Raw genomic sequence first — 456,560 nt, 5'->3', positions numbered from 1 at the left:
ACCGCCAGACCGGCGGCACTGCAGTTGCTGCAGGAAGTGGGACTGGCTGAACAGGCGGGCGCCTGGCCTGCGACGCTGTCGGGCGGGCAGAAGCAGCGCGCCGCCCTGGCCCGTTCGCTGTTGCGCACACCGCATATCCTGCTGGCCGATGAACCCTTCGGCGCCCTTGATGCCCTGACCCGCCTGCGCATGCAGGGCTTGCTGCGCCGCCTGGTGGAGCGCACCCGCCCGACCGTGATCCTGGTCACCCACGATGTGGATGAAGCGCTGCTGCTGGCCGACCGCATCCTGGTGCTGGAACAGGGCCGCATCGCCCAGGACCACGCGGTGAACCTGTCCCATCCCCGGCACGCCGACGATCCCGGTTTCGCCGCCCTGCGCCAGGTGCTGCTGCAGCGCCTGGGTGTCGAGTCCCTCGCCTGAAGACCACTACAAGGAGCCGCCATGTCGCGCCCACGCCAATTGCACCTGAACCTCTTTCTCATGAGCCGCGGTCACCATGAAGGCGCGTGGCGCCATCCCGGTGCCAATCCCAAGGCGCTGACCGATCTGGAACTCTATGCAGACGCAGCGCGCCTGGCCGAAGCCGCCAGGTTCGATGCCGTGTTTCTGGCCGATACCCTGGTCGGCCCGGAAGGCGGGCAGCAAGCCACCTCCGGCCTGCTTGATCCGTTGCTGCTGTTGACGGCGCTGGCTCTGCGCACCGAACGCATCGGTCTCATCGGCACGGCCTCCACCACCTACAACCACGCCTACACGCTGGCGCGCCAGTTTGCCTCGCTGGACCATATTTCGCGCGGCCGTGCCGGCTGGAACATCGTCACCTCCTGGGCCCCGCGCGCGGGCCAGAACTATGGCCTGCCCGAGAACGTGGACCATGGCAGCCGCTATGAAATCGCCGAAGAATTCGTGGCCGCCGTCGATGCGCTGTGGCGCAGCTTTCCGGCGGCGGCCGTGCTGGATGACCGCGCTGGTGGCCGCTTCCTCGATCACGCGGCAGTGCAGCCGGTGCACTTCGAGGGCAAGCATGTACGCACACGGGGGCCGCTCAATGTGCCGGGCAGTCCGCAAGGGCGGCCGGTCTACGTGCAGGCTGGCCAGTCCGAAGCGGGCCGTGCGTTTGCGGCGCGCTGGGCCGAAGCCATCTTTACCGCGCACGGCCATCGCGCCTCTGCGCAGGCGTTCTACCAGGACATCAAGGGCCAGGCAGCACGCCTGGGACGCGCCGCCCAGGACATCGTGATCCTGCCCGGCATCAGCGCCGCCATCGGCAGTACCGAAACCGAGGCACAGCAGGTCTGGGAAGAACTGGATGCGCTCACCAGCATCGAGACTGGCCTGGCGCGTCTGTCGGCGCGCTTTGGCGGCCACGATTTTTCTGCCTTGCCGCTGGACCGCAAGCTGACCGCCGATGACTTTCCCGACCCAAGTCTGGTGCAGGCCTCGCGCAGTCGCGCCGTCGGTTATGTCGAGACCACGCTGCGCGAAGGACTGACCCTGCGCCAGCTGCTCAAGCGCCTGGCCGGTGCGCGTGGCCACCTGGCCGTGGCCGGTACGCCCGAACAGGTGGCGGACCTGATCGAGGACTGGTTCAACGCGGGTGCGGCCGATGGCTTCAACGTCATGCCGCCCATCATCGGCCAGCAATTCGAATTGTTCACCCGCGAAGTGGTGCCGCTGCTGCGCCAGCGCGGACTGTTCCGCGAAGACTACGAGACCCATACCTTGCGTGGCCACTTCGGCCTGCAAGAGGTGGCGGCCCAGCCCGGCTGGCAGGCCGGCGCGAACAAGGTTGCGGCCTGATGCCCGCAGTATCCGATCCCGAATTCCTTACTGAAGAGAGTCCAACATGAGCGTCAATTTCATCGGCATGGTCACCACCCACAAGAACTCCGAGATCCATCCCTCGGTCGGGCCGGCCATCGATACCGACTACCTGCTGCGCTTTGCGCGCGCCCACGAAGAGGCCGGCTTTGACCGGGTGCTGGTGCCGTATCATTCCAACGGCCCGGATGCCATCCTTACCATCGCGCAAGTAGCTGCCGCCACCCGGCGCATCCAGCTGATGCTGGCGCATCGCCCCGGTTTCGTCGCGCCCACGCTGGCGGCACGCCAACTGGCGACACTGGACCATTTCAGCGGCGGACGGCTGGGCGTGCACATCATCTCGGGCGGCTCCGACATCGAACAGCGCCGTGACGGCGACTACCTCGATCATGACCAACGCTATGCCCGTACCGATGAATACCTGCAGATCCTGCGCCAGGTGTGGACTGCCGACAAGCCCTTCGATCACCAGGGTGCGCACTATCGTTTCGAGCAGGCGTTCTCTGAAGTCAAGCCGCTGCAGCAGCCGCAACTCCCGATCTTCTTCGGCGGGGCCTCCGAGGCCGCCATTCCGGTGGCCGGCCGCCATGCCGATGTCTATGCACTGTGGGGCGAATCGCTGGAGCAGGTGCGCGACCTGACCGGACGCGTGCGCGCAGAAGCAGCACGGCATGGACGCGAGATCAGTTTCTCGGTGTCCTTCCGCCCCATCCTGGCGGCTACCGAAGAGCAGGCCTGGGCACGTGCCGAACGCATCCTCGATGAGACGCGCCGGCTGCGCTCGGGCAATGGCACGCGCCATCCGGCCTACACCGGACCGCAAGAGAGCGAAGGCGCGCGCCGTTTGCTGGCTGCCGCCGAGAAGGGCGACCGGGTCGACAAGCGCCTGTGGACGGCCATTGCCAGGGAGACCGGTGCGCGCTACAACTCCACAGCACTGGTCGGCACGCCCGAGCAGGTGGCCGAGGCGCTGCTGGATTACTACGATCTGGGCGTGACCACGTTCCTCATCCGTGGCTTCGACCCGCTGGAAGATGCCATCGACTATGGCCGTGAACTGATCCCGCGTACGCGTGAGCTGGTGGCACAGCGTCTGCAGCAACGGGCAGCGGAGAAGCAGGCCGCCTGATTTATCCACTGCCTGAAACGAAAATGGCTCCGCATGCGGAGCCATTTTTTGTTGAAGGACCGATCAGATCACGCCGACTGCAAGGCCTGTTCCAGGTCAGCCAGCAGATCGTCGATATGCTCGATGCCGATGGACAGGCGCACCGTGTCTTCGGTGACGCCCGCCTTCTCCAGTTCGGCGGGCGACAGCTGGCGGTGGGTGGTGGAAGCGGGATGTGTAGCCAGTGACTTGGCGTCACCGATGTTGACCAGCCGCGTGAACAGTTGCAGCGCATCCTGGAAGCGCGCGCCGCCGTCGCGGCCATTGGCCACGCCGAAGGTCAGCACGCCCGAGGCGCGGCCCTTGAAATACTTCTGCGCCAGCGCATGGTCGGGATGATCTTCCAGCCCGGCATAGTTGACCCAGCGTACCTTCGGGTGACGCTTGAGGTATTGCGCCACGGCCAGCGCATTGGAGGTGATGCGGTCCAGCCGCAGGGACAAGGTTTCGATGCCCTGCAGGATCTGGAAGGCGTTGAAGGGGGAGAGCGCGGCGCCAGTATTGCGCAACGGGACCACGCGCGCACGGCCGATGTAGGCAGCCTCGCCCAGCGCTTCGGTATAGACCACGCCGTGATAGCTGACGTCCGGTTCGTTGAGGCGCTTGAAGCGTTCCTTGTGCTTGGCCCACGGGAACTTGCCCGAGTCCACGATGGCGCCGCCCAGCGTAGTGCCGTGCCCGCCGAGATATTTGGTCAATGAGTGGACCACGATGTCGGCCCCATGCTCGAAGGGACGCAGCAGATAGGGCGTGGCCACGGTGTTGTCCACGATCAGCGGGACGCCATGGCGATGCGCGATCTCGGCCACGGCAGCGATGTCGGTGACGTTGCCCAGCGGGTTGCCGATGGATTCGATGAAGATGGCCTTGGTGCGCTCATCGATCAGCGGGGCAAAGGACTCCGGCTGGCGCGGATCGGCGAAGCGCGTCTGGATGCCGAACTGCGGCAGCGTGTGGGCGAAGAGGTTGTAGGTACCGCCATACAGGGTGGAGGCCGAGACGATATTGTCGCCTGCTTCGGCAATGGTCTGGATCGCGTAGGTCACGGCGGCCTGCCCGGAGGCCAGGGCCAGGGCGGCGATGCCGCCTTCGAGTGCGGCCAGGCGTTTTTCCAGCACGTCCTGGGTCGGGTTCATGATGCGCGAATAGATGTTGCCCTGGACCTTCAGGTCGAACAGGGCGGCACCGTGCTGGGTATCGTCGAAGGCGAAGGCCACGGTCTGGTAGATCGGCACGGCCACGGCGCGCGTGGTCGGGTCAGGATCGTAGCCGCCGTGGACGGAGAGGGTTTCGAATTTCCATTGTGGGTTGTCTGGCATGTTGTCTCTCTTTGTCTTGGATGGAATGCGCAAAGCAGGGGGAAGCCCAAGCGCCACGCTAGCGCGAGCCTGCATCCGGTGCCAAGAAATGTTTTCTCATAAGCATATGCAGCCGAGGCCAATGCCGATGCTGGTGACGATGTACTGATTCGCAGGCAGCAAGGCAGTTGTGCTGGATGTCATGCGACCTATGGTGCGCTTGTCATTGGCATCGAATAGTTTCGGCAGTCACTGCAAAGATCGCGGCGATCCGTGTCGGCCAATGACGACACGCCGATACTGGCGCGCTCGTTCATCTCGCTGGTGCTGCCTGCTCATGAGCCTCTTCGATTCGCTGCTGCGGCAGCCGCAGTCCCGTCGCCTGCTGCGACTTTCCTTTCCGCATGACGATGCGCCTGCCTGTGCGCTGGTGATCAACCGCTTCGAGGGCAGCGAGGCGATGTCGCGCGATTTTCGTTTCGTGCTGGAGCTGCTCAGCGACGAGGCCGCGATTCCGTTGACCTGTCTGCTGGGCAAGCTGCTGTGCGTGTCCTTGGTGACGGCCGACGGGAGCCTGCGTCCTTTCACCGGGCATGTCATGTCGTTTCGCTTCGTGAGGACCGATGGCGGGATTGCCTTCTATGAAGCGGTGCTGGTGCCATGGTTGCATTACGCGCATCTGCGGCGGAACTGCCGGCTGTTCCATGACCAGACCATTGAACAGCAGACCGGATCGATCTTGCGGGACTATGCCGGCTTGGCGCACTGGCGCTGGCAGGTAAGCGAGGAGGAGGTTCCGAGCTCACTCTGCACGCAGTGGGAAGAGACTGACCACAACTACCTCGCCCGGCGCTGGGAGGCCGAAGGCTATTGCTACTGGTACGAGCATACGGCGCAGGGCCATACGCTGGTGATCTGCGATGACAGTACCCGCGCGGAGGCGATCGAGGGGTCTTCTGCGGATATCCGTTTCCATAGCGCGGGAGGAGCCGAGGACGAAGATGCCATCGCGCAATGGCAGGTCGTGCAGCAGGGGGCGACAGCGCAGGTAGCGGTGAGCGGGTTCGATTTCAAGCAGCCATCGCCGCGTCATGTGGAGATCATGACGGTGGTGGAACAGGGCGAGATCGCACGCAAGGAGATCCACCAGTACAGCGGTCATGATGGCTTTCGTACCTTCCTGGAGGGCGACCGGCTGGCCCGCCGGCGCATGGAAGAGATCGAGGCCGGCAGCCTGCTTTTCGAGGCGCAGGGCAATCACCGGCAAGTGGCACCGGGGCGGCGATTTCGGCTGCTGGAGCATTTTCACGCGAAGGCTGGCGATCCGCAGTTCGTGATCCTGGAGGTGGTCCATGAGGCCAGCAACAATTACCTGCAGGATGCGGATGTGCCGGCCAGCTACGCGAACCGTCTGCGTTGCCTGCCGTGGGACACGCCCTGGCGGCCGGGCCCGGGCTTTGACAGCCAATCCACTACGCTGCTGGCATTGCAGACGGCGACCGTGGTCGGGCCGGAAGGGCAGGGGAGTCTGCACGTCGATGCGTATGGACGCATCCAGGTGCGCTTCCATTGGGATCGCGCACGCAGTGGCAGTTGCTGGATCCGTGTGGCCACCCATTGGGCGGGTGCGCACAGCGGCTGGAGTTCGCATCCGCGTGTGGGCTCGGAGGTGGTGGTGCAGTGGCTGGATGGCAATCCGGATCATCCACTGGTCACCGGCTGTGTCCACAACCAGGACAACATGCCGCCATGGGAATTGCCGCAGCAGCGGGCCTTGAGCGGATTGCGCAGCCGTGAGCTGACGCCGGAGGGCGGCAATGCGGCCGGTGGCCGCAGCAATCACGTGATTCTCGATGACAGCTGCGAGCGCATGCAGGTCCAGATCCGCAGTGATCATCTGGCCAGCCAGCTCAGCTTGGGTCATCTGACGCGCATCGAGGGACAGGCGGGACGCAAGGAGGCGCGTGGCGAGGGCTTTGAATTGCGCAGCGATGGCCACGGCGCGCTGCGGGCGCAACGCGGTCTGTTGCTCACGACGCATGCGTGCGCAGAAGCGGAAGGGCAGCTCACCGCGATGGAAGAGACGACGGCCGATCTGCAACGAGGCGGCCAATGGCAGGCCGAACTGGCGCAGGCGGCCGTGCAGGCTGGCGCACAAATGGCGGGCGAGCAGGAGAACGTCGCACAAATCCTGCAGCAGCAGTGCGCTGCGATTGCGGGCCAGACCAAGGGAGCGGTGCTGGAAGAAGGCGTTCCGGCATTTCTGGCTCCACATCTGGTACTGGCCAGTCCGGCGGGCATCGAGACCGCCACCGCAGGGTCGACGCATCTGTTGAGCCAGCAGCACACGGCCATCAGCAGTGGTGGCCATGCCAGTCTGAGTGCCGGAAAGAGCCTGCTGGTCAGCGTGCGCGAGGCGGTGCGCCTGTTCGCTTGCAAGGCGGGCATGAAGCTGGTCGCCGCAGCCGGTGACATCGACGTTTCCGCGCTTGCCGCGAGCGTGAACATTCTTGCGCGTCTGAACATTACGCAGACGGCCAATCGCATCAGCATCGAGGCCAAGGAAGAGGTCGTCATCAATGGCGGCGGCAGCGTCATGCGCTGGCACGCAGGCGGTATCGAACAGAGTACGTCGGGCCAGTGGCGAGCCCATGCCGCCGGGTATGCGCATGACGGTCCGGTCAACGGGCCGGTCCCGGTCTTGCCGGATCCTCCCGCCCTGGACGAATTGAAGCAGCAGCGGCGTCTGGCCTTGGTGCTGACCTCGCACGCCGTGCAGGGCAAGGTCTTTGCGCATGAGCCCTATCAGCTCTTCAAAGCTGGCAACCGGGTCGCCGAGGGTGTGACCGATGCCTACGGCCAGGTGCTGATTACGGTGACGGACGAGGAGACGGCCAGCTATGAGGTCAGGCTCAGCAACGGCCATGTCTTTGAGCTGCCGGTCAGGGCGCGGCTGGACGATATGGACGCACAACTGGCAGCACGAGGTTATCGCGCCCGCGAGGGCGATGCCCGGGACCGCGAGCGTAACCGCGAGTTGCGTGAGGGGTGAGCGGCGCGTTTTCTCTTTCCCGATCTTGATGCACTTCACCAGAGAGAGTTCATGAGTACTACTCAATATGCCAGCACCGTCCCGCTCAGCCGGGCGCATCCTCGCAGCCGTGGCAGCGCGCAATGGTTGCTGGAAAGCGCACAGGACAAGGACTGTCCCATCCATCGCTGCAACCGGCTGCAGATGCTGTATTGCGGGGAGCAGGCGTTTGCACGGATTTGCGACGACATCCGCCGCGCAAAAGATAGCGTCGAGATCATCTGCTGGGGCTTCGATCCGGCCATGGAATTGGAACGGGGCACAGGAGCATGGCCGCGTGGCGAAACCTGGGGTGATCTGTTGCGCGATGTGGCAGCGGGCCGCTACAACGAGGGCAAGCCGGTGCAGGTGCGCTTGCTGTCGTGGTATGGCGTGATCGGCAGCGCACTGGCGCACAACATGCCGGGCTACCAGCGGCCGAGTGATTATGAATTGAGGCAGGGGCCGATGCGTGGCGAGGCCAGCGTGATACGGCCGGATGCGGGCGGCATGCCGGATCCTGTGGCCGTGCGTGATCGGCGTGAAGTGTTCAACGCAAGCTGGTATCGCGCAGCAGAAGCGTGTGCCATTCCGAATCTGAGTCTGCGGGTGCGTGATGGCGACATGCGTGCGGTATGGGGCAGCCTGGAGAAGGAGGCTGGCAAGCGCAGCTTTCTGGAAACAGCGGGGATGGTGCTGGTGGCCACCGATCATCAGAAGAGCATCCTGATCGACTATGAATATGAGGGAGGAGCGCAGGCTGTGGGATATGTGATGGGCCTCAATGCCGTTACCGATTATTGGGATAACCGCACGATCGCGCGCAGGATGCTGGAATGCGGGCTGAATCAAGGGAACGCCGAGGCTGCTTTCAATCTTGGTGGCGCGAGTGTTGGCGACAACGTTGAATTTGATCAGGATAATGATCGAGCCCGCATTGTTCTTCAGGAGGGTTTAAGACTCGGTAGCTACCTGTCAGCAATATTTTTGGCTAGCGCTTTCCGACACGGCGACCCTTTATCCGTTATCGGTATCGACAAGGCCCGTGAAGACCGCTACAGGATTTTCTCCGATGCACTCCAGCGCAACCCCGACCTGCGTTTCCCCAATCTCGACAAGGTACTTCCCCTTCCTCCGGCCAAGCTGCCCATGTGGAATGGTGATCGCAAGACTTTGCTTGAGGCTGCCAGGGCAATCTTGCAGAAGCCTGCAGGGCTTACACCCCCTATACCCGATCCAGCTTGGCTGCGCACCGGCCGTGCACGGATCCCGGATGGCCAGCAATTGCCGACGCACCCACAGAGACAGATTGCACCGCAATTCGAAACTACCGCAGCTCCGGAAACAGGGTACTGGCAGGCCCGCCTGATGCGCCCCATCACGGAGCGCCACCGCACATGGAACGCCGAACAACTGCCCTTGCGTTATGAACAGGGAGAACTGTTTGATCGCAGCCGCGCCGGTTTGCAGGATGAGGACGGCCGCATCCAGTTTCATTACCTTGGCATGCCGGTCGATCTTCTCGCGCCGCCGCAGGTGGTCGAAGATCCCCGAGTACGAAGACGTGTTGCGCGTTACGCAGAGATTCCCCAGACCGAGCGCCGCTACCGCAGCCATTCGCCTTGTCCGCACAGCGGCATCTGGCGACCCTATCTACCGGAAGATCATCCCAAACATCAAAGTTTCAACCGCTGGGATCGTCAGGTGTATCTGAGAAAGGGCATGCCCTTCCCGGATGTCATCCGTCAGCGTCCCGGCATCAGCGAGAAAGATCTCCTGTGGCAGTGGCTGGGCAATGCCAATGAAGAACGCGAGGGACTCGAACACATCAGCCTTGATCAGAAAAGCGGCCCGGCCAGTCCGGAGGGGCAGCATTGAGTCCATCCCAGATCGTCTCCTTGCCCTCTTTACTGCACCTTGACGATCACATAGGCGGTTGCAAAAACCCGTCCCGCTGCCACGGCTTGCCCTGGCAGCCTTTGCAGCGTAGCGGTCAGCCGCTTTTCCACCGTGAACTGATACGCCGGGGCAGCAGGTTCCGGCGGCAGGCAGCGTGATGCATTGCTGGCGTCGAGCCGATACCACCCGGCGTTGCGACCCGCTGGCAGCGGTCTGGATAGTCCTTGTCCGGCCAGCGGCGAGCTGAGGAATTGCATCGGCTGCTGGCTGTCGCTGTCGCTCAGGCTGATGCCCACACCCTTGGCCAGAGAAGGATCCAGGCCGTAGTAGTCCGAGAGCAGATACCGCACGCCCTGATCCTGATTGACATACCCCAGCTGCCGCGCTGCCGCCAGTGCGCCCGGTGAGACCTGAATGCCAAAGGCAGTCTGGTTGTCGTCAGTGCCGGCGGTGTTCGGCGGTCGGGTATTGACTCCCTCGTCACAGCGAAAGGCCAGCGTGAATTCCACCTGCCGTGTCTCGCCCTGGTTGAGTTCCTCTTCCGAGATCGTCGGAAAAACCACTTCCGGCGTCACGTTCTGCACCACGCACGAGGGCAGCACGCTCAGGGTGGCCGCCTGGCGCATGCCGAAGGCAATGCCGTTGGCGGCACCGAAGAAGAGGAAGCGCGTCGCGTGATCTTCACCATCATCATCCATGTCGCCGCTGGCGCGGTTGTACCCCGGACCCCGCAACATCAGGTATCCATTGGGCTGCAGACAGCGGTAGGGAACGGCCGTCTGCAGCCGGTTGTTCGGGCGATCGCCGCACCAGTTGCTGGTGCCGGTGCCGGGGCTGAGATCGGAGACACGGGCGATCTCTGCCTTGACCGGACTGAGATGCCTGGCGCGGATCAGGATCTTCTTGCTGGCTTCATCGACGTCGTAGTTCTCAAGACGGGCCGATTGGTAATAGCGCGAAAACACCTTCCCTGAGCGCAGATGCGTGAGCCGGATCGCCACACCGGGAAACCAGGTGCGGTAGAAGCCCGGCAAGCCATCCTGCGTGCCGATCTCGGCAAATCCGCCCACGCGGTCATCGCCATTGGTGGAAAACACTTCGGATATCTGTCCGGCATCGGCCAGATCACAGGTCCACAGCAGCGTATCGCCGCTGATGCCGGAGGCCTCAGCGGCCGTCGCCACCGCACTTCCCAGCAGTGTGCCGGCCGGCTGCAGGACGGTGCTGGCGAGATTGATGCGGCCGAACCAGAACTGGGCCGAGCCGCCATCGCTCAAGGGCGTAAAGGGATAGGCGATGCGATTGTTGCGCTTGCAGATGGCCTCTGCCGGGACCGACAGCAGGCATAGCGCCAGCAAGGCAAGCAGCAGGTGCAAAGGGCAGGGCAGGACCCGGGGGGAAGGTACGCCGGGCCTGGCGTGATCGGGCGGGCGAGCAGACAAGGGAAAACTCCGGCAAGGATGGGAAGCCCTGCATGTTCGCGCAAGCGCACCTGTGCGCGACATGGGCCAGCTCTGCAATGTGCATGGGCCAAATCCCATTGTGCGGCGATGCCCGCGTTTGGGATTTTGCCCATTGCTGAATCAGCGATTGCCAAGGGCTGCTTGGGGAAGCGCCGATTCTGCTGCGCCACCTGCCTGCCTATGATTCGTCTGGTGCAGGACGCATCGGTTGGCGTCGGCATTCTTCGTGGATCGACCGAATTCTCCTTGGGGGTAAAAATGAAAAAGCATCTCGCAATTCTGTTGCTGGTCTCGCCGTCGGTGGTGCTGGCGGCAGGCAGTACCATCAATTTCCGTGGCCAGGTCAACAGCCAGACCTGCCAGGTGATGGTTGACGGCGCGGCCAATCCAGTGGTGCTGCTGCCCACGGTGGCCACCGGCGACCTCGCGGCGGCAGGCACTTCGGCGGGCGAGACGCCCTTCGTGGTCAGTGTCAGTGGCTGCACGGCATCGGCCACCGATAAACTGAAGATCAAGACGCAATTCCTGGCCAGCGCCGCCACCAGCGGCAACAACATTCCCAACCTGGGCAGCGCCAAGAACGTGGCGCTGCAATTGCGCAAGAGCGTCGGCGGCGATCCGATCAGCCTGGTGGGGGGCAGCGGCGTGTCGGTCGAGGGGCTGGAGATCGCCGCCGGCGGTACCAGTGCTTCTCATACCTTTGCCGTACGCTACGTCGCCGAAGGCGGTGCGGCCGAAGCCGGCTCCGTGATTGGCTCGGTGCAGTACGCCCTCGACTACTTCTGATGCGCCTGTCCGGGCGCGGACTTCCGTTTCCCCGTTGGTCTCACCCCTGTCGCTGCCGGGATAGCTCCCGGCGGCGCATCCCCGTTTTTGCCATGAACAGAACAAGCTTGCGCGCAGGTCTCCTCATGTTGCTGGTCTTCCTGCTGAGTGCGCACGCCAGCGCCAGCGTGACCATGCTCGGTACGCGCGTCATCTATCCGGCCGACGCCGGCGAGCAGGTGCTGCGCTTCAGCAACCCTGATGATCATCCCAATCTGGTCCAGTTGTGGCTGGATGATGGACACGCCGGCCGGCCCGATGGGCAGGCCTCGCCCTTCCTGGTCATTCCGCCGGTGTTCCGCATCGAGCCGCATGGCGGCCAGGTGGTGCGGCTCTCCTACATCGGCGCAGCGCTGCCGCAGGACCGCGAGTCGCTGTTCTTTCTCAATTTCCTGCAGGTGCCGGCCCTCAAGGCCGATTCGGTCAACGACAATCAGCTGGTGCTGACCGTGCGCAGCCGCATGAAAGTCTTCTATCGTCCCCCCGCCCTGGCCAGCGAGGCCGATGCGGCGCGCGCACCCGCGGCGCTTTCCTTCGCCATCGACAGCAGCGACGGGATGGCCAGCATGGTGGTGCGCAACGGTAGTGGCTATCACCTGATGGTGCAACAGGCCGATCTGGTCTTGGGTGACCAGGCGCAAGCGCTGGCCAGGACCACGGTGATCCAGCCTTTCCAGGAACTGCGCTGGCCGCTGGACCATGTGCCGGCCGACCGTGCAGGCATGCGCATGCGTCTGCGTCTGCTCAACGATGTGGGTGTGGAAGTGCCGCGCGACTATCCCGTGCAGTGAGGTGATCACGGTGAGTGTGCATCCCTCGCCTCTGCGGCGTGTGGCCCGGTCTGTCCTGTCGCTCGGAGCCGGGCTGCTGGCCTGGCCGGTGGCCGTGGCCGGCCCGGCGGAGAACAGCTATCGATTTCTGGAATCGCTGGAGATGGCCTCGCCCATCAACAAGGGCAGCCTGTCACGTTTCAATCGCGTGGGCAATGTCGAGCCCGGCATCTACAGTGTGGATGTGTTTGTCAATGGCAGCTACAGCCACCGTCGTGCATTGCGCTTCGACCTGGTCGAAGGGATGGGCGCGGCGGCCTGCTTCAAGGCCGAGGACGCCGTCTTGCTCGACCTGCGGCAGGATCTGGTCGCGCAGCTGGGCCAGCGCGAGTGCGCCCGCATCGACGAGCTGGCGCCCGGGGCGCAGGCCGTGTTCGATCTCTCACGCCTGCGGCTGGACGTCAGCCTGCCGCAGGCGCAACGCAACCATGTCGCGCGGGGCTACATCGATCCCGCGCTCTACGATGCCGGTGACAGCATGGGTTTCCTCAACTACAGCATCAGCCAGTATTACGCCCATACCGCCCAGGCCAGCAGCAGTTCGGTCTACGGTTTTACCAACAGCGGCGTGAACCTGGGCCTGTGGCGTTTGCGCCAGCAAGGCAGCCTGGGCTATGACAGCCGCAGCGGACTGCGCTGGAATCCGGTGCGCACCTATGCCCGCCGCGCCTTGCCCGACTGGACCAGCGAACTGACCGTGGGCCAGAGCTATACCTCCGGCAAGCTGCTGTCGGGATTGGCCTACCAGGGACTGGAACTGAGTTCGGACGAGCGCATGCTGCCCGATTCGCAGCGCGGCTATGCACCGGTCATTCGTGGCACTGCGCGCAGCAACGCTCAGGTCATCGTCAGCCAGAAGGGGCGCGATATCTACCGCACCACCGTCGCTCCGGGCAGTTTCGTGATCGACGATCTGTATCCGACCAGCTACAACGGCGATCTTGATGTGACCGTCATCGAGGCCGATGGCACCCGATCCCGCTTCAGCGTGCCTTACTCGGCGCTGCCGGAATCGATGCGGCCTGGCAGTGAGCGTTACAGCGTCACACTGGGCCGGACCCGCGATACCGACAGCAGCTTGCCGTTCGTGGATGCGCTCTACCAGCGCGGGCTGAACAACAGCATGACCGGCAGCCTCGGACTACGCCTGGCGCCGGCATACCAGTCGGCGGTGCTGGGCACCACTCTGGCCGGGCCGGCCGGTTCGCTGGGCCTGTCGCTGAACTATTCGCATGCCGACACGGGGGGCGGTGCGCGTGGTGGCTGGATGATGGGCGTATCTTATTCACGGGCCTTCGATGTCACCGGCACGCAGTTCTCCATCGCCAGCTATCGCTACTCCACGTCCGGTTACCGCGAACTGGCCGACGTGATCAGCGAGCGCCAGGTGCGGCGTACCGGATTCTCTTCGCTGGCCAGTTCCACCAGCTATCAGCAGCACTCGCGCATCGATCTCTCGCTCAGCCAGCAACTGGGGAGCCTGGGCTCGCTCTATCTCTCCGGCCTGACCCAGACCTTCCACCATGACCGCAGCCGCATCACGCAATTGCAGTTCGGGTATTCGACCTTGTGGCGCAACGGCGTGAGCCTGAACCTCGCCTTCCAGCGGCAGCAGGTCAGCAGTGTGGCCCGGACCGCCAATGATCTGGACGGGCGGCTGGCAGCGGTGGCGCAACCGGGCTCCTCGTTGATGCTGTCGCTGTCGATCCCGCTGGGGCGCGAGGGCGGTGAGCGGCCTGTCGCCAGTACGTCGGTGGTCCGGGCGGCGGACCAGGACCTCTATCAGACCCAGGTGTCCGGCATGCTGGCGGGCGAGCGCCAGCTCAGCTACAGCGTGGGGGCCAGCCATGTGCCGGGCGGCCAGCAGGACAGCGTCAACGGCAACCTCGGCGCGCGTTTGCCCAAGGCCAACCTCAATCTCAATCTCACGCACGGGCGCGACTACTGGCAGGTGGCCGGCAACGTGCGCGGTGCGCTCGCCGTGCATGCCGGCGGTATCACCCTCGGTCCCTATCTGGGCGATACCTTTGCCCTGATCGAAGCCAAGGGGGCGGAAGGTGCGCGCCTTTTCAACGGCCAGGGGGCGGTAATCGACAGCCACGGCTACGCCTTGCTGCCCTCGCTCTCGCCCTATCATCGCAACGTGGTCGAACTGGCGGCCAGCGGCAAGCGCCACAAGACCGAATTGCTGGAAAGCCAGCGCACCGTCATCCCGTATGCCGGTGCCACGCTCAAGCTGAGTTTCAGGACGCGCACCGGCCATGCCCTGCTGATTCGCCTGCAACGCGACGGCGCCTCGCCCTTGCCGATGGGAGCCGATGTGCTCGATGCGCAAGGCGGCGTGATCGGCATGGTCGGGCAGGGCAGCCAGGCTTATCTGCGCACCGACCAGCTGCAGGGCGAGCTGCTGGTGCGCTGGGGCGACGGCCAGCAGGAGCGTTGTTCCGCGCGCTACGATCTGCAGGGGCAGGATCTGGCGCAGGAGCTGATCCGGCTGGAAGCGGCCTGTGTGGCCGCACCCCGCCGTGCCGAGTTCCTGCCGGCAGAGGCCGCACAACCGCGCCTACCGGGAGCGCCGCAATGAGCCGCTGCCGGATCGGTTGGCTGGCACGCTGGCTGCTGCTGTCCATGCTGCTCTGCTGCATGCGTGCCGAGGCCGGGGTCATGCCCGAGCGCACGCGCCTGGTCTTCAGCCAGGGAGCGCGCGAACTCAGCCTGCGCCTGGCCAATACCAATCCGCATGCGGTGGTGCTGCAGAGCTGGGTGGACCAGGGCGAGGGCAGCCAGGCACCGGACACGGTCCAGTCTGCGCTGTTCGTCCTGCCTGCCGTACAGCGGCTGTCGCCCCAGGCCATCGGCCAGGTCCGGGTGCTGACCACCGGCGAGCCGCTGCCGACCGATCGCGAATCGGTGTTCTGGCTCAATCTCTACGAGATCCCCCTGCTGGCGGATGCGCCGCAGGCAAGCGCGCCGCGCTTGCTGCTCGGGCTCAACACCCAGATCAAGGTGTTCCATCGTCCCCCCGGCCTTGCCGATCCGGGGCCGCAGTGGAGCGATGCGCTGCACTTCCGGCTGCAATGGCAAGCCGGGCAATGGGTCCTGGTCTGCCGCAATGACAGCCCTTATTTTGCTTCCCTTGCCAGCCTGCGGGTCAGCGACGGTCGCCGCGAACTGGTGCCGCGCGCGGCTCCCGACCAGATGGCACCGCCCTATGGCGAACAGGTCTTCGTGCTGCCCGTGGACGATGCCACCCTGCCGTGGCAGCAGCCGCGCCTGAGCTTCCAGCTCATCGATGACGACGGGCGATCCAGCGAGCACGCAAGGTCCCTGATGCCGCCCAACCTGCCATGAAGGAAATTCCCATGCATGCCGCCGCTCATTGCGCCCACTCTGCCGCCGTCCCGCCCATGGATCGCAGGCACTTGCTGCTGGCCTTGCGTCGCCGTCAGTTCCAGCCCTTCCTGCAGCCTATCGTCGGCGAGGACGGCGACTGGCAGGGGGCCGAGATCCTGATGCGCTGGCAGCATCCGCACGCCGGTGTGCTGGCACCATCGGTTTTTCTGGAGCGCTTGTCCGAGGAGGGCCTGCTGGCCGCCACCACGCGCCAGATGCTGCAGCAGGTGCGCACATCGTGGGGCAGCGCACCCGCCTGCCTGCGGCAGCCCTTCGTGCTGTCCTTCAATGCCTGTGGTGAGCAGTTGCGGGGCGAGTCGCTGGTGGCCCAGTGCCAGGCCCTGCTGCGCCGCCTGCCGTGGCCGCAGTTGCAGCTGATGATCGAGATGCCCGAGCGCGGTGCCGACCTCGGACCGGAGCGCTGCCGCCGCCTGTTCGCCCAGTGCGAGCGGGCCGATATCGCCATCGCCCTGGATGATTTCGGCATCGGCGACGCGCGCCTGCACCAGCTGGCCTGTGGCCGCGTCAGTTGCCTCAAGCTCGATCGATCGTTTGTTGCTGCCATGCAGGGCAATTCCCTGTACAGTCGCCTCATCGAAACCATCGTCAGCCTGGCCGCCGAGTTCGATGCGACCGTCACCGCCGAAGGCATCGAGACCCGGGGGCAGTGGCAGCGCTTGCGCCGGATGGGGGTGCGGCGCTTCCAGGGATATTATTTCGCCAGGCCGCTGGCGATGCCGGAGTTCTTCCGGCAGATGCAGCGCCGCCGGGGCCAGGCGGCCACCAACTGAGCAGCGCGGAAAGGGAATGCCAACATGGCGACCAAGGGGACATTGATACGGGTCGGGATCGCAGATGATTATCCGGTCGTGTTGCGGGGCATCGAAGCCATCCTGGCCACCTGCGCCGACCTGGCGCTGGCCTTCTCGGCCGAGAGCATCGCGCAGCTGATGAGCTGCCTGGAGCGCGATCCGGTGGACGTACTGCTGTGCGACTATGCCTTTGATGATGACCCCCAGGCCGACGGGCTGGACCTGCTCAAGCGCCTGCGCCGCCAGCATCCGGCGATGAAGGTGATCTTCCTCAGTGCCCATGCCCAGCCGCAGATCATTTCCAGCGCCCTGGAGCTGGGGGCAGCCGGCTTCATCGGCAAGAACCGCAGTGATTTCGTCAACCTGCCGCAAGCCGTCTGCAGCGTCCATCACGGCCAGGTCTATCTGCCGCAGTCGCTGTCGTCGGCCTTGCTGGGCAGTCTGTTCAATGTCAACGCACGCCAGACCGGGCTGGCCCAGTTGTCCGAGCGCGAGCTGGTGGTGGCGCGCATGATCTGCCAGGGCATGTCCATCAGCGACATCGCCGAGCGCCTCAACCGCAGTCCGAAGACCATCAGCAACCAGAAGGTGGCGGCCATGAAGAAGCTGGGGGTGAGCAATGACGTCGAACTGAGCCGGATCTTCCAGAACCTGGGCCACTGAGAGCCGCGATGCCGCGCCAGATCCTTGCCCTGTCGGAGCGCTACTATCGCCGGCTCCTGTATGGCTGCGCCACGCTGTTGTCGGTGGCCATCGTCTGCGCGGTGATGTTTCTGGGCTACAGCGCCTTCACGCAATTCCGCGAACGGCAGATCGGCAGCTTCACCAGCAAGCGCGAGCAGATCAAGTCCGAGGTCGATCGCCTCACCGCGCGGGTGGTCCAGTTCGCCGAGATGTATGCCCGCCTGCAGCATCTCTACAAGAAGGAACTGATGGTGCTCGATACCTACAGCGAGCGCGTGGATCCCGGCGAGATCACCCGCAGTCCCGAGAGTCTGACGGTGGTGCCTTTTTCCCTCGTGATACGCGGTGACACCGCCGCCGACCGCCTGCGCCTGGCCACGCTGCTGCTCCTGCTGCGGCAGGCCTCGGGCTTGCCGATGTTCAATCCGGCCGAGCCCGGTGTCACGCTGGACGGCTTCATCTATACCGCCGAGGCCGGCTTCCTGGCGGTCTCGCCGCCGCTATCCGGCGCGGAAGAGCAAGAGGTACGCCGGCTCGGCATCTCGCCCTACATCAGCGCCATCAGCGCGCCGGTCGATGCGGCCTTCGCCGCCGAGCGCGAACGGGCGGCGCGCGCCCAGGGCAGCACCGGGCAGCGCGTGCTGTGGATGAGTCCGGCCTTGAGCGCACCGCTGCAGCGCTCGGCCGTGACCCGGCTGGCCGTGCGCATTGCGCTGGACAAGGGCGATCAGGCAACGGCCGTGTTCTCGGTGCCGGCCAGCCAGTTTCGCCAGTTCTTCATGAAGAACGAAGAGATGCCCGGCCTGATGGTGTTTGAAGGGAAGGGCAGCACACGTTTGCTGAGCAGCCCCGATCCGCACGTCAATCCGCTGCTGATGCGCCACATCCAGGAGCATGTGCGGCATGCCACCGATCCGCACGATCACGTCGGCCACTTCCACGATGACGGCAGTTTCTTCATTGCCCAGACCATCGAGGGGCCGGAGTGGGTGGTGGTGCTCACCTTCACCTGGCGCGACGTGCTGGCCGGCTTGCAGGGCGACTTCACGACGGGGGCCGTCTGGGGTTTGTTTGCGTTGCTCTTCGTCTGGGTCGCTACCCTGTATTTCGACCGCTGCGTGATCGGGCCGCTGCAGAAGAAGGCGCTGGCCATGGTGGAGAGCCGCCAGTTCAGCCAGACCATCATCGATACCCTGCCGGTCGGCATCGCCGTCTATGCGCCCGGCTCCGGCGAAGTGGTACTGCGCAATGCGGTGGCCTCGCGCATGCTGGAGCAGTCGGCGCTGCCCTGCGCGGCCTTCTACGCGCAGATCCTCACCGCAGTGCGGGTCGGCGACAATCTGCGCCAGGCCATGATCGAAGCCGAACTGCCGCTGCGCGATGGCGGCATCAGCCATCTGGGCGCGGTCTGGTCGCGCACCCGCTTCTCGGGCCAGGATGTGCTGCTGCTGGGCATGATCGATCTCAACATGCAGAAGGCGCACGAAGCCCTCATGCGCGAAGCCAAGAGCATGGCCGACCGCGCCAACCAGGCCAAGTCCATGTTCCTGGCCCAGGTCAGCCACGAGATCCGCACGCCCCTGCATGGGGCCATCGGGCATATGGAGCTGCTGGCGCGGGAAGAGCTGTCGTTGCCGCAGCGGCAACGCATTGAGCTGATCCGTCATGCCTTCGACATGCTCATGGGGCTGGTCAACGACATCCTCGACATCACCAAGATCGAATCGCAATCCATCACGCTGGCCTCGGAAACGCTGCAGCTCAACGACTTGCTGGAAGAGTGCGCGCAGCTGTTCGCACCGCTGGCATTGGACAAGGGACTGGCCTTCTCCTGCCTGCCCGCCGTGGCACTGGAAGCACCGGTGCTGGGCGATCCGCGGCGGCTGATGCAGATCCTGCACAACCTGGTCGGCAATGCCGTCAAGTTCACGGCGCAGGGGCGTATCCGCTTGTCGGTGCGGCTCCTGCGCCGCGAACCGGCGCGCATGGTGGTGCGCTTCGACGTCAGCGATACCGGCATTGGCGTCTCGCCCAGTGCCCGGCAACGCATCTTCAAGTCGCTGCAACAGGCCGATGACAGCATCAGCCAGCGCTTCGGCGGCACCGGTCTCGGTTTGTCGCTGTGCCGCCGCCTGGCCGAGCTGATGGGAGGCGATATCACCCTCGACAGCGAGCCGGGCCGGGGCAGCGTCTTCGGTGCGGAAATCACGCTGGCGCTGGTGGAGGGAGGCGGCACGCTGCCGGTCTCGCGCCCCTTGGCAGGCAAGACGGTGGCATTGCATTGTCACGATGCGGACATGGCAGCCACGCTCCGCGACTATCTCGCCGCGTGGGGTGCAGCGCGGCGTGACAGCGCCAGTGCGCCCGGCGCTGTGATCCATCTGGTCGCACCGGATTGCGTGGATGATTTCATCGCCTGCACGCAACACCAGTCCGTGCCGGCCGTGCTGATCTGTCCTGACGTGGCCATGCGCGCCAGTCTTGCGCCTGGCTGGCAACAGGTCAGCGCCTTCGACCGGCACGACTGGCTGCGCGCGCTGGCCAGCCAGCCTGCTGCTGTGGAGCCGCATCCGGTGGCAGAACTCGTCAGTGTGGCCGCCGGACTCGACGTGCTGGTGGTCGAGGATGACTATGTGAACCTGACCTTGATGCAGCAACAATTGCAGGCGCTGGGCTGCGCCTCTCCGCGGCTGGCCCGCGATGGTCTGGATGCACTGGCGCAATGGCAGGCGCACCCGGCCGATGTGCTCATCACCGATCTCGGCATGCCCGGTCTGGATGGCGTGGCGCTGGCCACGCGCGTGCGCGAGCAGCAGCCGCACGCCCGCATCATCGCCACCACGGCGGCGGGGCCGGGCAGTCTGGGGCAATGGCCGCAGGCGCTCTTCGATGCCCTGCTGACCAAGCCGGCCTCGCTGCAGCAGATGCAGGAGATCCTGGCGCGCCTGGTGCGCACGGTGCCTGCGCCATCGGTGCAGTCAGTGCCGTCAGTGCAGACGGTGCCGGTTGATCCGTTTGAACGGGTAGTGCGGGAGGCTTTCCGGCAGAGCTGGCCGGCGGAAAAAGAGAAGCTGCAGCAGGCCATCGAGCGCGGCGAGCATGAACGCGTGCTGCGCATCCTGCATCGCCTGCAGGGCGGGCTGCAAGCCATGGGACTGGATGACCTGGCAGCGCGCAGCGTCGAACTCCAGCACGCCATCGCGGCGGGCGAGCCCTCGGCGCTGGCGGCCTGCAGGGAATGGATGCAGGCCATGGAGTCTGCCAGCTGAGTGCGAACAAGTTCTTCATGTTCATCCCCCATTTGCTGTCGATTGTGTGTTCGGGGCTGTACACGCCGCAATGGCGGCTGCGCAGATCCTGAAGCGTGCCGGTAACAAGCGCGAATGAATTTCTCGACAGGCGATGTACGTGTCTACGCGCATGCCAGTGTTTGTTGCGACGATCTTGCTGAAGGAATTGACCAAAAAATAGCTACCGCTTGCCTCCTGCAGCCGCAGGCTTGTCCGCTTTTTTCACAGGAGAGGCAGGCGCTGTGAGCCTTGCTGCGCGCTGGTGCAAGCGCGCGCGAGAATGCCGTGGCGTGGTGCAGGAACGAAAAAACGACACCGTGTCGATGCCATGGTCGAGGGGGCCGGTGCATAGTCCGGCGCGCCCCGAAATCAGCGCGTGACGCTGCGCGTCTGCTTGGGCAATTCGCCAAAGCGCTCGCGATAGTAAGCCGAGAACCGTCCCAGATGCCCGAAGCCGAACTCGAAGGCGGTATCGGTGATGTTGGCACCGGGATGCGTGAGCAGGCGCTCGCGCACGGCATCGAGCCGGATGTTGCGCAGCAGGTCCATCGGCGCCACGCCATATTGCTGGTGGCACAGCGCATTGAGCGCGCGCACGCTCACGCCGGCCGCACCGGCCAGGTCGGCCAGCGCCAGCGGCGCGCACAGGCGGCTGCGGATGTAGCGCTCCAGCATGTCCAGGCGCTGCAGCTTGCCGGCACCGACCAGGCTGTCGGCCGATTCGCTGGCCGCACGCTGACCGCTGCTGGCGGCATGCACGGGCTCCACCGTGGACGTCAGTTGCGAGAGCAGGAATTGCGCAGCGCTGCGTTCGAAGTGCTGCACCCATTCTCCCTGTCCTGCGCCCTGGCCGGGCAGGGCCAGCACGCGCAGCAGCGACTGGATCAGCAAGTCCCAATAAGGCGCGGCCTGCTGCGGCAGCAGGAACACCGAGGGAACCTCCATCGGCCCGCGCTGGCCGACCGCACGCAATTCCTCGAACAGGGCCAGCGGCACTTTCAGGATCAGTTGCTCGGAGCCCGCCTGCCACCACAGGCGCAGATTCTTCTTTGGTGCAATCAGCGCAGTATGGCCTTGCGGGATGCACACCTTGCGGCCATCGGATTCGATCTCGGCGCTGCCCGAGAGCGTCATGTGGACCAGCGCAAAACCATTGAACAGGCGCGGCCGCACGACGACCTCGGCACCATACTTGAGCATGAAGATCTGCAACTGCTGGATTGCCGCCTTGAAGAGCACGGTATCGACATCGTCGCCCTTCCAGAACAGGTCATGTTCCGCGAGTTCGTTGGCGACCTGGGCGTGACAGTCGACCTTGCGGGTGGAGTGAAAAACGCGGCGACGATACAAGGGCTCCAGACTGAGCGCATGGACAGTGTTGAGCATGTTAACCTCTTAACGCTGCCCTTCCGCACGGGCCGGTGGCGGAAGAGCGGTGGTACCGGGTTGGGGTGCTGCTGCGTGCAGACGGCGCGGGAGCCGGTCTGCCATGCACCTTCATGGACGATGCGAACGGAGTGCGCGCTGTCTGCTTTCCCTCAGCCAGCGGCGGCTGCGTTCAGCGTCATGCAAGTGCAAGTTTCATGCCCGGGATGGAAGCTCGTCGGCGGTGCGCAGAACAAAGCGCGCCAGCATGGGCGGGGTGGATCATGTCGGTCTCCTCTACGGTCTTCTGGTCGGACCCTGCTGCCGTGGACGCGGGCCTCGTTGCTGTGGGGCACGGCTCTGCGGCCGGCTGATCGCCGATTCTATGCGTTTGGCGGGTGAACGTACAATATCAAATCAGCATCATGGTATGCCTCGGAGGTATAGTGGAACTGCGTCATCTCAAGTATTTCAATGCCGTCGCCAGCACGCTCAGTTTCAGCCGTGCGGCCGAATTGCTGCACATCGCCCAGCCGCCCCTGAGCCGGCAGATCCGCCAGCTCGAGGAAATGCTCGGGGCCGAGCTGATCGACCGCGCCTCGCGTCCGATTGCGCTCACCATGGCAGGCAAGTTTTTCTATGAACAGACCTTGCAGGTATTGTCCCGGCTGGAACAGATCGAGGAAGGAACGCGCGTCATCGCACACGGACAGCAGCACTGGTTCAACATCGGTTTCGTGCCCTCGGCGCTGTATGGTTTGCTGCCGGAGATGATCAAGCGTTTCCGCGCCGACATGCCGGACATTGAAATCGGATTTTCCGAGATCGTGACCATGGAACAGATCGAGGCACTCAAGTCCGGACGCATCGATGTAGGCTTCGGACGCCTGCCCATCAGCGACCCTGACATCCTCTGCGAGACCATCGTGGAAGAACCGCTGGTGGCGGTGTTCCCGCTGGGCCATCCGCTGCTGGCGCGCAGCAAAGTGACGCTGGCGCAGCTGGCCGAGGAACGTTTCATTCTCTATCCGGCCAAGCCTCGTCCCAGCTATGCGGACCAGGTGCTGGACATTTTTTCCAGCCGCGCCCTGCGGCCGGCCATCGTCAAGGAAGCCAACGAGATGCAGACCGCCATCGGGCTGGTCGCCGCCGGCGTGGGCGTGACCCTGGTGCCGCGTTCGGTGCAGGGGCTGCATCGCTCAGATGTGGTGTACCGGCCGCTGTCCAACAAGGGCGTGCATTCGCCGGTGATCATGAATTTCCGCGCCAATGACCGCTCGCTGTTGCTGCAAACATTACGGTCGACAGCGGCCTCGATTGCGCGCATGCATGCCGAGGAGTACGTCTGATCGCAGGCCTCCGAAGGGCGAGATGCAATGCACACGGGCCATGCAATCGCATGGCCCGTGGTCGTTCAGTTCAGCGCAGGATCACGCGGCCAGACGCGGACGATTGATATCGGCCTTGGGCAGGTCCTTCTGTTCCGGCAGCAGGTTGAAGTTGAACTCGATGGCATAGAAGGGCGCATCGACTTCATGCTTGCGGATCTCGGCAGGATCGGTGACGTGCTTCAGTTCCGGCACCAGCCCTTCGCGGGTGGCGAAGGCGAAGTCATCCCACAGGTACGGATCGCCGGCGATGTTGATCTGCGTGGTCAGCTTGCGATAGCCCGGCACGGTGACGAAGAAGTGGATGTGCGCAGGACGGCTGCCATGACGGCCCAGCTTGTTGAGCAGGCGGTCGGTGGCGCCACCCGGCGGCACGCTGTAGCCGACCGGCACGCGGCTGCGGAAGCGATAGCGGCCTTGGTCATCGGTACGGATGGAGCAGCGCAGGTTGAACGGGCTCTGGTCCGGATCGAAGAAGGAATAGCGGCCCAGGTGATTGGCGTGCCAGACTTCCACCAGCGCATTGGCCAGCGGCTTGCCGTGCTCGTCGAAAACCTGGCCTTGCATGAATAGGGTGTCGCCCGGCTGCGGGTCCTTGTCCATGCGCGCAAAGCCCTTCTGCTCGGGCGCACCCGAGACGTACAGCGGTCCTTCGATGGTGCGCGGGGTGCCGCCCTGCACGCCACGGCGCGCTTCGGCTTCATCCATGCGCAGGTCGAGGAAGTGCTCGAAGCCCAGGCCGGCGGCGATCAGGCCGAACTCGCCCGACTTGCCCGCCGAGGTCAGATAATCCACGGCAGCCCAAAATTCTTCCGGCTGCACATCCAGCTCTTCAATCGTATAAAACATGTCGCGCACGAGGCGGTTGACGATGGTCTTGACACGCTGGTTGCCCTCCGCGAGTTCGGTGCTTTCGATTTTTTGCAGTACGGCGTCGATGGCTTTCTTGTCCACGTTGTCTCTCCTGTCTCTGGTTGGATATGTGTGGGGGTGAGTGCGGTTGGTCCGGGCCGATGGTTCAGGCCACGGAGACCAGCGGGGTCTTGCGGTCGCGGCGCAGCGCGTTGACGCGATCTTCATCCAGGGTGATGCCGAGGCCGGGGCCGCTCGGCAGTTCCAGGGCGAAGTCGCGGTAACGCAGCGGCGTGGCCAGGATTTCTTCGGTCAGCAGCAGCGGGCCGAACAGTTCAGTGCCCCAGGCCAGCGTGCCAAAGGTGGCAAACAACTGGGCCGAAGCCATGGTGCCGATGGCGCCTTCCAGCATGGTGCCGCCATACAGTTCGACCTGGGCGGCAGCGGCGATGGCCGCGACTTGTTGCGCACCGGCCAGTCCGCCGGATTGGTTGATCTTCACGGCGAACACATCGGCAGCACCGACGCGGGCCAGTTGATAGGCATCCTGCGGACCATGCAGGCTTTCATCGGCCATGATGGCGATGCGGTTCTTCTGGCGCAGGCGGCCCAGGCCATCGTGATGGCTGGCGGCGATGGGCTGCTCCACCAGGTCCACGCCGGCATCGGCCAGCAGCTGCATGCCCAGCATGGCCTCGGTCTCGGTCCAGGCCTGGTTCACATCCACCCGCACGCTGCCGCGCTCGCCGAGGGCGCGCTTGATGGCGGCCACGTGGGCGCAATCCTGCTGCACGGTGCGCGCGCCGATCTTGAGCTTGAAGATGTTGTGGCGGCGCTGGGCCAGCATCTTCTCGGCTTCCTCGATGTCGCGCGCCGTGTCGCCGCTGGCCAGGGTCCAGGCAATCGGCAGGCTCTCGCGCACCCGGCCACCGAAGAGCGTGGACAGGGGCACGCCGAGGCGGCGCGCCAGTGCATCCGACAGCGCGGTCTCGATGGCGCATTTGGCGAAGCGGTTGCCCTGCACATGTTCGCCAATGTGATGCATGCGCGCGGCGACCTGGTTGGCATCGGCGCCCAACAGCAGCGGCGTGATGTAGGTGTCGATGTTGACCTTGATGCTTTCCGGACTTTCTTCGCCATAGGCGAGGCCACCGATGGTGGTGGCCTCGCCCCAGCCGGCCACGCCATCGTTGCCGGTGATGCGCACCAGCACCAGGGTCTGGCGGTGCATGGTGGTCATCGACAGGCGGTGCGGGCGGATGGTGGGAACGTCCAGCAGCAGGACCTCGACGGTTTCGATGGAGGTGGCGGGCAGGGTGGAATTCAAGATGCAGTCCGTAGAAAAGAAGAAGGCGAATGCTGACGATGTCTGACTTGGAATGGATGATAGGAACAAAGCCGCCCGGGTGTCCAAGACCGATTCGGGCATGCTGCATACCTTTTGGGTATAACGTGAAAGGTATGCAAAAAACGGACAAGACTGCCCCGCAACTATGCAAATGGCGGATATTCGTCCTTGCGCACTCTGCCTAAGATGGCTCATCGTCCAGGCCCCGCCTGGCATCCAACGATGAGGACCGTCGCATGAGCACATCCACCGAACTCGAACAGCAAGGCTATGCACCGCTGGTGCAATTCCCCCGCACCGATGGTGCACGCACTCCTTACAAGGTATTCAGCTCCAAAGAGGTCTATGACCTGGAGCAGGAACGCATCTACCGTGGCGAGACCTGGAGCTTCCTGGCACTGGAAGCCGAGATTCCCAATAACGGCGATTACAAAAGTACCTTCGTCGGCGACACCCCGGTGGTAGTCACCCGCACCGAAGATGGCAGCCTGGCCGCCTGGGTCAACAAGTGTTCGCACCGTGGCGCCATCGTCTGCCGCACGCCGCGCGGCAATGCCAGTTCGCACAGCTGTGCTTATCACCAGTGGAGTTTCGATGCGCGCGGCAACCTGCTGGGCGTACCCTTCCGCCGTGGCCAGAAGGGCGCCACCGGCATGGCCAAGGATTTCGATCCCAAGTGCCACGGCCTGCGCCAGTTGCGCGTGGACAGCTACAAGGGCCTGGTCTTCGCCACCTTCAGCGAGACCGTGGAATCGCTGCCGGACTACATCGGCGCCGAGATGCGTCCGTGGATCGACCGCATCTTCCACAAGCCCATCGTCTACCTCGGCTGCACGCGCCAGTATTCCAAGTCGAACTGGAAGCTCTACCTGGAAAACGTCAAGGACCCGTATCACGCCAGCCTGCTGCACCTGTTCCACACCACCTTCAACATCTTCCGCGTGGGCATGAAGGCGCGCTCGCTGGCTGACAAGCACCATGGCCTGCACAGCATCATCACCGCCACCAAGAATGAAGTGGAGACGGCGGACGCCTACAAGCAGCAGGAGATCCGTTCCTTCGATGAGGGCTTCTCGCTGCAGGATCCGTCGGTGCTGGGCCAGATCAAGGAATTCGAGGAACTGACCACCAACCACATCCAGCCCATCTTCCCGCAGCTGGTGGTGCAGCAGATCCATAACACCCTGGTGGCGCGCCAGTTGCTGCCCAAGGGACCGAGCAACTTCGAACTGGTCTTCCACTTCTTCGGCTACGAGGACGACACCCCCGAGCTGCGCGCGCTGCGCATCAAGCAGGCCAACCTGGTGGGGCCGGCCGGCTACATCTCGATGGAAGACACCGAGGCCACCGAACTGGTGCAGCGTGGCACCGCCCGCGATCCTGACCACTGCTCGGTCATCGACATGGCGCGCGACAATCCCGACCAGGAAGACACATTGATTACCGAAAGCCTGATCCGCAAGTTCTGGATGGGCTACCAGAAACTGATGGGCTTCCCGTCCATCGAGAAGGCATGAGCGAGGCAAAGCAGATGCAAAACATGGAACAGATGAGCTTGTGGTTCGAGCTGCACCAACTGCAGGAGCGCTACGTGCATGCGCTCGACAACGACCGCCTGGAACAGTGGCCGGAGTTTTTCACCGACGACTGCCTGTATGAAATCGTGCCGCGCGAGAACGCCGATGCCGGCCTGCCCATCGGCATCATCCATTGCGACAGCAAGAAGATGCTGCAGGATCGCGTGCTCTCGCTGCGCCACGCCAACATCTACGAGGCGCACACCTATCGCCACATGACTTCCGGGCTGGTGTTCACGCAGAATGCCGACGGCTCGGTGGATGCGCAATCGAGCTACGTGGTGGTGCAGACCTTGCAGAACGGCGAATCCTTCGTCTACCAGGCCGGCCGTTATGAGGACCGCGTGGTCAGGACCGAGGCCGGCTGGCGCTATGCCCGCCGCCGCGTGATCTACGACACGCTGCGCGTGGCGACCCTGTTGGCCACTCCGATCTGAGGCGGCCATGAGCGAGTGGTTCGATGTCGGCCATGCCGATGATTTCGCCGAGGGCGAAGTGGCTGCGGCCCGCGCGGGCAGCCAGGCGGTGGCGGTGTTCCGCCTGGGCGAGGAAATCTTTGCGCTCAAGGACTTGTGCACCCACGGCAATGCCAAGCTCTCCGATGGCTATGTCGAAGATGGCTGTGTCGAGTGTCCGCTGCACCAGGGGCTGTTCGACATACGCAGTGGTGCGCCGCGGTGTGCGCCGGTGACCGAGGCGGTGCGCAGCTTCCCGGTGCGCGTGGTCGCGGGCCGGGTGGAGATTGGTGTAGGCGGGGAGGGGGATGCAGCCCCTGCAGAGAGTACCGCACCGGCATTGCAGCAGGTGCAGGCCACGCTGGAAAGCATCACGCGCGCCGCTCCGGACGTGGCCATCCTGCGCCTGCGCTGTGCAGCGCCGCTGTCCTATCGCGCCGGCCAGTACATCGACCTGCTGCTGGAAGACGGCCAGCGCCGCAGCTATTCCATGGCGACCTATGCGAGGGACGGTAGTGATGTGCTGGAGCTGCATGTACGCCACCTGCCCGGCGGACTGTTTACGGACCGCCTCTTCAACGGCATGCAGCCGGGGCAGCAGTTTTCGCTCGAAGGACCGGCCGGCAGCTTCTTCATGCGCGAGGGCAGCGAGCCGGTGATCCTGCTGGCCAGTGGCACAGGATTTGCTCCGGTCAAGGCACTGGTGGAAGAGGCCATCGCCACCGGCAGCACGCGTGCGATGCGCCTGTACTGGGGCGGTCGCCGTGCCGCCGACCTGTATCTCGATGCACTGTGCCGCGACTGGGCGGCGAGCCTGCCCTGGTTTGAATACGTGCCGGTGCTGTCCGAGGCCGATGCCGCCAGTGGCTGGAGCGGACGCACCGGATTCGTCCACCAGGCCGTGATGCAGGATGTACCGGCGATGCAGTCGTATCAGGTCTATGCCTGTGGCGCGCCGGTCGTGGTAGAGTCAGCGCGGCGCGATTTCACGGCCACCTGCGGCCTGCCGGGGACGGCTTTCTTTGCGGATGCCTTTGTCTCGAAAGCCGACCTGCGTAAATAGTTTTTCCAGGCCGGGCTTGCGGTGAAATCCAGGTTTCACGCGCCGCTGCGCTTCCAGCTTCACACCGAATTCAAACCAAAGAATCTAGAGGGGAATCCAGGCATGAATCGACTCACTAAAGTGGCAGGTGCGGTAATGATGGCGATGGCGGCGGGCGCAAGCCTGTCCGTGCAGGCGGCCGATGTGGTGAAGGTGGGTTTCCTGACCACCCTGAGCGGCCCGGCCAGTGCGCCCGGCGTGGATGAGCGCGAAGGCTTCATGCTGGCCATGAAGATGCTGGGCAACAAGCTCGGCGGCGTGCCCGCCGAAGTCATCGTGGTCGATGACCAGTTCAGCCCCGATGCCGCCAAGCAGGGCGCGGACCGCCTCATCAAGCGCGAGAAGGTCGATATCCTGAGCGGCTTCGTCTATTCCAACATCCTGCTGGCCGTGGCTCCGGCGGCCTTCGCCAGCAAGACCGTGGTGGTCAGCGCCAATGCCGGTCCGGCGCAACTGGCCGGTGCAGGCTGTAATCCGTATTTCTTCAGCGCCAGCTACCAGAACGACGCCACCCATGAAGCGGCCGGCAAGCTGATGGCCGACAAGGGCTACCAGCGCGTGGCCATCATCGCCCCCAACTATCCGGCGGGCAAGGATGCCTCGGCGGGCTTCAAGCGTTTCCTCAAGAAAGACCCTGCGGTCGAACTTTTCCCCAAGCTGGGCCAGCTCGATTTCGCGACTGAGATCGCGCAGTTGCGTGCAGCCAATATCGATGCCCTGTATTTCTTCCTGCCGGGCGGCATGGGCGTGAACTTCGTCAAGCAATACGCGGCCGCCGGCATGGACCCCAAGATCGTGCGCGTGATGCCCGCCTATGACGCGGACCAGCAGATGCTCTCCAATGGAGACCTGATCGCCGGCGTGGCCAACACCGGCCAGTGGTCGGCCGATCTGCCCAATGAACAGAACCGCGCTTTCGTGGCGGCCTACGTCAAGGAATACGGCCATCAGCCTTCGATGTTCGCCTCCCAGGCGTATGACGCAGCCATGCTCATCGACAGCGCCGTCAAGGCCATCGGCGGCAAGGTCGAGAATCGCGAGGCGCTCATTGCAGCCATCAAGGCGGCCAACTTCAAGTCGGTGCGCGGGGGCTTCAAGTTCGCGGCCAATCACTTCCCGATCCAGAATCAGTATGCACGCGTGGTGACCAAGGGTGCCGACGGCAAGTACGTCAACAACATGACGCAGACACTGCTGCCCGATCACGTCGACGCCTATGTCGGTCAATGCAAGATGCCTTGAGGACGGTGCACCTTGGGTAATCTGATCTTCGAGCAGGTGCTCAACAGCCTGCAGTTCGGCGTCATGCTGTTCCTGATCGCCTCGGGATTGACGCTGATCTTTGGCGTGATGAACTTCGTGAACCTGGCGCACGGCAGCTTCTTCATGATCGGCGCCTACGTGGCGGCGGTGGTGGCCGGGGCCAGCGGTTCCTTCTGGCTGGGCCTGCTGGTGGCCCTGCCGGCCACGGCAGCGTTGGGCTTCCTGCTGGAGTGGCTGGTGTTCCGGCGGCTCTACAAGAAGGACCACATGGTGCACGTGCTGGCCACCTTCGCCTTCATCCTGATCTTCAACGATGGCGTGCGCATGATCTGGGGACCGCAGCCCCTGCCGCTGAACATGCCGCCGGCCTTCGCCGGGCCGGTCAATCTGTTCGGGCTGCCGTATTCCAGTTATCGCCTGCTGGTCATGGCGGTGGGCGTGGTGGTGGCCGTGGCGCTGTACTTCCTCATCAACCGCACGCGCATCGGCATGTGGGTGCGTGCCGGCGCCAACAACCTGGAAATGGTCACGGCCATGGGCATCAACATCCGCCTGCTGTTCCGGCTGGTGTTCAGCTTCGGGCTGCTGCTGGCGGCGCTGGCGGGCATCATGCTCGGCCCGCTGGTGGCGGTGCAGGCCGGCATGGGCGACGACGTGCTGATCCTGGCCTTCGTGGTGGTGGTCATCGGCGGCATCGGCTCGGTGCCGGGCGCGGCCATCGGTGCGCTCATCGTGGGCGTGGTCGATACGCTGGGGCGCAGTTTGCTGCCGCAGCTCTTCGCGCTCTTCCTCAGTGCCGATGCGGCCGCCTCGGTCGGTCCGGCGCTGGGCTCGATGATGATCTACCTGGTGATGATCGCGGTGCTGTTCTGGCGCCCCAGCGGTCTGTTCCCTGCCCGTACCTGAGGAATCCCATGCAACGTCTGTTCGTTCCCCTGCTGCTCGTCCTGGCGGTGCTGCTGCCGCTGCTGGCGCAGGCCAGCGGGATGGAGTACTACATCGGCGTGGTCACCCGCATCCTGATCTTTGCGATGGTGGCGGCCAGCCTCAATTTCATTCTTGGTTACGGCGGCATGGTCAGTTTTGGTCATGCGGTGTTCTTCGGGCTGGGCGCGTATGTCACGGCCATCGCCAGTTTCCATGGCGTGACCAGTGCCTGGCTGATCTGGCTGCTGGCTGCGCTGGTGACGGGACTGGTCGGCCTGGTGATCGGGGTGATCGCACTGCGCACGCGGGCGGTGTATTTCATCATGATCACCATGGCGCTGGCGCAATTGTTCTACTACTTCTTCGTCGGCTTCCGGTATTACGGCGGCGACGATGGCCTGCAGGTGACGGCGCGTCCGCTGCTGGGCTTCGGTCTCGACATGAGCGGCGACAACGCCTTCTACTGGGTCGTGCTGGCCTGGCTGGTGGCCAGCTTCGTGCTGCTGCAGCGGCTGCTGGCCTCGCGCTTCGGGCTGGCCTTGAATGCCATCCGGCAGAACGAGCGCCGCGCCCAGGCCATCGGCTATCCGGCGCTGCGCTACAAGCTGGCGGCCTTCGTGATCGCCGCCGTCATCGCGGGACTGGCTGGCAGCCTCATCGGCATGAGCAATCTCTTTGCCAGCCCCAAGCTGCTGCACTGGTCGCAGTCCGGCATCCTGCTGGTGATGGTGGCGCTGGGCGGGGTCGGGTATTTCTACGGCGGCCTGCTCGGCGCAGCGGCCTTCCTGTTGCTGGAGGAAGTGCTGTCCACCCATTTCGAATACTGGCAGATCTATGTCGGCCTGATCCTCTTGCTGGTGGTGATGGTGGCGCCGCGCGGCGTGAGCTCGTTGGCCACCATCGGCAAGACACTCAAGCAGGGAGAGCAGCATGGGGCGTGAACAGGCAGCGGTGGCCCTCTCGGTCAAGGGCCTGAAGAAAAACTACGGCGGCCTGGCGGCCACGCGCGACGTCGACCTGGAGATTGCAGCGGGCCACGTGCACGCCATCATCGGTCCCAATGGCGCGGGCAAGACGACCTTGCTGTCCTTGCTCTCCGGGGCGCTGGCAGCCGATGCGGGCGAGGTCCACCTGTTCGGCCAGCCCATGCATGGCCACGCGGAACAGGCGCGGGTGGCGGCCGGGCTGGTGCGTTCGTTCCAGATCACCAGCGTCTTCGATGAACTGAGCGTGCTGGAGAACCTGCAGGTGGCCGTGCAGCGCGGGCAGCATCGCAGCTATGGCTTCTTCCATGCCAGCGCGAGTGATCGCGCCGCACGCGAAGCGGCCATGACGGTGGCGCGCCGGGTCGGATTGGAGAAGGTCGTGCATCAGTTGTCGTCGCAGCTTTCACATGGTGCGCGGCGCCGGCTGGATGTGGGCCTGGCCATCGCCTGCGGTCCGCGCGTGCTGTTGATGGATGAACCGATGGCCGGCATGGGCCATGAGGAATCCGGCGACATGATCGCGCTGATCCAGTCCCTCAAGGAGGAGCTGACGGTGGTGCTGGTGGAACATGACATGGAGGCCGTCTTCGCCCTCGCCGACCGCATGACGGTGCTGGTACAGGGGGCGGTGCTGGCCACCGGCAGCGTGGACGAGATCCGCGCCAATGCCGAGGTCAAGCTGGCCTACCTGGGCGAGGAGGAAACGCAATGAGTGCTTTGCTGGAAGTGGAAGGCCTGACCGGCGGCTATGGTGCGAGCCAGGTGCTGTTCGGGATCGACATGCAGGTCAGGGAAGGCGAAGTGGTAACCCTGCTGGGCCGCAATGGCATGGGCAAGACCACCACGCTGCGCACCATCCTCGGATTGAATCGCCCGACCGGCGGCGTGGTGCGCTTTCGTGGCGAAGCCATCCACAGCGCCAGTGCCGATGCGATTGCCCGGCGCGGCATCGCCATCGTGCCGGAGGGGCGGCAGATTTTCAAAAACCTGAGCGTGGAAGAAAATCTGTCTGCCTTCGCGGCGCGCCGCAACGGCCGCGACAATCCGTGGACGCTGGAAAAGATTTATCAACAGTTCCCGCGCCTCAAGGAGCGCCGCCACAATGGCGGCGGCCAGCTCTCCGGCGGCGAGCAGCAGATGCTGGCCATCGGCCGGGCGCTGATGACCAATCCGCATCTGCTGATCCTGGATGAAGCCACCGAAGGGCTGGCGCCGCTGGTGCGGGAAGAAATCTGGACTTGCCTGAAAGCCTTGCGCGAATATGGGCTGACCATCATCGTCATCGACAAGTACATCAAGCGTCTGATCGGCTTTGCCGACCAGCACACCATCCTCGAAAAGGGCAAGGTGGTCTGGCAGGGTGATTCGGCACAGCTGTCGGTGCAGACGGAATTGTGGGATCAGTATCTGAGCGTGTGAGGTGCTTGTTGCGCGGATATTGATCATTAACGCAGGTTTAATGCTGTGGCAAACAGCATTAAGGAAAACTGAATGCTCCCCAATCAAGTCAAGACGGACGCTCGCCGCGTTCTTTGCCCCATCGCCGAGTGCGAAGCGGGCTACAACCTCAAGGCCGCCTTTCCGGATTTTCCGCAGGTGCTGCAGCAGTGGCAGCAGGCGACGGCCGCCATTGCCACTACCTTGCTGACCGAGTCCGACATCGCCTATGGTGATGCACCGCTTCAGCGCTTCGATTTCTATCGTGCGCAAGGGGCGCAGCGGCCTTTGCTGGTGTTCATCCACGGTGGTTACTGGCAGGGCGGCGACAAGCGTGACATCGGCTTCATCGCCGCGCCTTACGTCAAGGCGGGCATCAGCGTGGCGGTGATCAATTATTCGCTGGCCCCGCAGGCAGGCATCGAGTACATGGTGGCAGAGGTACAGGCGTTGCTTGCCACCATTGCGCAGCAGGCGGATCGCCTGGGCATCGATGTGAATCGTGTCTCGCTGATGGGGCATTCGGCGGGCGGCCATCTGGCGGCCTTCGTGGCCGCGCAGGCGAGTGCCTTGCCGGTGCAGGCCGTCTTTGCCATCAGTGGCGTGTTCGATCTGGTGCCGTTGATCCCGACTTCGCTCAACAAGGCACTGACGCTGGACGAGCAGCGTGCGGATGCGCTCTCACCGGTGCTGCAGGCCGGGCCCACTGGCACGCGCATGCATACCATCATCGGCGAATTGGAGACCGCGCAATTCCATCTGCAGGCGGCCGTGATGGCCAACTGCTGGCCGCAGGTGGTGGCGCATCATGTGGTGCCGCAGACGCATCACTACACGGTGCTGTTCCCGCTGGCTGATGGAGACACTCCGGTGTGCCGTGCGGTGATTGCGGAGATCGGTGATGCAGGCCGCCGCTGAGGACGACCTGCAGGGAGGCGTGGGGCTCAGGAAACGGCCGAGGAAGACAGCATGCGCTCCACATAGCGCGCAATCAGGTCAATCTCCAGATTGACCTTGCTGCCCGCCTTCAGATGCTTGAGCGTGGTCACTTCCACCGTATGCGGAATCAGGTTGATCGAGAAGCGGCAGGCATCGGCCAGGTCTTCCACGCGGTTGACCGTCAGCGACACGCCATTGACCACGATCGATCCCTTGTAAGCCAGGTACTTGCCCAGCGCCTTGGGGGCATCGACGATCAGCTCGCGCGATTCACCCACGGGCTCGAAGGAATGCACCTGTCCCAGGCCATCGACGTGGCCGGAGACCAGGTGGCCGCCCAGGCGCTCGGCCAGGGTCAGGGCCTTTTCCAGATTGACTTCGCCAGGGGCGTCCAGCCCGGCCGTCAGGCGCAGGCTTTCCCGCGAGACATCGACGGTGAAGCCGCTGGCGGTCTTCTCCACTACGGTCATGCAGGCACCATTGAGCGCAATCGAATCGCCCAGGCCGACATCGGCCATGGGCAGGCTGCCCGCATCGATGGTCAGGCGCACACCGGCGTCAGGGCCGGCTGCCAGGGGGGTGACGGAGGTGATGGTGCCGACGGCGGCAACGATTCCTGTAAACATGATTCAGTCCTGATACAAAAAATCTGAAAGAAAAAGCAAAAACGCTTACGCGAAACGGGCAAGGATACGCAAATCCGGCCCGACCTGCTTGACCTCGTGGAAGTGGATGCCGATCTTGCCCGACAGGTCTTCCAGCGGCGGCAGTTCGAACATGTTGCGGCCATCGCCGATCAGGGCCGGGGCCAGGTAGACCAGCAGTTCATCCACGCAGCCTGCGCGGATCAGCGCGCCATTGAGCTTGGCGCCGGCTTCCACGTGCAATTCATTGATCTGGCGCTGGCCCAGTTCACGCACCAGGCCCGGCAGGTCCACCTTGCCTTCGGCGTTGTCCAGCAGGATGACTTCGGCCCCCTCGGCTTCCAGCGCGGCGCGCTTTTCGCGGTCATCGGTGGCGGTGAAGACCCAGGTATTGCCGCCCTGGATCACGCGCGCTTCGGGCGAGACGATCAGCTTGCTGTCGACCACGATGCGGCGCGGCTGGCGCGGGGTGTCGATGGCACGCACGGTGAGTTGCGCATCGTCCTTCTGGATGGTGCCGATGCCGGCCATGATGGCGCAGGCGCGGGCGCGCCAGATGTGGCCGTCGTCGCGCGCGGCCTGGCTGGTGATCCACTGGCTCACGCCATTGTGCAGGGCGGTTTTGCCATCCAGGCTGGCGGCGCTCTTCATGCGTACCCACGGACGTCCGGTGCGCATGCGATGCAGGAAGCCGATGTTGATCTCGCGCGCCTCTTCCTCCAGCAGTCCGCAGGCGACCTCGATGCCGGCTGCCTGCAGGCGGGCCAGTCCCTGTCCGGCCACCAGCGGGTTGGGGTCGGCGATGGCGGCGACCACGCGCGCCACGCCGGCGCGCACCAGCGCATCGGCACAGGGCGGGGTGCGGCCGAAATGGCTGCAGGGTTCCAGCGTGACGTAGACGGTGGCACCGCGCACCTCGTGTCCGCGCGCGGCGGCATCGGCCATGGCCTGGATTTCGGCGTGGTTGCCGCCGGGCGGCTGGGTGAAGCCGGCACCGATGATGCGCCGGTCCTTGACGATGACGCAGCCCACGCGCGGATTGGGGGTGGTGTCGAGCATGCCGAAGCCGGCTTGCAGCAAGGCCAGGGCCATGGCTTGCTGGTCATTCTCGATGTCGAACAGGTAGAGCGGATCTGCAGTGGAAGTCATGGTGTGCTAACACGAAATAGGCGGCAAGGCCTGCCAGGGGCGAGGCCGGATGCCCGTCAATATACACGGCTTTGCCGGATCGCCCGCAAGGCCGGCGGCACCGGCGATCTACTCGGGCGCGGCCAGGCTGCACTGGCTATCGAGGATGGGATTGCAGATCCGTACCCGCCCCAGGAAGTTGATCACCACCGCACGCGAATTCACGCCGCTGCTGAAGTACCAGCTGCCGCGCGTGACCGGCTGGCCGTCCGGCTGGTAGGCCACCAGTTCGCCGCCGGTGGTGTAGGCCACGGCGATGCCGACCTCCAGAGCGCGATGATGGGCGACCACTTGTTGTCCGACCCGGATCTCCCAGCCGCTCTGCCAGTCGCGGCCATCGCGCGGACGCATCTCGGCGCGGCGGCCGGCGCGCAGGGCTTCGGAGCGGGTCAGTTGCACGCCGTGGAAGAAATCGCTGCCGGCCGCCGCCAGCTGGTGTTCGGTGGAGAGCTGTTGCAGCGCCGGGATGCCGGCGGCCAGCACCAGGGCCGCGATCAGCAACACCACCATGAGTTCGATGAGCGAGAATCCGGTTGCGCGCATGAGGTCACCAGCACTCCTTGCCGTCGGCGCGGCGATTGCCCCGGTTGTCGGCTTGCAGCACGCCGCATTGGGCATCTTCATGGGCGGTGTTGACGCCGCTGCCGCCCGGCGTGGCGATGACCAGCACGCAGCTGGCCAGATCCTCATCCTCGCAGGCGCGTGCCGACAGGGCATAGGCGCTGGTTTGCGGTGTGGCCCCGGAATACCACTTGAACCCCTGGGCCGCGCTGCCCGGCTGGAAGGGCCGGTAGCGATGCTGGTAGGCGTAGTGCCGTTCCTGTTGCAGCAGCACGTGGAGGATGGCCGCGCGTCCTTCGGCGCGGCTGGCTTTCTTGACGATGTGAAGGTAACCGTTCCAGCCGAGCCCGGCCAGCAGGATCACGATGGCCAGGCTGACCAGGATTTCCAGCAGTGTGAAGCCATTTGCCGGAGCGGGAGAGGAGCGCAAGGGAGGGTACATGGTCATTCCGTCAAGGGAAGATAGAGAGGACGCCAGGCCCGCAGCGGGCAACTGGCGGGCACGCTGGCGGGCCGGGCGGGCAACTGCACCAGCGCCTGCAGCGCCACGATGGCACCCTGCCGGCCGTAGCCGACGGCGCTGAGGCGATAGAGGGTGGGAGCCTCTTCGTCGCCGGGGAGCTTGCCTGTGCTCTTGTCGGACTTCGGCGCCAGACGTTCGATCAGATAACGCGGCGTCGCCACGCCGGGCAGGGCGCGATAGCGCCGTCCGGTGAACTGGCCGTAGGTGGCCGAGAGGGCGTCGGGCCCATGCAGTTGTGCAGGCTCCCAGCCGGCGCGGTCGTGTTGGCCCACGCACAGGCCGGCACCGGCGGCATCGCTGCGGCAGGCGCGCCTGGCAGTGAATTGCCCGGGATCGATCTGGCGGTGGTAGCGCAGGTCGTCGCAGGCATCTTCCAGCGCGGCCTGGGCGGCCAGCCTGGCCTGGGCACGTTCGCGATGGTTGCGCGCGCCGCGTTCCTCCAGCAGGAGCAGTGAGGTGGTGGCCGCACCCAGCAACAGGATCACGCTCAGCAGCATGAGCGTGATCATCAGCGTGGCACCGCCCTGGCGCGGGTGACATGGTGGCCTCTTCATTTCCCGGCCTCCGCCATGGACAGGTTGCGCAGCATGACGCTGCCTTGAAAGACCGCACGCCGCCGCTGCTCCTGCCCGGTCTCGGTGACGCGCCACGCCGGATCGCTGGGTCGGCCGGGGAGGAACAGGTCGTAGCTGCGGGTTTCACTGCCCGGCGCGGCCGGCCGTCGCTGTACGCCGCGCACCAGCAGCGCGATGCGCACCAGGATCACCCGGCCCCAGGCCTCGCCCGGCATGGCCGAGGCATCCAGCCAGCGATCTGGACGGCCATCGCCATCGCTGTCGATGGCATAGCGCAATTGCATGGCTTCCACGCCACGGGCGATGGCGTCCGAGGTCCAGTTGCCGTTTTTGCCCTGGTAGCGGCAGCGCAGCTCGGGCTCGTCGCCGGTGCCGGGTGCGATGTAGTAGATGACCCAGTGGCGCGCGGCTTCTTCCGGCTTGCCCACCGGAGCTTGCGCGCCGCTGCAGTGGCTGATTTCGGCATGGCTGCCGCGCGGGGCACCGAAGAAACCGAGCATGAGGAGATCGCTGTGGTTGACGCCGTCACCGGTACTGCTGCCGAACAGTCCGGCGGCGGGATCGAGGGCGTCGGCCTGGCGGCTGTCATCCAGCCCGCGCAGGCCCGGCAGCAGGGCGGGCGAGCTGCCGTCGGGCAGGCTTTCCAGCGGCAGATGGCCGGCTTGGCGCAACACTTGTTGCAGGTGATCCAGGGCCACGCGGCCGGTTTCCTCGACGCGGCCGGCATCGTCCATCTCCTGGTACGCCTCACGCGCCTGCTGCAGCAGCGTACCAGCCACCAGCACCACCAGGAGGCCGATGGCCAGCGCAATCATCAGTTCGACCAGGGTCAGTCCGGTCTCATGCAGACGCATCGCGCGCGCCGGGAAGAGGGGCCGGGCCGGCATCGTCAGCGGCCCAGGTTCAGGCTCACCAGCGGCGCGGCGGCAACGGCCATCCCCTTGGCCGCGCCGGGGCGATGCCAGGCCATCTTCAGGACGGCAGGGCTGCTTTCGAGGCCGTCGCAGCGCCAGTCTTCGGGGGGCGGGCGCGGGCCGTCACGGCAGACGGTGACGCGCGCTTGCGGGAAATCGCGGACCAGCCGGCCGCTCCAGTCCGCCAGGCTGGCCCGGGCGAAATCGGCCGGGCTGCAGGCACTCTGTTCGCAATCGGCATGGGCCGTGAACGGCTTGCCCGCCGCGAGGGAAAACAACAGGGGATCGGCGACGCCAGCGCTGGCCGGCAAGGCTGCGCGCAATTCGGCCAGTTCCTGCGCCAGCAGGGTGGCACGGGCGTGCAGGCTGCTGTCCTGGCTGCTGCGCAGCGCGTGCAGTTGCAGCATGGCGATGGCCAGCGCACCGGTGCCGATGACCAGCATGGCCACCAGCACCTCCATCATCGAGAAACCTGGGGAGCGACCGCGCATGGGAAATCCTGGAAAGGAAAGCCCGCGAGTCTAGGGAAAAAGAAAATGCCGCTCCAGCAAAACCCCGAATCAGTGCGCTGCTATCGAAAACTTCAGAAGGAAGAGCCCGGTTGCTTGAGGAAGTCGACTTCTTCCGGCGTGCTCTCGCGCGCCAGGATGCGGTTGCGGTGGGGGAAGCGTCCGAAGCGCGCGATCACGGCATGGTGTCGTCGCGCATAGTCGGCATAGCCGTCAAAGGTCGCCTTGTCTTCCGCGCTGGCCGCCTTGGCCAGTGCGCCCATGAGCTGCACCACGTACTCCTGGTCGTCGAGGTCTTCGGCGTGTTCCAGCGGCAGGTAGAGGAACACCCGGGCCAGCGGCGGCAACTCTGCATCCAGGCCCATGGCCAGCGCCAGATGGCTGCACTGGCGTGCCAGTTCATCGTGGGCGAAGGCCTGGGCGGTGTCGCGGTAGATGTTGCGCGGCATCTGGTCCAGCAACAGGATCAGGGCCAGCATGCTGCGCGGGGATTCGGTCCAGTCATCGAGCTGGTTGGCGGCCGCCTGCTGCACCAGAGGGGCGAAGCGGGTGCGGCATTCGGCGTCGATGTCGGGGTTCTTGCTCCACCAGAGTTTCTTCTGGCGTTCGGCCACCTGATGCGCGGGGAGCTGCTCCCAATCGGGGCCGAACCAGAAGTCCAGTATCGCGTCGACGCCGGCGTGCGGGCTCATTCGGCCAGCACCGTGATCTGCACGTCGCCCAGGGTGACTTTCTGGCCGACGGTGATCTTGCAGGTCTTGCGGGTTTCCAGCTTGCCGTCGACCTTGACCTGGCCGTCGGCCACCAGTTGCTTGCCGGCACCGCCGCTGTCGCACAGGCCGCAGAGTTTGAGCAGCTGGTTCAGTTCGACGTAGGGATGGCCCTGCAGCGGGAAGGTGATCTTTTGCATGTGCTTTCTTTCGGAAACCCCGGCCGCAACAGGCGGCACGGGGGACCGGTACGGTACGCCCGGCGCGGCCATTTGTCCAGCCGCCCCGACGTTCAGGTGGCGCTTGCCAGCGTCTGCTGCGCCTTGTCCAGCCAGGTGGAGAGGCTGTCGGTCAGGTCCTTCTGGCTGAAGGAACAGCTTTCTTCGGTGAAGAGGCTGCCCGCTTCCAGCCGGCCCAGGAGGTCTTCGGCGACCTGGCGATAGCGCGGCGGCAGGGCGGTCATGACCTCTTCCTGGGCCCGCCAGGTACTGCACAGGCTGGCGATATTGCCTTGGCCGGTGCGCAGGGCATTCAATGATGCACGCATGAAATGCAGTCGGGAAGCGGCAGGATGGCTCATCGAAGCTTCCCGTCTCAGGCGCGCGCAGCGATGACGAACAGCGCAATCACGCTCAGGTAGCCGATGATCCACACCGCCGAACGGGCCGAGGGCTTGTCCGTCAGGTACAGCACCGTGTAGAGGATGCGGGCGGCGATGAAGACCAGCGCGGCGCTATCGATCTGTCCCTGCGCTGCGCCCACTTGCTGCGCCACCAGCACGGCGGCAGCGAAGAAGGGGAAGGCTTCGAAGTGGTTGCGGTGCGCATAGTCGGCGCGGCGGCGCACGCCGGTCTGCTTGTCCAGCCAGGCGCGCGGTTCGGCATTGTCGAAGTCGCGCCGGCCATACTTGGCCACGGCGATGGTGAACACCGGCATCAGGCCGGCAATCAGGATGCACCAGTAGGATAGGGTCATGCAGGAGGTCTCCTCGTTGTGATGTCAGTTGTCAGTGAATCAAAGTTCCTTGGCAGCGAAGGTGTTGCAGGCGCTGACCTTGCCTTCGGAAATGCCGCGCTTGAACCAGGTCACGCGCTGCGCCGAGCTGCCATGGGTGAAGGAATCCGGTACGACCACGCCGCGCGCCTGGCGTTGCAGGGCATCGTCGCCGATGGCCGAGGCGGCATTCAAGGCATCCTCGATATCGCCTTCTTCGAGGATGTGACGCGCCTGGTTGGCGTGATAGGCCCAGACTCCGGCGAAGCAGTCCGCCTGCAGTTCCAGCCGCACCGACATGGCATTGGCCTGCTTTTCGGTGGCATTGCGGCGGGCAGCATCGACCTTGTCGGAGATGCCCATCAAGTGTTGCACGTGGTGTCCGACTTCATGCGCGATCACATAGGCCTGCGCGAAATTGCCGGACACCTTGAAGCGCTGCTTCATCAGTTCATAAAACGACAGGTCGATATACACCTTCTGGTCGCCGGGGCAGTAGAAGGGGCCGGTGGCGGTCTGGCCGGTACCGCAGGCGGTCGGCGTGCTGCCGGAAAACAGCACCAGCTTGGGCCGCACATATTGCTTGCCGTTGTTGGCGAAGATCTGGCCCCAGGTATCTTCGGTATCGGCCAGGACGGTCGAGACGAAGCGCGCCATCTGGTCATTGGGCGAAGGCTTGTGGGCCGGTGCCTGCTGTTGCACCGGCGCAGGCGAGCCGCCGCCGGAGAGCAGGTTGAGCATGGTCAGCGGGTTGATGCCCAGGAAGTAGGAGGCCACCAGCGCCACCGCGACCGTGCCCAGCCCGATGGAGCGCCCGCCGAAGCCAAAACCGCCACCCCCGCCGCCACCCTCGCCACGGCGGTCTTCCACGTTGTCGCTTTCGCGATTGCCTTCCCATTTCATGATGTGTTCTCCGGTGCTGCAGTCTGCAATGGCGCGATTGTAATGGATGGCATGGGCCGCGGCATGTCGGGCGTTGTCTGACCGTGTGAGGTTGCTCTGTCCGATTCCGCCGGATGAGCTGGCGGTGTAGGTTGAGGCAGCAGGAGGGTGACAAAGCGGGGAGCGGCTTGGCGCTGTCGGCAATCGATGCCACACTGTTCCCGGCAGCCTGCATTCCTAACGCTCACAACGACAACAGTACAGGAGACGACATGATCATCTGGCTCATTCTTCTCATCGCCGGCGCGCTGGCCCTCATGATGATGCGCGCCAGCGCCTGGGTCTGGCTGGTCGCTGAAGCGGTCCTGATCTGGCTGGGCGCGCGCCTGGCCGATATCGAATTGCCGGTGCTGGTGCTGCTGGCCATCCTTTTCTTCACGCCCACGCTGCTGGTGGCGATCAAGTCCGTCCGACAGTCGCTGATGACACGCCCGGCGCTGGACCTGTTCCGCAAGATCGCCCCGCGCATGTCCGCCACCGAACGCGATGCCATCGAGGCCGGTACCGTCTGGTGGGATGCCGAACTGTTCTCCGGCAAGCCGGACTGGAAGCGCCTCTTCGACCTGCCCGCGCCGCGCCTGACGCCGGAAGAGCAGAGCTTCCTCGACAACGAGGTCGAGCAATTGTGCGCCATGGTCAGCGACTGGGACACCAGCGTGAAGACCCAGGACCTGCCGCCCGACGCCTGGCAGTTCATCAAGGACAAGGGTTTCCTGGGCATGATCATTCCGCGTCAATACGGCGGCAAGCAGTTCTCGGCCTACATGCATTCGCAGGTGGTGATGAAACTGGGCTCGCGCAGTTCGGCCGCCGCCATCGCGGTGATGGTGCCCAATTCGCTGGGCCCGGCCGAATTGCTGCTGCATTACGGCACCGACGCCCAGAAAAATCATTACCTGCCGCGCCTGGCGCAGGGGCTGGAGATTCCCTGCTTTGCGCTGACCAGTCCCTATGCGGGTTCGGATGCGGCCGCCATTCCCGATGTGGGCATCGTCTGCAAGGGCGAGCATGAGGGCCGCGAGACGCTGGGCTTTCGCGTCACCTGGAGCAAGCGCTACATCACCCTGGCACCGATTGCCACCGTGCTGGGCCTGGCCTTCCGCGTGCGCGATCCGGATGGCCTGCTGGGCAGCGATGCCGAACCCGGCATCACCTGCGCCCTGATCCCGACCGACCATCCGGGCGTGATCACCGGACGCCGTCACTGGCCGCTCAATGCCGTCTTCCAGAACGGGCCGACCGAGGGGCGCGATGTCTTCATTCCGATGGAATGGGTGATCGGCGGTGCCGGGCAGGTCGGACGCGGCTGGCGCATGCTCATGGAATGTTTGGCGGCAGGGCGGGCGATTTCGCTGCCGTCCTCCAGCGTCGGTTTTTCCAAGCTGGCCGTGCGTGGCACCAGCGCCTACACGGCCATGCGACGCCAGTTCAAGATCGAGATCGGCAAGTTCGAAGGCGTGCAGGAGGCCCTGGCGCGCATGGGCGGGCATCTCTACATGATGGATGCCACGCGCCGCTTGTCGGCGCTGGCGGTGGATGCCGGCGAGAAGCCTTCGGTCATCTCGGCCATCTCCAAGTATCACGTCACCGAGCGCGGGCGCATGGTGGTCAATGACGGCATGGACGTCATCGGCGGCAAAGGCATCTGCATGGGGCCGGGCAACTTCCTGGCGCGCGCGTATCAGCAGGTGCCTATCGCCATTACGGTGGAAGGGGCCAATATCCTGACGCGCTGCCTCATCATCTTTGGCCAGGGCGCGATCCGCTGCCATCCCTACGTCCTGCAGGAACTGGCCACCGCCGCCGACGAGGACCGCGAGCGCGCCGTGCAGGAATTCGACCGCCTGCTCTTCGGGCATCTCTCCTTCGTGGCTGCCAATGCCGCGCGCAGCTTCGTGGGCGGCATCAGCCGGGGCTGGCTGCTGCCCTCGTCCAGCCATGCCGCACGTGCCACGCGGGGCTATTTCCGTGCGGTGGTGCATCTGTCGTCGGCCTTTGCGCTGCTCACCGATGTGAGCATGGGCGTGCTGGGCGGAACGCTCAAATTCCGCGAACGGATATCGGCACGGCTGGGGGATGTGGTTTCGCAGCTTTATCTGGTGTCGGCGGTACTGAAGCGGTTCGAGGATGACGGCCGGCAGGAAGAAGACCTGCCCTATGTGGACTGGTCGGTGCAGGATGCCTTGCATCGCGCCCAGGAAGCCATCATCGATGTCTTGCACAACTTCCCCAATCCGTTCATCGCGGTACTGCTGCGGGTGCTGATCTTCCCGCTGGGCCTGCCGTATCGCAAGCCTTCCGATGTGCTCGGCACGAGCGTGGCCCAGGCCATGCAGACCCCGGGTGAGAGCCGCAACCGCCTGGTGGCCGGTGCCTACCTGCCGCGCGAGGGCGATCCGCTGGCCTGCGGCGAGAAAGCCTTCGTGCTCGCGCCGGTGGTGCAGCAACTGGAGCATCGCCTCAAGTCCGACATCAAGGAAGGCAAGCTGCCGCCGATGCCGCAGAGCCTGCTGGAAGTTCCGGCCTGGAGTGCGCTGGCGCTGGAACGCCAGCTGATCTCGCAGCAGGAGAAGGAAGCGGTCGATGCCTTTGCCCACTATGGCGACCAGAGCGTGCAGGTCGATGACTTCGGCGCAGATTTCGACCGTGCGGAGATCGTGGCGCAGCAGCGTTCATAAGGAGATGAAGGTTTGCGTTATCCTGCCGGTTCCCGCGTATTCCACAGGATGAACCATGACCCCGCAGCCCCGCATCTACATGGCCGGCCCCGACGTCTTCCAGCGCGACTATGCGCAGCACAAACTTCAGATCAAGCAGTGGTGCGCCGACCTCGGGCTGGTCGCCCTGTGCCCGGGTGATGACGAGGTCAGCGGCGACAGCAAGTCCGAGGTGGCGCGCCGCATCTACGAGATCAACGTGGCCCTGATCGACTCCGCCGATTATGTGGTGGCCAATGTGTGCGATTTCCGTGGCCATGAGCCGGACTCGGGCACGGTCTTCGAGATCGGCTATGCCGTCGGGCGCGGCAAGAAGGTGTGGTGCTACAACACGCCTGCGCAAGACTTGCTGCAACAGGTGCCGCAGGCTGAACCGGGCGTCTGCCATGACGGCATGTTCATCGAGGACTTCGGCCTGCCGCGCAACCTCATGCTGGCGCATGCCGCCGAGCTGGTACAAGGCGACGTGCATGACTGCCTGCAAAGGGTGGCGCGCTGGCACGCGGACCAGCGCTGATCGCCACCGCTTTCCTGCTTCACTGCTGGGGCAGGCGCCCCAGCAGGTAGAACTCTTCATTGGGCCGCATGCCGGTCACGTTGGCCAGCCGGTTCGACATGCCGAAGAAGGCCGCGATGGCGGCCATGTCCCAGGCATCTTCCTCATTCCAGCCATGCGCCTTGAGCGTGGCGAAATCCTCTTCATTGACAGCCCAGGCGCTGGCCGAGACCTTCATGGCGAAGTCCAGCATGGCCTTCTGCCGCGCGCTGATATCGGCCTTGCGGTAATTGATGGCGACCTGGTCGGCCAGCAGCGGGTCCTTGGCGCGGATGCGCAGGATGGCACCATGCGCCACCACACAGTACTGGCACTGGTTGGCATTGCTGGTGGCCACCACGATCATCTCGCGCTCGGCCTTGGTGAGGCCGCCGGGTTTGTCCATCAGCGCATCGTGATAAGCGAAGAAGGCGCGGAATTCATCCGGACGATGCGCCAGCACCAGGAACACGTTGGGGATGAATCCGGACTTTTCCTGCACGGCCAGGATGCGGCTGCGGATGTCCTCCGGCAGGGTATGAAGATCGGGGATGGGAAAGCGGCCGATGGGCGCATCGGGAGCGGTGGCTGGGGTCATGCTTGTCTCCTTGTTCATTTGTTGTGGATGCTGCATCAAGAACTTAGCACTTCTGGCCCACAGGTAATGTCGCCGGACTGACGGTGAAGCTTTTTGCTTCAGATTTCCTTTTTGGAAACCTTTCTGAAATATTATTAAGATATATCTTGAAATGCGGCGAATTAAGATATATCTTGGCTATATCGATCGACCCGCAGCGTGCGTCAGTCGCTGCCTCAGCCACCTGACAAGAAGGAAATACCATGTTCAAGCATTTATTCAATCAACCCGGCGAACCCGGCCACGGCCCCAAGCACCAGCGTCACGACCGCCCGCATCATGGCGGCGGCCTGTTTGAAGATGACGAGCCGCGCGGTCCGCGTGGCCATCATGGCCCCGGCGGCCGTGAAGGCGGCGGCGGACGCGGCGCGCGCATGTTCGAGCAGGGCGCGTTGCGCATCGTGATGCTGCATCTGCTGCAGGAAAAGCCGCGCCACGGCTACGACATGATCAAGGCCATCGAGCAACTGGTCGGCGGCGGCTACAGCCCCAGCCCCGGCGTGATCTACCCGACCCTGACGCTGCTGGAAGAAATGGGCCATGCCTCGGTGCAGGGCGAGGATGGCGGCAAGAAGCTTTACACCCTCAGCGCCGAGGGCAAGGCCTATCTGGAAGAAAAGGAAAACGCCGAGCTGCTGCAGCAGGTGCTGCGCAAGTTCGAATTGCGCCGCCAGGAGCGTCCCGACGCCGATTCGCCCGAACTGCGCCGCGCCGTGCAGAATTTCCGCATGGCCCTGCATACGCGCCTGGCCAAGGGCAAGCTGGCCAAGGAAGAACTGCACGCCATCATCGACATCATCGATCGCGCCGCCGTGGCGGTGGAACGCGCCTGATCCGGCGATCCGGGATTTTGGAAAGGAACTTCACATGAGAGAACATCGCTACCGCATCACTCTGGAGCATCTGGCCCCCGCCTCGGAGGGACAGCCTTTGCACGCGCCCCTGAGTTTCGAGGCCGGCAACCATGACGATATCTTCAGTATCGTCGCCCGCCTGCGTGGCAACGGGCAGTTCGACAGCGACACCAGCGCGCAGCTGGCGCTGGGGTTGAAACTGTTCTCGGAGGTGATGCTCAAGAATCGCAAGCATCCGCTGTTCGAAGATATTCAGCCGGCCTTGCGCGACTTCATCATGAAGCTGAAGTCGCAGGGCAAGGCCGCTGCCGCAGCGCAGGACGAAGCCGCCTCCGAATAAGATGCGCGCCGGACCTTACTGATTGGCCGGCGCAATCATCTCCGCATAGTCATACAACGCACCGAGGATGTCTTGGGTGCGTTCGTCATCCGCCTCCTCCTGCAACTGGTCGATCTGCTCGAACAGTTGCGCGACGGTACGCGCGCCGCCAGCGCCTTCAAACAGGCGCGCGGCGCGGTGTTCTTCCCAGTGCTGTGCTTCCTCGGGGCTCAAGGTCTCGGGGAAGTTGCGTGCGCGATAGCGGAACAGGATTTCATTCAAGCGCCTATCGTCAAAGGCCACGCTGGCCCCGGCCAGCGCCTGTGGCGGCAGGGCACGCAGCTGCGTCAGCTGGCGGCGGTCGCCGTTGCCGATGAAGCCGCCGTACAGATCTTCATCCACGTCCGGCGACGCCTCGTGTTCGCGCTGGTAGACATCGCGCCACAGCGGGCCCAGGTCGGGCAGGGCGGCGGCCTTTTCCGCGTGGCGCAGGGCCAGGTCGACATCGATGTTCAGCTGCGCGGCGCGCTCGGCAGACAGCGTCTTGAGGCTGCCGACCACCATCGGCGACTTGTTCAGGTGAATGCTCTTGACCGGCAGGCGGACCATGCCTTCAGGCATCTCGTCGCGCTTGGTGAACATGCGTTCACGTACGGTGGCCGCATCCATGCCCGCCAGTTCGCTCGGGTCATTGCCGAGATCCCAGGCGATCACTTCATTCTTGTTGGTCGGATGCATGCCCAGCGGCCACATCAGCGCCAGGCAGCCATTGGCTACCGGGAACATGCCGGAGACGTGCAGGAAGGGTTTGGCGGCCGGCAGGCCGATTTCCGCTGCGGCCTTGTCCTTCTTGTGCAAGGCCAGCGCGAAGTCGAACAGGCGCGGATTGTTCTGGCGGATTAGGCGTGCCAGGGCGATGGTGGCGCGCACATCCGACAGCGCATCGTGCGCCGCTTCATGCACCAGGCCATTGGCCTTGGACAGATGCTCCAGCTTGAAGCTGACGCTGCCGTCTTCCTTGGTCGGCCACTGTATGCCCTCGGGGCGCAGCGCATAGGTCAGGCGCACCACGTCGAGCAGGTCCCAGCGGCCACAGCCGTTGGCCCATTCGCGGGCATAGGGATCGATCAGGTTGCGCCAGAACATGAAGCGCGTGACTTCATCATCGAAGCGGATGGTGTTGTAGCCCACGCCGATGGTGCCGGGCTCGCCCAGCGCCTGCTCGATGCGGGCGGCGAACTCATGTTCGGGGACGCCGTGCGCCAGGCAGTGCTGCGGGGTGATGCCGGTGATCAGGCAGGACACCGGGTCGGGCAGGTAGTCCGGTGCCGGCTTGCAATACAGCATGATGGGCTCGCCGATCTCGTTGAGTTCGGCATCGGTGCGCACGGCGGCGAACTGCGAGGGACGGTCGCGGCGCGGTACGGCGCCAAAGGTTTCGTAGTCGTGCCAGAGGAAGGTGTGATTGGACATCGCGGACGGCTTCTAAGGGAATCGCGCGATTATAGAGCCTTGCGCCGCCCTTGCCGTCACGCAAAGGGCAGGCGGCGTGATGAAGCCGTTCTTTTTTGAAGGCCTGCGGCCCGGGGAGGGGCCGTGACCGGCCTGAACTCACTTCGCTGGCGCAGGCGCAGCGGCGGGGGCCAGCGGCGCCATGGGGGCCGCGTCGCGCTTGAGGACCTTGCGCATCGCATCCTGCAGCGTGCCGCTGCGCATGGGGGCGTTGCCGCCGGCGTACTGGATGTTGTCGATCACCCAGCCGCGCGCATCGCGGGCCAGCGTGACCTTGTCGGTCCATTTGGCGGGCGACTGCAGCTTGGCGTCACTGAAGATCAGTTCCACGGCGCAACTGGCTTCGCGTTCCTGGGCCTCGCACTGGACCACGCGGAAGGTGGAAGCGCCATTCGGGTTGCCGGTGAAGACATCGCCCTGCACCAGCGGCGGCACGGGATCTGCATCAGGATCGGCTGCTACTTCGGCCGCAGACTGCGTCGCACGGGCTTCGTCAGCCACCGAGACATCCTTCAACAGATCGAACAGCGGCACCGACAGGAAGCGGCGGAAGGTAATCAGTTCCTTCAGCGTCAGGGCGCCCGAGGGACGGTTCGAGGCATGGGTCTGGTAGAACTCCGTCACCAGTTCCTTGGCCTTGCCCTCTTCATTGGCCGAGCATGCTGCAAGCAACAGGCTGGCGGCGACGACGAGTGTCTTACCGATCCGCTTCAATCCGATTCTCCCTGGTCCAGCCGCGCGTGCGCACTGGCGTGTTGTTTCATGATGCCATTGTCATTTTGATATTTCCTGTCTGCCGGTGCGCAGCGGGACCCGAGGGGCGCAACACGACCAGCCTGACAGAGCGGCATCTTACGCGCTGCGGCTCAGCAGGAAGACCGGGAACACACCGCCAAAAAGCCGCCAATTCCGCAGCGCACCGGCCCCGGCGAGCCGGGCCGGCTCATTCGGCCTGCTGGATGGCGTCGGTGAGGTTGTCGCTGAGGTATTCGCGCTGGGAGGACTGGTCGTTGCCGATGAATTCGATATCGTCGATGCGCCACTGGCGTTCTTCGCGCACCAGCAGGATCTTGTCGTTCCAGGATTCATCCGCGCCATCCTTCTGGTAGCGGAAGCTGACCTGGCAGGAAGCCCGGTCGGCCTCGCTGTCGCAGGATTGCACGGCAAAGGAGGTGGCCCCTTCATACAGCGAGGTGAACAGGTCGCCCTCGATGATGGGGGCGGCCTGCGCACCGGCCACGGTGTGGTAGCGCACGTCGGCGGCTTCGGCGCGGGTCAGCAGGGCGTACAGCGCACGGCTGACCAGTGGCTCGAACTGCTTGAGTTCGTCTGCCGACGGCAGGCCGGGAGCGTGGTTCTTGAGATGGATGCGGTAGAAATTGCCGATCACCTCGGCCTGCTGCTGTTCGTCACCACTGAAGTTGTTGCAGCCGGACAGGGCCAGCAGCAGGCCCACCGCACAGGCGGTGGCGCGCAGAGGGCGAGCGGAGGGGGAGGCTAAACGGAGCAGTGTGGTCATTCTGGTGTTCCTGCGCGCGGTGCGGACCGGCGCTGTTGTCATGGCGGCACATCATCGTCGTGAGGCCGGCAGGGGCGGCCGGTTCGGCCAGCCCCCCGGGCCTGCCCTTTAGTCAGGGGAAGGCCGCAAACGTTCCGCTGCGCCAGGTCGGGTAGCGCGGCGGGTCTCCGTTGTTCGGCGGGCGCGGTCAGCGCACATCGGTCTTACGCGGATTCGGTCAGCAGCGCGAAGTGTTCCACCACCGGCGCACCGGCGAAGAAGGGGCCGACGATGCCGCGCCATTCGGTGAAGGCGGGCGATTCACGGAAATCCACGGTATGGTTTTCCAGGGTGGCCCAGTACACCATGAGCAGGTAGCGCTCGGGCGATTCGATGCCTTTCTGGACCTTGTGGCCGAGATAGCCGCGCGCCTTGCTGATGGTCTGCGCCAGGCCGCGCTGGATGGCTTCGTCGAATTCTGCTTGCTTGCCGGGTTGGATGCGGATGTCCGCCAGTTCCAGGATCATGTAGGTCTCCAGTGCATAGTCGAGGGGTGCCCGGCACAAACCGGGCGGCTCGATTATCACATGTTCGTCCGAAGCGGGCGTTCAACGGAATTGAACCCTGCCTGAAAAGCTTTCACTCGACCAGGATGTCGCGCTTCTCCAGTTTCTGCGCCATGTCTTCCAGCGTGATCTCGATGGCGCGCGTACTGATCATGATTTCCCACAGCGACACCAGCAGCGATGCCACCAGCAGCATCAGGCTGATGCCGAAGAACACTTCGGCCCAGCGATTGAAGTCGACGAAGATCAGGTACATCGAGACGGCGCACATGATGAAGCTGGAGACCCCCAGCGCCTGCATGTAGCGGGTCAGCACGATGCGTTTCCTGAGATTGAGGATCTGCCGGATCACCAGCCCGCGTTCATCGTTCTGGCCCTGGTTCTGCAGGTTGCGGATCAGCTGCGCCAGCACCAGGAAGCGGTTGGTATAGGCCAGCAGCAACAGCGAGGTCGCGGGAAACAGCAGGGCAGGGGTGGTGAGGTTGATCATCGACATGGCAAGGAGCAATCGGGGACGTGATTCTAACCTCTCCCGAGGCGCAAGAAACATGCCCGGGAACGGTCGCCGGCGTTTGCGCAAACGGGCGGTCTGTTTTGGGGCGCCAGCCTGGTGCAGTCGCGCTTTTTGCACCGCCGGGCAGCAGCGCGCCGGGCGGCCGAAATCTTTTACGGATTTTTTTTGCGGGGCAGCGCCGCAGCAATTGTTATTTGTGCGGTCGCTCAATACACTAGCCCCCGTTCCACATCCACGTACAAATCAAAACAAATCCACAACGAAAGGGATCTCCATGTCGGGTTCGTATTTCCCCCAATGGCGGCTGCGCCAAAGCACCAACGACGGCCAGGGGGCCGTGATCGCCGCCGATGAGCGGCTGCCTGCGCCGCAGACGCTGGCCATGGGCGTGCAGCACGTGGTGGCCATGTTCGGCTCGACCGTGCTGGCCCCGCTGCTCATGGGCTTCGATCCCAACCTGGCGATCCTGATGTCGGGCGTCGGTACCCTGCTGTTCTTCCTGCTGGTGGGCGGGCGCGTGCCGAGCTACCTGGGGTCGAGCTTTTCCTTCATCGGCCTGGTCATTGCCGTGACCGGTTATGCCGGCTCCGGCCCCAACGCCAACCTCGGCGTGGCACTGGGCGGCATCATCGCCTGTGGTGCCGTGTATGCGGTGATCGGCCTGATCGTCTCCGGCGTGGGCACGCGCTGGATCGAATCCCTGATGCCGCCGGTGGTGACCGGCGCGGTGGTGGCGGTGATCGGCCTGAACCTGGCACCGATCGCGGTCAAGGGCGTCTCCGGCAGCAGCTTCGACAGCTGGATGGCGCTGGCCACCATCTTGTGCGTGGGCTTCGTGGCGGTGTTCACGCGCGGCATGCTGCAGCGCCTGCTGATCCTCATCGGCCTGTTGCTGGCCTATGTGCTCTACGCGGTGCTGACCAATGGCATGGGCCTGGGCAAGCCGATCGACTTTTCCACCGTGGCCAATGCCGCCTGGTTCGGCCTGCCGCACTTCGCGGCTCCCGTGTTCCAGGGCAGCGCCATGGCACTGCTGGCTCCGGTCGCGATCATCCTGGTGGCCGAGAACCTGGGCCACATCAAGGCCGTCTCGGCCATGACCGGCCAGAACCTGGACCGCTACATCGGCCGCGCCTTCATCGGCGATGGCCTGGCCACCATGCTCTCGGGCAGCGTCGGCGGCACCGGCGTGACCACCTACGCCGAGAATATCGGCGTGATGGCCGTCACCAAGATCTACTCCACCCTGGTCTTCGTGGTGGCGGCTGTCATTGCCATCCTGCTGGGCTTTTCGCCCAAGTTCGGCGCGGTCATCCTGACCATTCCGGGCGCGGTGCTGGGCGGCGTGTCGATCGTGGTGTTCGGTCTCATCACCGTCTCGGGTGCCCGCATCTGGGTCGAGAACAAGGTCGATTTCTCCAACAATACCAACCTGATCGTGGCTGCCGTCACGCTGGTGCTGGGCGCAGGCGACTTCACCCTCAAGATGGGCGGCTTCGCCCTGGGGGGCATCGGGACCGCCACCTTCGGTGCCATCATCCTGCATGCCCTGCTGAAACGTCGCGGATGATTTCATCCTGACAAGACACCGATGCAACAGCGGCAAGGCCGGTCCTGGTGACCGGCCTTTTTTGTTCTACCATGATGTGAGGAGAGTGAAGATTTCCGTTGAGCAATCCTCAGTGGCTGTCTATACTCTGTCGCGTTGCAGCGCAGCGTCGCCGCTACGGCCCCGGGGAAGGGCCGGCCGGAGGCGCATTCCGGCCGCTGCCTGTCGCGGGCCTGGCCCGCCTTTCAGGGGAATCACCGCATGAACTCCGCCCTCCGCCTGCCAGCGCTGCTGTGCATCGCCCTGCCTTTGCTGTCGGCCTGTGACGCCGTGGCCGGCAAGAAGGATTACGCCTATTTCCGCAAGAACATCGAGGAGGCCAAATCGGTCTCCGACCAGTGCCAGCTCAACGGCACTTCGGGCATGAACGAGGAACAGATCCGTGTCTGCGGTGCGGCCCGCGAAGCCTGGGGCAACCGCAACTTCAATTACTGAGTCGGCGCGGCTGTGGGCAGCGGCCGTCACGGCGCTGTCACAAATTTGTCAAAAGCGGTGGTTAGAATGCGGGGTCGTTCATTGCCCCTGGCCCATTCCCGACCCGCCCGCCCATGCACAATCCGCCGGACACCCCGCAAGCCCTGCACCTGCTCTATGAGCCGGCCGGATTCATCTGCGCCTTCCGCTTCGAAGACGGCCATGCGCGCCAGATGAACTGGAATGAAGTTGTTGACTATCATCCGAGTGCGCCGGATTTCACCTGGCTGCACGTCAAGACGGCCGATGTGAAGATCCAGCAATGGCTGGCCCATCACAGCGACATTCCCGAGTACATCACTGAATTCTTGTTGAGCAGCGACACCCATCCGGGCCTGCATGCCACCCCCGAGGGGGTCTACGGCACGCTGACCGATATGAAGATGGAGATCGGCGACACCGGCACCGAGAAGGGTGCGCTGCACTTCTACCTGGATCGCACGCGCCTGTTGACGCTGCGCACCCAGCCGCTGATCTCGACCAACATGCTGCGCCAGAAGGTGCTCGACGGCGGCGACTTCGACAATCCCATGGATCTCTTCGCCGAGCTGCTGCGCTGCCTGGCTGATGGCTTCAATGCGCGTCTGGACAAGCTCAACGACAAGGTCGACGACATCGAATTCTCGGTGCTCTCGGACCGCCGTGCCGAAGACCGTGCCGAGCTCTCCGGCATCCGCCGCCAGCTGGCCGAACTGCGCCGCTTCATCGCGCCGGAACGCCGTATCCTGGCCCAGTTCCAGCGGCTGCGCCCGGCCTGGGTGCCACGCGAGGCGCTGGAAGACCTGACCCATGCGCTGGATGAACTCAATGAACTGCATTCCACCGTGGAAGCCGTCTATGAACGTGCCAAGCTGCTGCAGGAAGAGATCGCCTCGCAGATGTCGGAGCAGATGAACCGCAACCTGATGGCACTCTCTGTCCTGACCGCGCTGCTGATGCCGGCCACGTTGGTGTCAGGGATTTTCGGGATGAACGTGGCAGGTCTGCCGGGCCTGCATGACGAGACCTCGTTCTGGATCGTGATGGGATTGATGGGCGGCCTCGGTGTCGCCACCGTGGCCTTCCTGAAGTGGATGAAGATCTTCTGATGCCCTGATCTTCTGAACCGCAGCCGGGCGGCGGCGGTGGCGGCCCGGCGCGAGGCTGCTCAGTCGCGCGTGGCCATGGCCTCTTCGCTCTCGCGAATGAGCTTGTCGATGTCCAGGTTGTCGACCGGCTCCACCTTCAGCGACAGCGGACGCCACAGGGAATACAGCCACAGGCCGATGCAGCACATGGTGCCCAGGAAGAGGGTGATGAAGGCCGACAGGAACAGGCCGATGAAAGGCGAGGCGATCAGGCCGTCATAGCCGATCAGGTGCTTGCCATCCCAGGTGATGGTCTGTGCGCCGAACAGCGAGAGCACGCCCATCAGCGTCGAAAACGGTACCAGCGAAAACGTGGTCCCCACGGCCAGCAGCTTGTAGATGGATGACATCGACAGGCGCTGGATCTTGATCTGCTCGAACATGCGTTCCCCTTGCTCCGCTTGTGGCCTGTGCCATCAAGCTGCGCCATCCCGTTGGCACGGGCGGCTGGCGCACTGCCGCCCGCGTGGCCTTGCGGCCGTATTCCCCTGCCGGGCCCCTTCCGGGTCCGGTCTTGTCCTGCCTGCGCTGAGGCTTACTTGCCCCAGCTGTCCTTGAGCGTCACGGCCCGGTTGAAGATCGGCTGGCCCTCGGTCGAATCGACGCGGTCGGCCACGAAGTAGCCGTGGCGTTCGAACTGGTAGATCTCGCCGGGCTTGGCGGTCTTCAGGGTCGGCTCCAGGTAGGCGGTGATGACTTCCTTGGAGTTCGGATTCAAGGCGGCCAGGAAGTCCTTGCCGCCGGCGTCCGGATGCGGGTCCGAGAACAGGCGGTCGTACAGGCGCACTTCAGTGGCAAGTGCGTGCTCGGCGCTGACCCAGTGCAGGTTGCCCTTGACCTTGTAGTTGGAGCTGCCTTCGGTGCCGCTCTTGCTGTCTTCGAAGTAGTTGCAGTGCACGGCGATGACGTTGCCGTGTTCATCCTTGTCGCAGCCGGTGCATTCGACCACGTAGCCGTAGCGCAGGCGCACCTTGTTGCCGGGGAAGAGACGGAAGTAGCCCTTGGTCGGTTCTTCCATGAAGTCTTCGCGCTCGATCCACAGTTCCTTGGTAATCGGGAAGTGGCGGTGCGCGGTGTCATGTTCCGGATGCGCCGGCGGATAGACCGGGCCGCTGCAATCGATGGACACGCCTTCCGGGAAGTTGTCGATGATCAGCTTCAGGGGACGCAGCACGGCCACGGCACGCGGGGCCTTGGGATCGAGGTCTTCACGCAGCGCGCCTTCGAGCACGCTGAAGTCGATCCAGCTGTTGTTCTTGGAAGCGCCGGTGCGGTCGCACATCAGGCGGATCGCCTCGGGCGTGTAGCCACGGCGGCGCAGGCCGACGATGGTGGGCATGCGCGGGTCATCCCAGCCGGAGACGATCTTTTCATCCACCAGCTGGCGCAGCTTGCGCTTGCTGGTGATGATGTAGGTCAGATTGAGGCGGGCAAATTCATATTGATGCGGCAGCGGCTTCTTGAAGAAGCCTTCCTCGGCCAGCTGTTCCAGCAGCCAGTCGTAGAACGGGCGCTGGTCTTCGAATTCCAGGGTGCAGATGGAGTGCGAGATATTTTCCAGCGCGTCTTCGATCGGATGCGCAAAGGTGTACATCGGGTACACGCGCCACTTGTCGCCGGTGTTGTGGTGGGTGGCGTGGCGGATGCGGTAGATGGCCGGATCGCGCAGGTTCATGTTGGGGCTGGCCATGTCGATCCTGGCGCGCAGGATCATGGAGCCGTCCGGATGCTTGCCGTCGCGCATTTCCTCGAACAGGCGCAGCGACTCCTCCGCCGGGCGGTCGCGCCATGGCGAATCCTTGCCGGGTTCGGTCAGGGTGCCGCGGTTTTCGCGCATCTGTTCGGCGTTCTGCTCGTCCACATAGGCCAGGCCCTTGCGGATCAGGGCCTGGGCACAGGCGTACATGACGTCGAAATAGTTGCTGGCGTAGTACAGGTGCGACTTGCCTTCATGCTCCCAGGAGAAGCCCAGCCACTTGACCGAGTCCAGGATGGTGTCGACGTATTCCTGCTCTTCCTTCTCCGGGTTGGTGTCGTCGAAACGCATGTGGCAGCGGCCGGCGTAGTCAGCGGCCAGGCCGAAGTTCAGGCAGATCGACTTGGCGTGCCCGATGTGCAGGTAGCCGTTCGGCTCGGGCGGAAAACGGGTGACCACCTGCGGCAGGGCCTCGCCATCCTGGCTGCTGCGTTCGGCATAAGTACCCGAGACCAGGTCGGATTCGATGATGCCGCGCAGGAAATTGGTGGAGGGGGCAGGGGTGTGACCGTTTTTCAGTTCGTTGCTCATGGGATGAATCGGGAGGAATGCCTGTTTATTCAGATGGCAAGCATTTTACCGCAGCTGCCCGGTTCCACGGGCGTTGCGGCCGTTCCTGCGGGAATTTTTGCTCGTTGGCAAGGCGGCTGGAGCCGATATGAAGCTTTTTTACCGGGTCTTGTTACAGAAGATACGCCCATGCATTACCTGTCAGGCATGGCGGCTGGCACTCTGCGAGCGTGGCCTGGCATCCCGCCGGGCGCAGTGAACAAAAACGCCAAAACACAAGGAGTGCATCATGAGCCGTTGGATCAAGCTGATCGTCGCCGCTGCGGTGGCTGCTGCCACGCTGTCGGCCTGCGTGGTGGTGCCGGTGGGCCCGCCGCAGCCGCATTACTACCGTCCTTATTACGGACCCGGTTATTACTATGGCCGCTGATGGCTGACGAGGGATGGCCTACATCTGCCTGAACAGATGGGCGAACAGGCGGCTGACCGCCAGTTTTTCCGGGCGGTCGCGCAGGGTCACGAAGAGCTTGCCGCTCTCTTCCCGCAGCGCCGCCTGGATCTGCCGCACCTGGACCACGGTGCCGCGATGGATCTGCCAGAACTGGCGGCCATCGAGCTGGGGGATCAATTCCCGCAGGCTGGTCCGGATCAGCGCGCTGCCCTCGGCGCTGACCACATTCACATACTTGTCGGTGGCTTCGAAATAGATCACCTCGTCCACCGGAATCAACTTCACCTTGTTGCCGACCGCCGCGCGGATGTAGTCCAGCCGGGGCGGCGTGTCGTCCACAGCGGGCGCGGACAGCGCTCGCAGCTGCGCCAGCGCGCGTTCCAGGTGGCTGTCCTGGTCGCTGGCGGCGCGCTGGGCCAGCAGCCCTTGCAGGCGCGCCACCGTCACCGCCAGCCGGTCCTGGCTGACCGGCTTGAGCAGGTAATCGATGGCTGCCCGCTCGAAGGCTTGCAGGGCGTAGTCGTCATAGGCCGTCACGAAGACGATGAGCGGGAAGGCCCGCCCGGCAGGCCACTCCTCGGCCAGGTCGCCGGCCACCTCCAGCCCGCTGCGGCCGGGCATCTTGATATCCAGGAACAGCACATCCGGCAGCAGGGCCAGCGCCTGCTCCAGCGCTTCATCGCCATTGGCGGCCAGGTGCGGCGCGGGCAGATCCGGCCAGCAGCGCGCCAGGGCCTGGCGCAGGGCATTGGCCAGCAGGGGTTCGTCTTCGGCGATCAGGGCAGTGGGCGCGGCCATGGTGGACTCCGGACAAAGCGGCAGGGGACTCAATGATGATCCAGCAGGCGGGTGTTCTTGCTGCTGCGGTGCGCCGCCTTGAGGGCCTTGAGCGGGATGGTGATCTGCGCCATCGCGCCGGCCGGTACGTTGTGGGTGATGATGAGTTCGGCCAGCGGGCCGTAGAGTGTCACCAGGCGCTCGCGGATGTTGTCCAGCCCGAAGTGCATGCCGATCACCGGTTCCTTCTGGGCGGGCGGCTGGTTCAGGCTCACGCTGGTGGGCAGGCCGACGCCCGTATCGAGCACGCTCAAGACCAGCATGTCATTGTGCACCGCGGCCCGCACGGTGCAGTTGCCGCCGGCCACCTTGGGTTCCAGGCCGTGCTTGATGGCGTTTTCCACCAGCGGCTGCAGCAGCATCGGGGCCAGGCGCAGCTTGCCCAGGTGTTCCGGCAGTTGCAGGGTGTAGGAAAGGCGCAGCCCCATGCGCAGCGACATCAGTCCCAGGTAGGCCTTGATGAGGTCGAATTCCTTTTGCAGCGAGGTGCTGTCAGCCCGCGAGGCCGACAGGGTCGTGCGCAGGTAGTGCACCAGCTGGTTCAGCATCAGCTCGGCCTGCAGCGGATCGGTGCTGATCAGCGACTGCAGCGTGGCCAGCGTGTTGAAGAGCATGTGCGGCTCGATCTGGGCCTGCAGCATCTGCAGTTGTGCCTGCACCGCCTGCTTCTCGACCTGGCTGGCGTGGGCTTGCAGGGCGGCCATCTTCTGGCGGTTCCAGAAGAAGACGGTAGCGCCGAAGCACACCAGGAAGGTCAGCACGATCACCGCAATGATGTTGTCGCTCTGCTCGGGGACCATGTTGAGGATGGGCTGGTCCATCAGCAGGCTGGCCAGGATGCGCCCCAGCAGCACCGCCAGCGGGGCCATCACCGCGATGATGGCGAGGAAACCCAGCTTGTTGGGCTCGCCATCGCCCCAGATCGCCAGCCGCGTGCCGTTGATGAGCAGCATGGCCAGCAGGCCGATGCACATCGAGACCTGCAGGTTTTCATAGAACGTGCCGCCGATGCGCATCAGGTAAGTCACGGCCAGCGCGCACAGCAGGTTGATGACCAGCGTGGGCAGCAAGGCCAGCGCCAGCTGGCGCAGCAGGACGATCAGGCGGGGCGGAAGGGCGGTGTCGTGTTGGGTCATGCGTTTCCAGGGATGAAGCAAGCAAGCGGCCCGGCGTACCGGGCTCTCTTTAGCGGCGGCGCAGTTCACGGGCGATCAGCGCCTGCTTCCAGCCGGCGGGAAAACGCCCGAATACGCTCAAGGCGTGGAATAGTACCCCGATTCCCCAGCCAAGGAGAGGCCCCAGGCTCCACCAGTGGCGGTGCTGGCCCATCAGGTTCAACAGGATCAGGCCGGTGTTGACCGCCAGGTAAATGCCGAAATGATGGAAAAAGCCGACCTGGCGCGCTACCCGCCGCTCGGCATGGGCCAGCTCCTCGGGCGAGGCAGCGGTGATATGAAGATTCTGGTCAGAAAGGGAGGAGGGGGCAGTGTCGCGCATGATGGCCTCGCAGTGGTGGGGTGAATGATGGCGCAAGCATGCGCCGCCGCGCCGGCTCCGGCGAGCCACTTGCGACGGGCGGCATTCTGGCGGGCGCCAACGGCTTGTGGCGCGGCGTGATCTGCTCTACCTTATGCGCCGATCGCCTTGATCCTTCTGCAAGGCCTACCCTCGGAGAGAACATCATGTGGCCCTATCCCCGCATCCTCGCCCATCGCGGCGGCGGCACCCTGGCACCGGAAAATACCCTGGCCGGCTTTCGCTGCGGCCTGGAACACGGCTATCGCGCCGCCGAATTCGACGTCATGCTCACCCGCGACGAAGTCCCCATCCTGATGCACGACCCGCAGCGCGGCCGCACCCTGCCCGGGGCCGGCAAGATCGCCGAGACCGACTGGGCCGATCTGCGCGACCTGGAAGCCGGTGCCTGGCTGGATGCGCGCTTCGCCGGGGAACGCCTCTGCACGCTGGAGCAGGGGCTGGATTTCTGCCTGGCCGAAGGGATCTGGATGAACGTCGAGATCAAGCCAGCCGCTGCAGAATTCGCGCGCCGTACCGGGGAGCTGACCGCCCAGGCCGTGGCGCGGCGCTTCGCCGGCAAGAGCGGGGCGGCGCTGCCGGTCTTGTCCTCGTTCTCCTTCGACGCGCTGCTGGCGGCCAAGGAAGCAGCCCCAGCCCTGCCGCGCGGCTACCTGGTGGATGTGATTCCCGAGGACTGGCAGGCGCGTCTGGAGCAACTGCAGGCCGTGGCCCTGCACACCAATCACAAGCACATCACCCCGTCCCTGGCGGCGGCCGTGAAGGCGGCGGGGTATGGCCTCTTCTGCTACACCGTCAACGACATGGCGCGTGCCGAGGAAATCCGCCAGTGGGGCGTGGATGCCTTCTGCACCGATCGCATCGATCTCATCGCGGCCGACGCCTGGTAAGCCACGACACCCCCACGCTGCCCGCATTGTTCATATCGCGCAGCGTGGAAATGAATGGCAAATTACGCTCTTACCGGCGGACTGAATCCTCATACGCTAGCTATGATTTGCATGCGGACAACAATAACTGGAGGGCAGTCGACAGTTGTTGTCAACGCGTCGCGAAAATCTTGCGTTAAGGAAGCACAAGGCCGGCGCCCGTGAGCACGCCGGTGGACTTGTGGAAGCACACAACACTGAGAGATAGAGGAAAACGATGAAGATCAACAAACTGCTGGCTGCCGTACTCGTCGCCGCCTTCGCCATGCCGGTCCTGGCCCAGCCCGCACCGGCTCCGGCTGGCGCTCCCGCCGCTGAAGCCCCGGCTGCCAAGCCTGCTCACAAGAAGCACAAGAAGCATGCGAAGAAGGCCAAGAAGCACAAGCACAAGAAGGCCAAGAAGAACAATCCGGTGCCGGCCAACAAGGGCGCCTGATCGTCCGGTCTTCTGGTGGCGGACCGCACAGCGTGGCCCGCACTTGTTTTTACCGGAAGGTTCGGCTGACGCAGTTAAGGTCCGGCGGCGCAGGTTAGCGCGCCATGCCGGGTCAGCCGGGCCTGTAACCCGCGGGGATTTTCCCGGCGGGTTTTTTTTCGCCTGCAGCGCCCTGCTGCCGGCCGGGCTGGCAAGGCGTTGCGGCGGGGCGGGCAAGCCTGCGTATCCGGGCCGGGATCACGTATAATCATCGGTTCGCAATCGTTTTTTGCACCGACTCCCATCCGGGCCGGATCTGCGCGTTAGCGGCGGCATCAGGCCCATTTATCCGTCTTCGAACATGAACTCAGCCGAAATTCGCGACAAGTTTCTGAAATTCTTTGAATCCAAAGAACACACCATCGTCCGTTCCTCCAGCCTGGTGCCGGGCAATGACCCGACCCTGCTGTTCACCAATTCCGGCATGGTTCAGTTCAAGGACGTGTTCCTGGGTACCGACAAGCGCAACTACGTGCGCGCGGCCTCCGTGCAGCGCTGCCTGCGCGCCGGCGGCAAGCACAACGACCTGGAAAACGTCGGCTACACCGCGCGCCACCATACCTTCTTCGAGATGCTGGGCAACTGGTCCTTCGGCGACTACTTCAAGCGTGAATCGCTGAAGTGGGCCTGGGAACTGCTGACCCAGGTCTATGGCCTGCCGGCCGACAAGCTGTGGGCCACCGTCTACCAGACCGACGATGAAGCCTACGACATCTGGACCAAGGAAATCGGCCTGCCGCCGGAGCGCGTGGTGCGCATCGGCGACAACAAGGGCGCACCCTACGCCTCCGACAACTTCTGGCAGATGGCCGAGACCGGCCCTTGCGGTCCTTGCTCGGAAATCTTCTACGACCACGGTCCGGACATCTGGGGCGGCCCCCCGGGCAGCCCCGACGCCGACGGCGACCGCTACATCGAGATCTGGAACAACGTGTTCATGCAGTTCGACCGCCAGCTCGATCCGGCCACCGGCGAATACACCCTGACCCCGCTGCCGGCCCCGTGCGTGGATACCGGCATGGGCCTGGAGCGCCTGGCCGCCATCCTGCAGCACGTGCACAGCAACTACGAGATCGACCTGTTCCAGGCACTGATCAAGGCCGCTGCCCGCGAAACCGGCATCAGCGACCTGTCCAACGCCTCGCTGCGCGTGATCGCCGACCACATTCGTGCGACCTCCTTCCTGATCGTTGACGGCGTCATCCCCGGTAATGAAGGCCGTGGCTACGTCCTGCGCCGCATCATCCGCCGCGCGCTGCGTCATGGCCACAAGCTGGGCCAGACCAAGCCCTTCTTCCACAAGCTGGTCAAGGACCTGGTGGTGCAGATGGGCGCGGCCTATCCGGAACTGCCGGAAGCCGCCGAGCGCGTCGAGATGGTCCTGAAGCAGGAAGAAGAACGTTTCGGCGAAACGCTGGAACACGGCATGAAGATCCTGGAAGCCGCGCTGGCTGCCAACAGCAGCAAGCTCGATGGCGAAACCGCCTTCACCCTGTACGACACCTACGGCTTCCCGCTGGACCTGACCGCCGACATCTGCCGCGAACGCAATGTCGAGCTGGATGAAGCCGGCTTCACCGCCGCCATGGAACGCCAGAAGAGCGCCGCCCGCGCCGCCGGCAAGTTCAAGATGGCCGCCGCCATCGAATACACCGGCGACAAGACCCGCTTCGTCGGTTACGAATCGCTGGCGCAGTCGGCCAAGGTGGTGGCCCTGTATGTGGCCGGCAGCCCGGTGCAGAAGATCGAGGCCGGCCAGGACGCCATCGTGGTGCTGGATACCACCCCGTTCTACGCCGAATCCGGCGGCCAGTCGGGTGACGCCGGTGCCCTGGAAGCAGCCAATGGCCTGTTCGCCGTGGCCGATACGCAAAAGATCCAGGCCGAGGTGTTCGGCCATCACGGTCAACTGATCAAGGGCAGCCTGGCCATCGGCGACGCCGTCGAAGCCAAGGTCGATGCCGATCAGCGTGCCCGCACCATGCGCAACCACTCGGCCACCCACCTGATGCACAAGGCCCTGCGCGAAGTGCTGGGTTCGCACGTGTCGCAGAAGGGTTCGCTGGTCGATGCCGACAAGACCCGTTTCGACTTCAGCCACAACGCCCCGATGACCGCCGACGAAATCCGCCGCGTGGAAGACATCGTCAACCGCGAAGTGCTGGCCAACGTCGCCACCGGCGCCCAGCTGATGGGTTACGACGATGCGATTGCCGCAGGTGCCATGGCGCTGTTCGGCGAGAAGTACGGCGACCAGGTGCGCGTGCTCTCCATCGGTACCTCCACCGAACTGTGCGGCGGGACCCACGTCACCCGTACCGGTGACATCGGCCTGTTCAAGATCGTCTCCGAAGGCGGTGTCGCCGCCGGCATTCGCCGTGTCGAAGCCGTCACCGGTGAAGGCGCTCTGGCGCTGGTGCATTCGCTGTCGACCCGCGTGGCCGAAGCCGCTGCAGCCCTGAAGACCCAGCCGGAAGAACTGCTGCCGCGCATCGGCCAGGTGCAGGACCAGGTCAAGGCGCTGGAAAAGGAACTGGCTTCGCTGAAGTCCAAGCTGGCCTCCAGCCAGGGCGACGAGCTGGTCAACCAGGCGGTCGACATCAACGGCATCAAGGTGCTGGCGGCCACGCTGGAAGGCGCTGACGTCGCCACCCTGCGCGAGACCATGGACAAGCTGAAGGACAAGCTCAAGACCGCCGCCATCGTGCTGGGCAGCGTCAAGGATGGCAAGGTCAGCCTGATCGCGGGCGTCACTGCCGATGCCACCTCCAAGGTCAAGGCCGGTGAACTGGTCAACTTCGTCGCCCAGCAGGTGGGCGGCAAGGGTGGCGGCCGTCCGGACATGGCCCAGGCCGGCGGCACCGAGCCGGCAGCCCTGCCGGGCGCGCTGCAAGGCGTGGCGGGCTGGGTCCAGGCCAAGCTGTGATTTCCACAGGCCCTGGCCCGGAGCGCCCATGAGCGAATTCAAGTTTTGCCCGGTCTGCGCAGCATCGCTGGTGCTGCGCGCCGATGAAGGCGAAGCCGGCAAGGTCCGGCTGGCCTGTCCCGAGGGTCACTGGACGCATTGGGACAACCCTCTGCCGGTGCTGGCCGCACTGGTGGAGATCGACGGCAAGATGCTCACTGCGCGCAACGCCGCCTGGGCCGAAGGGCGCTTTGCGCTCATCACCGGTTTCATGGAACGCGACGAGACCCCGGAACAGGGAATCGCCCGCGAACTGAAGGAAGAGACCGACCTGGACGCCGAGCAGATCGAGCTGATCGGCGTCTATGAATTCATGCGCAAGAACGAGCTGATCATCGCCTATTACGTGAAGGCGAGCGGCACGATCAAGCTGTCGCCGGAGCTGCTGGAATACCGCCTGAGCGAACCCGCCGACCTGCGCCCCTGGCCGGCGGGTACCGGCCATGCGGTGGCGGACTGGATGCGCCAGCGTGGACTGCCGGTGCAATATGTCGAGTTTGCCGGTTCGTCTACGCCGATTGAAACCCCGCAGGTCCTGAAATAAGCGTGCGGTCAAGACGCAGCGTTCCATCTTGGACCGTGATTTTCTTGCTTTTGCACAAGCCTAGTGCGGCGAAAACAACAGAACTTGTGCAATGCATCAAGTCGGCGCGTTTTGCAGTAAAATCGTTTTCGTCGTGATCCATTTTGAGTCGAAGTAATGGCCATTCAATTTCACCGGGAACTTGATGCGCGCGGTCTGAACTGTCCGCTGCCCATCCTCAAGACCAAGAAAGCCCTGGCCGACATGGCCAGCGGGCAGGTGCTCAGGGTGACCGCCACCGATACCGGTTCGGTGCGCGATTTCCAGGCCTTTGCCAAACAGACCGGCAACGATCTGCTGGAGCAATCGCAGAATGATGAACACGAGTTCATCTTCTTCATGAAGCGCAAATAAGCAGCATCCCTGTCCATCCCGGAAAGATCAGGCTGGCAGCATTGAAAAACCCGCAGCTCGGATGAACTGCGGGTTTTTTGTTGTCTTTCGATTAATGAAGTTGTCGTTACAGCTCCGGATGGAAGCTCTCGGCACGTGCAATCGGCCAGAACTTTTCATAGACCCGATAGCGGTAATTGCCTTCCAGTAAATCGTTGGGCTGCAGATATTTCAGCACGTTGGACATGAGTTGAATCTCGTGGTCGTTGATGCGCCGCACGATGTGATGCGGGCGCAGCGCCGACGTATGCGGCAGCCCGGCCGCCTGTACCAGCTCCTGCAGCGCATGCAGGGTGCTCTGGTGGAAGCGGTAGACGCGCTCGGCCTTGTCCGGTACCACCAGGGCGCGGGCGCGCTGGGCGTTCTGGGTGGCCACGCCCGTGGGGCAGCGGTCGGTATGGCAGCTCTGCGACTGGATGCAGCCCAGCGCAAACATGAAGCCGCGCGCCGAATTGCACCAGTCCGCGCCCAGCGCCAGCGTGCGCGCCACGTCGAAGGCGGTGATGATCTTGCCGCTGGCACCGATCCTGACCTTGTCGCGCAGGCCGATGCCGGTAAGCGTGTTGTGCACCATCACCAGGCCTTCCTGCAGCGGCATGCCCACGTGGTCGACGAATTCCAGCGGGGCCGCGCCGGTGCCGCCTTCGGAGCCATCCACCGTGATGAAGTCCGGCACGATGCCGGTCTTGAGCATGGCCTTGGCGATGCTGAAGAATTCCCAGGGATGGCCCACGCACAGCTTGATGCCGACCGGTTTGCCGCCGGAGAGGCCGCGCAGCTTCTCGATGAATTCCAGCAGCCCGACCGGTGTGGAGAAGGACGAGTGCACGGCCGGCGAGATGCAATCCACCCCCATCGGGATGCCGCGCGTAGCGGCGATCTCCGGCGTGATCTTGGCCGCCGGAAGCACGCCGCCGTGGCCGGGCTTGGCGCCTTGCGACAACTTCACCTCGATCATCTTGATCTGTGGCGACTGCGCCTGGGCCGTGAATTTTTCTTCATTGAAGCTGCCGTCCGCGTTGCGGCAGCCGAAGTAACCGGAGGCGATCTGCCACACCAGGTCACCGCCGAATTCGCGGTGGTATTCCGAGACCGAACCCTCGCCGGTGTCGTGGGCAAAATTGCCTTTTTTCGCCCCCTGGTTGAGTGCGCGGATGGCATTGGCCGAGAGCGAGCCGAAGCTCATGGCCGAGACGTTGAAGACCGACATCGAATACGGCTGTGCCCGGTCGCCGCCGACCACCACGCGGAAATCGTGGCTGGCGATCTTGGTCGGGGAGAGCGAATGGCCTATCCATTCATGGCCGGCCTGCTGCATGTCCAGCTCGGTGCCGAAGGGGCGGCTGTCGACATCGGCCTTGGCACGCTGGTAGACGACGCTGCGCTTCTTGCGGGAGAAGGGACGGCCATCCATTTCGTCTTCAAAGAAGTACTGGCGCAGTTCCGGCCGGATGGCCTCGAACATGAAGCGGAAGTGGCCGATCAGCGGATAGTTGCGCAACACGGCGTGCCGCCGCTGCACCAGATCGTGGACGCCGACCACGCTCAAGACCAGGGGAATGAGCGGCCACCCCCAGCCGATATCAAGGGTCGCCGCCAGGACCACCAAGGCCAGGGTCAGCGCGATCACCGCCCAGAACACGAAATACCGATTTGCCCACATAGAAGAGTCCGCTAGTTGTCAGGATGGAACCGGCACCGGCCGAAGGCCATGGTCGGGTTTGCAAGGATTCTACCGCCCGGGCTCAACAGTCGTGCGCGACGAAGTGAAGGGTTTTTCCTGCCGATATGGCGGGACTGGCCGCGATACTGCCCGGCAAGCCCGCTGCTTGCGCAGTGGCATCCTTATTGCTTTGACGTATCTTCCTGCCAGGCAGCGTGGGGAACCGCTGCCCTGTGCATCAATGAACTCCACTATCACAGCGCGCCTGCTTGTCCGAGGCCGGAGACACGATGTCGTTATGAAAACAGTTGCTTCACGAGGCGCATCGGCGGCCTCTTCCTCCTCTTCCCGCCCTGCGGCGCGGGCGCTGTGCCGCCAGGATGCCGCGCAGAGCCAGGCGGTGCTGGCCATGGCGCGCCCGCCGCGCCTGCTGGAGACGCTGCTGGCCAATCTCGACGGCATGGTCTACCGCTGCCGCGATGATGCCCACTGGACGCTGGAATTCGTCAGCGAAGGCTGTCATGCCTTGACCGGCTATGCCCCCGAGGACCTGTTGCTCAACAGCCGCATCTCCTTCCTGCAACTGACCCATCCGGAAGACCGCGCGTTGGTGCGCAGCCATATCGACACCTGCATGCGCGAGCGGCGTCGCATCGACATCGAATACCGCATCGTCCACGCCGATGGCAGCCTGCGCTGGGTGTGGGAGCGTGGCGTCGGGCTGTATAACGCGGCCGGCAAGGTGGAGGCGATGGAAGGCTTCCTGCAGGACGTGACCGAGCGCAAGGAAGCGGCCCAGGCGCTGCAGGAGGCCGAGCGCCGTTATCGCAGCATCTTCGAGAACGCCATCGAAGGCGTGTTCCAGACCACGCCCGATGGCACCTACATCGCGGTCAACCCGGCGCTGGCGCGCATCTACGGCTATCACTCGCCGGAAGACCTGATCGTCGGCCTGCGCGACATCAGCCACCAGCTGTATGTCGAACCGGAGCGCCGTACGGAATTCATGCGCCTGATGGAGCAGCATGGCTCGGTCTCCAATTTTGAGTCTCGCGTGTACCGGCGCGACGGCGACATCATCTGGATCTCCGAGAACGCCCGCGCCGTCTATGACGACAGCGGCGCGCTGGTCTGTTACGAGGGTACCGTGGAGGCCATCACCGAGCGCAAGCTTTATGAAGCCGAAATGCGCCATCAGGCCACCCACGATGCGCTGACCGGATTGCCCAATCGCAACATGCTGCATGAGCACCTGCAGCGCGCCATTCAGGTGGCGCGGCAGAAGGGTGGACTGACGGCGGTGGTATTCGTGGATCTTGACCAGTTCAAGTTCATCAATGACAGCCTGGGTCACCAGGTCGGCGACGAATTGCTCAAGACCGTGGCGCAGCGTCTGCAAGCCTGCCTGCGGGATACCGACATGGTGGCGCGCCAGGGGGGCGACGAATTCGTGCTGGTGCTGCAGAACCAGACCGGTGGCGAACTGGGCATCGCCGAGGTGATGCAGCGCATCCTGGCCGCCGTGGCGCGGCCCTGGCAGGCGGGCGACCGCGAGTTTCAGGTCACGGCCAGCATCGGCGTGAGCCGCTATCCGGTCGATGGCAAGGATGTCGAGACCTTGCTGAAACAAGCCGATTCGGCCATGTACCGGGCCAAGGAGCAGGGGCGCAACAACTTCCAGTTCTTCGCGCCGTGGATGGACACACAGGTCAGCAATCGCCTGGAGATGCTCATCAATCTGCGCCGCGCGCTGGATCAGGAAGAATTCAAGCTCTATTACCAGCCCAAGCTGAGTTTGAAAGATGGCAGCGTGATCGGTGCCGAGGCGCTGATCCGCTGGCAGTCGCCAGAGCAGGGCATGGTGCCGCCCGACCGCTTCATCCCCTTCGCCGAAGAAGCCGGCCTGATCGTGCCGATCGGAGAATGGGTGCTGCGTACCGCCTGCCACCAGAACAAGCGCTGGCAAGAGGCCGGATTGCCGCCTATCCCTGTGGCGGTGAACCTGTCGCCACGGCAGCTGAACCAGAGCCTGCCGGAATTCGTTTCCGGCGTGCTGGAGCAGAGCGGCCTGGCGGCCTCCTGCCTGGAGCTGGAAATCACCGAGAACGTGGTCATGAAGGATGCCGAGAAGAGCGTGGCTACCCTGCATGCCCTGAAGCGCCTGGGTCTGCAGATTTCTGTCGATGATTTCGGAACTGGCTATTCCAGCCTCTCGTACCTGCGCCGCTTCCCGGTGGATGCCCTGAAGATCGACAAGTCCTTCGTGCGCGACATTGCGCGCGATGCCGACAGTGCAGCCATCGTCAAAGCCGTCATCTCGCTGGCCCATATCCTGAACTTGCGTGTCATTGCCGAGGGCGTGGAGGATGAGCAGCAACATGCTTTCCTGAAGGAAAATGCATGTGACGAAGTGCAGGGTTATTTCTTCGGCAAGCCCATGGCGGCAGAGGATTTCACCGCCTGGATGAGCCGGCAGGCGCAAAGCGGTCAGGCATGCAAATAATTGTCCGCAGGCTGCAACAGGCTGCATCCCCGCAAATCTTTGTGCTACACTCCGCGCAGTACTTTTGATGCCTTGCGCCCCGACCGCCGCAGCCTGTGCGGCCAACAAAGGCTCCATGACGCAAGGCCGGTAGTTGAAAAGGTGCAGGTCGGCCGTCCGCAACCCCGCGACATGACGGCTTTGCGAAAGCGCGAGTCCTCCGCGACGCCGATTTGCCCGGGTCTTAGATTCCAGCTCATTCAATCTCCAAACACCGGAAGGCAGCGCCGCCGCATCCAGCACTGCGCAAGACTTGCCGTACCTGGCCCGTTTCAGCTTTCGCTGCAGGCCGGACTGGCTGCAGCCGTAGCGCCGGAGACCAGCTGCAAGCCGAACTTTGTTAACAACAAGACGCACAAGAGTGGTACATGAATATTGCTGAGGCCAAGAAAGTCCTCGAAACTGCATTGCTTTGCACGCATGAGCCCCTGTCGATCAATGATCTGAAGAAGCTGTACGTCGATCCCGAGAGCGAAGAGAGCAGCGACATCAATGCCGAGATGATCCGGCAGATGCTCGATGAACTGCGCACCGAATGGGCCGACAAGGGGGTGGAAGTGGTCAGCCTGTCGACCGGCTGGCGCTTCCAGAGCCGCAAGGAGATGAAGGTCTACCTGGAGCGCCTGAATCCGGAAAAGCCGCCGAAATACACCCGGGCCACGCTGGAAACGCTGGCCATCATCGCCTACCGCCAGCCGGTCACGCGCGGTGACATCGAGGAGATTCGCGGTGTGGCGGTCAATACCCAGACCATTCGCATGCTGGAAGACCGGGGCTGGATCGAATCGATCGGCCATCGCGACGTACCGGGCCGGCCGGCGCTGTTTGCCACGACCCGCAAGTTCCTGGATGACCTGGGCCTGAGTTCGCTGGAAGAATTGCCGCCGCTGCAGCAGGTCAGCGGCGAAGCTGCCGCCCAGGGCGCGCTGCTGGAATTGCAGGCGCTGGAAGGCGGCGTGGCGGCCCTGGCCGAAGCGGAGCAGGAAGAGGGCGTGGGCGAAGATCTGATCGGCGGCGACGCTGAGGAAGCAGGCGAGGCCGCAGCGGCCGAATCTGCCGCCACGGCAGAAGCAACTGACGCAATTGCAACAACTGAAGCCGCCGAGGCAGAGGTGCCGGCACAGGGTAATCCTGCTGACGACCTTGAAACGCCCGTGGCCCGAGAGCTTGCCACAGAGGAGCTCCAGCAGACCGATATCGAAGCAGCCGCCGCCGGGGAAGAGCGTGCTGCAGGCAGTGAAGACGCTTCCCCAGAAGCGCAAGAACCTTTTGAGCAAGACGTTGCCGTAACTGGCACGGACGCCACCGAAGCCGCCGGCGAAGCGGCAGGCGAGCACAACGACACCACCGAGCGGGCCGATCAGCGGGAAGATGACGCGCGTCCGCCACATCCAGATTCGAAGAATGAAGCCAACTAGTTCCAAAGACGAGACCCAGGTCGACCTGGCCGCGGCCGATGCCGCCGCATCCGACAAGCCGGTGAAAAAGCGCACCCGCAAGCCTGCGGCCAGCGCCGCGCCGGCCGAGGCAGTCGCATCCGCGCCGCAAGCGGCCGCTGACGAGGCTGCGCCGAAGAAGCGCGCGCCGCGTGCCAAGAAGGCCGCCGCCGATGAAGCTGCCCCGGCCCCGGCCCCGGCCGCCGCCGTCGCCGAGTCCGCACCCGCTCCCGAAAAGAAGCCGCGCGCCACCAAGCCGCGTGCCAAGAAGGCCGATGCGGCAGACGCCCCGGCCTCCGACGCACCCGCCCAGATGAGCCTGGCCATGGAGCCTGCACCGGCCGCTCCGGCCAAGCCCAAGCGCGCTGCCAAGCCCAAGGCTGCAGCACCCGAGGCGGCTGCGCCTGCACCGGTTGCGCCTGAGCTGCCCAAGGTCATTGTCACCGTTGGTGAAGAAGTGGTTGCGCCGCCGGTCCTGCTGGATGCGCCCGTTGATCCGAATCGCGCCAAGCCCGCCCGCCGTGGCGTGCGCGGTCCGCGTGCCCTGCGCAACAACCGCGCTGCCCAGCGCGCTGCGGCCGGAGGCGGTGATGCAGCCCCTGCACATGGCAAGCACGAGGGCGATGCCGCTCCTGTTGCCGCCGTTGAGCGCCAGCCGCGCGGCCAGTTCGGCAAGAACAATGGCCAGCCCGGGCAGCAAGGCAAAAAGAATTTCGAGAAGAACGGCAAGAAGCCCAAGGCCCCGCAACTGGGTCTGCGCTCGGCCGAACCGGTCGATGACATCTTCTCCTACGTGACCTCCGAAGCGTACGACCGCGACGAAGGCGCCAAGGCCGGTGGCCGCCAGCCGCACCAGATGCGCGGCAAGAACGGCCGCCGCGACCTGACCGCCGAGGACGATGCCCCCAAGCTGCACAAGGTGCTGGCTGACGCCGGCCTGGGTTCGCGCCGCGACATGGAAGAGCTGATCGTCGCTGGCCGCGTTTCGGTCAACGGCGAGCCGGCCCACATCGGTCAGCGCATCCTGCCTACCGATGCCGTGCGCATCAACGGCAAGCTGATCCAGCGCAAGGTGAGCAAGCGCCCGCCGCGCGTGCTGGTCTATCACAAGCCTTCGGGCGAGATCGTCAGCCATGCCGACCCGGAAGGCCGCAGCTCGGTGTTCGACCGCCTGCCGACCATGAAGGCCGGCAAGTGGCTGGCCGTGGGCCGCCTGGACTTCAATACCGAAGGCCTGCTGCTGTTCACCACCTCCGGTGACCTGGCCAACCGCCTGATGCACCCGCGCTACAACATCGAGCGTGAATATGCCGTGCGTACCCTGGGCGAGCTGGAAGAAGGCATGCGCCAGAAGCTGCTGTCGGGCGTGGAGCTTGATGACGGTCCGGCCCAGTTCTCGCGCATTGCCGATGGCGGTGGCGAAGGTGTGAACAAGTGGTATCGCGTGACCATCGGCGAAGGCCGCAACCGTGAAGTGCGCCGCATGTTTGAAGCGGTCGGCCTGACCGTGTCGCGCCTGATCCGTACCCGCTACGGTGCCATGACCCTGCCGCAGACCTTGAAGCGTGGCCGCTGGGAAGAGCTGGAAGAAAACGCCGTGCGCAACCTGATGGCCGCCTGTGGGCTGGAAAAGCAGGCCGGGGAAGCCAAGTCCGGCAACGGCGGCAACGCCGGCCAGGCCAGCCGTGGCCAGGGCAATGGTCCGCGCGGCAACGGCATGCAGAACAAGGGGCCGCAGAAGGGGCGCCAAGGTGGCAACTTCGGCCAGGGCGGCAACGGGGGGAACGGCGGCAACTACGGTAATGGTGGTGGCTATGGCGGTGGCAACAAGGGTGGCCAGCCCAAGAGCCGCCAGCCGGATCCGCTGCAGACCGCACTGGGCTTCCCGGATGCCGGCAACCAGCGGCGCGGCAATCGCCCGCAACGCGGTGGCAACACCGCTGCGAACTATATGCTGGGCGGCCTGCCGGGCATGAATCGCCGTCGCGGCGGTCGCTGAGGCTTTTCCTTGCTCGTCAGCAATGCTGCTGATGAGCAAGGTCTCCCTCGCAAGGCCAGCGGCGCGTGAAATGCACCAATGACGTTTTTTATGAACGTTTTTGTCGCTGCGATCACAATTGACATCATTCCGGATTTGCTGTGAATAGCTGAATCGGTTATAATGTGTTAGTTAAACGCAACCCGCCGCGAATCGCATATGTGATAAATCATTGATAGATCCGCCTGCGCCATGATGGATGGAAGGTCGGTGGTTCGCGTGATGTGTGATCTCGCGTTGCGTGGGATAACAAAAGATGGGCAGATGCCCATTTTTTTTTTTGCTGATCAATTTTAGATGTCCGTCTACCCTCGCTGGCCAGGCGGCATCCTGATGGAGAAATAGTCTTGCAATTGCTGGAACTGATCGAATCCACCCTCGCGGGCCTGGGCTACGAACTGGTTGAGTTCGAGAAGGCGCCGCGCGGTCTGGTGCGCGTCTTCATCGATTTCCCGTTCGACCCTGAAGCAGAAGAAGCGCGTTCGATCACTGTCGAGGATTGCGAGAAGGCGACGCATCAGTTGCTGCACGTCTTCACCGTGGAAAACGTGCTGTATGAACGCCTGGAAGTCTCCTCGCCCGGGCTGGACCGCCCCCTGAAGAAGTTCACTGACTTCGTGCGTTTCGTGGATTGCGAAGCCGTAGTCAAGTTGCGCGTGCCGCTGCCCGGCACGTCCAACCGCAAGACCTATGAAGGCGTGCTGCGCGAGCCGGAAGGCGAGGAACTGGTATTGGAATTTGAAGCAAACGATGGGTCGGCTGCCGTGTTGAATTTCACGCTGGCCGATGTGGATAAGGCACACCTGGTGCCGCAGGTCGATTTTAGGAGTCGCAAAGGATGAGTCGCGAAATTTTGTTGTTGGTCGATGCGCTGGCGCGCGAAAAGAACGTCGATAAGGAAGTCGTCTTCGGCGCATTGGAGCATGCGCTTGCGCAGGCTACCAAGAAGCGCTATGAAGGCGAGGTCGACATTCGCGTCTCGATCGATCGCGAAAGCGGCGAGTTCGAATCCTTCCGCCGCTGGCACGTGGTGCCCGACGAAGCGGGTCTGCAATTGCCTGACCAGGAAGTGCTGCTGTTCGAAGCCAAGGATCAATTCCCCGATATCGAAGTCGACGAATACATCGAAGATCCGATCGAGTCCGTCGAATTCGGCCGCCGTTTCGCGCAAGACACCAAGCAGGTCGTCCTGCAGCGCATCCGCGACGCCGAGCGCGAACAGATCCTGGCCGACTTCCTGGCCCGAGGCGATGCCCTGGTGACCGGCACCATCAAGCGCATGGAGCGCGGTGACGCCATCATCGAATCCGGCAAGATCGAAGCCCGCCTGCCGCGCGACCAGATGATCCCCAAGGAAAACCTGCGTATCGGCGACCGCGTGCGTGCCTACATCCTGCGCGTGGACCGCGGTGCCCGTGGCCCGCAGGTGATCCTGTCGCGCACCGCGCCGGAATTCATCATGAAGCTGTTCGAGCTGGAAGTGCCGGAAATCGAACAAGGCTCGCTGGAAATCAAGTCGGCTGCCCGTGACCCGGGCGTGCGCGCCAAGATCGCGGTCTACACCGCCGACAAGCGCATCGACCCCATCGGTACCTGCGTGGGCATGCGCGGTTCGCGCGTCCAGGCCGTCACCGGTGAGCTGGGCGGCGAGCGCGTGGACATCGTGCTGTGGTCGGAAGACCCGGCGCAGTTCGTCATCGGCGCGCTGGCCCCTGCCAATGTGACCTCCATCGTGGTCGATGAAGAAAAGCACGCCATGGATGTGGTGGTGGATGAAGAAAACCTCGCCATCGCCATCGGCCGCGGCGGCCAGAACGTGCGTCTGGCAGCCGAGCTGACCCGCTGGCAGATCAATATCATGACGGCCGAGGAATCGGCCGACAAGTCGGCGGCCGAGACCGCGCTGATCCGTACGCTGTTCATGGAAAAGCTCGATGTTGACCAGGAAGTGGCCGACATCCTGGTCGAGGAAGGTTTCTCGACCCTGGAAGAAATCGCCTACGTGCCGATCACCGAGATGCTGGAGATCGAATCGTTCGACGAAGAGACCGTCAATGAGCTGCGCAACCGCGCCCGCGACGCCCTGGTGACCGAAGCGATCGCCTCCGAAGAAGGCCTGGAAGGCATGGAAGAGGAGCTGATCAACTTCGAAGGCCTGGACCGTGTGCTGGCCGGCAAGCTGGGCCTGGCAGGCGTGAAGACGCTGCCGGCCTTCGCCGGCCTGGCTTATGACGAATTCGGCGCGATCCTGGCCCTGCCTTCCGAGCGCGCGCGCCAACTGATTGAAAATGCATTTGAAGATGTGACCGACGATGAAATGAAGCTCATCGATTCCAAATACGATGAGCGCGCCAAGGCCCTGCAGGCCAAGGCATGGAGCGCAGTCGAAGGCCGCTGAGAAGCGGAGCGTCTCCACATCATCTGCCGAGCCACATAGAAAAGAGGACTGAATGGCGAGTAACAACGTTGCCCAATTTGCCACCGAGCTTAAGATGCCCGCTGACCTGCTGCTGACCCAGCTGCGTTCGGCCGGTGTCGAGAAGAGCTCTGCATCCGACTCCCTGTCGAAGGAAGACAAGGACCGCCTGCTTGAACACCTGCGCCGTTCGCGCGGAGCCGCGCCGGAAGGCGAGAAGAAGAAGATCACGCTGACCCGCAAGGAAACCACCGAGATCAAGCAGGCCGATGCAACCGGCAAATCGCGCACGATCCAGGTGGAAGTGCGCAAGAAGCGCACCTTCATCAAGCGTGACGAGCCCGGTGCCGACGAGTCCGCAGCGCGTGCTGCGGCCCCTCAGCGCGACCCGGCCATCGAAGCGCAGGAACGTGAGCAGGAAGAGGCTCGCCGTCAGGCTGAACTGAAGGCCCAGCAAGAACGTCTGGCCCAGCTGGAGGCCGAACGCGCCGCCCAGGCCAAGGCTGCCGAGCTGGAACAGCAACGTGCCCGCGAAGAAGCCGAAGCCGAAGCCAAGCGCCAGGCTGCTGAAGCCGCCGCTGCGGCGGCCGAAGCCGAGAAGGCCAAGGCTGCTGCTGCGGCCAGCGCGAAGGCGCCCGCTGCGGCTGCCGCACCGGCCCCCGCCGTGGATCCGGCTGCGGAAGAAAAGAAGCGCGCTGCTGCTGAAGAAGCGAAGAAAAAGGCAGAAGCTGCCGCCAAGGAAGCCGCTGACCGTGCCGCCGCCGCTGACCGTGCGCGCAAGGCCGTGGAAGACGAAGTGGCCCAGATCAAGGCCATGATGAATGCGCCGCGTCGCGTCATCAAGGCACCGGAACCTGCACCGGCCCCGGCCAAGACCTCGGAAGGCACGCTGCACAAGCCGGCCACCGCGGCCAAGCCGGGCGAAAAGAAGGATGACAAGAAGCCCGCCGTGGCCGCAGACAAGAAGTCGATCAAGTCGGCCAATGTCTCCTCCACCTGGCAGGATGATGCCAAGAAGCGTGGTGCCGGCGGCATGAAGTCGCGTGGCGCCACCGGTGGTGGCGGCCGTGACGGCTGGCGTGCCGGCCCCAAGGGCCGTCGTCACTCGCATGGCGATGACCAGCGTGAAAGCAACTTCCAGGTGCCCACCGAAGCGGTGGTGCACGATGTCTACGTGCCCGAAACCATCACCGTGGCCGAAGTGGCCCACAAGATGGCGGTCAAGGCCTCCGAAGTCATCAAGCACCTGATGAAGCTGGGCCAGATGGTCACCATCAACCAGGTGCTGGACCAGGAAACCGCGATGATCGTGGTGGAAGAAATGGGCCACCGCGCCCACGCCGCCAAGCTGGACGATCCGGAAGCGCTGCTGGTCGAAGGCGAAGAACACGCCGACGCCGAAGCCACCCCGCGCGCACCGGTGGTCACCGTCATGGGTCACGTCGACCACGGCAAGACCTCGCTGCTGGATTACATCCGCCGCACCAAGGTGGCCTCGGGTGAAGCCGGTGGCATTACCCAGCACATCGGTGCCTACCACGTGGAAACCCCGCGCGGCATGATCACCTTCCTGGATACCCCGGGCCACGAGGCGTTCACCGCCATGCGTGCCCGTGGTGCCAAGGCCACCGACATCGTGATTCTGGTGGTGGCTGCCGACGACGGCGTCATGCCCCAGACCAAGGAAGCGATTGCCCACGCCAAGGCCGGCGGTGTACCGCTGGTGGTGGCCATCAACAAGATCGACAAGCCGGGTGCCAATCCCGACCGCGTCAAGCAGGAACTGATCGCCGAAGAAGTGGTGCCGGAAGAATACGGTGGCGATGCCCCGTTCATCCCCGTCTCCGCCAAGACCGGCGAAGGCATCGACTCGCTGCTGGAAAACGTCCTGCTGCAAGCCGAAGTGCTGGAACTGAAGGCGCCGGTGGATGTGCCGGCTCGTGGTCTGGTGATTGAAGCCAAGCTGGACAAGGGCCGCGGCCCGGTCGCCACGATTCTGGTGCAGTCCGGTACCCTGAAGCGCGGCGACGTCGTGCTGGCAGGTTCGGCCTATGGCCGTGTGCGTGCGATGCTGGACGAAAACGGCAAGAACATCGCCGAGGCAGGCCCGTCCCTGCCGGTGGAAATCCAGGGCCTGACCGAAGTGCCCTCCGCCGGTGAAGAAGTGGTGGTCATGACCGACGAGCGCAAGGCGCGCGAAATCGGCCTGTTCCGCCAGGGCAAGTTCCGCGACGTGAAGCTGGCCAAGCAACAGGCCGCCAAGCTGGAAAACATGTTCGACCAGATGACCGAAGGCGAGGTCAAGAACCTGCCGATGATCATCAAGACCGACGTGCAAGGTTCCCAGGAAGCCCTGGTGCAGTCGCTGCAGAAGCTGTCGACCGCCGAAGTGCGCGTCCAGGTGGTGCACGCTGCAGTGGGTGGCATCAGCGAAAACGACGTCAACCTGGCCGTCGCTTCGAAGGCCGTCATCATCGGCTTCAACACCCGTGCCGATGCCTCGGCGCGCAAGCTGGCCGAAGCCGCTGGCGTGGACATCCGTTACTACAACATCATCTATGATGCGGTGGACGAGGTGAAGGCCGCGATGTCGGGCATGCTGTCCCCGGAAAAGCGCGAACAGGCGCTGGGCCTGGTGGAAATCCGCCAGGTGTTCGTGGTCAGCAAGGTCGGCTCGATCGCCGGCTGCTACGTGCTCGAAGGCCTGGTCAAGCGTGGCTCGCAAGTGCGCCTGCTGCGCAACAACGTGGTGGTGTGGACCGGCGAACTGGATTCGCTCAAGCGCTTCAAGGACGACGTCAAGGAAGTCAAGTCGGGCTTCGAGTGCGGTCTCTCGCTCAAGGGCTACAACGACATCGAAGTGGGCGATCAGCTCGAAATCTTCGAAGTCCAGGAAGTCGCCCGTACCCTGTAATGCACTACGCCGGCGTATCGTTCGCGATGCGCCGGCTTCACTGGCAAGATCCGTCGCAGCAACGCGGGAATCCTCCCGCCACGCCCTCGGCGGATTGTTTTTTTAAAGCATGGCAAAACACAGCAAATCCATTCCCGGACGCGGCTTGCGCGTCGCCGACCAGATCCAGCGGGACCTGTCGGAGTTGATCGCCTTCGAGCTGAAGGATCCGCGGGTGGGCATGATCACCATTACCGAAGTGCAGGTCACCCCGGACTACGCGCATGCCAAGGTCTTCTTCACCACGCTGGTGGATAACCCTGAGGCGATCAAGAACACCCTGGCCGGCCTGCGCAAGGCGGGCGGTTATCTGCGCACCCAGCTGGGCCGCAGGCTGACCATCCACACCCTGCCGGAACTGCATTTCGTGCACGACAACTCGACCGCACGCGGCATTGAAATGTCGCGCCTGATCGACGAAGCCAACGCCACCCGCGCCAAGGATTCGGACGACGAGGCTTGATGACGGGCGGTTCTTTTCCCGTTGCATTGCAGTTTTCTTCACACTTTTCACGCCGGTCTGCGTTTCCCTTCAGCGGGGCGTGGGCCGGTCTTGCATTTCATGGCCGACGATACGACGGCGGACATTGGTTCCGCTTCCCCTGAACCGCCGCAGCCGCGCGCCAAGCGTGGCCAGCAGGCGCGCACGCCGCGTGCGCCGCGCGTGCCGGTGCATGGCGTGCTGTTGCTGGACAAGCCGGTCGGCTTGTCCTCCAACGACGCCCTGATCCGCGCCAAGCGCATGCTCAATGCGCCCAAGGCGGGACACACCGGCACCCTGGATCCGTTCGCCACCGGCCTGTTGCCGCTGTGCTTCGGCGAAGCCACCAAGTTCTCGCAGGATTTGCTGGAAGCCGACAAGACTTACGAGGCCCTGGTCCACCTGGGCGTGCGCACCGATACCGGCGACACCGAAGGCCAGGTCATCAGCGAGCGCGCCGTTGAGGTCAGCTTGTCGCAGATCGAAGCGGCGCTGGCGCAGTTCCGTGGCCCCATCAGCCAGGTGCCGCCCATGCACTCCGCCTTGAAGCGCGACGGCAAGCCCTTGTACGAATATGCGCGCGCCGGCATCACGCTGGAGCGCGAAGCCCGTAACGTCACCATCCACGCCCTGGAACTGCTGGACTATCAAGCCCCCATGCTGCGCATCCGCGTCACTTGCAGCAAAGGGACATATATCCGCGTGCTGGGTGAAGATATTGGCGAAGTACTGGGCTGTGGGGCGCACCTCAATGCCCTGAGACGCACTGGAGTCGGCGCTCTCACGCTCGATGGCGCAGTCACGCTGGAGACCTTCGACGCCGCCGCTGAGCTGGAGGCCCGCAAGGCCTTGCTGCTGCCGGTGGACGGCCTCTTGCGCAGCTTCCCGGCGGTGCAGCTCAGCGATGAACTGGCGCGCCGCTTCCTGCACGGCCAGCGCTTGCCGCTGGGCAAGGAAGGCGTGGCGGTGCCGGAGCAGACCGGCCGCGTCCGCGTCTATCGCAGTTCGGACGCCGCCTTGCTGGGCACCGGACTGTTGCAGGAATACGCCATCCTGGCCCCCGAAAGGCTGGTGTCCACCGCCTGAGGACAGATAGCGTCAAACGGCTCGCAGCCGAGCCTTGCGGGGTAGCCCGCAAGGCTCGGCAAGCCGTTGATAACACAGGTTTTTCCAAAGTTCATGCGTCGCAACATGCTATAATGCGCGCCTCCCGAGATTCGGCATTCCCAACCACATTCACCATGTCAAACAATATCCGCGCAATTCGCAACATCGCCATCATCGCCCACGTTGACCACGGCAAGACCACCCTGGTGGACCAGCTGCTGCGTCAGTCCGGCACCTTCCGCGACAACCAGCAAGTGGACAACCGCGTGATGGACTCCAACGACATCGAAAAGGAACGCGGCATCACCATCCTGTCGAAGAACTGCGCGGTGGAATACAAGGGCACCCACATCAACATCGTCGACACCCCGGGCCACGCCGACTTCGGCGGTGAGGTCGAGCGCGTGCTGTCGATGGTGGACTCGGTGCTGCTGCTGGTGGATGCGCAGGAAGGCCCGATGCCGCAGACCCGTTTCGTGACCCGCAAGGCACTGGCCCTGGGCCTGAAGCCCATCGTCGTCCTGAACAAGATCGACCGTCCGGGCGCACGCGCCGAGTGGGCCATCAACGCCACCTTCGAACTGTTCGACAAGCTGGGCGCCACCGAAGAGCAGCTGGACTTCCCCGTGATCTACGCCTCGGGCCTGAACGGCTACGCCAGCCTGGATCCGGAAACGCGCGAAGGCAACATGGAGCCGCTGTTCGACGCCATCCTGAAGTACGTCCCGGCCCGCAAGGATGACCCGGACGCGCCGCTGCAACTGCAGATCACCTCGCTGGAATATTCTTCCTACGTCGGCAAGATCGGCGTCGGCCGTATCCTGGCTGGCCGCGTCAAGGGCGGTCAGGACGTGGTGTGGATGAATGGTCCGGAAGACAAGCCGACCAAGGCCCGCATCAACCAGGTGCTGACCTTCAAGGGCCTGGAGCGCGTGCTGGTCGATGAAGCCCTGGCTGGCGACATCGTGCTGATCAACGGTATCGAAGAAATCGGCATCGGCTCCACCATCTGTGCGCCGGATGCCCCCAACGGCCTGCCGATGCTGAAGGTGGATGAACCGACCCTGACCATGAACTTCATGGTCAACACCTCGCCGCTGGCTGGCCGCGAAGGCAAGTTCGTCACCACCCGCCAGATCCGCGACCGCCTGGAAAAGGAACTGAAGTCCAACATGGCCCTGCGCGTGGTGCAGGCCGAGAACGACGACTCGACCTACGAAGTGTCGGGCCGTGGCGAATTGCACCTGACCATCCTGATCGAAAACATGCGCCGTGAAGGCTTCGAGCTGGCCGTCTCGCGTCCGCGCGTGGTGTTCCGCATGGTTGACGGCGTGCGCGAAGAGCCGTACGAAAACCTGACCGTCGACGTCGAAGAAACCCACCAGGGCGGCGTCATGGAAGAACTGGGCCGCCGCCGTGGCGACCTGCAGAACATGGAACCGGACGGCAAGGGCCGTGTGCGCCTGGAATACCACATTCCGGCGCGTGGCCTGATCGGCTTCCAGGGTGAATTCATGACCCTGACCCGCGGCACCGGCCTGATGAGCCACGTCTTCGACGACTACAAGCCGGTCGATACCACCAAGGGTGAACTGGCCGGTCGTCGCAACGGCGTGCTGATCTCCCAGGACGACGGCGCTGCCGTGGCCTACGCCCTGTGGAAGCTGCAGGATCGCGGCCGCATGTTCGTCAGCCACAACGACCCGGTGTATGAAGGCATGATCATCGGTATCCACTCGCGTGACAACGACCTGGTCGTGAACCCGATCAAGGGCAAGCAGCTGACCAACGTGCGCGCTTCCGGTACCGATGAAGCGGTGCGCCTGGTGCCGCCGATCGAACTGTCGCTGGAATACGCGGTGGAATTCATCGAAGACGACGAACTGGTCGAAGTGACCCCGAAGAGCATCCGCCTGCGCAAGCGTCACCTGAAGGAACACGAGCGCAAGAAGGCGTCGCGCGAAGAATCCATTTGATTCGGTAGCAGGGAAGGGCAGTCCGTGAATGGACTGCCAGTAGTGGAGAGCGGGAAATGGCAGGCTGGGCTGGTGGTGATATCTGGTTGGTGAATAACTGATATCAGCATAAAAAAGCAGACAGCCATGATGCACTGCCATATAGTTACACCTGTCTCCTCCAATTTCCTCCTAAAGAATTGGATTCAAGCCCGCAACTTCGGTTGTGGGCTTTTTTTTTGCCGCTCGGCGCGAAGGCTTGCTGCTGTGGGTGTCAGGCCTGCCGGGCGGGGGGAAATGAAGCTGTTTGCTTCCGTTCACCGGTGTGTGAGATGAACGTTTGTCCAAGATCGTTTGCGATGCGCTGTTTTTGTGCATTGCGAAATGACGGCTGCCGGATTGTGGTGCAGAATCGTGTCCGTTGTACGAAAAATCCTATCTCGAAGAGGATAGAGGGGACACCAGCCCGCAATGCGCAAGCCTTGCGGGCTTTCTATTTGCCGCTGCGGCTGATCCCGGGCGCCAGGAGGGGGATGTGAACCTTCCTTCGTCTCCTGCGCCGCATAGCCACCTGCCATCCGCTTTCCGGTGCGCATCCCAGAACCTTGAATGAAGCATTTCGTCAGTTTATGAAGAAAGCCCTGCCTCCGCGTACGCTGTCGGTCGCTCCGATGATGGACTGGACCGACCGCCACTGCCGCGTCTTCCATCGCCAGATCACCCGCCACACCTGGCTGTATACCGAGATGGTCACCACCGGTGCGCTGCTGCATGGGGATGTGCCGCGCCATCTGGATTTCGACGAGCAGGAACATCCGGTCGCCCTGCAGCTGGGCGGCAGCGAGCCGTCCGACCTGGCGCACAGCGCCAAACTGGGCGAGCAATGGGGCTATGACGAGATCAACCTGAACTGCGGCTGCCCGTCCGAGCGCGTCCAGAAGGGGGCTTTCGGCGCCTGCCTGATGGGCGAGCCCACGCTGGTGGCCGATTGCGTCAAAGCCATGAAGGATGCGGTCTCCATCGACGTGACCGTGAAGCACCGCATCGGCATCGATGACGTGCAATCCTATGACTTCGTGCGCGATTTCGTCGGCCAGATCGCCGAGGCCGGCTGCAAGACCTTCATCGTGCATGCCCGCAATGCCATCCTGAAGGGCCTGAGTCCCAAGGAAAATCGCGAGATCCCGCCGCTGAAGTATCACTACGCCTATCAGCTGAAGCAGGATTTCCCGGAGCTGGAAATCCTCATCAACGGCGGTATCAAGACCCTGCCCGAGATCGATGAGCATTTGAAGCATGTGGACGGCGTCATGCTGGGCCGCGAGGCGTATCACAACCCCTATCTGATGGCGACCTTCGATGCCCGCTACTACGGTGATCTGGACGGCGGCCGCCAGCCCAGCCGGGCCGAGGTGATCGAGGCCATGTTGCCCTACATCAAGCGCCAGCTGCAATTGCACGGTGACAATGGCCGCGGCCTGCGTTTGAACAGCATCACCCGGCACATGCTGGGCCTGCTGGCGGGCATGCCCGGTGCGCGTGCTTTCCGCCAGACCTTGTCGGATTCCAAGCGCCTGGCCCTGGGCGACCCGGCTCTGTTGCTGGAAGCGCTGCAACGCACGCAGGCGGCCCAGGCGGCGCAAATCGGTTGAATGGCCTGAATCGCCGGATTGGCGTAATTGGCCAGCGGAAGAGGCCCGCAATCCTTTAAAATAGCGGGTTCCAATTGGGAAAAGAGCGCGAACATGCCACTTGCTACAACCGAAGAAATCGTCGCCGAACTCCGTGCCGGCCGCATGGTGATTCTGGTCGATGAAGAAGACCGCGAAAACGAAGGAGACCTGGTGCTGGCCACCGACTTCGTCACGCCCGAAGCCATCAATTTCATGGTCACGCATGCGCGTGGCCTGGTCTGCCTGACGCTGACCGAAGAACACGTGGACCAGCTCGACCTGCCGCTGATGGCCACTCGCAACGGCACGCCCTACGGTACCAATTTCACCGTCTCCATCGAGGCCGCCGAAGGCGTGACCACCGGCATCTCCGCCGCCGACCGCGCGCGCACCATCCAGGTAGCCGCCTCCAAGGGCGCCAAGCCGTCTGATCTGGTGCAGCCGGGCCACATCTTCCCGCTGCGCGCGCAAAAGGGCGGGGTGCTGATGCGCGCCGGCCACACCGAAGCTGGTTGCGACCTCACTGCCATGGCCGGCCTGACGCCTGCTTCCGTGATCTGCGAGATTCTGAAGGATGACGGCACCATGGCGCGCCTGCCGGACCTGCTGGAGTTCGCCGAAAAACACAATCTGAAGATCGGTACCATCGCCGACCTGATCCATTACCGCAGCCGCAACGAAAGCATCATCGAACGCCTGGCCGAGCGCGAGATGCAGACGGCCCACGGCAGCTTCAAGGCCATCGCCTATCGCGACACCCCCTCGGGCGGTGCGCATCTGGCGCTGGTGCGTGGCGACATCCAGCCGGGCCGCGAAACCCTGGTGCGCGTGCACCAGCCGGTCTCCATCCTGGATCTGCTGGAGGCCGGCGTGACCACCCACTCGTGGAACCTGGCCGCCGCCATGCAGGCGGTGCAGGAAGCCGAGTCCGGCGTGATCGTGCTGCTCAACTGTGAAGAATCGGCGCAGCAGATGTTCGACCAGTTCGGCGCACTCAACAAGGTCGGCACGCCCGAGGCCGCCAAGCCCAGCCGCGCCGACCGCATGGACCTGCGCACCTATGGTATCGGCGCGCAGATCCTGAGGGATCTCGGCGTGTGCAAGATGAAGCTGCTGGCCAGCCCGCGCAAGATGCCGTCGATGACCGGCTTCCAGCTGGAAGTGACTGGTTACCAGGCGCGCGAAGGCGCGTGAGCGTCCAGCCCCAGATATTAAGAATTACGCAAGTCAACCTATCAAGAAGGAACAGCCATGACCATCGGAACCTATGAACCAGACTTCAATGGCGAGAGCTTGCGCATCGGTATTGTCCAGGCGCGCTTCAACGAAGACGTCTGCCACGGCCTGCTGGCCGCCTGCCTGGCTGAGCTGAAGCACCTCGGCGTGGCCGACGAGGACATCCTGCACGTGACCGTGCCGGGGGCCCTGGAAATCCCGCTGGCGCTGCAGAAGATGGCCGAGACCGAACAGTTTGACGCCCTGATCGCCCTGGGTGCCGTCATTCGCGGTGAGACCTATCACTTCGAGCTGGTCTCCAACGAATCCGGTGCCGGCATCACCCGCATCGGACTGGATTTCGGCCTGCCCATCGCCAACGCCGTGCTGACCACCGAGAACGACGAGCAAGCCGAAGTCCGCATGGCCGAGAAGGGCGCTGACGCGGCCCGCGTGGCGGTGGAGATGGCCAACCTGTCCATCGTGCTGGAAGAACTCGGCCAGGCCACCGAAGAAGAATAATTCACGGGCAGTGGCGGGATGCACATCCCGCTGCCGCCCCCGCCGGCACTCGCATTCATTTGTTTCAGTTATCCAAGGCTCAGGCCGCATTCATCATGTCGAACAAAACTCCACACGCCAATTCGAACAAGAACCGCACCCCGCGCCACCGCGCGCGCGAGTTCGCGTTGCAGGGCTTGTACCAGTGGCTGCTCAACCACGAGGACGCGGGTGCCATCGAAGCCCACATCCGCGAAGCCCACGGTTTCGACAAGGCCGACGCCGAACACTTCGATACTCTGCTCACCGGTGCCATCCGTGACGCCGAAAAGCTGCGTGCAGCGCTGGAGCCACTGATCGACCGTCCCATCAAGGAGCTGTCGCCGGTGGAACACGCCGCGCTGCTGATCGGTGCTTACGAGCTGCAGAACCACATCGAGATCCCCTACAAGGTGGTCATCAACGAAGCCGTTGAACTGACCAAGTCCTTCGGCGGCATCGATGGCCACAAGTACGTCAACGGCGTGCTGGACCGTTTCGCGGCTCAGGCTCGCGCCACCGAAGTGGAAGCGGCCGGTCGCCGCTGACCGGCTCCGTGCCGGCGCTTTGCTCGTTTTTTGGACGGCATCGCAGAGGCGGTCGCCGTCTTGTCTTTTTTGCCCATGTTGTCTGGAATTAGCGCATGAACCTGAACCAGCTTGCTTCACGTTTGCAGCACATCGCTCCCTTCCACGTGATGGAATTGTCCAAGAAGGCCGATATCCTGGCCCAGCAGGGACGTGACCTGATCCACATGGGCATCGGCGAGCCCGATTTCACCGCCCCGCCCGCCGTGGTCGAGGCCGCTACCCGCGCCATGGCCGAAGGCAAGATGCAGTACACCTCGGCCACCGGCCTGCCGGCCCTGCGTACGGCCATCTCGCAGCACTATCGCAGCGTCTACGGCCTGGAGATCGCGCCGGAACGCATCGTCATCACCGCCGGGGCCTCGGCCGCGCTGTTGCTGGCCTGCGCCGCCCTGGTGGAGCGCGACAGCGAAGTCCTGATGCCCGACCCCAGCTATCCCTGCAACCGCCATTTCGTGGCGGCCTTCGAGGGACGCGCCAAGCTCATCGCCAGCGGGCCGGAACATCGCTTCCAGCTGTCGGCGCAGATGGTGCGCGAGCACTGGGGTGACAAGACGCGCGGCGTGCTGCTGGCTTCGCCTTCCAATCCCACCGGCACGTCCATCGAACCTGATGAGTTGCGCGCAATCCTGGGCGAAGTACGCCAGCGCGGCGGCTTTACCATCGTCGATGAGATCTACCAGGGCTTGTCCTATGAAGGTGCGCCGTTCTCGGCGCTGTCGCTGGGCGAGGACGTGGTGGTCATCAACAGCTTCTCCAAGTATTTCAACATGACCGGCTGGCGCCTGGGTTGGCTGGTGCTGCCGCCGGCCCTGGTGCCGCAGGTCGAGAAGCTGGCGCAGAACCTGCTGATCTGTGCATCCTCGATTGCCCAGCATGCCGCCGTGGCCTGCTTTACGCCCGAGACCCTGGCCATCTACGAAGAACGCAAGGCCGAGTTCAAGCGCCGCCGCGACTACATCGTGCCGGCGCTGGAAAGCCTGGGCTTCACGGTACCGGTCGTTCCCGACGGTGCCTTCTATGTTTATGCTGATTGCAGCGCGCTGTCCGACGATGCCGACCAGCTCAGCCTGGACATGCTCAACGAGGCCGGTGTGGTGCTGGTGCCGGGGCTGGATTTCGGGCCCTTCACGGCGCGCCGCTACATCCGCCTGTCCTATGCGACCTCGATGGAAAAGCTGCAGGAAGCCGTAGCGCGTCTGCGTGTGTTCTTCGACGGACGTCGCAAGGCGGCCTGAAGCACGGAACGAGAAGACGCAAAAAAAGGAGCCCGAGGGCTCCTTTTTTCATGCGTTCTGAATACCGGTAATATTCACATCGCAACACGCCGATCTGCATAAACCATATTACTTACAGGGCAGCGAGTTGTTCTTCCGTCTTGGGCTTGGCCGCCGAGGCTACGTTGTTGGCCGTTGGCTTCGGCTGATCGGCGCTGGCCGACACACCCGAGGCCGGCGGCAGCTTGACGGTGGCCGTGGTGTAGATGGAGACGTTCTTGCCCATCGCCACTTGCTTCAGGTTCTGGTATTCGGACAGCACCTTGATGCCATAGCCGCCATCATTGGCCATGTCAGCCGCACCCACGTAGCTCTTCAGGCCGGCTTCCACCGAACCGCCACGGGTGACATATTCCTTCAGGATCTGCGAACCGACACGGATGTTGGCCACCGGATTGAGGGCCGCCTTGATGCCGCCCAGTTCCTGGAATTTGTCGTGGTGCACCTTGGACATCACCTGCATCAGGCCCTGCGCACCCATCGGGCTTTCGGCGAAGGGATTGAAGCGCGATTCGATGGCGATCACCGACAGGATCAGCAGCGGATCGAGCTTGATGTCGCGCGCCGTCAGGTAAGCCGCCGACACCAGCATGTCAGCAGCATCGCTGGCTACGCGATAGCGCTTGGCCAGCCAGTTGGTCACCAGCTTCTGCTGGCGCGGATTGCCGATCAACTGGCGTTCCTCAGGCGACAGGGCCTGGGCGGGTGCGGGTGCCGTCGCCTGCTGCACCGAGCTGGCAGCTGCTGCGCCCGCCAGGGCGCTCACGGTAGCGACCGGTGCGGTGGGTGCCATCAGGTCAGCCAGCGCCGGAGCGGCGGGAGCGTCGGCTTCCGCGACCTCTTCAGCAGCATCCGAGAAGGGCGACATGCTGATCAGCTTGTCGGCCAGGTCGGGGTTGAAGAACATCAGGCCCAGTACGAACAGCGCGGCGATACCCAGAATCGTCAGCAGACGATGGGCGATGCCGAAAAATTGAGCAATGCGCGGGTTCCCGGAGAGATTCCGGAAATCCACGCGGCGAACCATCTGCGAGGTGCCCGCTAAAGGCGCCTCGGAAGCTTGGTTGGACATTGAACCTCCTGCGTTATTGCGGCAAAAACAGGGCGCGCCTGGCCAAGAAGTGAAGACCAAACGGCTGAACTGTCGTCGCTGCAATCTATTACGTTACCGTCGCAAGGCGTTACGGCAAGGCCATCCGCGAGGCCTGCTGGCCCTGCCGTCGGATGGCATGTTTCGGGGGGTAGGGCTGACGCCCTGGACACACTTCTTGAGTTGCTGGGACCCCGGATCCCTGGATACCTTGCTTGGCTCGACTGTTTTCGATCAAGCCTCTACGAGCCCACGGCTCACCTCTTCGGTTTAGAGTGGGCGCATTGTAGAAGCCACTTTATATCGAGTCAATACTATGAAAATAGTTCTTTATAACTTTTGTGTATCATATTGCGCGTGGCCTTCCTTCAAAAATCAATAGAATCAAGCGTTTGCCGGGGTTACTTGAGCCGGCTGTGATGCAAAAAGAAATTTGTTAAAAAGTATGAAATACACTGATTTACGCGATTTTATTTCTCAGTTGCAACAAAAAGGTGAGCTCAAGCGTGTCTCGCACCCGGTGTCGTCGCATCTTGAGATGACCGAAATCGCCGACCGCACCCTCCGTGCGGAAGGTCCGGCGCTCCTTTTTGAGCAGGTCGACAAGAAAAATATCCCGGTGTTAGCGAATCTTTTCGGTACACCTCATCGTGTGGCCCTGGGAATGGGGGCCGACAGCATCAGCGAACTGCGCCGCATCGGCCATCTGCTGGCGCGCCTGAAGGAGCCGGAGCCGCCCAAGGGCATCAAGGATGTGCTGGATCTGGGCGGGCTGGTGAAGTCGCTGTGGGACATGGCCCCCAAGGAACGCGGTTCCGCTCCTTGCCAGGATGTGGTGTGGGAAGGCAAGGAGGTGGACCTGTCGCGCCTGCCGATCCAGCACTGCTGGCCGGGCGACGTCGCACCGCTCATCACCTGGGGCCTGGTCATCACCAAGGGCCCGAACAAGAAGCGCCAGAACCTAGGCATCTATCGCCAGCAGGTGCTGGGGCCGAACAAGGTCATCATGCGCTGGCTGGCCCATCGCGGCGGTGCGCTGGACTTCCGTGAGCACTGCATTGCCAACCCCGGCAAGCCCTATCCGATCGCCGTGGCCTTGGGTGCCGATCCCGCCACTATATTAGGTGCAGTCACGCCGGTGCCGGACAGCCTCTCCGAATACCAGTTCGCCGGCCTGCTGCGCGGCAGCCGTACCGAGCTGGTCAAGGCCATGGGCAGCGATTTGCGCGTGCCGGCCTCGGCGGAGATCGTGCTGGAAGGGCATATCTATCCGGATGAAAAACACGCGTCGGGATTCGAGCATGCGCTTGAAGGTCCGTATGGCGATCACACCGGTTACTACAATGAGCAGGACTGGTTCCCGGTCTTCACCATCGACCGCATCACCATGCGGCGCGATGCCATCTATCACTCCACCTATACCGGCAAACCGCCCGATGAGCCGGCCGTGCTGGGTGTGGCGTTGAATGAAGTTTTCGTCCCGCTGCTGCAGAAGCAGTTCGCCGAAATCACCGATTTCTACTTGCCGCCGGAGGGATGCAGCTATCGCATGGCGGTGGTGCAGATGAAGAAATCTTACGCAGGCCACGCCAAGCGGGTCATGTTCGGAGTGTGGAGCTTCCTGCGCCAGTTCATGTACACCAAGTTCATCGTGGTGGTCGATGAGGATGTCGACATCCGCGACTGGAAGGAAGTGATCTGGGCCATCACCACCCGCGTGGACCCGGTGCGCGATACCGTCATGGTGGACAACACCCCCATCGATTACCTGGACTTCGCCTCGCCCATCAGCGGCCTGGGCAGCAAGATGGGCATCGATGCCACCAACAAGTGGCCGGGTGAAACCAGCCGGGAATGGGGTACACCCATCGTGATGAGCGACGATGTGAAGAAACGTGTCGATGCCATCTGGCAGGACCTGGGTATCTGAGTGGGCAGGGCGCACACGCCGTTGGATGCGCCCATCGCCGAAGTGAAGCTTCAGGCAAAAAGCCGCGTAAATTGTTCAATCAATTGGCGCGGCTTTTCACTTTCTGATGCACTGCAATGATTTCTCTGGCGGCCAGTGTGTGATCTGGGATACAATGCACCCCGGCGGGCCCCTGCGCATTGTGGCATGGTCAACCTGGTCAGGTCGGGAACGAAGCAGCCACAGCCATTTCCCGCAAGTGCCGCAGACAAGGCTCGCCTCTTATCTCTCTTCTGTTTCTTCTTCGGTTGTTCCGACAGGTCTTCCCTCTCGTTTTACCTCTTCCGATGTTGTCCCTGCCGTATCGTCATTGCGCGATGCCATGAAAAAAGGCTGACGCGAACTTGCCGCATCAGCCTCCCGCAAAACCTCCCGGCCTTGCCTTTGATTACTCGTGCGGATCCAGCCGGTCAGCCAGGATCGCCGACACACCCGTGAAGGCCGGATATTCCGCCGTGATCACATAGGTCGGAATGGCCTTGGTCAGCACCGACATGCGGCCCTTGTTCTCGAAGCGTGCGCGGAAGGGCGAGCGGGCGAAGTACTCGCCCAGGTGCGGTACCACCCCGCCACCAATATAGATGCCGCCAAGCGCGCCCAGCGTCAGCGCCAGGTCGGCCGCGACGGTACCGAGCATGCTGCAGAACAGGTCCAGCGTTTCCATGCACACTGCATCGCCTTGTTTGAGTGCGCCGTCCACGATCTCGGCGGCCTTCAGTTCGGCGGCGGGATGGCCATTGATGGCCAGCAGGGCGCGATGGATGAATTCGAGGCCGGGGCCCGAGACCAGGCGTTCAGCCGAGACGTGTTCATGGAATTGCCAGGCGTAGGCCAGCACGGCCGCTTCACGCGCATTGGCCGGAGCGAAGGCAACGTGGCCACCTTCGCTGGCCAGCGGCAGCCAGTGGCCATCGCCGCGCACCAGCCCGCCCACGCCTAATCCCGTGCCGGCACCAACCAGGCCGACCGGCTGGCCCGCCCTGGGTGTGCCGCCACCGATCTGCTGCAATTCATCGGCGCGCAATTGCGGCACGGCCATCGACAGCGCCGTGAAGTCATTGACCACCAGCAGCAGGTCAAAGCCCAGCAACTGGCGTGCCGCTTCAATGGAGAAGGCCCAGTCGTGGTTGGTCATCTTGATCTGGTCGCCTTGCACCGGATTGGCGATGGCCACCACCGCGTGTTTCACGGCGGGTTGGCCAGCCAGCTGGAGGTAGGCCTGCACGGCATCGGTGAATTGCGGATAGTCGGCACCGCGCAGGACCTGCACTTGCTCTATATGGCCCGGTGAAGTTTCCAGCGCGAAACGGGCATTGGTGCCGCCGATGTCGGCCAGCAGGCGCGGACCGCCGGCGTGGGGCGGCTTGCTCGAAGAGGGAGTGGGGGCGTGCATCGTCTTGTCCTTGTTTTCTTCATACCAACAGGCGGCAGGGCGCGTGGCCGTGCCGCCTGTCGAATTGCAATGGAGTTCGGGCGGATCCTGGTGCGGATGCGTTACAGGGTATGAGGCGAAGCGGCGCGCCAGGTTCCGGCGGATGAGCTGCTCATCCGCATCGGCGCGCATGGTAACAGCATCAGGCCAACTGTTGTAGCAGCGCGTTGCGCACTTCGGCGACGACCTCGCTCCAGTCGCCGGTCTGCTTCTGGCGGAACAGGTGCATGCCCGGATACCAGGGCGTATCGCTGCGTTCCAGCTGCCAGCGCCAGCAGGTGTTGGCGCGATTGAGCAGCCACACCGGCTTGCCCAGGGCTCCGGCCAGATGGCAGACCGAGGTGTCGACGCTGATGAGCAGGTCGAGATTGGCGATCAGCCCGGAGGTGTCGGCAAAGTCCTGCAATTCCGCAGAACAATCGCGCACATGGCTGGCCAGCGGATGGTTGCGCAGCTGGGCCACCGCGGTCTCGCCAACCTGGACGGAATAGAATTCCAGCTGTGCGTGCTCCTGCGCCAGTTCCACCACGGGAGCCAGCGCCTCGAAGGGCAGGGAGCGCTCGCCGTCGATGCGTACTGCATCCGGATGCGTCTGGGCCGAGCTGCCGGCCCAGACCAGGCCGACGCGCATGGCGCGGTTGCGCGGCAGGCGCTGCAGCCAGGTGGCCCAGGCGTCGGCATCGGGCAGCAGATAGGGGGCGCGCGGAATGTCGGCTTCGCTGAAGGACTTGCAGGCCAGCGGCAGGCTCATCAGCGGGCAGTGATAGTCGAAACCGGGACGCATGAACTGGTCGCTGCTGATGACCTGGGCCGCGCCCGGCACTTTGGCCAGCAGGCGGACCAGCGCCGGTGGCACTTCCAGGATCACGCGTGCCCCGAGAGCGGCCACCTGGGGCAGGTAGCGCACGAATTGCAGGGTGTCGCCAAAGCCTTGTTCGGCGTGGATCAGGATGGTCTTGTCCTGCAGGGATTGCTGCCCCAGCCACAGCGGCTGCAGGAATTGGCGGACCTGCGTGCGCATCTGTTCGGTCGCCCAGCGCGACTCGTAGGCGGGCCAGCCATTGGCGAAGTCGCCCTGGCGCAGTTTCAGCAGGGCATCGTTCCAGGCGGCGGAGCTGGCATCGGGCTTGAGCTCGCGGGCGCGGCGGTAGCACTCGGTGGCTTCGCTGAAGCGATACAGCTGTTCCAGCGTCGAGCCGCGGTTGAACCACAGGTCCGGCGAGCTGTCGTCCAGCGCCATGGCGCGGTCGTAGGCTTCCAGTGCTTCCATCGGGCGTTGCATCTTGAACAGCACGAAGCCGCGGTTGGACTGAGCCTCGAAGAAGTCCGGCTGCACCTCCAGCGCGTGGTCGTAGGCGCGCAGGGCCTCGTCGAACTGGTAGCTGTCCTTGCAGGTATTGCCCAGGTTGAACCAGGCTTCGATGAAATCGGGGCGCAGGGCGACGGCGCGCTCATAGCTGGCGCGTGCATCGCGATAGCCGTAGAACTCGTGCTGGAGGTTGCCCAGCTGGAACCAGGCATCGGGGTTGTCCGGCGTCAATGCGGCTGCGCGTTCGATGTCGGCCAGGGCATCGCGGCTTCGTTTGAGGCGGCGCAGGGCAGTGCCGCGTGCCAGCAGCGCGTCGGCGAAGTCCGGCGTCTGCGCCAGGATCTCGTCGTAGCGCTGTACGGCTTCGGCATCGCGGCCCAGGTGGACCAGCGCACCGGCATGGTCGAAATAGGTGTCGCGGTGATCGGGATTGAGTTCGATGGCATGCGCCAGCTGGGCTTCGGCCGCCTCCCAGTCCTCCTGATGGAGCTTGAGCATGCCGTAGAGGTAATTGGCCTCAAAATGATCAGGAAGCTTGACCAGGACCTTCTTGTAGAGCTCTTCGGCGGGGGCCAGATCGCCCTTTTGATGCAGGGCCAGGGCTTTTTGCAGCAGGATGAGGGAGGCGTTTGCTTGCTGGTGCATGATCTTGTTCTGGACAGAGAAAGGGGCCGGCGCAATACCAGCCAGTTGACCTGCAAGTGTCCCCAAATCCGCGCAGTTTTATTCAGCAGATTACAGCCCGAAATCTCACCTATATCTCTCGCTGGGGGCCGCAAGCGGAGTCGCGGCTTTTCTTTTACACTAGCCGGACATCAGACAACTGATGCGCAACCCAAGCCGGCATTGACCGGTTCCTCATCCACCGCATGCAGTTGCATGCACGTCGCCACCACGGAGTCTTCCCGATGAGTTTCGCCATTCCCGCCCCCGCCCAGGCCACCGTCCCGGTGGTCGGCGGTGCGCCGTTCCCGGTTCGCCGCATCTATTGCGTGGGCCGCAACTATGCCGCCCACGCCCGCGAAATGGGCCATGATCCCGACCGCGAGCCGCCGTTCTTCTTCATGAAGCCGGCCGACGCCGTGGTACCCACCGATTCCGTGGTGCCGTACCCGGCCGCGACCGCTGACTATCATCACGAAATCGAACTGGTGGTGGCACTTTCCGGCGGTGGCCGCGATATTCCGGTGGAAAAGGCGCTGGAACTGGTCTACGGCTACGCCGTCGGGCTTGACATGACCCGCCGTGACCTGCAGGCCCAGGCCAAGAAGCTGGGCCGTCCCTGGGACATGGCCAAGGGCTTCGACCAGTCCGCCCCCTGCGCGCCCATCGTGCCCGTGGCCCAGTCCGGACATCCCGACAAGGGGGCCGTCTGGCTCAAGGTCAATGGCGAAGTACGCCAGCAGGGCGACCTTTCGGACCTGATCTGGAACGTGGCCGAAACCATTTCCTATCTGTCCGGCCTGGTGGAGCTGTTCCCCGGCGACCTGATCTATACCGGGACCCCCGAAGGCGTGGGCGCGGTGGTCAAGGGTGACCAGTTGCAAGGCCATGTGGACGGCTTGCCGGACATCAACATCACCATCGGCTGAAGCGCTCGCAGGCCGGGTGCAGCCGGTTTCTGGCGGTCCCGGCCAGGCTCCCGCAGCCAGTTCCTGCACCGGTCCCGGACCGGGCGCAGGGGGCTGAAACCAAACTGTCATGAAGCCGGCGGCGATGCGGCGTATAATACGGAGTTCCGCAAGGAATGCCGGGCATTGCAAGTCGTCCGTCCGGTCAGCATCGTTGTTAGCGTTTGCATCATCCGAAGCGCCCGGCCGAGCAGGTTTGGCCGGTTCGCCCGTAACACATCAACACAGAAAGCAATCAGAACCCGTGCGCATGCACCCCATGCACCGGAGCCGCCTGGCGGCTGCCGCGGCGCTGTCGCACCGTTCGCAATAAACCATGTCCGACACCACGTCCGCGTCCGCAGCACCGGCTGCCCCTGCCGTCCGTTTTGAAGATTTCGGCCTTTCGCCCGATATCCTGCGAGCCTTGTCCGAACAAGGCTACGTCCATCCGACCCCGATCCAGGCCCAGGCCATTCCTGTGGTGCTGCAAGGCCGTGACGTGATGGGCGCCGCCCAGACCGGCACCGGCAAGACCGCCGGTTTCTCGCTGCCGATCATCCAGCGCCTGCTGGCCCATGCCAGCCACAGTGCCTCGCCCGCCCGCCACCCGGTGCGCGCCCTGATCCTGACCCCGACCCGCGAGCTGGCCGACCAGGTGGCCGACAATGTGAAGGCGTATTCACGCTTCACCCCGCTGCGCTCCACCGTCGTCTTCGGCGGCGTGGACATGGCACCGCAAACGGCCACCCTGCGTGCTGGCGTTGAAATCGTCATCGCCACCCCGGGCCGTCTGCTGGACCACGTGCAGCAAAAGACGGTGAACCTGTCACAGACCCAGATCCTGGTCATGGACGAAGCCGACCGCATGCTCGACATGGGCTTCCTGCCAGACCTGCAGCGCATCATCAACCTGCTGCCCAAGCAGCGCCAGAACCTGCTGTTCTCGGCCACCTTCTCGCCCGAGATCAAGAAGCTGGCCGCCAGCTTCCAGAACAACCCGGTGACCATCGAGGTCGCGCGCAGCAATGCCACGGCAGAAAACGTCAGCCAGACCATCTACAAGGTGGAGGAAGCTGCCAAGGCGGATGCGGTCAGCTTCATCATTCGCCAGCGCGAACTGAAGCAAGTGATCGTCTTCTCCAATACCAAGATCGGCGCGTCGCGCCTGGCGCGCACTTTGCTGGCCGAAGGTGTGAAGGCTTCTGCCATCCACGGCGACAAGACCCAGTCCGAGCGCATGGCCGCCCTGGAGGCCTTCAAGCAAGGCCAGATCGAAGTGCTGGTGGCCACCGACGTGGCCGCACGCGGGCTGGACATCGCCGAACTGCCCTGCGTCATCAATTACGACCTGCCCTACAACGCCGAAGACTACGTGCACCGCATCGGCCGTACCGGCCGTGCGGGTGCCTCGGGCGACGCCATCTCGCTGTTCTGCGACAAGGATGAGCGCCTGCTGGTCGATATCGAAAAGCTGATCAAGAAGAAATTCGAGCGCGCAGAGCTGACTGGCTTTGCGCCGCGCATGCGCGCTGACCGGGGTGAGCGCGGTGAACGTTCGGAACGTGGCGAGCGCGGTGAGCGTAGCGAACGCGGCGAACGCGCCGAGCGTGGCGAACGCAGTGACCGTGGCGAGCGCAGCCGCAGCAGCCGCGACGGCGCAGCCCCGTCGGGACGCCGTGAGAAGGTCGATCCCTGGTTCCTCAAGCCCTATGAGCCCAGCGCCACCGAGACCGTCTCCACCAAGCCGGAACTGCCCAAGAACAACCGTCCCAAGCCCAAGGTCGCCGCCTTGCTGGGCGGCATGCCCAAGCGCTGATCCGGCAAGCGCTGATCCGTTTTCTCAGCGCGGACCGAAACGCGCTCGCCAGCCGGTGAGCGCCAATGTCCAGAATCCTTCCCTGTCGCGGGCCGCGCCCGTGTCCAGTCCAAGAAAGGCCGCCGCCTGCTGCAAGGCTTGCAGCGGCTGGCCCAGGTCCAGTGCCTGGGCGCCGTTCTGCTTGGAAAACTTTTCCCCCGACGCATTCATCAACAGCGGCACGTGCAGGTAGCGCGGCGTCGCATAGCCCAGCAGGCCCTGCAGGTAGATCTGCCGCGCCGTCGAGTCCAGCAGGTCGGCCCCGCGCACGATGTCGGTGACGCCCTGTTCTGCATCATCCACCACCACCGCCAGCTGATAGGCCCAAAAGCCATCGGCCCGCTGCAGCACGAAATCCCCGGCTTCCGAGGCCAGATGCTGGGCCTGCGGACCCAGCCAGCGGTCCGTGAATTGCACCAGTTCGCCCGGCTGGCCGGCATCGGGCACGCGCAGCCGCAGCGTGCGCGGCGTCTTGCCGGGGGCCAGTCCGTGGCGGCAGGTGCCGGGATAGAGCGCAGCACCATCGCTGGCCGTGCCGACCCTGGAATCGGCGATTTCCTTGCGGCTGCAGCCGCAGGGATAGGCCAGTCCGCCCAGGCGCTCGCGCGCAAGCTGATAGCGTGCCTTGCGCTGGCTCTGCACCAGAATCGGTCCGTCAGAGTGCATATCCAGTGCCGCCAGGGTGGCGATGATGTCGTCTGCTGCGCCGGGCACGGTGCGGGTCTCGTCGATGTCTTCGATGCGTAGTAGCCAGCGGCCATGGTGCACGCGGGCATCCAGATAGCTGGCCAGTGCCGCCACCAGCGAGCCCGCATGCAGCGGACCGGAAGGCGAGGGCGCGAAGCGGCCTACATAAGCTTTGCCGCTCATGCCGGATCCCGCATGGGTATCGGTCCGATCAGCGATTGCCGCACGTGCGGCTGTGCCAGGTGCTGAATGAACCATTTCAGTGACTTGCCCTGCTCGGCCTTGGGCCAGGCCACCATGAAATTGTCGTTGGGTTTGGCGGCCAGCGTCTGTTTTTCCACCAGCGCACCGGTGGCGAGATAGGGCTCGGCCCATATGCGCGGCAGATGGCCGCAACCGAGACCGGCCAACTGGGCTTGCAACTTGTCGGCCACGGTGGCCACCGTCAGCGTTTCCTGGCCGGACAGCAGGCCCATGGTCAGTGTGGGCAGGGACTGGCTGTTGTCACCCACGGCAATGGCGCGGTGGCTGCGCACCAGCTCTGCCGACAGCGGTTCGGTGGCCGAGGCCAGCGGGTGCGTCGGGGCCACCGCAAACACCCAGTCCACCGCCCCCAGCTCCTGCATCTGGAAGCGCCCGCTGGTGCGCACCACTTCCGGCCCGTCCAGGGTCACCCCGATGACCAGGTTGGCGCGGCCCTCGATGAGCTTTTCCCAGGCCCCGGTCAGTACACCGGGCGTGAAGCGCAGGCGGGTGCCGGACTCTTCACGGTCAAAGGCTTCGATCACCGGCAGCATCTTGTCGAAAGGAATCAGGCTGTTGAGCACGATGTGCAGTTCCGTTTCGCGCCCGGTGGCGGTGCGCTTGACGCGCTGCTCCAGGTCGCTGGCAGCCAGCAGCAGATGACGGCCTTCCTGCAACAATTGCAGGCCCGCCGGTGTCAACTGGGCCCGGTGACCGCGGCGGTCGAAGAGCAGCACATCCAGGTCATCCTCCAGCTTGCGCACGCTGTAGGTCAGGGCCGAGGGCACCCGGTCCAAGGCCACGGCGGCCGCGGCAAAACTGCCCTTGCGGTCGATCATGTCAAGGATCAGCAGGGATTCCAGGGTCAGGTTCACGTCTTGCTCCGCTTGTTTAAATTTTTTGAACGAACACTACGGATTTTAGACCTTATCTGCATAAAAGTTAGCCACTATAGTGACGCCATCGACAAACATTTTGACCAAATCAATTCCGGTTTGGTCCCACTCAAGAAAGAGGTGTTGACATGATGGAACTTCGCAAAGCGAACGATCGTGGCCACGCCAACCACGGTTGGCTGGATTCGTATCACAGCTTTTCCTTCGCGGACTACTATGATCCCAAGCACATGGGCTTCGGTCCGCTGCGGGTGATCAACGAAGACCGCGTGGCCGCAGGCCAGGGCTTTGGTACCCATGGCCACCGTGACATGGAGATCATTTCCTATGTGCTCGAGGGTGAACTTGCGCACAAGGACAGCATGGGTAACGGCAGCGTGATCCGTCCCGGTGACGTGCAGCGCATGAGTGCCGGTACCGGCGTGCGCCATTCGGAGTACAACCACTCCAAGGACGGCACCACGCACTTCCTGCAGATCTGGATCATGCCCGACCGCGCCGGTGCCGAGCCGGGTTATCAGGAAGCGCACTTCTCGGCCGCGGACAAGGACGGCAAGCTGCGCCTGGTGGCCTCGGCTGATGGCCGTGAAGGTTCGGTCAGCATGAACCAAGATGCCCGGCTCTACGCCGGTCTGTTCGACGGTGCACAAGCGGCCGAGTACACCCTGCCGCAAGGCCGCCTGGGCTATGTACATGTAGCGCGCGGCAAGATCAGCGTCAATGGCCAGGCGCTGCAGGCGGGCGATGCCGTCAAACTCAGTGCGGTCGACCGCATCGAGATCAGCGGCGGCGAGAAGGCTGAAGTCCTGTTGTTCGACCTGCCGCGCTGAGCTCGAGCGCGCCGCACGCAGTAATGCAATAGGCAGTTTGTAGTAGCAACCCGCCGGTACCGATCACACCGGCGGCTTTCCCCGCGTCACTTCACTCTCTAGAGAAGGAATTTCGTCATGACCAAAGTTGCCATCGTTTACCACTCCGGCTACGGCCACACCAAGAAGCAGGCCGAAGCCGTGCAGGCTGGCGCGGCCGGCGTTGCCGGTGCCGATGTCGAGCTGATCGCCATCAGCGCCGAAGGCACCATCACCGATGCACAATGGGCCAGTCTGGATGCGGCCGATGCCATCATCTTCGGTTCGCCGACCTACATGGGTACCGTGTCCTGGCAGTTCAAGAAGTTCGCCGACGCCTCTTCCAAGCCCTGGTTCAGCCAGAAGTGGAAGGACAAGGTCGGTGCCGCCTTCACCAACTCTGCCACCATGAACGGCGACAAGCTGTCGACCCTGCACTACCTGTTCACGCTGGGCATGCAGCACAGCATGATCTGGGTCGGTACCGGCCTGATGCCTGCCAACAGCAAGGCGGCCCAGCGCAATGACATCAACTTCGTCGGTTCCTTCTCGGGCCTGATGGCGCAAAGCCCGTCGGACTCCTCGCCGGAAGAAGGCCCGCTGCCGGGCGACCTGGAAACGGCCAAGCTGTTCGGTGCACGCGTGGTGGAAACGGCTGCCAAGTTCAAGAAATAATCTTCATCTCATCGACGCAAGTCGTGAAGATGTAAAAAAGCCGACCTCGCAAGGGGTCGGCTTTTTCGTTGCCAGAGCGCGCTGCAATCAGGCTGCTGCAGAGCTGGCTTCCTGCGCTGCCCGCTGTTTGGGCGCGCAATGCGGACAGGACTTGCCCGGCACGTAATCCGGCGACAGCTGTTCACGCGGGGTGACCACGGCGCGGCAGGCGAAGCATTGGGCGGTCTGGGTTTCCTTCAGCTCCGGGCTGAGGGCGGTGCGATAGTCGAAGACGAAGCAGTCGCCGTTGTAATGGGCACCGCCGACATCCTCGAAATACTTCAGGATGCCGCCTTCGAGCTGGTAGACATGGTCATAGCCGATGTTCTGCATATGAATCGCGGCCTTTTCGCAACGAATGCCGCCGGTGCAGAAGGTGACCACCGTCTTGCCCTCGAAATCGGCCTTGTGCTCCTCGATCACCTGCGGGAATTCCGTGAACTTGCTGATGCGGTAGTCCACCGTGTTGTCAAACGTACCCACATCGACCTCGAAGCCATTGCGGGTATCCACCATCACCACCGGACGGCCTTCGTCGTCATGGCCCTGGTCCAGCCAGCGCTTGAGTTCCTTCGGCTCCACGAAAGGCGCACGGCCCAGCTCCGGCTTGATCAGCGGATGCTTCATGGTGATGATCTCGGCCTTCAGTTTCACCAGCATGCGGGTGAAGGGTTGCTTCTCGGAATAGCTCTCCTTGACCGTGAGATCGGCAAAGCGCGCATCGGCGCGCAGCCAGGCCAGGAAGGCGTCGATTTCATGGCGCAGGCCGGCCAGGAAGAGGTTGATGCCTTCCGGGCTCAGGATCACGGTGCCACGAAGATTGTTCTTCTGGCAAATTTCGAGGAAGGCCGGACGCTTTTCAGCGGTGTCATCGAAGCTGATGAACTTGTAGGCGGCGATGTTGACGTAGGGGGTCTGCGGGGACTGCATGATGGCGTACTCAACTGTAAGTCTTTGAATCGTCAGCATTATAACCGTGCACCCCGGCTCGCCGCAGTTATTTGGCCGGAGCCTGCGGCTTCTCTGATGCAGATCAAGGCACGCCGGGAGGATCTGGCAGAAAGGGCAGGTGTAAAGTCTTCATATTTCTCACAAATCGGGAGCAATCGGAATCGGTCAGGGGCACAAGCTCCGGTAAAATGGCTACCCTATGACTACCCCGCAATTTGTACACCTCCGTATGCACTCGGAGTACTCCATCGTGGACGGCCTGGTGCGTATCGACGACATCGTCAAGGCCGCCGCCAAGGATGGACAGGCCGCCCTGGCGGTGACCGACCTCGCCAACCTGTTCTGCATGGTGCGTTTCTACAAGGAAGCGCGCGGCAAGGGCGTCAAGCCCATCGCCGGCTGCGACCTCTGGATCACCAACGACGCCGACCGCGAAAAGCCCTTCCGCCTGCTGGTGCTGATCAAAAGCCGTCATGGCTACCTGCAGCTATGTGAAGTATTGTCCCAAGCCTGGCTCACCAACCAGTACAAGGGCCGTGCTGAAGTCCGCATGGAATGGCTGGACGCGCTGCGCCACCAGGAAGGCGGCAATGGATTGATCGCCCTGTCGGGTGCCGCCATGGGCGACATCGGCCAGGCCATCGACAACGGCAACCTGGCCCAGGCCGAAGCCTGCGCGCGCCGCTGGTCCGAGATCTTCCCCGGTGCCTTCTACCTGGAACTGCAACGCGCCGGCCAGGCCAACATGGAACTGCAGGTGCGCCAGAGCGTGGCCCTGGGCGCCAAACTGGGCTTGCCGTGCGTGGCTACGCATCCGATCCAGTTCCAGAGCCCGGAAGAATTCATCGCGCACGAAGCCCGCACCTGCATCGCCGAAGGCGAGATCATGGCCAATGCGCGCCGCGTGCGCCGCTTCAACGAGCAGCAATATTTCAAGTCGCAGGCCGAGATGGCCGAGCTGTTCGCCGACCTGCCCGGTGCGATTGCCAATACCGTGGAAATCGCCAAACGCTGCAACCTGGTGCTGCAGCTGGGCAAGCCGCAACTGCCCGACTTCCCCACGCCGGACGGCATGACCATTGACGACTTCCTGGTGGCCCAGACCAAGGCCGGGCTGGAAGTGCGCCTGAAGGAACTGTTCGCCAACGAAGCCGAACGCGAGAAGCAGCGCCCGCGCTATGAAGCGCGCCTGGAGTTCGAGAACAACACCATCATCAAGATGAAGTTCCCGGGCTACTTCCTGATCGTGGCGGACTTCATCCAATGGGCCAAGAACAATGGCGTGCCAGTCGGCCCCGGCCGGGGTTCCGGTGCCGGCTCGCTGGTGGCTTACTGCCTGTTGATTACGGACCTGGACCCGCTGCGCTACAACCTGCTGTTCGAACGCTTCCTGAATCCCGAACGCGTCTCGATGCCCGACTTCGACATCGACTTCTGCCAGGAAGGCCGCGACCGCGTCATCCAGTATGTGAAGGATCGTTACGGCAAGGAGGCGGTCTCGCAGATCGCCACCTTCGGTACCATGGCCGCCAAGGGCGCGGTGCGCGACGTGGGCCGCGTACTCGACCTGGGTTACAACTTCTGTGACGGCATCTCCAAGCTGATTCCCTTCAAGCCGGGCAAGCTGGTCACGCTGGCCGACGCCATCGAGGAAGAGCCTCTCCTGAAGGAGCGGCTGGAGAACGAGGAAGAGGTCAAGCAGCTGATGGGCCTGGCCCAGCAGGTCGAAGGCATCGCCCGCAACATCGGCATGCACGCCGGTGGCGTGCTGATCGCACCCGGCAAGCTGACCGATTTCTGCCCGCTCTACACCCAGGGTGGCGACTCCGGCGTGGTCTCGCAATACGACAAGGACGACGTGGAAGCCGTCGGCCTGGTGAAGTTCGACTTTCTGGGCCTGACCACGCTGACCATCCTCGACCGGGCAGTGCGCTACATCCGCATGCTCGATCCGGCCATGGCCGATTTCGACCTGGCCAAGCTGCCGCTGGACGACCGGCCCTCCTACGAACTGCTGACCAAGGCCAAGACGGTCGCCGTGTTCCAGCTGGAAAGCCGCGGCATGCAAGGCATGTTGAAGGATGCGCGTCCTGACCGCTTCGAGGACATCATCGCCCTGGTGGCGCTGTACCGTCCCGGCCCGATGGACCTGATCCCCGACTTCTGCAAGCGCAAGCACGGCGAAGCCTTCGACTATCCTGACCCGCGTACCGAGGGCATCCTCTCCGAGACCTACGGCATCATGGTCTATCAGGAGCAGGTGATGCAGATGGCGCAGGTGATCGGTGGCTACTCGCTGGGCGGCGCCGACTTGCTGCGCCGGGCGATGGGCAAGAAGAAGGCCGAGGAAATGGCCAAGCACCGTGAACTGTTCCGCGAAGGCGCGGCCAAGAACGGGCTGGACCAAGCCAAGGCCGATGAAATCTTCGACTTGATGGAAAAGTTCGCCGGCTACGGCTTCAACAAGTCGCACGCCGCGGCCTATGCGCTGCTGTCCTATTACACCGCCTACCTGAAGGCGCATCACCCCGCCGCGTTCATGGCCGCCAACTTGTCGCTGGCCATGGAAGACACGGACAAGGTCAAGATCCTGATCGAAGACTCGATCGACATCTGCAAGCTGGCCATCCTGCCGCCGGACATCAACAAGTCCGACTACCGCTTCATGCCGGTGGGCGAGCCGGGCAAGAAGGCCACCCAGATCCGCTATGGCCTGGGCGCCGTCAAGGGGGCCGGGCAGAACGCCATCGAAGCCATCCTGGAGGCGCGCAAGAACGGTCCCTTCAAGGATCTGTTCGACTTTGCCAAGCGGGTGGACAAGAAGCAAATCAACCGCCGCACCATCGATTCGCTGATCCGCGCCGGTGCCTTCGACTGCTTCAAGGTCGATCGTGCCATCCTGCAGGCCTCGGTCAACCTGGCCTGGGAAAGTGCCGAGCAGGCCGAGAAATCGGCCAACCAGGTCAGCCTCTTCGGTGGCGACGACAGCGACCTGGAAGCGCCGCTGGAATACGTGCAGGTGCCGGCCTGGAGCGACAAGCAGCGCCTGACGGAAGAAAAGGGCGCCTTGGGCTTCTATCTCTCCGGCCACCTGTTCTCGGCTTACGAAAAGGAAGTGCGCCGCTTCGTGCGCACCAAGATCGCCAGCCTCGAACCCTCGTGGGAACCGCGCAGCCTGGCCGGCATCATCACCGGCGTGCGGGTGCAGATGACCCAGCGCGGCAAGCTGGTGATCTGCACGCTGGACGATGGCACGGGCGTGATCGAGGCAACGATCTACAACGAATTGTTCGAGCCCTTCAAGCACCTCATCAAGGAAGATGAACTGCTGGTGGTCTCGGGCAAGGTGTCGGAAGACCGTTTCAACGGCGGCCTGCGGGTGGCTGCCGACAAGGTCATGGACCTGGGCGCGGCGCGTATCCAGTACGGGGTACGCATGGTGGTGTCGATCAACAAGGCGGTTGACCCCAACCAACTGCGTGACACGCTGGCCGCGCATCGCCAGGAGCAGGGCCTGCCCTTCGTGATGAAATACCGCCAGTCCGATGCCGCCTGCGAAGTGGTGCTGGGCGATGCCTGGCGCGTCAATCCCAGCGATAGCCTGCAGTCGACGCTGGTGGCCTCGTTTGGCAAGGAAGCGGTGGTGGTCGAGTATTGAACCTGAACCAAAGCCGGCCGCAGGGGGCAGTCCCTTCCGCTGGCGATGCAGGCCCTGCGCGCAGGGCCGCAAGGCGGAACTGCCGGCTGTCTGGGGGGATAGCCGGTGATCCGCTTGATGTGCAGGCGGGCTTCAGCGCGTGAGCCGTTTCATGCAGTCTCGCGATGCAGTCCGCAGGCCGATGCAAGAAAAATCGATCTTGGATAACTCATAATTACACTTGTATGAAATTCGGTCTCAGCTTGTTCGATGCATTTGTCACACTGTTGCTGTTGCTGGTCTTTCCTGCCCTGTTGATGATGACGCGGGGTGGCAACGCCGGTTTTTATCTGTTGCTGGTCTGTGCGCTGGTTCACGTATTCCTGGTCCGCCGCCATCGTGTCCCGTTCAAGGAACTGATGAGGCGCTACTGGTACGTGCATCTCGGCATGGCTGCACTGTTCATCGCCACCGTGATCGGCGCGGGCTTCAATGGCTTCAATTCGCCCAAGGTCTTCGATGAACCTTCGCGGCTGGCGGTCTTTCCGCTGATGCTGTGGATGTTGCTCTCCCTGTCCCCGCGCCAGGTGAAGGTGGCCCAGGCGGGCTATGTGCTGGGGGCCATTGTGGGAGCTGTCCTGATCTTCGTGGCGACCAAGGGGGGCGAGAACCGCAACAACATCCACGGTGCGCCCATCATCGTCTTTTCCAATATCGTGCTGCTGCTGGGCATGCTCTCGGTGGCTACGTCAACGTCATCGCAGTCCGAATCATGGCCCTGGCGCGTGCTGCGGATCGTGGCGGCACTGGCGGGCATGTATGCCTCCTATCTGTCGCAGGCGCGCGGCAGCTGGATCGCCATTCCTTTCCTCGGACTGTTTGCCAGCTACTTGTGGCAGCCCAACAAGCGCTACGTGACGACGGTGGTGGCGGCAGTGCTGCTGACCGGTGCCCTGGTGCTGGCCTGGTCCAGCCCCATGGTGAAATCCAGATTCCTGCAGGTTGAAACTGAGACCGCGAGTTTTCGCAGCGGAACCGATCTGGATACCTCGCTGGGCACCCGTTTCCAGCTGTGGCACGGTTCGATGGTGCTGTTCACGGAGCACCCGCTGCTGGGCGTGGGTCCCGGCAAATTCACCGCCGGCCTGAGGGAATTGAAGGAGCGCAAGATCATCACCCCGGCCGCCGCGAGCGGCTTCTATCATTCGCACAATGACGTGCTGTTCAACATGTCCACCATGGGCCTGCTCGGGCTGCTGGCGATCCTGATGACCTATCTGGCACCGGCCGTGCTGTTCTGGCGCTACCTCCGGCATGAGGATGCCTGCTTGCGCCGTTATGCCGGCGGGGGCGTGATGCTGATCATGGGCTACGTCATCTTCGGGCTCACCGATTGCTTCTTCTGGGGCCTGAGCTATACCTTCTACTGCATCGCATTGGCGACATTGGCTGCGCCTCTGATACAGTCCACGCTGCAGCAGCGTGCCGCCACCCGCCAGGGTAGCGCTCGCGATGCCGCTGATTCCCGTCCATCCGGTGCTTTGGCCAACACATGAATACCTCCAATACGCCTGCCGTCCACTGCTTCGTCATCAATCTCGCCACCGACATGGCGCGGCGCGAGACCATCTCGGCCCAGCTGGATCGCTTGCAGATCCCGCATACCATCTTCCCGGCGGTCGATGGCCGCCTGTTGTCGGAGGAAGAGTTGAGCGTGCGCTACGACCGTGCACGGGCCATCGAGGAATCGCACGACCTGACCCGGGGCGAGATCGGATGTGCGCTCAGTCATCATGGCGTGTATTGCGAGATGGTGCGCCAGGGCATTACCCACGCGCTGGTGCTGGAAGATGACGCCCGTCTCAATGACCAGGTACCCGGCCTGCTGCCGCGGCTGGCGCAGATGTATCCGGCCGAGGTATCACAGGTGGTGATGCTGAACTACGTGGAAAAGTATTCGCGCAATCGCATGATCCAGCTCGATGACAGCCACAAGCTGGTCAGCACCTATGGCGGCAACAAGAATGCGCATGGTTACTTCCTCACGCTGGGGGCGGCGCGCAAGCTCTCGGAGAACCTGTTCCCGATCTGGCTCGTAGCCGATCGCTGGGAGCGGTTCAAGGAAAAGAAATTCATCCGTCTCAAGGCCTTGCTGCCTTATTGCATCGGCCTCACCACGCTGGCCCAGGATTCCAACCTGAACACTGACCGCGTGGCCCGGATGGAACTGTATCCACGCGGCGGACTGATGTATTACCTGCATCGCTACCTCTACAAGAAGTTCATCTATCAGCTGTTCGTCCGACCCTTCCTGCGCGTGGCCACGCAAAAGGAAACCTGGTAACCAGCCTTTTCCCGGCCGCTGCGGGAATTCATGCAACAAGAGCCTATGAGCACTATCGACCAGATGCCGGTGTCGCCCGCGCAGTCCGGGGACGCACCGTTCCACATCGCCTTCGGCATCGACGGGCGTTACTTTCGCTATGCCGGTGTCACGATCACGTCCATCCTGGAAAACAACCGCGACCAAGCCTTCGTCTTCCATGTCCTCGCGCCCGATGTGCCGGAGGCCGTCAGGCAGAAGTACCAGGCGCTGGAGCAGCGCTATGGAACGCAAATCGTCTTCCACCTGATCGATGAAGACCGCTTCGCCGAGTATTACCAGTTCTCGCGCCACTCCCAGTATTCGCCGGCCGTCTTCACGCGCCTGCTGATTCCGGAAGTGCTCAAGGACACGGCGCGCGAAGTGCTGTACCTGGATGCCGACATCCTCTGCACGGGCAGCATCGCCGGCCTGCGGGCTCTGGACTTGCGCGACGATGTGGTAGCCGTGGTCAGCGACCATCTGGAGACCACCGTGCGCAACCGCTGCGCCGCGCTGCAGCTTCCGGCCGATCAATACTTCAACTCCGGCGTGCTTTACATCAACGTCGCCAACTGGATCGCCAATGACATCACCGCACAGGTGATGCAGGCCATCGTGCAGCATGGCCAGAAGCTGGTATTCCCCGATCAGGATGCACTCAACATCGTGCTGGCCGGGCGTGCGCGTTACATCGAGCCGTGCTGGAATTTCCGCTACAACCTGGAGTTCATGCTCAATGGCGGCCAGTTCGATACCTGGCTGCCCGGTCCTGCCGTGTTCCTGCATTTCACCGGACGCGTGAAGCCCTGGCATGCCTGGAACCTGCATCCCTCGCGCGAACTGTTCTCCAAGTATCTGGCGCTGTCGCCCTGGGCCGGCACGCCGCTGGACGCGCCGCGCCATTACAAGGAGATGCGCATGTATGCCGGCTTCCTGAGGAAGAAGAAGCAATGGGGTGGCTGGCTCGCATGGTACGCGACCTACCTGGCCCACAAGTTCGGCCTTGCCGGCCGGGCGGGCAAATGATGACGCCTCTGCGCCGGCGGCTTCCGGCCCTCCCTCTCCGGTTCCGGTGCGCGTGCCGGCCGTCGTGATCCCCTGTGATCCCTCGCGAACCCTTTTGAGCAAGCCTATGCCACAGACTCACATTCCGCCGCAGTTGCTGCAGCAGAGCGACAAGATCCTCATCATTGCGCATCTGGCGCTGGGCGATTTCACCTACCTGCAGAATTCGCTGCGCGCCCTCGCGCAGGCCTATCCGCATCTGCGCATCCATGTCTGGGTGGACGAGCTGCGCCGCACCGACGATGCTTCGCAATGGCCCCACCTGAAACGCTATGCGATCTATGACTGGCTGCGCGAGTGCAGCTTCATCGAGCGCATCTACGACGAGACCTACAGTCCCGCGCTGCTGGAACAGTCAATCGGGCGTGCGCAGGCCGAAGCCTATCCGCTGGTGGTCTCGCTGGGCTTGCTGCGGCGTCCGGCCTATGCGCGCCTGGCGCGCAAGCTTTCGCCGCACGGCTTCGTGGCCGGCCAGACCAAGCCCGTGCATTTCATGGATGTGCGGACCTATCTCGCCTACCGCAAGCTGGATGCCGTGATCCCGGCCTATCCCAAGAAAGAGAAGGGCGCACGCCACATCAGCGATATCTATGCCGGCTGGTTCGAGACCCTGTTCGGGATCACCATTGCGCCGGCGGAGCGTTTTCCGTTCGTCGACATTCCGCCGCAGTGGCACGCGTGGAGCAGCGAACAACTGCAGCAGTGGGGTGTCGGCCCGCAGCAGAAGCTGATCTTCGTCAACGGTTTTTCGAAGGCCCCCGAGCGCAGCTGGTCACTGGACCGCATCCTCGATCTGGCCCGCCGCCTGCAATCCAGGCCGGGATGGGAGGAGGTTCACTTCGTCGTCAATGTGGTACCGGAAGCGCTGGCCGACGCCGAACGCCGCCTCGCCGCCGTGCAGTCGCCGCGCCTGCATCTGTTCAGCGCCGACCAGAATTTTTTCCAGCTGCCGGCCATGCTGGCGCGCTGCCAGCTGGTCATTTCGGTGGAGACCGCCGTCATGCACCTGGCCAACGCGGTGCACGTGCCGGTACTGGCGTTGATGCGCCGGACCAGTCCCGAGTGGACGCCCATCGATCAGGACAACAGCACGGTGATCTGGGTTGCCACGCCCAAAGGCGGGGTGGAGGAAATCACCACCGAGCAGGTCATCGACCATCTCGCCGCCTGGCCACCGGTGCAGCAGCTGTTCGCGGCCTGATACGGTGTCATGCAGGCAGTTACGCTGCATCACGCCAGCATCAAGCCGGCATTAAGCCCGCATTAATGCTGTTCAAGACAGCGTTAATGCGGGCTTAATGTTGTGTTGAGGGGTGTTTGATGTGGCGTTGAGGCGGCGGTGACGGGATGACCGGTCTGCCGACGCGGCCCCGCCGCTCAGCGCTTGCGCGAATGCTTGCGCAGGTAGCGGACGAACCAGACCAGACTTTGCAGATACTTGCCCTGACGGTAAAGGAAGCGTGAATGCATGCGCCTTTCCGTGCTGTTGGTGGGCGCTTCGTCAGCGGGCATCTGCCGCCACGGCGAGAGCTGGTGGTACTGCGCGAACAGGCGCGTGGCTTCGTGCCCGGTCCAGGCCGACCAGGGCTTGATCGGTCCGGCGAAGTGGATGATGACAGCCTTGCCCACCGGCCGCATGCGCGTCTCGTTGCTCTTGAGATCGTGCACCATGTCGTAGAGATAGTTGTAGTTGCGGCTGATGTAGCGGGCGCGTCCGTTGAGCACGATATTGAGCACGTCCTGATCAATGAAGCGCAGCGTTTGCGTATTGTCCAGCAACACCTGCATCACCTGCTCGGTGATCTTCGCTTCCTGCCAGCGCGGGATATTGATGTAGAGCATGCCGCTGTTGAAGTAGCGCGGATCGGCCAGCTGCAGCGCGGCACAGCGCTTCTCGGTGGTGGCCGGGTGATCGGGGGCCACCGCGACGATGTCGCCCTGCATGTCCAGCTGGGCCAGCCCGTCGAGACTGCCCACGCACAGCATGTCGGCGTCCAGGTAGAGCACGCGGTCGGTGACGTCCTGCAGCACCGTGGGGATGACCAGGCGGGTGAAGATCGACAGCGAATAATAGGACGACTTCAGGAAGTGTTCGAACTGCGCAAAGTCGCTGGTCTCCAGAAGATGCAGGCGGGTCTGCACCAGCGGGTTCTGCTCCAGTTCCTGCAGGCGCTGGCGATGCTGCTCGGAGGCGGCAAAGGTCAGCACGTGGAAGGTGAAGCGCCGCTGCGGATTGTTGGCGATGATGGAGGCGATCGTCGCGCCCATCGCGCGGAAATAATTGTTGTCCACACAGAAGGCGATGTGGAACGACGGGCCCGCGTCGGCGTGCTCGGACTGGCTCATGCGATGGCTTTCAGGACTTGTTCAACGGAGATGCGCTCGACCCAGTCGCGCCGCGCCTGCGTGGTGACCACGGTGCTGTGGGCCGCATCATAGGGCACCCACTCCGGATTCTTCTGGCGCATCAGGGCGATCACCGGCACGTGGACCGCATTGGCCAGGTGCATCACGGCGGTCTCTACCGAGATGATCAGATCGGCCTGCTCCAGCAGTGCCGGCAGCTGGAAGAAATTCTCTTCGGCACTGAACAGGACGGTGCGCTCCAGTTGCTGGCGCGCGATCTCCTGCCGTGCGTGCGGCAATTCCTGCGGCACGGCGTTGATGACGAAATCGCTTTGCGCCCATTGCGGCAGCGCCTGCATGGCCTTGATCAGTTGGCCGACCTGGGCCAGGCTCCAGCAGCGCTTTTTGGTCTTGGCATAGGGATTGATGACTACCAGCTTGCGCTGCCCGTCGTCAAAGCCCCAGCTCGCCAGGCGTTGCTGTGTTTCCTCGCGCCACTGCTGCGGAATCTCCACGAAGGGCATGCGCGCAGCGGCATCCACTTCCAGACCGCTCAGTTGGCGGAACCAGTGCGCATACACGTCGGTGATGTGATGCTGCCCGTCCGCCGCGCGGTAGCGGGGGATCGCCGCATCCAGCTTGCGGTAGGCGAGGACGTGATGCGGCTGGTAGAAACGGATGCGGTCCTGCATGCCGATCACCATGCCCTGCGGCGACAGACGGCGCGCCAGCGCAGCGTACTGGTGCGGCCGCAGGGTGGCCAGCGAGACCACGATCGGATAGTGTGCCGCCTGCGCTTCGGCCACCGACTCCTCCAGCAGGGCCGGGCTGTAGGTGCGGGTGTAGACCTTGTTGAAGAAGGGGCAAGCCGCCAGCCAGTCGTAGAGCGAATACTTGCGCAGGAACTCCCATTTGGACGCATCGCCGGTGCGCCTGACTTCATCGACCCACAGGTCGATCTTGAGCTGCGGGTTCTGCGCGGCGAAGGCCTTGAAGAAATTCTGCAGATAGGTGAAGTCGCCGATGGCAAGGTGGGCGACGAAGAGAATCCTGTCCGATGAGCGAAGCAGGTCCTGGGGAATCAGTTGAGTGGGCATGGCCGTCGGCACGGATCAGGCTTGTTGGGAAAACTGCAGGCGGTACAGGTTGGCATACACGCCATCGCGTTGCAGCAGCTCCTGGTGATTGCCGATCTCGGCAATCTGTCCGTGCACCAGCACCACGATGCGATCGGCCCGCTCGATGGTCGACAGGCGGTGCGCGATGACGAAGGTGGTGCGCCCTTGCATCAGGCGTTCCAGCGCGGCCTGGACCGCGCGTTCGGATTCGGTGTCGAGGGCCGAGGTGGCCTCGTCGAGGATCAGGATGGGAGCATCCTTGTAGATCGCGCGGGCGATCGCCACGCGCTGGCGCTGGCCGCCTGACAGGCGCGAGCCATTGTCGCCGATGCGGGTCTCCATGCCTTGCGGCAGGCCTTGCACCACGTCGGTCAGGTGCGCGGCTTCCACGGCAGCGAGGATGCGCGCCGGATCGGGCGACTGGTCGCCATAGGAGATGTTGGCCGCCAGGGTGTCGTCGAACAGCACGGTGTTCTGGTTGACCATGGCGATCTGCTGGCGCAGGCTCAGCAGCGAGATCGATTCGATGTCGCGGCCGTCCAGCAGGATCTTGCCGGCGGTCACCGAATGGAAGCCGGGAAGCAGGCTCACCAGCGTCGATTTGCCGCCACCGGACATGCCGACGAAGGCCACGGTCTCGCCGGCGCGTACGCGCAGGTTGATGTTCTTCAGTGCCTGCTGCTCGTGGCCGGGATAGGAGAAGCTCACATCGACCAGCTCCACCTCGCCCTGCGCACGCTGCTGCAGGGCCTCGCCGGTGACGCGCTCGGGAGTCTTGTCGATCAGCTTGTAGACTTCTTCGGCAGCGGCCATGCCGCGCTGCAGGGGGCCATTGATTTCGGCCAGCTGCTTCAGCGGGGCCAGCAGCATGAGCATGGCGGTGATGAAGGAGACGAAGCCGCCGACGGTGATCTGGCCATTGCCGGACTGGATCAGCGCCATCACGATCACGATGGCCACGGCACAGGCCGTCATCAGCTGCGTGATCGGCACGGTCGAGGAAAATGCCGCAGTCATGCGCATGGTATAGCGGCGCAGGTTTTCGGCACGGTCGTGGAAACGCTTCTTTTCGTATTCGTGGCCACCGAAGATCTTGATCACTTGCTGGGCGCGCGTGGTTTCCTCGATCAGTTGGGTCAGTTCGGCGTTCACGGCGAGGGAATCACGGTTGAGCTTCTTGAGCCGCTTGCCGGTGGCGCGTACCACGATCGAGACCAGCGGCAGCAGGACCAGGGTCACGATGGTCAGGGTCCAGTTCAGGTACAGCAGCCATCCCAGCAGGCCCAGCACGGTCAGGGCGGAACGCAGGATGGAAGTGAAGACCTTGGTCACCATGTCGATGATCTGCTGCACTTCAAACATCATCGAGTTGATGACCTTGCCGACCGTGTTGGTGGCATAGAAGTGAATGGGCAGGTCCAGCATGCGCGCAAACATCTGGCGGCGCAGCTCGTTGAGGATGCGGGTGGAGACCCAGGTCATCATGTAAGTACTGGTAAAGGTGGCCATGCCGCGGATCAGGAAGATGCCGATCACCGCTGCCGGCACCAGCCACAGCGAGAACGTGGGTTTGCCCACGAAGCCCTTGTCCAGCAGCACCTGGAAAATATACGGCACCACCGGTTCGGTGGCGGCGGTCACGATCATGCCGAGGAAAGCCAGCGCCAGGCGCTTCTTGTAGGGCCAGTGCAGCGCGGCCAGACGCTTTATGTTGTTGGACAGCATGGGGTATTCCTTGCTTGCAGGTGATGCAGAGTTCGAAAAACAGAGATTATGCCGTGTTCACCGGCCTCAGGGGCGTCTTGAAATGCACTGGCGCGTTATCTGGCGTTAAGGAAGAGGATCTGTGACTGCTGAGGAGACAAAGTCTGGTACATCTGGCCTGACCTGGTGTTCTTTCAAGTTTGTACGATCAGCAATACGCTTTCACCCTTGTTCCGTGCATTCATGCATAGCTGGCGCAGGGAATGCAGAAACGAGTAGAGACAATGTGAGCCTTCGCCGTCCTCTCCATACCGCACACGTGGATCGCTCGCCGGAGCGCTGGTCAGGATTGGTTGGTGGATGTCGTCGGCCAATTCATCGGCAGAACATAAATCGCTGAAAGTGTCTTCCGCCAGTTCGTCCACATGTGCGCTGGACCAGTCGAACAAGCGCGTAATGGCCTCGGCCAGAGTGGGAAGGGCCTGATCCTGCAGCTTTATCGCTTTCCAGCGGGACCACTCGGTGATCTCGCCTGCATCGTTTTCCCACGTATCAGGAGCTTCCCACGCATACGCGATGTCCTCGGCACCGTATAGCACCCTGAGGTCATTGATTGCGCTGGCTCGGGCCAACTCTTCGATGATTGCCGCCATCCATCCGTTACGGCTGCCGTTGGTGACCTGTGCCAGCATCTCCGGCGTGTCCGCTGTCACCTGAACGGGAGCATCGCCTGGTTCGGCCTGGCTGAGCCATTGGTCAATGCTGGTACCGTGCAGCGCAAAATCGCGCGGTTTCAGATAAGCAAAGTGGAAAAGATCGTTGGACATCGCTGGGTACTGTCTATGAACGCCTGTGCTGATTACATCAGGATGATGTCGTACTGCTCCTGCTGATAATCGCTCTGAACCTGCAGCGACACCGGCTTGCCGATGAAATCGCCCAGCATGGCCAGGTGTTGCGATTCCTCTTCCAGGAACATGTCCACCACCACCTGCGACGCCAGGATGCGGAATTCGCGCGGATTGAACTGCTTGGCCTCGCGCATGACCTCGCGCAGGATCTCGTAGCACACCGTGCGCGGCGTCTTGACCTGGCCGCGTCCCTTGCAGGCCGGGCAGGTCTCGCAGAGGATGTGGGCCAGCGATTCGCGGGTACGCTTGCGGGTCATCTCCACCAGCCCCAGCGTGGAGAAGCCCGAGACCGAGATCTTGGTGCGGTCGCGCTGCAGCGCCTTGCCCAGTTCGGCCAGTACGGCGTGGCGGTGCTCCGTGCTCTCCATGTCGATGAAGTCGAGGATGATGATGCCGCCCAGGTTGCGCAGCCGCAGCTGGCGCGCAATCGCGTGCGCCGCTTCCAGGTTGGTCTTGAAGATGGTGTCGTCGAAGTTGCGGCCGTTGACGAAGCTGCCGGTGTTGACGTCGATCGTGGTCATCGCTTCGGTCTGGTCGACGATCAGGTAGCCGCCCGACTTCAGGTCCACGCGGCGGCCCAGGGCGCGCTCGATTTCCTCTTCCACGCCATACAGGTCGAACAGCGGACGCTCGCCCCGGTAGTGCATCAGCTTGGGCAGCACCGAGGGCGTATAGATGGCACCGAACTCCTGCAGCATGTGGAAGTTCTCGCGCGAATCGACCTGGATGGTGGCGGTCTGGTCCGAGACGAAGTCCCGCAGCACGCGCTGCGCCAGCGACAGGTCCTGGTGCAGCAGGGTGGGTGCCGGCTTGGTCTTGGCCTGCTTGATGATGGTGGCCCAGGTGGTGCGCAGGTATTCCACGTCCATCTGCAGGTCGCTGTCGGAAGCATCCTCGGCCATGGTGCGGATGATGAAGCCGCCTTTTTCTTCCGGCGGCAGCAGCGCCTGCACCTTGCTGCGCAAAAGTTCGCGCTCGGCTTCGTTCTCGATGCGCTGGGAGATGCCGATGTGCTTGTCCTGCGGCAGGTAGACCAGCATGCGCCCGGCAATCGAGATCTGCGTGGACAGCCGCGCCCCCTTTGTGCCGATGGGGTCCTTGATGACCTGCACCGTGATGGTCTGGCCATCGTGCAGCAGTTTCTCGATGGGAATGGCCGGCGCGTTCTGGCCGTCGTGCGGACGGGCTTCCCAGATGTCGGCCACGTGCAGGAAGGCGGCGCGCTCCAGGCCGATGTCGATGAAGGCCGATTGCATGCCCGGCAGCACCCGCACCACCTTGCCGAGGTAGATGTTGCCGGCCAGGCCGCGCGAGAGGGTGCGCTCGATGTGCAGTTCCTGCACGGCGCCTTGCAGGATCAGCGCCACGCGCGTCTCCTGCGGCGTGATGTTGATGAGGATGTCTTCGCTCATAGGATGCGAACGCCCGCTTGTTGTAATAGTTGAGCCGTCTCGAAGAGCGGCAGCCCCATGATACCGGAATGGCTGCCCACGATATGGCTGATGAAGACCGAGGCCAGCCCCTGGATGCCATACGCGCCGGCCTTGTCGTAGGGTTCGACGGTATTGCAATAGGCGGCAATGGCTTCTTCGGTCAAGGGCGCAAAGCTGACGTCGGACTGCTGCACGATCTGCCAGACCTCGGTTTCCACACCGTGAGTCACGCCCACGGCCACGCTGGTCAGGACCTGATGGGTGCGGCCGGAGAGCAGGGTGATCATGCGCACGGCTTCATCGTGATCGGCCGGTTTGCCCAGGATCAGGTCGTCCACCACCACGGTGGTATCGGCCGCGAGTAGCGGACGATGCGGCAGCTGGCGCAGGATCATGGTCTGCTGGGCGCTGTCGAGCTTGGCGCGGGTGACGCGGGCGACATAGTCCAGCGGGGCTTCGCCGGGCAGGACGCTCTCGTCGACTTCCTTGTCCGAGAGCATGAGTTCGAAATCGATGCCGATCTGGCGCAGCAGTTCGCGGCGGCGCGGGCTTTTCGAGGCGAGGTAGATTTTGTGGTCCGCTTGTTTCATTGAGCCAGGGATGTCAAGAGCCGGTACCGGAAGGCAGGAAGCCGGCGGTGGACGCCGTCAGGCGCGGTGATACGGATGGTTCTGCGTGATCGACCAGGCGCGATAGAGCTGTTCGGCCAGCATCACCCGCACCATGCCATGCGGCAAGGTCATGCTGGAGATGCGGATGAGCGTATCGGCCCCGGCCTTGAAGCCGGGATCGAGCCCGTCAGCCCCGCCGATGACGAAGGCCACGTCGCGTCCATCCTGCTGCCATTGCTCCAACTGCTGCGACAACTGCACTGAAGTCCAGTCGCGCCCGCGTTCGTCCAGGGCAATCACGCGCGCGCCCTTGGGCAGCGCCGCTTCGATCTTCTCGCGCTCCTGCGCCATCACGGTTTCGGCCGTGCGGCTGCCGGAGCGTTCGACGGGTTTGATTTCCTTGAGGATGATCCGGCATTCCGGTGGCATGCGCTTGGCATACTCCTGGAAGCCGGTTTCTATCCACGCCGGCATCTTGTGGCCGACGGCCGCGATGACCAGCTGCATCAAGCCTTGCTGGTGCGCTTGGCGGCCGGCTTCTTGGCGGTCTCGCTCTTGGCGGGCGCCACGCGCACGGTCTTGCCGGTCGGGGTCTTGGGCGCAGCGGCCTTGCGGGTGGTGCCGGCCTTGGTGGTGGTGGTCTTGCTGCCGGCTGCCGTGCCACGGGTGGTGGTGGTCTTGGCCGCCGTGGTCTTGGTGCCGGTAGTCCGGGTGGTGCGGGTCGTGCCGGCAGCAGCGCGGGTACCGGTGGTGCTGGTGGTCGTCGCGCGCGGCTTGCGGGCCGGCTTCTTCGGTGCGTCCTCGTCGTCGTCCAGGGCCTGGCTGGCTTCGACGGCTTCCGCCTGGGCGCGGGTGCGGCGGGTCTTGGGGGCCGGGGCTTCGTCGACGGCGGCGCGCTTGGCGGCAGCCGAAGTGCCGGTGCGCTTGGCCGCGCCCAGCTTGACTTCCTTGTCGCCCCAGATTTCTTCCAGACGGTAGTAGGTACGGATGGCTGGCTGCATGATGTGCACGATCATGTCGCCCAGATCGACCAGCACCCATTCGCCAGTGTCTTCGCCTTCGACGCTGACGACGTTGCCGCCCTTGGCCTTGACCTTGTCTCGCACCGAGGCGGCCAGCGCCTTGGTCTGGCGGTTCGAGGTGCCGGAGGCGATGGCCACGCGGTCGAACAGGGAGGTCAGGTGCGAGGTGTCATAGATGCGGATTTCTTGCGCCTTGACGTCTTCCAGAGCGTCCACGACCAGGGCTTGCAGTTTTTTGATGTCCATTATGAATTTCGGTACAGATGTTGTTGTTCGATATAGTCTAGCACCCTGCCCGGGATCAGCGAATCGGGTCGGGTGCCGCGTTGCAGCTGGGCACGGATTTCAGTCGACGAGATATCGACCGCCAGCCCGAGGGCCAGGTAGCCGTATCCGTGCGTGGTGCTGCGGATCTCTTGCGGCGCAGCGCTGCGCCGCTTGAATTCGTGGCGCACGGCCGGCGGCACGTGCGCATCGGCCAGCGCGAAGCCGGGCCGGGAGGCCGCGCACAAATGCGCGTACTCGAATAATTCCTGCCAGTGCTGCCAGGTGTCCAGGTGCTGCAACTGATCAGCGCCCATCAGGAACACTATCGACACCTCCGGCCCCAGCTCCGCGCGCAGTGCGCGCAGGGTATCGATGGTATAGGTCGCGCTGGAGCGGCGGATTTCCTGCTCATCGATGACCACCGGTACCTGCTGCTGGCCGAATGCGCGCCTGACCATCTCCACCCGGTCCGCCGCTTCGGCCTGCAGGCCGTGCTTCTGCCACGGATTGCCGGTGGGGATGACGCGCAGCTCATCGGGCTGCAGCAATTGCACGAAATGCTCGGCCAGCAGGACATGGCCATTGTGCACCGGATCGAAGCTGCCGCCGAGCACGGCAATGCAGCGCTGCGCCGCAGGCGGCACCATTACAGCCATTCCTTGTGCACCAGGAAGTCCGAATACAGCGCCGCTTCCGGGCTACCCGGTTCCGGATGCCAGTCATAGCGCCACTTCACCAGCGGCGGCATGGACATCAGGATGGATTCGGTGCGTCCGCCGGATTGCAGCCCGAACAGCGTGCCCCGGTCGAAGACCAGGTTGAATTCCACATAGCGCCCCCGGCGATAGGCCTGGAAGTCGCGTTCACGTTCGCCATAAGGCGTTTCCCGGCGCGCCGCCACGATGGGCAGATAGGCGTCGAGGAAGGCATCGCCCACGCTGCGTTGCAGGGCGAAGGCCTGCTCGAAGGGCAGGGCGTTGAAGTCATCGAAGAAGATGCCGCCGACGCCGCGCGGCTCCTTGCGATGCTTCAGGTAAAAATAGTCATCGCACCATTTCTTGAAGCGCGGATACAAGTCCTCGCCATAGGGCTGCAGCGCATCGCGGCAGGTGCGGTGGAAGTGCACTGCATCTTCCTTCACGCCGTAGTAGGGCGTGAGGTCCATGCCGCCGCCGAACCACCAGACGGCCTCTTCGCCTTCCGCATGGGTGGTGAAGAAGCGCACGTTCATGTGCACCGTCGGCACGTAGGGATTGCGCGGATGCAGCACCAGCGACACGCCCATCGCTTCCCACGCGCGGCCCGCCAGTTGCGGGCGGTTGGCCGCAGCCGAGGGCGGCAGGTTCTTGCCCATCACGTGCGAGAAGCCGACACCGCCGCGCTCCAGCAGGTTGCCTTCTTCCAGCAAGCGCGAGGTGCCGCCACCGCCTTCAGGGCGTTCCCAGGAATCAGACAGGAAAGTCTTGCCATCAGCGGCTTCCAGCGCGGCGACGATGCGCTGTTGCAGGTCCTGCAGGTAAGCCTTGACGGCAGCGGTGTTGGTGGCGGCGTTGGAATGGGTGGTCACGGCGGGTCGCTCTGGTACACGGTTACTGGACGGAAATGCGTTCCAACCCGCCATTGTACCTTGACCGCCCCCGGCTGGGGCGTCAAAAGCCGGTCCGCAGGCGATGCCGGACCGGCGTTGTGGGGCAAAGGCCTCAGTTTTGCGGCGGCTGGGCCAGCGGTACGGCCACCTGATAAGTCGCCGGCGCCGGCCAGCCTTCCTTCAGGCAGACCTCGGCGATGGCGTTCTGCACGTCGTTGTAGACCTGGCCGAAATTGGGCGTGGGCGCATGCACGCGCAGGGCGATCAGGGTGCCGGTGGCATTGAACTCCTGGATCACGATGCCCGGTGCCGGCGTCTGCAAGACGTTGGGAATGGCCTTGATGCGCTCGGAAAGCTTGGCGATGGCCTGCTGCGGATCGACGCTGTAGGCAATCTGGCAACGCAGGTCGGTGCGGCGGGTGGCGTTGACGTTGTAGTTGATGATGTTTTCCGAGAACAGCTTGTTGTTGCCGATGATCACGCGCAGGTTGTTGTCGGTAGTGATGATGGTGGTCACCAGGCCAATGTCGGAGACCGTGCCGGTCTGGCCGGCGGCGGTGATGTAGTCGCCCACCTTGAAGGGACGCAACACCACCAGGAAGATGCCGGCCGCAAAATTGGACAGCAGGCCCGACCAGGCCACACCCAGGGCCACGCCGACTGCGCCGATCATGGCCGCAAAGGATGTGGTCGGGATGCCGCACACTTCCAGGATGCCCATCACCAGCAGGATGCGCAGGATGACGTGCATGGCCGAGCTGGCATAGTTGATGAGCGTGGTCTCGAACTGGCGCGCGGTCAGCACGCGGCGCACGATCTTGGAGAGCGTGTTGATGAACATGCCGCCGACGATCCAGATGACGATGGCGGCAATCACCTTGAGCCCGAAAGGCACCAGGTAGAGGTTGATCAAAGTTTCAAAATTGAGCAGGTGGTCTGGCATCGATATGTCCTTTTCTTCTGGGAATGCGGGTGGTGGCGGGGGCATGCTGCCCGGAAACGCCCGTCGTGCTTAGGCTGCGGAGGCGTCATTTTGTTGCAGTGGCACGGCAAGTGCCGCGCATGCCCTCCAAATGAAATCCCCCGCAACACACACGGCGTTGCGGGGGATGGAGACGGCATGCGGCCCGGCTTAGCGCTTCAGGGCGCGCCAGCCGATGTCGCGGCGCATCTGCGAACCGGCGAAGTGGATCAGGTCGGCAGCATCATAGGCATGCTTCTGCGCGACCTTGGCGCTGTCGCCCAGGCCCACCACACACAGCACGCGGCCACCGTTGGTGGTCAGCTTGTCGCCGTTGAGGGTGGTACCGGCGTGGAAGGTGACGCAATCGGCGGTCTCGGCCGGGATGTCGGTGATGAGGTCACCCTTGCGCGGTTCTTCCGGATAGCCATGGGCGGCCATGACCACGCCCAGCGCGGTACGGCGGTCCCATTCCAGTTCGATCTTGTCCAGGGTGCCGGTGACCGCATGTTCGAACACGGTCAGCAGGTCCGTCTTCAGGCGCGCCATGATGGGCTGGGTTTCGGGGTCGCCCATGCGGCAGTTGAATTCCAGCGTCTTGGGGTTGCCCTCGGCGTCGATCATCAGGCCCGCATACAGGAAGCCGGAGAAAGGGATGCCATCCTTGGCCATGCCCTGCACGGTCGGCACGATGATCTCGCGCATCACGCGCGCATGCAGCGCCGGGGTGACGATGGGAGCGGGCGAGTAGGCGCCCATGCCGCCGGTGTTGGGGCCCTGGTCGTGATCCTGCAGGCGCTTGTGGTCCTGGCTGGTGGCCAGCGGCAGGATGTTCTTGCCGTCGACCATGACGATGAAGGAAGCTTCTTCACCGGCCAGGAATTCCTCGATCACCACACGCGCACCGGCGTCGCCCAGCTTGTTGTCGGAGAGCATCATGTCCACGGCCGTATGCGCTTCTTCCAGCGTCATGGCGACCACCACGCCCTTGCCGGCGGCCAGGCCGTCGGCCTTGATGACGATGGGCGCGCCCTTTTTGGCGATGTAGTCATGCGCGGCCGCCACGTCCGAGAAGGTCTGGTACTCGGCGGTCGGGATCGCATGGCGCTGCATGAAGGCCTTGGCGAAGTCCTTGGAGCTTTCCAGCTGCGCCGCTTCCCTGGTGGGGCCGAAGATCTTCAGGCCACGGGCGCGGAAGACGTTGACGATGCCGGCCGCCAGCGGGCCTTCCGGGCCGACCACGGTCAGCGCCACGTGTTCCTGCTCGACGAAGTCGGCCAGGGCCACGGGATCGGTGATGGCGATGTTCTGCAGGCGCTCGTCGAGCGCGGTGCCGCCATTGCCGGGAGCAACATAGACCGTCTGGATGCGCGGCGACTTGGCAATGGCCCAGGCCAGCGCATGTTCACGGCCACCGGAGCCAACAACTAGGATTTTCATGGGATAGGAAGATAAAAGTGGCGAATGGGGCGGAAAGGGTCGTCTTGTCCGTATCTTTGTAAACCGGCTGGGTGATCGGGTGAATTATTCTTCGATCACGGCGTTGGTATAGAGCTCCTGGGTATCGTCCAGGTTCTCCAGCGCATCCAGCAGCTTCTGCATCCTGACGCCGTCCTCGCCCGCAAACACGGTCTCGGTGGAGGGCTTCATGGTGATCTCGGCGACTTCGGCCTTGAAGCCGGCGGCTTCCATGGCGGACTTCACGGCCGAGAAATCATTGGGAGCGGTCAGCACTTCGATGCCGCCTTCGTCGTCGGTGAGGACGTCTTCGGCACCAGCTTCGAGCGCGGCTTCCATGACGGCATTCTCATCGGTTCCGGGCGCGTACATCAGCTGGCCACAGTGCTTGAAGAGGAAGGCCACCGAACCTTCGGTACCCATGTTGCCGCCGAATTTTGAGAAGGCATGGCGCACTTCGGCCACGGTGCGCACGCGGTTGTCGGTCATGCAATCGACGATGATGGCTGCGCCGTTGATGCCGTAGCCTTCATAGCGCACTTCTTCATAGTTCACGCCGTCCAGGGCACCGGTGCCGCGCTGGATGGCGCGGGTGACGTTGTCCTTGGGCATGTTGGCGTCGGAGGCACGGTCCACGGCCAGGCGCAGGCGCGGGTTGGTGTCCGGATCGCCCCCGCCCATGCGGGCGGCGACGGTGATTTCCTTGATCAGGCGGGTCCAGACGCGACCACGCTTTTCATCCTGACGGCCTTTACGGTGCTGAATATTGGCCCATTTGCTGTGTCCAGCCATGTTGAATCTTTCCTGCGAGAGGGTGAGGCCAGAACCGTCCCGCCTGCGCAAGCCGCTCCTGGAGGCGCCTCGGCAAGACCGGCGGGCGCGGGCAAGGCATCGCTGCAGCAGGGGGACCCGGCGCCCAGGGTTCGATAATGCATTTCCTGACGCCATGTTCTGACTATAATCGGGCGGGCATTTTACCATACCGCCACCCCGTCATTTTTGCCTTGAAGGCCCAGTCGAGATGATTAATCCGCTTCCCATCGCTACCCATTCCGGCGGGCAACTGTGCCTGCTGCCGCAACTGGCCAACCGTCACGGCTGCATCACCGGTGCCACCGGCACCGGCAAGACGGTCACCCTGCAGGTGCTGGCCCAGGCCCTCTCCGACATCGGCGTGCCGGTCTTCATGGCCGACGTAAAAGGCGATCTCTCCGGCCTGGGCAAGGCCGGCAGCGCCTCCCCCAAGACCAGCGCGCGCCTGACCCAGCTGGGCCTGCCCGAACCGGCCTGGGCCGCGGCACCGGTGGCGTTCTGGGACGTCTACGGCGAACTGGGCCATCCGGTGCGCGCCACCGTCTCCGACATGGGCCCGCTGATGCTGGCCCGCATGCTCAACCTGAACGATACCCAGCAGGGCGTGCTGCAGCTGGTGTTCAAGATTGCCGATGACCACGGCCTGCTGCTGCTCGATACCAAGGACCTGCGCGCCATGCTGCAGCACGTGGGCGAGAACGCGGCCCAGTTCAAGACCGAATACGGCAACATTTCGGCCGCCAGCGTGGGCGCCATCCAGCGCGGGCTGATCGCCATCGACGAGCAGGGCGGCGACCGTTTCTTCGGCGAGCCCATGCTCAACATCGAGGACTGGATGCAGACCGATGCCCAGGGCCGCGGCATCATCAACATCCTCGCCGCCGACAAGCTCATGAATGCGCCGCGCCTGTATTCCACCTTCCTGCTGTGGATGCTGTCGGAACTGTTTGAGCACCTGCCCGAAGTGGGCGACCTGGACAAGCCCAAGATGGCCTTCTTCTTCGACGAAGCGCACCTGCTCTTCGATGAGGCCCCCAAGCCGCTCCTGCAGAAGATCGAGCAGGTGGTGCGCCTGATCCGCTCCAAGGGCGTGGGCATCTACTTCGTCACGCAAAATCCGCTGGACATCCCCGACACCGTGCTGGGCCAGCTCGGCAATCGCGTACAGCACGCCCTGCGTGCCTACACCCCGCGTGACCAGAAGGCCGTGCAGGCCGCCGCCGAAACCTTCCGTCCCAATCCCATGGTCAATACCGCCCAGGCCATCACCGAACTGGGCGTGGGCGAGGCGCTGGTGTCCTTCCTCGATGAGAAGGGGCGGCCCAACATGGTCGAGCGCGGCTACGTGCTGACCCCGGCGTCGCAGATCGGCCCGATCAGCGTGGAGGAACGGCGCGCCCTGATCGCGTCTTCGCTGGTGGCCGGTGTCTACGAACAGGCCATCGACCGTGAGTCGGCCTATGAACGCCTGAAGGGACGCGCGGTGCAGCAGCCGCAGGCAGCGCCTGCTCCGGCGCCGCAACCAGCCCCCGCTCCGGCTGATGACAATGCCTGGGGCGCATCGGCAGGCCGTAGCGCACCGGCCCCTGCCAGCACCTCGCGTCCCATTGGGGGTGCGCGCATGCCGCAGCCGCAACCCGCTCCACAGCCACAGTCACAGTCACAGCAGGATCAGGGCGGCGGCCTGGGCGACCTGCTCAAGGATGCCGCCGGTGGCATCTTCGGCAGCGGCAGCGGCAATCGCCGCAGCGATTCTCCCCTGCAGGCCATGGTCAAGTCGGCCGCGCGCAGCATCGGTTCGCAGGTCGGGCGCGAGCTTATTCGCGGCGTGCTCGGTTCGCTGATGAAGAAACGCTGATGTGGTGCTGCGCGCGCCCGCGCGGCGCGTGCGCAGCCCAGGGTTTACAATCGCGGCCATGACTGCCGCCCACACCCCCGTTCATTCCACCCCGCGCCAGGCCTTCCTGGGCGGGCTGCTGCTCGCCATCATTGGTGCCATCTTCTTTTCCGCCAAGGCCATCGTGGCCAAGCTGATGTACCGCTACCAGGTCGATGCGGTCATGGTGATCACGCTGCGCATGCTGTTTTCTTTCCCCATGTTTGCCGCCGTGGCGCTCTGGAAAGCGCGCACCCAGCCGCCCCTGGCGCGCGCCGATGTGCTGCGCATCGTGGTGCTGGGATTGATGGGCTATTACCTGTCGAGCTTCCTCGATTTCCTCGGGCTGCAATACATCTCGGCCGGGCTGGAACGCCTGATCCTGTTCCTCACGCCTTCCTTCGTGATGCTGATCGCGTTTTTCTTCTTCAAGCGCAAGGTCGGCTGGATCGAATGGGCGGCCTTGCTGGTGTCCTACTTCGGTACCGTGCTGGTGCTCCAGCATGACCTGCAGTCCGGCGGCAGCAACGTCATCCTCGGCAGTGCTCTGGTGCTGGGATCGGCCCTGAGCTATTCGATCTACCTGATCTCTTCCGGCGAACTGGTGCGCCGGGTCGGCGCGGTGCGGCTGGTGGCCTATGCCATGTGCGTCTCCAGCGTGGCCTGCCTGATCCAGTTCTTCATCTTGCGCGCGCCCGCCGACCTGGTCACGCAGGTGGCCCCCGTGTACCAGCTGTCACTTTTCAATGCGGTGTTCTGCACGGTGCTGCCGGTGTTCCTGACCATGGTGGCGGTGGCCCGCATCGGCGCTCCCACGGCCGCCCAGGCGGGGCTGGTGGGGCCGGTCTCGACGCTCTTCATGGGCGCCGTGCTGCTGGATGAACCGATTACCGGCATCCAGCTGGCCGGCACCGCCCTGGTGCTGACGGGCATGTGGCTGCTGTCGCGCAAGAAGCGCTGAGGCGTTCTATACTGCCTCTCGATATATGAATGTTCAGGCTAGAAATCCACTCACTACAAGGAGACCCAGATGGCAAAAGCAATCCGCATGAGCAAGACCGGCGGCCCCGAAGTCATGGAATACGTGGACGTGGAAGTGGGCGAACCGGGTCCCGGTGAAGTCCGCATCCGCCACGCTGCCGTCGGCCTGAACTTCATCGATTGCTATTTCCGTTCCGGTCTCTATCCGCAGCCGCTGCCAGCCGGCCTGGGCCAGGAAGCGGCCGGCACCATCGAAGCCGTTGGTGCGGGCGTGGCCGGTTTCCAGGTCGGTGACCGCGTGGCCTATGCCGGCCGTCCCAATGGCGCTTATGCCGAAGCGCGCGTGATGCCGGCCGATATCCTGGTCAAGCTGCCGGATGCCATCAGTTTCGATACCGCAGCGGCCATGATGCTGCAGGGCATGACCGTGCAATACCTGCTGCGCCAGACTTATGCCGTGCAGCCGGGCGAGACCATCCTGTTCCATGCGGCCGCCGGCGGCATCGGCCTGATCGCCTGCCAGTGGGCGCGCGCCCTGGGCGTGAACCTGATCGGCACCGTCAGCAGCGACGAGAAGGCGGCCCTGGCCAAGCAGCATGGCGCGGCCCACGTCATCAACTACACCACCGAAAACTTCGTCGAACGCGTCAAGGAAATCACCGGTGGCAAAGGCGTGCCGGTGGTCTATGACGCCATCGGCAAGGACACCTTCACCGGCTCGCTGGATTGCCTGCGCCCGCGCGGCATGATGGTCAGCTTCGGCAATGCCTCCGGTCCGGTGCCGCCGTTCGGCGTGTCCGAACTGGCCTCGCGCGGTTCGCTGTTCCTGACCCGCCCCTCGCTGGGCAACTACATCGCCACCCGCCCCGAACTCGATGCCACCGCCGGCGACCTGTTCGACATGGTCGAGAGCGGCAAGATCAGCATCGAGATCAACCAGCGCTATGCCTTGAAGGATGTCGGCCAGGCCCACGCCGACCTGGAAGGCCGCAAGACCACCGGTTCGACCATCCTGATCCCTTGATGGCCGCGTAATCGCCTGATGACCCTGATACAAGAGGAATGCCTATGGACCAGCCCCCGCGCGACCCCGGCCTCGACAATCCCATGGGCCATCCCCCCGAGCAGGCGGCCGGCGCCGACGGCTCGCCCAAGTTCGGGCGGCTGTTGGCAGTGCTGATCTGTGCGGTGCTCATGATCGTGGTCATCACCTTCGCCAGCGAAGCCTACTTCTCCTGATTTTTCACTGGATATCGAAATTCTTCGGTACGGATCTCGCAAGTTATCGGGGTTTACCCAAGACTATGCGTGGATCACGCATTTTTCTCCGTCTTGATCGTCAAATGCTGCCTTCGGCGTTCGGGTGAATTCCTTCACCTGAACGCCTCCAGGGAGAACATTTTTGGCGGGAGAGGGAGATGGGAAGGAACTGGCACGCGGTCGTTGTCTGGTGCGGCCGTCTGGCCTTGGGCGTGGCGTGCGGCCTGCACGCTGCGCAGGCGGCCGAGAACGGGGTGAGCCCGCAGGAAATCGTGCTGGGCCAGTCGGCCCCCTTTACCGGCCCGGCCGCCGAGGTCGGGCGCGACTTCCAGGAAGGGGCACGCAGCTATTTCGCCCAGGTCAATGCCCGTGGCGGCGTGCATGGGCGGCGCGTGCGGCTGCTGAGCCTGGATGACGGCTACCAGCCCGAACGCACCCTGGCCAATACCCAGCAACTGATCTGGCGCGACAAGGTATTCGCGCTGTTCGGTTTTTCCGGCACGCCCACGGTGCTGGCGGCGCTGCCGGCCATCCGCGAGGCCGGCATTCCGCTGATCGCCCCGCACACCGGGGCCGCCGCCCTGCGCGACCCCTTCAATCGCCTGATCTTCCACGTGCGCGCCAGCTACGAGCAGGAAACCGGTTTCCTGCTGCGCCAGCTGCAGGGCACCGGGCGCAAGCGCGTGGCGGTGTTCTACCAGAACGATGAGCTCGGCAAGGGCCTGCTGGACAACCTGCGCCAGCGCGCAGCGCAATACGGACTGACCCTGGTCGGCAGCATGCCCATCGAGCGCAACAGCGATGCCGTGGGGCCGGCCGCAGAACAGTTCATGAAGATGCGCCCCGATGTGGTGATCCAGGCCGTGTCCTACGAGCCGGCCGCGGCGCTCATCACGCGCATGCGGGCGGCGGGCTACCTCGGCGGCTTTTCCCATTATTCCTTCGTCGGCAGCCTGTCGCTGGCCGCACGCCTCAAGCAGACCGGGGTCGGTACCGAGATCACCCAGGTGGTGCCATTTCCCAACAAGGCCAGGCTGCCCATCGTCTACGAATACCAGAAGGCCATGGAAAGCAGTCCCGGCGCACGCTGCAATTTCATCGGGCTGGAAGGCTACATCGCCGCCCGCGTCCTGGTCGAGGGCTTGCGCCGCGCCGGCCCGCAACTCACGCGTGCCGGCCTGATCCGGGCGCTGGAGAGCATCACCCCGGCCAACTACGATGGCGGCGGCTTCAGCCTGCAGTTCGGTCCTGCCGATCACAGCGGATCGGATTTCGTCGACCTCACCGCCATCGGCATGGGTGGACGCTTCATCAATTGAGGGCAGGGCAGCGGAGCAGCCGCCCGGCGCGGTCCTGTCCTGATCGGCTACACTGTGACGCGGCGCCCGGCGACCGGCCGTACGCCATCGCCTCCCTTGCCACGCTCATCAAGGATCCGCCGTGTCTGGTTCCCGTTCCTCTTCGCTGGCTGCGCCCGCCTACTCCGGCGTGGCCCTGATGGCCGCCTGCAGCGCCGGTTTCCTGTGGGGCACCGGAGCCCTGGTGGTCAACATCCTGATCGCGCAATACGGCTTCGCGCCGGGCGACATCTCCTTCTGGCGCTTTGCGGTCGGTGCGGTGTTCCTGTGTCTGGTATTCGGCGCACGCATCCACCTGCCGACCCTGCGCGCACTGCTGCTGTCCGTGGTGCTGGCCGGGACCACCATGGCCGGCTACGTGCTGTTCTGGTTCCTCGGGATCGAGCGCATCGGCGCGGCCATTCCCACGCTGATCGCCCTGTGTCTGCCACCGGTGTTTTCCACCGTCATCGCTCTGTTGCGCGGGCAGGAAAAGCTGGACTGGACGCTGGCAGCGGTGCTCGCCGCCGCACTGGGCGGCACCGTGCTGATCGTGGCGCGGCATGAGGCCAATGGCAGTGCCGCATCAGGCCAGACGGACCTGCTCATCGGACTGGCCTGTTCGGTCGCCTCGGCCTTGCTCTATACCGGATTCACGCTGGTCAGCGGACGGCTTTCGACGGCGCTGGGGGCCGGCCCCTCCGCAACCTGCCTGACCGTGGTGGCGGCGCTGGTGATGGGAATGGCCAGCCTGGCGCGGCCGCTGCACTGGCCCAGCGGCTTGCCGCCGCAAGCCTGGTATCTGTACCTGGGGGTGGTCACGGCGGCGCTGGCGCTGCTGGTGTTCAGCTGGGGCGCCGCACGCCTGACGCCCACGGCGCTGACCGTGGCGACCCTGATCGAACCGCTCACGGCGGTCCTGCTGGCCGCCGTATTGCTGGGCCAGACCCTGAGCGCTACCCAGTGGCTGGGCGGCGCGCTGTTGTTGCTGAGCATCTGGGGCCTGGGCAAGCGGCTCGGGCGGCCGCCGCACGGGTGAGCGGGATCAGTTCTCCGGCTGGCCGTTCTTGTCCACCTTGATGCGGATGTGGCGCGTCACGCCGCTGGGACCGGGGAAATCCTCGAAGGCCGCGCGCACCATGGCCGGCATGGCGGCCGTCAGTCCGGCACGCTGGCCTTCGCTGTCGACCACGACGTCGAACAGCTTCTTGCCGTCGCTGGCCTGGCTGATGCCGATCTGCAGCCGGCGCAGGAAGACCGGATAGCTGGTGGTCTGCATCGGACCACCATACCAGAAGGGATCATAGAACGGTCCGTAAGGGCCGTAGAAGCCGAACGGGCGCGGACCAAAGCGTCCCCAGCCCGGCCCCGGTCCGTAGAAGAAGGGATCATAGGCCGGCCGGCTCACTACCACCTGCTCGGTATTCATCCCGTAGCCGAAGCTGACCTGCAATTGCGCCGACTTCAGATCGCGCGCCTCGGTGAAGCCGAGGAATTGCAGCTCCTGGCGGATCAGCCCGGCGTAGTTCTGGTATTGCAGGTCATTCTCCTGTTCCTTGGCGGGCGCAAAGGTATAGGCGCGCTGGTTGTAGTCGGGCGACCAGGCGTGGAAAGAGGTGACGTTGCTCTCGATCACCGAGGCGCAACCGGACAGCAGCAGGCTGGCCGCTGCAAGAAGGGGATAAAGCCAGCGTTTCATGAACGAACTCCATCAGAAAAAAGCCGGGCACCGGGCAGAAGGCTGGGATGCCGTGGGAAGGGCGCTTGCGGGGCGATATGAAGCAAAAGGCAAAAAACCTTGCCTCGTCAGACCCAGCAAGCGGCCATTTTGATCCCGCGTGGAAAGCGACAGCCGGAAAACCCCGCTGCGCCTGCCTGCTTCGCCCCAATCTGGGGCAAGGGCCGGTTCCGCCATTGTGCCGGCCGTAGGCCGATATGAACCATGCTTCCCGCCAACAGTCCCTGATGGAGACGAGCGCGGCAAAACCGGCCGATTCCATTCGCGCAGTGCGGGATGATTGGTAAAATCGGGTTTTTGCTGCACCTGAATTGGCTTTGTACTGTCTTAGCCTTCACCTTAGCCCTCACTTTCTGACCTCCATTTCCCTTCCCGGACAGGCCTCCATGCGCACCGATACGCCCCAGACGATCTACCGTAAAGACTACGCCGCTCCCAATTACCTGGCGGACACCGTCGAGATGGGTTTCGACCTCGATCCCGCTGACACCCGTGTGGCCACCCGCATCACCCTGACCCGCAACCCGGACGCCAAGGGCCGCGACCTGATCCTCTTCGGCGAAGAGCTGGAACTGGTGGCTCTGCGCCTGAACGGCAAGACGCTCTCGCAGGCCAAGGGCGATTTCCGCATCGCCGGTGGCGTGCTGACCATCCCTGCCGCCCCGGCCAAGGTGACGCTGGAGATCGAGACCCTGGTCCATCCGGACCGCAACACCTCGCTCATGGGCCTGTACGTGTCCAATGGCAATTTCTTCACCCAGTGCGAGGCCGAAGGCTTCCGCAAGATCACCTATTTCCCGGATCGTCCGGATGTGATGGCCAAATTCACCGTCATGCTGCGCGCCGACAAGGCGCGCTATCCGGTGCTGCTGTCCAACGGCAACCTGATCGAAGAGGGTGAGCTGCCCGATGGCCGCCACTATGCGAAGTGGGAAGATCCGTTCAAGAAGCCTTCTTACCTGTTTGCCCTGGTGGCCGGCCAGCTGGTCTGCCAGGAAGAAACCGTGCGCCTGCACTCGGGCCGCGATGCGCTGCTGCAGGTGTGGGTGGAAGAGGGCAACCTCGACAAGACCCAGCACGCCATGGAGTCCTTGAAGAACAGCATCACCTGGGACGTGGAACGCTTCGGCCTGGACCTCGACCTGGACCGCTTCATGATCGTGGCGGTGGGCGACTTCAACATGGGCGCCATGGAAAACAAGGGCCTGAACATCTTCAACACCAAGTACGTGCTGGCCAATCCGCGCATCGCCACCGATGTCGACTTCGCCAACATCGAAGCGGTGGTCGGCCACGAATATTTCCACAACTGGACCGGCAACCGCGTCACCTGCCGCGACTGGTTCCAGCTGTCGCTGAAGGAAGGCCTGACCGTCTTCCGCGACCAGGAATTCTCGGCCGACATGATCGGCAGCGACAGCGGCCGTGCCGTCAAGCGCATCGATGACGTGCGCGTGCTGCGCCAGGCGCAGTTCCCGGAGGATGCCGGTCCGATGGCCCACCCGGTGCGTCCCGATTCGTTTGTCGAGATCAACAATTTCTACACCGTCACCGTCTACGAAAAGGGCGCTGAAGTGGTGCGCATGTACCAGACCCTGCTGGGCCGTGACGGCTTCCGCAAGGGCATGGACCTGTACTTCAAGCGCCACGATGGCCAGGCCGTGACCTGCGACGATTTCCGCGCCGCCATGGCCGACGCCAATGGCCGCGACCTGTCGCAATTCGAACGCTGGTACAGCCAGGCCGGCACGCCGCTGGTGCAAGCCAGCGCGGACTACGACGCCAAGCGCAAGACCCTGACCCTGACGCTGGAACAGAGCTGCCCGGCCACGCCCGGCCAGAAGAAGAAACAGCCCTTCCACATTCCGGTAGCCGTGGGCCTGCTGGATGCGCAGGGCCGTGACCTGGCGCTGACCCTGCAAGGCGAGAAGAAGGCCGGTGCCACCACCCGCGTGCTGGAACTGACCAAGGCCAAGCAGAGCTTCACCTTCATCAACGTCGATGAAAAGCCGGTGCCGTCGCTGCTGCGCGGTTTCTCCGCGCCGGTGGTCCTGCAATACGACTACAGCGATGCCGAACTGGCCTTCCTGATGGCCCACGACAGCGATGCCTTCAACCGCTGGGAAGCCGGCCAGCGCCTGGCCACGCGCCGTCTGCTGAACCTGACGGTGGCCGTGCAGGCCGCGCGCCAGTCCGGCCATGTGGTGGCGGTCGACACCGTGCTCAACAACATCGAGCACGATGGTGCCCTGGCCGAAGCGCTGCGCGCCACCCTCAAGGACGAGTCGCTGGATCCTGCCTTCCGCGAACTGGTGCTGACCCTGCCGTCGGAAACCATGATCGCCGAACAGATGGAAGTCATCGATCCGCACGCCATCCACGTGGCGCGCCAGTTCCTGCGCCGCTCGCTGGCGCGCGAACTGCGCGATGATCTGCTGGCCGTGTATCGCGCCCACCAGACCCCGGGTGCCTACAGCCCCGACGCCGCTTCGGCCGGTCACCGTGCCTTGAAGAACGTGGCCCTGTCCTACCTGGCCGAGCTGGATGATGAAGAAGCCATGGCTCTGGCCCAGCAGCAGGACCAGGACGCCAACAACATGACCGACCGCCTGGCCGCACTCTCGGCGGTCCTCAACAGCGCCGCCCCCGGCAAGAGCGAAGCCCTGCAGCGCTTCTACGCCGAGTTCGAACAGGAAGCCCTGGTCATCGACAAGTGGTTCACCCTGCAGGCCACGGCCCGCAATGCCGACGTGAACACCGTGCGCACCCTGACCGAGCATCCGGCTTTCACGCTCAAGAATCCGAATCGCGCACGCAGCCTGATCTTCAGCTTCTGCAACGGCAACCCCTCGGCCTTCCATGCGCTGGACGGCAACGGCTATGCCTTCTGGGCCGAACAGGTGATCGCCCTGAACGGCAGCAATCCGCAAGTGGCCGCCCGCCTGGCGCGCAGCCTGGACCGCTGGCGCAAGTACACCCCGGCGCTGCAGGAAAAGATGCGCCTGGCCCTGCAACAGGTTGCGGCCACCCCCAAACTCTCGCGCGACGTGGCCGAAGTCATCACCAAGGCCCTGGCCGATTGATCTGTCAGACAGATAATTGACCCCTCACTCATTCATCCGATTCATTAAATAAAAACCACTGCAAGGAAGACCACCATGAAACGTATCAGCCTCACGCAACACCTGATCGAGCAGCAGCGTCTGCACAACAAGATCCCGTCCGAACTGCGCCTGCTGATCGAAGTCGTCGGCCGTGCCTGCAAGTCGATCTCGCATGCGGTCGGCAAGGGTGCGCTGGGCGAAGTGCTGGGCAGCGCCGGCAGCGAGAACGTGCAGGGCGAAGTGCAGAAGAAGCTGGACGTGATCTCCAACGAGATCCTGCTGGAAGCCAATGAATGGGGCGGCCACCTGGCGGCCATGGCCTCCGAAGAAATGGAGACCATCCACCGCATCCCCAACCGCTATCCCAAGGGCGAATACCTGCTGATGTTCGATCCGCTGGATGGCTCCTCCAACATCGACGTCAACGTCTCCATCGGCACCATCTTCTCGGTGCTGAAGGCCCCGGAAGGCATGACCGAACCCAGCGAGCAGGACTTCATGCAGCCCGGCACCAAGCAGGTCGCCGCCGGCTATGCCGTCTATGGCCCGCAGACCGTGCTGGTGCTGACCACCGGCGACGGCGTGCACTGCTTCACGCTGGACCGCGAAATGGGCGCCTGGGTGCTGACCCAGAAGGACATCAAGATTCCCGAAGACACCAAGGAATTCGCCATCAACGCCTCCAATCAGCGTCACTGGTTCCCGCCGGTCACCCGCTACGTCGATGAAATGCTGGCCGGCTCCACCGGTCCGCGCGGCAAGGATTTCAACATGCGCTGGATCGCCTCCATGGTGGCCGACGTGCATCGCATCCTGAACCGCGGCGGCATCTTCATGTACCCGGCCGATGCGCGTGAGCCGGGCAAGCCGGGCAAGCTGCGCCTGATGTACGAAGCCAACCCGATGGCCTTCATCGTCGAGCAGGCCGGTGGCGCCGCCACCGATGGCCAGCAGCGCATCCTCGACATCCAGCCGGAAAAGCTGCACCAGCGCGTGGCCGTGTTCCTGGGCTCGAAGAATGAAGTGGAGCGCGTGACCTCCTATCACAAGGAATAAGCGTCCGGCGAATCACTCGCCTGCTGCAGAAAATGCCGCCCGGTTTTCACCGGGCGGCATTTTTTATGCCCGCTTTTCTGTGCGGTTTACCGCAGGTTTTTCTGTGCTTGATTCTGCTGCGCGCGTGTCAGCTCTGTGCCGACGGCGCTCCCGCCTCCGCCAGCCGCACCTGATTGCGCCCGCCATGCTTGGCTTCATAGAGGGCCGCATCGGCGCGCCCCAGCAAGTCTTCCACGGTGCGCTCGCCCGCTGGCAGCAATTCCATGGCACACACGCCCGCGCTGGCCGTGACCACGCCGCGCGGATTGCCGCGATGGGGCAGGTCCAGCGCCTGGATGCCGGCGCGGATCTTTTCCGCCACCTGCACCGCACCGTCGGCATCGGTATCGGGCAGCAGCATGAGCATTTCCTCGCCGCCATAGCGCGCGGCCAGATCGCCCGGCCGGCGCTGGCGCTCGCGCAGGACGGCGGCAATGCGGCGCAGACATTCGTCGCCCGCCTGATGGCCGTAGAGGTCGTTGTACTGCTTGAAGAAATCCACATCGATCATGATCAGCGAGAGAGCCGACTTGCTGCGTGCGGCACGCCGGAATTCCGCCGCCAGTACGGTATCGAGATGGCGACGGTTGGCCAGGCCGGTCAGGCCATCCTGATGCGCCAGCTGCTCCAGCCGCTGGTTGGCCTGGTGCAGCTCGCCCATCACCTGCAGCGCGCGATCCTCGGCCACCAGGCGCAGCTCGATCTGCCCGATCAGCCGCCACCCGAACAGCCCGATGATGATCAGCAACAGCAGCACCGCCGCACCATACACGATGGTCTGCTGCTGCCACGGCGCCAGCGCTTCATCCCTCGACGTGGTCACGGTGACGATCAGCGGGAAGCCCTGCACCGGCTGGTACGACACGTAGCGGTCGATGTCGTCCAGCGGCGAATGCAACAGTACATGGCCGCTGGTTGGACTGGCCAGCGCTTCGCCGATGACCGGGTCCAGGCTCAGGTCGTGATTGATGTAGGCGGGATCGAAAGGCTGCCGCGTCAGGACCTTGCCGGGCCGCAGGAGCAGCAGGATGGAACTGTCGCGGCCGATCTCCACGGTCTGGTACAGGGCGTTGAAGTGATCCAGCCGCAAGGTCGCCAGCAGCAGCCCGGCGAAGCGGCCATCCGGATGATTCAGGCGGCGCGACATCGGAATGATCCACTGGTCGGTACTGCGGCTGAGCAGGGTCGGATGGATGTGCGGTTGGGGATCGTCGTGATCGCGGTGATAGATGAAATACGCGCGGTCGCTGTTGTTGGCATCGCTGGGGCGCGGCGGCGAAGAACTGGCCACGCGATTGCCGTGCTCGTCGAAGATGTAGAGCCCGTCGAGCTGCGGCATTTCGCTGGCCAGGCGGCGCAGGACCGGGCTCATGGCGTGCAGCTGCGCATGGGTGGTGCCGGCATCGTCGATACGGTCGCTGATGTTGATCAGCGCGCCGTGGGTGGCCTGGAACACGTCATAGGCATGGCGCGCCAGGGCGCGCGCGATGTTGCCGGAATAGATGCGGGTGTTGTCCAGCTGCACCGTGCGCGCGGCCAAGCTTTGCCAGACGTGGCCAGCCGCGATGGCCACGCAGATCAGCGCGACGAAAAGCCGTGCCCGCCGCGCCACGGAATGGCGCGCTACCCGCCCTGCCTTTGCCAGCATTGGCCGCATCGTCCGTGTCTCCCCTCCCGGCCGGTCTGTTCCCTCCCCAGGGTGGACCGTTTGAACCAGTATAAGGAGATGGCTCAGCCGTACTGGCCGCGATCAGTCCGTGAAAAAGTCCTCAATTCGTGGGCTGCGCCGCCGGCCGGCGCATCAGCTTGACGCTGTGCAGTGCGGTCAGCAGCACCGACAGCCAGATCGGCACATAGGTGCCCAGCTGCGCCAGCTGCAGGCTTTCGCCCAGCACCGCCATGGCCACCAGCACCAGCAGCACCGGTTCCACATAGCCGAGGATGCCGAACAGGCCCATCGGCAGCAGCTTGCCGGCGCGCAGGTAGCTGGTCAGGGCGATCATGCTGAGAATGCCCAGGCCCGGCAGCAACAGCCACATGGCGGGTGTGCGCAGCGTAGGGCCGGTGGCCGGGCTGAGCCCCAGGGCCAGCAGCGAGGGCAGCGCCAGCACCATCAGTTCCACCGCGAAGATGAGCATGGAGTCGAGGCGGATGCGCCGGCGCAACATGAAGTAGGGGGGATAGCCCAGCGCCACTGCCAGCGTTGGCCACGAGAAGGCGCGCGTCATCCACAGTTCATGCGCCACGCCGACGCAGGCGCACAGCACCGCCAGGCGCTGCAGCAGGTCCATCTTCTCGCCATAGTGGAAGCGGCCTACGAGCACCATCGACAGCGGCAGCATGAAGTAGCCCAGCGAGACTTCCAGCGCCCGGCCATTGACCGAGCCCCACAGGAACAGCCATTGCTGCAGGGCCAGCAGGGCCGCCATCAGCACCAGCAGTGCGATGCGCGCGGGGCTGGCCAGCAGTTCGGCCATGGCCGCGCGCAGCCGGGGCAGTTCGCCGCGCCAGGCCAGCAGGCCGAGCACGCAGAGCAGGGTGATGAGGATGCGCCAGGCAAAGATGTCCGTGCCATCCAGCGGGGCCAGCAGGCGGGTGTATCCGGACAGAAAGGCGAACAGGGAAGAGGCCAGCACGGACAAGCCGATGCCGCGGCCGACAAGTTGAGGATTCATCGCAGGACCAGGTGCGTCCGGCGCGAGGAAGAGGCACCGGCAAAAGCGCGATTCTACGGCAAGCCGGGGCTGCGGGTCGCGCGCATGCAAAAAGCCCCGGCCGGAGCCGGGGCTTTGAGGTCGACGCGAGGGAGGAAATTATGCGCCCGGGGAAGTGCCCAGCGGGCCATCCTTCTGTTCACGCGCATAGTTGTTGGGCTGGCCGTTCGGGACTTCATAGCTCTTGCGGTCCACGTACTGGCCATTCTGGCCGCTTTCCTGCATGGCCGCCGGCGAGGCGGTCTGCTGGCCCTGGTAGTTGTAGTACTGCGACTGCGAGGACGAATCGTATTGCTGCTGCTGCGCGCCCTGCATCGAGCTGCCGCCCTGATCATAGGACTGGGCATAGGCACCGGTGGCGAAAGTGGCAGCGGCCAGTACGGCGGCGGTGAGGAAGGTCTTGGTCATGGCTGTTCTCCTTTATCCTTGGTTGTGCATTCGATGGCGCTGAATGCAATCGGGACTTCAGTTGCAGTGGCGGATACGATCATGCATGCATCCACAGGTTGGCCTTCGTTTCCCAAAAGCAGGCACGGCACGATAAGACTTGAAAAAATGTGTCGGGTGGCCTGCATTGCCTGAAAACTTGGGTTCATCATAGGAAGACCGGAGCGCCGCGACAGTCGGAAAGCCCAGCATGTTCTTGTCGGACATTTCGCGCGCGTCTGACAGTCGGCTTGATCGGCGTCCGAGCGCAAATCCAGGATTTTCGATTGATGCAGAATTGAGTGCAATCCAGCTCATCCATGCACAGGCCGTATCGATCCAGCCTGTGCAAATGATCAAAGTGCGAGTCATCTTCGCGGTGACAGGCGCCGGACGTGTCAGTCTGCAAGCTGACACATCGCCCTGGTTTCGTTACAAAACGTATCACTGCCTCATTCTGGCGCAGTGGCAAAACGCTAAGTAAATGTCCTTTGTAAATGTCCTTTGCGAGCTTGTGTGAGAATGTGGGCAAATGCGTTCAGACGGACAGAGGGTCGGACCAATGTGCGCCCATCCCGCCTCATTCGGCCCCACGCCCGCTTGATCTGCGACAGGGAAGTGCAACTCGCTGTGGCAAAAATGCGTATCTCTCCCAAGCGGCGCGAATTGCGTTTTGGCAGGTGGCACAACCGGGTTATTCTCAGTCGCATGGGGTTGCTCATGCCGCCTGTCCAAGGGGGCTGATGAAGCAGAACAAGGGGGACATCATGAACAAGGCAACAAGCACTGCGATGCTGGCCGTGCTGGCAGCAGTGACTGCGCTCAGCGCACCGCTGACGGTCCGCGCTGCCGAATGCAGCAAGGTCGTCATCTCGGCCGATTCCGATTACGCGCCCCTGCACTGGTACGACGGCAAGCGCCTCACCGGTGCCAGCATCGAGATCGCAACGCGTGCCCTGAGTGCGCTCAATATCCCTTATGAGGTACGCTACGTCGGTCCTTTCCACCGCGTGCTCAAGGAGGCCGAGAGCGGGCAAGTGGCGATGGTGTCCTCGCTCAAGAACACGCCGGAACGCCAGTCCTACCTCGCTTTTGCCTCGGTGCCGCTGTTTTCCAATCCGATTGCGGTCTTCGTGGCGCGCGACAAGCGCTTCGCCTACGCCGGCTGGAAGGATCTGATCGGCAAGCGCGGTGCCATCACGCTGGGCAATCAGTTCGGGGGCGGCTTCGATGAATTCCTGCGTGACAATCTCATCATCGAGACCGCGCAAAAGTTTTACATGAATTTCTCCAAGCTCGATTCGGGCCGTATCGACTACCTCATCACCGGTTACTACAACGGCGTGATCTACCTGAACCAGAACGGCCTGGCCGATCGCTTCATGCCGCTGCGCCCCTTCGTCAGCGAGAGTGACAACTACCTCGCCATGAGCCGCGCCAGTCCCTGCGTGAAGCTGCTGCCCCGTATCAACGCGCAGCTGGAAGCGATGCAGAAGAGTGGTGAGCTGCGGGCGGTGCTGCAGAGTTTTGAAACCGATCTGCGCATCGACACCGCCAACCCCGACCAAAGCGGCCGTGCCAAATGAAATCCGGCCCATTCTCACGAGCCGGCGCTTGCCCCTGCAACAGCGGGAAAGAAGCGTAAAACCCTCGCTGTTCCTCACCAGCCGCATGTCATGCGCGGGATAGAGTGACAGACTGGGGAGCAGTGCGTCGCCCGGACGCGCTGCCGCATTACACACATCACATCGTGCCGCACGCGAAGACCATGCCCATCCGAGAAGGCAGGCGCGCGCGCCGGCCTTCATTCAAAAGACGGAGAGGACAATTTGAAGCTGCGAACCAAGATCATCTGGCTGTGCGCCACCACGCTGGTGGGCATCCTGATCATTGCCATGGTGTCGCTGACCACGCTCAGGCGCACCATGATGGAAGAGCGCGAAGCCCAGCTCTCGCTGCTGGTCACGCTGGCCAAGGCCGCGGCCGAGAAGGCGCAGGCGCTGGAGCAGTCCGGCAAGCTCACGCGCGAACAGGCGCAGGCCCAGGCCAAGCTGGTCATCGGCAGCTTCGTCAAGGAGCAGAATTACTACTTCGTGCGCGGCTATACGGACGACTTCAACTACGTGCATCCCAATCCCAAGCGCGTGGGCATTCAGGACAAGACCGCCAAGGAGGATGGCGACCGCTATCGTGCCGCCCTGCAGGGCAAGGAGATCGGCCTGCTGATCGCCGAAGGCACGCGGCCCAATACCACCGAGAAGGTGCAGAAGCTCTATGCCGTGACGCGCTTCGCCCCGTGGGACTGGACCATCGGTTTCGGCGCCTACATCGACGACATCAATCAGGCCTTCTATCGCAATGCCCTGGTGCTGCTGCTGCTGGGCGGCGTGCTGATGGGCGCGATCGCCACCATGGCCGCCTTCATCCTGCGCTCCATCCTGCGCCAGCTGGGTGGCGAGCCGGCGCGTGCCGTGCAGATCGTGGAGCAGATCGCGCAAGGCGACCTGTCCACGGCCGTCGCGCTCAAGGCCAATGACCGCCACAGCCTGCTGCATTCCATCGAGACCATGCGCCGCAGCCTCTCTGGCATCGTGCAGGGCGTGCGCCAGGGCACGGACACCATCGCCACCGCCTCCGGCGAAATCGCTGCGGGCAATCTTGATCTGTCCTCGCGCACCGAGCAGCAGGCCAGTGCGCTCGAAGAGACCGCGTCTTCGATGGAAGAGCTGACGTCCATCGTGCGCCAGAATGCCGACAACGCCAGCCAGGCCAATCAATTGGCGATCACCGCCTCGGGCGTGGCGACCAATGGCGGCAAGGTGATCGAACAGGTGGTCGGTACCATGGCCGACATCAACAGCGCTTCCACCAAGATCGCCGACATCATCGGCGTGATCGACGGCATCGCCTTCCAGACCAACATCCTGGCCCTCAACGCTGCCGTGGAAGCGGCGCGCGCCGGCGAGCAGGGACGCGGCTTTGCGGTGGTGGCCTCGGAAGTGCGCTCGCTGGCGCAGCGCAGTGCGCAGGCAGCGCGGGAGATCAAGGGACTGATCGAGGATTCGGTCAGCAAGGTGGACAACGGCTCGCAGCTGGTGGAGCAGGCAGGCCGCACCATGCAGGAGATTGTCACCAGCGTGCGCCACGTGACCGACGTGGTGGCCGAGATCAGCGCCGCCAGCCGCGAACAGAGTGCGGGGATCGAAGAGGTCAATCGCGCCATCACGCAGATGGACCAGGTGACGCAGCAGAATGCGGCGCTGGTGGAAGAGGCGGCCGCCGCTGCCGCTTCGATGCAGGACCAGGCCGCGCAACTGGCACAACTGGTGTCCGTGTTCCGGCTGCAGGACGCTGCCCAGGGCCTGCGCTAAGTCCCACGGCTTGCCCGGGCTGCGGCGTTCTCGATTTCCATTCCTTCATTCTCACATCCGCCGTCTCCGGCGCTGCACATCGCAGCGCGCAGAAGCGGCGGATTTTCTTTTGTCGCGCGCACGGGAAAATCGCGTGAGTTTCAATGAGACGCGGTGAGTTCCGGTGACACATGCAGGTTTGCATGCCAATTTTTCTTTCCGTACGGAACTCTGTCAGCACGGCCATAGTCTAGTCAGCACTCGTGTTTGCATCGGGAACAGCGATGTGAGGCGAGACGGTCGGAATTGCACAACAAAACCGGACGCCACTGTTGAAATCCATAGGGAAAACAGGGTGGCATCCGTAGAATTGCCCGACTGCAAAAAGCCGCAATGACGCGGCTTGATGGCGCAACGGAGCGTCTCGCGCAACAGCGCAAGCGGCCAACGATGGCCCTTCCTACACTCCAACACCAACAACATCATGCGCTCCTGGATCAATCATCTCAATTACTCACGCAAGTTCGTCCTCATCGGCGCACTCGCTTTTATGCTATTCATCGTGCCGACCACCATCCTGGTCCGCACCAACCTCGACGACCTGGCCACTGCCCAGCGTGAATCGCTGGCCCTGGCTCCCGGACGGGAACTGCTGCTGCTGCTCAAGCAGATGCAACAGCATCGCGGCCTGTCGGCCCTGTATCTGGCCGATGGTGATCGCGCAGCCGCCAGCCGCGCAGAACGCCAGAAGGAAGTCGATGCCACCTTCGACCGTGTGCGCAGCGGCCTCCAGCCGCTGGAAGACAAGGCCCTCACCGATGCGCTCGATGGCCTCAATGCGGACTGGCGCGCACTCACGCAAAGCATCGCCAGCAAGTCCATCAATGGCGCGCAGAGCAATGTGCAACATGCGCAACTGATCAAGCGCGAGCTCGATCTGCTGGACGACGTGGCCAACAGTTCCGGCCTGGCGCTGGAAGCGGAGGCTGCGCTGTTCTACGTGCAGCGCGCGGTCATGTCCGAACTGCCGCAACTGACCGAAGCACTGGGCCAGGCCCGTGCGCGCGGTGCCGTGATGCTGGGACGCGGCCAGGCCGATGCGGAAGAACGTGCCCGCCTGGAAAACCTGTCCGACCGTGCCCGCCGCAGCTATGAAAGCGCGCGCCGTTCGCTGACGTTGGCTGCGGGCCGCCACCCGCTGCCGGCCGAGGTGGAAAGCGCCCGTGCAGCAGCCGTCACCGCTGCCGACGAAGCCTTCAAAATGGCCGACAGCGCCATCGTGCGCGCCGATCAGCTGACCATGCCGGCCCCGCAATGGGTGTCCACCATGACGCGCATCATCGATACGCAATTCGTACTGGTGACGACGTCCTTCGACATGATGCGTGACGAGCTGCAAGCCAAGATTCCGCGCCTGCGCAATGAACTGATCGTGCTGTGTGCTTCGCTGGCGGTGCTGGCCATGGCTGCGCTGTGGCTGATGGTCGCCATCACCCGTGCCACCACCAGTTCGCTGTCGGAAGCAGTGCGCCTGACCGAGGCGGTATCGGCCGGAGACCTGACCCAGCATGTCGAGGTCAAGGGCAGTGATGAAGTGGCGCGTCTGCTCATGGCGATGCAGGCCATGACGGCGCAACTGAGCATGGTAGTCGGCAGCGTGCGCAGCAATTCGGAGAGCGTGGCCACGGCCAGCGCCCAGATTGCCCAGGGCAATGCGGACCTGAGCAAGCGGACTGAGGAGCAAGCCAGCGCCCTGCAGCAGACTGCCGCTTCCATGGAAGAACTGGGATCGACCGTGCAGCAGAATGCCGACGGTGCCCGCCAGGCCGGCCAGCTGGCGCGTGATGCCGCCGAGGTGGCCAGCCAGGGCGGCGCGGTGGTGCAGCAGGTGGTGCAGACCATGCAGGCTATCCACGCCGGCTCGGACCGCATCAGCGACATCATCGGCGTGATCGATGGCATTGCTTTCCAGACCAACATCCTGGCGCTCAACGCGGCGGTGGAAGCTGCCCGTGCCGGCGAGCAGGGACGCGGCTTTGCGGTGGTGGCCACCGAAGTGCGCAGCCTGGCCCAGCGTTCGGCCACGGCGGCGCGCGAGATCAAGGAACTGATCACCGCCAGCGTCGACCAGGTCGGGCAGGGTACGCAGCTGGCCGATCAGGCCGGCAAGACGATGGAAGAGATCGTGACCTCGATTCGCCGTGTCAGCGACATCATGGTCGGCATCAACGCCGCCACGGCCGAGCAGAACACCGGCATCGCCCAGGTCGGCCAGGCCGTGACCCAGATGGACAGCACCACCCAGCAGAATGCAGCGCTGGTGGAAGAAAGCGCCGCTGCGGCCATCAGCCTCTCGGGCCAGGCCCGCGAGCTGGTGCAGGCGGTGGCCGTGTTCCGTGTCGGAAGGGCGGCACTGACGGCATGATCGGTTTGGCTGATGGCAGTACCGGTCTGATATCGGCTGGACGGATCATCTGCCCGATCGATCAATCAAGGCAGATTGAGCGATGCCGTCGATGAATCCCGACGGCGTGTTTTTCGATCTGCCAAGTAAAAAGAAAAGGTCCGCAGCATCTTGCTGCGGACCTTTTTTGCATGCGGGAAAGAAATGTGATGGCGCTGACTGTGGCGCGCGGCTCAGCGATAGAACGGTTCAACCCGCCCCTTGAGCTTGGTCAGCATGGGATTGCCCTTGCGGTCGAGTGCACGGCCGGCGGGAATCTTGATCCAGCCTTCGCTGATGCAATACTCGCTGACGTTGTTGAATTCCTTGTCGTTGAGCTTGATGCCGATGTCATGCTCGAAGATGGCGGCAACGTAGTGCGGGCTGCGGGGATCGACGCTGAGGCGGTCGGGGAGGGCTGGGCGTTGTGCGGTATCGTTCATGGGCGCGATTATCGGACATAAGAACCGCCAAGACAATGGGCCTCCGACGCCGCCCTGCTGCATCCTCCTACCGCCCGCCGGGCATTTTCCGACACCAAGGCTGGCCGCCCGCTGATAGCGCTGGCCTGTGCCGGCGCGCATGCTCCATGCATCTGACTTTGCGCGAGGATGTATGCGATCTACCGTCGAGGAAATGCAGGCCGCCCGCTCGGCCGCCCAAGCCTACCGCCACCAGCCCGGCAGCCTGCAGGCCGCGCACGTGTATGCGCAGCTGTTCGTCGCAACGCCCGACGAGGCCGCCCTGGCCATGGGCCGCGACTACCTTGTGCAACAGATGCAGGAAGCGCAAGAACTGCCCTGCGACCTGCCGCAGGAGCCCGCCGCATTGGCCAGCTGGATGGAAGCGCGCGCCGCTGAAGTCGGCGTTGCCTATGAAAGCTATCTCAAGGAACGCCAGCAAGGCGCGCCGCGCCGCTACTTCAGTGGCCGCGCCCATGCGCTCAATTTCCTGCGCTGCGTGGGCCCGACCAAGATGGTCGATGGCGCCTGGCTCTACAGCGCCATCCGGCGCTGGCGTGATCCGCTGTTCCGTCCGCTGATCCTCACCTATCTGGAAGAGCTGGGCGATGGCGATGCCGCCATGAATCACGTCACCCTCTATCGCAGCCTGCTGGCCGCCAACGGCTGCGAGCACGGACCGGCGTTGTCCGAAGAACATTATGTGCAAGGAGCCATCCAGCTGGGGCTGGCCCATCACGGGGCGGAATTCGAGGCCGAGGTGTTCGGCTTCAACCTCGGCTATGAGCAGTTGCCGCTGCACTTGCTCATCACCGCCTACGAACTCAATGAACTGGGCATCGACCCGTATTACTTCACCCTGCACGTCACCATCGACAATGCCGCCAGCGGGCACGCCCGCAAGGCCGCCGAGGCGGTCGCGCAGGCGGCCGCCCAGGCTGCGGATCCGCAAGCCTTCATGCAGGGCGTGCGGCGCGGTTATCTGCTCAATGAGCTGGGCGCGAGCACGCTGGGCGTGATCGGCTCCTTTGTCCTGCAGGATGAGGTGGTCAGGGTGCTGGCCGAGAAAGCGCCCTTCGGCCGCATGATGCACTCGGACTATTGCCGCATCGGCGGCAAGACGGTCAACCAGTGGCTGGAACAGCCTGACGGCATGGCCAGCTTCCTGGCCGAGATGGAAAAGGCCAAGTGGATCACGCGAGGCAAGCCAGCCGAGGAGAGCCGCTTCTGGCGGCTGATCGATGCCGCCGGCGGGCAGATGTTCGGGGTCTTCGAGGGCTACGAAAAGCAGGTCATCCGTGAGTGGATCGAGGACGGTTGGAACGATGGCCGCCGTCAGCCGAGCTTCCGCGCACTGGCGCGCGGCCGTGAGAACGCCGCTGCCGAGGCCCCTGCCGTGCCGGCCGTGGCCTTGGGCGAGGTCGATCTCGATGCGCTGGTGGCCGAGCTGGCACCGGGGCGGCATCATTTCGTGCCCGGTTTGGAGGCGACGCGGCGCTACAGCGAGCGTTACCGGCGTGCATGTGTGGCGTAAGCGCCGCGCCACGCAGCCGGTGACGGGAGCGCAGCGGCAGTCGGCTATAATGTCGGGCCTTGGCCGCTGGCCGCCCCGCAGGATGCACGCTCGCAGCCGATGTGAAGTTGCAGGCGCGGAGGCGGCGGCCCGACCCGTCAACCCGCCGGCACTCCGCCGGCTGCTGGAGAAACCATGAACATTCGCGCAAGAAAACGCCTGATCTATCGCCGTCACCGCATCGGCATGCTGATCGCCGCCATCGAATCCCTGATCGCCCTGGAAGAATCCATCCTCGAAGGCAAGCAAGCTGCCTGAGGTAGCAGGAGGATTACTCCAGTCCGCTGCGCGCAGCGGGTATGGCACCGAAGAACCGACCTTGCCGGTCGGTTTTTTATTGCGCGCAAGATTTCAATTGCAATATGGAATGGCTTTGCTGACATCGGAGTGCAACGGTCCCGGCGCAAGCTGTCTCCATGCCGAAACGCCAAGGCCAGCCACAGCTCCGAGGCCAACCGGTCCACGCAACCTGCTTTCACTGGAGACCATCATGCGCATTCTCACCACCACCTGCACCGCCCTGTTCCTGAGCCTGGCCGCCACCGCCGTGCGTGCCGAGAGTCTGTTCCACGGCACCACTGACTACGAATCGCCGCTTCCCATGCTGCTGCACATCAGTGCCCGCCTGATCGGACGCCTCTTCAGCTGAAACGGGCGGAGGCGGCAGCCGGCGCTTGCGTCACGGCTGCCGCGCTGTGGCACAATCGCGGCTCCTTGCTGCGACCTGGATCCGTCCTGCCATGTGCGTCAACTACAAGCCCACTCCCAAATCCATCATCACCGCGCTGACCGGCGCCGACACCTCCGCTACGCCAGACTGGCCCGAGGAGACCTGGCAGGACTACGCCGCCCCCGTGGTACGGGCCGGGCTGGAGGGCGAGCCGGAACTCATCGTCGGCACCTACGGCATGATGCCCCGGCGCAAGCTGCAGGGCGGATTGCAGATCTCCACCATGAATGCTCGCGCCGAGACCATCGGCGAGAAGCGCAGCTACGCCGGCCCTTGGCGGGCCATGCAAACCTGCCTGTTGCCCATGCACTGGTTTTATGAGCCCAATTACGAAGCCGGACGCCCGCAGCGCTGGGCCATCGGCATGGCCGACGACCAGCCGTTCTGCGTGGCCGGCCTGTGGCGCGCCTGGGAGGAGCCTGAAGGAGGGTATGCATTTTCGTTTACCCAGATCACCATCAATGCCGATGCGCATCCCCTGATGAATCGTTTTCACAAGCCGGGCGAGGAAAAACGCAACCTCGTCATCATCCCGCCCGCCGACTATGCGGACTGGCTCAACGTCGGTGATACAGAAAACGCGCGCAGGATGCTGGTCAACTATCCCGCCAGCGCCATGAAGGCCTGGCCTGCGCCCAAGAGCGAAGCGCGGAGCAGCTCAGGGCAGGGTTCGTTGCTCTTTTAAGGGCCAGCCGCTGCCATTTCGCACGCCAGATGTAAAGAATTGTTGACCTTCCCCATGATTTTCTGTGAAATTGCGCGGTGGCATCATGGCCGCGCCTCCGGTGCGGCACACGCAGGACTCACGTCATCATCACAACATCAGGGGAACGCGGCATGCGGATCAAGAGGGCGGGGCCGATGTGGAGTGCATCCGGGTGGGCTGGCCTGCTGCTGGCCAGCGCTTCGCTGCTGGGCCAGGGCAGTGCAGCTGCGCAGGAAGCCACGGCCAGCCAGGCCGGCATCGTCAAGGTCCTGCAAGGCGACGTACGCGCCGAGCGCAGCGGCAAGACCCGCCCGCTGGCCACCGGCGAACGGCTTTATGCGGGTGACCGGGTACTGACCGGTGCCGCCAGTGCGGTCGGGTTTACCTTGCGCGACGATACGCTCATTTCGCTCGGCTCCAACAGCCAGTTCCTGCTCGAACAATTTGCTTACAACGACAAGACCGACGAGGGCAGCGTTGCCGTGCGGCTGACCAAGGGCACGCTGCGCTACGTCTCGGGGCTGATCGGCAAGCGCTCGCCGGAGAGCCAGCGGTTGTCGACCCCGACGGCCACCATCGGCATCCGTGGTACCGACTTCATCGTGGAGGTGGCCGGTGAATAAGCCATCGCTCCATTCACTGTACCGGCCGCTGATGCGCTGCGCCTTGCTGGCCGTGGTGACGCTGCTGGCTGCATGTGCCGGGCCGGCGGAACGTTTCGTGTTGCTGCCGCAGGCCGATGGTTCGGCCAGCAGCATCGTGGTCAGGACGGCCAGTGGCGAGATGGCACTGACTTCGCCCTATGCAGCGGTCGAGACGCGCGGCGGCAAGCCCGCGCCGACCCAGACCCTGTCCGCTGCCGAGGTGGACCGGCGATATGCCGAGGTCATGCGCAGCCTGCCGGCGCGTCCGCGCAGCTACGATCTGCTGTTCGAGCTGGGGACTGACCGTCTGACGCCGGCCTCGCAGGAATTGCTCAAGAAGGCCATCGCTGAAATCAAGGAATTCCCCGCCGGGGAATTCATCCTCACCGGCCATGCCGACAGCATCGGCAGCGATGCCACCAACGACGCCTTGTCGCTGCGGCGCGCGCGCCTGATCGAGCGTGAATTGCAACGGGCGGAGGTCAAGGCCCTGAGCATCGAGGTCATCGGCAAGGGGGCGCGTGATCCGCGCGTGCCGCAGAAACGCGGCGTGGCGGAGCCGCGCAATCGTTTCGTCGAAATCAAGATCAGGTGAGCCGGGCGGCACGCTGCCGATGCAGCGCCGCCTGTCGTCCTGCCATTCTCAGGGGAATCACATGGGCAATCGCGTCTATCTCTACTGCACCGACTTCGAGGGTATGCCTACGGAGGAACAGGCCGACGAATTCTTTACCATGATCGGTACCGAATACGAGGCCACCGCGCGCCTTCCCTTGTTCTGGATGTGCCTGTTTTCCGGGGACGATATTCACGTCTCGTCCGGCCCTGCCACCGAGGGCGAGCACAGTGGCAAGCAAGGCCCTGAAGGTCCGGGGGACGATGATGAGTACGATGATGATGAGTACGAGGAGGTCGATGAGGATGCGCCGCGTCCGTTTGCCTACCTGGGGTGCGAACGTCTGGCGGGCATCGCCCGTCTGCGCCAGCGCTCGGCGATGCTGCGTCCGGTGCTGGGCGAGGAGCGCCACGCCTTGTATGAGGACTGGATCGCGCGCCTGGAAGCCGAACCCCGGCGCAACATCGTGGTGAACACGGAAGAGCTGGACGTCATGTCCGATGGGGGCCAGCTTGAGCAGCAGCTGCGCGCCGCGTATCAGGAACTGGCCGTGATGGATGAGCGGCAGGCGTGGCAGATGAGCCCCTTGCTGCATGACCTGGCCGGCCTGTACGAAGAGCTGGCAATCAGCGAGGTGGCCAGCTGGACATTGGCCGGTTCGGCCAACGGGGCCACGCGCTGGCCGCCCGAACTGGCGCAGCCACCGCACCCGGAACAGCCCGCCGGGGCGATTGCTGCGTTGCCCGCGCCATCGCCGTGGTGGATGTTCTGGAAGCGTTGAACTCCGCAGACGGGTGGAGCTGAACGAAGGTATGCGCCGTCTTTCGGAGATTGCTTATTGTCGAGTTTGATCGTGGACTATCGAATAGCTCATCAATGGCGTGCGCGCGACACAACTAGGAAATTTCCTGATATTCGCGAAATGATATAAAACATAAGATCACGCCATTGCATCGACCTTTCCATCTCAAGGAAGCATGGCCATGATCCAGTCCCTTCTGCACTACGGCAGCTATCTCGCTGCGTTCTATGCGGCTTATGTCGTGGTCGGCATGGCGTTGACCGGAGTATTTCTGTGGCGTGTGCTTTCGCGCAAGCCGGCGATGCAGAGCCTGCCGGCGAGGGTCGAGTCGACAGCGGGCGACGAATCCCACGCTGCCTTGCATTGAAACCGTAATGAAAAAGGCCCGGACGCGCGCTCCATCTCCTGGAGAGCGTGTCCGGGCCTGCCCGGGAAGGCAGCGTGATCAGCGTTGCTGTCAGCTGTTCTTGTGACTCTGCTGTCCCGCCTTCACGTGCTGTTCATGTGAACCGCCGCGGCTCGAATCGCCTTGTTGCTGGCCGGAGCCACTGCTGCTCTGGTTCTGCTGGTCGTTCTTGTGGCTCTGCTGGCCGGCTTGTACGTGCTGTTCATGCGAGCCGCCCCGGGTGTTGCCACCTTGCTGCTGGCCGGAGCCGCTGCTGCTCTGGTTCTGCTGGTCATTCTTGTGGCTTTGCTGGCCTGCCTGGACGTGCTGTTCGTGGGAACCACCGCGGCTGTTGCCTTGATTCTGATTCGACATGATGTCACTCCTTGATGAATGCCCTGCGCTTGTGCGCAGTAACTACATCATCGTCCCCTGGCTCCGCCGCAGACATCGGCCAAGCTCCCTTGATCCTGTCGGCTGTGACTGTCGGACGCGTCTCCAATGCAATACATCAGCTTGGCCGACGGGCGCCTGTCATCACTCTGCGGGTGCAGAGCATGGGCGTTCTGCACGGACTTACTGCACGGATTCGATGGTGGACAGCAGGTGTTCGAAGGAACAGGGTTTGGTGAGCAGGGCGGAGAACACTTCGAGTGCCTGCCAGGAATTGCTCATGGGAGTGGCACTGAGCAGTACCACCGGAATGGACGAGAAGCGTTCATCGCCCTTGATGCGGGTCGCCAGTTCCAGGCCATCCATCACCGGCATGCGCAGGTCAGTGAGGACCACGCTGACTGCGGTGTGCTCATGGGCCATCAGTGCCAGCGCCTCTTCCCCGTTGCCGGCTTCGAGCACGTGATAGCCGACGCCTTGAAAGACTTCTGCAAAAATGTTTCTGACATCCTTGTTGTCTTCAACGATCAGCAGGGTACGAGCGTGACTGCTCGGATTCATGAAGCGATCTCCGGGTGGATGGGCTGCGTCCTGAGATCAGAACGAACGGCTCCGCGATTATGTGACCGAAATGATCATGGTTGCATCAGTCAATTCCTGTATCGCGGGAAAATCGCGCTGACATCCTCGTAAGAATATGCGCGTCACCTGCGCGTCAGGTGGCGTGCCGCTAGAATACAGGCTCCGGTGACGCGACGCGTCGCCCTCATCTGCCAAGGAGCCGCGATGTCTCTGGAAAGCCTGCTGCTGTTCATTCCCTCGTGTTTTGCACTGAACATGGCCTTCGGCCCCAACAATCTGCTCTCCATTACCATCGGCGCCCATCACGGTCTGCGCCCGGCCTTGCTGGCAGCGGCCGGCCGGCTGGTGGCCTTCGCGCTGATGATAGGGGTGGCAGCGGTGGGCATGGGCGCACTGCTGATGGCCTCGCAGATGGCCTTTACGGTGGTCAAGGTGCTGGGGGCGGCCTATCTGATCTGGCTGGGCTGCAAACTGTTTTTCGCCAGGGTGGAGCTGGGCGGCCAGCCGCTTGAGCCGCAGCAGCGCAGTATTGCCGGTTATGTGCGCAAGGAGTTTCTGGTCGCCATCGGCAATCCCAAGGCCATCCTGGTCTTTACGGCATTCTTCCCGCAGTTCGTGGTACCGGAAAATTATTTATCCAGTTTCCTGACCCTGGGCGCGATTTTCCTGGCGCTGGAGGTGGTCGCCATCGCCGCCTATGCCTACGCCGGCACGCGCCTCTCCGGACTGATGCAGAATGCGCGCGGTCTGCGCTGGATGAACCGCATCAGCGGCGGCATGATGATCTTCTTCGGGACCTTGCTGGCATTGGCCAAGCGGCCGGCAGCCTGAGGGACTGCGGGGCGTCAGGAGAAGCTCAGCTCCAGCCCCATCATCCTGGAGATGAAAAAGGTTGCCACTCCCAGCACCAGCAGCGAGATCACGAACAGCGCTGCCACTTTCCCGCTGGCGCGCAGCACCGCGTTGCGCTCGGCCTGCTTGCCCTTCTTGCCCTGATCGTAATGCCACTTGATGGCGTAGAACATGCCGATGCCGAGCACGGCAACCTTGAAGATGATGAAGACGATTGGGACCCAATCCATGATGTCGACCATTTGAATCGCTGGAAGAAAAATCCGGTGCCAGCTTTGCGAATCTGAAAGTAGCAGAGGCGAGTCACTGTTTCCGTAACAGTGTCCTGTGCATTCTAACCAAGGCGACGCAGGCGGGTCCAGCAGACATGATCCATACAAGCTGCGGCACTGCACGAGTGCGCGTGTGGCGGCGGGCGCTGCCGTAGCCGGGTGGCACTTATTTCATCAGCACCTGCAGCTGGCTCACCGCTTCGTTGACCTGCCCGATCTCATTGATCTGGTCGTTCGCGGAGGTGCTGATGGTCTCGATGATGCCGGTGATGTCGTTGATGGAGTTGACCATGGTGCTCATGGTCTTGCCGGCATTCATGACCAGCTCGGTACCTTGTCTTGCTTCATTGACCGAGCCGCTGATGAGCGTCTTGATTTCGCTGGCCGAGGCCGCCGTGCGCTGCGCCAGGCTGCGCACCTCGCCGGCCACCACGGCAAAACCGCGGCCATGTTCGCCGGCCCGGGCCGCTTCGACGGCCGCGTTCAGGGCCAGCAGATTGGTACGGAAGGTGATTTCGTCGATCACGCCGATGATCTCGGTGATCTTGGCGGCACTGGCGTTGATGGCGGCCATCTTGTTGACGACCTCCTGCATGACCACGCCGCCTTGTTCCGCGATGGAGGAGGTGGCCTTGACCAGATCGTTGGCCTGCTGCGCGCTGGCCGAGCCCGTGCTCAGCGCTTCGGACAGCCCGCCCACGGCGGCCTGCAGGGTCTGCGTGGCCTGGGTCTGGATGCTCACGTCGGTGGCGTACTTGACCACCTTGAAGACCCGCCCGTCCATGTCGAAGATGGGGTTGTAGTTGGCCTGCAGCCAGAGCGCATCGCCATTCTTTTTCACGCGGCGATACAAGCCGGCATCGTATTGGCCGGCCGCCAGCCGCTTCCAGAATTCCTGGTAGTGCGCCGAGGCGCGCTCGGCGGGCTCGACGAAGATGGCGTGATGCTTGCCCACGATTTCGGACAGGGAATAACCGACCGCGCGCAGGAAGTTGTTGTTGGCGTGCAGGATGTTGCCATTCACATCAAACTCGATCACCGCGCGCACCTTGTTGATGGCGGTGATCTGTCCGGAGAAATCGGCGGCCTGCAGCTGCTGCTGCGTGACGTCGCGCGCGTACTTGACGATCTTGAAGGGGCGTCCCATGGCATCGATGATGGGATTGTAGGTCGCCTGGATCCAGACCTCGTGTCCGGATTTTGTGATGCGGCGGTAGAGGCGCTGGTCGTATTCACCGCGCCCCAGTTTCTGCCAGAACTGCGCATAGGCAGGCGCGTTGCGCTCTTCCTCGGCGACGAAGATGCGATGGTGCCGGCCTTTGATCTCTTCCAGCGTGTAGCCCATGAGATCGAGAAAATTCTTGTTGGCCTTGATGATCTTGCCATCCAGCGTGAATTCGATGACTGCCAGCGCCTTGTCGATGGCGGCCAGTTGACCCAGCATGTCGGCCTTGCGTTTGCTGAGACGTGAGAAAAACGAGAGCGAGTCGAAGAAAGCCATGATGGGCGCCTGATCCTGGAAATGTTCTTGAAACGCATCTCATCGCCGTCGACGAGATGCGTCCGGTTTTATTGTTGGGGACGTCAGCCGAGGCAGGACTATCGTTATCTCATGCCACGCGGGACCTGCCCCGATTTCGCTTCCCATTCTATGAGTCGCGAGGGAGAAATCCATCGGGGATTTCCTGATGAACTGGCAACAAATAGTCGACTCGGGTTAACATGCGGCCAGCATGGTAACAAGACAGAAAAAGGCAGCACCCCGCAAGCGGGCCACCTCCAAAAAAAGCAGGCAGAAGGGACTGGGATCATTCAGTCGCTTTCTGATTTCCTTCACCAGCACGACGATCCTTGTCTTCGGCATCGCCAGTTGCGTCATCAACCCGCACCTGACGGATGGCCTGCGCGAGCGCTTCAGTCTGCCGCACCTCGAATTGCCGGCCGAGAGCGCGCCTGCCCCGGTGCGGCAGGCCGAGCCGGGGCACACGGTTGCGCGTTTTGCGCAATGTCCGCAGTTCTTCCCCGGCGCGCAGCCGCCGCAATTGCCTGCGGGTGCGCATTTGCGGGAATTGTGTTTCAGCGCGTTTGCGGTGCTCTACAACAGTCAGACCAAGACGCCCTTCGTGGTAGCCGAGCGGCTGAACCGGACCGCTCTTCTGCATGCGCGCGAGCAGCATCGCACGGACCGCTTCTACCCGGAGGCGCGGCTGCCGCGCGCCGAGCGCGCGGAACTGGACGACTACCGGGGATCGGGGTATGCGCGCGGCCACATGGCGCCGGCCGGCGACATGTCCACACCGGAGGCGATGGCCCAGAGTTTTTCGCTGGCCAACATGGTCCCGCAGAATCCGAGGAACAATTCCGGGCCCTGGTCCAAGATCGAACGGGATACGCGCAAGTACGTGATGCGGGCAAGCGGGGATGTTTTCGTGTTCACCGGGCCGCTCTTCGATGCGGCACCGGCCACGATCGGGCGGGGCCAGATTGCCGTCCCGGCCCGCTTGTTCAAGCTGGTGGTTGACGCCAGCACGGGCAGGTCATGGGCGTATATACAGGCCAATCGCGCTGATACCGAGGTGGGAGCGCCGATCACTTATGAGGACTTCGTGCGGAAGACCGGGTTGCGCTTGCTGGGGCAGGGGGCGGGACGGGGTTGAGCACGTCGGTCCCATCTCCTGCTAAAGTTGCGGGTGGCCGCGAGCGGGTGATGCAGGCCGGACGTCTTTCCAACGAGACCGACGGTATTGCCACCATCCGCGCATTTTCAATGAGCTTCAAGGATAAAAATGAAAAGCAGCTTGAAACGGACCCTCCTCGCAGCCTTTCTGGTTAACGTGCCGTTCGTGTCGATGGCGCACGCATCGGCTTCATGCGATGCCTGCAAGGGCGATGCAGGTGAGCCGCAACTGTGTGCACCCGCTGCCGTCGACGGTCTTCAGCGGGTGTCGTTTCCCGACGCCGTGATCGCCCAACATCGTGCACACCGCAACACTTTGCTGGCCGGCTACAACAAGGACGAGAATCGTCTGGCCGTCACTTTTTTTCTGTATGACAGAGTGGCCGACGGTGACGAGGAAGACGTCAAGGAAGCCATCGAGGCGGCCAGGGAAATTCTGTCTGTGCATCCTGGCAGCAAACTCCAGATGGGAGGTCCGGCCTCCCTGCCGCTCGGCGGTGAGAACAAGCGTGGCAACGGTGCCATGATGATCTGGCATGAAGGCAGCGACGATTACGCCTCCTTCTTGTGGGTTCTGCCGATGGAGAAGCGGTTCATGAAGGTGCGGGCGACCTACGTGCGACCGCGCGGCGGCGAGGTTGAAGCCATGAGATCCGCGATGGATACCGTGAAATCCTTGTCAGACCAGGTCTGTCGCTGAGTTGCTGGTGAGCGCGATCATCCGATGAAGAATGACGAAAAGAGAGAGAAGAACTGGAAGGTCCTGTACACCAGGTCGACCAAGCTTGCCCGGGCGAAGCAGCTTGGGATGGAGTACCCGAGAGTTTCCGATGCGGAACTGAGAAAAAGTGCCGCGTCGGAGACGGGTGAGCGGATCAATGTGCTTTTCGTGTGCAGCAGGAATCAGTGGCGAAGTCCCACTGCGGAAACCGTCTGGCGCAATCATCCGCAACTGAACGTGCGCTCTGGCGGAACCAGCCCGAATGCACGACACCACGTGTCCGAGAGTGATCTGCGCTGGGCTGACGTGATTCTGGTGATGGAAGAAAAGCATCGCTCACGGCTCAAGGCCGAATACACTCGTTTGCTTGAGTTCAAACCGGTCCATGTGCTCGATATTCCGGACGATTACAAGTACATGGATCCGGAACTGATCACGCTGCTGCAGCAGGCGGTGCCGGCAATTCTGATGCTGGAGCAGGACCGCTGACTGACCGGCGACGGCACGTTCGGCGTGACGTTCACCATCTGCCAATGGCAGTGATGCAAGCACATGGCAAAATCCTGCCTGCACCATCACGACATGTTTGCCATGTTCGGGGACCTTGCCTGTCCGCGGTCGGCCATGACCAGTAGTACTGACTGGGCCAGGTCAGTGATTTGTCAGAGCAATGTGCGACGATCCGTAGGTACGCATCGTCAAGAGGGCAAGAGGTCCAGTCCACGGACTGATGCGTGCGATGAGGGATTGGCTTCCGGCATGTCTGGTCGGGAGTGCATTCCTGTGATTTGCGAGCACGCACCTACCCATTTCTCAATATTCCGTATGCGCAGAGGACTACCCGGTCTGGTCAGGCAGATGATCGCTTCTCTGTTCCGTTATCCGTTGCCTGTCTTTCATTGCACGGCGCGCGCTGGCAACAACGATGAAATCCGTATGCAGGGACGCAATGGAAACCATATAAATGGTATTAAAAATATTAGCTTCCTGCGACGGGCCGCCGTGATGCTGTGCAAGCTGGCGCTTGTCGCCGGGCTGTTCCATGCGGCTCAAGTGCGTGCCGAACCGGTGGTCATCGAGCTCCGTGGAGACTCTACCGGCCTGGGCATTGATGGAGGGTTGCTGGCCAAAAATGCTTCCGACATCCGCGTGGTATCGCAACCTCCTCAGGCATTCATTCATCTCGCCGGGGTGGTCATTCGCAATGTCTCGGTCAGCGGCGAGTCCACGGCTACGATGCTCAATGGCCATTTTTCCGGCCATCCGTGGGAGCAGGCTGCGCAAGGCGACTGCGCCGACATCGTGATTTTCAATTACGGAATCAACGACAGCCTGACCTTGGACGAGAAGACCTATGCAGACAATCTGGAAACCCTGATTCGTATTTCAAGGGACAACAACCTGGAAGTCTTCCTGCAGACACCGAACCCATCCAGGCTCACGAAGGTTGCGGACTATGCGCAAATCATGCGTGATATCGCCCGCAAAAACGGCATCAGCCTCATCGATGTTCAGCAGTATCTTTCTGCGCGCATTCCTTCCGGTCAGCTCAGGAACTTCATGCCTGACGGCATCCATCCCAACCAGGAAGGCTATGCGCTGATCGGAAAATTCATGCAGGGCAGGCTCAGGGATCTGCTGTTGAGGCGCAATCTCATCGCGCTGGCGCGGGGCGATGCTCATGCGGTGCTGCGCGATGGCGTCTGGCATGGCCTCTTCTCGTACGGACGCAGGCCTGCATTGGGGCAGGCGGCAAACTCCTGTCAGAAAAGGCGGACCTGATGCTCGCTGCTTGATGGCAAATCTCTCTTCACACAACCAATGGAGGCAGACTGCGATCTTGCAGCGTTGCATGCGGCGCAGCCAATGAACACCGGCGGACCACCTCTGCAGGTCGCCACAGCGAGATGCCCAAGAAAAAAGCTCCTGATCAAGGAGCTTTTTTCATGTACTGAAGTTTCCGACGGGGCGACTGTCAGTTCTTGTGCAGATCGCTGTTCAGGATGTCTTCGCCATCTTCCAGCTTTTTCGCGAAGTCGATATTGCGGCCGGTACGCAGCACTTCGAGGGCGCCGGTGACGTCGTTGCGGCGGAACGTCGCTGCATTGATGCCGGCCAGCTCTGCGGCCTTGACCACCTTGCCGTTCAGCGGGTGGCCTTCAATCTGCACCGAGACGCGGGACGACGCCATGACCGCGGTTTCGGCCGCGACGATGACGGCATCACCGACCGGAATGCCCAGCGCGGAATTGACTTCCAGCAGGCAGTTGCGGCCCAGGGAGATGAACACGTTGTTGCCGCCGGAGAGCACACCCAGCGTGGACGCGCCGCCGCCGATGTCGGTACCGGCACCGACCAGCACGGAGGAGCTGATGCGGCCTTCCACCATGGAAGCGCCTTCGGTCCCTGCATTGAAATTGATGTAGCTGGCACCCGGCATCAGCGTGGTGCCCTCACCGAGGTAGGCACCCAGGCGAACCTTGTGCTGATCGGTGATGCGCACGCCCATTTTCAGGGAATTGATGCGGTGGACATACAGTGGGAACTTGTCGACCATGTGCGGTGCGAAGCTGCCATCGCCGAAAGCGGCCGACATCAGGGACTGCTCGACTTCCTCGGCGTCCATCGGGGTATCGCCAATCCAGGCCACATTGGGCAGCTTGGTGAACACCTTGGTCAGGTTCAGCTGGTTGGGCTTGAAGCAGCGATGGCTCAGGCCATACAGCTTGAGGGTACTGTCTTCCACGCCCTGGGGATCGATGTCATCGAAGATGAAGGTGATGACCACGCGATTGGCCGGGCCGGACTTGGTGGCTTCCAGCGCTTGTTCCAGCGCGATGACGTTGCCGTGATACTTGCCGTCGTTCTTGAACGGGGCAAAATAGGCCAGGATCTCGGTCAATTGGGCGGCGGACACCGTGATATTCTGCACGCCGGCCGGGGTCACCCCCAGCACTTTCATCCAGATCGCTGCGCTTGCCGTATTCTGGCCAGGGCCATTGACGACCGGATAGCGCACGGAGGCCAGGGTGCCATTGCCGGTAAAGACGCGGCTGCCGACGGCGAACAGCAGCGGCTCCTTGTAGCCGGCGCTGGCCTTGAAGTCTTCGACGACCTGTTTGAAAGCGTCTACGGTGGCGGGATAGGTGGATTGTGGTTGGTTCATGGGTTTCTGCTGAGAAATGCTTCTTGAGTGTTATAGCGCGTTGGGAGCGCTATTTTAGCGTCGGTTCGGGTTGTGGAGGGCGTTGTTGAAGTAGGGTGGCCCGGTATTGCTTCCCATGGCCGCATCCTTGCTGCCCTTTACCCTTTGTATCTGGAGCCAGAACTGCGGTCGGAGCGGGGGAGGGGCGCGCCGTGATGGCCGGGATCGGTTTGAAGTCAGTCCAACAGGAGAAGGCCTCGCATGATACGGCTGCAGAAATTGCCTGCACTAGCGAAGTGGGCCATCGTCAATCTCATTGGTATCGGGTTCTACTTGTACCTGGCTTCGACGCTTTGGCCTGCCAAGGGAGAAGAGAATACACCCGGAGGTCCCGGCGACGCCTTCTTCATTGTTTTTGCCATTTGGCCAATCCTGCTGGTGTTTGCGGTGGCGAACTTTGCGACGCTTTATCTGATCATCCGGCATGTCCATGAGAAGCGGACGGCGTTCGCTGTCTGGAGCGTTATCATATTGCTCTGGATTGCCGCGGTATTGATCGACCATGGTCAGAGTGTGCATATGATCGCAATTGAGTACTCCTGATCTGATCCGTCCCAAGACAGTTGGCCTTCATCGATTCGCCCGGAAAATCACAATGTGGCGAAACATCCATTCGACCAACCATGAAGATCATATTCATCTTTTTAGTTTTTTCGCTGACCACAGCATCTGCACAGGCGGGGTTGGATATCACCGCTTATGAAAACCTGACCATGGTAAAATCTCCCGTACTGAGCGCTGATGGCGTTCCCGTTGCGCAGAATCAAATAATATTGTTTCCGAGCGACTTCCCGGAGCGTTTTGAAGGACTGGAAGCGGGCAAAGTTTATGCATTCAAATCAGACTTCGAATTCCGGGCAGGTACTTACTCGGGGTATAACCATTGGCGCAATGAGTTGGCAAAACTGGCAGGCTACCAACAGAGTTCTCATGTGTTCAACGGGAAAACAGAGCTTCGCTACGATGCGACTGCATGGAATCTGAAGAGCGGACCGTTTTGGGAACTCATCAATTTTTCTGATGCTGAGGGAGTCATTGGTCCGGTCGTCTGCAAGAAGATTTATAAAGATTTCATGCGCTACGCCGATCAAGCCAGGGAACATGCGGAAAATTATTTCCGGGAATCGTATGACAACTGGAAGAAAGCGTTTTCCATGTGTGCGCACGATGGGGCCATTGTTTTCCATTGATGAACACATTCAGACATTACGCGTGAAACGTGCGGGGTGCGGTTTTGGATCTCTCGATCTCGTTTGCTGATGGATCAAGGTGGCTGGGTGATCGTATTGAAGGCAATTCTCGGCGCTACCTCAAGATCTATCTGGGAGGTCTCTTCGTGACCGCCCCTATGGGGCGTTCAAATTGGTGTTGTTTCTTTGAGTGAAGATTGTCTCCACTTTGCACTGTCGAAGGTTTCACGCTGGTGTCTTCCTGGGGCGGGAGGCCGGGATCCTCTGGCTCAGGAACGGCGGGCGGCTGCCGTGCAGGGTTCGGGAAAACGCAAGAAGGCTGGAAAATGAATTATTTTGTGGCAGGCGACTGATTGTTGAGCTTGCGCCCCAATGATTGGTGTCTACAACGTGCTGGACTTCGCTGCTTGCAATGTTGAAGAGCGCATACGCTCTGCCCCTTGGATTGCCTCTGCGAAGATGTCGTGAAGGCTTCGCGCCGTGAAGGGCGAAAGCATTGTGTCAGGTGCTCCCGGGCCACCCCAGCCTCCCAGGCCTGGCACAAAATCGGCATACCTGACTTCTACTTTTCCCTTGCCTTTCAAGGCTTGGGCTATCTCTTCAACGCGCTCCCGCGGACTCAAAGGTGAGTCACTGAGCCGGGGAATGGCATTTTGTATCGACCCATAGCCGCCAGCATCATTCACTTCGGCGAATAATTTCCCGTCCACCAGAACCTGCCCGATAGTTTGGTATTGGTGTTCGTTTGCGTACTGTGCGCTCATTGCGTTGCGGACAGCTTCCTCTTTGCCCCGCACCTCCATTTCCCTTATGAGGGCTTCCGGCATCTTATAAACAACGGGATTGAGGGCACTGACAAGAGTGGCGGGACCACTCAAACGATACTGACTTGCAAGCTCATCAGTCTGTGTTTCGCTTTGCGTGGCTTTCTCCAAGGCGGCAGAAGAAATAGTGACTTTGCTTGACTCTGTCTCCTGTTCCTTCTTTGGCTCCGGCGTTGTCTGATAGCCGGACGAGGGTTGCGGAGCGGCTATGGCCGCTGAAGCCTGGTTGCCGGAAATCATCATGGTATTGATTCCTTGATAGGTAGTGCGTGGCTGAACCCACGTAGAAGACATTTGTTCAAGCAGTATGAAAAAAGACCGAGTCTTCAATCGCGTGAGCAAGCGTGATTTTTGCCCGCATTTCTCAGAAACGGCCTGAGTGTCCGTTGTATCGTGCCGGATCCGGTTAGCTGTTGTATTCGGTTGGACCGGATGCTGCTTATTCCCACGTTTCACAAACAGAGCCAGCGAGTATAGGCACATCGTCAATGAAATCGGGTTACTACTCGCTTTATTTTGTGTATCAAACCACAACGCGACCTTCTAAGGAAAATCCCTAAATCTAATAATTTCGGTCTACTTTATATTTCGAGGCGGTACAGATTAATTCCCGTTTGGATTGATCAATTAAAAATGCTCGTATTTAACCCAAAGGGGAAACAATGACCGCGCTCAGAAATATGAAGATTGGAACCAAGCTGGCGTTAGCGTTCGCAGCGCTTTTGATGCTGACGTTTTTGCTCGCTGGAATAGCACTGAGCAGCATCAATTCGCTGACTGTGTCCATCAAGGCGGCGGACGCAGTTCAGGATGAGCGATTGCTGCCGCTGTACCTTGCACGGGAGGCTCTCGATCAGACAGGCCTTGCCGCGCGCAACGCCTATGTCTTCAGAACCGATGCGGATGCGCAGAAGGAGCTGGCCATCGTTGATGAGCAAAAACAGCTCTATCTGAAGGCGCTCAAAGACATGGAGCCGCATTTTGCGGGCAACAAAGGTTTTGAAAAGGTGCGTGCCGGTCTGTTGCAGATGGCCGAGGAGTTGAAGCGGCCGCGTATCTATCGTGAAGGTGGAAAGTCGGAAGAATTTCGTGACTTCCTGGTCAACGAATGTAGTCCGCTGCGCCGCCAGATCGTACTCGATATCAACAAGCTCATCGCTGAGGTGGACGCCGAGAACGACAAGGCACATGAGGACACTATCGCCATGGCGTCCAAGGCGTCTGTAGTGGTTGCGGTCTTGACCATCATCGTGGCACTCATCTCGGCCCTTGTCGCATTCGCGATTACACGCGGCCTGTTGAGGCAGCTGGGGGGAGAGCCTGCCTATGCAGCAGATATTGCACAGCAGATCGCGGCCGGTGATCTGACTTCTGAGGTGAACGTGAAGGCGGGCGACACCACCAGCTTGCTGTTTGCTATCAAGAAGATGCGCGACAGCCTGGTTGGCATCGTGGGCAGGGTGAGAGAGGGCACCCACGCCATCGAGCAGGCATCCACCGAGATCGCGACTGGCAATCTGGATTTGTCTGCGCGTACTGAGCAACAGGCAGGTGCCTTGGAAGAGACCGCTTCGGCGATGGAAGAACTGATGTCCACCGTGAAGCAAAATGCTGATAACGCCAAGCAGGCAAGCGAGCTGGCGGTATCGGCTTCGGACGTCGCCACCCAAGGGGGCGAGGTGGTCGGCAAGGTGGTCAGCACAATGGAAGGTATCAATGCTTCCTCACGAAAGATCGTGGACATCATCAGCGTGATTGACGGAATTGCGTTCCAGACGAATATCCTGGCATTGAATGCTGCCGTCGAGGCAGCAAGGGCCGGTGAGCAGGGGCGCGGCTTTGCTGTCGTTGCATCGGAGGTCCGTAGCCTGGCACAAAGGAGCGCTACGGCGGCAAAAGAGATCACCGAACTGATCAATGATTCCGTAGCGCAGATTGCCCAGGGAAGCAGCCTGGTCGAACAAGCCGGGATGACCATGGAAAATGTGGTCACCAGTGTCAAGCGAGTGACCGATGTGGTGGCGGAAATTTCCCATGCGAGCCAGGAGCAGAGTCACGGAATCACTCAAGTCAATCTCGCCATCACCCACATGGACGAAGCGACTCAACAGAATTCTGCGTTGGTCGAAGAGGCCGCTGCTGCTGCGAATGCGATGATGGAGCAGGCGGGAGAATTGGCTGGATTGGTGTCCACATTCAAGCTCGATGATGCAAAAGGTTTCGCTACGGTCACCGGCATTGGAAGAAACAAGGTAGCGGCTGTCAGAGCCGTGGCACTGCGCTGACAAGACCGAAAACATGGCAGATCGCCCGCTTGGCGCGGGCAGAACAAAAAGCGGCCTGCATTACTGCAGGCCGCTTTTTGTTCTGGTGCTGATGGGCGGAATCAAACCGTCGATCTACTGATCGCGAATCTGCCAGCGGAATTATATAAATCAATAGATCAGGTTGGAGAGATTTCGCTCCGCAATTCAAAAAGCCGACGGCCCACAACGCCAATAAGTACGCCCTCGATCTCGAATTGCGTGGCGAATTTTTCGTGTTGGAATGCGAATGTCATCGCCGATCCTGATAAAGTTTGCCATGTCCGCAATCGGGCAGAAGCGGACCATAAAAATTATCATGGGGAAAAAATTGAAAATTCGCACACTCTGCATGGCTTGTGCCGCTGTTCTGCTTTTGGCGTCGTGCGCTGCTGCGTTGGTGCCGAAGGTTGATGATCCCGCAAGCAAATTAAAAATTGCTCAAGATCTCTTTGAGAATCACAACCGTCCACTTGCGGCTGAACCGATGATCATCGATGCCATCGCCATTTATAAGGAAAAGCATGATGTCGCGGGACTGGTCGAGGGGCAACGTGTTTATGGACTGTTCTTGAGGTCAGCGGCCGTGAGCGGATCAAAGCAACACTATCTGCAATACGGATTCAGGGACAAAGAGGTCAGCTTCGACAATCGTTTGAGCGCGGCATTACTTTATTTTGAACGGGCAACAGCCTTGGCGAGAGAAGCTGGACTGGTCGACATTATTCCCAATCTTTACGTGAACATTGCACTTACACATTATGCACAAGGCAATAAGGACGCAACTTGTACGGCGTTCGATGAAAGCCTTCATGCTGATGATGTCCGAATTCAGCACGATCCCCAGCGGAAGATCATCTTGCCGCGTGAATATGCAAGTTTCAGGGAGGGTGTGAAGGATTTGAAGATGAAGGCTGGATGCTCGAGCTGAGCGTCCGCAATCGGTCGACAGGAGACTTCAAGGAACCGACCGCAAGATGAGCAAGCTGGATGAGGTCAGGCTGATTTTCTGCTACAGTTCCCCGACAAAAATCCAAGGGGGAAAAGTATCATGTCTCACAAAAGCATCTTTATATGCCTGCTGGCCATATTCCTGACTGCTTGTGCCGTATCGAACGTGGATCGCGATTTTTCGCTGGAGAACAATCCGGATGAAGGCATCGTTATCGTCTCGGTTTCATTTGATCGCGCCGGATCCCGAAATTTTCAGGCCATGTTTTACCTTGACGAAGGCATGCCCGGCGCACCTGTTCCGCCCAGGCGTCTGGAGGCGCTTCCTGAGTACGCGACGATTCGCATGGGAAGTCAGTTCAAGGATAGTTATGGGCAGGTCCTTGCCATTTCATTACCCGCTGGCAGGCATACCATTTCGTCATGGCGCCTGGTTCGGAACGCCGGATATATCCTTTCGCCATCAGCGAAGATGGTCCCGCTGGAATTTCATGTGGCAGCCGGCAAGGTTCAATACATTGGCAATCTGCACCTGAACCTCGCCGAGGGGAAAAACATCATTGGCCTTACGATAGTGGCAGACGCCTCTCCTGAGATCAGGGATCGCCAGGATCGGGACTTGCCCATCATCAAGAAGAAGTATCCACAATTTGCCGACCGCACGGAGATCAGGCTGCTGCCTCTCGGAACATGGGGAGGTGGTGGAGAGGCAATTAGAGAGATCCAGCCCATCGTCATCGTGCCGGTCAAATGAATCAATGGATGCGCGCGCTTCCTTTCATGATTGCTCTCAATGGCCTGCTTCCCGCCAGTAACGGACGTCAGCAATCTTTGGAAAGGGCAGTATGGAATATCGGTTTCAAATAGCGTCGGACGTTATCCGCGATGGCCTGGGTTTGGAACTGGTAGATCCCATCGGCAAAGTCCTTGCCGAAGTCTTCCGATGTGACGCTGATCATTCGCTGAAAGTCTCTCTTTTTACAGACGAGCTGCCATTTCCGCTGATGGAGAAACTGGTTCTCATGGCACGTACTGAACCAGGTGTTTTTGAAGATGGTAGTCCGTTGCCGAAACCAGCATGACGACAATTGGTTGGAAGCTGACAATGTCGGAACGAAAGCAGTCCAATTCAACTTGAGTAATAAATAATAATTCGGGGAATTTGAATCAAATGAGATATGCCGTCATTGGCTTTATCCTCACATTGATTGCTGGTTCGGCTGCGGCGCAATCAACGTCCGTATGTACAAAGGCAGACGAAATACGCTGGGAAGCAGCGACGATCCGTGAAGGGATGCCTGCGATCATATATCCACCGCAGGCGCGTCAAGAGGAGCGAGAGGGAAGCGTGCGCATCCAGTTCACCATCGACGGCGATGGCAAAGTTTCCGCAATGACGATTTTATCGACGTCGGGATATCAGGATCTTGATGCCGAAGCCGCACGCGCAATTGGCTCGAGAATTTATCCGCAGATGATGTGTGGAGGGATCGCTCAGGAACATACAACGGCGCAGACCATCAATTTTCGTCTGGACCATGAGCCCGCACCACCGGCGGCGCCACTCACTAAATTCAAAAGAGGACAGCAAGCCCCAGAAGGCTTGCTGCCGCCGCGCCGGCTCCTTCAGCAGCCTATACGGTAGGAACAGTACCACCGTCTATCCGAACCTCGGTCCCGGCGATCGACGCGGATCTCGGGGATGCCAGGAAAGCGATCAGATCAGCGACCTCATCGGGTTTCGCTGGCCGTCCTGCGGGAATACCTCCCAGCCACTCCATGATGATTTTTTTGCCGCCCTCGTAGTCTGTGCCGGCATGCGCAGCCGTACGCTGCGCAAATGCTACCGAAGCCTCGGTTTCGATCCAGCCAGGTGCAACGCTGAGCACGCGAACTCCCTTGGGGGTTACCTCTCTGGCCAGTGCCTTGCTATAGGTCGAGAGGGCCGCTTTTGCGGCGGCATAGGCGGTCGTTGATTCGGGCAAAGGCAGCACGCGCTGGATGGAGCTGACGTGAATGATGACCCCCGACCCTTGGTCCAGCATGCCCGGCAACAGCGCACGGTCCATGCGCACGGCCGGCATCAGGTTCAGGTTGAGTTCGGCGAACCAGTGCTCATCACTGATTGCGGCGAAACCGCCCCCGGGTGTCTTCGATCCGCCGAGCACGTTGATCAGGATATCCACGCTCCCCCATTGCTTCAACACCGTCTCGGAAAAATGCCGCGTGCCCTCTGCCGTGGACAGGTCGGCCGCGACGTAGGTGACGCCCTCGGCCGGATGCCGGGGCAAGCTACGGGCCGATGTGGCCACCCGTGCGCCAGCCTGCGCGAGGGTTCTGACAACTGCGGCGCCGAGACCCAGGGTGCCGCCGGTCACCACGGCGCGCAGGCCGCTCAGGTAAAGGTCAAATCTCATGCCGTGATCTCCAGCGATGCGATCAGGCCTCGTTCGAGGCCAAAGCGGTAGGACAGCACAATCGGGCTCCGGGGGAAGTTGCCGGCGACGTTGGCGCGAACGCGTTGGAAGCCGTCCTCCTGCTGGATGTCCAGTGGCACGCTGGTCGCACCGTACTGGGCCGATGCCTTGGCCAGGAAGGCCGTGATCGCCGCGACTCCGGTGTAGGTGTGGCCGTCATCTTTCATGACGGCCTGCGCCGTGAAGCAGCGCGCCAGCGCTTCAGGGTTGTGTTCGGCCGCGAAGTACGCAGCGATGGGTGGGGGCAGGATCAGGGTGTTCACGTTGGTTGGCTCCATACGGTCAGTAAGGCCACAGGATGCGCGTCAAAGTGAATTTAGTTAATATCCCTTAATCTTGATGAACTATGTAGTAAAAAATACATAATGCGCGGATCCGATTTTAACGAACTGAAGGCATTCGTGGCCGTGGTGGAGCGCCAGAGTTTTGTGCGCGCGGCGGAGCATCTGGGCCTGTCGCCGTCGGCACTGAGCCAGACCATCCGGCAGCTCGAAGAACGCATCGGCGCCCGTCTTCTGAATCGCACCACGCGCAGCGTCGCGCCCTCGGCCAGTGGAGAGCTGCTCTACAGTCGCGTGGCTCCCCTGTTTCGGGAAATGGCTGCCGCCGTCGCAGAGGCAAGCGAGGCGACAGGAAAAATGAGCGGGACGCTGCGCATCAACACGTTGGGGATTGCCGCGAGAACCGTCATTGCGCCTCGGCTGGCGCGCTTTCATCAGGCGAACCCTGGCGTGGTCCTCGACATCGTGGTTGACGATACGCTGGCCGACATCGTGGCGGGCCGCTTCGATGCGGGGATCCGCGTGGGTAACCGGGTCGAGAAGGACATGGTGGCCATCCGCCTGACTTCTGACCTGAAGATGGTTGCCGTGGCTTCTCCGGACTACCTCGCGCGCCGGGGGACACCCAGGTCCCCTGCGGATCTGCATGCGCATACGTGCATCAACTGGCGCCTGCAGACGGACGGCAGGCACTATCGCTGGGAGTTCAAGAAACGAGGCCGGCAAGTCGAGGTCCCGGTGGAGGGGCCCGTCGTGACCAATCATGCTGACATCGGCATTGCGGCAGCGCTGGACGGACTTGGCATTGCTTATCACTTTGAGCGAGATGGCGTGGATGAACTGCTGGCCCAGGGACGGTTGGTCCAGGTGCTGGCGGATTGGTCGATATCGCGGCCAGGATTGTTTCTCTATTATCCGAACAGGCGGCATCGGCCGGCGCTGCTTGGGGCGTTCATTGATTGTTTGCTGGATCGTCATACAGACGATTGATAGCGAGCTCGCGGGTCGATGGCTGGCGCAGACAAGCGACCGAACTGGTTGGGCATGAAGTACTCTGACTGTCGTATTCCGCCTTGCCTGTACGACCAAAAGTGCCGCATGAAAAATATTCTGTTGCTCGGGTCCATACCAAGACAGTAAAGGTAGGTGCTCTGCTAATGTTATGGGCTCAATCAATGCATGGGGGAAAAATGAATTTGCGCAGATCGCTGGTACTAGGTTTGTTTATCGCGCTCGCCGGCTGCACGGCCACGGCCGACAAGTCGCAGAAGTTCGCACAACCGGATGAGGTCATTGATACCGTCACGCTCAGGCTGCTGTTGGGAGACATCGGGCAAGCCAGGTTTGCAGCGCCCAAAGACGTCGATGCATATCGCTACAAATACGTGCCGGCGATGTTGGCGCGCGTGCCGAATACGTTGAAGATCAACGGGATCAAGGTCGCCAAGGTCGAGACCAACAACGCTCGCAGAACGGATACCAGGTATGAGATTCGTATTGAAGCCAGCGAATTCTCCCAGTCGCAATCCGGAAGATGTTGGGTGCATTACGATTTGACGTTGTTCGACTTCCAGAAACAGGCCAAGATTTGGGGAGGGCGTACGCAAGTCAGTATCAACAGCGACCAACCGCTGCTGCGCTCGGAGAAGCTGGCCGGTGATATCCTCAACAGCCTATATCGTGAAGGAATTATCAAGCTCGCGCAGGGACATGCCGTTAATCCTCAAGGCGAACGGATTACTGATGTGTCCGTCTTCTCGACGGATAAGTAAGTAGTCCAGACACATCAGAAAATTTAACTTTGGGCTAGAGCTGCTCTTGCCAACTGTTTCGCTTCTGGATTGATCTTTCGGGAGGCGGATGGTGAATGTCGTCCCCTCGTCCGCGGAAGAGCGGACGGCAACTGATCCGCCATGCGCACTGGCCACCTCGCGAACGATATAGAGCCCAAGCCCCATGCTCCCACCTTGCTTGGAGGCCAATAAGGATGCCCCTCGATTTGCAATTGCGGAGCGGATTTTTCGGTGTTGAATGCGTCGTCGCCGACCCTGATAACGTTTGCCCTGTCCGCTATCGGCCTGATACAGGCACGAAAAAATATCCGCGTAATACTGAGGATGAGTTCAAGTGGGTATTCAGCGTACGTCGCGTCCACTGGCGGCTCTCGCAATTGCAGACCTGTTGGTCGCCAGGTGAACTGCTCGAGATCACGCGTGCCAGCTATCGTACGGTGATGCTAAACACGACAGGAATCACACAATAAATTCTCGCAATTAAAGAAAATTTACAAAAATCACCGAGCATCAATTAACATCTTGCCACTCGGCAAGATGATCAGTATCTGCACGGTCGCTTGTCGCATTTCAATTAACCAAGCCACAGATCGTGAAGAACGTCTATCCAGTTTCCCTCATTACCGCCACCACACTCCTGGTATCCGCATGTGGTAGCGTCCAGCCGTACAAGGAACCCTTGCCGGACCAGGCTAGCGCAACGCTCACCATCGCCTTGGGCAATGAATATGGCGAATCCAGTCTCTCCTATGGCCGTGCCGACGAGGATGGATGCCTGGAATTTCCGACGCTGTACGCGAGCGGCAACGTGCGCGATCTGCCGCAAACGCCGCCTGCGCCCAAGACCTTGAAGATCCCGGCGGGGAGCCCGCAACTCCTGCGGTATTACCGCCAGATCGGCCGCAACGCTTCCGCGCGCGCCTGCACGATCAACCTCCGATTCGAACCCAGGAAGGATGCGCATTATCTGGTGACAAGCGACAAGCGCTACGAAACGGGCAAGAGCAAATCCTGGTGGTCCGGTGAGAAAACGACCAGTACGGAAGTATGCATGGTCTACGTCCTGGAGCTGGACGAGACGGAAGGCCTGAAGCCGGTACCCATCAAGCAGGTTGGCGTGAACCCGACGCGTTTTGGCGTTCCGGGCTGCCCGAAGTAGTAACAAGGTGAAATACAGTCTCTTGCTGCATTGGGGGCAATGCACTCGAAACGAGACGCCGATGTAGAAATAAAGACAGGGGAAAGATTAGATGAAACGCAGAAACCTCATGCAGGCGGCACGCGCAGCCATGCTTGCAAGTATCGCCATGATGGCCTTGCCGGCCACGGCGCAAATGGCAGAACAGACCATGCGCGAGTTCACCGCCTGCAACAGCAGCTTCTTCCGCGTACTCGCGAAGGATGCTGCGGCGAGCCAGGTGTTGCCCGCGCTGGAACGAAAGGACGAACTCGCTTGTATCAAAGTCAAGGATCGCAAGAACGCCCCCGACAATCAGGTCAACTTCGCCGCCCCAGTCACTGTGGGTGACATCAAGCTGCTGGGTTATTTCGATGAGATAACCGACCTTCAGGAATTGGGACGCTATTACTACTGGGGATTCATCGTCGACGGCACCGTTGCAGAGGTCATCGGCAAGTTGCGGCCGATGGTGAGTAACGCTGATCGCCTCCACCCCGACGGAACAGACTACGCCCGCACGGAGGTGAAGATCGGTAGCTCTGACTGGATCGCCATCAAAACGGGTTCAAGCAGCGTGCCGCAGAAAAACACCATCGAACGCGCATTCATCATCGAAAGAATGGAGAACAACAAGCATGCCACGCGCGTTTCATGTTCGCTGCAAGGTGCAGTGACTGCCGCCGTTCTCAAGACCGAACGGCCCGACGTTGGCTCGGATGATCTGCCACCGCTTTCATCACAAGAGCCAGAGGAGTCGGACCCGCCCTCGAATGTGCTGGCCGCTATTGATGCTGCGGCACCTCAAGCCTCGATATGGCGTCCACGTTTCAGCAAGATATCCATGCAACTCTCCTATCACGGGAAAAAGCCCTTCACGATGCTCAAGGAGGTTGAAAACGTGAATGGTCTGCTGCATATCCGCGAACACTACTCCGGCACTTTCTACGTAGACCGAGTCTCCTTTGCCGGCCTGCAGCAGCTGCGCGCCGAGATCTATATCAACAGGGTCGCTGCATCGGGCCGACCAGCTCTGACAACCGACCTGACGCTCACCCTTCCTGCCACCCTGGCTGCGGGCGAGACCTTGACGTTCGAGAGTGCGATGCAAAGTGGCAGCCCCCCCAAGCGCGCCTCTGAGGCCAGCAAGCAAACCTGCAAGATCGCACAAACAATATCCGCCTCAGACATCAACGCGACCTTGACTGGATCGGCCGTGCTGCTCGACTGCACGTTCGCCAACGGTAGACGCACTGAATTCGCCTTCCTGCAAGACCTTGGCCTGGCTATTCAGACCAAGGAGGGAAATGATTCCATGACCTATCCGGAATTCACCATCAGCAAGTAAGCGAAAATTCATGCATCGGACGCGACCGTTACATAGAGCGAGTACGGGCGCGAATTCACTTACGGTGGCACCTCAACCTTTTTTGTTCTATCGAAAGCAAATCGAGTGATGGGCATAGCGCAAGCGGGAATCGTATTTAGACCGTTAGAACCTTTGGTTGATATCGAATCATTTGTTTCAGGTTTGTTCGGCACCAAGGTCGTACAGATTGAGCATCCCGATATTGGCCAGTTCGACATTCGACATCCAGGTGATGTCATGGTCCAACGCTTTGAAGACGCATATTTTGTCTGCAATAACGACCTCGTCTGGGATCTCCTCGAATTCCCTCAGACTGACGTTACTCAAACGTATCGTAGACTCGGCTCTCCTCATCTGTTCATGGCCTTCTGTCATTATGATTCCGGTGGCAGCTATGGATACGCCTTCTTTGAAGGCGGTAAAAGAACGCGCTCTCGACTGCAAACCGTTGGTAGTGCAAATCGACAGGCACTCATTGAGTACGGCACAGCAAAAGACTTTGAACGTAACTGGCTATCGGCAAACTTCTATCTAGAAGAGGACGACTGTCCAAGGGAAGAGTGGCAGAAAATATATTTTCAAGGTAATCGAGAGATTGAAGTGCCCGAATACTTCCTTACCAAACGCATTCTGGAAGAAGGTATGGTTGGAAACTTCGGCGTCTGTCCCTGGGACACTAATCTTGAACCAAGCTGCTACTTCTTCAAAGCCATGGAAAAGAAGAGGCATTGGTGGCAGTTTTGGAAAGACTAGTACCGGGCGTAATAGCTAGTCTTGTCTAAGTCGGCAATCGGCCAGAAGTAGACTGGACTAGATTTCCTCGTGGAATTCAACTTTCGTCCAAGTCGTCTTAATTTTTTCTGACTAAATTCCTCTGCAATGAGTATCAGTATTCAGACATTCTTAGGGCCAGAAACGGATGACCTCAATCTTCGCTTCGTTCAGGCTTTTGCGGACCTGGGCTTCGGTGTCGAACTTCATCCGGAATTTGTTTTAACAGAGTCTCCTCCAGTCGGTGCTCTATATTTGAAAATCACCGGTACCCCCTCACGCATATGCAGACTGGAGCCGGACGTCCCCTTGCTGGTCGCGTTTGGTTACGGTGTCTCCCCCCTCGGTGGGCGCGGGAAAAAACGGCGCACGCGGCTTGGGGTTGGAAGTCCCTGTAGCTATGTGGCCGGATCCAGGACATCTGCAGGCCGAAGTCCGGCGGCGGGGGTGATGCAGATGTTGGCGATGGCAATCCTTGCAAAAGAAACCGGCGGATATCTTCGTGCGGATGGTGATGCAGTAAGCGTCAATGGGGATGCTGCCGTTGAAGTGGCCATGCAAGAGCTTGCTCATTTTGAAGAATTCAATTTTGACGCTTACGCTCATCGTTTTGAATCGTGGCCTCCCTTGGACAACGATTTGCCATTCACATGGCCATCTGAGATCGTGCCGCCTGTCAAGCCGGCTCAGATTCCCGCAGAGGCGAAAAAGAAGAAAATTTCAATTCTGTTCGGATACAAATTTTCATGGTTTCATCTGCCTGGAATACTTCTCTTCATCTATTTTGGCGTGGTGACAATTATTTACTCCTGATGAAGGCTTGATACTATCTCGTGCGTATTGATCTGTTGACTGCTCTTGGTTGAAGCCGCTGTCAGAAGCAGACTCTTTCATATTCCAAGAAGCATGAAAAAAATCATTCTGGACTGCGCCGCGGTAGAAACAGATGACGACTTCTGGAGCCTTTATTGCAAAGCGGTTCAGCCTGAAGGTTCAAATATCTTTGGGCGGAATTTGGAAGCGTATGGGATGCGGTGTCTGCTGGCGGCCCAGGCTGGCCTGGACCGTGTCAAATTGAATTCATGAATGTAGATGAGTTCGCAAAGCCAAATCCTCGGCTATATGCAGGGTTGCAACGTATCGCGAAGGACTTGCCGGAAAGTTCTTGTGTACAGATCGTTCTCACCAAATCATTGATGTGATTTGGTCCGCAGCATTTTATTGTTCGTAATCGGCCAGAAGCGGTCGTTCAACAAGTCAACGCAATAAGGGCGAAAAGCGAGACGTACATCCCTATGGTCAGCGGCAGCGATGATAAAGTGCGATGCGTTGCATCCGCAATCGGACAATATCTGTGATGGAAAGCACTCAAGTCTGGGAGGATATTGCGATGAAAAATACTGATACCTGTCCAAAATGCTGCTCAAACACGCATGTCCGTAAGAAAACAGTCCTCATTGGTCGAGCGAGTCCAAAGGCCCTATTTTTAGAGGAGCGCGCTGGGTATAAGCGCAAGGATCAACTCGCAGTGGATGAATGCAATCCAGAGAAAATCAGCGATGCACCTCTGGAGCAATTTGTTGAGGGTTATTATTGTTCCGTCTGCGACCTCGGCTTCGTCTCCGACGAGATACGGGCCAAGTAGGATTGCCCGGACCAACTTCGCATTTATTCCGCTATCGGCCAGGAGTTGACATGCAGGCCGCTGGTGAATGTCCGCAAATGAACAACCTCTAAATGTTCGACAGTGCTCTAACCTTTAGAGGCTGGTCGCGTCACAGGCCCGTATTGGGCTTTGTTCGATTGGAAACGCAACTGGAATTCTCTTTCCTTGATGAGCATATTTACTTTAGCGTCCCTCTGCCGCAATCGATGGAAGTGGACAATCTTGCGAGCAAATTAAGTCCTTCCGGCCAAGCGCCTAGGTTGCTTTCCGCATTTAGGTGTCCCTTCGCTCCAACCTCGACGAACTCGCTGCCCCAGGCATTGGCGCATTCTCGGCCGTGTTCCACGCTACCGTAGGGATCGTCGGCGCTGCAGACGACGACTGACGGAAACCTTAAGGGAACCAGAGGTAAAGGTGAGAATCCATGCGCCGAGCCACGTGGAAATGAAGGTGCCGCTGGATCGGGAACTGCGACCAGCAAGGCTCCACCAATCTTCTTCCCCGATTGTTCGGCCCAATGTGCCACCGCTAGACATCCAAGGCTATGTGCAACCAGCAGGGTGTTTGCAGGAGCATTGACAAGTTGTCGTTCCAGGGCAGATACCCAGTCGTCGCATTCTACTTTGTCCCAATTTCCGACTATGAGGCGCCGCCAATTCGGATGCGAGGACTGCCATAAGCTCTGCCAGTGAGAAGGGCCAGAATTGCCAATACCGGGAACCACAAGGACGGAATGATGCATTTGCGCAATCTCCATTGATGAAACAGCGCTCATTGTATTGAGGCCGGAACTAGGGCAACATCGACATTCGAATGAATTGGTGGCATTGAATCAATGAATTAACGAAAGATGATGAACTCGGCAAATGAAATTAAAGCGGAGGCATTAGACCGCCTGGACTGGCGCATCTTAGAGGCGCTTCAACACAATGCGCGCATTAGTAATACTGAGCTGGGAAAGCAGATTGGTTTATCTCAACCGGCCATCACGGCACGCATAAAAAAATTAGAAGACCGAGGTGTTATTGAAGGCTACACGACAAGAATAAATTCCCGCCTGGTGGGCCACAATATCTCCGCAATGGTGCGGATTCGTACCACTCACGCGGAGATCAAACGCTGCTTGGCTGCCTTTGAGGCGATGCCAGAGATTATTGATGCGCACCGCATAACTGGGGAAGATTGCTTCATTGTGCGTGTCGTGGTTCAAGAGATGGCACAGCTGGAAGCTGCTATCGATGTGCTGGCACGGTTTGGGCCAGTTACCACTTCAGTAATTCTGGCAAGTTACCCGTCGAAAGTTATCGTTTCAAGGGCTTGAATCATCTTTGCGATTGAGGTCTGTGGTGAATATGATCCCAGTCAGCAGTAAGTCGTCGCCCATGCCCTTGAGATATCTGATTCTTGGATAGAAATGGGTTTCCGGCATAAGCGGGAAACTCTTGTGTGCTGGTGCTATGGGCGGAATCGAACCATCACGTACAAGCTGCATGCAGATTTTTCCGGACCGGCGCTGACTACACCGCCGATTCGCCAGACCTGAATCAATACCATGTGGATTGCGTCGCCTGTTCCCTCCTCATCGACGTGGCCGGCTGGAGCATGAGTGGTGCACACATCGAGGGCCGCAAAGTGGCGGTGGACTGCATCTCTGGGCGGCGCGCGTCGAGCACGAGACGCCGCATTACACAACCGACTGAAAGCCGCTGCCGCGCGTGAGGTGAGCATGCAAGTGATCGTTTATCAGATGCGCCTTAATGGCGTAGAGATTGCCCGCGAGCTGCTGGGCGATGAGGCGCGCAATATCGGCGATTTACGCGTGGGAGTCTTCGAGGATGGTGACCGTCGCCGGCCGACCAAAGGTGCCCGGCTGCAGCGGGACAGCGGCGAGGTCATCATGGAGCTGGTGGATGTCCAGGTGGATGCCATCAAGGCGTCTCGCATGGTCATCAAGCGGATCGAGCGACGCCAGACCGAGCGTGGGGTGGTTGAGTTCGCGCAGGCCAGGCTTTGCGTGCAGGCGGGAATGCCGTTGTTGGAGACCTCATGCGAAAGATTTTTCAAGAGCAGCGGTGGTGCTCAACATTAGCGGTTCTATGGCTTAGCTTGTCTCATTTCTTGGGACGCATATAATTCACGTCTGAAGCAGAAGACCGAAAAGTATTCACCTGGCATCCATCAGTTCCACACAGCCACCGCGCAGTGAGCGATTTAACGAATACTTATGTCCACCTCTCAAACTTTTAGCTTCAAGTACCGTGGCTACGACGTTACCGTCATTGGCTATGAAATTGATGGGGGCTGGCGAATGGCGGTTGAGCTGCGTAATGGCTCAGATATTGAACTCATCCGCGATACCGCGACCGTATATCCTGACTTTCAGAGCATGCGAAGTATTGCCATCTGGACGGCACATTTGAAAATCTCACGCATACCAAGTGAGTGATGGCTGCGCTAGTTTAATGAAAGCCGAAGCCCTCGCCATTTTTCTTAATCGAAGAAGAATTCAAATTCTGCTGCTCTTCTATAAAGAGCAAAAAGTCAACGTGCAGCTTCATCGCCGTCAGGAGTCTAGAAACCCTTGGTTCCATTGAGGTGAAGACCTCCGATGAAGGATGTTCTAGATCGTCAAAAGCCGCGCGGATATCGTCAGGCTGTGCGCCCACCGCCTGCATCTCATTTAAGCAGCTTCTTACCTGTCTTCGTATCAAATCACCGACGACTTCCCCTCGTGAAGCTTTTTTTTCTATCTCCTCTATCGACCGCGTATATCGTCCCAGTATTTCCTTTAACAACACCTCAAACATTTGTTCCCCTGTTTATTTTGGCTTGTAATCGCACGACATTCCTATGTCACGTGCGGCTGCGCGAAAGAGGCGATTTTGCGTTCGCGTTGAACGCTTTTTCCAGTTCCTCGACTAAGACACCATGTTCCTATTCAAAAGAAGCCACTATACGAAAGCATAGAGAAGTAGGCGACGAGCCCTGACCATCCGATTAGCAGTGCGCATTTCGTCCTTCTCGTCTTCGTGCAGAGCTTCACGCCGTGAAACTGAACGAGAAAAACTAGGGGATAGCTGAGGCTTACTGCGAATAGCCTTGCTTGAAGAGAGTGCGCGAAAATCGATGGAAGCTCGATGATGTTCTCAACGTGGAAAAACGATGCAGCGCTAGGGCCGGAAAGAAATGCACAAAAAATAATCGGCACCCCTGAGGCGACAAGCCCCGCTTTGGTACAACGGTCGAGCGTCTTTGTGTTATTCAATTTCTGTCCACGCCAAGGAAATAGTTCAGCTGCTAAGAAATCGAACCTATTCTCGACAAGCGAACGGCCCCTAGCACCAAACTAAGCCATCGGATGATGCAGGCATAGGAGTAGGGCGGCTATCGGGTTTTTCCTTACACTCGGGCATAAACTATTTTAGTTCTCATATCCCGGGATCTTCCGTGCCGTTAGCCTCGCGCAGCTTGTCCACGTCGTTGACGTTGCTGGCGGTGTCGGTCATGTAGGGGATGAAGCCCGCATATGAGCCGTTGAGGTAGTAGCGTCGGCCGAAGAGCGTGGCCGACTCATTGAGCTAGGCCGATTGTAGCGCGCTCACGTAACTGCGGCACCCCATACTCCTCCGGGTTGATTCTGAGGCCTGCAGGTGCAAGAGACCGTCCTGTTGACGGACCAGTGGAGGACACATGCCACAAATTCCATTCAAGGAGACCACGATGAGAGCGATGAGAAGTTCAGGTGAACGGCTGGGCCATATACTTGGAAAACAGGGGATGCATCTGGTAACAGTGGAATCTTGCACCGCAGGTCTTATTGCCGCCGGACTCGGTGACGTCGAAGGTTGTGCAGCGTGGTTGGAGGGAGCCTTTGTCACCTATACGGTAGAGGCCAAACACTGCATGCTCGGTGTTACACAGGATGAGATCGACACCCATGGCTTGACGAGCGAATACGTCGCGGAACGCATGGCGCGCGGTGGTCTGGCAGGTTGCAATGCAAGTTTGGCGATAGCTAATACTGGAGTGGCCGGGCCGGACGATGCGCCCGATGGCACTAAAGCCGGAACAGTGTGCTTTGCTTGGCTGTGGCAGCGCGGTGCCCAGCAGCAGCTCCGAACTTCCACCTGCTTCTTCGACGGCGATCGTCAAGCGGTGCGCCATGCAGCGGCGCTTCACGCGATCAACGAAGCCATTCGCCTTTTGGGGAACGAAGACGAGCGACGCTTGTAAGAGGCTCATCTTCAGATGATCTGGCGAATCCGTCAGCAATTTCGTTCACAGGGTTGCGCCCATCGCCGATAGAGTCTATGGCGTGGACCTCATATGCTTGAACCACGTCGCGCCCTAATCGGTTCGACGGCATGTTCTGAAAACTTCGATTAACCCAAAGGAGCTCATGATGGCAAATCAGCAAAATCAAGGTTCGACTAGCAACCGTGGCTTCGCCTCGATGGACGAGAACAAACAACGCGAGATCGCCAGCCAAGGTGGTAAGGCCGCTCACGAAAAGGGAACGGCACACGAGTTCAGCTCGGAAGAAGCCCGCGAAGCAGGTCGCAAGGGCGGCCAGAACAGCCATGGCGGCAACAGCGGCGACAACCGCTGACATGCACGAAACAAATAAGGGTCCTGCGGGACCCTTATTTGATTACCGTCGACATAGCTGTGCGGTGGCGCGGCTCAGTCAGCATGGAACAACTTTACTAAATAATTTACCCACCCCAGCCGACGATTTTTCATTCGTGATGCATCACCCGACCTCAAGGCCAAGAATTAATGAGGGGCAGGAGCAATAATGCAAATTCAATGGGATGACTTGATCAGCTTTAGCGTCTCGCCACTTGAAATCATTATTCGTGGCACGCTTATCTATCTCTTCCTTTTTGTCTTCTTCCGCTTTGTGCTGAGGAGGGACGCTGGCAACGTTGGAGTAGGTGACTTTCTGCTGGTGGTAATTATTGCCGACGCTTCTCAAAACGGTATGAGTGGGGATTCCGATACTGTGCCCGATGCCTTATTGCTGGTGGTCACGCTAATGGCGTGGAACTACCTCATCGATATCGCCAGTTACCACTCCGCAGCGCTTCGAAAAGTCCTTGAGCCTCGTCCGCTCATATTGGTGAAAAACGGGAAGCTAATGCGCCGGAATATGCGCAAAGAGTTCGTGACTACTGAAGAGATAGAAGCTAAGGTGCGCGAAAGTAATGCCACGTCCCTAAATGAGATAGAACTAATGACGATGGAAAGCGACGGCGAAATCAGTGTACTCAAGAGGCGTTAGACACGGATAAGGTGTATGAACCACGGCTATTCGAGAAACCGCATATGCTAGACATGTAACGTGAGTTGCATATGTGGTTGGGACTCAGTGTGGCAAAGATTTATGGAACGCGTCATGACAGAGACCAAAGTAAAGAAATCTTTTACGGATCATGATCTGCGAGCTAAGTGCGCAAGTGATGCTGAGACGCTAGAACAAGCGAGGGGACTGTTAGCTCACGCGCACAGTCGTACGACCCAGCGGGTATCCCGCCAGCGGGCGGAGGTCGTCCAGCCGCTTAGAGCACAGGGCAGCGCATATAGCACAAAAGGGCTCCAAGCAATCGCTTGGAACCCTTGTGTAATGGTGCTGATGGGCGGAATCGAACCGTCGACCTACTGATTACGAATCAGTTGCTCTACCAACTGAGCTACATCAGCAAAAGTCCGCGATTATAACGGGTTCTTTCCGCTTCTTCCACACCCCGGCCAGAAATTTTCAGCTTTCTACCCCCTCGGGCAGGCCCGCCAAGCCTGCGCTAGCCTCACAACATAGCGTTCAGCCATCAATTTTCTTGTCCTCTTCCTTGGCCTCTTCCATCGCATCCGGTTCCAATTCCTCAGCAGAACGGTTGCAATAAATGAAATATCCCCACGCCGCCAGCAAGACACCGGTCCCGACCAGCAGAGCGGCAGCATAGATCATGTCCGCCGCTTCCTCATGCGCGGCACGGAAGGTCATCACCAGTCCCTCGATAGCCAGTGCCACGATCACCACCACGAAAAACCGTGACAGGAAGCGCCGCACCCGCGTCGGCGCGCTGATGTTGGCGTCGCGCACCACCTCTTCCTCCGTAATGGTCTCGGCAATCTGGAATGCCACCACCGCAGCCGCCAGGATGCCGATGGCCTCGATCAGCGCCTGGGCCTGCGGCAGCCCCAGGCCTTCGCTGACCGCCTCGTAACCCATGCTCGCCGCAATGGCGATCAACGCCAGGGCGCCCAGTGCAAACAACAGCGCGATCACCGCATGCACTACACCAAAGACCGCCGTGATCTGTTTCATTGATTCCTCCCGTCCGTTTTGTGATGAGCGATTGGACTGATGAGCCGCATAAAGGTTGTCGCCACGGATCATCGTTGTTTGTTGCCGCGAGGAATCAATATCGGCTGCGGCCCCGCGCTGCGGGCATCGGCGAGCAGGAAGCTGACCCGGACCTCCATCAGTCTTACAGCGTTTTCAGACGAAGCGGGATGCAAGGGCGCCATAGGTGAGCGCAACATCGATGCATCAGCACTGATCGTATCCCTAGCCAGTCCGTGCAGAATGTCACCGGCTGGCGCAACCGCAGAGGAGGCCATCATGCCGCAGACCGCATGGAGCAAGAAACGTGAACGTCAGTATGAACACATCAAGTCCGGTGCCGTCAAACGCGGCACCAGCACCCGGCGCGCCGAGGAGATCGCGGCCCGGACCGTCAACAAGGAACGGGCCCAGCACGGTGAATCCAAGACGGCCAGCAAGACGTCCACCCAAGATATGTCACCCTCTCGACGGGGCGGCCTGCGCTCTCATGCCGGATCTGGCGGCCGCACGTTCAAGCAGTTGTATGCGGAAGCGGCAGCGCGCGGTATCAAGGGGCGTTCGTCGATGAACAAGGCTGCACTGGAAAAGGCGCTTTCCCGATAAGTGGAAATGGCAACGTCACGCAAAAACTAAAGAACCGTCCGCAATACCCTGTTCCAAAACTAAGTAAACGGGCGTAAAGCGTAAACAATTAAAAAAATATGCGCGAGTAGGCCGCCAAACGACAGCGCCCCCGATCTGCATCGGGGGCGCTGCTTTGTTTCATGCCCTGAAGTCCAGCCCGCAAGCCAGCCCGCAGGGCAGGGCGACCGACCTTACTTGGTCACCGCCAGCACGGTACGCTGTCCACCCTTGTACGTGTACAGGGTCAGCGAACCATCCTTGACATCGCCCTTGGCATCAAAGGCGATCACACCGGTCACGCCCTTGTGGCTGATCTTGGCCAGTTCGGGCAGGTACTTCTTGGGATCGGCGGAGCCGGCCTTGGCCATGGCGTCCGCCACGGTCATGGTGGCATCGTAGGCATAGGCCGCGTTGTAGACCACATCGATGCCGAACTTCTTCTTGTAAGCTGCGCGGAAGTCATCCATGCCCTTCTTGCCCGAGGCGTCCACGCCACCGGCTTCGGCACAGATCACCTGGTCTTCGCCCAGGCCATCACCGGCCAGGCCCGGCAGGGAGCCGGTACAGATGCCGTCGCCGCCCATGAACTTGGCGCCGATGCCCAGCTGCTTCATCTGGCGCAGCATCGGGCCGCCCACGGCGTCCATGCCGCCGAAGAAGATCACGTCCGGCTTCTTGCCCTTGAGCGAGGTCAGGATGGCGTTGAAGTCGGTGGCCTTGTCATTGGTGAACTGGGTGCCGACGATGGTACCGCCGGCGGCCTTGGCGCCCTTGGCGAATTCTTCTGCCACGCCTTGACCATAGGCGGTACGGTCATCGATCACGGCGATCTGCTTGGTGCCCAGCTTCTGCACGGCATACTTGCCCAGTGCGGCGCCCAGCTGCGCATCGTTGGCGACCACGCGGAAGGTGGTCTTGAAGCCTTGCTGGGTGTACTTCGCATTGGTGGCCGAGGGGGCTACTTGCTGGGTGCCGGCATCGCTGTAGATCTTGTACCTAGAACACTTAAGGAAACAGAGAAAGAATGGCCTTTTCGGCGAGTTTGAAAAGTGGTTTTGATGGACGTAAAAATGCCCGGATCAACGCGCCAACGCTGCCGGGCTCACACAACTAATCTTTAGGGGAAATTGTGCTTACGACGAGTATAGACAAGGCTGCGGCCAATGCAAATCTTAAGGCGTCACTTGGCTCCTATTTCGCTGGTACGGATGCAAGGCGTTGGAAAACGCTGACAGTAACGGAATTCCCGAAGGGCGTAGAAATGTTCCTGGACGAGGGGTACGAAACCCATAGTGATGGTCAGATATTCGACTACGCGACAGAGGTTGAGGAGCCGACGAAACGCGGCGAAGGCGATCACGAGAAGGCCCGGATTGCTGCGGCTCGTCGCGCAAAGACAAAGGTGCGCAGGCTGGCGAAAATGCTGGAGGCTGATTGCCTGCTTACTCTGACTTACCGAGAATGCATGACCGACTATGCACGAGTCGAGGCTGACTTTAAGGCCTTCAGGGAGCGTCTGCGCAGTCTGGGTGAGTTTCACTATGTCGCCACCTTGGAAGTGCAGAAGCGAGGCGCATTACACGTGCATATAGCCTGTCAGCAGTTTCCGGCGTGGCTGAAGAATGAGCATGGAATGCGTGTGAGAAGCTGGAACCTGATTCGCTCAATGTGGCGTCGTGTCGTTGGAAAGAACAATGGCAATGTTGATTTCACTAGGCCGCGCGGGCGTATTGGAATATTGAGTTACTTCAGCACAGTTCTTGAGGAAAAATATCCGGGAAATGATGCTAGGGTTCGAATCGAACAAGATGGGTTGAGTGTTCGACTCATAGTCGAGAGCGATAACGGCAACAGAGAAGTGATTGAGCGAGCGTTACAAGAATATGAAATGGTTGTGCGAGGGGATGCACCGGTTGATTCCCTGTTTCAGAACAAGGTAAAGATTGTTGAGCTCCAAACTGAGCTACGAATTGCACAGCTCCGAGTTGAAAACCAACGCGACATAATTTCGCTGCAGGGGGAGGAAATTAAAAGCTTAAGGCAGCTGATCGGACATTCGTTATCGCAGAGTCACCCAATAGCTGTGAATGTAAGTCCAGTTATTTGCGTCTCTAATGCTGTGCAGATTCGAAACGATGTTCCGGAGATCCTACTTCAATTGCAACGCCTTTCAGAGTTGACTACTGATAATTCGCAGATGCAACTTCGGCTTCTCGATATGCAGGATGCCTTCGCTGCTCTCGGCGAAAAGAGCACCCCGGATGATGCGAAGGCGTCCAGCGCAATGAAAAAATTGAAAGCTTGGCTCGATGACGCGGCGGCCGTAGGCTCGTCTACGAACAGTTTTCTTCAAAAAGTGGGTGATGGGCTGGAGGTTGTTCAGAAGCTCGCTAAGCATTACAACGCCGTAGCGGAGTGGTGTGGAGCACCACAGGTGCCCAGGATTTTTCTCGGCGAGGATTAATTTTAATCTATATCGACAACAAAAAAGCCCGCTTGAGCGGGCTCTTCAATCATTGAAGCTTTGACGTCGTAGTTGCTTCATGCGATGTCGGACTGTTCTGAAGCCTATTCCGTGATTACGAATCAGTTGCTCTACCAACTGAGCTGCATCAGCAAGAGTCCGCCATTGTAATGACCCAGTGAAACCTGCTCAACTCAAGAAGCCAACGCAAACGCCTCAGCTGGCGTCTTTATCCTTAAATAATTAAAACAATTTGCGATATCGCTGCGGCCGATCTTGGACAATATGCACGGCATACAAGCGCCTTCAAACGACAACGCCCCCGACAACCATCGGGGGCGCTGCATTTTTTAACCGACCCTGAAAACCAGCCCGCAAGCCAGCCAGCAGGGCAGGGCGACCAAATTTACTTGGTCACCGCCAGCACGGTACGCTGTCCACCCTTGTAGGTGTACAGGGTCAGCGAACCATCCTTGACATCGCCCTTTGCATCGAAGGCGATCACGCCGGTCACGCCCTTGTGGCTGATCTTGGCCAGTTCGGGCAGGTACTTCTTGGGATCGGCGGAGCCGGCCTTGGCCATGGCGTCAGCCACGGTCATGGTGGCATCGTAGGCATAGGCCGCGTTGTAGACCACATCGATGCCGAACTTCTTCTTGTAGGCTGCGCGGAAGTCATCCATGCCCTTCTTGCCGGAAGCATCCACGCCACCGGCTTCGGCGCAGATCACCTGGTCTTCGCCCAGGCCATCACCGGCCAGGCCCGGCAGGGAGCCGGTACAGATGCCGTCGCCGCCCATGAACTTGGCGCCGATGCCCAGCTGCTTCATCTGGCGCAGCATCGGGCCGCCCACGGCGTCCATGCCGCCGAAGAAGATCACGTCCGGCTTCTTGCCCTTGAGCGAGGTCAGGATGGCGTTGAAGTCGGTGGCCTTGTCATTGGTGAACTGGGTGCCGACGATGGTGCCGCCGGCCGCCTTGGCGCCCTTGGCGAATTCTTCTGCCACGCCTTGACCATAGGCGGTACGGTCATCGATCACGGCGATCTGCTTGGTGCCCAGCTTCTGCACGGCATACTTGCCCAGTGCGGCGCCCAGCTGCGCATCGTTGGCAACCACGCGGAAGGTGGTCTTGAAGCCTTGCTGGGTATACTTAGGATTGGTGGCCGAGGGGGACACTTGCGGGATGCCGGCATCGCTGTAGATCTTGGAGGCCGGAATGGTGGTGCCGGAGTTCAGGTGGCCGATCACCGCGGCGACCTTCTGGTCGACCAGCTTGGTAGCGACCGCAGTGGCTTGCTTGGGATCGGAAGCATCGTCTTCACCCAGCAGTTCGAACTTGACCTTCTTCCCGCCAATGGTGAAACCCTTGGCGTTCAGTTCTTCGACGGCCATGCGCGCGCCGTTCTCGTTGTCCTTGCCCATGTGAGCATTGGGACCGGAGAGCGGGCCCACGTGGGCGATCTTGACGACTTCCTGGGCATGCGCGGCGCCTGCGAATGCCAGACCGATGGCGGCAGTTAATGGAATAATGGCGCTCTTGAATTTCATAACACTCCTCTGTAGATTGGATTGACCACTTTTAATGTTTTGTCTCACAACACAGTTATTCAGATCCTTGTTGCGGTGACCAGGCGTGCTACTTTGCTTTCGTCCCCGACTTTCTGAATAATGCGACGGTACAACATAAGAATCGGCCAAGCCAAGCAATTTTTGAATGGCCGGCCTGAACCATCATCCTCGACTCTGTCCCATGGCTGCCAAACTTCACACCCTCGACAAGGTGGATCGCAAACTGCTCAACATGCTGCAGAAGGACAACCAGATCTCCACGCGCGTTCTGGCTGAAAAACTGCACATCTCGCAACCGACCTGCCTGCGCCGCATCCGCGAACTGCGCGAGGCCGGCATCATCAGCGCCGAGGTGGCCATGGTCGATCCCTTCGCACTCGGCTACGGCATGCTGGCCTTCCTGGAGATCTCGCTGAACAACCAGTCCGACCAGCACATGCAGGACTTCGAGCAGCGCATGGCCAAGGAGGCCGAGGTGATGCAGTGCTACTTCGTCTCCGGCGAATACGATTACTTCCTGGCGGTCCATGTCATCGACATGGATGCCTACTACCAGTTCGTCAGACGTGTGATCTCGGGATCAGGCAATGTGCGCCACTTCCAGTCGCGCTTCCCGATGAAGCGGGCCAAGTTCACCACCCGCATCGCTTTCGATGAAAAGGCGGTCGAAGTACAGGTGCGCGTGCCCGGCTGAACGCTTGCCGCCTGCCCGCGCGGGATTGGCGGCCAAGCTCATCCATTGCGTTTTGTTAGATTTCGGTGCGTCCATCCCTCAGGATGTACCCGGATTTACTAACTTTTTCATTTTGCTGGCCTGCGATCCCGTTGTGCAGGAGTGTCCGCACGGCAGGGCAGGCACGTACTTTGCATTGCAGTGCGGTTGTCAGTTGTGTTATTTTCGGGGGCATCCCGCAGTGTGCGATGAAGAGGTCTCCCGCCGCTGCGTCTTCGCTGAAGCAGTACCGTGGTCATCAGCAACAAGAGCGGACACAGATCAGCACCCAGCGCCGGGCCCGTGTGGCCGGCCCGCCAGCAGTACCCGCAATCCCTATCATCCACCGTTCGCGGCCCATGCCGCAGGGCGCAGCCTTGCCCGGTGCCGCAGGTTCTGCGAAGCCATCCAGCCACTCCTGCAGCACGCTGCAGAACACAGAAAGGAAATCCCGCACGATGCACGAAGTCGAGTTATTCATCCAGGACATGGCCATCATCATGCTCATTGCCGGCATTGTCACCGTCGTCTTCAACAAGCTGAAGCAGCCGGTGGTGCTGGGCTACATCGTGGCCGGCGTGATCATCGGTCCGCACACGCCGCCCTATGACCTGATCCAGGATGAGAAGACCGTGCACATTCTGTCGGAGCTCGGGGTGATCTTCCTGTTGTTCTCGCTGGGGCTGGAATTCAGTCTGAAGAAACTGGCCAAGGTCGGTGCCACCGCCTTCATCGCGGCAGCGGCCGAGATCCTGCTGATGATCTGGATCGGCTACGAAATCGGCCTCTACTTTGGCTGGAAGCGCATGGACGCCATCTTCCTGGGCGCGATGCTGGCCGTGTCCTCCACGACCATCATCGTCAAGGCCTTGAATGAACTCGGGATGAAGAACGAGAAGTTCGCGCAGATCATCTTCGGCATCCTGATCGTCGAGGACATCCTCGCCATCGGCATGATCGCGCTGCTTTCCGGTGTGGCCACCAGCGGCTCGGTGGATTCCACAGAAGTCTTTACGACGGTGGGCAAGCTGGTGCTGTTCATGACGGTCTCGCTGGTGGTCGGTATTCTCGCGGTGCCGCGCCTGCTCAGTTTCATCGCCCGTTTCAAGAGCAACGAGATGCTGCTGGTGGCCGTGCTGGGCGTGCTGTTCGGCTTCTGCCTGCTGGTGATGAAGCTGCAATACAGCGTGGCCCTGGGCGCCTTCCTGGTCGGTGCGGTCATGGCCGAATCGCGCCAGCTGCACCGCATCGAGCGCCTGGTGGAACCGATCCGCGACATGTTCTCGGCCATCTTTTTCGTGGCCATCGGCCTGCTGTTCGATCCCAATGTGCTGGTCAAGTACTGGATGCCGATCACCATCATCACGCTGGCCGTGGTCTTCGGCAAACTCATCAGCTGCGGCCTGGGAACCTTCGTGGCCGGGCAGGGCGGGCGCACGCCGATGCGCGTGGGCATGGGCCTGGCGCAGATCGGCGAGTTCTCCTTCATCATCGCCGCACTTGGCCAGAGTCTGAAGGTCACCAGCGATTTCCTCTATCCCATCGTGGTGGCGGTCTCGGCGGTGACGGCGCTGCTCACCCCTTACCTCATCAAGGCCGCCGACCCGCTCTCGGCCAAGGCGGTCACGCTGGTGCCGGCGCGCGTCTCGGGCCTGCTGGGCATGTACTCGCGCTGGCTGGAAAGCCTGCAGCCAACGGGCGACCGCGCCGAACTCACGCGCATCATCCGCCGCATCCTCATGCAGGTGATGGTGAACCTGGCGCTGGTGATTGCAGTGTTCCTGGCGGGCGCCTTCTTTGTGGACGGCTTGTCGCGCCAGCTCTCGGCATGGACGCCGGATCCGGAGGTGCAGAAGGCCATCATCTGGGGCTGCGCGTTGGTCATTTCCTTGCCCTTCCTGATCGCCACTTACCGCAAGCTGCAGGCGCTGTCGATGCTGCTGGCGGAGGTCAGTGTCAAGCCGGAGTTCGCGGGAGCGTATACTTCCGGGGTGCGCAAGGTGGTCTCGGAGGTCTTGCCCATCATGTCCATCGTGGGCATCATGCTGCTCATCTTCGTGCTCAGCGCCAGCATCCTGCCCCCGCTGAACCTGCTGGCCTTCGTGCTGGCCGCCGCTGCCGGGCTGCTGTGGTTGCTGTGGAGCAAGCTGGTCAAGCTGCATTCACGCCTGCAGATCGCGCTCTTCGAGACCCTGGACGAACAGCCGGACGACGTGCATTGAGCATTGTCGATCCCGCAATCTGAGAATTTTTTGCGTTGCCAAAAAGGGAACGCTCCCGGTTTTATTTACGTTGAACTGAACCATCATGACTCAAGACGAACTCAAGCAAGCCGTGGCCAAGGCCGCCATCGACTACGTGGTCGACGGCGAAATCATCGGCGTGGGCACCGGCTCCACGGCCAATTTCTTCATCGACGAACTGGGCAAGATCAAGCACCGCATCAAGGGCGCCGTGGCGTCCTCCGAAGCGACTGCCGAGCGCCTGCGTTCGCACGGCATCACCGTGTTCGATCTCAACGAGGTCGAGACCATGCCGGTCTATATCGACGGTGCCGATGAAATCAATGGCAGCGGCGCCATGATCAAGGGCGGCGGCGCTGCACTCACGCGCGAGAAGATCGTGGCATCCGTGGCGCAGAAGTTCGTCTGCATCGCAGATGGTTCCAAGCTGGTTGATGTGCTCGGTACTTTCCCGCTGCCGGTGGAAGTGATCCCGATGTCGCACGCCGTGGTGGCCCGCAAGCTGGCCGCACTGGGCGGTGAGCCGCGCCTGCGCCTGAACAAGAATGGCGACGGCAAGCCGCTGGTTACCGACAACGGCTGCTACATCATCGACGTGCTGGGCCTGGCCATCACCGATCCGGCCGACATCGAAGACAAGATCAACAACATCGTCGGCGTGGTCACCAATGGCCTCTTCGCGCGCCAAGGGGCCAATGTTTGCCTGCTGGGGACGGCCGAAGGCGTCAAGAAACTGGAGTTCTGAGAACCTCCATTTTCTTGGTCGCAAACAAAAATGCCCGTGTCGCAGGACACGGGCATTTTTTTCATCTCGATGATTTCAGGCGGATGCCTCAGGGCTGGCTGGCCTTGGCCTCATCCCGAGCAATCACCACGGTCATGCGCGCCGGATCGATGTACTTGCGCACGGCCGCATTCAATTGCGCCAGCGTCAGGTCGGCCAGCTTCAGGTCCAGCTGCTGCTGCCACAGGAAGCTGCGGTTCAGGTTCATCAGCGCGCTCCAGCTGGTGGCGATGCCGCCATCACTGGCGCGCTGCTGGTTGCGTTGCTGCAGGATGCCGGACTTGGCGCGCAGCAGTTCCTCCTCGGTGAAGCCATCCTTGATGAGAAGGGCGATTTCTTCGCGCACGGCGGCATCGACCTTGTCCAGGTTCTGCGGGGCAGCGATTGCGCGCACGCTGAAGTAGCCTGCATCGCTGATGGCACCGACCTGCAAGCCGCTGTTGATGCCATAGGACAAACCATCCTTCTGGCGGATGCGATCCGCCAGGCGCGACTTCAGGCTGGAGCCGCCGAGCAGGTAATTGGCCACGGCCAGGGCCGGATAGTCGGGATCATCATCGCGCAGGCGGATGTTCTGGCGGGCCAGGTAGACACCGTTTTCCTTGTCCGGCGTATCGATGAGGATGCGCTTGGGCGGGATGTCGGCCCAGGTCTGCAGCACGCGCGCATAGGGGGCGGCACTGGTCCAGCCGCCGAAGGCTGCATCGATGGCCTTGCGTGCAGCCTCCGCATCGAAGTCTCCGACTACCGCGACTTCACCATGCGAGGCCCCGTAGAAGCGGCGATGGAAGGCCTGCACCTGTTCCAGCGTCACCGCCTGCACGGCAGCGATGCGTTGTTCCAGCGTCTGCGCAGCGCGCCAGTCGCCGTCCGGGTAATGGTTGAAATGCAGTTGCAGCGCTTCGCCGGCACGCGCGTCCGGCTCCTTGCGCGTGGCTTCCAGCGCCGCCACGGTCTCATTCTTCAACTGCGCGAATTCAGCCGGATCCATGCGCGGATGGCGCAGTACTTCGCCTACCAGCGCAAACGCCGGGACCAGATTCTCGCGCGTGGTCTGGAAGCGATAGACGTTGCCGTTGATCTTCAGGCGCGTGAATTCATCGGCCAGCTGGCGGCGATCCAGATCGCGCGTGCCGCGCATGAGCATGGCCGCCGTCAGCGAGGCGACCGCACGCTGGCCGAACAGGCTATCGGCATCGCCAAACTCCAGGTTCATGCTCACCGAGACCGTCTGCCCACGCGATTGCTTGGGCAGCAGGGCCAGCTTCAGTGCGGTGTGGGGCGGCTGGCCTGGCGCTACGCGTGTGGTGCGCTGTTCGATGTTGCCCGGTGCCGGATCAAAGGCTTCGCCCGAGGCGATGGCCGGGCGCGGCTGGTATTGCGCCAGCAGCGATTCCACGCTCGGTGCGGGCGGGACCTCGGCACGCTGTGGATGATCTTCCGGCAGGTAGAGACCGACCGTACGGTTATCGCGGCGGAAGTAGCGGCCAGCCGCCGCAGCGATGTCAGCGCTGGTCAGCCGCTGCTCCAGATCGCGTTCGATGAAGACCAGACGCCAGTCACCACGTGCAATCGCATTGGACATCGCCACTGCCATCTGCTGTGGATTGTTCTGCAGCGTCTCGAAGTTGTTGGCACTCTCGCGGCGCAGGCGTGCCAGTTCCTCGGCGGTCGGCGGTGCGGTGCTGAAGGATTCGACGGCGCTGATCATGGCCTGCTTGACCGGTTCGATGTCAGCGCCTGCCTTGACCTGCGCCACGATCATCTGCAGCCCCGGCGCGTAGCCGCTCAGCGGCATCGCATAGACCTGCGTGGCCAGTCCCTTTTCCACCAGCAGCTTGTGCAGGCGGCCATTGGGCGTGTCGGTCAGGATGTCGCTGGCAAACGAGAGGGCGGTGGCATCCGGATGCAGCGCGGAGGGCATCTTGTAGCCCAGCGCCACCAGTTGCAGGTCGCCACGGCGGCGAATGGCGAACTGGCGTTCGCCGTCCTGAGTCGGCTCCACGGTCCAGAATTCAGGCAGCTTGCGCTTGGGCTTGGGCAGGCGGCCGAAGCTCTGGTTGACCCATTGCAGTACCTGTGCCGGATCGAACTTGCCGGCAATGAGCAGCACCGCATTGTCGGGCTGGTAGTAGGTGCGGTAGAAGGCTTGCAGGTTCTCGATGCGCACGTTCTCGATGTCGCTGCGCGCGCCGATGGTGTTGCGGCCATAGCTGTGCCAGTCGTAGGCCACGCTCTGCATGCGCTTCAACATCACGCGCGAGGGCGAGGTCTCGCCGGATTCAAACTCGTTGCGCACCACCGTCATCTCGCTGTCGAGATCCTTGCGCGCGATACGGGAATTGACCATGCGGTCGGCTTCCATGGCAATCGCCCATTGCAGGTTGTCCTTGCCCGCCTCGAAGGTCTCGTAGTAGTTGGTGCGGTCCAGCCAGGTGGTGCCGTTGAAGTTCATGCCGCGCTTGCTGAATTCTTGCGGGATCGCCGGGTTGTGCGGCGAGCCCTTGAACATCAGGTGTTCAAGCAGGTGCGCCATGCCGGTTTCGCCATAGTTCTCGTGGCGCGATCCGACCAGGTAGGTGATGTTGACCGTGACCGTGGGTTTGGAATCGTCGGGCAGCAGGAGCAGCTTGAAGCCATTGGCAAAGCGGTATTCGCTGATGCCCTCGGCGCTGGGGCCTTGCGTGACGCCGGCTGGCAGCGTCGGCGCAGCGCTGGCCGTGGCCGCGTGGGCCCAGGGGGAAACAAAGGTAAAGCCGAGACTGACGGCAAGCACGGCAAGGCGCAGATGACGCAGGGACAAGATGAGCTCCAGCGGGAAGTCGGTAGGGAATCAGGGTTCGGAGTCGGCATTGTAGACGAGCCGGCCGCCGCGATGCGTCAGCCAAAACAAACGCCGCCGTGGCGAACCAGGGCGGCGTTGCGGCCTTGCTCAAGCGACCAGGGCAGCTTATTCGCTCGGCGGCACGTAACCGGCGGCGGCATCGGCGCCTTCGCCGAAGAAGTGCTTCTCCATCTGCGCGGCCAGATACTTGCGGGCGCGGGCGTCGGCCAGCATCAGGCGGTTTTCGTTGACCAGCATGGTCTGGTGCTTGAGCCAGGCGGCCCAGGCTTCCTTGGAGACACTTTCATAAATGCGCTTGCCCAGCTCGCCCGGATAGGGCGGGAAGTCCAGGCCTTCGGCTTCCTTGTTCAGTTTGATGCAATGGACCATGCGTGCCATGTCGATTCCTTGGTTCGTTAAGTTGAAATGCCTGGGACGGGCGGGCCAGCGATGGGGGTCAGCGGTTGAGCCTGCTCACGTCCTGACGGAAAAATGATTAATACAAATTCTTGATCAATACCTGCGACTTGCGCTGCCAGTTGTAGATCTGCTGGCGATCTTGCGGCAGGTCGTTGACACCGGCCAGCACGAAGCCGCGCTTCAGGAACCAGTGCGAGGTACGGGTGGTGAGCACGAAGAGCTTGGTCAGCCCGGCTTCGCGGGCACGGGTTTCGATGTGCTTCAGGATACGGTCGCCGTCGCCCTGGCCTTGCACTTCCGGGTTGACGGTGAGGCAGGCCATCTCGCCCATGCGTTCCTTGGGGAAGGGATACAGCGCAGCACAGCCGAAGATGACATTGTCGTGCTCGATCACGGAGAAGTAATGGATTTCCCGTTCGATCAGTTCGCGGCCGCGCTTGACCAGGGTGCCATCGGCTTCCAGCGGTTCGATCAGCTTCAGGATGCCGCCGACGTCCTCGATGGTGGCCTGGCGCAGGCTTTCCAGGTTCTCGTAGGTGACCATGGTGCCCACGCCATCGTGGGTGAACAGTTCCAGCAAGGCCGAGCCATCGGTGGAGAAGGGCACGATGTGGGCGCGCGAGACGCCGGCGTTGCAGGCCTTGACCACGCTGGCCAGATAGAAGGCCGCATCCGAAGGCAGGAAGCCGGCCGATAGCACGGCCTCAGCCTGGTGAGAAGACAGCTCGCGGATTTCGGCGCCGCCGGCATCCTTCATCAGCGGGGTTTCAGACAGGAAGATCAGTTTTTCGGCGCGCAGCGCGATGGCGGCGGACACGGCCACGTCTTCCATGGTCAGGTTGAAGGCTTCGCCGGTGGGCGAGAAACCCAGCGGCGAAAGCAGCACGATGCCGCCTGCGTTCATGATGGGCTGGATGACGTCGGCGGCGATCTTGCGCACCACGCCGGTCAGTTGCAGGTCCACGCCATCAATCACGCCCATCGGGCGAGCGGTGACGAAGTTGCCGGAGATCACGCGGATGGCCGAATGCGCCATGGGGGTATTGGGCAAGCCCTGGCTGAAGGCGGCCTCGATGTCCAGGCGCAGTTCGCCGGCGGCTTCCTTGGCGCATTCGAGGGCGGCGCTGTCGGTCACGCGCAGGCCGTTCTGGAAGCGCGCCTCGACATTGCGCAGGGCCAGCTGTTCGGCCACCTGCGGACGCGAGCCATGCACCACCACTACGCGGATGCCCAGCGCATGCAGCAGCGAGAGATCTTGGGCCAGCACCTGCAAGCCGCCGGCCGTGACCAGCTCACCCGGGAAGGCGACCACGAAGGTCTTGCCGCGGAAGGCGTGGACATAGGGCGCGACGGAACGCAGCCAGTTGACGAATTCGGTCTGTTTTTCCATGACGCGCATTATAACCAGCGTCGCGGCGGGCCGTAGGCTTGCGGGCCGCTTCGGGGCAGATTTCTTGTGCGGATGTTGCAAAGCGGAGCCAACCGGCCCGCAAGCCGCCCCAAACCTGCACCATCGGCCGTCCAGCCGCACGCAGCCTGACCGGGCGGGCGGTGGCAGGTATAATGTCGGCCTCATGTCCGTTACCAAAGCACCCAACACTCCCCCCGGCGGCCAGGCGCAGCAGAACCCGCAACAAGATCGTCCGCGCGAGCAGCGCGGTCCGCGTCGCGCCGCCGCCGAGCCAGCCGTCCATGCCGCGTCGCCCGTGCGCAATCCGCTGCCGCCGGTCACTTTCCCCGAAGAGCTGCCGGTCTCCGGCCGCCGCCTCGAGATCGCCGAGGCCCTGCAGGCCCATCAGGTCATCATCGTCAGTGGCGAGACCGGGTCCGGCAAGACCACCCAGCTGCCCAAGATCTGCCTGGAGCTGGGCCGTGGCGAAAAGGGCCTGATCGGCCACACCCAGCCGCGCCGTATCGCGGCCTCTTCCACCGCCAAGCGCATCGCCCAGGAACTCAATTCCCCGCCGGGCGAGCTGGTCGGCTACAAGGTCCGCTTCAACGACACGCTGTCCAAGGGCGCGTGGATCAAGCTGATGACCGACGGCATCCTGCTGGCCGAGACGCAGACCGATCCGCTGCTGCGCCAGTACGACACCATCATCATCGACGAGGCGCATGAACGCAGCCTCAACATCGATTTCCTGCTGGGCTACCTGAAGCAGTTGCTGCCCAAGCGCCCCGACCTGAAGATCATCATCACCTCGGCCACCATCGATGCCGACCGCTTCGCCCGCCATTTCGGTCGCGAGCTCAAGGGCGAGCTCGTGCCGGCCCCGGTGATCGAGGTCTCGGGCCGCCTGTATCCGGTGGAGATCCGCTACCGTCCCATCGACAATGCTGACCGCAGCGGCGTATCGACCGAAGTCGCGCAGGCCCGTGCGCGTGCCGAAGGCCGCGCCAGCCAGGCCCAGAAGGACCGCGAACAGCGTGACCTGATGGATGCCGTGGTCGATGCCGTGGACGAACTGGCGCGTATCGGTTCCGGTGATGTGCTTGTGTTTCTGCCGGGTGAGCGCGAGATTCGCGACGCCGCCGAAGCGCTGCGCAAGCATCATCCGCCGCATGTGGAGATCCTGCCGCTGTTTGCGCGCCTCTCCGCCCAGGAGCAGGAGCGCGTCTTCAAGACCAGCAATGCCCGTCGCATCGTGCTGGCGACCAATGTGGCCGAAACTTCACTGACCGTGCCGGGCATCCGCTATGTGGTCGATGCCGGTCTGGCCCGTGTGAAGCGTTACAGCTATCGCAACAAGGTCGAGCAGTTGCAGATCGAACCGGTGGCGCAATCGGCCGCGAACCAGCGCGCCGGCCGTTGCGGCCGTGTGGCGGCGGGCGTGTGCATCCGCCTGTATGACGAGCAGGATTTCCTGCAGCGCCCCAAGTTCACCGACCCCGAGATCCTGCGCTCTTCGCTGGCCTCGGTCATCCTGCGCATGAAGTCGCTGCATCTGACGGATGTGGAGAGCTTCCCCTTCATCGAACCGCCGCTGGGCCGCGCCATTGCCGACGGCTACCAGCTGCTGCAGGAACTGGGCGCGGTGGAAGAGCAGGGCGGCGTCAATCGCCTGACGGCGCTGGGCAAGCAGTTGGCCCGCCTGCCGCTGGATCCGCGCGTGGGCCGCATGATCCTGGCCGGCCGCGACAATGCCTGCCTGACCGAATTGCTCATCATCGCCGCAGCGGTCTCCGTACAGGACCCGCGCGACCGGCCCATGGATGCGCAGAATGCCGCCGACAACGCCCACAGGAAATTCGCCGACGAGAAGTCGGAATTTGCCAGCTATCTCAAGATCTGGAAGTGGTTCGAAGAGGCCATCGCCCACAAGAAATCGAATCGCCAGTTGCAGGAACATTGCCGCGAGAATTTCCTCTCGCAACTGCGCCTGCGTGAATGGCGCGATGTCCATTCGCAGCTGCTGACCATCGTCAAGGAACAGGGTTGGCGCCTGAACGAGGCCCCGGCCACCTACGATCAACTGCACCTGGCCTTGCTGACCGGCTTGCTGGGCAACGTCGGTTTCAAGAGCGAGGACGATGCGCAATACCTGGGCGCGCGCGGCATCAAGTTCAACATCTGGCCCGGTGCGCACCTGACCAAGAAGCCCGGCCGCTGGGTGATGGCGGCCGAGCTGGTCGACACTGCGCGCCTGTACGCGCGCTGCGTGGCCAACATCCAGCCCGAGTGGCTGGAAAAACTCGGCGGCCATCTGCTCAAGAAATCCTGGGGCGAGCCGCGCTGGGAAAAGCGCGCCGCCCAGGTCACCGCCTCCGAGCGCGCCACGCTCTATGGGCTGGTGGTGTACAGCCAGCGCCGCATCAACTACGGCAAGATCAACCCGACTGAAGCGCGTGAGATCTTCATCCGCGACGCGCTGGTCGGTGGCGACTTCGAGACGCGCGCGCCGTTCTTTGCGCACAACCAGAAGCTGGTGCGCGAGATCGAGAACCTGGAACACAAATCGCGCCGCCTCGATGTGCTGGTGGACGATGAACTGATCATCGGTTTCTACGACAAGCTGATCCCGCACGACATCTGCAATGGGGGCGATTTCGAGAAGTGGCACAAGGAGGCGACTGCCGCCGATCCCAAGCTGCTGTACCTGAGCCGTGACGACCTGATGCGTCACGAAGCCGCGGGCGTGACCACCGAACTCTTCCCCAAGACCATGAACGTGGCCGGCATCGCCATGGCCTTGAGCTATCACTTCGAGCCCGGTGCGGCGCGCGATGGCGTGACGCTTACCGTGCCGCTGTATGCGCTCAACCAGGTCTCGTCGGACCGCTGTGACTGGCTGGTGCCGGGCATGCTCAAGGAGAAGGTGCACCTGCTGCTCAAATCCCTGCCGCAGAAGCTGCGCCGCCATTGCGTGCCGCTGCCTGATTACGCTGCGCGTTTCTGCGAGCGTATGGAAGAGCGCAAGACCTTCGGCCGGGGCAACCTGATCGACGCCATCATTGCCGACATCCGCGAGCAGATCACGATTCTGGTCAAGCCCAGCGACTTCAAGCAGGAGACGCTGTCGGCGCACCATGCGATGAACTTCAAGATCGTCGACGAGCATGGGCGCCAGCTGGAGATGGGCCGCAATCTCGCTGCCCTGCAGGCCGAATTCGGCGGGCAGGCGCGCCAGCAGTTCCAGAAGCTGGCCGAGCAGGTGGCCATTGCCCCGCGCGAGGATGAGGACAGCGCCGCACCCGCGCCCGCTGCCGCACCCGGCAAGCCCGGTCCGAGCGCAGCCCCGGCGGCTCCCGCTTCGGTGGGCGAGTACAGCAATCTCACCAGCTGGAGTTTCGGTGAATTGCCGGAGCTGCTGGAGATCACGCGTGGCAGTGGCAAGCAGGCACAGACACTGATTGGATTCCCGGCGCTGGTGGATCGCAAGATGCATTGCGATCTGGAAGTTTTCGATGATCCGGCCGAGGCGGCGCGTTTCCATTACGCCGGTTTGCGCCGGCTGTTTGCCTTGCAGATGAAGGAGCAGCTGAAGTATCTGGAGAAGAACATTCCGGGACTGCAGCAGATGGGCATGCAATTCATGGCGCTGGGTTCGCAGGAAGAGTTGCGTGAACAGATCCTCAACGCCGGTCTGGAAAGGGCTTTCCTGCAGGACCCGCTGCCGCGCAACGCGGATGAATTCAATCGCCGCCGTGATGAGGGCAAGGCGCGGCTGGGTTTGCTGGTCAACGAGATCGCGCGCCTGTGCGGCCAGGTGCTGGCCGAGTATCACGCCCTGCCCAAGAAGCTGCAGGGCATCAAGGCCCATGCGGCTGCGGCGGCTGACATGCAGGCGCAGTTGGCGCAACTGGTGGGCAAGCGATTCGTGGCGGAAACGGATTACGGAAATCTCAGCCACTATCCGCGTTACCTCAAGGCCATCAACGTGCGGCTGGACAAGCTGCGCGCCGATCCCGCCCGCGATACGCGCCTGCTGGCGGAGTGGAATTCGGTGGCCTTGCCCTACCAGCGCGCCCTGAAGGACCGCGCCGGCCGGGTCGATCCCAAGATGACCGAGTTCCGCTGGATGCTGGAGGAACTGCGCGTGTCGCTTTATGCGCAGGAACTGAAGACGCCGATGCCGGTGTCGGTGAAGCGTTTGCAGAAGGTGTGGGAGAGCATGCAGCGGTGAGGAAGAGCCAGACGGAGGCTTGCTCTTCGTCCTGGCGGATGTTGTGCGAAAGAGGAAAGTGCAGAAGTAATGTGAGCCATAAAGTCGCTGGTGCCCGCAACACCCTCGCTGGCGAAGCAGTGTCAACACAGCGTCACACCAGAAACTTGCATCGGCCCTTCAGTCCATCACCGCTCCATCAACCCGCTCAGCAACGCATCCAACTCCGCATCCCAACCCGGCGACATGATCCGCCGCAGCCTCCGCACACCATCCCGCTCCTGCATCAACGCGACATGCCAAGGCTGCGGACTGGTCCATCCAGCCTCCGCATTGCCCAGCCACGGTACCAGCGCGGCGCGCAGGCGTTCATCCTGGCAGGGCTGACGCTCTCCGAGGCTGTCAATGAAAACGACACAAGCCACCATATCCCAGGGATGGCGCGCGCAGAGCGATAGCGCCGCCGTCTGATGTCCATGCTCACGCAGCATGGTGGCGATATCCTCAAAGCGGACGTAAGCGCCATCCCGGCACAGCTGCACCGCCAGCTTGCGCACCGAGCCCGCCGCGTCCAGCAGAGCCCGCGAGGCCACGGCATCGCGTTCTTGCGGCAACACCCTGGCCCACAGGAACAAGGCCTGTCTCCGCACCCGTTCGCGCGCATCGTCCGCATGGTGGCGCAACAAATTCTCCACATCCGGCTGCCGCCACTGCACCAGCAGCGCCAGTGCCGCGCACAGCGGGCGCGCGGCCAGCAGTCCATCCTCGATGGCCTGATGCACGTGGCGCATCACATCCTCTCCCAACGCGGCCAGTTGCGCTGCCGCCGTCTGCCGGATGCGCGGCATCGGATCGAACAGGAGCGTCAGCAGCGCTTCCCGGGACAACGGCGCAGGCGCATGGTCGACCGCGAATTGCCGCACCTGTCCGAACGGCGAGCGCAGGCCCAACGGTGTATGCGCGCGACGCCTCTCGTCATCAAGCCGGGGCAGGGCGAGCAGCGCCCGGTGCGCCTGCATCAGATCGCGCGAGCCCAGGCCGAAGGCCACCAGTTCGTCCAGTCGCTGCGGCAGGTAATCCATTGCCAGCGCATACGCTGCGCGCCGCAGGGGCGCATCGCGTGACGCAAGCGCGGGCTTCAGCCAATCCGCAGTGTCATCCGCATCAAGCCCTTGCACGAATGCGGCGATCCACGCGCGGTCCGAGCGCTGCCCGCGTGCCGCGCCATGCAACGCGGCCAGGGCGGGGACGAAATCGGCCGCAGGATGCGTGCTGCGGTAATGCGCCAGTGCCTGCTGCGCTGCCTGCCGTACCGGAGCGCTCCAATCGTTGAGGCGAGCCGCCAGCAGCGGCAGGTAGCGCGTGTCATTCAACACCATCGCGCGTTCGATGCCGGCCTGGCGCAGATAGCCCGAATGCTGCGTGATGCACTCGCAGACCAGTTCCGGCTTCTCCATGGCGGCGACTCTGGGCAAGGCGCGGCGCAATGAAATGTCTCCGTGGCCCGGCAGGTAAACACGCGGCCCCCAGTCGGCAGGCTCGCCACCGTCGGCGTGCGGCAGGTGGTCCCGGCTGCCTTCGCCGGTCGGGCCGGGAATGGGGCGGGTCCAGGCCTTGAGCAAACGCGCAATCAGGAAGAACATATTGTTTCCTTTTGGAAATATCGGTTCATTGTCGCCGATATCCCACAAGATGGGAACCTTCGATTTGCAGCCTGCTCAAAAGTGCGCCTTGTGCCGTTCGCCGGAACGGTACGGCATGGACCCCAACAACCAGAAGGAGAGCGCCATGCAAGCCGAATCCTCCCCTGCCGTCACCCCCCTCGAAGAAGCCCTGCACCGGGCCCACGAAGACCCGGAAGCGCGTCCCGCCTTCTATCGCATGCTGCTGGAGTCCACCGTGTTCGTGCGCGGCAACCTGCCGCCCGACGGCAACCGCGAGCAGGTCCAGATCATGCGCTGGCCCGGTGAAGACGGCGAGATGATGCTGCCCATGTTCAGTTCCATGGAGGAAATCGGGCAAGCCTTCGAGGAAGGCGCTTCCTGTCTGGGCATGACGGTGCGCGAGCTCTTCCGCATGTGTGGCGATGGCCGGACGATTTTCATCCTCTATCCTGACAGCCCCCTCCCCAAGTACTTCGTCCCCGGCGAAGTGGCCCATGTGCTGCAGCAAGACAACGGCGGCGTGCCGCCCTCGCGCGACATGGGCGGTGCCAATGTGCAGCTGGGTGTGCCGGACCAGCCGCCGCAGGCGATGCTGGACGCGCTGTCGGCGTTCTTTACCCGCCACGACAAGGTCAAGGCCGCCTATCTCGCCCTCATGCACAACCCTGGTCACGATCCACAGCCCACCTTGGTGATAGGCGTCGATCTTCCCGCGAGCCACATGGAACGCCTGATGCGCGAGATCACGCCCGTGATCGCCGAGCACGGACCGGCCAATGCACCGGTGGACATGCTGCGCGTGGAGGCCGGCAACAGCATCGCCGACTTCATGCTGACCGAGACCAAGCCCTTCTATGAACGCCGCCAACCCGAACGCGTGGGCTTCTTCAAGTCCCTGTTCGGCGGAGGACGCTAGTCCGGGCAACCGGCCTGCCGGGCAAGAGCGGCAGGCCCGGGCGTGCCAGGATGGCCCGCGATGGCCCAACTTGGGCCGGTTTTCGCGTAAAATGCCGGATTCTTTGAATACGTTGAATACCATGGCCATCAAGTCAGACAAGTGGATCCGCCGCATGGCGGAGCAGGAAGGAATGATCGAACCCTACGAGCCCGGGCAGGTACGTCTGGCGGCCGACGGGAGCAAGATCGTTTCCTACGGCACCTCGTCCTATGGCTACGATATCCGCTGCGCCAACGAATTCAAGATCTTCACCAACATCAATTCCACCATCGTCGATCCCAAGAACTTCGACGAAAAATCCTTCGTGGATTTCAAGGGCGATGTCTGCATCATCCCCCCCAACTCCTTCGCCCTGGCGCGTACCGTCGAATACTTCCGCATCCCGCGCAGCGTGCTGACCATCTGCCTGGGCAAGTCCACCTACGCGCGCTGCGGCATCATCGTCAACGTCACCCCCTTCGAACCGGAATGGGAAGGCTACGTGACCCTGGAGTTCTCCAACACCACGCCGCTGCCGGCCAAGATCTATGCCGGTGAAGGCTGCGCCCAGGTGCTCTTCTTCGAAAGCGATGAAGTCTGCGAGACCTCCTACAAGGATCGCGGCGGCAAGTACCAGGGACAGCATGGTGTGACCTTGCCCAAAACCTGAAAACGATATAAACCATATCGGCAGTACAAAAAAATGGCTTCCTGCGGGAAGCCATTTTTGTATCGATCAACGGATTGCCATATCTCGGCAATATGTCTGCTGACATCAGCGCCGCTTGCGCCCCGCACTCAGTTTCAGCGCCTCTTCACGCATCAGCCGTGCCGCGCTGCTGATGCTGCCGGTGCGGTAAGCCAGGTGCAGCGGCGCTTTCAGCTCGGCTGCGCCGGTCAGTTTGAGGTACACCACCCCCTCCGCATTGACCCGCGTCATCGACGCCGGGATGACGGCCACCCCTACGCCCGCCGCCACCAGCGAGAGCGTGGAGAGATTCTTGCGCGCCTCCTGTATCACCTGTGGCGAGAAGCCCGCCGCATGGCAGGCCGCGATGATGGTGTCGTACAGGCCGGGGCCATTGGGCCGGCGCGTCATGATGAAGGACTCCTCGGCCAGCGCCTGCAGGGCGATGCTCTTGCGCTTGCCTTGCTCGGCCAGCGGATGGTCGATCGGCAACGCGGCCACCATGTCTTCCACCAGCATGGTCTCGATGGTCAGGCCGCCGGAATCCCCCACGGGAGAACGCACGAAGGCCAGGTCCAGGCGCTTGGCGCGCAGTGCTTCGATCAGTTCATTCGTATTGCTTTCTTCCACCGTCATCGCCACGTCCGGCGCATCGGCACGGAAGGCGCGAATGACCGAATGCACGAAGGGATGCAGCGAGGCCGATTCGGTGAAGCCCACGGCGATGCGTCCCATCTTGCCCTGGGCGATGCGGCGCACGCTGGCCACCGTCGTATCGAGTTGCGCCAGCAGGGCGCGGGCATCGTTGAACAGGGCGGTGCCGCTGTCGGTGAGTTCCATGCCGCGCGGCAGGCGGTTGAACAGCGTCACGCCCAGTTCGCGCTCCAGCAGGCGGATCTGTTGCGACAGCGGCGGCTGCTGGATGCCGATGCGCTCGGCGGCCTTGGTCAGGTGGCCCTCTTCAGCCACGGCGATGAAGTAGCGCAACAGGCGCAGGTCGATGGAAGGTGACATATCGGTAGAATATGGATAGGGTGTCTGACATATATTAGACAAAAACCCTCCTCAAGCGTAGCCTTTCATGCATGCGGCAATCACGCCGCGCTTGCATGAGATGATGATGAGCACTCCTGACCTCCTGGCCGAGCAACGGCCTATCCCCACTACCAGGGAATTGTTCCTGGGCTTTCTCGGCCTGGGCATGACTGCCTTCGGCGGCGCGCTGCCGCTGGCACACCGCATGATCGTCGAACGCCGAAAATGGCTGACCGATCCTGAATTCGTCGAGCTGCTGGGGCTGTGCCAGTTCCTGCCCGGGGGCAACATCATCAACCTGTCGGTGGCGCTGGGCATGAAGTTCCGGGGCTGGAAGGGGGCCGTGGCGGGCATCACCGGTTTGATCGCCGTGCCCTCCATGGTGGTGATCCTGCTGGGGATGATCTACCAGCATTTCCAGCATGATCCCAACGTCAAGCATCTGTTCGCCGGGCTGGCAGCGGCGGCGGCGGGCCTGCTGATTCAAATGGCCGTGAAGATCGCGCTGCCGCTGCGCAAGAACCTGGTGCTGGCGGCCGTGGCGGTGATCTGCTTCATTGCCATCGCCTTCCTGCGCATTCCCTTGCTGTGGGTGATGCTGGTGATGACACCCATCAGCGTGGTCCTCACCGCACGTTACGGTGATCGCTTTGCCGCCAAGCCGCAGGCTGTGCCGGCACAGCGTGAGGGCAAGCAGGAGGGCGCGCAATGAGCCAGACCCTGATCGCATTGGCCATCATCTTCACGCAGTTGTCGGTGCTGGCATTCGGTGGCGGCAACACCATCCTGCCGGAGATGCAGCGCCAGGTAGTGGAAGTGCATCACTGGATGAGCGCCGAGGATTTCAGTGCGCTGTTCGCCCTGGGGCAGGCGGCACCCGGTCCCAACCTGATGGTGGTCACGCTGGTGGGCTGGCATGTGGCCGGCTTCTGGGGGATGCTGGTGACCAGCCTGGCCAAGTTCGGGCCGTCCTCCATCATCACCGTCATCATGTTGCACGTCTGGGAGAGGTTCAAGGACAAGCCCTGGCGGCGGCACGTACAGGCCGGGCTGCTGCCGGTTACGGGCGGGCTGGTCGCGGCGTCGGCGCTGTTGATCACGCAGGCGTCGATCACCCACGGCTTCCTGGCGGCGATCACGGCGGCCACGGCCATCATCGCGCTCAAGACCAAGATCCATCCGCTGTGGTTGTTGTTTGGCGGGGCTTTGGCGGGCTTCTTTTATCTCGGCACGTTCTGACGGCGCGTCTGCCGGCGTGAAAACAAAACAGCCGATGCCCTCGCAGGCATCGGCTGTTTTTTTACGTGCAGCGCAGAGGCTTACTGCTTGACGCAATCCACGAAGTAATCGCGGCGGCCGTTGACTTCACGCTTGACCAGGCCATGCACGTCGGTTTCGAAGCCCGGGAATTTCTCGTTGAAATCACGCGCAAACTTCAGGTAATCGACGATGGTCTTGTTGAAGATCTCGCCCGGGATCAGCAGGGGAATGCCCGGCGGATACGGAGTCAGCAGGATCGAGGTGACGCGGCCTTCGAGTTCGTCCAGGGGGACGCGCTCGATCTCGCGGTGCGCCATCTTGGAGAAGGCGTCCGAAGGCTTCATGGCCGGCTGCATGTCCGACAGATACATCTCGGTAGTCAGGCGGGCCACATCGTAGGCGCGGTAGGTCTCGTGGATCTGCTGGCACAGGTCGCGCAGGCCCAGGCGCTCGTAGCGCGGGTTGCGCTGCGCGAACTCGGGCAGGATGCGCCAGATCGGCTGGTTCTTGTCGTAGTCGTCCTTGAACTGCTGCAGCGCCGTCACCAGGGTGTTCCAGCGGCCCTTGGTGATGCCGATGGTGAACATGATGAAGAAGGAATACAGGCCGCACTTCTCCACGATCACGCCGTGCTCGGCCAGGTACTTGGTCACGATGGAGGCCGGGATGCCGTTCTCGCCGAACTGGCCGTTCAGGGCCAGGCCCGGGGTGACGATGGTGGCCTTGATCGGGTCCAGCATGTTGAAGCCCGGTGCCAGGTTGCCGAAACCGTGCCAGTCGTCCTCGGCCTTGATGACCCAGTCCTCGCGCTCGCCGATGCCGTCGGCGGCGAAGCTGTTGGGGCCCCAGACCTGGAACCACCATTCATCGCCGAATTCCTGGTCGATCTTCTTCATGGCGCGGCGGAAGTCCAACGCTTCCAGGATGCTTTCTTCCACCAGCGCCGTGCCGCCCGGCGCTTCCATCATGGCCGCTGCGACGTCACAGGAGGCGATGATGGAGTATTGCGGCGAGGTCGAGGTGTGCATCAGGAAGGCTTCGTTGAAGGCATCCTCATCGAGCTTCACGGTTTCCGACTCGCGCACCAGGATCTGCGAGGCCTGCGACAGGCCGGCCAGCAGCTTGTGGGTCGACTGGGTCGAGAAGATCAGCGACTTCTTGGCGCGCGGACGGTCCTTGCCGATGGCGTGCATGTCCTTGTAGAAGTCGTGGAAGGTCGCGTGCGGCAGCCAGGCTTCGTCGAAGTGCAGGGTTTCGATCTCGCCGTCGAGCATGTCCTTCAAGGTCTCGACGTTGTAGACCACGCCGTCGTAGGTCGACTGGGTGATGGTCAGGATGCGCGGCTTCTTGTTCTTGGCTTCGCGGGCGAAGGGGTTGGCTTCGATCTTGCGCTGGATGCTTTCCAGGGTGAACTCTTCCAGCGGGATCGGTCCGATGATGCCCAGGTGGTTGCGGGTCGGCATCAGGAACACGGGAATCGCGCCGGTCATGATGATGGAGTGCAGGATGGACTTGTGGCAGTTGCGGTCCACCACGACGATGTCGCCGGGCGCCACCGTCGAGTGCCAGACCATCTTGTTGGAGGTCGAGGTACCGTTGGTGACGAAGTAGCAGTGGTCGGCATTGAAGATGCGCGCTGCATTGCGTTCCGAGTTGGCGACCGGGCCGGTGTGGTCCAGCAGCTGGCCCAGTTCTTCCACGGCATTGCAGACGTCGGCGCGCAGCATGCGTTCGCCGAAGAACTGGTGGAACATCTGGCCCACGGGCGACTTCAGGAACGCCACGCCGCCGGAGTGGCCGGGGCAGTGCCAGGAGTAGGAACCATCCTGGGCGTAATCGACCAGGGCGCGGAAGAACGGCGGGGCCAGGCCGTCCAGGTAGGACTTGGCTTCGCGGATGATGTGGCGCGCCACGAACTCCGGCGTATCTTCGAACATGTGAATGAAACCGTGCAGTTCGCGCAGCACATCGTTGGGAATGTGGCGCGAGGTGCGGGTTTCACCGTAGAGGTAGATGGGGATGTCGGCGTTCTTGTGACGAATTTCGCTCACGAAGGCACGCAGGGCCTTGAGGGCGTGGTCGGTTTCTTCGTCAGAGCCGGCACCCATTTCTTCATCGTCGATGGACAGGATGAAGGCCGAGGCGCGCGACTGCTGCTGGGCGAACTGGGCCAGGTCGCCGTAGCTGGTCACGCCCAGCACTTCCATGCCTTCGGCTTCGATGGCGTCGGCCAGGGCGCGGATGCCCAGGCCCGAGGTGTTTTCGGAGCGGAAGTCTTCGTCGATGATGACGATCGGGAATCGGAATTTCATGGATTTCTCCAGGCTTTGCGCGCGTGGGACCGGGTAGGCGGGCGCGCGCAGGGGGTGAAAAGAAAAGCGCCTGGGCTGGCAGTGCTTGCGCGCCGGAAAAATGAAAGCGGGATTGTCGCAGATATGCGCGCAACGTGCGCGCCAACTGCGCTAAAGAGGTGCGCAGTTTAAGCAAAAAAGGGAAAAAACAACAGCCTCGCGCCGACGTGGTTCAACGTCTTTCGTATGTCACAAAAGCGTAGTCCAATCCGGAAGTTTCGGACCGGTGGTCCTCACGTGCGGTCTCCTGCCACAACAGCGGGTCCAGGGCCGGGAAGAAGGCGTCGCAATCAAAAGCCTGGTTGATGCGGGTGATGATGAGCCGGTCCACCAGCGGCAGGGCTTCCGCGTAGATCTGCGCACCGCCGATGATGAAGGCCGGTGCACCTTGCGCCAGCGCGGCGGCGTCCTGCAGCGAAGCCGCCGTCTCCACCCCCGCGTGTTGCCATTCGGCATTGCGGGTGATGACGATGTTGCGCCGGTTGGGCAGCGGCCGGCCGATCGATTCAAAGGTCTTGCGGCCCATCAGGATGGCATGCCCCGAGGTGGTGCGCTTGAAATGGGCCAGGTCTTCCGGCAGATGCCAGGGCAGGGTGTTGCGAATGCCGATGCCGTTGTTGAGGTCGGTAGCGACGACGATGGTGAGGGAGCCGGAAGCTGTGGTCATGCGGGAATCTGGGTTCGGACGGAAGGCCTGCAGCCCGGCGCACGGCCGGATGCAAGGGCGACAGAAGCATAATGTTACAGCAGCCATGCTGCGGCACGGAACTTTATGCGCCGCCACCTGCCCTTATACCTGAACCGGCTGGCCGCTTGCGCGCGCCGGGGCCGGGTTTGCAGGCGAATGAAGTTTCATTCAGGAAATACTGTCCCTCAGGGCGATTCCCTCTGCAAGCATGCCATCTTCATATGAACTAGCGAACAATCCCCGCCACATTTGGGTAAACTAGCGCCTGCTTTCCGGTGCGGCGCTGCTTCCAGTGTCTGCCGGGGCAATCAACCAGAAAATTGCATGTCAGACAAAACAATAATGCTGCTTCACACCACCTCCTGGCCGCACGAGGGACTCGTTTCCCGGCGCAGTGCCGCACGATCGACCTGGTGGCGTCGCCTTGCCGCTCCGGCGACCCTGGCGGGTCTGCTGGCGTTGGCCTTGCCGCAAGCTGCCCTGGCCTTTGATTTCAATACGGTGGCCGCCCGCGCCAAGGCGCTGGCCGGCAAGTCGTACAAGAAGCCCGCCGATGATCTGCCCAAGTCGCTCAAGGACTTGAGCTACGAGCAGGCCAGCCAGATCTACTTCCGCGATGACAAGTCGTACTGGCGCGCCCAGAAGCTGCCTTTCGAACTGTCCTTCATCCATCTGGGCGCGAGCTATACCGAGCCGGTCAAGATCAATGAAGTGGTCGGCGACGCCGTGCGCGAGATTCATTTCAATCCGGCGCTCTTCGATTACAGCGCCAACCGCAGCGTCGATCCGCGCACCCTGCGCAACATCGGCTTTGCCGGGTTCCGCATCCGCTTCCCGCTCAATTCGGCCAAGGTCAAGGATGACGTGCTGACCTTCCACGGTGCCAGCTACTTCCGCGCCATGGGCAAGGGGCAGAGCTATGGCCTCTCCGCGCGCGGGCTGGCCATCGATACCGCACTCTATTCGGGCGAGGAATTCCCGCGCTTCACCGAATTCTGGCTGGAGCGTCCCTCGGGCGAGGCCAAGGAACTGGTGATCTATGCGCTGCTGGATTCGCCGCGCGCCACCGGTGCCTATCGCTTCGTCCTCAAGCCTGGCGTGGATACCGCCATGGACGTCAAGGCCCAGCTCTACCTGCGCAGCAATGTCACCAAGCTGGGCATCGCCCCGCTGACCAGCATGTTCCTCTTCGGCGAGAACCAGCCGGGTCCGGCTGATGACTTCCGTCCGGAAGTGCATGACTCGGACGGCCTGTCGATGCAGTCGGGTACCGGCGAATGGCTGTGGCGTCCGCTGGTGAACCCCAAGCGCCTGCTGGTGACTTCGTTCTCCTTCGACAATCCGCAGGGCTTTGGCCTGATGCAGCGCGACCGCAATTTCTCGCACTACGAAGACCTGGACTACAACTACCAGTCGCGCCCCAGCGCCTGGGTCGAGCCCAAGGGCAAGTGGGGTTCGGGCCGCGTGGAGCTGGTGCAGATTCCCACGCCCGACGAGACCAACGACAACATCGTGGCCTACTGGATTCCCAACACGCTGCCCAAGCCTGGCCAGCCGCTGAACGTGGAATACCGCCTGTCCTGGCAGAAGGACAACGAGAAGCGTCCGCCGCTGGCCTTCGTCACGCAGACCCTGTTCGGCCACGGCTACCGTCCCAAGCAGGAAGGCAAGCAGGATGAAGTGCAGCAGCTGGCCATCGACTTCGACGGCGGCAACCTCAAGAAGCTGCCCGCCAATGCGCGCGTGGAAGGCGTGGTCGAGGCCGATGCCAATGGCAAGCTGGCCAGCGTCACCACCCGCAAGAATGAAATGACCGGCGGCTGGCGCGTGGAAGTCAAGCTGCGCCGCCTGGAAGAAAACAAGCCCGTCGAGCTGCGCGGTTTCCTGCGCAATGCCAATGGCGGCACAACCTTGTCTGAAACGTGGAGCTACATATTACCCCCCAACTAAGGCAGACTTCGGCAGCCTCGCAGACGCTGGAGGATTACCTCGCGCGTCTGCCGCTGTCGCCTGAGCAACGCCAGGACCTGGCTGCGCGCGCGGGTGCAATCGGCTCCGGCGATCCGGTGGCCGACCTGCACCGCGTGCTGGCCGAGGCCTCCGGGCGCGATGCCAGCCTGGTACCGGCCGCAGCGCAAGCTTCGGTTGATGCGCGCCTGCGCCTCATGTATCCCGCCGCGCAACCGGCGGCCGTCCCTGCTGCGCAAGCGGCACAGGCAGTGCAGGGTGCGCCCGTTCCTCCCATTGGTGAAGAGCGCGGCCAGCCGCGCATTCCGGTCGGCCCGCCGATGCATCGCAAATCGATGGTGCCGCGCCCGTGGGGCGAACTCAATCCTTTCTCGCGCTGGGTGGAAGAGGAAAACCGCCGCCTGGAACGCCGTCCCAGCCGCTGGCGCCGCGCCCGCAAGGGCCGCGCCAAGGTGGCTGAAGCCGCACCGCCGGTGGATGACGAACCGCGCTACATCGAGGATCACCTGGACCAGTCCGAGGCCCCCGATCCCAAGGGGCACTGGCAGCATACGGGCAACATCCGCCGTATTACGCTGCTGGTGCTGATGGCGCTGCAGACCTCCATGGCCACGTATTTCATGAGCGACGTGCTGCCGTATCACGGCACCAAGCCGCTGGAGATGGTGGTGCTGTTCCTGTTCGGACTGCTGTTCCTGTGGGTCTCGGCCGGGTTCTGGACGGCCATGACCGGATTCCTGCTCCTCATGCGCGGTGATGACAAGTACCTCATCTCGCACGAGAAGGCCGGCCATACCGAGATCGCGTCGGAGGCCCGCACGGCCATCGTCATGCCCATCTGCAACGAAGATGTGGCACGCGTTTTCGCCGGCTTGCGCGCGACCTACGAGTCGCTGGAACGCACCGGGCAGATTCAGCACTTCGATTTCTTCATCCTGAGCGACAGCGGCGAAGCCGACATCTGCGCCGCCGAAACCGCCGCATGGGACCGCCTGTGCCGCGAGACCGGTGGCTTCGGACGCATCTTCTATCGCCACCGCCGTCGTCGCGTCAAACGCAAGAGCGGCAACCTGGACGACTTCTGCCGCCGCTGGGGGGCCGATTATCGCTACATGGTGGTGCTCGACGCCGACAGCGTCATGACCGGCGAATGCCTCACCAAGCTGACCCGCCTGATGGAAGCCCATCCGGGCGCGGGCATCATCCAGACCGCACCGCGCGCAGCCGGGCGCGATACCTTGTATGCGCGCATCCAGCAATTCTCGACCCGCGTGTATGGCCCGCTGTTTACGGCCGGCCTGCATTACTGGCAATTGGGCGAGTCGCACTTCTGGGGCCACAACGCCATCATCCGCCTGCAGCCCTTCATGAAGTACTGCGCGCTGGCGCCGCTGCCGGGCAAGGGCAACCTGTCCGGTCCGATCATGTCGCACGACTTCGTGGAGGCGTCGCTGATGCGTCGTGCAGGCTGGTCGGTGTGGATCGCCTATGACCTGGACGGCAGCTACGAAGAAATGCCGCCCAACCTGCTCGATGAACTCAGTCGGGACCGCCGCTGGTGCCAGGGCAACCTGATGAACTTCCGCCTGTTCCTGGCGCGTGGCATGCACGCGGTGCATCGCGCGGTGTTCGTCACCGGTGTGATGGCTTACGTGTCGGCACCGCTGTGGGGGCTGTTCCTGATCCTCTCCACGGTGCTGCTGGCAGCGCATACGCTGATCGATCCGCAGTATTTCACGGCACCGCGCCAGCTCTTCCCGATCTGGCCGGAATGGCATCCGGAGAAGGCACTGGCGCTGGTCTCGGCCACCGCCACCATCCTGTTCCTGCCCAAGATCCTGGCCGTGCTGCTGTTTGCGGTGAAGGGCGCGCGCGGCTTCGGCGGTGCGCTGGCGCTGTTCGTGAGCATGGTGATTGAGCTGCTGTTCTCGATGGCGCTGGCCCCGGTGCGCATGCTGTTCCATACGCGCTTCGTGCTGGGGGCCTTCCTCGGCTGGAACGCCGGCTGGAAGTCGCCGCCGCGTGCCGACAATGAAACCGGCTGGGGTGAGGCGGTGCGCCGCCACGGTTGGCATTCGGTGCTGGGCGTGGCCTGGGGCGCGCTGGTGTACTGGCTCAATCCGTCCTTCATCTATTGGCTGATTCCGATTGCCGGTTCGCTGGCGGTGTCGGTGCCGGTGTCGGTGCTGTCGTCACGCGTGACGTATGGCCGTGGCTTCCGTCGTGCGGGTCTGTTCAAGATCCCTGAAGAGACCACGCCACCGTTCGAGCTGCGCGAAACCGTGCGCCATCATGAAGAGACCCCGCCGCTGCCGGGCTTCGTCGAGGCCGTGGTCGATCCGTCCTTCAATGCGCTGATGTGTGCCACCGCGCATGCGCATCCGCACGTACCGCAACTGACGCAGCATCTGCGCGAGAAGCTGGTGCGCACCGCGCTCAAGGACGGGCCGGACGCGCTGAACGACAAGCAGAAAAACAGCATCCTGGAAGAACCGGGCCTGCTGTCGCAACTGCACCAGGCGGTCTGGAGCGGTGCTGCCGAGGTCCATCCGGACTGGCATGCCGCGCGCCAGCAAGCGGCACCTGCCGCCGCCATCGCATCACCGGCACTGGCCGCCTGAGGGGGCGGACCACGACCGGAACAGGGGACGGCCGAAGACATTCGGCCGTCATCTTTTGCAGGGATCATCACGCTTTGTTGACCCTGACTTGATTGAACGTTTGCCGCCTGTGACATGACCGAGCCGCACGACCAACTTCCGCACGTAGTCCCGACCACCCATGCGCCTGCCCGGCAGAAAGCCTGGTGGAGTGTCGTCGCGTTGGTGCTGGTGCTGGGCGGCGGCTATGCGCTCTATGCGCGGCAGTCGCCGCCGCCTGCTCCGCCCAAGCCGATTCCGGTGAAGCTGGAAACGGTGGCCGTCGAACGTGCCGACCTGGAGCAGGTCGTCAACGCCACCGGCAATGTGGTGGCCCAGGATTATGTGGACGTCGGCTCCAAGGTGGCCGGCCAGATCTCGGACGTGGAAGTGGTGATCGGCGAGGCAGTCAAGGCCGGACGCCTGCTGGCCACCGTCGCGCCGGCCGTGCAGAACAGCCGCATCGAAAGCAACCGCGCCACGCTGGCGCGCCTGAAGGCCGAGCTGGCCGGGCAGAATGCGCAGCTGGACTTTGCGCAACTGCAGTTCCAGCGCCAGACCCAGCTCAAGGCCGAGAACGCCACCCGCGAAGAATCCTACGAATCCAGCCGCATGAACATGTATGCGGCGGCTTCCCGCGTGGACGCCACCAACGCGCAGATCCAGCAGACCGAAGCGGCCATCCGTGAAGATGAGGCCGTGCAGAAGCAGACCCGCATCGAGGCCCCGGTCAGCGGTACCATCGTCACCCTCAACGCGCGCCCCGGCCAGATGGTCAGCGCCAACCAGGAAGTGCTGATGCGCATCGCCGATCTCTCTCGCATGACGGTGCAGGTGCCGGTATCGGAAGAGGACGTGACACGCCTGCAAAAGGGCATGACCGCGTATTTCACCACCCCCGGCTACCCCGGCAAGCGCTGGAGCGGCAAGCTGCGCCAGATCATGCTGCTGCCCACCGATGACTCCGGCCGCCAAGGCAAGAAGGCGTATTACACCGTGCTCTTCGATGTGGCCAATCCCAGCCGCGAACTGATGAGCGGCATGAGTGCCGACGTGTATTTCGTGCTGGCGCGGGCGGAACACGTGCCGGCCATTCCGCGCTCGCTGGTGACCAAGCCCGGCATGGATGGCACCCAGACCGTCAAGGTGGTGCTGGCCGATGGCACGCTGGAAACGCGCAAGATCAAGATCGGCATTCGCGATGGCGAACGTGCTCAGGTGCTGTCCGGTCTGAAGGAGGGCGAGCAGGTACTGCTGCCGGCCAATCCGCCGGCACCGGCGGGCGATGGCAACGCCGCCGCCAAGTAATCGCGGGACGGGCGCGAGGCTTGCTGTAAAGTAACGGCTTCGCCGGGTGACCCGGTCCTCTCTGTTTTCATCTGTCGATGTTCAAGCCCATGACTCTGCGTAATACACCGCTGCTGACGTCTTCTCCATGGCCCCGCATGACGCGGGTGGCGATGGCGGCCGCGCTGGTGCTGGCCATCGGTGGCTGCGTCACGCGTGAGGTGCAGCCCGATCCCATCCTCGAAATGCAGGTGCCCGACAAATGGGGCGGCGGTGCTTCTGCCGACGTGGCGCACGCCGAGCAGTTGTGGCCCGATACCGACTGGTGGAAACAGTTTGGCAGTGGTGAATTGTCTTCCCTGGTGCAGGAAGGCCAGCGCAACAATTACGAAATCGCTGCCGCCTTCTCGCGCATCAAGCAGGCCGAGGCGCAAGCCCGCATCGCCGGTGCACCGCTGCTGCCCAATGTGAGCCTGAATGCCGGTGCCAACCGCGAGATGCCCATCTCCGGCGGCACGCCCACCAACAGCGCCAATGCCAGCCTGCAGGTCAGCTACGAAATCGATTTCTGGGGCAAGAACCGCGCCGGTGTCGAAGCCGCCGAAGCGACCTTGCGCGCCAATCGCTACGACCGCGAGACGGTGGCGCTGACGGTCACCAGCGGCATCGTTTCCACCTATCTGCAGGTGCTGTCGCTGCGTGACCGGCTGGAGATCGCACGCCAGAACGTCAACAATGCCGAGCGCGTGTTGCGTCTGGTGGAGGCGCAAAGCCGCGCCGGTTCGGCCTCGCCGCTGGACCTGGCGCGCCAGCGCTCGGCCCTGGCCAACCAGCGCCAGCTGATCCCCGACCTGCAGCAGCAGGAGCAGGACGCGCAGACCGCGCTGGCCATCCTGCTGGGCCGTCCGCCGCAGAATTTCAAGGTCGAGGAAAAGGGCCTGGCGAAGATCCAGATGCCGCGTATTTCGGCGGGCCTGCCGTCGGAACTGCTGACGCGTCGCCCCGACATTCGCCGCGCCGAAGCCAATCTGGCGGCGGCCAATGCCAATGTGGCCGTGGCGCGGGCTTCGCTCTTCCCCAGCATCTCGCTGACCGGTTCCACCGGGGCGCAGAGCAATGCCTTGCTGTCGCTCTTCAATGGTCCGAATCTGTTCGCCAATCTCGGTACCAGCCTGATCGCGCCGATCTTCGACGGCGGCAACCTGCGCAACCAGCAGGCGCTGGCCGAGGCGCAGAAGGAAGAACTGGTGCAGGTGTATCGCCAGCGCGTGATTACTTCGTTGTCGGAAGTGGAAAAGGCCCTGGGGGCCATTCGCAGTCTGGAAGAGCGCTATCGCCTGAAGGTCAATGAGGTGGACCAGGCGCGCTTCGCCTTCGAGCTGGCGGAGATCCGCTATCGCGCCGGGGCCGAGGATCTGCTGGTGGTGCTCGATACCCAGCGCACCTTGTCGGAAGCCCAGAACCAGCTGGGCCAGATCAAGCTGCAGCGCCTGCAGGCGACCGTCTCGCTCTACAAGGCCCTGGGTGGCGGCTGGCAGGACAAGCAGGTGCCGGCGGAGCCCGGCGCTGCCAGCACCGACACCGTCTCCTGAATCCAGGCGCGGGTCAGCCCTGCGCCTGCCATTCCTGCACCAGCAGGTGCACCAGTTCCCCGACCGTATAGCCATCCCGGATGAGCGCCGCGCCCTGGCCAGCCCAGTGGGCGCCGAACTCGTGCACCTCCCTGGCGGTGGCCATGGCGTGCAACTGCTTGCCAGCGTCGTAGGCGGCGGGGTACGCAGGGATGGGGGTTGCAGGCGATATGTCGATTTCTTCCATGAAGCGGTTGACGATGCCCCGTGCGCGGCGGCCGGAGATGGCGGCGGTGACGCGCGTGTGCCGGGCACGTGAACTCTTGAGCAGATTTCTGTAGGCGGCGTTGGCACCCGATTCACGCGTGAGCAGGAAGGCCGTGCCCAGTTGCACCGCCTGGGCACCCAGCCGCAGGGCTGCCGCAATGCCGGCACCATCCATGATGCCGCCGGCGGCGATCACCGGCAGCCGGCACTGCGTGGCCAGCAGGCGTACCAGGGCGAAGGTGCCGATTTCCTCATCCTTGTGTTCATCAAAGATGCCGCGATGGCCGCCGGCTTCAATACCCTGCGCGACGATGGCATCCAGTCCGGCTGCCTCGATCTGGCGCGCTTCGTCCAGATTGGTGGCGGTGCCCATCAGGAAGACACCGGCGTTTTTGAGTGACTGGATGACGCCCGCGTCCGGTAATCCGAAGTGGAAACTGACCACGGCCGGGGGCAATTCCAGCACCAGTTGCTGCATCCCGGTATCGACGATGAAGCTCTGGTAGATCTCTTTCAAGGGCAGGCTGATGCTGCCGCCGAATTCGTCCAGATGGCCTTGCAGGTGCCTGACCCACGCCGCATCGCGGGCGGGATCCAGGACGGCCGGCTGGTGGCAGAAGAAATTGACGTTGAAGGGTTTGTCGGTGAGGGCATGCAATTGCGCCAGCGCCTCGCGCGCCTGCGCCACCGAAGAGGCCCCCAGCGCCAGCGAGCCCAGCGCACCGGCATTGGAGGCAGCCGCTGCCATGGTCACGGTGGAACTGCCCGCCATCGGGGCCTGGATGATGGGATGGGCCAGGCCCAGTCGTTGCAGCAGCGCGTTGGACATGCGAACTCCCTAAGCGCAGGCCGGCCCTCAATGGAGCCGGCTTGCCGAGGTGGATCAGACCGCCATGGGCGCGGTCAGCGGGGCGTGGTGCTGGTAGTTGACCAGCGAGAAGTCGGTCGGCTCGACCAGTTCCAGCCATTGCGGGGCGTACTCGCGGGTCCTGGCGAATTCCGGCACGCGCTCGGCGATGGCCAGTTGCGGCAGCGGATAGGGCTCGCGCGTCAACTGTTCCTTGACCATGTCGATATGGTTTTCGTAGATGTGCGCATCGCCCACGAAGTAGCTGAACCAGCGCGGCTTGTAGCCGGTCAGGCGTGCCACCAGGTGCAGCAGCGCCGCGCCTTCGGCCAGGTTGAAGGGCGTGCCCAGGCCGATGTCGTTGCTGCGCACGTACAGGCAGAGCGAGATCTCTCCCGTGCTCTGGTTGGGCAGGAACTGGTACAGCAGGTGGCAGGCGGGCAGGGCGATTTCATCCAGCACCGCGCAGTTCCAGCCGTGGAACAGGATGCGGCGGCTGCCGGGATTCTTGACGATGGTGTCCAGGCACTCGCGCAGCTGGTCCACGGCCTTGTAGAGCAGGACTTTTTCCACACCGTTGTCCTGCAGCGAGGAGACGATGGCAAAGCCCTTGGCACGGGCCGCGTCGATCTGTGCGGTGTGCGCGGCGTCGATCAGCTTGTAGGCCGGCCATTCGCGCCACTGCACGCCATACACCGGGCCCAGGTCATCGGTGCCGGTGCGGAACGGATTGGCCAGCCAGTCGGCGTTTTCGTTGGCGTTCTGGTCCCAGACCTTGCAGCCCAGCGCGCGGAAATCGGCCGCGCTGCGCGTGGCGCGCAGGAAGCCGCACAGTTCGCCCACCACCGACTTGAAGGCCAGGCGCTTGGTGGTCACTGCCGGAAAACCCTTCTGCAGGTCGAAGCGCATCATGGCGCCGGGAATGCTCAGGGTACGGATGCCGGTGCGGTTGTCTTGCCAGGAGCCGTTGGTCAGCACGTCCTGGATGAGGTCTTGGTATTGTTTCATTGCAATGTTCGGGAGGCTGGCCGGGAGGCCGAAGGATGGGGGATTGTAGCCTATCGACGGCCTGAACATCGGATACCGGAACAGCTTGTCATCGCAGCAATATGAAGAAAAACACCGGAGGCGGTCGCCCGCTCCGGTGTCATCGATGGGGCCGCGCCTGCCTCAGAAACCGACGTTCTGCCCGCCCTTGAGCTGCAGCATCGCGCGCGCCTCGTCGGGCGTCGCCACCTGCAAGGAAAGCGCCTCGATCACGGTGCGGATGCGGCGCACCTGGTCGGCATTGCTTTTGGCCAGCTGGCCGGGGCCATCCCAGAGTGAATCTTCCAGCCCCACGCGGGTATGCCCGCCCATGGCGGCGGCCATGGTGGCAATCGGGATCTGGCCGCGCCCGGCACCCAGCACCGACCAGAAGTAGGCGTCGCCGAAGAGGCGGTCGGCGGTGCGCTTCATGTGCATCACGTCTTCGACATCGTTGCCGATGCCGCCGCGCAGGCCGAAGACCGACTGGATCAGGAAGGGCGGCTTGATCAATCCACGGTCGATGAAGTGCGCGGCCGTGTAGAGATGGCCGATGTCATAGCACTCGATCTCGAAGCGGGTCTGGTTGGCGCTGCAGGATTCGAGGATGTAGGCGATGTCCTTGAAGGTATTGCGGAAGATGCGGTCATCGGAGCCGGCCAGGTAGGGCTGTTCCCAGTCGTAGTTGAAATCCTTGAAGCGGTTCAGCATTTCATACAGGCCGAAGTTCATCGAGCCCATGTTCAGCGACGCCACTTCCGGCTTCAACTGCAAGGCCGGTTGCAGCCGCTCTTCCACCCCCATGGTCGGCGCGCCGCCCGTGGTGAGGTTGATGACCACGTTGGAGGCGGTCTTGATCTGCGGCAGGAATTTGCGGAAGGCGTCCGGATCCTGCGTCGGTTTGCCATTCTGCGGATCGCGCGCATGCAGGTGCACGATGGCCGCGCCGGCGTCGGCCGCGGCCAGGGCTTCGTCGCGGATCTGCTCGGGCGTGACCGGCAGATAGGGCGACATGGAGGGCGTATGAATGGCACCGGTAATGGCGCAGGTGATGATGACTTTGCGAGGCTGGGCCATGGGGCTAGCTCCTGAAAAGATGAAGGAAAAGGAAAGAAGGCCGTTGCGCCAGCTCAGGCCAGCGTTTCCACATTGCCGCACACCGACAGGCTCTGGCCACTGATGGCCGCGCCGGCGGGCGAGCAGAGGAAGAGGATCTGGTTGGCAATATCCTGGGCGCTGACCATGCGCCGCAGCGAGACCTTGGAAAGCAGCCGAGCGCGCATTTCTTCATGTTCGATGCCGTAGGCCGCTGCCTTGGCCGCCACGATGCGCTCCTGGCGCGGCCCTTCGACGATGCCGGGCAAGACGGCGTTGACGCGGATGTTGAACGGCCCCAGTTCGATGGCCCAGGTCTCGGTCAGCCCGATGACGCCATACTTGGAGGCCGAATAGGGCGTGCGCAGTGCAAAGCCCAGCCGGCCGGCGACTGAAGAGATGTTGATGATGGCACCGCCGCCGTTCTGCTTGAGCATCGGCACCGCACGCCGGGTGCAGAGGAAGGGGCCGGTCAGGTTGATGGCGATGGTCTGGTCCCAGTCGGCCGGAGCGATGTCTTCCACCGGCAGGGTGGGTCCGGCGATGCCGGCATTGTTGACCAGCACGTCCAGCCGTCCATCCCAGCGCGAGGCCAGGTCGGCGAACATGGCATCGACTTCCTCGGGCCTGGCCACGTCAGTGCGGCTGAAACTCACCGCCGCGCCTGCCAGGCGGGCACGGGCATCGGCCAGGAAAGCCTCATTGATATCGCAGACATGCACTTGAGCGCCTGCTTTGATGAACGTTTCTGTAATTGCGAGGCCGATGCCCTGGGCACCGGCGGTGACGATGACTTTCTGGTCCTGCAGATTCAGTTCCATGGGTTTGTCTCCTGAGGGGTTCATCCGGCCCGGATGCCAGCGCTGGCTGATCTTGTCGTGGGGGGCGGTCGGGTGCGGACGACTGTAGTAGAGCCGGACCGGAGCGTCAACGACAGCATCCTGACCAGCGGCTGCCGATCAAATCGGCCGATTTCGCCGCCGGAGCGCATGGGAAGCGGGCTGGGGCGCAGCGGCGAGGAGGGTGGGGCGCGGGCAGGATGAACAGATTGCGCGGGCGGAGAAAAACTTTCATCAATCGCCGTGGAAGGCAGGCGGGCAGGGCGTCGCTGCCGCGCTGCATCAAAATTCACGGGAGCGTGGCAGGCTGTTGGTACAATGCCCACTTTTCGCCACTTCCCCTCTTTCACACAGGCTTATGGATATCCTTCTGTTCCTGGTCGATTTCATCGTCCACATCGACCGTCACCTGGCCGAACTGGCCGTTTCCTATGGACCCTGGCTGTTCCTGATCCTGTTCCTGATCATCTTCTGCGAAACCGGCCTGGTGGTCACGCCCATCCTGCCGGGTGATTCACTGCTGTTCGTCACCGGTGCACTGGCTGCTACCGGGGCTTATGACATCCACCTGATGCTGCTGACCCTGATCGTGGCCGCCATCCTGGGCGACAGCACCAACTACCAGATCGGCAAGATGCTGGGGATCAAGGTGTTCGACAAGCCGAACTCGCGCATCTTCAAGAAGGAATACCTGGAGAAGACCCATGCCTTCTTCGAGAAGCACGGCGGCAAGGCCATCATCATTGCCCGCTTCGCACCCATCGTGCGTACCTTCGCGCCCTTCGTGGCGGGTGTGGGCGCGATGACCTATTCGCGCTTCTTCCTCTACAACGTCATCGGCGGCATCGCCTGGGTGGCCAGCTTCGGCTATGCCGGCTACTTCTTCGGCAACCTGCCCATCGTGAAGAAGAACCTGAGCCTGTTGATCGTGGCCATCGTGATCTTGTCGATCCTGCCGGGCATCATCGAGTACTTCCGCCACAAACGCCGTCCGGGCTGATTGCTCCACCGACGTCAAGGCAATGAAAAATGCCGGTCAGCGCAGAGCTGACCGGCATTTTTTTTGGATGCGGGCTGGAGCGGCTCAGTCCTGCTTGCCGCCATATTGCACATCCGGCCGCAACGGCGTCTTGCTGGACGCGGCCCGCACGTATTGCGGCGGCCACGCCACGTCTTCGCGCAATTGCTGCGCGGCATGCAGCGGCCAGTAGGGATCACGCAGCAGTTCGCGCGCCAGCAGCACCAGGTCGGCCTGGCCGGTGCGCAGCACGTGCTCGGCCTGGATCGCTTCGGTAATCATGCCGACCGTGCCGGTGGCGATCCCCGTTTCGTTTTTCACACGCGCGGCAAAGCCGGTCTGGTAGCCGGGCCCGACGGGAATGGCCGCCGAGGGCAGGTTGCCGCCCGTGGAAACATCGACCAGATCGACACCCATGTCACGCAGGCGGGTCGAGAGCGCGACCGTGTCATCGGCATTCCAGCCGCCTTCGGTCCAGTCGGTGGCCGACAGGCGCACCAGCAGTGGCAGCTCGGCCGGCCAGACGGCGCGGGTGGCTTGCACCGTTTCCAGCAGGAAGCGGATACGGTTCTCGAAGCTGCCGCCATATTGGTCGGTCCGCTTGTTGCTCAACGGCGAGAGGAACTGGTGACCCAGGTAGCCGTGCGCACCGTGCAGTTCGATCACCTTGAAACCGGCAGCCAGCGCGCGACGGGCGGCGTCGGCAAAGGCCTGCACCAGCGAGGCGATCTCGGCCACCGTCAAGGCGTGCGGCTCGGTATAGGTCGTGTCGAAGGGCAGGGCTGAGGGTGCCTGTGGCAGCCAGCCACCCTCGGCCACCGGCACGCTGCCGGCCGGGCCATCCCAGGGGCGCAGGGCGCTGGCTTTGCGCCCCGCATGAGCCAGCTGGATGCCGGGGACGGCACCCTGCTGTTCGATGAAACGGGTAATACGGCGCAGGGGCGCGATGTGCTCATCCTTCCAGATGCCGAGGTCGGCGCTGGTGATGCGGCCTTCCGGCACGACCGCGGTGGCCTCCATGATGACCAGGCCGGCCCCGCCCACGGCGCGGCTGCCCAGATGCACCAGGTGCCAGTCGTTGGCGAAGCCATCCTCGGCCGAGTACTGGCACATCGGCGAAACCGCGATGCGGTTGGGCAAGGTGACGCCGCGCAGGGTCAGCGGCGAAAACAATTGACTGCTCATGCAAGAACTTCTGTCATGTCGTGGCATCGGGACGATGCCGAGATGCGCAGTCTAGGGGATTTCCAAAAAGTGCGTCGGCGCCCCCCCCGCGTATTGTCTTATTGCGTCTCGAACTGCAATGCCGCCAGGCTGGCGTAAAGCCCATCGCGGGCCACCAGTTCGGCATGAGTGCCGGTCTCGACGACGCGCCCGTGTTCCAGCACGATGATGCGGTCGGCCCGCTGCACGGTGGCCAGGCGGTGCGCGATGACCAGGGTGGTACGACCGACCATGGCGGCTTCCAGGGCGCTTTGCACTAGGCGTTCGGATTCGGCATCCAGCGCGCTGGTGGCTTCATCCAGCAACAGCAGCGGCGGGTTCTTCAGCAGGGCGCGGGCAATTGCGATGCGCTGGCGCTGGCCGCCGGACAGACGCACGCCGCGTTCACCGAGGAAGCACTGGTAGCCGTCCGGCAGGCGTTCGATGAACTCATGGGCTGCCGCCATCTGGGCGGCGGCAATCACTTCCGCATCGCTGGCACCGGGGCGGCCGAAGCGGATGTTTTCCATCGCATTGGCCGAGAAGATCACGGTGTCCTGTGGCACGATGCCGATCGCATTGCGCAGGTCCTGCAGGGTCAGGTAGCGGATGTCCACGCCATCGAGCCGGATGCTGCCCTGCTGTGGATCGTAGAAGCGCAGCAGCAGCTGGAACAGCGTGGTCTTGCCGGCCCCCGAAGGGCCGACCACGGCGACCGTTTCTCCTGCACGCACGTCCAGCGAGAAGCCCGACAGCGATGCGCTGCCGGGGCGCGAGGGATAGTGGAAGTCCACGGCCTCGATCTGCAGCGCGGCGCCATTGGCGGTGCGCGGCGGCAATTTCTCCGGCAGCAGCACGGACTGCACCGGCGACTGCGCCGCCAGCAGGTCGAGCAGGCGTTCGGTGGCACCTGCAGCGCGCTGGGTATCGCCCATCACTTCCGACAGCGCCCCCAGCGAACCCGCCACGAGGGATGCGTAAAGGATGAACTGGCCCAGCTCGCCGCCGCTCATGTTGCCTTGCATGACCGCATGCGCGCCCAGCCACAGCACGAAGACGATGGCACCGAACACCAGCAGGATCGCCACCACGGTCAGCAGCGAACGGGCGCGGATACGGTCCATCGCGGTCTGGAAGGCGCGCTCGACCGAGTCGCCGAAGCGGCGCGCTTCGATTTCTTCATGGGTGAAGGCCTGCACGGTCGGCATGGCGTTGAGGATTTCGCCGGCCATGGCGGCGGCGTCGGCCACGCGGTCCTGCGAGGCGCGCGAGAGCTTGCGTACGCGGCGGCCATAGAACACGATGGGCAGCACCACGGCGGCCAGCATGACGATGATGATGGAGGTCAGCTTGGCACTGGTGATGAAGAGCATGCTCATGCCGCCCAGGAACAGCAGGGCATTGCGCAGGGCCATCGAAATGCTGGTGCCGACCAGGGTCTGGATGAGCGTGGTGTCGGTGGTCAGGCGCGAGAGCACTTCGCCGGTCTTGGTGGTTTCGAAGAATTCGGGACTCTGCGTCACCACGTGGGCATAGACCGCGCTGCGCAGGTCGGCCGTCACGCGTTCACCCAGCCAGGACACCATGTAGAAGCGCGCCGCAGTCGCCACCCCCAGCACGCAGGCCACGCCGAACAGGGCCACGAAATACAGGTTGATGTGCGTGGCACTCTTGCTGCCGGCGGCCCCGAAGCCGAGGTCGATCATCTGCTTGAAGGCATACGGCACGGCCAGCGTGGCACCGGCCGCCACCAGCAGCGCCAGGCCGGCCAGCAGAAATTGCTTCTTGTAGGGGGCGAGGAAGGGAGCCAGTCCGCGCAAGGCTGCCAGGGCGGATTTGCGGGCAGTGGGGGAGTCGGGGCCGGGCGGCACGTCAGGGGCAGGTGAGTCGGTGCGGAGAGGAGTCGTGGAGGACATGGAAATGGATGAGCTGTTGAGGCCGCCAGGCCAACGGTCCGTGCATGTTGCCGCACGGTCAGAGACACTGGCCACCGCCGGAAAAATCTTGTTGCCGCGTTGAACCAACGGAGGCTGGCTTACTCGGAAGAGGCATAAGTATAGACAGTCCGCGCATGGATCGCGCGACCGCAAGCGTATCGCAATGTTGTTCGTCAGCCATTGCTTGCCTGCATCACCCTGCTAGAGTATCCGGATTCGGGCGTGGTCGGCCCGACCGGAGCAGCGCAGCAGCAGGCATCAGCATCATCCCAACCCCACACCGGCAAGGAGAGTCGCTTGGCCCAACCCGCACTGATCCCCTCCCCATGGGAGGCCGCGCCTGAAGCACGCGCACCGCACGCCGAACTGCTGGCCGGGCTCGCCGCCCGCGAGGCGGTCATCTCGCCCAAGTATTTCTACGATCCGCTGGGCAGCAAGCTCTTCGAGGCCATCTGTGCCTTGCCCGAGTATTACCCTACCCGTACCGAGGCGGCCATTTTCGCCGCGCATCAGGAAGCCATCGCTGCCGCCGTCGGCCAGTCCTGTACGCTGATCGACCTGGGCGCAGGCAACTGCGTCAAGGCCGCTTCGCTGTTCGACGCGTTGCGGCCGCGCCAGTATGTGCCCGTGGATATTTCTACCGATTTCCTGCATCAGTCGGTGGCGGGTTTGCAGAAGCGCTTCCCGCAGCTGCCCATGCTGCCGCTGGCGATGGATTTCTCGGCCACGCTGGCGCTGCCGGAGACGGTGGATGCGCAGCGCCGGCTGTTCTTCTATCCCGGCTCCTCGCTGGGCAATTTCGATCCGGCCCAGGCGCTGGATTTCCTGCGTCGCGTGCGTGCAGCCCTGCCGGTTGGACCGGGTGAGGGCGGCATCCTGATCGGACTGGATCTGGTGAAGGATGCGCGTGTCCTGGAAGCGGCCTACGACGATGCCATCGGCGTGACGGCAGCGTTCAACCTCAACGTGCTCAACCACGTCAACGCCCTGGCCGGGACCGACTTCGCCCCGCGCGACTGGCGCCACGTGGCCTTCTACAACGCGCGCCAGCAGCGCATCGAAATGCATCTGGAAGCACGGCGCGATCTCATCGTGCGCTGGCCGGGCGGGCGTCGCACCTTCCACCAGGGCGAGCGCATCCATACCGAATACAGCCACAAGTTCACCGAGCAGGACATCCTCGGCCTGCTGGAAAAGGCCGGATTCGGCAATTGCCGCATGTGGTTCGATGAGCGGCGCTGGTTCGCGGTGTGCCATGCGCAGGCGCGTTGAGGAAGGTTTGGGACGCTTGCCGATGTTGATTCAATGATTCTTGCAGGAGACCGGATGCCTTCCGTCATTACCCATGATCGCGCCACCACGCACGACGACGAGCTGGCCGAGCAACCCATGGCGGTGGTCGCAGCGGCCACTGCCGCCACCATCGATGCGGTCATCGACGCCGCCGTCCAGCAGGTCAACCATCGCCCGCGCGAACGGCTGGGCGATCGCTACCGGCGTCTGCGCCGGCAGTCGCTGCTGATCGCCGAGCCGCTCTCGGCCGAGGATTGCTGCGTGCAGGCCATGCCCGATGCCAGCCCCATCAAGTGGCATCTGGCGCATACCACCTGGTTCTTCGAGACCTTCCTGCTGGAGCGTTTCCAGAGAGGCTTCACGCCTTTCCATCCGCAGTTCCGCGTGCTCTTCAATTCGTATTACGAAGGCGTCGGCGAGAAATTCCCGCGGCCGCAGCGCGGCCTGCTCACGCGGCCCTCACTGGACGACATACTGGCCTACCGCGAGCAGGTGGACGCACGCATGCTGCTGCTGATCGATGCGCTGGAGGCCGACCCGGCCGAAGCGGGGGAGGCCCATCCGCAACTGGCGGGTTTCCTCTCCTTGCTGGAACTGGGCATGCAGCATGAGCAGCAGCACCAGGAGCTGATGCTCACCGACATCAAGATCCTGCTGTCGATGAACCCGCTGCAGCCTGCGTACCAGCCGCTGCCGATGAACCTGCAACTGGATGATCCGGCCGCGCTGGAGCTGCAGTGGCATCGCATCGAAGCCGGTGTGGTGGAGATCGGCCATGCCGGCAGCGGCTTTTGCTTCGACAACGAGACCCCGCGCCATCGCCAGTTCGTCGAGGCTTACCAGTGTGCGTCGCGGCTGGTGAACAACGCCGAATACCTGGCCTTCGTCGAGGCCGGTGGCTACGAGGACGCGGGGCTGTGGCTGTCTGAAGGCTGGGAATGGAAGAGGCAGGAGGGGCTGTCGCATCCCCTGTATTGGCGCCGTGGCGCTGATGGGCAGTGGCGCGAGTTCACCGAGTATGGCGCGCAGCCTCTGCAGCCGCATGCGGCTGCCGTGCATCTCTCGTATTACGAGGCCGATGCCTATGCCCGCTGGGCTGGTGCGCGCTTGCTGACCGAAGCCGAATGGGAACATGCCGCCGCACGCCTGCAAGGAAGCGGACGTGAATTTTTTGGCGTGGCCTGGCAGTGGACCAGCAGCAGCTATGCGCCTTACCCCGGCTTCAGCGCTGCACCGGGTGCGGTGGGTGAATACAATGGCAAATTCATGGTCAACCAGTACGTGCTGCGTGGCTCATCCTCGGCCACACCACTGAACCATGCGCGGCTGACCTATCGCAACTTTTTCCCGGCGACCGCACGCTGGCAGGTCAGCGGCATACGGCTGGCCCGCCAAGGCTGATCGGTTTTTTTCGCCTCAATATGTTTCAGGGCCGTGCGGCCCTGGTCCGTGCTACGCGCAATATTGCTGAAATACGCTTGAAGTCTCAGAAGGTTTCCCACTCTTCCGATTTCTCTTCCTTGCTGCTGGCGGGTAGTGCACGTGGTGCTGGCGCAGCGGCAGGGGCGCGCACTGCCTGCGGTTTGACGGGTGCGGGCTTGCCTGGCAGGGCCGTGGCCGGTGCAGGTGCCGCGCTGCGCAGCGGTGCGGCTTGCATGACCGGTGCGGGCGCAGCGCCCCGCTCATCCAGACGGAATACGCTCACCAGTTCCAGCAGCCGCTGCGCCTGATCCTGCAAGGCCTGGGCCGCAGCGGCGGCTTCTTCCACCAGCGCGGCGTTCTGCTGGGTGGTGTTGTCCATCTGCATGATGGCCTGGTTGACCTGCTCGATGCCATCGCTCTGCTCACGCGTGGCAGCGGAAATCTCGCCGACGATGTGGCTGACCTGCTCAATGCTCTGCACCACCTCATCCATGGTGCTGCCCGCCTGCGCCACCAGTTCGGTACCGGCCGTCACTTGTCCGACGGAATCATTGATGAGTTCCTTGATCTCCTTCGCGGCAGTGGCCGAGCGTTGCGCCAGTCCGCGCACTTCCGAGGCCACCACGGCGAAGCCGCGGCCCTGCTCACCGGCGCGCGCCGCTTCCACCGCGGCATTCAGGGCCAGGATGTTGGTCTGGAAGGCGATGCCGTCGATCACCGAGATGATGTCCACGATCTTGCGCGAGGAGTCATTGATGGCCCCCATGGTCTGCACCACCTGCTTGACGGCCTGGCCGCCCTGATTGGCCACTTGCGTGGCATTGCCGGCCAGCTCGCTGGACTTGCGGGTGTGGTCGGCATTCTGCTTGACGCTGGAAGTCAGCTGTTCCAGCGAGGAGGCGGTTTCTTCCAGCGCGCTGGCCTGCTCCTCGGTGCGCGAAGAGAGGTCCAGGTTGCCGGTGGCGATCTGGGTCGATGCGGTCACCATGGAGTCGGTACCGCGCCGCACCTCCAGCACGATGGCCTTGAGCTTCTGGTTCATGGCGGCCAGCGCCTGCAGCAGGCGTCCGGTTTCATCGGTCGAATGTGCATCGATGACCGCAGTGAGATCGCCTGCTGCCACGGTCTCGGCTACTTCCACCGCGCGGCTCAGCGGACGGGTGATGCTGCGCGAGATGGTCCAGGCGATGAAAGCGGCGAACATCGCCGCGAGCACACCGGACACCACCATGATGTTGCGCGTGGTGATGTAGGTGGCCTCGGCATCGGCGACGGACTTGTCCATCAGCTTCTGCTGCATGTCGGAGAGGTCATCGAGCTGGGCGAAATAGGTCTTTTGCAGCGGCACCATCTTTTCCAGCATCAGCTTGATGGCGGCATCCTTCTCACCAGTGGTGGCGAGCCGGTCGATCTCTTTGCGCAGGGCCGAGTAGCTCTTGCGGGTTTCGGTCACCTTGTCGAACTTGGCGCGGGCTTCGGGATTGATGATCAGGCGGCCCAGTTCATCGTAGAGCCTGGTGTTCTCTGCAGAGAGCGTTTCGATGGTCTTCCGCTCATTCTCAATCTGGGCCGGATCGGTCATGAACAACTGGTTGCGCAGCGAGATGGCGACATCGTCCACCTTGCCGGATATGGCATTGACGATGTTGATCTTCTTGTAGCGGTCATTGACTACCAGTTCCAGCGACTCGTTGATGTCGCCCAGCCGGGCCATGCTCAGCGTGACGATGGCAGCGATCACGAGGATCAGGGCCGAAAAGCCGATGGTCAGACGCGTGGAAATGTTGAGATTGTTGAAGCGCATGATTTTCCCCCCGAAAAATGTGGATGCGACTTGCATGGTAGAGATGTCACCGTGGCGTGTGTCTTTGACTGGTGTGACAACCAGAAACCTATATTAAGCCAGTTACGCGCAATCAGAACGTTTGACTCAAGTAATTTCTGCAGAGTTGTCTGGAATCAAGGAAAGCCGCGGCTGGCGCGGGTTTCCGGGCGTCAACGTGGCAGCCGGACCACAGTGGCAGATGGACAAGATCAACGGCAGAGCTTGATGCAAAGTGACACGCCGTTAACGCAACAACGCCGCCCGGTAGGGCGGCGTTGCGTTCAGGAAATGGCCGGGATCGCCGGCCGGATTCCGTTTCAGGCAGCCTTGGCCTGTGCGGAGCCAGCCTGGTTGGCGCTCTCGCTGATGGCGATCTGACGGTTCACGGCAGACAGCACGGCCTTGAAGGAGGCGGTCACGATGTTGGCATCGATGCCGACACCAAAACCGGTTGGCGCTTCGTTCAGGCGCAGCTCGATGTAGCTGGCGGCCTTGGCGTCGGCACCGGCACCGATGGCGTGTTCATGGAAGTCCATCAGCTTGATGTCCAGGCCCAGCGCATGCACGAAGGCGTCAATAGGACCGTTGCCGCTACCGCGCACGGTGACCGGCTGGCCATTGCGCACGATGTCGACTTCGATGTTGATGGACTCGGCCTTGGCGGTGTCTTCCGACATGCGGTGCGCGCGATAGACGTAGGGTTCGACGCGCTCCAGGTATTCGCGCTGGAAGATGGCGTGGATGTCGGAGGCGGCGATTTCCTTGCCGGTGGCATCGGCCTCGCGCTGGATGGCGCGCGAGAATTCGATCTGCAGGCGGCGCGGCAGGGCCAGGCCATATTCCTGTTCCAGCAGGTAGGCCATGCCGCCCTTGCCGGACTGGCTGTTGACGCGGATGACGGCATCGTAGCTGCGGCCCAGGTCGGCCGGATCGATCGGCAGGTAGGGCACTTCCCAGATGGCGTCCGGCTGCTGCTTGGCGAAGCCCTTCTTGATCGCATCCTGGTGCGAGCCGGAGAAGGCCGTGAAGACCAGGTCGCCGACATACGGATGGCGCGGGTGCACCGGGATCTGGTTGCACTCTTCCACCACCTGGCGCACCACGTCGATGTCGGAGAAGTCCAGGCCCGGGTTCACGCCCTGGGTGTACAGGTTCAGTGCCAGCGTAACCAGGTCGACGTTGCCGGTGCGCTCGCCGTTGCCGAACAGGCAGCCTTCGACGCGATCAGCGCCGGCCATCACGGCCAGCTCGGCCGAGGCGACGGCGGTGCCGCGGTCATTGTGCGGGTGCACCGAGATGATGGCGCTGGCGCGATGCTTCAGGTTGCGGCACATCCATTCGATCTGGTCGGCGTAGACGTTGGGGGTGGCGCACTCGACGGTGGAGGGCAGGTTCAGGATGACCTTGCGCTCTGGAGTGGCACCCCAGGTTTCGCAGACGGCATCGCAGATGTCCTTGGAGAAATCCAGTTCGGTGGTGCTGAAGGATTCCGGCGAGTATTCGAAACGCCATTCGGTACCCGGACGCGCATCGGTCAGTTCCTTGACCAGGCGGGTGCCGGTGACGGCGATGTTCTTGATCTCCTCGCGCGACATGTTGAAGACGATCTTGCGGAAGGCCGGGGCCACCGAGTTGTACAGGTGGACGATGGCCTTCTTGGCACCTTCCAGCGATTCGACGGTGCGGCGGATCAGTTCTTCGCGCGATTGGGTCAGCACGATGATGGTGACGTCATCGGGAATGCGGTTCTCGACGATGAGCTTGCGCACGAAGTCGAAATCGGTTTGCGAGGCAGAGGGGAAGCCGACTTCGATTTCCTTCAGGCCGGTCTTCAACAGCAGTTCGAAGAAGCGCAGCTTGCGCTCGGCGTTCATCGGTTCGATCAGGGCCTGGTTGCCATCGCGCAGGTCGGTGCTCATCCAGATCGGCGGCGTGTCGATGACCTTGCTGGGCCAGGTGCGATCAGGCAGGTCGATGGCAGGGAAGGGACGGTATTTGGCGGCGGGGTTGCTTAACATCATGATGGACCTCTTGGTTTCCGGATGGCGTGGAATGCTTCAGTTCAAGTACTGGAATGCTTCAGTGCGTCAGATGTGGCGGATCGGGTTGCCTGGCTGCCACGAGCGCGTGGCCAGGCAACCCTTCATAGAGCCAGAGGCGGCATCTCCCGCAGCGCACGGCCGGCCTGCAAGGGCTGCGTGCGCTGGTTGCGGATTGTGCGGATCATCGAATGCATATGCTTCGCCTGGTGGGCAGCGACGTCGGCTTCATCACGGATGGCGCGTCACTGCCTGGTTGTACTGCGAGTACTGCTGGATTTTTTGAGGTTGCCAGATCGCGTGGAGTCAGCGGAAACGGCAGGAACTACGAATTTTAGCGCGAGGCTAGTAGTAGCGACACCGATAGCAACGCTAGCAGGGCGCTGGCGCTGTTGTGGCGGATGGAGGTGATTGCTGCGGAAGTCATCCGTGCAATGTAGAAGATTGGCCCCGCGTCTGTCAAGGGCAATCTTTTTTTACAAGCGTAAAAGAAGAGCGCGCTCCAATAATTTCGTTGCTAGAATCGTCTTGTTAATAACCAACGGGTCAGTTATTTTTATTGCTGCTGCATCAATTCCTTGTGAGGATGGAACGCCGCCGGGTGAAAATGCTCAAAAACAAGCACTGCAGTAGTCCTTTTTCCATATAAGGCACGACGCATGTCGCGCTGGTACCGGCGCCCGTGTCTGCCACGAACAACGAACAACAGTAGGGCGAGGCCTCCGCCACCCGGGAGCGCATCGCCAGGAACCGTCATCATCCATGCAAAAACGCACCGACCTCATCGTTTGCGAAGAATGCGACGCCGTCTACCAGCGCATGGCGCTGGGTGAGCGCGAAATCGCCCGCTGCCTGCGCTGCGGTGCTGAGCTGGAGCGCGATACCGGCCGCCGCCTGCAGCATCTGCTGCCGCTGACCATCGGTGCGCTGATCCTGTTCGTGATCGCCAATACCTTTCCCATCGTCACCATCGAACTGCAGGGCTTGTCCAGCCAGACGACGCTGATCGGTGCGGTAGTGGCACTGACCCGCGATGGCATGTCGGAAGTGGCGCTGCTGGTGCTGGCGACGACCTTGCTGTTCCCGCTGATCCAGCTCGGTGTGCTGCTCTACCTGTTGCTGCCGGGAGCGCGTGATACGCGTCCGCCGGGCTTCGTGCTGCTGCTGCGCCTGATGCAGGCAGCCCGGCCCTGGGGCATGATTGAAGTCTTCATGCTGGGCGTGCTGGTGGCGCTGATCAAACTCTCCAACATGGCCGAGGTGATTCCCGGTCTGGCGCTGTGGTCCTTCGGTGGATTGACGGTGCTGCTGACAGTGGTGGTGTCCTTCAATCCACGCTATCTGTGGCACGTATGGGAACAGCAGCAAGCCGAGCAATATGGCGACAAGGAGGCTGGCGCATGAGTGTCTTCACCCGCCAGGCTGCACCGCACGTGCCCGACCTCACCCAGGAGCCGGACGAAGACCTGCCCGTGCAGGATGCCGCGTCCCTCGGCGTGATCGGCTGCCATCACTGCTGCACCGTATGGGAAGGCGCGCAGCCCCATCAAGCCTGCGGCGTGTGCCATGCACCGCTGCACGTGCGCAAGATCGACAGCCTCACCCGCACCTGGGCGCTCCTGATTGCCGCCTGCATCATGTACATCCCGGCCAACATGATGCCGGTGATGGTCACTAGTACCCTCTTCGATGAGCAGCGCGACACCATCCTTTCCGGCGTCATCTATTTCTGGACTTCCGGCGAATGGGGCCTGGCACTGGTGGTGTTCGTGGCCAGCTTCCTGGTACCGCTGTTCAAGCTGGTGGCGCTGGGCATCCTGGTCTTCTCGGCGCGCCGCCGCAGCCGCTGGCGCCGTCTCCAGCGCGCCAAACTGTATCGGGTGGTCGAGGCCATCGGACGCTGGTCCATGCTGGACGTCTTCGTCGTCTCGGTGCTGACCGGACTGGTCAAGATCCACGGCTTCGCCAACATTCACGCCGGCATTGGCATCGCCGCCTTCGGTGCGGTGGTGGTGCTGACCATGCTGGCCTCGCTGGCCTTCGATCCGCGCCTGATCTGGGATGAACGCCCGACCGATCCGGCTGCGGACGTCTCAAGTGAGCCTCTCCCCGAACCTGCTTCTCCCCATGACAACGCCAACAAGCCACAGGAAACCGCATGACTCCACCCGACCATTCCGATGACAAACCGGCGCTGCTGCAACCGCGCCGCGCACGCCAGCGCAACTGGTTGCCCTCGCTGGTGTGGCTCATTCCCATCGTCGCCGCCATCGTCGGGCTGACCCTGGTCGCCAAGATCCTGGTCGAACGCGGCCCGATGGTGACCGTCAGTTTCCGTTCTGCAGAAGGACTGGAAGCCGGCAAGACCAAGGTGAAATACAAGGATGTCGAAATTGGCCAGGTGCAGAGCCTGAAGCTGGCCGCCGACCGTTCGCACGTGCTGGTCGGTATCCAGCTGAATCAGGATGCTTCCGGTTTCAATGCCGAGGACACGCGTTTCTGGGTGGTCCGTCCGCGCATCGCCGCCTCCGGTATTTCGGGGTTGGGCACCTTGCTTTCCGGGGCCTACATCGGCGCGGATGCCGGTGCTTCCGAAGAAACCAAGAAGAACTTCGTGGGCCTGGAACAGCCCCCCATCGTCACGCGCGATGCCTCGGGCCGCCAGTTCGTGCTGCATACCGATGACCTCGGTTCGCTCGATATCGGTTCTCCCATCTTCTATCGCCGCATCAAGGTCGGGCAGGTGGTGGCGTATGACCTCGACAGTGATGGCCGTGGCGTGACGCTGCGCATCTTCGTCAACGCGCCGTACGACAAGTTCGTCACCCAGGCTTCGCGCTTCTGGCATGCCAGCGGCTTCGACATGGAGCTCAATGCCAGCGGCTTCAAGCTGCATACGCAGGCGCTGTCGACGGTGGTGCTGGGCGGCATTGCCTTCCGCGACCGCGATGAAGAGCGCGTGAGCCCCCCGGCGAAGGAGGGCAGCGAGTATCCGTTGGTAGAAGACGAAAGCACCGCCATGAAGGAACCGGACGGCGTACCACAGACCGCGCTGCTGTATTTCGACCAGTCGCTGCGCGGCCTGCAACCGGGTGCTACCGTGGACTTCCGCGGCGTGGTACTGGGTGAGGTCAAGAGCATCGGGGTGGAGTACGACAAGACGCGTGGTGAATTCCGCATGCCGGTGCTGGTGCAGATCTATCCGGATCGTTTGGGCCGTCGCTTCCACGAAGAGACCGGCGAGCAGCGCCGTTCCAACGCGCAGTTGTTGCGCATGCTGGTCAAGCGCGGCATGCGTGCCCAGCTGCGCAACGGCAACCTGCTCACGGGCCAGCTGTACGTGGCGATCGATTTCTTCCCCAAGGCCAAGCCGGCGCAGATCGATCCGGACAGGGTCCCGCTGGAACTGCCGACCATCCCGGGCAGCCTGGATGAATTGCAGCAGCAGCTCTCCGACATTGCCGGCAAGCTCTCCAAGGTCCCGTTCGACGAGATCGGCCGCGATCTGCAGACCACCCTCAAGACCTTGAACAAGACCTTGACCACGGCCGAGCAGACGGCGGCCCGCATCAACAACGACATCGCACCGGAGATGCAGGCGGCGATGAAGGATGCGCGCAAGACCTTGAATGCGGCCGAGCGTACGCTGTCGGATGACGCACCGCTGCAGTCGGATATTCGCCAGACCATGCAGGAACTGAGCAAGGCTGCGGCCTCGATCCGTATCCTCACCGATTACCTGCAACAGCATCCGGAATCGCTGATCCGGGGCAAACAGGAGCCATGATGCAAGACAAGACTTCGTTCTCCCTCAAGACCCTGACGGCCGCCGCCCTGGCCGCAGCACTGCTGGCTGCCTGCGGCAGCTCGCCGCCGACGCAGTTCTACACGCTGGCTGTACCGGCCGACGGTGCCGTCGCGCGCACGGCCAGCCAGGGACCGCAGACCTTCATCGAAGTGATGCCGGTGTCGGTGCCGGAGCGCCTGGCGCGGCCGCAACTGGTGGTGCGCAGCGATGCCACGCGGGTGGAGGTGCTGGAGCAGGACCGCTGGTCTTCGCCCTTCAACAATGAATTACGCGATGCGCTGTCTGCGGGCGTGGCGGCAAAGCTGGGGGCCATTGACGTCTCGCGTGGGGGGCGACCGGCGGACCAGGCCAGCTATCGCATCAACGTGGAACTGCGTGATTTCGACGCAGCCCGCAACGGCCAGGTCCAGGCCAGTTTCGGATGGACCATCACGCGCTCGGATGACCGCCGCGGCGCAGCCTGCCGCCTGACCGTGGTGGAACGTGTCGGCGGCGGTGCCAATGCCGACGTTGTCGCCGCCACGCAGAAGGCGGTGGGGCAGGCGGTGCAGGCGATTGCCGATAATGTTCGAGCTCTGCAGACGGGGCAGGGTGGGCAGTGCGCAAGTTGAACGAGCGCATTCTGTAGCACCAAAGAAAAAGCCGCTTCCTTGGAAGCGGCTTTTCAACATCAGGACAGCTTGCAGCGATCAGCGATCGCCGTAGGAGCGACGCGGGCCGTCGGCGCGGAAGCCGCCGCCATTGCCCTTGTAGCCACCGCCGCCGCCGCCTTCGCGACGCGGGCCGTTGCCGGCCGGCTTGGCGCCGCCGAAGCTGCGGCCTTCGCGGTTGCCACCGAAGCCACCTTCACGATTGCCGCCGAAGCCGCCTTCGCGATGGCCGCCTTCACGGTTGCCACCGAAACCGCCTTCGCGATGACCGCCGCCTTCGCGGTTGCCAGCGCCGAAGCGCGGGCCGCTGTTGCTGCGGCCATCACCCGGACGCCAGCCGCCCGGCTTGCGCGGGCTGCGCGGTGCAGCCGACTTCTTCGGCTCGAAACCTTCGACCACATCCACCGGAATGGTCTGCTTGGTGAAGCGCTCGATACGCTTGACCTGCATGCCTTCGGCGTGATTGACCAGCGAGATCGCCACGCCATTGCGGCCGGCACGGCCGGTACGGCCGATACGGTGCACGTAGTCTTCAGCGAACTTGGGCAGGTCGTAGTTGAACACGTGGGTGATGCCCGGCACGTCGATGCCGCGCGCTGCCACGTCGGTAGCCACCAGCATGCGCACCTGGCCGCGGCGCAGGCTGTTCAGGGTACGGTTGCGGGCACCCTGGTGCATGTCGCCATGCAGGGCGGCGGCCGCGAAACCGGCGATGTTCAGGCGATCGGCGATGGTGTCGGCGTCACGCTTGGTGGCGGTGAAGATCACGGCCTGGTCGATGCTGGTGTCGCGCAGCAGGTGGTCCAGCAGGCGGTTCTTGTGCGACAGGTCATCCACGAAGTGCACGCGCTGCATGATGTTTTCATGACGGGTCGACGAGCTGGCGATCTGGATGGTCAGCGGGTTGTTGGTGATGCGCTTGGCCATGTTGCCGACGACGCCGTCCAGCGTGGCCGAGAACAGCATGGTCTGGCGGGTGGCCGGGGTCGCGGCGACGATCTTTTCGATGTCGTCGATGAAGCCCATGTCCAGCATGCGGTCGGCTTCGTCCAGCACCAGGATCTGCAGCTGCGAGAAGTCGATCTTGCCCGACTCCATGTGGTCGATCAGACGGCCCGGGGTCGCCACCAGGATTTCCGGATTGCGCGACAGCAGTTGCATCTGCTTCGGATAAGGCATGCCGCCCAGGATGGACACCACGCGCACACGGCGCATGTAGGCACCGTACTTGTCAGTGGCGGTGGTCACTTGCAGGGCCAGTTCGCGGGTCGGGGTCAGCACCAGCATCTTCGGCTGGGCCGGCTGGTAACGCGGACGCTCGCCACGGGCACGGGTAGCCTGGCGTTCCTGGTTGGGGGTACGGGCTGCTTGCGGTGCCTGCGGCAGGTCTGCCAGCTGGTGCAGCGAAGGCAGCATGAAAGCGGCGGTCTTGCCCGAGCCGGTCTGCGAGGACACCAGCAGATCCTGGCCGCTGATGGCGGCGGGGATGGCCTTTTCCTGGACCGGGGTCGGGGAGGTATAGCCTGCTTCGGTCAGGGCTTTGATGATCGAAGGGTTCAGGCCGAGTGCTTCAAAAGTCATAATCTCTTTCGTGAAAGTGAACGCCAGGCACGAGACGGGCGCACGAAAGCGCGCCGGACATCGAGTGCCTGAACGAAAAAAAGCAACGCCAACCGACGAAATGACTATGAAAAATACAAAGAAATTTCGGCACAAAAGCTTTGCGCCGGGACGGCATCATCAAGGGATGCCAGGGGCGGGGGGCTTTTACTGGGAACTTGTCGTAATGACAGGTAAGGCTTGCGAAGCTGCTTGGGCAAATACGGCTGGAAACGCTGCAGGACAGATTTCACGTCCGATTCGCCTGTGCATTGGTTATTGCAATGCACAAGGCGAATCATACCCTAAAACATCGAAATTAGCACGAGGCTATTTCGAGAAACTGTCTCTTTATTGTGGGGGACGCTTGCTTAATCCGGCAATTACTCTGCCATTCCGCCCACGACGCGGGAGAAGCCACCGTCCACGTAAGTGATTTCGCCGGTGATGCCGGAGGCCAGGTCGGAGAGCAGGAAGGCCGAGGCATTGCCCACGTCTTCGATGGTGACGTTGCGGCGCAGCGGGGCGGTCGCGGCCACCGCACCCAGGATCTTGCCGAAGCCCTTGATGCCGCTGGCGGCCAGGGTCTTGATGGGGCCGGCGGAGACGCCATTGACGCGCACGCCCTTGGGACCCAGCGATTCAGCCAGGTAGCGCACCGAGGCTTCCAGCGAGGCCTTGGCCAGGCCCATGGTGTTGTAGTTGGGTACCACGCGCTCCGAACCCAGGTAGGTCAGGGTCAGCAGGGCGGCGTTGGACGACAGCAGCGGCATGGCCGCCTTGGCCATGGCCGGGAAGCTGTAGGCGGAGATGTCGTGGGCGATCTTGAAGCCTTCGCGCGAGAAACCTTCCAGGAAGTCGCCGGCAATGGCTTCAGAGGGGGCAAAGCCGATGGCGTGCACCAGGCCGTCGAGCTGGGTCCAGGACTTGCCGAGATCGGCGAACAGGGCATTGATCTGCTCATCGCTGCCAACGTCGCAGTCGAAGACCAGCTTGCTGTCGAATTCTTCGGCGAACTTGGTGATGCGGTCCTTGAAGCGTTCACCGACATAGGTGAAGGCCAGTTCAGCGCCTTCGCGCTTGCACGCCTGGGCGATGCCGTAGGCGATGGAACGGTTGGACAGCAAGCCGGTGATCAGGATTTTTTTGCCTTGCAGAAATGCCATGTTGACTCCGTAGGGTCCGCCGCGTGCGGTGCGCCTCTGGCTGGCAGAAGCAGGCGCGGCGCGGCCGGTAAGTAATAGCGGCAGCGCGCGGGGCGGCAGCCGGGATGGGACAGACCCGGATTGTAGGGGCTAGCGGCAGGCGGGGCAACCTTTGCAGCGCTGGCAGGGCAGGGTGTAGCGGGCCTGGCTGCATTTGTTAAGTTGCTTTAATTGCTTCCCTGTAATCGCTGCTCTCTTTACAATGCCCCGACACGGAAATCGTTTCCCGATCCCGTCCTGCAGGCTGCAGGCAGTCGGCCAGAGCCCACAGGCGCGGGACTTGCTTGCCCCCGAGACATCACCGCCCACGAGAGTGCAGACAGACAACCGCATGGTCCCGCCCCTGAAGACAGCCAAGATTTTCCTTTCCTGCCTGCTGGCCGCCGCCCTGGCCCATGGCACCCCGGCCGCCGCCGAGCCCGCCTTTTCCCTGTATGACACCCCCAAGTACGGGCCCGGCTTTACCCATTTCGACTACGTCAATCCGGATGCGCCCCGGCGCGGCACGCTTTACCTTGCCAATCCGGACCGCCGCACCAGTTTCGACAAGTTCAATCCGATGTCGATGAAGGGCGTGGCCGCCGCCAACGTCGACCAGCTGATGTTCGAGACCCTGGCCGTTTCCTCGGGCGATGAGGTCGCCACCGTCTATGGCCTCCTGGCCGACGATATGAAGCTGGCTGCAGATCGCATGTCGATGACCTTCCACCTCAATCCCAAGGCGCGCTTCAACAATGGCGACAAGGTCACCGCCGAGGATGTGAAGTATTCCTTCGATACCCTGATCGCCAAGGGCGCGCCGCAATACAAATCGGTCTTTGCCGATGTGAAGGGCTGTGTGGTGGTCGATGCCGCGACGGTGCGCTTCGATTTCGCCAGCAACAACCATGAGTTGCCGCTGATCGTCTCCAGCGTGCCGGTCTTCTCAAAGAAGTGGGCCCAGGGCACACCCTTCGACCAGATCCAGCTGACGCCGCCCATCAGCACCGGCCCCTACCTGATCGAAAGCTACGACACCGGCCGCAGCATCATCTACAAGCGCAATCCGGACTACTGGGGCAAGGATGTCCCGGCCCGGCGCGGCATGTTCAACTTCGAGCGTATCGTCTACCGCTTCTACAAGGATGACCTGGCACGGCTGGAAGCCTTCAAGGCTGGCGAGTTCGACGTGGTGGTGGAGTACAGCGCCAAGAACTGGGCACGCAGCTACACCGGCCCGCAGTTCCGCGACGGCCGCATCGTCAAGAAGGAATTCAAGCATTCCAACGGTGCCGGCATGCAGGGCTTCGTGATGAACCTGCGCCGCGACCAGTTCAAGGACGTGCGGGTGCGCCAGGCCATCGGGCTGGCGCTGGATTATGAATGGATGAACCGCCAGCTGTTTTACGGCCAGTACACGCGCATCTACTCCTTCTTCAACAACAGCCAGCTGGCGGCCACCGGTGAACCGCAGGGCGATGAGCTGGCCTTGCTGAAGTCGCTGCAGGCCAAGGGCCTGAAGGTCGATCCGGCCGTCTTCGGACCGGCACCGGTTCCGCCCTCGACCAATCCGCCATCTTCCTTGCGCGCCAACCTGCGCCAGGCGCGCGAACTGCTGGCCCAGGCCGGTTGGGTGTATCGCGACGGGGCTGTGCGCAATGCCCAGGGCGTGCCGCTGTCCTTCGAGATCCTCGATGACCAGAGTTCGATGTCGCGCGTCATCAGCGTCTTTGCGCGCAACCTGCGCACGCTGGGCATCGACGTGGTCCAGCGCAGTGCCGACTACGCGCTGGTGGCCAAGCGCATGGAAGACTTCGATTTCGACATGACCAGCGTGCGCTTCCCCGATACCAGCAGCCCCGGCAACGAACTGTTCGACATGTTTGGTTCGCGCGCGGCGGACGAAAAGGGCTCCAACAATGCCTGGGGCCTGAAGGATCCGGTGGTGGACCAGCTGGTGCAGACGGTGGTGGCCGCCGATACGCGGGTCAAGCTCACCGCTGCGGCCCGCGCCCTGGACCGCGTGCTGCTGCACAAGTACATCGTGGTGCCGCACTGGTATTCCTCCACGCACCGCATCGCGTACCAGAACCGCTTCGGCATTCCGGCAGTGGCCCCGCTGTATTACCAGGCCGATCCCTACGTGATCGGCACCTGGTGGGAGGAGAAGGCGCGATGAGACAACAGATGAATGAAAAGACCAAGACCCGCGCCGCGCGCGCCGGACAAGAACGAGGATGGTGGCAGGCATGAATATCTGGTCCTACATTTTGAAGCGGGTGCTGTTGATGATCCCCACGCTCTTCGGCGTGGTGGCCATCACCTTTGCGGTCATCCAGTTCGTGCCGGGAGGCCCGGTGGAACAAGCGATGCTGGAGATGAAAGGGCGCGGCGGTGGCGGTGAAGCCTCCGGTGGCGGGGCGGCCAGTGGTGCGTCCGCCTATCGCGGACGGCAGGGCATCGACGAGCAGCGCATCGCCGAGATCAAGCAGCTCTACGGTTTCGACAAGCCGCCGGTGGAACGTTTCTGGACCATGCTCAAGGGCTTCCTCACCTTCGACCTCGGCAAGAGTTTCTATCACCATGGCGATGTCTGGACCCTGGTCAAATCCAAGTTCCCGGTCTCCATCAGCATCGGGCTGTGGACTTTCCTGCTGAGCTACCTGATCTCGGTGCCGCTGGGCATTGCCAAGGCGGTGCGCGAAGGCAGCCGTTTTGATACCGCCACCACCGGGCTGGTGCTGGTCGGCTATTCCATTCCCGGATTCGTGCTGGGCGTGTTCCTGCTGGTGCTGTTTGCCGGCGGCAGCTTCGTGCAGTGGTTCCCGCTGCGCGGCCTCACCTCGGACAACTGGGCCAGCCTCTCCTTCACCGGCAAGATCACCGATTACCTTTGGCACATCACCTTGCCGGTCTTCGCCTCGGTGATCGGTGCCTTTGCCGTCATCACCATGCTCACCCGCAATACCTTCCTTGAAGAGATCCGCAAGCAATACGTGCTGACTGCGCGCGCCAAGGGACTCTCCGAGCGCAAGGTGCTGTACAAGCATGTCTTCCGCAATGCCCTGATTCCGCTGGTGACCGGTTTTCCCTCGGCTTTCATCGCTTCCTTCTTCGCCGGCAGCCTGCTCATCGAGACGCTGTTTTCGCTCGACGGCATGGGCCTGCTGGCCTATGAATCGGCGATCCGGCGCGACTATCCGGTGGTAATGGGCACGCTGTATCTCTTTACCCTCATCGGCCTGGTGGTCAAGCTGGTCGGTGATCTTTGCTACGTGTGGGCAGACCCGCGCGTCCAATTCGAAAGCCTGGCGAAATGAGCATGACGACCCCCGCCACCCCCTCCACCCGTTCCATCTCGCCCAGCCGCCGCATCTGGCTGCGGTTCCGTGCGGACAAGACCGGCTACTGGAGCCTGGTGATTTTTTCCATTCTCTTCATCGTGAGCCTGGGCGCTGAACTGGTCTCCAACGACAGGCCGCTTGTGGCCAGCTATCAGGGCAAGCTGATGTTTCCGATGCTGAAGGATTATTCAGACAAGCATTTTGGCGGCGACTTCGACTCGCCCGCCGACTATCTCGATCCCTTCATCGAGCAGCAATTCCGCAAGGACGGCAACTGGGTCATCTATCCGCTCAACCGCTACGGCTACAACACCCTGAACTACTTCGCCAAGGAACCCAATCCGGCGGCGCCTTCCGCCGAAAACTGGCTGGGCACCGATGACCGTGGCCGTGACGTCTTTGCGCGCCTGCTCTACGGCTTCCGCGTGTCGGTGCTGTTCGGGATGGCGCTGACCTTCATCGGTGTGATCCTGGGCGTGGCTGCCGGTGCGGTGCAGGGTTACTTTGCTGGTCGTACCGACCTCATTACCCAGCGTCTGCTCGAAATCTGGGGCTCGATGCCGGAGCTGTACCTGCTCATCATCTTCTCCTCCATCTTCCAGCCCAGCTTGGGGCTGCTGCTGGTGCTGCTGTCCCTGTTCGGCTGGATGAGCCTGTCGGACTACGTGCGCGCGGATTTCCTGCGCAACCGCAATCTCGAGTATGTGCAGGCTGCGCGCGCCATGGGTTTGCCCGATCGCCTCATCATCTGGCGTCACGTGCTGCCCAACAGCATGACCACGGTGGTGACCTTCCTGCCGTTCCGCATGAGTGCGGCCATCCTGGCGCTGACCAGCCTGGACTTCCTGGGCCTGGGCGTGCCGCCCTCGACCCCGAGCCTGGGCGAGCTGCTGGCCCAGGGCAAGAACAATCTGGATGCCTGGTGGATCGCGGTGGCCACCTTCGTGGTGCTGACCGTGACCCTGCTGCTGCTGACCAATATCGGCAACGGCCTGCGCAACGCCCTGGACGTACGGAGGAAGGCATGAGCGCCCCGCTGCTGGAAGTGAAGGACTTGACGGTGCGCTTCGGCGATACCGTGGTGGTGGACCGCGTGAGCTTCACGATTGCACCCGGTGAAAAATTTGCACTGGTGGGGGAATCCGGTTCGGGCAAGACGGTGTCCTCGCTGGCGGTGATGCAGCTCAATCAGGATGCCCGCTACGAAGGCAGCATCCTGCTCGACGGTCAGGACGTGCTCAAGAAGAGCGAACGCCAGATGCAGCAGGTGCGCGGCAATGACGTGGCGATGATCTTCCAGGAACCGATGACGGCCCTGAACCCGCTCTTCACCATCGGTAACCAGATCGCCGAGGTGTTGATGCTGCATGAGGGCCTCAATGCGCGCGATGCCGCTACGCGGGCCGTCGCGCTGCTGGAAAAGACCGGCATTCCGGAACCCGCGCGCCGGGCGCTGTCGTATCCGCATGAACTCTCGGGTGGCCAGCGCCAGCGCGCCATGATCGCCATGGCCCTGGCCTGCAAGCCCAAGCTGCTCATCGCCGATGAACCGACCACGGCCCTGGATGTGACCATCCAGGTGCAGATCCTGGCGCTGCTGAACCAGTTGCAGCGCGAAGAGAACATGGCCGTGCTCATCATCTCGCACGACCTGAACCTGGTGCGCCACTTCGCTGATCGCGTCGGCGTGATGGAAAAGGGCAAACTGGTCGAAAGCGCGAGCGTTGCCGAGCTCTTCGCCAATCCGCAGCAGCCGTACACCCGCAAGCTGCTGCAGAGCCGTCCGCAGCGCAATGCGGCCGACGTGCCGGCACAAGCGCCCGTGGTCCTGCAGGCGGAAAAAGTGCGCTGCACCTATCACATCAAGCAGGGCTGGTTCGCCAAGCGCGCCTTCCATGCGGTCGATGGCATCGACCTGCAATTGCGGCGCGGCGAGACCATCGGCATTGTTGGTGAATCCGGCTCCGGCAAGTCCACGCTGGGCATGGCCTTGCTGCGGCTGTCGGCGGCCAGCGTAGCGGGCAGCATCCGTTTTGAGGGGACGCCGATTTCCGAGCGCAGCAGCCGTGAATTGCGGCCCTTGCGCGCGCGCATGCAGGTGGTGTTCCAGGATCCTTTCGCCTCGCTCTCGCCGCGCCGTACGGTGGAGCAGATCGTGGGCGAAGGGCTGGCCCTGCATCATCCCGGGAAGACGCCGGAGCAGCAACGCGAGGCCATCGTCTCCGCCCTTGAAGAAGTCGGCCTCACGGCAGCGGTGCTGGAACGCTATCCGCATGAATTCTCCGGCGGCCAGCGCCAGCGCATCGCCATCGCCCGTGCGTTGGTGCTGCAGCCGGAACTGCTGTTGCTGGACGAGCCCACTTCCGCCCTGGACGTGACCGTGCAGCAGCAGGTGCTGCAACTGCTGGCCGACCTGCAGCGCCGGCATGGACTGGCCTATCTGTTCATCACCCACGACCTGGCCGTGGTGCAGGCCATGGCGCACCAGGTGATCGTGATGAAGGATGGCAAGGTGGTCGAGAGCGGTCCGGCCGAACAGGTCCTCAAACAGCCGCAGCAGGAATACACACGCCGCCTGGTGGCCGCTGCCACCTACGCTGAAGCCGCACACTGAGCGGCCCGGCAAAAAGAAAACCCGAAGTCCGGATCAGCTCCGGGGCTTCGGGTCCATGCAGACTGCAGTCGTTATTTTTCTTCCGTGCTTGGGGCGCGTCTTCTTGTTGTAGGCGGTCGAGCCGCCCGGGTCTCCTCCGGTTTCCTCCGGATTATTGCTTGCGAGCGCCGTTGCCGGAGGCCAGCGTCAGCGGCTTGCCGGCGACCTTGCGCGCCGGTGCCGGTGCAGCCTTGCGCACCGGGGCCTTGGCCGATGCCACCTGGCGGCGTGCCGGGGCAGCGTGGTGCGTGGCCGCTACGCGCGTCGGTGCGGCGTGGGCGGCGGCATTGGGCACTTGCAGCTGCAGGCTCTGGCCGGCGGCCAGGGTGTCACGCTTCAGGCCATTCCATTCCTTGATCTGCGCCACGCTCACGCGGTAGCGGCTGGCGATGCCGGCCAGGGTGTCGCGCTTGCCGGCCTTGACATAGATGCGGCGGGTTTCCGGCACATCCGGGGCGATGGCCAGACGGGCGTTGTCGGCGATTTCCGGGGTCAGGTCGGTATCGAGCGCGGCGGTCTCTTCATTCTTCGGGACCAGAATGGTCGAGCCGGCCTTCAGGACCATGCGCGGCGGGATCTGGTTGACGCTGCGGATCACTTCAGGCGTGGTGCCGAACTTGCTGGCGATGGTCTCGATGCGCTCACGGGCGCTGGAGACGGTGTGGGCAGTCCAGGTCGAGAAAGCCTGGGTCCACTTGGACATGTTGGACTTGAACTTCTCGGCATTGCTTTCCGGCAGCAGGATCTTGGTATCTTCGCCGCCGATGATGACGGGACGGTTGAATTGCGGGTTCAGCGCCTTGAACTCGTCCAGCGACAGCTCGGCCAGTTGCGCGGCGACCTTCACGTCGATATTGCGGGTCTTGCCGATGGTGACGAAGTAGGGCTGGTTGTCCACCTTGGGCAGGGCGATGTCGAAGGCAGCCGGGTTGGCGATGATGTTCTTGACCGCCTGCAGCTTGGGCACGTAGTTGCGGGTCTCGTTGGGCATCTGCGCCGACAGCGTATTGAAGTCGATCGGCAGGCCGGCCGCCAGGTTGCGGTTCACGGCGCGCTGCACCGAACCTTCGCCCCAGTTGTAGGCCGCCAGCGCCAGCTGCCAGTCGCCGAACATGCCGTAGAGCTTCTGCAGATAGGTCAGGGCAGCATCGGTCGAGGCCAGCACGTCGCGGCGCTCGTCGGTGAACATGTTCTGCTTGAGGTTGTAGTCACGCCCGGTGGAGGGGATGAACTGCCACATGCCGGCCGCCTTGGCGGTGGAGAGGGCTTCCGGGTTGAAGGCCGATTCGATGAAGGGCAGCAGCGCCAGTTCGGTGGGCATGCCGCGCTTTTCCAGTTCCTGGACCACGTGGAACAGATAACGCGAGGCGCGCACCGTGGTGCGCTGGATGTAGTCGGGACGGGAGCTGTACCACTGGGTCTGGCTCTCCACCAGCGAATTGTCCAGATCAGGAATCCCGAAGCCCTTGCGAATGCGCGTCCAGATGTCGATGTCATTCATCCCTGGCAGGGCATTGCCGGCCAGTTCGGGATTGATCGCATTGAAGGGGGCGGGGTAGATCGAGATATCGTTGGCGTGGGAGAGCAGCGGGGTACCAGCGCAGAACAGGGCGGCAATGGCGAGTTGTTTCAAAGTACGCTGCATGTGGGCGATATCCTGTGCCAGAGGCAAAAGTTGGGTGCGGCGCTTCCGTTGCAGAGCTGTAATGAAGCTCGACACCTCCTGCCGGCGGAATCCGGATCAGTCCGATCACGGGCGCGTGCAGGGTTGACGGTAATGCAAGGTCGGAAGCTGCGAATTTCCCCGGCGTGGTGCAGAGAGGACAGCGTTTCGTAAAAGTTCGTAAAAACGCTGGTGCCCAATTTGGGGAATTGGAGGAGTGTACGGAAGACCCTTTTCGCCAGTCAAGCAAAAATTGGCCTCTGTTACAAAGCCAAGTCCTTGATTTCGCTGGTTTTTGCGTCTAACTGGCCCTCAATTTGGCGCTATCTGTAGGTATTCTTCCATTCGCGCAGCGCTGCAAAGCTGCTAACTTCATTCAACTCCGTCAATCGGCCTGCCTTTTGCAGTGATTCCTGGATTTCTTTTTGATGGGCCCGCAGGAAGGGATTGGTCGCGCGCTCCAGGGCAATGCTGGTCGGGACGGTGGCTTCCCCTTGGTCCCGCTTGGCGCGCTCGCGCTGGATGCGGTCGCTGAGCTCGGCATTGCCGGGCTCGACCTCGGCCGCGAACTTGAGGTTGGAGAGGGTGTATTCGTGGGCGCAATACACTCGGGTATCGCCCGGCAGGCTGCTGAGCTTGGCCAGTGACTCCACCATCTGTGCCGGGGTGCCTTCGAAAAGGCGGCCGCAGCCACCGGCGAAGAGCGTATCGCCGCAGAACACAAAACCCTGTTGCGCCGAGTAAAACGCGATGTGGCCCAGGGTGTGGCCGGGCACGTCGATGACTTGCAGCGAGAGGCCCAGAGAAGGGATCGTCACTTCGTCATTCCCGTGCAGCGGGACCGTCATCCCCTTGATGCGGGATTGCTCGCGCGCCGGCCCGTAGACCGGGATGGCCGGGAACTCGTCGCTCACGGCGCTGCGCGCCAGCTCGACCACACCGCCGACATGGTCAGCGTGGTGATGAGTCAGTAGAATAGCGGCCAACGTCAGGCCCTCGGCCTGCAATGCGGCCAGGACGGGGACCGCGTCGCCGGGGTCGACCACGGCGGCATGGCGCCCGTCATGGATGATCCACAGGTAGTTGTCGTCGAACGCCGGTACGGCCAGGACGTCCAATGAAGTTTTCTGATCTGCTTGAGCTGGCTTGGCTGGCTGGGTCATGAGGCGCGAAAGAAGAGATGGCTGACAAGGCTGAAACTGCTGTGACTGCGAACAACGCGGAAATTATAGACCTGGCCGCCTGGTTGCAGACGCCCATCGGCGATTACCTGCGCCAGTGGGAGCAGCATCACCTCAATGCGCTGACGGCCGACATCTTCGGCTTCAACGCGGTGCAGATCGGTTCGCCCCAGATCCACGCCCTGCAGGCCAACCGCATGCCCTATCGCTGGCTGGCCGACAACCGCATGCCGGTGGAAGGGCAATCCGAGCTGGAAATCCCCCAGGTGGTGACGCAGAATTTCGGCGAACTGCCCTTTGCCACCCAGAGCCTGGACCTGGTGGTGCTGCCCCACGTATTGGAATTCGCCGCCGAGCCGCACCAGGTCCTGCGCGAGGTGGAGCGGGTGCTGATTCCGGAAGGGCAGGTCATCATCTGCGGCTTCAATCCCAGCAGCCTGTGGGGCATGCGCCAGGTGGCCGGACGCCTGACCGGTGCCCACTTCCTGCCGCAGGATGGCGAATTCATCCGCCTGCCGCGCCTGAAGGACTGGCTGAAGCTGCTGAACATGGAAGTCAACCGCGGCCACTTCGGCTGCTACGCGCCGCCCTGCGAGACGGCGCAATGGCTGGACCGTTTTGGCTTCATGGAGAAGGCCGGCGACCGCTGGTGGCCGTATTTCGGTGCGGTCTACATCGTCCAGGCCATCAAGCGGGTGCCCGGCATGCGCCTGATCGGCCCGGCCCTGCAGCGCCAGAAGCTGAAGGCGCCGCGCGGCGTGCCGGTGACCAACCGCATCCACAAAACCGATTGAAACCAGGGCGTGTTGGCGCGATCAGGTATCATCGCGGCCCGCCTGTCATGCGCAAATGCGCATACGCAACCAGATTGAAGTGAAGAGCATGGACAAAGTAGAGATTTATTCCGATGGCGCCTGCAAGGGCAATCCCGGCCGTGGCGGCTGGGGAGCGTTGCTGGTGGCCGGGGGCAAGGAGAAGGAAATCTTCGGTGGCGAGCCCAACACCACCAACAACCGCATGGAACTGATGGCGGTGATCCAGGCCCTCAATGCCCTCAAGCGTCCCTGCGAAGTGGTGGTGCACACCGACAGCCAGTACGTGCAGAAGGGCATCAGCGAGTGGATCCACGGTTGGAAGGCACGCGGCTGGAAGACCTCCAGCAAGGAGCCGGTCAAGAACGCCGACCTGTGGCAGGCGCTCGATGCTGCTCAGCAGCAGCACCAGGTGGAATGGCGCTGGGTGCGCGGCCACAATGGCCACGCCGGCAATGAGCGCGCCGACCAGCTGGCCAACCGGGGCGTGGACAGCATAGGCTGACCGGCCCGGCATTTTCTTTCATATCAGCGTTTTAGCAGCAAACAACATCAGCAGGAGCAAGCATGCGTCAGATCATCCTCGATACCGAAACCACGGGCCTTTCGCCGCGCAACGGCAACCGCATCCTGGAAATCGGCTGTGTGGAGGTGCTCAACCGCCAGCTTTCGGGCAAGAATCTTCACTTCTACATCAATCCCGAGCGTGACTCCGAAGAAGGCGCGCTGGCCGTGCACGGCCTGACCACCGAATTCCTGGCCGACAAGCCGACCTTCAAGCAGATTGCCGCCGAGTTCCTCGACTATGTACGCGGTGCCCAGATCATCATCCACAACGCGCCTTTCGACGTCGGCTTCCTGGATGCGGAACTGGCCTTGCTGGGTCTGCCGCCGTTCAAGGAGCACGTCTCCGACGTGGTGGACTCGCTGCAGATGGCCAAGGAACTGCACCCGGGCCGCCGCAATTCGCTCGATGCCTTGTGTGACCGTTACGGCATCTCCAACGCCCATCGCGTGCTGCACGGCGCGCTGCTGGATGCGGAGCTGCTGGCCGAGGTCTATCTGTCGATGACGCGCGGCCAGAATTCGCTGACCATGGACCTGGGGGCGGAGGAAGAAGTCAGCGAAGGCGAGGGCAAGCTGGAACTGGCCCCGCTGGCCGAAGTGATCGTGGTGGCCGCCAGCGAGGAAGAACTGGGTTTGCATGAAGACGTGCTCAACCAGCTCGACAAGGAAGCGCGCGGCAGCTGCGTGTGGCGCTTTGAACCGCCGCCGCCGGAAGCGGCTGCAGAGGCGGCGTGAAGCGGCGTAGTGGTGAGGCCGTTGTCGTTGCCCGGCAGCGTTGTCGATAAAAAATGAAGAATTATTTACGAAGCACTTGCGCAGGTCGAAAAACGTTGGCATAATCTCGCTTCTCGATTGGTGCTGCAGCAAAAAGCCAGTCAGGTACGGAAGGTTAGCTCAGTGGTAGAGCACTGCATTCACACTGCAGGGGTCGCAAGTTCAAACCTTGCACTTTCCACCAAATTCAGAAAAGCCCGCCTTGTGCGGGCTTTTCGCATTTCTGCCTTTTCTTCCGTTTTCTTTCCTCGTTTTCTCTCTCTGCATGACGGGCGTGATCCGTTAAGCTAGCGGCCATCCGTCAAGAACAGGACCCGAACAGCCATGCACGACATCATCTGCCCTCACTGCGGCAAAGCCTTCAAGATCGATGAAGCCGGTTACGCCGACATCCTCTCGCAAGTGCGCGACAGCGCCTTCGAGCAGCAATTGCATGAGCGTCTGGAACTGGCTGAGCAGGACAAGCGCAACGCCATCGAACTGGCACGCGCCAAGTCCGAAGCCGAGTTGCAGAAAGCGGCCGCGGCCCGCGATGCCGAGATCCAGGAATTGAAAGCGCGTCTGGAAGCCGGCGAGATGGCGCAGAAGATGGCCGTGGCCGAAGCCATGGCCAACGTGGAGCGCGAGCGTGACAAGCTGGCCAACGATCTGGAGCAGGCCCGCAGGGAAAAGCTCGCCGAGCAGCAACTGGCCCAGGCGCGCCTGGCCCAGCAGCTGCAGCAGACCGCCAGCGAGAAGGATGCCGAGATCCAGGCCCTCAAAGCGAAGATGGATTCCATCGCCCTGACCCAGAAGCTGGCTGTCAACGAAGCCGTCGGCGCGGTGGAGAAACAGCGCGACGAACTCAAGAGCAAGCTGATGCACGCCGAGCTGGAAAAGCAGCTGGCCGAGAAATCACTGAAGGACAAATACGAGACCCAGCTGAAGGACCGCGAAGACATGATCGAGCGCCTGCGCGACATGAAGGCGCGGCTCTCCACCAAGATGGTCGGTGAGACCCTGGAGCAGCACTGCGAAACGGAATTCAACCGCATCCGCGCCACCGCTTTCCCGCGTGCGTATTTCGAGAAGGACAACGATGCGCGCAGCGGCAGCAAGGGCGACTACATCTTCCGCGATACGGATGAAGGTGGCACCGAGATCGTCTCCATCATGTTCGAGATGAAGAACGAGAGCGATCGCACCGCGACCAAGAATCGCAATGAAGATTTCCTCAAGGAACTGGACAAGGACCGCCAGGAGAAGGGCTGCGAATACGCCGTGCTGGTCTCGCTGCTGGAGCCGGAGAGCGAGCTGTACAACACGGGGATTGTTGATGTATTTCACCGCTACCCGAAGATGTACGTGGTGCGTCCTCAGTTCTTCATTCCCATCATTACGCTGCTGAGGAACGCCGCGCTCAATTCGCTGAAATACAAGAATGAGCTGGCGGTGGTGAAGGCGCAGAACATCGACATCACCAATTTCGAATCCGAGCTGGATACGTTCAAGGCGGCGTTTGCCAAGAACTATGACCTGGCCTCGCGCCGCTTCCAGACCGCCATCGACGAGATCGACAAGTCCATCGACCACCTGCAGAAGACCAAGGAAGCCCTGCTCGGGACCGACCGCAACCTGCGGCTGGCCAATGACAAGGCGCAGGATGTGACCATCAAGCGCCTGACGCGCGGCAATCCGACCATGGCGGCGAAGTTTGCGGAGGTCAAGAAGGAGCAGGGCGAGGAGGAACAGTAAGCCAGCCGGGGCTTATGCCCCGGCGAAGGCCGCAAACTCGCCGCGCAACGCGCGGTAGAGGCCGCGGTAACGCTCCAGTCTGCGGGCGCTCTGGTCATGATGCGCAGTGACTGGTTGGTAGGTCTGTTCGACTTGGGGCGCGGTGCACACGCTGACCGCATCCTCCCCCGTCCGCGCCAACCTCCCCAGCCTCGCCGCCCCCAGCGCCGCACCCACTTCCGCCCCTGCATGCCGTCGCAGAGGCATCCCCAGGGCGGTAGCACACAGCTCCCCCCAGAACGCACTGCGTGATCCACCGCCCACCAAGGCCGCACTCTCCAGCGTAGTGCCCGCAGCCTGCAAGGCCGCATAGCCATCGGCCATCGCAAAGGCCACGCCTTCCATCACCGCATAGGCCAGATGCGCAGTCTCATGTGCGGGCGTCATGCCGAACAGCACGCCCTTGGCCGTCGCATCATTGTGCGGCGTGCGCTCGCCATTCAGATACGGCAGGAACAGCGGTGCCTGTGCCTGCTGCGTCGCCGTCAATCGCTCCGCCCCCGCCACCAGCTCCGCCACCGGCCGCGCCGTCACGCCCGAGAGCCAATGCAGGCTGGCCGCGGCCGACAGGATCACGCTCATCTGATGCCATTGCCCCGGCAGGCAGTGGCAGAACGCATGCACGCCCTGTTGTGGATTGGGCGCATGCCGCGCCGTGGCGGCAAACAAGACGCCCGAGCTGCCCAGCGACAGGAAGGCATCGCCCGTCTGGATCACCCCGATGCCCACGGCGCTGGCCGCATTGTCCCCGGCACCACCGGCCACCACCACCGGGCCGCTGATGCCCCATTCGCGCCGCAACTCCTCACGCAACTGGCCGGCCACGTCACTGCCTTCGACCAAGCGCGGCATGTGGCTGCGATCCAGCCCGGTGGCCGCCAGCATGCGGTCGGACCAGTCGCGCTGCGCCACGTCCAGCCAGAGCGTACCGGCCGCGTCCGACATCTCGGAGACGAATTCTCCCGTCAGTTTCCAGCCCAGGTAGTCTTTGGGCAGCAAGACCTTGTCGATGGCGCGGTACACCGCCGGTTCGTATTTCGACAGCCACAGCAGCTTGGGTGCCGTGAAACCCGGCATGGCCCGATTGCCGGTGATGGCAGGCGCATCCGGTACCAGCGCTTCCAGCTCGACGCATTCCGCATGGGCGCGCATGTCGTTCCACAGGATGGCCGGGCGCAATACATTGCCGTTGCGATCCAGCAGGGTGGCGCCATGCATCTGGCCGGAGATGCCGATGCCGCGCAGTGCCTGGAAGGCTTGCGGGGCCTCGGCACGTAGCGCGGCGATGGCGTCGAGCGTGGCATTCCACCAGGCCTGCGGCGCCTGCTCGGACCACAGTGGATGCGGGTTGTCCACCCGCAGGCGGGCGCTGCTGGTGGCGATGACGTGGGAGTCGTCGTCGGTGAGGACGAGCTTGACTTCGGAAGTGCCGAGGTCGATGCCGAGATAGCTCAAATCATTTTCCTTTGCGTGCAAGTGGAGAGGCGCTACGCGACCGCCCGGACTTCATCGTTGAGCCGGTGCAGCGCACGGAAGCGCGAGGGCGGCATGCCCTTGTGAGCCAGGAACTGGCGATTGAAATTGGAAAGATTGTTGAACCCGACCCGGTAGCACACCTCGGTCACGCTCAGTTCGGTGCACATCAGCAATTCGCAGGCTTCGTTCAGGCGCAAACCGTTCTGGTACTGGATGAAGGTGCAGCCCGTATGCCGCTTGAAGAAGCGCGTAAAGCTGCTCACGCTCATGCCCGCCAGTTCGGCCACATCGCTCTCGCGCAGGTTGCCGCCCAGGTTCTGGCGGATGCAGGAAAGCACCTGGTTGATGGTGGACGACATGTGGCGCTGGGCATCCAGATCGTAGCCCGGGCCGGCCAGCGGCTTGCGTTCGCGGCAGGAGGCCAGCTGTTCCAGCACGCTCATCATCAGCACCACACGGCGCGCACCGCCGGCCTGCGCCAGGTCCTGCATCAGCGGAATGATCGACCTGCCCAGCGCATCAGGAAACTGCAATCCGCGCGCCGCGCCCTCCAGCAGATCCTGCAAGGGCGAGAGCTCCGGGATGGCCCCCAGCATGCGGTCGGCGAAGGGCCGCGAGAATTGCAGCACCAGGTCGCGCGCGCCCACGTGCTCATCCGCGCCCAGGTTGCTGACCCAGTTGTGCGGCAGGTTGGGTCCGGTCAGCACCAGGTTGCCGGGACCGAAGTCGCCGATGAAGTCGCCCACGAAAAACTTGCCGCTGGATGCGGTGATGACGTGGACTTCGTATTCAGGATGAAAATGCCATTTGGCCACCGTATGCGGGTAGTCATGCACCCACGCCCTGAACGATTCGTCCTGGCGGGTATGGACCAGCTCCAGATCCGGACTCATGCTTTGTCTCCTTGCCATGCGGGCCGTCGTCTTGTCCGCCGGCCGCGAAGGCGGCGGGCGGCAGCGACAGGTTCTCTCCGCTGTGTACATCGAACACGTGCAACGCGTGCTGATCGAAGGCCAGGTGCAGGCGCTGTCCCGCCTGCGGCAGGTGCTGCGCGCTCACCAGGGCGGTCAGCGTCTGTGCGCCCCAGCGGGTGGTCAGGAGCGCATCGGCCCCCAGGATCTCCACCAGTTCCACATCGACCGCGCAGGTCAGGCTGTGGGCGGCGTCCTGCTCGCCGGCCATGCGGACATAGTCAGGACGTACCGCCAACTTTACCGACATTCCCGGCATCAGGCGTGAAAACCTTTCATCTTGCAGGATCCAGCGCTGGTCTTCGCAGCGCACGGAGACCGTTGCGCCATCGCGCTCGACCACGCCATCGAGAAAGTTCATGGCAGGCGTGCCGATGAAGCCGGCCGCAAAGAGCGTGCGCGGATAACGGTAGAGCTCGGCCGGCGAACCCGCCTGCACGATCTGCCCGCCCTGCATGAGGATGACGCGATCGGCCAGCGTCATGGCTTCGAGCTGGTCGTGGGTGACGTAGACGGTGGTGGTGCGCAGGCGCTGGTGCAGGCGCTTGATGTCGCCGCGCAATTGCGCGCGCAGCTTGGCATCGAGGTTGGAGAGCGGCTCATCGAACAGGAACACCGACGGCGTCTTGATGATGGCGCGGGCAATCGCCGCGCGCTGCTGCTGGCCACCGGACATGGCGCGCGGCTTGCGCTCGAGCAGGGCATCCAGATTCAACATGGCCGCCACTTCCCGCACGCGGCGGTCGATCTCGTCGGCCGGGCGTTTCAGGCGGCGCAGGCCGAAGGCGATATTGTCATACACGTTCATGTGCGGATAGAGCGCGTAGTTCTGGAACACCATGGCCACGTTGCGATCCCGCGCAGGCAGCGCGTTGACCACCTTGCCGCCGATGGAGAGGGTGCCGCCGCTGATCTCTTCAAGGCCCGCGATCATGCGCAGCATGGTCGATTTGCCGCAGCCCGAGGGGCCGAGCAGGACCACGAATTCGCCATCACCGATGGTGAGGTCCAGCGGATGCAATACCGGCGGGCCACCGGCGTAGTGCTTGGACAAGCCCTGGCAGCGGATGTCGGCCATGGTCAGCCTTCCATTTCGATCTGGATCTTCACATCCTGCGGACGGCCGCGCGCGGCTTCCTCGAAGGCCTCGATCCCCTGCGAGAAGGGGAAGCTGCGTGAAATGAAAGGCTTCACATCGATCATTCCCGAGCTCAGCAGCGCCAGTGCGCGCGGGAAAATGTTGGCATAACGGAAGACCGATTCCAGCCGCACTTCCTTGGTCTGCATGGTCACCACGTCCAGCGCCACCGGCCCCGGCGGCATGCCCACCAGCACCGCGCAGCCACCGGGACACACCAGATCCAGCAGGGTCTGGTAGACGCCGGCATGGCCCGACGCCTCAAACACCACATCGGCACCCCAGCCCTCGGTGACTTGCTGCACCACGTCGGGCAAGGCCCGCTGCGTCACATCCACCGTGATGACGGCGGGATTGTTGGCGAAGTGGGCCAGCTTCTCGGCCACCACATCGGCCAGGATCACGCGCGCCGCACCCCCGGCCAGGGCTGCCAGTGCAGTCATGGCGCCGATGGTGCCGGCACCGATCACCACGGCCGTATCGCCCGGCTTCATGCGCGCCTTGGTGGCGGCCTGCAGGCCGATGGACAAGGGTTCGACGATGGCCCCTTCGGCAAAGCTGACATTGTCCGGCAGCCGATAGGTGAAGGCCGCCGGATGCACCACGCTGCCGGTGAGGCAACCGTGAATGGGCGGCGTGGCCCAGAAGCGCACCGAGGGGTCGAGGTTGTACAGGCCGCGCAGCGTGGCTGGCGAGTCCAGTCGCGGAATGCCCGGCTCCATGCAGACGCGGTCGCCGACCTTCAGTTGCGTAACGTCGCTGCCGACTTCGATGATGGTCCCTGAGGCCTCGTGCCCCAGCACCATGGGCGCTTCCACCTTGAAGGGCCCGATGCGGCCGTGGGTGTAGTAGTGCAGGTCGCTGCCGCAGATGCCCACGGTGTGGATGCGGATGCGCACATCCTGGGCACCGAGATCCTGCGGCAGGTCGATGTCGCGCAGGGCCAGTTCACGCGTGGCTTCGAGTACGAGGGCTTGCATGGGGTCTCCTTATTTTCCGGTGAGGATGGAATTCAACAGCCGGCTCAACACGCCGACAAAGATCAGGGGCGGCAGCGCCAGCAACACGGTGGAAGCGTTGATCACGCCCCACGGCACTTCCTGCCCCATGGAAGTAAAGGCCGAGGCCACCACCGGCAGCGTGGCGCTGTTGGAGGAGGTCAGCGCCAGGGCGATCATCAGTTCGTTCCACACCAGCACGAAGCTGAAGATGATCCCGCCCAGCAAGGTGCCGGCGCAGTTGGGCAGGGCGATCTTCCAGAACACCGCATAGGGACCATAGCCGTCGAGGGTGGCGGCTTCCTCGATCTCGCGCGGCATGCGCTGGAACACGGGGATCGACAGCCAGGTGATGGTGGAGAGCGTGGTCAGCAGGTAAGTCACGATCATCGAGAAGCGCGTGTCATACAGCCCCAGGTCGACCCAGATCGCAATGAGCGGAATGGCCACCGCCACCGGCGGCAGGAAGCGCAGCGAGAGCAGGAAGAACTGGATGTCGCGCTTGCCCGGCACGTGATAGCGCGCAATCACGTAGGCCGCCGGCACACCCATGAACGTGCCCAGCAGCACGGCGCTGCCGACGATGACGGCACTGTTGGTCAGGCCCACCAGCACTTCCGGACTGCCGATGACCTGGCGATAGTTCTCCAGCGTCGGCGTGAAGAGAAAGCGCGGTGCCGGCGTGACGATATCCAGCAAGGTCTTCAGCGAATTGAGCAGCGCCCACAGCAGCGGAAACACTGCCACCAGCACCAGCAGGATGCCCACGCCCCAGACGGCGCAGCGTGCGATCAGTCTTCCCATTTGCTCACCCGTTTCCAGATCAGGGTAAAGATCACCGTGGTCGCCACCATCATCAGCACCGCCATGGTGGAGGCATACGAGACCTTGCCGGACAGCCCGATGCCTTGCGCATAGGCGTACATGTCCAGCGTTTCGGTAGCCACGCCCGGCCCGCCCTTGGTCATCACGTAGATCAGGTCGAAGGAGCGCAGCGACTCCACCATCTTGATGAAGACCAGGCTGATGAGCGGCGCCTTCAACATCGGCAGGGCGATGTAGGCATACACCTGCCAGGTGCGGGCGTGGTCCAGCCGCGCCGCCTCCAGTGGCTCGGGCGGCAGGGTTTCCAGCAGCTTCAGGACGATCACGGCGAAGAACAATCCCCACTGCCAGATATCGACAGCAGCGACTGCATAGAGTGCCAGCAGCGGGTCCGACAGGAAGGCAGTGTCATGGATGCCCACCAGTCCCAGCAGCCAGCCCAGGATGCCGGTCAGCGGCGAATACATGAACTTCCAGATGAATGCGGCCGACACGCGCGGCAGCAGCACCGGCGTGATCAGCAAGACGCACATGGCTTGCCGCCATTTGCCATGGACGTTTTCAAACAGGTAGATGGCGATGAGGATGCCGGCCACCACCGCACCCAGCACGGTGACCACTTCCCAGATCGCCGAGACTTCAATGGCATTGAGGAAGCGACGGTCCGACATCAGCCGCTCGATATTGCGCAGCCAGACATAGTCGCTGTCGGGATAGCGCAGCACACGGTTCTTCAGTGCCAGGTTGATCGCCGCCACCGTCGGTACCAGCCCCAGCACCAGCATCACCAGCAGCGATGGGCCGAGGAACAGGTAGGGCAGCGAGGTCTTTCCACGATTGAACATGCAGGACTCCGGAGTCCGCCCCGTTCCGGCAAGGGAACAGGGCGGCTACATCGTTTGACGCGGTTGAATGAAGTAAATTATTTACGCGCGTGTTCCATCGCATCCTGCGCATACTGGGCGGCTTCGTTCAGGGCGCGGGGGATGTCCTTCTGGGTACCGGTGAAGACTTCTTCCAGCGCCACGCCCAGGTTGTCGCCGATGTCCGGCCACTGCGGGCTGGGCCAGATGGTCAGCTTGGAGACCGGGGTGGTGTCCTTCAGGCCGGCGAGGATCTGCGGCTTGACGTTCTTCTGGAAGTAGTCGCTCTGGATGGTGCTGGTGCGGTTGTAGTCGCTGAAGACCTTGTCGCGCAGGCGCGCCTGTTCCTGTTCCTTGCCGGTGGCAAAGGCGATGAACTTGCCGGCCGCCTGGCGCGTGCATTCGTCCTTGGCACCGATGGCGGAGATGGCCAGCCCGTGGCCGTAAGCGGCCGAGGGCAGCGGTGCCGGCGGACGGGCATAGCCGACCTTGTCGGCCACGCTGGACTTGCTGCTGTCTTCCATCCAGTCGGCGAAGGGCGTGGACTCGATCATGAAGGCCACCTTGCCCGAGCGGAAGGCTTCCAGTGCATTGCTCCAGTCATAGGTGGCCGCACCGGGAGGGCCGTACTTGAACAGTTCCGCATAGAGCTGCGTAGCCTTGACAGCCGCCGGTGAATTGAAGGCCGGCTGGTTGTTCTTGTCGGTCCACTGGCCGCCCTGGGCCAGCATGAAAGGCGCCCAGCGCCACACGTTCATGCCCGAGCCGCGCTGGCCGCGCGCCACCCAGCCATAGACGCCGGGCGGCGAATGCAGCTTCTTGATGTCGGCCACCAGTTCGTCCAGCGTGCGCGGTACCGGCAGGCCGGCCTTCTCCAGCAGGTCGCGGCGATAGAAGAGGAAATCCGAGCCGCCGATCAGCGGCGCGAAATACGCCACATCCTTGTAGCTGGCCACCGCCCGGCGGCCGGGCAGGAAGTCGTCATAGTCGGCCTCCTTGGGGAAGTACTTCAGCAACGGCACGATCCAGCCAGCCGAGGCGAACTCGGCTACGTTGGCTTCATCGACGTAATACACCTGGTAGGAACCGGCCTTGGTGGAAGCATCCAGGCGCGACTTGGCGCGCCGGTCGTTCTCGCCGAAGTAGCTGATCTCCACACGGGTGCCGGTGCGCTTCTGGTAATCGGCCAGCGATTTCTCCATCACCGTCAGGCCCAGGCTCTTCTGCGCCAGCACCTTCAGCACGGGGACATTGCAGGACTGCGCCGATGCCACCAGGGGCAGGGCAGCGCCAAGGACGGCGCACGCGGCGCCCAAGCAGATCTTGTTCACGGTTTGTCTTCTGGTATTTTTTATCGTTCAGGTCGGGCGCAGAGGCGGGGGGATTCGCCAACACCCTTTGCCTTCACAGGCAGGAGCAAGAGTACGAGGGCAGGGCGCGCCGCTCCACGCCAAAAGCGTGCGGCGGGCTGATACTTTTTGATCGTTTGTTGTGGGGGCTGCGCGTTTTTGTATTACCGCTGCATGGGAAAGAAAGGCCTCAGCCCGCCAGCGCCGGAAGGCTCACGGTAGCCACCAGCCCGCTACCTTGCGCCGGCGCATCGAGCCGGATCGCGCCCTGCGAAGCCTGCACGATCTCGCGCACGATGGCCAGGCCCAGGCCCGAGCCCGGCTGGTCCGGCGCGGCATTGCGATAGAAGCGCTCGAAGACGCGCTCGCGGACCTCGGCCGGGATGCCGGGCCCGTTGTCGGTCACGGTGATGATGATCTGGCTGCGCTTCTGCTCCAGTCCCACCGTGACCTTGCCGCCCTCCGGCGTATAGCGCAGGGCATTGTCGATCAGGTTCATCAGCAAGCCCATCAGCTGCGCTTCATTGCCGTTGACCATGGCGCTCTCCAGGGTAGTCTCCAGCCCCAGGTCGATGCCCTTCTTGAGCGCCAGTCCGGCCAGTTCTTCCAGCACCATGGCGGCCACCGCCAGCAGGTCCACCGGCGCACGCGGGAAGGCACTGCTGTTGGAAGCTTCAGCCTGCGAGAGCAGCAGCAGCTTGTTGGTCAGGTCGGTCATGCTGCGGCTGCCTTCCTGCAAGGAGGCCAGCACCTGTTTCACCCGCGCCGGATCGTCCAGCTGGCGCGCGAACTGGATCTGCGAATCGATCACCGCCAGGGGCGTGCGCAACTGGTGCGCGGCATCGGCCACAAAGCGCTTCTGCACCGTCACCTGGGCATTGAGGCGGAAGATGTACTGGTTGATGGCTTCCACGATGGGCCGCAATTCCTGCTGCAGGCCACCGGCACGCAGCGGCGTGAGCGAATCCGGTTCGCGCGTGGCCAGCTCATCCTTGAGCGCCAGCAGCGGCCGCAATTCCATCGTCAGGCCCAGCACCACCAGGCTGATGGCCAGCAGCAGCAGCACGATCTGACGCCGCAGCGAGGCATGCCACTGGTCGTCGATCATTTCCTGCCGTCCCTGCATGGTCTGGCCCACCGAGACCGCCACCATGCGCAGCGTACCTTCATCGAACAGCGCGCGGATGTAGCTGACCACGCGCAGCGGCTTGCCCTCGAAGGTGGTCGTGGTATAGACCGGATAGAGCGCCGCAAAGTCAGGCTCGGCGGGGAAGTCGGGGCGTCCGGCCAGCAGCGTCTCGTCATCCATGCGCACCTGGTAATACACCGCATCCTGCGCCGGCGAGGCGAACAGTTCCAGCGCTGCAGGAGGGATCGAGACCACCGGTGCACCATCGTTCCAGCCGACCTGGCCGGCCATCATGCGGGCCGAGGCCAGCAGCGCGCGGTCCTGTACCAGCGTGGCGCTGGAGACGGCATTGTCATACGCGTCGCCGGTCGACAGGCCCACATAGACCGCCATCGGGATCAGCAGCCACCACAGCAGCCGCAGGCGCAGGCTGTCAATCATCTTTCTGCTTCAGCAGATAGCCCAGGCCGCGCAGGGTCATGATGGCCGCGCTGGAGTGCTCCAGTTTCTTGCGCAGGCGCGAGATGTAGATCTCGATGGCGTCCGCGCTAGGCTCTTCGGACAGGCTGAAGACCCCCTTCATCAACGCGGTCTTGGAAACCGTCTTGCCTTGCTTCAACATCAGCACTTCGAGCACGTCATGTTCGCGCGCCGGGAGCGCCAGCGTCACGCCGGCCACCGCGAACTGGCGCGTATTGCTGTCATACACCAGGTCGCCGCAGTGGATCTCGGCGGCCTTGTCGGGCGTCTGGCGGCGCACCAGCACCTTGATGCGGGCCACCAGTTCGCGGATCTCGAAGGGCTTGACCAGGTAGTCATCGGCCCCGGCACCGAGGCATTCGACCTTTTCATCGATGGAACCGCTGGCGGTGAGGATCATCACCGGCACGCCGTTGTGGCGCTCGCGCAGGCGGCGCAGCACGTTCTTGCCGTGCAGCTTGGGCAGCATCAGGTCCAGCAGGACGACGTCGTAGTTCTCGTCGCGCAGGACCTGGTCGGCGATCTCGCCATCGGCGGCGATATCGACCTTGAACTTGTGTTCCTTGAGGATCTGCTCCAGCCAGTGGGCGAGCTGGGGATTGTCTTCGATCAGGAGCAATTTCATGCGATGGTCTCGTGTTTCTGGAGGTTCTTTTTTGTTGCGCTGCAAAGCAGAAAGCCGGAATTTGGAAAGCTGGATGAAGGTTTCGGCTTCTTAGAATAGGCCCGCAGTCTACAAGAGATGGCGACAGACCATCCAACCAAAATGTGGAGACAATCATAATGCGTCACGACCTTCGCGTGTTCCCGCCCCTCGGAACGCCTGCCCTGCGCCGCCGCCTGCGGACCCTGGGCGCCACCGCCATCGCTGCCTGCGCCCTGGGCCTGGCGGCCCCGCAAGCCCATGCAGCCGACAAGATCATCATCATGGTCGGCGGCATCAACAAGCTCATCTATCTGCCGCCCAAGCTGGCCGAAAGCCTGGGCTACTTCAAGGAAGAAGGCCTGGACGTGGAGCTGCAATCGCAGCCGGCCGGGGTCGATGCCGAGAATGAACTGCTGGCCGGGGCCGTGCAGGCCGTGGTCGGCTACTACGATCATTCCATCGACCTGCAGAGCAAGGGCAAGGAAGTCACTTCCATCACCCAGCTGCTGCTGGTGCCGGGCGGCATGGAGATGGTGCGCGCCGACCTCGCCGACAGCGTGCGCAGCATGGCCGACCTCAAGGGCAAGACCCTGGGCGTGACCGGGCTGGGCTCGTCCTCCAGCTTCCTGGCACAATACCTGGCCAGCCGCGCCGGTCTCAAGGCGGGCGACTACTCGATCCTGCCGGTCGGTGCCGGCAATACCCTGATCGCCGCCATGAAGCAGAAGCGCGTGGACGTGGCCTGGACCACCGAGCCGACCACCTCCATCCTGCTGGCCTCCGGGGCAGCCAAGGTGCTGGTCGACATGAGCAGCGTGGAAGGCACCAAGGCCGCGCTGGGCGGACTGTATCCGGCCTCCAGCCTCTACGTGCATCGCTCCTGGATGATGAGCCACAAGGCCGACGCACAGAAGCTGGCGCGCGCCTTCGTCAAGACGCTGAAATACATCCAGACCCATTCGGCTGAAGAAGTGGCCGACAAGATGCCCAAGGACTATTACGGCGGCAACAAGGCCATCTACGTGCAGGCGCTCAAGGCTTCGCTGCCCATGTATTCGCCCGATGGCAAGATGCCTGCCGGTGGGCCGGAACAGGTGTTGAAGGTGATGGCCGGGTTCAATCCCAACATCAAGGGCAAGAACATCGACCTCTCCAAGACCTATACCAACGAGTTTGTCGACGCGGTAAAGTGAATTTTGCCCGTTATATGAAGGCACCGTAGAATCCACGGGCTTTCGCACTGATTTCCTGGAGCTGACGTGAACAAAAATCTCCGCCGTGGCCTGCTGTCGCTGGCCGTTGCCGGCACCATGCTGGCCGCATTGCCGATCCACGCCATGGCTGCCGCCAAGGTCACCATCATGGTGGGCGGCATCAACAAGATGGTCTATCTGCCCGCCAAGCTGGCCGAACAACTGGGCTACTTCAAGGAAGAGGGCCTGGACGTGGAACTGCAGTCGCAGCCGGCCGGGGTCGATGCCGAGAACGAACTGCTGGCCGGGGCCGTGCAGGCGGTGGTCGGTTTCTATGACCACGCCATCGACCTGCAGACCAAGGGCAAGGAAATCACCGCCATCACCATCCTGGGCCAGGTGCCGGGCGAAGTGGAACTGGTCTCCACCAAGGCCGCGCCGCACTTCCAGAGCATGGCCGATGCCAAGGGCAAGACCCTGGGCGTGACCGGGCTGGGCTCGTCCACCAACTTCCTGACCCAATACCTGGCCTCGCGCCACGGCATCACCTCCAAGCAGTTCTCGGTGCTGCCGGTGGGCGCGGACAATACCTTCATCGCCGCCATGAAGCAGGGCCGCATCGATGCCGGCATGACCACCGAACCGACCGCCTCGCTGCTGCTCAAGAATGGCGATGCCCGGGTGCTGGTCGACATGCGTACCGTGGAGGGAACGGTCAAGGCGCTCGGCGGGCTGTACCCGGCCTCCAGCGTGTATGTACAGCGCAGCTGGCTCAACAGCCACAAGGAGGAAGCGCAGAAGCTGGCACGTGCCTTCGTGAAAACGCTCAAGTTCATCAACACGCACACCGCCGAGCAGATCGCCGAGAAGATGCCCAAGGACTACTACGGCAGCAACAAGGCGCTGTATATACAGGCCCTGAACAATTCGCTGCCCATGTATTCCCCGGACGGCAAGATGCCCAAGGGCGGGCCGGAGACCGTGCTGGCCGTGCTGTCCGGGTTCAATCCCAACGTCAAGGGCAAGCATGTGGACTTGTCCAAGACCTACACCGATGAGTTCGTCAACGCCGTGAAATAGGCTGGGACTGGCTGCAGGCCAGTCTTCCTGAAAATTATATAAACGATATACGCCATGATGCGCGACAGCGCGTCAGGGGCGCGCTCAACCCGAATTCAACCCCACGCCACGAAAGAGCCCCACGATGAACGCCATCCACCAGCAGGCCTTCACCCCCGCCGGCCAGGCCGCCCAGGCCACGCCGGCCATTGAATTGCGCAACGTGAGCTGCCGCTTCATCACGGCCGACGGCCGGGCGACGGTGGCCCTGCGCGATTTTTCCATGAGCGTGGCGCGCGGCGAATTCGTGGCCGTGGTCGGCCCGACCGGCTGCGGCAAGTCGACCACGCTTTCGCTCATCACCGGCCTGCTCAAGCCGACCCTGGGCGAGGTGCGGGTGATGGGGCAGCCGGTCAATGGCATCGACCCGCGCATCGGTTTCGTGTTCCAGAACGATGCGGTCTTTCCCTGGCGCAGCGTGCGCGACAACGTCGCCGCTGGTCCCATGTTCCGTGGCCAGTCCAAGGAGCAGGCTCATGCGCTGGCCGACGAATGGATTCGCCGCGTGGGCCTGGACAAGTTCGGCGACCACTATCCGCACCAGCTTTCCGGCGGCATGCGCAAGCGCGTGGCGCTGGCCCAGACCTTCATCAACAGTCCCGAGATCCTGCTGATGGACGAACCCTTCTCGGCACTGGACATGCAGACCCGCACCCTGATGCAGGATGAACTGCTGCGCCTGTGGTCGGCCCATTCGGGCTCGGTGGTGTTCGTCACCCATGATCTCGAGGAAGCCATTGCGCTGGCCGACAAGGTCTACGTGCTCACCGCCCGCCCGGCTACCTTGAAGAGCGTCTATCCGATCGACCTGCCGCGTCCGCGCGTGATGGAGGAAGTGCGCTACGAGCAGCGCTTCATCGATATCTCGCGGCGCATCTGGGCCGATCTGCGCGAGGAAGTGCATATCGCCTGAGGCGCCATGCCACGCAGCCACATCGCCTATTCAATTCAGAACGACAGGGGACTCCCATGACACAAGCACAAGCCAGCCACAGCGCCGCGACGATGGACATCGCCGGCGTCGAAGCCGAGGCCCGGCGCAAGATCCGCGCGCGAAAACAACTGGTCATCGGCCTGCGCATCGCCATCCTGGTGATCGTGCTGGGCGGCTGGGAAGGCGGTGCGCGCCTCGGCTGGATCGATCCCTTCTTCTTCTCGCAGCCGTCGGCCATCGTGGCGCAGATCGTCGAGTGGATGGTCGAGGGCACCTCGCAAGGCCCGCTCTGGACGCAGGTTCTGGTGACACTGGAAGAAACCGTGCTGGGATTTCTGATCGGTTCGGTGGCCGGGGTCATCGCCGGCATCATCCTCGGGCGCAACAAGCTGCTCTCGGACGTCTTCAGCCTCTACATCCAGATCGCCAATTCGATTCCGCGCGTGGTGCTGGGCTCCATCTTCGTCATCGCCTTCGGGCTGGGCATGGCTTCCAAGGTGGCGCTGGCGGTGGTGATGGTGTTCTTCGTGGTCTTCGCCAATGCCTTCCAGGGCGTGCGGGAAGCCGACCGCTACATGATCGCCAACGCCCAGATCCTCGGCGCCTCGCCGCGCCAGGTGACCATGGCGGTGGTGATCCCGTCGGCACTGTCGTGGATCCTGGCCAGCCTGCACGTGAGCTTCGGGTTTGCACTGGTCGGTGCGGTGGTCGGGGAGTTCCTCGGTTCCAAGCAGGGCATCGGCCTGCTGATCTCCACCGCCCAAGGGGCCTTCAATGCCAGCGGTGTGTTCGCGGCCATGATCGTGCTGGCCGTGGTGGCACTGGCGGCGGACTGGCTCTTGCATGCGCTGGAACGGCGCTTGCTGAAGTGGCGCCCGCAGGCCTTCTGATGAGAAATGCCTGAGGGCGTAAAATGACGCGGTACTGGTCGGGGACACGCCAACGTGTCCCCGCCGTGTTTTGATCCGCGCGTTTCCACTTCCTTTCCGTCATGTCAGCCAACCAGCCGCCTCGCCCGAGTGACACTGCTGCAACTCCGTCCGCCTCACCCTCCCTCAACGATCCCGTGACCCAGCGCGCGCTGCTGTGGATCGTGGCGTCCGGCTTTTTCATGCAGACGCTGGACACCACCATCGTCAACACCGCCTTGCCCGCCATGGCGCGCAGCCTGGGCGAGCCGGTGCTGAACATGCACCCGGTGGTGGTGGCCTACACCTTGACGATGGCTTCGCTCACGCCTGCCTCGGGCTGGCTGGCCGACCGCTTCGGCACGCGCCGCGTGTATTTCGCGGCGATCCTGCTGTTCGCGCTGGGTTCGGTGCTGTGCGCCATGGCGCCGACCCTGCCGCTGTTGCTGGCCGCGCGCGTGATCCAGGGGCTGGGCGGCTCCATGCTGCTGCCGGTCGGGCGCCTGGCCGTGCTGCGGGCAGTGCCGGGCGCGCAATACATCGCTGCACTGGCCTCGATCTCGATTGCCGGGCAGCTCGGTCCGGTGGTCGGTCCTGTACTGGGCGGGTGGCTGGTAGAAAGCCTGTCCTGGCACTGGATCTTTCTGATCAACCTTCCGGTAGGTGTACTGGGGATGGGGGCCGTACTGTACTTCCTCCCCGATGACAGCCTTACCGGTACACCTCGCTTTGATTTATACGGCTGTGCCTTGCTGTCCGCCTGCATGGTGGCCTTCTCGCTGGCGCTGGACGTGCCTTTCGATACCCACCGTACTGGCTGGAGTTTGGGACTGTTCGCTCTGGCAGCACTGACTGTACTGGTCTACTGGCGTCATGCGTCCGTTCATCCGCGTCCACTGTTCCGGCTCGGTTTGTTCGGGGAACCCAACTTCAGCATCGGACTGGCAGGTAACCTGGTCTGCCGTATCGGTTCGTCTGCAGTGCCGTTCCTGTTGCCGCTGCTGTTGCAGGTGCGGCTGGGCTATTCACCGCTGCACGCGGGCATGCTGCTGCTGCCGGCTGCCATTGCGGGCACCATTGCCAAGCCGTGGATCGCGCCGCTGGTCAAGCGCTTTGGCTATGACCGCTTCCTGTTGATCAATACCGCCATCGTCGGGATCTCCATCGTATCGTTCGCGCTGATCACGCCGGGCTGGCCGCTGGCGGCGTCCATCGTGCAGCTGGCGGTGTTCGGGGCGTCCAATTCCATGCAGTTCGCGGCCATGAACAGCGTGACCCTGAAGGGCTTGCGCAAGGAAGATGCGGGCAGCGGCAACAGTCTTTTTTCGATGGTGCAGATGCTGGCCATCGGCCTGGGCGTGACCATCGGCGGGACCATGGTCAATCTCTTCAAGAGCGAGGCGGGCATCGCCACCAATGCCAGCTTCCAGATCACCTTCGTGATCGTCGGGCTCATCACCCTGGTCTCGGCCTGGGTGTTCCGCAAGATGGATCCGCGTTACTTCAGCTGAGCGCGGGTCAGGTCTCGCTCCACTGGCGCAGGAGGTTGTGATAGCAGCCTACCAGCGTGCGCCGTGCGAGCGCATCGGCGTCGGTCTGGTTCAGGCGCTGGATGGCATTGTCCATGTCGAACAGCATCTGGCGCTGGCCATCGTCGCGCACCAGGCTCTGCACCCAGAAGAAGCAGCCCACGCGCACGCCGCGCGTGACCGGGGTGACGGTGTGCAGGCTGGTGGCCGGATAGAGCACCATGTCGCCCGCCGCCAGCTTGACGCTGTGCATGCCGTAACTGTCATCGATCTGCAGTTCGCCGCCATCGTAGTCTTCCGGATCGGCCAGGAACAGCGTGGCCGAGACATCGGTACGCAGCTTGCGTCCGCTGTGCGGATGGATGCGCACGCTGCCATCGACGTGGGCACCGAAGGTCATGCCCTCGCCATAACGATTGAACATGGGCGGGTAGATCAGGTTGGGCAGCGCCGCGCTGATGAAGCGCGGGTGCCGCTCCAGCGCGGAGACGATGATGCGCTGGCATTGCAGGGCGACGTCGGACTGCTCGTCGATCTGCTGGTTGTATTTCACCGGCGCGCCCTGGTAGCCCGCCGTGACGCGCCCATCCACCCAGGCCGGTCCTGCGTTGTCCAGCAGGCTGCGCACGGTCTGCAGGGCTTGCGGGTCCAGCAGCTGGGGGATGGTGATGAGCATGGGCGCGTCCTCTTTCCTTACATGCGATAGGTCAGCGACAGCAGCGCGGTGCGGCCCGAACCCGGGACCGAACGGCCGCCGTCGGATTGGATCAGCGCATCGTAATACATCTTGTCGGTCAGGTTGTAGAGGTTCAGGCGGATGTCGTAGGCCTTGGTGGTGTAGGCCAGCATCGCGTCGTAACGTGTGTAGCCGCCGACCTGCACCGTGTTGGTGGCATTGGCATAGCGCTGCGACATGTAGGTCGCGCCGCCGCCAACCTGCCAGTGCGGCGCGACGTCATACGTGGTCCAGGTGGTGAAGGTGTGCTTGGGCGTGTTGACCGGGATCTTGCCGACCGAGGTATCGGCCACCGCACCGCCGACCACCTTGGCATCCAGGTAGGTGTAGTTGGCGGCGATCTGCCAGTCGCGTGTGATGCGGCCGGTGGCGCCCGCACGCGCGCCGTTCACGCGCACAGTGCCGGCCAGCTCATAGACGCCGGTGGCCACCTGGCTGCGGGCGTTTTCCTTGGTGATCTGGAAGCCGGCGGCGGTCAGCGCCAGGCCTTCGGCCACGTCCCACTTGCCGCCCAGTTCATAGGAGCGGTTCTTTTCCGGGTCGAGGTTCTGCTGGCCGGTGGTGCCGGTCAGCTGCTCCAGCGAGGGATTGAAGGAAGTGCCGTAGGAAACGTAATACGACTGCGCCGCGCTGGGCTGCCAGATCGCCCCCGAACGCACGCTCACGAAGTTCACGCTCTGCTGCGCATAGCCCAGTGCGGTGGAGCCGGCGGTATTGCCCGAGTTGATCGAGTTGCTGATGCTGGCCACGTAGCGGTCATAGCGCAGCCCGCCGACCAGCTTGAAGTGCGGCACCAGCTCGATGGTGTCGCCGACATAGGCGGCGATGGTGTTGGCACTGCCGCCGGCACGGTTGCCTGCGGTATCGGCCACGCTGCTGCCGGCGGCGCTGTAGGAAGGATTGACCAGGCTCACGCAATCCATGTAGCCGGTGGTGGCTCCGCTTGCATTGAGCGAACGGCCATTGCAGCTGCCGTTGCGGTAGTAATTCTGGTTGTCGTAACCGTCGTGACCAACTTCCACGCCCACCAGCGCATCGTGCTTGACGCTGCCGGTGCTGAACTTGGCGGCCAGTTCGGTCTGGTTGAAGATGGAGTAGTCGTTGATGTTGCGGTCGTGGCTCTGGCCGCGCACGAACAGGCTCGACAGGGGCAGGCTGCTGGCCGCATTGGTGAGCGCCGTGAAGCCGCTGGAGGAAACCGTGCCGATGGTATTGGGCGCGGTTTCCACCGCATTGGTGTGCACGTAGTTGAACTGGGTCTGGTTGCGCAGGGTGACGTCGGGCGCGATCTTGTGCTTGATGCCGGCATTGAACGCCGCCACGTCCTGGATGGTGCGGTCGCTGTTCAAGCCATAGGCGGTGTTGCGGTCGACGTTGACGGGGTGGCCGTTGAGCGGCGGCAGGCCGTAATCGGGCTGGTCCTGGTTGTGCTGCAGCAGGGCCGAGAGCGTGATTTCGGTGGAGGTGCCAATACCCCAGACATAGGAACCGGCCAGGCCGAAGTCCTGGACATCGGTCTGGTTGCGCGTGCTGGCCGCGCCGTTCTGGGCCATGGCTTCGATGCGCAGGGCCGAGGTGTCCGACAGCGGACGGTTGACGTCGACCGTGCTGCGCACCAGGCCATTGGTGGTCACCGAACCGGTGATCTCGGTAGCCGCCTTGAGGTTGGCTTTCTTGCTGACCTGATTGATGATGCCGCCGGTCGAGCCGCGGCCGAAGAGCATCGAGGAGGGCCCCATCAGGACTTCCACTTCTTCGATGGCGAAGGTGTCACGGTAGTACTGGCCACGGTCGCGGAAGCCGTCCAGATAGATGTCGGTGCGCGCCGAGAAACCGTTGAGGTTGATGTTGTTGCCGATCTGCCCGCCTTCGGCACCGCCCAGCGTGATGCCGGAGACATTGCGCAGCGCATCGGCCAGCGAACTGACGCCCTGCGACTGCATCTGCGCCTTGTTGACCACCGTCACCGATTGCGGCACGTCGTGCAGGTCGGCCGGCAGCTTGGTGATGGCCGTGCCGGTGCTGGCGAAATCATCGCGGCGGCCTTCCACCGTCACCGGGGCCAGCTGGCTGCCAGTGGTTGTGGTGGCGGTCGCGCTGGTAGCGGGAGCGGCCTGCTGCGCGTGGGCGGAGAGGGGAGCGGCAAACGTGGCCACCAATGCGGCGGCGATCGGTGTGAGACGGTTCATGTTCTTCTTGTCGGTGAAGTGGAGTAGGAAACGATGAGCCGATCCCGCTTGCGCAGGATCGGCTCGAATGGCTGGCTACTCCGTCCTTCAATGGCAACAAGGAAGTCCGTTTGGCTGGCTGATGACCAGTGTTCTTTTTTTTTGCATGCTAATGAGTTGGATTCTCATTCGCATGGCTGGCAAGATTAAGGCGGAAGGCTGACAAATCGCTGTCATGAAGCTGACGGTGAACTGAGTGTGACGAAAAAGAAACACTCTTTACATGCCGCTGCCCGCCTGGGGGATCGCCTGATTTGCAGCATTGCCTGGGCTGCAATACGATGCAGCGGTTACGCAGATGTTTTGCGCCGTTTTTCTCTACCGAAGTCCCCCTATGAATGTTCTGCTGGTCGAAGATGACCCGGTACTCACCGACGGTCTGTCGCGGGTACTCAACTCGCACGGTTTTACCGTGCATACCGTCAACAACGGCAACGATGCGCTGTCGCAGCGTTTCAACGCGGCCGTGCTGGTGCTCGACATCGGCCTGCCCGGCATCGACGGTTTCGAAGTCCTGCGCCGCATGCGCGCCAATGGCAACAACACGCCGGTGCTGCTGCTGACCGCACGCGACACCATCCCCGACCGCGTGCATGGCCTTGAGCTGGGTGCCGATGACTACCTGGTCAAGCCCTTCGCCACCCCCGAACTGGTGGCGCGCATCAAGGCGCTGATCCGCCGCAGTGCGCCGCAGCCGGCGCAGCTGACCGTGGGCGGGCTGTCGCTGGACAACGCCACCAAGCGCGCCGACATCGACGGCCGCAAGATCGAACTGTCCCTGCGCGAATGGACGGTGCTGGAATACCTGATGCAACACGCTTCGCGCGTGGTCTCCAAGCAGCAGATCATCGATGCCGTCCTGCCCTGGGGCGAGGATTTCACGATCAATGCGGTGGAGGTGTATGTCTCGCGCATCCGTCTGAAGATTGCGGATTCGGGCGTGGTCATCCGTACCATCCGCGGCTTCGGCTACATGCTCGAAAAGAGCGAGAACTGAGCCGGCAGGCCGCGTCATGACGGTCATCGACCAGCAGCCGCCCGCCAGTGCGGCCAATGCGAGCAGCGCGGATAACTCGACCAGTGCCTCCCCTGCCACGCCGCCCGCAGCACCTGTCACCCACGCCAGCATCCGGCGCGATCTGCTCAAGTGGCTGATCGCGCCCTTGCTGCTGCTCAATCTGGTCGGTGCCGGCCTGACCTACTGGCTGGCCTGGCTGCCGGCCCAGCACGCCTTCGACCAGAACCTGATGGATTCCACCTGGGGCCTGTATGCCCAGGTGCGCCATCGCCAGGAACGCACCACTGCCGAGCTGACCCAGCAGGCCGAGCAGATCCTGCGCAGCAATCACTCCGACACCACCTTCTTTGCCGTGCGCAATTCGCAGGGCGAGATCCTGGTGGGCGACAAGGGCTTCCCGCAACTGCCGGAGAGCGAGACGTTCGACCGGCCCTTCAACTATGACGGCGAAATGCGCGGTGAACCGGTGCGTATTTCCGCCATGCAGGTACGGGTCAAGAATGGCGTGATCTCGGTGGCGGTGGCCGAGACCATCCGCAAGCGCGATCGTGCGCACTACACCATCCTGCTGTCCTTCCTGCTGCTGGATGGCGGGCTGACCTTCGGGTCGCTGTCGGTGGTGCTGATCGCCGTGCGGCGCGGGCTGCGTCCCTTGAAGAGCCTGCAGCGCAATCTCGAGCAACGCGGCCACGGCAAGCTGGGGGCCATCGATGGCATTGGTGCGCCGGTGGAATTGCAGCCGCTGATCGTGGCCATGAACGAACTGATGGCCCGCATCAGCAAGGGTGAACAGGCGCAGCAGAATTTCATGGCCGACGTTGCCCATCAATTGCGCACGCCTCTCACGGGCCTGAAGCTGCAACTGGAACTGCTGCATGACAAGCACCAGGACCAGCCCGACACCGCCCGCTCGCTGGCGATGATGAACTCTTCGGTGGAACGCATGATCCGCCAGAGCCGGCAGCTGCTGGCACTGGCGCGCTCGGAGCCGGGCCTGTTCGAAAGCCGCAAGCTGGAGGAGCTGTCGCTGCACAAGCTGGTGGAAGAATCGGTGCAGCACTTCATCGAAGAGGCCGACAAGAAACACATCGACCTCGGCTTCGACCTGCAGCCGGCACGCCTGCGCGGCGACCGTTTCCTGCTCGCCGACCTGATCGACAACCTCATCGACAATGCCGTGCGCTATTCCCCCTTGCACGGAACGGTGACGGTGCGCTGCCTGGAAGAAGAGGGGGCCACCGTGCTTTCGGTGGAAGATTCCGGCCCAGGCATTGCTCCCGAGCATCGCGAGCTCATCTTTGACCGCTACTATCGTGCCAATGACAAGATCGCCGGCAGCGGCCTGGGCCTGGCCATCGTGCGCGAGATTGCGCACGACCATGGCGGCGTCATCACGGTCGATTGCAAGGAGCAAGGGCAGGGCACCATCTTCACGGTACGCTTCCCGCTGGCGGGCTGAGCCCGGCGGCGATGGCCGCACTGGCCGCAGTTGCCGCACGACATCGTTTTCATGCAGAACCTCATGCCTGCCCCTGTGTCAAATGGGCTTCATCGTGAACGACTCAGGAGGCAGCATGACGGACAAGGTCTTGCAAAGTGGCACCCATATCGCCCGCTACGATGCGGTGGAAAAACCGGATGAAGGCTTCGAGGCGCAAGTCTTCGTGCGCCTGTCGCGCGAGCCCGAGATCGCTGAAACCTACATTCCGGTAGGCCTCTTCCCGACCGAGGAAGAAGCCCTGGCCAGCGCCCGCGAACGCGCGCAGCGCGCCTTGAAGGAGCACGAATTTTGAGCCGCCTGCCTGCTTCCCCTTGCTTTTCCGCGCGTCGCCGCACCCTGTTGCTGGGTGCCGCCGCGGGTGCCGTCCTGGTGCTGGCGGGCTGTGCCACGGGCGGTGCCTCGGGCAGCGCGGACACTGGCCTCTCCTCATCAACCCTGTTTGAACTGCGCGGTGCGACTACCGTACCGACCCAGGGCTGGATCAAGGCGCGCCTGAGCGAACCACCGGGTGGCGACATCTATCTCGCCCCGCGCGCCGCACTCGATGCCGGCGACGTGCAGCGCGCGTCGGCGCAGAAGGATGCGGCCGGACGTGCAGTGCTGGTACTGCAATTCTCGCCCACCGGGACCGCCAGGCTGGCGGCGGCCTCGCGCGAGTTGATGGGTCGCCAGCTCGCCGCCGTGCTGGAAGGTCGCGTGACCAATGTGGCCAGCGTGCAAGGCCCGATGACCATCAACACCATGGCCCTGACCGGATTGTCCAGTTTCGAGGACGCAGTGCGGTTGGCCAACCTGCTGTCCAAGGGTAACTAGGCCGCCTGCCCGCGCATGCTGAGGGAAAGCATGGCTGGCAGGGGCGGGCAGGGCATGCTAATGTCCTGCCCATTCGCGGCACTGCATTGACGCTGCCCTTACAGAAGACTCACAACATCAACAAGAACAATGTCCGTCGCCCGCCACATCGTCCAGGTCCATCCGCGCTTGCTCATCGGCATTGCCATCGGGATCGCCGCCGCCACCGTTCTCCCCGCCAGTACCTGGATCGGCCGCAGCCTGATCGGCTGGAATGCCGGCGTCTGGTTCTATTTGCTGAGCCTGTGGGTGATGATGCTGCGGGCCGATGCCAAGGCCGTCAAGCGCCTGGCCGAGACCGAGGACGAGAGCGCCCACGTGGTACTGGTGATGGTTTGCGTGGCAGCCATTGCGAGTTTGCTCGCCATCTTGCTGGAACTGGGCGGCAGCAGCCATCACGACGAGCGCGGCAGGCTGTTGCGCTATACCTTTACAGCCTCCACCGTGTTCGGCTCCTGGGCCCTGATCGGGACCATCTTCACGCTGCATTACGCGCGCCTCTTCTACGCCGATGACGATGACCCGGAGGCCTTGCCGCTGCGCTTCCCGGACGGCATACGCAATCCCGGCTACTGGGATTTCCTGTATTTCGCCTTCACCATCAGCGTGGCAGTGCAGACATCGGATGTGGCCGTGGCCTCGCGTGCGTTACGCAAGTCGGTGCTGGCGCATTCGCTGATCTGCTTCGTGTTCAATGCCGCCATCATCGGCTTGTCCATCAATATCGCGGCCGGCCTGGCCGGTACCTGAAAGCGAGTGTCAGTGCCAGGATGACAGCGCTGCGGAACCGAACCGGCAGCGCTTTGTCCTAGCCGGGTTCAGAGGCGGGTGAGTGCGCGATCAAGCGCCGCGCCGGCGCTCTGCGCAAACCGGAAGCCGCCCGTATAATCGGCGGCTTTCCCGGACGCAAGACCAAGGGGAGGGGGACACAGCGACACACAGAACCCCCGCAGCTCGACCAACGATTCGAACAACGGAGCGCACCGTGCGGGTTTATTCCAGCCAAGCTGAAGAACGTATTGCCATGTTGAAGCGCCAGGGCAAGGGCGCATTTTCCGGACCGCCGCTGCCGCTGGGGCCGCTGATCGGTTTTTCCGTCGCCATCCTGGCGGTGGTGCTGATTGCCCTGTTTACCTGGGAAGCCTCGGTCAGCCGGGGCCTGGCCGCCAATGCCGTCTCGCATACCATGAAGGTGCGCGAGCAGTTGCAGGTGCTGGTCTCCACGCTCAAGGATGCCGAGACCAGCCAGCGCGGTTTCCTGCTCACTGGCACCGAATCCTATCTGAGCCCTTACAACCAGGCACGCGCCGCGTTGCCCGGGGAGATCGCCAGGCTGCGCGAGCTGCTTTCCGACAATCCGGATCAGTTGCAGCGCCTGTCGCAGATCGAGCGCGTGGTCGCCGACAAACTTGAAGAACTGGCCGAGACCGTCAGCCGCCGTCGCAATGGCGATGCGGCCGGCGCATTGGCCGTGGTGCAATCCGATCGCGGCAAAATGTTCATGGACCGCGTGCGCGTGCTGTCGCGCGACATGGAAGAACAGGAACGCGACCTGCTGGCCAGCCGCCAATCCGACTGGCGCGATGCCGTGGTGTTTTCCACCGCCGTCGCCTGGGGCGGCTCGGGCTTGCTGCTGGTACTCATCATTGCCGCAGCCATGACCACTTCGCGCGATTATCGCGCCCGCGAAAAACAGACCTGGATCCGCAACGGCCAGATGGGCCTGGCCGAACGCCTGCAGGGCGAACAACGCCTGGGGGCGCTGGGTGAAAACACGCTGGCCTTCCTGACCGCCTACCTCAATGCTCAGGTCGGCGCGATCTATCTGCGCACCGATAGCGGCGACTTCCAGCGCTTCGCAGCCTATGCGCTGGAAGAAAACGAGAGCGAACAACCGCCGCACCTGCGTGATGGCCAGGGCCTGCTGGGCCAGGCCGCCAAACTCAATCGCGCCATGCACGTCAAGGAAGTGCCGGCGCAATACCTGACCGTTTCCTCTTCCGTGGGACGCCATGCACCGCGTGAGCTGCTGATCGTGCCGGCAGCGGCCGATGGTGTGGTGCAGGCCGTGTTTGAACTTGGCTTCCTGCGCCAGGTGCGGGCCGAGGAAGAAGAGCTGCTGGCGCGCCTGTCGGACCAGATCGCCATTGCCGTGCGTTCCTCCAAGGACCGCACCCGTCTGGAAGAACTGCTGGAAGAAACCCAGCGCCAGTCCGAGGAATTGCAGGCACAGCAGGAAGAACTGCGCGTCAACAACGAAGAACTGGAAGAGCAGGGCCAGGCCCTGAAGGCCTCGCAGCTGCGCCTGGAAACGCAGCAGGCCGAGCTGGAAGAAACCAATGCCCAGCTGGAAGAACAGACGCAACTGCTGGAAATCCAGAAGGACGACCTGGCCAAGACTCAGGTGGTGCTGGTGGAAAAAGCCACCGAGCTGGAGCGCGCCAACCAGTACAAGAGCGAGTTCCTGGCCAACATGAGCCACGAGCTGCGCACGCCGCTGAACTCCACCCTGATCCTGGCCAAGCTGCTGGCCGACAACAAGCAGGGCAACCTGTCCGACGAGCAGGTGCGTTTCGCGCAAACCATTTCCTCGGCGGGAAATGATTTGCTGGCCCTGATCAACGACATCCTCGATCTCTCGAAGATGGAAGCGGGCAAGCTGGATATCGTTTCCGAATCCTTCGTGGTCAGCAAGATGGCCGAGGAACTCAAGGCCAGCTTCGCCATGACGGCCCAGCAGAAGGGCCTGGGCTTCAAGGTCGAGGTCGATCCGGGCGTGCCGCAGCGTATGGAAACGGACATGCAGCGCCTGGGCCAGATCCTCAAGAACCTGCTCTCCAACGCCATCAAGTTCACCGAGAAGGGCGAGGTCAGCCTGCGCATCTATGCGGATGCCGGCGGCCGCATCGCTTTCGCCGTGCGCGATACCGGCATCGGCATCGGGGCCGACCAGCATCAGTTCATCTTCGAAGCCTTCCGCCAGGCCGATGGCAGCACCCATCGCAAGTACGGTGGCACCGGGCTGGGCCTGTCGATCTCGCGCGACCTGGCGCATCTGCTGGGGGGCGATATTCAGGTGCAGAGCCGGGTAGGCGAGGGCAGCATCTTCACGCTCTCGCTGCCGCAGGTTTACAGCGGCGAGCAGGCCGTAGTGCGGACGCCGGCGGCCGTTGCCGCACCGTCGGCGGCGGCTGCGACCTTGCAGGCGGCGCAAGTCGCTACCGCGCCTGATATCCGTATCCCCAGCCCGCAGGTGGTGCCGGGTACGCCGGCGAAACTGCAGGACATCGCCATCGATGATGACCGTCACCGCATTGAATCGTCCTCGCGCCTGATCCTGGTAATCGAGGATGACACCGCCTTCGCCATGATCCTGCGCGACCTGGCGCACGAGATGGGCTTCCAGTGCGTGGTCACGCATTCGGCCAATGAGGGCGTGTCGGCGGCGGAGATGTATCGCCCCAGCGCCATCCTGATGGACATGAACCTGCCTGACTTCTCCGGCCTGGGCGTGCTGGATCAGATCAAGCGCAATCCCAAGACCCGCCACATCCCGGTACACGTGGTCTCGGTGGCCGATTATTCGCACGAGGCACTGGAGCGCGGTGCCATCGGCTACGCATTGAAGCCGGTGCAGCGAGAAGAACTGGTAGGCGCGATCCGCAAGCTGGAAGCCAAGTTCCTGCAGGGCCTGCGCCATGTCCTGGTGGTCGAGGACGATGCGCGCCAGCTCGACAGCATCCGCCAGTTGCTGGCCGGCGAGAACATCAACCTGGTCGGCGTGCGCACGGCCGCCGACGCACTGGCCCGCCTGCGCGAGACCACCTTCGATTGCATGGTGATGGACCTGAACCTGCCCGATCTGTCCGGCTATCAGTTGCTGGAAAAGATGGCCGAGCAGGAACACGTGGCTTTCCCGCCGGTGATCGTCTATACCGGCCGTTCGCTGTCGGCCGAGGAAGAGCAGCACCTGCGCCGCTTCTCGCGCTCCATCATCATCAAGGATGCGCGCTCGCCGGAACGCCTGCTCGATGAAGTCACGCTGTTCCTGCACCAGGTGGAAACCACGCTGCCGCCGGAGAGCCAGCGCATGCTCAAGGTGGCGCGCGACCGCGAGACGGTCTTCGAAGGCCGACGCATCCTGGTGGTGGAAGACGACGTGCGCAACATCTTTGCGCTATCCTCCGTGCTGGAACCCAAGGGCATGAAGGTCGACATCGCCCGCAACGGCCGCGAAGCCCTGGAGGCCCTGCAGCGCAGCCAGGAACAGCCGGGCGCGCCGATCGACCTGGTGCTGATGGACATCATGATGCCGGAGATGGATGGCCTGACCGCCATGCGCGAGATCCGCAAGCAAGCCGTCTGGAAGCGCCTGCCCATCATCGCCCTGACCGCCAAGGCCATGAAGGATGACCAGGAGAAATGCCTGGCCGCCGGCGCCAACGATTACATCGCCAAGCCTTTGGATGTGGAAAAACTGCTGTCCCTGGTACGCGTATGGATGCCGAAATAAATCAGGCACTGGCCAACCAGCATTTCGATATCGAGATGCAGTTGTTGCTGGATGCCATCTACCTCAAGTATCACTGCGACTTTCGCGGCTACGCCGGTGCGTCACTCAAGCGCCGCCTTGCCACCGCCATGATCCGGTTCGGCTGCGAAACGCTGTCGCAATTGCAGGACAAGGTGCTGCATGATGCGACGGTATTCCCCGCGCTCATGGATTACCTCACGGTGCAGGTCAGCGAGATGTTCCGGGATCCCAGCTATTTCCTCTCGCTGCGCGAAAAGGTGATTCCGCTCTTGCGCACCTATCCTTCCCTGAAGATCTGGGTGGCCGGCTGCAGCAGCGGAGAGGAAGTCTATTCGCTGGCGATCCTGTTGCGCGAGGAAGGCTTGCTCGACCGCAGCATCATCTACGCCACCGACATCAACCAGGCCGCGCTGAAGAAGGCCGAGGCCGGCGTCTACGAGCTCGACCGTATCCCCGGTTTTACCAGCAACCACCAGAAATCCGGGGCGAAGACCTCGCTTTCGGATTACTATACGGCCGCTTATGGTGCCGTCGTCTTCGACAAGTCGCTGCGCAAGAACGTGGTCTTCTCCGATCACAGCCTGGCCACCGACAGTGTCTTTGCCGAGATGCACCTGGTGTCCTGCCGCAACGTGCTGATCTATTTCAATCGCCATTTGCAGGAGCGCGCGCTGGGCCTGTTCCGCGAATCGCTGGTGCGCAAGGGCTTCCTGGGACTGGGTTCGAAGGAATCGATGCGTTTCTCGACGCACGGTCCTGCCTTCGATGAAGTGGTGCGGGAAGATCGCATCTTTCAGAAGAAGGGGGAGCTATGAGCCTCGTCCCGCTGCCGGCCCTGGGTGGCCGTGCGATTGATGCAATCGTCATCGGTGCCTCTGCCGGTGGCGTGGAAGCCTTGTCGGAAATCCTGCCGGCGCTGCGGCGTGGTGCGCAGGTGGCGACCATGGTGGTACTGCACATTCCGCGTGAACGCCCCAGCCTGCTGGCCACCATCTTCGCCGATCGCTGCGGCCAGCCGGTAGTGGAAGCCCAGGACAAGGAGCCGGCGCAGCCGGGCGTGATTTACTTTGCGCCACCGGATTATCATCTGCTGGTGGATCGCAGTGATCAGGGGCCGGTGCTGGCCATGTCCAACGATGAACTGGTGAATTATTCGCGCCCGGCCATCGATGTGCTGTTCGAATCGGCGGCCGATGTTTACCGCGAGCGTTTGCTGGGCATCGTGCTGACCGGCGGCAATCATGACGGTGCGGCCGGATTGCAGGCCATTGCGCGCGCCGGTGGCGTGACCGTGGTACAAAGTCCGCAACAGGCACAGGTACCTTACATGCCGGCGCAGGCATTGGCGCTGGGACAGATTGATTATGTGCTCACGCTCCCGCAGATCGCCGATCTGCTGCGCACCCTGGGCGTATCGGGGAATGACCAGGAAAAGGAACGCAGGTGACAGAAAAATACAAAGACAGAGACCTGCCGCGGGTGAAATTCCTGCTGGTCGATGATCTCGACGAAAACTTGTTGGCCCTCTCGGCCCTGCTGCAGCGGGACGATGTCGAGCTGCTGCTGGCGCGCTCGGGCCTGGAGGCGCTCGAACTGCTGCTGCAGCATGACGTGGCACTGGCCTTCCTGGACGTGCAGATGCCGGACATGGATGGCTTCGAGCTGGCCGAGCTGATCCGCGGCAGCGAGCGTACCCGCAACGTGCCGCTGATCTTCGTCACGGCGGGTGTACGTGATGAGCGCCGCCAGTTCAAGGGCTATGAGAGTGGTGCAGTGGACTTCCTCTACAAGCCCATCGAGCCGCATATCCTGCGCAACAAGGCCGATGTGTTCTTCCAGCTGTATCGCCAGAAGCAGTTGCTGGCGCTGGAGTTGAAGCAGCGCACCGAGACCCTGCGCATGAACGAAATGTTCGTGGCCATCCTCGGCCACGACCTGCGCAATCCGCTGAGCGCGGTGGTGATGGCGGCCACGCTGCTGCAGCGGACGTACAAGGAAGAGGTGGCACAGAAGGCCTCGCAACAGATTCTCAATGGCGGCAAGCGCATGGCCAAGCTGATCGACAACATGCTCGATCTGGCCCGCGCGCGCCTGGCCGGCGGCATCCCGCTGGTGCGTGCCAGTGCCTGCCTGGGCGAGATCACCGAACGGGTCGTACAGGAATACCAGGCCACGTATCCGGGCAGTGTGGTCGAGCGCCGCATCGAGGGCGATGACAATGGCTATTGGGATGGCGACCGCCTGGGCCAGGTGGTGGCCAATCTGCTGGGCAACGCTTTGCAGCACGGCGCGGCGGACAGTCCGATCTGCATCGGCATCGATGGCCGCAGCGAGCAGGAAGTGGTCATGACCATCGCCAATCGCGGCGTCATTCCGGCGGCCTTGTTGCCGGTGATCTTCGATCCCTTCCGCGGTGGCGAGCGTGAGGTCGGCCGCAAGGAAGGTCTCGGACTGGGCCTGTTCATTGCCCAGCAGATCGTCAAGTCGCATGGTGGAAGCATCACCATGAGTTCGGATGACCAGGTGCAGACCATGGTGACGGTGAGGTTGCCGAGGCGCTGAGCGTCGTTGAGTCCGCAGTGAATGAATTGGGCGATGGCCACGGCGGCAAGCAGAACTACGGAGTCAACCAGACTTCTGAAGGTGAAGAACCTTCCGCTTTTCCATCGGTCTTCTGCCAACAAAGTACGGAAGCATTTCAACTTTTCGATCCGGAGCCATCGACGTCCATGCACAACGCCAATCCCGATAATTCTGCCACCACGCCACATCTGAACAAGGCGCGCTATCTGGTGGTGGCGGGATGGGTGCTGTTCATGATCTCGCTGTTCCTTCCTTTGCAGAACACTGATCTGGGATACGCGGCCCTGATCTATTCGTTCGTCTTCCTGATGTCCATCTTTGATCGACTGGAACCGCAACTGATCTGGATGGGCAGTTACGCCTTGGTCAACGCCGGCATGATCGTTTCCCTTTTCATCGCCTGGAAGGGGCCACTGATCAGCCATCCACGCTGCTCTTTGTTCTTTACGCTGGCGGCCGTGGACACCTTGTTCGCTCCCCTCTTTGCGAAAGAGTTCACCCAGTACCCGGCATTCTGGTGCTGGGCAGCTTCCGTTATATTGGTGGCATCGGGAATGAATCTGGCCCGGCTCCAACAGAACGATCTTGCGTCCTTGAAGGCCAGGCATTAGGGCCTGGTCATACTTGTCTTGTACCCGAAACGCCTGCTCCTCGAAGCAGGTTTTTTTTAGGCGCTGCGAAATCTCCTCGCAATATTCTCCTGGTCTTGCACAGGCTGGATTCAAGCTGTGCCGGCAAGACGACATCCGTCGAGAAATCGCTTGTCATTCAAAGTTGATCGGTCTATATTGTGTGTACCGAACAGTACATACGGTACTGAAAGGTACACTAATTGGAGAAACATCATGTCGATTCGCCCGCCGCTTCCCCCTTTCACTCGTGAAACCGCCATCGAAAAAGTCCGTCTTGCCGAAAACGGCTGGAATACCCGTGACGCTGAAAAAGTTGCACTGGCCTATACCGAAGACAGCTGGTGGCGCAATCGCGCCGAATTCGCACAGGGCCGTGAAGCCATCACCGCACTGCTCAAGCGCAAGTGGACGCGTGAGCTGGATTACCGCCTGGTCAAGGAGCTGTGGGCCTTCGACGGTGCGCGCATCGCCGTGCGCTTTGCCTACGAGTACCATGATGATTCCGGCCAGTGGTATCGCGCCTACGGCAACGAGAACTGGGAATTCGATGCGCAGGGCCTGATGCATCACCGTCACGCTTGCATCAACGAGCATCCGATCAAGCCGGAAGAACGCAAATTCCTGTGGGACAATAGTGGCCCGCGCCCGGCGGATCATCCCGGGCTGAGCGATTTCGGTATCTGAGGAAAATGAATGGCTAGAGTCATTGCGGAAAAAGACGATGTGATCCCCCTGCTGGCGGAAGTCTTCCGCACCTATGGCTTCGAAGGGGCGAGCCTGGCGCGCATCAGCGAAGGGACCAGGCTGGGCAAGGGGAGCATCTATCACTTTTTCCCGGGCGGCAAGGAGGAGATGGCGCAAGCCGTGCTGGGCCACGTGGATGCGTGGTTCCGGCAGCATGTGTTCGAGCCGTTGAACGAGCGTGACGATGCCGTGGCAGGCATCAAGGCCATGTTCGACGACGTCAGCCGCTATTTCCTCTCGGGGCAGCGTGTCTGCCTGGTCGGCGTCTTTGCGCTGGGCAATGAGCGCGATCGCTTTGCCGTGATGGTGCGTGATTACTTCATCGCCTGGATCGATGCGCTCGCGTCCGCCCTGGTGCGGACCGGGCGCAAGCCGAAGGAAGCCAGAACGCTGGCCGAGGAAGTCGTGGGCGGAATACAGGGGGCGCTGGTGCTGGCGCGCGCCCTGGACAGTACCGATGTGTTTGCCGATGCGTTGAAGCGCTTCCAGAAGCGGCTGTTGGGCTGATCTCCCGTCCAGCAGGTGAATGCAACGGCATGGGGTTGCCGTCGTGTTCTGCGAGCGATCCGTCATCGGACAGGCCGTGTACTTGATGTTTGAGTTTCAACGAGGACGACAACTGCGGATACAAGGGGGGAGTACCTTGAAACACCGATTCATCAGATGGACGGCGATGTTGCTTTGGTCGACATGCCTGTTCGCTTCTGCAGAGGAAAAAACTCAACCGCCTGTGACGATGGAAAACTCCATTGGCATGCAGATGGTGCTGATCCCGGCGGGCGAATTCTGGATGGGAACCGAGGAGTCGCTGGCCGCGCTGAAGCAGGCCTATCCGGATTATGAGGAGCGGCGGCTGCGCGATCTCGACGATGAACGGCCGCGGCACAAGGTGCTGATCACCCATCCGTTCTATCTCGGGAAGCATCTGGTCACCGTGGCCCAGTTCGCGAAATTCGTGGCCGAGTCGGGCTATACCCCGGAATCCATTCGCGATCAGACCGGCGGTTACGGCTACAACCCGCACTACGATCCTGAGAAGACCGAACGCAAAGACGCATTCGAAGGCCGCAGCCCGCAATACAGCTGGAAAAACCCCGGCTTCCCCCAGACCGATGATCATCCGGTACTCAACGTCACCTGGAATGATGCATCAGCCCTTGCCGCCTGGCTCAGTGAGAAAGAGCACGCGCACTATCGTCTGCCGACCGAAGCCGAATGGGAATACGCTTGCCGCGCGGGGACGACGACGCGCTATCCCAATGGCGATGATCCGGAGGGCCTGAGTCAGATCTCCAACACCTTTGATGCCGACGCTGCTCCCTACTGGCCACGCATGGCCGGTCGCGCGCTGAAGAGTCACGACGGCTTCGCCTTCACCTCGCCGGTGGGCAGTTTCCCGGCGAATGCCTTCGGGCTGTATGACATGGTAGGCAATGCCTGGGAATGGACCGCCGACTGGTATGGCGAAGAGACCTATGCGCGTTCGCCGCTGGCCGACCCGCGTGGGCCGTCCAACGGGGAAACCAAGGTGCGGCGCGGCGGCTCGTGGCATACCTGGTCACTGTATGCGCGGTGTGCCTTCCGGAACTGGAATACCGTCAGCACGCGCTATACGCTGGTGGGGATCAGGCTGGTGCGGGATGTGGAAGTCCGGCATTGAAAATTGCGTCGGGCGCTGCCAGCGCGTCGGCTTCCGCATCCGGCCAGAATGGCTCAGTAGCGCAGGACGTCAAATCACTTTCACGAACAAGCCAGCGACGATGGTTGGCACGTCCGAGCAGATCAGGTCGAACGCAGAGTGGATGAAGTAGTCCATGTGATTGCTCCGGTGAGGGTGACTGCGAGACTCAGCAGTAAGTGATGTTGGCCAGCGCTTCCAGCATGTGCATGAACCAGTGGCCGTCGTCGGCACGATAGCGGCAGATGGTGGTGGCAGCGGCGTTGCCGGCAGCAGCCAGGGACATGAGGGCAGCGACGAGGCAGGTAGCGTGGATGCGCATGGTGTTCTCCGGTTGGGTGAGGATCGGTGCGGCTGGTATGGGTGAAGCTTGATCCTCGGGGGTTTCAACCGGATTTCAGCGGAGCGGAGACGTGTTTCAGTTGAAATGGGGGCGTTCGGCAACGCGCGGAGGGAGTGGGTGGGTTGAGATTCTCAAGCAAGAAAAACTCTCCCTCCGGCGAAGAACGGACGAACGTTTCACCTGCTTGAACGCCGTCTGTTCATCGCACTACAGGAGTGTCATCGTTATACCCCGTCACCGGGGTTCTTCCCCTTTCCCGCTGCGAGGAAACCCAGTTTCTCCATCGCATCCTGGGTTTCCAACAGCATCGTTGCTACTTCCGCGACAGTCACTCGCAGGCCAGTGGCACGCTCCCTCATGAATTGGTAAGCGCTTTCTTCGCTGTGCTTCTGGTATTCAACCAGCACACGAATCGCCTTCTCGATCTGCCGGCGTGACTTGATGGTCGATTCGAGCTTGTCTATCTTGGCCTGCTGCCGTTGTTGAAAACCCTGTGAAGAGCGCGCCAGCACCAGCGTACTCAGGATGCCTTGCGAGCGGAACGGACGTGTCAGCACACCGTGCGCCTTGGTGTCCAGCAACAGCTTCAAGGTGGTCGGGCTTTCATAGTCGGACAAGGCGACCAGGGCCGCATCCACGGCGCTGGCATTCCATCCGCTGCGTCCTTCGAGCTCCTGCGATATCTGGAAGAAAATGACGTCGGCTCCGGTCGGCGGCTCCGTTGGACTAGGCCAGATCACGCGCAGCCGGCAGCCGATGCGCTGCAACTGCTGGATCACTACGTCCCGGTCTTCTCCGGGCGGATAGACGACGGCTACGCAGATACTGCGCAGGTCCTCGTAAAGTCGGCGAAGGCTTTGTCCCATGACCTTACCTCAACCAGAAACCGGAAAAGCCGAAAGTGGAAAGATAGGGGTCCGGCTTGACGGGCTCCGACGCTTCCCAGGCGATGTCGAACTGTCCGTCGCTACGGCAGATGCCAATGCGCGGGGTAAGGGCGCAATGATTGTTGTCTGCGTCGACACTGATGCGCCCTTCAGGCGAATCGAATGACACCGTATGAGTGGCCTCCACCAGCTTGCGCCGGTCCAGGCTGCCTGCGCGCTGCAGGGCGCGCGCAAACAGGTGGACCTGGGCATAGGCCATCTCCGACCAGGTGCTGGTGGGCCGGTCGCCGAAACGCTTGCGCCAGAGGGCGAGGAAATGCCGGTTGCTCTCATTGTCCAGCGAACCGAAATAGGTCGCGGCTGTGATGTGGCCCGCGCAGTGCCGGGCACCGATCAGGCGGATCTCTTCCTCCGCCATCGAGAGGCTGGCGATCGGTGTGGTCGTCGGATCGAATCCGAACTCGGGATAAAGCTGGTAAAACAGCCGCGCCGATTGTCCCACCAGCGTCGAAAACACCACGTCGGGCTGGGCCGCCTTGATGTCGGTCAGCACCTCTTCCAGTTCGCCCCGGCCGGCTTCCAGCGGCAGATAGATTTCATCGAGGATCTCGCCACCATGCTGCTCCACCATGTCGCGCATGACGCGATTGGATTCGCGCGGATAGATGTAGTCGGTACCTACCAGGAAGAAGCGGGTGCGCTTGTTCTGCATGAGGTAGGCGGCCAGCTGCACGCTGTTCTGGTTCGGGACGGCACCGGTATAGATCACGTTGGGTGAATACTCGAAACCCTCATAGAAGGAGCAGTACCACAGCAGTGCGTTGTTGCGTTCGATGACCGGCAGCACCGCCTTGCGGCTGGATGAGCGCGAGCAGCCGAATACCACGTTGATCTCGTCCTCCAGCAGCAGGCGCGTGACCAGCTTGCGATATTCCGCGATGTCGCCCTTGGGGTCGTAGGCCACCGGCACCAAGGGCCGGCCGAGCACACCACCGAGCTGGTTGATCTCTTCGATCGCCAGCGCGGTCCCGAAAAAGTGTTCAGATTCCGTGACCCCGGTTGCGCCCGACCGAGAAAACAGCACGCCAATGCGCCAGCCATCTTCCTGTCGCGCGCGCGTATCCTGGAATGAAGTGGAATTCATGGTCGGTCCTTATCGGTCGAACAGCGCCTGCAAGCGGTCCGTGTCTTGCGTGGATTGCAGGGCCAGCATCAGCAGGATACGGGCTTTCTGCGGACTCAGGTCATCGGCGAAGACTGCGCCGACAGCCTTGAGGGTAGCACCGCCGCCGTCGAAACCGTAGGACGGCGATACGCGGCCATGGGGCACACGGGTGGAGATCACCACCGGGATGCCCTGTCCGGTGGCGTGCCGGATTGCCTCATACATGTCGGCATTCACGTTGCCGCAGCCGAGCGCCTGGATCACGATCCCGCTTGCGCCCAGCGTCACCGCAGCGCGCAGCAAGTCACCGCTGGCTCCGCCGAACATGGGGATGATCTCGACCCGTGGCAAAGTACCGCCGAGCAAGGGCAGATGCTGGCGGCGCATCGGCCGGCGCGCGAGAACTACGCGATCTTCATCGGCTACCCCCAGCACGCCGAAATCACCGGACTTGAAGCTTTCGACGTCGGCAGTATGGGTCTTGCTGACATCGCGGGCGGCGTTGATCTGGTTGTTCATCGCAATCATCGCGCCCAGGCCGTGCGCTTGCGCGTTGGCGCACACGCGCGCTGCGTTGAGCAGATTGCGCGGTCCGTCGAAATCCGGGCTGGAGGCATTGCGCTGCGCACCGATCAGCACTACCGGCTTGTCGCTGGCCAGGGTCAGGTCAAGGAACCACGCGGTTTCTTCCAGCGTATCCGTGCCGTGGGAGACGATCACGCCGTCCACTTCCGGGCGCTCCAGCGCGGCTGCGACCGCCTGCTGCAGGGCGATCCAGCGTGGCGGATCCATATAGCCGGACGGTACGTTGAACAGATTGACGACCTCCAGCTGCGCGATGGCGCGGATGCCGGGCACGGTGGCCAGCAGCTCATCGCCCGAGAGGGCGGGCACCGGCGCCTTTCGGACCGGGTCGATTTTCATGGCAATGGTGCCACCGGTGGAGATGTAAACGCAGAGGGGCAGGTTGGATTGGGCTGAACTCATCATGGCATCGAATGGTTGGCAAGAAATATGCCCGCGGCCGCAGCGGCCCGGCACGCGGGATGGGGGATCGCACCGATTATCGTCACAGAGCGGGTGCCGGGACAAGCGGCGCAACCCATGCCCACGTCATACGCGCAAGTGCCCGAAGACAAGTTCTGCCGCGCCGTCGCGCTTGGCGGGCCCCTCCTCGACCAGCTCGCCCTGCTTGATGATGAGGTAGCGGTCCGCCACTTGCAGCGCGAAGGGCACGTTCTGTTCAACCAGCAGCAGCGTGGTGCCGTGCTGCCTGCGCTCCTCCTGCAGCGCGTTGGCCAGGCGGTCGATGACCGAGGGCTGCAAGCCTTCGGTGATCTCGTCCAGCAGGATCACCGAGGGCCGCATCATCAGGGCGCGTGCCAGCAACAGCATCTTCTGCTCACCGCCGGAGAGGGTGCCGGCGTATTGCTGCAGCCGGCTGCGAAACACCGGGAACAGGGGGGCGACGGCAGCGAAGCGCTCTTCGAACAACGCCGGCTGCGCCAGCCCCAGGCGCAGGTTGTCGCCGATGCTCAGTTCGGCGAAGAGGGCGTTCTCCTGTGCCGCATAGGCCACCCCCTGGCGCGCGATGCGGTGCGGTGCCAAGTGTGTGATGTTGCGCCCGTGCAGGTGGATCGCACCGCCCTGCTTGCCGAGGTAGCCCATGATGGTCTTGAGCAGAGTGCTCTTGCCCATGCCATTCTTGCCCAGCAGGGCTACGGCCTCGCCTTGCGCGATGTTCAGCGACACGCCGCGCAGCACGACCGACGCACGATAGCCGCTGGTAATGCCGTCCAACACCAGTGCCGATGATCTCATTGCGCCTCCGTTGCGTGGATACTGCCTGAATAAATGGTGTTGACCAGTTCCGAATTGACCACCTCATCGAAACTGCCTTCCATGGCGATCGCACCTTGATGCAGCACCACGATGCGGGTGGCGATCTGCTGCACGAAATCAAGATCATGCTCCACCAGCAGGCAGCACAGCCGGTACTTGAGCGCGAGCGAAGACAGTACCCCGCCGATCTGCGTACGCTCGGCCTTGGTGAGCCCGGCGGTAGGTTCATCCAGCAGCACCACACGGGGCTCCAGCGCCAACACCATGGCCAGTTCCAGCGCCTGCTGCTGGCCGTGGGAGAGATCCCCGGCGACGCTGTCGAGTTTCTCATCCAGACCGGTGGCGCGCATCACGTGCAAGGCATAAGGGGGGAGATGCAGCACGTCCGCACGCCGGAACAGGGCCGGCCGTTCAAGCCGCGCACGGGCGATGCGCAGGCACTGCGCCACGGTCAGTGTGTCGAAGATATTGGCGTTCTGGAACTTGCGTCCCAGCCCGAGGCTGACGCAGGCCTCCGGCGGCAATTGGCCGATGTCGCTGCCGCACAGCGCGATGCTGCCGGCGCTGCGCTCGGCACCATCGCTCATGCAGCGCATCAGCGTAGTCTTGCCGGCTCCATTGGGACCGATCAGCCCGACCAGCTCGCCGGCACGGGCGGCGAAGTCGATGCCGCGCAGCACCTTCAGCGGGCCGAAGTGGCGGGCCACTCCTTGCATGCGGATCGCCTCCGCCTGCGCATCGCCGCCGGTCACGCCGGCACATTCTTCCAGGCCCGGCTGATGCGCGCTTGCGCGGCCCAGGCCAAGGGGGCGCAACAGCAGCGGCACCAGGCCCTGGGGCAGCAGTACGATCACCAGGATGAACGCTGCGCCCAGGATCAATTGCCAGGCAAAGGGCATGCTGCTGCTGAGATAGGCGGTGGCAACGTTGATCAATACGGCACCGATCAGTGGTCCCCACAGGCTGCCGCGCCCGCCCAGCGCGACCCAGATGATGAATTCCGTGCCCAGCGCGAAGCCGGCCAGCTCGGGTGCGACCACGCCACTGAAAGCGCCGTAGCCGAATCCGGCCAGACCGGCCAGTACTGCCATGGCCACCAGCAGCGTAATTTTCACCAGCGAGGTGTTGATGCCCAGATAGCTGCAGCGCTGCTCATTGTCGCGGATGGCGGCGAGCAGGCGGCCGGCATCGGAGCGCACCAGCAAGCAGCCGGCCAGCGCAGCCACTGCCAGCATGCCGCCGGAGATCCAATACCAGGCGTCGAGGGAAAAATCGAAGCTGTCATAACCGGTCAGCCCGGAACTGGAGCCGGTCCAGCTGCCACCCGACAGCAGCAGCTGGGTCAGCACGATGGGCAGCACCAGCGAAATCACGGTGGCGAAGAACGGCGACGCACCGCGATAGAACGACAGCCATCCGGCCAGCGCCGCCACCGCTGCTGCGGCGACGATGGTGGTGCCGATTGCCAGCATGACCGTGACAGGGCTGAAGCCGCCATGCGTGAACACCAGTCCGGCGGCATAGGCACCGATTCCGAAGAAAGCCGACTGGCCGAACGTGAGGTAGCCGGTATAGCCCCACAGAATATCGACGGTCATCGCAACGATGGCCATGAAATAGGCCTTGATGAGGATGTTTTGCAGGTAGGTGTCGAAGATCCACGGCCCGGCAGCCAGCAACAGCAGGCCCACACCGACGAACAGCAAGACGCTGCGCAGAGAATGGCGTACGCGTGCGGCACCCGCCCGTGAGGAAGGTGCGGCGGAAGAATAAGAGGAGTTACGCACGTGCCAGCCCCTTCGGTCGGATACGCAAGGTCACTGCAGCGAGGACGGCGATGGTGAGACCGCCGAGCACAGGATTGACGTAGGTGCTGACCAGCACCTGCGCAGCACCGAATACCATGCAGGCCAGCAGCAGGCTCAGGATGGAGTGGCCGGAGATCATCACCAGCATGAAGGCACTGATCAGCCAGGGCAGGCCCATATTGGGGTCGACGCTGGAGAGCGGCGTGATCATCGCGCCGGCCAGTGTGCCCAGTCCGGCACCCAGGCTGAAGGTGACGAAGCGTACGCGGCCGGAATGGATGCCCAGGCTGCTGGCCAGTTCCTCATTCATGATCACTGCGCGGGTACGCACGCCGAAATCCGTACCGTTGAGCAGCGCCGTGAGCAGCAGGCAGATGCCCAGCGCCAGCGGCACCAGCAACAGGCGGTAGGCGGAGTAGTCGACGCCGAGGATGTTCCAGGTCCCGGTCAGCGGTGCGTTGACGAACTGCACCTCGCGACCGAAGGCCATCACGATCAGCTGGCCAATCACGATGCTCAGTCCCCATGTCGCCAGGATGGCGTCCAGCGGCCGCTTGTAAAGGCGGCGAACGATCACGCCTTCGACCAGCATGCCCACGGCGATACCGGCTACCAGCGCCAGCGGCCATCCCAGCCAGGGATCGAGTTGCAGACGCGTGGTTACGTAACTGGCGTAACCGCCCAGGGTCAGCAAGGCCCCGTGGGCGAAATTGACGATCTTCATGACACCGAAGATCATCATCAGTCCGGCGGTGACGACGAACAGCATCGCGGCCGTCGTCAGCATATCCAGCAATAGCGCCATGGCGCTCTCCTCTCGTTTCTCAGGCCGCCGCGGTCATGGCCGCGGCGGCGTTGTTATCGCAAAGCGGTCCTGCCTGCCGCCATCACTTGATGCTCGGGCACTGGTTGCCGGGGTCGACGCTGGCGAAGGTCTCCAGAATACGGATCGATCCGTCGGCCTGCACCTGGCCCAGGCGCATGGAACGCGGCGCATGATGGCTCTTGTTCATCGCCACCGTGCCACGCGGACCGTTGAACGACACTTCGCCGAGCGCCTTGCTCACCTTGTCGCTGTCAGTCGAGCCGGCTTTCTCGACGGCGGCCTTGTACAGATAGAAGGCTTCGTACTGGGGCTCGGACAATTCATTGGGGGTCTTCAGGTCGGCGCCGAATTTTTTCTTCAGCGCGTCCATGAATTTCCTGTTTTCCGCCGTATCGATGCTGGTCAGGTAAGAAGCCGACATGTAGAGCCCGGTGGCGGCATCGCCCATGGTCCTGGCGGTACCCTCGTCAATGGCGAGGTTGCCGTAGGGTAGCGTCAGACCGGCTCCCTTGAGCTGCTTCGCCAGCGACACATTGGGTGCGCCGCCGGCGGTGGCGCTGATCAGGGCGTCCGGCTTGCTGGCACGGATCTTCGAAACTACCGTGGTCCAGTCGCTGCCGTCGATGGGCAGGTATTCTTCGCCGACGACCTTGCCGCCTTTCTGCTCGATGTACTTCCTGGTGAATTCCAGCATGCCTCGGCCAAAGGCGTAGTCGCTGCCGACCAGGAAGAAGGTCTTGGCATTCATGGACTTGCTGAAGTAATCCACTACCGGCGCCACCTGTTGCTCCGGCACCCAGCCGTTGGCGTACATCCATTTATTGCACGAGCGACCCTCGTAGAAGGACGTGTAGATGTAAGGTACCTTGCCGCGGCTGATCACCGGCAGCGCGGCATTGCGTGCGGCGCTGGTTTCCATGGCGATGACGGCGTTGACCCTCTTTTGGAACACCAGCGTATCGAAAGCTTTCTGCGCGCCCACTGCGCCGGAGGCGTCATCGACGATTTCCAGCTCCAGCTTGCGTCCCATGATGCCGCCCTCGGCGTTGATTTCATCGACCGCCAGTTGCGAGGACTGCACTACGGCCGGTGCCACCACGCTGTTGGCACCCGATAGCCCGACCGCCACGCCGATGCGGATGGGCTCGGCGGCGTGGGCCGGCGCAGCTGCGGCAAGCAGGGAAAATGCGACAGCAAATACGCCATGGGGCAGCGCGAAAGTGAATCTGTTCATCATGAACTCCTCAGTCGGTGTGAGTGGATGGATGGAATGGATCCTGAAAGAAAAGCGGTACGGCAAACGGGAAGCGGTTCAGTGCCGCGGCAGCGGCCAACCCGTGCCCAGCATCGGGTCGTAGAGGTCGTCGCGACGGTCGCGCAGCACATGGTTGAAGGGAGTGAGATGGCGTGCCTGGCGCGACTCCTTGAGATTGAGGCTGGCATACAGTATTTGCTCGCCGTCCTCCGGTGCCGGCCCGGCCAGCGGCCAGCCTTGCGCGCCAATGATCACGCTCTGTCCGATGAAGAGCTGGCCGCGCTCGGTGCCGGTACGGTTGGCGCACACGATGGTGAGCGCGTTGCTATGGGCATTGGCCATCGCCAGTGAAGTTGCCATGGCTTGGCGGTTGTCTGGCTGCCCTGGCATCGGTACCCAGTTGGTTGGCATCGCCACGACGTCAGCACCCTGCATGGCAAGCAACCGATACACTTCCGGGAACCAGCCGTCGTAGCAGATCGCCACGCCCAGTCGTCCCCAGCGTGTGTGGAACAGGGGTAATCCCTTGTCGCCAGCTTCAAAGAACAGATGTTCGTCGCCCCACAGATGCAGCTTGCGGTAGACGCCCAGCCAGCCGTCCGGGCCAATCACCACAGCGGAATTGTAGAGCCGGTCGCCCTCGCGTTCGGCGATGCCGGCCACGACATGGATACCGTTGCGCCGCGCGGCGGCCATCCAGGCCTGGGTGGTGGGGCCGTCGGGCAGGACTTCCGCCAAGGCGAAGGCTTCGGCGCGGCTGGCGAAGACATAGCCGCTGTTGACCAGCTCGGGCAAGACCACCAGCTCGGCCCCCTCGGCGGCGGCGCGATCGATGAAGGCAATGGAACGGGCAACATTCTCTTCCTTGCGGCCAATGTGGGGCTCCATCTGGACGCTTGCCACCTTGATCAATGGAAACGAGGGCGGCGAGGTGTTTTCCTGTGACGACATGCGAATCTCCAAAACAAAAAGCCCCTGACTGCGCTTGATGCGCATGTCAGGGGCTTTCATAGCCGGTATGTATGGGGTCAGCAATATTGCTGGGAGTACTGCCTGGTGGCGTTCCTAGGCAGCGAGGCGATTATTGCATCACTCAAATGAACGCGTCAATACGTGTCATCATTGCTGGTCGTGTCACACCTTGCCCTTGTAAAGGCGATGTTGTGATCAGCGTCGTCCGAAACGTCAGGCTAACTGAAGAGGGGGAGACGAAAAATCCAGCTGGACTGCTTTCTGTTGCGGTGGGTTTTTTCGCAGGTCGTGCATGGGGCCCAAATCCCGATATCGATATCCACAGTAGGGAGTATCGTCAGTTATTTCATTAGTGAAGGACTGCTTCCGCCGCTAATATCATGATTCCTTGCTCCCCCAAGATGTATCGCGTTAGCGAGTATGTTCAATCCAAAAAGCACCCATTGATTTCTCGAGCTGATGATCATTGATCGACCTGATTTGCTTCTCTTCATCGTCTTCGCCCCATTAACAGGGCTTTCAATTATTGCGCGTCAGCTTATCCGGGAGTCGCTCTTCGCGCGGATCTTGAAAGCAAAAAATTTCCCCATCGGAGCGAGATGGTATTCGATCACGCAAGGTGGGATTGGAACGTCTCTCTCGCGTGAGCTTGTTTGGGGGCCTGCATCAAAAGACATGCTCAAGGAAAAACAGCTACGCTTCTTGATTCTTGCCGCCCGAATGTTCTCGATCACACTCTGTGTGGGTTTTTCAGGAGTGATGCTGACCATGCTTTGGGTAGCACTGCTGCACTATCGGTAGCAGAATCGGATGAACGATTTTGGCCAAAATGAAAGTCCAGACATCATGTTTACCTGCCCCTGCTGTGGCCACGAGGTGTTTTCTGAACCGCCAGGTTCTCATGAAATTTGCTCCGTCTGCTTCTGGGAGGACGATGAACTGCAGCTGTACTATCCTTATGCAAGCGGTGCCAATCCCTGCAGCCTGATGGAGGCCCAAGTCAATTTCGTGCAGTTTGGTGCTTGCGACCGAGCAATGGTGAAAACTGCACGCAAGCTCATGGAAGGTGATACGCGAGACGCCGGTTGGTTTCCGCTCCGGGAGCGGCCTGTTGATCTTCCCGGCATCGATGGGATTGAGCGCAAGAGCGTGACATCGCTCGGTGGCCTGTATTGCTGGATTCGACAATCGTGGCCCGATAGCAATTGAAGCGGGCAAGCGGCGATCAACAGGCGCAGAACTCTGCTTACGCAAAAACGCCTGCTCCATCGAGCAGGCGTTTTCATTTCAACTCTGATCAACTCTGATCAGTAACGATCGTTACTGATTCATCAGCTCACTGCCACCCATACCGCCGGGCATACCACCCCTTCATCCCCTGGATCAGCACCGCATAGGCGACCAGGATCGCCACCAGCCACGGGAAGTACGACAGCGGCAGCGCCTCCAGCTTGAAGTAATGCGCCAGCGGCGTCATCGGGATCGCAATGCCGATGGCCATGATGACCAGTGTCATCCCCATCAGCGGCCACGAGGCGCGGCTCTGGAAGAAGGGGATGCGGCGCGTGCGGATCATGTGCACGATCAGCGTCTGCGACAGCAGCCCTTCAATGAACCAGCCGGACTGGAACAGGGTTTGATGTTCCGGCGTGCTGGCGCCGAAGATATACCACATCAGCGCAAAGGTCGTGATATCAAAGATCGAGCTGATCGGACCGAAGAAGACCATGAAGCGGCCGATGTCACCGGCATCCCAGCGCTGCGGCTTTTCCAGGAATTCCTTGTCGACGTTGTCGAAGGGAATCGAGATCTGCGAGACGTCATACAGCAGGTTCTGCACCAGCAGATGCAAGGGCAGCATCGGCAGGAAAGGCAGGAATGCACTGGCAATCAAGACCGAGAAGACATTGCCGAAGTTCGAGCTGGCCGTCATTTTGATGTATTTCAGCATGTTGGCGAAGGTCTTGCGGCCTTCCAGCACGCCTTCTTCCAGCACCATCAGGCTCTTCTCCAGCAGGATCAGATCCGCCGCTTCCTTGGCAATATCCACCGCCGTATCCACCGAGATACCGATGTCGGCAGCACGCAGCGCCGGCGCATCATTGATTCCATCACCCATGAAGCCGACCACGTGTCCGCGATCATGCAGAACGCGCACGATGCGTTCCTTGTGCGCCGGCGAGAGCTTGGCGAAGACCGTCACCGTCTCCACCGCCTGCGACAGCTCCGCATCGCTCATCTTCTCGACATACGAACCCAGCAGCATGCCCTTGACCTCCAGCCCGACCTCACGGCAGATCTTGGCGGTGACCAGTTCGTTGTCGCCGGTCAGGATCTTGACCTTCACGCCATGCGCACGCAATGCGGCCAGGGCAGGGGCGGTCGATTCCTTGGGCGGATCGAGGAAGGCGATGTAACCGATCAGCACCAGATCCGATTCGTCAGCCAGGCTGTACACCTCCTTGGTCGGCGGCAAGTCCTTGGCGGCCACGCCGACCACGCGCAGGCCCTCGGCGTTGAGGCTGCCGGTGGTGGCGCGGATCTCTTCCAGCAAGGCCGGGGTCAGCGGTACCACTTCGCCATTGACGCGGGCGCGCGAGCACACCGAGACGATTTCCTCGACCGCACCCTTGCAGATCAGCTCGTGGTGATCCTCGCGCTCGGACACCACCACCGACATGCGGCGGCGCTGGAAGTCGAAAGGAATTTCGTCGACCTTGCGATAGGCCGAGGCGATGGACATTTCACGTTGCAGCTCGGCGTGCTCCAGCACGGCCACGTCCAGCAGGTTCTTCAGGCCGGTCTGGTAATAACTGTTCAGGTAGGCGTATTGCAGCACTTCGTCGTCGGGTTCGCCATGAATGTCGGTATGACGTTCCAGGAAAATCTTGTCCTGCGTGAGCGTGCCGGTCTTGTCGGTACACAGCACGTCCATCGCACCGAAGTTCTGGATCGCATCGAGCCGCTTGACGATCACCTTCTTGCGCGACAGTGCCACCGCGCCCTTGGCCAGGGTCGAGGTCACGATCATGGGCAGCATCTCGGGCGTCAGGCCTACGGCCACGGAGAGACCGAACAGGAAGGCTTCCACCCAGTCGCCCTTGGTGAAACCGTTGATGAAGAACACCACCGGCGTCATCACCAGCATGAAGCGGATCAACAGCCAGCTGACCTTGTTGACGCCCGCCTGGAAGGCAGTCGGCGTGCGGTCAGTGGCGGTGACGCGCTCAGCCAGCGCACCAAAATACGTGCGCTTGCCGGTGGTCAGCACCACGCCCGTAGCCGAGCCGCTGACGACGTTGGTGCCCATGAAGCAGAGGTTGTCCAGCTCCAGCGGGCTGCTGGTGTTGAGGTTGCTGGGGGTGACGAATTTTTCTACGGGCAGCGATTCGCCGGTCATCGCGGCCTGGCTCACGAACAGGTCCTTGGCGGCCAAGAGGCGCAGGTCAGCGGGGATCATGTCGCCCGCCGAGAGCAGCACGATATCGCCGGGCACCAGCTTGTGGATCGGTACCTCGACGCGGCGCGCGCCCTTGGGGTGCAGCATCACGTCGAAGTAACGCTGCGCTTCGGCGGCGATCTCTTCGACCTGGTCGTGGCGCATCACGGTCGCGGTGTTGCTGACCATGGCCTTGAGCTTGTCGGCGGCGGTGTTGGAACGTGCTTCCTGCACGAAGCGCAGCAAGGTCGAGACCACCACCATGGTGCCGATGACGATGGCGGCCTTCATGTCCTCGGTGTAGAAGGAGACCGCGGCCAGCAGGGTCAGCAGCAGGTTGAAGGGGTTTTTGTAGCAGTGCCAGAGGTGGACGTACCAGGTCAGCGGCTTTTCGTGCTCGACTTCATTGGGGCCGCTGTGTTCACGGATGGCATCGGCTTCCGCTTCGGTCAGGCCGTCGGGGCGCGACTGCAGGCGCTGCAACAGGGCCCGGGCTTCGCTGCGGGAGGCTTCGCTCAATTGCTCGGCCAGGGTTTGCGGGACTTCCTTGGTCACCGGGGCGCTGCGGAACATGTCCATGCCCAGGCGGCGGAAGTGACGGTCCATACCGCGTGCGCGGATGAAGCTGACAAAGGTTTCTTTCAGCAGGTTCAGATTCATGGCGTGCTTCTTTTCTTGTTGGGCCTCGTCCCGTGGACGAAGCGGTTTGCATCGCGTCGGCCTGCAGCAGGGCAGGCCGGCATCGGGGTCAGCGCCGTGGACGGCCCCCGCCAAGACGGGCGGCCGGACGCGGCGCGCTGGGTCTTCGCGTGTTCATGATGAATGTGTCTGTCGCATTGCAGCCTCCGCCTGGTTGAGCGGAGACCCTGTCATCGGCACCTGACGGCGGCAACAGACGTGCAGCCGCATGGCGGCTGGCCATGCGGAAGGCGGTGCGTCATGACGCGCGCGGCATCAGGCGAGCCGGCTGCCGGCTCGATGGAGCGGGCAATGCGGTCGCGATGCAGCTGCGTTCTGACGCCGTGTCTGCGGCGGTCGATCGTCGATCTGTCGTTGTGAGGGAATGTCGTTGTCAGCGGCGCTGCTGAAAACCGGCCTGGAAAGACCGCGCGCTGCCGACATGAATTGCCGTCATCTGCCTGGTGCAAGATGACGACAGGATGAAGTCCTGCTGAAATCCTTGCTGAGGCTTAACCCGGAATTAACCGGCAACAACTGTCACCCGAACAAGTGCCCATGAGAGGGACTCCAAAAAATGAGAACGGGCGAATTCTACGCCCGCGCGGAAAACAGGGTCAAGGCAAATTCGCCCGCGTTGCCGAAAATTTGTGCATCTGCAACAAGACGGAGCGGAAGCTTTCTGCTTCACAGCGAGGATGGTGAAGCGGTATTTCGCTGCTCTGGACGCTGCTGTGCAGCACCGATTCTCGCCGGGTGAGCCTTGTCTTCCATGGTGTACGGCCTATACTCGAAACGAGGCAAGCCCGAACAGAGTACGCGCAGCAACCCCGCGCAAAACCAATAAACTCGACCAGGAGACGCATCATGCCCAACCTCATCATGAACAATCTGATGTTCTTCATTCCCATGGCGCTGGCGGGTTTGTTGCTCTGCGGCGAGGTTCCGGTGGCGTCACGGATGGTCCGAACCAGTTTGAGAGCAGTGGGTGCGGTCTTCGGCGCACTGCTTGCGCTTTTAGTACTGGAAGCACTGCCAGTGCTAATTTAGCGGGCTTTCTGCGGCCCGCTTTGCCGCTCGTTGCGGCAGTGGCCGGGGCATCGGCGCAGGCATTTTTTTAGGGAAGTACGCCTATCATTCCGTCATGCTGATCGCCCCGCCTTGATTTCCCTAGGTCGATGTTTTCACAGTGGTCTCGTGGCGGCCCCGAAAACATCGGCCTTTTTTGCGTCCATCGCTTTCGTGGCTTCTTCGCTGCACGCCTATACGCAGCAGGGAGGCGGCGGCTGATTGGGCATGCGCGGCGCGCGCTCCAGCGCCGGATCCCAGACCACCAGGCGATCGCGCCCGGTTTCCTTGGCGCAGTACATGGCGTGGTCGGCGCGTTGCAGCCAGACGAAATGAGCGTCCATGTCCGCAGAGAAGGGCACCAGTCCGGCACTGACCGTACAACCATATAAATTGTTTTCATCATTTCTGGTGCGCGCCGCTTCGATCACCCGCTGTGACAGCGCCAGCGCATCGGCTGGCGACACGTCGCGCAGGATCACGCCGAATTCCTCACCGCCGTAACGTCCGATCGCATCCTGTTCGCGCAGCATGGTCCGCAGCAGGCGCGCGAAGTTGCGCAGCACTTCGTCGCCGATCAGGTGGCCCCAGGTGTCGTTGATGCTCTTGAAGTGGTCCAGGTCCAGCAACAGCAGGAAGGTCTGGTGCTGCGCGGAGCTCTGGCGGTGCAGGCGTTCGAATTCGCCCAGCAGCAGGCTCTCCCAGTAGCGGCGATTGAACAGCAGCGTGAGCCCGTCGAGCTGGCTGACGATTTCGAACTGGCGTGAGCGATCGGCCAGCTTCTTCGACATCAGGTAGGTCGACTGTCCCAGCGCCAGGGGATAGAGCATCATCATCGGCAGGCAGGCGAGGATGGTGGTCAGGTCCGACTGCGGCAGGAAATGCGCACCCAGCAGCCACCATCCCAGCACGCCCGCCACCAGGGTTGCGTACAGGCCGCGCATGAACAGGCGCAGTCCGCCGGCGGCGATATTGTCCATCGACAGCATCGAGATGATGACCGCACTGGGCACCAGGTTGCCCTGCAGCGCTGCAATCCAGAAACCGCCAAAGGCGGCGTCGATCACCAGGTTGCGTCGTTCGGCACGATACGGGATCGCCGACCTGAGGGCCCACTGGCGCGCCAGATGCGGCCACAGGTAGCCATGCACACCCAGCAACAGCCACAGCGGCCATGGCACGGGATGCTGCAGGAAGCCGGCGGCGACGCAGAAAAATCCCACGCCAAGGCCAATCACCCGCAGACGGTAGATGCGCTGCACGAAGCGCACGCCCTTGCCGGCCAGCGCCGCCTGGCTCGCCTCGCCGGAACGCGCGGGACGCTGGCGTAGCAGGGCGATCGGATTGAGTACGTCCAGCAGCAAGGCCAGCAGGCGTGCAGCGGGCGGTCGCGGGGTGGGGCAATCGGGATTGGAGGGGGAGGACATGTTCATGTTTTTCTTTCGTCTGGTCCGCGGGTGATGTCAGCCGGGCCAGCGGTCGCCGGAGTTTCTGGTACGCACGATTACATGCAAGCGATGATTATCAGTCACGCAGCGTAACGCCATCTGGCGGCTGTTCGCAAGCCCGCTCTGCGCTTGCCTTGACCGGGATCTTGCGCACACGGGGAACCGTTTCCGCCGGGCATTGGTCAGTGTCAGGCCGGGCCGTTCACATCGCGTCTTTCAAGCAGGATGAGAACAGACTCTAGTGTCGCATGGCAAGGTGACGCGCCGATGTCGTCATCCCCGCCTGCTGCACCGACGGCCGGTCATGCATCCCCTTATAATGCCTGCTCCTCATTTCCGTCTCCATCATGTTCCGCTTCCCCCGTCTCGTGAAGTCTCCCCGGCTTGGTCTTTCTTCGTTGTGGCTGGCGCTGCTGGCCAGCAGCGCCGTCCCCCTCGTCCATGCACAGGGCTTGCCGCCTGCGGTGGTGGGGGCGCTGCGCGTGGCCCATATTCCGCAGCAGAATACCGGCGTCGTGGTGGTCGATGCCGACAACGGCAAGCGCATGCTGGCGGCCAACAATACCGGGCAGCCATTCAATCCGGCCTCCGTGATGAAGCTGGTGACCACGGATGCCGCGCTCGAAATCCTCGGGCCGACCTATACCTGGAAGACCCAGGCCTACATCGATGGCACGCTTGCCGGGGGCGTGCTCAATGGCGACCTGATCCTCAAGGGCGGGGGCGATCCCAAGCTGGTGCTGGAGAATTTCTGGCTGTTCCTGCGCCAGCTGCGCGCACGCGGCATCAAGGACATTCGCGGCAACCTGGTGCTGGATCGTACGTATTTTGCGGAGTCCAGCTATGACCCCTCGCAGTTCGATGGCGATCCGCAAAAGCCATACAACGCCGGCCCCGATGCCCTGCTGATGAATTACCGCACCCAGGCTTTCCGTTTTGAGCCGGATGCCGCCAGTGGCGTGGTCAGCGTGAGCATGGATCCACCGATGGCCGGCATCACCGTCACGCCGCCGCGCTTGTCGCAGGAGCCCTGCGGCGACTGGCAGGGCAAGCTGAAGATGAACAACGACCCCAACGCCGTCAGTTTCACCGGCAGCTACAGCGCCGACTGCGGGCCGCGCGTGTGGTATGTCCATCCGTATCGCATGAACAATGTGCAGTATGTAGGCGCGAGTTTTGTACAAATGTGGGCCGACCTCGGCGGCAGTTTTGCCGGGCGTGTGGTCAACGGGCAGGTCACGCCTTCGGCGCGGCTGATGGTGGAAGTGCAGTCGCCGCCGTTGCCGGAAGTCATCCGCGACATCAACAAGTACAGCAACAACGTGATGGCGCGCCAGGTGCTGCTGACGCTGGGGGCGGAGATGACCGGCCAGCCCGGTGACACCGTCAATGCCGCGCGCGCGGTGCGCGGCTGGCTCAATGACAAGGGCATCGATACCAATGGCCTGGCCATCGAGAACGGCGCCGGTCTTTCGCGCGTGGAGCGCGTCACGCCGGCGCTGCTGGCCAGCGTGCTGGTACAGGCCTACCGTTCGCCGTTGATGCCGGAATTCGTCTCCTCGCTGCCGCTGGTCGGTTACGACGGCACCATGCGCCGTCGCCTGAAGACGCAAAGCGTGGCCGGACAGGCGCACATCAAGACGGGCACGCTCAATGACGTGCGTTCGATTGCGGGCTATGTGCAGGCGGCCTCGGGCAAGACTTATGTGGTGGTGTTCCTGATCAATCACGCTGCTGCGCCGAATGGGCAGCAGGCGCAGGATGCCTTGTTGCAGTGGGTCTACGAAAACGGTTGAGATGAAGAACGGGCGGCTTCAATCGCAGCCGCCGCCTCCGCCATCACCCCCTCCGCCGCCATCCCCGCCGCCGCAGTCGCCCCCGCTTCCTCCGTCAGAGCCACTGCCGGAGCTGCTGACGTCGCCGGCCCAGCCAGCGCCGTTGCTTGCAGGAACACCCGGTGAGCTATAGCGTGCCTTGGTGTAATAGGAGGGAGCGCGATAATGCACGGGTGGCTGCGGCCGGGGCATCACGCGGCGCATGATCATGCGCAGGAGCAGCAACAGTGCGGCAAGCGCCACCAGCCAGAACAGTATTTTCATGGCATCAAAGTAGCAAGGGTTTGTCCGAGAGTTCGTTGTGCAGCTCGTCGCGGCCCCCAGGGTCGCGCGGCAAGACCTTCGCCAGGATGGCGTGCAGGCTGGCGAGTGCCTGCAGTGTGCTGGCCTCGTATTGGCCGGCGGCATATCCGGCAGTCATCTGCTTGCACACCTGCTGCCATTGCTCCCGCGTGACGCGGGCGTTGATGCCGCGATCAGCCACGATCTCGACCTTGCGGTCGGCCAGGTTGAGATAGACCAGCACGCCGCAGTTTTCTTCGGTATCCCAGATGCGGTAATGCGAAAACAGCTCATGCGCGCGCTGCCGCGCGCTCTCGCCGCGCCGCACTGCGCCCAGCGTGAGCGCGGCTTCGACGATCACGCGCACTTGCGCGCGATGCTGCCGCTCACCTTCGCCGATGCTGGCCTGGATCGCCTTGAGGGTGGAAGAGGGAAAGATGCGCCGTGCCGCCGCACGCGTCATGCGCAAGTGGCGCAACATGCGCGCAAACAGGGAAGGGGATGCGTTGTTGTGCGCCATGTCACCAGTCTCCCGAGGCACCGCCGCCATCGAATGTGCCGCCACCGCCGGAGAAGCCGCCGCCGGATGATCCGCCAAATCCACCACCGAAGCCGCCGCCACCCGAACGCGAACCGCCCCGTCCGGAACTGGCCTGGCGCAAGGCCTCGTCGACCAGGCTGCCGATGATGACGCCGGCGGTCGTGCTGCCGCCGCGGCCCCAGTCATTGCTGTTGAGGGCATTGCGGCTGCTGCGGCGCGACTTGAGCAATACCGTGAAGAACACGACCAGGAACAGCCCGATCACCATCAGCGTGATCCATCCGCCGCCATCATCGGTCTGTACCGCACTGGACGAGCGCTTGGCCGGTGGCAGCTTTTCCTGTTCCAGCAAGGTGGTGATGGCCGTCACTCCCGCCGCCAGCCCGCCATAGAAATCGTTCTGGCGGAAATGCGGGGCGATCACGTCTTCCAGGATGCGTTTGGATTGCGCATCCGTGAGGCTGCCCTGTACCCCACGCCCTGCTTCGATGCGCAGGCGGCGCAGGGATTTGGGATTGTCCTTGGCGACGATCAGGATCACGCCGTCATCGACGCCCTTGCGGCCCAGCTTCCAGGCCTCGGCCACGCGGATGCTGTATTGCTCGATGGCTTCGGGCGCGGTGGAGGACATCAGCAACACGCCGATCTGGCTGCCGGTGCGCTGTTCGATCTCGGCCAGAACGCCTTCGAGGGCCTGGCGCTGCTGCGGCTGCAGCAGGTGGACCTGGTCGATCACGTGGGCCGATAGCGGCGGCACCGGCACCAGGCCGTCATCGGCACGGGCCGGGGCGGCCAGCGCGATCCACGCCAGCAGCCAGCAGGTCAGGAGCAGCTTGCGCATGGCCAATCTGGGCTCCTGTGCTTACTTGCCGAAGTTGACCGCGGGCGCGGTCGAGATGGCTTTTTCGTTTTCTACCGTGAACGAGGGTTTGACTTCATAGCTGAACAGCTTGGCCGTGATGTTGGTGGGGAAGCTGCGCGCCAGGATGTTGTAATCCTTCACAGCGGCAATATAGCGCTGGCGGGCTACGGTGATGCGGTTTTCGGTGCCTTCCAGCTGGGATTGCAGGTCGCGGAAGCTGGTGTCGGCCTTCAACTGCGGGTAGTTCTCGGAGACCGCCATCAGGCGCGACAGCGCCGACGACAATTGCCCCTGTACTTCCTGGAATTTGGCAAAGGCCTTGGGGTCGTTGAGCACTTCCGGGGTGATCTGGAAGCTGGTGGCCGCAGCGCGGGCGCGGGTGACGGCTTCCAGGGTGTCCTTCTCGTGCGAGGCATAGCCCTTTACGGTGTTGACCAGGTTCGGGATCAGGTCGGCGCGGCGCTGGTACTGGTTGACCACTTCGCCCCAAGCCGCCTTGGTGGCTTCATCCTTGGCCTGGAATTCGTTGTAGCCGCAGCCGGAGAGGGTGAGGGCCGTCATGGCAATGGCCAGCCAGGCGAAGAGTTTTTTCATGTTGTTTTCCTCGTAGCAAAAAGTGAAGCAAAGGGAGCGCATGAGACCATGCAAACCTCCTGAAGTGCCCGATGTTCCGTGAAAAACCCTGAACATCAGTCAAAAATCGAGGTCTGGACAGGCCGGCGCGCTACAATAGCGCATCTTTCAGTTAAAGGCATCACCGTGACATTCATCGAGAAACTCAACGCTGCGTGGACTTCGCGCAATTCCCTGCTGTGCGTCGGCCTGGACCCCGACCTCAAGAAATTCCCCGCCGAGCTGCAGGGCAAGCCGGACGCGATCTTCGAATTCTGCCGCGCCATCATCGATGCCACCGCCGAAGCCGCCTGTGCCTTCAAGCCGCAGATCGCCTATTTCGCTGCCCTCGGCGCGGAAGAGCAGCTGGAGCGCATCTGCGCCTACCTGCGCACGAACTACCCCGAGATCCCGCTGGTGCTCGATGCCAAGCGCGGCGACATCGGCGCCACTGCCGAGCAGTATGCCCGCGAAGCTTTCGAGCGCTATGACGCCGACGTCGTCACGGTCAGCCCCTACATGGGCTGGGACTCGGTCTCGCCCTATCTGGAATGGAAGGATCGCGGCGTGATCGTGCTGTGCCGCACCTCCAACGCCGGTGGTTCCGACCTGCAATTCCTGGAAGTCGATGGCAAGCCGCTGTACCAGCACGTGGCGCGCCTGGTGGCCGAGAAGTGGAATACCAATGGCCAGTGCGGCCTGGTGGTCGGTGCCACTTTCCCGCACGAACTGGCGCAGGTGCGCGCCATCATCGGCGACATGCCGCTGCTGGTGCCGGGCGTGGGTGCCCAGGGGGGCGACGTGCAAGCGACGGTCACCTCCGGCAAGACGGCCTCGGGCACGGGCATGATGATCAATTCTTCACGTGCCATCCTCTACGCCAAGCCGGAAGCCGGCGAAGATTTCGCCGCTGCGGCGCGCCGGGTGGCCATCCAGACGCGTGACGAGATCAACCGCTTCCGCTGATCCGCGCAAGCACAGATGAAGAAAAAGGCGGCGACTCCATGGGAGCGCCGCCTTTTTCTTCATGCGTGCCGCTTCAGTCTGCCAGAAGCTTCAGCAAGCCCTTGAGCGAATGTTCCACGGTCTGGGCCCGTACCTGCTGGCGGTCGCCCTTGAAGACCAGGCGTTCGGTATAGGTCTTGTCGCCCACGCGCCAGCCGAAGCAGACCGTGCCAACCGGCTTGCCCGGTACCGCACCGCCGGGGCCGGCGATGCCGGTGGTGGAGACGGCCACGTCCGAGCTGCTGTTGGCCACTGCCCCTTCGGCCATGGCACCGGCGATTTCCTCGCTGACTGCGCCATGCTGGGCGATCAGGGCTTCGGAAATATCCAGCAATTCGTTCTTGGAAGCATTCGAATAGGTCACGAAACCGCAATCGAACCATTCCGAGGATCCGGCGATTTCAGTGATGGCGTGGGCGATGCCGCCACCGGTACAGGATTCTGCAGTGGCCAGGAGCAGGCCTTTGGCTTTGAGGGTGTGGCCGACGCGGGTGGCCAGGTCCAGGGTGCTGTCCATGAGTGTCATCCTCGGCTGTGCCGCAGTCTGCCCAGGGTGGCGGGCGCGCTGCGGTCGGTTGATCAACGACGTGCGTGAACTAGCATACTCCGATGTCAGGAAATGTTGTATCGGACAAGCTCCGATTGTTCACTTCCCGTTACCAATAAGTGCGCCAAAACGCGAACACCAGCAAGGTGTAGAAGGCCGCCACGATGTCATCCCACATCACGCCGAAACCGCCCTTGAAGCGCCGGTCGAACCAGGCGATCGGGGGCGGCTTGACCATGTCGAAGAAGCGGAACACCACAAAAGCCGCGAACTGCGTCTTCAGGCTGGCCGGCATCACCAGCACCAGCACCAGCCAGAAGGCGATGATCTCATCCCACACCATGCTGCCGTCATCGGGCGAATTGAGCGCCTGCCCGGTACGATGGCAGGCCCAGATGCCGATGATGAACCCGGCCGCAATGATCGCCAGCCAGTTGGCCGCCGTGAAGACGTGCGGCCAGCGTGTCGACAGCACCACGTAGGACAGCCATGCGAAGAGCGTTCCGGCCGTGCCCGGCATGATGGGCGAGAGGCCGCTGCCGAAGCCCTGGGCGATCCAGTGGGCCGGATGCGCCAGCATGAAGTGCGGGGTCGGCTTGCGTTTGCGGGGAGAGGCCGAAGGCGGCGGCGGGAAGGGCGAAGAAGCTGGGTTCATGAACGGAAATGATCGAAGGAATCCGGTGTGTCCTGCAGCGGTTCACCAGCGGCATCCAGCAGCCGCAGACCGGCCTGCGCATCGATCTGGCCGATGCGGGTGACGGTGGTGCCGGCGGACTGGGCCGCCTTCAGGACCGCCTCGCGCTGGCGCGCCGGGGCAGTGAAGCAAAGTTCGTAATCGTCGCCACCGGACAAGGTAAAGCGGCGGCGCAGGTGCAGGTCGCGCTGCTGCAAGGCCGGGCCGGGCGGCAGGGCGTCCACGTCCAGCGTCGCCCCCACATGTGAACGATCGAGGATGTGGCCGAGGTCGCCCGCCAGGCCATCGGAGATGTCGATGGCGGCATGGGCTATGCCGCGCAGGGCCAGACCCAGCGCCACGCGCGGGGTAGGCGCATGCATGCGCGGGGCAGCCAGCTGCAGCGCTTCGCTGTTGATGTCGAATTCCTGGCGGTAGCCGGCCAGTGCCAGACGGGCATCGCCCAGCGTGCCGGAGACCCAGATGTCATCGCCCGCACGGGCAGCATCGCGGCGCAGCGCCTGTAACGGTGGCACTTCACCGAAGACCGTGATGCTGATGGTCAGCGGGCCCTTGGTGGTGTCGCCGCCGATGAGCTCGCAGCCATGGGCATCGGCCAGCGCCAGCATGCCTTGCGAGAACGGTGCCAGCCAGTCAGCGCGGGCTTCCGGCAAGGCCAGGGCCAGCGTGAAGGCGATCGGCTGCGCGCCCATGGCGGCCAGGTCGGAGAGATTGACGGCCAGGCACTTGTGGCCCAGCAGCAGGGGATCGGCATCCGGGAAGAAGTGGCGGCCTGCCACCAGCATGTCGCTGGAAATGGCCAGCTGCATCCCCGGGGCCGGTGTCATCAGCGCGCAGTCGTCACCCACACCCAAGGCCGTGCGGCTGTCAGGAGCGGGCGGGCGGCTGAAATAGCGCGCGATGAGTTCGAATTCGGAAAGCATGGCGCGATTGTAACCAATCCGTCACGGCTTCAGGCGCACAATATCCCGGCGACGACGCATGTTGCGATGCAGCGCAAATTGCCTTGATGTGGCGTTACGGCAGGACGCAAGTGAGGCGAGTGAAGGGATAGGGGTTTTCCCCAATACCGGATAGTCAAGGGCGGTGTCAGCCTCTCGTACGGGAAATCAAGCTGCGCGCAACTGCGCACATCAGGCGACAACTGGTCGTCATCTGGCTCCGGAAAGGCCATGTTCGCGGTCATCACGGGTTTGGGGTGACAGGCCGCAAAGCCAGTCCGGAAAAGGCTTTGCGCGGAGCAGCATGAGCCCGGCGGCCTATGATTGAAGGCCGACCTCTGCTAGAATCGACCCCCTTCGCAAGTCAACTAGAGAATACAGAGTATGGATTCGATGATCAGTAAGAAAGAAGAAGTGCGTCAGCAACTTCGTCAGGCAGCGCTGGATTACCATGAGTTTCCGACCCCGGGCAAGATCGCGGTCACGCCCACCAAGCTGCTGACCAACCAGCGTGATCTCTCCCTCGCGTATTCTCCGGGCGTGGCGGCGGCCTGCGAAGAAATCGTCGCCGACCCGCTCAACGCCTTCCGCTACACCGCCCGTGGCAACCTGGTGGCCGTGATCACCAACGGTACCGCCGTGCTGGGACTGGGCAACATCGGTGCGCTGGCGTCCAAGCCGGTCATGGAAGGCAAGGGCGTGCTGTTCAAGAAGTTCGCCGGCATCGACGTCTTCGACATCGAAATCAATGAAACCGACCCGGACAAGCTGATCGACGTCATCGCGGCCCTGGAGCCGACCTTCGGCGGCATCAACCTGGAAGACATCAAGGCGCCGGAATGCTTCTACATCGAGCGCAAGCTGCGCGAGAAGATGAAGATCCCGGTCTTCCACGATGACCAGCACGGTACCGCCATCATCGTCGGCGCGGCCATCCTGAACGGCCTGAAGGTCGTCAACAAGGACATCAAGAACGTCAAGCTGGTGGTCTCCGGCGCGGGCGCGGCTGCGCTGGCCTGCCTGGACCTGATCGTCGACCTCGGCTTCCCGATCGAAAACATCTTCGTCACCGACCTGGCCGGCGTGGTCTACAAGGGCCGCAAGGAACTGATGGACCCGGACAAGGAACGTTTCGCCCGCGAAACCGACGCCCGCACCCTGGCCGAAGTGATCCCGGAGGCCGACATCTTCCTGGGCCTGTCCGCCGCCGGCGTGTTGAAACCCGAGATGGTCAAGCAGATGGCGGCCCGTCCGCTGGTGCTGGCACTGGCCAACCCGACTCCGGAAATCCTGCCGGAAGAAGTGATGGCCGTGCGTGACGACGCCATCATCGCCACCGGCCGTTCGGATTATCCGAACCAGGTCAACAACGTGCTGTGCTTCCCCTACATCTTCCGCGGCGCGCTCGATTCGGGTGCCACCACCATTACCCGCGAGATGGAGATCGCCACCGTCCACGCCATCGCCGAACTGGCCCAGGCCGAGCAGTCCGATATCGTGGCCTCGACCTATGGCATCGCCAACCTGTCCTTCGGCCCGGAATACATCATTCCCAAGCCCTTCGACCCGCGCCTGATGATCAAGATCGCGCCGGCCGTGGCGCGTGCAGCCGAAAGCTCCGGCGTGGCGGCCCGTCCGATCCAGGACATGGATGCCTACATCGAGAAGCTGGAACAGTTCGTCTACCACAGCGGTACCTTCATGCGCCCGATCTTCCAGGTCGCCAAGAAGGCCGCCGAGGCCAAGAAGCGCATCGTCTACGCCGAAGGTGAAGAAGAGCGCGTGCTGCGTGCGGTCCAGGTGATCGTCGATGAAAACCTGGCCAAGCCCATCCTGGTGGGCCGTCCGGAAGTGCTGGAACAGCGCATCAAGAAGTTCGGCCTGCGCCTGCGTGCCGGCACCGACTTCGAGGTCATCAACCCCAACTTCGACAACCGCTACCGCGATTACTGGCAGAGCTTCCTGGAGATGTCGCGCCGCAAGGGTGTCACCGAGCAGTACGCCAAGCTGGAAATGCGCCGCCGCCATACCCTGATCGGCTCCATGGCCATCCACAAGGGCGATGCCGACGGCATGATCTGCGGCACCTACGGCACCACCCAGCTGCACCTGCACTACATCGACCAGGTGCTGGGCAAGCGTGAAGGCGTGAACGTTTATGCCGCGATGAATGCGGTGATCCTGCCCAATCGCCAGCTGGTGATGGTGGACACCCACGTCAACGAAAACCCCAACGCCCGCGAGCTGGCCGAGATCACCATGCTGGCCGCGGAGGAAATGCGCCGTTTCGGCCTGCATCCGCGTGCTGCACTGCTGTCGCATTCGAACTTCGGTTCCAGCAACAGCGAATCGGCCCGCAAGATGCGCGAAGCCTTGGCCATCCTGCGCGAGATCGCGCCGGACCTGGAAGTCGATGGCGAAATGCACGGCGATACCGCGCTCGATTCCAAGCTCTTGAATGCGGTGATTCCGGATTCGCCGCTGAAGGGTGACGCCAACTTGCTGGTCATGCCCAACATCGATGCCGCCAACATCGCCTACAACCTGCTCAAGACTGCATCGGGCAACGGTGTGGCCATTGGCCCGATCCTGCTGGGTTGCGCCAAGCCGGTGCATATCCTGACCCCGTCGGCGACCGTGCGCCGCATCATCAACATGACGGCCCTGTGCGTCATGGATGCCTTGTCCGAACGCTGATCGCAGCCTCGGTCGGATCGCAAGACTGTAAAGACCGCAAGACCTTGAAAACGGCGCATGTCGAAAGACATGCGCCGTTTTTTCATTGCGCGCGTGGCTGGATTCCCGGACATGCCGCGCAGCAGCATTCCGGGAATCCGCACCGGGTTGGCGGGTTCTTTTTGGGTGATTTTGATAAAACCCTTTGCAATCAATGGATTGCGATATCGCTGCCCAGCTTTTCGTGCTGGCACGAAGCCTGCAATATGAACATCAAAACAAAAAAGCAAACACGGAGACAGACACCTGATGCGCTCATGCATCGTCTTCACGCGCCTGGTCCCGCTGGCCTCTGCGTTATGCCTTGTTCCGGTTCAATCAAAGCAAGATGACCCGCCGCACGTCGCGTCCATCGGACGGGCCTGTGGCCATAACAGGAGATCTCCATGAGTGTCACCCCGCAAAGCAGCGCGCCCAGCACCACCAGCACGCCCTTGAGCGCCACCGAATACCGCAAGCGTATCTTCGCCATCCTTGGCGCCTCCTCCGGCAATCTGGTGGAATGGTTCGACTTCTACGTCTATTCCTTCTGTGCGATCTACTTCGCGCCGGCCTTCTTCCCCAAGGGCGACCCCACCAGCCAGTTGCTGAACACGGCGGGCGTGTTTGCCGCCGGTTTCCTGATGCGTCCCATCGGTGGCTGGCTGTTTGGCCGCATCGCCGACAAGCACGGCCGCAAGACCTCCATGCTGATCTCGGTGCTGATGATGTGCGGCGGCTCGCTGGCCGTGGCCGTGCTGCCGACCTATGCCACCATCGGTGCCTGGGCACCGGCGCTGCTGTTGCTGGCGCGCCTGTTCCAGGGCCTGTCGGTGGGCGGTGAATATGGCACCTCGGCCACCTACATGAGTGAAGTGGCGCCCAATGGCCGCCGTGGCTTCTTCGCCTCCTTCCAGTACGTGACCCTGATCGGCGGCCAGTTGCTGGCCGTGCTGGTGCTGTTCGCCATGCAGCAGTGGCTGACCAAGGCCGAGCTGATGGCCTGGGGCTGGCGCATTCCCTTCGTGCTGGGCGCGGTCGGTGCGCTGGTGGCGATGTACCTGCGCAGCTCGCTGGCCGAGACCTCCTCGGCCGGTGCCCGCAAGAAGAAAGAGGCCGGTACCCTCAAGGGCTTGCTGCAGCACAAGCGCGCCTTCCTGAACGTGGTGGGCTTCACCGCCGGCGGCTCGCTGATGTTCTACACCTTCACCACCTACATGCAGAAGTACCTGGTCAACACCGCCGGCATGGACCCCAAGGTCGCCAACGGCGTCATGACCGGCGCGCTGTTCGTCTACATGATCCTGCAACCGATCTTCGGTGCCATCTCCGACAAGATTGGCCGCCGCAACTCCATGCTGTGCTTCGCCTTCTTCGGCATGGTCGGCACCTTTCCGATCCTGCACTTCCTCAAGGACGTTTCCAGCCCCGGCGTGGCCATGGCCCTGGCCATCCTGGCCCTGACCATCGTCAGCTTCTACACCTCCATCAGCGGCCTGATCAAGGCCGAGATGTTCCCGCCTGAAGTGCGTGCGCTGGGCGTGGGCCTGTCGTATGCGGTTGGTAACGCCATCTTCGGTGGTTCGGCTGAATTCGTGGCGCTGTCGCTGAAGTCGGCGGGCGTGGAATCGGCCTTCTACTGGTACGTGAGCGCACTGTGCCTGGTGGCGCTGATCATCAGCCTGCGCATGCCGGATCCGCAACGTGACGGCCACCTCAAGGGCGATGTCGCCATGAATCCGGATGACGAGCACGGCGAGGCCGATGCCGCTGCCGGCAAGCTGCACAAGCCGGCCTGATCGGTCCTGGTCCGCGCGCGGCTGCCTGCGGTGGCGCGCGGCGCGTTATCATGACGCCTCCAACGCGGCGCCCTGCGGGGCGCCGCGCTGCTTTTGACCCTATCCTTCATGCGCGCGCGACGAAACCTGCTGATCCTGACCCTGTTCCTGGCGGCCACCTTGCTGGTCTGCGGGCTGACCTATCGCATCGCGCTGGGGCGCGCCGAGAGCGATCAGCAGAATCAGGCCGCCGCGCAATTGCAGATCGCCGCGCTGGACCTGGAATCGATCCTGCAGAAATATGAAGCTTTGCCCTTTGCCCTGGGCTTCCAGTCCGATGTGCGGCAGGTCTTGCAGCATCCCGAGGATGCGCTGTCGGTGGATCGGCTCAATCGCGCGTTCAAGACCATCCAGCAGCAGTCGCGCGCGGTCAATATCTTCATGCTTAACCGCGATGGGGTCACGCTGGCTTCCAGCAACTGGGATGAAGAATTCAGTTACGTCGGCCGCGACTTCGGTTTTCGTCCTTACTTCCGCGAAGCCATCCAGGGCAGGGCGGGGCGCTTCTACGGCATCGGCAACATCTCCAGCGAGCCGGGCTATTTCATCGCCCAGCCCATCTATCGCCGCCAGGACCAGGCCGAAGGCGACCTGCCCATCGGGGTGATGGTGGTCAAGGTCGACCTGGCCGAGTTCGAACATACCTGGCGCAGCAGCAGCGATCCGATCACGCTCACCGATGCCGGCGGCGTGGTGTTCCTCAGCAACCGGCCCGAATGGAAGTACCACAGCCTGCAAGCCCTGAGCGCGCCGGTGCAGCGTGAGCTGGAGGGAACCCATCAGTATGCGGACCTGCCCATCACGCCGGTCTCGACCTTGCCGCCGACCTTGCAGCGCGGCTTCGGTACGCATGTATCGCGGCCGGTGGGGCGGCTGGGATGGCAGTTGATGCTGTTTCCCTCGCAGGCGCGCATGCAGCGTTCGGCCATGCTCTCGGCTATGGCGGCCGCGCTCTTCATGGTGGCGCTGGCCATCTCGCTGCTGGCCTGGTACCAGCACCGGCGCCGCCTGCAGGAGCGGCTGGCCTCGCGCAACGCCTTGCGCCGCGCCGCCGAGGAACTGGACCAGAAGATCGCCCAGCGCACCCAGGAACTGACTGCGGCCAACCAGGCCATCGCCGCCAAGTACGCCAAGCTGCAGCAGACCGAGAGCCTGTTGCGCACCACCCAGGACGAACTGGTGCAGGCTGGCAAACTGGCCATGCTGGGCCAGATGGCCGCCGGGATGACGCATGAACTGAACCAGCCGCTGGCCGCCATCCGCGCCTTCGCCGACAACTCGGTGAAGTTTCTGGCACGCGGCCAGAACGCGCAGGTGGCCGAGAACCTGGAACACATCAGCCACGCCAGTGCCAGCATGGGCAAGATCATCGGCCAACTGAAGGGGTTTGCACGCAAGAGCGGGCAAGCCGTGGCGGCCGTCGACTTGCGCCACGCGGTGGAGGCATCGCTACGGCTGCTGTCCAGCGACTTCGAGAAGCAAGAGGTCGAGACGCACATCGCCATGCCGCTGGCTGTGCATGTGACCGGCGACGCCGTGCGCACCGAGCAGGTCATCGTCAATCTCTTGCGCAATGCGCTCGATGCGGTGGAAGAAGCGCCTCGCAAGTGCGTCTGCGTGATCCTGGAGGTCGACGCAGAGCGCCAGCAGGCCGTGCTGCGGATCCGCGATTCCGGTGCCGGCATCGCTGATGAGGTAGTGCCGCACCTGTTCGAGCCTTTCTTCACGACCAAGTCGTCGAGCAAGGGGTTGGGACTGGGGCTGGCGATTTCCTCGTCCATCGTCCAGGCCATGAACGGCCAGTTGAGCGCACATAATCATGAACAGGGCGGCGCTGAATTCGTGGTGCGCCTGCCGCTGTTGAAGACGGAGAATGAATCTGATGGATAACCCCGCCGCTGCCCCCAGCGCCTTGCTGATCGAAGATGAACAGGCGGTGCGCCGCGCCACGGCCCAGGCCCTGGAGCTGGAAGGTTTTACGGTGACCGCCTGCGCCAGTGCCGAAGAGGCCCTGCCGCTGCTGACCCGGGATTTCCCCGGCGTACTGGTGACCGACGTGCGCCTGCCGGGCTGGTCGGGTTTGCAGGTGCTGGCCCATGTCATGCGCATCGATCCGGATTTGCCGGTGATCGTGGTCACCGGCCATGGCGATGTCAGCATGGCGGTCGAGGCGATGCGCGCCGGGGCCTATGACTTCGTGGAAAAACCGTTCGGCTCGGACAGCCTGCTGGAGATCGCCCTGCGGGCCCAGGAGAAGCGCAGCCTGGTGCTGGAGAACCGTCGCCTGCGCGAAGCCTGGGCACATGATCCCGAACTGCCGCCGCTGGTGGGCCAGTCACCGGCCATCGAGCGGGTGCGCACGCTGATCCGCAGCCTGGGGCCGGCCGACGTGGATGTGCTCATCAATGGCCAGACCGGCAGCGGCAAGGAAGTGGTGGCGCGCCAGCTGCACGCCGCCAGTGGCCGCAAGGGGCCGTTCGTGGCCCTGAACTGCGGGGCCTTGCCGGAGACGGTGTTCGAGAGCGAGATCTTCGGCCATGAAGCGGGGGCCTTTACCGGTGCCCAGAAGCGCCGCATCGGCAAGCTGGAATATGCCAACGGCGGCACGCTGTTCCTGGATGAAATCGAAAGCATGCCGCTGGCCCTGCAGGTCAAGCTGTTGCGCGTGCTGCAGGAACGCCGTCTGGAGCGGCTGGGAGGCAATGAATCGGTGGCCATCGACTGCCGGGTGGTAGCGGCCAGCAAGGCCGATCTGCTCAAGCTGTCGGCCGAGGGGCAGTTCCGCGAAGACCTGTATTACCGTATCGGTGTGGTTTCCATCGACCTGCCGGCGCTGAACCAGCGCAGCAGCGACATCCCGCTCCTGCTGGCGCATTTCTGCCAGGCCGCAGCGGTGCGCTACCGGCGCGAGGTGCCGTCGTGGACGGCGGCGCAGATGCAGCAGTGGCAGCAGCGCGACTGGCCGGGCAATGTGCGCGAGCTGCGCAATTTCGCCGACCGCTGGGTGTTGGGTGTGGAGCAGATGGCTACCGCTGGTGTACTGCCATCGCCGGCGCTATCGTTGCCGGAGCAGGTGGAGCAGTTCGAGGCCGGGCTGATCGCCGCCGCGCTCAAGGACAGCGAGGGCAGCGTGGCGCAGGCGGCCGAGCGGCTGGGCATTCCGAAGAAGACGCTCTACGACAAGATCCGCAAATATCAGTTGGCCGGGTCTTGACTGCCCTGTGTGCAGATGAAAAAACGCCGCTGCGGTGAGGATCCGCAGCGGCGTTGTGCTGTTCAGCAGAGCTTGCGACGCAAGCATTGCGAGCAGGGGCCTGCTCAGTCCTTCTGGTATTGCGGCGAACGCGGGCCATACAGCAGGCCGTTGTTGCCACCGGCACGCAGCAGGCGGTTGCTGGTCACGCTGGCCATCTTGTAGCTGGCGTCGGTGGTGGTGCTGATGATCTGGTTGACCACGGCCGAGAGCAGTACACCCAGCAGACCATTGTTCTGGTTCTGACGACCTTCCGCACTGGAAGCGCTGGCCGAACCCTGCCACAGGGTCTTGCCGGAACGCAGGTCGACCAGTTTGGCCTCAGCCGACACCACCGTATCGCTCTGCACCACCTTGTAGGAGGTGCCATAGTCGGTGATGTTGATGTAGAGCCCGGCGTCGGCACCGAAGATCTCGCGCAGCTTCTTGACCGGCACCTCGTGAATGTCGGCCGCGTTGGCCAGGCCGTTCTGCTTGAAGGTCTCGCTGGCCAGCGAGACCGGGATCACGTAGTAGCCCGATTCGGCCAGCGGCTGGGTGGCCTGCGCCAGCATGCCGTAAGGGGCGATGACTTCGGAAGAACTGTTCATCGGCGGCAATACCAGAATCGAGGCCGGACGCGCCGCCTTGAACTCGGCATAGTCATACGGCTTTTGCTTGGTGGCGCAGCCCGAAGCCAGCAATGCCAGCAGTACGGCGCCAAGCGCCTTGAATTTGTTCAGCATCATTTGCTCAATCCCTTCTTGTAGTTGCGCATCAGGAAGTCCATGTAAGGCGCCGATTCCGGGAACAGCGTCTTCTCGGTCTGCAGCTCCTGGATCAGCTGGTCTTCCTTGCCGATGGCGGCGTACAGCATGCCCAGGTGGGCGTGGTAGCCGGGGGGCACGGCGTCGTTGTTGGCGCGCATCTTCTGCAGGTTCTCTTCAAGCGCGGCGATTTCGGCGGCATTGCCGTTGCCTTCGGTCTTGAAGTGTTCGTACAGCTGGTCCTGGTAATTGCCCCAGCCATAGAGGGATTTCTGCTGGTGATTGGCGCAGCCGGAGAGGGCCAGCGCCAGGCCGAGGGCGAACCCGGCAGCGAGTTTCTTGTTCATCATGGTCGGTCTCTTGCGTTCGTGGGAGGGGCTCAGGGCTTCCATGCGCCGGAATCGATACCGGTCACCAGGTTCTGCACCGCTTCGCGGATGGCCAGGTCAAGCACCTTGCCATTGAGCGTGGAGTCGTAGCTGGCGGTGCCGCCGAATCCGACGATCTCGCGGTTGTCCAGGCTGTATTCGCCTGCGCCTTGCGCCGAGTACACCACCTGCGAGGTGTTCACGTCCACGATGTTCAGAGCGACCTTGGCATAGGCCACCTGCGACTTGCCTCGGCCAAGGATGCCGAACAGCTGGCGGTCGCCGGTTTCCTTGCGGCCGAACTCGGTGACGTCACCGGTGACCACATAGCTGGCCCCCTTGAGGGCTTGCGTCTGTTTGTTCAGCTTGGCTTCCTGCGCCAGCTCGCCCATGTTGTTACGGTCCATCACGGAGAAGCGGTTGCTCTGCTGCAGATGGGTGATCAGGATGGTCTTGGCCTGGCCGCCCAGACGGTCCACGCCATCCGAGAAGATGCCGCGCAGATAGCTGGAACGGTTGTCGAACTTGCCGACGGCGATCGGGCTGCGCGCTCCCTGGTAGGCCTGTTGCGCGCTGGCCACCTGGGCCACCGGCAGACTGCGTGAATTCTCCGTGGCGCAACCCCCCAGCGCCGTCACCATGGCAACTACCGCCACGGTCGTGACATACCTGCTAAACATAGTCTTTTCCCCGAATTGTTGATGTCGACAAGGGCAGCCCGACTGCCCTTCGATTCATGTTGATGCGCTCGAAAGTGTCGCACATTGCGTACGGGCAAGTTTCGAGGCGGAAATTTTATCAGCAGACAAGAGGAAAAGATGTAGAAAAATCGCTATTTCTTGATGAAATTTAACGGAAAAGCAGATCCCTGATCATGCTGATCACGGTCCGTGCGGGCCCGCATGATGGCGGGTGATATCATCCGCCTCACGCGGACGCCTGGCGTCCATCTTCATCAAGAATCAAGGCTATTCCCCACATGCGCGACATCATCAATGGCTTCCTGCGTTTCCAGCAGGATGTCTTCCCTTCCCGCAAAGAACTGTTCAAGAGCCTGGCCAACGGCCAGACGCCCACCACCCTGTTCATTTCCTGTTCCGACAGTCGCATGGTGCCCGAGCTGGTGACCCAGCGCGAACCGGGCGACCTGTTCGTCATCCGCAATGCCGGCAACATCGTGCCGTCCTTCGGTCCGGAGCCGGGCGGCGTGAGCGCCACGGTGGAATACGCGGTGGCCCAGCTGAAGGTGTCGGACATCGTCATCTGCGGCCACTCCGATTGCGGTGCCATGACGGCCGTGGCTACCTGCGCCTGCCTGGACCACATGCCGGCCGTGCGCAACTGGCTGCATCACACCGATGCCGCCCGGATGATCAACGAGTCGCGCCACCACGAAACCGAAAAGGACCGCATCGACGGCATGGTGCGCGAGAACGTGATTGCGCAACTGAACAACATCCGCACCCATCCCTCGGTGGCCGTGGCGCTGGCACAGGGCCGGCTGGGGCTGCATGGCTGGGTCTACGACATCGAGAGCGGGTCCATCCTGGCGCACGATACGGCGACCAATACCTTCGTGCCGCTGGCCCAGCATCCGGCAGCCAGCAGCAACGATTGACCTGCCTTGAGAAAGGCGCTGGTCAGAGGTTGAGCATCTTCATGCTGGCCTCGGTATAGCGCTCCCCGGCGGCTGCCCCGCGCGGGAAGACGGCCTCCAGCGCCATCAGGTCCTGCGCAGAAAGCTTCACCGAGAACGCGCCCGCGTTCTCTTCCAGATAGCGTCGGCGTTTGGTGCCGGGGATCGGCACGATGTGCGGGTCCTGGGCCATCACCCAGGCCAGGGCCAGCTGGCTCGGCGTGCAGCCATGCCGGGCTGCCATTTCCTTCACTTGCTCCACCAGCCGCAGGTTGCGGGCGAAATTCTCGCCTTGGAAGCGCGGATTGGTGCGGCGGAAATCATCCTCGGCCAGATCCTCGAAGCGTTGCAGCGCGCCCGTCAGGAAGCCCCGTCCCAGCGGGCTGTAGGCCACGAAGCCGATGCCCAGTGCGCGGCAGGTGGCCAGCACCTCGGTTTCCGGATCGCGCGTCCACAAGGAATATTCGCTTTGCAGCGCCGTCACCGGATGCACCCGGTGCGCCCGCTCCAGCGTGGCCGACGAGGCTTCGGACAAGCCAATGTAGCGGATCTTGCCGGCCTGCACCAGGTCGGCCAGCACGCCCATGGTGGCCTCGATGGGGGTGTTCGGATCCATGCGGTGCTGGTAGTAGAGATCGATGGTCTCGATACCCAGGCGCTTGAGGCTGCCTTCCACCGCCTGGCGGATATAGGCCGGACTGCCGTCGACGCCGCGCGCGGAGGGATTGGCCGGATCGCGCCGGATGCCGAACTTGGTGGCGATGAAGAACTTGTCGCGACGGCCCTGGAGGGCGCGGCCGATCAGTTCTTCATTGGTGTAGGGGCCGTACATGTCGGCCGTGTCGAGCAGGTTGATGCCCAGCTCCAGGGCGCGGTCGATGGTGGCCAGCGATTCGGCGTCGTCGCGCTGTGCATAGAAATCGCTCATGCCCATGCAGCCCAGGCCGATGGCCGAGACCAGCGGGCCGTTGCTGCCCAGGCGGCGGGTACCCACGTGGGATTCCGGTTGCAGGTGAGAGGTGAGGGGTTCGGTCATGGTGCCATCCTTTCGGGGGGAGGAGCGTCGGCTTTGCTGTTGGGGAGTGCGCGGGCAGGTTCAGCACGGGCCTCTTGCTCCAGTTCGTCGTACAGGACCAGCTTGCGCTGCAGGACGGCCAGGTTCTCCTGCAGCTCGGCCAGGGTGTGTTGGACGCAAAGCGTATGCGCCTGCAGCATGGCTTTGCGTTCTCTGACGCTTTCCAGGGTATTGCCCTCGCGGCGCAGCTCGGCGTAGCGCAGCATGGCGCGCACCGGCAGACCTGTCGCCTTGAGCTTCTTCAGGAAATCGATCCAGTTCAGGTCTTCCTGGGTGTAGCGGCGATGGCGGTTGTCGCGCCGTTCCACCGGATCGAGCAGGCCGATGCGTTCGTAGTAACGCAGGGTATGCACCGACAGGCCTGTGGCGTCGGCCGCTTGGGCAATGGTGAGGGAAGTCGTCATGGCAGCCAGTCTAGAAGTTGGAGTGCGCTCCAAGTCAAGCGCTGTCTGCCATTATCGGCATTCAGGTCGGAGTGCGCTGGTGGCGGCGAGTTCACGGCCGTGCTTGCTGTGGGCGAGCGCCTTGGCAGCCAGTACAATGCGCGCTGCCTTCTTTTCTGTTTCGGAGAATTCCCGCATGCATATCGACGCCGCCACCCAACTCCTGCTCGACGCCCGCCACAGTGGTCTGGCCCTGGACTGGCGCCGCCTGGCCGTCGGCGATGCCGATAGCGCCTACGCCGTGCAGGACGCTCAACTGCAACGCCTGGGGCCGATCGGGGGCTGGAAGGTCGGTAGCAAGGGGGATGGCAGCCTGCCAGCTTGTGCGCCGCTGCCGGCCTCCGGCGTACTGGCCTCGGGAGCGCCATTGCGCGGGCCGCAATGGCGCATGCGCGGTCTGGAAGTGGAGTTGGCCTTGCGGGTCGGGCGTGATTACCATCCCGGCGATCAAGTGCCGGATGAGGCCGAGTTGCGCACGGTCTTTGACGCCATCCTGCCGGCCATCGAAGTGGTGGAGACGCGCCTCGGACATCCGCCCTGTACCAACCCCTGGGCCGGCATGGCCGACCTGCAAAGCCACGGTGCCCTGATCATCGGTGCCGCCCAGCCGCTGCCGGCTACGCTTTCGTTGCGCCAGATCGCGGCCAGTCTGCACATCGATGGCCAGGAGATCACCCGCACCACCGGGGGCAATCCGGCTGACCTGTGGCCCCTGCTGGGCTGGCTGGCGCTGCATTGCGCGCGCCGTGGCCAGCCATGGCGCCAGGGCCAGGTCATCACGACCGGCTCCTGCACCGGGCTGCAGCTTGCACGCGCAGGGCGGCAGATCGAGGGGGCGCTGGAGGGGATCGGTGCAGTTTCGTTCAGTTTCGCCAGCTGAACAGCAGCAACTTTTTACGTCATGAACTGACCGATCAGGCGGCCCACTTCTGCATGCACCGCATCACGCCGGGCATCGGTGGCCGCATTTTCGGTGAGATAGACCGCAAACAGCAGCGGTGCGCCTTTCTCTGTCCACACCACGCCCACATCGTTGGCCGTGCCCAGCCGTCCCGTCCCGGTCTTGTCGCCGACCTTCCAGCCCTTGGGCAGGCCGGCGCGCACGCGCTTGTTGCCAGTCTGGTTGGCCACCAGCCATTGCGCAAGCTGCTGGCGCGAGGCCGGTGTCAGCGCATTGCCCAGCACCAGCTGGCGCAGGTCGGCAGTCATCGCGGCCGGAGTGGTGGTGTCGCGCGGGTCGCCGGGAACGGCTTCGTTGAGCGTGGGCTCATTGCGATCCAGCCGGGTCAGTTCATCGCCCAGCGACCGCACGAAGCGCGTCATGCCGGCGGGACCGTCCATGCTCTCCAGCATGAGATTGGCGGCGGTGTTGTCCGAAAGAGTGATGGCGGCCTCGCACAGCTGTGCCAGCGACAGGCCATCCCCGCCGGTGTGCTTGCCGGTGGTGGGCGAGTAGGGCACCAGGTCCTGCTGGCGATAGACGATACGGCGCGCCAGCTGCTCCTTGCCCTCGTCCACGCGACGCAGCACGGCGGCCGCCGCGAGGAACTTGAAGGTACTGCACATGGGGAAGCGCTCATCGGCACGATAGCCCCAGTGACGGCCGCCGGCGGTATCGACCAGCGACACGCCCAGACGCCCGCCGATATCGGCTTCCAGTCGCGACAGCGTGGCGGTCAGTGCGGATGAGTCCACAGTTTTACTTGCGCCTTGCAGGCTGGCCGCCCAGCTGCGGCTGATCAGGCCCGCACCGGCCAGCGCGGCGACGGACAGAAAATGACGTCGTCCAGACATGGATACTCCTCGATGAATGATGGCAACAGGGCTGCATCATAGGCAGTAGTCGCGGTGCTCACAATTCACGATAATTGGACGCAAGCCCAAGAAAAACTGATGCCTGGAGTGTTCATGTACCTGCCCCTCAATGCCTTGCGCGCCTTCGAAGTCTCGGCCCGCCATCTCTCCTTCACGCGCGCCGCCGAGGAATTGAGCGTGACCCAGACCGCCGTCAGCATGCAGGTCAAGAATCTGGAGCAGCGGCTGGGCGTGACCCTGTTCCGTCGCCTGCCACGCGGCCTGGCCCTCACCGACGAAGGGCTGGCGCTGCTGCCGGTGGTGGCGCAATCCTTCGGGCGCATTGCCGACGTGCTGGCCCAGTTCGAAGATGGCCGGCGCCGCGAGGTGCTCACCGTCGGGGTGGTCGGAACGTTCGCCGTGGGTTGGCTCATGCCGCGCCTGCGCGAATTCCAGCAGCAGCATCCCTTCGTCGACCTGCGCCTGCTCACCAACAACAACCGTGTCGACCTGGCCGGTGAGGGGCTCGATTATGCGATTCGTTTTGGCGATGGTGCATGGCATGGCACCGAGGCTGAACGTCTGTTCGAAGCGCCACTGGCACCCATGTGCGCACCGGAGATTGCCGCGCGCTTGCGCACGCCCTCCGACCTGGCGGCCGAGACGCTGCTGCGGTCCTATCGCAGTGACGAGTGGCACCGCTGGTTTGCGGCCGCCGCTGCGCCTTGCCCGCCCTTGCGCGGCTTCGTATTCGACTCCTCGCTGGCGCTGGCTGAAGCGGCTGCGCAAGAGGCCGGCGTGGCGCTGTTGCCGGTGATGATGTTCGAGCGCGAATTGCGGCAGGGGCGGCTGGTCTGCCCCTTCGAACAGCGCATCGTGCTCGGTGCCTACTGGCTCACGCGCTTGAAGTCACGCCCGCAAACCGCCGCCATGGCGGCTTTCCGGACATGGCTGAAGGTGCAGGCAGGCTGCGTGTAGGGTTGGCTGAAGTGATGATTACGCGCAACAACCACAGCCATGTCAGAGAAATCCTGATAGACGCGCGGCCTGCATGCACCTAGAATAAATGATATAAACAATTTATGCGGTTCGTGCCGGCCGTATGAGTCGACACCATGGACAGACCGGCACTGGCAGAAAACCTTCGGGAGCCTGCCATCAGTCAATAGTGAAAGGGGGTAAGTCATGCACTACTTCGCACAACTCTATCGCAAGCTGGTTGATTTTCTCAATGACTCCAGTGAACTCGACACCGGTTCGCACCGCGGTGCGCCGCATTGCTGCAGCCTGTATTCGGGCTTGTCGAGCATGTCGCAGGAAGAGCAGCGTCACTGACATCGCGAGTCATCGACTCGTCACGCCTGCCTCACCTGCCGACCCGGGCCGCGCCAGCGCCCCGGGTTTTTCTTTGTCTGCACGGACAACACTGTACCTTTTGGAGATTGCATCGTTTCTCTAACGAGTGTCATCAGGAATTTCCCGCTAATCAATCCGCTCAAGATGTAATACAGTCGGGCCACAAGCCGGGGCGATGTCGCGGCGAAGCAACTTCACTCAGGCTCAGATGACACAACTCAAAAAAATCAGCGTCGACGACTTGGCCGTGGGCATGTATTTTTCCGGTTTCGATGGCCCCTGGATCGACAATCCGTTCTGGCGCAGCAAGTTCCTGATCGAGCAGGCCGCAGACATCAGCCGCGCCCGCAGCGCCGGCTTCGAGTTCTGCTGGATCGACGTCGCGCTGGGCCGGGATGTCATTCCGGGTAGCGCCGTCGAAGCAATGGACGTGGCCGCAGAACCGCGTGTGAAGCCGGTGCCGCTCACGCCAGAGGACGAGTATCGCAACGAACTGAGCGAAGCCCTGCGGCTCTACGAGAGCGCCAAGGTATCGACGCAGCAGATGTTCCGGCAGGCGCGCCTGGGCAAGACCCTGGATGTCGCGCAATGCCAGGACCTGGTGGAAGAAATCGCCGCCTCGGTCACGCGCAATTCGAATGCCCTGCTCAGCATCATCCGCTTGAAGCGCGCCGACGAATACACCTACCTGCATTCCATTGCCGTCTGCACCATGATGGTGGCACTGGCACGCACGCTGGGCATGGACAATACGGCCTGCAAGGAAGCCGGACTGGCCGGCTACCTGCACGATGTGGGCAAGGCCTTCATTCCGCTCGACGTGCTCAACAAGCCCGGCAAGCTGACCGATCAGGAATTCCGCATCATCCAGCGCCATCCTACGCTGGGCTATGAATACCTGAGCGGCTTCGCGGGGGTGCCGGATTATGTGCTCGACGTCTGCCTGCATCATCACGAAAAGATCGATGGCACCGGCTATCCGGGGCGTCAGCAGGGCAACCAGATCGATCTGTATTCGCGCATGGCGGCGGTGTGTGACGTGTATGACGCCATCACCTCCGACCGCACCTACAAATCCGCCTGGGACCCGGCCGAGTCGCTGGCACGCATGGCCAGCTGGAGCGGCCACTTCGATCGCCCCATCTTCCTGACCTTCGTCAAGACGCTGGGCATCTATCCCATCGGATCCATCGTCAAGCTGCGTTCAGGCCGCACAGCGCTGGTGATTCGCCAGAATCACAAGGACCTGACCAAGCCGGTCGTCAAGGCGTTTACGACGGCGCTCTCGATCGAATCGCTGGAGAGCGAGATCATCGATCTGTCCTCGCCGGACCAGGATGATGTGATCAGCGAACGCAGTGGCCAGGACTGGATCCGCAGCAACGGACTGGTGCTGGATTCGCTCAAGGCACTGGTGGAAGGAAACGAGAGCCCGGGTTAGCCGGGACATCAGACGTGCGACAGTTTGATGGCGGAAGCCCGGTGCGCGCCTGCGCACCGGGTTTTTTATTGCAGGCAGTACTTGCGCTCAGCGGGCACCGAGGATGTGCGCGATGCGTTCCTCATTGGCCGGATGGCTGGACAGGTAACGTGCTGCCGGACTGTCCTTGCTCTTGCCCATGTCTTCCAGTTTCTCGAACACCAGCGCCAGTTTCTGGCGCGGCAGGCCATTGGCCTTGAACATGGCGATGGCGTAATCATCGGCCTCGCGTTCGATATCGCGCGAATACTTCAGATCCAGCAAGACCGTCGGGATGTTGGCCAGGACCGCCGAGACATCGCCGAACAGCAAGGTGGCCGTGGCCGCGATGGCCGAACTCTGGATCAGCCGCCGCATCAGGTGGCGCCGGTGCACATGGCCCAGTTCATGGGCCAGCACCCCCATGAGGGCGTCATCATCATCAAGCAGCTGCACGATCTCATCGGTGACCACGATCTGGCCCGAGGGCAGGGCGAAGGCGTTGGGACCGATGCGGCTCTTGCGGAACACGATCTGGTAGTCGGGCGCATCCGCCATCGGCGCGGTCAGGGCACGAAAGCGCGACGTGATGCCCTTGGCCCGCTGGGCGTCGAGCTGGCTGGGTGCCAGCACGTGCTGGTCGAGAAAGTCCAGCGTACCTTGACCGACCTGGCGATCCACCGCCACCGGCAGGATGGCCGTGATGCCCTGCGCGGCCAGCGGCAGCAGGTACAGGTAGCTCAGTACCACCACCGCGACCAGCGCCGCGCAGGCCGCCAGCGCATGCCGCCAGCTTTGCTGCAGCCGGACCACCAGTGAATCGCGGTGGCCGGTGTCGTGCAGCAGGGCGCTGAAGGCAGCACCGTCGATGATCTCCAGATAGGCACCATCGGGGAAGCTGACCTTGCGCGCTGCCCGGTTCAGGCGCTCGGAGACGCGCAATTGGGCGATCGGACAGTCCCGCTCCACCTCGCCGCGCACCTGGGCCATGCCATCGCTGACGGCCAGCGTCACCTGGTGGCGCCTTGACGTCTTGCCGTCGTAGTAGGAAGCGGAGACGGTCATGGCTTACATCGACAGGTCGAAGTCGAGCAGGTCGCCCAGGCCTTCGCCGGTGGCCGAGCCGGGTGATTCGCTGGAAGCGATGAAGTCATCCAGGCTGCCCGCCGGCAGCAGCGTGACCGACTCGATGCGGTAGCGCATCATGCGGATCTGCGCGAAGGGGGTGAACAGACCCAGCGTGAAGGCGATGCCGAGCACGTTGGTGAGCAGGATGATGGCGGTGCGGCCCCAGCGCATGCGGCTTTCGAAGCGATGCTCGCCCAGGCGCGTATTGTTCCACACCAGGTTCTGCAGCAGCGTGATCCACAGCGGAATGATCAGGAAAGACCAAGCATACAGGGCGAACAACATCAGCCCGAACGCGGCGATCGAGCCCGCACCCGACTGCACCGACTGGAACAGTGCCACGCCGCCAAAGCCGACCACGATGAGCACCGAGCCGGCGATCCAGCCGCCGATACCGGCCGCGAAGGCCAGATAGAACGCGCCGACCGAACCGTGGAAGGAAAAGTGGGTGGCACCGAAGCGCGCTTCATTGTGCTGGAAGCGCTTGAAGCGCTGCGCCGCCATCGGCATCAACAGGCCCAGGCTGATACCCGAGAGCATGGGCCACAGCAGGAAATTCTTGAATGCGCCGCCGAAGCTGCCGCGAAAACCGAAGCGGATGCCGCGATAGCTGGTGTTGTAGAGCTTGAACTGCAGGCTGCGCCAGATCAGCCAGGGACTGGCCAGCATCAAGGCCAGCGCGGCAATCAGGCCCAGCAGGAGGTTGATGTAGCCGGCGATCTGGTACGCCACGATCAGCACGACGGCCAGGATGCGTCCCTTGAGGATGGCGACGGGGTTGCCGTGATAGTCGAAGCTGGCCCCGGCCACCGAGGTGTTGTCGTAGAAGTAGCGCAGCCGACGCACTTTGGCCCAGGCCGAATAGATGCCCAGCGTGACGATCGACAGCAGCAGGTTGACGATCCAGATGCGGAAATATTCGGAGCCGCGTCCGCTGAAGGTAAAGGCCTGCGGTGCACTGTGGTCGGCCGAGTCACGCAGGGCGGTCGCGAAATTGCCGGGCGCCGCCGGAACGGAAGGCGAGGGAAGGGAAGATTCAGGCAAGTCAGGATGATCGTTCATGGAAGCTCTTGTATTGGTCGTTGTATGGAAGAGGTCTGCCGATGGGGTCGGGCAAGAATCCATTGCTCGCAAGTAAAAGTCAAGTTGTCGCTGATCACCACGCTGCTTGTATGGATGTTGTAGGGACCGGCCTCGCATTTGTTCGAGCTTCACTGGTCTGACCTTCTGCAGAAATGCACTGTTTGTGCGAACATTGCTGCCCGAACACGGTCAAGGCAAGGGCATGGCTGAGCTGGAAACAGCACGGCCATGCCGCACCGATTGACCGTGTGGTTCATCTTCGCGCCAAACAAAAGTTTCCTGAACGCCGCCCGGTCTCCACGCCGGGCGGCGTTTGCCAACCAAAGGAGCCTCCATCCATGTCCACGTCCTGGAACACCGCCGCCATCGCCGAGAAGCTCGGCATCCCCGCCACCGACCTCGGCATCGAGACCATCGCCCATAGCGCCGATGGAATCGATTACGAAAGCGTCCTGCTCTACAACAAGGCACAGCCGCCTGTGTCGGGCGTGCTGACCATCCCCAACTATTTCGGCCTGCGCCAGCAGGCGCTGGAAATCGCCGCCACCACCATCGGTGCCGGCCATGCCATCCTGGTGGCCGACGTGTTCGGCAAGAGCCTGCGTCCGACCAATCCGGACGAAGCTCTGGCCGCCATCCTCCCGCTGAAGAAGGATCGCGCCGAACTGCGCAAGCGCATGCATGGCGTGCTGAAGGTCTTGCGCGAGCAGACCTTCGTCAAGCTCGATGCCGGCAAGCTGGGCGCCAGCGGTTTCTGCTTCGGCGGCACCGCTGCGCTGGAACTGGCGCGTGATGGTGCGGACGTGCGCGGCACGGTGTCGCTGCACGGTGCGCTCGATACCCCGGCCCCGGGCGAGAGCAAGGTCAAGGGAGCGGTCCTGGTGCTGCACGGCGTGCAGGACCCGTCGGTGCCGCGCGATCAGGTCAATGGCTTCATCGACGAAATGAGCGCGCTCAAGGTTGACTGGCAACTGGTCAACTATGGCTTGGCCGGCCACTCCTTCACCGATCCGGATGCCAACCATCCCGGCTTCTTCTACCACCGCCAGACGGCAGAACGCGCCGCGGTCGCATTGCAGGCCTTCTTCGGCGAAGTGCTGGCCTGAAGTACTGAAGTCCTGAAGTCTTGAAGCAGGGCAGGGCCGATGCCCTGCCGAACTGATTCATCCACCTGTGCAGCGGTGCCCGTAGCCGCTGCACAGGCAGTCTCACCATAACAAGAAGAGAGTGCGTCCGTCCGGTACGCAGGGGAGCGTTCATCCTTGCCGCGCCGCTCGCGCCAGCATCCTGCATTGCCCTCGTCAAATCCCACGTCCAAAGGATACTCATGTCACAAGATAAAGAGCCCAGGCGGCGCTTCCTGCGCCAGGTGTTGGCCATCGTCCCAGCCGCGACCACGCTAGGCGGAGCCACCACCGTTGCAGTCAGCCAGCCGGCAATGGCCGACAGCAGCGAACCCGGCAAGCCCCGCGCCTACACGCCCACCTACTTCACCGCGCCTGAATGGGCCTTCCTCAACGCCGCCGTCGATCACCTCATCCCCTCCGACCAGTACGGTGCCGGTGCGCTCGAAACCGGCGTGCCCGAGTTCATCGACCGCCAGATGGAAACCCCCTACGGCGCCGGCAAGCTCTGGTACATGCAAGGTCCCTTCCACCCGGACAGCGTGCCGGAACTCGGCTACCAGCTCTCGCTGGTGCCGCGCGACATCTACCGCCAGGGCATCGCTGCCTGCAATGACTGGTGCAGCAAGAACCACGGCAAGGTCTTCGCCGAACTCGACAAGGCCAAGCAGCTGGAGGTGCTCAAGATGATGGAAGGCGGCAAGATCGCTTTCGATACCGTGCCCGCCAAGACCTTCTTCAGCTTCATGCTGGGCAATACCAAGGAAGGTTATTTTGCCGACCCGATGTACGGCGGCAACCAGAAGATGGGCGGCTGGAAGATGGTCGGCTTCCCCGGTGCGCGCGCCGATTACGCCGACTGGGTCGATCAATACAACGTCAAATATCCATACGGCCCCGTGTCGATTCTGGGAGAGAAGGGCTGATCATGGCTATCAAAAAAGACAAAGTGGATGTAGTGATGGTGGGCCTGGGCTGGACCGGCTCCATCATGGGCATGGAGCTCACCGAAGCCGGCCTGAACGTGCTGGCGCTGGAACGCGGCGACATGCGTGACACCAACACCGACACGCCTTATCCGAAGGCTGTCGATGAACTGAAATACTCCGTGCGCGGCGCGCTGTTTCAGGATCTCTCGCGCGAGACCGTCACGATTCGTCATACGCTCTCGGATGTGGCCGTGCCGTACCGCCAGCATGGTTCCTTCCTGCTGGGCGATGGCGTGGGCGGTGCCGGTTTCCACTGGAACGGCATGATGTACCGCAACCTGCCCGAAGAGCTGGAAATGCGCACGCACCACGAGCAGAAATACGGCAAGAAATTCATCCCCGAGGACATGACCATCCAGGACCATGGCGTGACCTACAAGGAGCTGGAGCCGTTTTACGATTTCTCGGAAAAGGTCATGGCGGTTTCCGGCAAGGCCGGTAATCTCAAGGGCCAGATCGTGGCCGGCGGCAATCCGCTGGAAGGCGAGCGCAGCGATGAATTTCCGACCCCGCCGCTGCAGTACCAGTACAGCGCCTCCCTGGTCGAGAAGGCCATGCGCGACGTCGGCTACCACCCTTATCCGGCGCCCGCGGCCAATGCCTCGCAGCCCTTCACCAATCCGTATGGCGTACGCATCGGTCCCTGCAACTACTGCGGCTTCTGCGAAAACTACGGCTGCTACATGTATTCCAAGGCATCGCCGCAGACCACCATCCTGCCGGTACTGTTGAAGCGCAAGAACTTCGAGGTACGTACCAAGGCCCAGGTCATCAAGGTCAACCTGGATGCCTCCGGCAAGCGCGCCACCGGCGTCACCTACATCGATGCCCAGGGCCGCGAAGTCGAGCAGCCCGCCGACCTGGTCCTGCTGACCGCCTTCCAGACCCACAACGTCCGCCTGCTGCTGCTCTCGGGCATCGGCAAGCCCTATGACCCGGTCTCCGGCGAAGGCGTGGTCGGCAAGAACTTCGCCTACCAGTACAACGGCGGCATCAACGTGGTCATGCCCAAGGGCACGCAGTTCAATCCCTTCATCGGCACCGGTGCCGGTGGCGTGGGCATGGACGACCTCAACGCCGACCAGTTCGATCACGGTCCGCTGGGCTTCATCGGCGGTGCCTCGATTCGTCACGTGCGCTATGGCGGCCGTCCCATCAAGCAGGCCGGCACCATGCCGGGCGAGAAGGTCCCCAACTGGGGTTCGGAATGGAAGGCCAGCGTGCAGGATGCCTACCAGCGCACGCTCACCATCGGCATGTCCGGTTCGGTGATGGCGTATCGCGATTGCTATCTGTCGCTGGATCCGACCTACAAGGATGCCAATGGCCAGCCGCTCTTGCGCATGACCCTGAACTGGAAGGAGAACGAAGGCAAGATGCTGACCTACATCGCCGGCGAGATGGAGAAGGTCGGCCAGGCCATGAATCCGGAGAAGGTCGTCAAGGCGGTACGCAAGACCGGGTCGTCCTGGGATACGCGGGTCTATCAATCGACCCACCTCACCGGGGGCGCCATCATGGGGACCACACCCAAGAACAGCGTGGTCAACAAATACCTGCAAAGCTGGGATGTGCCCAACGTGTTCGTCTACGGCGCTTGCGCCTTCCCGCAGAACATGGGCTACAACCCGACCGGGCTGGTCACGGCGCTGGCGTATCACTCCGCCAAGGCCATCCGTGAGCAGTATCTGAAAAACCCCGGCCCGCTGGTGCAGGCATAAGGATGACGACCATCATGATCAAGCATTATTTCATCGCCGCCTGTGCGGCCGTCATGTCGCTGTCCGCCTTCACCGCAGCAGCGCAGAGCAATGCCGCCGCTTCCTCGGCCGACCAGCAGCTGGTGCAGCGTGGCGAGTACCTGGCCAAGGCCGGGGACTGCGTGGCCTGCCACACCGCCAAGGGCGGCAAGCCCTTTGCGGGTGGCTTGCCCATTGCTACGCCCATCGGCACGGTGTATTCGTCCAACATCACGCCGGACAAGGAACACGGCATCGGCAACTACAGCGAAGAGGATTTCGACCGTGCGCTGCGTCACGGCATCCGCAAGGATGGCGCGTCGCTCTATCCGGCCATGCCGTATCCCTCCTACGCCAAAGTCAAGCCGGCAGACGTGAAGGCGCTCTATGCCTACTTCATGCAGGGCGTGCAGGCCGATCCCGCACCCAATCGCGGTGTGGACATCACCTGGCCCCTGTCGATGCGCTGGCCGCTGTCGGTGTGGCGCAAGGTGTTCGCGCCGGCAGTGGCGGCCGATGGTCCGGAGGACAACAGTCCGCTGGTCCGCGGCCAATACCTGGTGGAAGGCCTGGGCCACTGTGGTGCCTGCCACACGCCGCGCGGCGCGGGCATGCAGGAAAAGGCGCTGTCCAATGACAGCAGCCAGTTCCTCTCCGGTGGCGTGATCGACGGCTACCTGGCCAACAACCTGCGCGGTGATGCCCGCGATGGTCTGGGCAACTGGAGCGAGGCTGACATCGTGGCCTTCCTCAAGACCGGCCGCAACAGCCATTCCGCTGCCTTTGGCGGCATGGCCGACGTGGTGGCCAACAGTACCCAGTACATGACCGAGGAAGATCTCTCGGCCATGGCCAAGTACCTGAAGTCCTTGAAGGCGGTGAAGGAGGGCACGCCAGCGCTGGCCTATGACGACAAGACCCACCAGGCCTTGCGCAAAGGCAGCGACCAGAGTCCGGGTGCGATGGCTTTCCTGAACAATTGCGCGGCCTGCCATCGCAGCAGCGGCAAGGGCTATGACGAGACCTTCCCGACCCTGGCCTTGTCGCCGACGGTCAATGCCGAGAAACCGGCTTCGCTGATCCGCATCGTGCTGGAGGGGGCCGAAATGCCGTGGACCCACAAGGCACCGACCCAGTTCGCCATGCCGGGCTTTGCCAGCCGGCTGTCGGACCAGGAAGTGGCCGATGTGGTCACCTTCATCCGTAGCAGCTGGGGTAACCAGGCGTCTTCGGTGAACGCGTCCGACGTGGCCAAGGTGCGCAAGCAGCTGCCGGAGAAGAAAACGGTGGAGGCGGGGAGTGCGCCACTGGCCAAGCAGTAGTGAGCAGCAGTAGTGAGCGATGGTCCGGCATCTGCCGGGCTATCAACGATCCCCGCGTCTGCACAACGCGGGGATTTTTTTACGGTTGGGGCTTACAGATCGCGAATGCCCACGAAGGTACTGCGCAGCGTGCCGGCGTAGTTCTTCTCCAGGTTTTCTCCCATGTTGGGGGCCCAGTTGTCGTACTGTTCAAACACCGTGGTGAAGCCCAGGTCGTGGATCAGTCCGAGCAGATGTTCCTTCTGTATCCAGAAGGAACGATCGTTCTCATAGGACGCCCAGCGCAGTTTTTCGCGCTCCTCGTAGGGCGTGCTGGGATGGAACTCGTGGTACCAGCGACCGTTGAGGCCTTCATTGACCTGCATGGGGGAGAGGCTGTAATACTTCACGCCATCTTCCAGTGATGTGGAAAAGTGCGTCTGCAGGATCATCACCTTCTTGGTGTGACGCGCCAGCTTTTCCAGGAAGGCGCGGGGTTTGTCGAAGTGATACAGCAGACCGCAGCAGAACGAGGCATCGAAAGGACCGTAGCGATCCAGATTCCAGGCCGTGTCCTTGACGAAATGCAGGTTCTGCAGGTTCAGGTTCTGCTTCACGTAATTGCAGCACGCAAAGTTTTCCTCCCGTACCTCCAGCCCGATGGATTCAAATCCCATGCGGGCAAATTCCACCGTGTAGCCACCTTCCAGGCATCCCAGGTCGATGATCCGGTAATTGCGGCGGTTGCCGGGAAAGGCCAGGTTCAGAACTTTCCTCGCCGAGATCGCCTGGGGGTGATCCTGCAGAAGAATGGTATCTGGCTTGGTGTAGGTCCCGTTGTCCAGCAGGATATTGTGATAAGTGAATTCCATGTTGCCCTTCCCTTTACGTTTTTCGTTATTGTTGGAACGAACTGGCATCCGGAGCAGGATGCCGTTTCTTCATGGCTGACGCGATGCGTCACCGCGATCTTAACCGCTGATGAGCTTTGGTTGAAAGCCATGCGTGTTGCGCTTGCAACGAGCACGCACCTTGCAATCCTGACTTCACCTGACCTTTGCATCGGGTGTTGATGGCAGGCAAAAAAAAACGGCACCCCTGAGGGTGCCGTTTCATCGCAGGCGGAAGCGGAGGCAGGCTACTCTTTCACCGCCCCCGTCATCCCCGACACGTAATACTCCACAAAGAACGAATACACCACCGCCACCGGCAGCGAGCCCAGGAGCGCCCCGGCCATCAGTGCGCCCCAGTGATAGACGTCGCCTTCCACCAGCTCGGTGACGATCCCCACCGGCACCGTCTTCACCTCGGAGGAGGAGATGAAAGTCAGCGCATAGATGAACTCGTTCCAGGACAGCGTGAAGGCAAAGATGCCCGCCGAGATCAAGCCCGGCACCGCCAGCGGCAGGATGATCTTGACCAGGATCTCCCAGCGCGTAGCACCATCGATGAGCGCGCACTCTTCCAGCTCATAAGGAATCGAGCGGAAGTAGCCCATCAGCAACCAGGTGCAGAACGGGATCAGGAAGGTCGGATAGGTCAGGATCAGCGCCCAGCGCGTATCGAACAGCCCCAGCTTGAACACGATCGCCGCCAGCGGAATGAACAGGATCGAGGGCGGGATCAGGTAGGCGAGGAAGATGCCCAGCCCGACCTGCTTGGAGCCCTGGAAGCGCAGGCGTTCGATCGCATAGGCGGCAAAGACGCTGGCCGCCAGCGAGGCGAAGGTCGATACCACCGACACGATCACCGTGTTGAGCAGCCAGGCCGGATACTGGGTCTGGAACAGCAGTTTCTTGAAGTGCGCCAGCGTCGGGGCAACGACCCAGAAGGGGTTGCCGGTCTGCGAGAGCAATTCATTGTCCGGCTTGAAGGCCGTGATCACCATCCAGTAGAACGGGAACAGCAGCACGAACAGGAAGATCAGCAGCGGAATGTAGATCGTCACCCAGCGGCGCGGTGTCGATTGCAGGAAATCCATGCCTTGGGTTTCCTGCTGGTCGTCTTTTTTCTTGGCCATTATTTGTCACCTCCTTGTTGCCAGCCGCGACGTTGCAGGCCGAAATACGAGAACATGATCGCTGCCAGCAGGAAGGGAATCATGTAGGTTGCCAGTGCCGCGCCTTCACCCAGGGCACCGCCGGGAATGGCGCGCTGGAAGGAGAGCGTGGCCATCAGGTGCGTCGCATTGAGCGGACCGCCACGCGTGAGCACATAGATCAGCTGGAAGTCGGTGAAGGTGAACAGCACCGAGAAGGTCATCACCACCGCAATGATGGGCGTGAGCAAGGGCAGCGTCACATGGCGGAACTGCTGCCAGGGCGTGGCACCGTCGATGGCAGCCGCTTCATAGAGCGAGGGCGAGATCGTCTGCAGGCCCGCCAGCAGCGAGATCGCCACGAAGGGAATGCCGCGCCAGACGTTGGCAAAGACGGTGGACCAGCGCGCATTCCACGGGTCGCCCAGGAAGTCGATGTAGCGGTCGATCAGGCCCATCTTGTGCAGGGCCCAGCTGATGACGGAGAACTGTGCGTCATACAGCCACCAGAAGGCCAGGGCCGAGAGCGCAGTCGGCACGATCCAGGGCAACAGCACGATGGCGCGGAAGAAGGTCTTCAGCGGCACGTTCTTGTTGAGCAGGATGGCCAGCCACAGGCCCAGTGCGAATTTCAGGATGCTGGCGCTGACCGTGTAGAACACGGTATTGAACAGCGACAGCTGCGCCAGCGAATCGCCGGCCAGGTAAGTGTAGTTGTCCAGGCCGATGAAGCTGCCTTCGCCGCCGATCTTGGTATCGGTGAAGCCCAGCCAGATGCCCAGGCCCAGCGGGTAGGTCAGGAACACCACCAGCAGGATCACGGCCGGGGCCATGAACAGCATGCCCAGTACGTTACGGTTGTTCAGGAATCGGGATAGCATGATGTGCCTCGATGAAAGGGCCGCAAGCCAGGCCTGCGGCCAATACGGTAGTGACGCGTCGCGATGCGCCAGCGCGGCGGGACCGGGTCGGCAAGCCCTGACAACCTGCCCCTTTGCCCGCTGTCCCGAGGGAACCCGGACCCGCCCTGCTGACGTTCAGGCTGCTGCCATCAGGTCTTGTAATACCGCTTGGCGCGCTCGGCCGCACGATCGATGGCCTGCTGCACGGTCTTGGCGCCCGAGGCGGCCTCGGCCACCATGTCCACCACCACGTAGTCCGCCATGCAAGCCGCCGAGGCCTGTCCCAGCGGGCCTTCGTGGCCATGGTCCAGCATCAGCGAGGCCGAGTCGCGGTACACCGTGGCCTTCGGATCGTCGGTCCAGACCGGGTTCTTCTCGTAGGCCTTCAGCGGCTGGCTGACATAGCCGATGGAAGCCTTCATCCACGGGTTGTACTGGTCCGGCTCGAACATGAATTGCACGAAGGCCTTGGCCGCATTGGGAAACTTGGTGTGCTTGAACACCATCATCTGCGTGATCTGCATCAGCTCGGTGGGCTTGCCGGCCGGGCCGACCGGGAAGTGCGCGTGCTGGGTATCCTTGGCGATGTCCTGCAGCTTGGGATCCTGCGAGTTCTTGGCGGCGTAATACACCGAGATGCCGTTGGCCGTGAGGCTGATCTGGCCATCCAGGTAGGCCTTGTTGTTGGACGGATCCTGCCACGACAGGGTGCCGGGCACGAAGGTGGCATAGAGCTGCTTGGCGTATTCCAGCGCGGCGCGGGTCTCGGCCGAGTTGATGGCGACCTGGCCGTTCTTGTCCACCAGCTTGCCGCCATGCGACCACAGCAGCCAGTGCGCCCAGTTGTTGGCGTCACCGACGGCCTTGCCCAGGGCGAAGCCGACCGGAGTGTCCTTGGCCTTCAAGGCCTGGCACAGCTTGAGGAAGCCGGCCGTGTCCTTGGGAATGGCATCGAAGCCGGCCGCCTTGATCTGGCTTTCGCGATAGACCAGGGCATTGCCGATCACGCCGAGCGGCAGGGCGATCCACTTGCCGTCCTTGGTGCCGTACTTGCGGCAGACGTCGTACCAGCCGCCATAACGCTTGCCCAGCGAGTCGGCCAGGTCGGTCATGTCGATCAGCTTGGTCGGGTACTGCTGCGGGTCGTCGAACCAGCCCAGCACGATGTCCGGACCGCTGCCCACGTTGGCGGCCACAGCCGATTTCGGACGCACGTCTTCCCAGCCTTCGCTGTCGGTGCGCACGGCCACGCCGGTCAGTTCGGTGAATTTCTTGACGTTGGCGTTCCACAGGTCTTCATCGCCCTGGACGAAACGCTTCCAGCGCAGGATACGCAGGGTCGCGCCCTGTTCGATGGGGTACTTGATGCTGTCGGCGCCAGCCGCGCCGGGGCCTGCGGCAAAGGCGTTCACGCCCATGCTCGATGCGGCTGCGGCGGCAGCGCTGGTGACCAGGAATTCGCGTCGTGTCAGCTTGCTCATGTCTCCTACTCCTTCGGTTGAAAGTCGAATTGGACCGCTCTCGAACGGCTGTTCTTGCGGATGGACTCTTTTTCTTGTGATGCTGCGCTACGGGTGGTGCTTGGGACTGCAGGGATGGTGCGGTGGATCAGCGGGCCGCCAGCGACTTGCCCGATTCGGCATCGAACAGGTGCGTGCGGCTGTGGTCGGGGACCAGATGGATCACGTCACCCGCGCCGAAATCATGGCGCTCGCGGAAGATCGAGGTGAGGCTGGTCTCGCCGAAGCGCGAGAACACTTCGGTATCGGCCCCGGTCGGTTCCACCACGATGACCTTGGTGGCAATGCCTTGCCCGGCCGCACCGATGGCGAGGTGCTCGGGACGCACGCCGTAGGTAACCTTCTGCCCGTCATTGCCCTGCAGGGCGCTGCCATAGGGCGCTGGCACGCGGGTGCCATCGGCGAACTCGACTTCTGCTGCGCCACCGCCACCGTTGCGGCGCAGGGTGGCAGGGATGAAATTCATTGCAGGAGAGCCGATGAAACCGGCCACGAACAGGTTGGCCGGATGGTCGTACAAGTCCAGCGGACGGCCGCGCTGTTCCACCAGGCCATCGCGCATGACCACGATCTGGTCGGCCATGGTCATGGCTTCGATCTGGTCGTGGGTGACATAGATGGAAGTGGTCTTGAGGCGCTGGTGCAGTTCCTTGATCTCGGTGCGCATCTGCACGCGCAGCTTGGCATCGAGGTTGGAGAGCGGTTCGTCGAACAGGAACACCTGCGGATCGCGCACGATGGCGCGGCCCATCGCCACGCGCTGGCGCTGGCCGCCCGAGAGCTGGCGCGGATAGCGGTCCAGCAGCTGGTTCAGGCCGAGGATGTCGGCGGCCTTCTTGACGCGTTCTTCCACGAAGGACTTGTCCTTCTTGGCCAGGGTCAGCGAGAAGGCCATGTTGTCGCGCACCGTCATGTGCGGATAGAGCGCGTAGTTCTGGAACACCATGGCGATGTCGCGGTCCTTGGGCTGGACGTTGTTGACCACGGTGCCGCCGATGAGGATCTCGCCGCCGGTGATTTCCTCCAGTCCCGCCAGCATGCGCAGCAGCGTCGACTTGCCGCAGCCGGACGGACCGACCAGGACGGTGAATTCGCCATCGGCGATATCGATGTCGACGCCCCGGATGATCTGGGTGCTGCCGAACTGTTTCTTGACTGCGCGGATCTGTACTGATGCCATCAAATGCTCCTCGTGTCTATCCTCGTATCGACGCTGCGGAACCGGTTCCAGGCGGAGCCGTTCACAACGCACTTTGTTCAGGCACGTCCTGTGGAGGGACGCGTGGAAGATCCTGCCGGTCTTCCTTTTTTTCGTTGTCTACACTGATGCAGCGCCGGCTGGCGGCCGGCGCGGTGCTGCGTTGGCGCCCCGTTGCCGGGGTGATTGTTTTGACTTATTTGTTCTTGCCCTGAACGACCACGTAGGAGGGCCGTCCGTTGCGGTCCCAGTCGATCAGGTTCTGGGCCGCCTTGCGCCGCAGTTCGCGCGCTGCGACATCCGAGAAGAAGGCCGCGTGCGGCGACAATAGCACACGTGGATGCTGCACGATAGCCGAGGCTGTCTGCGGCGGCTCCACCGGCAGGACGTCCAGCGCGGCACCCTTGAGCTGGCCGTTTTCCAGCGCGGCCAGCAGGTCGTCGATCTTGATGAGGCCGCCGCGTGCGGAGTTCACCAGATAGCTCTGCGGCTGCAGGAGATTGAGCAGCGAAGCGTCGATCATGTTGCGCGTCTCGTCGTTCAAGGGCGTATGCAGCGACACCACATGCGCCTGGGCGAACAGTTCTTCGCGGTTCACGCGTTCCACGTAGGCGGGGAAATCGCCATCAATGATGTAGGGATCATAGGCAATGACGCGCTTGAAGAGATTGCGCGAGATATGCGCCATGCGCTTGCCGATGCGGCCCAGGCCGATGATGCCGATGGTGAGATCGGAAGCGCGCGGAATGATGCCGGCCGTGGTGTAGTGCCATTCGCCGGCTTTCACGGCACGGTCATAGACGGTGATATTGCGGATCAGGTCCAGTGCCATGGCCAGTGCATGGGTGGCCACTTCGCCCACGCCATAGTCGGGCGAGTTGGCGACCCACACGCCGTGTGCTGCGGCATCGGCCGTGTTGATGGTATCGAAGCCCGCGCCATAGCGGCTGGCGATGCGGATTTCAGGACGGGCCGCAAAGACCTTGGCGTTCACCGGTGCGTATTGCACCAGCAGGCCCTGGCATCCTGCGGAGGCGGCGATCACCTCCTCTTCCGTGCGGCATTGCGCGGTCACGACTTCCACACCGGCTTCCTTGTAGAGCGCAAGCTCCAGGTCGACGTCGGGGAAATCGTAGTCCGTAATCAGTACTTTCATTGCTCGTCTCCGTGATGGTTGTCTTGGTCCACCTGATGCAACTACTTCCTGGAACACGGCCGCCGTTTGTGTGGCTGTACCGTGCTCCCGGGGGACGACGGATGCTGGTATTAAGCTGAATTTAATGCTGTTTGAATGACCCTTAACTTTTGCTTAATGCTGCTTGTTGAAGCCTGTGAAGCTTGTGATGCCTGATGCGTTGCTGCAGGTGGAATTCGGTCAAGCCAGTTGGCTTTGAAAATTTCTCCTGCCCTTGCCGCCGTTGCTGGGGGCAAGGGCAGGCCAGTTCAGTGATTGTCCTTGGGCACGTAAGGTCCGCTCTTGCCGACCAGGAAATCAAGGTCCGCGCCCTGGTTGGCCTGCTGCACGTGGTCCACATAGAGCTTGACCCAGCCGCGCTGCATCTGCGGCGGCAGCTCAGGCTTTTGCCATTGCGCACGGCGGCGCGCCAGTTCTTCATCTGACACATCCAGGTGCAGCTTGCGTGCCTCCACATCGAGTTCGATGAAGTCGCCGTTCTGCACCAGCGCCAGCGGCCCACCGGCGGCCGCTTCCGGCGAGACGTGCAGCACCACGGTGCCGTAGGCGGTCCCGCTCATGCGCGCATCCGAGACGCGCACCATATCCGTGATGCCTTTGCGCAGCACCTTCGGCGGCAGCGGCATGTTGCCCGCTTCGGCCATGCCGGGGTACCCCTTGGGACCGCAATTCTTGAGCACCAGCACGCAGGTTTCATCGACATCCAGGTTCTCGTCATCGATGCGCTTGTGCAGGTCGTCGCTGTTCTCGAAGACCACGGCACGGCCGCGATGCTTGAGCAGGGCAGGGGTGGCGGCCGATGGCTTGATGACGGCGCCGTCCGGGGCCAGGTTGCCCTTGAGGATGGCGATGCCGGCCGCTTCCTTGAAGGGCTGGTCGAAGCTGCGGATGACTTCCGGATTCCAGTTCGGCGCATCCTGGCAGTTCTCCCACAGGGTCTTGCCGTTGGCGGTCAGGGCGGTCTTGTCGATCACGCTTTCCAGTTGGCGGATCACCGCCGGCAGGCCGCCCGCATAGTAAAAATCTTCCATCAGGAATTTGCCCGAGGGCTGCAGGTCCAGCAGGCAGGGCAGTTGCTGGCCGATGTCGTCCCAATCCTTCAGGTCGAGCTGGATGCCGATGCGGCCGGCAATGGCCAGCAGGTGGATCACCGCATTGGTGGAACCGCCGATGGCGGCGTTGACGCGAATGGCATTTTCAAAAGCCTGGCGGGTGAGGATCTTGGAGAGCACCAGGTCTTCGTCCACCATCTGCACGATGCGCCGGCCGGCGTTGCGGGCCAGCACGTTGCGGCGCGCATCGACGGCCGGAATGGCGGCATTGTGCGGCAGGCCCACGCCCAATGCCTCGACCATGCTGGCCATGGTGGAAGCCGTGCCCATGGTCATGCAATGTCCGTGCGAGCGATGCATGCAGCTCTCGGCTTCAAAGAATTCTTCCTGCGTCATCTTGCCGGCGCGCACGTCTTCCGACATCTGCCATACGCCCGTACCGGAACCCAGTTCACGGCCACGGTATTTGCCCGAGAGCATCGGGCCGCCGGAGACGCCGATGGTCGGCACATCCACTGAAGCCGCGCCCATCAGCAGCGCCGGCGTGGTCTTGTCGCAGCCCATGAGCAGCACTACGCCATCGAGCGGATTGGCGCGGATCGACTCTTCCACATCCATGCTGGCCAGGTTGCGGTAGAGCATGGCGGTGGGGCGCAGCAGCGTCTCGCCCAGCGACATCACGGGGAACTCCAGCGGGAAACCGCCGGCTTCCCAGATGCCGATCTTGACCTGTTCGGCCAGGGCGCGGAAGTGCGAATTGCAGGGGGTCAGTTCGGAATAGGTATTGCAGATGCCGATCACCGGACGGCCATCGAACTGGTCGTGCGGGATGCCGCGGTTCTTCACCCAGGAGCGGTAGATGAAACCATCGCGGTCCTGGCGGCCAAACCAGGCCTGGCTGCGGCGGGTGGATTTTTTCTTGGTGTCGTCAGTCATTGTCGTTTCCCTGGCAAGGTGCGTGCGCAAGCGCGCACTGCGTCCCTTGCCCTGCTTCATGCGATCCATGTGCTGCCAGCCGGATGAGGCCGGCAGTGCCGTTCAATGCTTGCTGCCTGCGCGAACCTGGTCTTTGTCAAACTCAGGCGAGAGCGCGCGCGGCGACAGGATGACTGTCGCCCTGGTCAAAGAAATAGCGGGAAAAATCAATCAGCAGGAAGGCCAGCAGGGACCCGAAAGCGGAGCAGCGATGCAAGGCGCGGCGCGCACGCACGCTGGCAGCGGTAGCGGCGCAGCGCGTTTGCGCCCGGCCAACCGGCGTCCTGCGGTTCACATGCGATGCTGTGCCTGGATAAGCCAATGGGATGTCTCCGTTGCCTGGAGCCGCCGTGGCGGCTGGGTCTGTGCCGTCCGTTCTGCCCTGCGGCCTGCCCCGTCCCCGACGGTGGCGAAGCACGCTGAAGCGACGTGACTTGTGTAATTGGCTGCGAGTCTATTGCAGCCGGATTTGTTTGGTCAAGTGGTAATACCAGATCGCGAGAAAGCTTTTTGTCAGCATTGTGAGGCTGGCTTTTTGCGTCGCCGCTGCAACATGCAGTAAAACACACAGCCCGCCTGAAAGCCAGAGCTGGCAAGGCTTTGCGACGGGGTATTAATGCTGCATGGCACCAAGGATGAATTTTTTTGTTCCATTCGATTCATCCTTGACACTGCCTGGGTGATGTGAAATTCTAGCCTCCGCTGGTCAGACCACATGACCTCTGCGCGACTCATCCCAATGCGGGGGCGCGGCCAGCAGCATGATGCAGCCTCACCGGCCCGGTCCGGATTACAAGAACAAGCAGCAAGGCATGAGACCTGCGCAACAGAGACAACACAGGAGACCAGCGGGGGAAAATCTCTTCCGCATGGCCAATCACTCCGGCGCTCCCCGCAGGTCAGAGAAGCGGTAACGAAAGTCCTTTGCCAAAGCGTTAGCCGCACCCCATTGCGCGCAATGAGCGCAGATGACAACGGAGGAGACCATGCAGTTGACCCGCAGAACCTTGTTCAAGACCATCCTGGCCGCAGGCGCGGCCTGCACTGTCCTGGCCGCCCCCGCGGCCTTTGCCGCCTGGCCCGAACGTCCGGTCACGCTGATCGTGCCCTGGGGCGCCGGCGGCGGTACCGATGCCACGGCCCGCATCATCGGCGCCTTGCTGGAGAAGGACCTGGGCCAGCCGGTCAACGTGGTCAATCGCACCGGCGGCAATGGTGCGGTGGGCCACCAGGCCATCGCCAGTGCCACGCCGGATGGCTACACCATCGGCATCGCCACGGTGGAGATTTCGATGATGCATCACCAGGGCCTGACCAAGCTGACCCCGCGCGACCTCACGCCGCTGGCGCTGATGAACTTCGACCCGGCCGCGCTGACCGTGAGCAACGATTCGCCCTACAAGAACTTCGACGACCTGTTGAAGGCCATCAAGGCCAATCCGGGCAAGCTCAAGGCGTCCGGCACCGGGCAGGGCGGCATCTGGCACCTGGGCCTGGCCGGCATGTTGAATGACCTCAAGGTCGCGCCCAATGCGGTGCGCTTCGTGCCCTCCAACGGCGCTGCGCCGGCCATGGTGGACCTGGCCGCGGGCGGGGTGGACATCGTCGCAGCCTCGCTGCCGGAAGCCCGTTCGTTGATCGACGCAGGCAAGGCCATTCCACTGGTGATCATGGCCAATGAGCCGGCGGCGCTCTATCCCAAGGTGCCCACGCTCAAGAGCCTCACCGGCAGCACCTGGACCAACGGTGCCTGGCGCGGCATCGTCGGGCCCAAGGGCCTGCCGGCCGATGTGCAGGGCAAGCTCTCGGCCAGCCTCAAGAAGATCTATGACAGCAAGGAATACAAGGACTTCATGAGCGGACGCGGCTTCGGTACGCAATATGCCGATGCCGCCGAGTTCGGCAAGTTCATGGACAAGAGCGACGAGGACATGGGCGCCATCCTCAAGACCCTGGGTATGGCCAGGTAACAGGCATGGAGCAGGCGCATTGACCGCAATCGATGCGCCTGCCTCGCTCTTCTCATCGTGCTCATCGCTTCGGGACTGTCCCATGAAAATCAATGATGCCTTGTCCGGGCTGCTGATCGCTGTCCTTGCGGTCGTGCTCTGGATCGCTTCTTCCCGCCTGCCCGCGATGGGGCAGGATATCGGGCCCAACGTATTTCCGCAGGCGCTGGCCGGCGGGCTGATGATCTGCGCCGTGCTGCTGGTGCTGCGTGGCCTGCGCGGTTTGCGGCAGGCGCGCACTGTGCGCGGTGGACCTGCTTCGCGCATTGCCACGGTGGGGGCTGATGAGCAGGACTTGCGCTGGGTCACGCTGCCTGACTGGTTCCGCAGCGGCCATGCGGTGTTTTCCTTCCTGCTGATTCCGCTGTCGCTGGTGTTCTACATCGGGGTCTCGGAACCCTTGGGATTCCTGCCGACGGCCTTCGTGCTGCTGCTGGCGCTGTTCCTGACATTCCGCACCCGCGTGATGGTGGCCCTGCCGGTGGCGATGGCCAGTGCGCTGCTGATCCACACCATCTTTTACAAACTGCTCAAGGTGCCTTTGCCCTGGGGCATCCTCACGCCCCTGGCCTGGTAAGGAGACGACATGCTTGCCAACCTCTACGCCGCACTGGCGATGGTGTTTGATCCCTACGTGCTGGCGGTGATCCTCGGGTCTTCCATCTTCGGCCTCTTCATGGGAGCGGTGCCCGGCCTGTCCGCTACCATGGCGGTAGCGTTGCTGGTACCGGTGACCTTCTTCATGCCGCCGGTGCCTGCCATCGCAGCCATGGTCTCGGCCACGGCCATGGCGATCTTCTCGGGCGACATTCCCGGCTGCCTGCTGCGCATTCCCGGCACGCCTTCGTCGGCCGCCTATACCGATGAAGCCTATGCCATGACCATGAAAGGGCAGGGCGAGATTGCGCTGGGCGCCAGCCTGGTGTTCTCGGTCATCGGCGGATTGTTCGGTACCTTCGTACTGATTTTCTCGGCACCGGCACTGGCCGAGCTGGCGCTGAAATTCTCCTCCTTCGAATATTTCTGGCTGGTGCTGCTGGGCCTGACCTGCGCCATCTTCATCGCCTCCGACAATCCCTTGAAGGGCTTCGTCTCGCTGTTCCTGGGCATGTTCATCGCCTCCGTCGGCATGGGCAATCCGGCCGGTGCACCGCGCTTCACCTTCGATCAGCCCGACCTGCTGGGCGGGGTATCGCTGGTGCCGCTGATGGTCGGGATGTTCGCCATGTCCGAGGTGCTGCGCTTCGCGGTCTCGCGCGACTTCACCATGAAGGTTGCGGAAAGCCGCGTGGGCAACGTCTTCAAAGGCATGTGGGGGCTGATGCTCAAGTATCCGAAGTCGGTCTTGCGCGGCAGCGTCCTCGGTACCCTGGTCGGTGCACTGCCCGGCGCGGGCGCTGACATCGCGGCCTGGATGTCGTATGCGATGAGCAAGAAGATGTCGAAGGAGCCGGAGAAATTCGGCACCGGCCATCCGGAGGGCATCGTCGAATCGGGCGCGGCCAATAACTCGGCACTGGCCGGGGCCTGGATTCCGGCGCTGGTGTTCGGTATCCCGGGGGATTCGATCACCGCCATCGTCATCGGCGTGCTCTACATGAAAAACCTCAATCCGGGACCGATGATCTTCGTCGACAACCCGGTGTCGATGTACGCGATCTTCCTGGTCTTCATCCTGGCCAACCTGCTGATGCTGCCGCTGGGCTTCTGGTGCATCAAGATGGTCAAGCGCATCCTCTCCATCCCGCGCGGCATCCTGATGCCGCTGATCCTGCTGTTCTGTATCGTTGGCTCCTATGCGACCAACAACAGTGTCACCGACGTGGGCATCATGCTGGTGTTCGGTCTGCTGGCCTACGTGATGGAAGAGAACGGTTTCCCGGTGGCGCCGGCGGTGCTGGGCGTGGTGCTGGGCGGGATGCTGGAAGAACACTTCGTGACCTCGATGATCAAGTCCGACGGCCAGTTCCTGGCCTTCTTCGATCGCCCCATTGCCGGCACGCTGGGCGTGATCACGCTGCTGCTGTGGTTGTTGCCGCTGGTGCTCAAGCTGGTGCGCAGGAAGCCGCTGGCCTTGGCCTGAGGTGAAAAGATTTCAATCGATGATTCAAGCAAGGAAAGGTGGTTCCATGGCAATGCCCGAACGTTTCTCCGCTGACGCCCTGCGTCAGTTCGCATCCACTCTGTTGCAGCGTGCAGGCCTGGAGGCCGACAAGGCTGACAGCGTCGCCGCCACGTTGGTCGATGGCGACCTGCTGGGCCACGACACGCACGGGCTGGCGCTGCTGGCCCCCTACGTCAAGGAACTGGAAAAGGGCAGCATGGCCAAAACCGGCCAACCCGAGGTGCTCTCGGAGCGTGCCGCCGCGCTGGCCTGGGATGGCCGCCGCCTGCCGGGCCCGTGGCTGGTGCACCAGGGCATCGATGCCTTGATCCCCAAGGCGCGCGACTATGGCACCGCTTCGCTGACCATTCACCACAGCCATCACATCGCCTGCCTGGCCGCCTATCTGCTGCGTGCCACGCAAGAGGGCTTCATGATGATCCTGGCCAGCTCGGACCCTGCGGTGCAGAGCGTGGCCCCCTTCGGCGGTACGCAGGCGGTATTCACGCCCAATCCGATTGCAGCGGGTATTCCCACTTCCTGCACGCCCTTCCTGGTCGACATCTCGGCCTCCATCACCACCAACGGCATGAGCAATCGCCTGCACAAGGCCGGCAAGCAGTTCGAGGAAGAATGGCTCATCGATGGCGCCGGTCATCCCAGCCGCGATCCGGCCGTGCTCTCGGCCACGCCACCGGGCACCATCCTGCCATTGGGCGGGCTCTCGGCAGGGCACAAGGGCTTCGGGCTGGCCGTGCTGATCGAGGCGTTGACGGGCGGCCTGTCCGGTTTCGGGCGTGCCGATCCGGCAGCGGGCTGGGGGGCGACGGTGTTCATGTCGCTCTATGATCCGTCGGCCTTCGGCGGCGAGCAGGACTTCAAGCGCCAGATGGATCACATCGCGCAGGCCTGCCGCAGCAATCCGCCGCGCCCCGGCGTGGGCCAGGTGCGCATGCCCGGCGACCGTGGCATGCAGCGCCGCGCCGAGCAGCTGGCGCAAGGCGTGACCCTGCATCCGACCATTGCGCCCATGCTGCGTGAAGCCGGTGCCGCCTACGATCTGGAGTTTCCCGCGACCCTCGCCTGAGGACCATCATGCCCATCGAAGCGATCGAACCGCAGCGCTTGTATCGGCAGATCAGCGACCAGCTGCGCAAGCTGATCGTGGACGGAGAATTTGCCGTCGGTTCACGCCTGCCGTCCGAGCGTGAACTGTCGGTACAGCTGGGCGTGAGCCGTCCATCGTTGCGCGAAGCGCTCATTGCGCTGGAGGTGGAGGGCTACATCGAAGTGCGCATGGGCTCGGGCATCTATGTCTGCGCGCCGCCCATGCAGCGTGAACTGCGGCACGACCTGTCCGGCGAGGAAGGACCGCTGGAACTGATCCGTGCGCGCGAGATGATCGAAGGCGAAGTGGCCTATGCCGCCGCCCAGCATGGCAGCAAGCAGCAGATCGCTGCCGTCGAGGAAGCCTACTCGCTCATGATCGCGCATGCCGAAGCGGGCATCGATCCGCTGGAAGCCGATCGCCTCTTTCACATCCGCCTGGCCGAGGCCACCGGCAACAGCGTGCTGGTCGGGCTGGTGACGCAGCTCTTCGATGCCCGTCTGGGTCCGCTGTTCGAGCGCCTGCACAGCCACTTCGACGGCACCCGCGTCTGGCAGGAAGCCATCGAGGAGCACGGCCTCATCATGCAGGCCCTGCGCGAGCGCAATCCCGAGCAGGCGCGCGCGGCCATGCGGCGGCACATGGACATCGCCTTCACGCGCTACAGCGCCAATCTGATCCGGGAATACGGCAACCGCCAGCAGCAGGAGAGCGCGCCGCGCAAACGGCCCGCCCGCAAGACTTCGCTTCAGTTGAAGTAGGTGCGCGCCATTTCGAAGCGGCGCGAGAAATAGGGATTGTCCATGCGCGTGATGTGCACCTTGCCATTGGTGGAAGGTGCATGCACGAAGCGGCCATCGCCGAGATAGATGCCCACGTGCGAGAAGGGACGGTTCTGGGTGTTGAAGAACACCAGGTCGCCCGCGCGCAATTGCGAAGGATCGATCTGGCGGCCCTTGCGGGCGATGTCGGCGGCACTGCCGCTGATGCGGTAATTGGCGGCCTGGCCGAAGATGTAGCTGACCATGCCGCTGCAATCGAGACCCGCCGACGGATTCTTGCCACCGAAGCGGTAGCCGGTATCGATCAGCGAGAGCGCATAGAGCGCCACTTCATTGCCATTGTCGGTGGCCGGCAGCGCCGGTACCTGCGATTGCGGGGCACCGGGCAGCCGGGCGATGGGGGGCGCGGTCGGTGCCGTGCCGCAGGCGGCCAGCACCAGTGCCGCACATACTGCAGCCAGTGCCGACCGGGAAGAGGGCGCAGCGGCCCTGTGCGTCCATGCCATCCTTGCGCGCCCCGCCATCGCTTACTTCCCGATCTTGGCCAGGACGTCTTCCAGCATGGAGAACATCTGGTCGATCTCTTCCTTGGTCACGTTCAGGGCCGGCATGAAGCGCAGCAGGTTCGGGCGCGGCGAGTTCAGCAGCAGGCCCACCGGTTCCAGGTTGCGTGCGGCTTCGACGATCTGCGGACCGATGTCGCGGCCCAGTTGCAGGGCACGCAGCAGGCCTTCGCCACGCTCGCCTTCGAAACCATACTTCTCGGAGATTTCCAGCGAACGCTGACGCAGGTACTGGCCGCGCTCACGCACCGATTCCATGAAGCCGGGCTTGAGCAGTTCCTTGATCACGGCCACGCCCACGGCGGTCATCAGCGGGTTGCCGTTGTAGGTGCCGCCTTGTTCGCCGGCTTCGAAGCAGGCGATTTCTTCACGTGCCAGCAGGGCCGCCAGCGGCACGCCGCCGCCAATGCCCTTGGCCAGGGTCATGATGTCCGGTTCGATGCCGGAGTGCTGGTAGGCGAACAGCTGGCCGGTACGGCCCATGCCGGCCTGCACTTCGTCGACGATCAGCAGCAGGTTCTTTTCCTTGGTCAGGCGGCGCAGGCCTTGCATGAATTCCTTGGTCGCCGGGATGACGCCGCCTTCGCCCTGCACCGGCTCCAGCATCACGGCCACGGTGTGGCTGCCGATCAGCGCTTCGACGCTGGCCAGGTCATTCAGGATGGCCTTGGGGAAGCCCGGCACCTGCGGTGCGAACATGGTGTCCCAGCCATCCTTGCCGCTGGCCGACATGGTCGCCAGAGTACGGCCGTGGAAGCTGTGCTTGAAGGTGATGATCTCGAAGCGCGAGGAGCCATCGGCGGCCGGATTCTTCTTGCCCCACTTGCGGGCCAGCTTGATGGCGCCTTCGTTGGCTTCGGCACCGCTGTTGGCGAAGAACACGCGGTCGAACACCGAGTTGGCCGTCAGCAGCTCGGCCAGTTCCATGGAGGGCGCGTTGTAGAAGGCCGGCGACGGGTTGATCAGCTTCTTGCTCTGCGCGTTGAGGGCATCGGCGATACATTGCGGCGAGTGGCCCAGGGTGTTGACCGCCCAGCCTTGCAGGTAGTCGAGATAGCGCTTGCCGTTGTGGTCGGTCAGCCACATGCCATGGCCTTCGGTGAAGACCAGCTCGGGGCGGTTGGTGACATACATCAGCTTGTTGGTGTCGGACTGGTTCAATTGCATCGAGAGGCTCCTGCAAGAATAGGGTGGTTGGGAGGGTTGTGCAGACCGTTGCTGACACATGAGCACTAAGCGCTAGGCGGCAGGCGCACGACAGACCCAAAATGGCGAATAAAAAAAAGCCACAGGGTTTGCCTGTGGCTTCGCGATTCGTTTCACTTCACGCGCGCAGCAGCAAACCTTTCTCAGGTTGGCTGCGGCGTCGTAAGAATGTGGCGTTGGCGATCATGCGGTGAAGTTTAGGACGTTTTGCGCAGAGCGTCAAAAAGAAATTTCCCGCCGGAGCCGCTTGCAGGCGCATCGGGCGGGCCACCGTTGCAATTTCATCGCATCTCGCCGGGCCGCGCGGCATCAGGCTTGCGCGGCATCTTCGCAAATGTGCGTGACGCCGGCATGACAGCACCGACGCCCGCACCCGGCCCGTCAGGCGGCCGGCGTGTCCGACACGGCCTTGGCCAGGTCGGCTTCGGAAGTGAAGGAATCGGCATAGAACTCGTCTTCCGGCAGGCCGCATTCGGCGCTGAAATCGCGCTGTGCCGATTCCACCACGACCGGCGCGCCACAGGCGTAGACCTGATGGCCCGACAGGTCGGGGAAGTCTTCCATCACGGCGCGGTGGACGAAGCCGGTACGGCCGCTCCAGTTGTCCTCGGCCTGGGCATTCGAGACCACCGGCACGTACTTGAAGTTGGGCAGGTCCTGTTCCCACTGCTGGCACAGGGCGTTCATGTACAGGTCCTGCGGGCGGCGGCCGCCCCAGTACAGGGTCACCGGGCGCTTCGAGCCGGCATGTTCCAGTTGCTCGACGATGGCCTTGATGGGCGCAAAGCCGGTGCCGGAGGCCAAGAGGATGATGGGCTTGTCGGAATCCTCGCGCAGGAAGAAGGTACCCAGCGGGCCCTCGATGCGCAGGATGTCGCGCTCCTTCAGGGTGGTGAAGACCTGGTCGGTGAACAGGCCGCCCGGCAGGTGGCGGATGTGCAGGCTCATGTGCTCATCCTTGTGCGGGGCGGTGGCCATGCTGTAGCTGCGGCGCTTGCCGTCACGCAGCAGGAATTCCACGTACTGGCCGGCCTTGTACTGCAGGCGGTCGTTGGCCGGCAGCTGCAGCGAGAGGATGATGACGTCGTCGGCCACCTTGTCCAGCTTGGCCACGCGCACCGGCAGCTTGCGCACCGGGATCTCGCCCACGCCGGCCACTTCGCGTGCCTCGATGGTGACGTCGCTGTGCGGCTTGGCCACGCAGAACAGGGCATGGCCCAGTTGCTGCTCGTGCTCCGAGAGGGCGCGCACCTGGTGCGGACCGTGCTCGACCTCACCCGAGACCAGCTTGCCCTTGCAGGAGCCGCAGGCGCCGTTCTTGCAGCCGTAGGGCAGGCCGACACCGGCGCGGATGGCGGCGGTGAGGATGGATTCGCTGGCGTCGCAGGAGAATTGGCGACCGCTGGGCTGGACTGTGACTTGGAAACTCATACAATTCTGCTTCTGGATAAATTTGGATTGAACACCGTGAAAAAACTGGGCCTGCCCCGCGTACTGATCCTGGGCTGCGGCGATGTCGGCTTGCGGCTGGTGCCGCTGCTGCTGCCGCGCTACCGCGTACTGGCCGTGACCAGCAACCCCGGCCGCCGCGCCGAACTGCGCGCGGCCGGGGCCATTCCCATCGTGGCCAACCTGGACGCCCCCTTGACGCTGGGCCGCCTGGCGCGCCTGGCACCGACCATCGTGCATCTGGCGCCGCCGCAGTCCGAGGGCCGCATCGACCGCCGTACCCGCAATTTGGCCGCCATTTTACCCGAGGGCGCGCGCCTGGTTTACGTCAGTACCACCGGTGTCTACGGAGATTGCGCTGGCGCAAGTTTCGACGAGACCCGCAGCGTGCGTCCGCAGAACGCCCGCGCCGTGCGCCGGGTGGACGCCGAAACCGTACTGCGCGCCTGGGCCCGGCGTCGCCATGGCAAGCTCTCCATCCTGCGCGTGCCGGGCATCTACGCCGCCGACCGGCTGCCGCTGGAGCGCCTGCACAAGGGCCTGCCGGCGCTGGTGGCGCAGGAGGACGTGCATACCAACCACATCCACGCTGATGACCTGGCCCGCATCTGCCTGGCGGCGATGCGCCTGGGCGCGCCCAATCGCGTCTATCACGCTGTCGACGATACCGACCTCAAGATGGGCGACTACTTCGACGCCGTGGCCGATGCCGCCGGTCTTTCCCGTCCGCCGCGCCTGCCGCGCAGCGAGCTGGAACGCAGCGTCTCGCCGATGATGCTGTCCTTCATGTCGGAATCACGCCGCCTCCACAATGCGCGCATCAAGAATGAGCTGGGCGTGCGGCTGCGCTATCCCGATGTGCAGAGCCTGTTGGCCCAATGGCAGGCGCAAAGGCTGACGAAGGGCTGACGCCTTTATGCGTTTTGCCCACCTTTCTTATTCGAAATACGAATAAGCATACGATTTTTAAGTAGTTGTTTTGCATAGCCGGCCTCAGTACAGTGCATGCCTGACTCAATGGGGGAGGCTGGAGCAGCCTGTGAAGTTTCTGACCGGCGCGTGCGCCAGCACCGGCGCGCCTCTTCCGTTCCATCCATTCCACGCGCGGCCCGTCCGCGGACCACATGAAGCTATCTTTCAACAACGTCGCCAAGCGTTTCGGCGACCTGCACGTGATCGAGGAATTCACCCGCGAGATCGCCTCGGGTGAGCTGGTCGCGCTGGTCGGCCCCTCCGGCTGCGGCAAGTCGACCCTGCTGCACATGGCCGCCGGTCTGGAAAAAGCCAGCAGCGGCACCGTGTCCGCCGACGGCCAGGCCATTCGCGGACCGCATCCCGAGCGCACCCTGATGTTCCAGGAAAACGCGCTCTATCCCTGGCTGACGCTGCAGCAGAACGTGGCGCTGGCACTGGAATTCCAGAATGTCGACAAGAAGAAATCCGCCGACCAGGCCCGCGTCTGGCTGGAGAACGTCAAGCTCAAGGGTTTCGAAAATTATTATCCGCACCAGGTCTCGGGCGGCATGCGCCAGCGCGCGGCCCTGGCGCGCGCCTTCATCTCGCAACCCAAGGCGCTGCTGCTGGACGAGCCTTTCGGGGCGCTCGATGCGCTCACCCGCATGACCCTGCAGGATGCCCTGCGCGACCTGATCCGCCAGCAGGGCCCGACCGTGGTGCTGGTGACGCACGATGTGGACGAGGCGCTGTTCCTGGCCGACCGCATCTTCGTATTCAGCCCGCGTCCGGCCAAGGTCTTGAAGGAATTCAATCTCGTGCATCACGAAAAGACGCACGACCTGTCCGAATTTGCGGCCACCCGCCGCGAAATCCTTTGCCTGCTGGGCATCCACGCCGAGCAGGACGAATTTTCCAAAAACTTAGAAGGGGTAGGAGTATGACACTCGCACGCATTCTGGCACCGGCCATCACCGCCGCTGCCCTGGTTTTCTCCGGCAACGCCCTGGCCCTGGAAAAATTCAAGATCGGCTACCTGCGCGTCATGGACGATGCCCAGGCCATGGCCGCCTATGAAGCCGGCCTCTACAAGAAGTACGGCCTGGATGTGGAACTGATCGAATTCAAGTCCGGCACCGACCTGGTCAAGGCCATCGTCGGCGGCCAGCTCGACAGCGGCGTGTTCGGCTTCTCCAATGCCGTGGCCTGGGCCTCCAAGGGCGCGGACCTGAAGGTGGTCGGCGGTGCGCAGCTGGGCTATCACGCCCTGGTGGCGCGCGAGGATTCCGGCATCAACAAGGTGGCGGACCTCAAGGGCAAGACACTCGCTTCCCAAGCCGAAGGCAGTACCGCTGACACCGTGCTCAAGGGTGTGGTGCTGCGCGATGCGGGAATAAAACCCGATGACGTCAACGTGATGGGCGTCTCGCCCCAGGTGGCCGTGCAGTCGCTGGTGGGCAAGCGCGTCGATGCGGCCTTCCTGTTCGAGCCGCAGGCGCGCATTGCGCAACTGATCGCGCCGGTCAAGCAGGTCTATGAAATCGGCGAAGTCTGGCCCTTCCCCTGCATGGTCGTCATCACTTCCGGCGAGACCCTGAAGAAGAAACGCGATGCCGTCTGGAAGTCGCTGGATGCGCAACGCGACGCCATCACCCTGCTGCAGAAGAAGCCTGCCGAAGCCTCCAAGCTGATCGCCGGCTACTTCATCGCAGAACCGGTGTTGAAGACCCTGAAGCACGGCGAAGTATTGCGCGAGGACGTGATCCGCGACGCCATCAAGAGCCAGACCTTCACCCCCAAGATCAGCAAGAAGGATCAGGACCGCATGCAGGAAATCGCCGATATCCTGCAATCGCAAGGTTCGCTCAAGACCCGCGACGGCAAGCCCTTCGATGTGAATTCCATCACCGACCTGTCGTGGCAGAACGCGCGCAAGCTGTGATGCGGCACTGCGCCTGATCGATTTCCTTTTGTCTTCACCCTGGCCGGACCCTGTCCGGCCATTGTCTTTCCTGTCCTTATGAGCTCACAGCGTCGCGTTACCGGACTCCGCAAGAAACTGGCCATGCTGCTGGCCATCGTCTTCATCCTTTTGATGTGGCAGATCGCGGCCTGGTCGCTGCCGTCCTTCCTGATGCCGGGCGTGCCCGAGGTGGCCGCGCGGCTGGTGGAGGAAGTGCAGTCCGGCAGTTTCCGCACGGCCCTCTTCGGCAGTCTCTATCGCCTGGGCCTGGGCTATGGCTCGGCGCTGGTGCTGGGCATCGGGTTCGGCCTGATCGGGGCGGTGCTGTTCTTCTTCCGTGAAGTGCTGAAGTCGGCCATCGTGATCCTGCAATCGATTCCCTCGATTGCCTGGGTCCCGCTGTTCCTGATCCTGATGGGCTTCGGCAACCTGCCCATCGTGGTGGTGGTGGCCATCGCCGCGCTCTTCCCGGCCGCACTCTCGGTCATGAATGCCACCGAGAGCGTGCAGCAGGTGCATGTCTCGGCGGCCCGCGTGATGGGGGCCTCGCGCCTGTCCATGCTGCGCCGGGTGTACCTGCCGGCAGTGATGCCCGAACTCATCACCGGTGCCCAGCTGGCCTTCGGCAATGCCTGGCGCGCGTTGATCTCCGCAGAAATGCTGGTCGGTTTCGGCAAGGGCCTGGGCCGCACGCTGGCCTACTCGGGCGAGACGGCCGACATGATCGGCGTGATGGCCAACATCCTCACCATCGCCATCCTGGCCGCGCTGATCGACCAGGTGATCCTGGAGAACCTCAAGCATCGCCTGCTCAAGTACCAGTACGTCTGAAGCTATGCCCGCCATGCATACCCTCGTTCGCCTCGCCTTGTTGACATCGGCCTGCCTGTCCTTGGGGGCCGCCCAGGCTGGCGTGCTTGATGATGCGCGCCGCAGCGACACCGTGCGCATCGGGCTGGACCACGTGCCGCCGGTCTACAAGGGCGGCATGAAATTCCGTACCCCGGAAAACATCGCCATCGTGCCGGCCGAGGATCTCGCCGTGCAATGGAAGCTCAAGGCCGACCTCCAGCCCACTACGCAGGACCGCGCCGCATTGAAGGGCGTGCGTCCTGATGTCGTGCTCACGCGCATCGATGTCGCCCAGGCGGGCGCGGCCGACGTCATCATGGTTCCGACCGGCTACAGCGCCGGTGGCATGGCCATCATGCGCACCGATACCACCATCCGCAAATGGGAAGACCTGAAAGGCCGCACCGTCTGCGTCTCCGCCGGATCTCCCTATGTCGGCACCCTCAGCGCACGCTATGCCGCCATCGAGAAAGTGATGCCGGCCCCGGCCGATTCGTTGCTGGCCGTGCGCATCGGCCAGTGCGATGCTGCCGTGCATGACGACACGCTCATGAAGGCGCTGTTGAAGCTGCCCGAATGGAAAAAGTTTTCCGCGCAACTGCCGCCGGTGACGCGCCAGGCGCTGGTGCTGCAGGTACGCGGCAATGACCCGGCCGACCTGGCAGCCGCACGGCAACTGGCCGCGCGATGGAACGATGCGTTCTGGGACAAAGCCATCAAGAAGTGGGTCAACAACGTGGCCTTCGAGGTCTACCTCGACCAGAACGTACCGGATTGCCACTGAGGCCTCTTGCCGGCGTGGCAAGGAAGTTGCCACGCCGATATCGGGAAAGCCGGATTTGTTGACGACCGCGCAAGCCGCTCCGTACCGTCCGCACAAAAATCACCCCATTTCAGGATTTTCCCTGTGGCAGAGCGCTGCAATGGGCGTAACATAGTCGGCATTCGTTCCACTGGAAGGCGCATCCTGTCGCCGCCAGTCATCATTCCTCAGCCTTCGTTTCAAAGGGAGCCCATCATGGCCATGGACATTTCCTCTGCCGTCAACGGCGTCGTCTCCGACCCCAACGGCAATGCACCGACCACTGGCAAGGCCAACGATCCGGTGGCCGTGCGCCGCGCCGAAGAAGCCGCAGCCGCCTTGAAGGCCGAGCAGCGTCGCCTCGAAGAAATCCAGGCCGATGAAACCCGCGCCGAAAACGCACGCCAGGAACGCAATCGCCGCGAGCAAGCCTCGCGCAATGCGACCGGCGAGATCATCGGCACGACCGTCAATTCGGTAGCCTGATTCCTGCCTTGCCGGTGACGTGAATTGGCCGCGCATTGGCCAATGAGCGGCCAATTCCGGATTCTTAACCTGGATTCAACAAAGCCCGCAACGCCCGGTACAAGGGCGTTGCGGGCTTTGTCGTTGGTGCCGCTATGAGGTAGTACATGCCCAGCTTTTTTTAAAGAATGCCGAGATGCTGTCGTTTCTTTAGTGCTGCTCCGGAGATCGGAGCCAGCAGAAGACCCTGTTGTTTTCTTTTCTAGATGAATATTCCCCACTGAAGAGTCATCTGATATTTTGATCTGGTGAGATCGCTCAGATTGGAAAAGGAAGCAGCGGTCGAAATAGCCGCTGATTCCAGGAGGCAACTAGCTAATTTGCCCCACCCATTCTGATATTGCTCTCACAACCACTTCTCCTTTCTAAGGGGCACACTTTTTCCTAGATTGTTTCCGCTAAAATTTCTAGCTGCAGTTGGTTTCCATATTTAGACGCAGCAGAAACCAATGCCTAGAGCGAGGCGGAACAACAATTTTGCGCAGTCATATTTAGGCGCTTTTGCGATCTACCAAAATCCTATCCAAGGCTTCAAACCAAGAGCGAGTATGTACGATTCGAGCACGATGGGCCTTGGCGTCGAGGATTTCTGCTTTACTCAACTGCGAAATACTTTCCCACGATGCCATGGGGAGGACGTATGTGGCGTTGTTAACGTGCGGACTTTCAAGAACGCAAACTGCCCTCCGAACAAAGCCAAATACGGTATAGCCATCGAAACCACCAAGCCCGATGGCTACGAAGTCTGGTTGCTTAGACCCCACCGCTGCGAGACGAGCAAATAAAACACTCTGATTGCCTGTTGGAGCGCGTTCCACCATCTTTTCAAGGGCAGGGAGCGCAGATTGCCAAGGATTCTTTCCTGGTGGTAGTAATTGCCAGTTCATTCGGCGAACAGGAGCGGAGACCCAGTTAGTCAGGTCCTTACCTAAAATCTCAAATCCGCCTACTGTTTCACGAAGCATGTTCGCTGTGTTGGTTGCCACTGCCACAGTGTGATCGTCTTTTACGAATGCCCCGCTCGCCACAACAAAAAATTTGCCGTCATCACGAGCCCTAATCTCCAACTCCACAGCATATGGCGCTACGTGCGTCCGCGGATAACGCTGGTACGGTACATCGACTACTTTCGAGATCTCTTCAGTGCTGTTGCGCCCAACAAACTGCGTCCAGTGCCATACCACCTGGCGATAGGCTGTTTCCATCTCCTGATCCCGATGCACAATGTCAAAACCTTCCGCATTGCGACGCGATGCTGGGCCTTTACGTCCTATCGGCAGCAGCCGACTACCGGGCGTGAGAGGCGTGCCAAATCCCAAATCTTTAATTCGCGCTTTGTTCTCAGAGGTGATTTCGGCACCCAGTACATAGAGCTCCCCTGTTTGCAGGTGGTTAAGGTACTTGGTGATATTTCGTGTTTTTCTGTTAATCTGCATATTGTCTTTCCTCTCAATTGTTTGAGCGAATGGGGTTCGCTTTCAAAGAGAAGGACTACTAAATACGGCGGGATGGACGCCGACCATAAAAAAATATTCTTTTATTCTCGACGTCCATAAGACGACGTTGGGGAGTCTTTGGAGGGCGAGGCGGATGTCTGCGGTTCCGGGGAGCGAAAATCGGCTATCAAAAGCCCAAATTGAGTCCGTGTTGGTAGCATTCAGCGCTGCCGAATGGCAACGCGCAAATCTAATTTCCAGACGTTTTTGCGAAGGCGTCACCGGCTGGGAACCAAGTGATTTGCTGCAAGAGGCGTTGAAGAGTTTCCTGGGGGGAAATCGAGTTTGGCCTGCAGATTTGCCGCCTCTCGTGGTGCTTAAGACCGCAATGCATAGCATCTCAAGTAACGCTAGAAAGCATAATCAGGCGAGTCCAATCGATGGCAACGTTGTTTTAGATCCTGTAGCGTTATCAGCTGATGCTGGAGTTTCTCCAATTCATGGGCGAGTAGATGCTACTCCTGAGTCGACTCTGGCGGCTAAGGAACAAATGGTCGCAATTTACGCTGCTTTAGGTTGTGACGAAGAATTGGAGTTGCTGGTTATGGCGTGGGCAGATGGAATCCGAGGCGCTGAGGCAATGCAAGAATTGGGATGGGATGCGAAGAGACATGACGCCGTCCGCAATCGCCTCGTCCGAAGATTAAAGGCAATGAACCCAGATGGGGGAGCCTCAAAATGAATAAGAAACTCAACGAATTTGATAACTTCATCGATAGTTTGGTCGATGAATTAATGGCGATGTCTGATGACGAAGTCTTGGACGGTGAAAATCCTGAGGCTGTCCGGAGCGAAGGGCTCCGACTGCTTAGTGCGGCCAAGATACAAGTAGGAAAGGCTCGGTTGGCAGCAGCTAGAAGTGGCGTTGCAGCTTCTAGGGCGCCTTTAGCGTCAGTCTATGCTGCCGTTTCCGTTTCCGAAGCGCGCAAATTCCTTGCCAATGCGCGCAATGATAGTCGATATACGTTCGCAGCACGAAATCTTGGCGAGCTAACTGACGATGAAGTACTTAGCCTCTACGCAAAACTCAAGAGTCTTGAGGGGAAAAATTCGGAGGGTCATAATTGACTACCGTCGGCGCCCGCGCTGAGGCCTTAATCACAGACTTCGGTATCACTGAACCGAAGGACATTGATGTTGAAGCGCTTGCGTATGCATCGGGACTCGAGGTTGCGTATGAACAGCTCCAGGGATGTGAGGCCACCCTCGTTGGATTTCAAGACCACGGTATTGCGACGATTAACCCATGCGGCATCAGAGGTCGCGAGCGATTCTCCATTGCTCATGAGCTAGGCCATTGGCAACTGCATCGAGGGAGGTCTTTTCAGTGTCGCGTGGACGAACAAAGTGTCACATTGGCTTCTGAGCGGAGTCTGGAGAAGGAGGCCGACACTTTCGCCTCCCATCTCCTTCTTCCAGGTTCTATCTTTAGACCAAGAATGGCGGTCGTTAGGCAACCAGGCTTTAAGCAGATAAGGGAAGCTGCCAGTGAGTTTGAGACGAGTAATTTGGCGACAGCGCTTCGCTTAGTAAATATGGACTTCCTTCCGGTCATGATTGCGCTGTACGACCGTAATGGAAGACGCTGGAGTATTCCATCGGCACATGTTCCGCGTAGATGGACGCTGAAGCAAATGTTGGACGAGGATACTTTTGCGTACGATTTGGTATTTGGGGGCAAAGAAAAGCCCGGCGGGGGGAAACAATCCGCCGATGCATGGTTTGAAAATGATGATGCTGGTAGATATGAAGTGCACGAGGAGTGCGTTGCACATTTCAATGGTTCAGCCATCGTCCTTCTGTATCTTGAGACAGATATGATGGAAGCTAAATCTGATTGGAATGTAGGGCGAAAATACGGTGCTGATGGCAGTTTTATACCTCGACGAGCTCCTCGGTCTTAATAATCTTAAATAAACGTAAAAGTTCCGCGATTGCGGGCGTTGCTCTTGTTAGAAAGCTGTCGTGAAGGCGACAGCATGCGCGAACCTCAACAAATGAAGAAGAAAATTTTCCTAACTCACAATGCGTGTCTCAATGCTAGTTACGACCTTAATGTACTTAACGCGGGATTCGTGAAGGCTGGCCACGTCATAGTTAATACCCCAGAAGAGGCTGATGAAATTATCTTTTCAGGCTGCTCTGTACGAGAAATGTGGGTTAAAGATGCTGTTAGCCAAATCGACGCCATGCATCTTCGCGCTCCGTCAGCAAAAATTACAGTAACTGGGTGCGTAGCTAACGCCAGTGCGGACAGCGTTAGAAGTATGACGAATACAAAAGATCTAAGATTTCTATCTCACAGAGAAATCCTAACCAATAACACGGGTCTGGACTTTGATGAGGTTGATTTGACCACGGAACAAGACTCAAGTCTCAACTATGAAGGAGCCGACATAGGTCTGGCAGCAATCCGGCAACGTGTGGGGCCGGAGAAGGCTGCGGAAGTTGCACGCTTACAAGAGATTGATCGAGAATTTGGTACCGAGTTGGAGCGCCTGTACAAACGTACGACCAAGGGATTTGTGTTCTATAACGAAGAGCTCGGAGCAGTCCTCATCACCGTCACTAGAAGCTGCCTATATAAATGTAGCTTCTGCAATATCCCCAAAGGGCGTGGTGAATTTTCATCTGTGCCTTTAGAAGCCATTCTGAAAAAAGCTACAGAAGCGATTGATCGCGGCATACGGCATTTAATCCTTGTTGGAGACGAGATTGGCAACTATGGGGTAGACACCAAATCAGGGCCAAGATTTTCGGACCTACTACTCTCACTTACGTCTCTACATCCGGATCTGCGACTGTCAATCAGATATATTGAACCAAAACCATTCTTGAAACACGCTACTTTGCTTAAAGAATTGTCGCGGCAGGGGAAATTAGAGCTGTTGTATGTTTCTCTTCAAAGTGGTTCGCAACGTGTTTTAACTGAGATGAACAGAGGTTATAACATTGAAAAAGTCGCAAGCGCTTACGCGGCGTTCATAGAGCAAACAGATACCGTTTTCTATTGCAATTGGATGGTCGGTTTCCCTGGAGAGACCGAACAAGATTTTTTGCAGACTCTATCACTTGTCAAGCGCCTTAATCTTCATATCAACGTCGCGATTCCATTCTCCGCTAGACCGGGCACGCCAGCTGCAGACATGGATTTCCAAGTGGATGAAGCAACAATCAATGCTAGGGTGGATATTCTTACGAACGTCATCGCTGAAATGAAGGCTAAGACATTCGAGATGAAAATGCATTTCGTCGAAGATGGCAGACGCCTGCCGATTCTGAGCGATATTCGTGAAGGTGAAAAACGCCGCTACGAAGATAGGCAACAGCGCACAATCATGCTCCGGAAAAGCAACGACTAATCCTGAATAGATAGTCATGACAACATCAGTTAAAACCCATTGGTCCCAACTAGCATTTGTCGCTGTGGACGTCGAAGGAAGTGGGCACAACCCACATGAAATCATCGAGCTCGCCGTGGTGCCAATTCGTTTGAGCTCCATACATCTAGATGAAGCAAAACAATGGCTCATATGTCCGACCAAACCAGTGACTCCACAAGCAACGGCTATCCACGGCATCACAAATGAGGATCTGGCCGGTCAGCCTACCTTTGCGGAGTTGACACCCAGAATTAAAGACGCTCTTGGGCAAGAGATTCTTATTGGTCACTATGTTCAAGTCGATCAGCAGCTTATTCAGGCACAGCTTCCACAGTGGCGGCCAGCACTCTCACTAGATACCATCAAGCTGGCCAAAGCTGTTGCCCCCAATTTGCAGAGCTATTCACTTGCAGCCTTAATTACGGAATTCGGTATCACAAATTTGCCATCTGGCCAGCCACATCGAGCTATGTTTGATGCCATTGCTGCCGGTAGGCTGTTCTTAGTATTAGCTCAACGCTTAGATCAGGATGGGTGTCTGACACTCGGAAAACTAGCTGAACTTGGCGCAAACTCAAATAATCATTTTTTTTCTGATGCACAAGGGGGATTGTTTTAATGGCCCATTACATTGGCATTGCGGGGACGCATTCAACAGGCAAGACGACCTTTACCCAACTGCTGACAGAGAAAGCTTTGGAAGCAGGCCTCACCGTCACACGTGTAGGCGACATCGCTACAGAATGCCAAAAAGAGGGCTTCGGCATCCTCAAAAATCATACGTTTGAAAGCACTCTCTGGATTATGACGGCCGTTATTAATGCGGAACTCAAGGCTGGTCTTCGACACGATCTAGTGATTGTTGATCGACCAGTCCAAGATGCCTTGGGATATCTAGAAGCGGCTCTTTCTTCAACAGATCGCCAACTTTCATCCTGCGATCGTGAATATCTCTATGGATTGGCTCGGCTACATTTGCCACGATATATAGCAAACTTTAAAACCGTGCTCGACGACAACATCGCACTTGGGCCGAACCGCGACGAGGACCGTGAATTCCGTACGTTAGTCGATCGAACTATCTCGCAGGTCCACAATGAACTGGACATCAATGCCCTTCAACTCACTGACGAGGAAGCCACTCTCCTAGTTGGAAAGATCTCCCGATCGCTATCCCGCGCTTCTGACTGACCGTACCCCACAATTAGTTTCGGTCTAGCTCGCTAGAGTTCGAATAGGTGGAATGATCTATGGATCAATTTTCACTTCATGCATCTCAATTGCAGAATCAATGATTCTCCACCCAATCTTCGTTTTCTCAATGAGTTCCGCACAAGTTGGCACTTGTTGGTTGCGACGTTTGTATGCACGCGATAAAGCTAGATTGATTTTCTCGATTTCCGCATCGGCTTTCTTGATGTGGCGAGCCAAAATCCTTTCGTCGTTTAAGAAGTCACCGTGCAGTTGTGCACGCTTATCGATTAGCCATTGCAAAGAAGAATGTTTGCGGATCGCCATGCCACGATCATAGGTGCTCCACGCCTATTCGGCGCGCGCAGGTACTACCTCATAGCGGTTGGTGCGGCGCGCGGCCCGGATCAGTGATTCTGCCCCGGCCCGTTCAATGATCCCAGCAACCAGGTCTCGGCCATGTCGATCTGGTTGATGAGCATCAGGAAGGTCTCGTCATTGATGCGCTGTTCAGCGCGCAGGTAGTGCACTTCCAGCCGCTCGGCGCGGATTGCCTCCAGCCGCAGTTCACGTTCGAACTGCTTGAAGCGGTTGGCCGCGCGCTGGGTTTCTTCCGAATCACTCTCCGCATTCATGCGCATGCGATAGGTCGCCAACAGACTGCCGCTGACTTCCATCAACAACGCCAGATCCGACTCATCGAGATTGACGCCGATGCGTTCCTGCGCCTCCTCGATGGTGCGCACGGCCGCCTCCGACAGGCGCAGGCGCGCCATCATTTCCTCGGCGCGGCGGCGCTTGACCTCGGCATCGAGCTGCAGATCCTTGAGCATCCACGGCAGCAGGAAGCTGCCGAACAGCAGCGAGCACAGGATCACGCCGGTGGCGAGAAAGATCAGCAGGTCACGCGCCGGGAAGGGCGTATGTTCCTTCAGCAGCAGCGGGATCGACATCACACCGGCCAGCGTAATGGCCCCGCGCACGCCGGAAAGCGCCGTGATGCTGATGAGCCGCAAATCGAACTTGCGGTTGCGCCCGCTCTGGCCACGCAGGGCGGAGGCGAAGCGGCGCATGCGCAGGTTGATCCAGACCCACACGAAGCGCAGCACGATCAGCGCAACCGTGATCGCCAGGATGTAGACGAACAGGTGCCACACCGGCACATTGCCCGCCATCTGCGCATCCACGTGGGCCAGGCTGACGATGCCCGGCAATTGCAGGCCCAGCAGCAGGAAGGACATGCCGTTGAAGACGAATTCCAGCATGGTCATGATGCTGCGTCCCTGCAAGCGCGTGGCCGCCGATTCGCCACCGGCCGTCTCCAGATAGGGCATCAGCATGCCCGCCGCTACCGCCGCCAGAATGCCGGACAAACCAAAGTGTTCGGCAAAGATATAAGCCGTGAAGGGGATCAGCAACAGCAGCACCACCTGGATGCCCGGCTCGTCACCGGCCCATTCGATGATCTTGCGGCGGATCAGTCCGAAGCCCCAGGCCACGATCAGCCCCACGGCGATGCCGCCGGCGGCGATCAGCACGAAGGAAATGCTGGCGTCCAGCAGCGAGAAGGTGCCGGTGATGACGGCGGCAATCGCGAACTTGAAGGCCACCAGGCCGGACGCATCGTTCATCAGCGCCTCGCCCTCCAGCACGTGCTGCATCGAGGCCGGCAGGCGGCCCTTGCCGACGATGGACGAGACCGCCACCGCATCGGTGGGCGAGAGCACGGCCGCCAGCGCGAAGGCCGAGGGCAGCGAGATGACCGGGATCATCCAGTGGATGAAGTAACCCACGCCCACCACCGTGAACATCACCAGACCCAGGGCCAGCGCCAGGATGGGGCGCGCCAGGCGGAAGAATTCGCGCTTTGGCATGCGCCAGCCATCGGTGAAGAGCAGTGGCGGGATGAACAGCAGCAGGAACAGCTCCGGATCGAAGCTGATGCGCAGGCCGAACATGGGCATGGCCAGCACCGCGCCCAAGGCGATCTGGAACAGCGGCAGCGGCAGCTTGAAGGGAGCCAGCCGCGCGACCACGCCGGAGACGGCGACGGCCAGCAGCAGGATCAGGACGGTGAAGACGATTTCCATGAGGCAGCAGGTGATGTTCTTGTGATGAGGCGCGGGTGGGTCAGACCGGCAGGGCTGCAAGGAGTTGCAGGCGCGTTGCAATGACTTGCAACAAGCTTGGAAGTATACGGTACCTGCGCGGTACAAGCTCGGCAGCCATGTGCCACTGCATCAGAAGAAGGCGTGGGCAAAAACGACGATGCCGGCACAAGGCCGGCATCGGGGAACGCGGGGAGAGCAGGGGGCTTAGTTGCCGGCCTTGGCCAGATAGCGTGCGCGCCAGGGTTTCAAGACCATCAGCGCCAGACAGGCGGTGAGGATGTCCAGCGTGATGGCGGTCCCGAAGACCGGATGCCAGCTGCCGGTCTTCTCATGCATCATGGCCGCCAGCGGGCCGCCGAAGATCGAGCCGATACCTTGCGAGATGTAGAGCCAGCCATAGTTGGCGGTGGCGTTGCGGGTGCCGAAGGTGTCGGTCAGGGTCGAGGGGAAGAGCGAGAAGATCTCGCCCCAGCCGAAGAAGACGATGCCCGACAGCAGCACGAACAGCACCGCATTCTCGCGCGTGGCCAGCCACAGCGCCATGGCCACGCCTTCCAGGGCGAAGGCGAAGAACATGGTGTTCTCGCGGCCGTAGCGATCCGAGACCCAGCCGAAGAAGGGCCGCGTCAGGCCATTGGTGAGACGGTCGATGGTCAGCGCCAGCGGCAGCGCCGCCAGCCCGAACACCATCACGTTGGCCACGCCGAAGTCACGCGCGAAGGTGGCCATCTGCGAGGTCACCATCAGGCCCGAGGTCGACATCATGGTCATCATCACGAACATGAGCCAGAACAGGGGCGTACGCAGCATCTGGCGCGGCGCCAGGTCGAGCTTGCTGGCGGCAATGGCCGGGGCCGGCATGGCGGCTGCATGGCTGGCGTCAGGCGAGCGCAGGGCCTGTGCGGCCAGCACGCCGATCACCGCAAACACCAGGCCGAATTGCCAGAGCGTGGTTTCCAGCCCGGCGCTGGCCAGCGAGGCCGAGATCGGGAAGGTGGTCAGGATGGCGCCCATGCCGTAACCGGCCGCCACCATGCCCACCGCAAAGCCGCGGCGATCCGGGAACCAGCGCACCATCTGGCCGACCACGCCGACATAGACGATGCCGGTGCCGAGTCCGCCCACCAGGCCATAGGCCAAATAGAACATGCCGATGGTGGAGGCTTGCGCCGCCAGGATCCACGACAGGCCGGACATGAAGGTGCCGATGGCGATCAGGCGGCGCGCGCCGAAGCGCTCGATGAGGCTGCCCTGGAAGGGCGAGAAGAAGGTCTGCAGCACGATCAGCATCGAGAAGGTGATCTGCAGTTCCGACAGCGGCACGCCCAGCTTGGCCGTGAGCGGCTTGGTGAACAAGGTCCACACGTATTGCGGACTGGAGATGGCCATCATGCAGATCAGGCCGATCAACAGCTGGAACCAGCGGTTGCGCAGCAGGCCCTGCGCGCTCGCCGGGGCGGTTTGGGTGAGGGTGGTCATGCGTTTCTCCTGTACAGAAAGCCAGAGTGGGACGGTCAGCCTTGCCGGATCGGGCAGGATGCCGCTGGACTGAATTTATGTATGCATAAATCCTGCCAGCCACAAAAGCAGCTTTCGTGCCATTTGCTCCCAGGCAAATCCGGCACAGGAAAATCGGTGCAATTCTTCTTCGGGAGCGTAAAAACCCGCCTGCGACCCGCAGTTCAGGCGCAAAGCTTCACTTTTTCAGCCAAAACGCTTGCGGCGGGTGGGTGTCGTTGCCGGTGCGTTGCCCGGCACCGGTGCAGCCTGCACCGACTCGGCGCGCACCTGTTCAAGGCGGGCGATGGTGAGGCGCTCGACCACGGTGTGGCTGTCTTCGATGTGACGCGCGATCAGCTCGCCAGCCAGAGCGGCATCGCTGCGGGCGATGGCATCGAGGATGGCGCGGTGTTCGGCGTAGGTGTCATCGATGCAGTCGCCATAGGCGAAGTCCAGGCGCCGCATGATGCGCAGCTGGTTGGCCAGCTGGCGGTAGACGGTATCGGCCTCGGGGTTGCCGGCCGCCTGCACCAGCGCGCAGTGGAAGGCTTCGTCCAGGGCCGCCACGGCCAGCCCGTCGGGCAGGCGGTCGGCGGGGGCGCACTGCCAGATCGCACCTTGTTCGGCCACCAGCTGCTGGCGCACGCCCGGGGCGATGCGCGGGGAGCACAGCTTGCGCACGGCGTGCAGCTCCAGCATCTCGCGCAATTCGTAGAGGGAGGCAAAGCGCGCCAGGTCGATCGGCACCACTTCCCAGCCATTGCGGAAGTGGCCGCGCACCAGGCCTTCGCTCTGCAGGCGCATGAGCGCTTCACGCACGGGCGTGCGCGAGACCTGCAGCCGTTCGGCCACGTCGTTCTCGGCAAAGCGGTCGCCGGGCAGCAGGCGGAAGGCGTAGATGTCATCGCGCAGGCTGGCATAGACGGTGTCGGTGAGCTTGCCGGCACGGCGGGTGGCGAGATCGGCGGGCGCTTGGCTGGACGTCATGAAGGAAGTGGCTGGGCGGGTGGACGGGGTTGGCGGCTATCTTAACGCGGGGGTGGGGGCGGATGGAAGACGGACGGTCCTGCCCGCGCAACAGCGGCGGCCTTCGGGGCAGGGCATGAAGCATGCAGAAATAGTGCTTGAGGCACTATTCTTCCTTGCATATCATCTCAACGAGTTCTGAAAAGAAAGGATCCCCCATGCGGCCGTCTGTTGTGCTTGACATGAAGCGAAGCGCGGTGCGCGAAGCGGTAAGCCGCTTCCGCACGGCCAATCCACGCGTCTTCGGTTCGGTACTGCACGGCACCGACCGCGAGGGCAGCGACATCGATCTGCTGGTCGATGCGCTGCCGGGCGCCACGCTGTTCGATCTGGGCGGCCTGCAGGATGAGCTGGAAGCCTTGCTGGGCCTGCATGTCGATCTGTTGACCCCTGGCGATCTGCCACCGAAGTTCCGGGCGCAGGTGCTCGCGGAGGCCAGACCGGTATGAGCGTGAACCGCTTGACTGACTACCTGGACCACATGCAGCAGGCTGCCAGCGATGCCTGCAGCTTCGTGAAGGGCACGTCCAAAGCGGAATTCGTTGACGACAAACGAACCCAGCAGGCCGTCATCATGAGCCTCATCATCATCGGTGAGGCCTCCACGAAGGTGATGGACCGCTATCCCGAGTTCGCGCAGGCACATGCTGAGGTACCGTGGCGCAGTATGCGCGGCATGCGCAACCGCATTGCCCACGGCTACTTTGACATCAATCTCGACGTGGTATGGGATACCGTGCAGACGGCTCTGCCGGAGCTGCTGAAGCTGCTGCCCGAGGCGCGCAAGAGTGCGCAAGTCCAAGAAGGCCAGCAGTAAAACCGCGTCAGCCAAGACGCCTGAGGCTGGCGGTCTTCGCCAACGGAAGTGACTTACGAAACTTCGCGAGTGCATTGCGGGCCTTGCCCGCTCTGTTCCTGCCTTACTTTTTCTGTGAATGCTTCGTGCCGCGTGTGCCCAACACGGTAATACGCGGCTTGGGCGAAGTTTCAGCCAACTCACGCGCAATGAAATCCACAAAGCTGCGCACCCGCGTCGACAGCTGCTGGCGCTGCGAATACACCGCAAAGATATCCGCATTGGGCGTCTGCCAGCCCGGCAGCACCTGCACCAGCCGCCCCTGTTCCAGATAGCTGCGGATATCCCACTCGGCGCGCATGAGGATGCCGTGCCCGTCCAGCGCCCACTTCACCGCGATCTCGCCATCATTGGTGGTGAGGTTGCCGCGGATCTTGACCGTCTCCGTTTTGCGCGAAGCACCGCTGCCCGAAGACAGCTTCCACACCCCATAAGCCTCGTCACCCTGGCGGATGCCCACGCAATTGTGTTTGGCCAGGTCATGCGGCGTCTGCGGCATGCCCCTGCGCCTGAGATAGTCCGGCGAAGCGCACAGCAGGCGCGCATTGGACGCCAGCCGCCGCGCTACCACCCGGGTATCGGGCGGCTCGCCGAAGCGGATGCAGACATCGAAGCTGTCCTCGGTCAGCGGCGGCGGCATCACCGACAACTGCAACTGCACCGACACCTGCGGATGGCGCGTCACGAATCTGGAAATCACCGGCGCCACATGGCTGCGCCCGAATCCCAGTGTGGCATTGACCCGCAGCAGGCCTTCCGGGCGGCGCTTGGAGCTGCCCAGCAGTTCGGACAATTCATCGATCTGGTCGAGGATGCGGCGCGCATGTTCCAGATAGAGCTCGCCTTCGGGCGTCAACATCATGCGGCGCGTGGTGCGGTTGACCAGCGGCACGCCGGCCCGCGCTTCCATCAGCGTGAGGTGCTTGCTGACCGCCGCCGTGGTCAGTCCCAGCTCGCGCCCGGCCGCAGAGAGACTGCCGGCCATGGCCAGCACGGAAAAGAAACGCAGGTCGGCGGGAAGGACGGTGTCCTGCATGAAACCTCGCTAGGAAAACAAAAATGGGATTGTTGAATTCTGGTTAAGAATGCTTTAAGTCTAGCACCGGTTCCTGTCCTTTCAGTATGGGTAAAGTAGCCCGCATGCAAAGAGGCGGCGCACGCCGTCATTTTGCGAGACCCCACACCGCATCTCATCAAGAAAGGCTGGAGACATGAAAACCTATCGCATCGCAACCATCCCCGGCGACGGCATCGGCAAGGAAGTCATTCCTGCGGGCCGCCAGTTGCTGCAAGCCCTGGCCGGCGCCCGTGCCGACCTCGCCTTCGACTTCGAGGACTTCGGCTGGGGTGGCGATTACTACCGCCAGCACGGCGTGATGATGCCCGCCGATGGCCTCGATGCCCTGCGCGACAAGGACGCCATCCTGTTCGGCTCGGCCGGGGATCCGCACATTCCGGACCACGTGACCCTGTGGGGCCTGCGCCTGAAGATCTGCCAGGGCTTCGACCAGTACGCCAACGTGCGCCCCACGCGCATCCTGCCGGGCATCGACGCGCCCCTCAAGCGCTGTCGTGCCGAAGACCTGAACTGGGTCATCGTGCGCGAGAACTCCGAAGGCGAATACGCCGGAGTCGGTGGCCGCGTGCACCAAGGGCATCCCATCGAAGCGGCCACCGATGTCTCGATGATGACCCGCGCCGGCGTCGAGCGCATCATGCGTTTCGCTTTCAAGCTGGCGCAGTCGCGTCCGCGCAAGCTGCTCACGGTCGTCACCAAGAGCAATGCGCAGCGCCATGCGATGGTGATGTGGGACGAGATCGCGGTGCAGATTGCCAAGGAATTCCCGGACGTGAAGTGGGACAAGGAACTGGTCGACGCCGCCACCGCGCGCATGGTCAACCGTCCCGCCACGCTGGACACCATCGTGGCCACCAATCTGCATGCCGACATCCTCTCCGACCTGGCCGCTGCGCTGGCGGGCAGCCTGGGCATTGCGCCCACCGGCAACATCGATCCGGAGCGCCGCTATCCGTCCATGTTCGAACCCATCCACGGGTCGGCCTTCGACATCATGGGCAAAGGCCTGGCCAATCCGGTGGGTACCTTCTGGTCGGTGGTGATGCTGCTGGAACACCTGGGCGAGCACGATGCAGCGGCGCAGGTGATGCAGGCCATTGAAGCGGTCACGGCCGATCCGGCATTGCATACCGGTGACCTGGGCGGCAAGGCGACCACGGTGCAGGTGACCGAGGCGGTCTGCAGTTTCGTTGCCAAGGCGGCGCGGGTGCAGCAAGAGGCTTGAGTGATGCGTCTTGAATGAGGAAGGCCGGCTTGATGCCGGCCTTCTTGGTTGAGGCGCTGAGCGCAGCGGCGTGCTGTCAGCGCGGTGAGAGTTTCGCCACGATGGTAGCCATCGCCACCGCCAGCATCGCAATCCCCGCCGCCAGATAGCCCACCTGACCGGCGCCCCACGACGACAGCGCCGCGCCACCCACGGCGGCACCGAGCGCGATCCCGCCATTGGCGGCCGATACATTGAGCGTACCGGCCAGCGCCTGTGCGCCGGAGGCGGCCTTCATCACGCGGATCTGGCAGATCGGATAGAGCGCCGTATTGGCGATGCCCCATACCGCCAGTGCCAGCGCAAAGGCCCAGCCCGCCTGGCTCAACAGCATGCTGCCCGCCATGCCCAGCGCGAGGATGGCGCAGAAGAGGGCGGTGGTGGCGAGCGGCTTCTGATCTACCCACAGCCCGCCCAGCCAGTTGCCGGCCAGGCCGACCGCACCAAAGCCCATCAACCACCAACCGACATGCGCGGGGGCGATGCCGGCGGACTTTTCCAGCATCTCGGCCAGATAGGTATAGCCCGTGAACATGGCCGTGAAGACCAGCACCGACAGGGCCACGTTGGCCAGGAAGAAGGGCTTCTTCAGGATGCGTGCCTGCGCCGCCATGCCACCGCTGGGGGCGCTACGCACGCGCGGCACGACAGCGGCGATCAGCACTGCCACCAGCAGCGACAGCAGCGCCAGCAGGCCGAAGGCGGCACGCCAGCCGACGGCCTCCGACACCAGCGTACCCAACGGAATGCCGAACAGCATGGCCGCCGAGATGCCCAGATAGACCGTCGACACTGCGCGTCCGCTTTTTTGCGGTCCGGCGATCTGTGCCGCCGTCTCGCTGGCCGTGCCCCAGAACACTGGCAGTGCCAGCGCCGGCACCAGGCGCGCGACGGCCAGTATCCAGATGTTCCAGGCCAGTGCGGCCAGTGCATTCGAAAGCGCGAAGATCACCAGGATGATGATGAAGAGGCGCTTGCGTTCCAGATGCGCCAGGCTGGCCGTGAGCAGCGGACCGCACAGCATCACCACCACGGCAAAGAGCGTGACCAGCTGGCCGGCACTGGCCACGCTGATGCGCAGATCGCGCGCCAGTGCGGGCAGCAGGCCAACGATCAGGAATTCAGTGGTCACGATGACGAAAGCGGCCACCGCGAGAATGGCGATCGAGGCACTGCCGCCCTGCGTATCTTGCGCTGACTGAGTGCGGGTGCGCGCGGTGGCGCTGGGGGCAGCTGGCATGGGAAAAACTCCGTTTTGAATTTGGGCCCGCCATCGTAGGTGAGAACAAATGTCCACTGTTGGATATAAAATCGTCACTTATCTGGAAAAATATTCCATCTGCGGGAGTGCAAGATGTCGCCACTGGAAAGGCTGAAAGGTCTCGAGACCTTTGTTGCCGTCGTCGAAGCCGGGAGTTTCACGGCGGCGGCGGAGCGTCTGCATCTCACCAATTCAGCGGTGGGCAAGGCCGTGGCGCGGCTGGAGGAGCGGTTGAAGCGCCCGCTGTTGCAGCGGGGCCGGCGGCGCGTCGAGTTGACCGATGCGGGTGATGCGTTTTATCAGGTCTGCGTGCGCGTGCTGGATGAGTTGAAGAGCGCCGAGGACATGCTGGCCTCGGATGAGTTGGCGCCTTCGGGACGCCTGCGCGTGGACATGCCGGCGACCTTTGGCCGCCTGCGCGGCATGGCTTCGCTGCTGGCCTTTGCGGAGAAACATCCGCAGGTCACGCCGCAGGTGTCCTTCACGGATCGTTTCGTCGATCTGGTGGAAGAGGGGCTCGATGTGGTGGTGCGTATCGGGGGCGGCGACGTCTGGCCGGCCACGCTGGGTTATACCTGCCTCGGACATGAAGAACTGGTGTTCTGCGCTGCGCCGTCCTATCTTGCCCGCCGTGGCGAGCCGCGCACCCTGCAGGAATTGCAGGCACATGATGCGGTGCTGTATGCGCGTGCAGATGGCAGCAGCAGTCCGTGGCTCATCAAGGACGGCGATCAGCCGGTGGTACGCCAGCATGCGGAAGGGCGCATCATTCTTGGACAGGCCGAGGCGCAGGTGGCGGCGGTGCAGGCGGGATTGGGCATTGCGCAGCTGGCAACCTGGGTGGTGGAGCAGGCCTTGCGAGAGGGCAGTCTGGTGGCTATCCTGCCTGCGCATGTGACGCAGGGTTTGCCTCTGCATATCGTCTGGCAGCGCAGCCGTGAGCATTCGGCCAAGGTGCGGGCGGTGGTGGGGCATTTTGAGAGGACGCTGGGGATTGGGGCGATGATCGATACGTAATCGTGGTTCAATGCTCCCTCTGCAGGGGGAGAGGTCGCCTTCGCAATGCGTTGTCCCACAGGCTTTCGGAACGGCCATGATTTTCATGAGGGGTTCATGACGATTCATCTGCATTTTCTCGATGCGCGTGCACGCCTGACGCCCTTGCGCGCATGGATAAGCGATGCACTGCTGCAGACGCATGCCAAGGCTGCGCAGCTGTTGCCCTTGCAGCCGCTGGATGTGGTCATACAGGCCGGACAGCAGGTGGTGCCGGAGAAGGGGCTGCTGGGATATGCACCGCGCCCCGGGCTAATCCACCTCACCATCGATCCCGGTCATCCCGCGCTGCTGGCCAATGCACAGTCTTCGCTGGAACGCATGTTCGCCCACGAATTGCATCATGCCGCGCGCTGGGAGGGTCCCGGGTACGGGGCGACACTGGGCGAGGCGCTGGTGTCGGAGGGGCTGGCGGGACACTTCGCGCAAGAGCTCCTGGGTGGGGATCCGGAGCCCTGGGAAACGCTGGATATCCTGAGCATGAGCGAGACTATCGCGCTGGCGCAGCAGATGTGGAGTCGCGACGATCATGATCACGGGGCCTGGTTCTTCGGGACTGGGACGTTGCCGCGATGGGTGGGTTATTCGCTGGGTTATCAGATGGTGGGCAGGTATGTCAGGCAAGGCGAGAGGCGGACCGCTTCCGGCATGGTTGCGCTGGAGGCCGAGGCATTGCGCAACATGCTGGCGGAAATGCTCGCGCTTGCTCAAGGGCGGGATCGGTGAACCGGAATTGAACTGACACGGAGGAGCGCAACGAATGAATTCGTTCAAGACTTTTACGGTCATCTTCGTCACGTTCTTCCTCAGTATCGGAAGTGCGAATGCGGCTTCGCCATCGCCGCTTGTTCCTGAAGAAAGTCATGGCACGACCCTCACCTTTGAGTCAGTCACACCCAAAAGGATCATGGATTTCGTGGAGCGCGCTGCCAACGAGAAGGTCTCGATCACGGGACGTCTTACCTTCCCCGACGCAGTTACTTCGCCCGTGCCGGCGGTCGTCATCCTGCACGGAAGCAGCGGCGTCAATCCAGGCGAGAAAGTCTGGGCGCAACGCCTGAACGCAATGGGTTATGCCAGTTTCGTGGTGGACAGTTTTACGGGGCGAGGCGTTTCCAATACCGAGGCGGACCAGACGCAGCTGTCGATGAGTGCGGGGATCGCCGATGCCTATTTTGCGCTGCGCCTGCTGGCGGCTGACCCGCGTATCGACAGGAATAAAATCAGCGTGATGGGATTTTCGCGCGGCGGCATCGCGGCATTGTATTCGGCCCTCGATCCTTTTCGCCGCGCCGTGATGGATGACGATCTGCGCTTTGCCGCACACATCGCCTTCTATCCGAGTTGCGGCATTCACTACACCTCGACCCATCTGGATGGTGCGCCCATCCTGATGCTGCTTGGCGGCAAGGACAATTACACGCCGGCCGCACCGTGTGTGGAGTATGCCGATGCATTGCGCAAGCAGGGTGCCCAGGTCACGCTGAAAACCTATCCCGATGCCTATCACGGATTTGACAGGCCGACGCGGCTGCATGTGATCAAATCCGCTACCAGCGCCCGCGACTGTCATGGCACCTACGATCTTGATTCGAACCAGTTCGTGATGCGCAAAGGTGATCAGGTCTTGTCGGGGGCGGATGCAACTGCAGAAGCGAGGCGCTGCCTGAGCTATGGCGTGATGCTTGGCGGTGATACGCTGGCGCGCGAGCAGGCACCTTTGGATGTTGCTGCATTTCTCAAGGCTGTCATTGAGGAGGGGAAGTGATATTGCTGAGTCTGGATGATCCGAGGTGGAAGGAATTTGAAGGAGGCTATCGGTTGCCATACGATGCCTCAATTGCGCTGCGCGCTTTGCGCAATGGCATGGATGTGTGGGATGAACTCTGGAGTGAGCTGTATCACCAGGGTGATGTCGGAATTGCTTCCTATGCGGCCGTGCCGCAGTTGGTGGCGATGGCAATGAAAAATGGAAGCCGGGACTGGAATTTCTACGCCCTGATTGCCGCCATCGAAACTGAGCGTCACCGCAGGGGAAATCCTGCTGTCCCGGACTGGCTGATGGAGAGTTATCAGGAAGCCTGGTGCCGCGTTGTGCCTATTGCGACGTCTGACTTGGCAAGGGACTGTGACGAATCTCTTGTACGAATTATTCTGGGTGTTCTTGCATTGGCAAAGGGAGCGATCAAGCTGGGCGCATTGCTTTCGTATGCAGATGCATCTGAAGTAGACGAGTGGGCAGAACGACGTCTTGACTGGTCGGAACAGTATCGCGGATAAGCTCTTCGAGTTCTCATGAGCAGCTCACGCACGGTATCATTCTCGCTTATCAAGAATCAACGAGGAGTCCTGATTTGAAAACGCGCGCGAATGTGGCCATCGCAGTCATTGCGGTGGCCATCATGGTTGTCTTCGCTTACCGAAGCTTCACACGTCAGCCGGCAAAGATTTCGCCGACGCCCACTGCAGAAAGCTGTACGCCGGAAGCGATTCGAAAAGTCAGCGATGTTCTGGAACGATCAATTTTGTCGTCGCGTTGTGCGAAAAAAGAATAATCGGACTGAATGCGGCGTTATCAGCTGCACAGTGCGCTTGAAATAAATAAGAAAAAGGGGAACCCATGAAGCTGCGGAAGACGATATCCGGAATGTCAGCCAGAAACTGGCTCTTCTCCCTTACTGCGTCAACGTGCCTGCTGCTGGGTGACCCGGCCCAGGCCGAGCCCGCGCAGCCCTTCACCAGCGCGGCACAGGAGCAGGCTGCAGGTAGCAAGGGCGTCGTGCTGATTTCAGCCAACTGGGGACGCAGCTGGGGCTGCGGCCGCAACGACTATGCACAGTTGCAGTTGTTGGGATTTGACAAGATCGAGCCTGGCACCCGGCCCTTGAGCCAGCGTCCCGAGCTGGTCATTCAGGGCGCGGAATCAGGCAATGCACAGCAGATTCCCTTTTCCAATTACGCCTTCCTGGTTGATCCCGGGGAGTATGAATTCAGTCTCTATCTGATTCATGTGGCGCGTTCCATGACGCAAACAGCGCATTTCAGTGGTGACCGCAAGAGCCTGTTTCAGGACGGGCGCTCCAAGGTAGGCAGTTTCAAGGTCGGTGCCGGAGAGATCGTCTACGTGGGGCACTTCGCGCTCGACTGCGTGCAGGCCCCCATGCCTTGGCGCTTCTATCCGGAGACGCGGGCCGACTTCACGCAATATCTGGACAAAGTCAAACAGCAATATCCTGATCTTGATACGTCCAAAGCCGTGTTCCGTCTCTTTGAGACCAAGTTGATCGGCAAGCCGTATGTCTTGCCATGAGTGGAAGAGCAGGTCATTGCGGAAAGATGGACGAGCGTCGATAGTGAATCGCATCGCACTGCCATTTGTCTCAAGTTTTGAGCGGAAGTAAATCGATCGTCAGCAGTCGTCGCACATCGGCAGGAAAATGAACGCCAGCGAAATCTACGAAAAAGTCACCACATCGGCGGATCGCTTCGGTGCCAGGAATCCGCAGCAACTGGCGTTTCTTCGCTCGGTCCTCGGCAAGTGCGAACAGCAGCAACTGGCCAAAGCACTGACTGATTTGTTTGCGCAGGAAAATGCTTTTGAGCGCCAGGCGCTGGGCGGCCTGTTGTTGATGGCGTTGCGGCCGGCGTATGCCGCCGATCTGCGCGGTCTCATTCTGTCGGTACTGGATCATTGGGACCGCAGTGTCGGGCAGCTTCCTTGTTATCTTGTTTTCCTGCACGGCGCTGATCGTTACAGGGAGTGCCTCGCGGCCGTGCTGGATGCAGAGCACGATGAGGTCCGGCGACAGAAGCTGGAAACGATGTTGTGGTGGATTCGCAATCAGCATGATTGATGTCATGCTTCGTCGCCTGGATGGGCGGAAAGATATTCAGCTGCATCATGAAAAAAGTGGCTGCCATTGCCTTGGCGTCCGGATTCGACTTTGCGCATGCAACAGAAATCGGACGTATAGAATTTCAACCGCATAGCGGGCTGAGCATTGTTGTGCGCGATGTGTATGGCCAATCAGCGTGTGCTGTATCCTTCGAAGCCATCCTGGGTTTCAGAGTCCTGGACGAACTCTACCTGATGGAATACTGGCCCGGTTGCTCAACCAAAAATGGATGGCTCTTCCTTATCCAGCAAGGTGGTTGGGCGGATCAGGAACGTTCTCGGTCTGGCACCTGCCTGCATGGTCTTCACCCGGATGTGAAAGAGTATCTGGTGACTGGTATCAACGAATGTGTTTCCGTATTCAGCCTGGAGGACCCTGCGGTGAAATCCGCTTTCGACCATGAGCAAAGATGAAAAAAGAGCCGTCTCCGACGAAATCACCAGGCTGGTGGCAGAGCTGACGTTCATGATGGGCGTTCTTGAAAAGGTACCTGATGCGTCCGTGCTCGCCGCCCACTGTCGCGAACTGCTTTCCTTCGAACTTCAACAGGACAGGCCTGCTCGCAAGACCTATCTGAACGGCATGAAAAAGGAGCTGCTCGTCGTCGCCCGCGAGACCATGGGAGCGAAGAGCTGGGCATCATTCAAGGCCATCCTCGCTCGTGATGCTCTGTTTGAAGAAACCTATCTGCATAAGATCCGGAATGAGGGCGTGATCCGGGACGAGGATGAATACCGCAAAGTGCTCATCGAACTTGATCTGCTGATCAATGGTGATGAAGGAGCGAGCCTTGCACCAGAGCAGGTGCGTCTGGTAACTGACGTCAACGCCCTACTTGCCCGCTCGCCGTTCTTTCAGGTTCGCGATTGATCATGCTGTGCCAGCGAGAAGCGCATTTCTGATTCAGGCAATGAATGCGCAGGCCGGGAGAAATGACCGGCTGGATATCGCGCAGTGTTTTGAGGTGCAGGGCATTGATCGGCAGCAATTGGGGGCCGCTCCTTTTGATGAAATACCCCCGCTCATATTCTCCGTGCAGAAGCAATTTTTGCGGCAGTTGCAGCTGCTCGATTGATCGCACGGGGCCGCCGTGAGCTCGCCTGCTCAAACGGACGTTCCGCCTTGGCTGGCCAGTGCCCTCCGGATACCGTCCGCATAGGAAGTCTTGCTGATCGGCCCGATCAATTGCTGAAGCGCCGAATCATCCATGATCACTGGCTGCGTCTGCAGATAGTGCATCTCCACCAGTTCGCGCATCATCGGATGGAACAATCCGATGATGCGCAGCATGGTCTTTCCCGCCACGCGCTTCTTCAGCTTGCGCCCGGTCTGCCTTTCCATTTCTTCCACCAGTGCCTGTTGCGACGTCACCCCGGCACCGGCCAGGTGCCAGATCCTGCCGAAGGCCGCAGGCGTGCTGATCAGCCTGGCCACGACCGGACCGACATCGGGCACGAAGACGAACTCGTGCGGACGATCCAGCGGCCCGATCATGTCTGCCGTGCCGCCCTGCGCCGCCGCCTTGATCGCACCGTGCAGGAAGCTGGCTTCGACGCCGGGGCCGTAGAAATCCGGCAGACGCAGCACCGCTGCGCGGATGCGTCCTGCGCTGTGGGCTTGCATCAGCAGGTCTTCCTGTGCCTTGCGCATGCGGCCCTTGAAGGTGTGCGGATTGCGCGGGTGGTCTTCCCGTATCGGTGAGGTCTGCGGCAGACCGTAGGGATACACCGTGCCGATCAGCAGAACCTGCCTGACGCCAGCGCTGATCGCGCCGTCCAGCGTCTTGCGCATCAGTTCAGGATGCAGCTCGAACTGCGTGTAGTTGACGCCGACCAGATAGAGCAGCGTGTCGATCCCCTGTGCAGCGGCTTCTACGGAAGCCGGCGAGTCGGGGTTCCAGCTGACGATCTCGGCCAGCGGGTCGGCCCCGAAGGCCTTGCGCAAACTGGCTTCATTGCGGCCGACTACGCGATAGGGCAGCCCTTGCGCGCTGATGGCAGAGGCGATGCTTTGACCGATGGCACCGGCGGCACCGAAGAGGGCAATCCTGGACATGGGGTTCTCCCGAAAGATGGTGTGAGTACGAACATGCTCAGTATGCGAAATTGCGGTATAAATGAAAATTGCATAAATTAGCCTAGCGTCTATACATAAATGAATACCCTGGCCGACATCGAACCGAACTGGGAGTGGTACCGCAGTTTTCTCAAGGTGCTGGAGACGGGATCGCTGTCAGCGGCCGGGCGCGAGATGGGGCTCACGCAACCGACGGTGGGCCGCCACATCGAACAGCTGGAGTCGGCGCTGGGGCTGAAACTGTTCGTGCGCTCCTTTGATGGCTTTTCTCCTACGGATGCGGCGCTGGAACTGAGGCCTTATGCGGCCGGTATCGCGGCGACTTCTGCCGCACTGCGCCGGGTCGCCAGCAGCCACGGCAGGGAAGTGCGCGGCACGGTCAGGCTGACCGCCAGTGAAGTCATCAGCGTGGAAGTGCTGCCCCCGATCCTTGCCGAACTCAAGCATCGGCATCCGGGGCTGTGCATCGAGCTGGTCATGTCCAACAGGGCTGATGACTTGTTGCAGCGGGAGGCGGACATTGCCGTGCGCATGTTCAAGCCTGTCCAGGATGCGCTGATCGCCAAGCGGCTGGGCAGCATCGAAGTGGGACTGCATGCGCACCAGCGTTACCTGGCGGCACATGGGGTACCGCACTCGATTGATGCACTGGCGGGCCATGCGCTGATTGGTTTCGATCAGGAGAGCGCCTTTGTGCGCAAGGTACTGGAGCAATTCCCCTGGCTCGCGCGCGCCGGCCTGGCATTCCGGGCCGACAGTGATCTGGCGCAACTGGCGGCGATTCGCGCGGGCTTCGGCATCGGCATCTGCCAGGTGGGGCTGGCGGCCAGGGATGACGCACTGGTGCATCTGCTGCCCAGGAAATTCTCTCTCAAGATGGAAACCTGGATTGCCATGCATGAGGACTTGCGGGCGAGCCCGCGTTGCGCCGTGACCTTTGCTGCGTTGGTGGCGGGATTGGGGGCGTATATACGGGGGTGAGGCGCGGGGTGGTGTGCGCGGCCGGGATCGCAAGCGGTTCAGTTCTGCGGTACCCAGGTAGGCGTTCCCGGCAGATCGGAGTGAAAGTCCTCCAGCACCATGATTTCGACCGGCTTGGGGGTGTTGTCGCCCTGGCCCTGGATCTTCACGATGTCCTGTGGACAGGCAGAGAAGGCGACGAAGCAATCCATCTCTGCGCGCATTGTGATGAAGTCGCCCGGTTTGGTCACCGTCGGCAGTGTCTTCAGCGTGATACCGTCGGGCTGGACACGGATGTTCATGAAAATGTTGAATGACGCCAGGTTGGGGCGCGGCGGCGTCACGCCCAGCTCGAACATGCCCTCGAACATGTTGTCGCAGCAATTGCGGTGATAGTGCTTCACGCCGAGCAGTTCATAGCGCCGGCGGTCGCAAGCGGCCATGAAGGTGTCGTGGACGCCGGGTGTGGCGTCTTCCACTACCGTCAGGATGGGGTGGCGCTGGTTGGTGACGAAACTGTCACCGACGATGGGATTCAGGCGCTGGTTCCACACGCGCGTGGTTTCCATGCACATGTATTCGGCCAGGTCGTAGGCGTTCCATGCCCAGCAGTCGACCACCTGGGTGCCATGCGTGTTGACGACACGCACGGCCTGCCCGGCTTTGAGGCGAACGGCCTTGCCGTGGCCGGCGGGGATGGTAAGGGAAGCGGAAGCAGATGTCGAAGAAGTCATGATGGGGAGGATCCTGGGTTGAAGCGTTGAAGAAATTGGCGCAAACGCGCTGACGACGGCTGATCGATGACTTGCGACGGCGGGCCCATCTCGACGATCTTGCCGCCGTCCATGAACACCACCAGGTCGGCTACTTCGCGGGCGAAGGCAACTTCGTGCGTCACGACGATCATGGTGGTCTGCGCTGCCGCCAGGCCGCGCATCACGGCCAGCACCTCGCCAACCAATTCGGGATCGAGCGCCGAGGTCGGTTCGTCGAACAGGATGACTTCCGGCACCATGGCCAGCATGCGCGCAATACCGACGCGCTGCTGCTGCCCGCCGGACAGTGAGGCGGGCAGCGCCATATGCTTGCCCGCCAGGCCCACCTTGCGCAAGGCCTCGGCGGCAATGTCGCTGGCGGCGAGACGCGACATGCCCTTGACCGAGATCAGGCCTTCCATGACGTTCTCGATCACGTTCATGTGCGGCCACAGGTTGAAGCTCTGGAACACCATGCCGATACGGCTGCGCTGGGCGCGAATTTCTCTTCCGGGACGGGCGACCGGCTTGCCGTGGGGCCCTTCCTTCACGCCGACTCGCTCGCCGCCTATCCATACTTCGCCGGCGTCGGGCGGTTCCAGCCAGTTCAGGCAGCGCAGCAGCGTCGACTTGCCCGAGCCGGAAGGGCCCAGAATGCACACCACCTTGCCGCGCTCGATATCGAGATCGACGCCATCAAGGATGCGCTGGGAGCCGAAGGATTTGACGATGTCGCGCGCACGCAGGGCGATGTTGCCGTTCACATTCGAATGGGGTTCAGTCTGATTCATGGCAGGCTAGCGAGTTAAGGGGATGCCGTGGGCCACGGCGATACGCTGCTCCCAGCGGCGTGTCAGCGCATTCAGCAGCGCAGTGGCGGCCCAGTAAACCAGCGCCACCATGCAATAGACTTCCAGTGATGCGTAAGTCTCGGACACCACGCCTTTGGCGGCGAACATGAACTCATGTACCGAGATCACCGAGAGTAATGCGGAATCCTTGAACAGGCCGATCATCAATCCGGTCATGGTTGGCAGCAGCAGGGGCAATGCCTGCGGTGCCACTATCCTGCGCACGATCGCGAGCGGCGACATGCCGATGGCGATTGCCGCTTCCACCGTGCCCTTGGGCAGGCTGTCGATGGCGGCTTGAATCACCTGCGCGATGTAAGGGGCGTAATAGATCGCCAGCGTCACTACGCCCACCACCGGAGCTGGCAGCAGCAGGCCGAAGTCAGGCAGGACGTAGAACGTCACATAAAGCAGCACCAGCAAGGGCAGCGCCAGCGTGAGCGCGATATACGCGTCGATCAGCAGGGCGAGCGGACGCGGGCCGGTGCGGCGCAAGGCCACCAGTGCGACGCCAACTACCACGGCGAGCAATGCGCTGACCGTGCTCAGCCAGAGCGTGTCGGCCAAGCCGCCGAGCAAGGTCCCTGCGTGTTCAAGCAGGATGGCGGGCTCGAAGGCCATGTCAGCTCCTTCCCGTAGCGGCGAGCGGTGCTCTGGCCAGGTGCTTGCCCAGCGCCAGCACCGGCAGCACCACGGCCAGATAGCCGATGCTCACCATCAGCATGATCTGGGAGGAGGTATAAGTGCGCGCGATCACCATCTGCCCTGCATAAGTCAGCTCCGTCACGGCAACTACCGAAGCCAGCGGCGTGGTCTTCAGGAGGATGGTGAATTCGTTGATGAGCGCCGGGATGCTGCTCTTGATCACCTGCGGCATGACAATGCGCGTGGCGATGCGCCACGGCGCCATGCCCAGTGCGGTGGCTGCGTCGATTTGCCCGCGCGTGATGATGCGCAGGTTGCCCCGCAGGATCTCGGCGGTGTAGGCAGCGCTGTTGAGCCCCAGCGTCAGCGCCGCCGCCAGCAGCGGGCGGCCTCCCAATCCCACCAGAGGGAGAGAAAAGAACACCAGGAACAGTTGCACCAGCGCCGGCGTGCCGCGCATGAAGCTGATGTAAAGCCGTGCCAGCCAGCGCACTGGTGCCAGTGGTGCCAGTGGTGCCAGTTGCATGGCCAGCGCAATGTGCCCCCAGATCAGGCTGCCGATCGCGCCGAGCACGGTGAGCGCGACCGTCATCATCCAGCCGTCGATCAGCGAGGGAATGCTCTGGATCACCTGGGGACTCAGCCACATGCGAGGTCTCCTGCGTTTACAGCGCGTTCGGTTCTTCGGCCAGCGCCACTTCCAGGGCACCCGGCTGATCGTTGCCGGGTATGCCGGAGCAGCAGGCAGAGACCACGAAAACCATGTCGGCGACGACGCGGCACGCGATGAAGTCGCCCGCGCGCGTGCGGTTCGGCAAGGGAATGATACGGCCGTTCTGGTCCAGGTCAACGTGCATGAACAGGTTGATCGGATCCGGCAACTTGGGCGGGTTCAGTCCCTGCTCCCGGATCACGGCCGAGACCGATTCGACGCAGCCGGTCTGGCCGGTGTAGCCGTTGGCTTGCAGCCATGCAGTAGTCGATGCCGGCATCAGAAGATCGTGCGTACCGACGCTATCCTTGCCCAGTACCATCAGCGCGCGCCGGTAGTTGCTGACGATGCGCATGCCGGCCTGCAGCACATAGGAATTGCTGAACACGCGGGTGTGATGCACCGACATGAAGATGTCCGGGCTGGCGCGATCGAAGGCGAACAGCATGGCGGTTGCGCCGGCCTCCTTCGCTTCAATGCGCAGGATCTGGCCGGCCCTGACCTCGACGGCGCGGCTTTCTCCGGCTGGCACGGCAAGGCGGCTCGGCGGCAGGGGGCTACGGGAGGGAGTCTCTTTTAACAGCAGCATGATGGTCAGTCGATGGACGCGGCGGCACTGCTGTGCGGATCGGCGTCGTGGATGGAAATGGCGATGTCGGTCACGCGCAGGCCGTTGCCGGGAATGATGTCCTGCGGGCAGGACGAGACGGCGCACAGCAGGTCCTCCAGCACCTCGAAGGTAATGTGATCACCCGGCTTGCTGGTGGGATCAGTGACCTGCATGCGGCGGTCAGCCGTGACCGGGCCGTTCTGGAACAGGTTGAACGGTTCCGGCACGTCGAACTTCGACAGACCGTGCAAGGCCAGGCCTTCGTGCATGTTGTCCAGGCAATTGCGATGGCCGGCCACGTTGAAATCGACCGTGAAGCGGGTGTCGTCGCAGGCGGGCACGTTGGCGTCGTGTACGCCGACGGTGTCCGCCACCACGCGCAGCAGCGGGCGGTCCAGCGAGGAATACAGATGATCGCCGACGTCGAAGAAGATCGAGTTGAGCTTGCGGCGTGTATGCGTGGGCGACAGCTTCTCGTGCTTGTCGCGGGCCACGACGGCCACGAAGTCAGCCGCTTGCTGCCCTTCGACATCGATGATGGTGAGGAACTGGCCGGCCTTCACCTCGAAGGTCCGGCCATGACCGGCTTGCACGGTCAGGGAATGAGTGGAGTTGCACATGGGGCAGTTACTTGGCGGGAATGAAATCGGTGTCCGGCGTGGCGAAGGTCACGCCGAGGTATTGTTGCTGCAGCTTGGCCAGCTCGCCGCTTTTCTTCATCGCCATGATCTGTTCGCTGACGGCCTTGTTCAGGCGCGTGTCTTCAGGACGGGTGGCCAGCGCGATCCATTGGGAGGGGCCCAGTTCACCGGTGATCTTCATCTTGCCCGGATTCTGCTTGATGACATCGGCCAGGACCGTCACATCGTCGAAGACGAAGTCGGCGCGGCGGGTCATCAGTGCCGCGACCGTCTGGTCGACGCTATCTACGCTGAGCAGGCTGATCGGTGCCAGACCCTTGGACTTGAGCGTCTCGTTGAACTGCTTGAGGATGCCTTCCGGCGCGCTGCCGGTCTTCACCGCACCGGTCAGGCCGGCCAGCGATTCCGGCGTCGGTTTGGCCGGGATCCTGGTGAAATCGTCACGCACCAGAGCACCGTTGACGGTCTTGCCGGTGGGCACGACATAGGCGATGCGCTTGGCGCGCTCGGCGGTCACGTTCAGCGCCGAGCCTTCCATGTCGAAGGAGCGCGACAGCAGTCCGGGAATGATGCCGCTGAAGGCCATGCGCTGGTATTCGATCTTCACGCCCAGGCTCTTGGCGACGGCGGCCAGCACCGCCGGGTGGTAGCCGACGATGGCATTGGACGCATCGGTGTACTCGTAAGGGGCAAAGGTGGGATCGATGGCGACGATCATCTTGCCGCGGCTCTTGATGTCGTCGAGCGTGTCAGCATGGGCGACGGCGCTGCAGAACAGCAAGGCGGACATCAGGAAACGGGAGAAACGTTGTGCAGACATGAGCGGACTCCTTGAGGTGGCTGACGAAGGAACGAGCAAGACGAATAGTGCAATGCATGTTTCATGCCAATGGTTTTAGAAACACAAGTTTCTAATTGCGGTGCCAAGGAAACAATGGATTCACGGGGCATTTTTTTGAAATGCTCGTTTCAGTGGTGCAAGGGCGGCATACAATGCCTACGTTCCATTCCAGAACGCTGCCGCACAAAACAAGTGCGTCGCACCGCATTGGAATGATTCTTGCACCATGGCATTTCCTCTTTTTCACGTATTTCCAGATCGACATGGCTATCTCCCCCCACAAGAAAAGCAAGGCGTCCGCCTCCATCGAGAGCCGTATCGCCGAGCAGTATGACCAGCTGTCGGAGATCGACCTGCGGTTGGCCGACGTCATTCTCAGCGCGCCCGGTCAGCTTGCGATGCAAACCGCCACCGAGCTGGCCGAGAGTGCGCAAGTATCGAAGGCGACGGCCACTCGCTTCTTTCAGAAACTGGGCTATGCGTCTTATGACGATGCAAGGGAAAGCGCGCGCGCGGCGCTGGTGGGCGGATCACCCCTGTATCTGCTGAAACGGGGGGAGAAGCAAGCGGGCAGCGGGCTCGACGCCTCCATCGAAGCGCACCTGAACCATGAAGTCTCGAATCTGGCCAATACCTACCGTTCGCTGGATCAGCAGGCGCTGACCGAGGCGGTAAGCTGCATCGCCAATGCGCAGCGCGTTGCGATCATCGGCTATCGCCACAGCCATACGATCGCCCAAATGATCCGTCGCGAACTGGTGCAGGTCCGCAGCAATGTGCTGGTCTTGCCGGCACCCGGCGACACGCTGGCGGAATACCTGAGTGATCTGGGCGAGCGAGACATGGCTATCGTGATCGGCTTGCGCCGCCGGGTGCCGGCCATCTCGCTGGCGATGGATGCGCTTTCCGAGAGCGGCGTGAAGACCTTGTACCTATCCGACGTGATTACGGGAAAACCGGCCAGACGCGCCGACTGGGTGATCCGCTGCCACACCGACGGCATGATGCTGTTTGACAGCGTGGTGGCGGTTTCAGCGATAGTCAATCTGATCTGCTCGCTGACGGCGGAAAAGCTGCGCGAACGGGGCAATGGACACCTGCAGCGGGTCGAGGTATTGCACCAGAAGATGAAAGAGCTGGAATAATTCACGCTCCTTGATAAATGAATGTACGCTTCCGGTCAGAAACTGACCTTCCATCCTCAAAATGAAGATTCCATGTTCTACATGCTCGGCTTTGATCCTGCCCGAGACTGCGAAAAAAACGGGCGGACTTTGCATGCCCTGCAAGTCAGGAAAGCGCGCGGAAATTGAGGCAGCGAAAGTCGCGAGGAGAAGAGAACGTGAGCTAGATAACACGGATCCATTTCGGCTTTATTGGCGGGAGCTGGTGAACAGGGTACACAAGTCTGATGCGGGGATGGCGGGCTTGTCCGATATGGAAAGACAATATTGGGCGGTGAGTTGCCTGTCTGGCGAGGTCTACAACGGTGGTTTCGATCAGTATTTTCATAACAGTTCAGGCTCGACTTATTCTGACGCCGTTGATGGCTTGATGGCGATAGGTGCCACGTCCAGCCTGCTGTTGCTTCAAGAAGCAAAGAAGATAATCTTCGGACCTGCGGACGTCCCCGTCGAAACAGCTGCCAGGCGAAGAATGCAAATGGCGGCCGACAACGACGAACTGCAGCAGCGTCTGGACGAACTCGACAATGCGTTCTGGCGAGACGCTGACAATCTGGCGACGCGAATCGAAAACTTTGCTATCACTCATGGCTTGGTTCGCGTCGAATAGATAAAAGGAACAGTCAACGAACATCAACCCTGTCAGGAATTTCTGCTGACCTTGGAATCGACTCGAATGAAACCCAGGCACTTCACGGCGCGTGCATTTTTGCCGGCTAGCGGCGTCCAATCAAATTCCGATATTTCATCACTTGCCTTGGACACCCATGGTGAGCTCGTCGTCACTGTCGCTTGTTCAATGGATGGGAATATTGTCCGTGGTCTCAAAATAGTCTTTCCACCGCCGGTAGCAGGTTTTCGCTTTCTGGATGGAACGGACTTGTATCGTTATGTTCATTCCGAAGCATTTCCCTTCGGTACTCATCTCATCGAGGTGACTGATGGTGGGTGGCTATCGGAAGAAAGCGGGCTCCAAGGCTTGGAGCTTGATGGTCGGGAATGGATGGTGGTAACAGGTAACGGCTGTCTGAGTGTTTTCAGTTCTGCAGAGCCGCAATGTTCAGAGACCGGTTGGGCGGTTGAGGACTTGATATCCGCAATCGGTCAATTGCGGACATAATTGACGCAGGCACTTTATTGCTTCTAAAAAATATTTCCGTTTCGATCTGCTGCAGCGTAAGAAAGTTAAGCGGCGTATGCCGTCAAGTGCTGAACCTGGCGTATTCGCACCACCCATCTGAATTCAAATTGATGGCGATAATAAGCGTTGTCGAATAACTCCTCCGCCCATTCACGCGTCATGAAGAAAATATTCAAGCCAGCTTTAGCCGTCGGCATTCTCTTGCAAATGCTGTTGAACTCGAACCCGGCTCTGGCAGCAGTGCAATGTGATTCGTGCAAGAGTGCGACCGGCGAGGCTGAAATCTGCCCGCCAGCTTCCACCACAGGTTTTGCAGCAGTGGAGTATCCACCGGAATTCCTGGCTCAAGCCAGGGCGTCCAGAAATACCATGCTGTCCGGATACACTCGGCGAGATCCTTATCTTGACTTCACTATCTTCCTGATGGACCGGGAAGGAGACAGCAGGGACGATGACATCAAGGATATGGCGCAGTCCGTCTCTGGCGTGAGATCCTTGCACGAGGGGGTGTTGATGTTTTTTTCCCAGCGTGGGACGCTGAACGTGGGCGGGCAGAGTATGGCCAGCATGGATCTGGGCTTCCTCTGGACAGACGAGAAAACGGGAGAGAAGTTTGTGACGGCCATCTGGGGTGTTCCGATGGGCCGTCGCATGTTGAAAATCTGGGTAACTTTTCCCCCTTTGGACAAGGGAGCCTACGCAGCCCGGAAGGCGATTGTTCCGGAAGTCGAGGAAATTCTCGGGCAAATCTGCAGGTGAGAAACTTGGCTATTGGCTGGTAGCCGTCTTCGATATTTGCAGAACACCGCAATCGAGACTGTCCTCCCCCCAATTTTCGCGCGGAGTGTCAGTTCGAAATTAGCGAGACATCAAGAGGGAAGCGTGGCGAAATATCGATTACGCATTTTTGCGGACTATTTTCAGTTCATCGTCCAGGATGAAGAATCGAATGATGATTTCGGTGAGCTTTGGCGCAATGCACCCGTTGGCATGATGGTCGCCGCGGGCGAAACAGCACTGTCTTTCGGAACGCTGAGAAATGTTGATGTGCAGGTTGAGCTTCATGTTGTCGATGAGCCTCCCGAGATCCAGTCGGACCAATTCGACCACGTGGTAGAAGGTGCATTCGCCTCTCCCACAGGAAAAATCGTCGTGCTCGGCTGCACCGAGTACTTTCCGGATGCCTCTCGACTGGAGATAGCGCCCGGGTCTTATGGCTTCATGTACCTGATCAGCGGGGTGCATACGATTAAAAATGAATGGGAGCCCGCCGACGACTTGTATTCGGTCTACATCTGGCCAGCGGCAAAGCGCGAATTGCGCCCTGTGAAACTGTGGATGCCGACACGAGCGAATGCTGCTTCCTGAACGGGGCGTCCACGAACAGGCAGGACCCGCATGAAAGAGACGGTAGATCAACCATGTTCATCAATCGCAAGGGACTGAAAATCTCTGTCTTAATGGCTCTCATGTTGCTGCTGGCTGGATGTGGCCCGTCAGATGAGCGCTTGGTCGGCCCCTACCTCTTGGCTCATATCGACAGCCAGGAGGATATGTACCTGTGTTACGAGCTGCCCGAAGGAAACTGCGTCGGGAGAATTCAGAAAACGGTATTCGCAGTGGGTTGGGATGAACGCTATATCGTCGCGAAGCGGCATCCAGACAACGATAGAAAAATCGTGCAGTACTTTTTCCTGGAGATGGAAAAAGACAGCGTTACAGGACCCATGACGGAGGAGAGTTTCCATCAGCATGCCCGTTTGCTGGGATTGCCAGCCTTCAGTAAAACGATCAGGCAATTGGAGTAGCCGGTCTGATTTCCGCTAGATGCAGACTCGGCATTTCGCTCATCTCCGGTCAATTTGAATTTGCTTCAACAGGATGTGTTTCAGCAGGCAGTATTATCCGTTCATGTTCCTTAATCCATCAGTTTGATATGGCCACACTTATCTGGCAGGCTCCTATGCGCTATTTCTCTCCTGGAGACGAGGCAGCATTTTTCACGTGGCTTCAATCTATCCCCGCGGTAGTGTCGGTCAAAGGCTATGGTAGGGAACTGCACATCCGCCTGCGTTCCAAAAGGATCTCCGCTTCAAGTCTTCAGGAGCTGCTTGCTCTTTATCTGCGTTATCAGGGCGAACTGAGTGAGCTTGCTCAGTTCGCCAATCAATCGAATTCTTCCTGGTTCGCTGATGCCAATGCCCCATGGCATTCGCAAGTGTTTGGTTCAACATGAAGATGCCCTGCGGACGCAGATGTAATAATTATCACCCATGACTTGGCGTCGCCATGACGTTCGTGAAGGCCAGATGATGCGCATTGGGATAACGCTATCCGCTTTCCTTACGATGATTACCGCAGTGAATGGCTACAAGCAACCCGCAATCGGCTAGCACCAGACCTGCCATGTATCCAAACCATGAACGCAAACACAGACATTCTTGATTTCATCGATGGTTCTGAGCAACTAGTTGTTGAACTAGGGGAATGGCCATCGTTTCACGATGACGAAGTCGTTGCTGCTCTTCTTCAGCGAGAAGCAGATTTCGGGAAAGAAGGGGGCTCATCACTCCGCCTCAGCATTCATGTCCGACGACATGAGCAGATTGGACTGGGAACTGCGCAGTATCACTTGAGGCTGCACAAGAACCTTCTTGTTCATCTCGTCTTCAAGGAGCTACAGGATCTCGTCATGTCTGACTTCAACGGCCAGAATGTCATTCATTCTCTGGATATCGCTGTGGACGCGATGTCGGATACCTTGGAAGCGAGCGTAAGCATCGAATCCTCCTGGGGCTTGAAAGGAACATTCCGATGCAAATCGGTTCAGGTGGAAGCGCTGGAGAAACTGCCTGTCCCTGATACGCGGTGAACTCTTGTCCGCATCTGGCCAGGAACAGTCAACGAACATCAACCCTGTCAGGAATTTCTGCTGACCTTGGAATCGACTCGAATGAAACCCAGGCACTTCACGGCACGTGCATTTTTATTTCAGTTCTGAAGAGCCGCAATGTTCAGAGACCGGTTGGGCAGTTGAGGGAGTGTGATCGTTTTCACCGGAAGAAGCAGCTTGTCACTTTTAAAAATTTGCCATGACGTATGCATGGTCATTTCCTGATATCGCTGCAATCGATAATAAAATTCGATGGAAGTAGCCGAGATACAACTGATGCCGTCGACCTGTTCTATTGGAAAATCATGATGAAACCGTTTCATTTGCTTCTATGCTCGCTATTGGCAGGCGCATCGCTTACGGGTTTTCCTGCGGTAGCGCAGACTTCAATTGCTGAACAACAGGATGCCCGGGTGATCGAGAACCTGCAGCGTAATGGCGCAGATTTGACCAAGACGCACGACATCGACTTCTTTCTTGTCTTCGGCCAGGAGAGCGATGCAGTGGCGGCAGCTGACAACCTTCGCGCTCGCGGTTACGAGATTGCCAGTATCGGAAAGGTCCCCAAGCGAACGCTGTGGGAGGTGCATGCGAAGCGAAAAATGGCGCCGGAGATCGGTGCAATGCAAGCGATAACACGCGACCTTTCAGCCTTGGCCGCCAGCCATCATGGTTACTACGATGGCTGGGGAACCGTCGGGATCAAATAGCCGAAGTCCGCAAGCGGCCAGAAGCGCAGCGGATTGACAACCCGTACCTCATTCAAATGATTTCATGAAGAATCCATCCTTGGCATCCGGATCTGCTTTGGCGATATTGACCATTGGCCTTGCGATATTGGTGCTGCTGGACCACTTGGAATGGGAAACCATGTTGATACTGGTGCTTCCTTTGTTCTGTGCAGCAGTAGCAGCAGTTCTTTTTGGACGCAGGCTTTCACGTCCTCGGACCTATTTCGTTTCTACCGTGGTGGCAAGTTACGCTTGCTATTTCGTCCTGGACTCATCTCTTGGAATTTTCTCCATACCTGAACCGCGGGATGGACAGCATTACCGGATAGTTGGAGAGCCTGGTGTGCTTGTCCTTGGCACCTTCAGCATCTGGCCGTTCTGCCTGTTTTTAATGGTGGTCATTTTCCTGGCCTATCTGATTTTCCGTGTCTTCTACAGAAGGGCGGTTCAGAAATGATTGCCATAATCGACGGCCGGGAGTGCCGCGTTTCTGGCGAGAATGCCGGCAAAGTCTGCAATCGGTGGCCAGCCAGATCATTGAGCGGCTGGCTGGCGTGCAGGCCGATGCAAAGAACCCGATGACAAACCTGGACTGACCATGAGCTACGATCTCTTTTTCACTTTCCCGCAGCCCACACAGCGAAGTGCCGTGGAGGAATATTTCCGCCGCCGTCCGCACTACCAGCTCAATGGGTCAGCGGTTTACCAGAGCCAGGACACGGGGGTGTACTTCCTGTTCGAATTTCAGGAGAGTGATGACGACCCGAATCAGCTGGTGGGTGCATCACTGAACCTCAACTACTTCCGCCCACACATCTTCGGCCTGGAGGCCGAGCCTGAGGTCCGTGCGTTCGTGGAGCACTTTCAGCCCGACGTGGAAGACCCGCAAACGCACGGCATGGACCGGGGGCCGTACACCCGCGAAGGGTTCCTCGCCGGGTGGAATGCCGGCAATGAGTTCGGCTACAAGGCAATCACATCACAGCACAAGGGGCCGTTTCTGGCCTGTCCTGAAGCGAAGATCGAGGCGGCCTGGCGATGGAATCGCGCGAAGTCGGCATTGCAAGAGGAGTTCGGTGAGGTGCTGTTCGTGCCCACAATCATGTTGGCGACCATTGATGGCCACTTGCGCTCGGCAGTAGTGTGGGGGGATGGTATTCCAACGCTCATGCCGCAGACGGACGCAGTGATTGTGGTCAGGGACGAACTCGCTCCCAAGCCCCTGTTTCGTCCGCGAAAAAAGGACACTTGCGTTGTGGCACCGGACAAACTGGCGGACCTGTTCGGGCCATTTGTTGAGAAGGGCTATGCGCTACCGGTCCGCGTACCTGAGTACGAGAGGCCGACAGGCGATATAGGAAAGTTCTTCCGTGGACTGCGCGCTTTCACGGGTCAATTGAAGATCGTGTCGGTTGGCGATGTATTGAGTGAAGAGCTGCTTGGCAAGTGTGGCTGACCCTTGTCAACAACCAATCTCCAAGCGCCCAGAGTGCCACCCGAAGTTAAAAATGATGAGCGGGATACTATGCATCCATCGATACCAAGCAGCTACCGCGACTATATTCAAGAAAATGGTTTGTTCGAAGGATTCACTCTCGATGATGCGCACCCAGGCTACGTCAGCCTCTGGGCTATGGAGGAAATTGATGAAAACAATTCGGATATTGAAATCGAAACGTATGCGCCCGGCTTCATTGCATTTGCGGGAAATGGCGGAGGTGAAGTGCTGGCCTTTGATGAACGAGGGTGTGTCTACATGTTGCCATTGATTGGAATGGCGCCTGAGACCGCCATCCGAATAGCCGATAACTTTCACGATTTTGCCAGTCAATTCGTCCGATAGCGGCCAGAAACCGCAGCCGTAAGCGGATAGCAATATTGATAAAAATAATCCAAGAATAAAAATCGTGCCCATCGATCAAAATACGCTCGCTCAGTTAACAAAGGCATTTCCCTCACAGTTGAGGGAATATGCGGCATTGTTTGCGGAAAGAACTCGCCCAATAACGTTCTCAAGTGGACCTTTAATCGAAGTAAAGATCGAGGGAGAAAATCTCGAACTTCCTGTCCGGATTTATCAGCAATTCGACGAGCGAGTGTTCAAGAGTCTTCCCGTGGAAGCAGGCACTTTGTACACATGCATACTAACGCGGCACCACGATGGTTATATTCGACAGCGTCAGCTGGCAAATCTTTTCAATCAGAGCCAACCGTGGATCGTTCCGTTTGTAATCTGGTTGGCAAGTGAATATGTCATCGAAATTCTCTACGACATAGAAAAGAATGTTGATCACTTCGATGCTGGAATGTACGCCCAAATATTGAGAGAAAACCCGGCGTTCTATGCAAAGGCAAAAGCTAGAATGATTAGCTACTGGGATTGCTACTATCGGCGGACCTTTAAATATAAGAACGACTACGTTGGGTTCCGATTGTTTTCTCGCTGGGATAGGCTTGTCGACGAGTCTAAAAAGATAGTCGAATGATTGCATCCGGGCAGGAACAGACGAGTCCATTAGCAAAGAAACGGCAGATTGACCATGTCCAAATATTCCAAGAGATTCAAAATTCAATTTTCCTTGGCCATCTTTTTGACGGTCGTTGCCTTTATCCTGCACTTTATAAATTTCTATTTTGGCGTAAATCAGTTTTTGGTCGCGCTGGAAATCGGTGCAATTATCATCGGCGTCATCAATGGCTTTTGCTATCTTCTTTTTGGATGGATGCGATCGAAGTGAGCCTTTTGAAAGCGCTTGAAATATCTGAAGAGAAAAATGCCATTCCTGAGGTCTGCTACTGGCCAGCAGTGAGCGTCGAACAAGCAGATTAACGCTCGTTTCAGAGCGATCAAACAAGCAAGAGCAAGATGCCCATGACCTCATTGTCACGAAAACTATTTGCCAAGCTTTGGCAGGATATTGCTGTCAATGTGTCAAAGGTTCTGGCAGGGATTCAGCCATGTTTAGCGTTTGGCTCCAGATGAATGACCGCGACTTCAGATGCAATCCAAACTGCATCACCGATGTGCCTCTACCTATTGATTTTGAAAGACTGAATCGCACCTTGCTGAATCTCAATGCGCGGTAGCCAAGTCTTAGACGATACAGATGTGCCGCGTACCTTGTCAGCAATCTGCCAGGAGTAGAAAAGGTAATCCAGGATGACCTATTCCAAGAAAATTGTTTTTCTATCCCGATCCGGCTATGTTCCTGAGCGAGATGAGGATTTCCTTCGCCAGCTTTGTCGTGATGGTGTCAGGCTCTTTTGCGTCTTGGGGGCTGATGCCGACAAATGGGAGGAGGCGTTGGACTGGATAGCCTTGGATCAAGGGGCAGCTGAGCCTCATTTCATTACTACTACTTCTCATATCGATGAGTCCCTTGCAGAGGTGATCGAATTCGCACAGTTGTTTGATACGGGAGAGAAGGCCGACGTTCAGGTATTGGAGCGTTAGGGCTGCATCCGGGCAGAAACAGCCATTTCGAAGAAATATATAAATGATGCTGATATACATTCATCTCGCTGTGACACTCCTGGCGATCCTGACCGCACTCATCGCACCGTGGCGATATCTCTGGAAACACGAGACCTTGCTTCTTTCAGACATCGTATTGCCTTTTGCACCGGCGTTATTCGTGTTGTTCGGGCTGGCGCTTTTGAATGAAGCTGCGCAAGTTGGGTGGGGCGTGATTCTGTATCCGGCCATTGCCATATTGCCGGGAGCTCTCCTTCTGAATGTCAGGGCTTTTCTCTTGACGAGACTGCGTATTTCATCGGAAAAGATATCTCCAGCTTTGCTGGCCGCTGTTTCGGTGGCAGCGTTTCTCTTTGGCGCACTGGTTTCACCATGGTACGACTGACTACTCAGTGCGAATGGAACTTCAAAAATGAGTTTTGCCTGGCGGCTCTCGCTTTGCGCGTTACAAACCGGGCATCGGACCTGCGTAGGTGATTTGTAGCCAGTCAGGCAGTGAGCGGGTTGTCGAGAGATATGGAGCAAACACAGGTCTCTAGCTGATCAATTCAAGTGCGATTGCGAGCCGCTGCCTTGGCCCCCGTGAAAGTCGTTTAAATTGGTAGGCATCGACTTCGATAATTTCAAGGATGCTGCCAGCCGTATCGGTTTTCTTGCGCGGGATCTCAATAACCGCAATCTCTTTTGAACTGACTAGTATCCAATAAATGTCTTCCCCTTGGTCCGGCACGCAATTGATGAGAAGAGGGCGAGTAATAGAAGGAAAGTTTTTCTTTAAAATCTCCCCCAGGCTGCCCACGTCAGTGTTTGCCATAATTTCTCGAGATTGATCCAACAATTGGAGCCGAAGGCTCTGTTGGAGCTTCTTGGTAAACACAGGCATCAATATTCCTTTCCTCTACGGGGCTGTCGCGGAACGTCCATCTTTATCAGAAGAGAAACAGCTCTTGGAATGATTGTTTGCTTCCAGCCAATAACGGACATAATGAGCGAAATCAATTTATAGGACTCCTGAAAGTGTCAGTTTCCATCTACTACTCCGCCCGCAGAAAAAAGCCATTAAGTCCCTCGGAGATCAAGGAAATAGAATTGATCTGTGCAAGATATTCAGTTGATTCCCAAATAGAAAAATTCTTGTCGACAGGCGTTGGCCTTAACTGGGAATCCTTTCATTTCGAACTCAACGGTCAGCGACCAGGCATGTTCAAAAGCGCTATCGTCTTTTCTGGTAGCACCAAGCTTCCGGACAATTCAGGCGAAGCGACATGGATAGGTGTGCAGCACTGGTGCGGCTGTCTCTCCGAACTGCGTCGCCTGTTAAATTCATGCGACTGGTCTGCCTCTGTTGAAGATCATGATCTGCACTGGGACAGTCTGACATTGGCCTATGATCCACAAAAGTAGCGAATAGCTCGGTCCGCAATCGGCCACTATCATATCTTCCCGACTATTGAATATGCTCGACAAAGCCATTGTACGTTCCATCATCGATATGTTCATCTTTCTGGAATTCTCTGAAGATTCGCAGATCGATGAAGATGTTGCCGTTTCTCAGATGGAAGCTCTTGCTGCTCAACTTCATGGCGCGCCGGAAGCCACCAGGAAGGACCTGGTCGAAATGATCACGGAGCTGGCCCCGCAATATGGAGAGCGCTAGGATTTTGTTCGGGCACTGCCTCGGACAATCGGCCTTGAATGATGGAAGTCCTCTTGCTGGCGGGCGCGAAGAAAACAATCTCTTGTCCAGGAAATTGAATGTTGAACCAGATCTCCTTCCGCCATTTGCATGATGCGCTGTTGGCGCATGATGGTGAAAGCGTCTATGCCGAGGTTCTATTGCCTTGGCTCAGGACAAGTGGAGACCAGCAAACGTGGTTGCGCTCCCTGGGTCACCGCGAAGGTGAGCCTGTTCCTTTGGTGAGCCTGGAGGAGTCGTGGGAGCTTTATGCGCTGAGCCGCGTATTGGATCTTCTGATTCTGGGTTTCCAGAAGCCGGGGCCAGACGCGGGCTGGGAGGGTCCGCAGATTTCCATGGATGAATTTCTGAAGTTCATCAAGGTTCTGGGCCTGAGATCGCTGACGCCTGCGTCCTTTTCGCCGTTCCATCATAAGATCGTCGATGCACGTGTATCGGACAAGGCTTCTCCTGTCCCTGAAATCATCTCCTGCCGATGGCCGTGCGTGATGCTCGGCAATCTGCTTGTCCTGCGCGGCGGAATTGAATTGGAAGCAAACGCCAAGGTTCTTGATCCTGATCTGGCGCGCAGCACGACTCTGTATTGGGCCTATCGCCGAAAAGCGAGGCCTCACCGTGATCTGTCCCACGGCTGGGGAAGCAACTCGCAATGGAGAACGGCTTTTCGGCGAGACTATGCCATCGGTAACATGCAGTACTTCAACGTCGATGGCAAATACGATCTGCACGCGAAAGGATCTGAATTGAAGGAGGTCCTGGAAGCCTGTCCGGAGCTGACCCTCGACGAGCGAATCGAGCTCCTGACGAATCGTTGCTTCATCAGGTGCATCAAGCCGCATGATGACCTGTTGCCGTACGATGATCGATTTCAGAAAATAGTCATCTAGAAACCGTTTCGGCCAGAGGAGGACTTGATTGATACCACTCCTAGTGGATGCTCTGGTCGGCGTCAATGTTTCCGAACATGTCGACTGGTTCGCTGCGGCAGGTTTGAATAGCCATCGCGATACGGAGCAGTGGCCACTTATGTCCTGAATGCCCGCCATTGCAGTAGGCAGACATCACCAACACATGATTGAAAATGAACAGCAACCGAAAATCAATGGAGACCTCCAGCAAATTCCTGAGCCTGGTACTCCGCCACAAGCCCGAAGAGATCGGCCTTCAACTGGATTCCGCCGGCTGGGCAGACGTAGATGAACTGATTCGATTGGCCAACGCTCACGCCAATGGCCTGAGCTTCGACCGCCCCTTGGTCGAAGCCATCGTTGCGAGCAGCGACAAGAAACGTTTTGCTCTGAGCCCCGATGGCCAACGGATTCGAGCCAATCAAGGCCATTCCGTCGAGATTGCGCTTGGACTGCCACCCAGCGTGCCGCCGGACGTGCTGTATCACGGCACGGCGACGCGCTTTCTGGAATCCATCTACGCCAGCGGACTGCATGCAGGATCCCGCCAGCATGTGCATCTGTCCGCCAGTCCTGAGGTGGCAAGGCAGGTCGGCAGCCGGCATGGCAAGCCGGTCGTGCTTGTGGTCGATGCAAAGAAAATGGCCGCAGCGGGAAGCGTGTTCCATATCGCCGATAACGCTGTCTGGCTGACCGATTCCGTGCCAGCCATTTACTTGAGCGAGCTGGCCGAGAACGCTCACGCCGACATGGAAAACGAATCCGGCGTGAACTGAGCATGGCGTTGTTCAACGGGACGGTGGTGGATCACGACGCCGCCACCACCGCCTCCAGCTCCTTGCCCCGGGTCTCCGGCAGGATCAGGCAAGCCACGATCACCAGCCCATAACACCCGGCCGCAATCCACCCGATGGTCTGCCCCAGCGGCAGGCTGTTGCTGAGATAGCCCACCAGCGCAGGACAGATTGCCCCGACCGCACGCCCGAAGTTGTAGCAGAATCCTTGTCCCGAACCGCGCACATCGCTGGGAAACAGTTCAGACAGATAAGCCCCCATTCCTGAGAAAATCCCCGACAGGAAAAATCCCAGCACGAAGCCCAGCGCCAGCATCCACGCATCGGTAATGATCAGCTGCGTATAGCTCAGCACCAGCACGATCCCCATGGCCGCAAACAGCATGAAACAGCGGCGGCGGCCGATGGTGTCCGACAGCCAGGCCGAGGTCAGGTAGCCGCAGAAAGACCCGCCGATCAACACCAGCAGATAGGTACTGGTGCCCAGCACCGACAGGTGGCGTTCGGTCTTCAGGAAGGTCGGCAGCCAGGTCGTCACCGAGTAATATGCACCCTGCATGCCGGTCGCCAGGAGGCTGGCCAGCAGCGTCGTGCGCAGCAGGTCGCGATGGAAGATGCGCAGGAAGTTGCCGCGCTGGCCGCTCTCGCGCAGCCGGGCCTGGGTCGCCAGATACACGGCCGGTTCGCTGATGGCGCGGCGGATGTAGAGCGTCAGCAGGGCCGGCAGCACGCCGATCCAGAACAGCACCTTCCACGCCGTCTCCGGCGGCAGCACCGCATAGACGCCCCAGAACGCCAGTGCCGACGCTGCCCAGCCCACCGCCCAACTGCTCTGCACCAGGCCCGAGGCCTTGCCGCGATGGCGGGCCGAGATGGTCTCGGCGATCAGCACCGAGCCCACGGCCCATTCGCCACCCATGCCGAAGCCCTGCATCGCACGGGTAAAGAACAGCTCGCCGAAGGACGTCGTGAAGCCCGAGAGGAAGGTGAAGAGCGCAAACCACAGCACCGTCCATTGCAGCACGCGCACCCGCCCGTAGCGGTCGGCCAGCACGCCTGCTGCCCAGCCGCCGATGGCTGAGGTCAGCAGGGCACCAGTGGCGATATAGCCCGCTTCGGCCTTGCTCATGCTCCACGCAGCCAGCAGCGTGGGGATGAGGAAGGTGTAGATCATGTAATCAAAACCATCCACCGCATAGCCGGTGAAGGTCGCCGTGAGCGTGCGTCGCTCGGATGTCGTTGTCTCTTGCAGCCACATGTTGATCCCCGTAATGAATGTGTAAATCACTGACGTGCGGCATCGCTGGTCGCGTGCAGGCAGCATGCGGCCATCGATGAAAAAACGGTAGAGCGGCAGCAGGCGCTAGGCCTGCGCGTCGAGCAGCAGTTCGCTGTTGAGCTTGTCGGTCACCAGCATGTAGCCGGGTGCATGGGTGATGCAGAATTCGGGCCGGGCGGCGACGATGGCGGCTTGCGGCGTGACGCCGCAGGCCCAGAACACCGGCAGCTCATCGGCGTGGATGTCCACCGCTTCGCCATAGTCGGGCTGGTGGAGATCGGCAATGCCGATCAAGGCCGGGTCGCCGATGTGAATGGGTGCGCCATGCACCTGCGGCGTGCGTGCGGTGATCTGGATGGCGCGGATGGCATCGGCGGCCTTGAGCGGCCGCATCGACACCACCGTCGGTCCCTGGAACACGCCCACCGGCTGCGTCGGAATATTGGTGCGGTACATGGCCACGTTGCGGCCTTCGCTGACATGGCGCAGCGGAATGCCGGCGGCCAGCAACGCATGCTCGAAAGAGAAGGAACAGCCCAGCGCGAACGTGACCAGATCGTCGCGCCACACCGCGCGCAGGTCGTTCACCTCGGCCACGCGCTCGCCGTCACGCCACAGGTGATAGCGCGGCACGTCGCTGCGCACGTCCAAATCCAGGCCCAGCGCGGGCAGGGCGGGCGAGCCCGGCTTGGACACGGCCAGCAAGGGACAGGGGATGGGATTGCGTTCGCAGAAGGCGAGAAAATCATCGGCCAACGCCGCCGGCAGGATCGCCAGGTTGACTTGCACATGGGCACTGGCCACCCCGCTGGTGTGGCCGGTGAATGCCCCGCTGCGGGCGGCCAGCCGCACGTCTAGCGCGCTGGAGGAAGCCGACAGCACAGGCGCTGCGGCGGAATGAATCGGTACGGCAGGCGAGGCGGTGGCAGTCTCTGGCATGGCGGTCTCCTTCTTGGAATGGAGCCGATGTTAGGAGCGTGCCGGGACAGCGTCCAACAAAAAATTTATATCTTTTGTTATCGATTTTTTCGATGAGGACAACGGAAAATTCACTGTAGCGATTTCCGTGCCAGTGGCTCATTTTTCTGCGGTGCGGCCTTTGCCCTGGGTGCGCCGTGCATGCTCCAACGCCGAATCGAGGACCAGTTCGGCCAGGCTGGAGCTGGGGTCTTCGCGATAGCTGGCGTGGATCTGCAAGGGCGGGAGCGTGGCTTCGCAGCGCAGGATGCGCAAGGGAAGCCGGCGCGTGAGTTCGCGCACCGAGGCGCGTGGCAGGGTGGCTACACCGAAGCCGCCTTCGACCAGCTGCACCATGGCGGAGATGGAAGAGATGGCATGCACGCGCGGTTCGATCACGCCCCATTCCTGGCACAGCTGCAGCAATCCCTGGTGCGGCTGCGAGCCGCGCTGGAAGGTGATGAGGTCGTGTGCGGCCAGTTCTTCCAGCGTGTGAGAACGAGTGCCGAAGCGTTCGCGATGGCCCACGAAGACCATTTCCATCGCCGTCATCAGGCGCGAACGCACGGCCGTGTCGCTGCCTACGGTGGAGGTGAAGACCAGGTCCTGGGCACCGCGCCGGATCTGCTCGGTCAGCACGGGCGAGGTTTCCACCGTGAGTTCGAGCGCGAAATCGGGATAGCGGCTGCGGATTTCCTGCAGCCACGCCGGCAGCCAGCTGTGCACCACCGATTCGATGCTGCCGATGCGCAGCAGCAGCGGGCCGGCGCTGTTGCCGCCAAGCTCCTGGCGGATCTGGCGCTGCATGTCGAGCAGCTTCACCGCCAGCCGCTGGAAGCGCTGGCCGGCCACGGTGAGGCGAAACTGTTTCTCGCGGCGGTCCAGCAGCACCACGCCCAGTTCCTCTTCCAGCGAGGCGATGCGGCTGGACATGGTCGATTGCGTGATGTGGAGCTTTTCAGCGGCGCGGGTGATGCTCTTGAGCGAGGCGGCCCAGTGGAAGGCCTCGACGAAACGCAGGTTCATGGGTGCTCGGCGGTGGGGTGGGCAGGCCCTAGGCTACCAGATGCGCGCGCCTGCCGGCTAGCGCTGTGCGATCACGTCCAGCGAACGCAACACCCGCGGATGCAGGAAGCGGCTGCGGGTGGCCTCGTCGGTGAGCACATGCATCATGGCCCCGACGAAATCGCTCACGCAGCCATGGATGGGCGCGTTCTTGCGCGTGACGTAGCAGGTGATGCTGGCCGGCAGCCGCTCCTTGAGCGTGAGCGCTTCCAGCGGGTAGTGCTGGCGGCTGGCTTCGATCACCGGCCAGGGGACCACGGTGAGCAGGTCGCTGTTGCAGATCAGTTCCATCATGTGTAGGGAACGGTACTGATGCACCTGGCCGCCGCCAGGCAGCGCACCGTCGCCATAGTGTGTCTGGAAGAAATCGCGCAGGGGCGGTTGGTACTGGCCGATCTCGTGGCTGACCAACCATGATTGTCCGGCCAGTTGCTCCAGATGGCGGGCCTGCTGCAGCGGATGGCCACGGCGGCAGGCAATCGCGTGTTCGTAGGAAAACAGCGGCCGTGCCGCCAGTTCAGCGCTGCCCTCATCGGGCGGTGCCAGGCCGATGGCCAGGTCCATGCTGCCCTCGCGCAGGGCAGCATAGTCGGAACCGAAGACATCGGACAGGCGCAGGCTCACATCCGGCCGCAGTTCGGCAAAGCGCAGCAGCGTGGGGGTGAGCAGGGTCAGCGAAATCCACGGCGTGACACCGACGGTGAAACGGATGCGATTGCTGGCCCGCGCAGCGCCCAGTTCCTGCATGGCCTGTTCGACTTCACACTGGATCAGCCGGGCTCGAGTGAGCAGCTTGCGGCCCGCAGCCGTGAGCTGCAGCCCCTGTGCCTGGCGTTCCAGCAAGCGGGTACCGGCGGTATTCTCCAACTCCTGCAAGCCCTTGCTGACAGCGGCGGCGGTCACGTTGAGGGCCTGTGCAGCCGAACGCAGGCCGCCATGCTCGGCGATGGCGATCAGATATTGCAGTTGCTGCAGCTTCAGTTCGGGCGGACGCGCCATGGGTTCGCTCCTCGGGGGGCCTCATGAAGGGGTGCGGCGAGGATAAACGCTGCACCGTATTCGCGCATCTGTTTTTCGATTCAACCGGATCTATTCATGTCAACGAGCCGTTGACGCGACGCCGCCGCGCAATGGCTGCACACTTGCCGCACCAGGAAGGGCAGGGTGTTGCGGGCAGAAGTGTAAATGATTTACGCAGCTCCCGGGGCTCTCCCGCCCGGCCTGTTCCGTCTGCCGGAGACGCACTGGTATGCATGCTGCATGGTGAGACCGGCCATGCCAGCGTGCTTGCCAGTGCGCATCGGCAGGATCGCATTCCACTACCCTGAGACCCGCAATGACCAAGAACCCGTCCTCTTCCGCCCTCGTGCCCGGCATCCTGCACCACCTGCAGGAAAGCGTGGCGCTGCGTCACCACATTCACGCCCATCCCGAACTGGCGTTCGAGGAGCACGCCACCAGCGAGCTGGTCGCCGGCAAGCTGGCCGAATGGGGATACGAGGTCCATCGCGGCCTGGGCGGGACCGGCGTGGTGGGGACCTTGAAGAAGGGCAGCGGTCCGCGCCGCCTTGGCCTGCGTGCCGACATGGACGCCCTGCCCATCCATGAGGAGACCAAGCTGCCTTATGCCAGCCAGCACGGCGGCACCATGCATGCTTGCGGCCATGACGGCCATACCGCCAGCCTGCTGGCGGCCGCGCGCGAGCTCAAGGACACCGACTTCGATGGCACCCTGCACCTGATCTTCCAGCCCGCCGAAGAAGGCCTGGGCGGTGCGCGCAAGATGGTCGAAGATGGCCTGTTCGAGCGATTTCCCTGCGATGGCGTGTTCGCCTTTCACAACATGCCCGGTTATCCGGTGGGCAAGTTCGGTACCCTGCCGGGGGCCTTCATGGCTTCGTCCGATACCGTCATCATCAAGATCATCGGCAATGGGGGGCATGGCTCCATGCCGCACATCACGGTCGATGCAATTCTGGTGGCCTCCTATCTGGTAGTGGCCTTGCAGAGCGTGGTCGCGCGCAATGTCGATCCGCGCCAGATGGCGGTGGTGACAGTCGGTGCGCTGCATGCGGGCAATGCCCCCAACGTGATCGCCGAGACCGCCGAGCTGCGCCTGTCGGTGCGCGCCTATTCGCCCGAGGTGCGGGCGCTGCTGCGCCAGCGCATCACCGAGCTGGCCCAGACCCAGGCGCAGGCCATGGGCGCGCGGGCGGAGGTCGATTACCACTGGCGTTATCCGGCGCTGCAGAACGATGCGGGCATGACCGCCTTTGCCGAAGGCGTGGTGCGTGATTGGCTGGGACAGGACGCCTTCATCGAGAACGTCCAGCAACTGACGGGCAGCGAGGATTTCTCCTTCATGCTGGAGCAATGCCCGGGCTGCTACGTCATCATCGGCAATGGGGAAGGAGAGCAGGGCGGCTGCATGGTGCACAACCCGCGCTATGACTTCAATGACGGCATCCTGCCGATCGCGGCCAGCTACTGGGTCAAGCTGACCCAGCGCTTCCTGTCGGACGCGCCGCTGGTGGCCTGATCCGTCACAGGGGAGAACGGCACCCGGCGGCGCAATCTCGCCGGGCGCTGCCAACGCACAACAGACACGACAGAAGGGCCACCCACACCATGAACAGCAACAGCCACTCAGCCGCCGTCAGCCCCGCTGCTGCCGTACCCGCTCCGGTTTCCAAGGCCAAGAAGATCGCCGCCATCACCATCGGCAATGGCCTGGAGTTTTTCGATTTTTCCATCTACACCTACTTTGCGGCCATCATCGGTCGCCAGTTCTTTCCCAGTACCTCGGAATGGGCTTCGCTGATGATGTCGCTGGCCACCTTCGGGGTGGGTTTCCTGATGCGCCCGCTGGGCGGCATCATCATGGGGCAGTTCGCCGACCGGCGCGGACGCAAGCCGGCCATGACCTTGAGCTTGTGGCTCATGGCGGTGGGCTCGGCCATCTTCATCGTGGCCCCGACCTACGCCCAGATCGGATTGGCCGCGCCGCTGCTGATGATCGCCGGCCGCATGATCCAGGGCTTTGCGGTGGGCGGCGAAGTGGGCGCGTCGACCTCCATGCTGCTGGAATACGCGGACGACAGGACACGTGGTTTCTACAGCAGCTGGCAACTGTTCAGCCAGGCGCTCAGCACGCTGGTCGGCTCCGGCGTGGGACTGTTGCTGACCTATGCGCTGACTGCTGAGCAGCTGGAAAGCTGGGGCTGGCGTCTGCCATTCGTCGTCGGCCTGCTGCTGGTGCCGATCGGCAATTACATCCGCCGTTTCCTCGATGAGACCGCCGAGGTGGAACATGCGCCCGCGTCAGGCCAGCCGGGCAAGCGGGCACCGGGTGCCCTGAGCGAGATCCTGCAGGCGCATCGCAAACCATTGCTGCTGGGCACGGCCATCGTCATCGGCGGGACCTCGGCCAACTACATCGTGATGCACTACATCACCACCTATGCCAAGGCCATCCTGCACATGCCGTTCTCGCTGGCGCTGTGGGCCTCCTGGCTGGCCGGCCTGCTGCAGTTGCTGCTGTGTGCGCCGGCCGGCATCCTGACTGATCGCCTCGGCCGCAAGCCGGTGGCCACCTGGTCGCGCCTGGCGCTGATCGTCCTGGTGTTCCCGGCCTTCATGCTGATGAACCATCTGCGCAGCGGCATGGGCCTGCTGACGGCGGTGACGGTGATGGTCATTCCCATGGTCTTCACTTCGGTCTCCAGCGTGGTCATGATGACCGAACTGTTCCCGCGCCGCGTGCGGGCGACCGGGCTGGCCCTGTGCTATGGACTGGGCGTATCGATCTTTGGCGGCTTCTCGCAGTTCATCGCCACCTGGCTGGTCAAGGCCACCGGTTCCAACCTGGGTCCGGCCTGGTATGTGATCGGCACCGGCCTCATCTCACTGGTGGCCATTGCCATGGTGCGGGAGACGGCGGGGCGGAAGCTGGATTGATGCTGCACTATGGTACGATGGCGAACTATACGCGAGATGCGTATGGTTCGCGGATGGAAGCGATCTTCAAAGAAACGCGAATGTTTGCAGCAGTCCGGGAGAACTACCTCTCGGACGATGACTTTGCAACGCTTCAGCAGATGCTGATGCGGCAGCCGCAAGCGGGAAGCCTCATCAAGGATGCGGGGGGACTTCGAAAGATTCGTTTTCCTGATGCGCGTCGTTGCAAGGGAAAACGTGGTGGCCTGAGAGTGATCTACTATTTTTGGGACGAACAATGCCACTTCTGGCTTTGCTCTATCTACGACAAAGATGAGATGAACGACCTCACTGCTCATCAGAGAAAACTGCTCAGGCGTGCGCTGGAAGATGAACTGTCCTCAAGGAAGACATCATGAAAAAAAGAAATTTATTCGAAGAGTTGATGGCGGGCGTGCAAGACATGGCCAATGAGCGAGAGGGCAAGCTGACCTTGCGCACAAGCAAAGTCAAGCTATCGCCGGAGCCGGTCACGATCACCGCCGAGGAGATTCAACGGGTACGGGGCAAGGCTCGGGTGTCTCAGGCGATCATGGCCCGCAGCCTGCGTGTCAATCCGCGGACGTATCAAAACTGGGAGCAGGGCGTATCACGGCCCAACGCGCAGGCAGCCGTGTTGCTCAAGTTGGTGGACCAAGACCCCACGCTCTTCGCACGGATCAGCGCGCTTGTGTGACGGAACCTGATGGGTGGTGCGATATCGCCTAGTTTCTTGCGCACCGCACCAATTTTCCCGCCGCTTGACACAATCCTCCCCCATACCTATCCTCACCCCCGATTGGTCATACCTTTTGTCGCCCGCACACGCCGGGCTGGCGGGCCAGGCCGACACTGCCGCGACGGCAGCGATTCACCCTACAGGCAGATACCCAGAGAGCATGTCCTTCGACCCCATCGTCCAGAAATCCATTTCCGAGCAGGTAGCCCAGCGGCTGCTGACCATGATCCGCAGCGGCCTGCTGAAACCCGACCAGCAACTGCCGCCCGAGCGCGAACTGGCAGCCATGCTGGGCGTGGGCCGTCCTGCCGTGCGGGAAGCCATTCGCGGGCTGGCCCTGCTGGGCCTGCTGCGCATCCGCCAGGGCGAGGGCACCTTCGTCAGTTCGCTGGAAACGCGCGAGCTGCTGGAGCCGCTGGAGATGATCATCGATCTCAACCCCGGCACGCTGGAAGCGCTGTTCGACGCCCGTCTCATCATCGAGACCGGCGTGGCCGCGCTGGCCGCCACCCATATCGACGACGCCGAACTGGCGCGCCTGGCGCGCAACGTCGAGGATGAGGCGCGGTTGCTGTCGGACCCGGCGGCCTTCTCGGCAGCGGATGTGGAATTCCACGAGGCCATCATCGAGGCCTGCAACAATCCCTTCCTGCAAAGCGTCGCCGGCAGTCTCTACATGTTGGGCAAGAAGAGCCGCTCCATCACCTCGCGCATCCCCTCCACGCTGGAACGCAGCCTGCAGGACCACCGCGACATCCTGGACGCCCTGAAGGCCCGCAATCCGCACCAGGCCTCCGAAGCCATGCGCAACCACCTGCTGCGGGTGCGCGATGCCTATCGCAGCGCCGGACGCAGCCAGAACGAATCGGTCCACGACTGAGTCAACAAGTACGATCCAACGCAAGAAGCGTCGCCGTTGCTGCCGGGCTGGTCCCGCAGCATTCCACAACGGCGGCGTGGCAGCACAGCCGCAGCATGGCCGCGGTGCCCCTCACAAGAAGCGATACCGGCAAGGCGCGCAGGGCCGCCTGTTGATGCAGCACTTCTACAAGCCGGACAGGCAGGATCTTTCCTTATCAATCGATTGCAGGAGAACAGCATGCTGGATCTGGCAGGTAAAGTCGTCTTCATCAGCGGTGCAAGCACCGGTATCGGCGCGGCCGCCGCGCGCGCCTTCGCAGCACGTGGTGCCCACGTGGTGGTCCATTACAACAGCTCGAAGGAAGAGGCGGAGGCCGTGGCCGCAGAAGTGCGCGCCGCTGGGAGCAAGGCCGTCACCATCGGCGCGGACGTGCGCGATACGGCAGCCATCAACGCCGCCGTCTCCAAGGCCGTGGAGCAGATGGGCCGCATCGACGTGCTCATCAACAACGCCGGCGCGCTGGTCAAGCGGGCCCCGCTGGAAACGGTCACCGATGAACTCTTCGACGAGATCATCAACATCAATGCCCGCTCGGTGGTGGCCTTCACGCGTGCGGTCATTCCCGTCATGCGCGCCCAGGGCGGCGGCAACATCATCAACGTCACCTCGGTGGCGGCACGCCATGGCGGCGGCCCCGGAGCGCTGATCTATGCGGCGTCCAAAGGCTTCGTCAGCACCATCACGCGCGGCATGGCCAAGGAATTGCTGGCCGACAAGATCCGCGTCAATGCGGTGGCGCCGGGCGTGATCATGACGCCATTCCAGGAACGCTTCACCACTCCGGAACAATTGGAAGGCTTCCGCAAGACCATCCCCATGGGCCGCATCGGCGAGCCTGATGAATGCAGCGGTGCTTTCCTTTATCTGGCCTCGGACCAGATGTCGGGCTACGTCACCGGCCAGATCATCGACGTCAACGGCGGCCAGTACATGCCGTAAGGTCCGGCGCCACGCCGGGCTGGTTCTGGCATGGCTCTTGCGGGCAGGGAGGATCATGCGCCACGATCCTTTCCTGCCCGTTTCCGCTGCTGCCGCCCTGGCCCCGCCAGGCGGCCTGCTGCGCGACAAGCTGGCCCTGCTGCTGGACTCCACCGGCGAGGGCATCTACGGTATCGACCTGGAGGGGCGCTGCACCTTCATCAACCGCGCCGGTGCGGCCATGCTGGGCTACGCGCCGGCAGACGTGCTGGGCCACAACATGCACGAACTGGTGCATCACAGCCATGAACACGGCGGCCATTACCCCGAGGCCGAGTGTCCGATCCTGAAGGCCTTCCGCAAGGGCGAGTCCTGCCGGGTCGACCAGGAAGTGTTCTGGCGCGCCGATGGCAGCTGCTTTGCGACCGAATATTCTTCCTACCAGATCATTGATGGCGGCCAGGTGCGCGGGGCGGTGATCGCCTTCAGCGATATCTCCAAACGGCGCCAGGCCGAGGAACAGTTGCAACGGGCCAAGGCCGAACTGGAAGTGCGCGTGGCCGAGCGCACCCGTGAGCTCTCGGCTGCACTGCGCCAGGTGCGGCAGTTGTCGGCGCATGCGCATTCGGTGCGAGAGGATGAACGCACCCGCATCGCCCGCGAAATCCATGACGAACTGGGCAGCCTGCTGGTGGCACTCAAACTGGATGTGAACTGGATGGCCAAGCGCGTGACCGATCTCGATCCGGTGGCGCGCAAGTGCGAGGCCATGAGCCGCCTGATCGAAACCGCAGTGGACAACGTGGGACGCATCATCACCGACCTGCGCCCCAGCATCCTCGATCACCAGGGCCTGATCGCCGCGCTGGAATGGCAGGTGCAGGAATTCTCGGAAGCCACCGAATTGCCCTGCGAAGTCGAGTTCGATATCGCGCCGGAAGCCTTCGTCCCGGATGGGGCCAAGGCCACGGCGGCGTTTCGCATCTTCCAGGAAATGCTCTCCAACGTGGCGCGCCACGCGCAGGCCACGCAGGTGCGCATCGCGGTTCACCTCACCCCGGCAGAACTGCGCATGGAGGTGGAAGACGATGGCGTGGGCACGCCCCGTGCCGCCCAGGAAGCGGCCACGTCCTATGGCGTGATGGGCATGCGCGAGCGCGCCTTGCACTTCGGTGGCGCACTGAGCATTGCTGGTGCGCGGTATGCACCAGAGCACGGCAGGCCCGGCACGCTGGTCTGCCTGCGCCTGCCCCATCACGCCAGCCGGGAGCTGCCATGAGCCGCCCCGGTGACAACATCCGCATCCTGCTCTGCGACGACCATCGCATCGTGCGCGAGGGCTTGAAGCAGATCCTGGCCGACACGCCCGACATCGAGGTGGCTGCCGAATGCGCCAGCGGGCCGGAGGTGCTGCACAGTGCGCGGGTGGAGGCGATCGACCTGGTGCTGCTGGACATCGCCATCCCCCAGCAGGACGGGCTGGACGTGCTGCGCCAGATCAAGCAGGAGATGCCGCGCCTGCCGGTGCTGATGCTGTCCACCTATCCCGAGAAACAATACGCGGCCCGCTGCTACAAGCTGGGCGCAGCAGGTTATCTCAACAAGAGCACCGACCCCGAGCAACTGGTGGAAGCCATCCGCAAGGCCGCTGGCGGCGGCCTCTACGTGAGCGCGCAGATGGCCGAGACCCTGGCCTCGGGCCTGGCTCAGCGCGCCACGGCCCCGCAGCGGGCCGCGCATGAGAGCCTGTCGCACCGCGAATACCAGGTCTTCCAGTTGATCGCCGCAGGGCGCAGCGTCAAGGAAATCGCAGACCAGCTGGAATTGAGCCCCAATACGGTGAGCACCTATCGCAGCCGTATCTTGGAGAAGACCGGCGCTTCCAATGACGTGGGCATTGCCATGTATGCCGTGCGGCACCAGTTGCTGCCGGTGTGAGCATTTCTCACCGAGTGTCGTCATTTTGCAGCGCGTTTTCGTCATTCTGACGATGTGATCGACGCTGTTTGTAGTGGCAGCACTACAAGATGTCGTGCGCCCATGACGTAATGCAGCGCGCTGGCAAATCCCTTGCAGGTAGTGAAAGTGAAAGCAGCAACTCACCTCACATTCACCAAACGGGGGAATCATGCCGGACGCACCAGAGACCAATCTGTTCCACACCTATGACGCCGAACGCGCCGGGCAGGGCTGTTCCTGCGGCCGCCACGGCAGCCAGCAGCAGCACGAGGCCGATGTGCTGGCCGAGCAGCAGCGCCTGCAGCGTGGCCGCAATGTCGAAACCCTGACCAATGACGTGGTGGAAGAAGCGCTGATGCGTTCGCTCTTCCCGCGCGTGGCCGAACGCCGTGATTTCCTGCGGGCGGTGGGCAAGAATGCGGCGCGCGCGGCCATTGCCAGCGTGCTGCCGCTGGGCTCGCTGCAGGCCATGGCGCAGGAAAAGAATGGTGCGCTGGAAAAGAAAGACCTCAAGATCGGCTTCATCGCCATCACCTGTGCGGCGCCGCTCATCATGGCCGATCCGCTGGGCTTCTATCGCAAGCAGGGCTTGAACGTGTCGCTCAACAAGACGGCCGGCTGGGCGCTGATCCGCGACAAGATGATCAACAAGGAACACGACGCCTCGCACTTCCTTTCGCCCATGCCGATTGCCATGTCCATGGGCGTGGGCAGCAATGCCACGCAGATGCGCGTGGCCACCATCCAGAACATCAACGGCCAGGCCATCACGCTGCATACCAAGCACAAGGACAAGCGCGATCCCAAGCAATGGAAGGGCTTCAAGTTCGCCGTCCCCTTCGAATATTCGATGCACAATTTCCTGCTGCGCTACTACCTGGCCGAGCACGGACTGGACCCGGACCGCGATGTGCAGATTCGCGTGACGCCCCCGCCGGAAATGGTGGCCAACCTGCGCGCAGGCAATATCGACGGCTTCCTCGGGCCGGACCCGTTCAACCAGCGTGCGGTGTATGACGAGGTCGGCTTCATTCATATCCTCTCCAAGGAGATCTGGGACGGGCACCCCTGCTGCGCCTTCGGCACCTCCGAAGAGTTCATCAAGCAGAATCCCAACACCTTCGCGGCACTGTTCCGCGCCGTGCTGACTGCGGCGGCCATGGCCCGCGATCCGGCCAACCGCTCGCTGGTGGCCAAGGTGATCTCGCCGCCGGCCTACCTGAACCAGCCGGAGACGGTGGTGGAGCAGGTGCTGACCGGCCGCTTCGCCGATGGCCTGGGCAACGTCAAGAACGTGCCGGGCCGCGCCGACTTCGATCCGGTGCCCTGGGATTCGATGGGGGTGTGGATTCTCACGCAGATGAAGCGCTGGGGCTACATCAAGGGCGACGTCGACTACAAGGCCATCACCGAAAAGGTACTGCTGCTGACCGAGGCCAAGAAGCACATGAAGGAGCTGGGCCAGCCGGTCCCGGAAGGGGCCTACCGCAAGTATTCCATCATGGGCAAGGAGTTCGATGCCAACAAGGCCGACGCCTACGTGAACAGCTTCGCCATCAAGAGGAGCGCGTGATGCCGGCCCGGCATCTCGGCTGGCGCGCCGCGCTCATCTCCCTGCTGCTGCTGGCCGCACTGCTGATGGTGTGGCATCTGGCCACGCTGCCCAAGGAGAGCGCCGCCAGTGCCGCCCAGGATGAGTACGCCAGGCTGATGGGCAAGAGCAGCGGCGCGGCCAAGCGTGATGGCTTCCCCGGACTGGCGCAGATGGGCGAGACCATCCGCAAGGAACTGAGCAATCCCTTCTACGACAACGGTCCCAATGACAAGGGCATCGGCATCCAGCTGGCCTATTCGCTGGGCCGGGTCGGGCTGGGGTTTGCGATTGCGGCGGTGGTGGCGGTGCCGCTGGGCTTCCTGCTGGGGATGTCGCCGCTGATGCAGCGTGCGCTCAATCCCTTCATCCAGATCCTGAAGCCCATTTCCCCGCTGGCCTGGATGCCGCTGGCGCTCTACACCATCAAGGATTCCTCGGTGTCGGGGGTGTTCGTGATCTTCATCTGCTCGGTCTGGCCGATGCTGATGAACACCGCCTTCGGCGTGGCCTCGGTGCGGCGCGACTGGCTGAACGTGGCCAAGACGCTGGAGGTGGCGCCGCTGCGGCGCGCCTTCCTGGTGATCCTGCCGGCGGCAGCGCCCACCATCCTGACCGGCATGCGCATCTCCATGGGCATCGCCTGGCTGGTGATCGTGGCCGCCGAGATGCTGGTGGGCGGAACCGGCATCGGCTACTTCGTCTGGAATGAATGGAACAACCTGTCGCTGACCAGCGTGATCTTCGCCATCCTGGTCATCGGCGTGACCGGCATGGTGCTGGACCTGATCTTCGCGCGGCTGCAGAAGTGGGTCACCTATGTCGAATGAAGGGAGCAGCAGCATGGATCACAATTTCCTGAGCGTGCAGGGCCTGGCCAAGCGTTATGCAGCAGGCGCGCCGCCGGTGTTCGAGCAGGTCTCCTTTGGTATCGATCGCGGTGAATTCGTCTGCGTGATCGGGCACTCGGGCTGCGGCAAGACCACCATCCTCAACGTGCTGGCCGGGCTGGAAGCGGCCAGCGAGGGTGTCGTCATCATGGACCAGCGCGAAGTCAAGGGACCGAGCCTGGATCGTGGTGTGGTGTTCCAGAGCCACGCCCTCATGCCCTGGTTCAGCGTGCTGGGCAATGTGGTGTTCGCGGTGCGTTCGCGCTGGCCGGACTGGCCACGGGCCAAGGCCGAGGAGCATGCACGGCGGTTCATCGAGATGGTCGGTTTGAAGGGCGCTGAACACAAGAAACCCTCGGAGCTCTCGGGCGGCATGAAGCAGCGCGTGGGCATTGCGCGCGCCTTTTCCATCGAGCCCAAGATGCTGTTGATGGACGAGCCCTTCGGTGCGCTCGATGCCTTGACGCGTGGCGTGGTGCAGGACGAGTTGCTGAAGATCTGCGCGGCCACGCACCAGACCGTGTTCATGATTACCCACGACGTCGATGAAGCGATCCTGCTGGCCGACAAGATCTTCCTCATGTCCAACGGCCCGCAGGCCTGCATCGCCGAGGTGGTCATCAACACGCTGCCCAAGAACCGCACACGCGAAGGCATGCACCACGATCCGCAGTTCTATCGCATCCGCAATCACCTGGTCGATTTCCTGGTGCATCGTTCGCGCCAGATCCAGGCAGCGCAGGCCAGCGGCGCAGCGCGCCTGCCGACCCGCATCGTCATGCCGGGGCTGGAGCAGGTTGCGGCATGAAGGCAGGGGCAGGGTGACCTGCCATTTCGTCAGTTTATATCGTCGTTTTGCAGCATCGTTTCGTCACGATCGATGACGCACACTACAAAGTGTCGTCGGTTTTCATTTTTCGTCCACCACAAGGAGAGAGCGCATGGACCGCAACCAAGTCACCCAGAAGATCGTCACCGCCAAGGTCAGCAAGAAGATGACCTGGGCCCAGATCGCCGAACGCATCGGCCAGAGCAAGGAGTGGACTACCGCCGCCATGCTGGGCCAGATGACCCTGACGGCCAAGCAGGCCGCCGTGGCACAGGAACTGTTTGAACTGACCGACGAAGAAACGCTGTGGCTGCAGATCGTGCCTTACAAGGGTTCGCTGCCGACCCCGGTGCCGACCGATCCGCTGATCTATCGCTGGTACGAGATCGTCAGTGTCTATGGCAGCACCATCAAGGAGCTGATCCACGAAGAGTTCGGCGACGGCATCATGAGTGCCATCGATTTCAAGATGGATATCCAGCGCCAGGCCGACCCCAATGGCGATCGCGTCAATGTGATGCTGTCGGGCAAGTTCCTGCCTTATAAAACCTATTGAGTCACATCGGGTTACAAGCGCGGCGATGCAAAGGCGGAATGCGCGGCTAGAATAGCGCGCATGCTCAAAGACAAGAAACTCTCCGCCTACGCGCCCTCGGCCACCCGCATCCGGGCGCGCTTCGTGGCCATCTCGTGGCGCGATCTCGCCGTCAGCTTCGGTCCCATCATCCTGCTGATCCTGATCGGCGCATGGCTTGTGATCTGGCTGATCCGGCCGGCGCCGCCGTCTTCCATCACCATTGCTGCCGGTCCCAAGGACAGCAATTTCTGGCGCGTGGCCGAACGCTACAAGGCGCTGCTGGCGCGCGATGGCATCCGGCTGGACATCGTCGAGACCGGCGGCTCGCTGGACAACCTCAAGCGCCTGGCCGACCCGGACCAGAATGTGGACGTCGGTTTCGTGCAGGGTGGCCTGGCCGGCGCAGTACCGGCCGAATCCTTGAGCCCGCTGGTATCGCTGGGCAGTATTTCCTATGTGCCGGTGTCGGTGTATTACCGCGTCCCGCCGCCGCGTGAGGATGGCCGCCCGGTACCGCCACTGCGGCAGCTGTCGGAGCTGGCGGGCAAGCGGATTGCCATCGGCGGGGAGGGCAGCGGTTCCAGCGTGCTGGCGGCCACGCTGCTCAAGGCCAATGGCGTCGAGTCGGGCGGCAGCACCCAGCTGTTGAACATCGGCGGCGACGAGGCCGCGCAGGCGCTGACCAGCGGCAAGATCGATGCGGCCTTCCTGATGGGCGATTCGGTCTCGGTGGCCACCATGGGCAAGCTCTTGCGCGCGCCCGGCATCCGGCTGCTGGATTTCTCGCAGGCCGATGCCTACGTGCGGCGCTTCCGCTATCTCAATACTCTCAAAATGCCCATGGGCGTGTTCGACTTGGCGCACAACCTGCCGGCGCGCGATACCCAGCTCATTGCGCCCACGGCCGAGCTGTTGGCGCGCGAGGACCTGCATCCGGCGCTCTCGGACCTGCTCATCGCAGCGGCCCGCGAGGTGCACGGCAAGGCCAACGTGATGCAGAAGGCCGGGGAATTCCCGGCCCCGCTGGAGCATGAATACCCGATCAGCGACGATGCGGCGCGCTACTACAAGTCCGGCAAGACCTTCTTCTACCGCACCTTGCCCTTCTGGATGGCCAGCCTGGTGGATCGTGCGGTGGTGATCGTGCTGCCGGTAATCCTGTTGTTGATTCCGGGCATTCGCTTGGTGCCGATGCTCTATGGCTGGCGTGTGCGTTCGCGCATCTATCGCTGGTATGGCGAGCTGATCGCGCTGGAACGCGGGCTCTCGCGCGAGTCGCCGGAGGAGCAGGCCGAGATGCTCAAACGCCTGGACGAGATCGAGATTGCGGTCAATCGCATGAAGATGCCGTTGGCCTTTGCCGACCAGTTCTACGTGCTGCGCGAGCATATCGGCTTCGTGCGGGCCCGGCTGGCGGCCGGTGTGGCCTGAGCGCCACGCCGTAACGGGCTCGGAAGGGCAGGGTGGCGGCGGCTGTTGTATGCTCGCCATGGTGTGTACAGTACTGTATAAAAAGTACTGTGTATTCATACAGTGTTATGCTAAAGTGAAGCCTCCTATCGACAAGAAGAGGAATCGCTGCCATGACCCACTTTGATCTTGCTTCCGACGCTCGCTTCGCTGTTGCATCGTCCACCCCGTCTTCGCTGGCCATCCGCCTGGGTCGCCGCGAAATCTTCATCTGCCGTGATACCTACGTGCGCCGTTATCGGGTCAATCCGGTGATTGAATGCAGCGCGGGCATCGAGCCAGGCCATGTGGAAATCCTGCTGTTCCGCCGCTGGCTGGTGGTGCTGTCGAAGGCGCGCGGCTGATGCGGCGTGCGCTTGACTGGCTGGTGGTGGATGCGCTGGGGAGGGCGGCCGGGGTCGATCAGCCCGGCTTGCCGGTAGCCCCGGGGGCGGTCCCTGCCGGGGCCGAAGGTGCCGCTGCCAATGACGATTCCATGTTCGGAAACGTCACCAGATGCGTCACATCCAGGCTGATCCCTATCCATTCCCCCACCGCATGATCGTGATGCGAGGGCACCAGCGAGAGCAGTTGCTGGCCGTTCTCCAGCGCCAGGGTGTAGAGGAATTCCGCGCCCCGGAATGATTTGCGCACCACCTGCGCCTTGAAGGGGGACGCATCGTCATGCATGACGTCGTCGGCCCGCAGCAATACGTCGACCTGCGCGGCGCTGGCATCGCGTCCGCTTTCCACCGGCAGTCCGCGCAACAGGCCTGCTGCGGTCTGGACGCTGATCTCGCCTTGCTCCCCGGCATCCGCTGCAGCTTGCACCTCGCCGCGCAGCAACACCCCATGTCCGATGAAATCCGCGGCAAAGCGGGTGGCCGGACGATGGTAGAGCGCGTAGGGCGTATCCCACTGTTCCAATCGGCCGTGCCGCATCACCCCCACCACATCGGCCACCGCAAAGGCTTCCAGCTGATCGTGCGTGACCATCAGGGCGGTGGTGCCGGTGCGTTTGAGGATGTCGCGCACGTCGTGCGCCAGGCGTTCGCGCAGTTCCACATCCAGGCTCGAAAACGGTTCGTCCAGCAACAGCAGGCGCGGCTGCGGTGCCAGCGCGCGCGCCAGGGCGATGCGCTGCTGCTGGCCACCGGACAGCTGGTGCGGGAATTTGCTGCCGGCCTCGGGCAGGCCGACCAGGGCCAGCATCTGCGTGACGATCTGTTCCCGCTGCGCACGCGCCATGCCGCGCAAGCCAAAGCCGATATTGGCCGCCACATCCAGATGCGGGAACAGCGCGAAATCCTGGAACACCATCCCGATGCGCCGCGCCTCGGCCGGCACGCGCACGCCATCTCCTTCCAGCAATGTTCCGTCTAGCCGGATACGGCCTGATTGCGCCGGTTCCAGCCCGGCCACGGCGCGCAGCAGGCTGGTCTTGCCGCTGCCGGAGGGGCCGATCAGGGCGCCCAGCTCGCCCGGCTGCAGGCGCAGCGAGACGGCATCGACGGCCGCCTGGGCGCTGCGGGGATAACGGATACTGACGTGATCGACTTCCAGAAACATGGGCAGGCTCGATGAAATGGTTACAATTCGCGTTTGTCTCGGAGTGCGCAGTGTAGCGCATGGACCGCCGACTTCCCCTGGCAATTCTTCATTGGGCCGTTCCTGTTTATGCACATCATCGGTTTGCTCGCTGTCCTGATCGCTTTGCCGCTCTTCGGCATCCTCGCTGCCTGGTTCGGGCTGGATGCGGCCGGCATCGACAACCTGCGCCAGCAGATGCAGACCGTCCTGCCCGGCTACCTGGCGACCTCCGGCTGGCTGGCGCTGATGGTGCCGCTGGGCGTGGTCATCGTCGGTGGTGCAGCGGCGGTGACGGTGAGCCTGTTCGAGTTTCGCGGACGGCGCTGGCTGTCCTGGGCGCTGCTGTTGCCGATGGCCATGCCGGCTTACGTGTCGGCCTATGCCTATACCGATTTCCTGCAATACGCGGGGGCCGTGCAGAGCACGCTGCGCGGCTGGTTCCCGGGCTGGCGCATGGATGTGCGCGGCTTGCCGGGGGCGGTGTGCATGTTCGTCTTCACGCTCTATCCCTATGCCTACCTGCTGGCGCGCAATGCGCTCTCCGAGCGCGGCATGCACCTGATGGAGGCTGCCCGCATGCTGGGCACGCCGCTATCCGAACGCATCCGGCGCGTGGCCTTGCCGCTGGCGCGTCCGGCCCTGGCGGCCGGGGCGGCGCTGGCGCTCATGGAAACGCTGGCCGATTACGGTGTCTCGGCCTACTTCGGCCTGACCACTTTCACCACCGGCATCTACAAGGCCTGGGTTGTATTGGATGACCGCATTGCCGCCGCCCAGTACGCGTCGCTGCTGCTGCTCTTCGTGTCGGTGCTGCTGTGGCTGGAGCGGCGCGAGCAGGGCCGCATGCGCTTTGCGGCCACACGCGGTGCGCGCGGCAGCGAGGGGGCCGAGGCGCGCCTGCCGCAATTGTCTCGCGCACAGACGCTGGCGGCCTGGGCGGTGTGCGGCTTGCCGGTGGTGCTGGGCTTCGTGCTGCCGGTGGCGATCCTGTTGCAGTTGTGGGCCGGGCAGTGGGGCAGCAGCGACGCCGCCATGCCCGCTTTCGATCTGGCCCGCTATGCCGGCTGGGTGTGGAACAGCTTCCGCTTCGGCGGCATGGCGGCGCTGGCGGCCATCGTGCTGGCGCTGGGCCTGTGCTTCGCGCTGCGCAGCGCACACCTGCCGCGCCTTCAGGGGCTGGTGCTGCGGCTGACCGCACGCCTGGCCGGCATGGGCTATGCCATTCCCGGGTCGGTCATCGCGGTCGGCATCCTGCTGCCGGTGGCCTGGCTGCAGGCGCTATGGCCTGCCGCGGGGTTGGGCGTGCTGCTCACGGCCAGCTCGCTGGGCGTGATCTATGCGTATCTGGTACGCTTCACGGCGGTTGCGGTGCAGTCGGTGGAGTCCGGCTACACCCGTATTCCGGCCAGTCTCGACGAAGCGGCGCGCACCCTGGGCAGTTCGCGCGCGCTGATTGCCTGGCGCCTGCACATGCCGCTGTTGTGGCGCTCGCTGGCGGTGGCCGCGCTGATGGTGTTCGTCGATGTGGTCAAGGAGTTGCCGGCGACCTTGCTGCTGCGTCCCTTCGATACCGATACCCTGGCCGTGATCGCGCACAATCTGGCGCGCGACGAGCGCCTGGGCGAGGCGGCCTTGCCGGCCTTGTCCATCGTGCTGGTGGGGCTGGCACCCGTGCTGCTGGTGATGCGGGCACTCGATGGCCGGCGCCGCACGGACTTGCAAAGCGCGCTTCCGCCCGCATAACCCAAGCACGCAAAGACCAACAATGGGCGTGGCCAGGGGGCTGCGGCCACTCTCTGGAGAAACCATGAGCCAATACGATTACGACCTCTTCACCATCGGCGGCGGTTCCGGTGGCGTGCGCGCAGCGCGCTTCGCCGGCCAGGCCGGGGCCCGCGTCGGGCTGGCCGAGAAGGGCGATCTGGGCGGCACCTGCGTCAACGTCGGCTGCATCCCCAAGAAGCTGATGTCCTACAGCGCCCATTTCCACGAGGATTTCGCCGATGCCGCCGGTTACGGCTGGACCCTGCACAGCGAGCCCACCTTCGACTGGCCGGCCCTGATCGCCAACAAGGACCGCGAGATCACGCACCTGAACGGCATCTACCAGCGTCTGCTCGATGGCGCCAACGTGAGCCTGCATCGTGGCTTCGCCACGGTGGAGGATGCGCATACGGTGAGCGTGGAGGGCAAGCGCTTCACGGCCCGCCACATCCTGGTGGCCACCGGCGGCCATCCCGACAAGCCGCAGATCCCGGGCCGCGAGCTGGGGATCACTTCGGACGATTTCTTCCATCTCAAGGGCCTGCCGAAACGCGCGGTGGTGCTGGGCGGCGGCTACATCGCCGTGGAACTGGCGTCCATCCTCAATGGCCTGGGCAGCGACGTGACGCTGGTGTATCGCCGCGAGCGCCTGTTGCGCAACATGGATGCCGACCTGGGCATCCACCTGGCCGATGAAATGGCCAAGAAGGGCATCCGCCTGGTCTTCGATGCCAGCATCGCCGCCATCGAAGCGCCGCATGCGGGTGAAGACAGCGTCAAGCAGGTGCGCCTGACCAATGGCGAAACCGTGGCGGCGGAGTGCGTGCTGTTTGCCACCGGGCGTACGCCCAATACACGCGGCCTGGGGCTGGAGCAGGCCGGTGTCGTCTTGAAGGAAAACGGCGCCGTGGTGGTCAATGAGAATTTCGAGAGCAACGTGCCATCGATTCTCGCCGTGGGCGACGTGATCGACCGCGTGGCCCTGACACCGGTGGCGCTGGCCGAAGCGATGGTGGTGGTGGCGCGCCTGTTCGGCAAGGGCGAGCGCGTGATGTCCTATCAGAATATTCCGACAGCGGTGTTCAGTCATCCCAATGTGGGCACCGTGGGACTGACCGAAGAACAGGCGCGAAAAGCCCATGGTGAAGTAAAAATCTTCAAGACCGACTTCAAGCCGCTCAAGAACACCCTCTCGCGCAATACCGAGCGCACCTTCATGAAGCTTGTGGTCGATGCGCAGACCGACAAGGTGCTCGGCGTGCACATGGTCGGCGGCGATGCCGGTGAAGTCATCCAGGGCTTTGCAGTGGCCCTGCAATGCGGTGCCACCAAGGCGCAGTTCGATGCCACCATCGGCATCCATCCGACCTCCGCCGAAGAGTTCGTGACGATGCGCACGCCGGTGGCCTGAGTCCACCGTCTTCTGCAAGCGGTACCCAAGGAACGGAAAAAAACGGGGATGCCAAGGCATCCCCGTTTTGCTTGCATCATGCCCCGCGAAGCACGCTCACACGATGTTCATCGCCACAGCGCATAACCGATGCGCAGTTGCGGATGATCCTTCTGGTTGTAGGTCAGCAGGCTCTCGCCATAGCCGTAGAAGTAACTGGCCATCAGATAGCCTGCGGTACCGGGCAGCAGGCGCGAGAGCGGGTAGGTGACCTGGGTTTCGGCGCTGTACTTGCCGCCCAGTTTGCCCTTGCGCAGCATGGTCGCCACTTCCAGACCGTCGGGTTTGCCATAGGCCAGCTTCAGGTCCAGGTGGCCGCGATAGTCGGCGATGTCCGGGTTGTCGCGGGTCGGGCCGAGATAGGCATAGACCTTGGGCGCGACCTTGAAGTGATAGTCGTTGAGATTGCCGAAGTTGAAGGTCGGCTCGATGAAGTAGGTATTGATGCTGCGCGAGGCCGTGCCGTCGCGTCCATTGGACTCGTGCTCCAGGCCAGTGGCGATGCCGATGCGGCTGAAGACGCGGTTCTGTATGCCCACGTCCGGCAGGTAGTAATACAGGCTGGGGCGATAGCTGGTATCGCGGAAGGGGGCCGAGGGGGCCGACAGGTCCCACAGCGAGAACTGCGTGTAGCCCAGGTAGAGATTGTCCAGCAGGCCGCGCGAGCGCGGATCGTCCGGCACGAACACGCGGAACTTGAAGCTGAGCTGGAAGCGCGCATTGGTATCACCATTGTTGTGCCCCACCGTGAAATACATCGGCTCATTGAAGGACAGCCGGCGATTGTTGGAGAGGATGTCCTCAGCTGCCGGTGCACTGTCGATGGGCGAGGCATTGGCACCCGGCGTAAATACCGTGGCCGAAGGGGCCACCGGCGCGACCTTGCTGGTCGAATCGGCCAGCGGCGTGTTGATCAGGTCGGGCGACTCCGGCAAGGGCCCCAGCGACGGATCCGGGCGCACCACCGCCACCAGCACCGGCGAAGCATCCATGCCGATCGGTTCGATACGCACCATGCCGCGCAGGCGGCGCGGCAACTCGCCGCGATAGCGCACCTTGCGGAACTCACCTTGCTTCAGGGTCAGGCTGTCTTCGCCATCGACGCGCTGCAGGGCGATCTGCTGCGGCGGAATCATGTCGGCCGAGGCCGCCACCAGCAGCGTGGCGGGCAACTGATAGGTGCGCTGGGCCTGCTCATCCTCGGACACCAGCAGGGTCAGTTCCAGTGGCTTGGTGGCATCGATGCGCTTGGGCGGCTGCACCATCGAAATGCCGGCATGCGCCGGGGCGGCCAGCCACAGCGGCGCGGCCACGCCGCACAAGGCCAGCGCCACGCGGCGCGACAGGCGGCTACGGGCCGGCAGGCCGTCCTGGTGCGGATGCAGACGGGAGTGGGGTAAGTTCAGCATGTTGTCCTTGTTGTCGATTTGTTGTGTTTTGTTGTCGTTTTGCAGCTTGTTCGGTGGCGTGCAGGCGCGAAGTGTGGCCGGGCGGGGCCGGGCGCACGTCGGGCGGCGATGCACGGACTGCCGTGACAAGAGATCAGCGGCGCTCCATAAAGTTGCCATTCCATCGACATCTTCTGACCTCCGTATGCCTTTGGGAGGCGCAATCCTGACCAAATGATCAATTTGGCATGCGGTTGGTCACGGAATGTTGTTTGTTTGCCTCGTCCGGATAAGGTTTGGTCGACGGAAAATGCCATTGTGACAACGGGTATTTCCTGATTGTGTGACAATGCGCCGCCCCCTAAGCTTGATGACAAGTCGTCCATGTTGCCAAGCTGTTTGCCGGGGCGGGACGTGCCGGTGCGTGCGCGCACCGAATCACCTGCCTTCCAGCGACCTTCGCTCAATCGCCGTTTTTCACAGGCATCACTCTTCGCCATGCTCATCGCCAACTACGACAAGCCGCTGGTGGTCGTTTCCCTGCTGGTGGCCATCCTCGCCTCCTATACGGCGCTGGACATGGCCGAGCGCATCAACACCACCAGCCATCTGCATTCGCGTGCCGCACGCTTCTGGCTTGCCGGCGGTGCGGTGGCCATGGGGCTGGGGATCTGGTCGATGCATTTCATCGGCATGCTGGCTTTCCGGCTGCCCATCGCGCTGGGCTACGATGTCTGGATCACCACGCTCTCGCTGCTCATCGCCATCGCCACCTCGGGCTATGCGCTGTGGATCGTTACCCGCAGCGAATTGCCGCTGCGGCGGCTGTTCGGCAGCGCCTTGCTGATGGGGACCGGCATTGCCGGCATGCATTACACCGGCATGGCCGCCATGCGCATGACGCCGGGCATCGATTACGACCTGGTGCTGTTCATCGCTTCCATCCTGATCGCCATAGCGGCATCGGCGGCAGCGCTGTGGATCGCCTTCAGCCTGCGCCGCAATACCCCTTACGTGAAAGCCGCGCGCGCCGGCGCTTCGGTGGTGATGGGCGTGGCCATCGTCGGCATGCATTACACCGGCATGGCGGCTGCCACTTTTCCCAACGGTTCGGTGTGCCTCTCGGCACGCGAGGGCGTGGGGACCGGCTGGCTGGCGATCCTGGTCATCGTGGTCACGCTGGCGGTGCTGAGCATCGCCTTGCTGACCTCGGTGCTGGATGCGCGGCTGGAGTCGCGTACCGCCAAGCTGGCGCGCTCGCTGGCCGAAGCCAATGAAGAATTGACGCAGATGGTGCTGCACGACCATCTCACCAAGCTGCCCAACCGCACCCTGCTGGAAGACCGCCTGAGCCAGGCCATCAACAAGGCCGCACGCAGCCAGGGACATTTCGCGCTGATGTTCATGGATCTGGATGGCTTCAAGGCCATCAACGACTCGCTCGGCCACCATGTGGGCGACCGCATGCTGGTGGAAGTGGCGCAGCGCCTGACCGGTGCCATGCGCGCACACGATACGGTGGCGCGGCTGGGTGGCGACGAATTCGTGATCCTGGTGGAACTGGCGCAGCCGGAAGACGCCATGCCGGTGGCCGAGAAGCTGGTGGAAGTGGTCAACCTGCCGTTCCGCCTGGCCGAGCAGGAGCTGCGCGTGTCGGCCAGCGTGGGCATCGCCATCTACCCGGAGGACGGGGCCACGCGCCACGACCTGGTCATCAACGCCGACGCCGCGATGTATCACACCAAGCGCGCCGGCCGCAACGGCTACAACTTCTTCGAACCGTCGATGAATGCCAATGCGCATCATCAGCTGCAGTGGCTGCAGGACCTGCGGGTAGCGTTGGAGCGCAAGCAATTCCGGCTGGTCTACCAGCCCAAGTTCAGCCTGCTTGATGGTCCGGTGCTGGGGGCCGAGGCGCTGCTGCGCTGGCAGCATCCGCAACGCGGACTGGTGGGGCCGGATGAGTTCATCGGCCTGGCCGAGCGTTCCGGCCTGATCATCCCGATCGGGGCCTGGGTGCTGGATGAAGCCTGTCGCCAGATGCATGAGTGGCTGACCCTGGGCTATGCCGACTGGAAGATTGCGGTGAATCTTTCGCCGGTGCAGTTTGCCGATCCGCATCTGCTGGACGTGGTGCGTGCTGCCCTGGAGAAACACCAGCTGCCGCCGTCCTGCCTGACGCTGGAGGTGACCGAGTCGACTGCCATGAACAATACCGAGCAGAGCCTGCAGACGCTGCAGCAGATCGCCGACCTGGGCGTGGAGATCTCCATCGACGATTTCGGCACCGGCTATTCCAGCCTGCTGTACCTGAAGCGCCTGCCGGCCAACGAACTGAAGATCGATCGCGGCTTCGTGCGCGACTTGAGCGAAGGCACCGAGGATGCCGCCATCGTATCGGCCATCGTGGCCCTGGGGCGCACGCTGAATCTGCGCATCGTCGCCGAAGGCGTGGAGACCGAGCGCCAGCAGGAGTTCCTGCACCAGGTCGGATGCGACGCCATGCAGGGCTATCTGCTGGGACGGCCGATGGCTCCGGACCTGTTCCTGCAGACCATGCGCGACCATGCCGCCGAGCACAAGACGGCGGCCTGAATTCACAAATTGGCTGTGGCATCGCCTGCTATTCCTCGAATTGGAGAAGCGCGCTTGATGCAAAGATCACGACATAGGGAAACGCAAGGAATTTGAGCGTTTCAGGCAGGCTCCTGAGGGGGAGGTTGGGGCGGACGGCTCGTACTGGCGTCCGTCCCTTTTTGTTGATACCTGCTTCAAAGTGGCGTCACAGCACCTTGCCCGGATTCATCAATTGCTGCGGATCCAGCGCCTGCTTGATGGCGCGCATCAGACGCAGTTCCACCGGTGACTTGTAGCGCAGGATCTCTTCGCGCTTCAGCGCTCCCAATCCATGCTCGGCCGAGATCGAGCCGCCGAAGCGGTCGACGCTGTCATGGACCACGCGGTTGATGTCGCCCTGGCGCGCCAGGAAATCGGCATCGGGCACGCCCACCGGCGGCGAGACGTTGTAGTGCAGGTTGCCATCGCCCAGGTGGCCGAAACTGACCATGCGGCAACCCGGTGCGGCCTGCTGCACCAGGGTATCGGTCGCTTCCATGAATTCGGCGATGCGCGAGATCGGCACCGAGATGTCGTGCTTGATGTTCTTGCCCTCGTGCGCCTGTGCCATCGAGATGCTTTCACGCAGTCGCCACAAGGCCCTGGACTGGGCCAGCGAGGCGGCGATCACGGCATCGTCCACCAAACCCTGTTCAAGGGCCTCGCCAATCAGGGTTTCAAAAATCGCCCGGGCGTGGTCTTCGGATTCGTTGTCCGACAGTTCCAGCAGCACGTACTGCGGATGCCGCTGGCTGAAGGGCAGGCGTTGGTCGGGGAAGTGCTTGCAGACCAGCTGCAGGCAGAAGTGCGACATCAGCTCGAAACCGGTCAAGGCCGAACCACAGCGCGCTTGCGCCTGCTGCAGCAGTTGCAGCGCCTGCGCCGGGGATTGCAGCGCTACCAGTGCAGTCAGTTGCGCGCGCGGTTGCGGGAAGAGTTTCACTACCGCAGCGGTGATGATGCCCAGAGTACCTTCCGCGCCGATGAAAAGATCGCGCAGGTCGTAGCCGGTATTGTCCTTGCGCAAGCCCTTGAGGCTGCTCATGATCTCGCCCGCGGCCGTCACCACTTCCAGCCCCAGGCACAGCTCGCGCGTATTGCCATAGCGCAGCACGCCGGTGCCGCCGGCATTGGTGGAGAGATTGCCGCCGATGGTGCAGCTGCCTTCGGCCGCCAGCGACAGCGGGAACAGCAGTTCGACCGCCGCCGCCTGTTCCTGCAGATGCTGCAATACGCAGCCGGCTTCCACCGTCATCGTATTGTTGACCGGGTCCACCGCACGGATGCGGTTCAGGCGACGCAGCGAGAGCACCACGGCATTGCCCTGCTGGTCGGGCACGCTGCCCAGCACCAGGCCGGTGTTGCCCCCTTGCGGCACCAGCGGGATGCCATGGTGCGCGCACAGTTGCACCAGCGCCGCCACTTCGGCCGTATCAGCCGGGCGTAATACGGCCAGGGCACGGCCGGTGTAGCGGCCACGCTGGTCGGTCAGGTAGCCGGCGGTGTCGGCGGCTTCGGTGAGGACATAAGCAGCACCGATGGCGGTACGGCAGGCAGCGAGGAAGTCGGTCATGAAAGCGAAACGCGCCACGTGCAGTGGCGCGCCCAATCGATGTGGGGAAGCGGTGCGTATTACTGGGAGGCCTTCTGGATCGCCTGGCGGGCGATTTCCTTGGCGGCCTTCTTGAACGGGTGCAAATACGCCAGTGCGCAGACGAAATACAGCGCGGTCAGCGCCACTTCGACCCAGGCCAGCAGCACCGAAGCATGGACGCTGTCGCTGGTGGCGCGCACCAGCCCTTCCGCCAGATACACCAGGATCAGCATGGACGACCATTGCAGCGTGTAGACGTCGCGCTTCAATACCCCGCGCAGCGGCAGCAGCAAGGGCACTACCTTGAGCACCATCCACGAACCGCCCGGTCGCAGCGGGGCCAGCACCAGTTCCCACGCCAGACAGAGCAGGATCAGGGCGATCAGGCTGGAACTGGCTCCGAGGTGGAAGTAGCGCGCACTGCTGTTCATGATGGTCTCCGTAATTTGATGGCGTTTTCTGCCAGCCGTTTGCCCAGCGCGATGGCCAGGGTGCGCGAGTCGTCCGACAGCGGCTGATTGCCGTTGACGCCCGCCCAGTGGCTGGCACCGTAAGGTGTGCCGCCGCTGGAAGTATTCATCAGCTCGGGATGCGAATAGGGCAGGCCGACAATCAGCATGCCATGGTGCAGCAGGGGCAGCATCATGCTCAACAGCGTCGATTCCTGGCCGCCATGCAGGCTGCCGGTGGAGGTGAAGACGCAGGCCGGCTTGCCCGCCAGTACGCCGGAGAGCCACTGCGGCGAGGTGCCATCCCAGAAATACTTCATGGCCGCTGCCATGTTGCCGAAACGCGTGGGCGAACCCAGGGCCAGGCCATCGCATTCCGCCAGGTCGCTGGCTTCCACGTAGGGCGCGCCGGAGCTTGGCACGTCCGGTTCCACCGCTTCGGTGACGGTGGAAACCGCCGGCACGGTGCGCAGGCGGGCATCGCAGCCGGGCACGCTTTCCACGCCCTGGGCGATCAGCTCGGCCAGCTTGCGGGTGGCACCATGGCGCGAATAGTAGAGCACCAGGATGGTGGCGTTGGAGGAGGTCTGCACGGAAGTAGCGGTCGAAGAGGTCATCATGTGACTTATTATATTTCCGTTTTTTTGCTCCCAGACAGCAGGAAAAGCCTGAGTGTCCCCGCTTTTTCTTCATCTGCACCATGAGGAAGCAGAAACTTTGGGCCTGCTCTGCGTTTTTGCGGGATTTTGCTGCCCGCTTGGGCGATAATCGCCAAACTTGTCGTCTGGCCGGCAGCAAGCCTGCGCGCCGTCATGCGGCCTGATTCAACCCCGATGGGGCGGCGCATCTGCGGGTGCGGCGTCTCCGATGAAGTCGAACGGATGTCTTCTTTGCGTTTTTCCTTGTCCCGTATGCGTGGTCTGACCCGTGAGCAGTTCAGCGACCTGTTGCGCTTCGCCGGCCGGCGGCTGCGCGAGGATCGCCTGCCGCAAGTGGCCGGCAGCCTGACCTTCACCACCATCCTGTCGCTGGTGCCGATGCTCACCATCGCGCTGGCGCTGTTTACGGCCTTCCCGCTGTTCTCGACCTTCCGCGCCTCGCTGGAAGCCTATTTCGTCGAGAACCTCATGCCCAAGGGCGTGGCCAACACCATCCTCGGCTACCTCAATCAGTTCGCCGCCAAATCGGCGCGCATCTCGGCCGTGGGCGGGGTGCTGCTGATCCTGACCTCGGTGCTGACCATGTCCACCATCGAGAGCGTGTTCAACCAGATCTGGCGCGTCAAGAAGTCGCGCCCGCTGGTGCAGCGGGTGCTGGTGTACTGGGCCATCATCACGCTGGGGCCGCTGCTGATCGGGGTTTCCATCAGCGTGACCTCGTATCTGTCGACCGCCACCGGCGGCGCGGTCAAGAGCCTGCCGTGGCTGGGCGCGAGCTTTTATACGCTGGTCTCGCTGATGCTCTCCACGCTGGCTTATACGCTGCTCTACAGCACCGTGCCCAACCAGACCGTGGACTGGCGTGATGCGGCCGCCGGCGGCCTGCTGGCCGGTATCGGGCTGGAAATCGCCAAGCGGCTCTTCGCCGCCTACATCCTGCAGTTCCCGACCTACACCATGGTCTATGGCACGGTGGCGGTGCTGCCGATCTTCCTGGTGTGGATCTACATGATGTGGATGATCACGCTCTTCGGGGCGCTGCTGACGGCGGCGCTGCCGGTGGTGCGCTATGAACGCTGGTGGCATGTCCCCTCGCCGGGCGCGGAATTCATCGATGCGGTCAAGGTCCTGAAATTCCTGCACGCGGCGCGCGTGGGCGTGGAGTCGGCCGTGGTCAGCATGGAGGAGGTGCGGCGCGCCACCCGGCTGGGCCTGGGTGAATTGCAGCAACTGCTGGCGCGCATGAGCGAAGAGGGCTGGGTGGCCTCGGTCAAGCCCGAGTCGGGCAGCCGCAGCCGTCGCGGCTGGAACCGCCGCATTACCGATGACATGGATCGCTGGACCCTGGTGGCCAATCCCAGCACCATCCAGCTGGCGCGGGTGTATCGCCTGTTCGTGTTCGATCCTGCGGTACTGGCCCAGGCCGGAGAGGAAGAAGCGCTGGTGGCGCGGGTGGAAGATGCCATCAACGCCGAACTGGCGCAGTCGCTGGAGCAGTATTGCCAGGCCGGGCGGGTGGCCGAGGAAGAAGTCGCCGCCACCGTGGCCGCCATGCCGCATGCTGCGGTGCCGCTGGAGGCGCGCCGGCGTCTGTGGGAGCGCTGATCCGACGCCAAGGCCCCCGGATCAGCCCTTGTCGGCCCTTTTATGAAGCTTTCTAAAACGACACCTGCCCCGTGAGCATTTGCCAGTACATCACCCAATCGCCCATGAAGGAATAGAACGGATGACGGAAGGTGGCCGGCTGGTTCTTCTCCACCATGAAATGTCCGACCCAGGCAAAACCGTAGCCGCAGAACAGCGCCACCGCCAGCCACCACCACTGGTGCGTGATCAGCAGCAGCAAGAGACTCAACAGCGCCAGCGTCGACCCCAGGAAATGCAGCTGCCGGTTGACCCGGTGCGCATGCTCGCTGAGGTAGGTCGGATAGAACTCGCTGAAACTGGCGTAATGGCGTTCGGGCAGGGTAGCGGCCATGGTCTTCTCCGGAGAGTCCTGACCCTTTCAGAGTAGTCAGCGCCGCGCCTGTTTGCAATCCTTGTGCTGAAGCAAGCTTCAGCTGCAAAACGTAAATTCTGCAGGGAAATACTGCGCAGCAGCGTCTTTGCGGGTTGCCCAAAGGTCGCCCTTGCCCGTACCATGTGATTTCCAGCGCGCCAGGAGGGCCTGGAGGAGGCGTCCGCTGCGGTTGCGGGCAGGATCAGTTATCCTGTTGCCCCCATGAATTGGATTTTCCCGGCGTCATCGCCTACAGTCAAAACAGCTTCATATAACCAAACCAGGACGACATCATGAAAGTCTCTGAAATCCTCAAGGTCAAAGGCAACATCCTCTTTACCGTCACGCCGGAAACCCCGATTCAGGAGGCGGTCGCCGCCATGGCCGAGAAAGACATCGGCTCGCTGGTCGTGATGGAATACGGCGACCTGGTCGGCATGCTGACCTTCCGCGAAGTGCTGCTGACGCTGCACAAAAACGGCGGCGAGCTGGGCGGCTCGACCGTGCGCAAGCACATGAACGATGCGCCCATCACCGTCACCCCGGATACCGACCTCAACGAAGTGCGCCGCATCATGCTGGAAAAGCACGCGCGCTATGTGCCGGTGATGGAGGCCCGTACCGTGCTGGGCGTCATGTCCTTCTACGACGTGGCCAAGGCGGTGCTGGATGCGCAGGGCTTCGAGAACAAGATGCTCAAGGCCTACATCCGCGACTGGCCGGCCGAGGAAGAAGAGCGCGAAGGCAACAGCTGAAGGCTCTGCGTTTCGCGTTTTTCCGTTGGCAGCCGCCTGGCTGGTGCAGGCGCTGCCGTCATGACCGTTCCTGCTGGAGCGGTTTTTTATTGCCCGCAGTTCCTTGCCCCTTGGTATTGTTGCCAATCCTGACCCGCGCGGCGCAGACTGCGCGCTTCCTCCCTCACCTGATTGCCCATGCAAAAGAACAGCCAGTTCACGCTCTTCTCCCAACGGCGCTTCGCTCCCTTCTTCTGGACCCAGTTCCTGGGGGCCTTGAATGACAACGTGTTCAAGACGGCGCTGCTGACCATCCTCACCTATGACGCGCTGTCCTGGACGGACATGGATCCGGGCTTGCTCAACAACCTTATCCCGGGTTTGTTCATCCTGCCGTTCTTCCTGTTTTCAGCCACCTCCGGCCAGCTCTCCGACAAGCTGGAAAAGGGCAGAGTGGCGCGCTTCGTCAAGCTGCTCGAAATCGCCATCATGTGCGTTGCCGCCTATGGCTGGATGACGCATCACCTGTGGCTGCTGATCGCCGCCGTGATCGGCATGGGTATTCATTCGACCCTGTTCGGGCCGGTGAAATACGCCTACCTGCCGCAGCAGTTGAAGCGCGAGGAACTGGTCGGGGGCAATGGCCTTATCGAAATGGGCACCTTCGTCGGCATCCTGCTGGGTGAAATCCTGGGTGCGGTGCTGGTCGTGCACAAGCCCTGGGGCCTGCACCTGGTGGCCGGGATCACCATCGGTATCGCCGTGCTGGGCTGGCTGGCGAGCCTGCGCATTCCGCTTTCGCCGGCCCCGGTGCCGGACCTGAAGGTGAACTGGAATCCCTTTACCGAGACCGTGCGCAACCTCGGTTATTCGCGCCGCAACCGGCCGGTGTTCCTGTCGTTGCTGGGCAATTCCTGGTTCTGGTTTTACGGGGCCATCATGCTGGCGCAATTCCCCGTCTATGCGAAGAACTACCTGCATGGCGACCACAGCGTCTTCGTGCTGCTGCTGGCGGTGTTCTCGGTCGGCATCGGTGCCGGTTCGCTGCTGTGCGAGCGGCTTTCCGGGCACAAGGTGGAAATCGGGCTGGTGCCCTTTGGTTCGATCGGCTTGTCGGTGTTCGGACTGGAGCTGTATTTCGCCAGCCAGGCCTATGTCACGCCGTCGGCCATGCTGGACCTGGGCGGCTTCCTGGCGCAGGGCGGCAGTTGGCGCATCCTGTTCGATTGCCTGGGTATCGGCCTGTTTGGCGGCTTGTACATCGTGCCGTTGTTTGCGCTCATCCAGACCCGCTGCGACCCGGCCCACGTCTCCCGCACCATCGCCGGGATGAACATCATGAATGCGCTGTTCATGGTGGTCTCGGCCGTGGTGGCGATGGTGTTGCTCAAGGCAGGGCTGACGATCCCGCAGATCTTCCTGGCCACGGCCATCATGAATGGCGTGGTGGCGGTCTACATCTTCTCGCTGGTGCCGGAATTCCTGATCCGCTTCCTGGTCTGGATCCTGATCCACACCTTTTATCGGGTGCGCATCATCAACGGCCAGGCCATTCCTGATGAAGGACCGGCCGTGCTGGTGTGCAATCATGTGAGCTATGTCGACGCGATTGCCATCATGGCCGCCAGCCCGCGCCCGGTGCGTTTCGTGATGGATCACCAGATATTCAAGATTCCGGTGATGTCCTGGCTGTTCCGCAATGTGCGCGCCATTCCGATCGCACCGGTCAAGGAAGATCCCTGGCTGACCGAAAAGGCCTTCGTCGATATCGCCCAGGCCCTGCATGAAGGCGAACTGGTGTGCATTTTCCCGGAAGGCAAGCTGACCCGCGATGGCGAATTGAATCCCTTCAAGGGCGGCGTGCAGAAGATCATCGACCGCAGCCCGGTGCCGGTCCTGCCCATGGCCTTGCGCGGGCTGTGGGGCAGCCTGTTCTCGCGCGACCCCAGCAATCCGGTGGCACGCACCTTCAAGCGCGGGCTGTTCTCGCGGCTGGAGCTGGCGGTCGGTGAGCCGATTGCGCCCGACGCCGTGAGCCCGGAAGGGCTGCAGGAGCAGGTCCGGGCGCTGCGCGGCGACTGGAAATAAGTCTGCCTGAGGGGGAGCCTGCGGCCTGGTGCGGCTCGTCGGCATCGGCCGAGGCTGGTAGAATCGCGGCTTCCCCTATTTTTTGCGCGAATTCCATCATGTCCGGCAATACCTTCGGCACGCTCTTCACCGTCACCACCTTCGGCGAATCCCACGGCCCGGCCATCGGCTGCGTGATCGATGGCTGCCCCCCGGGCATGACGCTGTCCGAAGCCGACATCCAGCCCGAACTGGACCGCCGCCGTCCCGGCACCTCGCGCCACGTGACCCAGCGCCAGGAGCCGGATACGGTGGAGATCCTCTCCGGCGTCTACGAAGGCAAGACCACCGGCACGCCGATTGCGCTCTTGATCCGCAACCAGGACCAGCGCAGCAAGGATTACGGCAACATCCTCGATACCTTCCGTCCCGGCCATGCCGACTACACCTACTGGCACAAGTACGGCATCCGCGATCCGCGCGGCGGCGGCCGTTCCTCGGCGCGCCTGACCGCCCCGGTAGTGGGCGCGGCGGCCATCGCCAAGAAGTGGCTGTTCGAGAAATACGGCACCACCTTCAAGGGCTGCATGAGCCAGCTGGGCGAGATCGCGATTCCCTTCGAATCCTGGGAGCACGTGCCCAACAACCCCTTCTTCGCCGCCAACGCCAGCATCATCGAACGCCTGGAAGACTACATGGATGGCCTGCGCAAGGAGGGCGATTCCATCGGCGCGCGCATCGACGTGGTGGCGCAGAACGTGCCGGTGGGCTTGGGCGAACCACTGTATGACAAGCTCGATGCCGAGATCGCCTACGCGCTCATGGGCATCAATGCGGTCAAGGGCGTGGAGATCGGCGCCGGTTTCGCTGCGGTGGCGCAGAAGGGTTCCGAGCACGGCGACGCGCTGACCCCGGAAGGTTTCGTCGGCAACAACGGCGGTGGCATCCTGGGCGGCATCTCGACCGGGCAGGACATCACGGCCTCGATTGCCATCAAGCCGACCTCCAGCATCCGCACGCCGCGCCCGTCCATCGACAAGAACGGCGAGCCGATCTCGGTGGAAACCTTCGGCCGCCACGATCCCTGCGTGGGCATTCGCGCTACCCCCATTGCCGAAGCCATGCTGGCCCTTGTGCTGATGGATCACGCCCTGCGTCATCGCGCACAATGCGGCGATGTGAAGGTTGAGACGCCGGCCCTGCGCTGAGCGGCCGGCAAGCCCTGCCAGGAAACCGGCCATCGCACATGCGGTCGCCGGTTTTTTCTTGTCTGAAACAATTTGCAAAGAGCCGGGTCGAAGCGGCTCACGGCTGACTGACGGCAACACGCACGCCAGCAGACCGGACCCGAGATCAATATCAATTACTCAATGGAGGCGGGCATGGTGCTCAAACCTATCTTCAAGAACAGTCTGCTGGCCGCAGCCCTGGTGGGGCTGGTGGCTTGCGAAACCGTACAAACCACGCAGGGCGGTGCCGTCGGCATCGATCGCAAGCAGCAGATGCTGGTGTCCTCGGCCGAGATGGAGGCCTCCTCGGCCAAGGAATACGCCCAGGTACTGGCCGAAGCCAAGAGCAAGGGCCTGCTCAACCGCAATGCCGCCCAGGCGCAGCGCGTGCGTACCATCGCCAACCGCCTGATCCCGCAGACCGGCGTGTTCCGCCCGGATGCGCTGAAGTGGAACTGGGAAGTCAACGTGCTGACCTCGGATGAGACCAATGCCTGGTGCATGCCGGGCGGCAAGATCGCGGTCTATACCGGCCTGATCGACAAGCTCAAGATCACCGACGACGAACTGGCGGCCGTGATGGGTCACGAGATCGCCCACGCCCTGCGCGAGCATGCCCGCGAGCGCGCTTCGCAGCAGGTGGTGGCCAATTCCGCCATTTCCATCGGTGCCGCGCTGCTGGGCCTGGGCGATGTCGGCAAGCAGGGCGGCCAATACCTGTACATGGGCCTGATGGGCTTGCCCAATTCGCGCGCCAACGAAACCGAAGCCGATCGCATCGGCGTGGAACTGGCCGCGCGCGGCGGCTATGACCCCAAGGCCGCCGTCACGCTGTGGCAGAAGATGGCCAGCCTGGGCGGCGATGAGCCGATGAAGTTCATGTCCACCCACCCCTCCAGCAGCGAGCGCATCGCCGACCTGACGGTCTACGCCCAGCGTGTGGAGCCGCTGTACCAGCAGACCCGCAAGCGCTGATCCCGGCGTTTTCGGGAAAGACCGAACCGGCATCGCTTCCTGCACGGAAGAAATGCCGGTTTTTTCATGTCTGCCGCAAGTTCTGCGCTTTTTCTGCTGCCTTGCAGCATTATTCCCTGTTGCTGCGACGCGGCGGAAAACACGGCAGGGAGGTCAGACCTGTCGCTTTATGGCATAATCAAACGCTATTTTTCCCGTTCAGCATCCCTTTCTCGTTTCCGCCGGACCGCAACATGCTCAAGACGCTTTACGACAAACTCTGGGAGTCGCACGTCGTTCATACGGAAGATGACGGTACCGCCATCCTGTATATCGACCGCCACCTGCTCCATGAAGTGACCAGCCCGCAAGCCTTCGAAGGCCTCAAGCTAGCCGGTCGCCAACCCTGGCGGAACTCGGCCAACCTGATGGTGGCGGACCATAACGTCCCCACCACTGACCGCGCCCAAGGCATCGCCGACCCGATCTCGCGCCTGCAGGTCGAAACGCTGGATGGCAATGCAAAAGAATTCAGCCTGACGTACTTCGGCATGAACGACAAGCGTCAAGGCATCGTGCACGTGATCGGCCCTGAGCAAGGTGCCACGCTGCCGGGCATGACGGTGGTCTGCGGCGACTCGCACACCTCCACCCACGGCGCGTTTGCCGCGCTGGCCCATGGCATCGGCACCTCCGAAGTCGAACACGTGCTGGCCACGCAGACTTTGCTGGCGCGCAAGTCCAAGGCCATGCTGGTGCAGGTCGACGGCGCGCTGCCGGCCGGCGTCACCGCCAAGGACATCGTGCTGGCCGTGATCGGCAAGATCGGTACCGCAGGCGGTACCGGCTACGCCATCGAATTCGCCGGGGCGACCATCCGTTCGCTGTCCATGGAAGGCCGCATGACGGTCTGCAACATGGCCATCGAAGCGGGTGCCCGTGCCGGCATGGTGGCCTTCGACGACACCACCCTGGAATACCTGAAGGGCCGTCCCTTCTCGCCCTCCGGTCCGCACTGGGAGCGCGCCGTGTCGTACTGGCGCACCCTGCATTCGGACCAGGGCGCCAAGTTCGACCTGGTCGTGACCCTGAATGCCGCCGAGATCAAGCCGCAAGTCACCTGGGGCACCTCGCCCGAGATGGTGGTGGCAGTCGACGCCCGCGTTCCCGATCCCGACAAGGAAAAGGACCCGACCAAGCGCGACGGCATGGAAAAGGCCTTGGCCTACATGGCCCTCAAGCCCAACACCCCCATTGAAGACATCCGCATCGACAAGGTCTTCATCGGTTCCTGTACCAATTCCCGCATCGAAGACCTGCGCGAAGCGGCCAAGGTGGTGCGTGGCAAGTTCCGCGCCTCCAACGTCAAGCTGGCGATGGTGGTGCCGGGTTCGGGCCTGGTGAAGGAACAGGCAGAACGTGAAGGTCTGGACAAGATCTTCCGCGATGCCGGCTTCGAATGGCGTGAACCGGGCTGCTCCATGTGCCTGGCCATGAATGCCGACCGCCTGGAACCGGGCGAGCGCTGCGCCTCGACCTCGAACCGCAATTTCGAAGGCCGGCAGGGCGCCGGTGGCCGTACTCACCTGGTGAGCCCGGCCATGGCCGCGGCGGCTGGCATTGCCGGTCACTTCGTGGACGTGCGTTCTCTGTAAGCACGGGCTTGTGAATCTTTTCGAGAGAATACAACCATGAAAAAAATCTCCGCTCTGGTTCTGCTGGCCGTCGCCCTGGGGGCGCTGGCTGGTTGCAATACCGTCAACGGCTTCGGCAAGGATGTCGAAAAGGTCGGCGAGAAGATGCAGGACGCCAGCAAGAAGTAAGCAGGACAGTGCAACAGGCTGCGGCCAGCGTGTCGCAGCTTCAGTTTTTGAACAGGAAACAGGAAGGGCAGGGCAGAGCAATCAGCAATCGCCCCGCCGACCCGAGGTCAAGCTCATGAATAAATTTATCGTGCATGAAGGACTGGTGGCGCCGCTGGATCGCGCCAACGTCGATACCGATGCGATCATCCCCAAGCAATTCCTGAAGTCGATCAAGCGCAGCGGCTTCGGCCCCAACCTGTTCGACGAATGGCGTTACCTGGACCATGGCGAGCCGGGCATGGACAACAGCAAGCGTCCGCTCAATCCCGATTTCGTGCTCAACCAGGAGCGTTATCAGGGTTCGTCCATCCTGTTGTCGCGCAAGAACTTCGGCTGCGGCTCCTCGCGCGAACACGCGCCCTGGGCGCTGGACCAGTACGGCTTCCGCGCCGTGATCGCGCCCAGCTTTGCCGACATCTTCTTCAACAACTGCTACAAGAACGGCCTGCTGCCCATCGTCCTGACCGAACAACAGGTCGATCACCTGTTCAATGAAGTCAAGGCCTTCCCGGGTTATCGCCTGGTCATCGACCTGGAAAAACAGGTCGTCAGCACCACCAATGGCAGCGAAGTCTATCCGTTCGACATCAGCGAATTCCGCAAGTACTGCCTGCTGAACGGTTTCGATGACATTGGCCTGACCCTACGCAAAGCCGACACCATTCGTGCCTACGAAGAGAAACACCTGCACGAACAGCCCTGGCTGAGCAACACGATCTGAAGAGGATCGTCGAGACAACAGCAAAGGGCGGTCAGATGGCCGCCCTTGTCGTTACTGTCGTTACTTATTCCAAGAACGTCTTCCAGCACGGCTGGAAACACTGAGAAAGAGAAACCATGAAGATTGCTATCCTGCCGGGTGACGGCATCGGTCCCGAGATCGTCGACGAAGCCGTCCGCGTGCTCAATGCCCTGGACGAGAAGTTCGAGATGGAAACCGCCCCGGTCGGCGGCGCCGGCTATGAAGCCCACGGCCATCCGCTGCCGGACGGCACCCTGAAGCTGGCCAAGGAAGCCGATGCGATTCTCTTCGGTGCGGTGGGCGACTGGAAGTACGACAAGCTGGAACGCGCCCTGCGCCCCGAGCAAGCCATCCTTGGCCTGCGCAAGCACCTGCAGCTGTTCGCCAACTTCCGTCCGGCGATCTGCTATCCGGAACTGACCGGTGCTTCTTCCCTGAAGCCCGAGCTGGTGGCCAACCTGGACATCCTGATCGTGCGCGAACTGAACGGCGACATCTATTTCGGTCAGCCGCGCGGCATGCGCGAAGCGCCGGACGGTCCGTTCAAGGGCGCTCGTGAAGGTTTTGATACCATGCGCTATTCGGAACCGGAAATCCGCCGCATCGCCCACGTCGCCTTCCAGGCCGCCGCCAAGCGCGGCAAGCGCCTGTGCAGCGTGGACAAGGCCAACGTGCTGGAAACCTTCCAGTTCTGGAAAGACATCGTCACCGAAGTCGGCAAGGAATACCCGGACGTCGAGCTGTCGCACATGTACGTGGACAACGCCGCCATGCAGCTGGTGAAGGCACCGAAGAACTTCGACGTCATCGTCACCGGCAACATGTTCGGCGACATCCTCTCGGACGCCGCCGCCATGCTGACCGGTTCGATCGGCATGCTGCCCTCGGCCTCGCTGGATGCCAACAACAAGGGCCTGTATGAACCTTCACACGGCTCGGCCCCGGACATCGCGGGCAAGGGCATCGCCAATCCGCTGGCGACCATCCTGTCGGCAGCGATGATGCTGCGCTTCTCCTTGAACCGTGCCGAGCAGGCCGATCGCATCGAGAACGCCGTGAAGAAAGTGCTTGCGCAAGGTCTGCGCACCGCCGATATTTATGAAGAAGGCTGCACCAAGGTCAACACCCAGCAGATGGGTGAAGCCGTGGTCAAGGCCCTCGCCTGAGATCAACGTCGCCTGGCCGCGCCCCAACCGGTGCGGCCAGGCGCTTGAAATGCCGGATGGTCCGGCGCAAATGTGTTCAATCTGATTTGTTCACCATGGAAGTTCTAAATAGGGAAAGATGATGAAACTGGTTGGTTTGGTTGGCTGGCGTGGAATGGTGGGTTCGGTCCTGATGCAACGCATGCAGGATGAAGGTGATTTCGATCACATCGAACCGGTGTTTTTCTCGACTTCGAATGCGGGCGGCAAGGCGCCGTCGTTTGCCAAAACGGCAACGACCCTGAAAGACGCCAACAGCATTGAAGAACTGAAGAAATGCGACATCATCATCACCGCACAGGGCGGCGACTACACCAATGAGATCTTCCCCAAGCTGCGCGCCGCTGGCTGGGATGGCTACTGGATCGACGCCGCTTCCTCGCTGCGCATGAAGGATGACGCCGTGATCGTGCTGGATCCTGTCAACAACAACGTCATCAAGGATGCGCTGGCCAAGGGTGTGAAGAACTACATCGGCGGCAACTGCACCAACTCCATCCTGCTGATGGGCGTGGGCGGCCTGTTCAAGGAAGGCCTGGTCGAGTGGGTCAGTTCCATGACCTACCAGGCCGCTTCCGGCGGCGGCGCCAACCACATGCGCGAGCTGTTGAAGGGCATGGGCGTCATCAACGCGGCGGTGGCCGATGAGCTGGCGACCCCGTCTTCGGCCATCCTGGACATCGACCGCAAGGTTGCCAAGACCATCCGTGAAGACGTGCCGACCGAATTCTTCGGCGCGCCGCTGGCTGGCGGCCTGATCCCCTGGATCGACGCCCAGCTGGAAAACGGCCAGTCCAAGGAAGAGTGGAAGGGCCAGGCTGAAGTCAACAAGATCCTGGGCAACGAGCAGATCATCCCGGTGGACGGCCTGTGCGTGCGTATCGGCGCGATGCGCTGCCATAGCCTGGCGCTGACCATCAAGCTCAAGCGCGACCTGCCCCTGGCCGAGATCGAGTCCATCATCCGTGCCGGCAACCAGTGGGTGAAGTGGGTGCCCAATGACCGCGCCGTCACGGTCAAGGAACTGACCCCGGCGTCCATCACCGGCGGCCTGGAAATCGGCGTGGGCCGCGTGCGCAAGCTGAACCAAGGGCCGGAATACATCTCCGCCTTCGTCATCGGCGACCAGCTGCTGTGGGGCGCGGCCGAACCGCTGCGCCGCATGCTGCGCATCATCCTGGGCAACCTGGAGTGATGCCGGCGGCCGGGATTCATCCCGGTCACTGCACCCGCTGCGTTGCTGCAATGCGAATAGGACTTGCCTTTCGCGTTGTCAGTCTGCAACAATAGCCCGCCAGCGTCCATGCGAGTGGATGCTGGCGGGTTTTTCTCATCTTGAGAAAGTAAGTACACTTGCGGGTGTAAGTTCTTGATGTTAATTTGAAAAGCCAATCCATTTCATGAAAGCCAACATGTGGCAGCGCCCCGGACGGACGCCTGCTGGATTTGATGAAATGGATCTGCTCCGTCCGCTGGCCTGCAAGAAAAGCCGTGAAAACAGCAAGCCGGCACGGACAAGGAGTGGCGCAGGCCGGGTTGCAGGCCGCGCGGCATCTGCCCCATTCACGGAGTGGTACGGCATTCCCAGGCCAGCACCGGGTTGAACGCCAGCGTGACGGGTTTGAAGCGGAACGTTTCTCTAAGCCAAACAAAACATGCCTGTACATACCAACAAGAAGCTTCCCCTGTCCCAGATGAAGACACTCAGCGTTGCCATCGCGCTGGCCATGGCCTTGCCGCTGGGGGCGCAGGCCGCCGCCCTGGGCAAGCTGACCGTGCTCTCGTCGCTGGGCCAGCCGCTGCGCGCGGAGATCGAGGTCACCGCCGTCGGTGCCGACGAGGCCGGCAAGCTCACGGCGCGCCTGGCCCCGGCGGAAGCCTTCCGCCGCGCCAACATGGACTACAACCCGGTGTTGAGTTCGCTGTCCATCGTGCTGGAGCAGCGGCAGGGACGTCATGTCATCCGCATCAGTTCGTCCCAGCCGGTCAGCGATCCCTTCGTCGACCTGTTGCTGGAACTGGGTTCGGGTGAAGCGCGGCAGTTGCGTGAATATACTTTCCTGCTCGATCCTCCGGACAGCAAGACCCCGCGCAACGCCCAGGTCGCGCCGCTGACACCGGGCAATGCGCAGGCCGCCACGGCGGCTGCGGCCGCGTCACCGGCCACACCGGCCGCCACCCCTGCGCCGGCTGCTGCGATGGCGGCACCTGCTGCGGCTGAACCCGCCGCAGCGCCTGCACCGGCTGCTGCGCCTGCCGCGGCTGCGCCGATGGCCAGTGCGGCGATCCCGGTCAGCGGTGAAGAGCCGGCCACCAGCATCGTGCAGCGTCCTGCTCCTTCGCCGCTGGCCGAAGAACTGATCCGCCGCCAGCAGGCCGCCCCCGAAAATACCCCGGCTTCGGCCAGCCCGGATGCCATGGCGGCCGCGCCGGCCGCCGGTCCTGCCGCCTCCGGCAGCGTGGCCGCCCCCGCAACAGCCCCGGCCGCGGCCAGTGGCGGCAAGAGCACCGATTATCGCGTCAAGCCCGGTGATACGCTGGGCAGCATCGCCAACCGCAACCAGCAGCCCAACGTCTCGCTGGATCAGATGCTGATTGCGCTGTACCGCGCCAATCCGGACGCATTCCAGGGCAACAACATCAACCGTCTGCGGGCGGGCAAGATCCTGTCGATCCCCGACCAGCCCACGGCTGCCGCCGTCGACCGCGACGAAGCGCGCGGCATGGTCGTTGCGCAGGCCCAGGACTTCAACGCCTACCGCAACAAGTTGGCAGGCCAGGTCGCCAATGCGCCGGCCGGCAAGGCGGGCAGCAATCGCCAGAGCGGCGGGGGCAAGATCACCGCCCGGGTAGAGGAGCGTTCCGGCACCCAGGATGCACGGGACCGCCTGGAGCTCTCGCGCGCCAACAAGGGCCGTGGCAAGACTGGCAACGCGGGCGCCGCTGCCGAGGACAAGGCGGCCAGCGAACGTGCGCTGGCCGAAGCCAATGACCGCGTCAAGGATCTGGAAAAGAACGTCGACAACCTCCAGAAACTGCTGGAGCTGAAGAACAAGACCATCGCCGACCTTACCGCACAGCAGCAGAAGGAGGCCGAGGCCGCCAAGCCGGCAGCTGCTGCGGCGGCAACGGCCGCGCCTGCCGCCGACAAGCCGGCCGAGGGTGGCGACACCAAGCCCGAGGACAAGCCGATGCCGGCCGCTGCGCCTGCCCCGGCTCCCGTGGCTGCGCCGGCCACTGCGACGCCCGCAGCGGCGGCTCCGGCGGACAAGTCTGCCAAGTCCGGTGGTTTCGTCGACAAGATCAAGGAAAATCCCTACATCGTGGCCGGTGCGGGCGTCCTGGTCGCGCTGCTGGCAGTCGGTGGCGGCGTGCTGGCCATGCGCCGCCGCAAGAAGAAGTCCGAGGACGGACCGGCTGAACCTGCCATCGAGCCTGAGCCTGCGCCTTCACCTGAACCCGTGGCGGCGGTGGCTGCCGTCGCACCCGAGCCCGAGCCTGAATCTGAGCCCGCTCCGGTGGCCGAGCCCGAGCCCGCCGCCGAAGCTGTCGTGGCACCGGTGGTGGCGGCACCTGTCGAAGAGCCGCCGGTCGACCCGATCGCCGAGGCCGACATGTACATCGCCTATGGCCGCGACGAACAGGCCGAGGACATCCTCAAGCTGGCCCTGCAGACGCAGCCCGAGCGCCAGGCCCTGCACGCCAAGCTGCTGGAGATCTATGCCAAGCGCGGCGACGTGGACAATTTCAACCGCGTGGCGCTGAACCTGCATGCCCTGAGCGGTGGCCTCAACGAAGCCTGGGTCAAGGCGGCTGCACTGGGCCTCACCATCGATCCGACCAATCCGCTGTATGGTGGCACACCGGCCGAGCCGGAGCCTGAGCCGGAAGAAGCTCCGGGCATGGAATTCGACCTGTCCGACTTCAAGGCGGCCGAGGTACAGCCGGAAGCCACGCCGGCGCCGGCGGCCGCCATGGACCTGGGCAAGGACATCGATTTCGACCTGGATCTGGAAAACGGCGCCAAGCCGGATGCCGACGAGCCCATCCTGCCGGCCTCCAGCGGCGCGGCCTCGGCCTCGATGCTGCTGGACAGCCTGGACGATGCGCCGGCGGCTACGACCCTGGCCGATCTGGACCTGAGCCTGCCGGAAGACACTCCGGCCCCGTCGGCGGCCAACATCCTGGAAGAAGACGAGGAATCGGCCTTCGAGCAGGAAATGACCACCAAGCTGGACCTGGCCGCCGCCTATGAAGAAATCGGCGACAAGGAAGGCGCCCGCGAATTGCTGGAAGAAGTGATGCGCGGCGGCAATGACGCCCAGGTGGCGCGCGCCAAGGCCATGATCGCCGCCCTGGGCTGATCCCGGCATCAGGAGCGATTACAATAGCTTCATCTCGCGGGCAGCTCGCATGAGCTGCCCGTTCGTTTTTTATCGTGCCGCCAGACCGTGGTGTGTGGGCTGTATGAAGCTTTCTGCAGGCTTGCGCAGGAACCCGGCCGCTTGCGGCAGGCAGTGAACATCCATGACAGAACTTTCTTCCCCGTCCGAGGGCCTGCGCCGTGTGGTGCTGGGCGTGCAATATGACGGCGCCAGCTGGCAGGGCTGGCAGACCCAGCCGCACCGCCAGACCGTGCAGGACCAGCTGGAAGCCGCCCTGCGGCGCTTCAGCACGACTCCGATTGCCACCACCTGCGCCGGCCGCACTGATTCGGGCGTCCACGCGCTGGAGCAGGTCGTGCATTTCGACACGGCCATTGCCCGCGACAGCTTTTCCTGGGTGCGTGGCACCAATGCGTTTTTGCCGCCCACGATCGCGGTGCGCTGGGCTTGCGAACGGCCCTGGGTGGATGACGCGGCCATCGCCGGCGCCAGCGCTGCGGCCCAGGCGGCCGAGTTGCACGGGGCCGAGCGGGAAGGGGCGGAGAGCCTGGCGCAGTTCGGCTTCCATGCACGTTTTTCGGCCATCGCCCGTACTTATCACTACGTGCTCTACAACCACGCGGTGCGCTCGCCGCTGCTGGCCGGCAAGGCTGGCTGGACTTTCCGCCCGCTGGACGCTGACCGCATGCACCGCGCCGCGCAATACCTGATCGGTGAACATGACTTCACCAGCTTCCGCGCCGTGGAGTGCCAGGCCAAGTCGCCGGTGCGCAAGATGGAAAGCATCGCCGTGCGCCGCCATGGCGACATGATCGTTTTCACCCTCAAGGCCAATGCCTTCCTGCACCACATGGTGCGCAACATCGTCGGTTCGCTGATCGTGGTCGGCAGCGGCAAGCACGGACCGGAATGGATGGGGGAGGTGCTGGCCCTGCGCGATCGCAGCCGCGCCGCACCGACTTTTATGCCAGACGGCCTGTACCTGGCGCGGGTCGACTATCCGGATAGCTGGGCGCTGCCGCAGGAGGCGCGGTCCTGGCCCTGGTTGTGAGGCTGTCAGCCGCCAGGCCCGTAGAAGTTTTCACCCATGAGGCAATCTCCATGAGCTTTCGTACCCGCATCAAGATCTGTGGCCTGACCCGTGAAGAAGATGTCCGCGCCACCGTGGCCGCCGGCGCCGATGCGCTGGGCCTGGTGTTCTATCCCAAGAGCCCGCGCTACGTGACGCCGCAGCGTGCCGGCGAGCTGGCTGCAGCTGTCCCGCCCTTCGTGAGCATCGTCGGCCTGTTCGTCAACCCGACGCTGGAGGAGGTGCAGGAGGTGCTGCTTGAGGCACCGCTGACGGTACTGCAGTTCCACGGTGACGAGACGCCCGAGCAGTGCGCTGCCATCGCCGAAGCTGTTGTCAGACCCTTCATACGCGCGGCCAGAATAGGAAGTTCGACGCAGCCCGCAGATTTGTTAGAATACGAGCAGGCATATCGCTCTGTCAGTCCTTTATTTACCGGACTGCTGCTCGACACCTTGGTCGAGGAGTATGGCGGCAGCGGAAAGGTTTTCGATTGGTCTCTCATTCCAAAAGAACTCGCGCCTCGGGCCGTTTTGAGTGGTGGCTTGAGCGTACACAACGTCACTGAGGCGGTCGCTGGCGTTCGCCCTTACGCGGTCGACATCAGCAGTGGCGTCGAAGCCGCCAAGGGCATCAAGGATGCCGCCAGGATAGAGGCCTTCATCCAGGCCGTGCGTCTGGCGGATGCTACCCCTGCGTAGCACACCCCACAGAGTTTCAGAGGAACACCATGAAAGAATTGAATCCCCTCGGCGGTTTCGCCGAGCGTCAAGCCATTCCCGCCGCAGCCCTGCACCAGACGGCCCATTACAACCTGCCCGACGCCCGCGGCCACTTCGGTCCCTACGGCGGCAGCTTCGTCTCCGAGACGCTGACCCTGGCCTTGAACGAGCTGCGCGACGCCTATGCGAAATATCAGCACGATGAACAGTTCCTGGCCGAATTCCATACCGAACTGAAACATTTCGTCGGCCGCCCCAGCCCCGTGTATCACGCCAAGCGCTGGTCCGAGATCGCCGGCGGCGCGCAGATCTACTTCAAGCGCGAAGACCTGAACCACACCGGCGCCCACAAGATCAACAACGTGATCGGCCAGGCCTTGCTGGCCAAGCGCATGGGCAAGAAGCGCATCATCGCCGAGACCGGCGCCGGCCAGCACGGCGTGGCGACCGCCACCATCTGTGCGCGCTTCGGCATGGAATGCATCGTCTACATGGGCAGCGAAGACGTGAAGCGCCAGCTGCAGAACGTCTACCGCATGAACCTGCTGGGTGCCAAGGTGGTGCCGGTGGAATCCGGTTCCAAGACCCTGAAGGATGCGCTCAATGAAGCCATGCGCGACTGGGTCACCAACGTCGAGACCACCTTCTACATCATCGGTACCGTCGCCGGTCCGCACCCCTATCCGATGATGGTGCGCGACTTCCAGTCGGTGATTGGCAACGAGTGCATCCAGCAGATGCCGGAAATCGCCTCGCGCCAGCCGGACTACGTGGTGGCCTGCGTCGGTGGCGGTTCCAACGCCATGGGCATCTTCTATCCCTACATCGACTATCCGGACGTCAAGCTGGTCGGCGTGGAAGCCGCCGGCGACGGCCTGGACACCGGCCGTCACTCGGCCTCGCTGACCCTGGGCTCGCCCGGCGTGCTGCACGGCAACCGCACTTACCTGCTGCAGGATGCCAACGGCCAGATCATCGAGACCCATTCGGTCTCGGCCGGCCTGGATTATCCGGGCGTGGGTCCGGAACACGCCTGGCTGAAGGACAGCGCCCGCGCCAGCTACGCCTGCATCACTGATGAAGAAGCGCTGGAAGCCTTCCATAACTGCTGCCGCATCGAAGGCATCATCCCGGCGCTGGAGTCCAGCCATGCCCTGGCCCATGCGGCCAAGCTGGCGGCGACCTTGCCCAAGGACCAGATCGTGCTGGTCAACTTGTCCGGCCGTGGGGACAAGGACATGCATACCGTGCAACAGCATCAGGGTTGATCGGCCCAGCTGGCCCGCACGTGCCGGTCGGCTCTTTGGAGCCGGTCGGCAGTTTCGACAAAAAACTTCATATCATCATGTCCAGAATCCAGACCACCTTTTCCCAACTGGCCGAGCAGAAGCGCAAGGCGCTCATTACCTTCATTACCGCCGGTGACCCGGCCCCCGAGCTGACCGTGCCGCTGCTGCACGCGCTGGTGGCCGGCGGCGTCGACATCCTCGAACTGGGCGTGCCGTTCTCCGACCCCATGGCCGAAGGCCCGGTGATCCAGCGCGCCTGCGAACGCGCCCTGAAATTCGGCATTAGCACCCACGACGTGCTGGGCTACGTGCGCGAATTCCGCAAGACCAACAGCCACACCCCCATCGTGCTGATGGGCTATGCCAATCCCATCGAACGCTTTGGCGTGGATGCCTTCATCGCAGCGGCCAGCGAGGCGGGCGTGGATGGCACCATCGTGGTGGACTATCCGCCCGAGGAATGTGAAGAATTCTCCCAAAAGATGCAGGCCAGGGGCATGGACCCGATCTTCCTGCTGGCCCCGACCTCTTCGGAAGAACGTATCCGCCAGGTGGCGGCCGTCAGCAGCGGCTTCTGCTATTACGTTTCGTTGAAGGGCGTCACCGGCGCCGGCCACATCGACACGGCCGAAGTGGCCGAGCGCATCGCCGCCATCCGCCAGCACGTGAAGCTGCCCATCGCGGTGGGCTTCGGCATCCGTGATGGCGCAACCGCCCGCACCGTCGGCAGCGTGGCCGATGCGGTCGTGATCGGCAGCCGCATCATTGCCGAACTGGAAAATACCCCGCATGACCAGGCCTGCGCAGCCGTGCAAGCCTTCGTCACCGATATCCGCCAGGCGCTGGACGCCTGAGCGGCAGCGTCCCGGTCCGGCAGGGCAGGGGAGCGCAATGAGGAGCCTCCGGCAGCGTCCGGAGGCTTTGTTTTTTGATACGGCGCAAGCGGGCAGCGTGAATTTACTTGCTCGCCGGAAAGCATGACCGTGCTTTACGTCCGCCGCCGGTGGGCTCTGGTACAATGCGCGCCACCGGAAACATCTATGAGGTCTCTATGAGCTGGCTCGAGAAGTTATTGCCACCCCAGATTCAACGCGGCTCCACCAGCCGCAAAGCCATCCCGGAAGGTTTGTGGGTCAAGTGCCCCTCCTGCGAGGCCGTGCTGTACCGTACCGACCTGGAATCGAACCTGCATGTCTGCCCCAAGTGCAGCCACCACATGCGCATCCGCGCCCGCGCTCGTCTCGATGCCCTGCTCGACGAAGGCGGCCGCTATGAGATCGGCCAGGAAGCCCTGCCGGTCGATACCCTGAAGTTCAAGGACAGCAAGAAGTACCCCGATCGCCTGAAGGACGCCATGGAATCCACCGGCGAAACCGACGCCATGGTGGTCATGGGCGGCGCCATCATGACCCTGCCGGTCGTGGTGGCCTGCTTCGAGTTCGAATTCATGGGCGGTTCCATGGGCTCCGTGGTCGGCGAGCGCTTTGCGCGCGGTGCCCAGGCGGCATTGGAACAGAAGGTCCCCTTCATCTGCATCACCGCCACGGGTGGCGCGCGCATGCAGGAAGGCCTGCTGTCGCTGATGCAGATGGCCAAGACCACCGCCATGCTGACCAAGCTGTCGGAAAAGAAGCTGCCCTTCATCAGCGTGCTGACCGACCCGACCATGGGCGGCGTCTCGGCGTCCTTCGCCTTCATGGGCGACGTGGTGATGGCCGAACCCAAGGCCCTGATCGGCTTTGCCGGCCCGCGCGTGATCGAGAACACGGTGCGCGAGAAGCTGCCGGAAGGCTTCCAGCGTGCTGAATTCCTGGTCACCAAGGGCGCCATCGACATGATCGTCGACCGCCGCAAGATGCGCGAGGAAATCGCCCATCTGCTGGCCCTGCTGCAAAATCAGTCCGCCGAAACGGTTTCCTGATTAGCCGCTATACTTCAGGCCCGGATTTGCAGAAGTGCAAATCCGGGCTTTGTCTTTTCGACATCCGCAAGCCGTAATCCGTAATCCGTTTTTCGAGCAGCAGCTTCACCGACCGAGACGCGCCATGACTTCCCAAGCCTCCCCGACTCCCGCCACCTTGAACGAATGGCTGGCCCTGCTGGAACAACGCCACTTCAAGCAGATCGACATGGGCCTGGACCGCGTGCTGGCCGTCAAGGAAAAGCTCGACATCCGCTTCGACTGCCCCGTCATCATGGTGGCCGGCACCAATGGCAAGGGTTCCACCTGCGCCATGCTGGAATCCATCCTGCTGCGCGCCGGTTATCGCGTGGGCCTGTACATCAAGCCGCATTTCCTGCATTTCAATGAGCGCGCCCGCCTGTCCGGCGACATGGCCAGCGATGCCCAGCTGATCGCCGCCTTCGAGGCGGTGGAGGCCCAGCGCGGCGACATCTCGCTGACCTATTTCGAATTCACCACCCTGGCCATCATGAAGCTGCTGGCCGATGCCCGGCAGGATGTGGTGATCCTGGAAGTCGGTCTGGGCGGCCGCCTGGATGCGGTCAACGTGATCGATGCCGATGTGGCCATCGTCACCAGCATCGACATCGACCACACCGAATACCTGGGCGAGACGCGCGAAGAGATCGGTTTCGAGAAAGCCGGCATCTTCCGTCCCGGCAAGGTCGCCGTGTGTGGCGACCCGGTGCCGCCCAAGTCGCTCATCGCTCACGCCGAGAAGATCGGTGCAGACCTGTGGCTCATGGGCCGCGACTTCAACTACCAGGGCGACAAGCAGCAATGGGCCTATGGCGGGCGCGGCATGCGCCGCAATTCGCTGGCCTATCCCAGCCTGCGCGGTGCCAACCAGATCCTCAACGCCTCGGCCGCCCTGGCTGCGCTGGAAGCCCTGCGCGAAGTGCTGCCGGTGGGTGCCCAGGAGGTGCGCACCGGCCTGGCCACGGTGGAGCTGCCGGGCCGCTTCCAGGTGCTGCCGGGCCAGCCGCTGGTGATCCTGGATGTGGCCCACAACCCGCATGCGGCCGCCACGCTGGCGCAGAACCTGGACAACATGGGCTTCCACCCCTACACCTACGCGGTGTTCGGCTCCATGCTGGACAAGGACATCGAAGGCGTCATCGGCCACCTCAAGGACAAGATCGATCACTGGTGCGTGACCGATCTGCCGCTGCCGCGCGCGGCCAGCGCGCAACAGCTCAAGGAAGCCCTGCTGGGGGCCGGCGTGCAGCCGGAATTCAGGCGGGACGCGGCACGCAGCGTAGAAACCTTCACTACACCGGCGGAGGCGTATGCAAATGCATTAAGCAGAGCAGGGGAGAATGATAGAATTGTGGTTTTCGGGTCCTTCCTGACCGTAGCCGGCGTCATGCAGGCGCGCCGCCCCGGTCTGCACTGATTCCGAACCCGCGTTCCGGAGCCGGCCGTCCTTGCCAGACGGTGCCAGGACCTGAGTGGCCAGGCAGGTTTTCCACGATTTCCAGATCAATTCAAGACGACTCCGCATGGGCTTGTTCTCGTTTTTCCGTAAAAACAAGCAGGATTCTTCTGCTGACCAAGGGTCCTTCCGTTCACGTTCCGAGGAGCAATCTTCCGTCATCCGCAGCCGTAGCAGCCGCAGTGCGGCCGGTGGTGCCGCCGGTTCTGCCCGCAGCAGCCGCAGCAAGGCCGGCAAGGATGCCGCCGCCGATCCGCTGTTGCCGGAAAAGAAACGTGCCCGCCGCCGCCTGATCGGTGCCGTCGCGCTGACGCTGGCCGTGGTGATCGTGTTGCCGATGATCCTCGATTCCGAGCCCAAGCCGCTCAACGACGACATCGCCATCCAGATCCCGTCCAAGGACCAGCCGGCTTCCGGCGTGGCCCAGCCGGGTGGCCGTGATGCCAAGCAGGCTTCGCTGGACCAGAAGGAAGAGATCGTCGAGCCGTCCAGCATCGCCCCTGAGCCCGCAGCAGCGGCCACGCCGGCTGCCCCGGCCCAGCCGGTGACGCCGCCGGTGGCTGCCGTGGCACCCAAGGTGGTCGAGAAGCCAGCTGACAAGCCGGTGGAAAAGCATACTGAAAAGCCCGCCCCCAAGGCCGAGGAAAAGAAGCCGGCCGTGGCCGAGCACAAGGAAGAACCGAAGAAGGAAGCCGCCAAGCCCAAGGCGCCTGCGCACACTGCCGACGACGATGCCGCACGTGCGCTGGCCATTCTCGAGGGCAAGCCGGCCAGTGCCGCTGCGGCCCCGGCGGAAAAGAAACCGGCCGCGGCCGGTGGCAAGTTCGTCATCCAGGTGGCTGCGCTGGCCACCCAGGACAAGGTCAATGAATTGCGCAACAAGCTCAGCGCCGCTGGCATCCATTCGTACACGCAAAAGATCGCAACCGAGGCAGGAGAGCGCACGCGGATTCGCGTCGGCCCCTTCGCCAGCCGCGAGGAAGCCGAACGCATGGGCGGCCGAATCAAGAAGCTGGGCCTGAATGCCACGATTGTTCCTGCTTGAATTTGGCTACAGATAGCCGCATATTGTTGTCATCGTGACGATATTTGACTACCTGGTGCTGCTGATCCTTGTCTGTTCAGTGATCATCGGCACCCTGCGCGGACTGGTGCGCGAGGTGTTGTCGCTGGCCGGCTGGATTGTCGCGCTGGTGGTGGCCAATACTTATGGCGAGGCGCTGTCGGGCATGTTGCCGGATGTGGTGCCCGGTGAACTGACCCGCTTGATCGTGGCCTTCATTGCGCTCTTCATCGGCACGCGCCTGTTGATGGCGCTGGTGGCCAAGACGCTGGGCGAGCTGGTCAAGGCGACCGGCCTGGGTTTCCTCGATCGCACGCTGGGCAGCATTTTCGGTGTGGCGCGCGGGGTATTGCTGGTGGTGGCGGTGGCCTTGCTGTGCGGTACCACGGCCATTCCGCAACAGGATTTCTGGAAGCAGGCGCGCTTCAGTCCCTGGGTCGAGCAGGCCGCCGAAGCGGTGCTGCCCTACCTGCCGGGCAAGCTGGCCGAGCATGTGAGTTTTTCCACTCCGGTGTGAGCGGATGGGCGCCCCGTGGCGGGGACCACCGGATCGCGGGAGTGGCGTGGCAGTCGTGGTTCATTTTCGTTTTCGTTTTTCGTTAGGAGTCCACCATGTGTGGCATCGTCGGTATCGTCTCTCATAGTCCCGTCAACCAGATGCTGTATGACGCGCTGCTGCTGCTGCAGCACCGCGGCCAGGATGCGGCGGGGATCGCAACCAACCACAGCAACGGTTTCTCGATGCACAAGGCCAATGGCCTGGTGCGCGACGTGTTCCGTACCCGCAACATGCGCTCGCTGCCCGGCAACACCGGCATCGGCCAGGTGCGCTATCCGACCGCAGGCAGCTCGTCCTCGGAAGAAGAAGCGCAGCCCTTCTACGTCAATGCCCCCTTCGGCATCATCCTGGCGCACAACGGCAACCTGACCAATGCGGAACAGTTGAAGATCGAGATGTTCAAGAACGATCGCCGCCACATCAACACCGATTCCGATACCGAAGTGCTGTTGAACGTGCTGGCCCACGAGATCCAGCAAGCCACCACCGGCTACTCGCTGGACCCGGCGGCGCTCTTCAAGGCCGTCGCTATGGTCCACAAGCGCGTGCGCGGCTCCTACGCCGTGGTGGCGCAGATCGCCGGTTACGGTCTGCTGGGCTTCCGCGATCCGTACGGCATCCGTCCGATGTGCCTGGGCTTCAACGAGAGCGACAAGGGCATCGAATACATGATGGCCAGCGAATCGGTGGCCCTGGAAGGCATGGGCTTCCGCTTCCTGCGCGACGTCAACCCGGGTGAAGCGATCTTCATCGACAACGACGGCAAGCTGTACAACCAGCAATGCGCCGAGAACCCGACGCTGAACCCCTGCGCCTTTGAATACGTCTACCTGGCTCGTCCGGACTCCATCATCGATGGCGCTTCGGTCTACGCCACCCGTCTCAAAATGGGCGAATTCCTGGCCGACAAGATCCGCAGCCAGTTCAAGCATGGCGAGATCGACGTGGTCATGCCGATTCCCGATTCTTCGCGTCCGGCGGCCATGGAACTGGCGTTGAAGCTGGGCATCGAGTACCGCGAAGGCTTCATCAAGAATCGCTACATCGGCCGTACCTTCATCATGCCGGGCCAGGCGCTGCGCAAGAAGTCGGTGCGCCAGAAGCTCAACGCCATCGGCAGCGAATTCAAGGGCAAGAACGTGCTGCTGGTGGATGACTCCATCGTGCGCGGCACCACCAGCCGTGAAATCGTGCAGATGGCCCGCGAGTCGGGGGCCAAGAACGTGATCTTCGCGTCGGCCGCGCCGCCGGTGAAGTTCCCCAACGTGTACGGCATCGACATGCCGACCCGTGACGAACTGATCGCCTTCGGCCGCAGCGACGAAGAAGTCTGCCGCGAGATCACCGCCGACGCCCTGGTGTACCAGGATGTGGAAGCCCTGAAGCGTGCCATCTCCGACGCCAACCCGGCCCTGAAGCAATTCGAGGCCTCCTGCTTCGATGGTCACTACATCACCGGCGACATCACCCAGGAATACCTGGACCGCATCGAATACGCCCGCAAGAATCCCAAGCCGGCGCTGGAAGATGTGGTGCGTTCCCAGCTGAACCTGAACCTGGCGCGCGTGGACTGATCCCCGCCGTCTGATTCCAGGCTGGACCAGGACGCCGGTGGCCGCTTTGGCGGCACCGGCGTTTTGCGTTGATGGGCCATGCAAACCAGCCGACAGGAATCTGGCTTATCATTTTGCCCTTGGCCGTGCGCCGGCCTTGCTCATTTCTTCTGCTTTTCCGATCACGCGATGAACGATAAAAAGACCTACGGCTTCACCACCACCATCCTCCACAGCGACCGCCAGAAGGGCATCGAACACGGCTCGCTGCACAAGCCCATCCACACCTCCGTGACCTTCGGCTATGAAGATGCGCGCCAGCTGGCCGAGGTGTTCCAAGGCAAGCAGCCAGGCTATCGCTATGGCCGCCAGGGCAACCCGACCGTGTCGGCGCTGGAAGACAAGATCACCAAGATGGAAGACGGCAAGTCCACCATCTGCTTTGCCACCGGCATGGCCGCCATTGGTGCCATCGTCCAGGGTCTGCTGCGCGAGGGTGATCATGTGGTGTCCTCGGCTTTCCTGTTCGGCAATACCAACAGCCTGTGGATGACGGTGGGCGCGCAGGGGGCCAAGGTCTCCATGGTCGATGCCACCGATGTGAAGAACGTGGAAGCCGCCATCACGCCGCAGACCCGCCTGGTCTTCGTGGAAACCATCGCCAACCCGCGCACCCAGGTGGCGGACTTGAAGCGTATCGGCGAGCTGTGCCGCGAGCGCGGCATCCTCTACGTGGTGGACAACACCATGACCTCGCCCTATCTGTTCCGTCCCAAGACGGTCGGTGCGGGCCTGGTCGTCAATTCGCTGACCAAGTCCATCGGCGGCCACGGCAATGCCCTCGGTGGCGCCCTGACCGATACCGGTGAATACGACTGGACGCGCTACCCGCACATCGCCGACAGCTACAAGAAGAACCCGGCCCCGCAATGGGGCATGGCGCAGATCCGCGCCAAGGCATTGCGCGACTTCGGCGCCACGCTGGGCCCGGAAGCGGCACACCACATCGCCGTTGGCGCCGAGACCATGGCCCTGCGCCAGGAACGTGAATGCAAGAATGCGCTGGCGCTGGCCCAGATGCTGGAAGCTGATCCGCGCGTGGCAGCGGTCCACTATCCGGGGCTGGAGTCGCATCCGCAGCACGCCTTGTGCAAGCAGCTGTTCCGCTCTTTCGGCAGCCTGATGTCATTCGAGCTGAAGGACAGCATCGATTGCTTCGATTACCTCAACCGGCTGAACCTGGCCGTGGCCGCCAGCAACCTGGGCGACACCCGTACGCTGGTGATCCCGGTGGCGCACACCATCTTCTACGAGATGGGGGCCGAGCGCCGCGCCAGCATGGGCATCGCCGAGTCGCTCATTCGTGTGTCCGTGGGGTTGGAAGATACCGATGACCTGGTGGCCGATTTCCGCCAGGCGCTGGAGGCCTGAAGCGGCAAGCCCGCCATGACGGCGGTTCCAGGCCGAAGTGAATGAAACGACACGCCCGTCGCCTCGCAAGAGGGACGGGCGTTGTCGTTGGTGTCGCCAGATGAACGCTTTTGTAAAAAACCGGTGTCAGGGCACCAGGTTGGCGACCGCTTCGCGATCGGCCCACTTGGTCTTGTAGGTCGGCTTGAAGGTCTGGAAGCGCTCGATCAGCTTGACCGGATCGGCCTCATGCATCATCAGCCCGGACTGGTCGCTGCTGACGAAGCGCTGCGAGACCAGGTGATCGACGAAGGCGATCAGGTTGTTGTAGAAGCCCTCCACGTTGTACAGGCTGATCGGCTTGTAGTGGAAGCCCAGCTGGGCCCAGGTCAGCACCTCGAACAGTTCTTCCAGGGTGCCCATGCCGCCCGGCATGGCCACGAAGCCATCGGAGAGCTCGGCCATCATGGCCTTGCGTTCGTGCATGTCCTTGACGATGTGCAGGCGGGTCAGGCCGTCGTGGCCCAGCTCCTTGTCCAGCAAGGCTTTGGGGATGACGCCGGTGGCTTCGCCGCCCAGCTTCATGACTTCACTGGCGATGATGCCCATCAGGCCCACATTGCCGCCGCCATAGACCAGGGCGATGTTGTTCTTCACCATCTCCTGGGCCAGCTTGCGCGCTGCCTCGGCATAGGCCGGGGAAGCGCCGGGGGAAGAACCGCAATATACGCAAATCGATTTCATGTGTCCTCTGCTGTGTCCGTCGTTACGTCAGTACATGGTTACAATGGCTGAGCTGGATAGCCAGATGTTTCCTGCTGGAACCAGAATGTCTCTCCAAGCTGCCACTATCTCCAGCCGTCTTCCTGTTATACCATGATAGTGCAGTGCAGCATAAGCTGAAGTGGTGACGCCGGCGTGACAGCGCGGCACTGCGCATGCGCCCGGCCACATTGTGCGGGTCTGTCACGCGGCACGTGAAGATAAAGGACATCATGTCGAACAAGATCGTCAGTCTGGCCCTGCAAGGCGGGGGCTCGCATGGCGCCTTCACCTGGGGCGTGCTGGATCGTTTGCTGGAGGATGGCCGGCTGGACCTGGAAGGCATCAGCGGTGCCTCGGCCGGGGCCATGAATGCGGCGGTGATGGCCCAGGGCTACGTGCAGGACGGCCGCGACGGTGCCCGTGCGGCGCTGGAGCGCTTCTGGACGGCGCTCTCCAATGGCGTGCCGCTGGACCATGTTACGGCCGAAGGCGCGCCCGTCATCGCCAACCCCACGCCCATGCCCGGTATGCAGGCGCTGCTGGCGATGACGCGCTTCTTCTCGCCCACGCAACTCAATCCGCTGGATATCAATCCCCTGCGCGACATCCTGGTGGAGCAGGTCGATTTCGAACGCCTGCGCAGCCAGCGTGAGCTGAAATTGTTCATTGCGGCCACCCAGGTCAGTACCGGCACGCTGAAGATTTTCCGCAATCCCGATCTGTCGGTGGAAGTGCTGCTGGCCTCGGCCTGCCTGCCTTCGCTGCACCGGCCCATCGAGATCGATGGCGAAGCCTATTGGGATGGCGGCCTGACCGCCAATCCGCCGATTTTCCCGCTCTTGCATTCCTGTGCCGCACGTGACGTGATGGTGGTGCTGCTGCATCCCAGCCGTCGCGCCGGTACGCCCACTTCCAGCCACGACATCGGCCAGCGGCTCTCGGAAATCAGCTTCAGCTCGGCCTTCTTCACCGAGCTGAGCGGACTGGCCCTGGCCAAGCGCGAGGCCGAGAATTCCACTCTGGCCTTCGGCTCGCTGGAACGGCGGCTGCGCCAGCTCAACATCCACATGATCGATGCCAATGAGCTCATGGAGCAGCTGACCAACCTCTCCAAGCTCAATACCCAAGCCAGTTTCATCGGCAGCCTGTTCCAACAGGGCCGCGAGCGCGCCTCGGAATGGCTGGAGCAGAACTTCGCCCAGATCGGTCATACCTCCACCTTCGACCTCGGACGTTTCCTGCCCTGAGGCGGTTCGCGGGGCAGGGCGGACGCACGATCGTTCACTTTTGTCTATACTTTGCGGCTTGATCCTTCGTTCCGCCCCGCAGTACCGACAAAAAAAGACAAGCCATGCGCCAAACCATCGCCCAGAAAATCTTCCGTTCCGAATTCCTCGACGTGCGCGGCCTGCGCTACCACGTGCGCCACTGGGGCGACCCCCAGGCCCCCAAGATCTTCATGATGCATGGCTGGATGGATATGTCGGCGTCGTTCCAGTTCATGGTCGATGCCCTGCAAGGGGAATGGCACGTAATTGCTCCCGACTGGCGCGGTTTCGGCCTGACCGAGCGGGCCCCGGCGCAGTCCTACTGGTTCCCCGATTATTTGGCCGACCTCGATGCCATCCTTGACCACTACGCCGGTGAGGAGGCCATCAACCTGCTTGGCCACAGCATGGGCGGCAATGTGGTGAGCCTGTATGCGGGCGTGCGCCCCCAGCGCATCAAGCGGCTGGTCAACCTGGAAGGCATCGGCCTGCCCACGGCCAAGCCGGAGCAGGCGCCGGGACGCTTCACGCAATGGCTGGACGAGATGAAGAATCGTCCCGTATTGCGCGGCTACGAGACGCTCGAAGAGGTCGCGGCACGGCTGCAGAAGAACAATGCGCGTCTCTCGGACGAGCGCGCCGGTTTCCTGGCCCAGCATTGGGCGCAGCAGGATGAGAGCGGCCTGTGGCAGATCCTGGGGGATCCGGCCCACAAGCAGGTCAGCCCCATCCTGTACCGGGTCGATGAAATGATGGCCTGCTGGAGCCGCATCACCGCCTCGGTGCTGTGGATCGAGGCGATAGACAGCGATATCTGGCGTTTCTTCGGTCCGGCCTCGTTGAAACGTGAAGAAATCGACCGCCGCATCGCCTGTATCCCCAAGACGCAGGTGGAGATGATCGCCGACGCCGGCCACATGCTGCATCACGACCAGCCCGAGCGGCTGGCACAACTGATCGAGGCTTTCCTGCAGCAGCCGGCCTGAGGCCGGCCGCATCGTGCGGTGCAGTGCGGGGTTGGCATCAAGCGCGTAAAATGGACACATTCCAATCACCCGGACCTCCCTGACCGACGGCAGCCACAAGCGACCGGCGCGGTCGCTGAGGTCATTGCGACTTCCTATGTCTGAACTCAAGTTCGATCTGCATTGCCATTCCAACGTCTCCGACGGCCTGCTGCCGCCGGAGGAGGTGGCCGCGCGCGCCAAGGCCAACGGCGTGGGCGTGTGGGCGCTGACCGACCACGATGAAGTGGGCGGCGTGGCACGCGCCCGGGCGGCTGCGCGCGCGCTGGGCATGGAACATGTGGCCGGCGTGGAAATTTCGGTCACCTGGGCCGGGCATACGGTGCATATCGTGGGCTTGCGCATCGACGAGACCAACCAGGCCCTGGTCGACGGCCTGGCCGCCACCCGCAACGGCCGCGAACGGCGCGCCCGCGAGATCGCCGAGGCGCTGGATCGTCACGGCATTGGCGGCGCGTATGAAGGCGCGTTGAAGCACGTGGGCAACCCCGACCTGATCTCGCGCACGCACTTTGCGCGCTACCTGGTCGAATGCGGCACCTGCTGCGATACCAAGGAAGTCTTCGCCAACTACCTCACCGAAGGCAAGCCCGGCTACGTGCCGCATCGCTGGGCTACGCTGGAAGAGTCGGTGCGCTGGATCCGCGGGGCCGGCGGGGTGGCGGTGATCGCCCATCCGGGGCGCTACAAGTACACCCAGACCCAGTTCGGCGCATTGTTCGACGAGTTCAAGCAACTGGGCGGCGCGGCCATCGAAGTCAATACCGGCAGCCATACGCCGGAGCAGTACCAGGAATACGCCCAGGTGGCGCGCAGCTACGGCTTTCTGGCCTCGATGGGCTCGGATTTCCACGGTCCGGGCGAGTCGCGCATGGACCTCGGGGGATTGCCGCCCCTGCCGACCGGGGTCAAGCCGGTCTGGCATGACTGGGGGCTGTGAAGCTCTTGAATTCAGCAGGCCGATTCCTATCTAATAACCACTTTTCCGATAGGAGTTTTCCCCGATGAAACGCATCCTGCTGTTTATCGCCACCAACATCGCCGTGCTGGTGGTGATGAGCGTGATCCTCTCCCTGCTGGGCGTGGACCGCTTCCTCACGCGTTCCGGCCTGAACCTGCCGATGCTGATGGTGTTCTCGCTGGTGGTCGGCTTCACCGGATCGATCATCTCCTTGCTGATGAGCAAGAGCATGGCCAAGTGGTCCACCGGCGCGCGCGTGATCGAAACGCCCATGAACGGTACCGAAGCCTGGCTGCTGCAGACCGTGGGCAAGCTGGCCCAGCGCGCCGGCATCGGCATGCCGGAAGTGGCGGTCTATGACGGCGAACCCAATGCCTTTGCCACCGGTGCCTTCCGGGATTCGGCCTTGGTGGCGGTGTCCACCGGCCTGCTGCAGGGCATGACGCAGGACGAAGTGGAAGCCGTGCTGGGCCACGAGGTCGCTCACATCGCCAACGGCGACATGGTCACCATGACTCTGATCCAGGGCGTGGTGAATACCTTCGTGGTGTTCCTGTCGCGGGTGGTCGGCTATTTCGTGGATTCGGCCCTGCGCCGCAACAACGAGTCTTCCGGCCCCGGCATCGGTTACATGGTGACGGTGATGGTGTGCCAGATCGTCTTCGGTATCGGTGCCTCGATCATCGTGGCCTGGTTCTCGCGCCATCGTGAATTCCGCGCCGATGCCGGTGCGGCGCGCCTCTTGGGCACGCCCCAGCCGATGATCAATGCCCTGGCGCGCCTGGGCGGCTTTTCGCCGGAAGGCCTGCCGCAGAACATGGCAGCCCTGGGCATCAGCGACAAGCCCGGCATCATGGCGCTGTTCTCGACACACCCGCCGCTGGAACAGCGCATCGCCGCCCTGCGCGGCCAGCGCTAAGCCCGGTGGGCAGCGACAACGGCGGTGGTGACACCGCCGTTGTGCTTTTTACGATTTGGATTTGGATTGGAAACGGAAACCGCATCATGAGCCAGTTTTTCGAGATTCACCCCGACAACCCGCAACTGCGCCTGATCAAGCAAGCCGCGCAGATCATCCACAAGGGCGGCCTGGTTGCCTTGCCCACCGACTCCTGCTACGCGCTGGTCTGTCAGCTGGACAACAAGGATGCCGTGGAGCGTGTGCGCCGCATCCGTGGCGTGGACGACAAGCACCACCTCACCCTGCTGTGCCGCGACCTCTCCGAGATCGCCCAGTACGCCAAGGTGGACAACCGCCAGTACCGCCTGCTGAAGGCCGCCACCCCCGGTGCCTATACCTTCATCCTGGAAGCCACCAAGGAAGTGCCGCGCCGCCTCTCGCACCCCTCGCGCAAGACCATCGGCCTGCGCGTGCCGGAGAACCGCATCGCCCACATGCTGCTGGAAGAACTGGGACAGCCGCTGCTGGGTACCACCCTGATCCTGCCGGACGAAGATCTGCCGCTGACCAGCGCCGAAGACATCCGCAGCCATCTGGAAAAGCAGATCGAACTGGTCATCGACAGCGGTGCCTGCAGCCTGGAGCCGACCACCGTGATTGATCTCACCGATGACAATGAACCCGTGCTGGTACGCCAGGGCAGGGGAGATGCAGGCATCTTCGGTTTGCAGGCTGCCTGAGCGAGTTTTTGTTCACCCACATCCGGCCAGCGGAAGCGGCCCCGAGCGAATCCGGGGCAGTTCGTTGTCCCTCTGCTAAAATCCCCGCCCATGAATGAACTCATCCAGACCGTCGCGGTTTACGCGCTGCCCGTGCTCTTCGCCATCACCCTGCACGAGGCGGCCCATGCCTATGCGGCCAAGTTTTTCGGGGATACCACGGCGTATTCGATGGGGCGCATGAGCCTCAATCCGCTCAAGCACATTGATCCCTTTGGTACCATCCTCATTCCCATCATGCTGTACTTCGCCACCAATGGCGCTTTCCTGTTCGGCTACGCCAAACCGGTGCCGATCAACTTCGGCCACCTGCGCAAGCCCAAGCGCGACATGGCCTGGGTCTCGCTGGCTGGTCCCGCTGCCAATTTCTTCATGGCACTGCTGTGGATGCTGGCCATCTATGCCCTGGCGCTGGGTGGGGTACAGGAAGAATTCTTCACACTGATGGCCAGGGCGGGGGTGCTGACCAACCTGGTGATGTTCGCCTTCAACCTGTTCCCGATTCCGCCGCTGGATGGCGGGCGTATCCTCACCAGCTTGTTGCCGAACAAATATGCGTATAAATTCGCCCAGATCGAGCCCTATGGCTTCTTCATCGTCATGGCGCTGGTGCTGCTCAAGGTGATTTACGCCTGGTGGATGGCCCCCGTGATGTATGTGGCCGGCAAGCTGCTGCAGCTCATTACCTTCCCCATCACCTTGCTGTTCTGATCCTTCATGTCGCTGATCCTGTTCATGTCGAACCGCCACCTGCCAACCAACGCCAAACGCCATGTATCCTGACCGCGTCGTCTCCGGCATGCGCCCCACGGGCGCGCTGCACCTGGGCCACTATCACGGTGCCCTGAAGAACTGGGTCAAGCTGCAATCCGAGCTGCCCTGCCTGTTCTTCGTGGCCGACTGGCATGCGCTGACCACCCATTACGACGATCCCTCCGTGATCGAGACCAGCACCTGGGAAATGGTGATCGACTGGCTCGCCGCCGGGGTTGATCCCTCCCAGGCCACGCTGTTCATCCAGTCGCGCGTGCCCGAGCATGCCGAGCTGCATCTGCTGCTGTCCATGGCCACCCCGCTGGGCTGGCTGGAACGCGTGCCGACCTACAAGGACCAGCAGGAAAAGCTGGCCGACCGCGACCTGGCCACCTACGGCTTCCTGGGCTACCCGCTGCTGCAGGCGGCTGACGTGCTGATCTACCGCGCCAGCCAGGTGCCGGTAGGTGAAGACCAGGTGCCGCACATCGAGATCATGCGCGAGATCGCGCGCCGCTTTAACCACCTGTACGGCAAGGAAAAAGGCTTCGAGGAAAAGGCCCTGGCCGCCACCAAAAAGCTGGGCAGCAAGCGCGCCAAGCTGTACCTGGAACTGCGTACGCAATTCCAGGAAAAGGGCGACGATGAAGCGTTGGAACAGGCCAAGGCCATGCTGGACGATGCCCAGAACCTGTCGATGATCGATCGTGAACGTTTGTTCGGCTACCTCGAAGGCAGCCGCAAATTGATCCTCACCGAGCCGCAGGCCATGCTCACCGAAGCTTCACGCCTGCCGGGGCTGGATGGGGCCAAGATGTCCAAGAGCTACGGCAACGCCATCGCCCTGCGTGAAGAGGCCGCTTCGGTCACCAAGAAGGTCAAGACCATGCCGACCGACCCGCAGCGCGTGCGTCGCAGCGATCCGGGCGATCCGGACAAATGCCCGGTCTGGCAATTCCACCAGGTTTATTCCACCCCGGAAGTGAAGGAATGGGCCGCCAAGGGCTGCCGTTCGGCCGGGATCGGTTGCCTGGAGTGCAAGCAACCGGTGATCGATGCCATCCTGCAGGAGCAGCAGCCGATGCTGGAACGCGCCCAGCCCTACCTGGACGATCCCTCGCTGGTGCGCGCCATCGTCGCCGATGGCTGCGACAAGGCCCGCAAGCTGGCCCAGGACACCATGCGCGACGTGCGCGAAGCCATGGGGCTGGGTTATTGACCAGCGGCAAGCGGGTGGGAGGCCGTCGCGGGGCCCGCAGGGGCGGGCTCTCCGGTTTTTTTTACGTCCGCTTTCATCTCTGGCAGCCGCAAATTGACCTGATGAGGCGCCTATCCGCTACAATCAGGCCTTTATTCTGACCACCACCTTACATACGCACACCATGATCAAGGGTAGCATTGTTGCAATCGTCACTCCCATGCATCCGGACGGCAGCCTCGACTACGATGGCCTGCGCAAGCTGATCGACTGGCATATCGCCGAGGGAACCGACAGCATCGTCATCGTCGGTACCACCGGCGAATCGCCCACCGTCTCGATGGAAGAGCACTGCGAACTGATCAAGGTCGCGGTCGAGCACACGGCCAAACGCATCCCCATCATCGCCGGTACCGGCGGCAATTCCACTGCCGAAGCCATCGAGCTGACCGCCTTCGCCAAGAAGGTCGGCGCCGACGCCTCGCTGCAGGTGGTGCCGTACTACAACCGTCCGACCCAGGAAGGCATGTACCTGCACTTCAAGACCATCGCCGAAGCGGTGGATCTGCCGGTGATCCTGTACAACGTGCCCGGCCGTACGGTCGCAGACATGAGCAACGAGACCATCCTGCGCCTGGCGCAGGTCAAGGGCATCGTGGGCGTGAAGGATGCTACCGGCAACATCGGCCGCGGCACCGACCTGATCCGCCTGGCCCCCAAGGACTTCGCTGTCTACTCCGGTGATGACGCCACCGCCATCGCCTTGATGCTGTATGGCGGCGCCGGCAACATCTCGGTGACGGCCAACGTCGCCCCGCGCGACATGCACGAGCTGTGCGTGGCTGCCATGAGCGGCAACATCGCCCGTGCCGTGGAACTGAACAACAAGCTGCTGCCGCTGCACAACAAGCTCTTCGTCGAACCCAACCCGGTGCCGGTCAAGTGGGCCATGCAGGAGATGGGGCTGATCCCGTCGGGCATGCGCCTGCCGCTGGCGCCGCTGGGCGAGTCCTTCCACGACACCGTGCGCGCTGCCCTGCGCGAGTCCGGCGTCTTAAACTGATCGGCTTGGCCGTTTTGGCGCAGGTCTCCTGAAATCCGATTCCGCTTTCACTAGTAACGATATGACTAATAGCAATAACGTTCGTCCGGTCTCCCGCTCCGCGTACACACTTACCCAACGCAGCATCGTCGTCGCACTGGCGCTGGCCGGACTGGCAGGATGCTCGTCCATCGGCAACATGCTCGAAGGCGACCGTATCGATTACAAGAGCGCCGAAAAGGCCCGTGGCCCGCGCCTGGAAGTGCCGCCCGACCTGACCCAGCTGCAGCGCGACAACCGCTACGCCATCCCCGAAGCCAACAAGGGTGTGGCCACTGCTTCCGGCTACCAGCTGGAACAGCAGAACAAGCCGACCACCGATGTCACCTCCGTGGCACCGACGTCCAAGGGCAACGAAATCCGTATCGAGCGCGATGGCTCGCAGCGCTGGCTGGTGGTCAAGCAGACCCCGGAACAGCTGTGGCCGCAGATCAAGGACTTCTGGCAGGACAGCGGATTCCTGATCAATATCGAGTCGCCCGATACCGGCGTGATGGAAACCGACTGGGCCGAGAACCGCGCCAAGATCCCGCAGGACTTCATCCGCAATACCCTGGGCAAGGTGTTTGATTCGCTGTACTCCACCGGCGAGCGCGACAAGTTCCGCACCCGTCTGGAACGCGGCCCGAACGGCACCACCGAAATCTTCATCAGCCATCGCGGTGCCGAAGAAGTGCTGACCGGTTCGGCCAAGGAAACCTCGGTCTGGACCGCACGTCCCTCCGATCCTGGCCTGGAAGCTGAATTCCTGTCGCGCCTGATGGTGCGCCTGGGTGCAGAAGAAACCAAGGCCAAGGCAGCCGTGGCCAATGCTCCCTCGCTGCAGGCCCGTTCGCGCCTGCAGAAGACCGCCACCGGCACCAGCGTGCAAGTGGATGAAGGCTTCGACCGCGCATGGCGTCGCGTCGGCCTGGCACTGGACCGCGTGGGCTTCACCGTGGAAGACCGCGACCGCAGCCAGGGCATCTACTTCGTGCGCTACGTGGACCAGAACCAGGATGCCAAGGACAAGAAGGATGACGGTTTCTTCTCGCGCATCTTCAGCTCCAAGGACAAGGACAAGAAGGCTGCCAAGTACCGCATCGTGGTCAAGGGTGCCGGTTCCGACAGCAGCAACATCGTCGTGCAGAACGGCGAGGGCGGTCCGGATACCTCGGGTATCTCCGACAAGATCCTCGGCCTGCTCAACGAACAGCTGAAGTAAGCAGGACCCGGGGCTCAGATGAAGTTCGCGAGCCTCGGTAGCGGCAGCGAAGGCAATGCGCTGCTGATCTCGGCCGCAGCCGGCGACCAGCGTCCCTCCTCGGGGACCACGGTCATGCTGGACTGCGGCTTTACTTTGCGCGAAGCGGAAAAGCGCATGCTGCGCCTGGGCCTGGATCCTTCCGATGTCTCGGCCATCGTGGTCACGCATGAGCATTCGGACCACGTCAGCGGCGTCTTCAAATTCGCGCGGCGCTATCGCATTCCGGTCTGGCTCAGTTATGGCACCTGGCAGGCGGTGGCCGAGCAGGCCAACGATGTCGATGTACGTTTCTGCGCCGATGGCCAGAAGCTTGCCATCGGCGATCTCGAACTCTCGCCCTATACCGTTCCGCACGATGCCCGCGAGCCGGTCCAGTACGTGGCCAGCGATGGTGATCGTCGCCTCGGCGTGTTGACCGATGCCGGCCAGCCGACTGCGCACCTGGTGCAGGCCCTTGATGCCTGCGATGCGCTGCTGCTGGAATGCAATCACGACCGCGACATGCTGGATCGCTCGCCTTATCCCGCCTTCCTCAAGCGCCGCATCGGCGGCGACTACGGCCATCTGGCCAACGACGCCAGCGCCGAGATCCTGCGGCTGCTCGACAAAAGCCGGCTCAAGCGCGTCATCGGCGCTCACCTGAGCCAGCAGAACAACACTCCCGAACTGGCCCGCGCGGCCATAGAAAGCGTACTCGGCACCACTTTTGGCGAGATCGGCATCGCCTGTCAGGAAGAAGGCTTCGCCTGGCTGGACGTCTGATCGCAAAACGCGAGTGGGTCAGCCCTTTGTCAGGCTGTCTGTGTCTTGGGTGCGCTGCGTCAGAAACAATTTGTTTCTCTTTTTCTTCAGCTTGAAGGGCCTTGATTTGATCCCGGTCCGCGGTTCCGTCTCGTCTGCTGCGATATTGTGTCTTCGATAAGAAATGCGGCTTCTGCGGGCTTGTCAGGTCCTTGTCAGTGGGTGAGCCAGGATTGAATGCGGCGATGCGTTCCTGGGCCGTTCTGAGCGGTTTGCGCTGGATCAAACGAGGGCAATGTCCGGGAGATCTGAAGTGAAGGCTGCTTCACGTGCCAAGTGAAGAGAAAAGACAGTGATATGAAGTTTCGGACTGGAACGCCCGGCAAAAACAAAACGACAACAAAACTCGGGACGAAAAAAAACCGGTCTTGCGACCGGTTTTTTCCGAAAATAATCCGAAGATTACTTGGCCGGAGCGGCTTCAGCCGGCTTTGCATCAGCGGCCGGAGCGGCAGCGTCGGCAGGCTTCGCATCAGCAGCCGGAGCAGCGGCGTCAGCCGGCTTGGCAGCGTCAGCAGCAGGAGCGGCGTCAGCCGGCTTTGCATCAGCAGCCGGAGCAGCAGCGGCCGGAGCTTCAGCAGCAGGAGCAGCAGCAGGTGCCGGTGCTTCTTCCTTCTTGCCGCAAGCAGCCAGGGCAACAGCCAACAACGAAGCGATCAACAGAGTCTTTTTCATGAATATTCCTTCAATATTTAAAAATTGTGCGATGAATAATTACCGGTAATTATCGCTCTACTGGGAGGCTTTCGCCGCGGGTAAGACCTCACGGTCGGGCTTCGGTTCTTGCTTCTTTTTTACTGCCGAAACAACGCCTGACAACGAAAACTTTCCAGCCCATCATTATAGCTATTTTTTTCCGGAATCACATCGCCACTATGGGAATTCGTAAGAATTTGTAAGAACTTACATCCCTTTTCAGCGGCCCGGAAAGTCTTGGCGCAAGCCGCTCTCCGGGATTTTCTAAAGTAATTTCGAGAAGTGTCCGCAATAAATTTCATTAATCTCGAATGATGTCGAGCCAGCCACTTTCATGCCATTGGTGCAATGCTTCCAGCAGGTCTTCGGAGGCCAGGTCGAGGTCGGATTTCTCCAGCACACGCGAGTCTGCCAATCGCGCCAGGATCGCCTTGTCGCCGCGATTGACCTGGAAGGATTCGCCATTGATGAAGACGTGAGAGCCACGGTACAGCATGCGCGTCTTGCAATGCAGCGCCAGACCGCGTTTCTTCGCGCCCTGGAAAAAGCGAGCAAAAGATAATTCCGCGGTCCGTGCTTCGAAGAAAACGCTGGGTTTGGGCTCTGACAGATGCTCGCCCAGGAAGATGGTGATGTCGTCGTCGGTGAAGCGGATCTTGTTGAGCTCGTCGCGGATGCGCGCCACCATGTCCAGTGGCAATTCGGCGGGCTTGGCGGTGGCTTTCAGGTCAGGATCTTCATAGCGGCCGGACAGGTCGATGGTATCCATCATGAATTCAAGGAAGGATTCGCCCAGTTCCTGGTAGGCTGGCGAGCGGAAGCCGACCGAATAGGTCATGCATTCGCCGATGGCCACGCCGTCGTGCGCGTATTGCGGCGGCAGGTAGAGCATGTCGCCCGGTTCCAGCACGAATTCCTGTTCGGCTTGGAAGTGGCTGAGGATCTTCAGCGGCACGCCTTCTTCCAGCGTCAGGTCGTCTTGCGCGCTGATGCGCCAGCGGCGTTGTCCGTGGGCCTGCAGCAGGAAAACATCATAGGAATCGAAGTGCGGACCGACGCCGCCGCCATCGGTGGCGTAGCTGATCATCAGGTCGTCCAGGCGTGCATCGGGCACGAAGCGGAACTGGCGCAGCAGGGCATCGGCGGCCGGATGGTGCAGGTTCACGCCCTGCACCAGCAGGGTCC

Annotated in this window: 430 protein-coding genes, 2 tRNA genes, 1 other RNA gene and 1 pseudogene (2 of these 434 running past the window's edge); 271 read left to right on the top strand and 163 right to left on the bottom strand. The window is 62.3% G+C overall.

The window, feature by feature from the left end; genetic code table 11:
- The 3 genes in view from J2X56_RS10610 to J2X56_RS10600 are tightly spaced (at most 46 nt apart) and all read left to right on the top strand, a layout consistent with a single transcriptional unit that may run on beyond the window.
- A protein-coding gene (locus J2X56_RS10610; protein ID WP_121043492.1) for an ABC transporter ATP-binding protein crosses the window boundary here: on the top strand, positions 1–423 show its 3' portion. The gene continues 306 nt to the left of window position 1, outside the view; only the last 423 of its 729 coding nucleotides appear in the window; its start codon lies off the left edge, out of view; its stop codon occupies positions 421–423.
- Positions 424–444: 21 nt separating this feature from the next.
- Positions 445–1,803, top strand: a complete 1,359-nt coding sequence (locus J2X56_RS10605; protein WP_209567477.1) for an NtaA/DmoA family FMN-dependent monooxygenase — start codon at positions 445–447, stop codon at positions 1,801–1,803.
- Between the two features lie 46 nt (positions 1,804–1,849).
- Positions 1,850–2,956 carry an LLM class flavin-dependent oxidoreductase gene (locus J2X56_RS10600; RefSeq protein WP_204725913.1) on the top strand — a complete coding sequence of 369 codons (1,107 nt, stop codon included), beginning with the start codon at positions 1,850–1,852 and terminating at the stop codon, positions 2,954–2,956.
- Positions 2,957–3,024: 68 nt separating this feature from the next.
- On the opposite strand, the gene J2X56_RS10595 is transcribed toward J2X56_RS10600, so the two are convergent.
- Positions 3,025–4,314 (bottom strand): O-acetylhomoserine aminocarboxypropyltransferase/cysteine synthase family protein, encoded by a 1,290-nt coding sequence (locus tag J2X56_RS10595; RefSeq protein WP_310160120.1) that lies wholly within the window; start codon positions 4,312–4,314, stop codon positions 3,025–3,027.
- A gap of 190 nt (positions 4,315–4,504) precedes the next feature.
- Between J2X56_RS10595 and J2X56_RS10590 the strand changes: the two genes are divergently transcribed.
- Both J2X56_RS10590 and J2X56_RS10585 read left to right on the top strand, forming a co-directional pair.
- Positions 4,505–7,345 (top strand): type VI secretion system Vgr family protein, encoded by a 2,841-nt coding sequence (locus J2X56_RS10590; protein ID WP_310160117.1) that lies wholly within the window; start codon positions 4,505–4,507, stop codon positions 7,343–7,345.
- Positions 7,346–7,396: 51 nt separating this feature from the next.
- Positions 7,397–9,241, top strand: coding sequence for a DUF6396 domain-containing protein (locus J2X56_RS10585; RefSeq protein ID WP_310160115.1), 1,845 nt, complete (start codon positions 7,397–7,399; stop codon positions 9,239–9,241).
- A gap of 29 nt (positions 9,242–9,270) precedes the next feature.
- Here J2X56_RS10585 and J2X56_RS10580 read toward each other — a convergent pair whose 3' ends face one another.
- The gene (locus J2X56_RS10580; protein ID WP_310160113.1) at positions 9,271–10,704 is read right to left on the bottom strand and encodes a fimbrial protein; all 1,434 of its coding nucleotides are present in this window, start codon (positions 10,702–10,704) and stop codon (positions 9,271–9,273) included.
- Positions 10,705–10,983: 279 nt separating this feature from the next.
- On the opposite strand from J2X56_RS10580, the gene J2X56_RS10575 reads away from it, so the two are divergent.
- The 7 genes from J2X56_RS10575 to J2X56_RS10545 all read left to right on the top strand — a co-directional run bounded on the left by J2X56_RS10575 (position 10,984) and on the right by J2X56_RS10545 (position 20,538).
- Positions 10,984–11,511: a fimbrial protein gene (locus J2X56_RS10575; RefSeq protein ID WP_209567475.1), complete on the top strand. Its 528-nt coding sequence runs from the start codon at positions 10,984–10,986 to the stop codon at positions 11,509–11,511.
- Positions 11,512–11,636: 125 nt separating this feature from the next.
- Positions 11,637–12,341, top strand: coding sequence for a molecular chaperone (locus J2X56_RS10570; protein WP_121043471.1), 705 nt, complete (start codon positions 11,637–11,639; stop codon positions 12,339–12,341).
- Positions 12,342–12,351: 10 nt separating this feature from the next.
- On the top strand, positions 12,352–14,964 hold the full coding sequence (locus tag J2X56_RS10565; RefSeq protein WP_310160109.1) for a fimbria/pilus outer membrane usher protein: 2,613 nt from the start codon (positions 12,352–12,354) through the stop codon (positions 14,962–14,964).
- Positions 14,961–15,731: a molecular chaperone gene (locus J2X56_RS10560; protein ID WP_121043465.1), complete on the top strand. Its 771-nt coding sequence runs from the start codon at positions 14,961–14,963 to the stop codon at positions 15,729–15,731. Before J2X56_RS10565 ends, J2X56_RS10560 begins: the two co-directional genes overlap by 4 nt.
- Before the next feature lie 11 nt (positions 15,732–15,742).
- Entirely contained in the window at positions 15,743–16,564 is an 822-nt protein-coding gene (locus J2X56_RS10555; protein WP_121043462.1) for an EAL domain-containing protein, read from the top strand.
- 24 nt (positions 16,565–16,588) lie between these two features.
- Positions 16,589–17,248: a response regulator transcription factor gene (locus J2X56_RS10550; protein WP_039784218.1), complete on the top strand. Its 660-nt coding sequence runs from the start codon at positions 16,589–16,591 to the stop codon at positions 17,246–17,248.
- A gap of 8 nt (positions 17,249–17,256) precedes the next feature.
- Positions 17,257–20,538 carry an ATP-binding protein gene (locus J2X56_RS10545; protein ID WP_310160098.1) on the top strand — a complete coding sequence of 1,094 codons (3,282 nt, stop codon included), beginning with the start codon at positions 17,257–17,259 and terminating at the stop codon, positions 20,536–20,538.
- A 390-nt stretch (positions 20,539–20,928) separates the two neighbouring features.
- Here the strand turns inward: J2X56_RS10545 and J2X56_RS10540 are convergent, their stop codons facing one another.
- Positions 20,929–21,945 carry an AraC family transcriptional regulator gene (locus tag J2X56_RS10540; protein WP_121043456.1) on the bottom strand — a complete coding sequence of 339 codons (1,017 nt, stop codon included), beginning with the start codon at positions 21,943–21,945 and terminating at the stop codon, positions 20,929–20,931.
- Positions 21,946–22,370: 425 nt separating this feature from the next.
- Here J2X56_RS10540 and J2X56_RS10535 point away from each other — a divergent pair, with 425 nt between their 5' ends.
- Positions 22,371–23,273 (top strand): LysR family transcriptional regulator, encoded by a 903-nt coding sequence (locus J2X56_RS10535; protein ID WP_209567469.1) that lies wholly within the window; start codon positions 22,371–22,373, stop codon positions 23,271–23,273.
- An 81-nt stretch (positions 23,274–23,354) separates the two neighbouring features.
- On the opposite strand, the gene catA is transcribed toward J2X56_RS10535, so the two are convergent.
- Entirely contained in the window at positions 23,355–24,266 is a 912-nt protein-coding gene (gene catA, locus J2X56_RS10530) for a catechol 1,2-dioxygenase (RefSeq protein WP_134223157.1), read from the bottom strand.
- Positions 24,267–24,330: 64 nt separating this feature from the next.
- Positions 24,331–25,491 carry a muconate/chloromuconate family cycloisomerase gene (locus J2X56_RS10525; RefSeq protein ID WP_280921005.1) on the bottom strand — a complete coding sequence of 387 codons (1,161 nt, stop codon included), beginning with the start codon at positions 25,489–25,491 and terminating at the stop codon, positions 24,331–24,333.
- Between the two features lie 257 nt (positions 25,492–25,748).
- Between J2X56_RS10525 and andAc the strand changes: the two genes are divergently transcribed.
- From andAc to J2X56_RS10480, 9 genes are all read left to right on the top strand, one after another.
- Positions 25,749–27,029, top strand: a complete 1,281-nt coding sequence (gene andAc, locus J2X56_RS10520) for an anthranilate 1,2-dioxygenase large subunit AndAc (protein WP_121043447.1) — start codon at positions 25,749–25,751, stop codon at positions 27,027–27,029.
- Positions 27,026–27,526, top strand: a complete 501-nt coding sequence (gene andAd / locus J2X56_RS10515; protein ID WP_034335823.1) for an anthranilate 1,2-dioxygenase small subunit AndAd — start codon at positions 27,026–27,028, stop codon at positions 27,524–27,526. The genes andAc and andAd overlap by 4 nt, the downstream gene beginning before the upstream one ends.
- Before the next feature lie 7 nt (positions 27,527–27,533).
- Complete coding sequence (andAb, locus tag J2X56_RS10510) at positions 27,534–28,607, top strand: anthranilate 1,2-dioxygenase ferredoxin subunit AndAb (RefSeq protein WP_310160086.1); 1,074 nt, start codon at positions 27,534–27,536, stop codon at positions 28,605–28,607.
- A 102-nt stretch (positions 28,608–28,709) separates the two neighbouring features.
- On the top strand, positions 28,710–29,888 hold the full coding sequence (locus tag J2X56_RS10505; RefSeq protein WP_209567466.1) for an ABC transporter substrate-binding protein: 1,179 nt from the start codon (positions 28,710–28,712) through the stop codon (positions 29,886–29,888).
- A 12-nt stretch (positions 29,889–29,900) separates the two neighbouring features.
- Positions 29,901–30,815 carry a branched-chain amino acid ABC transporter permease gene (locus J2X56_RS10500; RefSeq protein ID WP_034335816.1) on the top strand — a complete coding sequence of 305 codons (915 nt, stop codon included), beginning with the start codon at positions 29,901–29,903 and terminating at the stop codon, positions 30,813–30,815.
- A gap of 8 nt (positions 30,816–30,823) precedes the next feature.
- Positions 30,824–31,777 (top strand): branched-chain amino acid ABC transporter permease, encoded by a 954-nt coding sequence (locus tag J2X56_RS10495; protein ID WP_121043433.1) that lies wholly within the window; start codon positions 30,824–30,826, stop codon positions 31,775–31,777.
- Positions 31,767–32,534 (top strand): ABC transporter ATP-binding protein, encoded by a 768-nt coding sequence (locus tag J2X56_RS10490; protein WP_310160080.1) that lies wholly within the window; start codon positions 31,767–31,769, stop codon positions 32,532–32,534. Before J2X56_RS10495 ends, J2X56_RS10490 begins: the two co-directional genes overlap by 11 nt.
- The gene (locus J2X56_RS10485; protein ID WP_134223149.1) at positions 32,531–33,241 is read left to right on the top strand and encodes an ABC transporter ATP-binding protein; all 711 of its coding nucleotides are present in this window, start codon (positions 32,531–32,533) and stop codon (positions 33,239–33,241) included. The genes J2X56_RS10490 and J2X56_RS10485 overlap by 4 nt, the downstream gene beginning before the upstream one ends.
- 72 nt (positions 33,242–33,313) lie before the next feature.
- Positions 33,314–34,177, top strand: coding sequence for an alpha/beta hydrolase (locus J2X56_RS10480; protein ID WP_310160076.1), 864 nt, complete (start codon positions 33,314–33,316; stop codon positions 34,175–34,177).
- A 26-nt stretch (positions 34,178–34,203) separates the two neighbouring features.
- On the opposite strand, the gene J2X56_RS10475 is transcribed toward J2X56_RS10480, so the two are convergent.
- From J2X56_RS10475 to J2X56_RS10420, 12 genes are all read right to left on the bottom strand, one after another.
- Positions 34,204–34,824, bottom strand: a complete 621-nt coding sequence (locus J2X56_RS10475) for a riboflavin synthase (RefSeq protein WP_310160074.1) — start codon at positions 34,822–34,824, stop codon at positions 34,204–34,206.
- A gap of 45 nt (positions 34,825–34,869) precedes the next feature.
- Complete coding sequence (ribD, locus tag J2X56_RS10470; protein WP_209534187.1) at positions 34,870–35,991, bottom strand: bifunctional diaminohydroxyphosphoribosylaminopyrimidine deaminase/5-amino-6-(5-phosphoribosylamino)uracil reductase RibD; 1,122 nt, start codon at positions 35,989–35,991, stop codon at positions 34,870–34,872.
- A 108-nt stretch (positions 35,992–36,099) separates the two neighbouring features.
- Positions 36,100–36,573, bottom strand: a complete 474-nt coding sequence (locus J2X56_RS10465; RefSeq protein ID WP_310160069.1) for a GspH/FimT family pseudopilin — start codon at positions 36,571–36,573, stop codon at positions 36,100–36,102.
- A 4-nt stretch (positions 36,574–36,577) separates the two neighbouring features.
- Complete coding sequence (locus J2X56_RS10460) at positions 36,578–37,033, bottom strand: type IV pilin protein (protein WP_310160066.1); 456 nt, start codon at positions 37,031–37,033, stop codon at positions 36,578–36,580.
- 2 nt (positions 37,034–37,035) lie between these two features.
- Positions 37,036–37,668: a pilus assembly protein gene (locus J2X56_RS10455; RefSeq protein WP_310160062.1), complete on the bottom strand. Its 633-nt coding sequence runs from the start codon at positions 37,666–37,668 to the stop codon at positions 37,036–37,038.
- Positions 37,665–38,543, bottom strand: a complete 879-nt coding sequence (locus J2X56_RS10450) for a PilW family protein (RefSeq protein WP_310160059.1) — start codon at positions 38,541–38,543, stop codon at positions 37,665–37,667. The genes J2X56_RS10455 and J2X56_RS10450 overlap by 4 nt, the downstream gene beginning before the upstream one ends.
- 35 nt (positions 38,544–38,578) lie before the next feature.
- Positions 38,579–39,094, bottom strand: a complete 516-nt coding sequence (gene pilV / locus J2X56_RS10445) for a type IV pilus modification protein PilV (protein ID WP_252695562.1) — start codon at positions 39,092–39,094, stop codon at positions 38,579–38,581.
- A 92-nt stretch (positions 39,095–39,186) separates the two neighbouring features.
- Positions 39,187–39,804 carry a DUF924 family protein gene (locus tag J2X56_RS10440; protein ID WP_310160054.1) on the bottom strand — a complete coding sequence of 206 codons (618 nt, stop codon included), beginning with the start codon at positions 39,802–39,804 and terminating at the stop codon, positions 39,187–39,189.
- Positions 39,801–40,022, bottom strand: a complete 222-nt coding sequence (locus J2X56_RS10435; RefSeq protein ID WP_034335781.1) for an RNA-binding S4 domain-containing protein — start codon at positions 40,020–40,022, stop codon at positions 39,801–39,803. The genes J2X56_RS10440 and J2X56_RS10435 overlap by 4 nt, the downstream gene beginning before the upstream one ends.
- 92 nt (positions 40,023–40,114) lie before the next feature.
- Complete coding sequence (locus J2X56_RS10430) at positions 40,115–40,402, bottom strand: hypothetical protein (RefSeq protein ID WP_310160051.1); 288 nt, start codon at positions 40,400–40,402, stop codon at positions 40,115–40,117.
- 14 nt (positions 40,403–40,416) lie between these two features.
- Positions 40,417–40,797, bottom strand: coding sequence for an MAPEG family protein (locus J2X56_RS10425; RefSeq protein WP_039784256.1), 381 nt, complete (start codon positions 40,795–40,797; stop codon positions 40,417–40,419).
- Between the two features lie 39 nt (positions 40,798–40,836).
- Positions 40,837–41,718 (bottom strand): neutral zinc metallopeptidase, encoded by an 882-nt coding sequence (locus J2X56_RS10420; protein WP_121043397.1) that lies wholly within the window; start codon positions 41,716–41,718, stop codon positions 40,837–40,839.
- Positions 41,719–41,969: 251 nt separating this feature from the next.
- Between J2X56_RS10420 and J2X56_RS10415 the strand changes: the two genes are divergently transcribed.
- Both J2X56_RS10415 and J2X56_RS10410 read left to right on the top strand, forming a co-directional pair.
- Positions 41,970–44,435 carry an acyl-CoA dehydrogenase gene (locus J2X56_RS10415; RefSeq protein WP_310160044.1) on the top strand — a complete coding sequence of 822 codons (2,466 nt, stop codon included), beginning with the start codon at positions 41,970–41,972 and terminating at the stop codon, positions 44,433–44,435.
- Positions 44,436–44,490: 55 nt separating this feature from the next.
- Positions 44,491–44,991: a nucleoside 2-deoxyribosyltransferase gene (locus J2X56_RS10410; protein ID WP_134136697.1), complete on the top strand. Its 501-nt coding sequence runs from the start codon at positions 44,491–44,493 to the stop codon at positions 44,989–44,991.
- Between the two features lie 19 nt (positions 44,992–45,010).
- Here J2X56_RS10410 and J2X56_RS10405 read toward each other — a convergent pair whose 3' ends face one another.
- Entirely contained in the window at positions 45,011–45,607 is a 597-nt protein-coding gene (locus J2X56_RS10405; protein WP_121043388.1) for a peroxidase-related enzyme, read from the bottom strand.
- Positions 45,608–45,849: 242 nt separating this feature from the next.
- Between J2X56_RS10405 and J2X56_RS10400 the strand changes: the two genes are divergently transcribed.
- Together J2X56_RS10400 and J2X56_RS10395 are read left to right on the top strand one after the other, a co-directional pair.
- A complete protein-coding gene (locus J2X56_RS10400) occupies positions 45,850–46,479 on the top strand; it encodes a PadR family transcriptional regulator (protein WP_039784268.1) in 630 nt (209 codons plus the stop codon).
- 34 nt (positions 46,480–46,513) lie between these two features.
- On the top strand, positions 46,514–46,840 hold the full coding sequence (locus J2X56_RS10395; protein ID WP_134136698.1) for a DUF3861 domain-containing protein: 327 nt from the start codon (positions 46,514–46,516) through the stop codon (positions 46,838–46,840).
- Between the two features lie 15 nt (positions 46,841–46,855).
- Here the strand turns inward: J2X56_RS10395 and sbcB are convergent, their stop codons facing one another.
- The 5 genes from sbcB to J2X56_RS10370 all read right to left on the bottom strand — a co-directional run bounded on the left by sbcB (position 46,856) and on the right by J2X56_RS10370 (position 50,885).
- Positions 46,856–48,292 (bottom strand): exodeoxyribonuclease I, encoded by a 1,437-nt coding sequence (gene sbcB, locus J2X56_RS10390; RefSeq protein WP_310160035.1) that lies wholly within the window; start codon positions 48,290–48,292, stop codon positions 46,856–46,858.
- Between the two features lie 138 nt (positions 48,293–48,430).
- Complete coding sequence (locus tag J2X56_RS10385) at positions 48,431–49,045, bottom strand: hypothetical protein (protein ID WP_310160032.1); 615 nt, start codon at positions 49,043–49,045, stop codon at positions 48,431–48,433.
- A 229-nt stretch (positions 49,046–49,274) separates the two neighbouring features.
- Complete coding sequence (locus J2X56_RS10380) at positions 49,275–49,850, bottom strand: DUF3828 domain-containing protein (RefSeq protein ID WP_310160031.1); 576 nt, start codon at positions 49,848–49,850, stop codon at positions 49,275–49,277.
- 203 nt (positions 49,851–50,053) lie between these two features.
- Positions 50,054–50,356: an antibiotic biosynthesis monooxygenase gene (locus tag J2X56_RS10375; RefSeq protein ID WP_034335716.1), complete on the bottom strand. Its 303-nt coding sequence runs from the start codon at positions 50,354–50,356 to the stop codon at positions 50,054–50,056.
- A gap of 112 nt (positions 50,357–50,468) precedes the next feature.
- Positions 50,469–50,885: a DUF2721 domain-containing protein gene (locus J2X56_RS10370; RefSeq protein WP_204726023.1), complete on the bottom strand. Its 417-nt coding sequence runs from the start codon at positions 50,883–50,885 to the stop codon at positions 50,469–50,471.
- Between the two features lie 298 nt (positions 50,886–51,183).
- Between J2X56_RS10370 and J2X56_RS10365 the strand changes: the two genes are divergently transcribed.
- The 3 genes from J2X56_RS10365 (at position 51,184) to J2X56_RS10355 (ending at position 54,080) form a co-directional block, all read left to right on the top strand.
- On the top strand, positions 51,184–52,479 hold the full coding sequence (locus J2X56_RS10365; RefSeq protein ID WP_088756304.1) for a solute carrier family 23 protein: 1,296 nt from the start codon (positions 51,184–51,186) through the stop codon (positions 52,477–52,479).
- A 240-nt stretch (positions 52,480–52,719) separates the two neighbouring features.
- A complete protein-coding gene (locus J2X56_RS10360; RefSeq protein WP_034334477.1) occupies positions 52,720–52,953 on the top strand; it encodes a hypothetical protein in 234 nt (77 codons plus the stop codon).
- 113 nt (positions 52,954–53,066) lie between these two features.
- Positions 53,067–54,080 (top strand): transporter, encoded by a 1,014-nt coding sequence (locus tag J2X56_RS10355; protein ID WP_121043372.1) that lies wholly within the window; start codon positions 53,067–53,069, stop codon positions 54,078–54,080.
- A 59-nt stretch (positions 54,081–54,139) separates the two neighbouring features.
- Here the strand turns inward: J2X56_RS10355 and J2X56_RS10350 are convergent, their stop codons facing one another.
- On the bottom strand, positions 54,140–54,502 hold the full coding sequence (locus J2X56_RS10350) for a hypothetical protein (protein WP_034334469.1): 363 nt from the start codon (positions 54,500–54,502) through the stop codon (positions 54,140–54,142).
- 152 nt (positions 54,503–54,654) lie between these two features.
- Positions 54,655–56,406: a glutamine--tRNA ligase/YqeY domain fusion protein gene (locus J2X56_RS10345; protein WP_310160024.1), complete on the bottom strand. Its 1,752-nt coding sequence runs from the start codon at positions 56,404–56,406 to the stop codon at positions 54,655–54,657.
- A 268-nt stretch (positions 56,407–56,674) separates the two neighbouring features.
- On the opposite strand from J2X56_RS10345, the gene J2X56_RS10340 reads away from it, so the two are divergent.
- Positions 56,675–56,815 carry a hypothetical protein gene (locus tag J2X56_RS10340; protein ID WP_008331432.1) on the top strand — a complete coding sequence of 47 codons (141 nt, stop codon included), beginning with the start codon at positions 56,675–56,677 and terminating at the stop codon, positions 56,813–56,815.
- Positions 56,816–56,833: 18 nt separating this feature from the next.
- Here the strand turns inward: J2X56_RS10340 and J2X56_RS10335 are convergent, their stop codons facing one another.
- The 3 genes from J2X56_RS10335 to J2X56_RS10325 are packed head-to-tail and all read right to left on the bottom strand — an operon-like array spanning position 56,834 to position 59,170.
- Entirely contained in the window at positions 56,834–57,634 is an 801-nt protein-coding gene (locus tag J2X56_RS10335) for a LytTR family DNA-binding domain-containing protein (RefSeq protein ID WP_310160022.1), read from the bottom strand.
- A 29-nt stretch (positions 57,635–57,663) separates the two neighbouring features.
- Positions 57,664–58,809, bottom strand: a complete 1,146-nt coding sequence (locus J2X56_RS10330) for a sensor histidine kinase (RefSeq protein ID WP_121043363.1) — start codon at positions 58,807–58,809, stop codon at positions 57,664–57,666.
- Between the two features lie 49 nt (positions 58,810–58,858).
- On the bottom strand, positions 58,859–59,170 hold the full coding sequence (locus tag J2X56_RS10325; RefSeq protein ID WP_051156248.1) for a 2TM domain-containing protein: 312 nt from the start codon (positions 59,168–59,170) through the stop codon (positions 58,859–58,861).
- A gap of 185 nt (positions 59,171–59,355) precedes the next feature.
- Between J2X56_RS10325 and ugpQ the strand changes: the two genes are divergently transcribed.
- The 5 genes from ugpQ to J2X56_RS10300 all read left to right on the top strand — a co-directional run bounded on the left by ugpQ (position 59,356) and on the right by J2X56_RS10300 (position 64,515).
- On the top strand, positions 59,356–60,099 hold the full coding sequence (gene ugpQ, locus J2X56_RS10320) for a glycerophosphodiester phosphodiesterase (protein ID WP_310160020.1): 744 nt from the start codon (positions 59,356–59,358) through the stop codon (positions 60,097–60,099).
- Between the two features lie 256 nt (positions 60,100–60,355).
- A complete protein-coding gene (locus J2X56_RS10315) occupies positions 60,356–60,574 on the top strand; it encodes a hypothetical protein (RefSeq protein ID WP_039784299.1) in 219 nt (72 codons plus the stop codon).
- 340 nt (positions 60,575–60,914) lie between these two features.
- On the top strand, positions 60,915–63,539 hold the full coding sequence (alaS, locus tag J2X56_RS10310; RefSeq protein ID WP_310160018.1) for an alanine--tRNA ligase: 2,625 nt from the start codon (positions 60,915–60,917) through the stop codon (positions 63,537–63,539).
- 28 nt (positions 63,540–63,567) lie between these two features.
- Entirely contained in the window at positions 63,568–64,122 is a 555-nt protein-coding gene (locus J2X56_RS10305) for an NUDIX domain-containing protein (RefSeq protein WP_121043351.1), read from the top strand.
- Between the two features lie 156 nt (positions 64,123–64,278).
- Complete coding sequence (locus J2X56_RS10300; protein WP_013235553.1) at positions 64,279–64,515, top strand: sulfurtransferase TusA family protein; 237 nt, start codon at positions 64,279–64,281, stop codon at positions 64,513–64,515.
- 106 nt (positions 64,516–64,621) lie between these two features.
- Here J2X56_RS10300 and J2X56_RS10295 read toward each other — a convergent pair whose 3' ends face one another.
- Positions 64,622–66,217, bottom strand: coding sequence for an FMN-binding glutamate synthase family protein (locus J2X56_RS10295; RefSeq protein ID WP_121043348.1), 1,596 nt, complete (start codon positions 66,215–66,217; stop codon positions 64,622–64,624).
- A 409-nt stretch (positions 66,218–66,626) separates the two neighbouring features.
- On the opposite strand from J2X56_RS10295, the gene J2X56_RS10290 reads away from it, so the two are divergent.
- The 14 genes from J2X56_RS10290 (at position 66,627) to J2X56_RS10225 (ending at position 86,398) form a co-directional block, all read left to right on the top strand.
- Entirely contained in the window at positions 66,627–68,720 is a 2,094-nt protein-coding gene (locus J2X56_RS10290; protein WP_199725109.1) for a bifunctional diguanylate cyclase/phosphodiesterase, read from the top strand.
- A 407-nt stretch (positions 68,721–69,127) separates the two neighbouring features.
- Positions 69,128–70,177, top strand: coding sequence for an SMC-Scp complex subunit ScpB (scpB, locus tag J2X56_RS10285; protein ID WP_121043345.1), 1,050 nt, complete (start codon positions 69,128–69,130; stop codon positions 70,175–70,177).
- Positions 70,164–72,194: a 23S rRNA pseudouridine(2605) synthase RluB gene (rluB, locus tag J2X56_RS10280; protein WP_310160010.1), complete on the top strand. Its 2,031-nt coding sequence runs from the start codon at positions 70,164–70,166 to the stop codon at positions 72,192–72,194. Before scpB ends, rluB begins: the two co-directional genes overlap by 14 nt.
- Positions 72,195–72,580: 386 nt before the next feature.
- Entirely contained in the window at positions 72,581–73,075 is a 495-nt protein-coding gene (gene rimP / locus J2X56_RS10275; protein WP_034334451.1) for a ribosome maturation factor RimP, read from the top strand.
- Entirely contained in the window at positions 73,072–74,631 is a 1,560-nt protein-coding gene (gene nusA / locus J2X56_RS10270) for a transcription termination factor NusA (RefSeq protein WP_088756291.1), read from the top strand. Before rimP ends, nusA begins: the two co-directional genes overlap by 4 nt.
- A gap of 52 nt (positions 74,632–74,683) precedes the next feature.
- Positions 74,684–77,563, top strand: a complete 2,880-nt coding sequence (gene infB, locus J2X56_RS10265; protein ID WP_088756290.1) for a translation initiation factor IF-2 — start codon at positions 74,684–74,686, stop codon at positions 77,561–77,563.
- Between the two features lie 109 nt (positions 77,564–77,672).
- On the top strand, positions 77,673–78,065 hold the full coding sequence (gene rbfA / locus J2X56_RS10260; RefSeq protein ID WP_013235544.1) for a 30S ribosome-binding factor RbfA: 393 nt from the start codon (positions 77,673–77,675) through the stop codon (positions 78,063–78,065).
- A gap of 99 nt (positions 78,066–78,164) precedes the next feature.
- Complete coding sequence (gene truB, locus J2X56_RS10255; protein ID WP_310160003.1) at positions 78,165–79,169, top strand: tRNA pseudouridine(55) synthase TruB; 1,005 nt, start codon at positions 78,165–78,167, stop codon at positions 79,167–79,169.
- A gap of 155 nt (positions 79,170–79,324) precedes the next feature.
- A complete protein-coding gene (gene typA, locus J2X56_RS10250) occupies positions 79,325–81,166 on the top strand; it encodes a translational GTPase TypA (RefSeq protein WP_008331395.1) in 1,842 nt (613 codons plus the stop codon).
- Positions 81,167–81,816: 650 nt separating this feature from the next.
- Entirely contained in the window at positions 81,817–82,797 is a 981-nt protein-coding gene (gene dusA / locus J2X56_RS10245) for a tRNA dihydrouridine(20/20a) synthase DusA (RefSeq protein WP_409025216.1), read from the top strand.
- 93 nt (positions 82,798–82,890) lie between these two features.
- Positions 82,891–84,012: a bifunctional 3,4-dihydroxy-2-butanone-4-phosphate synthase/GTP cyclohydrolase II gene (gene ribBA, locus J2X56_RS10240; protein ID WP_310159997.1), complete on the top strand. Its 1,122-nt coding sequence runs from the start codon at positions 82,891–82,893 to the stop codon at positions 84,010–84,012.
- A gap of 57 nt (positions 84,013–84,069) precedes the next feature.
- Entirely contained in the window at positions 84,070–84,555 is a 486-nt protein-coding gene (gene ribH / locus J2X56_RS10235; RefSeq protein WP_006465461.1) for a 6,7-dimethyl-8-ribityllumazine synthase, read from the top strand.
- Between the two features lie 95 nt (positions 84,556–84,650).
- Positions 84,651–85,121, top strand: a complete 471-nt coding sequence (gene nusB, locus J2X56_RS10230) for a transcription antitermination factor NusB (RefSeq protein ID WP_034337125.1) — start codon at positions 84,651–84,653, stop codon at positions 85,119–85,121.
- 95 nt (positions 85,122–85,216) lie between these two features.
- Entirely contained in the window at positions 85,217–86,398 is a 1,182-nt protein-coding gene (locus J2X56_RS10225) for a pyridoxal phosphate-dependent aminotransferase (protein WP_034337122.1), read from the top strand.
- 112 nt (positions 86,399–86,510) lie between these two features.
- On the opposite strand, the gene J2X56_RS10220 is transcribed toward J2X56_RS10225, so the two are convergent.
- Positions 86,511–87,509, bottom strand: a complete 999-nt coding sequence (locus J2X56_RS10220) for a lytic transglycosylase domain-containing protein (RefSeq protein WP_121043292.1) — start codon at positions 87,507–87,509, stop codon at positions 86,511–86,513.
- Positions 87,510–87,972: 463 nt separating this feature from the next.
- Here J2X56_RS10220 and ubiD point away from each other — a divergent pair, with 463 nt between their 5' ends.
- A complete protein-coding gene (gene ubiD, locus J2X56_RS10215; RefSeq protein ID WP_134136713.1) occupies positions 87,973–89,457 on the top strand; it encodes a 4-hydroxy-3-polyprenylbenzoate decarboxylase in 1,485 nt (494 codons plus the stop codon).
- A 163-nt stretch (positions 89,458–89,620) separates the two neighbouring features.
- Positions 89,621–89,719, top strand: an RNA gene (ffs, locus tag J2X56_RS10210) — signal recognition particle sRNA small type.
- Between the two features lie 165 nt (positions 89,720–89,884).
- On the opposite strand, the gene J2X56_RS10205 is transcribed toward ffs, so the two are convergent.
- Positions 89,885–90,889, bottom strand: a complete 1,005-nt coding sequence (locus J2X56_RS10205) for a glucokinase (protein WP_134136714.1) — start codon at positions 90,887–90,889, stop codon at positions 89,885–89,887.
- 181 nt (positions 90,890–91,070) lie between these two features.
- Positions 91,071–92,882, bottom strand: a complete 1,812-nt coding sequence (locus J2X56_RS10200; RefSeq protein ID WP_134136716.1) for a tetratricopeptide repeat protein — start codon at positions 92,880–92,882, stop codon at positions 91,071–91,073.
- Between the two features lie 263 nt (positions 92,883–93,145).
- On the opposite strand from J2X56_RS10200, the gene J2X56_RS10195 reads away from it, so the two are divergent.
- Positions 93,146–93,829 (top strand): fumarylacetoacetate hydrolase family protein, encoded by a 684-nt coding sequence (locus tag J2X56_RS10195; protein ID WP_034336373.1) that lies wholly within the window; start codon positions 93,146–93,148, stop codon positions 93,827–93,829.
- Positions 93,830–94,184: 355 nt separating this feature from the next.
- A complete protein-coding gene (locus J2X56_RS10190) occupies positions 94,185–95,666 on the top strand; it encodes a DEAD/DEAH box helicase (protein ID WP_209567447.1) in 1,482 nt (493 codons plus the stop codon).
- A 24-nt stretch (positions 95,667–95,690) separates the two neighbouring features.
- On the opposite strand, the gene gluQRS is transcribed toward J2X56_RS10190, so the two are convergent.
- Positions 95,691–96,575, bottom strand: coding sequence for a tRNA glutamyl-Q(34) synthetase GluQRS (gene gluQRS / locus J2X56_RS10185; protein ID WP_121043283.1), 885 nt, complete (start codon positions 96,573–96,575; stop codon positions 95,691–95,693).
- The gene (locus tag J2X56_RS10180; RefSeq protein ID WP_121043281.1) at positions 96,572–97,510 is read right to left on the bottom strand and encodes a LysR family transcriptional regulator; all 939 of its coding nucleotides are present in this window, start codon (positions 97,508–97,510) and stop codon (positions 96,572–96,574) included. Before J2X56_RS10180 ends, gluQRS begins: the two co-directional genes overlap by 4 nt.
- 149 nt (positions 97,511–97,659) lie before the next feature.
- On the opposite strand from J2X56_RS10180, the gene J2X56_RS10175 reads away from it, so the two are divergent.
- Together J2X56_RS10175 and J2X56_RS10170 are read left to right on the top strand one after the other, a co-directional pair.
- Positions 97,660–98,361: a pirin family protein gene (locus J2X56_RS10175; RefSeq protein ID WP_310159983.1), complete on the top strand. Its 702-nt coding sequence runs from the start codon at positions 97,660–97,662 to the stop codon at positions 98,359–98,361.
- Between the two features lie 117 nt (positions 98,362–98,478).
- Positions 98,479–99,054 (top strand): flavodoxin family protein, encoded by a 576-nt coding sequence (locus J2X56_RS10170; RefSeq protein WP_008331321.1) that lies wholly within the window; start codon positions 98,479–98,481, stop codon positions 99,052–99,054.
- An 87-nt stretch (positions 99,055–99,141) separates the two neighbouring features.
- Here the strand turns inward: J2X56_RS10170 and J2X56_RS10165 are convergent, their stop codons facing one another.
- Positions 99,142–100,023, bottom strand: a complete 882-nt coding sequence (locus tag J2X56_RS10165) for a sulfurtransferase (RefSeq protein WP_034336354.1) — start codon at positions 100,021–100,023, stop codon at positions 99,142–99,144.
- Between the two features lie 220 nt (positions 100,024–100,243).
- Between J2X56_RS10165 and dnaE the strand changes: the two genes are divergently transcribed.
- The 5 genes from dnaE (at position 100,244) to J2X56_RS10140 (ending at position 108,312) form a co-directional block, all read left to right on the top strand.
- Positions 100,244–103,702 (top strand): DNA polymerase III subunit alpha, encoded by a 3,459-nt coding sequence (gene dnaE / locus J2X56_RS10160; protein WP_310159979.1) that lies wholly within the window; start codon positions 100,244–100,246, stop codon positions 103,700–103,702.
- Positions 103,703–103,926: 224 nt separating this feature from the next.
- The gene (locus J2X56_RS10155) at positions 103,927–105,237 is read left to right on the top strand and encodes an O-antigen ligase (protein ID WP_158601270.1); all 1,311 of its coding nucleotides are present in this window, start codon (positions 103,927–103,929) and stop codon (positions 105,235–105,237) included.
- Positions 105,234–106,025, top strand: coding sequence for a glycosyltransferase family 25 protein (locus J2X56_RS10150; RefSeq protein ID WP_204725884.1), 792 nt, complete (start codon positions 105,234–105,236; stop codon positions 106,023–106,025). Before J2X56_RS10155 ends, J2X56_RS10150 begins: the two co-directional genes overlap by 4 nt.
- A gap of 45 nt (positions 106,026–106,070) precedes the next feature.
- Positions 106,071–107,072 carry a glycosyltransferase family 8 protein gene (locus J2X56_RS10145; protein WP_252695538.1) on the top strand — a complete coding sequence of 334 codons (1,002 nt, stop codon included), beginning with the start codon at positions 106,071–106,073 and terminating at the stop codon, positions 107,070–107,072.
- Positions 107,073–107,178: 106 nt separating this feature from the next.
- Positions 107,179–108,312 carry a glycosyltransferase family 9 protein gene (locus J2X56_RS10140; protein WP_121043273.1) on the top strand — a complete coding sequence of 378 codons (1,134 nt, stop codon included), beginning with the start codon at positions 107,179–107,181 and terminating at the stop codon, positions 108,310–108,312.
- Between the two features lie 176 nt (positions 108,313–108,488).
- On the opposite strand, the gene J2X56_RS10135 is transcribed toward J2X56_RS10140, so the two are convergent.
- The 13 genes from J2X56_RS10135 to J2X56_RS10075 all read right to left on the bottom strand — a co-directional run bounded on the left by J2X56_RS10135 (position 108,489) and on the right by J2X56_RS10075 (position 121,322).
- Positions 108,489–109,457 carry a glycosyltransferase gene (locus J2X56_RS10135; RefSeq protein ID WP_310159969.1) on the bottom strand — a complete coding sequence of 323 codons (969 nt, stop codon included), beginning with the start codon at positions 109,455–109,457 and terminating at the stop codon, positions 108,489–108,491.
- The gene (locus J2X56_RS10130; protein WP_121043271.1) at positions 109,454–110,554 is read right to left on the bottom strand and encodes a glycosyltransferase family 9 protein; all 1,101 of its coding nucleotides are present in this window, start codon (positions 110,552–110,554) and stop codon (positions 109,454–109,456) included. The genes J2X56_RS10135 and J2X56_RS10130 overlap by 4 nt, the downstream gene beginning before the upstream one ends.
- 15 nt (positions 110,555–110,569) lie before the next feature.
- Positions 110,570–112,300, bottom strand: a complete 1,731-nt coding sequence (gene msbA, locus J2X56_RS10125; RefSeq protein ID WP_039784402.1) for a lipid A export permease/ATP-binding protein MsbA — start codon at positions 112,298–112,300, stop codon at positions 110,570–110,572.
- A 173-nt stretch (positions 112,301–112,473) separates the two neighbouring features.
- Positions 112,474–113,106: a hypothetical protein gene (locus J2X56_RS10120; protein ID WP_310159962.1), complete on the bottom strand. Its 633-nt coding sequence runs from the start codon at positions 113,104–113,106 to the stop codon at positions 112,474–112,476.
- Positions 113,107–113,138: 32 nt separating this feature from the next.
- Positions 113,139–114,602 carry a ribonuclease G gene (rng, locus tag J2X56_RS10115; RefSeq protein WP_034336330.1) on the bottom strand — a complete coding sequence of 488 codons (1,464 nt, stop codon included), beginning with the start codon at positions 114,600–114,602 and terminating at the stop codon, positions 113,139–113,141.
- Positions 114,599–115,213, bottom strand: a complete 615-nt coding sequence (locus tag J2X56_RS10110; RefSeq protein WP_121043269.1) for a nucleoside triphosphate pyrophosphatase — start codon at positions 115,211–115,213, stop codon at positions 114,599–114,601. The genes rng and J2X56_RS10110 overlap by 4 nt, the downstream gene beginning before the upstream one ends.
- 57 nt (positions 115,214–115,270) lie before the next feature.
- Positions 115,271–115,741 carry a 23S rRNA (pseudouridine(1915)-N(3))-methyltransferase RlmH gene (rlmH, locus tag J2X56_RS10105; RefSeq protein WP_039784406.1) on the bottom strand — a complete coding sequence of 157 codons (471 nt, stop codon included), beginning with the start codon at positions 115,739–115,741 and terminating at the stop codon, positions 115,271–115,273.
- On the bottom strand, positions 115,741–116,502 hold the full coding sequence (gene rsfS / locus J2X56_RS10100) for a ribosome silencing factor (RefSeq protein ID WP_310159958.1): 762 nt from the start codon (positions 116,500–116,502) through the stop codon (positions 115,741–115,743). Before rsfS ends, rlmH begins: the two co-directional genes overlap by 1 nt.
- Positions 116,502–117,170 carry a nicotinate-nucleotide adenylyltransferase gene (locus tag J2X56_RS10095; protein ID WP_121043267.1) on the bottom strand — a complete coding sequence of 223 codons (669 nt, stop codon included), beginning with the start codon at positions 117,168–117,170 and terminating at the stop codon, positions 116,502–116,504. The genes rsfS and J2X56_RS10095 overlap by 1 nt, the downstream gene beginning before the upstream one ends.
- Positions 117,170–118,090, bottom strand: a complete 921-nt coding sequence (gene hemF, locus J2X56_RS10090; RefSeq protein ID WP_121043265.1) for an oxygen-dependent coproporphyrinogen oxidase — start codon at positions 118,088–118,090, stop codon at positions 117,170–117,172. The genes J2X56_RS10095 and hemF overlap by 1 nt, the downstream gene beginning before the upstream one ends.
- Positions 118,091–118,223: 133 nt before the next feature.
- Positions 118,224–119,054, bottom strand: coding sequence for a mechanosensitive ion channel family protein (locus J2X56_RS10085; protein ID WP_088757255.1), 831 nt, complete (start codon positions 119,052–119,054; stop codon positions 118,224–118,226).
- Positions 119,055–119,243: 189 nt separating this feature from the next.
- Positions 119,244–120,512, bottom strand: a complete 1,269-nt coding sequence (gene purD / locus J2X56_RS10080; protein WP_310159949.1) for a phosphoribosylamine--glycine ligase — start codon at positions 120,510–120,512, stop codon at positions 119,244–119,246.
- 84 nt (positions 120,513–120,596) lie between these two features.
- Positions 120,597–121,322, bottom strand: a complete 726-nt coding sequence (locus J2X56_RS10075) for a YebC/PmpR family DNA-binding transcriptional regulator (protein ID WP_034336305.1) — start codon at positions 121,320–121,322, stop codon at positions 120,597–120,599.
- Positions 121,323–121,551: 229 nt separating this feature from the next.
- On the opposite strand from J2X56_RS10075, the gene J2X56_RS10070 reads away from it, so the two are divergent.
- The 6 genes from J2X56_RS10070 (at position 121,552) to J2X56_RS10045 (ending at position 127,836) form a co-directional block, all read left to right on the top strand.
- Positions 121,552–123,201, top strand: a complete 1,650-nt coding sequence (locus J2X56_RS10070) for a DUF853 domain-containing protein (protein WP_310159942.1) — start codon at positions 121,552–121,554, stop codon at positions 123,199–123,201.
- A gap of 58 nt (positions 123,202–123,259) precedes the next feature.
- On the top strand, positions 123,260–124,180 hold the full coding sequence (locus J2X56_RS10065; protein WP_310159940.1) for a DMT family transporter: 921 nt from the start codon (positions 123,260–123,262) through the stop codon (positions 124,178–124,180).
- A gap of 69 nt (positions 124,181–124,249) precedes the next feature.
- Positions 124,250–125,224, top strand: coding sequence for a quinone oxidoreductase (locus J2X56_RS10060; protein WP_134136729.1), 975 nt, complete (start codon positions 124,250–124,252; stop codon positions 125,222–125,224).
- A gap of 44 nt (positions 125,225–125,268) precedes the next feature.
- Positions 125,269–125,439: a hypothetical protein gene (locus J2X56_RS10055; RefSeq protein WP_166675083.1), complete on the top strand. Its 171-nt coding sequence runs from the start codon at positions 125,269–125,271 to the stop codon at positions 125,437–125,439.
- Between the two features lie 179 nt (positions 125,440–125,618).
- The gene (locus J2X56_RS10050) at positions 125,619–126,779 is read left to right on the top strand and encodes an ABC transporter substrate-binding protein (RefSeq protein WP_310159934.1); all 1,161 of its coding nucleotides are present in this window, start codon (positions 125,619–125,621) and stop codon (positions 126,777–126,779) included.
- Positions 126,780–126,900: 121 nt separating this feature from the next.
- The gene (locus J2X56_RS10045; RefSeq protein WP_209567440.1) at positions 126,901–127,836 is read left to right on the top strand and encodes a DMT family transporter; all 936 of its coding nucleotides are present in this window, start codon (positions 126,901–126,903) and stop codon (positions 127,834–127,836) included.
- Between the two features lie 6 nt (positions 127,837–127,842).
- Here the strand turns inward: J2X56_RS10045 and J2X56_RS10040 are convergent, their stop codons facing one another.
- Positions 127,843–128,496, bottom strand: a complete 654-nt coding sequence (locus J2X56_RS10040; protein ID WP_121043256.1) for a DUF4136 domain-containing protein — start codon at positions 128,494–128,496, stop codon at positions 127,843–127,845.
- 425 nt (positions 128,497–128,921) lie between these two features.
- Between J2X56_RS10040 and pepN the strand changes: the two genes are divergently transcribed.
- A complete protein-coding gene (gene pepN, locus J2X56_RS10035; RefSeq protein WP_209567438.1) occupies positions 128,922–131,618 on the top strand; it encodes an aminopeptidase N in 2,697 nt (898 codons plus the stop codon).
- Between the two features lie 75 nt (positions 131,619–131,693).
- Positions 131,694–132,695 (top strand): class 1 fructose-bisphosphatase, encoded by a 1,002-nt coding sequence (locus tag J2X56_RS10030; RefSeq protein ID WP_039784418.1) that lies wholly within the window; start codon positions 131,694–131,696, stop codon positions 132,693–132,695.
- Positions 132,696–132,822: 127 nt separating this feature from the next.
- Here the strand turns inward: J2X56_RS10030 and J2X56_RS10025 are convergent, their stop codons facing one another.
- From J2X56_RS10025 to J2X56_RS10015, 3 genes are all read right to left on the bottom strand, one after another.
- Positions 132,823–134,382, bottom strand: coding sequence for a GGDEF domain-containing protein (locus J2X56_RS10025; RefSeq protein ID WP_227022750.1), 1,560 nt, complete (start codon positions 134,380–134,382; stop codon positions 132,823–132,825).
- Between the two features lie 121 nt (positions 134,383–134,503).
- Positions 134,504–135,409, bottom strand: coding sequence for an EamA family transporter RarD (gene rarD, locus J2X56_RS10020; RefSeq protein ID WP_121043250.1), 906 nt, complete (start codon positions 135,407–135,409; stop codon positions 134,504–134,506).
- Between the two features lie 138 nt (positions 135,410–135,547).
- Positions 135,548–135,856, bottom strand: a complete 309-nt coding sequence (locus tag J2X56_RS10015) for a hypothetical protein (protein ID WP_034334554.1) — start codon at positions 135,854–135,856, stop codon at positions 135,548–135,550.
- Between the two features lie 809 nt (positions 135,857–136,665).
- On the opposite strand from J2X56_RS10015, the gene J2X56_RS10010 reads away from it, so the two are divergent.
- The 3 genes from J2X56_RS10010 (at position 136,666) to J2X56_RS10000 (ending at position 141,649) form a co-directional block, all read left to right on the top strand.
- Positions 136,666–137,460, top strand: a complete 795-nt coding sequence (locus J2X56_RS10010) for an ABC transporter substrate-binding protein (protein ID WP_121043247.1) — start codon at positions 136,666–136,668, stop codon at positions 137,458–137,460.
- A 243-nt stretch (positions 137,461–137,703) separates the two neighbouring features.
- Entirely contained in the window at positions 137,704–139,245 is a 1,542-nt protein-coding gene (locus J2X56_RS10005; RefSeq protein ID WP_034334550.1) for a methyl-accepting chemotaxis protein, read from the top strand.
- Positions 139,246–139,774: 529 nt separating this feature from the next.
- Positions 139,775–141,649, top strand: a complete 1,875-nt coding sequence (locus J2X56_RS10000; protein WP_310159926.1) for a methyl-accepting chemotaxis protein — start codon at positions 139,775–139,777, stop codon at positions 141,647–141,649.
- A 212-nt stretch (positions 141,650–141,861) separates the two neighbouring features.
- Here the strand turns inward: J2X56_RS10000 and J2X56_RS09995 are convergent, their stop codons facing one another.
- The gene (locus tag J2X56_RS09995) at positions 141,862–142,110 is read right to left on the bottom strand and encodes a DUF3297 family protein (RefSeq protein WP_034334548.1); all 249 of its coding nucleotides are present in this window, start codon (positions 142,108–142,110) and stop codon (positions 141,862–141,864) included.
- Between the two features lie 172 nt (positions 142,111–142,282).
- On the opposite strand from J2X56_RS09995, the gene J2X56_RS09990 reads away from it, so the two are divergent.
- The 8 genes from J2X56_RS09990 (at position 142,283) to J2X56_RS09955 (ending at position 147,566) form a co-directional block, all read left to right on the top strand.
- Positions 142,283–143,662, top strand: coding sequence for an iron-containing redox enzyme family protein (locus J2X56_RS09990; RefSeq protein WP_310159922.1), 1,380 nt, complete (start codon positions 142,283–142,285; stop codon positions 143,660–143,662).
- 174 nt (positions 143,663–143,836) lie between these two features.
- On the top strand, positions 143,837–143,959 hold the full coding sequence (locus tag J2X56_RS09985; RefSeq protein WP_255475323.1) for a hypothetical protein: 123 nt from the start codon (positions 143,837–143,839) through the stop codon (positions 143,957–143,959).
- Between the two features lie 232 nt (positions 143,960–144,191).
- Complete coding sequence (locus J2X56_RS09980) at positions 144,192–144,350, top strand: hypothetical protein (RefSeq protein WP_166675081.1); 159 nt, start codon at positions 144,192–144,194, stop codon at positions 144,348–144,350.
- Between the two features lie 91 nt (positions 144,351–144,441).
- Complete coding sequence (locus tag J2X56_RS09975) at positions 144,442–145,116, top strand: SOS response-associated peptidase (RefSeq protein ID WP_134136737.1); 675 nt, start codon at positions 144,442–144,444, stop codon at positions 145,114–145,116.
- Between the two features lie 152 nt (positions 145,117–145,268).
- Complete coding sequence (locus J2X56_RS09970) at positions 145,269–145,760, top strand: FecR domain-containing protein (RefSeq protein WP_134136738.1); 492 nt, start codon at positions 145,269–145,271, stop codon at positions 145,758–145,760.
- On the top strand, positions 145,753–146,376 hold the full coding sequence (locus tag J2X56_RS09965; RefSeq protein ID WP_409025215.1) for an OmpA family protein: 624 nt from the start codon (positions 145,753–145,755) through the stop codon (positions 146,374–146,376). The genes J2X56_RS09970 and J2X56_RS09965 overlap by 8 nt, the downstream gene beginning before the upstream one ends.
- Before the next feature lie 61 nt (positions 146,377–146,437).
- Entirely contained in the window at positions 146,438–147,178 is a 741-nt protein-coding gene (locus J2X56_RS09960; RefSeq protein WP_134136740.1) for a hypothetical protein, read from the top strand.
- 202 nt (positions 147,179–147,380) lie between these two features.
- Positions 147,381–147,566: a hypothetical protein gene (locus J2X56_RS09955; RefSeq protein WP_227022751.1), complete on the top strand. Its 186-nt coding sequence runs from the start codon at positions 147,381–147,383 to the stop codon at positions 147,564–147,566.
- Positions 147,567–147,656: 90 nt separating this feature from the next.
- Here the strand turns inward: J2X56_RS09955 and J2X56_RS09950 are convergent, their stop codons facing one another.
- Both J2X56_RS09950 and J2X56_RS09945 read right to left on the bottom strand, forming a co-directional pair.
- Positions 147,657–147,959, bottom strand: a complete 303-nt coding sequence (locus J2X56_RS09950; protein ID WP_034333405.1) for a hypothetical protein — start codon at positions 147,957–147,959, stop codon at positions 147,657–147,659.
- A gap of 201 nt (positions 147,960–148,160) precedes the next feature.
- A complete protein-coding gene (locus J2X56_RS09945) occupies positions 148,161–148,538 on the bottom strand; it encodes a response regulator (RefSeq protein ID WP_121043233.1) in 378 nt (125 codons plus the stop codon).
- 225 nt (positions 148,539–148,763) lie between these two features.
- Here J2X56_RS09945 and J2X56_RS09940 point away from each other — a divergent pair, with 225 nt between their 5' ends.
- A complete protein-coding gene (locus tag J2X56_RS09940) occupies positions 148,764–149,390 on the top strand; it encodes a LysE family translocator (protein ID WP_121043231.1) in 627 nt (208 codons plus the stop codon).
- 14 nt (positions 149,391–149,404) lie between these two features.
- Here the strand turns inward: J2X56_RS09940 and J2X56_RS09935 are convergent, their stop codons facing one another.
- Together J2X56_RS09935 and J2X56_RS09930 are read right to left on the bottom strand one after the other, a co-directional pair.
- On the bottom strand, positions 149,405–149,641 hold the full coding sequence (locus J2X56_RS09935) for a hypothetical protein (RefSeq protein WP_039784455.1): 237 nt from the start codon (positions 149,639–149,641) through the stop codon (positions 149,405–149,407).
- A 208-nt stretch (positions 149,642–149,849) separates the two neighbouring features.
- A complete protein-coding gene (locus J2X56_RS09930; RefSeq protein WP_310159910.1) occupies positions 149,850–151,184 on the bottom strand; it encodes a PAS domain-containing methyl-accepting chemotaxis protein in 1,335 nt (444 codons plus the stop codon).
- A gap of 232 nt (positions 151,185–151,416) precedes the next feature.
- Between J2X56_RS09930 and J2X56_RS09925 the strand changes: the two genes are divergently transcribed.
- The 4 genes from J2X56_RS09925 to J2X56_RS09910 all read left to right on the top strand — a co-directional run bounded on the left by J2X56_RS09925 (position 151,417) and on the right by J2X56_RS09910 (position 154,863).
- On the top strand, positions 151,417–152,340 hold the full coding sequence (locus tag J2X56_RS09925; RefSeq protein ID WP_121043227.1) for a DNA/RNA non-specific endonuclease: 924 nt from the start codon (positions 151,417–151,419) through the stop codon (positions 152,338–152,340).
- 129 nt (positions 152,341–152,469) lie between these two features.
- A complete protein-coding gene (locus J2X56_RS09920) occupies positions 152,470–153,060 on the top strand; it encodes a hypothetical protein (protein WP_121043225.1) in 591 nt (196 codons plus the stop codon).
- A gap of 24 nt (positions 153,061–153,084) precedes the next feature.
- Positions 153,085–153,570: a low molecular weight protein tyrosine phosphatase family protein gene (locus tag J2X56_RS09915; protein ID WP_227022752.1), complete on the top strand. Its 486-nt coding sequence runs from the start codon at positions 153,085–153,087 to the stop codon at positions 153,568–153,570.
- A 369-nt stretch (positions 153,571–153,939) separates the two neighbouring features.
- Positions 153,940–154,863: an SGNH/GDSL hydrolase family protein gene (locus tag J2X56_RS09910; RefSeq protein ID WP_310159906.1), complete on the top strand. Its 924-nt coding sequence runs from the start codon at positions 153,940–153,942 to the stop codon at positions 154,861–154,863.
- A gap of 193 nt (positions 154,864–155,056) precedes the next feature.
- Here the strand turns inward: J2X56_RS09910 and J2X56_RS09905 are convergent, their stop codons facing one another.
- The gene (locus tag J2X56_RS09905) at positions 155,057–156,247 is read right to left on the bottom strand and encodes a tetrahydrodipicolinate N-succinyltransferase N-terminal domain-containing protein (RefSeq protein ID WP_134136745.1); all 1,191 of its coding nucleotides are present in this window, start codon (positions 156,245–156,247) and stop codon (positions 155,057–155,059) included.
- A 240-nt stretch (positions 156,248–156,487) separates the two neighbouring features.
- On the opposite strand from J2X56_RS09905, the gene J2X56_RS09900 reads away from it, so the two are divergent.
- Together J2X56_RS09900 and J2X56_RS09895 are read left to right on the top strand one after the other, a co-directional pair.
- Positions 156,488–156,829, top strand: coding sequence for a hypothetical protein (locus tag J2X56_RS09900; protein ID WP_121043219.1), 342 nt, complete (start codon positions 156,488–156,490; stop codon positions 156,827–156,829).
- A gap of 80 nt (positions 156,830–156,909) precedes the next feature.
- Positions 156,910–157,476, top strand: a complete 567-nt coding sequence (locus J2X56_RS09895) for a hypothetical protein (protein WP_121043217.1) — start codon at positions 156,910–156,912, stop codon at positions 157,474–157,476.
- Between the two features lie 383 nt (positions 157,477–157,859).
- Here J2X56_RS09895 and J2X56_RS09890 read toward each other — a convergent pair whose 3' ends face one another.
- Positions 157,860–158,543, bottom strand: a complete 684-nt coding sequence (locus J2X56_RS09890) for a hypothetical protein (RefSeq protein WP_310159901.1) — start codon at positions 158,541–158,543, stop codon at positions 157,860–157,862.
- A 419-nt stretch (positions 158,544–158,962) separates the two neighbouring features.
- Between J2X56_RS09890 and J2X56_RS09885 the strand changes: the two genes are divergently transcribed.
- The 5 genes from J2X56_RS09885 (at position 158,963) to J2X56_RS09865 (ending at position 163,199) form a co-directional block, all read left to right on the top strand.
- Entirely contained in the window at positions 158,963–160,585 is a 1,623-nt protein-coding gene (locus tag J2X56_RS09885) for a methyl-accepting chemotaxis protein (RefSeq protein ID WP_310159899.1), read from the top strand.
- A gap of 268 nt (positions 160,586–160,853) precedes the next feature.
- Complete coding sequence (locus J2X56_RS09880) at positions 160,854–161,534, top strand: hypothetical protein (RefSeq protein ID WP_121043211.1); 681 nt, start codon at positions 160,854–160,856, stop codon at positions 161,532–161,534.
- A 120-nt stretch (positions 161,535–161,654) separates the two neighbouring features.
- Positions 161,655–162,308, top strand: a complete 654-nt coding sequence (locus J2X56_RS09875) for a hypothetical protein (protein ID WP_121043209.1) — start codon at positions 161,655–161,657, stop codon at positions 162,306–162,308.
- A gap of 91 nt (positions 162,309–162,399) precedes the next feature.
- Complete coding sequence (locus J2X56_RS09870) at positions 162,400–162,636, top strand: hypothetical protein (RefSeq protein ID WP_083859584.1); 237 nt, start codon at positions 162,400–162,402, stop codon at positions 162,634–162,636.
- 89 nt (positions 162,637–162,725) lie between these two features.
- Positions 162,726–163,199, top strand: coding sequence for an energy transducer TonB (locus J2X56_RS09865; RefSeq protein ID WP_121043207.1), 474 nt, complete (start codon positions 162,726–162,728; stop codon positions 163,197–163,199).
- Here J2X56_RS09865 and J2X56_RS09860 read toward each other — a convergent pair.
- Complete coding sequence (locus tag J2X56_RS09860) at positions 163,189–163,971, bottom strand: SDR family oxidoreductase (protein WP_121043205.1); 783 nt, start codon at positions 163,969–163,971, stop codon at positions 163,189–163,191. The genes J2X56_RS09865 and J2X56_RS09860 overlap by 11 nt on opposite strands.
- The gene (locus J2X56_RS09855; RefSeq protein WP_310159892.1) at positions 163,968–164,294 is read right to left on the bottom strand and encodes a nuclear transport factor 2 family protein; all 327 of its coding nucleotides are present in this window, start codon (positions 164,292–164,294) and stop codon (positions 163,968–163,970) included. Before J2X56_RS09855 ends, J2X56_RS09860 begins: the two co-directional genes overlap by 4 nt.
- Before the next feature lie 102 nt (positions 164,295–164,396).
- Between J2X56_RS09855 and J2X56_RS09850 the strand changes: the two genes are divergently transcribed.
- Together J2X56_RS09850 and J2X56_RS09845 are read left to right on the top strand one after the other, a co-directional pair.
- The gene (locus tag J2X56_RS09850; protein ID WP_121043201.1) at positions 164,397–165,302 is read left to right on the top strand and encodes a LysR family transcriptional regulator; all 906 of its coding nucleotides are present in this window, start codon (positions 164,397–164,399) and stop codon (positions 165,300–165,302) included.
- A gap of 200 nt (positions 165,303–165,502) precedes the next feature.
- Complete coding sequence (locus J2X56_RS09845) at positions 165,503–166,084, top strand: hypothetical protein (RefSeq protein WP_134040312.1); 582 nt, start codon at positions 165,503–165,505, stop codon at positions 166,082–166,084.
- On the opposite strand, the gene J2X56_RS09840 is transcribed toward J2X56_RS09845, so the two are convergent.
- A complete protein-coding gene (locus J2X56_RS09840; protein WP_310159889.1) occupies positions 165,986–166,294 on the bottom strand; it encodes an ATP-binding protein in 309 nt (102 codons plus the stop codon). The genes J2X56_RS09845 and J2X56_RS09840 overlap by 99 nt on opposite strands.
- Positions 166,295–166,697: 403 nt before the next feature.
- On the opposite strand from J2X56_RS09840, the gene J2X56_RS09835 reads away from it, so the two are divergent.
- From J2X56_RS09835 to J2X56_RS09810, 6 genes are all read left to right on the top strand, one after another.
- Complete coding sequence (locus J2X56_RS09835) at positions 166,698–167,264, top strand: hypothetical protein (RefSeq protein ID WP_134136747.1); 567 nt, start codon at positions 166,698–166,700, stop codon at positions 167,262–167,264.
- Between the two features lie 91 nt (positions 167,265–167,355).
- Positions 167,356–168,630 (top strand): hypothetical protein, encoded by a 1,275-nt coding sequence (locus J2X56_RS09830; protein WP_310159885.1) that lies wholly within the window; start codon positions 167,356–167,358, stop codon positions 168,628–168,630.
- 108 nt (positions 168,631–168,738) lie between these two features.
- Positions 168,739–169,404 (top strand): hypothetical protein, encoded by a 666-nt coding sequence (locus J2X56_RS09825; RefSeq protein WP_134040306.1) that lies wholly within the window; start codon positions 168,739–168,741, stop codon positions 169,402–169,404.
- Positions 169,405–169,530: 126 nt separating this feature from the next.
- Positions 169,531–170,235: a hypothetical protein gene (locus J2X56_RS09820; RefSeq protein WP_310159883.1), complete on the top strand. Its 705-nt coding sequence runs from the start codon at positions 169,531–169,533 to the stop codon at positions 170,233–170,235.
- Positions 170,236–170,328: 93 nt separating this feature from the next.
- Positions 170,329–170,508: a hypothetical protein gene (locus J2X56_RS09815; RefSeq protein ID WP_134040302.1), complete on the top strand. Its 180-nt coding sequence runs from the start codon at positions 170,329–170,331 to the stop codon at positions 170,506–170,508.
- Between the two features lie 304 nt (positions 170,509–170,812).
- On the top strand, positions 170,813–171,067 hold the full coding sequence (locus J2X56_RS09810) for a hypothetical protein (protein WP_134040300.1): 255 nt from the start codon (positions 170,813–170,815) through the stop codon (positions 171,065–171,067).
- 199 nt (positions 171,068–171,266) lie between these two features.
- Here the strand turns inward: J2X56_RS09810 and J2X56_RS09805 are convergent, their stop codons facing one another.
- Positions 171,267–171,830: an alpha/beta hydrolase gene (locus J2X56_RS09805; RefSeq protein WP_310160470.1), complete on the bottom strand. Its 564-nt coding sequence runs from the start codon at positions 171,828–171,830 to the stop codon at positions 171,267–171,269.
- 108 nt (positions 171,831–171,938) lie between these two features.
- On the opposite strand from J2X56_RS09805, the gene J2X56_RS09800 reads away from it, so the two are divergent.
- From J2X56_RS09800 to J2X56_RS09790, 3 genes are all read left to right on the top strand, one after another.
- On the top strand, positions 171,939–172,409 hold the full coding sequence (locus tag J2X56_RS09800) for an Lrp/AsnC family transcriptional regulator (protein ID WP_209567419.1): 471 nt from the start codon (positions 171,939–171,941) through the stop codon (positions 172,407–172,409).
- A 405-nt stretch (positions 172,410–172,814) separates the two neighbouring features.
- Entirely contained in the window at positions 172,815–173,177 is a 363-nt protein-coding gene (locus J2X56_RS09795) for a hypothetical protein (RefSeq protein WP_209567719.1), read from the top strand.
- Between the two features lie 135 nt (positions 173,178–173,312).
- Positions 173,313–173,534 (top strand): hypothetical protein, encoded by a 222-nt coding sequence (locus J2X56_RS09790; RefSeq protein WP_121043187.1) that lies wholly within the window; start codon positions 173,313–173,315, stop codon positions 173,532–173,534.
- Positions 173,535–173,547: 13 nt separating this feature from the next.
- On the opposite strand, the gene J2X56_RS09785 is transcribed toward J2X56_RS09790, so the two are convergent.
- Positions 173,548–173,895 carry a hypothetical protein gene (locus J2X56_RS09785; protein ID WP_134136752.1) on the bottom strand — a complete coding sequence of 116 codons (348 nt, stop codon included), beginning with the start codon at positions 173,893–173,895 and terminating at the stop codon, positions 173,548–173,550.
- Between the two features lie 883 nt (positions 173,896–174,778).
- Here J2X56_RS09785 and J2X56_RS09775 point away from each other — a divergent pair.
- From J2X56_RS09775 to J2X56_RS09765, 3 genes are all read left to right on the top strand, one after another.
- Positions 174,779–175,321 (top strand): CinA family protein, encoded by a 543-nt coding sequence (locus J2X56_RS09775; RefSeq protein ID WP_227022754.1) that lies wholly within the window; start codon positions 174,779–174,781, stop codon positions 175,319–175,321.
- A 169-nt stretch (positions 175,322–175,490) separates the two neighbouring features.
- Positions 175,491–175,697 (top strand): KGG domain-containing protein, encoded by a 207-nt coding sequence (locus J2X56_RS09770; protein WP_121043183.1) that lies wholly within the window; start codon positions 175,491–175,493, stop codon positions 175,695–175,697.
- A 189-nt stretch (positions 175,698–175,886) separates the two neighbouring features.
- On the top strand, positions 175,887–176,372 hold the full coding sequence (locus tag J2X56_RS09765; RefSeq protein ID WP_121043181.1) for a DUF421 domain-containing protein: 486 nt from the start codon (positions 175,887–175,889) through the stop codon (positions 176,370–176,372).
- Positions 176,373–176,715: 343 nt separating this feature from the next.
- On the opposite strand, the gene J2X56_RS09760 is transcribed toward J2X56_RS09765, so the two are convergent.
- Positions 176,716–176,791, bottom strand: a tRNA-Thr gene (locus tag J2X56_RS09760).
- Between the two features lie 118 nt (positions 176,792–176,909).
- Entirely contained in the window at positions 176,910–177,416 is a 507-nt protein-coding gene (locus tag J2X56_RS09755; RefSeq protein ID WP_134136831.1) for a hypothetical protein, read from the bottom strand.
- 297 nt (positions 177,417–177,713) lie between these two features.
- Here J2X56_RS09755 and J2X56_RS09750 point away from each other — a divergent pair, with 297 nt between their 5' ends.
- A complete protein-coding gene (locus tag J2X56_RS09750; protein ID WP_134136882.1) occupies positions 177,714–178,040 on the top strand; it encodes a plasmid stabilization protein in 327 nt (108 codons plus the stop codon).
- A gap of 212 nt (positions 178,041–178,252) precedes the next feature.
- Here J2X56_RS09750 and J2X56_RS09745 read toward each other — a convergent pair.
- Positions 178,253–179,053, bottom strand: a pseudogene (locus tag J2X56_RS09745) (branched-chain amino acid ABC transporter substrate-binding protein); the annotation flags it as partial.
- Positions 179,054–179,322: 269 nt separating this feature from the next.
- On the opposite strand from J2X56_RS09745, the gene J2X56_RS09740 reads away from it, so the two are divergent.
- Positions 179,323–180,525 (top strand): hypothetical protein, encoded by a 1,203-nt coding sequence (locus tag J2X56_RS09740; RefSeq protein WP_310159871.1) that lies wholly within the window; start codon positions 179,323–179,325, stop codon positions 180,523–180,525.
- 406 nt (positions 180,526–180,931) lie between these two features.
- Here the strand turns inward: J2X56_RS09740 and J2X56_RS09735 are convergent, their stop codons facing one another.
- On the bottom strand, positions 180,932–182,074 hold the full coding sequence (locus tag J2X56_RS09735; protein WP_039784467.1) for a branched-chain amino acid ABC transporter substrate-binding protein: 1,143 nt from the start codon (positions 182,072–182,074) through the stop codon (positions 180,932–180,934).
- Between the two features lie 202 nt (positions 182,075–182,276).
- Between J2X56_RS09735 and J2X56_RS09730 the strand changes: the two genes are divergently transcribed.
- The 3 genes from J2X56_RS09730 (at position 182,277) to rpiA (ending at position 185,795) form a co-directional block, all read left to right on the top strand.
- Entirely contained in the window at positions 182,277–182,789 is a 513-nt protein-coding gene (locus tag J2X56_RS09730) for an Lrp/AsnC family transcriptional regulator (protein ID WP_008331218.1), read from the top strand.
- Positions 182,790–183,265: 476 nt separating this feature from the next.
- A complete protein-coding gene (locus J2X56_RS09725) occupies positions 183,266–185,029 on the top strand; it encodes a cation:proton antiporter (protein ID WP_034331239.1) in 1,764 nt (587 codons plus the stop codon).
- Between the two features lie 85 nt (positions 185,030–185,114).
- A complete protein-coding gene (rpiA, locus tag J2X56_RS09720; RefSeq protein ID WP_039784469.1) occupies positions 185,115–185,795 on the top strand; it encodes a ribose-5-phosphate isomerase RpiA in 681 nt (226 codons plus the stop codon).
- Positions 185,796–185,883: 88 nt separating this feature from the next.
- Here the strand turns inward: rpiA and J2X56_RS09715 are convergent, their stop codons facing one another.
- The 3 genes from J2X56_RS09715 to argA form a co-directional block, all read right to left on the bottom strand.
- The gene (locus J2X56_RS09715) at positions 185,884–188,637 is read right to left on the bottom strand and encodes a pitrilysin family protein (protein WP_310159865.1); all 2,754 of its coding nucleotides are present in this window, start codon (positions 188,635–188,637) and stop codon (positions 185,884–185,886) included.
- A 147-nt stretch (positions 188,638–188,784) separates the two neighbouring features.
- A complete protein-coding gene (locus tag J2X56_RS09710) occupies positions 188,785–189,057 on the bottom strand; it encodes an oxidative damage protection protein (protein WP_008331210.1) in 273 nt (90 codons plus the stop codon).
- 97 nt (positions 189,058–189,154) lie between these two features.
- Positions 189,155–190,468 carry an amino-acid N-acetyltransferase gene (argA, locus tag J2X56_RS09705; protein ID WP_199725134.1) on the bottom strand — a complete coding sequence of 438 codons (1,314 nt, stop codon included), beginning with the start codon at positions 190,466–190,468 and terminating at the stop codon, positions 189,155–189,157.
- 184 nt (positions 190,469–190,652) lie between these two features.
- On the opposite strand from argA, the gene hrpA reads away from it, so the two are divergent.
- Positions 190,653–194,702 carry an ATP-dependent RNA helicase HrpA gene (hrpA, locus tag J2X56_RS09700; RefSeq protein ID WP_310159861.1) on the top strand — a complete coding sequence of 1,350 codons (4,050 nt, stop codon included), beginning with the start codon at positions 190,653–190,655 and terminating at the stop codon, positions 194,700–194,702.
- Positions 194,703–194,869: 167 nt separating this feature from the next.
- Here the strand turns inward: hrpA and J2X56_RS09695 are convergent, their stop codons facing one another.
- A complete protein-coding gene (locus J2X56_RS09695) occupies positions 194,870–196,324 on the bottom strand; it encodes a hypothetical protein (protein ID WP_121045321.1) in 1,455 nt (484 codons plus the stop codon).
- A 115-nt stretch (positions 196,325–196,439) separates the two neighbouring features.
- On the opposite strand from J2X56_RS09695, the gene J2X56_RS09690 reads away from it, so the two are divergent.
- Positions 196,440–197,261 (top strand): enhanced serine sensitivity protein SseB C-terminal domain-containing protein, encoded by an 822-nt coding sequence (locus J2X56_RS09690; protein WP_310159859.1) that lies wholly within the window; start codon positions 196,440–196,442, stop codon positions 197,259–197,261.
- A 121-nt stretch (positions 197,262–197,382) separates the two neighbouring features.
- Positions 197,383–197,952, top strand: a complete 570-nt coding sequence (dcd, locus tag J2X56_RS09685; RefSeq protein WP_039784915.1) for a dCTP deaminase — start codon at positions 197,383–197,385, stop codon at positions 197,950–197,952.
- 105 nt (positions 197,953–198,057) lie between these two features.
- Here dcd and J2X56_RS09680 read toward each other — a convergent pair whose 3' ends face one another.
- The gene (locus tag J2X56_RS09680) at positions 198,058–198,984 is read right to left on the bottom strand and encodes a LysR family transcriptional regulator (protein WP_310159855.1); all 927 of its coding nucleotides are present in this window, start codon (positions 198,982–198,984) and stop codon (positions 198,058–198,060) included.
- 100 nt (positions 198,985–199,084) lie between these two features.
- Between J2X56_RS09680 and J2X56_RS09675 the strand changes: the two genes are divergently transcribed.
- Complete coding sequence (locus J2X56_RS09675) at positions 199,085–199,717, top strand: chromate transporter (RefSeq protein WP_121045377.1); 633 nt, start codon at positions 199,085–199,087, stop codon at positions 199,715–199,717.
- Complete coding sequence (locus tag J2X56_RS09670) at positions 199,714–200,244, top strand: chromate transporter (protein ID WP_034330199.1); 531 nt, start codon at positions 199,714–199,716, stop codon at positions 200,242–200,244. Before J2X56_RS09675 ends, J2X56_RS09670 begins: the two co-directional genes overlap by 4 nt.
- Before the next feature lie 80 nt (positions 200,245–200,324).
- On the opposite strand, the gene J2X56_RS09665 is transcribed toward J2X56_RS09670, so the two are convergent.
- Together J2X56_RS09665 and J2X56_RS09660 are read right to left on the bottom strand one after the other, a co-directional pair.
- Positions 200,325–202,577 carry an arginine/lysine/ornithine decarboxylase gene (locus tag J2X56_RS09665; RefSeq protein WP_121045317.1) on the bottom strand — a complete coding sequence of 751 codons (2,253 nt, stop codon included), beginning with the start codon at positions 202,575–202,577 and terminating at the stop codon, positions 200,325–200,327.
- A 211-nt stretch (positions 202,578–202,788) separates the two neighbouring features.
- Complete coding sequence (locus J2X56_RS09660; protein ID WP_310159853.1) at positions 202,789–203,283, bottom strand: dihydrofolate reductase; 495 nt, start codon at positions 203,281–203,283, stop codon at positions 202,789–202,791.
- 345 nt (positions 203,284–203,628) lie between these two features.
- Between J2X56_RS09660 and J2X56_RS09655 the strand changes: the two genes are divergently transcribed.
- From J2X56_RS09655 to J2X56_RS09640, 4 genes are all read left to right on the top strand, one after another.
- On the top strand, positions 203,629–205,254 hold the full coding sequence (locus J2X56_RS09655; RefSeq protein ID WP_121045313.1) for a glucan biosynthesis protein G: 1,626 nt from the start codon (positions 203,629–203,631) through the stop codon (positions 205,252–205,254).
- The gene (gene mdoH, locus J2X56_RS09650; RefSeq protein ID WP_310159849.1) at positions 205,227–207,893 is read left to right on the top strand and encodes a glucans biosynthesis glucosyltransferase MdoH; all 2,667 of its coding nucleotides are present in this window, start codon (positions 205,227–205,229) and stop codon (positions 207,891–207,893) included. Before J2X56_RS09655 ends, mdoH begins: the two co-directional genes overlap by 28 nt.
- A gap of 114 nt (positions 207,894–208,007) precedes the next feature.
- Complete coding sequence (locus J2X56_RS09645; protein WP_134137512.1) at positions 208,008–209,219, top strand: efflux RND transporter periplasmic adaptor subunit; 1,212 nt, start codon at positions 208,008–208,010, stop codon at positions 209,217–209,219.
- Positions 209,220–209,308: 89 nt separating this feature from the next.
- Positions 209,309–210,790: an efflux transporter outer membrane subunit gene (locus tag J2X56_RS09640; RefSeq protein WP_034330232.1), complete on the top strand. Its 1,482-nt coding sequence runs from the start codon at positions 209,309–209,311 to the stop codon at positions 210,788–210,790.
- A 13-nt stretch (positions 210,791–210,803) separates the two neighbouring features.
- Here J2X56_RS09640 and J2X56_RS09635 read toward each other — a convergent pair whose 3' ends face one another.
- The 4 genes from J2X56_RS09635 to J2X56_RS09620 form a co-directional block, all read right to left on the bottom strand.
- A complete protein-coding gene (locus J2X56_RS09635) occupies positions 210,804–211,865 on the bottom strand; it encodes a nitronate monooxygenase family protein (RefSeq protein WP_204725842.1) in 1,062 nt (353 codons plus the stop codon).
- Between the two features lie 54 nt (positions 211,866–211,919).
- Entirely contained in the window at positions 211,920–212,891 is a 972-nt protein-coding gene (locus tag J2X56_RS09630; protein WP_034330222.1) for a thymidylate synthase, read from the bottom strand.
- Positions 212,892–213,053: 162 nt separating this feature from the next.
- Positions 213,054–213,986 carry a 3-keto-5-aminohexanoate cleavage protein gene (locus tag J2X56_RS09625; RefSeq protein WP_121045305.1) on the bottom strand — a complete coding sequence of 311 codons (933 nt, stop codon included), beginning with the start codon at positions 213,984–213,986 and terminating at the stop codon, positions 213,054–213,056.
- Positions 213,987–214,039: 53 nt separating this feature from the next.
- On the bottom strand, positions 214,040–214,825 hold the full coding sequence (locus tag J2X56_RS09620) for an SDR family oxidoreductase (protein WP_310159842.1): 786 nt from the start codon (positions 214,823–214,825) through the stop codon (positions 214,040–214,042).
- A 376-nt stretch (positions 214,826–215,201) separates the two neighbouring features.
- On the opposite strand from J2X56_RS09620, the gene J2X56_RS09615 reads away from it, so the two are divergent.
- Positions 215,202–215,843 (top strand): DedA family protein, encoded by a 642-nt coding sequence (locus J2X56_RS09615; RefSeq protein WP_034330216.1) that lies wholly within the window; start codon positions 215,202–215,204, stop codon positions 215,841–215,843.
- A gap of 84 nt (positions 215,844–215,927) precedes the next feature.
- Here the strand turns inward: J2X56_RS09615 and J2X56_RS09610 are convergent, their stop codons facing one another.
- On the bottom strand, positions 215,928–217,046 hold the full coding sequence (locus tag J2X56_RS09610; RefSeq protein WP_121045301.1) for an NADH:flavin oxidoreductase/NADH oxidase: 1,119 nt from the start codon (positions 217,044–217,046) through the stop codon (positions 215,928–215,930).
- A 98-nt stretch (positions 217,047–217,144) separates the two neighbouring features.
- Positions 217,145–218,980, bottom strand: coding sequence for an ABC transporter transmembrane domain-containing protein (locus J2X56_RS09605; RefSeq protein ID WP_310159839.1), 1,836 nt, complete (start codon positions 218,978–218,980; stop codon positions 217,145–217,147).
- Positions 218,981–219,298: 318 nt separating this feature from the next.
- On the opposite strand from J2X56_RS09605, the gene egtD reads away from it, so the two are divergent.
- Positions 219,299–220,273 (top strand): L-histidine N(alpha)-methyltransferase, encoded by a 975-nt coding sequence (gene egtD, locus J2X56_RS09600; protein ID WP_310159837.1) that lies wholly within the window; start codon positions 219,299–219,301, stop codon positions 220,271–220,273.
- Between the two features lie 54 nt (positions 220,274–220,327).
- On the top strand, positions 220,328–221,695 hold the full coding sequence (gene egtB, locus J2X56_RS09595; RefSeq protein ID WP_121045295.1) for an ergothioneine biosynthesis protein EgtB: 1,368 nt from the start codon (positions 220,328–220,330) through the stop codon (positions 221,693–221,695).
- Between the two features lie 85 nt (positions 221,696–221,780).
- Here the strand turns inward: egtB and J2X56_RS09590 are convergent, their stop codons facing one another.
- Entirely contained in the window at positions 221,781–223,520 is a 1,740-nt protein-coding gene (locus J2X56_RS09590) for a methyl-accepting chemotaxis protein (protein WP_121045293.1), read from the bottom strand.
- Between the two features lie 338 nt (positions 223,521–223,858).
- Positions 223,859–225,562, bottom strand: a complete 1,704-nt coding sequence (gene leuA / locus J2X56_RS09585; RefSeq protein ID WP_121045291.1) for a 2-isopropylmalate synthase — start codon at positions 225,560–225,562, stop codon at positions 223,859–223,861.
- Positions 225,563–226,342: 780 nt separating this feature from the next.
- Here leuA and J2X56_RS09580 point away from each other — a divergent pair.
- From J2X56_RS09580 to J2X56_RS09565, 4 genes are read left to right on the top strand one after another with little or no spacing between them, the layout of a single operon-like run.
- Complete coding sequence (locus tag J2X56_RS09580; RefSeq protein WP_310159833.1) at positions 226,343–226,984, top strand: paraquat-inducible protein A; 642 nt, start codon at positions 226,343–226,345, stop codon at positions 226,982–226,984.
- A complete protein-coding gene (locus J2X56_RS09575; protein ID WP_310159831.1) occupies positions 226,981–227,742 on the top strand; it encodes a paraquat-inducible protein A in 762 nt (253 codons plus the stop codon). The genes J2X56_RS09580 and J2X56_RS09575 overlap by 4 nt, the downstream gene beginning before the upstream one ends.
- Positions 227,739–229,367: an intermembrane transport protein PqiB gene (locus tag J2X56_RS09570; protein ID WP_121045288.1), complete on the top strand. Its 1,629-nt coding sequence runs from the start codon at positions 227,739–227,741 to the stop codon at positions 229,365–229,367. Before J2X56_RS09575 ends, J2X56_RS09570 begins: the two co-directional genes overlap by 4 nt.
- On the top strand, positions 229,364–229,999 hold the full coding sequence (locus J2X56_RS09565) for a membrane integrity-associated transporter subunit PqiC (RefSeq protein WP_121045286.1): 636 nt from the start codon (positions 229,364–229,366) through the stop codon (positions 229,997–229,999). The genes J2X56_RS09570 and J2X56_RS09565 overlap by 4 nt, the downstream gene beginning before the upstream one ends.
- 78 nt (positions 230,000–230,077) lie before the next feature.
- Here the strand turns inward: J2X56_RS09565 and J2X56_RS09560 are convergent, their stop codons facing one another.
- Complete coding sequence (locus tag J2X56_RS09560; RefSeq protein WP_121045284.1) at positions 230,078–231,619, bottom strand: DEAD/DEAH box helicase; 1,542 nt, start codon at positions 231,617–231,619, stop codon at positions 230,078–230,080.
- 401 nt (positions 231,620–232,020) lie between these two features.
- On the bottom strand, positions 232,021–232,803 hold the full coding sequence (fabI, locus tag J2X56_RS09555) for an enoyl-ACP reductase FabI (RefSeq protein WP_121045282.1): 783 nt from the start codon (positions 232,801–232,803) through the stop codon (positions 232,021–232,023).
- Between the two features lie 370 nt (positions 232,804–233,173).
- Between fabI and J2X56_RS09550 the strand changes: the two genes are divergently transcribed.
- From J2X56_RS09550 to J2X56_RS09535, 4 genes are all read left to right on the top strand, one after another.
- Positions 233,174–235,000: an extracellular solute-binding protein gene (locus J2X56_RS09550; protein WP_310159827.1), complete on the top strand. Its 1,827-nt coding sequence runs from the start codon at positions 233,174–233,176 to the stop codon at positions 234,998–235,000.
- A gap of 70 nt (positions 235,001–235,070) precedes the next feature.
- Complete coding sequence (locus tag J2X56_RS09545; RefSeq protein ID WP_039784499.1) at positions 235,071–236,141, top strand: microcin C ABC transporter permease YejB; 1,071 nt, start codon at positions 235,071–235,073, stop codon at positions 236,139–236,141.
- The gene (locus J2X56_RS09540; protein ID WP_310159825.1) at positions 236,138–237,193 is read left to right on the top strand and encodes an ABC transporter permease; all 1,056 of its coding nucleotides are present in this window, start codon (positions 236,138–236,140) and stop codon (positions 237,191–237,193) included. The genes J2X56_RS09545 and J2X56_RS09540 overlap by 4 nt, the downstream gene beginning before the upstream one ends.
- Positions 237,190–238,779 (top strand): ABC transporter ATP-binding protein, encoded by a 1,590-nt coding sequence (locus tag J2X56_RS09535; RefSeq protein WP_204725834.1) that lies wholly within the window; start codon positions 237,190–237,192, stop codon positions 238,777–238,779. Before J2X56_RS09540 ends, J2X56_RS09535 begins: the two co-directional genes overlap by 4 nt.
- A 151-nt stretch (positions 238,780–238,930) precedes the next feature.
- Here J2X56_RS09535 and J2X56_RS09530 read toward each other — a convergent pair whose 3' ends face one another.
- Both J2X56_RS09530 and gloB read right to left on the bottom strand, forming a co-directional pair.
- Positions 238,931–240,463, bottom strand: a complete 1,533-nt coding sequence (locus tag J2X56_RS09530) for a transglycosylase SLT domain-containing protein (RefSeq protein WP_121045276.1) — start codon at positions 240,461–240,463, stop codon at positions 238,931–238,933.
- A gap of 341 nt (positions 240,464–240,804) precedes the next feature.
- Entirely contained in the window at positions 240,805–241,599 is a 795-nt protein-coding gene (gloB, locus tag J2X56_RS09525) for a hydroxyacylglutathione hydrolase (protein ID WP_252695428.1), read from the bottom strand.
- Between the two features lie 62 nt (positions 241,600–241,661).
- Here gloB and J2X56_RS09520 point away from each other — a divergent pair, with 62 nt between their 5' ends.
- From J2X56_RS09520 to J2X56_RS09500, 5 genes are all read left to right on the top strand, one after another.
- Positions 241,662–242,456, top strand: a complete 795-nt coding sequence (locus J2X56_RS09520; RefSeq protein ID WP_034340883.1) for a class I SAM-dependent methyltransferase — start codon at positions 241,662–241,664, stop codon at positions 242,454–242,456.
- A gap of 88 nt (positions 242,457–242,544) precedes the next feature.
- A complete protein-coding gene (gene rnhA / locus J2X56_RS09515) occupies positions 242,545–242,979 on the top strand; it encodes a ribonuclease HI (protein WP_034340887.1) in 435 nt (144 codons plus the stop codon).
- Between the two features lie 62 nt (positions 242,980–243,041).
- The gene (dnaQ, locus tag J2X56_RS09510; protein ID WP_039784504.1) at positions 243,042–243,776 is read left to right on the top strand and encodes a DNA polymerase III subunit epsilon; all 735 of its coding nucleotides are present in this window, start codon (positions 243,042–243,044) and stop codon (positions 243,774–243,776) included.
- Between the two features lie 148 nt (positions 243,777–243,924).
- Positions 243,925–243,999: transfer RNA gene (locus tag J2X56_RS09505), tRNA-Val, on the top strand.
- 140 nt (positions 244,000–244,139) lie between these two features.
- Positions 244,140–245,549, top strand: a complete 1,410-nt coding sequence (locus J2X56_RS09500) for a DUF2130 domain-containing protein (protein WP_134223059.1) — start codon at positions 244,140–244,142, stop codon at positions 245,547–245,549.
- A 12-nt stretch (positions 245,550–245,561) separates the two neighbouring features.
- Here J2X56_RS09500 and xylB read toward each other — a convergent pair whose 3' ends face one another.
- The 9 genes from xylB to J2X56_RS09455 all read right to left on the bottom strand — a co-directional run bounded on the left by xylB (position 245,562) and on the right by J2X56_RS09455 (position 255,442).
- Positions 245,562–247,043 (bottom strand): xylulokinase, encoded by a 1,482-nt coding sequence (xylB, locus tag J2X56_RS09495; protein ID WP_310159815.1) that lies wholly within the window; start codon positions 247,041–247,043, stop codon positions 245,562–245,564.
- 32 nt (positions 247,044–247,075) lie between these two features.
- Positions 247,076–247,957: an AraC family transcriptional regulator gene (locus J2X56_RS09490; RefSeq protein WP_310159814.1), complete on the bottom strand. Its 882-nt coding sequence runs from the start codon at positions 247,955–247,957 to the stop codon at positions 247,076–247,078.
- A complete protein-coding gene (locus J2X56_RS09485; protein ID WP_310159812.1) occupies positions 247,893–249,113 on the bottom strand; it encodes a sn-glycerol-3-phosphate ABC transporter ATP-binding protein UgpC in 1,221 nt (406 codons plus the stop codon). Before J2X56_RS09485 ends, J2X56_RS09490 begins: the two co-directional genes overlap by 65 nt.
- A gap of 2 nt (positions 249,114–249,115) precedes the next feature.
- Positions 249,116–250,153 carry an NAD(P)-dependent alcohol dehydrogenase gene (locus J2X56_RS09480; RefSeq protein WP_310159810.1) on the bottom strand — a complete coding sequence of 346 codons (1,038 nt, stop codon included), beginning with the start codon at positions 250,151–250,153 and terminating at the stop codon, positions 249,116–249,118.
- Between the two features lie 9 nt (positions 250,154–250,162).
- Positions 250,163–250,975, bottom strand: a complete 813-nt coding sequence (locus J2X56_RS09475; protein WP_121045262.1) for a carbohydrate ABC transporter permease — start codon at positions 250,973–250,975, stop codon at positions 250,163–250,165.
- Entirely contained in the window at positions 250,963–251,841 is an 879-nt protein-coding gene (locus J2X56_RS09470; RefSeq protein WP_310159808.1) for a sugar ABC transporter permease, read from the bottom strand. Before J2X56_RS09470 ends, J2X56_RS09475 begins: the two co-directional genes overlap by 13 nt.
- Positions 251,842–251,918: 77 nt before the next feature.
- The gene (locus J2X56_RS09465; protein ID WP_204725825.1) at positions 251,919–253,190 is read right to left on the bottom strand and encodes a sugar ABC transporter substrate-binding protein; all 1,272 of its coding nucleotides are present in this window, start codon (positions 253,188–253,190) and stop codon (positions 251,919–251,921) included.
- 208 nt (positions 253,191–253,398) lie between these two features.
- Positions 253,399–254,778, bottom strand: coding sequence for a sensor histidine kinase (locus tag J2X56_RS09460; protein WP_121045255.1), 1,380 nt, complete (start codon positions 254,776–254,778; stop codon positions 253,399–253,401).
- Positions 254,771–255,442, bottom strand: a complete 672-nt coding sequence (locus tag J2X56_RS09455) for a response regulator (protein ID WP_034338420.1) — start codon at positions 255,440–255,442, stop codon at positions 254,771–254,773. Before J2X56_RS09455 ends, J2X56_RS09460 begins: the two co-directional genes overlap by 8 nt.
- A gap of 158 nt (positions 255,443–255,600) precedes the next feature.
- On the opposite strand from J2X56_RS09455, the gene J2X56_RS09450 reads away from it, so the two are divergent.
- The 5 genes from J2X56_RS09450 to mdtD all read left to right on the top strand — a co-directional run bounded on the left by J2X56_RS09450 (position 255,601) and on the right by mdtD (position 261,128).
- Positions 255,601–256,656, top strand: a complete 1,056-nt coding sequence (locus J2X56_RS09450; protein WP_121045253.1) for an ABC transporter substrate-binding protein — start codon at positions 255,601–255,603, stop codon at positions 256,654–256,656.
- Between the two features lie 66 nt (positions 256,657–256,722).
- Complete coding sequence (locus J2X56_RS09445; protein ID WP_310159801.1) at positions 256,723–257,736, top strand: ABC transporter substrate-binding protein; 1,014 nt, start codon at positions 256,723–256,725, stop codon at positions 257,734–257,736.
- A 124-nt stretch (positions 257,737–257,860) separates the two neighbouring features.
- Positions 257,861–258,688, top strand: a complete 828-nt coding sequence (locus tag J2X56_RS09440; RefSeq protein ID WP_121045249.1) for an ABC transporter ATP-binding protein — start codon at positions 257,861–257,863, stop codon at positions 258,686–258,688.
- Between the two features lie 56 nt (positions 258,689–258,744).
- Positions 258,745–259,599 carry an ABC transporter permease gene (locus J2X56_RS09435; protein WP_121045247.1) on the top strand — a complete coding sequence of 285 codons (855 nt, stop codon included), beginning with the start codon at positions 258,745–258,747 and terminating at the stop codon, positions 259,597–259,599.
- Between the two features lie 101 nt (positions 259,600–259,700).
- Positions 259,701–261,128, top strand: a complete 1,428-nt coding sequence (gene mdtD / locus J2X56_RS09430; RefSeq protein ID WP_209567321.1) for a multidrug transporter subunit MdtD — start codon at positions 259,701–259,703, stop codon at positions 261,126–261,128.
- A 7-nt stretch (positions 261,129–261,135) separates the two neighbouring features.
- Here the strand turns inward: mdtD and J2X56_RS09425 are convergent, their stop codons facing one another.
- Together J2X56_RS09425 and J2X56_RS09420 are read right to left on the bottom strand one after the other, a co-directional pair.
- Positions 261,136–261,822, bottom strand: a complete 687-nt coding sequence (locus J2X56_RS09425; protein WP_034330332.1) for a Fe2+-dependent dioxygenase — start codon at positions 261,820–261,822, stop codon at positions 261,136–261,138.
- 17 nt (positions 261,823–261,839) lie between these two features.
- Positions 261,840–264,071: a TonB-dependent siderophore receptor gene (locus tag J2X56_RS09420; protein WP_310159795.1), complete on the bottom strand. Its 2,232-nt coding sequence runs from the start codon at positions 264,069–264,071 to the stop codon at positions 261,840–261,842.
- 373 nt (positions 264,072–264,444) lie between these two features.
- Here J2X56_RS09420 and J2X56_RS09415 point away from each other — a divergent pair, with 373 nt between their 5' ends.
- From J2X56_RS09415 to J2X56_RS09355, 13 genes are all read left to right on the top strand, one after another.
- Positions 264,445–265,107, top strand: a complete 663-nt coding sequence (locus J2X56_RS09415; protein WP_008331064.1) for a response regulator transcription factor — start codon at positions 264,445–264,447, stop codon at positions 265,105–265,107.
- Positions 265,108–265,123: 16 nt separating this feature from the next.
- Positions 265,124–266,587 carry a sensor histidine kinase gene (locus tag J2X56_RS09410; RefSeq protein WP_121045241.1) on the top strand — a complete coding sequence of 488 codons (1,464 nt, stop codon included), beginning with the start codon at positions 265,124–265,126 and terminating at the stop codon, positions 266,585–266,587.
- A 115-nt stretch (positions 266,588–266,702) separates the two neighbouring features.
- Positions 266,703–266,921: a hypothetical protein gene (locus tag J2X56_RS09405; protein ID WP_034330326.1), complete on the top strand. Its 219-nt coding sequence runs from the start codon at positions 266,703–266,705 to the stop codon at positions 266,919–266,921.
- A complete protein-coding gene (locus J2X56_RS09400; protein ID WP_204725822.1) occupies positions 266,918–267,442 on the top strand; it encodes a SecDF P1 head subdomain-containing protein in 525 nt (174 codons plus the stop codon). The genes J2X56_RS09405 and J2X56_RS09400 overlap by 4 nt, the downstream gene beginning before the upstream one ends.
- A gap of 129 nt (positions 267,443–267,571) precedes the next feature.
- The gene (locus J2X56_RS09395) at positions 267,572–268,231 is read left to right on the top strand and encodes a DUF1345 domain-containing protein (protein ID WP_209567316.1); all 660 of its coding nucleotides are present in this window, start codon (positions 267,572–267,574) and stop codon (positions 268,229–268,231) included.
- A 274-nt stretch (positions 268,232–268,505) separates the two neighbouring features.
- Positions 268,506–271,994, top strand: a complete 3,489-nt coding sequence (locus J2X56_RS09390; protein ID WP_199725140.1) for a response regulator — start codon at positions 268,506–268,508, stop codon at positions 271,992–271,994.
- Positions 271,979–272,830 carry a protein-glutamate O-methyltransferase CheR gene (locus J2X56_RS09385; RefSeq protein ID WP_039784526.1) on the top strand — a complete coding sequence of 284 codons (852 nt, stop codon included), beginning with the start codon at positions 271,979–271,981 and terminating at the stop codon, positions 272,828–272,830. The genes J2X56_RS09390 and J2X56_RS09385 overlap by 16 nt, the downstream gene beginning before the upstream one ends.
- The gene (locus J2X56_RS09380; RefSeq protein WP_039784527.1) at positions 272,827–273,462 is read left to right on the top strand and encodes a chemotaxis protein CheB; all 636 of its coding nucleotides are present in this window, start codon (positions 272,827–272,829) and stop codon (positions 273,460–273,462) included. Before J2X56_RS09385 ends, J2X56_RS09380 begins: the two co-directional genes overlap by 4 nt.
- Positions 273,459–274,577: a HAMP domain-containing sensor histidine kinase gene (locus J2X56_RS09375; RefSeq protein WP_121045235.1), complete on the top strand. Its 1,119-nt coding sequence runs from the start codon at positions 273,459–273,461 to the stop codon at positions 274,575–274,577. The genes J2X56_RS09380 and J2X56_RS09375 overlap by 4 nt, the downstream gene beginning before the upstream one ends.
- Before the next feature lie 17 nt (positions 274,578–274,594).
- On the top strand, positions 274,595–275,209 hold the full coding sequence (locus tag J2X56_RS09370; protein WP_227022821.1) for a hypothetical protein: 615 nt from the start codon (positions 274,595–274,597) through the stop codon (positions 275,207–275,209).
- Positions 275,210–275,443: 234 nt separating this feature from the next.
- Positions 275,444–275,914 carry a nuclear transport factor 2 family protein gene (locus J2X56_RS09365; protein ID WP_121045233.1) on the top strand — a complete coding sequence of 157 codons (471 nt, stop codon included), beginning with the start codon at positions 275,444–275,446 and terminating at the stop codon, positions 275,912–275,914.
- 9 nt (positions 275,915–275,923) lie between these two features.
- Entirely contained in the window at positions 275,924–276,481 is a 558-nt protein-coding gene (locus J2X56_RS09360; protein ID WP_121045231.1) for a TetR/AcrR family transcriptional regulator, read from the top strand.
- A gap of 166 nt (positions 276,482–276,647) precedes the next feature.
- On the top strand, positions 276,648–277,634 hold the full coding sequence (locus J2X56_RS09355) for a formylglycine-generating enzyme family protein (protein ID WP_166675612.1): 987 nt from the start codon (positions 276,648–276,650) through the stop codon (positions 277,632–277,634).
- A gap of 187 nt (positions 277,635–277,821) precedes the next feature.
- Here J2X56_RS09355 and J2X56_RS09350 read toward each other — a convergent pair whose 3' ends face one another.
- From J2X56_RS09350 to J2X56_RS09310, 9 genes are all read right to left on the bottom strand, one after another.
- A complete protein-coding gene (locus J2X56_RS09350; protein ID WP_158601286.1) occupies positions 277,822–277,974 on the bottom strand; it encodes a hypothetical protein in 153 nt (50 codons plus the stop codon).
- 245 nt (positions 277,975–278,219) lie between these two features.
- Positions 278,220–278,861, bottom strand: coding sequence for an ANTAR domain-containing response regulator (locus J2X56_RS09345; RefSeq protein ID WP_199725133.1), 642 nt, complete (start codon positions 278,859–278,861; stop codon positions 278,220–278,222).
- Positions 278,862–278,865: 4 nt separating this feature from the next.
- The gene (locus tag J2X56_RS09340) at positions 278,866–280,026 is read right to left on the bottom strand and encodes a transporter substrate-binding domain-containing protein (protein ID WP_134137467.1); all 1,161 of its coding nucleotides are present in this window, start codon (positions 280,024–280,026) and stop codon (positions 278,866–278,868) included.
- A gap of 9 nt (positions 280,027–280,035) precedes the next feature.
- The gene (locus J2X56_RS09335) at positions 280,036–281,037 is read right to left on the bottom strand and encodes an asparaginase (protein WP_310159783.1); all 1,002 of its coding nucleotides are present in this window, start codon (positions 281,035–281,037) and stop codon (positions 280,036–280,038) included.
- 123 nt (positions 281,038–281,160) lie between these two features.
- Entirely contained in the window at positions 281,161–281,868 is a 708-nt protein-coding gene (locus J2X56_RS09330; protein WP_134137465.1) for an ABC transporter ATP-binding protein, read from the bottom strand.
- The gene (locus J2X56_RS09325; RefSeq protein WP_409025214.1) at positions 281,865–283,676 is read right to left on the bottom strand and encodes an ABC transporter permease subunit; all 1,812 of its coding nucleotides are present in this window, start codon (positions 283,674–283,676) and stop codon (positions 281,865–281,867) included. Before J2X56_RS09325 ends, J2X56_RS09330 begins: the two co-directional genes overlap by 4 nt.
- The gene (locus tag J2X56_RS09320; protein ID WP_310159780.1) at positions 283,669–284,502 is read right to left on the bottom strand and encodes a branched-chain amino acid ABC transporter permease; all 834 of its coding nucleotides are present in this window, start codon (positions 284,500–284,502) and stop codon (positions 283,669–283,671) included. The genes J2X56_RS09325 and J2X56_RS09320 overlap by 8 nt, the downstream gene beginning before the upstream one ends.
- Before the next feature lie 82 nt (positions 284,503–284,584).
- The gene (locus J2X56_RS09315) at positions 284,585–285,757 is read right to left on the bottom strand and encodes a substrate-binding protein (RefSeq protein ID WP_310159779.1); all 1,173 of its coding nucleotides are present in this window, start codon (positions 285,755–285,757) and stop codon (positions 284,585–284,587) included.
- 78 nt (positions 285,758–285,835) lie between these two features.
- Entirely contained in the window at positions 285,836–286,729 is an 894-nt protein-coding gene (locus tag J2X56_RS09310; RefSeq protein ID WP_310160464.1) for a nitrilase family protein, read from the bottom strand.
- A gap of 480 nt (positions 286,730–287,209) precedes the next feature.
- Here J2X56_RS09310 and J2X56_RS09305 point away from each other — a divergent pair, with 480 nt between their 5' ends.
- On the top strand, positions 287,210–287,551 hold the full coding sequence (locus J2X56_RS09305; RefSeq protein WP_310159776.1) for a hypothetical protein: 342 nt from the start codon (positions 287,210–287,212) through the stop codon (positions 287,549–287,551).
- Between the two features lie 9 nt (positions 287,552–287,560).
- A complete protein-coding gene (locus J2X56_RS09300; protein ID WP_227022820.1) occupies positions 287,561–287,959 on the top strand; it encodes a CPCC family cysteine-rich protein in 399 nt (132 codons plus the stop codon).
- A gap of 127 nt (positions 287,960–288,086) precedes the next feature.
- Here the strand turns inward: J2X56_RS09300 and mgtA are convergent, their stop codons facing one another.
- On the bottom strand, positions 288,087–290,849 hold the full coding sequence (gene mgtA / locus J2X56_RS09295; RefSeq protein ID WP_310159772.1) for a magnesium-translocating P-type ATPase: 2,763 nt from the start codon (positions 290,847–290,849) through the stop codon (positions 288,087–288,089).
- 885 nt (positions 290,850–291,734) lie between these two features.
- Between mgtA and J2X56_RS09290 the strand changes: the two genes are divergently transcribed.
- The gene (locus tag J2X56_RS09290) at positions 291,735–291,917 is read left to right on the top strand and encodes a hypothetical protein (RefSeq protein ID WP_006462830.1); all 183 of its coding nucleotides are present in this window, start codon (positions 291,735–291,737) and stop codon (positions 291,915–291,917) included.
- Positions 291,918–292,129: 212 nt separating this feature from the next.
- Here the strand turns inward: J2X56_RS09290 and J2X56_RS09285 are convergent, their stop codons facing one another.
- A complete protein-coding gene (locus J2X56_RS09285) occupies positions 292,130–293,368 on the bottom strand; it encodes a diguanylate cyclase (RefSeq protein WP_245202204.1) in 1,239 nt (412 codons plus the stop codon).
- A gap of 362 nt (positions 293,369–293,730) precedes the next feature.
- Between J2X56_RS09285 and dacB the strand changes: the two genes are divergently transcribed.
- Positions 293,731–295,179: a D-alanyl-D-alanine carboxypeptidase/D-alanyl-D-alanine-endopeptidase gene (gene dacB / locus J2X56_RS09280; RefSeq protein WP_121045216.1), complete on the top strand. Its 1,449-nt coding sequence runs from the start codon at positions 293,731–293,733 to the stop codon at positions 295,177–295,179.
- A 307-nt stretch (positions 295,180–295,486) separates the two neighbouring features.
- On the opposite strand, the gene J2X56_RS09275 is transcribed toward dacB, so the two are convergent.
- The 3 genes from J2X56_RS09275 to J2X56_RS09265 are packed head-to-tail and all read right to left on the bottom strand — an operon-like array spanning position 295,487 to position 297,497.
- On the bottom strand, positions 295,487–296,020 hold the full coding sequence (locus tag J2X56_RS09275) for a TPM domain-containing protein (protein ID WP_134137461.1): 534 nt from the start codon (positions 296,018–296,020) through the stop codon (positions 295,487–295,489).
- Between the two features lies 1 nt (position 296,021).
- Complete coding sequence (locus tag J2X56_RS09270) at positions 296,022–296,882, bottom strand: YgcG family protein (RefSeq protein WP_204725816.1); 861 nt, start codon at positions 296,880–296,882, stop codon at positions 296,022–296,024.
- 21 nt (positions 296,883–296,903) lie between these two features.
- Positions 296,904–297,497: a LemA family protein gene (locus tag J2X56_RS09265; protein WP_039784541.1), complete on the bottom strand. Its 594-nt coding sequence runs from the start codon at positions 297,495–297,497 to the stop codon at positions 296,904–296,906.
- Between the two features lie 165 nt (positions 297,498–297,662).
- Between J2X56_RS09265 and pyrF the strand changes: the two genes are divergently transcribed.
- Complete coding sequence (gene pyrF / locus J2X56_RS09260; protein WP_121045205.1) at positions 297,663–298,481, top strand: orotidine-5'-phosphate decarboxylase; 819 nt, start codon at positions 297,663–297,665, stop codon at positions 298,479–298,481.
- A 73-nt stretch (positions 298,482–298,554) separates the two neighbouring features.
- Here the strand turns inward: pyrF and J2X56_RS09255 are convergent, their stop codons facing one another.
- From J2X56_RS09255 to thiL, 3 genes are all read right to left on the bottom strand, one after another.
- A complete protein-coding gene (locus J2X56_RS09255) occupies positions 298,555–299,037 on the bottom strand; it encodes a CinA family protein (protein WP_088754874.1) in 483 nt (160 codons plus the stop codon).
- A 139-nt stretch (positions 299,038–299,176) separates the two neighbouring features.
- The gene (locus J2X56_RS09250; protein WP_134137458.1) at positions 299,177–299,722 is read right to left on the bottom strand and encodes a phosphatidylglycerophosphatase A; all 546 of its coding nucleotides are present in this window, start codon (positions 299,720–299,722) and stop codon (positions 299,177–299,179) included.
- The gene (gene thiL / locus J2X56_RS09245; protein WP_134137457.1) at positions 299,719–300,684 is read right to left on the bottom strand and encodes a thiamine-phosphate kinase; all 966 of its coding nucleotides are present in this window, start codon (positions 300,682–300,684) and stop codon (positions 299,719–299,721) included. Before thiL ends, J2X56_RS09250 begins: the two co-directional genes overlap by 4 nt.
- Positions 300,685–301,086: 402 nt before the next feature.
- On the opposite strand from thiL, the gene J2X56_RS09240 reads away from it, so the two are divergent.
- The 5 genes from J2X56_RS09240 (at position 301,087) to J2X56_RS09220 (ending at position 308,469) form a co-directional block, all read left to right on the top strand.
- A complete protein-coding gene (locus J2X56_RS09240) occupies positions 301,087–303,399 on the top strand; it encodes an NADP-dependent malic enzyme (RefSeq protein WP_121045199.1) in 2,313 nt (770 codons plus the stop codon).
- Between the two features lie 57 nt (positions 303,400–303,456).
- Positions 303,457–303,648 (top strand): hypothetical protein, encoded by a 192-nt coding sequence (locus J2X56_RS09235; protein ID WP_310159768.1) that lies wholly within the window; start codon positions 303,457–303,459, stop codon positions 303,646–303,648.
- A gap of 176 nt (positions 303,649–303,824) precedes the next feature.
- On the top strand, positions 303,825–305,216 hold the full coding sequence (locus J2X56_RS09230; protein WP_134137455.1) for an MFS family transporter: 1,392 nt from the start codon (positions 303,825–303,827) through the stop codon (positions 305,214–305,216).
- 108 nt (positions 305,217–305,324) lie between these two features.
- On the top strand, positions 305,325–307,145 hold the full coding sequence (locus J2X56_RS09225; protein ID WP_310159766.1) for an ATP-binding protein: 1,821 nt from the start codon (positions 305,325–305,327) through the stop codon (positions 307,143–307,145).
- Entirely contained in the window at positions 307,138–308,469 is a 1,332-nt protein-coding gene (locus tag J2X56_RS09220; RefSeq protein WP_310159764.1) for a sigma-54 dependent transcriptional regulator, read from the top strand. Before J2X56_RS09225 ends, J2X56_RS09220 begins: the two co-directional genes overlap by 8 nt.
- 104 nt (positions 308,470–308,573) lie before the next feature.
- Here J2X56_RS09220 and J2X56_RS09215 read toward each other — a convergent pair whose 3' ends face one another.
- From J2X56_RS09215 to J2X56_RS09205, 3 genes are read right to left on the bottom strand one after another with little or no spacing between them, the layout of a single operon-like run.
- Entirely contained in the window at positions 308,574–309,236 is a 663-nt protein-coding gene (locus J2X56_RS09215; RefSeq protein WP_034338319.1) for a DUF799 domain-containing protein, read from the bottom strand.
- Positions 309,233–309,604, bottom strand: a complete 372-nt coding sequence (locus J2X56_RS09210) for a DUF4810 domain-containing protein (protein ID WP_121045189.1) — start codon at positions 309,602–309,604, stop codon at positions 309,233–309,235. The genes J2X56_RS09215 and J2X56_RS09210 overlap by 4 nt, the downstream gene beginning before the upstream one ends.
- 29 nt (positions 309,605–309,633) lie before the next feature.
- The gene (locus tag J2X56_RS09205) at positions 309,634–310,302 is read right to left on the bottom strand and encodes a CsgG/HfaB family protein (protein ID WP_310159760.1); all 669 of its coding nucleotides are present in this window, start codon (positions 310,300–310,302) and stop codon (positions 309,634–309,636) included.
- A gap of 299 nt (positions 310,303–310,601) precedes the next feature.
- On the opposite strand from J2X56_RS09205, the gene J2X56_RS09200 reads away from it, so the two are divergent.
- The gene (locus tag J2X56_RS09200) at positions 310,602–311,240 is read left to right on the top strand and encodes a carbonic anhydrase (RefSeq protein ID WP_034338314.1); all 639 of its coding nucleotides are present in this window, start codon (positions 310,602–310,604) and stop codon (positions 311,238–311,240) included.
- 22 nt (positions 311,241–311,262) lie between these two features.
- On the opposite strand, the gene J2X56_RS09195 is transcribed toward J2X56_RS09200, so the two are convergent.
- Positions 311,263–312,294, bottom strand: a complete 1,032-nt coding sequence (locus J2X56_RS09195; protein ID WP_121045185.1) for an aldo/keto reductase — start codon at positions 312,292–312,294, stop codon at positions 311,263–311,265.
- A complete protein-coding gene (locus J2X56_RS09190) occupies positions 312,291–312,737 on the bottom strand; it encodes a MerR family transcriptional regulator (RefSeq protein ID WP_134137453.1) in 447 nt (148 codons plus the stop codon). Before J2X56_RS09190 ends, J2X56_RS09195 begins: the two co-directional genes overlap by 4 nt.
- A 175-nt stretch (positions 312,738–312,912) precedes the next feature.
- On the opposite strand from J2X56_RS09190, the gene J2X56_RS09185 reads away from it, so the two are divergent.
- Positions 312,913–313,656, top strand: coding sequence for a fumarylacetoacetate hydrolase family protein (locus J2X56_RS09185; RefSeq protein WP_310159753.1), 744 nt, complete (start codon positions 312,913–312,915; stop codon positions 313,654–313,656).
- A gap of 14 nt (positions 313,657–313,670) precedes the next feature.
- Here J2X56_RS09185 and bla read toward each other — a convergent pair whose 3' ends face one another.
- A complete protein-coding gene (gene bla, locus J2X56_RS09180) occupies positions 313,671–314,570 on the bottom strand; it encodes a class A beta-lactamase (RefSeq protein WP_204725807.1) in 900 nt (299 codons plus the stop codon).
- 114 nt (positions 314,571–314,684) lie between these two features.
- Here bla and J2X56_RS09175 point away from each other — a divergent pair, with 114 nt between their 5' ends.
- The 3 genes from J2X56_RS09175 to J2X56_RS09165 all read left to right on the top strand — a co-directional run bounded on the left by J2X56_RS09175 (position 314,685) and on the right by J2X56_RS09165 (position 317,367).
- Positions 314,685–315,548: a LysR family transcriptional regulator gene (locus tag J2X56_RS09175; protein ID WP_121045177.1), complete on the top strand. Its 864-nt coding sequence runs from the start codon at positions 314,685–314,687 to the stop codon at positions 315,546–315,548.
- A 207-nt stretch (positions 315,549–315,755) separates the two neighbouring features.
- Positions 315,756–315,905, top strand: coding sequence for a hypothetical protein (locus J2X56_RS09170; RefSeq protein WP_166675078.1), 150 nt, complete (start codon positions 315,756–315,758; stop codon positions 315,903–315,905).
- A 229-nt stretch (positions 315,906–316,134) separates the two neighbouring features.
- Positions 316,135–317,367: an HD-GYP domain-containing protein gene (locus J2X56_RS09165; RefSeq protein ID WP_204725805.1), complete on the top strand. Its 1,233-nt coding sequence runs from the start codon at positions 316,135–316,137 to the stop codon at positions 317,365–317,367.
- A gap of 87 nt (positions 317,368–317,454) precedes the next feature.
- On the opposite strand, the gene J2X56_RS09160 is transcribed toward J2X56_RS09165, so the two are convergent.
- Both J2X56_RS09160 and J2X56_RS09155 read right to left on the bottom strand, forming a co-directional pair.
- Complete coding sequence (locus J2X56_RS09160) at positions 317,455–318,450, bottom strand: M48 family metallopeptidase (RefSeq protein ID WP_310159744.1); 996 nt, start codon at positions 318,448–318,450, stop codon at positions 317,455–317,457.
- A gap of 3 nt (positions 318,451–318,453) precedes the next feature.
- On the bottom strand, positions 318,454–319,575 hold the full coding sequence (locus J2X56_RS09155) for a YjgN family protein (protein ID WP_121045171.1): 1,122 nt from the start codon (positions 319,573–319,575) through the stop codon (positions 318,454–318,456).
- Positions 319,576–319,934: 359 nt separating this feature from the next.
- On the opposite strand from J2X56_RS09155, the gene J2X56_RS09150 reads away from it, so the two are divergent.
- The 4 genes from J2X56_RS09150 (at position 319,935) to J2X56_RS09135 (ending at position 324,770) form a co-directional block, all read left to right on the top strand.
- Positions 319,935–320,702 carry a dienelactone hydrolase family protein gene (locus tag J2X56_RS09150; protein ID WP_310159740.1) on the top strand — a complete coding sequence of 256 codons (768 nt, stop codon included), beginning with the start codon at positions 319,935–319,937 and terminating at the stop codon, positions 320,700–320,702.
- 221 nt (positions 320,703–320,923) lie between these two features.
- On the top strand, positions 320,924–321,646 hold the full coding sequence (locus tag J2X56_RS09145; protein WP_039784558.1) for a gluconate 2-dehydrogenase subunit 3 family protein: 723 nt from the start codon (positions 320,924–320,926) through the stop codon (positions 321,644–321,646).
- A 2-nt stretch (positions 321,647–321,648) separates the two neighbouring features.
- Positions 321,649–323,430, top strand: coding sequence for a GMC family oxidoreductase (locus tag J2X56_RS09140; RefSeq protein WP_121045165.1), 1,782 nt, complete (start codon positions 321,649–321,651; stop codon positions 323,428–323,430).
- A gap of 14 nt (positions 323,431–323,444) precedes the next feature.
- Positions 323,445–324,770, top strand: a complete 1,326-nt coding sequence (locus tag J2X56_RS09135) for a cytochrome c (protein WP_310160463.1) — start codon at positions 323,445–323,447, stop codon at positions 324,768–324,770.
- A 92-nt stretch (positions 324,771–324,862) separates the two neighbouring features.
- On the opposite strand, the gene J2X56_RS09130 is transcribed toward J2X56_RS09135, so the two are convergent.
- The 7 genes from J2X56_RS09130 to J2X56_RS09100 all read right to left on the bottom strand — a co-directional run bounded on the left by J2X56_RS09130 (position 324,863) and on the right by J2X56_RS09100 (position 333,590).
- Positions 324,863–325,621, bottom strand: a complete 759-nt coding sequence (locus J2X56_RS09130; RefSeq protein ID WP_034330406.1) for a bifunctional 2-polyprenyl-6-hydroxyphenol methylase/3-demethylubiquinol 3-O-methyltransferase UbiG — start codon at positions 325,619–325,621, stop codon at positions 324,863–324,865.
- Between the two features lie 266 nt (positions 325,622–325,887).
- Positions 325,888–326,769, bottom strand: a complete 882-nt coding sequence (locus tag J2X56_RS09125; RefSeq protein WP_039784561.1) for a carbohydrate ABC transporter permease — start codon at positions 326,767–326,769, stop codon at positions 325,888–325,890.
- On the bottom strand, positions 326,769–327,668 hold the full coding sequence (locus tag J2X56_RS09120) for a carbohydrate ABC transporter permease (protein ID WP_039784562.1): 900 nt from the start codon (positions 327,666–327,668) through the stop codon (positions 326,769–326,771). Before J2X56_RS09120 ends, J2X56_RS09125 begins: the two co-directional genes overlap by 1 nt.
- A 170-nt stretch (positions 327,669–327,838) precedes the next feature.
- Positions 327,839–329,170, bottom strand: coding sequence for an ABC transporter substrate-binding protein (locus J2X56_RS09115; protein WP_121045161.1), 1,332 nt, complete (start codon positions 329,168–329,170; stop codon positions 327,839–327,841).
- A gap of 127 nt (positions 329,171–329,297) precedes the next feature.
- The gene (locus tag J2X56_RS09110) at positions 329,298–330,389 is read right to left on the bottom strand and encodes an ABC transporter ATP-binding protein (protein ID WP_209567304.1); all 1,092 of its coding nucleotides are present in this window, start codon (positions 330,387–330,389) and stop codon (positions 329,298–329,300) included.
- Positions 330,390–330,603: 214 nt separating this feature from the next.
- Positions 330,604–331,563 (bottom strand): C-terminal binding protein, encoded by a 960-nt coding sequence (locus J2X56_RS09105; protein ID WP_121045157.1) that lies wholly within the window; start codon positions 331,561–331,563, stop codon positions 330,604–330,606.
- A gap of 287 nt (positions 331,564–331,850) precedes the next feature.
- A complete protein-coding gene (locus J2X56_RS09100; protein ID WP_121045155.1) occupies positions 331,851–333,590 on the bottom strand; it encodes an IlvD/Edd family dehydratase in 1,740 nt (579 codons plus the stop codon).
- Positions 333,591–334,615: 1,025 nt separating this feature from the next.
- Between J2X56_RS09100 and J2X56_RS09095 the strand changes: the two genes are divergently transcribed.
- The 5 genes from J2X56_RS09095 to J2X56_RS09075 all read left to right on the top strand — a co-directional run bounded on the left by J2X56_RS09095 (position 334,616) and on the right by J2X56_RS09075 (position 339,611).
- Entirely contained in the window at positions 334,616–335,599 is a 984-nt protein-coding gene (locus tag J2X56_RS09095; RefSeq protein ID WP_209567300.1) for a tripartite tricarboxylate transporter substrate binding protein, read from the top strand.
- Between the two features lie 82 nt (positions 335,600–335,681).
- Positions 335,682–336,215, top strand: a complete 534-nt coding sequence (locus tag J2X56_RS09090; protein ID WP_209567299.1) for a tripartite tricarboxylate transporter TctB family protein — start codon at positions 335,682–335,684, stop codon at positions 336,213–336,215.
- Between the two features lie 9 nt (positions 336,216–336,224).
- Positions 336,225–337,721 carry a tripartite tricarboxylate transporter permease gene (locus J2X56_RS09085; RefSeq protein ID WP_310159728.1) on the top strand — a complete coding sequence of 499 codons (1,497 nt, stop codon included), beginning with the start codon at positions 336,225–336,227 and terminating at the stop codon, positions 337,719–337,721.
- A gap of 46 nt (positions 337,722–337,767) precedes the next feature.
- Positions 337,768–338,829, top strand: a complete 1,062-nt coding sequence (locus J2X56_RS09080; protein WP_310159726.1) for an Ldh family oxidoreductase — start codon at positions 337,768–337,770, stop codon at positions 338,827–338,829.
- Positions 338,830–338,837: 8 nt separating this feature from the next.
- Positions 338,838–339,611, top strand: a complete 774-nt coding sequence (locus tag J2X56_RS09075) for a FadR/GntR family transcriptional regulator (RefSeq protein ID WP_034334026.1) — start codon at positions 338,838–338,840, stop codon at positions 339,609–339,611.
- On the opposite strand, the gene J2X56_RS09070 is transcribed toward J2X56_RS09075, so the two are convergent.
- The 3 genes from J2X56_RS09070 to J2X56_RS09060 form a co-directional block, all read right to left on the bottom strand.
- Positions 339,599–340,156, bottom strand: coding sequence for a C40 family peptidase (locus J2X56_RS09070; protein ID WP_134137433.1), 558 nt, complete (start codon positions 340,154–340,156; stop codon positions 339,599–339,601). The two genes, J2X56_RS09075 and J2X56_RS09070, sit on opposite strands and share 13 nt — an antisense overlap.
- Before the next feature lie 3 nt (positions 340,157–340,159).
- Positions 340,160–341,362, bottom strand: a complete 1,203-nt coding sequence (locus tag J2X56_RS09065; RefSeq protein ID WP_034334028.1) for an acetylornithine transaminase — start codon at positions 341,360–341,362, stop codon at positions 340,160–340,162.
- 420 nt (positions 341,363–341,782) lie between these two features.
- Entirely contained in the window at positions 341,783–342,832 is a 1,050-nt protein-coding gene (locus J2X56_RS09060; protein WP_034334029.1) for a CDP-6-deoxy-delta-3,4-glucoseen reductase, read from the bottom strand.
- 36 nt (positions 342,833–342,868) lie between these two features.
- Between J2X56_RS09060 and J2X56_RS09055 the strand changes: the two genes are divergently transcribed.
- The 6 genes from J2X56_RS09055 (at position 342,869) to J2X56_RS09030 (ending at position 347,907) form a co-directional block, all read left to right on the top strand.
- Positions 342,869–343,759, top strand: a complete 891-nt coding sequence (locus J2X56_RS09055; RefSeq protein WP_310159718.1) for an NAD-dependent epimerase/dehydratase family protein — start codon at positions 342,869–342,871, stop codon at positions 343,757–343,759.
- Positions 343,760–343,974: 215 nt separating this feature from the next.
- Positions 343,975–344,748, top strand: coding sequence for an ABC transporter ATP-binding protein (locus J2X56_RS09050; RefSeq protein WP_310159716.1), 774 nt, complete (start codon positions 343,975–343,977; stop codon positions 344,746–344,748).
- The gene (locus tag J2X56_RS09045) at positions 344,745–345,746 is read left to right on the top strand and encodes an ABC transporter substrate-binding protein (protein WP_121045135.1); all 1,002 of its coding nucleotides are present in this window, start codon (positions 344,745–344,747) and stop codon (positions 345,744–345,746) included. The genes J2X56_RS09050 and J2X56_RS09045 overlap by 4 nt, the downstream gene beginning before the upstream one ends.
- A 78-nt stretch (positions 345,747–345,824) precedes the next feature.
- Entirely contained in the window at positions 345,825–346,598 is a 774-nt protein-coding gene (locus J2X56_RS09040) for an ABC transporter permease (protein WP_310159712.1), read from the top strand.
- Between the two features lie 13 nt (positions 346,599–346,611).
- The gene (locus tag J2X56_RS09035; RefSeq protein WP_310159710.1) at positions 346,612–347,403 is read left to right on the top strand and encodes a transporter substrate-binding domain-containing protein; all 792 of its coding nucleotides are present in this window, start codon (positions 346,612–346,614) and stop codon (positions 347,401–347,403) included.
- A 234-nt stretch (positions 347,404–347,637) separates the two neighbouring features.
- On the top strand, positions 347,638–347,907 hold the full coding sequence (locus J2X56_RS09030) for a hypothetical protein (RefSeq protein WP_034338578.1): 270 nt from the start codon (positions 347,638–347,640) through the stop codon (positions 347,905–347,907).
- Positions 347,908–348,437: 530 nt separating this feature from the next.
- On the opposite strand, the gene J2X56_RS09025 is transcribed toward J2X56_RS09030, so the two are convergent.
- A complete protein-coding gene (locus tag J2X56_RS09025; protein ID WP_310159706.1) occupies positions 348,438–349,382 on the bottom strand; it encodes a hypothetical protein in 945 nt (314 codons plus the stop codon).
- A gap of 208 nt (positions 349,383–349,590) precedes the next feature.
- On the opposite strand from J2X56_RS09025, the gene J2X56_RS09020 reads away from it, so the two are divergent.
- The 6 genes from J2X56_RS09020 (at position 349,591) to J2X56_RS08995 (ending at position 354,016) form a co-directional block, all read left to right on the top strand.
- On the top strand, positions 349,591–350,124 hold the full coding sequence (locus J2X56_RS09020) for a hypothetical protein (RefSeq protein WP_310159704.1): 534 nt from the start codon (positions 349,591–349,593) through the stop codon (positions 350,122–350,124).
- Positions 350,121–350,510, top strand: a complete 390-nt coding sequence (locus tag J2X56_RS09015; RefSeq protein WP_310159702.1) for a hypothetical protein — start codon at positions 350,121–350,123, stop codon at positions 350,508–350,510. Before J2X56_RS09020 ends, J2X56_RS09015 begins: the two co-directional genes overlap by 4 nt.
- A complete protein-coding gene (locus J2X56_RS09010; protein WP_310159699.1) occupies positions 350,507–351,346 on the top strand; it encodes an ImmA/IrrE family metallo-endopeptidase in 840 nt (279 codons plus the stop codon). Before J2X56_RS09015 ends, J2X56_RS09010 begins: the two co-directional genes overlap by 4 nt.
- 75 nt (positions 351,347–351,421) lie before the next feature.
- A complete protein-coding gene (locus J2X56_RS09005; RefSeq protein WP_310159697.1) occupies positions 351,422–352,804 on the top strand; it encodes a radical SAM protein in 1,383 nt (460 codons plus the stop codon).
- A 16-nt stretch (positions 352,805–352,820) separates the two neighbouring features.
- Complete coding sequence (locus J2X56_RS09000; protein ID WP_310159695.1) at positions 352,821–353,444, top strand: 3'-5' exonuclease; 624 nt, start codon at positions 352,821–352,823, stop codon at positions 353,442–353,444.
- Positions 353,444–354,016, top strand: coding sequence for an AAA family ATPase (locus J2X56_RS08995; RefSeq protein WP_310159693.1), 573 nt, complete (start codon positions 353,444–353,446; stop codon positions 354,014–354,016). The genes J2X56_RS09000 and J2X56_RS08995 overlap by 1 nt, the downstream gene beginning before the upstream one ends.
- A 57-nt stretch (positions 354,017–354,073) precedes the next feature.
- Here the strand turns inward: J2X56_RS08995 and J2X56_RS08990 are convergent, their stop codons facing one another.
- The 4 genes from J2X56_RS08990 to J2X56_RS08975 form a co-directional block, all read right to left on the bottom strand.
- A complete protein-coding gene (locus tag J2X56_RS08990; RefSeq protein WP_310159691.1) occupies positions 354,074–354,343 on the bottom strand; it encodes a hypothetical protein in 270 nt (89 codons plus the stop codon).
- Positions 354,344–354,423: 80 nt separating this feature from the next.
- The gene (locus tag J2X56_RS08985) at positions 354,424–356,106 is read right to left on the bottom strand and encodes a Na+/H+ antiporter (protein WP_088754911.1); all 1,683 of its coding nucleotides are present in this window, start codon (positions 356,104–356,106) and stop codon (positions 354,424–354,426) included.
- Positions 356,107–356,331: 225 nt separating this feature from the next.
- Positions 356,332–357,606: an oxalate/formate MFS antiporter gene (oxlT, locus tag J2X56_RS08980; RefSeq protein ID WP_310159687.1), complete on the bottom strand. Its 1,275-nt coding sequence runs from the start codon at positions 357,604–357,606 to the stop codon at positions 356,332–356,334.
- A gap of 225 nt (positions 357,607–357,831) precedes the next feature.
- Entirely contained in the window at positions 357,832–358,614 is a 783-nt protein-coding gene (locus J2X56_RS08975; RefSeq protein WP_204725796.1) for a GntR family transcriptional regulator, read from the bottom strand.
- A 197-nt stretch (positions 358,615–358,811) separates the two neighbouring features.
- On the opposite strand from J2X56_RS08975, the gene J2X56_RS08970 reads away from it, so the two are divergent.
- Entirely contained in the window at positions 358,812–359,102 is a 291-nt protein-coding gene (locus tag J2X56_RS08970; RefSeq protein ID WP_121045125.1) for a nucleotidyltransferase family protein, read from the top strand.
- On the top strand, positions 359,099–359,470 hold the full coding sequence (locus J2X56_RS08965) for a DUF86 domain-containing protein (RefSeq protein WP_209534491.1): 372 nt from the start codon (positions 359,099–359,101) through the stop codon (positions 359,468–359,470). Before J2X56_RS08970 ends, J2X56_RS08965 begins: the two co-directional genes overlap by 4 nt.
- A gap of 103 nt (positions 359,471–359,573) precedes the next feature.
- On the opposite strand, the gene J2X56_RS08960 is transcribed toward J2X56_RS08965, so the two are convergent.
- Positions 359,574–360,545: a LysR family transcriptional regulator gene (locus J2X56_RS08960; RefSeq protein WP_204725795.1), complete on the bottom strand. Its 972-nt coding sequence runs from the start codon at positions 360,543–360,545 to the stop codon at positions 359,574–359,576.
- Positions 360,546–360,720: 175 nt separating this feature from the next.
- Here J2X56_RS08960 and J2X56_RS08955 point away from each other — a divergent pair, with 175 nt between their 5' ends.
- Complete coding sequence (locus J2X56_RS08955; protein ID WP_310159681.1) at positions 360,721–361,812, top strand: tartrate dehydrogenase; 1,092 nt, start codon at positions 360,721–360,723, stop codon at positions 361,810–361,812.
- A 76-nt stretch (positions 361,813–361,888) separates the two neighbouring features.
- Here J2X56_RS08955 and J2X56_RS08950 read toward each other — a convergent pair whose 3' ends face one another.
- Positions 361,889–363,091 carry an MFS transporter gene (locus J2X56_RS08950; protein ID WP_310159679.1) on the bottom strand — a complete coding sequence of 401 codons (1,203 nt, stop codon included), beginning with the start codon at positions 363,089–363,091 and terminating at the stop codon, positions 361,889–361,891.
- Between the two features lie 114 nt (positions 363,092–363,205).
- Here J2X56_RS08950 and J2X56_RS08945 point away from each other — a divergent pair, with 114 nt between their 5' ends.
- The 10 genes from J2X56_RS08945 to J2X56_RS08900 all read left to right on the top strand — a co-directional run bounded on the left by J2X56_RS08945 (position 363,206) and on the right by J2X56_RS08900 (position 369,139).
- On the top strand, positions 363,206–364,129 hold the full coding sequence (locus tag J2X56_RS08945; protein ID WP_134137423.1) for a LysR family transcriptional regulator: 924 nt from the start codon (positions 363,206–363,208) through the stop codon (positions 364,127–364,129).
- Between the two features lie 96 nt (positions 364,130–364,225).
- Positions 364,226–364,894 (top strand): DUF2268 domain-containing putative Zn-dependent protease, encoded by a 669-nt coding sequence (locus J2X56_RS08940; RefSeq protein WP_310159677.1) that lies wholly within the window; start codon positions 364,226–364,228, stop codon positions 364,892–364,894.
- Positions 364,895–364,928: 34 nt separating this feature from the next.
- Complete coding sequence (locus tag J2X56_RS08935; RefSeq protein WP_310159675.1) at positions 364,929–365,936, top strand: dienelactone hydrolase family protein; 1,008 nt, start codon at positions 364,929–364,931, stop codon at positions 365,934–365,936.
- Positions 365,933–366,448, top strand: a complete 516-nt coding sequence (locus J2X56_RS08930) for a hypothetical protein (protein WP_121045108.1) — start codon at positions 365,933–365,935, stop codon at positions 366,446–366,448. Before J2X56_RS08935 ends, J2X56_RS08930 begins: the two co-directional genes overlap by 4 nt.
- Before the next feature lie 74 nt (positions 366,449–366,522).
- The gene (gene trbK / locus J2X56_RS08925; protein ID WP_121045107.1) at positions 366,523–366,723 is read left to right on the top strand and encodes an entry exclusion lipoprotein TrbK; all 201 of its coding nucleotides are present in this window, start codon (positions 366,523–366,525) and stop codon (positions 366,721–366,723) included.
- A gap of 65 nt (positions 366,724–366,788) precedes the next feature.
- A complete protein-coding gene (locus J2X56_RS08920) occupies positions 366,789–367,478 on the top strand; it encodes a hypothetical protein (RefSeq protein WP_310159672.1) in 690 nt (229 codons plus the stop codon).
- 127 nt (positions 367,479–367,605) lie between these two features.
- Positions 367,606–368,022 (top strand): hypothetical protein, encoded by a 417-nt coding sequence (locus tag J2X56_RS08915; RefSeq protein ID WP_310159669.1) that lies wholly within the window; start codon positions 367,606–367,608, stop codon positions 368,020–368,022.
- Entirely contained in the window at positions 368,022–368,477 is a 456-nt protein-coding gene (locus J2X56_RS08910) for a hypothetical protein (protein WP_121045101.1), read from the top strand. Before J2X56_RS08915 ends, J2X56_RS08910 begins: the two co-directional genes overlap by 1 nt.
- Positions 368,464–368,934: a hypothetical protein gene (locus J2X56_RS08905; RefSeq protein WP_121045099.1), complete on the top strand. Its 471-nt coding sequence runs from the start codon at positions 368,464–368,466 to the stop codon at positions 368,932–368,934. Before J2X56_RS08910 ends, J2X56_RS08905 begins: the two co-directional genes overlap by 14 nt.
- Before the next feature lie 40 nt (positions 368,935–368,974).
- The gene (locus J2X56_RS08900; protein ID WP_158601284.1) at positions 368,975–369,139 is read left to right on the top strand and encodes a hypothetical protein; all 165 of its coding nucleotides are present in this window, start codon (positions 368,975–368,977) and stop codon (positions 369,137–369,139) included.
- A gap of 29 nt (positions 369,140–369,168) precedes the next feature.
- On the opposite strand, the gene J2X56_RS08895 is transcribed toward J2X56_RS08900, so the two are convergent.
- Complete coding sequence (locus tag J2X56_RS08895) at positions 369,169–370,119, bottom strand: NAD-dependent epimerase/dehydratase family protein (protein WP_310159667.1); 951 nt, start codon at positions 370,117–370,119, stop codon at positions 369,169–369,171.
- A 108-nt stretch (positions 370,120–370,227) separates the two neighbouring features.
- Between J2X56_RS08895 and J2X56_RS08890 the strand changes: the two genes are divergently transcribed.
- On the top strand, positions 370,228–371,121 hold the full coding sequence (locus J2X56_RS08890; RefSeq protein WP_039784939.1) for a LysR family transcriptional regulator: 894 nt from the start codon (positions 370,228–370,230) through the stop codon (positions 371,119–371,121).
- Positions 371,122–371,159: 38 nt separating this feature from the next.
- On the opposite strand, the gene J2X56_RS08885 is transcribed toward J2X56_RS08890, so the two are convergent.
- From J2X56_RS08885 to J2X56_RS08855, 7 genes are read right to left on the bottom strand one after another with little or no spacing between them, the layout of a single operon-like run.
- Positions 371,160–371,834 carry a DUF1989 domain-containing protein gene (locus tag J2X56_RS08885; protein ID WP_121045095.1) on the bottom strand — a complete coding sequence of 225 codons (675 nt, stop codon included), beginning with the start codon at positions 371,832–371,834 and terminating at the stop codon, positions 371,160–371,162.
- Positions 371,831–372,646 carry an amino acid ABC transporter ATP-binding protein gene (locus J2X56_RS08880; protein WP_310159664.1) on the bottom strand — a complete coding sequence of 272 codons (816 nt, stop codon included), beginning with the start codon at positions 372,644–372,646 and terminating at the stop codon, positions 371,831–371,833. Before J2X56_RS08880 ends, J2X56_RS08885 begins: the two co-directional genes overlap by 4 nt.
- A 6-nt stretch (positions 372,647–372,652) precedes the next feature.
- Positions 372,653–373,327: an amino acid ABC transporter permease gene (locus J2X56_RS08875; protein WP_121045091.1), complete on the bottom strand. Its 675-nt coding sequence runs from the start codon at positions 373,325–373,327 to the stop codon at positions 372,653–372,655.
- A 1-nt stretch (position 373,328) separates the two neighbouring features.
- The gene (locus J2X56_RS08870; protein ID WP_310159661.1) at positions 373,329–374,000 is read right to left on the bottom strand and encodes an amino acid ABC transporter permease; all 672 of its coding nucleotides are present in this window, start codon (positions 373,998–374,000) and stop codon (positions 373,329–373,331) included.
- A gap of 16 nt (positions 374,001–374,016) precedes the next feature.
- Positions 374,017–374,652 carry an urea carboxylase-associated family protein gene (locus J2X56_RS08865; protein ID WP_121045088.1) on the bottom strand — a complete coding sequence of 212 codons (636 nt, stop codon included), beginning with the start codon at positions 374,650–374,652 and terminating at the stop codon, positions 374,017–374,019.
- 5 nt (positions 374,653–374,657) lie between these two features.
- Positions 374,658–375,293 carry a DUF1989 domain-containing protein gene (locus J2X56_RS08860; protein ID WP_121045086.1) on the bottom strand — a complete coding sequence of 212 codons (636 nt, stop codon included), beginning with the start codon at positions 375,291–375,293 and terminating at the stop codon, positions 374,658–374,660.
- A 7-nt stretch (positions 375,294–375,300) separates the two neighbouring features.
- Positions 375,301–376,134, bottom strand: coding sequence for a transporter substrate-binding domain-containing protein (locus tag J2X56_RS08855; protein ID WP_121045084.1), 834 nt, complete (start codon positions 376,132–376,134; stop codon positions 375,301–375,303).
- A gap of 173 nt (positions 376,135–376,307) precedes the next feature.
- On the opposite strand from J2X56_RS08855, the gene J2X56_RS08850 reads away from it, so the two are divergent.
- The 16 genes from J2X56_RS08850 to J2X56_RS08775 all read left to right on the top strand — a co-directional run bounded on the left by J2X56_RS08850 (position 376,308) and on the right by J2X56_RS08775 (position 385,964).
- Positions 376,308–377,300 carry a MurR/RpiR family transcriptional regulator gene (locus tag J2X56_RS08850; RefSeq protein ID WP_245202199.1) on the top strand — a complete coding sequence of 331 codons (993 nt, stop codon included), beginning with the start codon at positions 376,308–376,310 and terminating at the stop codon, positions 377,298–377,300.
- Positions 377,301–377,433: 133 nt separating this feature from the next.
- Positions 377,434–377,949, top strand: a complete 516-nt coding sequence (locus tag J2X56_RS08845; RefSeq protein WP_209567263.1) for a DMP19 family protein — start codon at positions 377,434–377,436, stop codon at positions 377,947–377,949.
- Between the two features lie 66 nt (positions 377,950–378,015).
- Complete coding sequence (locus J2X56_RS08840) at positions 378,016–378,459, top strand: hypothetical protein (RefSeq protein WP_310159656.1); 444 nt, start codon at positions 378,016–378,018, stop codon at positions 378,457–378,459.
- Positions 378,460–378,639: 180 nt separating this feature from the next.
- Positions 378,640–379,239: a hypothetical protein gene (locus J2X56_RS08835; RefSeq protein ID WP_310159653.1), complete on the top strand. Its 600-nt coding sequence runs from the start codon at positions 378,640–378,642 to the stop codon at positions 379,237–379,239.
- A gap of 123 nt (positions 379,240–379,362) precedes the next feature.
- A complete protein-coding gene (locus J2X56_RS08830; RefSeq protein WP_310159651.1) occupies positions 379,363–379,848 on the top strand; it encodes a hypothetical protein in 486 nt (161 codons plus the stop codon).
- Positions 379,849–379,901: 53 nt separating this feature from the next.
- Complete coding sequence (locus tag J2X56_RS08825) at positions 379,902–380,288, top strand: hypothetical protein (RefSeq protein WP_310159650.1); 387 nt, start codon at positions 379,902–379,904, stop codon at positions 380,286–380,288.
- Positions 380,289–380,416: 128 nt separating this feature from the next.
- Complete coding sequence (locus tag J2X56_RS08820) at positions 380,417–380,716, top strand: hypothetical protein (RefSeq protein ID WP_310159649.1); 300 nt, start codon at positions 380,417–380,419, stop codon at positions 380,714–380,716.
- 183 nt (positions 380,717–380,899) lie between these two features.
- On the top strand, positions 380,900–381,352 hold the full coding sequence (locus J2X56_RS08815) for an Imm50 family immunity protein (RefSeq protein WP_310159648.1): 453 nt from the start codon (positions 380,900–380,902) through the stop codon (positions 381,350–381,352).
- A 326-nt stretch (positions 381,353–381,678) separates the two neighbouring features.
- Positions 381,679–382,083 (top strand): ribonuclease E inhibitor RraB, encoded by a 405-nt coding sequence (locus tag J2X56_RS08810; protein WP_157845692.1) that lies wholly within the window; start codon positions 381,679–381,681, stop codon positions 382,081–382,083.
- Positions 382,084–382,147: 64 nt separating this feature from the next.
- The gene (locus J2X56_RS08805) at positions 382,148–382,561 is read left to right on the top strand and encodes a hypothetical protein (protein ID WP_134040374.1); all 414 of its coding nucleotides are present in this window, start codon (positions 382,148–382,150) and stop codon (positions 382,559–382,561) included.
- 141 nt (positions 382,562–382,702) lie between these two features.
- Positions 382,703–383,560 carry a hypothetical protein gene (locus J2X56_RS08800; protein WP_134137398.1) on the top strand — a complete coding sequence of 286 codons (858 nt, stop codon included), beginning with the start codon at positions 382,703–382,705 and terminating at the stop codon, positions 383,558–383,560.
- Between the two features lie 3 nt (positions 383,561–383,563).
- Positions 383,564–383,947 (top strand): SMI1/KNR4 family protein, encoded by a 384-nt coding sequence (locus J2X56_RS08795; protein ID WP_134040376.1) that lies wholly within the window; start codon positions 383,564–383,566, stop codon positions 383,945–383,947.
- Between the two features lie 64 nt (positions 383,948–384,011).
- Positions 384,012–384,590: a hypothetical protein gene (locus tag J2X56_RS08790; RefSeq protein WP_121045074.1), complete on the top strand. Its 579-nt coding sequence runs from the start codon at positions 384,012–384,014 to the stop codon at positions 384,588–384,590.
- The gene (locus J2X56_RS08785) at positions 384,587–384,934 is read left to right on the top strand and encodes a hypothetical protein (protein WP_134040378.1); all 348 of its coding nucleotides are present in this window, start codon (positions 384,587–384,589) and stop codon (positions 384,932–384,934) included. Before J2X56_RS08790 ends, J2X56_RS08785 begins: the two co-directional genes overlap by 4 nt.
- 330 nt (positions 384,935–385,264) lie before the next feature.
- Positions 385,265–385,558, top strand: a complete 294-nt coding sequence (locus tag J2X56_RS08780; RefSeq protein WP_121045072.1) for a hypothetical protein — start codon at positions 385,265–385,267, stop codon at positions 385,556–385,558.
- A gap of 43 nt (positions 385,559–385,601) precedes the next feature.
- Positions 385,602–385,964, top strand: a complete 363-nt coding sequence (locus J2X56_RS08775) for a hypothetical protein (RefSeq protein WP_121045070.1) — start codon at positions 385,602–385,604, stop codon at positions 385,962–385,964.
- A 150-nt stretch (positions 385,965–386,114) separates the two neighbouring features.
- Here the strand turns inward: J2X56_RS08775 and J2X56_RS08770 are convergent, their stop codons facing one another.
- Positions 386,115–386,462, bottom strand: a complete 348-nt coding sequence (locus J2X56_RS08770; protein ID WP_034329782.1) for a hypothetical protein — start codon at positions 386,460–386,462, stop codon at positions 386,115–386,117.
- Between the two features lie 134 nt (positions 386,463–386,596).
- Here J2X56_RS08770 and J2X56_RS08765 point away from each other — a divergent pair, with 134 nt between their 5' ends.
- The 4 genes from J2X56_RS08765 (at position 386,597) to J2X56_RS08750 (ending at position 388,959) form a co-directional block, all read left to right on the top strand.
- Entirely contained in the window at positions 386,597–386,983 is a 387-nt protein-coding gene (locus tag J2X56_RS08765) for a hypothetical protein (RefSeq protein WP_199725129.1), read from the top strand.
- Between the two features lie 52 nt (positions 386,984–387,035).
- Entirely contained in the window at positions 387,036–387,236 is a 201-nt protein-coding gene (locus J2X56_RS08760) for a hypothetical protein (protein WP_121045068.1), read from the top strand.
- Between the two features lie 98 nt (positions 387,237–387,334).
- A complete protein-coding gene (locus J2X56_RS08755) occupies positions 387,335–388,162 on the top strand; it encodes a hypothetical protein (RefSeq protein ID WP_310159641.1) in 828 nt (275 codons plus the stop codon).
- A 194-nt stretch (positions 388,163–388,356) separates the two neighbouring features.
- Positions 388,357–388,959 carry an RNA 2'-phosphotransferase gene (locus tag J2X56_RS08750; RefSeq protein WP_310159638.1) on the top strand — a complete coding sequence of 201 codons (603 nt, stop codon included), beginning with the start codon at positions 388,357–388,359 and terminating at the stop codon, positions 388,957–388,959.
- Positions 388,960–388,990: 31 nt separating this feature from the next.
- On the opposite strand, the gene J2X56_RS08745 is transcribed toward J2X56_RS08750, so the two are convergent.
- The 4 genes from J2X56_RS08745 to J2X56_RS08730 all read right to left on the bottom strand — a co-directional run bounded on the left by J2X56_RS08745 (position 388,991) and on the right by J2X56_RS08730 (position 393,277).
- Positions 388,991–390,235, bottom strand: coding sequence for an MFS transporter (locus J2X56_RS08745; RefSeq protein ID WP_121045062.1), 1,245 nt, complete (start codon positions 390,233–390,235; stop codon positions 388,991–388,993).
- 105 nt (positions 390,236–390,340) lie between these two features.
- The gene (locus J2X56_RS08740) at positions 390,341–391,195 is read right to left on the bottom strand and encodes a putative hydro-lyase (protein ID WP_209567231.1); all 855 of its coding nucleotides are present in this window, start codon (positions 391,193–391,195) and stop codon (positions 390,341–390,343) included.
- A gap of 138 nt (positions 391,196–391,333) precedes the next feature.
- A complete protein-coding gene (locus J2X56_RS08735) occupies positions 391,334–392,239 on the bottom strand; it encodes a LysR family transcriptional regulator (RefSeq protein WP_121045057.1) in 906 nt (301 codons plus the stop codon).
- A gap of 57 nt (positions 392,240–392,296) precedes the next feature.
- Complete coding sequence (locus tag J2X56_RS08730) at positions 392,297–393,277, bottom strand: LysR family transcriptional regulator (protein ID WP_121045055.1); 981 nt, start codon at positions 393,275–393,277, stop codon at positions 392,297–392,299.
- A 337-nt stretch (positions 393,278–393,614) separates the two neighbouring features.
- Here J2X56_RS08730 and J2X56_RS08725 point away from each other — a divergent pair, with 337 nt between their 5' ends.
- The 14 genes from J2X56_RS08725 (at position 393,615) to J2X56_RS08660 (ending at position 406,492) form a co-directional block, all read left to right on the top strand.
- Entirely contained in the window at positions 393,615–394,817 is a 1,203-nt protein-coding gene (locus J2X56_RS08725; protein ID WP_121045054.1) for a M20 aminoacylase family protein, read from the top strand.
- 89 nt (positions 394,818–394,906) lie between these two features.
- Entirely contained in the window at positions 394,907–396,235 is a 1,329-nt protein-coding gene (locus J2X56_RS08720; RefSeq protein ID WP_121045052.1) for an MFS transporter, read from the top strand.
- Positions 396,235–396,633: a toxin gene (locus J2X56_RS08715; protein WP_243442889.1), complete on the top strand. Its 399-nt coding sequence runs from the start codon at positions 396,235–396,237 to the stop codon at positions 396,631–396,633. Before J2X56_RS08720 ends, J2X56_RS08715 begins: the two co-directional genes overlap by 1 nt.
- Positions 396,630–396,950, top strand: a complete 321-nt coding sequence (locus J2X56_RS08710; RefSeq protein WP_121045050.1) for a DNA-binding transcriptional regulator — start codon at positions 396,630–396,632, stop codon at positions 396,948–396,950. Before J2X56_RS08715 ends, J2X56_RS08710 begins: the two co-directional genes overlap by 4 nt.
- A 202-nt stretch (positions 396,951–397,152) precedes the next feature.
- Positions 397,153–397,872 carry a FadR/GntR family transcriptional regulator gene (locus J2X56_RS08705; RefSeq protein ID WP_034329812.1) on the top strand — a complete coding sequence of 240 codons (720 nt, stop codon included), beginning with the start codon at positions 397,153–397,155 and terminating at the stop codon, positions 397,870–397,872.
- A 219-nt stretch (positions 397,873–398,091) separates the two neighbouring features.
- Positions 398,092–398,853, top strand: coding sequence for an SDR family NAD(P)-dependent oxidoreductase (locus J2X56_RS08700; protein ID WP_121045048.1), 762 nt, complete (start codon positions 398,092–398,094; stop codon positions 398,851–398,853).
- 55 nt (positions 398,854–398,908) lie between these two features.
- On the top strand, positions 398,909–400,111 hold the full coding sequence (locus J2X56_RS08695; RefSeq protein ID WP_121045046.1) for a PAS domain-containing sensor histidine kinase: 1,203 nt from the start codon (positions 398,909–398,911) through the stop codon (positions 400,109–400,111).
- Positions 400,108–400,770, top strand: a complete 663-nt coding sequence (locus J2X56_RS08690) for a response regulator transcription factor (protein WP_121045044.1) — start codon at positions 400,108–400,110, stop codon at positions 400,768–400,770. The genes J2X56_RS08695 and J2X56_RS08690 overlap by 4 nt, the downstream gene beginning before the upstream one ends.
- 190 nt (positions 400,771–400,960) lie before the next feature.
- Positions 400,961–402,364: a CmpA/NrtA family ABC transporter substrate-binding protein gene (locus tag J2X56_RS08685; RefSeq protein WP_134137378.1), complete on the top strand. Its 1,404-nt coding sequence runs from the start codon at positions 400,961–400,963 to the stop codon at positions 402,362–402,364.
- A complete protein-coding gene (ntrB, locus tag J2X56_RS08680; RefSeq protein ID WP_121045040.1) occupies positions 402,364–403,212 on the top strand; it encodes a nitrate ABC transporter permease in 849 nt (282 codons plus the stop codon). Before J2X56_RS08685 ends, ntrB begins: the two co-directional genes overlap by 1 nt.
- Positions 403,213–403,225: 13 nt before the next feature.
- Positions 403,226–404,080, top strand: a complete 855-nt coding sequence (locus J2X56_RS08675; protein ID WP_034329820.1) for an ABC transporter ATP-binding protein — start codon at positions 403,226–403,228, stop codon at positions 404,078–404,080.
- Positions 404,081–404,213: 133 nt separating this feature from the next.
- The gene (cynS, locus tag J2X56_RS08670; RefSeq protein WP_034329823.1) at positions 404,214–404,657 is read left to right on the top strand and encodes a cyanase; all 444 of its coding nucleotides are present in this window, start codon (positions 404,214–404,216) and stop codon (positions 404,655–404,657) included.
- Between the two features lie 60 nt (positions 404,658–404,717).
- Entirely contained in the window at positions 404,718–406,109 is a 1,392-nt protein-coding gene (locus tag J2X56_RS08665) for a TAXI family TRAP transporter solute-binding subunit (protein WP_310159626.1), read from the top strand.
- A gap of 152 nt (positions 406,110–406,261) precedes the next feature.
- Complete coding sequence (locus J2X56_RS08660; protein ID WP_034329828.1) at positions 406,262–406,492, top strand: hypothetical protein; 231 nt, start codon at positions 406,262–406,264, stop codon at positions 406,490–406,492.
- 58 nt (positions 406,493–406,550) lie between these two features.
- Here the strand turns inward: J2X56_RS08660 and J2X56_RS08655 are convergent, their stop codons facing one another.
- Positions 406,551–407,696 (bottom strand): ABC transporter ATP-binding protein, encoded by a 1,146-nt coding sequence (locus J2X56_RS08655; protein WP_310159624.1) that lies wholly within the window; start codon positions 407,694–407,696, stop codon positions 406,551–406,553.
- A gap of 108 nt (positions 407,697–407,804) precedes the next feature.
- Here J2X56_RS08655 and J2X56_RS08650 point away from each other — a divergent pair, with 108 nt between their 5' ends.
- Together J2X56_RS08650 and gorA are read left to right on the top strand one after the other, a co-directional pair.
- The gene (locus J2X56_RS08650; RefSeq protein ID WP_209567219.1) at positions 407,805–409,460 is read left to right on the top strand and encodes an iron ABC transporter permease; all 1,656 of its coding nucleotides are present in this window, start codon (positions 407,805–407,807) and stop codon (positions 409,458–409,460) included.
- Between the two features lie 64 nt (positions 409,461–409,524).
- Positions 409,525–410,892 carry a glutathione-disulfide reductase gene (gene gorA / locus J2X56_RS08645; RefSeq protein ID WP_209567218.1) on the top strand — a complete coding sequence of 456 codons (1,368 nt, stop codon included), beginning with the start codon at positions 409,525–409,527 and terminating at the stop codon, positions 410,890–410,892.
- A 107-nt stretch (positions 410,893–410,999) separates the two neighbouring features.
- Here gorA and J2X56_RS08640 read toward each other — a convergent pair whose 3' ends face one another.
- Positions 411,000–412,340: a phospholipase A gene (locus tag J2X56_RS08640; RefSeq protein WP_227022812.1), complete on the bottom strand. Its 1,341-nt coding sequence runs from the start codon at positions 412,338–412,340 to the stop codon at positions 411,000–411,002.
- A gap of 477 nt (positions 412,341–412,817) precedes the next feature.
- Here J2X56_RS08640 and J2X56_RS08635 point away from each other — a divergent pair, with 477 nt between their 5' ends.
- A complete protein-coding gene (locus J2X56_RS08635) occupies positions 412,818–414,914 on the top strand; it encodes a bifunctional diguanylate cyclase/phosphodiesterase (protein ID WP_209567677.1) in 2,097 nt (698 codons plus the stop codon).
- 187 nt (positions 414,915–415,101) lie between these two features.
- Here the strand turns inward: J2X56_RS08635 and J2X56_RS08630 are convergent, their stop codons facing one another.
- From J2X56_RS08630 to J2X56_RS08615, 4 genes are read right to left on the bottom strand one after another with little or no spacing between them, the layout of a single operon-like run.
- The gene (locus tag J2X56_RS08630; RefSeq protein WP_121045356.1) at positions 415,102–416,508 is read right to left on the bottom strand and encodes an FAD-binding oxidoreductase; all 1,407 of its coding nucleotides are present in this window, start codon (positions 416,506–416,508) and stop codon (positions 415,102–415,104) included.
- 59 nt (positions 416,509–416,567) lie between these two features.
- On the bottom strand, positions 416,568–416,960 hold the full coding sequence (locus J2X56_RS08625) for a DUF2069 domain-containing protein (RefSeq protein ID WP_134137372.1): 393 nt from the start codon (positions 416,958–416,960) through the stop codon (positions 416,568–416,570).
- On the bottom strand, positions 416,957–417,598 hold the full coding sequence (gene wrbA, locus J2X56_RS08620; protein ID WP_034338170.1) for an NAD(P)H:quinone oxidoreductase: 642 nt from the start codon (positions 417,596–417,598) through the stop codon (positions 416,957–416,959). The genes J2X56_RS08625 and wrbA overlap by 4 nt, the downstream gene beginning before the upstream one ends.
- Before the next feature lie 8 nt (positions 417,599–417,606).
- Positions 417,607–417,825 (bottom strand): hypothetical protein, encoded by a 219-nt coding sequence (locus J2X56_RS08615; RefSeq protein ID WP_134040380.1) that lies wholly within the window; start codon positions 417,823–417,825, stop codon positions 417,607–417,609.
- Between the two features lie 64 nt (positions 417,826–417,889).
- Between J2X56_RS08615 and J2X56_RS08610 the strand changes: the two genes are divergently transcribed.
- Entirely contained in the window at positions 417,890–419,242 is a 1,353-nt protein-coding gene (locus J2X56_RS08610) for a YihY family inner membrane protein (protein WP_245202196.1), read from the top strand.
- Between the two features lie 52 nt (positions 419,243–419,294).
- Here J2X56_RS08610 and J2X56_RS08605 read toward each other — a convergent pair whose 3' ends face one another.
- Positions 419,295–419,615, bottom strand: a complete 321-nt coding sequence (locus J2X56_RS08605) for a DUF962 domain-containing protein (RefSeq protein WP_034338162.1) — start codon at positions 419,613–419,615, stop codon at positions 419,295–419,297.
- A 314-nt stretch (positions 419,616–419,929) separates the two neighbouring features.
- Here J2X56_RS08605 and J2X56_RS08600 point away from each other — a divergent pair, with 314 nt between their 5' ends.
- The 20 genes from J2X56_RS08600 to J2X56_RS08505 all read left to right on the top strand — a co-directional run bounded on the left by J2X56_RS08600 (position 419,930) and on the right by J2X56_RS08505 (position 443,901).
- Positions 419,930–420,391 (top strand): CBS domain-containing protein, encoded by a 462-nt coding sequence (locus J2X56_RS08600; protein ID WP_121045023.1) that lies wholly within the window; start codon positions 419,930–419,932, stop codon positions 420,389–420,391.
- A 177-nt stretch (positions 420,392–420,568) separates the two neighbouring features.
- The gene (locus J2X56_RS08595) at positions 420,569–422,458 is read left to right on the top strand and encodes an MFS transporter (RefSeq protein WP_310159614.1); all 1,890 of its coding nucleotides are present in this window, start codon (positions 420,569–420,571) and stop codon (positions 422,456–422,458) included.
- Positions 422,459–422,556: 98 nt separating this feature from the next.
- A complete protein-coding gene (gene aroC / locus J2X56_RS08590) occupies positions 422,557–423,645 on the top strand; it encodes a chorismate synthase (protein ID WP_121045020.1) in 1,089 nt (362 codons plus the stop codon).
- Between the two features lie 174 nt (positions 423,646–423,819).
- Positions 423,820–424,641 (top strand): M48 family metallopeptidase, encoded by an 822-nt coding sequence (locus J2X56_RS08585; protein WP_199725127.1) that lies wholly within the window; start codon positions 423,820–423,822, stop codon positions 424,639–424,641.
- Positions 424,642–424,874: 233 nt separating this feature from the next.
- Positions 424,875–426,275, top strand: coding sequence for a 3-isopropylmalate dehydratase large subunit (leuC, locus tag J2X56_RS08580; protein ID WP_121045015.1), 1,401 nt, complete (start codon positions 424,875–424,877; stop codon positions 426,273–426,275).
- A gap of 36 nt (positions 426,276–426,311) precedes the next feature.
- On the top strand, positions 426,312–426,443 hold the full coding sequence (locus J2X56_RS08575) for an entericidin A/B family lipoprotein (RefSeq protein ID WP_121045014.1): 132 nt from the start codon (positions 426,312–426,314) through the stop codon (positions 426,441–426,443).
- Positions 426,444–426,558: 115 nt separating this feature from the next.
- The gene (gene leuD, locus J2X56_RS08570) at positions 426,559–427,206 is read left to right on the top strand and encodes a 3-isopropylmalate dehydratase small subunit (protein ID WP_034333116.1); all 648 of its coding nucleotides are present in this window, start codon (positions 426,559–426,561) and stop codon (positions 427,204–427,206) included.
- Between the two features lie 116 nt (positions 427,207–427,322).
- Positions 427,323–428,393, top strand: a complete 1,071-nt coding sequence (gene leuB / locus J2X56_RS08565) for a 3-isopropylmalate dehydrogenase (RefSeq protein WP_017452965.1) — start codon at positions 427,323–427,325, stop codon at positions 428,391–428,393.
- A 121-nt stretch (positions 428,394–428,514) separates the two neighbouring features.
- On the top strand, positions 428,515–429,627 hold the full coding sequence (gene asd, locus J2X56_RS08560; protein ID WP_039784953.1) for an aspartate-semialdehyde dehydrogenase: 1,113 nt from the start codon (positions 428,515–428,517) through the stop codon (positions 429,625–429,627).
- Positions 429,628–430,087: 460 nt separating this feature from the next.
- On the top strand, positions 430,088–432,796 hold the full coding sequence (locus tag J2X56_RS08555; protein WP_310159605.1) for a FimV/HubP family polar landmark protein: 2,709 nt from the start codon (positions 430,088–430,090) through the stop codon (positions 432,794–432,796).
- 163 nt (positions 432,797–432,959) lie between these two features.
- Positions 432,960–433,868 (top strand): tRNA pseudouridine synthase A, encoded by a 909-nt coding sequence (locus tag J2X56_RS08550; RefSeq protein WP_310159603.1) that lies wholly within the window; start codon positions 432,960–432,962, stop codon positions 433,866–433,868.
- Positions 433,869–433,918: 50 nt separating this feature from the next.
- Positions 433,919–434,587 (top strand): phosphoribosylanthranilate isomerase, encoded by a 669-nt coding sequence (locus J2X56_RS08545; protein WP_204725770.1) that lies wholly within the window; start codon positions 433,919–433,921, stop codon positions 434,585–434,587.
- A 29-nt stretch (positions 434,588–434,616) separates the two neighbouring features.
- Positions 434,617–435,876, top strand: a complete 1,260-nt coding sequence (gene trpB, locus J2X56_RS08540; RefSeq protein WP_034331673.1) for a tryptophan synthase subunit beta — start codon at positions 434,617–434,619, stop codon at positions 435,874–435,876.
- 77 nt (positions 435,877–435,953) lie between these two features.
- Positions 435,954–436,751, top strand: a complete 798-nt coding sequence (trpA, locus tag J2X56_RS08535) for a tryptophan synthase subunit alpha (RefSeq protein ID WP_034331676.1) — start codon at positions 435,954–435,956, stop codon at positions 436,749–436,751.
- Between the two features lie 197 nt (positions 436,752–436,948).
- Complete coding sequence (gene accD / locus J2X56_RS08530) at positions 436,949–437,818, top strand: acetyl-CoA carboxylase, carboxyltransferase subunit beta (protein ID WP_034331674.1); 870 nt, start codon at positions 436,949–436,951, stop codon at positions 437,816–437,818.
- A gap of 124 nt (positions 437,819–437,942) precedes the next feature.
- A complete protein-coding gene (gene folC / locus J2X56_RS08525; protein ID WP_121045001.1) occupies positions 437,943–439,256 on the top strand; it encodes a bifunctional tetrahydrofolate synthase/dihydrofolate synthase in 1,314 nt (437 codons plus the stop codon).
- Between the two features lie 106 nt (positions 439,257–439,362).
- Positions 439,363–440,340 carry an SPOR domain-containing protein gene (locus J2X56_RS08520; protein ID WP_204725767.1) on the top strand — a complete coding sequence of 326 codons (978 nt, stop codon included), beginning with the start codon at positions 439,363–439,365 and terminating at the stop codon, positions 440,338–440,340.
- A 34-nt stretch (positions 440,341–440,374) separates the two neighbouring features.
- The gene (locus J2X56_RS08515; protein ID WP_121044998.1) at positions 440,375–440,875 is read left to right on the top strand and encodes a CvpA family protein; all 501 of its coding nucleotides are present in this window, start codon (positions 440,375–440,377) and stop codon (positions 440,873–440,875) included.
- Between the two features lie 95 nt (positions 440,876–440,970).
- The gene (gene purF / locus J2X56_RS08510; protein WP_088754955.1) at positions 440,971–442,491 is read left to right on the top strand and encodes an amidophosphoribosyltransferase; all 1,521 of its coding nucleotides are present in this window, start codon (positions 440,971–440,973) and stop codon (positions 442,489–442,491) included.
- 168 nt (positions 442,492–442,659) lie between these two features.
- Positions 442,660–443,901, top strand: a complete 1,242-nt coding sequence (locus J2X56_RS08505; protein ID WP_121044997.1) for a cystathionine gamma-synthase family protein — start codon at positions 442,660–442,662, stop codon at positions 443,899–443,901.
- Between the two features lie 126 nt (positions 443,902–444,027).
- Here the strand turns inward: J2X56_RS08505 and J2X56_RS08500 are convergent, their stop codons facing one another.
- A complete protein-coding gene (locus tag J2X56_RS08500; RefSeq protein WP_121044995.1) occupies positions 444,028–444,624 on the bottom strand; it encodes a TIGR00730 family Rossman fold protein in 597 nt (198 codons plus the stop codon).
- Positions 444,625–444,875: 251 nt separating this feature from the next.
- Here J2X56_RS08500 and J2X56_RS08495 point away from each other — a divergent pair, with 251 nt between their 5' ends.
- The 10 genes from J2X56_RS08495 (at position 444,876) to J2X56_RS08450 (ending at position 454,640) form a co-directional block, all read left to right on the top strand.
- Positions 444,876–445,892, top strand: coding sequence for a patatin-like phospholipase family protein (locus J2X56_RS08495; RefSeq protein WP_034338929.1), 1,017 nt, complete (start codon positions 444,876–444,878; stop codon positions 445,890–445,892).
- Positions 445,893–445,996: 104 nt separating this feature from the next.
- The gene (locus J2X56_RS08490; RefSeq protein ID WP_310159589.1) at positions 445,997–446,899 is read left to right on the top strand and encodes an alpha/beta hydrolase; all 903 of its coding nucleotides are present in this window, start codon (positions 445,997–445,999) and stop codon (positions 446,897–446,899) included.
- Between the two features lie 136 nt (positions 446,900–447,035).
- Positions 447,036–447,878, top strand: coding sequence for a 3',5'-nucleoside bisphosphate phosphatase (locus J2X56_RS08485; RefSeq protein WP_121044991.1), 843 nt, complete (start codon positions 447,036–447,038; stop codon positions 447,876–447,878).
- A gap of 64 nt (positions 447,879–447,942) precedes the next feature.
- On the top strand, positions 447,943–448,818 hold the full coding sequence (gene htpX / locus J2X56_RS08480; protein ID WP_121044989.1) for a protease HtpX: 876 nt from the start codon (positions 447,943–447,945) through the stop codon (positions 448,816–448,818).
- 86 nt (positions 448,819–448,904) lie between these two features.
- Positions 448,905–449,540: an L-threonylcarbamoyladenylate synthase gene (locus J2X56_RS08475; RefSeq protein WP_121044987.1), complete on the top strand. Its 636-nt coding sequence runs from the start codon at positions 448,905–448,907 to the stop codon at positions 449,538–449,540.
- 90 nt (positions 449,541–449,630) lie between these two features.
- Positions 449,631–450,290: a site-2 protease family protein gene (locus tag J2X56_RS08470; RefSeq protein ID WP_039784686.1), complete on the top strand. Its 660-nt coding sequence runs from the start codon at positions 449,631–449,633 to the stop codon at positions 450,288–450,290.
- Positions 450,291–450,351: 61 nt separating this feature from the next.
- Positions 450,352–451,551 (top strand): tryptophan--tRNA ligase, encoded by a 1,200-nt coding sequence (locus J2X56_RS08465; protein ID WP_310159584.1) that lies wholly within the window; start codon positions 450,352–450,354, stop codon positions 451,549–451,551.
- Positions 451,552–451,714: 163 nt separating this feature from the next.
- A complete protein-coding gene (dapA, locus tag J2X56_RS08460) occupies positions 451,715–452,593 on the top strand; it encodes a 4-hydroxy-tetrahydrodipicolinate synthase (protein WP_039784688.1) in 879 nt (292 codons plus the stop codon).
- 61 nt (positions 452,594–452,654) lie between these two features.
- Complete coding sequence (gene bamC / locus J2X56_RS08455) at positions 452,655–453,836, top strand: outer membrane protein assembly factor BamC (protein WP_121044981.1); 1,182 nt, start codon at positions 452,655–452,657, stop codon at positions 453,834–453,836.
- A gap of 18 nt (positions 453,837–453,854) precedes the next feature.
- Positions 453,855–454,640 (top strand): MBL fold metallo-hydrolase, encoded by a 786-nt coding sequence (locus J2X56_RS08450; protein ID WP_121044979.1) that lies wholly within the window; start codon positions 453,855–453,857, stop codon positions 454,638–454,640.
- A 441-nt stretch (positions 454,641–455,081) separates the two neighbouring features.
- On the opposite strand, the gene J2X56_RS08445 is transcribed toward J2X56_RS08450, so the two are convergent.
- Entirely contained in the window at positions 455,082–455,354 is a 273-nt protein-coding gene (locus J2X56_RS08445; RefSeq protein ID WP_075259113.1) for a hypothetical protein, read from the bottom strand.
- A 322-nt stretch (positions 455,355–455,676) separates the two neighbouring features.
- Positions 455,677–456,560, bottom strand: the 3' portion of a protein-coding gene (locus J2X56_RS08440) for a cupin domain-containing protein (protein ID WP_310159579.1). 244 nt of this gene lie beyond the right edge of the window; only the last 884 of its 1,128 coding nucleotides appear in the window; its start codon lies off the right edge, out of view — the gene reads right to left on this strand; the stop codon is at positions 455,677–455,679.

Source organism: Herbaspirillum sp. 1173 (genome assembly GCF_031455335.1).
GTDB classification, from domain to species: Bacteria; Pseudomonadota; Gammaproteobacteria; order Burkholderiales; family Burkholderiaceae_D; genus Herbaspirillum; species Herbaspirillum huttiense.
The sequence above is the reverse complement of the archived record's forward strand: the minus strand, read 5'-3'. Positions and strand labels throughout refer to the sequence as shown.

Coding starts and splice junctions, on each gene's coding strand:
- hrpA (WP_310159861.1), top strand. CDS start 190,653: ATGTCCGTTACCAAAGCACCCAACACTCCCCCCGGCGGCCAGGCGCAG.
- J2X56_RS09895 (WP_121043217.1), top strand. CDS start 156,910: ATGAAGATCATATTCATCTTTTTAGTTTTTTCGCTGACCACAGCATCT.
- J2X56_RS08615 (WP_134040380.1), bottom strand. CDS start 417,825: ATGCGCCGCCCCATCGGGGTTGAATCAGGCCGCATGACGGCGCGCAGG.
- J2X56_RS08705 (WP_034329812.1), top strand. CDS start 397,153: ATGTCCTTCGACCCCATCGTCCAGAAATCCATTTCCGAGCAGGTAGCC.
- oxlT (WP_310159687.1), bottom strand. CDS start 357,606: ATGACCACCCTCACCCAAACCGCCCCGGCGAGCGCGCAGGGCCTGCTG.
- J2X56_RS10095 (WP_121043267.1), bottom strand. CDS start 117,170: ATGGTGCCGCCTGCGGCGCAGCGCTGCATTGCCGTGCTCGGCGGCAGC.
- J2X56_RS10030 (WP_039784418.1), top strand. CDS start 131,694: ATGAAACGTATCAGCCTCACGCAACACCTGATCGAGCAGCAGCGTCTG.
- J2X56_RS09945 (WP_121043233.1), bottom strand. CDS start 148,538: ATGAATCCGAGCAGTCACGCTCGTACCCTGCTGATCGTTGAAGACAAC.
- J2X56_RS09240 (WP_121045199.1), top strand. CDS start 301,087: ATGGATTCGATGATCAGTAAGAAAGAAGAAGTGCGTCAGCAACTTCGT.
- J2X56_RS10120 (WP_310159962.1), bottom strand. CDS start 113,106: ATGTCCAACGATCTTTTCCACTTTGCTTATCTGAAACCGCGCGATTTT.
- J2X56_RS08940 (WP_310159677.1), top strand. CDS start 364,226: ATGACGATTCATCTGCATTTTCTCGATGCGCGTGCACGCCTGACGCCC.
- J2X56_RS09455 (WP_034338420.1), bottom strand. CDS start 255,442: ATGAAATTGCTCCTGATCGAAGACAATCCCCAGCTCGCCCACTGGCTG.
- folC (WP_121045001.1), top strand. CDS start 437,943: ATGACTTCCCAAGCCTCCCCGACTCCCGCCACCTTGAACGAATGGCTG.
- J2X56_RS09610 (WP_121045301.1), bottom strand. CDS start 217,046: ATGAGCAGTCAATTGTTTTCGCCGCTGACCCTGCGCGGCGTCACCTTG.
- dacB (WP_121045216.1), top strand. CDS start 293,731: ATGTTCCGCTTCCCCCGTCTCGTGAAGTCTCCCCGGCTTGGTCTTTCT.
- J2X56_RS08750 (WP_310159638.1), top strand. CDS start 388,357: ATGAACAGCAACCGAAAATCAATGGAGACCTCCAGCAAATTCCTGAGC.
- J2X56_RS10365 (WP_088756304.1), top strand. CDS start 51,184: ATGTCGGGTTCGTATTTCCCCCAATGGCGGCTGCGCCAAAGCACCAAC.
- J2X56_RS09115 (WP_121045161.1), bottom strand. CDS start 329,170: ATGAGCAAGCTGACACGACGCGAATTCCTGGTCACCAGCGCTGCCGCC.
- J2X56_RS08625 (WP_134137372.1), bottom strand. CDS start 416,960: ATGAACAGCAGTGCGCGCTACTTCCACCTCGGAGCCAGTTCCAGCCTG.
- leuA (WP_121045291.1), bottom strand. CDS start 225,562: ATGATGTTAAGCAACCCCGCCGCCAAATACCGTCCCTTCCCTGCCATC.
- J2X56_RS08445 (WP_075259113.1), bottom strand. CDS start 455,354: ATGAAAAAGACTCTGTTGATCGCTTCGTTGTTGGCTGTTGCCCTGGCT.
- J2X56_RS08835 (WP_310159653.1), top strand. CDS start 378,640: ATGAAGAAAATATTCAAGCCAGCTTTAGCCGTCGGCATTCTCTTGCAA.
- J2X56_RS09420 (WP_310159795.1), bottom strand. CDS start 264,071: ATGAACCGTCTCACACCGATCGCCGCCGCATTGGTGGCCACGTTTGCC.
- J2X56_RS09805 (WP_310160470.1), bottom strand. CDS start 171,830: ATGCATCATTCCGTCCTTGTGGTTCCCGGTATTGGCAATTCTGGCCCT.
- J2X56_RS08665 (WP_310159626.1), top strand. CDS start 404,718: ATGCTCAAAGACAAGAAACTCTCCGCCTACGCGCCCTCGGCCACCCGC.
- J2X56_RS08690 (WP_121045044.1), top strand. CDS start 400,108: ATGAGCCGCCCCGGTGACAACATCCGCATCCTGCTCTGCGACGACCAT.
- egtB (WP_121045295.1), top strand. CDS start 220,328: ATGCCTTCCGTCATTACCCATGATCGCGCCACCACGCACGACGACGAG.
- J2X56_RS09255 (WP_088754874.1), bottom strand. CDS start 299,037: ATGGACAGCACCCTGGACCTGGCCACCCGCGTCGGCCACACCCTCAAA.
- J2X56_RS09045 (WP_121045135.1), top strand. CDS start 344,745: ATGACACTCGCACGCATTCTGGCACCGGCCATCACCGCCGCTGCCCTG.
- J2X56_RS08700 (WP_121045048.1), top strand. CDS start 398,092: ATGCTGGATCTGGCAGGTAAAGTCGTCTTCATCAGCGGTGCAAGCACC.
- J2X56_RS09970 (WP_134136738.1), top strand. CDS start 145,269: ATGCGGATCAAGAGGGCGGGGCCGATGTGGAGTGCATCCGGGTGGGCT.
- J2X56_RS08720 (WP_121045052.1), top strand. CDS start 394,907: ATGAACAGCAACAGCCACTCAGCCGCCGTCAGCCCCGCTGCTGCCGTA.
- J2X56_RS10300 (WP_013235553.1), top strand. CDS start 64,279: ATGGCCATTCAATTTCACCGGGAACTTGATGCGCGCGGTCTGAACTGT.
- J2X56_RS10440 (WP_310160054.1), bottom strand. CDS start 39,804: ATGAGCCCGCACGCCGGCGTCGACGCGATACTGGACTTCTGGTTCGGC.
- J2X56_RS10145 (WP_252695538.1), top strand. CDS start 106,071: ATGAGCACTATCGACCAGATGCCGGTGTCGCCCGCGCAGTCCGGGGAC.
- nusA (WP_088756291.1), top strand. CDS start 73,072: ATGAGTCGCGAAATTTTGTTGTTGGTCGATGCGCTGGCGCGCGAAAAG.
- J2X56_RS09120 (WP_039784562.1), bottom strand. CDS start 327,668: ATGCTATCCCGATTCCTGAACAACCGTAACGTACTGGGCATGCTGTTC.
- J2X56_RS10305 (WP_121043351.1), top strand. CDS start 63,568: ATGAGCGAATTCAAGTTTTGCCCGGTCTGCGCAGCATCGCTGGTGCTG.
- J2X56_RS09135 (WP_310160463.1), top strand. CDS start 323,445: ATGATCAAGCATTATTTCATCGCCGCCTGTGCGGCCGTCATGTCGCTG.
- J2X56_RS09125 (WP_039784561.1), bottom strand. CDS start 326,769: ATGGCCAAGAAAAAAGACGACCAGCAGGAAACCCAAGGCATGGATTTC.
- pepN (WP_209567438.1), top strand. CDS start 128,922: ATGCGCACCGATACGCCCCAGACGATCTACCGTAAAGACTACGCCGCT.
- andAd (WP_034335823.1), top strand. CDS start 27,026: ATGAGCGAGGCAAAGCAGATGCAAAACATGGAACAGATGAGCTTGTGG.
- J2X56_RS09625 (WP_121045305.1), bottom strand. CDS start 213,986: ATGGCCCAGCCTCGCAAAGTCATCATCACCTGCGCCATTACCGGTGCC.
- J2X56_RS10405 (WP_121043388.1), bottom strand. CDS start 45,607: ATGACCCCAGCCACCGCTCCCGATGCGCCCATCGGCCGCTTTCCCATC.
- J2X56_RS08815 (WP_310159648.1), top strand. CDS start 380,900: ATGAACGCAAACACAGACATTCTTGATTTCATCGATGGTTCTGAGCAA.
- J2X56_RS09225 (WP_310159766.1), top strand. CDS start 305,325: ATGCGCGCGCGACGAAACCTGCTGATCCTGACCCTGTTCCTGGCGGCC.
- J2X56_RS09630 (WP_034330222.1), bottom strand. CDS start 212,891: ATGAAACAATACCAAGACCTCATCCAGGACGTGCTGACCAACGGCTCC.
- J2X56_RS10085 (WP_088757255.1), bottom strand. CDS start 119,054: ATGCCAGACCACCTGCTCAATTTTGAAACTTTGATCAACCTCTACCTG.
- J2X56_RS10295 (WP_121043348.1), bottom strand. CDS start 66,217: ATGTGGGCAAATCGGTATTTCGTGTTCTGGGCGGTGATCGCGCTGACC.
- scpB (WP_121043345.1), top strand. CDS start 69,128: ATGAATATTGCTGAGGCCAAGAAAGTCCTCGAAACTGCATTGCTTTGC.
- J2X56_RS09360 (WP_121045231.1), top strand. CDS start 275,924: ATGGCTAGAGTCATTGCGGAAAAAGACGATGTGATCCCCCTGCTGGCG.
- J2X56_RS10585 (WP_310160115.1), top strand. CDS start 7,397: ATGAGTACTACTCAATATGCCAGCACCGTCCCGCTCAGCCGGGCGCAT.
- J2X56_RS08760 (WP_121045068.1), top strand. CDS start 387,036: ATGCTCGACAAAGCCATTGTACGTTCCATCATCGATATGTTCATCTTT.
- J2X56_RS09785 (WP_134136752.1), bottom strand. CDS start 173,895: ATGTTTGAGGTGTTGTTAAAGGAAATACTGGGACGATATACGCGGTCG.
- J2X56_RS09730 (WP_008331218.1), top strand. CDS start 182,277: ATGGCTGCCAAACTTCACACCCTCGACAAGGTGGATCGCAAACTGCTC.
- J2X56_RS10335 (WP_310160022.1), bottom strand. CDS start 57,634: ATGGCCGCGCCCACTGCCCTGATCGCCGAAGACGAACCCCTGCTGGCC.
- J2X56_RS08715 (WP_243442889.1), top strand. CDS start 396,235: ATGCTGCACTATGGTACGATGGCGAACTATACGCGAGATGCGTATGGT.
- J2X56_RS10400 (WP_039784268.1), top strand. CDS start 45,850: ATGTTCAAGCATTTATTCAATCAACCCGGCGAACCCGGCCACGGCCCC.
- mdtD (WP_209567321.1), top strand. CDS start 259,701: ATGTCAGCCAACCAGCCGCCTCGCCCGAGTGACACTGCTGCAACTCCG.
- J2X56_RS10425 (WP_039784256.1), bottom strand. CDS start 40,797: ATGACCCTATCCTACTGGTGCATCCTGATTGCCGGCCTGATGCCGGTG.
- rpiA (WP_039784469.1), top strand. CDS start 185,115: ATGACTCAAGACGAACTCAAGCAAGCCGTGGCCAAGGCCGCCATCGAC.
- J2X56_RS09015 (WP_310159702.1), top strand. CDS start 350,121: ATGAATAAGAAACTCAACGAATTTGATAACTTCATCGATAGTTTGGTC.
- J2X56_RS08845 (WP_209567263.1), top strand. CDS start 377,434: ATGCCCTGCAAGTCAGGAAAGCGCGCGGAAATTGAGGCAGCGAAAGTC.
- J2X56_RS09545 (WP_039784499.1), top strand. CDS start 235,071: ATGAATATCTGGTCCTACATTTTGAAGCGGGTGCTGTTGATGATCCCC.
- J2X56_RS09710 (WP_008331210.1), bottom strand. CDS start 189,057: ATGGCACGCATGGTCCATTGCATCAAACTGAACAAGGAAGCCGAAGGC.
- J2X56_RS08490 (WP_310159589.1), top strand. CDS start 445,997: ATGCGCCAAACCATCGCCCAGAAAATCTTCCGTTCCGAATTCCTCGAC.
- J2X56_RS08950 (WP_310159679.1), bottom strand. CDS start 363,091: ATGCCAGCTGCCCCCAGCGCCACCGCGCGCACCCGCACTCAGTCAGCG.
- J2X56_RS09930 (WP_310159910.1), bottom strand. CDS start 151,184: ATGGCTTTCTTCGACTCGCTCTCGTTTTTCTCACGTCTCAGCAAACGC.
- J2X56_RS10170 (WP_008331321.1), top strand. CDS start 98,479: ATGACCAAAGTTGCCATCGTTTACCACTCCGGCTACGGCCACACCAAG.
- J2X56_RS08650 (WP_209567219.1), top strand. CDS start 407,805: ATGCACATCATCGGTTTGCTCGCTGTCCTGATCGCTTTGCCGCTCTTC.
- J2X56_RS09230 (WP_134137455.1), top strand. CDS start 303,825: ATGAGTGTCACCCCGCAAAGCAGCGCGCCCAGCACCACCAGCACGCCC.
- J2X56_RS09200 (WP_034338314.1), top strand. CDS start 310,602: ATGCGCGACATCATCAATGGCTTCCTGCGTTTCCAGCAGGATGTCTTC.
- accD (WP_034331674.1), top strand. CDS start 436,949: ATGAGCTGGCTCGAGAAGTTATTGCCACCCCAGATTCAACGCGGCTCC.
- J2X56_RS10460 (WP_310160066.1), bottom strand. CDS start 37,033: ATGTACCCTCCCTTGCGCTCCTCTCCCGCTCCGGCAAATGGCTTCACA.
- J2X56_RS10560 (WP_121043465.1), top strand. CDS start 14,961: ATGAGCCGCTGCCGGATCGGTTGGCTGGCACGCTGGCTGCTGCTGTCC.
- fabI (WP_121045282.1), bottom strand. CDS start 232,803: ATGGCATTTCTGCAAGGCAAAAAAATCCTGATCACCGGCTTGCTGTCC.
- J2X56_RS10175 (WP_310159983.1), top strand. CDS start 97,660: ATGATGGAACTTCGCAAAGCGAACGATCGTGGCCACGCCAACCACGGT.
- dnaE (WP_310159979.1), top strand. CDS start 100,244: ATGACTACCCCGCAATTTGTACACCTCCGTATGCACTCGGAGTACTCC.
- J2X56_RS09680 (WP_310159855.1), bottom strand. CDS start 198,984: ATGTCACCTTCCATCGACCTGCGCCTGTTGCGCTACTTCATCGCCGTG.
- J2X56_RS10410 (WP_134136697.1), top strand. CDS start 44,491: ATGACCCCGCAGCCCCGCATCTACATGGCCGGCCCCGACGTCTTCCAG.
- J2X56_RS09025 (WP_310159706.1), bottom strand. CDS start 349,382: ATGCAGATTAACAGAAAAACACGAAATATCACCAAGTACCTTAACCAC.
- J2X56_RS10455 (WP_310160062.1), bottom strand. CDS start 37,668: ATGAAGAGGCCACCATGTCACCCGCGCCAGGGCGGTGCCACGCTGATG.
- J2X56_RS09670 (WP_034330199.1), top strand. CDS start 199,714: ATGAGCCAGACCCTGATCGCATTGGCCATCATCTTCACGCAGTTGTCG.
- J2X56_RS08855 (WP_121045084.1), bottom strand. CDS start 376,134: ATGTCTGCACAACGTTTCTCCCGTTTCCTGATGTCCGCCTTGCTGTTC.
- J2X56_RS10415 (WP_310160044.1), top strand. CDS start 41,970: ATGATCATCTGGCTCATTCTTCTCATCGCCGGCGCGCTGGCCCTCATG.
- J2X56_RS08785 (WP_134040378.1), top strand. CDS start 384,587: ATGATTGCATCCGGGCAGGAACAGACGAGTCCATTAGCAAAGAAACGG.
- J2X56_RS08975 (WP_204725796.1), bottom strand. CDS start 358,614: ATGACGTCCAGCCAAGCGCCCGCCGATCTCGCCACCCGCCGTGCCGGC.
- J2X56_RS10135 (WP_310159969.1), bottom strand. CDS start 109,457: ATGAGCCAGTCCGAGCACGCCGACGCGGGCCCGTCGTTCCACATCGCC.
- J2X56_RS08915 (WP_310159669.1), top strand. CDS start 367,606: ATGAACGCCAGCGAAATCTACGAAAAAGTCACCACATCGGCGGATCGC.
- mgtA (WP_310159772.1), bottom strand. CDS start 290,849: ATGAATCTGAACCTGCTGAAAGAAACCTTTGTCAGCTTCATCCGCGCA.
- J2X56_RS09990 (WP_310159922.1), top strand. CDS start 142,283: ATGCGATCTACCGTCGAGGAAATGCAGGCCGCCCGCTCGGCCGCCCAA.
- J2X56_RS09110 (WP_209567304.1), bottom strand. CDS start 330,389: ATGGCATCAGTACAGATCCGCGCAGTCAAGAAACAGTTCGGCAGCACC.
- J2X56_RS09405 (WP_034330326.1), top strand. CDS start 266,703: ATGACGGACAAGGTCTTGCAAAGTGGCACCCATATCGCCCGCTACGAT.
- J2X56_RS08630 (WP_121045356.1), bottom strand. CDS start 416,508: ATGACCGACTTCCTCGCTGCCTGCCGTACCGCCATCGGTGCTGCTTAT.
- J2X56_RS09235 (WP_310159768.1), top strand. CDS start 303,457: ATGTCGAAAGACATGCGCCGTTTTTTCATTGCGCGCGTGGCTGGATTC.
- J2X56_RS09035 (WP_310159710.1), top strand. CDS start 346,612: ATGCATACCCTCGTTCGCCTCGCCTTGTTGACATCGGCCTGCCTGTCC.
- J2X56_RS08840 (WP_310159656.1), top strand. CDS start 378,016: ATGAAACCCAGGCACTTCACGGCGCGTGCATTTTTGCCGGCTAGCGGC.
- J2X56_RS08745 (WP_121045062.1), bottom strand. CDS start 390,235: ATGTGGCTGCAAGAGACAACGACATCCGAGCGACGCACGCTCACGGCG.
- J2X56_RS09340 (WP_134137467.1), bottom strand. CDS start 280,026: ATGAATTCCACTTCATTCCAGGATACGCGCGCGCGACAGGAAGATGGC.
- J2X56_RS09850 (WP_121043201.1), top strand. CDS start 164,397: ATGCGCGGATCCGATTTTAACGAACTGAAGGCATTCGTGGCCGTGGTG.
- J2X56_RS08735 (WP_121045057.1), bottom strand. CDS start 392,239: ATGAACCTGCGTTTCGTCGAGGCCTTCCACTGGGCCGCCTCGCTCAAG.
- J2X56_RS09885 (WP_310159899.1), top strand. CDS start 158,963: ATGACCGCGCTCAGAAATATGAAGATTGGAACCAAGCTGGCGTTAGCG.
- J2X56_RS10340 (WP_008331432.1), top strand. CDS start 56,675: ATGAGCCGTTGGATCAAGCTGATCGTCGCCGCTGCGGTGGCTGCTGCC.
- J2X56_RS09440 (WP_121045249.1), top strand. CDS start 257,861: ATGAACGCCATCCACCAGCAGGCCTTCACCCCCGCCGGCCAGGCCGCC.
- leuB (WP_017452965.1), top strand. CDS start 427,323: ATGAAGATTGCTATCCTGCCGGGTGACGGCATCGGTCCCGAGATCGTC.
- truB (WP_310160003.1), top strand. CDS start 78,165: ATGGCCGACGATACGACGGCGGACATTGGTTCCGCTTCCCCTGAACCG.
- J2X56_RS08505 (WP_121044997.1), top strand. CDS start 442,660: ATGAACGATAAAAAGACCTACGGCTTCACCACCACCATCCTCCACAGC.
- J2X56_RS10055 (WP_166675083.1), top strand. CDS start 125,269: ATGGACCAGCCCCCGCGCGACCCCGGCCTCGACAATCCCATGGGCCAT.
- J2X56_RS09915 (WP_227022752.1), top strand. CDS start 153,085: ATGAAGAATGACGAAAAGAGAGAGAAGAACTGGAAGGTCCTGTACACC.
- ribH (WP_006465461.1), top strand. CDS start 84,070: ATGACCATCGGAACCTATGAACCAGACTTCAATGGCGAGAGCTTGCGC.
- J2X56_RS08695 (WP_121045046.1), top strand. CDS start 398,909: ATGCGCCACGATCCTTTCCTGCCCGTTTCCGCTGCTGCCGCCCTGGCC.
- J2X56_RS09575 (WP_310159831.1), top strand. CDS start 226,981: ATGAGTGTCTTCACCCGCCAGGCTGCACCGCACGTGCCCGACCTCACC.
- J2X56_RS08685 (WP_134137378.1), top strand. CDS start 400,961: ATGCCGGACGCACCAGAGACCAATCTGTTCCACACCTATGACGCCGAA.
- J2X56_RS10130 (WP_121043271.1), bottom strand. CDS start 110,554: ATGCCCACTCAACTGATTCCCCAGGACCTGCTTCGCTCATCGGACAGG.
- J2X56_RS09860 (WP_121043205.1), bottom strand. CDS start 163,971: ATGAGATTTGACCTTTACCTGAGCGGCCTGCGCGCCGTGGTGACCGGC.
- J2X56_RS08635 (WP_209567677.1), top strand. CDS start 412,818: ATGCTCATCGCCAACTACGACAAGCCGCTGGTGGTCGTTTCCCTGCTG.
- bamC (WP_121044981.1), top strand. CDS start 452,655: ATGACTAATAGCAATAACGTTCGTCCGGTCTCCCGCTCCGCGTACACA.
- J2X56_RS10350 (WP_034334469.1), bottom strand. CDS start 54,502: ATGTTCGAGCAGATCAAGATCCAGCGCCTGTCGATGTCATCCATCTAC.
- J2X56_RS08470 (WP_039784686.1), top strand. CDS start 449,631: ATGAATGAACTCATCCAGACCGTCGCGGTTTACGCGCTGCCCGTGCTC.
- ribBA (WP_310159997.1), top strand. CDS start 82,891: ATGCCACTTGCTACAACCGAAGAAATCGTCGCCGAACTCCGTGCCGGC.
- J2X56_RS09275 (WP_134137461.1), bottom strand. CDS start 296,020: ATGGCGCACAACAACGCATCCCCTTCCCTGTTTGCGCGCATGTTGCGC.
- J2X56_RS10345 (WP_310160024.1), bottom strand. CDS start 56,406: ATGAGCAACGAACTGAAAAACGGTCACACCCCTGCCCCCTCCACCAAT.
- trpB (WP_034331673.1), top strand. CDS start 434,617: ATGAAAGAATTGAATCCCCTCGGCGGTTTCGCCGAGCGTCAAGCCATT.
- J2X56_RS08755 (WP_310159641.1), top strand. CDS start 387,335: ATGTTGAACCAGATCTCCTTCCGCCATTTGCATGATGCGCTGTTGGCG.
- J2X56_RS08965 (WP_209534491.1), top strand. CDS start 359,099: ATGAGCGTGAACCGCTTGACTGACTACCTGGACCACATGCAGCAGGCT.
- J2X56_RS08780 (WP_121045072.1), top strand. CDS start 385,265: ATGACCTATTCCAAGAAAATTGTTTTTCTATCCCGATCCGGCTATGTT.
- J2X56_RS09660 (WP_310159853.1), bottom strand. CDS start 203,283: ATGACCACAGCTTCCGGCTCCCTCACCATCGTCGTCGCTACCGACCTC.
- J2X56_RS09735 (WP_039784467.1), bottom strand. CDS start 182,074: ATGAAATTCAAGAGCGCCATTATTCCATTAACTGCCGCCATCGGTCTG.
- J2X56_RS09800 (WP_209567419.1), top strand. CDS start 171,939: ATGATGAACTCGGCAAATGAAATTAAAGCGGAGGCATTAGACCGCCTG.
- J2X56_RS08820 (WP_310159649.1), top strand. CDS start 380,417: ATGGCCACACTTATCTGGCAGGCTCCTATGCGCTATTTCTCTCCTGGA.
- J2X56_RS08740 (WP_209567231.1), bottom strand. CDS start 391,195: ATGCCAGAGACTGCCACCGCCTCGCCTGCCGTACCGATTCATTCCGCC.
- J2X56_RS09620 (WP_310159842.1), bottom strand. CDS start 214,825: ATGGAACTGAATCTGCAGGACCAGAAAGTCATCGTCACCGCCGGTGCC.
- J2X56_RS09210 (WP_121045189.1), bottom strand. CDS start 309,604: ATGATGAACAAGAAACTCGCTGCCGGGTTCGCCCTCGGCCTGGCGCTG.
- J2X56_RS09315 (WP_310159779.1), bottom strand. CDS start 285,757: ATGAACAGATTCACTTTCGCGCTGCCCCATGGCGTATTTGCTGTCGCA.
- J2X56_RS08725 (WP_121045054.1), top strand. CDS start 393,615: ATGACCAAGAACCCGTCCTCTTCCGCCCTCGTGCCCGGCATCCTGCAC.
- ugpQ (WP_310160020.1), top strand. CDS start 59,356: ATGTGGCCCTATCCCCGCATCCTCGCCCATCGCGGCGGCGGCACCCTG.
- J2X56_RS09320 (WP_310159780.1), bottom strand. CDS start 284,502: ATGGCGCTATTGCTGGATATGCTGACGACGGCCGCGATGCTGTTCGTC.
- rbfA (WP_013235544.1), top strand. CDS start 77,673: ATGGCAAAACACAGCAAATCCATTCCCGGACGCGGCTTGCGCGTCGCC.
- J2X56_RS09075 (WP_034334026.1), top strand. CDS start 338,838: ATGCCCATCGAAGCGATCGAACCGCAGCGCTTGTATCGGCAGATCAGC.
- J2X56_RS09910 (WP_310159906.1), top strand. CDS start 153,940: ATGATCGCTTCTCTGTTCCGTTATCCGTTGCCTGTCTTTCATTGCACG.
- thiL (WP_134137457.1), bottom strand. CDS start 300,684: ATGCTTTCCGAATTCGAACTCATCGCGCGCTATTTCAGCCGCCCGCCC.
- J2X56_RS10370 (WP_204726023.1), bottom strand. CDS start 50,885: ATGATCAACCTCACCACCCCTGCCCTGCTGTTTCCCGCGACCTCGCTG.
- J2X56_RS09740 (WP_310159871.1), top strand. CDS start 179,323: ATGTTCCTGGACGAGGGGTACGAAACCCATAGTGATGGTCAGATATTC.
- J2X56_RS09865 (WP_121043207.1), top strand. CDS start 162,726: ATGAGATATGCCGTCATTGGCTTTATCCTCACATTGATTGCTGGTTCG.
- J2X56_RS09065 (WP_034334028.1), bottom strand. CDS start 341,362: ATGCAATTGAACCAGTCCGACACCAACAAGCTGATGTATGTCACCAAC.
- J2X56_RS09205 (WP_310159760.1), bottom strand. CDS start 310,302: ATGTTTAGCAGGTATGTCACGACCGTGGCGGTAGTTGCCATGGTGACG.
- J2X56_RS09815 (WP_134040302.1), top strand. CDS start 170,329: ATGAAAAAAATCATTCTGGACTGCGCCGCGGTAGAAACAGATGACGAC.
- argA (WP_199725134.1), bottom strand. CDS start 190,468: ATGGAAAAACAGACCGAATTCGTCAACTGGCTGCGTTCCGTCGCGCCC.
- J2X56_RS08730 (WP_121045055.1), bottom strand. CDS start 393,277: ATGGCGCGTCCGCCCGAACTGAAGCTGCAGCAACTGCAATATCTGATC.
- J2X56_RS10555 (WP_121043462.1), top strand. CDS start 15,743: ATGCATGCCGCCGCTCATTGCGCCCACTCTGCCGCCGTCCCGCCCATG.
- msbA (WP_039784402.1), bottom strand. CDS start 112,300: ATGCTGTCCAACAACATAAAGCGTCTGGCCGCGCTGCACTGGCCCTAC.
- J2X56_RS08985 (WP_088754911.1), bottom strand. CDS start 356,106: ATGGAAATCGTCTTCACCGTCCTGATCCTGCTGCTGGCCGTCGCCGTC.
- J2X56_RS09640 (WP_034330232.1), top strand. CDS start 209,309: ATGACTCTGCGTAATACACCGCTGCTGACGTCTTCTCCATGGCCCCGC.
- J2X56_RS10315 (WP_039784299.1), top strand. CDS start 60,356: ATGAAGATCAACAAACTGCTGGCTGCCGTACTCGTCGCCGCCTTCGCC.
- pilV (WP_252695562.1), bottom strand. CDS start 39,094: ATGCGCGGTCGCTCCCCAGGTTTCTCGATGATGGAGGTGCTGGTGGCC.
- J2X56_RS09795 (WP_209567719.1), top strand. CDS start 172,815: ATGCAAGTGATCGTTTATCAGATGCGCCTTAATGGCGTAGAGATTGCC.
- J2X56_RS09140 (WP_121045165.1), top strand. CDS start 321,649: ATGGCTATCAAAAAAGACAAAGTGGATGTAGTGATGGTGGGCCTGGGC.
- J2X56_RS09985 (WP_255475323.1), top strand. CDS start 143,837: ATGAACATTCGCGCAAGAAAACGCCTGATCTATCGCCGTCACCGCATC.
- J2X56_RS09535 (WP_204725834.1), top strand. CDS start 237,190: ATGAGCGCCCCGCTGCTGGAAGTGAAGGACTTGACGGTGCGCTTCGGC.
- J2X56_RS08885 (WP_121045095.1), bottom strand. CDS start 371,834: ATGACTTCTTCGACATCTGCTTCCGCTTCCCTTACCATCCCCGCCGGC.
- ubiD (WP_134136713.1), top strand. CDS start 87,973: ATGAAATACACTGATTTACGCGATTTTATTTCTCAGTTGCAACAAAAA.
- purD (WP_310159949.1), bottom strand. CDS start 120,512: ATGAAAATCCTAGTTGTTGGCTCCGGTGGCCGTGAACATGCGCTGGCC.
- J2X56_RS10290 (WP_199725109.1), top strand. CDS start 66,627: ATGGCGCGCCCGCCGCGCCTGCTGGAGACGCTGCTGGCCAATCTCGAC.
- J2X56_RS09305 (WP_310159776.1), top strand. CDS start 287,210: ATGATCATTGATCGACCTGATTTGCTTCTCTTCATCGTCTTCGCCCCA.
- J2X56_RS08450 (WP_121044979.1), top strand. CDS start 453,855: ATGAAGTTCGCGAGCCTCGGTAGCGGCAGCGAAGGCAATGCGCTGCTG.
- J2X56_RS09005 (WP_310159697.1), top strand. CDS start 351,422: ATGCGCGAACCTCAACAAATGAAGAAGAAAATTTTCCTAACTCACAAT.
- J2X56_RS09090 (WP_209567299.1), top strand. CDS start 335,682: ATGAAAATCAATGATGCCTTGTCCGGGCTGCTGATCGCTGTCCTTGCG.
- aroC (WP_121045020.1), top strand. CDS start 422,557: ATGTCCGGCAATACCTTCGGCACGCTCTTCACCGTCACCACCTTCGGC.
- J2X56_RS10025 (WP_227022750.1), bottom strand. CDS start 134,382: ATGCTGGCAAAGGCAGGGCGGGTAGCGCGCCATTCCGTGGCGCGGCGG.
- ntrB (WP_121045040.1), top strand. CDS start 402,364: ATGCCGGCCCGGCATCTCGGCTGGCGCGCCGCGCTCATCTCCCTGCTG.
- J2X56_RS08945 (WP_134137423.1), top strand. CDS start 363,206: ATGTCGCCACTGGAAAGGCTGAAAGGTCTCGAGACCTTTGTTGCCGTC.
- J2X56_RS09875 (WP_121043209.1), top strand. CDS start 161,655: ATGTCTCACAAAAGCATCTTTATATGCCTGCTGGCCATATTCCTGACT.
- J2X56_RS08900 (WP_158601284.1), top strand. CDS start 368,975: ATGAATGCGCAGGCCGGGAGAAATGACCGGCTGGATATCGCGCAGTGT.
- J2X56_RS09490 (WP_310159814.1), bottom strand. CDS start 247,957: ATGAGTCCGGATCTGGAGCTGGTCCATACCCGCCAGGACGAATCGTTC.
- J2X56_RS09790 (WP_121043187.1), top strand. CDS start 173,313: ATGTCCACCTCTCAAACTTTTAGCTTCAAGTACCGTGGCTACGACGTT.
- J2X56_RS09750 (WP_134136882.1), top strand. CDS start 177,714: ATGCCGCAGACCGCATGGAGCAAGAAACGTGAACGTCAGTATGAACAC.
- J2X56_RS10590 (WP_310160117.1), top strand. CDS start 4,505: ATGGTGCGCTTGTCATTGGCATCGAATAGTTTCGGCAGTCACTGCAAA.
- J2X56_RS09520 (WP_034340883.1), top strand. CDS start 241,662: ATGGCTGACAAGGCTGAAACTGCTGTGACTGCGAACAACGCGGAAATT.
- J2X56_RS10550 (WP_039784218.1), top strand. CDS start 16,589: ATGGCGACCAAGGGGACATTGATACGGGTCGGGATCGCAGATGATTAT.
- J2X56_RS10220 (WP_121043292.1), bottom strand. CDS start 87,509: ATGTCCAACCAAGCTTCCGAGGCGCCTTTAGCGGGCACCTCGCAGATG.
- gluQRS (WP_121043283.1), bottom strand. CDS start 96,575: ATGAGCGGCAAAGCTTATGTAGGCCGCTTCGCGCCCTCGCCTTCCGGT.
- J2X56_RS09550 (WP_310159827.1), top strand. CDS start 233,174: ATGGTCCCGCCCCTGAAGACAGCCAAGATTTTCCTTTCCTGCCTGCTG.
- dcd (WP_039784915.1), top strand. CDS start 197,383: ATGGCCATCAAGTCAGACAAGTGGATCCGCCGCATGGCGGAGCAGGAA.
- J2X56_RS09950 (WP_034333405.1), bottom strand. CDS start 147,959: ATGTCGAATCAGAATCAAGGCAACAGCCGCGGTGGTTCCCACGAACAG.
- J2X56_RS08880 (WP_310159664.1), bottom strand. CDS start 372,646: ATGAATCAGACTGAACCCCATTCGAATGTGAACGGCAACATCGCCCTG.
- J2X56_RS09460 (WP_121045255.1), bottom strand. CDS start 254,778: ATGATTGACAGCCTGCGCCTGCGGCTGCTGTGGTGGCTGCTGATCCCG.
- J2X56_RS08850 (WP_245202199.1), top strand. CDS start 376,308: ATGCCTACGTTCCATTCCAGAACGCTGCCGCACAAAACAAGTGCGTCG.
- J2X56_RS09410 (WP_121045241.1), top strand. CDS start 265,124: ATGACGGTCATCGACCAGCAGCCGCCCGCCAGTGCGGCCAATGCGAGC.
- J2X56_RS09425 (WP_034330332.1), bottom strand. CDS start 261,822: ATGCTCATCACCATCCCCCAGCTGCTGGACCCGCAAGCCCTGCAGACC.
- J2X56_RS08605 (WP_034338162.1), bottom strand. CDS start 419,615: ATGGCCGCTACCCTGCCCGAACGCCATTACGCCAGTTTCAGCGAGTTC.
- J2X56_RS09050 (WP_310159716.1), top strand. CDS start 343,975: ATGAAGCTATCTTTCAACAACGTCGCCAAGCGTTTCGGCGACCTGCAC.
- J2X56_RS09250 (WP_134137458.1), bottom strand. CDS start 299,722: ATGAACCCAGCTTCTTCGCCCTTCCCGCCGCCGCCTTCGGCCTCTCCC.
- bla (WP_204725807.1), bottom strand. CDS start 314,570: ATGTCTGGACGACGTCATTTTCTGTCCGTCGCCGCGCTGGCCGGTGCG.
- J2X56_RS10435 (WP_034335781.1), bottom strand. CDS start 40,022: ATGCAAAAGATCACCTTCCCGCTGCAGGGCCATCCCTACGTCGAACTG.
- J2X56_RS08955 (WP_310159681.1), top strand. CDS start 360,721: ATGAAAACCTATCGCATCGCAACCATCCCCGGCGACGGCATCGGCAAG.
- J2X56_RS08595 (WP_310159614.1), top strand. CDS start 420,569: ATGCAAAAGAACAGCCAGTTCACGCTCTTCTCCCAACGGCGCTTCGCT.
- J2X56_RS09655 (WP_121045313.1), top strand. CDS start 203,629: ATGTCAGACAAAACAATAATGCTGCTTCACACCACCTCCTGGCCGCAC.
- J2X56_RS09605 (WP_310159839.1), bottom strand. CDS start 218,980: ATGTCCTCCACGACTCCTCTCCGCACCGACTCACCTGCCCCTGACGTG.
- J2X56_RS10355 (WP_121043372.1), top strand. CDS start 53,067: ATGCACAATCCGCCGGACACCCCGCAAGCCCTGCACCTGCTCTATGAG.
- J2X56_RS08545 (WP_204725770.1), top strand. CDS start 433,919: ATGAGCTTTCGTACCCGCATCAAGATCTGTGGCCTGACCCGTGAAGAA.
- J2X56_RS08520 (WP_204725767.1), top strand. CDS start 439,363: ATGGGCTTGTTCTCGTTTTTCCGTAAAAACAAGCAGGATTCTTCTGCT.
- J2X56_RS09330 (WP_134137465.1), bottom strand. CDS start 281,868: ATGAGATCATCGGCACTGGTGTTGGACGGCATTACCAGCGGCTATCGT.
- J2X56_RS09935 (WP_039784455.1), bottom strand. CDS start 149,641: ATGGATTGGGTCCCAATCGTCTTCATCATCTTCAAGGTTGCCGTGCTC.
- J2X56_RS09925 (WP_121043227.1), top strand. CDS start 151,417: ATGGTAACAAGACAGAAAAAGGCAGCACCCCGCAAGCGGGCCACCTCC.
- typA (WP_008331395.1), top strand. CDS start 79,325: ATGTCAAACAATATCCGCGCAATTCGCAACATCGCCATCATCGCCCAC.
- J2X56_RS09960 (WP_134136740.1), top strand. CDS start 146,438: ATGGGCAATCGCGTCTATCTCTACTGCACCGACTTCGAGGGTATGCCT.
- J2X56_RS08550 (WP_310159603.1), top strand. CDS start 432,960: ATGACAGAACTTTCTTCCCCGTCCGAGGGCCTGCGCCGTGTGGTGCTG.
- rlmH (WP_039784406.1), bottom strand. CDS start 115,741: ATGCAGCTGGTCATCGCGGCCGTCGGCCACAAGATGCCGGCGTGGATA.
- alaS (WP_310160018.1), top strand. CDS start 60,915: ATGAACTCAGCCGAAATTCGCGACAAGTTTCTGAAATTCTTTGAATCC.
- J2X56_RS10000 (WP_310159926.1), top strand. CDS start 139,775: ATGCTATTCATCGTGCCGACCACCATCCTGGTCCGCACCAACCTCGAC.
- dusA (WP_409025216.1), top strand. CDS start 81,817: ATGATGGACTGGACCGACCGCCACTGCCGCGTCTTCCATCGCCAGATC.
- J2X56_RS09220 (WP_310159764.1), top strand. CDS start 307,138: ATGGATAACCCCGCCGCTGCCCCCAGCGCCTTGCTGATCGAAGATGAA.
- J2X56_RS08960 (WP_204725795.1), bottom strand. CDS start 360,545: ATGCAGGACACCGTCCTTCCCGCCGACCTGCGTTTCTTTTCCGTGCTG.
- J2X56_RS09485 (WP_310159812.1), bottom strand. CDS start 249,113: ATGGCCGACATCCGCTGCCAGGGCTTGTCCAAGCACTACGCCGGTGGC.
- J2X56_RS09335 (WP_310159783.1), bottom strand. CDS start 281,037: ATGATGAGTTCAGCCCAATCCAACCTGCCCCTCTGCGTTTACATCTCC.
- J2X56_RS08800 (WP_134137398.1), top strand. CDS start 382,703: ATGAGCTACGATCTCTTTTTCACTTTCCCGCAGCCCACACAGCGAAGT.
- J2X56_RS10605 (WP_209567477.1), top strand. CDS start 445: ATGTCGCGCCCACGCCAATTGCACCTGAACCTCTTTCTCATGAGCCGC.
- J2X56_RS10545 (WP_310160098.1), top strand. CDS start 17,257: ATGCCGCGCCAGATCCTTGCCCTGTCGGAGCGCTACTATCGCCGGCTC.
- J2X56_RS09995 (WP_034334548.1), bottom strand. CDS start 142,110: ATGAACGATACCGCACAACGCCCAGCCCTCCCCGACCGCCTCAGCGTC.
- J2X56_RS10195 (WP_034336373.1), top strand. CDS start 93,146: ATGAGTTTCGCCATTCCCGCCCCCGCCCAGGCCACCGTCCCGGTGGTC.
- J2X56_RS10110 (WP_121043269.1), bottom strand. CDS start 115,213: ATGAAACAAGCGGACCACAAAATCTACCTCGCCTCGAAAAGCCCGCGC.
- J2X56_RS09040 (WP_310159712.1), top strand. CDS start 345,825: ATGAGCTCACAGCGTCGCGTTACCGGACTCCGCAAGAAACTGGCCATG.
- J2X56_RS09725 (WP_034331239.1), top strand. CDS start 183,266: ATGCACGAAGTCGAGTTATTCATCCAGGACATGGCCATCATCATGCTC.
- J2X56_RS08500 (WP_121044995.1), bottom strand. CDS start 444,624: ATGAAATCGATTTGCGTATATTGCGGTTCTTCCCCCGGCGCTTCCCCG.
- J2X56_RS10330 (WP_121043363.1), bottom strand. CDS start 58,809: ATGACCCAACACGACACCGCCCTTCCGCCCCGCCTGATCGTCCTGCTG.
- J2X56_RS09000 (WP_310159695.1), top strand. CDS start 352,821: ATGACAACATCAGTTAAAACCCATTGGTCCCAACTAGCATTTGTCGCT.
- J2X56_RS10225 (WP_034337122.1), top strand. CDS start 85,217: ATGAACCTGAACCAGCTTGCTTCACGTTTGCAGCACATCGCTCCCTTC.
- J2X56_RS10140 (WP_121043273.1), top strand. CDS start 107,179: ATGCCACAGACTCACATTCCGCCGCAGTTGCTGCAGCAGAGCGACAAG.
- J2X56_RS10200 (WP_134136716.1), bottom strand. CDS start 92,882: ATGCACCAGCAAGCAAACGCCTCCCTCATCCTGCTGCAAAAAGCCCTG.
- J2X56_RS09415 (WP_008331064.1), top strand. CDS start 264,445: ATGAATGTTCTGCTGGTCGAAGATGACCCGGTACTCACCGACGGTCTG.
- J2X56_RS09480 (WP_310159810.1), bottom strand. CDS start 250,153: ATGCAAGCCCTCGTACTCGAAGCCACGCGTGAACTGGCCCTGCGCGAC.
- J2X56_RS09170 (WP_166675078.1), top strand. CDS start 315,756: ATGCACTACTTCGCACAACTCTATCGCAAGCTGGTTGATTTTCTCAAT.
- J2X56_RS10165 (WP_034336354.1), bottom strand. CDS start 100,023: ATGCAGTCCCCGCAGACCCCCTACGTCAACATCGCCGCCTACAAGTTC.
- J2X56_RS08825 (WP_310159650.1), top strand. CDS start 379,902: ATGTTCATCAATCGCAAGGGACTGAAAATCTCTGTCTTAATGGCTCTC.
- J2X56_RS08770 (WP_034329782.1), bottom strand. CDS start 386,462: ATGCCTGTGTTTACCAAGAAGCTCCAACAGAGCCTTCGGCTCCAATTG.
- J2X56_RS09775 (WP_227022754.1), top strand. CDS start 174,779: ATGCCACAAATTCCATTCAAGGAGACCACGATGAGAGCGATGAGAAGT.
- J2X56_RS09270 (WP_204725816.1), bottom strand. CDS start 296,882: ATGCGCAAGCTGCTCCTGACCTGCTGGCTGCTGGCGTGGATCGCGCTG.
- J2X56_RS09185 (WP_310159753.1), top strand. CDS start 312,913: ATGCATATCGACGCCGCCACCCAACTCCTGCTCGACGCCCGCCACAGT.
- J2X56_RS08920 (WP_310159672.1), top strand. CDS start 366,789: ATGAAGCTGCGGAAGACGATATCCGGAATGTCAGCCAGAAACTGGCTC.
- J2X56_RS09195 (WP_121045185.1), bottom strand. CDS start 312,294: ATGACCGAACCCCTCACCTCTCACCTGCAACCGGAATCCCACGTGGGT.
- J2X56_RS10420 (WP_121043397.1), bottom strand. CDS start 41,718: ATGAAATGGGAAGGCAATCGCGAAAGCGACAACGTGGAAGACCGCCGT.
- J2X56_RS10075 (WP_034336305.1), bottom strand. CDS start 121,322: ATGGCTGGACACAGCAAATGGGCCAATATTCAGCACCGTAAAGGCCGT.
- rsfS (WP_310159958.1), bottom strand. CDS start 116,502: ATGGACATCAAAAAACTGCAAGCCCTGGTCGTGGACGCTCTGGAAGAC.
- J2X56_RS09100 (WP_121045155.1), bottom strand. CDS start 333,590: ATGACTGACGACACCAAGAAAAAATCCACCCGCCGCAGCCAGGCCTGG.
- J2X56_RS10010 (WP_121043247.1), top strand. CDS start 136,666: ATGCTGGCCGTGCTGGCAGCAGTGACTGCGCTCAGCGCACCGCTGACG.
- J2X56_RS10450 (WP_310160059.1), bottom strand. CDS start 38,543: ATGCGTCTGCATGAGACCGGACTGACCCTGGTCGAACTGATGATTGCG.
- J2X56_RS09060 (WP_034334029.1), bottom strand. CDS start 342,832: ATGAGTTTCCAAGTCACAGTCCAGCCCAGCGGTCGCCAATTCTCCTGC.
- andAb (WP_310160086.1), top strand. CDS start 27,534: ATGAGCGAGTGGTTCGATGTCGGCCATGCCGATGATTTCGCCGAGGGC.
- J2X56_RS09390 (WP_199725140.1), top strand. CDS start 268,506: ATGTTGAAGCGCCAGGGCAAGGGCGCATTTTCCGGACCGCCGCTGCCG.
- J2X56_RS09690 (WP_310159859.1), top strand. CDS start 196,440: ATGGACCCCAACAACCAGAAGGAGAGCGCCATGCAAGCCGAATCCTCC.
- J2X56_RS10360 (WP_034334477.1), top strand. CDS start 52,720: ATGAACTCCGCCCTCCGCCTGCCAGCGCTGCTGTGCATCGCCCTGCCT.
- J2X56_RS08995 (WP_310159693.1), top strand. CDS start 353,444: ATGGCCCATTACATTGGCATTGCGGGGACGCATTCAACAGGCAAGACG.
- J2X56_RS09385 (WP_039784526.1), top strand. CDS start 271,979: ATGGATGCCGAAATAAATCAGGCACTGGCCAACCAGCATTTCGATATC.
- J2X56_RS08710 (WP_121045050.1), top strand. CDS start 396,630: ATGAAAAAAAGAAATTTATTCGAAGAGTTGATGGCGGGCGTGCAAGAC.
- J2X56_RS10150 (WP_204725884.1), top strand. CDS start 105,234: ATGAATACCTCCAATACGCCTGCCGTCCACTGCTTCGTCATCAATCTC.
- J2X56_RS09810 (WP_134040300.1), top strand. CDS start 170,813: ATGAAAAATACTGATACCTGTCCAAAATGCTGCTCAAACACGCATGTC.
- J2X56_RS08495 (WP_034338929.1), top strand. CDS start 444,876: ATGTCGAACAAGATCGTCAGTCTGGCCCTGCAAGGCGGGGGCTCGCAT.
- J2X56_RS10395 (WP_134136698.1), top strand. CDS start 46,514: ATGAGAGAACATCGCTACCGCATCACTCTGGAGCATCTGGCCCCCGCC.
- J2X56_RS09695 (WP_121045321.1), bottom strand. CDS start 196,324: ATGTTCTTCCTGATTGCGCGTTTGCTCAAGGCCTGGACCCGCCCCATT.
- J2X56_RS09565 (WP_121045286.1), top strand. CDS start 229,364: ATGATGCAAGACAAGACTTCGTTCTCCCTCAAGACCCTGACGGCCGCC.
- J2X56_RS08970 (WP_121045125.1), top strand. CDS start 358,812: ATGCGGCCGTCTGTTGTGCTTGACATGAAGCGAAGCGCGGTGCGCGAA.
- J2X56_RS10485 (WP_134223149.1), top strand. CDS start 32,531: ATGAGTGCTTTGCTGGAAGTGGAAGGCCTGACCGGCGGCTATGGTGCG.
- J2X56_RS08910 (WP_121045101.1), top strand. CDS start 368,022: ATGTCATGCTTCGTCGCCTGGATGGGCGGAAAGATATTCAGCTGCATC.
- J2X56_RS10380 (WP_310160031.1), bottom strand. CDS start 49,850: ATGACCACACTGCTCCGTTTAGCCTCCCCCTCCGCTCGCCCTCTGCGC.
- J2X56_RS09105 (WP_121045157.1), bottom strand. CDS start 331,563: ATGAAAGTACTGATTACGGACTACGATTTCCCCGACGTCGACCTGGAG.
- J2X56_RS09310 (WP_310160464.1), bottom strand. CDS start 286,729: ATGTCGTCACAGGAAAACACCTCGCCGCCCTCGTTTCCATTGATCAAG.
- trpA (WP_034331676.1), top strand. CDS start 435,954: ATGTCCAGAATCCAGACCACCTTTTCCCAACTGGCCGAGCAGAAGCGC.
- J2X56_RS10575 (WP_209567475.1), top strand. CDS start 10,984: ATGAAAAAGCATCTCGCAATTCTGTTGCTGGTCTCGCCGTCGGTGGTG.
- J2X56_RS09095 (WP_209567300.1), top strand. CDS start 334,616: ATGCAGTTGACCCGCAGAACCTTGTTCAAGACCATCCTGGCCGCAGGC.
- J2X56_RS09870 (WP_083859584.1), top strand. CDS start 162,400: ATGGAATATCGGTTTCAAATAGCGTCGGACGTTATCCGCGATGGCCTG.
- J2X56_RS09345 (WP_199725133.1), bottom strand. CDS start 278,861: ATGGGACAAAGCCTTCGCCGACTTTACGAGGACCTGCGCAGTATCTGC.
- J2X56_RS10475 (WP_310160074.1), bottom strand. CDS start 34,824: ATGTTTACAGGAATCGTTGCCGCCGTCGGCACCATCACCTCCGTCACC.
- J2X56_RS09580 (WP_310159833.1), top strand. CDS start 226,343: ATGCAAAAACGCACCGACCTCATCGTTTGCGAAGAATGCGACGCCGTC.
- J2X56_RS09755 (WP_134136831.1), bottom strand. CDS start 177,416: ATGAAACAGATCACGGCGGTCTTTGGTGTAGTGCATGCGGTGATCGCG.
- J2X56_RS09145 (WP_039784558.1), top strand. CDS start 320,924: ATGTCACAAGATAAAGAGCCCAGGCGGCGCTTCCTGCGCCAGGTGTTG.
- J2X56_RS09300 (WP_227022820.1), top strand. CDS start 287,561: ATGAACGATTTTGGCCAAAATGAAAGTCCAGACATCATGTTTACCTGC.
- J2X56_RS09365 (WP_121045233.1), top strand. CDS start 275,444: ATGTCGATTCGCCCGCCGCTTCCCCCTTTCACTCGTGAAACCGCCATC.
- J2X56_RS10325 (WP_051156248.1), bottom strand. CDS start 59,170: ATGCGCGACACTGCCCCCTCCTCCCTTTCTGACCAGAATCTTCATATC.
- J2X56_RS08870 (WP_310159661.1), bottom strand. CDS start 374,000: ATGTGGCTGAGTCCCCAGGTGATCCAGAGCATTCCCTCGCTGATCGAC.
- J2X56_RS09450 (WP_121045253.1), top strand. CDS start 255,601: ATGCGTCACGACCTTCGCGTGTTCCCGCCCCTCGGAACGCCTGCCCTG.
- J2X56_RS08655 (WP_310159624.1), bottom strand. CDS start 407,696: ATGTTTCTGGAAGTCGATCACGTCAGTATCCGTTATCCCCGCAGCGCC.
- J2X56_RS10050 (WP_310159934.1), top strand. CDS start 125,619: ATGGGAAGGAACTGGCACGCGGTCGTTGTCTGGTGCGGCCGTCTGGCC.
- J2X56_RS09175 (WP_121045177.1), top strand. CDS start 314,685: ATGTACCTGCCCCTCAATGCCTTGCGCGCCTTCGAAGTCTCGGCCCGC.
- J2X56_RS09350 (WP_158601286.1), bottom strand. CDS start 277,974: ATGCGCATCCACGCTACCTGCCTCGTCGCTGCCCTCATGTCCCTGGCT.
- infB (WP_088756290.1), top strand. CDS start 74,684: ATGGCGAGTAACAACGTTGCCCAATTTGCCACCGAGCTTAAGATGCCC.
- J2X56_RS10190 (WP_209567447.1), top strand. CDS start 94,185: ATGTCCGACACCACGTCCGCGTCCGCAGCACCGGCTGCCCCTGCCGTC.
- J2X56_RS09470 (WP_310159808.1), bottom strand. CDS start 251,841: ATGTTCAATCGTGGAAAGACCTCGCTGCCCTACCTGTTCCTCGGCCCA.
- J2X56_RS10205 (WP_134136714.1), bottom strand. CDS start 90,889: ATGCACGCCCCCACTCCCTCTTCGAGCAAGCCGCCCCACGCCGGCGGT.
- wrbA (WP_034338170.1), bottom strand. CDS start 417,598: ATGATGACCTCTTCGACCGCTACTTCCGTGCAGACCTCCTCCAACGCC.
- J2X56_RS10060 (WP_134136729.1), top strand. CDS start 124,250: ATGGCAAAAGCAATCCGCATGAGCAAGACCGGCGGCCCCGAAGTCATG.
- J2X56_RS08485 (WP_121044991.1), top strand. CDS start 447,036: ATGTCTGAACTCAAGTTCGATCTGCATTGCCATTCCAACGTCTCCGAC.
- J2X56_RS09890 (WP_310159901.1), bottom strand. CDS start 158,543: ATGATGATTTCCGGCAACCAGGCTTCAGCGGCCATAGCCGCTCCGCAA.
- rluB (WP_310160010.1), top strand. CDS start 70,164: ATGAAGCCAACTAGTTCCAAAGACGAGACCCAGGTCGACCTGGCCGCG.
- J2X56_RS10465 (WP_310160069.1), bottom strand. CDS start 36,573: ATGCGCGCAACCGGATTCTCGCTCATCGAACTCATGGTGGTGTTGCTG.
- J2X56_RS09160 (WP_310159744.1), bottom strand. CDS start 318,450: ATGACCGTCTCCGCTTCCTACTACGACGGCAAGACGTCAAGGCGCCAC.
- J2X56_RS09940 (WP_121043231.1), top strand. CDS start 148,764: ATGTCTCTGGAAAGCCTGCTGCTGTTCATTCCCTCGTGTTTTGCACTG.
- J2X56_RS09500 (WP_134223059.1), top strand. CDS start 244,140: ATGCACGACATCATCTGCCCTCACTGCGGCAAAGCCTTCAAGATCGAT.
- J2X56_RS08575 (WP_121045014.1), top strand. CDS start 426,312: ATGAAAAAAATCTCCGCTCTGGTTCTGCTGGCCGTCGCCCTGGGGGCG.
- rng (WP_034336330.1), bottom strand. CDS start 114,602: ATGAGCGAAGACATCCTCATCAACATCACGCCGCAGGAGACGCGCGTG.
- J2X56_RS10040 (WP_121043256.1), bottom strand. CDS start 128,496: ATGAAACGCTGGCTTTATCCCCTTCTTGCAGCGGCCAGCCTGCTGCTG.
- J2X56_RS09955 (WP_227022751.1), top strand. CDS start 147,381: ATGATCCAGTCCCTTCTGCACTACGGCAGCTATCTCGCTGCGTTCTAT.
- J2X56_RS09285 (WP_245202204.1), bottom strand. CDS start 293,368: ATGAACATGTCCTCCCCCTCCAATCCCGATTGCCCCACCCCGCGACCG.
- J2X56_RS09355 (WP_166675612.1), top strand. CDS start 276,648: ATGTTGCTTTGGTCGACATGCCTGTTCGCTTCTGCAGAGGAAAAAACT.
- J2X56_RS09905 (WP_134136745.1), bottom strand. CDS start 156,247: ATGAACCAACCACAATCCACCTATCCCGCCACCGTAGACGCTTTCAAA.
- J2X56_RS09880 (WP_121043211.1), top strand. CDS start 160,854: ATGTCATCGCCGATCCTGATAAAGTTTGCCATGTCCGCAATCGGGCAG.
- leuD (WP_034333116.1), top strand. CDS start 426,559: ATGAATAAATTTATCGTGCATGAAGGACTGGTGGCGCCGCTGGATCGC.
- J2X56_RS09155 (WP_121045171.1), bottom strand. CDS start 319,575: ATGAACGATCATCCTGACTTGCCTGAATCTTCCCTTCCCTCGCCTTCC.
- J2X56_RS08805 (WP_134040374.1), top strand. CDS start 382,148: ATGAAGAATCCATCCTTGGCATCCGGATCTGCTTTGGCGATATTGACC.
- J2X56_RS10595 (WP_310160120.1), bottom strand. CDS start 4,314: ATGCCAGACAACCCACAATGGAAATTCGAAACCCTCTCCGTCCACGGC.
- J2X56_RS10480 (WP_310160076.1), top strand. CDS start 33,314: ATGCTCCCCAATCAAGTCAAGACGGACGCTCGCCGCGTTCTTTGCCCC.
- J2X56_RS08585 (WP_199725127.1), top strand. CDS start 423,820: ATGGTGCTCAAACCTATCTTCAAGAACAGTCTGCTGGCCGCAGCCCTG.
- J2X56_RS10065 (WP_310159940.1), top strand. CDS start 123,260: ATGACTGCCGCCCACACCCCCGTTCATTCCACCCCGCGCCAGGCCTTC.
- J2X56_RS09475 (WP_121045262.1), bottom strand. CDS start 250,975: ATGGGAAGACTGATCGCACGCTGCGCCGTCTGGGGCGTGGGCATCCTG.
- J2X56_RS10490 (WP_310160080.1), top strand. CDS start 31,767: ATGGGGCGTGAACAGGCAGCGGTGGCCCTCTCGGTCAAGGGCCTGAAG.
- J2X56_RS10375 (WP_034335716.1), bottom strand. CDS start 50,356: ATGATCCTGGAACTGGCGGACATCCGCATCCAACCCGGCAAGCAAGCA.
- J2X56_RS09290 (WP_006462830.1), top strand. CDS start 291,735: ATGCCCAACCTCATCATGAACAATCTGATGTTCTTCATTCCCATGGCG.
- J2X56_RS10540 (WP_121043456.1), bottom strand. CDS start 21,945: ATGCTCAACACTGTCCATGCGCTCAGTCTGGAGCCCTTGTATCGTCGC.
- J2X56_RS08600 (WP_121045023.1), top strand. CDS start 419,930: ATGAAAGTCTCTGAAATCCTCAAGGTCAAAGGCAACATCCTCTTTACC.
- J2X56_RS09825 (WP_134040306.1), top strand. CDS start 168,739: ATGGGCATAGCGCAAGCGGGAATCGTATTTAGACCGTTAGAACCTTTG.
- J2X56_RS08675 (WP_034329820.1), top strand. CDS start 403,226: ATGGATCACAATTTCCTGAGCGTGCAGGGCCTGGCCAAGCGTTATGCA.
- J2X56_RS09830 (WP_310159885.1), top strand. CDS start 167,356: ATGAAACGCAGAAACCTCATGCAGGCGGCACGCGCAGCCATGCTTGCA.
- andAc (WP_121043447.1), top strand. CDS start 25,749: ATGAGCACATCCACCGAACTCGAACAGCAAGGCTATGCACCGCTGGTG.
- purF (WP_088754955.1), top strand. CDS start 440,971: ATGTGTGGCATCGTCGGTATCGTCTCTCATAGTCCCGTCAACCAGATG.
- J2X56_RS09900 (WP_121043219.1), top strand. CDS start 156,488: ATGATACGGCTGCAGAAATTGCCTGCACTAGCGAAGTGGGCCATCGTC.
- J2X56_RS09380 (WP_039784527.1), top strand. CDS start 272,827: ATGAGCCTCGTCCCGCTGCCGGCCCTGGGTGGCCGTGCGATTGATGCA.
- J2X56_RS09920 (WP_121043225.1), top strand. CDS start 152,470: ATGAAAAGCAGCTTGAAACGGACCCTCCTCGCAGCCTTTCTGGTTAAC.
- J2X56_RS09165 (WP_204725805.1), top strand. CDS start 316,135: ATGACACAACTCAAAAAAATCAGCGTCGACGACTTGGCCGTGGGCATG.
- J2X56_RS09770 (WP_121043183.1), top strand. CDS start 175,491: ATGGCAAATCAGCAAAATCAAGGTTCGACTAGCAACCGTGGCTTCGCC.
- J2X56_RS10570 (WP_121043471.1), top strand. CDS start 11,637: ATGTTGCTGGTCTTCCTGCTGAGTGCGCACGCCAGCGCCAGCGTGACC.
- J2X56_RS09635 (WP_204725842.1), bottom strand. CDS start 211,865: ATGTCCAACGCGCTGCTGCAACGACTGGGCCTGGCCCATCCCATCATC.
- J2X56_RS09030 (WP_034338578.1), top strand. CDS start 347,638: ATGGCCATGGACATTTCCTCTGCCGTCAACGGCGTCGTCTCCGACCCC.
- J2X56_RS10015 (WP_034334554.1), bottom strand. CDS start 135,856: ATGACCAAGACCTTCCTCACCGCCGCCGTACTGGCCGCTGCCACTTTC.
- J2X56_RS08660 (WP_034329828.1), top strand. CDS start 406,262: ATGACCCACTTTGATCTTGCTTCCGACGCTCGCTTCGCTGTTGCATCG.
- J2X56_RS09570 (WP_121045288.1), top strand. CDS start 227,739: ATGACTCCACCCGACCATTCCGATGACAAACCGGCGCTGCTGCAACCG.
- asd (WP_039784953.1), top strand. CDS start 428,515: ATGAAACTGGTTGGTTTGGTTGGCTGGCGTGGAATGGTGGGTTCGGTC.
- J2X56_RS08475 (WP_121044987.1), top strand. CDS start 448,905: ATGAGCCAGTTTTTCGAGATTCACCCCGACAACCCGCAACTGCGCCTG.
- J2X56_RS10155 (WP_158601270.1), top strand. CDS start 103,927: ATGAAATTCGGTCTCAGCTTGTTCGATGCATTTGTCACACTGTTGCTG.
- gorA (WP_209567218.1), top strand. CDS start 409,525: ATGAGCCAATACGATTACGACCTCTTCACCATCGGCGGCGGTTCCGGT.
- J2X56_RS09130 (WP_034330406.1), bottom strand. CDS start 325,621: ATGGAATTCACTTATCACAATATCCTGCTGGACAACGGGACCTACACC.
- J2X56_RS08860 (WP_121045086.1), bottom strand. CDS start 375,293: ATGTGCAACTCCACTCATTCCCTGACCGTGCAAGCCGGTCATGGCCGG.
- J2X56_RS09980 (WP_166675081.1), top strand. CDS start 144,192: ATGCGCATTCTCACCACCACCTGCACCGCCCTGTTCCTGAGCCTGGCC.
- J2X56_RS08775 (WP_121045070.1), top strand. CDS start 385,602: ATGATGCTGATATACATTCATCTCGCTGTGACACTCCTGGCGATCCTG.
- J2X56_RS09265 (WP_039784541.1), bottom strand. CDS start 297,497: ATGAAAAAACTCTTCGCCTGGCTGGCCATTGCCATGACGGCCCTCACC.
- J2X56_RS08895 (WP_310159667.1), bottom strand. CDS start 370,119: ATGTCCAGGATTGCCCTCTTCGGTGCCGCCGGTGCCATCGGTCAAAGC.
- J2X56_RS08465 (WP_310159584.1), top strand. CDS start 450,352: ATGTATCCTGACCGCGTCGTCTCCGGCATGCGCCCCACGGGCGCGCTG.
- cynS (WP_034329823.1), top strand. CDS start 404,214: ATGGACCGCAACCAAGTCACCCAGAAGATCGTCACCGCCAAGGTCAGC.
- J2X56_RS09150 (WP_310159740.1), top strand. CDS start 319,935: ATGTCCACGTCCTGGAACACCGCCGCCATCGCCGAGAAGCTCGGCATC.
- J2X56_RS09395 (WP_209567316.1), top strand. CDS start 267,572: ATGTCCGTCGCCCGCCACATCGTCCAGGTCCATCCGCGCTTGCTCATC.
- J2X56_RS09080 (WP_310159726.1), top strand. CDS start 337,768: ATGGCAATGCCCGAACGTTTCTCCGCTGACGCCCTGCGTCAGTTCGCA.
- J2X56_RS09590 (WP_121045293.1), bottom strand. CDS start 223,520: ATGCGCTTCAACAATCTCAACATTTCCACGCGTCTGACCATCGGCTTT.
- J2X56_RS08935 (WP_310159675.1), top strand. CDS start 364,929: ATGAATTCGTTCAAGACTTTTACGGTCATCTTCGTCACGTTCTTCCTC.
- ribD (WP_209534187.1), bottom strand. CDS start 35,991: ATGACTTCCACTGCAGATCCGCTCTACCTGTTCGACATCGAGAATGAC.
- J2X56_RS08640 (WP_227022812.1), bottom strand. CDS start 412,340: ATGCTGAACTTACCCCACTCCCGTCTGCATCCGCACCAGGACGGCCTG.
- J2X56_RS09070 (WP_134137433.1), bottom strand. CDS start 340,156: ATGGCGGGGCGCGCAAGGATGGCATGGACGCACAGGGCCGCTGCGCCC.
- J2X56_RS09560 (WP_121045284.1), bottom strand. CDS start 231,619: ATGACTTTTGAAGCACTCGGCCTGAACCCTTCGATCATCAAAGCCCTG.
- J2X56_RS09215 (WP_034338319.1), bottom strand. CDS start 309,236: ATGATGCTGAACAAATTCAAGGCGCTTGGCGCCGTACTGCTGGCATTG.
- J2X56_RS09675 (WP_121045377.1), top strand. CDS start 199,085: ATGATGATGAGCACTCCTGACCTCCTGGCCGAGCAACGGCCTATCCCC.
- J2X56_RS09540 (WP_310159825.1), top strand. CDS start 236,138: ATGAGCATGACGACCCCCGCCACCCCCTCCACCCGTTCCATCTCGCCC.
- J2X56_RS10505 (WP_209567466.1), top strand. CDS start 28,710: ATGAATCGACTCACTAAAGTGGCAGGTGCGGTAATGATGGCGATGGCG.
- J2X56_RS08905 (WP_121045099.1), top strand. CDS start 368,464: ATGAGCAAAGATGAAAAAAGAGCCGTCTCCGACGAAATCACCAGGCTG.
- J2X56_RS10495 (WP_121043433.1), top strand. CDS start 30,824: ATGCAACGTCTGTTCGTTCCCCTGCTGCTCGTCCTGGCGGTGCTGCTG.
- J2X56_RS09190 (WP_134137453.1), bottom strand. CDS start 312,737: ATGACGACTTCCCTCACCATTGCCCAAGCGGCCGACGCCACAGGCCTG.
- J2X56_RS10600 (WP_204725913.1), top strand. CDS start 1,850: ATGAGCGTCAATTTCATCGGCATGGTCACCACCCACAAGAACTCCGAG.
- dnaQ (WP_039784504.1), top strand. CDS start 243,042: ATGCGTCAGATCATCCTCGATACCGAAACCACGGGCCTTTCGCCGCGC.
- leuC (WP_121045015.1), top strand. CDS start 424,875: ATGCTCAAGACGCTTTACGACAAACTCTGGGAGTCGCACGTCGTTCAT.
- J2X56_RS08990 (WP_310159691.1), bottom strand. CDS start 354,343: ATGGCGATCCGCAAACATTCTTCTTTGCAATGGCTAATCGATAAGCGT.
- J2X56_RS08555 (WP_310159605.1), top strand. CDS start 430,088: ATGCCTGTACATACCAACAAGAAGCTTCCCCTGTCCCAGATGAAGACA.
- J2X56_RS08810 (WP_157845692.1), top strand. CDS start 381,679: ATGATGAAACCGTTTCATTTGCTTCTATGCTCGCTATTGGCAGGCGCA.
- J2X56_RS09530 (WP_121045276.1), bottom strand. CDS start 240,463: ATGCAGCGTACTTTGAAACAACTCGCCATTGCCGCCCTGTTCTGCGCT.
- nusB (WP_034337125.1), top strand. CDS start 84,651: ATGTCGAACAAAACTCCACACGCCAATTCGAACAAGAACCGCACCCCG.
- J2X56_RS10430 (WP_310160051.1), bottom strand. CDS start 40,402: ATGAGCCATCCTGCCGCTTCCCGACTGCATTTCATGCGTGCATCATTG.
- J2X56_RS09975 (WP_134136737.1), top strand. CDS start 144,442: ATGTGCGTCAACTACAAGCCCACTCCCAAATCCATCATCACCGCGCTG.
- J2X56_RS09765 (WP_121043181.1), top strand. CDS start 175,887: ATGCAAATTCAATGGGATGACTTGATCAGCTTTAGCGTCTCGCCACTT.
- J2X56_RS09665 (WP_121045317.1), bottom strand. CDS start 202,577: ATGAAATTCCGATTCCCGATCGTCATCATCGACGAAGACTTCCGCTCC.
- rnhA (WP_034340887.1), top strand. CDS start 242,545: ATGGACAAAGTAGAGATTTATTCCGATGGCGCCTGCAAGGGCAATCCC.
- dapA (WP_039784688.1), top strand. CDS start 451,715: ATGATCAAGGGTAGCATTGTTGCAATCGTCACTCCCATGCATCCGGAC.
- sbcB (WP_310160035.1), bottom strand. CDS start 48,292: ATGTCCAATCACACCTTCCTCTGGCACGACTACGAAACCTTTGGCGCC.
- J2X56_RS10070 (WP_310159942.1), top strand. CDS start 121,552: ATGATTAATCCGCTTCCCATCGCTACCCATTCCGGCGGGCAACTGTGC.
- J2X56_RS08875 (WP_121045091.1), bottom strand. CDS start 373,327: ATGGCCTTCGAGCCCGCCATCCTGCTTGAACACGCAGGGACCTTGCTC.
- J2X56_RS08610 (WP_245202196.1), top strand. CDS start 417,890: ATGCGTGGTCTGACCCGTGAGCAGTTCAGCGACCTGTTGCGCTTCGCC.
- J2X56_RS09645 (WP_134137512.1), top strand. CDS start 208,008: ATGACCGAGCCGCACGACCAACTTCCGCACGTAGTCCCGACCACCCAT.
- htpX (WP_121044989.1), top strand. CDS start 447,943: ATGAAACGCATCCTGCTGTTTATCGCCACCAACATCGCCGTGCTGGTG.
- rarD (WP_121043250.1), bottom strand. CDS start 135,409: ATGAATCCTCAACTTGTCGGCCGCGGCATCGGCTTGTCCGTGCTGGCC.
- J2X56_RS09085 (WP_310159728.1), top strand. CDS start 336,225: ATGCTTGCCAACCTCTACGCCGCACTGGCGATGGTGTTTGATCCCTAC.
- J2X56_RS09435 (WP_121045247.1), top strand. CDS start 258,745: ATGACACAAGCACAAGCCAGCCACAGCGCCGCGACGATGGACATCGCC.
- J2X56_RS08865 (WP_121045088.1), bottom strand. CDS start 374,652: ATGCTGCTGTTAAAAGAGACTCCCTCCCGTAGCCCCCTGCCGCCGAGC.
- J2X56_RS09615 (WP_034330216.1), top strand. CDS start 215,202: ATGGATATCCTTCTGTTCCTGGTCGATTTCATCGTCCACATCGACCGT.
- J2X56_RS09820 (WP_310159883.1), top strand. CDS start 169,531: ATGAGTATCAGTATTCAGACATTCTTAGGGCCAGAAACGGATGACCTC.
- J2X56_RS09845 (WP_134040312.1), top strand. CDS start 165,503: ATGAATTTGCGCAGATCGCTGGTACTAGGTTTGTTTATCGCGCTCGCC.